384 protein-coding genes, 38 pseudogenes and 4 riboswitches (2 of these 426 only partly in view) are annotated in these 456,610 nt (G+C 71.3%); of the genes and pseudogenes, 203 read left to right on the forward strand and 219 right to left on the reverse strand.

The window, feature by feature from the left end; all coding sequences use genetic code 11:
* A protein-coding gene (locus tag ACXKR8_RS08080) for a hypothetical protein (RefSeq protein ID WP_458272208.1) crosses the window boundary here: on the reverse strand, positions 1–93 show its 5' portion. The gene continues 132 nt to the left of window position 1, outside the view; only the first 93 of its 225 coding nucleotides appear in the window; its start codon is at positions 91–93; its stop codon lies off the left edge, out of view.
* Between the two features lie 241 nt (positions 94–334).
* Here ACXKR8_RS08080 and ACXKR8_RS08085 point away from each other — a divergent pair, with 241 nt between their 5' ends.
* From ACXKR8_RS08085 to ACXKR8_RS08110, 6 genes are all read left to right on the forward strand, one after another.
* Positions 335–823, forward strand: a complete 489-nt coding sequence (locus ACXKR8_RS08085) for a hypothetical protein (RefSeq protein ID WP_462100402.1) — start codon at positions 335–337, stop codon at positions 821–823.
* Positions 817–1,113 carry a ferritin-like domain-containing protein gene (locus tag ACXKR8_RS08090; RefSeq protein WP_462100403.1) on the forward strand — a complete coding sequence of 99 codons (297 nt, stop codon included), beginning with the start codon at positions 817–819 and terminating at the stop codon, positions 1,111–1,113. The genes ACXKR8_RS08085 and ACXKR8_RS08090 overlap by 7 nt, the downstream gene beginning before the upstream one ends.
* Positions 1,110–1,949, forward strand: a complete 840-nt coding sequence (locus ACXKR8_RS08095) for a ferritin-like domain-containing protein (RefSeq protein ID WP_458272210.1) — start codon at positions 1,110–1,112, stop codon at positions 1,947–1,949. The genes ACXKR8_RS08090 and ACXKR8_RS08095 overlap by 4 nt, the downstream gene beginning before the upstream one ends.
* A 115-nt stretch (positions 1,950–2,064) precedes the next feature.
* On the forward strand, positions 2,065–2,478 hold the full coding sequence (locus ACXKR8_RS08100) for a cupredoxin domain-containing protein (RefSeq protein WP_458272211.1): 414 nt from the start codon (positions 2,065–2,067) through the stop codon (positions 2,476–2,478).
* Between the two features lie 10 nt (positions 2,479–2,488).
* Positions 2,489–2,908 carry a hypothetical protein gene (locus tag ACXKR8_RS08105; RefSeq protein WP_458272212.1) on the forward strand — a complete coding sequence of 140 codons (420 nt, stop codon included), beginning with the start codon at positions 2,489–2,491 and terminating at the stop codon, positions 2,906–2,908.
* A 3-nt stretch (positions 2,909–2,911) separates the two neighbouring features.
* Positions 2,912–3,358, forward strand: coding sequence for a sec-independent translocase (locus ACXKR8_RS08110; protein WP_458272213.1), 447 nt, complete (start codon positions 2,912–2,914; stop codon positions 3,356–3,358).
* A gap of 25 nt (positions 3,359–3,383) precedes the next feature.
* On the opposite strand, the pseudogene ACXKR8_RS08115 reads toward ACXKR8_RS08110, so the two are convergent.
* Positions 3,384–5,584, reverse strand: a pseudogene (locus tag ACXKR8_RS08115) (MMPL family transporter).
* 96 nt (positions 5,585–5,680) lie between these two features.
* Between ACXKR8_RS08115 and ACXKR8_RS08120 the strand changes: the two are divergent.
* From ACXKR8_RS08120 to ACXKR8_RS08130, 3 genes are all read left to right on the forward strand, one after another.
* A complete protein-coding gene (locus ACXKR8_RS08120; protein ID WP_458272215.1) occupies positions 5,681–6,319 on the forward strand; it encodes a TetR family transcriptional regulator in 639 nt (212 codons plus the stop codon).
* A 204-nt stretch (positions 6,320–6,523) separates the two neighbouring features.
* Positions 6,524–7,024 (forward strand): hypothetical protein, encoded by a 501-nt coding sequence (locus ACXKR8_RS08125; RefSeq protein WP_458272216.1) that lies wholly within the window; start codon positions 6,524–6,526, stop codon positions 7,022–7,024.
* A gap of 813 nt (positions 7,025–7,837) precedes the next feature.
* Entirely contained in the window at positions 7,838–8,566 is a 729-nt protein-coding gene (locus ACXKR8_RS08130; protein WP_458272217.1) for a DUF2625 domain-containing protein, read from the forward strand.
* Positions 8,567–8,713: 147 nt separating this feature from the next.
* On the opposite strand, the gene ACXKR8_RS08135 is transcribed toward ACXKR8_RS08130, so the two are convergent.
* Positions 8,714–8,977 (reverse strand): hypothetical protein, encoded by a 264-nt coding sequence (locus ACXKR8_RS08135; protein WP_462100404.1) that lies wholly within the window; start codon positions 8,975–8,977, stop codon positions 8,714–8,716.
* A 230-nt stretch (positions 8,978–9,207) separates the two neighbouring features.
* Between ACXKR8_RS08135 and ACXKR8_RS08140 the strand changes: the two are divergent.
* Positions 9,208–9,432: pseudogene (locus ACXKR8_RS08140) on the forward strand (transposase domain-containing protein); the annotation flags it as partial.
* Positions 9,433–9,463: 31 nt separating this feature from the next.
* On the opposite strand, the gene ACXKR8_RS08145 reads toward ACXKR8_RS08140, so the two are convergent.
* Complete coding sequence (locus ACXKR8_RS08145; protein WP_458274906.1) at positions 9,464–10,498, reverse strand: IS3 family transposase; 1,035 nt, start codon at positions 10,496–10,498, stop codon at positions 9,464–9,466.
* Positions 10,495–10,893 (reverse strand): transposase, encoded by a 399-nt coding sequence (locus ACXKR8_RS08150; RefSeq protein WP_458266979.1) that lies wholly within the window; start codon positions 10,891–10,893, stop codon positions 10,495–10,497. Before ACXKR8_RS08150 ends, ACXKR8_RS08145 begins: the two co-directional genes overlap by 4 nt.
* Before the next feature lie 86 nt (positions 10,894–10,979).
* On the opposite strand from ACXKR8_RS08150, the gene ACXKR8_RS08155 reads away from it, so the two are divergent.
* The 3 genes from ACXKR8_RS08155 to ACXKR8_RS08165 all read left to right on the forward strand — a co-directional run bounded on the left by ACXKR8_RS08155 (position 10,980) and on the right by ACXKR8_RS08165 (position 13,081).
* A complete protein-coding gene (locus ACXKR8_RS08155; protein WP_458272219.1) occupies positions 10,980–12,140 on the forward strand; it encodes an IS4 family transposase in 1,161 nt (386 codons plus the stop codon).
* Positions 12,141–12,299: 159 nt separating this feature from the next.
* The gene (locus tag ACXKR8_RS08160; RefSeq protein ID WP_458272220.1) at positions 12,300–12,737 is read left to right on the forward strand and encodes a hypothetical protein; all 438 of its coding nucleotides are present in this window, start codon (positions 12,300–12,302) and stop codon (positions 12,735–12,737) included.
* A gap of 68 nt (positions 12,738–12,805) precedes the next feature.
* A complete protein-coding gene (locus ACXKR8_RS08165; protein ID WP_458272221.1) occupies positions 12,806–13,081 on the forward strand; it encodes a hypothetical protein in 276 nt (91 codons plus the stop codon).
* On the opposite strand, the gene ACXKR8_RS08170 is transcribed toward ACXKR8_RS08165, so the two are convergent.
* The 3 genes from ACXKR8_RS08170 to ACXKR8_RS08180 all read right to left on the reverse strand — a co-directional run bounded on the left by ACXKR8_RS08170 (position 13,053) and on the right by ACXKR8_RS08180 (position 15,792).
* Positions 13,053–14,114: a PDDEXK-like family protein gene (locus ACXKR8_RS08170; RefSeq protein ID WP_458272222.1), complete on the reverse strand. Its 1,062-nt coding sequence runs from the start codon at positions 14,112–14,114 to the stop codon at positions 13,053–13,055. The two genes, ACXKR8_RS08165 and ACXKR8_RS08170, sit on opposite strands and share 29 nt — an antisense overlap.
* Before the next feature lie 184 nt (positions 14,115–14,298).
* Positions 14,299–15,018, reverse strand: coding sequence for an SMI1/KNR4 family protein (locus ACXKR8_RS08175; protein WP_458272223.1), 720 nt, complete (start codon positions 15,016–15,018; stop codon positions 14,299–14,301).
* A gap of 162 nt (positions 15,019–15,180) precedes the next feature.
* On the reverse strand, positions 15,181–15,792 hold the full coding sequence (locus tag ACXKR8_RS08180) for a TetR/AcrR family transcriptional regulator (RefSeq protein ID WP_458272224.1): 612 nt from the start codon (positions 15,790–15,792) through the stop codon (positions 15,181–15,183).
* A gap of 127 nt (positions 15,793–15,919) precedes the next feature.
* Here ACXKR8_RS08180 and paaA point away from each other — a divergent pair, with 127 nt between their 5' ends.
* The 12 genes and pseudogenes from paaA to ACXKR8_RS08240 all read left to right on the forward strand — a co-directional run bounded on the left by paaA (position 15,920) and on the right by ACXKR8_RS08240 (position 26,807).
* Positions 15,920–16,945, forward strand: a complete 1,026-nt coding sequence (gene paaA, locus ACXKR8_RS08185) for a 1,2-phenylacetyl-CoA epoxidase subunit PaaA (RefSeq protein WP_458272225.1) — start codon at positions 15,920–15,922, stop codon at positions 16,943–16,945.
* Positions 16,942–17,226 (forward strand): 1,2-phenylacetyl-CoA epoxidase subunit PaaB, encoded by a 285-nt coding sequence (gene paaB / locus ACXKR8_RS08190; RefSeq protein WP_458272226.1) that lies wholly within the window; start codon positions 16,942–16,944, stop codon positions 17,224–17,226. Before paaA ends, paaB begins: the two co-directional genes overlap by 4 nt.
* 10 nt (positions 17,227–17,236) lie before the next feature.
* Positions 17,237–18,079 carry a 1,2-phenylacetyl-CoA epoxidase subunit PaaC gene (gene paaC / locus ACXKR8_RS08195; protein ID WP_458272227.1) on the forward strand — a complete coding sequence of 281 codons (843 nt, stop codon included), beginning with the start codon at positions 17,237–17,239 and terminating at the stop codon, positions 18,077–18,079.
* 11 nt (positions 18,080–18,090) lie between these two features.
* The gene (gene paaD / locus ACXKR8_RS08200) at positions 18,091–18,621 is read left to right on the forward strand and encodes a 1,2-phenylacetyl-CoA epoxidase subunit PaaD (protein WP_458272228.1); all 531 of its coding nucleotides are present in this window, start codon (positions 18,091–18,093) and stop codon (positions 18,619–18,621) included.
* Positions 18,621–19,726: pseudogene (gene paaE / locus ACXKR8_RS08205) on the forward strand (1,2-phenylacetyl-CoA epoxidase subunit PaaE). Before paaD ends, paaE begins: the two are co-directional and overlap by 1 nt.
* A gap of 242 nt (positions 19,727–19,968) precedes the next feature.
* Positions 19,969–20,730: a DeoR/GlpR family DNA-binding transcription regulator gene (locus ACXKR8_RS08210; protein WP_458272230.1), complete on the forward strand. Its 762-nt coding sequence runs from the start codon at positions 19,969–19,971 to the stop codon at positions 20,728–20,730.
* Positions 20,731–20,852: 122 nt separating this feature from the next.
* Positions 20,853–22,223, forward strand: coding sequence for an ABC transporter substrate-binding protein (locus ACXKR8_RS08215; RefSeq protein WP_458272231.1), 1,371 nt, complete (start codon positions 20,853–20,855; stop codon positions 22,221–22,223).
* A 49-nt stretch (positions 22,224–22,272) separates the two neighbouring features.
* Positions 22,273–23,295, forward strand: coding sequence for a carbohydrate ABC transporter permease (locus tag ACXKR8_RS08220; protein ID WP_458272232.1), 1,023 nt, complete (start codon positions 22,273–22,275; stop codon positions 23,293–23,295).
* On the forward strand, positions 23,292–24,146 hold the full coding sequence (locus ACXKR8_RS08225; protein ID WP_458272233.1) for a carbohydrate ABC transporter permease: 855 nt from the start codon (positions 23,292–23,294) through the stop codon (positions 24,144–24,146). The genes ACXKR8_RS08220 and ACXKR8_RS08225 overlap by 4 nt, the downstream gene beginning before the upstream one ends.
* On the forward strand, positions 24,143–25,132 hold the full coding sequence (locus ACXKR8_RS08230; protein WP_458272234.1) for a zinc-dependent alcohol dehydrogenase family protein: 990 nt from the start codon (positions 24,143–24,145) through the stop codon (positions 25,130–25,132). The genes ACXKR8_RS08225 and ACXKR8_RS08230 overlap by 4 nt, the downstream gene beginning before the upstream one ends.
* 35 nt (positions 25,133–25,167) lie before the next feature.
* Entirely contained in the window at positions 25,168–26,220 is a 1,053-nt protein-coding gene (locus ACXKR8_RS08235) for a carbohydrate kinase family protein (RefSeq protein WP_458272235.1), read from the forward strand.
* Between the two features lie 74 nt (positions 26,221–26,294).
* Positions 26,295–26,807, forward strand: a complete 513-nt coding sequence (locus ACXKR8_RS08240; RefSeq protein WP_458272236.1) for a universal stress protein — start codon at positions 26,295–26,297, stop codon at positions 26,805–26,807.
* On the opposite strand, the gene ACXKR8_RS08245 is transcribed toward ACXKR8_RS08240, so the two are convergent.
* The 5 genes from ACXKR8_RS08245 to ACXKR8_RS08265 form a co-directional block, all read right to left on the reverse strand.
* Complete coding sequence (locus tag ACXKR8_RS08245) at positions 26,792–27,043, reverse strand: DUF6479 family protein (RefSeq protein ID WP_458272237.1); 252 nt, start codon at positions 27,041–27,043, stop codon at positions 26,792–26,794. The genes ACXKR8_RS08240 and ACXKR8_RS08245 overlap by 16 nt on opposite strands.
* A 126-nt stretch (positions 27,044–27,169) precedes the next feature.
* Positions 27,170–27,790 (reverse strand): Rv1733c family protein, encoded by a 621-nt coding sequence (locus ACXKR8_RS08250; protein ID WP_458272238.1) that lies wholly within the window; start codon positions 27,788–27,790, stop codon positions 27,170–27,172.
* 28 nt (positions 27,791–27,818) lie between these two features.
* The gene (locus ACXKR8_RS08255; RefSeq protein WP_458272239.1) at positions 27,819–28,601 is read right to left on the reverse strand and encodes a CBS domain-containing protein; all 783 of its coding nucleotides are present in this window, start codon (positions 28,599–28,601) and stop codon (positions 27,819–27,821) included.
* Positions 28,602–28,722: 121 nt separating this feature from the next.
* A complete protein-coding gene (locus ACXKR8_RS08260) occupies positions 28,723–30,288 on the reverse strand; it encodes an MFS transporter (protein WP_458272240.1) in 1,566 nt (521 codons plus the stop codon).
* 99 nt (positions 30,289–30,387) lie between these two features.
* Entirely contained in the window at positions 30,388–31,794 is a 1,407-nt protein-coding gene (locus ACXKR8_RS08265) for a choice-of-anchor Q domain-containing protein (RefSeq protein ID WP_458272241.1), read from the reverse strand.
* A 176-nt stretch (positions 31,795–31,970) separates the two neighbouring features.
* Here ACXKR8_RS08265 and ACXKR8_RS08270 point away from each other — a divergent pair, with 176 nt between their 5' ends.
* Positions 31,971–33,068, forward strand: coding sequence for a LacI family DNA-binding transcriptional regulator (locus ACXKR8_RS08270; RefSeq protein ID WP_458272242.1), 1,098 nt, complete (start codon positions 31,971–31,973; stop codon positions 33,066–33,068).
* A 22-nt stretch (positions 33,069–33,090) separates the two neighbouring features.
* Here ACXKR8_RS08270 and ACXKR8_RS08275 read toward each other — a convergent pair.
* Positions 33,091–34,181, reverse strand: a pseudogene (locus ACXKR8_RS08275) (LacI family DNA-binding transcriptional regulator).
* Between the two features lie 100 nt (positions 34,182–34,281).
* Entirely contained in the window at positions 34,282–35,328 is a 1,047-nt protein-coding gene (locus ACXKR8_RS08280) for a hydroxyacid dehydrogenase (protein ID WP_458272244.1), read from the reverse strand.
* Positions 35,329–35,609: 281 nt separating this feature from the next.
* Here ACXKR8_RS08280 and ACXKR8_RS08285 point away from each other — a divergent pair, with 281 nt between their 5' ends.
* The 3 genes from ACXKR8_RS08285 to ACXKR8_RS08295 all read left to right on the forward strand — a co-directional run bounded on the left by ACXKR8_RS08285 (position 35,610) and on the right by ACXKR8_RS08295 (position 39,153).
* Positions 35,610–36,461, forward strand: coding sequence for an ABC transporter permease (locus tag ACXKR8_RS08285; protein ID WP_458274920.1), 852 nt, complete (start codon positions 35,610–35,612; stop codon positions 36,459–36,461).
* 116 nt (positions 36,462–36,577) lie between these two features.
* Complete coding sequence (locus ACXKR8_RS08290; RefSeq protein ID WP_458274921.1) at positions 36,578–37,429, forward strand: carbohydrate ABC transporter permease; 852 nt, start codon at positions 36,578–36,580, stop codon at positions 37,427–37,429.
* Between the two features lie 56 nt (positions 37,430–37,485).
* Entirely contained in the window at positions 37,486–39,153 is a 1,668-nt protein-coding gene (locus tag ACXKR8_RS08295; RefSeq protein WP_458272245.1) for a type 2 periplasmic-binding domain-containing protein, read from the forward strand.
* Positions 39,154–39,187: 34 nt separating this feature from the next.
* Here the strand turns inward: ACXKR8_RS08295 and pflA are convergent, their stop codons facing one another.
* The 3 genes and pseudogenes from pflA to adhE form a co-directional block, all read right to left on the reverse strand.
* Positions 39,188–39,958, reverse strand: a complete 771-nt coding sequence (gene pflA / locus ACXKR8_RS08300) for a pyruvate formate-lyase-activating protein (protein ID WP_458272246.1) — start codon at positions 39,956–39,958, stop codon at positions 39,188–39,190.
* Between the two features lie 46 nt (positions 39,959–40,004).
* A pseudogene (gene pflB / locus ACXKR8_RS08305) lies at positions 40,005–42,279 on the reverse strand (formate C-acetyltransferase).
* 130 nt (positions 42,280–42,409) lie between these two features.
* Positions 42,410–45,037 (reverse strand): bifunctional acetaldehyde-CoA/alcohol dehydrogenase, encoded by a 2,628-nt coding sequence (gene adhE, locus ACXKR8_RS08310; RefSeq protein WP_458272248.1) that lies wholly within the window; start codon positions 45,035–45,037, stop codon positions 42,410–42,412.
* A gap of 207 nt (positions 45,038–45,244) precedes the next feature.
* Between adhE and ACXKR8_RS08315 the strand changes: the two genes are divergently transcribed.
* The 4 genes from ACXKR8_RS08315 to ACXKR8_RS08330 all read left to right on the forward strand — a co-directional run bounded on the left by ACXKR8_RS08315 (position 45,245) and on the right by ACXKR8_RS08330 (position 51,405).
* Positions 45,245–47,170, forward strand: coding sequence for an APC family permease (locus ACXKR8_RS08315; protein ID WP_458274922.1), 1,926 nt, complete (start codon positions 45,245–45,247; stop codon positions 47,168–47,170).
* Between the two features lie 135 nt (positions 47,171–47,305).
* Positions 47,306–48,607 carry a PTS transporter subunit EIIC gene (locus tag ACXKR8_RS08320; protein WP_458272249.1) on the forward strand — a complete coding sequence of 434 codons (1,302 nt, stop codon included), beginning with the start codon at positions 47,306–47,308 and terminating at the stop codon, positions 48,605–48,607.
* A gap of 40 nt (positions 48,608–48,647) precedes the next feature.
* Positions 48,648–49,697 (forward strand): SIS domain-containing protein, encoded by a 1,050-nt coding sequence (locus ACXKR8_RS08325; RefSeq protein ID WP_458272250.1) that lies wholly within the window; start codon positions 48,648–48,650, stop codon positions 49,695–49,697.
* Positions 49,698–49,806: 109 nt separating this feature from the next.
* Positions 49,807–51,405, forward strand: coding sequence for a purple acid phosphatase family protein (locus ACXKR8_RS08330; RefSeq protein WP_458272251.1), 1,599 nt, complete (start codon positions 49,807–49,809; stop codon positions 51,403–51,405).
* Positions 51,406–51,473: 68 nt separating this feature from the next.
* On the opposite strand, the gene ACXKR8_RS08335 is transcribed toward ACXKR8_RS08330, so the two are convergent.
* Entirely contained in the window at positions 51,474–52,328 is an 855-nt protein-coding gene (locus tag ACXKR8_RS08335; RefSeq protein ID WP_458272252.1) for an LLM class F420-dependent oxidoreductase, read from the reverse strand.
* A gap of 214 nt (positions 52,329–52,542) precedes the next feature.
* On the opposite strand from ACXKR8_RS08335, the gene ACXKR8_RS08340 reads away from it, so the two are divergent.
* A complete protein-coding gene (locus ACXKR8_RS08340) occupies positions 52,543–54,162 on the forward strand; it encodes a glycoside hydrolase family 18 protein (RefSeq protein ID WP_458272253.1) in 1,620 nt (539 codons plus the stop codon).
* Between the two features lie 80 nt (positions 54,163–54,242).
* Here ACXKR8_RS08340 and ACXKR8_RS08345 read toward each other — a convergent pair whose 3' ends face one another.
* On the reverse strand, positions 54,243–54,464 hold the full coding sequence (locus ACXKR8_RS08345; RefSeq protein WP_458272254.1) for a hypothetical protein: 222 nt from the start codon (positions 54,462–54,464) through the stop codon (positions 54,243–54,245).
* 134 nt (positions 54,465–54,598) lie between these two features.
* Between ACXKR8_RS08345 and ACXKR8_RS08350 the strand changes: the two are divergent.
* Positions 54,599–55,402 (forward strand): annotated as a pseudogene (locus tag ACXKR8_RS08350) (DUF6777 domain-containing protein); the annotation flags it as partial.
* On the opposite strand, the gene ACXKR8_RS08355 reads toward ACXKR8_RS08350, so the two are convergent.
* The 7 genes and pseudogenes from ACXKR8_RS08355 to ACXKR8_RS08385 form a co-directional block, all read right to left on the reverse strand.
* Positions 55,333–55,731 carry a hypothetical protein gene (locus ACXKR8_RS08355; protein WP_462100778.1) on the reverse strand — a complete coding sequence of 133 codons (399 nt, stop codon included), beginning with the start codon at positions 55,729–55,731 and terminating at the stop codon, positions 55,333–55,335. The pseudogene ACXKR8_RS08350 and the gene ACXKR8_RS08355 overlap by 70 nt on opposite strands.
* A 222-nt stretch (positions 55,732–55,953) precedes the next feature.
* The gene (locus ACXKR8_RS08360; protein WP_458272256.1) at positions 55,954–56,499 is read right to left on the reverse strand and encodes a hypothetical protein; all 546 of its coding nucleotides are present in this window, start codon (positions 56,497–56,499) and stop codon (positions 55,954–55,956) included.
* A 258-nt stretch (positions 56,500–56,757) separates the two neighbouring features.
* Positions 56,758–57,513, reverse strand: a complete 756-nt coding sequence (locus ACXKR8_RS08365; protein WP_458272257.1) for a decaprenylphospho-beta-D-erythro-pentofuranosid-2-ulose 2-reductase — start codon at positions 57,511–57,513, stop codon at positions 56,758–56,760.
* Positions 57,514–57,598: 85 nt separating this feature from the next.
* Positions 57,599–58,959, reverse strand: a pseudogene (locus ACXKR8_RS08370) (FAD-binding protein).
* Between the two features lie 95 nt (positions 58,960–59,054).
* Entirely contained in the window at positions 59,055–60,014 is a 960-nt protein-coding gene (locus tag ACXKR8_RS08375; protein ID WP_458272259.1) for a decaprenyl-phosphate phosphoribosyltransferase, read from the reverse strand.
* Complete coding sequence (locus ACXKR8_RS08380) at positions 60,011–61,258, reverse strand: phosphodiester glycosidase family protein (protein ID WP_458272260.1); 1,248 nt, start codon at positions 61,256–61,258, stop codon at positions 60,011–60,013. The genes ACXKR8_RS08375 and ACXKR8_RS08380 overlap by 4 nt, the downstream gene beginning before the upstream one ends.
* Positions 61,259–61,394: 136 nt before the next feature.
* Positions 61,395–61,688, reverse strand: a complete 294-nt coding sequence (locus ACXKR8_RS08385; protein ID WP_462100405.1) for a hypothetical protein — start codon at positions 61,686–61,688, stop codon at positions 61,395–61,397.
* Positions 61,689–62,456: 768 nt separating this feature from the next.
* On the opposite strand from ACXKR8_RS08385, the gene ACXKR8_RS08390 reads away from it, so the two are divergent.
* Together ACXKR8_RS08390 and ACXKR8_RS08395 are read left to right on the forward strand one after the other, a co-directional pair.
* Complete coding sequence (locus ACXKR8_RS08390; RefSeq protein ID WP_462100406.1) at positions 62,457–62,981, forward strand: aggregation-promoting factor C-terminal-like domain-containing protein; 525 nt, start codon at positions 62,457–62,459, stop codon at positions 62,979–62,981.
* A 117-nt stretch (positions 62,982–63,098) separates the two neighbouring features.
* On the forward strand, positions 63,099–64,274 hold the full coding sequence (locus ACXKR8_RS08395; RefSeq protein ID WP_458272263.1) for a class F sortase: 1,176 nt from the start codon (positions 63,099–63,101) through the stop codon (positions 64,272–64,274).
* Here the strand turns inward: ACXKR8_RS08395 and ACXKR8_RS08400 are convergent.
* On the reverse strand, positions 64,241–64,735 hold the full coding sequence (locus tag ACXKR8_RS08400) for an ATP-binding protein (protein WP_458272264.1): 495 nt from the start codon (positions 64,733–64,735) through the stop codon (positions 64,241–64,243). The two genes, ACXKR8_RS08395 and ACXKR8_RS08400, sit on opposite strands and share 34 nt — an antisense overlap.
* 186 nt (positions 64,736–64,921) lie before the next feature.
* Here ACXKR8_RS08400 and ACXKR8_RS08405 point away from each other — a divergent pair, with 186 nt between their 5' ends.
* Positions 64,922–65,917, forward strand: a complete 996-nt coding sequence (locus ACXKR8_RS08405; RefSeq protein ID WP_458272265.1) for an HNH endonuclease — start codon at positions 64,922–64,924, stop codon at positions 65,915–65,917.
* Positions 65,918–65,943: 26 nt separating this feature from the next.
* On the opposite strand, the gene glgX is transcribed toward ACXKR8_RS08405, so the two are convergent.
* The gene (glgX, locus tag ACXKR8_RS08410; protein WP_458272266.1) at positions 65,944–68,085 is read right to left on the reverse strand and encodes a glycogen debranching protein GlgX; all 2,142 of its coding nucleotides are present in this window, start codon (positions 68,083–68,085) and stop codon (positions 65,944–65,946) included.
* Positions 68,086–68,149: 64 nt separating this feature from the next.
* Here glgX and ACXKR8_RS08415 point away from each other — a divergent pair, with 64 nt between their 5' ends.
* The 5 genes from ACXKR8_RS08415 to ACXKR8_RS08435 all read left to right on the forward strand — a co-directional run bounded on the left by ACXKR8_RS08415 (position 68,150) and on the right by ACXKR8_RS08435 (position 71,742).
* The gene (locus tag ACXKR8_RS08415) at positions 68,150–69,004 is read left to right on the forward strand and encodes an SAM-dependent methyltransferase (RefSeq protein ID WP_458272267.1); all 855 of its coding nucleotides are present in this window, start codon (positions 68,150–68,152) and stop codon (positions 69,002–69,004) included.
* 140 nt (positions 69,005–69,144) lie between these two features.
* On the forward strand, positions 69,145–69,594 hold the full coding sequence (locus tag ACXKR8_RS08420) for a MaoC family dehydratase (RefSeq protein ID WP_458272268.1): 450 nt from the start codon (positions 69,145–69,147) through the stop codon (positions 69,592–69,594).
* Positions 69,594–70,226, forward strand: coding sequence for an HAD family hydrolase (locus tag ACXKR8_RS08425; RefSeq protein ID WP_458272269.1), 633 nt, complete (start codon positions 69,594–69,596; stop codon positions 70,224–70,226). Before ACXKR8_RS08420 ends, ACXKR8_RS08425 begins: the two co-directional genes overlap by 1 nt.
* Positions 70,223–71,323, forward strand: coding sequence for an AMP-binding protein (locus tag ACXKR8_RS08430; RefSeq protein ID WP_462100407.1), 1,101 nt, complete (start codon positions 70,223–70,225; stop codon positions 71,321–71,323). Before ACXKR8_RS08425 ends, ACXKR8_RS08430 begins: the two co-directional genes overlap by 4 nt.
* Entirely contained in the window at positions 71,299–71,742 is a 444-nt protein-coding gene (locus tag ACXKR8_RS08435) for an AMP-binding enzyme (RefSeq protein WP_462100408.1), read from the forward strand. Before ACXKR8_RS08430 ends, ACXKR8_RS08435 begins: the two co-directional genes overlap by 25 nt.
* 15 nt (positions 71,743–71,757) lie before the next feature.
* Here the strand turns inward: ACXKR8_RS08435 and ACXKR8_RS08440 are convergent, their stop codons facing one another.
* Positions 71,758–72,423 (reverse strand): TetR/AcrR family transcriptional regulator, encoded by a 666-nt coding sequence (locus ACXKR8_RS08440; RefSeq protein WP_458272271.1) that lies wholly within the window; start codon positions 72,421–72,423, stop codon positions 71,758–71,760.
* Positions 72,424–72,537: 114 nt separating this feature from the next.
* On the opposite strand from ACXKR8_RS08440, the gene ACXKR8_RS08445 reads away from it, so the two are divergent.
* Together ACXKR8_RS08445 and ACXKR8_RS08450 are read left to right on the forward strand one after the other, a co-directional pair.
* Positions 72,538–73,527, forward strand: a complete 990-nt coding sequence (locus ACXKR8_RS08445) for an NADPH:quinone oxidoreductase family protein (RefSeq protein ID WP_458272272.1) — start codon at positions 72,538–72,540, stop codon at positions 73,525–73,527.
* 76 nt (positions 73,528–73,603) lie between these two features.
* Complete coding sequence (locus ACXKR8_RS08450; protein ID WP_458272273.1) at positions 73,604–73,777, forward strand: CsbD family protein; 174 nt, start codon at positions 73,604–73,606, stop codon at positions 73,775–73,777.
* Positions 73,778–73,870: 93 nt separating this feature from the next.
* On the opposite strand, the gene ACXKR8_RS08455 is transcribed toward ACXKR8_RS08450, so the two are convergent.
* Positions 73,871–75,172, reverse strand: a complete 1,302-nt coding sequence (locus ACXKR8_RS08455) for a transglycosylase family protein (RefSeq protein ID WP_458272274.1) — start codon at positions 75,170–75,172, stop codon at positions 73,871–73,873.
* Between the two features lie 5 nt (positions 75,173–75,177).
* Positions 75,178–75,350: riboswitch (cyclic di-AMP (ydaO/yuaA leader) on the reverse strand.
* A 189-nt stretch (positions 75,351–75,539) separates the two neighbouring features.
* Positions 75,540–76,226: a transglycosylase family protein gene (locus ACXKR8_RS08460; protein WP_458272275.1), complete on the reverse strand. Its 687-nt coding sequence runs from the start codon at positions 76,224–76,226 to the stop codon at positions 75,540–75,542.
* A gap of 564 nt (positions 76,227–76,790) precedes the next feature.
* Between ACXKR8_RS08460 and ACXKR8_RS08465 the strand changes: the two genes are divergently transcribed.
* On the forward strand, positions 76,791–77,474 hold the full coding sequence (locus ACXKR8_RS08465; RefSeq protein WP_458272276.1) for a hypothetical protein: 684 nt from the start codon (positions 76,791–76,793) through the stop codon (positions 77,472–77,474).
* 60 nt (positions 77,475–77,534) lie between these two features.
* Here ACXKR8_RS08465 and ACXKR8_RS08470 read toward each other — a convergent pair whose 3' ends face one another.
* Positions 77,535–81,401 carry a CARDB domain-containing protein gene (locus ACXKR8_RS08470; RefSeq protein WP_458272277.1) on the reverse strand — a complete coding sequence of 1,289 codons (3,867 nt, stop codon included), beginning with the start codon at positions 81,399–81,401 and terminating at the stop codon, positions 77,535–77,537.
* Positions 81,402–81,838: 437 nt separating this feature from the next.
* Between ACXKR8_RS08470 and ACXKR8_RS08475 the strand changes: the two genes are divergently transcribed.
* From ACXKR8_RS08475 to ACXKR8_RS08485, 3 genes are all read left to right on the forward strand, one after another.
* Positions 81,839–84,844 carry a discoidin domain-containing protein gene (locus ACXKR8_RS08475; protein WP_458272278.1) on the forward strand — a complete coding sequence of 1,002 codons (3,006 nt, stop codon included), beginning with the start codon at positions 81,839–81,841 and terminating at the stop codon, positions 84,842–84,844.
* Positions 84,845–85,027: 183 nt separating this feature from the next.
* On the forward strand, positions 85,028–86,218 hold the full coding sequence (locus ACXKR8_RS08480) for an ATP-binding SpoIIE family protein phosphatase (RefSeq protein ID WP_458272279.1): 1,191 nt from the start codon (positions 85,028–85,030) through the stop codon (positions 86,216–86,218).
* Positions 86,215–87,033, forward strand: coding sequence for an SAM-dependent methyltransferase (locus ACXKR8_RS08485; RefSeq protein WP_458272280.1), 819 nt, complete (start codon positions 86,215–86,217; stop codon positions 87,031–87,033). The genes ACXKR8_RS08480 and ACXKR8_RS08485 overlap by 4 nt, the downstream gene beginning before the upstream one ends.
* A gap of 2 nt (positions 87,034–87,035) precedes the next feature.
* Here ACXKR8_RS08485 and ACXKR8_RS08490 read toward each other — a convergent pair whose 3' ends face one another.
* The 6 genes from ACXKR8_RS08490 to ACXKR8_RS08515 all read right to left on the reverse strand — a co-directional run bounded on the left by ACXKR8_RS08490 (position 87,036) and on the right by ACXKR8_RS08515 (position 96,359).
* A complete protein-coding gene (locus ACXKR8_RS08490) occupies positions 87,036–90,053 on the reverse strand; it encodes a tetratricopeptide repeat protein (RefSeq protein WP_462100409.1) in 3,018 nt (1,005 codons plus the stop codon).
* Positions 90,026–90,301 (reverse strand): AfsR/SARP family transcriptional regulator, encoded by a 276-nt coding sequence (locus ACXKR8_RS08495; RefSeq protein WP_462100410.1) that lies wholly within the window; start codon positions 90,299–90,301, stop codon positions 90,026–90,028. Before ACXKR8_RS08495 ends, ACXKR8_RS08490 begins: the two co-directional genes overlap by 28 nt.
* A gap of 230 nt (positions 90,302–90,531) precedes the next feature.
* The gene (locus tag ACXKR8_RS08500) at positions 90,532–91,986 is read right to left on the reverse strand and encodes an FAD-dependent oxidoreductase (protein ID WP_458272282.1); all 1,455 of its coding nucleotides are present in this window, start codon (positions 91,984–91,986) and stop codon (positions 90,532–90,534) included.
* Between the two features lie 12 nt (positions 91,987–91,998).
* Positions 91,999–93,285 carry an MFS transporter gene (locus tag ACXKR8_RS08505; protein ID WP_458272283.1) on the reverse strand — a complete coding sequence of 429 codons (1,287 nt, stop codon included), beginning with the start codon at positions 93,283–93,285 and terminating at the stop codon, positions 91,999–92,001.
* A gap of 297 nt (positions 93,286–93,582) precedes the next feature.
* A complete protein-coding gene (lanKC, locus tag ACXKR8_RS08510) occupies positions 93,583–96,117 on the reverse strand; it encodes a class III lanthionine synthetase LanKC (protein WP_458272284.1) in 2,535 nt (844 codons plus the stop codon).
* Positions 96,118–96,155: 38 nt separating this feature from the next.
* Positions 96,156–96,359, reverse strand: coding sequence for a hypothetical protein (locus ACXKR8_RS08515; RefSeq protein ID WP_458272285.1), 204 nt, complete (start codon positions 96,357–96,359; stop codon positions 96,156–96,158).
* A gap of 217 nt (positions 96,360–96,576) precedes the next feature.
* Between ACXKR8_RS08515 and ACXKR8_RS08520 the strand changes: the two genes are divergently transcribed.
* Positions 96,577–97,548 carry a helix-turn-helix transcriptional regulator gene (locus ACXKR8_RS08520; RefSeq protein WP_458274923.1) on the forward strand — a complete coding sequence of 324 codons (972 nt, stop codon included), beginning with the start codon at positions 96,577–96,579 and terminating at the stop codon, positions 97,546–97,548.
* Between the two features lie 19 nt (positions 97,549–97,567).
* On the opposite strand, the gene ACXKR8_RS08525 is transcribed toward ACXKR8_RS08520, so the two are convergent.
* Entirely contained in the window at positions 97,568–101,656 is a 4,089-nt protein-coding gene (locus tag ACXKR8_RS08525; protein WP_458272286.1) for a molybdopterin-dependent oxidoreductase, read from the reverse strand.
* A 138-nt stretch (positions 101,657–101,794) separates the two neighbouring features.
* Positions 101,795–102,997 (reverse strand): uroporphyrinogen-III synthase, encoded by a 1,203-nt coding sequence (locus tag ACXKR8_RS08530; protein ID WP_458272287.1) that lies wholly within the window; start codon positions 102,995–102,997, stop codon positions 101,795–101,797.
* Between the two features lie 238 nt (positions 102,998–103,235).
* On the opposite strand from ACXKR8_RS08530, the gene nirB reads away from it, so the two are divergent.
* The 3 genes and pseudogenes from nirB (at position 103,236) to ACXKR8_RS08545 (ending at position 107,704) form a co-directional block, all read left to right on the forward strand.
* Complete coding sequence (gene nirB / locus ACXKR8_RS08535) at positions 103,236–105,812, forward strand: nitrite reductase large subunit NirB (protein WP_458272288.1); 2,577 nt, start codon at positions 103,236–103,238, stop codon at positions 105,810–105,812.
* On the forward strand, positions 105,809–106,213 hold the full coding sequence (gene nirD / locus ACXKR8_RS08540) for a nitrite reductase small subunit NirD (RefSeq protein WP_458272289.1): 405 nt from the start codon (positions 105,809–105,811) through the stop codon (positions 106,211–106,213). Before nirB ends, nirD begins: the two co-directional genes overlap by 4 nt.
* Before the next feature lie 94 nt (positions 106,214–106,307).
* Positions 106,308–107,704 (forward strand): annotated as a pseudogene (locus ACXKR8_RS08545) (nitrate/nitrite transporter).
* Between the two features lie 27 nt (positions 107,705–107,731).
* Here ACXKR8_RS08545 and ACXKR8_RS08550 read toward each other — a convergent pair.
* Positions 107,732–108,727, reverse strand: a complete 996-nt coding sequence (locus tag ACXKR8_RS08550) for a ketopantoate reductase family protein (RefSeq protein WP_458272291.1) — start codon at positions 108,725–108,727, stop codon at positions 107,732–107,734.
* Between the two features lie 186 nt (positions 108,728–108,913).
* Here ACXKR8_RS08550 and ACXKR8_RS08555 point away from each other — a divergent pair, with 186 nt between their 5' ends.
* Positions 108,914–110,737, forward strand: a complete 1,824-nt coding sequence (locus ACXKR8_RS08555; RefSeq protein ID WP_462100411.1) for a galactose-binding domain-containing protein — start codon at positions 108,914–108,916, stop codon at positions 110,735–110,737.
* A gap of 58 nt (positions 110,738–110,795) precedes the next feature.
* Here ACXKR8_RS08555 and ACXKR8_RS08560 read toward each other — a convergent pair whose 3' ends face one another.
* The 3 genes from ACXKR8_RS08560 to ACXKR8_RS08570 form a co-directional block, all read right to left on the reverse strand.
* Positions 110,796–111,758 carry an ABC transporter substrate-binding protein gene (locus ACXKR8_RS08560; protein WP_458272292.1) on the reverse strand — a complete coding sequence of 321 codons (963 nt, stop codon included), beginning with the start codon at positions 111,756–111,758 and terminating at the stop codon, positions 110,796–110,798.
* 66 nt (positions 111,759–111,824) lie between these two features.
* On the reverse strand, positions 111,825–112,865 hold the full coding sequence (locus ACXKR8_RS08565; RefSeq protein WP_458272293.1) for an ABC transporter permease: 1,041 nt from the start codon (positions 112,863–112,865) through the stop codon (positions 111,825–111,827).
* On the reverse strand, positions 112,865–113,650 hold the full coding sequence (locus tag ACXKR8_RS08570) for an ATP-binding cassette domain-containing protein (RefSeq protein ID WP_458272294.1): 786 nt from the start codon (positions 113,648–113,650) through the stop codon (positions 112,865–112,867). Before ACXKR8_RS08570 ends, ACXKR8_RS08565 begins: the two co-directional genes overlap by 1 nt.
* Before the next feature lie 150 nt (positions 113,651–113,800).
* Here ACXKR8_RS08570 and ACXKR8_RS08575 point away from each other — a divergent pair, with 150 nt between their 5' ends.
* The 8 genes from ACXKR8_RS08575 (at position 113,801) to ACXKR8_RS08610 (ending at position 123,725) form a co-directional block, all read left to right on the forward strand.
* The gene (locus ACXKR8_RS08575; RefSeq protein ID WP_458272295.1) at positions 113,801–114,808 is read left to right on the forward strand and encodes a LacI family DNA-binding transcriptional regulator; all 1,008 of its coding nucleotides are present in this window, start codon (positions 113,801–113,803) and stop codon (positions 114,806–114,808) included.
* A gap of 78 nt (positions 114,809–114,886) precedes the next feature.
* Positions 114,887–118,210 (forward strand): lectin, encoded by a 3,324-nt coding sequence (locus ACXKR8_RS08580; RefSeq protein WP_462100412.1) that lies wholly within the window; start codon positions 114,887–114,889, stop codon positions 118,208–118,210.
* A 223-nt stretch (positions 118,211–118,433) separates the two neighbouring features.
* Positions 118,434–120,080: an S-methyl-5-thioribose-1-phosphate isomerase gene (mtnA, locus tag ACXKR8_RS08585; protein ID WP_458274925.1), complete on the forward strand. Its 1,647-nt coding sequence runs from the start codon at positions 118,434–118,436 to the stop codon at positions 120,078–120,080.
* 28 nt (positions 120,081–120,108) lie between these two features.
* Complete coding sequence (locus tag ACXKR8_RS08590) at positions 120,109–120,705, forward strand: 1,2-dihydroxy-3-keto-5-methylthiopentene dioxygenase (protein ID WP_458272297.1); 597 nt, start codon at positions 120,109–120,111, stop codon at positions 120,703–120,705.
* Complete coding sequence (gene mtnC / locus ACXKR8_RS08595; RefSeq protein ID WP_458272298.1) at positions 120,702–121,421, forward strand: acireductone synthase; 720 nt, start codon at positions 120,702–120,704, stop codon at positions 121,419–121,421. The genes ACXKR8_RS08590 and mtnC overlap by 4 nt, the downstream gene beginning before the upstream one ends.
* 9 nt (positions 121,422–121,430) lie before the next feature.
* Positions 121,431–122,159: a polyamine aminopropyltransferase gene (locus ACXKR8_RS08600; protein WP_458272299.1), complete on the forward strand. Its 729-nt coding sequence runs from the start codon at positions 121,431–121,433 to the stop codon at positions 122,157–122,159.
* Between the two features lie 46 nt (positions 122,160–122,205).
* Positions 122,206–123,072, forward strand: coding sequence for a hypothetical protein (locus ACXKR8_RS08605; protein WP_458272300.1), 867 nt, complete (start codon positions 122,206–122,208; stop codon positions 123,070–123,072).
* A gap of 149 nt (positions 123,073–123,221) precedes the next feature.
* Positions 123,222–123,725 carry a beta-class carbonic anhydrase gene (locus tag ACXKR8_RS08610; protein WP_458272301.1) on the forward strand — a complete coding sequence of 168 codons (504 nt, stop codon included), beginning with the start codon at positions 123,222–123,224 and terminating at the stop codon, positions 123,723–123,725.
* A 56-nt stretch (positions 123,726–123,781) separates the two neighbouring features.
* Here ACXKR8_RS08610 and ACXKR8_RS08615 read toward each other — a convergent pair whose 3' ends face one another.
* The 3 genes from ACXKR8_RS08615 to ACXKR8_RS08625 form a co-directional block, all read right to left on the reverse strand.
* Positions 123,782–125,254 carry an LLM class oxidoreductase gene (locus ACXKR8_RS08615; RefSeq protein ID WP_458272302.1) on the reverse strand — a complete coding sequence of 491 codons (1,473 nt, stop codon included), beginning with the start codon at positions 125,252–125,254 and terminating at the stop codon, positions 123,782–123,784.
* 62 nt (positions 125,255–125,316) lie between these two features.
* Positions 125,317–125,643 (reverse strand): hypothetical protein, encoded by a 327-nt coding sequence (locus ACXKR8_RS08620; RefSeq protein ID WP_458272303.1) that lies wholly within the window; start codon positions 125,641–125,643, stop codon positions 125,317–125,319.
* Positions 125,644–125,796: 153 nt separating this feature from the next.
* A complete protein-coding gene (locus ACXKR8_RS08625) occupies positions 125,797–126,594 on the reverse strand; it encodes a hypothetical protein (RefSeq protein WP_462100413.1) in 798 nt (265 codons plus the stop codon).
* Here ACXKR8_RS08625 and ACXKR8_RS08630 point away from each other — a divergent pair.
* The gene (locus ACXKR8_RS08630; protein ID WP_462100414.1) at positions 126,566–127,039 is read left to right on the forward strand and encodes a hypothetical protein; all 474 of its coding nucleotides are present in this window, start codon (positions 126,566–126,568) and stop codon (positions 127,037–127,039) included. The two genes, ACXKR8_RS08625 and ACXKR8_RS08630, sit on opposite strands and share 29 nt — an antisense overlap.
* Positions 127,040–127,045: 6 nt before the next feature.
* On the opposite strand, the gene ACXKR8_RS08635 is transcribed toward ACXKR8_RS08630, so the two are convergent.
* Positions 127,046–127,870 (reverse strand): putative protein N(5)-glutamine methyltransferase, encoded by an 825-nt coding sequence (locus ACXKR8_RS08635; protein ID WP_458272305.1) that lies wholly within the window; start codon positions 127,868–127,870, stop codon positions 127,046–127,048.
* Between the two features lie 202 nt (positions 127,871–128,072).
* Positions 128,073–129,242, reverse strand: a complete 1,170-nt coding sequence (locus ACXKR8_RS08640; RefSeq protein ID WP_458272306.1) for an acyl-CoA dehydrogenase family protein — start codon at positions 129,240–129,242, stop codon at positions 128,073–128,075.
* A gap of 130 nt (positions 129,243–129,372) precedes the next feature.
* On the opposite strand from ACXKR8_RS08640, the gene ACXKR8_RS08645 reads away from it, so the two are divergent.
* The 4 genes from ACXKR8_RS08645 to ACXKR8_RS08660 all read left to right on the forward strand — a co-directional run bounded on the left by ACXKR8_RS08645 (position 129,373) and on the right by ACXKR8_RS08660 (position 132,750).
* Positions 129,373–129,897, forward strand: a complete 525-nt coding sequence (locus ACXKR8_RS08645) for a mycothiol transferase (protein WP_458272307.1) — start codon at positions 129,373–129,375, stop codon at positions 129,895–129,897.
* 219 nt (positions 129,898–130,116) lie between these two features.
* On the forward strand, positions 130,117–131,292 hold the full coding sequence (locus ACXKR8_RS08650; RefSeq protein ID WP_458272308.1) for a lactonase family protein: 1,176 nt from the start codon (positions 130,117–130,119) through the stop codon (positions 131,290–131,292).
* Positions 131,293–131,401: 109 nt separating this feature from the next.
* Complete coding sequence (locus tag ACXKR8_RS08655) at positions 131,402–132,100, forward strand: type 1 glutamine amidotransferase domain-containing protein (protein ID WP_458272309.1); 699 nt, start codon at positions 131,402–131,404, stop codon at positions 132,098–132,100.
* A 20-nt stretch (positions 132,101–132,120) separates the two neighbouring features.
* Positions 132,121–132,750, forward strand: a complete 630-nt coding sequence (locus ACXKR8_RS08660) for an NADPH-dependent F420 reductase (RefSeq protein WP_458272310.1) — start codon at positions 132,121–132,123, stop codon at positions 132,748–132,750.
* A gap of 46 nt (positions 132,751–132,796) precedes the next feature.
* Here the strand turns inward: ACXKR8_RS08660 and ACXKR8_RS08665 are convergent, their stop codons facing one another.
* The 10 genes and pseudogenes from ACXKR8_RS08665 to ACXKR8_RS08710 form a co-directional block, all read right to left on the reverse strand.
* Positions 132,797–133,048: a hypothetical protein gene (locus ACXKR8_RS08665; protein WP_458272311.1), complete on the reverse strand. Its 252-nt coding sequence runs from the start codon at positions 133,046–133,048 to the stop codon at positions 132,797–132,799.
* Positions 133,049–133,106: 58 nt separating this feature from the next.
* Positions 133,107–134,645, reverse strand: a complete 1,539-nt coding sequence (locus tag ACXKR8_RS08670; protein ID WP_458272312.1) for an ATP-dependent DNA ligase — start codon at positions 134,643–134,645, stop codon at positions 133,107–133,109.
* Positions 134,646–134,652: 7 nt separating this feature from the next.
* A complete protein-coding gene (locus tag ACXKR8_RS08675) occupies positions 134,653–135,534 on the reverse strand; it encodes an aldo/keto reductase (RefSeq protein WP_458272313.1) in 882 nt (293 codons plus the stop codon).
* A gap of 52 nt (positions 135,535–135,586) precedes the next feature.
* Positions 135,587–136,409, reverse strand: a pseudogene (locus tag ACXKR8_RS08680) (SigB/SigF/SigG family RNA polymerase sigma factor).
* Between the two features lie 83 nt (positions 136,410–136,492).
* Positions 136,493–136,948, reverse strand: a complete 456-nt coding sequence (locus ACXKR8_RS08685) for an SRPBCC family protein (RefSeq protein ID WP_458272315.1) — start codon at positions 136,946–136,948, stop codon at positions 136,493–136,495.
* Between the two features lie 123 nt (positions 136,949–137,071).
* Entirely contained in the window at positions 137,072–138,124 is a 1,053-nt protein-coding gene (locus ACXKR8_RS08690) for a rod shape-determining protein (protein ID WP_458272316.1), read from the reverse strand.
* Between the two features lie 54 nt (positions 138,125–138,178).
* Complete coding sequence (locus ACXKR8_RS08695; protein ID WP_458272317.1) at positions 138,179–138,868, reverse strand: DUF6629 family protein; 690 nt, start codon at positions 138,866–138,868, stop codon at positions 138,179–138,181.
* Positions 138,869–138,972: 104 nt separating this feature from the next.
* Positions 138,973–139,377 carry a hypothetical protein gene (locus tag ACXKR8_RS08700; protein WP_462100415.1) on the reverse strand — a complete coding sequence of 135 codons (405 nt, stop codon included), beginning with the start codon at positions 139,375–139,377 and terminating at the stop codon, positions 138,973–138,975.
* Positions 139,326–139,997 carry a hypothetical protein gene (locus ACXKR8_RS08705; protein ID WP_462100416.1) on the reverse strand — a complete coding sequence of 224 codons (672 nt, stop codon included), beginning with the start codon at positions 139,995–139,997 and terminating at the stop codon, positions 139,326–139,328. The genes ACXKR8_RS08700 and ACXKR8_RS08705 overlap by 52 nt, the downstream gene beginning before the upstream one ends.
* 28 nt (positions 139,998–140,025) lie before the next feature.
* Positions 140,026–140,679 carry a class I SAM-dependent methyltransferase gene (locus tag ACXKR8_RS08710; protein WP_462100417.1) on the reverse strand — a complete coding sequence of 218 codons (654 nt, stop codon included), beginning with the start codon at positions 140,677–140,679 and terminating at the stop codon, positions 140,026–140,028.
* Positions 140,680–140,986: 307 nt separating this feature from the next.
* Between ACXKR8_RS08710 and ACXKR8_RS08715 the strand changes: the two are divergent.
* Both ACXKR8_RS08715 and ACXKR8_RS08720 read left to right on the forward strand, forming a co-directional pair.
* A pseudogene (locus tag ACXKR8_RS08715) lies at positions 140,987–141,454 on the forward strand (ATP-binding cassette domain-containing protein); the annotation flags it as partial.
* Positions 141,455–141,715: 261 nt separating this feature from the next.
* A pseudogene (locus tag ACXKR8_RS08720) lies at positions 141,716–142,848 on the forward strand (SpoIIE family protein phosphatase); the annotation flags it as partial.
* Positions 142,849–142,899: 51 nt separating this feature from the next.
* Here ACXKR8_RS08720 and ACXKR8_RS08725 read toward each other — a convergent pair.
* Positions 142,900–144,525 carry an LCP family protein gene (locus ACXKR8_RS08725; protein ID WP_458272320.1) on the reverse strand — a complete coding sequence of 542 codons (1,626 nt, stop codon included), beginning with the start codon at positions 144,523–144,525 and terminating at the stop codon, positions 142,900–142,902.
* Positions 144,526–144,762: 237 nt separating this feature from the next.
* Between ACXKR8_RS08725 and ACXKR8_RS08730 the strand changes: the two genes are divergently transcribed.
* Both ACXKR8_RS08730 and ACXKR8_RS08735 read left to right on the forward strand, forming a co-directional pair.
* Positions 144,763–148,116 (forward strand): discoidin domain-containing protein, encoded by a 3,354-nt coding sequence (locus ACXKR8_RS08730; protein ID WP_458272321.1) that lies wholly within the window; start codon positions 144,763–144,765, stop codon positions 148,114–148,116.
* A gap of 120 nt (positions 148,117–148,236) precedes the next feature.
* Positions 148,237–148,497, forward strand: a pseudogene (locus tag ACXKR8_RS08735) (type B 50S ribosomal protein L31); the annotation flags it as partial.
* A 306-nt stretch (positions 148,498–148,803) separates the two neighbouring features.
* Here ACXKR8_RS08735 and ACXKR8_RS08740 read toward each other — a convergent pair.
* On the reverse strand, positions 148,804–149,166 hold the full coding sequence (locus tag ACXKR8_RS08740) for a DUF3040 domain-containing protein (protein ID WP_458272322.1): 363 nt from the start codon (positions 149,164–149,166) through the stop codon (positions 148,804–148,806).
* A 209-nt stretch (positions 149,167–149,375) separates the two neighbouring features.
* Positions 149,376–150,895 (reverse strand): annotated as a pseudogene (locus ACXKR8_RS08745) (MFS transporter).
* A 135-nt stretch (positions 150,896–151,030) separates the two neighbouring features.
* Between ACXKR8_RS08745 and ACXKR8_RS08750 the strand changes: the two are divergent.
* Positions 151,031–151,729 carry a hypothetical protein gene (locus tag ACXKR8_RS08750; protein WP_462100418.1) on the forward strand — a complete coding sequence of 233 codons (699 nt, stop codon included), beginning with the start codon at positions 151,031–151,033 and terminating at the stop codon, positions 151,727–151,729.
* Positions 151,730–151,785: 56 nt separating this feature from the next.
* On the opposite strand, the gene ACXKR8_RS08755 is transcribed toward ACXKR8_RS08750, so the two are convergent.
* Positions 151,786–152,286 carry a hypothetical protein gene (locus ACXKR8_RS08755; RefSeq protein ID WP_458272325.1) on the reverse strand — a complete coding sequence of 167 codons (501 nt, stop codon included), beginning with the start codon at positions 152,284–152,286 and terminating at the stop codon, positions 151,786–151,788.
* A 120-nt stretch (positions 152,287–152,406) separates the two neighbouring features.
* Here ACXKR8_RS08755 and ACXKR8_RS08760 point away from each other — a divergent pair, with 120 nt between their 5' ends.
* The 5 genes from ACXKR8_RS08760 to ACXKR8_RS08780 all read left to right on the forward strand — a co-directional run bounded on the left by ACXKR8_RS08760 (position 152,407) and on the right by ACXKR8_RS08780 (position 157,069).
* Positions 152,407–152,538, forward strand: coding sequence for a hypothetical protein (locus ACXKR8_RS08760; protein WP_458272326.1), 132 nt, complete (start codon positions 152,407–152,409; stop codon positions 152,536–152,538).
* A gap of 174 nt (positions 152,539–152,712) precedes the next feature.
* On the forward strand, positions 152,713–154,191 hold the full coding sequence (locus ACXKR8_RS08765) for an MFS transporter (RefSeq protein WP_458272327.1): 1,479 nt from the start codon (positions 152,713–152,715) through the stop codon (positions 154,189–154,191).
* A gap of 85 nt (positions 154,192–154,276) precedes the next feature.
* Complete coding sequence (locus ACXKR8_RS08770) at positions 154,277–154,933, forward strand: TetR/AcrR family transcriptional regulator (RefSeq protein WP_458272328.1); 657 nt, start codon at positions 154,277–154,279, stop codon at positions 154,931–154,933.
* A 150-nt stretch (positions 154,934–155,083) separates the two neighbouring features.
* On the forward strand, positions 155,084–156,763 hold the full coding sequence (locus ACXKR8_RS08775; RefSeq protein ID WP_458272329.1) for a beta-propeller fold lactonase family protein: 1,680 nt from the start codon (positions 155,084–155,086) through the stop codon (positions 156,761–156,763).
* Between the two features lie 69 nt (positions 156,764–156,832).
* Positions 156,833–157,069 (forward strand): DUF2277 domain-containing protein, encoded by a 237-nt coding sequence (locus tag ACXKR8_RS08780; protein WP_458272330.1) that lies wholly within the window; start codon positions 156,833–156,835, stop codon positions 157,067–157,069.
* Here ACXKR8_RS08780 and meaB read toward each other — a convergent pair.
* The 6 genes and pseudogenes from meaB to ACXKR8_RS08810 form a co-directional block, all read right to left on the reverse strand.
* Positions 157,057–158,082, reverse strand: coding sequence for a methylmalonyl Co-A mutase-associated GTPase MeaB (gene meaB, locus ACXKR8_RS08785; protein ID WP_458272331.1), 1,026 nt, complete (start codon positions 158,080–158,082; stop codon positions 157,057–157,059). The two genes, ACXKR8_RS08780 and meaB, sit on opposite strands and share 13 nt — an antisense overlap.
* A gap of 7 nt (positions 158,083–158,089) precedes the next feature.
* Positions 158,090–160,297, reverse strand: a complete 2,208-nt coding sequence (gene scpA, locus ACXKR8_RS08790) for a methylmalonyl-CoA mutase (protein WP_458272332.1) — start codon at positions 160,295–160,297, stop codon at positions 158,090–158,092.
* A pseudogene (locus tag ACXKR8_RS08795) lies at positions 160,297–162,205 on the reverse strand (methylmalonyl-CoA mutase family protein). Before ACXKR8_RS08795 ends, scpA begins: the two are co-directional and overlap by 1 nt.
* A gap of 260 nt (positions 162,206–162,465) precedes the next feature.
* Positions 162,466–163,533, reverse strand: coding sequence for a phosphatidylinositol-specific phospholipase C domain-containing protein (locus ACXKR8_RS08800; protein ID WP_458272334.1), 1,068 nt, complete (start codon positions 163,531–163,533; stop codon positions 162,466–162,468).
* Positions 163,534–163,713: 180 nt separating this feature from the next.
* Positions 163,714–163,914, reverse strand: coding sequence for a hypothetical protein (locus ACXKR8_RS08805; RefSeq protein WP_458272335.1), 201 nt, complete (start codon positions 163,912–163,914; stop codon positions 163,714–163,716).
* 197 nt (positions 163,915–164,111) lie between these two features.
* Positions 164,112–166,082 (reverse strand): discoidin domain-containing protein, encoded by a 1,971-nt coding sequence (locus ACXKR8_RS08810; RefSeq protein WP_458272336.1) that lies wholly within the window; start codon positions 166,080–166,082, stop codon positions 164,112–164,114.
* Positions 166,083–166,219: 137 nt separating this feature from the next.
* On the opposite strand from ACXKR8_RS08810, the gene ACXKR8_RS08815 reads away from it, so the two are divergent.
* The 4 genes from ACXKR8_RS08815 to ACXKR8_RS08830 all read left to right on the forward strand — a co-directional run bounded on the left by ACXKR8_RS08815 (position 166,220) and on the right by ACXKR8_RS08830 (position 169,267).
* Positions 166,220–166,582, forward strand: coding sequence for a DUF1304 domain-containing protein (locus tag ACXKR8_RS08815; protein ID WP_458272337.1), 363 nt, complete (start codon positions 166,220–166,222; stop codon positions 166,580–166,582).
* 102 nt (positions 166,583–166,684) lie between these two features.
* Positions 166,685–167,638 (forward strand): ABC transporter ATP-binding protein, encoded by a 954-nt coding sequence (locus ACXKR8_RS08820; RefSeq protein ID WP_458272338.1) that lies wholly within the window; start codon positions 166,685–166,687, stop codon positions 167,636–167,638.
* A gap of 38 nt (positions 167,639–167,676) precedes the next feature.
* On the forward strand, positions 167,677–168,483 hold the full coding sequence (locus ACXKR8_RS08825) for an ABC transporter permease (RefSeq protein ID WP_458272339.1): 807 nt from the start codon (positions 167,677–167,679) through the stop codon (positions 168,481–168,483).
* A gap of 19 nt (positions 168,484–168,502) precedes the next feature.
* Entirely contained in the window at positions 168,503–169,267 is a 765-nt protein-coding gene (locus tag ACXKR8_RS08830; protein WP_458272340.1) for an ABC transporter permease, read from the forward strand.
* 29 nt (positions 169,268–169,296) lie between these two features.
* On the opposite strand, the gene ACXKR8_RS08835 is transcribed toward ACXKR8_RS08830, so the two are convergent.
* From ACXKR8_RS08835 to ACXKR8_RS08845, 3 genes are all read right to left on the reverse strand, one after another.
* The gene (locus ACXKR8_RS08835; RefSeq protein ID WP_458272341.1) at positions 169,297–169,599 is read right to left on the reverse strand and encodes a DUF3349 domain-containing protein; all 303 of its coding nucleotides are present in this window, start codon (positions 169,597–169,599) and stop codon (positions 169,297–169,299) included.
* Between the two features lie 61 nt (positions 169,600–169,660).
* Positions 169,661–169,915: a hypothetical protein gene (locus tag ACXKR8_RS08840; RefSeq protein WP_458272342.1), complete on the reverse strand. Its 255-nt coding sequence runs from the start codon at positions 169,913–169,915 to the stop codon at positions 169,661–169,663.
* Complete coding sequence (locus ACXKR8_RS08845; RefSeq protein WP_458272343.1) at positions 169,912–171,066, reverse strand: inorganic phosphate transporter; 1,155 nt, start codon at positions 171,064–171,066, stop codon at positions 169,912–169,914. The genes ACXKR8_RS08840 and ACXKR8_RS08845 overlap by 4 nt, the downstream gene beginning before the upstream one ends.
* Positions 171,067–171,349: 283 nt before the next feature.
* On the opposite strand from ACXKR8_RS08845, the gene efeU reads away from it, so the two are divergent.
* The 3 genes from efeU to efeB all read left to right on the forward strand — a co-directional run bounded on the left by efeU (position 171,350) and on the right by efeB (position 174,798).
* Positions 171,350–172,183, forward strand: coding sequence for an iron uptake transporter permease EfeU (gene efeU / locus ACXKR8_RS08850; RefSeq protein WP_458272344.1), 834 nt, complete (start codon positions 171,350–171,352; stop codon positions 172,181–172,183).
* Between the two features lie 91 nt (positions 172,184–172,274).
* Entirely contained in the window at positions 172,275–173,474 is a 1,200-nt protein-coding gene (gene efeO / locus ACXKR8_RS08855; RefSeq protein ID WP_458272345.1) for an iron uptake system protein EfeO, read from the forward strand.
* 1 nt (position 173,475) lies between these two features.
* Positions 173,476–174,798 carry an iron uptake transporter deferrochelatase/peroxidase subunit gene (gene efeB / locus ACXKR8_RS08860; protein WP_458272346.1) on the forward strand — a complete coding sequence of 441 codons (1,323 nt, stop codon included), beginning with the start codon at positions 173,476–173,478 and terminating at the stop codon, positions 174,796–174,798.
* On the opposite strand, the gene ACXKR8_RS08865 is transcribed toward efeB, so the two are convergent.
* The 3 genes from ACXKR8_RS08865 to ACXKR8_RS08875 form a co-directional block, all read right to left on the reverse strand.
* A complete protein-coding gene (locus ACXKR8_RS08865; RefSeq protein WP_458274926.1) occupies positions 174,783–175,745 on the reverse strand; it encodes an FAD-dependent monooxygenase in 963 nt (320 codons plus the stop codon). The genes efeB and ACXKR8_RS08865 overlap by 16 nt on opposite strands.
* A 78-nt stretch (positions 175,746–175,823) precedes the next feature.
* On the reverse strand, positions 175,824–177,320 hold the full coding sequence (gene ltrA / locus ACXKR8_RS08870) for a group II intron reverse transcriptase/maturase (RefSeq protein WP_458271087.1): 1,497 nt from the start codon (positions 177,318–177,320) through the stop codon (positions 175,824–175,826).
* Positions 177,321–177,831: 511 nt separating this feature from the next.
* A complete protein-coding gene (locus tag ACXKR8_RS08875) occupies positions 177,832–178,536 on the reverse strand; it encodes an FAD-dependent monooxygenase (RefSeq protein WP_458272347.1) in 705 nt (234 codons plus the stop codon).
* Between the two features lie 105 nt (positions 178,537–178,641).
* Between ACXKR8_RS08875 and ACXKR8_RS08880 the strand changes: the two genes are divergently transcribed.
* Entirely contained in the window at positions 178,642–179,298 is a 657-nt protein-coding gene (locus tag ACXKR8_RS08880) for a TetR/AcrR family transcriptional regulator (RefSeq protein ID WP_458272348.1), read from the forward strand.
* Positions 179,299–179,461: 163 nt separating this feature from the next.
* Positions 179,462–180,565, forward strand: coding sequence for an RNA polymerase sigma factor (locus tag ACXKR8_RS08885; protein WP_458272349.1), 1,104 nt, complete (start codon positions 179,462–179,464; stop codon positions 180,563–180,565).
* A 61-nt stretch (positions 180,566–180,626) separates the two neighbouring features.
* Here ACXKR8_RS08885 and ACXKR8_RS08890 read toward each other — a convergent pair whose 3' ends face one another.
* The 4 genes and pseudogenes from ACXKR8_RS08890 to ACXKR8_RS08905 form a co-directional block, all read right to left on the reverse strand.
* The gene (locus tag ACXKR8_RS08890; protein WP_458272350.1) at positions 180,627–181,304 is read right to left on the reverse strand and encodes a response regulator; all 678 of its coding nucleotides are present in this window, start codon (positions 181,302–181,304) and stop codon (positions 180,627–180,629) included.
* Positions 181,301–182,608: a sensor histidine kinase gene (locus ACXKR8_RS08895; RefSeq protein WP_458272351.1), complete on the reverse strand. Its 1,308-nt coding sequence runs from the start codon at positions 182,606–182,608 to the stop codon at positions 181,301–181,303. Before ACXKR8_RS08895 ends, ACXKR8_RS08890 begins: the two co-directional genes overlap by 4 nt.
* Before the next feature lie 37 nt (positions 182,609–182,645).
* Positions 182,646–183,493: pseudogene (locus ACXKR8_RS08900) on the reverse strand (ABC transporter permease).
* Complete coding sequence (locus tag ACXKR8_RS08905; protein WP_458272353.1) at positions 183,490–184,428, reverse strand: ABC transporter ATP-binding protein; 939 nt, start codon at positions 184,426–184,428, stop codon at positions 183,490–183,492. Before ACXKR8_RS08905 ends, ACXKR8_RS08900 begins: the two are co-directional and overlap by 4 nt.
* A 194-nt stretch (positions 184,429–184,622) precedes the next feature.
* On the opposite strand from ACXKR8_RS08905, the gene ACXKR8_RS08910 reads away from it, so the two are divergent.
* The gene (locus ACXKR8_RS08910; protein ID WP_458272354.1) at positions 184,623–185,003 is read left to right on the forward strand and encodes an RNA-binding S4 domain-containing protein; all 381 of its coding nucleotides are present in this window, start codon (positions 184,623–184,625) and stop codon (positions 185,001–185,003) included.
* A gap of 6 nt (positions 185,004–185,009) precedes the next feature.
* Here ACXKR8_RS08910 and ACXKR8_RS08915 read toward each other — a convergent pair whose 3' ends face one another.
* Complete coding sequence (locus ACXKR8_RS08915; protein ID WP_458272355.1) at positions 185,010–186,077, reverse strand: terpene synthase family protein; 1,068 nt, start codon at positions 186,075–186,077, stop codon at positions 185,010–185,012.
* 37 nt (positions 186,078–186,114) lie between these two features.
* Positions 186,115–187,617: a bifunctional phosphatase PAP2/diacylglycerol kinase family protein gene (locus ACXKR8_RS08920; protein ID WP_458272356.1), complete on the reverse strand. Its 1,503-nt coding sequence runs from the start codon at positions 187,615–187,617 to the stop codon at positions 186,115–186,117.
* Between the two features lie 121 nt (positions 187,618–187,738).
* On the opposite strand from ACXKR8_RS08920, the gene ACXKR8_RS08925 reads away from it, so the two are divergent.
* A complete protein-coding gene (locus tag ACXKR8_RS08925) occupies positions 187,739–188,572 on the forward strand; it encodes a DUF1206 domain-containing protein (protein WP_458272357.1) in 834 nt (277 codons plus the stop codon).
* A 169-nt stretch (positions 188,573–188,741) separates the two neighbouring features.
* Here the strand turns inward: ACXKR8_RS08925 and purB are convergent, their stop codons facing one another.
* The 3 genes from purB to ACXKR8_RS08940 form a co-directional block, all read right to left on the reverse strand.
* The gene (purB, locus tag ACXKR8_RS08930) at positions 188,742–190,172 is read right to left on the reverse strand and encodes an adenylosuccinate lyase (RefSeq protein WP_458272358.1); all 1,431 of its coding nucleotides are present in this window, start codon (positions 190,170–190,172) and stop codon (positions 188,742–188,744) included.
* 80 nt (positions 190,173–190,252) lie between these two features.
* Complete coding sequence (locus ACXKR8_RS08935; protein WP_458274927.1) at positions 190,253–190,636, reverse strand: DUF3037 domain-containing protein; 384 nt, start codon at positions 190,634–190,636, stop codon at positions 190,253–190,255.
* A 26-nt stretch (positions 190,637–190,662) separates the two neighbouring features.
* Positions 190,663–191,472, reverse strand: coding sequence for a HipA family kinase (locus ACXKR8_RS08940; protein ID WP_458272359.1), 810 nt, complete (start codon positions 191,470–191,472; stop codon positions 190,663–190,665).
* A gap of 165 nt (positions 191,473–191,637) precedes the next feature.
* Between ACXKR8_RS08940 and ACXKR8_RS08945 the strand changes: the two genes are divergently transcribed.
* On the forward strand, positions 191,638–192,996 hold the full coding sequence (locus ACXKR8_RS08945) for an NAD(P)/FAD-dependent oxidoreductase (RefSeq protein WP_458272360.1): 1,359 nt from the start codon (positions 191,638–191,640) through the stop codon (positions 192,994–192,996).
* Between the two features lie 50 nt (positions 192,997–193,046).
* On the opposite strand, the gene ACXKR8_RS08950 is transcribed toward ACXKR8_RS08945, so the two are convergent.
* Positions 193,047–193,826, reverse strand: a complete 780-nt coding sequence (locus tag ACXKR8_RS08950) for an FAD:protein FMN transferase (RefSeq protein ID WP_458272361.1) — start codon at positions 193,824–193,826, stop codon at positions 193,047–193,049.
* Positions 193,827–193,943: 117 nt separating this feature from the next.
* On the opposite strand from ACXKR8_RS08950, the gene ACXKR8_RS08955 reads away from it, so the two are divergent.
* The 3 genes from ACXKR8_RS08955 (at position 193,944) to ACXKR8_RS08965 (ending at position 195,759) form a co-directional block, all read left to right on the forward strand.
* Complete coding sequence (locus ACXKR8_RS08955; protein WP_458272362.1) at positions 193,944–194,888, forward strand: cation diffusion facilitator family transporter; 945 nt, start codon at positions 193,944–193,946, stop codon at positions 194,886–194,888.
* Between the two features lie 77 nt (positions 194,889–194,965).
* Positions 194,966–195,430: an HAD family hydrolase gene (locus ACXKR8_RS08960; protein ID WP_458272363.1), complete on the forward strand. Its 465-nt coding sequence runs from the start codon at positions 194,966–194,968 to the stop codon at positions 195,428–195,430.
* A gap of 44 nt (positions 195,431–195,474) precedes the next feature.
* The gene (locus ACXKR8_RS08965; RefSeq protein WP_458274928.1) at positions 195,475–195,759 is read left to right on the forward strand and encodes an HAD family hydrolase; all 285 of its coding nucleotides are present in this window, start codon (positions 195,475–195,477) and stop codon (positions 195,757–195,759) included.
* Positions 195,760–195,819: 60 nt separating this feature from the next.
* Here the strand turns inward: ACXKR8_RS08965 and ACXKR8_RS08970 are convergent, their stop codons facing one another.
* Together ACXKR8_RS08970 and ACXKR8_RS08975 are read right to left on the reverse strand one after the other, a co-directional pair.
* Complete coding sequence (locus ACXKR8_RS08970) at positions 195,820–196,257, reverse strand: universal stress protein (protein ID WP_458272364.1); 438 nt, start codon at positions 196,255–196,257, stop codon at positions 195,820–195,822.
* A 14-nt stretch (positions 196,258–196,271) separates the two neighbouring features.
* Positions 196,272–197,192 (reverse strand): DMT family transporter, encoded by a 921-nt coding sequence (locus ACXKR8_RS08975; RefSeq protein WP_458274929.1) that lies wholly within the window; start codon positions 197,190–197,192, stop codon positions 196,272–196,274.
* 163 nt (positions 197,193–197,355) lie between these two features.
* Here ACXKR8_RS08975 and ACXKR8_RS08980 point away from each other — a divergent pair, with 163 nt between their 5' ends.
* The 3 genes from ACXKR8_RS08980 (at position 197,356) to ACXKR8_RS08990 (ending at position 199,788) form a co-directional block, all read left to right on the forward strand.
* On the forward strand, positions 197,356–197,724 hold the full coding sequence (locus ACXKR8_RS08980) for an ArsR/SmtB family transcription factor (protein WP_458272365.1): 369 nt from the start codon (positions 197,356–197,358) through the stop codon (positions 197,722–197,724).
* A 7-nt stretch (positions 197,725–197,731) separates the two neighbouring features.
* A complete protein-coding gene (locus ACXKR8_RS08985; RefSeq protein ID WP_458272366.1) occupies positions 197,732–198,397 on the forward strand; it encodes a DedA family protein in 666 nt (221 codons plus the stop codon).
* Between the two features lie 122 nt (positions 198,398–198,519).
* The gene (locus tag ACXKR8_RS08990) at positions 198,520–199,788 is read left to right on the forward strand and encodes an alginate lyase family protein (protein WP_458272367.1); all 1,269 of its coding nucleotides are present in this window, start codon (positions 198,520–198,522) and stop codon (positions 199,786–199,788) included.
* An 88-nt stretch (positions 199,789–199,876) separates the two neighbouring features.
* On the opposite strand, the gene lgt is transcribed toward ACXKR8_RS08990, so the two are convergent.
* The 3 genes from lgt to ACXKR8_RS09005 form a co-directional block, all read right to left on the reverse strand.
* Entirely contained in the window at positions 199,877–200,824 is a 948-nt protein-coding gene (gene lgt, locus ACXKR8_RS08995; protein WP_458272368.1) for a prolipoprotein diacylglyceryl transferase, read from the reverse strand.
* A 100-nt stretch (positions 200,825–200,924) separates the two neighbouring features.
* Positions 200,925–201,191 (reverse strand): Rossmann-fold NAD(P)-binding domain-containing protein, encoded by a 267-nt coding sequence (locus ACXKR8_RS09000; RefSeq protein ID WP_458272369.1) that lies wholly within the window; start codon positions 201,189–201,191, stop codon positions 200,925–200,927.
* Positions 201,192–201,254: 63 nt separating this feature from the next.
* Positions 201,255–203,558, reverse strand: coding sequence for a glycoside hydrolase family 6 protein (locus ACXKR8_RS09005; RefSeq protein WP_458272370.1), 2,304 nt, complete (start codon positions 203,556–203,558; stop codon positions 201,255–201,257).
* A 342-nt stretch (positions 203,559–203,900) separates the two neighbouring features.
* On the opposite strand from ACXKR8_RS09005, the gene ACXKR8_RS09010 reads away from it, so the two are divergent.
* Positions 203,901–205,478: a cellulase family glycosylhydrolase gene (locus ACXKR8_RS09010; protein ID WP_458272371.1), complete on the forward strand. Its 1,578-nt coding sequence runs from the start codon at positions 203,901–203,903 to the stop codon at positions 205,476–205,478.
* On the opposite strand, the gene ACXKR8_RS09015 is transcribed toward ACXKR8_RS09010, so the two are convergent.
* Positions 205,450–206,853 carry a sensor histidine kinase gene (locus tag ACXKR8_RS09015; protein WP_462100419.1) on the reverse strand — a complete coding sequence of 468 codons (1,404 nt, stop codon included), beginning with the start codon at positions 206,851–206,853 and terminating at the stop codon, positions 205,450–205,452. The genes ACXKR8_RS09010 and ACXKR8_RS09015 overlap by 29 nt on opposite strands.
* A gap of 262 nt (positions 206,854–207,115) precedes the next feature.
* On the opposite strand from ACXKR8_RS09015, the gene ACXKR8_RS09020 reads away from it, so the two are divergent.
* Positions 207,116–207,883, forward strand: a complete 768-nt coding sequence (locus ACXKR8_RS09020) for an AAA family ATPase (protein ID WP_458272373.1) — start codon at positions 207,116–207,118, stop codon at positions 207,881–207,883.
* A gap of 10 nt (positions 207,884–207,893) precedes the next feature.
* Here the strand turns inward: ACXKR8_RS09020 and ACXKR8_RS09025 are convergent, their stop codons facing one another.
* A complete protein-coding gene (locus tag ACXKR8_RS09025; RefSeq protein ID WP_458272374.1) occupies positions 207,894–208,700 on the reverse strand; it encodes an enoyl-CoA hydratase/isomerase family protein in 807 nt (268 codons plus the stop codon).
* 79 nt (positions 208,701–208,779) lie between these two features.
* Here ACXKR8_RS09025 and ACXKR8_RS09030 point away from each other — a divergent pair, with 79 nt between their 5' ends.
* From ACXKR8_RS09030 to ACXKR8_RS09045, 4 genes are all read left to right on the forward strand, one after another.
* Positions 208,780–209,262, forward strand: coding sequence for a pyridoxamine 5'-phosphate oxidase family protein (locus tag ACXKR8_RS09030; protein ID WP_458272375.1), 483 nt, complete (start codon positions 208,780–208,782; stop codon positions 209,260–209,262).
* Between the two features lie 47 nt (positions 209,263–209,309).
* Positions 209,310–210,227, forward strand: coding sequence for an acyl-CoA thioesterase (locus ACXKR8_RS09035; RefSeq protein ID WP_458272376.1), 918 nt, complete (start codon positions 209,310–209,312; stop codon positions 210,225–210,227).
* 108 nt (positions 210,228–210,335) lie between these two features.
* On the forward strand, positions 210,336–210,857 hold the full coding sequence (locus tag ACXKR8_RS09040; protein ID WP_458272377.1) for a Rieske (2Fe-2S) protein: 522 nt from the start codon (positions 210,336–210,338) through the stop codon (positions 210,855–210,857).
* A gap of 160 nt (positions 210,858–211,017) precedes the next feature.
* Positions 211,018–211,677, forward strand: coding sequence for a TetR/AcrR family transcriptional regulator (locus ACXKR8_RS09045; RefSeq protein WP_458272378.1), 660 nt, complete (start codon positions 211,018–211,020; stop codon positions 211,675–211,677).
* A gap of 8 nt (positions 211,678–211,685) precedes the next feature.
* On the opposite strand, the gene ACXKR8_RS09050 is transcribed toward ACXKR8_RS09045, so the two are convergent.
* Positions 211,686–213,395, reverse strand: coding sequence for an AMP-binding protein (locus tag ACXKR8_RS09050; protein WP_458272379.1), 1,710 nt, complete (start codon positions 213,393–213,395; stop codon positions 211,686–211,688).
* A gap of 150 nt (positions 213,396–213,545) precedes the next feature.
* On the opposite strand from ACXKR8_RS09050, the gene ACXKR8_RS09055 reads away from it, so the two are divergent.
* The 6 genes and pseudogenes from ACXKR8_RS09055 (at position 213,546) to ACXKR8_RS09080 (ending at position 219,797) form a co-directional block, all read left to right on the forward strand.
* Positions 213,546–214,403 carry an STAS domain-containing protein gene (locus ACXKR8_RS09055; RefSeq protein WP_458272380.1) on the forward strand — a complete coding sequence of 286 codons (858 nt, stop codon included), beginning with the start codon at positions 213,546–213,548 and terminating at the stop codon, positions 214,401–214,403.
* Positions 214,400–214,771 carry an STAS domain-containing protein gene (locus ACXKR8_RS09060; protein WP_458272381.1) on the forward strand — a complete coding sequence of 124 codons (372 nt, stop codon included), beginning with the start codon at positions 214,400–214,402 and terminating at the stop codon, positions 214,769–214,771. The genes ACXKR8_RS09055 and ACXKR8_RS09060 overlap by 4 nt, the downstream gene beginning before the upstream one ends.
* Complete coding sequence (locus ACXKR8_RS09065) at positions 214,768–215,184, forward strand: anti-sigma regulatory factor (RefSeq protein ID WP_458272382.1); 417 nt, start codon at positions 214,768–214,770, stop codon at positions 215,182–215,184. The genes ACXKR8_RS09060 and ACXKR8_RS09065 overlap by 4 nt, the downstream gene beginning before the upstream one ends.
* Positions 215,172–216,235: pseudogene (locus ACXKR8_RS09070) on the forward strand (ATP-binding protein). Before ACXKR8_RS09065 ends, ACXKR8_RS09070 begins: the two are co-directional and overlap by 13 nt.
* Before the next feature lie 2 nt (positions 216,236–216,237).
* The gene (locus ACXKR8_RS09075; protein WP_462100668.1) at positions 216,238–218,064 is read left to right on the forward strand and encodes an ATP-binding response regulator; all 1,827 of its coding nucleotides are present in this window, start codon (positions 216,238–216,240) and stop codon (positions 218,062–218,064) included.
* Entirely contained in the window at positions 218,061–219,797 is a 1,737-nt protein-coding gene (locus ACXKR8_RS09080) for a SpoIIE family protein phosphatase (protein ID WP_462100420.1), read from the forward strand. Before ACXKR8_RS09075 ends, ACXKR8_RS09080 begins: the two co-directional genes overlap by 4 nt.
* Here the strand turns inward: ACXKR8_RS09080 and ACXKR8_RS09085 are convergent.
* A complete protein-coding gene (locus tag ACXKR8_RS09085; RefSeq protein WP_458274930.1) occupies positions 219,727–220,932 on the reverse strand; it encodes a PP2C family protein-serine/threonine phosphatase in 1,206 nt (401 codons plus the stop codon). The two genes, ACXKR8_RS09080 and ACXKR8_RS09085, sit on opposite strands and share 71 nt — an antisense overlap.
* On the reverse strand, positions 220,932–222,542 hold the full coding sequence (locus ACXKR8_RS09090) for a sensor histidine kinase (RefSeq protein WP_458274931.1): 1,611 nt from the start codon (positions 222,540–222,542) through the stop codon (positions 220,932–220,934). The genes ACXKR8_RS09085 and ACXKR8_RS09090 overlap by 1 nt, the downstream gene beginning before the upstream one ends.
* A 228-nt stretch (positions 222,543–222,770) precedes the next feature.
* Here ACXKR8_RS09090 and ACXKR8_RS09095 point away from each other — a divergent pair, with 228 nt between their 5' ends.
* From ACXKR8_RS09095 to ACXKR8_RS09105, 3 genes are all read left to right on the forward strand, one after another.
* Positions 222,771–223,250: a hypothetical protein gene (locus tag ACXKR8_RS09095; RefSeq protein ID WP_458272386.1), complete on the forward strand. Its 480-nt coding sequence runs from the start codon at positions 222,771–222,773 to the stop codon at positions 223,248–223,250.
* A complete protein-coding gene (locus tag ACXKR8_RS09100; RefSeq protein ID WP_458272387.1) occupies positions 223,250–223,693 on the forward strand; it encodes a response regulator in 444 nt (147 codons plus the stop codon). Before ACXKR8_RS09095 ends, ACXKR8_RS09100 begins: the two co-directional genes overlap by 1 nt.
* A gap of 105 nt (positions 223,694–223,798) precedes the next feature.
* Entirely contained in the window at positions 223,799–224,080 is a 282-nt protein-coding gene (locus ACXKR8_RS09105; protein ID WP_458272388.1) for a DUF6296 family protein, read from the forward strand.
* Between the two features lie 66 nt (positions 224,081–224,146).
* Here the strand turns inward: ACXKR8_RS09105 and ACXKR8_RS09110 are convergent, their stop codons facing one another.
* Complete coding sequence (locus ACXKR8_RS09110; protein ID WP_458272389.1) at positions 224,147–224,746, reverse strand: TetR/AcrR family transcriptional regulator; 600 nt, start codon at positions 224,744–224,746, stop codon at positions 224,147–224,149.
* 115 nt (positions 224,747–224,861) lie between these two features.
* On the opposite strand from ACXKR8_RS09110, the gene ACXKR8_RS09115 reads away from it, so the two are divergent.
* Positions 224,862–226,361 carry an APC family permease gene (locus tag ACXKR8_RS09115; protein WP_458272390.1) on the forward strand — a complete coding sequence of 500 codons (1,500 nt, stop codon included), beginning with the start codon at positions 224,862–224,864 and terminating at the stop codon, positions 226,359–226,361.
* A 5-nt stretch (positions 226,362–226,366) separates the two neighbouring features.
* Positions 226,367–227,275, forward strand: coding sequence for a carbon-nitrogen hydrolase family protein (locus tag ACXKR8_RS09120; RefSeq protein WP_458272391.1), 909 nt, complete (start codon positions 226,367–226,369; stop codon positions 227,273–227,275).
* Here the strand turns inward: ACXKR8_RS09120 and ACXKR8_RS09125 are convergent.
* On the reverse strand, positions 227,256–227,903 hold the full coding sequence (locus ACXKR8_RS09125) for an alpha-amylase family glycosyl hydrolase (protein WP_462100421.1): 648 nt from the start codon (positions 227,901–227,903) through the stop codon (positions 227,256–227,258). The two genes, ACXKR8_RS09120 and ACXKR8_RS09125, sit on opposite strands and share 20 nt — an antisense overlap.
* Positions 227,816–228,913, reverse strand: coding sequence for an alpha-amylase family glycosyl hydrolase (locus tag ACXKR8_RS09130; RefSeq protein ID WP_462100422.1), 1,098 nt, complete (start codon positions 228,911–228,913; stop codon positions 227,816–227,818). The genes ACXKR8_RS09125 and ACXKR8_RS09130 overlap by 88 nt, the downstream gene beginning before the upstream one ends.
* Before the next feature lie 154 nt (positions 228,914–229,067).
* Here ACXKR8_RS09130 and ACXKR8_RS09135 point away from each other — a divergent pair, with 154 nt between their 5' ends.
* On the forward strand, positions 229,068–229,811 hold the full coding sequence (locus ACXKR8_RS09135) for a class I SAM-dependent methyltransferase (protein WP_458272393.1): 744 nt from the start codon (positions 229,068–229,070) through the stop codon (positions 229,809–229,811).
* A gap of 133 nt (positions 229,812–229,944) precedes the next feature.
* Positions 229,945–230,853 (forward strand): SCO4651 family lipoprotein, encoded by a 909-nt coding sequence (locus ACXKR8_RS09140; protein ID WP_458272394.1) that lies wholly within the window; start codon positions 229,945–229,947, stop codon positions 230,851–230,853.
* Positions 230,854–230,892: 39 nt separating this feature from the next.
* Here ACXKR8_RS09140 and ACXKR8_RS09145 read toward each other — a convergent pair whose 3' ends face one another.
* A complete protein-coding gene (locus tag ACXKR8_RS09145; RefSeq protein ID WP_458272395.1) occupies positions 230,893–231,858 on the reverse strand; it encodes a D-2-hydroxyacid dehydrogenase family protein in 966 nt (321 codons plus the stop codon).
* 42 nt (positions 231,859–231,900) lie between these two features.
* Here ACXKR8_RS09145 and ACXKR8_RS09150 point away from each other — a divergent pair, with 42 nt between their 5' ends.
* On the forward strand, positions 231,901–232,443 hold the full coding sequence (locus ACXKR8_RS09150; RefSeq protein ID WP_458272396.1) for a TetR/AcrR family transcriptional regulator: 543 nt from the start codon (positions 231,901–231,903) through the stop codon (positions 232,441–232,443).
* A gap of 95 nt (positions 232,444–232,538) precedes the next feature.
* On the opposite strand, the gene ACXKR8_RS09155 is transcribed toward ACXKR8_RS09150, so the two are convergent.
* Both ACXKR8_RS09155 and ACXKR8_RS09160 read right to left on the reverse strand, forming a co-directional pair.
* Entirely contained in the window at positions 232,539–232,847 is a 309-nt protein-coding gene (locus tag ACXKR8_RS09155) for a WhiB family transcriptional regulator (RefSeq protein WP_458272397.1), read from the reverse strand.
* 64 nt (positions 232,848–232,911) lie between these two features.
* Complete coding sequence (locus ACXKR8_RS09160) at positions 232,912–233,154, reverse strand: plasmid stabilization protein (RefSeq protein ID WP_458272398.1); 243 nt, start codon at positions 233,152–233,154, stop codon at positions 232,912–232,914.
* 141 nt (positions 233,155–233,295) lie between these two features.
* Between ACXKR8_RS09160 and ACXKR8_RS09165 the strand changes: the two genes are divergently transcribed.
* From ACXKR8_RS09165 to ACXKR8_RS09185, 5 genes are all read left to right on the forward strand, one after another.
* The gene (locus ACXKR8_RS09165; RefSeq protein WP_458272399.1) at positions 233,296–234,018 is read left to right on the forward strand and encodes an alanyl-tRNA editing protein; all 723 of its coding nucleotides are present in this window, start codon (positions 233,296–233,298) and stop codon (positions 234,016–234,018) included.
* Entirely contained in the window at positions 234,018–234,593 is a 576-nt protein-coding gene (locus ACXKR8_RS09170) for a helix-turn-helix domain-containing protein (protein ID WP_458272400.1), read from the forward strand. The genes ACXKR8_RS09165 and ACXKR8_RS09170 overlap by 1 nt, the downstream gene beginning before the upstream one ends.
* A gap of 83 nt (positions 234,594–234,676) precedes the next feature.
* On the forward strand, positions 234,677–235,051 hold the full coding sequence (locus tag ACXKR8_RS09175; protein ID WP_458272401.1) for a hypothetical protein: 375 nt from the start codon (positions 234,677–234,679) through the stop codon (positions 235,049–235,051).
* A gap of 88 nt (positions 235,052–235,139) precedes the next feature.
* Positions 235,140–236,033 carry an MEDS domain-containing protein gene (locus ACXKR8_RS09180; RefSeq protein WP_458272402.1) on the forward strand — a complete coding sequence of 298 codons (894 nt, stop codon included), beginning with the start codon at positions 235,140–235,142 and terminating at the stop codon, positions 236,031–236,033.
* Positions 236,030–236,995: an anti-sigma factor RsbA family regulatory protein gene (locus ACXKR8_RS09185; protein ID WP_458272403.1), complete on the forward strand. Its 966-nt coding sequence runs from the start codon at positions 236,030–236,032 to the stop codon at positions 236,993–236,995. Before ACXKR8_RS09180 ends, ACXKR8_RS09185 begins: the two co-directional genes overlap by 4 nt.
* A gap of 27 nt (positions 236,996–237,022) precedes the next feature.
* Here ACXKR8_RS09185 and ACXKR8_RS09190 read toward each other — a convergent pair whose 3' ends face one another.
* The 4 genes and pseudogenes from ACXKR8_RS09190 to ACXKR8_RS09205 all read right to left on the reverse strand — a co-directional run bounded on the left by ACXKR8_RS09190 (position 237,023) and on the right by ACXKR8_RS09205 (position 243,971).
* Positions 237,023–238,930: a S9 family peptidase gene (locus ACXKR8_RS09190; RefSeq protein WP_458272404.1), complete on the reverse strand. Its 1,908-nt coding sequence runs from the start codon at positions 238,928–238,930 to the stop codon at positions 237,023–237,025.
* Complete coding sequence (locus tag ACXKR8_RS09195; protein ID WP_458274932.1) at positions 238,927–240,759, reverse strand: N-acetylglutaminylglutamine amidotransferase; 1,833 nt, start codon at positions 240,757–240,759, stop codon at positions 238,927–238,929. Before ACXKR8_RS09195 ends, ACXKR8_RS09190 begins: the two co-directional genes overlap by 4 nt.
* Positions 240,760–240,772: 13 nt before the next feature.
* Positions 240,773–243,549, reverse strand: a pseudogene (locus tag ACXKR8_RS09200) (glutamate--cysteine ligase).
* A complete protein-coding gene (locus ACXKR8_RS09205) occupies positions 243,432–243,971 on the reverse strand; it encodes a ferritin-like domain-containing protein (protein WP_458272406.1) in 540 nt (179 codons plus the stop codon). The pseudogene ACXKR8_RS09200 and the gene ACXKR8_RS09205 overlap by 118 nt, the downstream one beginning before the upstream one ends.
* Positions 243,972–244,295: 324 nt before the next feature.
* Between ACXKR8_RS09205 and ACXKR8_RS09210 the strand changes: the two genes are divergently transcribed.
* Positions 244,296–244,502 carry a hypothetical protein gene (locus ACXKR8_RS09210; RefSeq protein WP_458272407.1) on the forward strand — a complete coding sequence of 69 codons (207 nt, stop codon included), beginning with the start codon at positions 244,296–244,298 and terminating at the stop codon, positions 244,500–244,502.
* Positions 244,503–244,551: 49 nt separating this feature from the next.
* Positions 244,552–245,720: pseudogene (locus tag ACXKR8_RS09215) on the forward strand (damage-control phosphatase ARMT1 family protein).
* A gap of 14 nt (positions 245,721–245,734) precedes the next feature.
* On the opposite strand, the gene ACXKR8_RS09220 reads toward ACXKR8_RS09215, so the two are convergent.
* The 10 genes and pseudogenes from ACXKR8_RS09220 to ACXKR8_RS09265 form a co-directional block, all read right to left on the reverse strand.
* Positions 245,735–246,112 (reverse strand): hypothetical protein, encoded by a 378-nt coding sequence (locus ACXKR8_RS09220; protein ID WP_458272409.1) that lies wholly within the window; start codon positions 246,110–246,112, stop codon positions 245,735–245,737.
* A gap of 98 nt (positions 246,113–246,210) precedes the next feature.
* Positions 246,211–249,291 (reverse strand): FxSxx-COOH system tetratricopeptide repeat protein, encoded by a 3,081-nt coding sequence (gene fxsT / locus ACXKR8_RS09225; RefSeq protein WP_458272410.1) that lies wholly within the window; start codon positions 249,289–249,291, stop codon positions 246,211–246,213.
* 366 nt (positions 249,292–249,657) lie between these two features.
* Positions 249,658–250,896 (reverse strand): styrene monooxygenase/indole monooxygenase family protein, encoded by a 1,239-nt coding sequence (locus tag ACXKR8_RS09230; protein ID WP_458272411.1) that lies wholly within the window; start codon positions 250,894–250,896, stop codon positions 249,658–249,660.
* 52 nt (positions 250,897–250,948) lie between these two features.
* Positions 250,949–251,523, reverse strand: a pseudogene (locus tag ACXKR8_RS09235) (GTP-binding protein).
* A 64-nt stretch (positions 251,524–251,587) separates the two neighbouring features.
* A complete protein-coding gene (locus tag ACXKR8_RS09240) occupies positions 251,588–251,974 on the reverse strand; it encodes a DUF742 domain-containing protein (RefSeq protein ID WP_458272413.1) in 387 nt (128 codons plus the stop codon).
* The gene (locus ACXKR8_RS09245; RefSeq protein WP_458272414.1) at positions 251,971–252,423 is read right to left on the reverse strand and encodes a roadblock/LC7 domain-containing protein; all 453 of its coding nucleotides are present in this window, start codon (positions 252,421–252,423) and stop codon (positions 251,971–251,973) included. The genes ACXKR8_RS09240 and ACXKR8_RS09245 overlap by 4 nt, the downstream gene beginning before the upstream one ends.
* Entirely contained in the window at positions 252,420–253,727 is a 1,308-nt protein-coding gene (locus tag ACXKR8_RS09250) for an ATP-binding protein (RefSeq protein WP_458272415.1), read from the reverse strand. The genes ACXKR8_RS09245 and ACXKR8_RS09250 overlap by 4 nt, the downstream gene beginning before the upstream one ends.
* Positions 253,728–253,781: 54 nt before the next feature.
* Positions 253,782–255,002, reverse strand: coding sequence for an alpha-hydroxy-acid oxidizing protein (locus ACXKR8_RS09255; RefSeq protein ID WP_458272416.1), 1,221 nt, complete (start codon positions 255,000–255,002; stop codon positions 253,782–253,784).
* A gap of 82 nt (positions 255,003–255,084) precedes the next feature.
* Positions 255,085–256,538, reverse strand: a pseudogene (locus ACXKR8_RS09260) (MFS transporter).
* A gap of 77 nt (positions 256,539–256,615) precedes the next feature.
* Positions 256,616–256,771, reverse strand: a complete 156-nt coding sequence (locus ACXKR8_RS09265) for a hypothetical protein (RefSeq protein WP_462100423.1) — start codon at positions 256,769–256,771, stop codon at positions 256,616–256,618.
* 105 nt (positions 256,772–256,876) lie between these two features.
* On the opposite strand from ACXKR8_RS09265, the gene ACXKR8_RS09270 reads away from it, so the two are divergent.
* Positions 256,877–257,125, forward strand: a complete 249-nt coding sequence (locus ACXKR8_RS09270; RefSeq protein ID WP_462100424.1) for a winged helix-turn-helix transcriptional regulator — start codon at positions 256,877–256,879, stop codon at positions 257,123–257,125.
* Positions 257,126–257,140: 15 nt separating this feature from the next.
* On the opposite strand, the gene ACXKR8_RS09275 is transcribed toward ACXKR8_RS09270, so the two are convergent.
* The 3 genes from ACXKR8_RS09275 to ACXKR8_RS09285 all read right to left on the reverse strand — a co-directional run bounded on the left by ACXKR8_RS09275 (position 257,141) and on the right by ACXKR8_RS09285 (position 260,086).
* Positions 257,141–258,892 (reverse strand): hypothetical protein, encoded by a 1,752-nt coding sequence (locus ACXKR8_RS09275; RefSeq protein WP_458272419.1) that lies wholly within the window; start codon positions 258,890–258,892, stop codon positions 257,141–257,143.
* Positions 258,893–259,069: 177 nt separating this feature from the next.
* On the reverse strand, positions 259,070–259,621 hold the full coding sequence (locus tag ACXKR8_RS09280; RefSeq protein WP_458272420.1) for a hypothetical protein: 552 nt from the start codon (positions 259,619–259,621) through the stop codon (positions 259,070–259,072).
* Between the two features lie 108 nt (positions 259,622–259,729).
* Entirely contained in the window at positions 259,730–260,086 is a 357-nt protein-coding gene (locus tag ACXKR8_RS09285; RefSeq protein WP_458272421.1) for a hypothetical protein, read from the reverse strand.
* 560 nt (positions 260,087–260,646) lie between these two features.
* Between ACXKR8_RS09285 and ACXKR8_RS09290 the strand changes: the two genes are divergently transcribed.
* Positions 260,647–261,516 (forward strand): aggregation-promoting factor C-terminal-like domain-containing protein, encoded by an 870-nt coding sequence (locus ACXKR8_RS09290; protein WP_458272422.1) that lies wholly within the window; start codon positions 260,647–260,649, stop codon positions 261,514–261,516.
* Between the two features lie 276 nt (positions 261,517–261,792).
* On the opposite strand, the gene metX is transcribed toward ACXKR8_RS09290, so the two are convergent.
* The 9 genes from metX to ACXKR8_RS09335 form a co-directional block, all read right to left on the reverse strand.
* On the reverse strand, positions 261,793–262,956 hold the full coding sequence (metX, locus tag ACXKR8_RS09295) for a homoserine O-acetyltransferase MetX (RefSeq protein ID WP_458272423.1): 1,164 nt from the start codon (positions 262,954–262,956) through the stop codon (positions 261,793–261,795).
* Positions 262,953–264,275 (reverse strand): bifunctional o-acetylhomoserine/o-acetylserine sulfhydrylase, encoded by a 1,323-nt coding sequence (locus ACXKR8_RS09300; protein WP_458272424.1) that lies wholly within the window; start codon positions 264,273–264,275, stop codon positions 262,953–262,955. The genes metX and ACXKR8_RS09300 overlap by 4 nt, the downstream gene beginning before the upstream one ends.
* 70 nt (positions 264,276–264,345) lie before the next feature.
* Complete coding sequence (locus tag ACXKR8_RS09305) at positions 264,346–265,446, reverse strand: LLM class flavin-dependent oxidoreductase (protein WP_458272425.1); 1,101 nt, start codon at positions 265,444–265,446, stop codon at positions 264,346–264,348.
* A 55-nt stretch (positions 265,447–265,501) separates the two neighbouring features.
* Positions 265,502–266,641, reverse strand: a complete 1,140-nt coding sequence (locus ACXKR8_RS09310; protein ID WP_458272426.1) for an LLM class flavin-dependent oxidoreductase — start codon at positions 266,639–266,641, stop codon at positions 265,502–265,504.
* Complete coding sequence (locus ACXKR8_RS09315) at positions 266,638–267,765, reverse strand: FAD-dependent oxidoreductase (protein ID WP_458272427.1); 1,128 nt, start codon at positions 267,763–267,765, stop codon at positions 266,638–266,640. The genes ACXKR8_RS09310 and ACXKR8_RS09315 overlap by 4 nt, the downstream gene beginning before the upstream one ends.
* A gap of 40 nt (positions 267,766–267,805) precedes the next feature.
* On the reverse strand, positions 267,806–268,840 hold the full coding sequence (locus ACXKR8_RS09320) for a transporter substrate-binding domain-containing protein (RefSeq protein ID WP_458272428.1): 1,035 nt from the start codon (positions 268,838–268,840) through the stop codon (positions 267,806–267,808).
* Between the two features lie 48 nt (positions 268,841–268,888).
* Entirely contained in the window at positions 268,889–269,689 is an 801-nt protein-coding gene (locus ACXKR8_RS09325; RefSeq protein ID WP_458272429.1) for an amino acid ABC transporter ATP-binding protein, read from the reverse strand.
* Positions 269,686–270,684: an amino acid ABC transporter permease gene (locus ACXKR8_RS09330; RefSeq protein WP_458272430.1), complete on the reverse strand. Its 999-nt coding sequence runs from the start codon at positions 270,682–270,684 to the stop codon at positions 269,686–269,688. Before ACXKR8_RS09330 ends, ACXKR8_RS09325 begins: the two co-directional genes overlap by 4 nt.
* Before the next feature lie 19 nt (positions 270,685–270,703).
* On the reverse strand, positions 270,704–271,267 hold the full coding sequence (locus ACXKR8_RS09335) for a transporter substrate-binding domain-containing protein (protein WP_462100425.1): 564 nt from the start codon (positions 271,265–271,267) through the stop codon (positions 270,704–270,706).
* A gap of 138 nt (positions 271,268–271,405) precedes the next feature.
* Here ACXKR8_RS09335 and ACXKR8_RS09340 point away from each other — a divergent pair, with 138 nt between their 5' ends.
* A complete protein-coding gene (locus ACXKR8_RS09340; RefSeq protein ID WP_462100426.1) occupies positions 271,406–271,735 on the forward strand; it encodes a hypothetical protein in 330 nt (109 codons plus the stop codon).
* 21 nt (positions 271,736–271,756) lie between these two features.
* Here the strand turns inward: ACXKR8_RS09340 and ACXKR8_RS09345 are convergent, their stop codons facing one another.
* The 3 genes from ACXKR8_RS09345 to ACXKR8_RS09355 form a co-directional block, all read right to left on the reverse strand.
* A complete protein-coding gene (locus tag ACXKR8_RS09345; RefSeq protein ID WP_458274933.1) occupies positions 271,757–272,509 on the reverse strand; it encodes an amino acid ABC transporter ATP-binding protein in 753 nt (250 codons plus the stop codon).
* Positions 272,510–272,571: 62 nt separating this feature from the next.
* Positions 272,572–273,555 carry an amino acid ABC transporter permease gene (locus ACXKR8_RS09350; RefSeq protein ID WP_458272432.1) on the reverse strand — a complete coding sequence of 328 codons (984 nt, stop codon included), beginning with the start codon at positions 273,553–273,555 and terminating at the stop codon, positions 272,572–272,574.
* A gap of 156 nt (positions 273,556–273,711) precedes the next feature.
* Positions 273,712–273,798, reverse strand: coding sequence for a putative leader peptide (locus ACXKR8_RS09355; protein ID WP_458274934.1), 87 nt, complete (start codon positions 273,796–273,798; stop codon positions 273,712–273,714).
* A 35-nt stretch (positions 273,799–273,833) separates the two neighbouring features.
* Positions 273,834–273,942: riboswitch (SAM riboswitch) on the reverse strand.
* A gap of 164 nt (positions 273,943–274,106) precedes the next feature.
* A riboswitch (SAM riboswitch) is annotated at positions 274,107–274,220 on the forward strand.
* A 20-nt stretch (positions 274,221–274,240) separates the two neighbouring features.
* Between ACXKR8_RS09355 and ACXKR8_RS09360 the strand changes: the two genes are divergently transcribed.
* The 12 genes and pseudogenes from ACXKR8_RS09360 to ACXKR8_RS09415 all read left to right on the forward strand — a co-directional run bounded on the left by ACXKR8_RS09360 (position 274,241) and on the right by ACXKR8_RS09415 (position 288,799).
* On the forward strand, positions 274,241–274,327 hold the full coding sequence (locus ACXKR8_RS09360) for a putative leader peptide (protein WP_458274935.1): 87 nt from the start codon (positions 274,241–274,243) through the stop codon (positions 274,325–274,327).
* Positions 274,328–274,490: 163 nt separating this feature from the next.
* Positions 274,491–275,714, forward strand: coding sequence for an LLM class flavin-dependent oxidoreductase (locus tag ACXKR8_RS09365; RefSeq protein WP_458272433.1), 1,224 nt, complete (start codon positions 274,491–274,493; stop codon positions 275,712–275,714).
* A 15-nt stretch (positions 275,715–275,729) separates the two neighbouring features.
* Complete coding sequence (locus ACXKR8_RS09370) at positions 275,730–277,118, forward strand: NtaA/DmoA family FMN-dependent monooxygenase (protein WP_458272434.1); 1,389 nt, start codon at positions 275,730–275,732, stop codon at positions 277,116–277,118.
* The gene (locus ACXKR8_RS09375; protein ID WP_458272435.1) at positions 277,115–278,194 is read left to right on the forward strand and encodes an LLM class flavin-dependent oxidoreductase; all 1,080 of its coding nucleotides are present in this window, start codon (positions 277,115–277,117) and stop codon (positions 278,192–278,194) included. The genes ACXKR8_RS09370 and ACXKR8_RS09375 overlap by 4 nt, the downstream gene beginning before the upstream one ends.
* Positions 278,195–278,196: 2 nt before the next feature.
* Positions 278,197–279,331, forward strand: a pseudogene (locus ACXKR8_RS09380) (LLM class flavin-dependent oxidoreductase).
* A 33-nt stretch (positions 279,332–279,364) separates the two neighbouring features.
* Positions 279,365–279,877: an NADPH-dependent FMN reductase gene (locus ACXKR8_RS09385; RefSeq protein WP_458272437.1), complete on the forward strand. Its 513-nt coding sequence runs from the start codon at positions 279,365–279,367 to the stop codon at positions 279,875–279,877.
* Positions 279,874–280,365 (forward strand): flavin reductase family protein, encoded by a 492-nt coding sequence (locus ACXKR8_RS09390; protein WP_458272438.1) that lies wholly within the window; start codon positions 279,874–279,876, stop codon positions 280,363–280,365. The genes ACXKR8_RS09385 and ACXKR8_RS09390 overlap by 4 nt, the downstream gene beginning before the upstream one ends.
* Before the next feature lie 11 nt (positions 280,366–280,376).
* A complete protein-coding gene (locus ACXKR8_RS09395; RefSeq protein ID WP_458272439.1) occupies positions 280,377–281,129 on the forward strand; it encodes a GNAT family N-acetyltransferase in 753 nt (250 codons plus the stop codon).
* Positions 281,126–282,430: a M20/M25/M40 family metallo-hydrolase gene (locus ACXKR8_RS09400; protein WP_458272440.1), complete on the forward strand. Its 1,305-nt coding sequence runs from the start codon at positions 281,126–281,128 to the stop codon at positions 282,428–282,430. The genes ACXKR8_RS09395 and ACXKR8_RS09400 overlap by 4 nt, the downstream gene beginning before the upstream one ends.
* 35 nt (positions 282,431–282,465) lie before the next feature.
* Positions 282,466–284,163, forward strand: a complete 1,698-nt coding sequence (locus tag ACXKR8_RS09405) for a serine/threonine-protein kinase (protein WP_458272441.1) — start codon at positions 282,466–282,468, stop codon at positions 284,161–284,163.
* 89 nt (positions 284,164–284,252) lie between these two features.
* On the forward strand, positions 284,253–287,117 hold the full coding sequence (locus tag ACXKR8_RS09410) for an AAA family ATPase (RefSeq protein ID WP_458272442.1): 2,865 nt from the start codon (positions 284,253–284,255) through the stop codon (positions 287,115–287,117).
* A 41-nt stretch (positions 287,118–287,158) separates the two neighbouring features.
* Positions 287,159–288,799, forward strand: coding sequence for a S53 family peptidase (locus tag ACXKR8_RS09415; protein ID WP_458272443.1), 1,641 nt, complete (start codon positions 287,159–287,161; stop codon positions 288,797–288,799).
* 87 nt (positions 288,800–288,886) lie between these two features.
* On the opposite strand, the gene ACXKR8_RS09420 is transcribed toward ACXKR8_RS09415, so the two are convergent.
* From ACXKR8_RS09420 to ACXKR8_RS09470, 11 genes are all read right to left on the reverse strand, one after another.
* Positions 288,887–290,350, reverse strand: a complete 1,464-nt coding sequence (locus ACXKR8_RS09420) for a peptide ABC transporter substrate-binding protein (protein ID WP_458272444.1) — start codon at positions 290,348–290,350, stop codon at positions 288,887–288,889.
* A gap of 13 nt (positions 290,351–290,363) precedes the next feature.
* Complete coding sequence (locus tag ACXKR8_RS09425) at positions 290,364–291,059, reverse strand: MOSC domain-containing protein (RefSeq protein ID WP_458272445.1); 696 nt, start codon at positions 291,057–291,059, stop codon at positions 290,364–290,366.
* A gap of 2 nt (positions 291,060–291,061) precedes the next feature.
* Complete coding sequence (locus ACXKR8_RS09430) at positions 291,062–292,357, reverse strand: MFS transporter (protein ID WP_458272446.1); 1,296 nt, start codon at positions 292,355–292,357, stop codon at positions 291,062–291,064.
* Positions 292,354–293,169 (reverse strand): thioesterase domain-containing protein, encoded by an 816-nt coding sequence (locus ACXKR8_RS09435; protein WP_458272447.1) that lies wholly within the window; start codon positions 293,167–293,169, stop codon positions 292,354–292,356. Before ACXKR8_RS09435 ends, ACXKR8_RS09430 begins: the two co-directional genes overlap by 4 nt.
* The gene (locus ACXKR8_RS09440; RefSeq protein ID WP_458272448.1) at positions 293,162–296,317 is read right to left on the reverse strand and encodes a non-ribosomal peptide synthetase; all 3,156 of its coding nucleotides are present in this window, start codon (positions 296,315–296,317) and stop codon (positions 293,162–293,164) included. Before ACXKR8_RS09440 ends, ACXKR8_RS09435 begins: the two co-directional genes overlap by 8 nt.
* Entirely contained in the window at positions 296,314–297,423 is a 1,110-nt protein-coding gene (locus ACXKR8_RS09445; protein ID WP_458272449.1) for an aminotransferase class I/II-fold pyridoxal phosphate-dependent enzyme, read from the reverse strand. The genes ACXKR8_RS09440 and ACXKR8_RS09445 overlap by 4 nt, the downstream gene beginning before the upstream one ends.
* A complete protein-coding gene (dapF, locus tag ACXKR8_RS09450; protein ID WP_458272450.1) occupies positions 297,420–298,313 on the reverse strand; it encodes a diaminopimelate epimerase in 894 nt (297 codons plus the stop codon). Before dapF ends, ACXKR8_RS09445 begins: the two co-directional genes overlap by 4 nt.
* A gap of 61 nt (positions 298,314–298,374) precedes the next feature.
* Positions 298,375–299,079, reverse strand: a complete 705-nt coding sequence (locus ACXKR8_RS09455) for a 2OG-Fe dioxygenase family protein (RefSeq protein WP_458272451.1) — start codon at positions 299,077–299,079, stop codon at positions 298,375–298,377.
* 2 nt (positions 299,080–299,081) lie between these two features.
* Positions 299,082–300,134, reverse strand: a complete 1,053-nt coding sequence (locus ACXKR8_RS09460; protein ID WP_458272452.1) for an iron-containing redox enzyme family protein — start codon at positions 300,132–300,134, stop codon at positions 299,082–299,084.
* A 491-nt stretch (positions 300,135–300,625) separates the two neighbouring features.
* Complete coding sequence (locus ACXKR8_RS09465; protein WP_458272453.1) at positions 300,626–300,790, reverse strand: hypothetical protein; 165 nt, start codon at positions 300,788–300,790, stop codon at positions 300,626–300,628.
* 175 nt (positions 300,791–300,965) lie between these two features.
* Positions 300,966–301,277, reverse strand: a complete 312-nt coding sequence (locus ACXKR8_RS09470) for a hypothetical protein (RefSeq protein WP_458272454.1) — start codon at positions 301,275–301,277, stop codon at positions 300,966–300,968.
* A 118-nt stretch (positions 301,278–301,395) separates the two neighbouring features.
* On the opposite strand from ACXKR8_RS09470, the gene ACXKR8_RS09475 reads away from it, so the two are divergent.
* Positions 301,396–302,388, forward strand: a complete 993-nt coding sequence (locus tag ACXKR8_RS09475) for a LuxR C-terminal-related transcriptional regulator (RefSeq protein ID WP_458272455.1) — start codon at positions 301,396–301,398, stop codon at positions 302,386–302,388.
* A gap of 28 nt (positions 302,389–302,416) precedes the next feature.
* Here ACXKR8_RS09475 and ACXKR8_RS09480 read toward each other — a convergent pair.
* Positions 302,417–304,620: pseudogene (locus ACXKR8_RS09480) on the reverse strand (MMPL family transporter).
* 268 nt (positions 304,621–304,888) lie between these two features.
* Between ACXKR8_RS09480 and ACXKR8_RS09485 the strand changes: the two are divergent.
* The gene (locus tag ACXKR8_RS09485) at positions 304,889–305,389 is read left to right on the forward strand and encodes a GNAT family N-acetyltransferase (RefSeq protein ID WP_458272457.1); all 501 of its coding nucleotides are present in this window, start codon (positions 304,889–304,891) and stop codon (positions 305,387–305,389) included.
* A 152-nt stretch (positions 305,390–305,541) separates the two neighbouring features.
* Here ACXKR8_RS09485 and ACXKR8_RS09490 read toward each other — a convergent pair whose 3' ends face one another.
* The 3 genes from ACXKR8_RS09490 to ACXKR8_RS09500 all read right to left on the reverse strand — a co-directional run bounded on the left by ACXKR8_RS09490 (position 305,542) and on the right by ACXKR8_RS09500 (position 310,577).
* Positions 305,542–305,847, reverse strand: coding sequence for a hypothetical protein (locus ACXKR8_RS09490; RefSeq protein ID WP_458272458.1), 306 nt, complete (start codon positions 305,845–305,847; stop codon positions 305,542–305,544).
* Positions 305,848–305,966: 119 nt separating this feature from the next.
* Entirely contained in the window at positions 305,967–309,557 is a 3,591-nt protein-coding gene (locus tag ACXKR8_RS09495) for a choice-of-anchor D domain-containing protein (RefSeq protein WP_458272459.1), read from the reverse strand.
* Between the two features lie 360 nt (positions 309,558–309,917).
* Positions 309,918–310,577: a hypothetical protein gene (locus ACXKR8_RS09500; protein WP_458272460.1), complete on the reverse strand. Its 660-nt coding sequence runs from the start codon at positions 310,575–310,577 to the stop codon at positions 309,918–309,920.
* A gap of 212 nt (positions 310,578–310,789) precedes the next feature.
* Here ACXKR8_RS09500 and ACXKR8_RS09505 point away from each other — a divergent pair, with 212 nt between their 5' ends.
* Positions 310,790–312,001 carry a lactonase family protein gene (locus tag ACXKR8_RS09505; protein WP_458272461.1) on the forward strand — a complete coding sequence of 404 codons (1,212 nt, stop codon included), beginning with the start codon at positions 310,790–310,792 and terminating at the stop codon, positions 311,999–312,001.
* Positions 312,002–312,083: 82 nt separating this feature from the next.
* Here ACXKR8_RS09505 and ACXKR8_RS09510 read toward each other — a convergent pair whose 3' ends face one another.
* Entirely contained in the window at positions 312,084–312,968 is an 885-nt protein-coding gene (locus ACXKR8_RS09510; RefSeq protein WP_462100427.1) for a ricin-type beta-trefoil lectin domain protein, read from the reverse strand.
* Between the two features lie 56 nt (positions 312,969–313,024).
* Here ACXKR8_RS09510 and ACXKR8_RS09515 point away from each other — a divergent pair, with 56 nt between their 5' ends.
* The gene (locus ACXKR8_RS09515; RefSeq protein ID WP_462100428.1) at positions 313,025–313,156 is read left to right on the forward strand and encodes a hypothetical protein; all 132 of its coding nucleotides are present in this window, start codon (positions 313,025–313,027) and stop codon (positions 313,154–313,156) included.
* 283 nt (positions 313,157–313,439) lie between these two features.
* Here ACXKR8_RS09515 and ACXKR8_RS09520 read toward each other — a convergent pair whose 3' ends face one another.
* The gene (locus ACXKR8_RS09520) at positions 313,440–314,612 is read right to left on the reverse strand and encodes a PP2C family protein-serine/threonine phosphatase (protein ID WP_458272463.1); all 1,173 of its coding nucleotides are present in this window, start codon (positions 314,610–314,612) and stop codon (positions 313,440–313,442) included.
* Between the two features lie 105 nt (positions 314,613–314,717).
* Between ACXKR8_RS09520 and ACXKR8_RS09525 the strand changes: the two genes are divergently transcribed.
* The 5 genes and pseudogenes from ACXKR8_RS09525 to ACXKR8_RS09545 all read left to right on the forward strand — a co-directional run bounded on the left by ACXKR8_RS09525 (position 314,718) and on the right by ACXKR8_RS09545 (position 319,365).
* Positions 314,718–315,230 (forward strand): MarR family winged helix-turn-helix transcriptional regulator, encoded by a 513-nt coding sequence (locus tag ACXKR8_RS09525; protein ID WP_458272464.1) that lies wholly within the window; start codon positions 314,718–314,720, stop codon positions 315,228–315,230.
* A 121-nt stretch (positions 315,231–315,351) separates the two neighbouring features.
* Positions 315,352–316,669: pseudogene (locus ACXKR8_RS09530) on the forward strand (PP2C family protein-serine/threonine phosphatase).
* A 79-nt stretch (positions 316,670–316,748) separates the two neighbouring features.
* Positions 316,749–318,377: a sensor histidine kinase gene (locus ACXKR8_RS09535; protein ID WP_462100669.1), complete on the forward strand. Its 1,629-nt coding sequence runs from the start codon at positions 316,749–316,751 to the stop codon at positions 318,375–318,377.
* On the forward strand, positions 318,374–318,817 hold the full coding sequence (locus ACXKR8_RS09540; RefSeq protein WP_458272467.1) for a response regulator: 444 nt from the start codon (positions 318,374–318,376) through the stop codon (positions 318,815–318,817). The genes ACXKR8_RS09535 and ACXKR8_RS09540 overlap by 4 nt, the downstream gene beginning before the upstream one ends.
* 122 nt (positions 318,818–318,939) lie before the next feature.
* A complete protein-coding gene (locus ACXKR8_RS09545; protein WP_458272468.1) occupies positions 318,940–319,365 on the forward strand; it encodes an ATP-binding protein in 426 nt (141 codons plus the stop codon).
* A 228-nt stretch (positions 319,366–319,593) separates the two neighbouring features.
* Here ACXKR8_RS09545 and ACXKR8_RS09550 read toward each other — a convergent pair whose 3' ends face one another.
* The 4 genes from ACXKR8_RS09550 to ACXKR8_RS09565 form a co-directional block, all read right to left on the reverse strand.
* Positions 319,594–320,604 carry a TIGR03842 family LLM class F420-dependent oxidoreductase gene (locus ACXKR8_RS09550; protein ID WP_458272469.1) on the reverse strand — a complete coding sequence of 337 codons (1,011 nt, stop codon included), beginning with the start codon at positions 320,602–320,604 and terminating at the stop codon, positions 319,594–319,596.
* Between the two features lie 74 nt (positions 320,605–320,678).
* A complete protein-coding gene (gene hydA, locus ACXKR8_RS09555; protein WP_458272470.1) occupies positions 320,679–322,097 on the reverse strand; it encodes a dihydropyrimidinase in 1,419 nt (472 codons plus the stop codon).
* Positions 322,094–323,494, reverse strand: coding sequence for an aspartate aminotransferase family protein (locus tag ACXKR8_RS09560; protein ID WP_458272471.1), 1,401 nt, complete (start codon positions 323,492–323,494; stop codon positions 322,094–322,096). The genes hydA and ACXKR8_RS09560 overlap by 4 nt, the downstream gene beginning before the upstream one ends.
* Positions 323,495–323,531: 37 nt before the next feature.
* Positions 323,532–324,419: a nitrilase-related carbon-nitrogen hydrolase gene (locus tag ACXKR8_RS09565; protein ID WP_458272472.1), complete on the reverse strand. Its 888-nt coding sequence runs from the start codon at positions 324,417–324,419 to the stop codon at positions 323,532–323,534.
* A 427-nt stretch (positions 324,420–324,846) separates the two neighbouring features.
* Between ACXKR8_RS09565 and ACXKR8_RS09570 the strand changes: the two genes are divergently transcribed.
* Positions 324,847–325,128, forward strand: a complete 282-nt coding sequence (locus ACXKR8_RS09570; RefSeq protein WP_458272473.1) for a hypothetical protein — start codon at positions 324,847–324,849, stop codon at positions 325,126–325,128.
* Between the two features lie 31 nt (positions 325,129–325,159).
* Here the strand turns inward: ACXKR8_RS09570 and ACXKR8_RS09575 are convergent, their stop codons facing one another.
* On the reverse strand, positions 325,160–325,819 hold the full coding sequence (locus ACXKR8_RS09575) for a TetR/AcrR family transcriptional regulator (RefSeq protein WP_458272474.1): 660 nt from the start codon (positions 325,817–325,819) through the stop codon (positions 325,160–325,162).
* Between the two features lie 70 nt (positions 325,820–325,889).
* Here ACXKR8_RS09575 and ACXKR8_RS09580 point away from each other — a divergent pair, with 70 nt between their 5' ends.
* From ACXKR8_RS09580 to ACXKR8_RS09595, 4 genes and pseudogenes are all read left to right on the forward strand, one after another.
* Positions 325,890–326,705, forward strand: coding sequence for an acetoacetate decarboxylase family protein (locus tag ACXKR8_RS09580; protein ID WP_458272475.1), 816 nt, complete (start codon positions 325,890–325,892; stop codon positions 326,703–326,705).
* Entirely contained in the window at positions 326,705–327,595 is an 891-nt protein-coding gene (locus ACXKR8_RS09585; protein WP_458272476.1) for an SDR family NAD(P)-dependent oxidoreductase, read from the forward strand. Before ACXKR8_RS09580 ends, ACXKR8_RS09585 begins: the two co-directional genes overlap by 1 nt.
* Positions 327,595–328,920: an amidohydrolase family protein gene (locus ACXKR8_RS09590; RefSeq protein WP_458272477.1), complete on the forward strand. Its 1,326-nt coding sequence runs from the start codon at positions 327,595–327,597 to the stop codon at positions 328,918–328,920. The genes ACXKR8_RS09585 and ACXKR8_RS09590 overlap by 1 nt, the downstream gene beginning before the upstream one ends.
* 11 nt (positions 328,921–328,931) lie before the next feature.
* Positions 328,932–330,178, forward strand: a pseudogene (locus ACXKR8_RS09595) (amidohydrolase family protein).
* Between the two features lie 39 nt (positions 330,179–330,217).
* On the opposite strand, the gene ACXKR8_RS09600 reads toward ACXKR8_RS09595, so the two are convergent.
* Positions 330,218–330,616 carry a type II toxin-antitoxin system VapC family toxin gene (locus tag ACXKR8_RS09600; RefSeq protein WP_458272479.1) on the reverse strand — a complete coding sequence of 133 codons (399 nt, stop codon included), beginning with the start codon at positions 330,614–330,616 and terminating at the stop codon, positions 330,218–330,220.
* Positions 330,613–330,867, reverse strand: a complete 255-nt coding sequence (locus ACXKR8_RS09605) for a hypothetical protein (protein WP_458272480.1) — start codon at positions 330,865–330,867, stop codon at positions 330,613–330,615. The genes ACXKR8_RS09600 and ACXKR8_RS09605 overlap by 4 nt, the downstream gene beginning before the upstream one ends.
* A gap of 178 nt (positions 330,868–331,045) precedes the next feature.
* On the opposite strand from ACXKR8_RS09605, the gene ACXKR8_RS09610 reads away from it, so the two are divergent.
* Positions 331,046–331,924, forward strand: coding sequence for a sterol desaturase family protein (locus ACXKR8_RS09610; RefSeq protein WP_458272481.1), 879 nt, complete (start codon positions 331,046–331,048; stop codon positions 331,922–331,924).
* Positions 331,921–332,700 carry a lysoplasmalogenase gene (locus ACXKR8_RS09615; protein ID WP_458272482.1) on the forward strand — a complete coding sequence of 260 codons (780 nt, stop codon included), beginning with the start codon at positions 331,921–331,923 and terminating at the stop codon, positions 332,698–332,700. Before ACXKR8_RS09610 ends, ACXKR8_RS09615 begins: the two co-directional genes overlap by 4 nt.
* Here ACXKR8_RS09615 and ACXKR8_RS09620 read toward each other — a convergent pair.
* Positions 332,625–333,452 (reverse strand): exodeoxyribonuclease III, encoded by an 828-nt coding sequence (locus tag ACXKR8_RS09620; RefSeq protein ID WP_458272483.1) that lies wholly within the window; start codon positions 333,450–333,452, stop codon positions 332,625–332,627. The two genes, ACXKR8_RS09615 and ACXKR8_RS09620, sit on opposite strands and share 76 nt — an antisense overlap.
* 181 nt (positions 333,453–333,633) lie before the next feature.
* Between ACXKR8_RS09620 and ACXKR8_RS09625 the strand changes: the two are divergent.
* Positions 333,634–334,643: pseudogene (locus tag ACXKR8_RS09625) on the forward strand (cytochrome c oxidase assembly protein).
* 18 nt (positions 334,644–334,661) lie between these two features.
* Here the strand turns inward: ACXKR8_RS09625 and ACXKR8_RS09630 are convergent.
* The 6 genes and pseudogenes from ACXKR8_RS09630 to ACXKR8_RS09655 form a co-directional block, all read right to left on the reverse strand.
* The gene (locus tag ACXKR8_RS09630) at positions 334,662–335,465 is read right to left on the reverse strand and encodes an ABC transporter ATP-binding protein (protein ID WP_458272485.1); all 804 of its coding nucleotides are present in this window, start codon (positions 335,463–335,465) and stop codon (positions 334,662–334,664) included.
* Positions 335,458–336,375, reverse strand: a complete 918-nt coding sequence (locus ACXKR8_RS09635; RefSeq protein ID WP_458272486.1) for an ABC transporter permease — start codon at positions 336,373–336,375, stop codon at positions 335,458–335,460. Before ACXKR8_RS09635 ends, ACXKR8_RS09630 begins: the two co-directional genes overlap by 8 nt.
* Before the next feature lie 93 nt (positions 336,376–336,468).
* Positions 336,469–337,367: pseudogene (locus ACXKR8_RS09640) on the reverse strand (glycosyltransferase family 2 protein).
* The gene (locus ACXKR8_RS09645; protein WP_458274936.1) at positions 337,364–338,098 is read right to left on the reverse strand and encodes a CDP-alcohol phosphatidyltransferase family protein; all 735 of its coding nucleotides are present in this window, start codon (positions 338,096–338,098) and stop codon (positions 337,364–337,366) included. The pseudogene ACXKR8_RS09640 and the gene ACXKR8_RS09645 overlap by 4 nt, the downstream one beginning before the upstream one ends.
* 67 nt (positions 338,099–338,165) lie before the next feature.
* Positions 338,166–339,227: an iron-containing alcohol dehydrogenase family protein gene (locus ACXKR8_RS09650; RefSeq protein ID WP_458272488.1), complete on the reverse strand. Its 1,062-nt coding sequence runs from the start codon at positions 339,225–339,227 to the stop codon at positions 338,166–338,168.
* Entirely contained in the window at positions 339,215–339,970 is a 756-nt protein-coding gene (locus ACXKR8_RS09655; RefSeq protein ID WP_458272489.1) for a phosphocholine cytidylyltransferase family protein, read from the reverse strand. The genes ACXKR8_RS09650 and ACXKR8_RS09655 overlap by 13 nt, the downstream gene beginning before the upstream one ends.
* 489 nt (positions 339,971–340,459) lie before the next feature.
* Between ACXKR8_RS09655 and idi the strand changes: the two genes are divergently transcribed.
* Positions 340,460–341,029: an isopentenyl-diphosphate Delta-isomerase gene (gene idi, locus ACXKR8_RS09660; RefSeq protein ID WP_458272490.1), complete on the forward strand. Its 570-nt coding sequence runs from the start codon at positions 340,460–340,462 to the stop codon at positions 341,027–341,029.
* Between the two features lie 30 nt (positions 341,030–341,059).
* On the opposite strand, the gene ACXKR8_RS09665 is transcribed toward idi, so the two are convergent.
* The 3 genes and pseudogenes from ACXKR8_RS09665 to ACXKR8_RS09675 all read right to left on the reverse strand — a co-directional run bounded on the left by ACXKR8_RS09665 (position 341,060) and on the right by ACXKR8_RS09675 (position 345,944).
* The gene (locus ACXKR8_RS09665; RefSeq protein ID WP_462100429.1) at positions 341,060–341,905 is read right to left on the reverse strand and encodes an alpha/beta fold hydrolase; all 846 of its coding nucleotides are present in this window, start codon (positions 341,903–341,905) and stop codon (positions 341,060–341,062) included.
* Positions 341,906–342,286: 381 nt separating this feature from the next.
* Positions 342,287–344,383: a beta-galactosidase gene (locus ACXKR8_RS09670; RefSeq protein ID WP_458272492.1), complete on the reverse strand. Its 2,097-nt coding sequence runs from the start codon at positions 344,381–344,383 to the stop codon at positions 342,287–342,289.
* A 143-nt stretch (positions 344,384–344,526) separates the two neighbouring features.
* Positions 344,527–345,944 (reverse strand): annotated as a pseudogene (locus ACXKR8_RS09675) (GH1 family beta-glucosidase).
* Positions 345,945–346,404: 460 nt separating this feature from the next.
* Between ACXKR8_RS09675 and ACXKR8_RS09680 the strand changes: the two are divergent.
* The 6 genes from ACXKR8_RS09680 (at position 346,405) to ACXKR8_RS09705 (ending at position 353,701) form a co-directional block, all read left to right on the forward strand.
* On the forward strand, positions 346,405–347,430 hold the full coding sequence (locus ACXKR8_RS09680) for a LacI family DNA-binding transcriptional regulator (RefSeq protein ID WP_458272494.1): 1,026 nt from the start codon (positions 346,405–346,407) through the stop codon (positions 347,428–347,430).
* A 189-nt stretch (positions 347,431–347,619) separates the two neighbouring features.
* Positions 347,620–349,302, forward strand: coding sequence for an ABC transporter substrate-binding protein (locus ACXKR8_RS09685; protein ID WP_458272495.1), 1,683 nt, complete (start codon positions 347,620–347,622; stop codon positions 349,300–349,302).
* Between the two features lie 138 nt (positions 349,303–349,440).
* The gene (locus ACXKR8_RS09690; protein WP_458274937.1) at positions 349,441–350,607 is read left to right on the forward strand and encodes an ABC transporter ATP-binding protein; all 1,167 of its coding nucleotides are present in this window, start codon (positions 349,441–349,443) and stop codon (positions 350,605–350,607) included.
* On the forward strand, positions 350,604–351,584 hold the full coding sequence (locus ACXKR8_RS09695) for an ABC transporter permease (RefSeq protein ID WP_458272496.1): 981 nt from the start codon (positions 350,604–350,606) through the stop codon (positions 351,582–351,584). The genes ACXKR8_RS09690 and ACXKR8_RS09695 overlap by 4 nt, the downstream gene beginning before the upstream one ends.
* A 3-nt stretch (positions 351,585–351,587) precedes the next feature.
* Positions 351,588–352,706, forward strand: a complete 1,119-nt coding sequence (locus ACXKR8_RS09700; protein WP_458272497.1) for an ABC transporter permease — start codon at positions 351,588–351,590, stop codon at positions 352,704–352,706.
* A complete protein-coding gene (locus tag ACXKR8_RS09705; RefSeq protein WP_458272498.1) occupies positions 352,703–353,701 on the forward strand; it encodes an ABC transporter ATP-binding protein in 999 nt (332 codons plus the stop codon). The genes ACXKR8_RS09700 and ACXKR8_RS09705 overlap by 4 nt, the downstream gene beginning before the upstream one ends.
* Before the next feature lie 116 nt (positions 353,702–353,817).
* Here the strand turns inward: ACXKR8_RS09705 and ACXKR8_RS09710 are convergent, their stop codons facing one another.
* Entirely contained in the window at positions 353,818–354,501 is a 684-nt protein-coding gene (locus ACXKR8_RS09710) for a DedA family protein (RefSeq protein WP_458272499.1), read from the reverse strand.
* A gap of 316 nt (positions 354,502–354,817) precedes the next feature.
* Here ACXKR8_RS09710 and ACXKR8_RS09715 point away from each other — a divergent pair, with 316 nt between their 5' ends.
* From ACXKR8_RS09715 to ACXKR8_RS09735, 5 genes are all read left to right on the forward strand, one after another.
* The gene (locus tag ACXKR8_RS09715; protein WP_462100430.1) at positions 354,818–355,912 is read left to right on the forward strand and encodes an NAD(P)-binding domain-containing protein; all 1,095 of its coding nucleotides are present in this window, start codon (positions 354,818–354,820) and stop codon (positions 355,910–355,912) included.
* A gap of 97 nt (positions 355,913–356,009) precedes the next feature.
* Positions 356,010–357,176, forward strand: coding sequence for a DUF5925 domain-containing protein (locus ACXKR8_RS09720; protein ID WP_458272501.1), 1,167 nt, complete (start codon positions 356,010–356,012; stop codon positions 357,174–357,176).
* Between the two features lie 95 nt (positions 357,177–357,271).
* A complete protein-coding gene (locus tag ACXKR8_RS09725; protein ID WP_458272502.1) occupies positions 357,272–357,670 on the forward strand; it encodes a type II toxin-antitoxin system RelE/ParE family toxin in 399 nt (132 codons plus the stop codon).
* Positions 357,667–357,972 carry a helix-turn-helix domain-containing protein gene (locus ACXKR8_RS09730; RefSeq protein ID WP_458272503.1) on the forward strand — a complete coding sequence of 102 codons (306 nt, stop codon included), beginning with the start codon at positions 357,667–357,669 and terminating at the stop codon, positions 357,970–357,972. The genes ACXKR8_RS09725 and ACXKR8_RS09730 overlap by 4 nt, the downstream gene beginning before the upstream one ends.
* A 155-nt stretch (positions 357,973–358,127) precedes the next feature.
* On the forward strand, positions 358,128–360,281 hold the full coding sequence (locus tag ACXKR8_RS09735) for a phosphocholine-specific phospholipase C (protein WP_458272504.1): 2,154 nt from the start codon (positions 358,128–358,130) through the stop codon (positions 360,279–360,281).
* Here ACXKR8_RS09735 and ACXKR8_RS09740 read toward each other — a convergent pair.
* The 3 genes and pseudogenes from ACXKR8_RS09740 to ACXKR8_RS09750 all read right to left on the reverse strand — a co-directional run bounded on the left by ACXKR8_RS09740 (position 360,271) and on the right by ACXKR8_RS09750 (position 361,801).
* Positions 360,271–360,792, reverse strand: coding sequence for a cysteine hydrolase family protein (locus tag ACXKR8_RS09740; protein WP_462100431.1), 522 nt, complete (start codon positions 360,790–360,792; stop codon positions 360,271–360,273). The genes ACXKR8_RS09735 and ACXKR8_RS09740 overlap by 11 nt on opposite strands.
* Positions 360,779–361,039, reverse strand: a pseudogene (locus tag ACXKR8_RS09745) (isochorismatase family protein); the annotation flags it as partial. The gene ACXKR8_RS09740 and the pseudogene ACXKR8_RS09745, both read right to left, overlap by 14 nt.
* Before the next feature lie 54 nt (positions 361,040–361,093).
* Positions 361,094–361,801 (reverse strand): GntR family transcriptional regulator, encoded by a 708-nt coding sequence (locus ACXKR8_RS09750; RefSeq protein WP_458272506.1) that lies wholly within the window; start codon positions 361,799–361,801, stop codon positions 361,094–361,096.
* Between the two features lie 101 nt (positions 361,802–361,902).
* Here ACXKR8_RS09750 and ACXKR8_RS09755 point away from each other — a divergent pair, with 101 nt between their 5' ends.
* Positions 361,903–362,577, forward strand: a complete 675-nt coding sequence (locus tag ACXKR8_RS09755; RefSeq protein ID WP_458272507.1) for an alpha/beta fold hydrolase — start codon at positions 361,903–361,905, stop codon at positions 362,575–362,577.
* Positions 362,578–362,588: 11 nt separating this feature from the next.
* Here ACXKR8_RS09755 and ACXKR8_RS09760 read toward each other — a convergent pair whose 3' ends face one another.
* From ACXKR8_RS09760 to ACXKR8_RS09770, 3 genes are all read right to left on the reverse strand, one after another.
* Positions 362,589–363,605 (reverse strand): hypothetical protein, encoded by a 1,017-nt coding sequence (locus ACXKR8_RS09760; protein WP_462100432.1) that lies wholly within the window; start codon positions 363,603–363,605, stop codon positions 362,589–362,591.
* Between the two features lie 753 nt (positions 363,606–364,358).
* Complete coding sequence (locus tag ACXKR8_RS09765; RefSeq protein ID WP_458272509.1) at positions 364,359–365,045, reverse strand: cysteine hydrolase family protein; 687 nt, start codon at positions 365,043–365,045, stop codon at positions 364,359–364,361.
* Positions 365,046–365,290: 245 nt separating this feature from the next.
* Positions 365,291–367,279, reverse strand: coding sequence for a sigma-70 family RNA polymerase sigma factor (locus ACXKR8_RS09770; RefSeq protein WP_458272510.1), 1,989 nt, complete (start codon positions 367,277–367,279; stop codon positions 365,291–365,293).
* Positions 367,280–367,474: 195 nt separating this feature from the next.
* Here ACXKR8_RS09770 and ACXKR8_RS09775 point away from each other — a divergent pair, with 195 nt between their 5' ends.
* From ACXKR8_RS09775 to ACXKR8_RS09790, 4 genes and pseudogenes are all read left to right on the forward strand, one after another.
* A complete protein-coding gene (locus ACXKR8_RS09775; protein ID WP_458272511.1) occupies positions 367,475–368,521 on the forward strand; it encodes a thaumatin family protein in 1,047 nt (348 codons plus the stop codon).
* A 54-nt stretch (positions 368,522–368,575) separates the two neighbouring features.
* Positions 368,576–369,055, forward strand: coding sequence for a peroxiredoxin (locus ACXKR8_RS09780; RefSeq protein ID WP_458272512.1), 480 nt, complete (start codon positions 368,576–368,578; stop codon positions 369,053–369,055).
* A gap of 85 nt (positions 369,056–369,140) precedes the next feature.
* Positions 369,141–370,218, forward strand: a pseudogene (locus ACXKR8_RS09785) (aminotransferase class V-fold PLP-dependent enzyme).
* A 74-nt stretch (positions 370,219–370,292) separates the two neighbouring features.
* A pseudogene (locus ACXKR8_RS09790) lies at positions 370,293–370,969 on the forward strand (MBL fold metallo-hydrolase).
* Between the two features lie 8 nt (positions 370,970–370,977).
* Here ACXKR8_RS09790 and ACXKR8_RS09795 read toward each other — a convergent pair.
* Positions 370,978–373,227 carry a family 2 encapsulin nanocompartment cargo protein terpene cyclase gene (locus ACXKR8_RS09795; protein ID WP_458272515.1) on the reverse strand — a complete coding sequence of 750 codons (2,250 nt, stop codon included), beginning with the start codon at positions 373,225–373,227 and terminating at the stop codon, positions 370,978–370,980.
* Positions 373,228–373,375: 148 nt separating this feature from the next.
* On the opposite strand from ACXKR8_RS09795, the pseudogene ACXKR8_RS09800 reads away from it, so the two are divergent.
* From ACXKR8_RS09800 to ACXKR8_RS09810, 3 genes and pseudogenes are all read left to right on the forward strand, one after another.
* Positions 373,376–374,415 (forward strand): annotated as a pseudogene (locus ACXKR8_RS09800) (ADP-ribosylglycohydrolase family protein).
* A gap of 202 nt (positions 374,416–374,617) precedes the next feature.
* Positions 374,618–375,655: a L,D-transpeptidase gene (locus tag ACXKR8_RS09805; RefSeq protein WP_458272517.1), complete on the forward strand. Its 1,038-nt coding sequence runs from the start codon at positions 374,618–374,620 to the stop codon at positions 375,653–375,655.
* A 107-nt stretch (positions 375,656–375,762) separates the two neighbouring features.
* Positions 375,763–376,194 (forward strand): annotated as a pseudogene (locus ACXKR8_RS09810) (RpiB/LacA/LacB family sugar-phosphate isomerase); the annotation flags it as partial.
* Positions 376,195–376,396: 202 nt separating this feature from the next.
* On the opposite strand, the gene ppk2 reads toward ACXKR8_RS09810, so the two are convergent.
* The 4 genes from ppk2 to ACXKR8_RS09830 all read right to left on the reverse strand — a co-directional run bounded on the left by ppk2 (position 376,397) and on the right by ACXKR8_RS09830 (position 379,578).
* The gene (gene ppk2, locus ACXKR8_RS09815) at positions 376,397–377,194 is read right to left on the reverse strand and encodes a polyphosphate kinase 2 (RefSeq protein ID WP_458274938.1); all 798 of its coding nucleotides are present in this window, start codon (positions 377,192–377,194) and stop codon (positions 376,397–376,399) included.
* A 176-nt stretch (positions 377,195–377,370) separates the two neighbouring features.
* Positions 377,371–378,261, reverse strand: a complete 891-nt coding sequence (locus ACXKR8_RS09820; protein WP_458272518.1) for an ABC transporter permease — start codon at positions 378,259–378,261, stop codon at positions 377,371–377,373.
* Positions 378,221–379,117: an ABC transporter ATP-binding protein gene (locus tag ACXKR8_RS09825; RefSeq protein ID WP_458272519.1), complete on the reverse strand. Its 897-nt coding sequence runs from the start codon at positions 379,115–379,117 to the stop codon at positions 378,221–378,223. The genes ACXKR8_RS09820 and ACXKR8_RS09825 overlap by 41 nt, the downstream gene beginning before the upstream one ends.
* Complete coding sequence (locus ACXKR8_RS09830) at positions 379,114–379,578, reverse strand: MarR family winged helix-turn-helix transcriptional regulator (protein WP_458272520.1); 465 nt, start codon at positions 379,576–379,578, stop codon at positions 379,114–379,116. The genes ACXKR8_RS09825 and ACXKR8_RS09830 overlap by 4 nt, the downstream gene beginning before the upstream one ends.
* 190 nt (positions 379,579–379,768) lie before the next feature.
* Here ACXKR8_RS09830 and ACXKR8_RS09835 point away from each other — a divergent pair, with 190 nt between their 5' ends.
* Positions 379,769–380,791 carry a trypsin-like serine peptidase gene (locus ACXKR8_RS09835; protein WP_458272521.1) on the forward strand — a complete coding sequence of 341 codons (1,023 nt, stop codon included), beginning with the start codon at positions 379,769–379,771 and terminating at the stop codon, positions 380,789–380,791.
* Positions 380,792–380,837: 46 nt separating this feature from the next.
* Here ACXKR8_RS09835 and ACXKR8_RS09840 read toward each other — a convergent pair whose 3' ends face one another.
* The 9 genes from ACXKR8_RS09840 to ACXKR8_RS09880 all read right to left on the reverse strand — a co-directional run bounded on the left by ACXKR8_RS09840 (position 380,838) and on the right by ACXKR8_RS09880 (position 395,049).
* A complete protein-coding gene (locus ACXKR8_RS09840; protein WP_458272522.1) occupies positions 380,838–382,028 on the reverse strand; it encodes a CaiB/BaiF CoA transferase family protein in 1,191 nt (396 codons plus the stop codon).
* A gap of 151 nt (positions 382,029–382,179) precedes the next feature.
* The gene (locus tag ACXKR8_RS09845; RefSeq protein WP_458272523.1) at positions 382,180–384,264 is read right to left on the reverse strand and encodes a glycosyl hydrolase family 28-related protein; all 2,085 of its coding nucleotides are present in this window, start codon (positions 384,262–384,264) and stop codon (positions 382,180–382,182) included.
* 213 nt (positions 384,265–384,477) lie between these two features.
* A complete protein-coding gene (locus ACXKR8_RS09850; RefSeq protein ID WP_458272524.1) occupies positions 384,478–385,218 on the reverse strand; it encodes an SDR family oxidoreductase in 741 nt (246 codons plus the stop codon).
* A 34-nt stretch (positions 385,219–385,252) separates the two neighbouring features.
* Complete coding sequence (locus ACXKR8_RS09855) at positions 385,253–385,783, reverse strand: PadR family transcriptional regulator (protein ID WP_458272525.1); 531 nt, start codon at positions 385,781–385,783, stop codon at positions 385,253–385,255.
* 63 nt (positions 385,784–385,846) lie between these two features.
* Positions 385,847–387,874 carry an NADPH-dependent 2,4-dienoyl-CoA reductase gene (locus ACXKR8_RS09860; RefSeq protein ID WP_458272526.1) on the reverse strand — a complete coding sequence of 676 codons (2,028 nt, stop codon included), beginning with the start codon at positions 387,872–387,874 and terminating at the stop codon, positions 385,847–385,849.
* An 81-nt stretch (positions 387,875–387,955) separates the two neighbouring features.
* On the reverse strand, positions 387,956–388,807 hold the full coding sequence (locus ACXKR8_RS09865; RefSeq protein WP_458272527.1) for a hypothetical protein: 852 nt from the start codon (positions 388,805–388,807) through the stop codon (positions 387,956–387,958).
* A gap of 10 nt (positions 388,808–388,817) precedes the next feature.
* Positions 388,818–390,218 (reverse strand): FAD-binding oxidoreductase, encoded by a 1,401-nt coding sequence (locus tag ACXKR8_RS09870; protein WP_458272528.1) that lies wholly within the window; start codon positions 390,216–390,218, stop codon positions 388,818–388,820.
* An 83-nt stretch (positions 390,219–390,301) separates the two neighbouring features.
* Positions 390,302–393,610, reverse strand: a complete 3,309-nt coding sequence (locus ACXKR8_RS09875; protein ID WP_458272529.1) for an AfsR/SARP family transcriptional regulator — start codon at positions 393,608–393,610, stop codon at positions 390,302–390,304.
* 149 nt (positions 393,611–393,759) lie between these two features.
* A complete protein-coding gene (locus ACXKR8_RS09880; protein WP_458272530.1) occupies positions 393,760–395,049 on the reverse strand; it encodes an MFS transporter in 1,290 nt (429 codons plus the stop codon).
* 140 nt (positions 395,050–395,189) lie between these two features.
* Between ACXKR8_RS09880 and ACXKR8_RS09885 the strand changes: the two genes are divergently transcribed.
* The gene (locus ACXKR8_RS09885) at positions 395,190–396,383 is read left to right on the forward strand and encodes an ROK family transcriptional regulator (RefSeq protein ID WP_458272531.1); all 1,194 of its coding nucleotides are present in this window, start codon (positions 395,190–395,192) and stop codon (positions 396,381–396,383) included.
* Between the two features lie 115 nt (positions 396,384–396,498).
* The gene (locus ACXKR8_RS09890) at positions 396,499–396,822 is read left to right on the forward strand and encodes a hypothetical protein (RefSeq protein WP_458272532.1); all 324 of its coding nucleotides are present in this window, start codon (positions 396,499–396,501) and stop codon (positions 396,820–396,822) included.
* A gap of 32 nt (positions 396,823–396,854) precedes the next feature.
* Here ACXKR8_RS09890 and ACXKR8_RS09895 read toward each other — a convergent pair whose 3' ends face one another.
* On the reverse strand, positions 396,855–397,352 hold the full coding sequence (locus ACXKR8_RS09895; RefSeq protein ID WP_458272533.1) for an NUDIX domain-containing protein: 498 nt from the start codon (positions 397,350–397,352) through the stop codon (positions 396,855–396,857).
* Between the two features lie 850 nt (positions 397,353–398,202).
* Here ACXKR8_RS09895 and ACXKR8_RS09900 point away from each other — a divergent pair.
* Both ACXKR8_RS09900 and ACXKR8_RS09905 read left to right on the forward strand, forming a co-directional pair.
* Complete coding sequence (locus ACXKR8_RS09900) at positions 398,203–398,472, forward strand: type II toxin-antitoxin system Phd/YefM family antitoxin (RefSeq protein WP_458274939.1); 270 nt, start codon at positions 398,203–398,205, stop codon at positions 398,470–398,472.
* Between the two features lie 6 nt (positions 398,473–398,478).
* The gene (locus ACXKR8_RS09905; RefSeq protein ID WP_458272534.1) at positions 398,479–398,760 is read left to right on the forward strand and encodes a type II toxin-antitoxin system RelE family toxin; all 282 of its coding nucleotides are present in this window, start codon (positions 398,479–398,481) and stop codon (positions 398,758–398,760) included.
* A gap of 351 nt (positions 398,761–399,111) precedes the next feature.
* Here the strand turns inward: ACXKR8_RS09905 and ACXKR8_RS09910 are convergent, their stop codons facing one another.
* Positions 399,112–399,993: a hypothetical protein gene (locus tag ACXKR8_RS09910; RefSeq protein ID WP_462100433.1), complete on the reverse strand. Its 882-nt coding sequence runs from the start codon at positions 399,991–399,993 to the stop codon at positions 399,112–399,114.
* Here ACXKR8_RS09910 and ACXKR8_RS09915 point away from each other — a divergent pair.
* Both ACXKR8_RS09915 and ACXKR8_RS09920 read left to right on the forward strand, forming a co-directional pair.
* Positions 399,992–400,747, forward strand: coding sequence for a DUF6928 family protein (locus ACXKR8_RS09915; RefSeq protein WP_458272536.1), 756 nt, complete (start codon positions 399,992–399,994; stop codon positions 400,745–400,747). The genes ACXKR8_RS09910 and ACXKR8_RS09915 overlap by 2 nt on opposite strands.
* A gap of 573 nt (positions 400,748–401,320) precedes the next feature.
* The gene (locus ACXKR8_RS09920) at positions 401,321–402,871 is read left to right on the forward strand and encodes a PQQ-binding-like beta-propeller repeat protein (protein WP_458272537.1); all 1,551 of its coding nucleotides are present in this window, start codon (positions 401,321–401,323) and stop codon (positions 402,869–402,871) included.
* A 472-nt stretch (positions 402,872–403,343) separates the two neighbouring features.
* Here the strand turns inward: ACXKR8_RS09920 and ACXKR8_RS09925 are convergent, their stop codons facing one another.
* On the reverse strand, positions 403,344–404,762 hold the full coding sequence (locus ACXKR8_RS09925) for an IS4 family transposase (RefSeq protein WP_458267007.1): 1,419 nt from the start codon (positions 404,760–404,762) through the stop codon (positions 403,344–403,346).
* A gap of 123 nt (positions 404,763–404,885) precedes the next feature.
* Here ACXKR8_RS09925 and ACXKR8_RS09930 point away from each other — a divergent pair.
* From ACXKR8_RS09930 to ACXKR8_RS09940, 3 genes and pseudogenes are all read left to right on the forward strand, one after another.
* A pseudogene (locus tag ACXKR8_RS09930) lies at positions 404,886–405,859 on the forward strand (IS630 family transposase).
* A 177-nt stretch (positions 405,860–406,036) separates the two neighbouring features.
* Positions 406,037–407,317 (forward strand): hypothetical protein, encoded by a 1,281-nt coding sequence (locus tag ACXKR8_RS09935; protein WP_458272538.1) that lies wholly within the window; start codon positions 406,037–406,039, stop codon positions 407,315–407,317.
* Between the two features lie 116 nt (positions 407,318–407,433).
* Positions 407,434–408,693 (forward strand): DUF4041 domain-containing protein, encoded by a 1,260-nt coding sequence (locus ACXKR8_RS09940; protein ID WP_458272539.1) that lies wholly within the window; start codon positions 407,434–407,436, stop codon positions 408,691–408,693.
* 257 nt (positions 408,694–408,950) lie between these two features.
* Here the strand turns inward: ACXKR8_RS09940 and ACXKR8_RS09945 are convergent, their stop codons facing one another.
* The gene (locus ACXKR8_RS09945) at positions 408,951–409,499 is read right to left on the reverse strand and encodes a GNAT family N-acetyltransferase (RefSeq protein WP_458272540.1); all 549 of its coding nucleotides are present in this window, start codon (positions 409,497–409,499) and stop codon (positions 408,951–408,953) included.
* On the reverse strand, positions 409,496–410,758 hold the full coding sequence (locus tag ACXKR8_RS09950) for an XRE family transcriptional regulator (protein ID WP_458272541.1): 1,263 nt from the start codon (positions 410,756–410,758) through the stop codon (positions 409,496–409,498). The genes ACXKR8_RS09945 and ACXKR8_RS09950 overlap by 4 nt, the downstream gene beginning before the upstream one ends.
* Positions 410,759–411,925: 1,167 nt before the next feature.
* Between ACXKR8_RS09950 and ACXKR8_RS09955 the strand changes: the two genes are divergently transcribed.
* From ACXKR8_RS09955 to ACXKR8_RS09970, 4 genes and pseudogenes are all read left to right on the forward strand, one after another.
* Positions 411,926–413,032 carry a radical SAM protein gene (locus tag ACXKR8_RS09955; RefSeq protein ID WP_458272542.1) on the forward strand — a complete coding sequence of 369 codons (1,107 nt, stop codon included), beginning with the start codon at positions 411,926–411,928 and terminating at the stop codon, positions 413,030–413,032.
* A 4-nt stretch (positions 413,033–413,036) separates the two neighbouring features.
* On the forward strand, positions 413,037–413,171 hold the full coding sequence (locus ACXKR8_RS09960) for a hypothetical protein (protein ID WP_380536999.1): 135 nt from the start codon (positions 413,037–413,039) through the stop codon (positions 413,169–413,171).
* A 73-nt stretch (positions 413,172–413,244) separates the two neighbouring features.
* A complete protein-coding gene (locus ACXKR8_RS09965; protein WP_458272543.1) occupies positions 413,245–414,054 on the forward strand; it encodes an aminoglycoside phosphotransferase in 810 nt (269 codons plus the stop codon).
* Between the two features lie 24 nt (positions 414,055–414,078).
* Positions 414,079–415,000 (forward strand): annotated as a pseudogene (locus ACXKR8_RS09970) (aminoglycoside phosphotransferase family protein).
* Here ACXKR8_RS09970 and ACXKR8_RS09975 read toward each other — a convergent pair.
* The 6 genes and pseudogenes from ACXKR8_RS09975 to ACXKR8_RS10000 form a co-directional block, all read right to left on the reverse strand.
* Entirely contained in the window at positions 414,969–415,772 is an 804-nt protein-coding gene (locus ACXKR8_RS09975; RefSeq protein ID WP_458272544.1) for an urease accessory protein UreD, read from the reverse strand. The pseudogene ACXKR8_RS09970 and the gene ACXKR8_RS09975 overlap by 32 nt on opposite strands.
* Positions 415,769–416,443 carry an urease accessory protein UreG gene (ureG, locus tag ACXKR8_RS09980; protein ID WP_458272545.1) on the reverse strand — a complete coding sequence of 225 codons (675 nt, stop codon included), beginning with the start codon at positions 416,441–416,443 and terminating at the stop codon, positions 415,769–415,771. Before ureG ends, ACXKR8_RS09975 begins: the two co-directional genes overlap by 4 nt.
* 21 nt (positions 416,444–416,464) lie before the next feature.
* Positions 416,465–417,136, reverse strand: a complete 672-nt coding sequence (locus ACXKR8_RS09985; protein WP_458272546.1) for an urease accessory protein UreF — start codon at positions 417,134–417,136, stop codon at positions 416,465–416,467.
* A 31-nt stretch (positions 417,137–417,167) separates the two neighbouring features.
* A pseudogene (locus ACXKR8_RS09990) lies at positions 417,168–418,933 on the reverse strand (urease subunit alpha).
* Positions 418,926–419,309, reverse strand: coding sequence for an urease subunit beta (locus tag ACXKR8_RS09995; RefSeq protein WP_458272548.1), 384 nt, complete (start codon positions 419,307–419,309; stop codon positions 418,926–418,928). The pseudogene ACXKR8_RS09990 and the gene ACXKR8_RS09995 overlap by 8 nt, the downstream one beginning before the upstream one ends.
* Complete coding sequence (locus ACXKR8_RS10000) at positions 419,306–419,608, reverse strand: urease subunit gamma (protein ID WP_380510090.1); 303 nt, start codon at positions 419,606–419,608, stop codon at positions 419,306–419,308. Before ACXKR8_RS10000 ends, ACXKR8_RS09995 begins: the two co-directional genes overlap by 4 nt.
* Before the next feature lie 676 nt (positions 419,609–420,284).
* On the opposite strand from ACXKR8_RS10000, the gene ACXKR8_RS10005 reads away from it, so the two are divergent.
* Positions 420,285–420,788, forward strand: a complete 504-nt coding sequence (locus ACXKR8_RS10005) for a C40 family peptidase (RefSeq protein WP_458272549.1) — start codon at positions 420,285–420,287, stop codon at positions 420,786–420,788.
* Positions 420,789–420,809: 21 nt separating this feature from the next.
* On the opposite strand, the gene ACXKR8_RS10010 is transcribed toward ACXKR8_RS10005, so the two are convergent.
* Positions 420,810–421,802 (reverse strand): Gfo/Idh/MocA family protein, encoded by a 993-nt coding sequence (locus ACXKR8_RS10010; RefSeq protein WP_458272550.1) that lies wholly within the window; start codon positions 421,800–421,802, stop codon positions 420,810–420,812.
* A 308-nt stretch (positions 421,803–422,110) separates the two neighbouring features.
* On the opposite strand from ACXKR8_RS10010, the gene ACXKR8_RS10015 reads away from it, so the two are divergent.
* The gene (locus ACXKR8_RS10015; RefSeq protein ID WP_458272551.1) at positions 422,111–423,058 is read left to right on the forward strand and encodes a hypothetical protein; all 948 of its coding nucleotides are present in this window, start codon (positions 422,111–422,113) and stop codon (positions 423,056–423,058) included.
* Positions 423,059–423,415: 357 nt separating this feature from the next.
* Here ACXKR8_RS10015 and ACXKR8_RS10020 read toward each other — a convergent pair.
* The 3 genes and pseudogenes from ACXKR8_RS10020 to ACXKR8_RS10030 all read right to left on the reverse strand — a co-directional run bounded on the left by ACXKR8_RS10020 (position 423,416) and on the right by ACXKR8_RS10030 (position 425,835).
* A pseudogene (locus tag ACXKR8_RS10020) lies at positions 423,416–424,635 on the reverse strand (8-amino-7-oxononanoate synthase).
* Positions 424,632–424,823 (reverse strand): hypothetical protein, encoded by a 192-nt coding sequence (locus ACXKR8_RS10025; protein ID WP_458272553.1) that lies wholly within the window; start codon positions 424,821–424,823, stop codon positions 424,632–424,634. Before ACXKR8_RS10025 ends, ACXKR8_RS10020 begins: the two are co-directional and overlap by 4 nt.
* 10 nt (positions 424,824–424,833) lie before the next feature.
* Complete coding sequence (locus tag ACXKR8_RS10030; protein ID WP_458272554.1) at positions 424,834–425,835, reverse strand: hypothetical protein; 1,002 nt, start codon at positions 425,833–425,835, stop codon at positions 424,834–424,836.
* Between the two features lie 209 nt (positions 425,836–426,044).
* On the opposite strand from ACXKR8_RS10030, the gene bioB reads away from it, so the two are divergent.
* The 3 genes from bioB to bioD are packed head-to-tail and all read left to right on the forward strand — an operon-like array spanning position 426,045 to position 429,247.
* Positions 426,045–427,187 (forward strand): biotin synthase BioB, encoded by a 1,143-nt coding sequence (gene bioB, locus ACXKR8_RS10035; protein WP_458272555.1) that lies wholly within the window; start codon positions 426,045–426,047, stop codon positions 427,185–427,187.
* Positions 427,184–428,476 (forward strand): adenosylmethionine--8-amino-7-oxononanoate transaminase, encoded by a 1,293-nt coding sequence (locus ACXKR8_RS10040; protein WP_458272556.1) that lies wholly within the window; start codon positions 427,184–427,186, stop codon positions 428,474–428,476. The genes bioB and ACXKR8_RS10040 overlap by 4 nt, the downstream gene beginning before the upstream one ends.
* A 6-nt stretch (positions 428,477–428,482) precedes the next feature.
* Positions 428,483–429,247 carry a dethiobiotin synthase gene (bioD, locus tag ACXKR8_RS10045; protein WP_458272557.1) on the forward strand — a complete coding sequence of 255 codons (765 nt, stop codon included), beginning with the start codon at positions 428,483–428,485 and terminating at the stop codon, positions 429,245–429,247.
* On the opposite strand, the gene ACXKR8_RS10050 is transcribed toward bioD, so the two are convergent.
* The gene (locus ACXKR8_RS10050) at positions 429,237–430,175 is read right to left on the reverse strand and encodes a glycosyl hydrolase family 18 protein (protein ID WP_458272558.1); all 939 of its coding nucleotides are present in this window, start codon (positions 430,173–430,175) and stop codon (positions 429,237–429,239) included. The genes bioD and ACXKR8_RS10050 overlap by 11 nt on opposite strands.
* 304 nt (positions 430,176–430,479) lie before the next feature.
* On the opposite strand from ACXKR8_RS10050, the gene ACXKR8_RS10055 reads away from it, so the two are divergent.
* Positions 430,480–431,244, forward strand: coding sequence for an ABC transporter ATP-binding protein (locus ACXKR8_RS10055; RefSeq protein ID WP_458272559.1), 765 nt, complete (start codon positions 430,480–430,482; stop codon positions 431,242–431,244).
* 14 nt (positions 431,245–431,258) lie between these two features.
* Entirely contained in the window at positions 431,259–433,832 is a 2,574-nt protein-coding gene (locus ACXKR8_RS10060) for an ABC transporter permease (protein WP_458272560.1), read from the forward strand.
* 41 nt (positions 433,833–433,873) lie between these two features.
* Here ACXKR8_RS10060 and ACXKR8_RS10065 read toward each other — a convergent pair.
* Positions 433,874–435,066 (reverse strand): annotated as a pseudogene (locus tag ACXKR8_RS10065) (PQQ-dependent sugar dehydrogenase).
* Positions 435,067–435,160: 94 nt separating this feature from the next.
* A pseudogene (locus ACXKR8_RS10070) lies at positions 435,161–435,591 on the reverse strand (GNAT family N-acetyltransferase).
* Positions 435,592–435,673: 82 nt separating this feature from the next.
* Here ACXKR8_RS10070 and ACXKR8_RS10075 point away from each other — a divergent pair.
* Positions 435,674–436,345: a type ISP restriction/modification enzyme gene (locus ACXKR8_RS10075; protein ID WP_462100434.1), complete on the forward strand. Its 672-nt coding sequence runs from the start codon at positions 435,674–435,676 to the stop codon at positions 436,343–436,345.
* Positions 436,266–436,751, forward strand: a complete 486-nt coding sequence (locus tag ACXKR8_RS10080; RefSeq protein ID WP_462100435.1) for a hypothetical protein — start codon at positions 436,266–436,268, stop codon at positions 436,749–436,751. The genes ACXKR8_RS10075 and ACXKR8_RS10080 overlap by 80 nt, the downstream gene beginning before the upstream one ends.
* A 120-nt stretch (positions 436,752–436,871) precedes the next feature.
* Here ACXKR8_RS10080 and ACXKR8_RS10085 read toward each other — a convergent pair whose 3' ends face one another.
* A complete protein-coding gene (locus ACXKR8_RS10085) occupies positions 436,872–437,933 on the reverse strand; it encodes a DMT family transporter (protein ID WP_458272564.1) in 1,062 nt (353 codons plus the stop codon).
* Between the two features lie 47 nt (positions 437,934–437,980).
* Between ACXKR8_RS10085 and pdxR the strand changes: the two genes are divergently transcribed.
* Positions 437,981–439,429, forward strand: a complete 1,449-nt coding sequence (pdxR, locus tag ACXKR8_RS10090; protein WP_458272565.1) for a MocR-like pyridoxine biosynthesis transcription factor PdxR — start codon at positions 437,981–437,983, stop codon at positions 439,427–439,429.
* Positions 439,430–439,549: 120 nt separating this feature from the next.
* On the forward strand, positions 439,550–440,788 hold the full coding sequence (locus ACXKR8_RS10095; protein ID WP_458272566.1) for an ROK family protein: 1,239 nt from the start codon (positions 439,550–439,552) through the stop codon (positions 440,786–440,788).
* Here ACXKR8_RS10095 and ACXKR8_RS10100 read toward each other — a convergent pair.
* Together ACXKR8_RS10100 and ACXKR8_RS10105 are read right to left on the reverse strand one after the other, a co-directional pair.
* Positions 440,695–441,492: a GntR family transcriptional regulator gene (locus tag ACXKR8_RS10100; protein WP_458272567.1), complete on the reverse strand. Its 798-nt coding sequence runs from the start codon at positions 441,490–441,492 to the stop codon at positions 440,695–440,697. The genes ACXKR8_RS10095 and ACXKR8_RS10100 overlap by 94 nt on opposite strands.
* A 95-nt stretch (positions 441,493–441,587) precedes the next feature.
* Positions 441,588–442,097 (reverse strand): SRPBCC family protein, encoded by a 510-nt coding sequence (locus tag ACXKR8_RS10105; RefSeq protein ID WP_458272568.1) that lies wholly within the window; start codon positions 442,095–442,097, stop codon positions 441,588–441,590.
* Positions 442,098–442,153: 56 nt separating this feature from the next.
* Here ACXKR8_RS10105 and ACXKR8_RS10110 point away from each other — a divergent pair, with 56 nt between their 5' ends.
* On the forward strand, positions 442,154–442,690 hold the full coding sequence (locus ACXKR8_RS10110) for a gamma carbonic anhydrase family protein (protein WP_458272569.1): 537 nt from the start codon (positions 442,154–442,156) through the stop codon (positions 442,688–442,690).
* On the opposite strand, the gene ACXKR8_RS10115 is transcribed toward ACXKR8_RS10110, so the two are convergent.
* Positions 442,647–442,904, reverse strand: a complete 258-nt coding sequence (locus tag ACXKR8_RS10115; RefSeq protein WP_458272570.1) for a CBU_0592 family membrane protein — start codon at positions 442,902–442,904, stop codon at positions 442,647–442,649. The genes ACXKR8_RS10110 and ACXKR8_RS10115 overlap by 44 nt on opposite strands.
* A 17-nt stretch (positions 442,905–442,921) precedes the next feature.
* A riboswitch (guanidine-III (ykkC-III) riboswitch) is annotated at positions 442,922–442,989 on the reverse strand.
* A gap of 72 nt (positions 442,990–443,061) precedes the next feature.
* On the reverse strand, positions 443,062–443,547 hold the full coding sequence (locus ACXKR8_RS10120) for a hypothetical protein (RefSeq protein WP_458272571.1): 486 nt from the start codon (positions 443,545–443,547) through the stop codon (positions 443,062–443,064).
* 181 nt (positions 443,548–443,728) lie between these two features.
* Here ACXKR8_RS10120 and ACXKR8_RS10125 point away from each other — a divergent pair, with 181 nt between their 5' ends.
* On the forward strand, positions 443,729–444,307 hold the full coding sequence (locus ACXKR8_RS10125) for a COG4315 family predicted lipoprotein (protein WP_458272572.1): 579 nt from the start codon (positions 443,729–443,731) through the stop codon (positions 444,305–444,307).
* Positions 444,308–444,327: 20 nt separating this feature from the next.
* Here ACXKR8_RS10125 and ACXKR8_RS10130 read toward each other — a convergent pair whose 3' ends face one another.
* Genes ACXKR8_RS10130 through ACXKR8_RS10140 form a run of 3 tightly spaced genes read right to left on the reverse strand, consistent with a single transcriptional unit; the run spans position 444,328 to position 446,018 of the window.
* On the reverse strand, positions 444,328–444,816 hold the full coding sequence (locus ACXKR8_RS10130; RefSeq protein ID WP_462100670.1) for an SDR family oxidoreductase: 489 nt from the start codon (positions 444,814–444,816) through the stop codon (positions 444,328–444,330).
* Positions 444,738–445,232, reverse strand: a complete 495-nt coding sequence (locus tag ACXKR8_RS10135; protein ID WP_462100436.1) for an SDR family NAD(P)-dependent oxidoreductase — start codon at positions 445,230–445,232, stop codon at positions 444,738–444,740. The genes ACXKR8_RS10130 and ACXKR8_RS10135 overlap by 79 nt, the downstream gene beginning before the upstream one ends.
* 3 nt (positions 445,233–445,235) lie before the next feature.
* Positions 445,236–446,018: an enoyl-CoA hydratase/isomerase family protein gene (locus ACXKR8_RS10140; protein WP_458272574.1), complete on the reverse strand. Its 783-nt coding sequence runs from the start codon at positions 446,016–446,018 to the stop codon at positions 445,236–445,238.
* A 216-nt stretch (positions 446,019–446,234) separates the two neighbouring features.
* On the opposite strand from ACXKR8_RS10140, the gene ACXKR8_RS10145 reads away from it, so the two are divergent.
* Positions 446,235–448,076, forward strand: a complete 1,842-nt coding sequence (locus ACXKR8_RS10145) for a glycoside hydrolase family 15 protein (protein ID WP_458274940.1) — start codon at positions 446,235–446,237, stop codon at positions 448,074–448,076.
* Between the two features lie 35 nt (positions 448,077–448,111).
* Here the strand turns inward: ACXKR8_RS10145 and ACXKR8_RS10150 are convergent, their stop codons facing one another.
* On the reverse strand, positions 448,112–448,981 hold the full coding sequence (locus ACXKR8_RS10150; RefSeq protein ID WP_458272575.1) for a nucleotidyl transferase AbiEii/AbiGii toxin family protein: 870 nt from the start codon (positions 448,979–448,981) through the stop codon (positions 448,112–448,114).
* 270 nt (positions 448,982–449,251) lie between these two features.
* Here ACXKR8_RS10150 and ACXKR8_RS10155 point away from each other — a divergent pair, with 270 nt between their 5' ends.
* Positions 449,252–450,049 carry an SGNH/GDSL hydrolase family protein gene (locus tag ACXKR8_RS10155; RefSeq protein WP_458272576.1) on the forward strand — a complete coding sequence of 266 codons (798 nt, stop codon included), beginning with the start codon at positions 449,252–449,254 and terminating at the stop codon, positions 450,047–450,049.
* Here the strand turns inward: ACXKR8_RS10155 and ACXKR8_RS10160 are convergent.
* The 6 genes in view from ACXKR8_RS10160 to ACXKR8_RS10185 are tightly spaced (at most 7 nt apart) and all read right to left on the reverse strand, a layout consistent with a single transcriptional unit that may run on beyond the window.
* A complete protein-coding gene (locus ACXKR8_RS10160) occupies positions 450,037–450,681 on the reverse strand; it encodes a 4'-phosphopantetheinyl transferase family protein (RefSeq protein WP_458272577.1) in 645 nt (214 codons plus the stop codon). The genes ACXKR8_RS10155 and ACXKR8_RS10160 overlap by 13 nt on opposite strands.
* Positions 450,678–451,592 (reverse strand): metallophosphoesterase family protein, encoded by a 915-nt coding sequence (locus ACXKR8_RS10165; protein ID WP_458272578.1) that lies wholly within the window; start codon positions 451,590–451,592, stop codon positions 450,678–450,680. Before ACXKR8_RS10165 ends, ACXKR8_RS10160 begins: the two co-directional genes overlap by 4 nt.
* A complete protein-coding gene (locus ACXKR8_RS10170) occupies positions 451,589–453,349 on the reverse strand; it encodes an ABC transporter ATP-binding protein (protein WP_458272579.1) in 1,761 nt (586 codons plus the stop codon). Before ACXKR8_RS10170 ends, ACXKR8_RS10165 begins: the two co-directional genes overlap by 4 nt.
* Entirely contained in the window at positions 453,346–454,275 is a 930-nt protein-coding gene (locus tag ACXKR8_RS10175) for an ABC transporter permease (RefSeq protein ID WP_458272580.1), read from the reverse strand. Before ACXKR8_RS10175 ends, ACXKR8_RS10170 begins: the two co-directional genes overlap by 4 nt.
* Before the next feature lie 7 nt (positions 454,276–454,282).
* Positions 454,283–455,239, reverse strand: coding sequence for an ABC transporter permease (locus ACXKR8_RS10180; protein WP_458272581.1), 957 nt, complete (start codon positions 455,237–455,239; stop codon positions 454,283–454,285).
* 1 nt (position 455,240) lies between these two features.
* On the reverse strand, positions 455,241–456,610 hold the 3' portion of the coding sequence (locus tag ACXKR8_RS10185) for an ABC transporter substrate-binding protein (protein WP_458272582.1). Its footprint extends 313 nt past the window's final position; the window shows 1,370 of its 1,683 coding nt (coding positions 314–1,683); the start codon falls outside the window, past its right edge — the gene reads right to left on this strand; its stop codon occupies positions 455,241–455,243.

A 456,610-nucleotide genomic window follows, 5' to 3' on the forward strand; every position in this document is an offset into this window, starting at 1 on the left:
GTTGCCCACCGCGAAGAGTTTCGAGGGCGGCACAACAGGGGCTTTGAAGGGACTGGAGGGAAGGTGGCGCTTGGCGGCTCTCGGCTTTGTCATTGGGTCTAGTATGCCCCGCGCGCGAGCCCTTGCCGCCACGCGGTAAACATCGAGTGACACATTCGTTGCCGAACACCCCGTGGATTGGTCCTCGTACGGGTCGTCAACTGATTGCCGGAATTTAGGTTTTGATCGGGATATTGACCCATCCGCCACGCCGTCCGCTGCGAAGCATGAGTCAGGAGGTAGCGGCAGAAGGCCGCCGCTTCCAGCACTACTTGTTGATCAGAGATGGGGCGTGATGGGCGAGGAGCACCTCGATACCCGGTTGCTGATGGAGTTGACCGAGCAGTCGCAGGATTTGAACAGCGACGCGCTGCGGATCACCCGTGAGGCACTCACCGAGTACTCGGAGCAGGAGCCGGTCCGGCGCTGGTGGCAGCGCAGCGGCACGGTCGCCGCCATGGTCGGCGGCGCCGCTCTGCTGGGCACGGCCCGTGCGGCCGCTGCGTCGAGCGACGACATCAAGGCGCTGCAGACCGCGGCGTCGCTGGAGAACCTGGCGGTCAGCGTCTACACGACCGCGGCCGGCCTGCCGTTCATCAAGAACGGCAACAAGACGGTGGCGGCCTTCATCGCCAAGACCACCACCCAGCACACCGCGCACGGACAGGCGTTCAACGCCGCGGCCACCCAGGCCGGCGGCAAGGCGCAGACGGCGGCGGACCCGAAGTACCTGGCCGTGGTCAAGGGCATGCTGCCCTCGATCAAGACCCCGCCGACGTGGTGAAGCTCGCGATCACCCTGGAGGACGTGGCGGCCCAGACCTACACCAGCTACGTCTCCAAGGTCACCGACCCGCAGCTGCGCAAGCTGTTCGCCTCGGTCGCACCGGTCGAGGCCCAGCACCGCTCCACCCTGCTGGCCGTCCAGGCCCTGCTGGCCGGCGGCGCCCCGCAGCTGATCGCGATCCCCACGGACGCGGCCAAGCTTCCCGCCGCCGCGGGCAGCATCGGGTTCCCCGACGCTTTCTACCCGACCAAGAGTGCTTCTCCGATCAGTGAAGGGGCCGTGAAGTGAGTGCTGGCAACGACAGCTGGCAGCTGCCGATCTCCGAGGGCGAGCTCACCCGCCTGACCCGCGACCTCGACGAGGCGCACCGCGAGTACCTGCCCGCGATGCACGCCGCCGCCGCCGACCTGACCGAGGAGCTGCGTACCACGCAGCCTTCGATCGCCCGGCTCGAGCAGCGCCGTGCGGCCACGCGCCGCGGGTTCCTGATGGGCGCCGGCGGTGTGGCCGCGGCCGTGGCGCTGGCCGCCTGCTCCAGCGGCAGCTCCACCAAGTCCGCCGTGGGCGCGCCCAGCAGCAGTGCCGGGACTCCGTCCGCCTCTGCCTCGGCGGCCAGCATGTACACCGGCGACCTGCAGGTGGTGGCCCTGGCCACCGCTCTGGAGAACCAGGCCGTGGGCGCCTACGGCGCCGCGCTGGCGGCCGCCAAGGCCGGAAAGCTGGGGACGGTTCCGCCGGCCGTGGCCAGCTTCGCGACCACCGCGATGGCGCAGCACGCGGACCACGCCAAGGCGTGGAACGCGGTGCTGACCGGCGCGGGCAAGCCGGCCATCACCACCGTGCCGCTGTCCAACCAGCCTGCGACCCTGCAGGCCCTGGGCGCGGTCACCGATGTCGGCGGGGTCGCCAAGCTCGCTCTCGAGCTGGAGAACCAGGCCGCCCAGACGTACCTGTTCGCGACCTACAACGTGACCAGTGCGGGTGGGATCGCCACGGCGGCGAGCATCGCGCCGGTCGAGGCGATGCACGCGGCGATCCTGAACTTCGTCCTGGGCCAGTACCCGGTCCCGGACGACTTCCTGCCGGTCGACAAGGCCGCCAGCCCGAGCCTGCTGACGGTCTGAGACCGGACCGCAGCGGGCCGGACGGTCCAACAAAGCTGGTGCGCCGCCACACCCCCACGGTGGTGGCGCACCACCCCCGGTAGTACTACGCGCATTCGAGGTTGAGGACATCACCGTGTTCAGGAATTGGCACCGTGCGGCACTGACGGCAGGCGGGCTGCTGCTCGCTCTGACAGCCTGCTCAAGCACCGGTACGTCCACCACCACCGCCAAGACCAGTACTCCGCCGATGGCGAGCATGTCCAGCATGCCGGCGGCGTCCGGGACGTCGGCGACGTCGGGGACGAAGATCGTCATCGACCACTTCGCCTACGCCCCCATGGATCTGACGGTCAGTCCGGGCCAGAAGGTGACGGTCGTCAACAACGACTCCACCGCCCACACGCTGACCGCCGACAACAAGAAGTTCGACACCGGCAGCATCGGCCCCGGCAAGTCCGGCAGCTTCACCGCGCCCACCACGCCCGGCAGTTACACCTACATCTGCAGCATCCACCAGTTCATGCACGGCACCGTGACCGTTCACTAGGGAGCCCACCATGGCCGCAGTCCGTATCATCCTGCGCATCCTGGCGGCCCTGGGTCTGGCCGTCGACGCGGGCATCCACGCCAAGCTGGCCGGCCAGTACGACGCGGTCACCGCCAGCATCAGCGAGGGCACCCTGTTCCGGGTCGAGGCCGGCGCGGCCGCCCTGGCCGTGGTGCTGGTGCTGGCCTGGCGCAAACGCCCGGGCGACCTGTTCGCGGTGCTGACCGCCCTCGCCGGACTGGCCGCGATCCTGGTCTACCGCTATGTCGACCTCGGGGCCTTCGGCCCGCTGCCGGACATGTACGAGCCGATCTGGTCCAGTGACAAGACCTGGGCCCTGATCGGACAGGCCGTGGCGGTGCTGACCCTGGTCCCGCTGCTGGTCCCCGGCCGGCTCACCCGGCGCAACGATTCCCGTACGGAGAGCTGACCCGTGTTCGACATCAGCCCGCTGAAACTGGTCGCCCTGGTGGTGCTGGCCGTGGTCATCTTCGGCCCGGACAAGCTGCCCAAGCTGATCGCGGACGGAATGCGGATGCTGCGCGCGGTGCGTGAGTTCTCCGAGAAGGCCAAGGACGACATCCGGCAGGAGCTCGGCCCCGAGTTCCAGGAGTTCGAGTTCGAGGATCTCAACCCCAAGGCCTTCGTCCGCAAGCAGCTGGCGCGGCACGGCGAGGACCTCGGCCTGAATGAGTTCCAGGAGCTCAGGGCCGGTTTCAGCAAGGACGCCGCAGAGGCCACGGCCGCGGTCAGGGCCGTCCGCGCCGACCCGCTGGCCAAGATCACCGCGGACGGTCCGGAAGGCCCGGAAGGCCGGTCCGGAGCCACCGCCTCAGCGGCGGCGGCTCCGACTCCGGCCTTCGACCTCGACGCGACCTGATCAGACGCCGCGCCGCCGGGGGGGTTTACCCCCTGACCGGCTCCGGCTGCGGGGCCGGCGCCGGGGCGTCCTCCTCCGGCGGGTCCACCGAGAGGTGCGGCAGGATCCGGTCGAGCCAGCCCGGCAGCCACCAGTTGGCCCGGCCGAGCAGTTGCATCGCGGCCGGGACCAGCACCGTGCGGATCACAAAGGCGTCGATGGCCACCGCGGCCGTCAGGCCGATGCCGAACTCGGCGATGACCCGCTGGCCGCCGAAGACGAAGGCCATGAACACGCAGATCATGATGGTGGCGGCGGCGGTGATCACCCGGCCGGTCTCGGCTTGGCCGATCCGCACCGCACGCGCGCTGTCACCGGTGTGGACCCACTCCTCGTGCATCCGGCTGACCAGGAACACCTGGTAGTCCATGGACAGGCCGAACAGGATCGACAGCATCATCACCGGCAGGAAGGCCTCGATCGGCCCGAGGTGCCGAGGCCCAGCGGGTTCAGCCCCCAGCCCCACTGGAAGATCGCGACCAGCACCCCGAACGAGGCGCCGGCGCCGAGCAGGTTCATCACCGCCGCCACGGCCGGCACCCCGATGCTGCGGAACGCGACCAGCAGCAGCAGGAAGCCCAGTCCGATGATCACGCTGATGAACAGCGGGATCTTGCTGTCCAGGACGTGCGCGAAGTCGTAGAAGATCGCGGTGGCCCCGGTGACGTAGACCGTCATCGTGGATCCGGCGCGGGCGGACGGGATGACGTCCGAGCGCAGGTGGGCGATCAGGTCGGTGGTCGCCACCGCGTCCGGCTTGGACGCGGGGTAGACGTCGATGATGCCGACGTCGGAGCCGGGCCGCAGCGGGATGGCCTGGACCTCGGCCACGTCCGGGGTCGCCCGCAGCGCGGAGGTGAGCTTGTCGAATGCGGCGCTGTCGGCGGCCCCGCTGAACTGGGTGACCACCTCCAGTGGACCGTTGAAGCCCGGTCCGAAGCCGTCTGCGAGCAGGTCGTAGGCCTGGCGGCTGGTGGAGGAGGTGGGCGAGTTGCCGTCGTCGGCGTGGCCGAGCCGGATCGAGCCGACCGGGATCACCAGGGCGGCCAGGACCAGCACCGCGGCCAGCGACAGCACCTTGGGGTGGCGCTCGACGAAGCCGGCCCAGCGGGCCCAGAAGCCGCCGGCCTCAGCCGGCTCAGGACCCTTCTCGGCCAGTCGGCGGCGCTGGCGGCGGGAGAGCACCCGCACCCCGAGGATGCCGAGCAGCGCGGGCAGCAGCGTGATCGCCGACAGGACGGTGAACAGCACGGTCAGCGAGGCGGCGATGGCGACGCCGTTGAGGAAGGACACGCCCAGCACCAGCATGCCCAGCAGGGCGATGCAGACGGTTCCGCCGGCGAACAGCACCGCGCGGCCCGAGGTGTTCAGCGCGACGGCGGCGGCCTCCTCGGGCGCCAGTCCGCGCAGCAGGCCGCGCCGGTAGCGGGTGACGATGAACAGCGCGTAGTCGATGCCCACGCCCAGCCCGATCAGCGCGGCCAGGGTCGGCGCCAGCGAGGCGATGCCGAAGGTGTGGGTGAGCAGGTTGACCGAGAGGATGCCGGCGCCCAGGCCGAAGACCGCGGTCAGGATCGGCAGCGCCATCGCGAACAGCGAGCCGAAGGTGATGAACAGCACGACCGCGGCGGCCAGGATGCCGAGGCCCTCGCTGGAGGAGGGCTTGGCCTGGGTGACCTGGTCGATGGCGTTGCCGGTCAGCTCCACCTGCAGGGTCGAGGTGCCGGCCGCCTGGGCGGTGTCGACGACCTTGTTGACGTCCTTCACGTTCAGGGCGCTGGCCTGGCCGGTGAAGTTGACCTGCGCGTAGGCGGTCTTTCCGTCCTTGCTGATCTGCGCCGCGCCCGCCGCGTCGTAGGGGCTGCGGACCGCGGCCACCTCGGGGAGCTTGGCGATGGTGGCGAGGGTGGAGGCCATCGACTGCTTGACCGGGGTCGCGCGCACGCTGCCCGAGGTGGTGTGCCAGACAATGGTGTCCTGGTCGCCGGACTGCGACGGGAACTGCGACTGCAGCAGGGTGAGTGCCTTGGTCGACTCGGTGCCCGGAAGCGAGAAGCTGTTGGAGTAGTTCGAACCGAGTGCGCTGCCGAGGGTGCCCAGGCCGACCAGGCCCACCACCCAGATCAGCAGCACCACAAAACGGTGCCGGAAGCACCAGCGGGCCAGGGTCGCCACAGCGCCCTCCATGAATTAATCGACCGGTAGGTTAGTTATGGGGGTGAAGGTAGCATGCGCTCATTACCGGTTCGTCACCGGTTCGTCAGGGAGTAGGGCATAGGGCATATGGCGAGAACAGTGGGAAGCAGTGCACCGCAGACCAGGCAGCGGATCCTGGACGCGGCGGCGGAGGTCTTCGCCGAGCACGGGTACTCGGGCGCCTCGATGCGGGACATCGCCGAGCGGCTGGGGATCACCAAAGCTGCCCTCTACTACCACTTCGCCTCCAAGGAGGACCTGCTCGACGGCCTGGTGCAGCCCGCCGTGCAGGCCCTGACCGACTACGCGCAGGCCGCGGAGTCGGGGCTGCACTCGCCCGCGGAGATGCTGCACCGGTTCCTGGACCTGACCATCGAGGGCATCCCCGGCCTGCACCCGCTGATGGTCGACCCCGGCGCTCGGGCCGCGGTCAAGACCCGGCACCACCCGATGGAGCTCATCCAGCGGATCGAGACACACCTCTCCGGCGGCACCGACCCGGACCAACTGCTGCGCTGGCAGTTCGCCCTCGGCGGCATCCGCACCCTGGTGATGACCCGCCTGTTCACCGCGATGCGTGCGGCGAACAGTGCGGGGCCCGACTCGGCCTTGGCGGACGGGTGCCTGACGGCCCGTCATCTGCCGGACGACACCACGCTGTTCAGCGACGCGGAACGCGAGGTCGTGATCGACGCGGCGCTGGCCGGGCTCGGCAGCGGGTCCTGACCTGCTGGACAAGGGTCCTCGCCGGTGAGGACCCTGCGGCATGACCGACCCTCGCACTGAAGGTCGGCCGACGGCAGGGGTACCCACCGTCTGGGTACCGTTCGCGACTCAGGCCGACAGCGGGGCGAGGCTCTGCGTGATCCTCTTGCTGGGGATGTCGGATGCATCGCGTAGCCTCTGCTCATCGTTCAACTGGGAGGGCGCATGGGTTTCTCTGGCGATTATGTCGTGGCTCGCACTGACCAGCCGTTGCTTGAGGTCGCGTTGTTCGCGTCCGGTTGCGCCGAAGGCCACATCGGATGCCTGTCCGCATGTGCGCCTCGTCCCGGCGGCTGGCAGACCATCCAGGTCCTCCACGGGCTACCGAACGACGGTACACGCGTTCTCCAGGCACTCGTAGAGGCGACAGCAGCTCCCGCCCTGATCGCGAACGTGATGGACAGCGACTTGTGCGACGTACGCGGGCTGGGCACCTCCGGGGTGCGGTGGTCGACTCTCCTTGACCCGGCCATGGCCGCCGACTACGGCATCCGCGTATCGTCTCCCGGCCCCGTCGAGCTGATCGCCCAGTGGGCCGCGGAAGCGGGGTTCGAGGCGGACCACGACGCACTCCGGGAAACCCTGGCCAAGAAGGCGGACCCCTTCGTTGAGGATCTACTGTTCGAGCTGATCGACTCGTGTGGCTTCCCTCTGACGACCCCCTGAGGAGTCGCCGGACCAGAACGGACCCTTCGCTCGTCCGTGTCATCACCTGTCAGGCCTGGCTGGATCCGTGTGACAACGACGTCGTGCTGCTGGGCTCGACGGTGCCTGGGGACCGGGAACGGGTCAACGCGGTCGTGCGGAAGGTCTGGCGGTAGCTGCCCTGCTCGGACTGGAGTCACACCCCTGCGACGCTTTGATCTCCGCGTCAACCTCCGGCCGACCCGCATCGCCATCGCAGCCCTGGGCAGGCGTCGGGCATGCTCGCTGTCACCGGTCCCATCTTCGGCCCGCACACCAACCTCATCCTCGCCATTGCAGCCGCCGTGTGCCTCATCACCGGTGCGGCCCTGGCCTGGCGCGACCGACACCGCCACTGACCCGCATCCCCTCCCCCGCCGACCGTACCGGCTTGGCTACGCCGACCCGTCGCGATCACCGTCCTGATCGCACTCGCCTGCGGCGCAACGGTCGTCGACCACGCCCTGATACCGCCGCACCGGTGGTCATCTGCGTGGCGGGCGGGCCGCCGGCCCTGGTTGTCGAGGTGGCAGCGGGCGGTCAGGCGTCAGGGTCGACTTCGGGGTGCGTGAACCGTACGGGCTTGCCCAGCGACCGGGCGTAGGCGATTTCGGCCCGGGTGCTGTCTCCGATGTAGTCGCCGACCTAAGCGCGCGAGTTCAGCATTTCTGAAGAGGCTTCGCAGGGAACAGCGGCCTTCCAGGGGCACAGTGTCATGGTTTCCAATCGGGTTGCGGAGAAACGAAGCGGAGGCCCCCGTGCCGACCACGGGGAAAGCGCTGCGATCATCCTTGGATGCATGAACTCGACGAGCTGATCAATGTGAACGACCCGGCTTGGCCAGAACTCCAGGAGTTGTTCGCGGCCAGCGCGGCACCGTTGGAGGTGCTACCGGTCGACGACGTCGAAGGCCGTCGCTGCCTGCTGCAGATGCAGGTCACCGCGCGATCCGCGCTCGGCAGCCTGGTGCTGAACAGCGGCGGCCTGGTCGTGGACGGCGGATGGGTCCGGGTGTTCGGCGGGGGTTCAGGCTCCGATGACCGCGACTTGCCGAGCTTGGCCCAGGTCAACCGGTTCCCCGCTGACTTCGACCCCGCCTGGAGCCCCGTGACTGGCCTTATCGTCGGCCACGACGTCCTCGGCGGAGTGTTCGCCCTCAACGGCCATGACCCCGCCGCTGCGGGACGCCCCGGCGTTCCAGGACAGATGGCCTACTTCGCTCCGGACACCCTCGCGTGGGAAGCGATGGAGATGGGCCACTCTGCCTGGATCTCCTGGCTGCTGTCCGGCCGCCTGGAGACGTTCTATGACGGGTTGCGGTGGCCCAGTTGGCGCCAGGACGCCGCCGCTTTGGACTTCACACAGGGGATCACCGTGTATCCGTTTCTGTGGTCGAAGGAGGCCCATGCTGACCTCGCTGCCACCAGTCGGCGGCCGGTGCCCATGTGCGAGGTCCTCGGCGTGACCGCCGACTGCGCACGGCAGATGGGCCCGGCTGATCCAGGGTTCCTCGGCGACGTGTAGGCCCGCGATGTGCAGCTGTCAGAACCGCTACCGGAGAGCGATTGTCGACAGCTTTTGGCAACGGATGTCGATCATGGGGCCCTGGGAGATCGCTCAGATATAGCAGCGGTGGGTTCGTCTGGGAGGGGGAGAGCTTGAGGGCTGAACTCAGGTGAGGTCGAAGGTGATGCTCACGGAGCCGTTCCAGTCCGGCGCCTGCGTGAACGTGAGGGTTCCGTCCTCTGCCTCGACGACTTTCACCATGATCCCGCCGCGATCCTCGCCAGGAAACGCAACGGAGAAGTGGGGATCCATCTCCATGAGGAAGTCCCAGCCCTCTCGCTGGGTCGTGTCGAGGGCGTCGGCATGCCGACCGGTCGCCCGCCATATGCCAACCGCGTCGACGGTGACAGTGATGTCGATGTCGTACATCTCAAGGCACGTCGATTGATTGGCCCACCATTCGAGTCGGGCCTGACCCGCGAGTCGATCCATGAGCACACTATGCACGTAAGTACTCCAACACCAGTGCGTTAAGCCTGTGACCTGCGGCGCAACCCCGGCGTGAACGTCGAACGGGACTCCTGATAGATCATCTTGCTGCCAAGCTCGGATGATCATCGGGAGTCCCGTTGCGCGATCAGTCTGCCACCACGCCCGCCATGCAGGTGATCCCGGGGGTCTACGCGCCGGGCCACTTGGGCGAGTTGACCCAGATCGTGGATTTTGCCCTGGTGGACGCCGTGCTGGAGGAGACCGGGGCGCGGGAGAAGCGGCTGCGGCTGCTGCCCGCCCGCGTGATGGTGTACTTCGTCCTGGCTCTCGCGCTGTTCGAGCACGCCTCGTACCGGGCGGTGTGGGGAAAGCTGACCGCGCACCTGCCCGGAACGTGTCAAGTCAAATGAGACGTTCGTACGGTTATGCGCTCTGTTGTGCTGATTCGGGTTCTCTGCGTTTGGCGGGGTCGTTGATCCACGCCTGATCGGGGATCTTGGGCGGGCGGGGGCGGCGGGCGAAGCGTTCGGGGTGGCGGGCGTATGCCTCGTTGAGCGTGACGGCGCGCTGGTCCTGGACTTGGCCGGCGGTGCCGAAGTGCACGGACGCAGGCGTGTGCAGCCCGATGCCCGAATGGCGATGCTCATGGTTGTAATAGGCAATGAATGAGTCGAACCACTCGCGTGCGTGGTTCAGGGAGTCGAACCGCGCCGGGTAGTCGGCCATGTACTTCGTGGTTTTGAACTGGCTTTCGCTGTACGGGTTGTCATTCGAGACCTTGGGGCGCGAGTGCGAGCGCGTCACGCCCAGATCGATGAGCAACTGCGAGACTTTCTTGCTGGTCATCGAGGTGCCGCGGTCCGCGTGCAGGTGCTCGGGGGCGATGCCGTTGCGTTCGACGGTCTCGCTGATCAACTCCTCGGCGCGCTCGGCCGATTCGGCCATCTCCACGGTGTAGCCGACGACGTAGCGGCTGAAGATGTCGATGATGACGTAGGCGTGGTACCAGATGCCCTTGTCTGGTCCGGCCAGTTTGGTGATGTCCCAACTGAAGACCTGCGAGGGGGCGGTGGCCACGAGTTCGGGGATGGACTTGGCGGCGTGGGTGGCCTGGCGGCGGCGCTCGCCGGTCTGGCCCTGGGCCTCCAGGATCCGGTACATCGTGCGCACTGAGCAGTAGTAGCGGCCCTCGTCCAGTTCGCGCGCCCAGATCTGGGCAGGTGCCAGTTCGGCATAGGCCGGGCTGTTCATCAGTGCCAGGATCCGCGCGCGCTCCGCCGGAGCCAGAGCTGAGGGCGGCGAGGGGCGCGGAGCGCGCTCGCGCGGCGGGGGCGGGTTGAGCCGACGGTAGTGCGTGGCCCGTGAGCGACCGGTCAGCCGGCAGGCCGCAGTGGTGTTCAACTCCCGCTCCAGCGACTGGAAGAGCTCGTCGGCGACCTGCTCGGCCTCGGCTTTCAGCCCGCACTCTTGGAGAGCAGTTCCAAGAGTGCGGAAGCTTTTCCCAGCAGCTCCAGGGCGGCGTCCTTCTGCGCCAGCTCCCGTTCCACGACGGCCAGCCTCTTGCGCAGCCGCTCGGCCTCGGCTGCTTCGGCGGGCCTCTTGGGGCGTGCGGGCGAGGTCCGCCGGTCGGCGAGCGTGGCCATCGCTCCGGCGTCTCGCGCGGCCCGCCACTCGATGATGTGCGAGTGGTACAACCGCTCGCGGCGCAGGACCGCGCCCTTCTCCCCGCTGGGGGCGGCATCGTACTCAGCGACGATCCGCAGCTTGTATTCCGCCGTGAACGTGCGCCGCTTCGGCCGCGGGGCCGGGTCGGGCTCGGGGGCTGTGCGTGAGGTGGTGGTATTGGAAGCCATGCCGGGAATCTCCTGTCTCGCCCATCCAGACTAACCCGGACGAACCGGACGTCTCAGTCGAGACTGTCAGAGAGGGCCCCGCGGCCGTGATCGTCCGGCCAGCCGTCTCCTCGCTCGCCCGGGCGAGGCGCCGCCTGGGTGCCCGCCCCCTCAAGGTGCTGTTCGAGACGCTGGCGGGTCCTGTCGGCGAGCGCCACCGCCCCGGCTCCTTCTACCGGGGGCTGCGCACAGTGGCCGTCGACGGCACCAGTCTGCACGTGCCCGAAGACGCGCAGGTCACCTGGCTCTATCCCAAACGGGTCGGCGAGAAGAGGGAGTTCGGCTACCCGCTGCTACGCCTGCTGGTGATCGTCGAGTGCGGCACCCGGGCTCTGCTGGGCGCGGCCTTCGGCCCCGAGGCAACCGGTGAACTACCCTACGCCACACGCCTGTTGCACGTGCTAGACGCGTCGATGCTGCTGCTGGCCGACGCGGGCTTCGACGCCGTGCACTTCCTGGCCGACACCGCCGCGACCGGCGCCCACTTCCTGGTGCGCTCGGGCGCCAGCCGCTGCCCCACCGCCCTTCAACACCTCGCAGACGGCTCCTACCTGGCCCGCCTGCGCGCCCCCTACCGGGCCGGCCTGGGCTACTCGCCCCTGCCGGTGCGCGTGATCGAGGCCGAGGTCACCGTGACTCTGTCCGACGGCACCGTACGCACCGAGCAGTGGCGCCTGCTCACCAGCCTCCTCGACCACACCACCCACCCCGCAAGCGAACTCCTGCACCTCTACCACGAGCGATGGCAGGCGGAGACCGCCTATTTTTCGATCAAGGCCAGCATCCTGGACGGCCGCGTCCTACGCTCGCGCAGCATCGACGGCCTCGACCAGGAGGTCTGGGCACTGCTGACCGCCTACCAGGTGCTGATTCGCGCCGCTGCCGACGCGATCACCGACCAGCCCGCCCTGGATATGGACCGCCTCAGCTTCACCGTGCTGCTGCAGGCCGCCGCAGACACCGTCCTGACCGCCGCCGGCACCACGATCCAGGACAAGGCCGACCTGGTGGGAAGGATCGGCGCAGCGATCCTCGCCGACCTGTGGCCCGCGCACCGCCGACAGCGCGTCAAGGCCCGCAGCAAGAAGAACACCACCAGCAAATACGCCCCGAACGCGGGCAAGCACCCCCAGAGCGCACCCACCTACACCTTCAGCGCCAAGATCGGAATGCTGGAGAACGGACTCACTGCCCGCCCACGACGCTGACAGCCACGCAGGCCACGGTTGCACCGCAGGTCAACGCCCTAACGCACTGGTGTTGGTAAGTACTCCAGCTGCAGATCTTGATCTTGGCACTGGGCGGAGGGGCCTGTCGGCTGTATCCAGCAGGTGCGCTGGGACCTGTCGAGCAGGCACTATGCACCGATGAGCACCATCATCAAGTTCTTCGTGGCGCCGGACCACGCCGCTGCCGCTGCCGTCGTAGATGTCGGACCCGACGACTTCTTTGAGTCGCTGACGTTCGGGAACTTCGACGTCGAAGAGGCGCTGATCGAGTGGGAGGGTATCTTCACCGGTCAGACCTTCGAAGACCTCGTCTCCGCTGATGTTCCCGAAGTCGTCGCCGATCCTGGTGATGGCCAAGGCCCGGTGGTCCTTGCGGCCTCTCGGGTTCTGCAGGACGCTCTGGCCGCTGCTGTTGAGCAACGGCTTGTCGAGGTCAGCCGACTGTGGGTTGCGGAGCGGGCGGCAGACGGCGAGGTCTTCGACGAGGGGATTGCCGTGCAGATCTTGAACGGTCTGGCTGGCCTGGTCCGCGCCATCGGCCGGAAGCCGGAGAGCCTGTACTGCTGGACAGCGTAGAAGGACGCGGCCACCGGCCGCCGGAAAATGGTCTTGCTGGGGCGTCTGCCTGCCGCGGTGCTGGTCCCGTGCCGGGGCAGAGGAAGCGGGAGGTCGGCCGTCAGAAGGCTGCTGCCCGATTTGCCGAGGCCGGGCACTGGGATGTGCTCATCGAGACTCAGGATGAGTCGGACTGGCATGCTCAGGTTCGCCGCCTGCGGGCCGAGAACCAGCAGATCGACTGGACGGCGGTCCGCCCTGTCGCAGCGAAACAGCCGTCGATCACCTGCGGCCTGTACTGGAGCATCTACAGCTTGCGCTTGACCGCACGGGTGATCAATCCAAAGTCGGCGGCTGGCGGGTGAGTAATTGGGTGTAGTACAGGCCGAGCTGGACTGCTTGGCCCACTGTGATGCCCGGGACGGCGATGTACTGGTAAACGAAGTTCGGGTTGTAGCGGAGAAACTTTGTGGGCTTCGCCGATGCGGCAAGGCCAAGGTCCACCAGGGCGTCGAAGTTGAAGAAGGAAGCGCGTCGGGCGGCCTCGGCCTCCCGGGCGGCTTGGTGCTCATCACGGCGTCCGTGGCCGGCGTGGCCTTCGGGGACGATGATCGCCAGTCGGAACTGGTGGCCTTGAAGTTGCCAGCCCCAGGTCAATCCGTCGGGGCCCTTCGTGAACCAGTCGATGAGTCCGGTGTTGTTGGTCAGTGTGACCCCTGCTGTCACGCCGTGGGCGGCGAGTTCGGTGGCTACCTGCTGGAACCTCATCTTTTGGACGGGCGCGTCAAGGCGGACCCGGTCGAGCAGGGTCCGGGGCTCCTTGTCCAGCGTAAGCAGCTCATTGAGTGGGGGTCGCCCTACGGTCTCGACCAGCGTGCAGAGCTTCGCGGTGAGGTCCAGCCATCGGCCGAGGGTGGCGCCGGCGTAGCTGTCGTCTGCTGCTACCGCCGGGATGGTAGGGCGCAGGCGTTCGGCTAGTTCCTGGTAGCCGAGCCATGTCCACTGTTGCCCATCGGGAGTCGACCAACTTCCAGCCGGCCAGTCGGGGTCGGTGAGACTCAACAGGACGAGCCGGGGAGCGCTGTCCTTCAGCTTTGCCGCGATGCGCGTCAGTTGGTCAGTGTCCGGTAGCGCGAAGACCTTGTTCTCGATGACCAGCGTTGGGTGACCGACCGCCCGGACCATCAGGTCGGTGTGGTGCTTCTCGCGGAAAACTCTGACCGGGGAGGCCGTCCCCATGAGTGCCTCAGCTACGGGCGGGAACCGGCTGAGGTACCAGCCCAGCAAGTTGGAGTGGAACAGCTCCTTGCTTCCCTGGGACATGGCGAAGATGGGATCGCGCTCCAGGTCCTCAACCAGCGCTCTCAGTGGACTGTTGTGGATCATTCCATCGGACATGAACTGCATCGTGCCACTTCGCCATCCAAGACCACCCGGTGATTCCCATTCTCATCCCGCTGCCTGCCTACAAGAAGCCGCACCGACGTCGTCCAGGCCCTCCCCAACGGGGGTGGCGTTCGTGTGGGTGTTGGAGGAGGTAGCCACGTCAGTAGGCCTTTCCGACAACGCGCGGGCAGATGGCCTATCCGTTGAGCCAGTCCCCCGGAAGCAGGGCTCTGACTGCTTCCAACGCTTCCTCGGTCCGTGCCCTCACAGGCACGCAGCCCTCTTCATCCCGCAGCAGCACGTCTGCGCCGAGGAACCAGCGGGTGCCCTCGAAACCCCTGGCCGGATAGGCCGGAAACGGCAGCTGTTCGCAGTTCTCTTCGAGGATCCGCGTGTATTCGGGGTCGGGCTCGTACAGGAAGTCGCTCAGGTGCTGCGGTGCGTGCAGGGACTCCGCCAGCACCATTTCGACGGCCATCCACGACAGGTGTTCCATCCACGGCTCCCACTGCTGGGCCTGCCGGTCGGCCAGGTCCGTCAGCACATGAACCCCAGGATCAGCCTGGTCCAGATCCTTGAGCAGTACACCCCAGGAGCAGGCACCCTGGTTCTCCTCACGGAACACCAGCGCCCGGCCACGGGAGTCGATGGAGAGCTGATCCGCGCGCAGCAGCCGATCGTGGTTGCTCGTCAGATCCTGGCGCCGTCCGAGTAGCCGGTACAACTCGCCGAGGGCTGTAGGCAGGCCTAGGCCGAGACGCTCCTCCGCTGCTGCGAGGTCCTCCTCGGTGAAGCCGTCGCCGCCGGTGAGCGGCTCTACCCAGGCGCGCGTGAAGTCGCGGACGAACCGCCATGCGGCCTCGCGGTCCGCGCGTGCGCGCTCCAGGCCCTTGCGAACATCGAACGTCTGCGTCATGGCGCAGACCTTAGCCCCTGCCTACCGAGCCGCTCGACGGCGACGGCGACCGCGCCTGAGATTCCCGCCCGGCCGCTACGAACCCCGCTACGAAACCCCGCGGCGTTCGCCGTCAGGGCCTGGCCCGTGCAAGAGATGACCCGCCGACGCCGGACAGCACCGTCAGTCGGACCGCCCGCGCAGGCCGTCGAAGAGGATGGTGGCCAGGGCGTCGGCGAGGGCCTGCACCGGCAGGCCGCCGTCCGGGCGGTACCACTCGATCAGCGAGTTGACCGTGCCGAACAGCAGCCGGCTGGTGAGCCCGGGGGCGATGTCGTCCCGTACGCCGCCCTCCTCCGCGGCCAGGGCGACCAGGGCCGCGACCCGGCGATCGAACTCCCGGCGCCGGGCCAGTGCCTTCCGCTCGACCGGGCTGTTGCCGCGCACCCGCAGCAGCAGGGTGACGCAGGGCAGCTCAGCGGCGAGCACCGCGACGCTGGACCGGACCGTGTGCTCGAGCCTGGCGGTGGCGCCCAGCTGCGGCAGCTCCTCGTCCAGCACCGCGAACAGGGCGTCCAGCGCCCGGTTCACCGCGAGCTCGAGCAGCTGCTCCTTGCCGGAGACATGGTGGTAGATCGCGGATTTGCTGATCCCCAGCCGCTTGGACAGCTCCTCCATGCCGGTGCCGTCGTAGCCTCGCTCGTTGAAGGCCGCGACCGCGACCTCCAGCAGGGAGTCACGGTCGTAGCCGGGGCGGCCGCGGCGGCCGGTCTCAGGTGCGGGCAGTGCGCTCATCGGGCCATTGTTGCGCGCAGCACCCGCCGGGCCACTCGGAAGCGCCCGATCGGCAGCTTGGCGGCGCCCGATCAAACCTGGTGCTTGCCGGAACCGGCGAACTGCGCCACAATCAATTACCGAACGAATGGTCGGTTGGGAAGTTGGGAAGTTGGTAGCGATGGACGCCCCGCAGCTGCAGCAGCAGTTCGACGAGACTCTGGCCCGGGACCAGCGGGTGGAGCCCCGTGACTGGATGCCGGACGGCTACCGGAAGACACTGATCCGGCAGATCGCCCAGCACGCCCACTCCGAGATCATCGGCATGCAGCCGGAGGGCGACTGGATCACCCGAGCCCCCTCGCTGCGCCGCAAGGCGATCCTGTTCGCCAAGGTCCAGGACGAGGCCGGGCACGGACTCTACCTCTACTCCGCCGCCGAGACCCTGGGCGCGGACCGGGCGGATCTGACCGAGTGGCTGATCAGCGGCCGGCAGAAGTACTCCTCGATCTTCAACTACCCCACCCCGACCTACGCCGATGTCGGCGTGATCGGCTGGTTCGTGGACGGGGCCGCGATCTGCAACCAGGTCCCGCTGTGCCGCAGCTCCTTCGGCCCCTACGCCCGGGCCATGGTCCGGGTCTGCAAGGAGGAGTCCTTCCACCAGCGCCAGGGCTACGAACTGCTGCTCACCATGATGCGCGGCACCGAGAGCCAGCGGGACATGGTGCAGGACGCGGTCAACCGCTGGTGGTGGCCCTCGCTGATGATGTTCGGCCCCCCCGACGACGACTCCCCCAACTCGGCGCAGTCCATGGCCTGGAAGATCAAGCGCCACACCAATGACGAACTGCGGCAGCGCTTCGTCGACATGACGGTCCCTCAGGCCGCCAAGCTGGGCGTCAGCCTGCCCGATCCGGAGCTGCGCTGGAACCAGGAGCGGGGCCGCCACGACTTCGGCACCCCGGACTGGTCCGAACTGCAACGGGTGATCAGCGGCGACGGACCGTGCAACACCGAACGCGTCGCCCGCCGCCGCGCCGCCCACGAGGACGGCGCCTGGGTGCGCGAGGCCGCGTCCGCGTACGCCGCCAAGCAGGCCGCAGCACTCAACCACACGAAGAACGACACGAAGAACGACACGAAGAACGAGACGAAGGAGGTCGCGGCATGAGCGCCGACTGGCCGTTGTACGAGGTGTTCGTCCGCGGCAAGCGCGGTCTGAACCACGTCCATGTCGGCTCGCTGCACGCGGCCGACGACCGGATGGCGCTGACCCACGCCCGGGACCTCTACACCCGGCGCAACGAGGGCGTCAGCATATGGGTGGTCCGCAGTTCGGCGATCACCGCCTCCACCGTGGACGAGAAGGACCCCTTCTTCGCCCCCAACGGCGACAAGGTCTACCGCCACCCCACCTTCTACGACATCCCCGACGACGTCCCCCACATCTAGGAGCCAGGACATGAGCGAGGACCACGTGTACCTGACCCTGGCCGAGGAGCACCCCGGCGACGACTCCGCCCACTGGGCCTTCGGCACCGGCTTCGAGGCCCCGCTGCTGGGCATGGACACCACTGTCCCGGACGGGCTGGACGCCGCGGCGCTGGCGGCCCAGTGCCTGGCCCTGGGCGACGATGCGCTGGTGCTGGCCCAGCGACTGGCCCAGTGGTGCACCAGGGCGCCGGAGCTGGAGGAGGAGGTCGCGCTGGCCAACATCGGCCTGGACCTGCTCGGCCAGGCCCGGCTGCTCTACGCCCGCGCCGGACAGGCCGACGGCAGCGGACGCGGTGAGGACGCCTACGCCTACTTCCGCGACCCGGCCGAGTTCCGCAACGTCCGCCTCACCGAGCTGCCCAACGGCGACTTCGCCTGCTCCACCGCCCGGCTGCTGGTCCTCTCCGCCTGGCGGCTGGCGCACTTCGAGCAGCTGACGAACTCCCCCGACCCGGTCCTCGCCGCCATCGCCGCCAAGGGCGTCAAGGAGCTGACCTACCACCGGCTCTACGCCGCCGAATGGACGATACGCCTGGGCGACGGCACCGAGGAGTCCGCCCGCCGGATGCAGGCCGGTCTTGACCAGGTCTCCCCCTGGCTGGACGAGCTGACCGCCGCCGAACCCGCCGCCGCCGAGCAGCTCACGGCCGTCCTGCGGCAGGTGACCGACGCCGCCGGACTGGCGGCGGTGCAACCGTCCGCAGCACCGCAGCCGGGCGCGGGCCGGGACGGGCAGCACACCGAGCACCTCGCCCCGCTGCTGGCCGAGCTGCAGAGCGTGGCCAGGGCCGACCCGCAGGCGACCTGGTGAGCGTGGTGAGGATGGTGAACACCGTGAACCCGGTGGACGACACCGACACCGCCCGCGCGCTGCGGATCGCCGGACAGGCCCCCGACCCGGAACTGCCCATGCTGACCCTGGCCGACCTGGGCGTCCTGCGCGCCGTCGAGGTGGACCCGGACGGGGTGGTCACCGCCACGCTGACCCCCACCTACAGCGGCTGCCCGGCCCTGGCCGAGATGCGCGCCGACGTGGACCGGCGGCTGCGCGCGGCCGGCTTCGCCGAGGTGCGGATCCGCACCAGCATCGACCCGCCGTGGACCACCGACTGGATCACCCCGGCCGGCCGCCGGGCGCTGGCCGAGCACGGCATCGCCCCGCCCGGGCCCGCGCCCCGGCCGACGTCGGGACCGGTGCCGCTGGTCCTCTCCGCCCGCCGCCCCGCGGTGTCCTGCCCGCGCTGCGGGTCGGCCGACACCGAGGAGACCTCCCGCTTCTCCGGCACCGCCTGCAAGGCCCTGCGCCGCTGCCGCGCCTGCCGTGAACCCTTCGAACACCTCAAGGACATCTGATGACGGCCCCCAGCACCGCACCCGCCCCCGGCGCCCGGGGCCGTCGCCGCCCGGTCTTCCACCAGCTGCGGATCGCCGCCGTCGAGCCGCTGTGCGAGGACGCCGCCGCGGTGAGCTTCGACATCCCGGACGAGCTGGCCGCCGCCTTCGCCTTCGCCCCCGGCCAGTCGCTCACCCTGCGCCGCACCGTCGACGGGGTCGACGAGCGCCGCTCCTACTCCATCTGCTCGGCCACCGGCTCCCGGCCCAGGATCGGGGTCCGCACCGTGCCCGGCGGGCTGTTCTCCTCCTGGCTGGTGAACGACGTCCGCCCCGGCGACCTGGTCGACGTGCTGGAGCCGACCGGGAGCTTCACCCCGGACCTCGGCACGCCCGCCCGGCACGTCCTGGTCGCGGCCGGCTCCGGCATCACCCCGATGGTCTCGATCGCCGGCTCCGTCCTCGCCGCCGACCGCAGCTCGCAGGTCACCCTGCTCTACGGCAACCGGCGCAGCGACACGGTGATGTTCACCGACGAGCTGGCCGACCTCAAGGACCAGTACCCGGACCGGTTCCAGCTGGCCCATGTGCTCTCCCGCGAGCCGCGCGAGGCCGAGCTGCTGTCCGGCCGACTGGACGCCGACCGGCTCGCCGCCCTGCTGCCCGCGCTGCTTGACGTGCCGTCGGTCGACCACTGGTGGCTCTGCGGCCCGCAGGAGATGGTGCAGGGGGCCCGGACCCTGCTCACCGGCCTCGGCGTCGCGGCAGCCAACGTCCACCAGGAGCTGTTCTTCGCCGACGAGGCGCCGATCGAGCCGCTGCGGCACCAGGACGCCGCCCCGAGGGCCCGGTAAGCACGGTCACGCTGACCCTGGACGGACGCACCACCACCGCCGCGCTCCCCCGCGACCTGAGCATCCTGGACGGGGCCCAACGCAGCCGCACCGACCTGCCGTTCGCCTGCAAGGGCGGCGTCTGCGGCACCTGCCGGGCCCAGATCACCGACGGCAAGGCGGACATGCGCCGCAACTTCGCCCTGGAGCCGGCCGAGGTCGAGGCCGGCTATGTGCTCACCTGCCAGACCTTCCCGGTCTCGGACAATCTCGCGGTCGACTACGACAGCTGAGGCCGTCGCCACGACAGCTGAGCCCCATTCGGGCATCCTCCGGAGATCCCTGGGCGGCCGGCCCTCGCCGCCGGCCGCCCTCGGCGTCGCTGAGCTGGTGTTTTACTCCCAGCACTCGGGTATTACCGGGCACATCTTCTCCGTTGTGGGCAGGTGCAACCCGGATCCGCGTTGATATAAATCTCATGCGGGCAAAACCGGGCTCCACCAGCCCGGACCGGAGTTGAGGGCGGGTGAGGGCGTTGAACGCTGCGGAGCGACAGCACCGGATCCTCGCCCTGGTCCGGCACCAGGGCCTGGTCGAGGTCGCCACCGCGGCCGTCGACTTCGCCGTCGCGCCGGAGACCATCCGGCGCGACCTCAGTGAACTCGAACGCCGGGGCCTGGTCCGGCGCACCTACGGCGGCGCCTACCCGGTCGAGGGTTCAGGCTTCGAGACCGACCTGGCCCAACGGGTCAACCTCCATGTCGACGACAAGCGCCGGATCGCCGCCGAGGCCGTCAAACTCCTCGGCGAGGCCGACACCCTGTTCGTGGACGAGGGGTACACCCCGCAGATCCTGGCGGCGCTGCTGCCCACCGACCGGCCGCTGACGGTCGTCACCGCCTCCCTCTCCACCGCGGCCGCGACCGCGGACTCCGCCAACATCACCGTGCTGCTGCTGGGCGGCCGGGTCCGCGCCCGCACCCTGGCCACGGTGGGCTCCTGGGCCTCCGACATGCTCTCCGGGTTCGTCATCGACCTGGCGTTCCTGGGGGCGAACGGGATCTCCCGGGAGTTCGGCCTGACCACCCCCGACCCGGTGGTGGCCGACGTCAAGGCCAAGGCCCTGGCGGTCTCCCGCAGACGGATCTTCATGGGCCACCACGGCAAGTTCGGGGCCAGCAGCTTCTGCCGCTTCGCAGAGGTGGGCGACTTCGAGGCCATCGTCACCAACACCGGGCTGAGCGCCGCCGAGGCGCACCGCTACGCACTGCTCGGGCCCCGCGTCATCAGGGTCTGAACCCGACCCCTCCCGCAACACCCCTCCTGCAACACCCTTCCCGCAACACCCTTCCCACCGCACCTGGCCCGGCCGACGGCCGCAGGTGTGGCGATCCCACCCGTCCCGAAGGGAACACCACCATGACGAACAGACGAGGCATCCTCCGGAGCACCGCCCCCCTCGGGGCCATGGTCCTGTGTGCGGCCATGCTCGCGGCCTGCAGCGGCGCCGGGGGCGGCAGCACCAGCAGCGGCGGCGGCGCGCACTCCATCAATGTGCTGATGGTCAACAACCCGCAGATGCTGGACCTGCAGAAGCTCACCGCGGCCAACTTCACCAAGACCACCGGCATCAAGGTCAACTTCACCGTGCTGCCCGAGGACAACGTCCGCGACAAGATCACCCAGGACTTCTCCAGCCAGGCCGGCCAGTACGACGTGGCCACCATCAGCAACTACGAGACCCCGTTCTACGCGAAGAACGGCTGGCTGGCCCCGCTCACCACGCTCGCCAACGGCGACACCGGCTTCGACCAGAGCGACATCCTGCCCAGCATCGCGCAGTCGCTCACCGTCAACGGCCAGATCTACGCCGAGCCCTTCTACGGCGAGTCCTCGTTCCTGATGTACCGCAAGGACGTCTTCGCGGCCAAGAAGCTGACCATGCCGGCCAACCCGACCTGGGCCCAGGTCGCCGCCCTGGCCGCCGAGACCGACGGGGCGCAGCCGGGCATGAAGGGCATCTGCCTGCGCGGGCAGCCGGGTTGGGGCGAGGTCATCGCCCCGCTGACCACCGTGGTCAACACCATGGGCGGCACCTGGTTCAACTCCGACTGGTCGGCCCAGCTGACCAGCCCGGCGTTCACCAACGCCACCAACTTCTACGTCAACCTGGTCCGGGCCCACGGCGAGGCCGGGGCCCCGCAGGCCGGCTTCACTGAGTGCCTCAACGACATCGAGCAGAGCAAGACCGCGATGTGGTACGACGCGACCTCCGCGGCAGGCTCGCTGGAGGCCACCGGCTCGCCGGTGGCCGGGAAGATGGGCTACGTGCCGGCCCCGGTCGACCAGACCAAGAGCTCGGGCTGGCTCTACACCTGGGCCTGGGGCCTGCAGAAGGCCAGCAAGCACCAGAGCGACGCCTGGAAGTTCATCTCCTGGGCCTCCAGCAAGCAGTACGAGGACCTGGTGGGAACCCAGTTGAGCTGGTCCCAGGTGCCGGCCGGCAAGCGCAGCTCGACCTACAGCAACCCCGACTACCTCAAGTCGGCCGGCGCCTTCGCCGCGGCCACCAAGACCGCGCTGGACACCGCCGACCCGCAGAACCCGGGCGTGCAGCCCCGGCCCGCCCCCGGGATCCAGTTCGTCGGCATCCCCGAGTTCGAGGACCTGGGCACCCAGGTCTCGCAGCAGATCAGCTCCGCCATCGCCGGCCAGACCAGCGTCGCCAACGCGCTGAAGACCAGTCAGGCCCTCGCGGCCAAGGTCGGCGCCAAATACGCCACCAAGTGACGAAGCGCCCACCCCGTACGCGCCCGCCCACGCGAAGCGGAGAAACCCGATGAGCACCCTCTCCACCCCGAGCCCCCAACCGAGTTCCCAGCCCGGCTCCCCACCGAGTTCCGCCCCGAGCCGGCTCCGGCTCACCCGGCTCACCCGTCCCGGGCGTCAGGAGGCAGCCCGGCTCGCCGGGAAGCCCCGCGGCGCCTGGGCCCGCCGGGCCCCACTGCTGCCGGCCCTGGTCTTCATGATCGTGGTCACCCAACTGCCCTTCGTGGGCACGGTGGTCATCTCCTTCGTGCGCTGGAACGCGCTGGACCCGGGCGACCGCGGCTTCGGCGGCTTCTCCAACTACACCAACGCCTTCTCCAACCCGGCGCTGCGCTCGGCCATCGTCACCACCGTGGTGCTGACCGCCTCGGTGGTGCTGGTCAGCCTGCTGCTGGGGCTCGGCCTGGCCCTGCTGCTGGACCGGAAGTTCCTCGGTCGGGGCATCGTCAGGACCATGCTGATCACCCCCTTCCTGGTGGTGCCGGTGGCCTCGGCGCTGCTGTGGAAGCAAGCCATCTACAACGCCTCCTACGGGCTCCTCGACGGCGTGCTGACCTGGGTCTGGAGCCTGTTCGGCAGCAGCAGCGCCCCGCAGCCGGACTGGCTCTCGGTGGTCCCGCTGATCTCGGTGGAGGCCTCGCTGGTCTGGCAGTGGACCCCGTTCATGATGCTGATCCTGCTCGCCGGGCTGCAGAGCCGGGCCCTGGACGTGGTCGAGGCGGCGCGGGTGGACGGGGCGAGCACCTGGCAGGTGTTCCGCTACCTCACCTACCCGCACCTGCGCCGTTACCTGGAGCTGGCCGCCCTGCTCGGCAGCATCTACGTGGTCCAGAACTTCGACGCGGTGTTCACCATCACCTCCGGGGGCCTGGGCACCGCCAACCTCCCCTACACCGTCTACGAGACCTTCTACCAGGGCCACGACTACGGCGAGGCGTCCGCCGAGGGCGTCATCGTGGTCGCCTGCTCCATCCTCATCGCCACCTTCGCGCTGAGAACCGTCTCATCGCTGTTCCGAGAGGAGACGCTGTGACAACCGCTCTGGTCAACAAGCGAGTTGGCCAACATCGCCAGCGCAGCCTGCTGGGCCTGCTGGCCTGGCTGTGCGGACTGTTCTTCTTCCTCCCGTTCGCCTGGATGGTGCTCACCTCGCTGCACAGTGAGTCCAGCGCGGCGACCAACCCGCCGAGCGTCGGCGCCAGTCTGACGCTGCAGGGCTACCGCGAGTTCTTCGGCGCCACCACCGGGGTCAGCCCGTGGCCGCCGCTGATCAACTCGCTGACGGCCAGCATCGGTTCGACCGTGCTGGTGCTGCTGCTGGCCATCCCGGCCGCCTACGCGCTGTCGATCAAGCCGGTGCGCAAGTGGACCGATGTGATGTTCTTCTTCCTCTCCACCAAGATGATGCCGGCCGTGGCCGGGCTGCTGCCGATCTACCTGATCGCCAAGAACGCCGGCCTGCTGGACAACATCTGGCTGCTGGTCGTCCTCTACACCTCGATGAACCTGCCGATCGCGGTCTGGATGATGCGCTCCTTCCTGGCCGAAGTGCCGAGGGAGATCCTGGAGGCCGCCGCGATCGACGGAGCCGGGCTGCTGACCATCCTGCGCCGGATCATCGCCCCGGTGGCCGCCCCCGGCATCGCCGCCACCGCGCTGATCGCCTTCATCTTCAGCTGGAACGAACTCCTCTACGCCGAGGTGCTGACCGGCGTGGTGGCCAACACCGCACCGGTGTTCCTCACCAGCTTCGTCACCAGCCAGGGCCTGTTCCTGGCCAAGGTGTGCGCCGCTGCCGTCTGCATCTCCCTGCCGGTGCTCATCGCCGGGTTCGCCGCCCAGGACAAGCTCGTCCAGGGCCTCTCCCTTGGAGCCGTCAAGTGAAGGCAGCCGTCATCAGCTCACCCGGGGTGGTGGGCATCGAGACCGTGGAAGATCCGACGCCCGGGCCCCGGGACGTCGTGATCGAGGTCGCCGCCTGCGGCCTGTGCGGCACGGACCTGCACATCCTGCAGGGCGAGTTCGCCCCCACCCTGCCGATCGTCCCGGGCCATGAGTTCGCCGGTGAGATCGTCGCGCTGGGCGCGGACGTCCGCGGCCTGGCGGTCGGCGACCAGGTGGCGGTGGACCCCTCGCTGTACTGCCACGAGTGCCACTACTGCCGGATCGGCCGGGGCAACCTCTGCGAGCGCTGGGCCGCGATCGGGGTCACCGTGGCGGGAGGGGCGGCCCAGTTCGCGGTCGCCCCGGCCGCCAACTGCGTCAAACTGCCCGAGCACATCCGCACCAGGGACGCGGCGCTGATCGAACCGCTGTCCTGCGCGGTGCGCGGCTACGACATCCTGCGCAGCCAGTTGGCCACCCATGTGCTGATCTACGGGTCGGGCACGATGGGCCTGATGATGCTGGAGCTCGCCAAGCGCACCGGGGCCGCCACCGTCGACATGGTCGACATCAACGACGACCGGCTGACCACGGCCAGGTCGCTGGGCTGCAGCCGGGCGGCCACCTCGGCCGACGAGATCGAGCGGCCGCGCGGCTGGGACGTGGTCATCGACGCCACCGGCAACCAGCAGGCGATCCAGGACGCGCTCGGCCGGGTCGGCAAGGGCGGCACGTACCTGCAGTTCGGCGTCTCCGACTACGCGGCGCGGGCCACCATCGAGCCCTACCGGATCTACAACCAGGAGATCACCATCACCGGCTCGATGGCGGTGCTGCACAGCTTCGAACGCGCGGCGGACCTCTTCGCCGCCGGGGTGCTGGACCCGCAGGTCTTCATCAGCGACCGGCTCCCGCTGGACGACTACGCCGCCGCTCTGCAGCAGTTCCAGGCCGGCAAGGGCCGAAAGATCCAGATCCTCCCCTGACCCGCTCCTTTGACCCGCTCCCAGGAGCAGCACTCATGGCAACACCAGTACCTACCCCGTCCGTACTCGTCCTCGGCGAGGCCCTCGCCGACATCGTGGTCGACCCGGACGGACAGCGGCACAGCTGTCCGGGCGGGAGCCCGGCCAATGTCGCCCTGGGCCTGGTCCGGCTGGGCCACCCGGTCCAGCTCGCCACCCGGATCGGCCGGGATCCGCTCGGGCAGCTGCTGCGGAGCCACCTCACCGGCAACGGGGTGGCACTCAGCCCCGGCTCCGTCGTGGACGCCGCGACCTCCAGCGCCACCGTCTCGGTCGACGCCGACGGCAGCGCGGGCTATGCGTTCGACATCCACTGGGAGCTGCCGCCCTCGGTGGTCGAACCCACCGCTCCTGCCGCCCACCTGCACACCGGTTCGATCGCCGCGCTACTCGCCCCCGGCGCCGAGCAGGTGCGCGCGGCGGTCGGCGCCGCGCGGGCCCGGGCCACCGTCTCCTACGATCCCAATCTGCGGCCCGACCTGCTCGGACCACCGGGCCAGGAGCGGCCACGGGTCGAGCACCTCGTCGCCGCCAGTGATGTGGTGAAGGCCAGCGCGGACGACCTGGACTGGCTCTACCCGGGCCAGGACATCCGCGAGGTGGCCGCCCGCTGGGCCCGGAGCGGCCCCCGGCTGGTGGTGCTCACCCGCGGCGGCGCCGGGGCCCAGGCCTGGTGGCCCGGCGGCCGGTGCGAGCTGCCGCCGACGCCGGTCACGGTGGTCGACACCATCGGAGCCGGTGACGCCTTTATGGCGGGGCTGCTCAGCGGCCTGCTCCGGGCCGGGCTGCTGGGCGCGGGCCCGCGCGAGCGCCCGGGCCCGGGCCCGGGCGAGCACCTTGGCCCGGGCGAGCCGGACGGCCCGTCCCCGCTGGCCCGGCTGCGGGCGGCAACCGCAGGCCCGCGCCTGGATCCGGACGTCGCCCGGGCGCTGTCCCTGGCCGGCCGCGTCGCCGCACTCACCTGCACCCGCCGCGGCGCCGACCCGCCGAGCCGCGCCGAAGCCGCCGGAGCCGCCGGAGCCGCCGGAGCCGCCGGAGCCGCCGAGTAGAACGTCCTGCGGACGGCGGGGACAAGCTCGCGCTGAGCGGGCTCTTCCCCGCACCGCTGTGGCAGTGTGGGCCTGTGACCGTAATCGTCTGGATCACCGAAGGCACCTGGCAGGCCGCCGTGGACGCGGCCCGCGTCCATGCCCCGGCCGGGGCCGACATCACCCTGCTCCATGTCACCGGCGACGACGTCGCCGCAGCCGCGCACGGCTCCTTCGCGGGCCTGCTCGGCCGCGGCCACCGCGAGCGCGACCCCGGCGACCAGCTTGAGACGCTCTCGGTGAGCGCGTCAGCGGCCCTGCTGGACGCCGCCGCCGAGCGCCTCGGCCGCCCGGCGGCCCGGGTCCAGGCCCACGGCCGGGTCGAACGCGAGGTGGTCCACGCCGCCGAGGGGGCCGACCTGCTGATCTGCGCCCGCGACGGCGACCGGCACCGGCTCGGCCCGCGCAGCCTGGGCCCGGCCACCCGCTTCGCCGTCGACCACGCCCCCTGCCCGGTGCTGCTGGTCTGGCCCGAGGCCGCCCCCGCCGTCGGCTCCATCCCCCCGCCGCCCCCGCCTCCTGGGGCCGAGGGTCAGGGCCGGGTGTAGATGATGTGCTCCGGGGTGCTGGCGTCCCCGTGCGGGGCGTGCCCCGGAGTGGAGAGCGGGGTCGACCATGCGTCGCGCTCCGGGGAGTGCGGCATCCGGTCCGGCTCGGGCTCCCGCTCCTTGCGCCGCGCACCCAGCACGGCCGCGAGAATGAGCGCCGCGACGACGATCACCCCCATCACCAGGCCCAGACTGAGCCCCTCGCCGTCCGTGAACATCGCTGCCTGGAGAACCATGACCGCTCCTCTCCACCGGGACGGTGCCCGTACAGCGCCGCCCGTCCTCCTCCCAGCGTGTGACCCCCGCACCCCGGCGGCCACTGGGGGAAGAACACCGTAAGATCTGCCGGCCTGCGGGGCGGGTCAGCTGCGGCGGGACCAGGTGGGTTCGATGTGTTGCCAGTCGCGGTCCCAGTTGCGGAGGTCGGTGCGGTTCAGTTGGGCGCGGGCGAGGGTTCCCGCGGTCAGCACCAGGCTGCCGGAGCCGGCCAGCAGCAGGCCGCCGAGCAGGATCGCCCGGCCGGTGGAGTCGGCCGCGGTGGTCGGCGGGGCGCTCACCCGCTGGGCGTGGTCCAGCCACACGGTGACCCGGTCGCCGGCCGCGGTCGTGCCCGGGTCGACGGAGGCCTGGGCCTGGTGCGTCCGGCCCGAGGCATCGGTCCAGCGGACCAGCGCGGTGAAGCCGGCCCCGACGCCCACGGAGCGTTGGTTGGCCGCGGTGAGCGCCACCGCCGGGACCTGGTGCAGCCGGGCGGCGTAGCGCTGGGCGTGCCCGCGGTCGTGCTGGTAGAGCCCGAGCGCGCCCAGCGCGGACAGGCCGGCGGCGACGGCGAGGCCCAGCAGCACCAGCGCCCGCAGTCGGCCGCGGAGGGTGTCGGTCCTTCGCCACAACGGGTTGTGACGGTGCGCCAGAAACGCGCTCAGGCCCGAACGGCGCTGGGCGGGGTGGTGGGACGGTCCGGGCACGGCGGCGGGGATGGCCATCGCTCTCGACTCCTCGTCAACTGTCGTTTCAGAGCTGGTGCGACGGGTGCTGCCGCATCGCCACGGGCTGGTCGTCGGTGTCCCAGCGCAGGGTCTCGGCCACCTGGACCACCCCCTCCACTGCGCGTACCCGGCCCAGCAGGGTGTAGGCCTGGCTGCGCCGGGCGGTACGGGCGTCGAGCAGCACCCGACCGTGCTCGCAGTCCACCCGCAGGGTGGCCCGGTCGGCGCCGGTCTCGGCGGCGACGGCGAGGTAAAGCACCTCGGAGCGGATCGCGGCGTCGTCCCGGCACACCGCCCGGAGCAGGTCGCAGCGGCAGACCAGGCCGACCGGGCGCTGCTGGGCGTCGGTCACCAGCAGCTGGTGGACCTGCCACCGGGCCGCCAGCCGGGCCGCCTCGGGAGCGGAGGTGTCGGGGCCCACCGTGCGGACGGGGGCGCTCATCAGTTCCGAGGCCATCACCCCGGCCGCCCGCCGGCGCAGCGCCCAGGCCTGGCCGGCGCCGAAGCGCGTCGGCTGCGGCAGCGCCGCCACCGCCAGCCGGGCGAGCAGATCGCCGGCCCCGACCACGCCCAGCACCCGGCGCTGGGCGTCCACCACCGCGAGCAGCTGGTGCGGGTGGCCGTGCAGCGCGGTGACCAGGGTGGCGTAGTCGGTCCAGGGGTCGACCGTGACGACCTGCCGGTTCATCAGTTCGCTGACCGGGGTGTGCCGGGGCAGTCCGTCCCAGGCGGCCGGGGGTGCGCCCTGCGCTGCCGCTGTGGCTGTCGCTGTCACTGCCGCTGTCACTGCCGCTGTCACTGTCGTCATGGCCGGCTCCTGGTGTCCCTCGTTGTTGGCTGCACTCTCTGCCGACAACGGGTCGCGCCGCACCGGGCCGATCGGCCCTGCCGACCCGCCGGACGGCACCGGCGGGTCGGACAGCGCGACCTCAGCTCACCGAGGGGCTGCTGCTCTCCTCGACGGCGGGTTCGGACGTCTCCGCCTCCGGCTGGATCCCCCAGCGCAGGCCGATGAAGGCCACGATCGCCGCCGCCGCCATGATGCCGGCCATGGCGTAGAAGATGGTCCGGGTGGCGTAGGCGAAGTCCAGCCGGATGAAGGCCGGAATCTTCGAGGTGTCGCCGCCACCGCCCTGGGACTGCGAGAACTGCCCGGCCAGCGCCGCCGCCTTGTCGTGCGGCATGCCCTGGGCGACCAGCGAGCCGGTGATCCTGGAGTGGAACTGGGAGACCAGCGTGGTGCCGAGGATGGCCAGCCCCAGGCTGGCAGTGTAGTTGCGCACGGTCTGGGTGATGCCGGTGGCCTCGCCGTAGGACAGCCGGGAGGCGCGGTTGACCGCGTCGGTGCTGGCCGGGCCGAGCATAAGGCCCATCCCCGCGCCCGACATGACGACATACCAGACCTGCGAGCCGAACTTCAGGTCGACCACCTGGCCGGCCCAGAGGTAGAAGCCCACCGCGGCCAGCGCGCAGCCCAGCACCACCGGGCGCTTGGCGCCGCCGCGGTCGAGCATCCGGCCGCCGATCTGCGAGGCGACCGCGAAGCCGAGGAAGAAGTAGAGCAGGTACAGGCCCGCCTGCTGCGCCTTCTGCCCCAGCGAGATCTGGGCGTACTCGCTGGCGAAGAAGAACACCGGGACGAACACCAGCATGGCGATGCCCAGCACCAGGTTCTCCACCAGGAACGCCCGGATCCGGAAGATCCGCACCTGGATCAGCGGCGACTCGGTGTTCCGTTCCACCAGCACGAAGACCACCAGCAGGGCGATCCCGCCGATGATGCAGAGCCAGATGCCGGGGCTGCTCCAGCCCCAGATCGGCACCTGCTGGAAGCCGAACACGCTGAGCGCCACCCCGCCGGCGATCAGCAGCAGTCCGCGGTAGTCCATCCGGGCCGGGCGGTGCTCGGTCTCCGGGTGGGACAGCAGGATCAGCACCAGGGCGATCAGCGCGACCGGGATGTTCACCCAGAAGATGGCCCGCCAGGTCCACTCGGTCAGATAGCCGCCGAGGATCGGCCCGATCGCGGTCAGCCCGCCGGCGATGCCGAAGAACAGCGCGAGGGCGCGGCCCCGCTCACGCAGCGGGAAGGTCTGCACCACGATCGCCAGCGCGGCCGGGAACATGATCGCCCCGCCCGCCCCCTGCAGGGCACGGAAGGTGACGATCCAGGCCTCGGCCGCCCCGCCCTTGGGCGTCAGCCCGCACATGGCCGAGGCGGCCGCGAACACGATGACGCCGAGCAGCACCATCTTCCGGTGGCCCAGCGTGTCGGCCAGCCGCCCGCCGAAGGCGAAGAGGGCCGCCAGCGCCAGGAGATAGGCGTTGACGGCCCACTGCACGCCGGTGCTGCTCAGTCCCAGTTCCCGCTGGATCTGCGGCACCGCGATGGAGACGATGGTCTGGTCGATGAACGTCATCGCCACCGCGAAGATCATCGCAGTGAGGACCAGACCCTTTCCGCGTCTACCCGAACCGCCGGACGGCATTTCCATGACCACTCCCTGATTGATTCAGACATCCGTCCCCCGTAGCAGGACGTCGTCAAACAACCCTTGGAGTATGCCGGGCAGCAGGTACCGGGGGGACGGAATTCAGAACTCGTAGGCGCCGACGTCGAAGGGGGCGGTGCGGGCCTTCTTGTCGGCGTCGATGGTGGGGGCGTTGGTGCTGGTGCCGGCGTTGATGGCGGGGCTGCCGGACTTCAGGTGCAGGTTCTCGGAGCCGTAGTTCACGAAGTAGGTGGAGTAGGCCGTGCCGACGGTGATGTTGTTGGTGTGGGTCAGGTTGGTGGCCTGGGCGGTGTTGAAGGCGTGGGCGAGGTTGTTGCGCAGGATGTCGTTGTTGGACGGGGTTCCGTCCTTCTGGTTGTAGATCCTGATCTCGCTGTCGGTGCCCTGGGGGTCGGGGACGACGGTGTTGTTGACGATGGTGCTGTTGCTCATGCCGTACAGGCCCATGGCCAGGCCGACCTCGACCTCGACCACGTTGTTCTCGATGGTCCAGCCGCTGTAGGGGCCGTCGAAGGCGCTGATGCCCTGGATGGTGTAGTGGCCGTTGTACTGGAACGGGACGTTGGTGTAGCGGGTGCCCTGGCGGGCGATGAAGACGTTGCCGCGGACCACGACGCCGGTGACCGGGGTGAAGCTGCCGTCGCCGCGGTAGCTCTGGAACATGTCGCGGTGCGGGGGGTCGCTCTCGGTGCCGGGCGGCACCACGGCGTAGCTGTTGATGGCGGAGTTGTACTGGACCACGCAGCCGCTGACGAGGCAGCGGTAGGCGTCCTCCCAGAAGTTGTTGACGCTGTTTCCGCTGACCAGGGCGTTGGTGGCGCCGGCTCCCGCGGTGGAGGTGCGGTTGAGCATGACGCCGTTGTGGACGTTGCGGATCTGGTTGTTGAGGATCTGGTTGCTGTCGCCGGAGACCATGACGCCGGTGCCGCTGCGGTTGACCCAGTCGGTGTTGCCCCAGGTGCCGGCGACGGCGTCGGTCGCGGAGCGGACCTGGGAGTTCTCGAAGACGTTGTTGGTGGCGCCGCTGTCGATCTGGACCAGGTTGCCGGTGGTGTAGGTGCCGTCCGCCTCCTGCGGGGAGACCAGCACCCCGCTCACCGTCCAGTGGGTGGCGCCGCTCTGGAAGCGCAGGGTGTGCAGCACCGGGGTCTGGCCCGGCTGCGGCTCGATGGTGACCGTGCCGGAGGAGACCCCGCCCTTGATGACCGGGTTGCCGTGGTCGCCGTTGCGCAGGTAGATGACGTCGCCGGCGGCGAAGGTCTTCCCGGAGCTGAAGACCTGCTCCAGGGTGCGCCAGGGGCTGGCCGAGGTGCCCGGGTTGTTGGCGTTGCCGTTGACGGGGTCGACGTAGTACGCCTTGCCTGCCTGCGGGGTGGCCCCGTGCGCGGTGGCGGACGGCATGATCACGCCCAGCGCCAGCAGCAGCGCGGTCCCGAGGATCCTGGCGCGGCGCCAGGGCCTCCGGTCCGGTCGTGAGTTCGCGGTCATCTTCGATCTCCTTCGGTGATACCGGGGGGAGTGCGATCTCTTTCGTGGGGAGTCTGGGGCAAGTCATTGGACGCGTCAACAGATTCATGCGAATGAATCCTTGGCGGGATCGCGCCGCCTCCGTGTCTGCCGCCAGTAGGGTCGTATCCGTCGTGTCGTACCGAGGGCAGGAACGTATGAGCGCTTCGCACTTCCCCGCAGCCGGGGCCGCCAGGGGGCACAAGGCCCGCAGCCTGGCGGAGGAACTCCGCCGCGGCATCGCCGACCTGCGCTGGCCCGCGGGCAAACTGCCGACCGAGCAGGAGCTGGCCCGTGAGCAGGGCGTCAGCCTGAGCACGGTCCGCCGGGCGGTGGACCTGCTGGTGCAGGACGGCCTGGTCTACCGCCGGCAGGGCTCCGGCATGTACATCGCCTCCGCCGACAAGGCCGGCAGCGGACCCCTCATCGGCGTCGCCGTGCCCTCGATGACCTACTACTACCCCCGCATCATCGTCGGCATCGAACGCGAACTGGCCCGCCACGGCGCCCAGATGCTGCTGCGCAGCACCGACTGGGATCCGGACCGGGAACGCCAGGCCATCGAGGGCCTGACCAAGGCCGGCGCGGCCGGGCTGATCCTGGTGCCCTCCCTGGACCAGGCCGATCCGCGGTCCCGCCTGGACGAGCTGGAGGACCTGGGCACGGCCCTGGTCCTGGTCGAACGCGGCCTGGAACTCCCGGCCACCCTGAATGAGTTCGTCGGCTCCAACCACGCCGCCGGCGCCCGCGCGGCGGTCAAGCACCTGCTCGCCCTCGGCCACACCAGGATCGGCTACCTGGAGCGCACCAGCCCGCACACCGCCCCGCAGATCAGATCAGGGCTGCGGATCGGCCTGGAGAACGCCGGGCTGGGCACCGAGCCCGTCGTGGTGGAGTCGCTCCCCCGCTGGACCGGCGACGACGCCGCGCGCTTCCTGGACCGGCTGCTGGAGCGGCGGGCCACCGCGGCGCTCTGCTTCGCCGACCGGGAGGCGACCCTGCTGGTGGGCGCGGCCCGGCAGCGCGGGCTCGACGTCCCCGGGGACCTGTCCGTAGTCGGCTACGACGACGAGGTGGCCGACCTCTCGGACGTGCGGCTCACCGCGGTCTCCCCGGCCAAGGCCGAGATCGGCCGGCTCGCGGTGGAGATCCTCCGGGCCCGGCTGGCCGACCCCGGCGCCCCGCACCGGCAGGAGTCGCTGGTCCCCCGGCTGGTCCTCCGCGACTCCACCGGTCCGGCCCCGGAATCCCGCTGAGGGCAACAGGATTGACGCAGGGTCAACTCCGGGCCAGCGGAGCCACCGAGTTCCGGACCACGATGTGGGTGCCGAGGACCACCGACTGGCACGGCGGCTCCGGGTCGTCCCGGTGCAGGGCGAGCCGGACCGCGGTGCGGCCGAGTTCGTCGTGCGGGATGTGCACCGTGGTGAGGGCCGGATACACGTCCTCCGCCGGGCTGAGGTCGTCGTAGCCGATGACCGAGATGTCGCGCGGACCTCGCGTCCGCCCTCCCTGAGCGCCGCGACCGCGCCTGCGGCGACCAGGTCGTCGCAGGCGAAGATCGCGGTGAACTCCCGTCCTCCGGACAGCAGTTCCTTGGTCGCCCGGTAGCCGAAACCGCGGTTCAGCGGGCCCGGGACCACCATGTCGGCCGGCAGTTCCGCGCCGAATCCGCGCATCGCGGCCCGCAGCCCGGCGACCCGGGCGTCGGTGGTGCTGTTGCCCTCGTCCCCGCCGAGGAACAGGATCCGCCGGTGGCCGGCCGACAGCAGATGGCTGGCCGCGGCGAACGCGCCGCCCTCGTTGTCGTACTCGACCACCGTCACCGGCAGGTCGCTGCCCGGTGAGGGCCGCCCGCACAGCACCAGCCGGGAGCCGGCCTCGTCCAGGGCGTAGGCCAGCTGCGCCATCCGGGCCCGGTACTCGGGGGTGTCGACCACGCCGCCGATCAGGAAGACGGCCTCGGTGCTCTGCTCGCGCAGGGTGGAGACGATGGACAGCTCGCGGTCCGGGTCGCCGTCGCTCGCGCAGATCAGGCACAGCCGTCCCTCCAGGGTGGCCTGCCGTTCGATGCCGCGGGCGATGGTGTTGAAGAACGGCGCGGTGATGTCGCGCAGGATGATCGCGACCGTCTTGGCGTAGTTGCCGGACAGGGCACGGGCGTGGGCGTTGACGACGTAGTCGAGCTCGCGGATCGCCCGCATCACCTTGGTCCTGGTGGTGCTGGCGACCGGGTGGTTTCCGCTCAGCACCCGGGAGACGGTCGCGGGCGACACACCGGCCTGCCTGGCCACGTCGCTCACGGTCGCCTTGGGGCCCCGGTCGTATCCGCCGGCTGCTGCACTGCTGCGGGGCATCTGCCGTCCCATTCTGATCGAACACCCACCCTTGTCCGGGCCGACGCTACCCGACGCGCGGCCGGCCGCGGACCTCTCCCCGAGCAGGTCGCGGAACCCGCGCGGAACCCGGTCAGGCGATCCGGGCGAGGTCCTCGGCCTGGACGGCGCCCTGCAGCTCCACCCCGGTCAGCCAGCGGTCGACCTCGTCCACCGCGAACGCGCCCAGACCGCAGATCTCGCTGCCCAGGGCCCCGGCGACATGCGGGGTGACGGAGACATTGGGCAGCGTCAGCAGCGGGTGGCCGACCGGCAGCGGCTCGGGGTCGGATACGTCGAGCACCGCGTCGATCCGGCCGCGGCGGCCGCCGCCGGAGCAGTGCCGGATCAGCGCGTCGGTGTCGACCAGCGCCCCGCGCCCGGTGTTGACCAGCACCGCGCCGTCCCGCATCAGGCCGAGCCGGCGGTCGTCGATCAGCTGCCGGGTCTGCTCCAGCAGCGGCGCGTGCAGGGTGACCACATCGCTGCGCAGCAGCAGTTCGTCCAGCTCCACCAGCTCGGCGCCGAGCCGCCCCGCCTCCGGTCCGGTCAGATAGGGATCGCTGACCAGGACGTCGAAGCCGTGCCGGCCCAGGTGCTCCAGGACCAGCCGGCCGATCCTGGACGCCCCCACCACGCCGACGGTGCGCCCCGCGTTGCCGGTGCCCAGGCCGGGGACCTGGTGCCGGAACTGCCCGCGGGCGTAGTCCGCCGACAGTTGGAAGGCCCGCTTCCCGGCCAGCAGTATCACCGCGACCGTGTACTGGGCCACCGGCACCGCATTGGCCGAGGCGGCCGAGGAGACCTGGACCCGCCGCTCCCACACCTGCGGGCAGATCCGGGCCTCCTTGACGCTGCCGGCCGCGTGCACCAGCAGCCGCAGCCGGGGCGCGGCGTCCAGTGCCGCGACGTCCAGCGCGGGCGCGCCCCACCCGGTGACCAGGACCTCGGCGTCGGCGAGCGCCGCCAGCACCTCCGGCCGGGCGTAGTCGGTCACCACCAGCGCGGGGTCGAACCGGACCAGGGCGCCGAGCCGGTCCAGCAGGTGCGGCGGAAGGACCAGGTCGCGGACGTCCGGACCGATCGCGACCACGGCCCGGGGCCGCGATTCCGCGTGAGAAGCGATGGAAACCGATTTCATGGGTGGACCCTAGGATGCGGGATGTTCCACGTCAAGCGGCCAGCCTTCAGCACGAAGTCGCAGCTGGAGAGGCCACATTGAAGATTGCTGGCCGTGAAGGTGTTGACGGTTGGATGGAAATCGATTTAGGCTCCGGCCCAATCGCAGCGTCGTCTCCGCCCACCCCTAGGTCCCTGGCGAATAGAGCACCCGTGTCCGTACCCCAGCTGCCGTCCCACTCCGCACTCCGCAGGACCAGCCTGCTCACCCGGATCCGCCGCGACCGGGTGCTGCTGGCGATGATGGTCCCCGGCGTCCTGTACTTCCTGGTCTTCCAGTACGGCGCCCTGCTCGGCAATGTGATCGCCTTCAAGGACTACATACCGTTCGTGGGCATCAACAACAGCGCCTGGGTGGGGTTCGCCAACTTCACCCAGCTGTTCGCCGACCCGGCGTTCTGGCACGCGCTGGTCAACACCCTGTCCCTGTCCGCACTGCAGCTGGTCTTCTTCTTCCCGGTGCCCCTGGCGATGGCGCTGCTGCTGCACTCGCTGACCAGGGCGCGGGCGCGGAAGTTCGTCCAGTCGATGATCTATCTGCCGCACTTCGTGTCCTGGGTGATCGCGGTGGCTCTGTTCCAGCAACTGCTGGGCGCCACCGGGGTCGTGCACGGGGTGATGGGCAACAGCACCCACCTGACCAACGTGATGAGCGACCCGGCCCTGTTCAAGCCGATGATGGTGCTGGAGCTGATCTGGAAGGACTGCGGCTGGGGGACGATCATCTTCCTCGCCGCCCTGAACATGGTCGACGAGCAGCTCCTGGAGGCCGCCGCGCTCGACGGCGCCGGCTGGAAGCGCCGGATGTGGCATGTGACGCTGCCGTCACTGCGGCCGGTGATCGTGCTGCTGCTGATCATGCGGGTCGGCGACATCTTCAACGTCGGCTTCGACCAGGTCCTCAACCAGCGCAACTCCTTCGGCCCGCAGGTGTCCGAGGTCCTGGACACCTTCGTCTACTACCACGGCGTGAGCGACGGCAACTGGTCGATCGGCGCCGCCGCCGGGATCTTCAAGGGCCTGATCGGCCTGCTCCTGGTGATCACAGCCAACAAGGTCGCCCACATCCTCGGCGAGCAAGGGGTCTACCAGTGACAACGATCGAGCAGGCCAGGACGGTCGAGCAGGCGCAGCGGGCGCGCCGCGCGCGGGGGGCGCGGCGGACCCGGCAGGCGGCGAACCGACCGGCCTGGCAGGAGGAACCGCGCCGGATCACCTCGGCCGGCAAGGCCGTCGCGCTGACCCTGGCCGTGCTGGCGGTCGTGGTGCCGTTCTGGGCGGTGCTGGCCACCAGCCTCTCGCCGGACACCCAGGTGATCCGCGACGGCGGCTGGTCGCTGTGGCCGGAGCGGATCAGCTTCCACGCCTACCAGCAGATCCTGTCCGGCGGGCAGGTCGGCCGGGCGATGGCCGTCTCCGCGGGAGTGACGCTGATCGGCACCGCGCTGTCGCTGCTGGCGACCACGACCCTGGCCTATGCGCTGGCCAGGCCCGGCGTCGTCGGCGGCAAGCAGGTGCTGCTGGGCTGCATGGTCGCGTTCCTGTTCCCGCCCGGGATCATCCCCAGCTGGCTGCTGGTCCACAACCTCCACCTCACCGACACCGACTGGTCGCTGGTCCTCCCGGTGCTGATCTCGGTGTTCAACCTGGTGGTGATGCGGGGCTTCTTCCAGGGGATCCCCACCGAGCTGTACGAGGCCGCCCGCCTGGACGGGGCGAGCGAACTGCAGATCCTGTTCCGGATCGTGCTGCCGCTGGCGAAGTCGATCGTGGCCGTGGTCGGCTTCTTCTATGCCGTGACCTACTGGAACAACTTCTTCAACGGCATGCTCTACATCTCCCCGTCCACCGGCAAGTGGCCGCTGCAGACGCTGCTCCAGCTGTACGTCTCGGCCGGCGCCAGCAGTGACGCCTCGGCCACCAGCGACGCCGCGCTGAACATGGCGCCGCAGACGCAGGAGATGGCGATGGTGGTCATCGCCGTGGTGCCGATCCTGATCGTCTTCCCGTTCCTGCAGCGCTTCTTCACCAAGGGCGTGCTGCTCGGCGCCGTCAAGAGCTGACCAACCGTCACATCGCTTTATCCCCAATCGAATCAACGCACCCAAGGAGCTTCGCCATGCCCGAAACCCCGTCCCGCAGATCCGTCCTGAAGATGGCAGGCATCGGCCTGGCCGCCACCGTGACCGCCGGCCCGCTGCTGGCCGCCTGCAGCAGCGGCGGCGGCAGTGGCAGCGGCGGAAAGATCTCCAACGCCGGCGCCAAGAGCGCGGCCTGGCCGACGTACACGCCGATCGCCGGCGCCAAGCCCGACCTGGCCGGCACCGCCGCGGGAGTCCAGGACACCTACCTGAAGTACCCGTCGGACCTGTTCCAGTCGACCCACGGCACCCCGGGCGACGGGTCCAAGGTGACCATGATGTGCATCTCCTACGGCACCGTCACCAGCTTCGACGACTCCAACAAGCTGTTCAAGGCGGTGAAGACCGGGCTCGGCGTGGACGTCGACCTCAAGGTCGTCCCCGACGTCGGCACCGGCTACCTGACCACGTACTCGACGATGACCGCGAGCGGCAATATCCCTGACCTGACCGCCTTCGAGGGCGGCTACACCATCCCGAACCAGTCGCAGTTCATCGCCAGCCAGTGCGCCGACCTGACCGAGTACCTGTCCGGCGACGCGATCAAGGACTACCCGAACCTGGCCAACATCCCCACCTATGTCTGGGAGGGCATGGGCCGGATCGGCGGCAGGATCTACGGGGTGCCGATCCACCGCCCCCGGATCCAGTACGCGATGTTCGGCAACGGCACCAAGCTGACCCCGGCCGGCCTGGACGCCAAGGGCCTCTCGGTCCAGCAGTTCACCGCCGGACTCAGCCAGATCAACGGCTCCGGGCACTACGCCCTCGGCGACTGCGGCACCCTGCCGTTCGGCTTCCCGGTGCACGCGGCGAGCGCCGGGGCCCCCAACGCCTGGAGCCTCTCCGGCGGCCAGTTCACCTCCACCTACGCCACCGAGGAGTTCCGGCAGTCGCTGGTGACGATGCAGTCGCTGTGGAGCAAGGGGCTGTGGGACCCGGACGCGACCTCGATGACGGCGACCCAGATGAAGACGCTGTTCGCCAACGGCACCACCACCACCGTCGCCGACGGCTGGGGCGGCTTCGCCAGCTATGTCAGCGTGGTCGGCAGCGCCTGGCCGGTGAAGATCATGCGGCCCTACGGCGCCAAGCCCACCCCGTGGTTCGGAACCGGTTCCTTCGGCTTCACCACGCTCAAGAAGTCCTCGCCGGAGCGGATCAAGATGCTGCTGCGGGTGATGGACTACCTGGCCGCCCCGTTCGGCTCCAAGGAGTGGGAGCTGATCAACTACGGCGTCGAGGGCGTGCACTTCACCCGGGGCGCCGACGGCGGCCCCTCCCTCCCCACCGCGCTCGGCAAGACCGAGAGCTATGTCAATGTGCCCTTCCGCTATGTGGCCGCCGCGCCGCAGGTGATCTACAACCCCGGGTTCCCGGACGCGAGCCGTGAGGCCTACCAGGCCGAACAGGACATCATCCCGCTCGGCGTGGCAAACCCGGCGGTGCCCTTCCTGGCGGGCTCGGTCACCGCCAGCACCAAGGCGGCGACGCTGAGCTCCGGCATCAACGACGCCATCCTCGGCATCGTCTCCGGCAAGCAGCCGCTGTCCTCCTGGGACGGCGTGGTCAAGCGGTACCGCACCCAGGGCGGCGACCAGATCGCCAAGGAACTGGCCGCCCAGTACGCCGCCGCCAACGCCTGACAGCGCCTGACAGCGCGTCGGGCCGGCGGAGGAGTCACACTGCGTAGAGGCCCTGCTCGCGGAAGGCCGCGGTCGCGGCAGCCAGTTGCGCGGCATCCGGGCTGGGGGTGTCGGCCAGTTCGAAGCGCTCGCCCAGCGCCTCGTACTTGGCCGCCCCCAGCTTGTGGAACGGCAGCACGTCCACCCGGGACACATTGCCCAGCGAGGCCGCGAACCGGGCCACCCCGGCCACGTTCTCCGGGTCGTCGGTCAGCCCGGGGACCAGCACGAAGCGCACCCAGACCTCCTTGCCGAGGTCGGCCAGCCGGCGGGCGAAGTCCAGCGTCGGCCGGAGCGGACGGCCGGTCACCCTGCGGTAGAGCTCGGGCTGCCAGGACTTGATGTCCAGCAGCACCAGGTCGGTGTCGGCCAGCAGCGAGTCGGTGGCCCGCACCCCGAGGAAGCCGGAGGTGTCCAGGGCGGTGTGCAGGCCCAGGTCGTGCTTGTAGCGGTGCAGCAGCTCCCCGGTCAGCAGCGGCTGCAGCAGCGGCTCACCGCCGCTGACGGTGGCCCCGCCGCCGGCCGCGCGGATGAACCGGGTGTACTTGGCCGCCTCGGCGACGATCTCGTCGGCCGAGGTGCGCCGGCCGTTGCGCATCCGCTTGGTGTCCGGGTTGTGGCAGTACAGGCAGTTCAGCGGGCACCCGGAGAGAAAGGTGACAAAGCGGGTGCCGGGCCCGTCGACCCCGGTGGAGAGGTCCCAGGAGTGGACCGAACCGCTGACGGTGCGGTCGGCGACCGTGGCGAGGAGCGTGGAGCTGGCCATCGCGAATACCTCCGGAATCGACGGGCGGACGGGGCGGTGCTGGTGACTACAGCGCGCCGTGGAAGGTGCGGTTCAGCACGTCCAGCTGCTGCTCCCGGCTCAGCCGGACGAAGTTCACCGCGTAGCCGCTGACCCGGATGGTCAGCTGCGGGTAGTCGTCCGGGTGCTCCATGGCGTCCAGCAGGGTGTCCCGGTTGAGGACGTTGACGTTCATGTGGAAGCCGTTGCTCGCGGTGTAGCCGTCCAGCACCCCGGCCAGGTTGCGGACCCGCTCCTCGGGGGTGCGGCCCAGGCCGTCCGGGGTGACCGTGTTGGTCAGCGAGATGCCGTCCTCGGCCTCCAGGTACGGCAGTTTAGCGACCGACAGCGCCGAGGCCACATAGCCGTGGGTGTCCCGGCCGTTCATCGGGTTGGCCCCGGGCGAGAAGGGCTCGCCGGCCCGGCGGCCGTCCGGGGTGTTGCCGGTCTTCTTGCCGTAGACCACGTTGGAGGTGATGGTCAGCACCGACTGGGTGTGCACCGCGTCGCGGTAGGTCGGGTGCTTGCGCACCTTCCGCATGAACTCCTCGACCAGCCACACCGCGATCTCGTCGGCCCGGTCGTCGTTGTTGCCGAAGGCCGGGTACTCGCCCTCGATCAGGTAGTCGGTCACCAGGCCGGTCTCGTCGCGCACCGGGGTGACCTCGGCGTAGCGGATCGCGGCCAGCGAGTCCACCGCGACCGAGAGTCCGGCGATGCCGCAGGCCATGGTACGGCGCACGTCGCGGTCGTGCAGCGCCATCTCCAGCCGCTCATAGGCGTACTTGTCGTGCATGTAGTGGATGACGTTCAGCGCGTGCACGTAGACGTCCGCCAGCCACTCCATCTGGGTGTCGAACTTGGCGAACACCTCGTCGTAGTCCAGCGGGCCCTCGGTGGTGACCGGGCCGCTGGCCGGGCCGACCTGGGCGCCGGACTTCTCGTCCCGGCCGCCGTTGATCGCGTAGAGCAGGGTCTTGGCCAGGTTGACCCGGGCGCCGAAGAACTGCATCTGCTTGCCGACCGGCATCGCCGAGACGCAGCAGGCGATCGCGGTGTCGTCGCCGAAGCGCGGGCGCATCAGCTCGTCCGACTCGTACTGCACGCTGGAGGTGTCGATGGACACCTGGGCGCAGAAGTCCTTGAAGCCCTGCGGCAGGTCCGGGGACCACAGCACCGTCATGTTGGGCTCGGGGGCCGGGCCCAGGTTGTAGAGGGTCTGCAGGTAGCGGAAGGAGGTCCGGGTCACCAGCGGGCGGCCGTCCTCGCCCATCCCGGCGAGGGACTCGGTCACCCAGGTCGGGTCGCCGGAGAACAGCGTGTCGTACTCGGGGGTGCGCAGGAAGCGGACGATCCGCAGCTTGATGATGAAGTCGTCGACCAGCTCCTGGGCGGCGCTCTCGGTCAGCGCGCCGGACTCGAGGTCCCGCTGCAGGTAGACGTCGAGGAAGGTGGAGGTGCGGCCGAGCGACATGGCCGCGCCGTTCTGCTCCTTCACCGCGGCCAGGTAGCCGAAGTACAGCCACTGGATCGCCTCGCGGCCGGTGGTGGCCGGACCGGAGATGTCGTAGCCGTAGCCGGCGGCCATCTGCTTGAGCTCGCCCAGCGCCCGGATCTGCTCGGCCAGTTCCTCGCGCAGCCGGATCGTCTCCTCCAGCGAGGCGCTGTCGCCGGGGAGGCGTTGAGCCCCTCCTTCTCCGCCTTCTTGGCCTCGACCAGCAGGTCCACCCGTAGAGCGCGACCCGGCGGTAGTCGCCGATGATCCGGCCGCGCCCGTAGGCGTCCGGCAGCCCGGTGACCACGCCGGCCTTGCGGGCGGCCCGGATCTCCGGGGTGTAGGCGTCGAACACACCGGCGTTGTGGGTCTTCCGGTACTCGGAGAACACCTTCTCCAGCTCCGGGTCGACCGGGTAGCCGTAGGTCTCCAGCGCACCGGCCACCATCCGCCAGCCGCCGTTGGGCATGATCGAACGCTTCAGCGGGGCGTCCGTCTGCAGCCCGACCACCAGGTCGAGGTCACGGTCGATCCAGCCCGGCGCGTGCGCGGTGATGGTGGACGGGGTGGCCGCGTCGATGTCCAGGACGCCCTTGCGGCGCTCCTCCGGGAACAGGTCGGTGATCTTCTTCCAGACTGCGGCGGTGCGCTCGGTCGGCCCGGCCAGGAAGGCGGCGTCGCCCTGGTAGGGGGTGTAGTTCCGCTGGATGAAGTCGCGGACGTCGATCGCGTCCCGCCACAGGCCCCCGCGGAAGCCCTCCCAGGCTCCGCCCGACGTGGCCGTGTGCTCGGTGCTCAGGGTGCTCATGGCTGCTGCTCCCGTCTCTTCCTGCTGGTACTTACATCGTGAAACAATTCACAAGCCTGGGGACGGTGCGAAGGTCCCCTCTTGCCGGGACTTTCGTCACTTGCTCCCGTTCGTCACTTGCTCCCGTTCGTCACTTGCTCCCGTAGTAGGCCTGCCGCATCAGCTGCTGCATGTCGGCGAGCATCGGCATCCGCGGGTTGGCCGGGGCGCACTGGTCCTCGTAGGCGTTCATGGACTGCTGCGGCAGCGCGGCGATGAAGGCCTCCTCGTCCACGCCCGCCTCGGCGAAGGAGCTGGGGATGCCGACCCGGTCGCGCAGCGCCTCGACCGCGGTGGCCAGCGACTCCACGCCCTGCTCGGGGGTGGCCGCGTCCAGTCCGAGCACGGTGGCGATCTGGGCGAAGCGCTCCGGCGCGGCGTAGGAGTGGTACTTGGGCCAGCTGGTGACCTTCGCCGGGGCGCCGCCGTTGTAGCGGATCACGTGCGGCAGCAGCAGCGCGTTGGTGCGTCCGTGCGGGACGTGGAAGGTCGCGCCGAGAGTGTGCGCCATGGCGTGGACCAGGCCCAGGAAGGCGGAGCCGAAGGCCATGCCGGCGATGGTGCCGGCGTTGTGCATCTTCTCCCGGGCGGTCTGGTCGGTCTCGCCGTGGGTGACCGCGCGCTCCAGGTTCTCGAAGATCAGCCGGATCGACTGCAGCGCCAGGCCGTCGGTGAAGTCATTGGCGTAGACCGAGACATAGGTCTCGATGGCGTGGGTCAGCGCGTCGAAGCCGGAGTCGGCGGTGACGGACTTGGGCAGACGGGTGGTCAGCGCCGGGTCGCAGATGGCCACGCTGGGGGTGAGCGCGTAGTCGGCCAGCGGGTACTTCTGCCCGGTGGCGGTGTCGGTGATCACCGCGAACGGGGTGACCTCGCTGCCGGTGCCGGAGGTGGTCGGGATGCACACCAGCTTGGCCTTCTCGCCCAGGTCCGGGAAGGTGAAGGCACGCTTGCGGATGTCGAAGAACTTCTCCTTGAGGTCCGCGAACACCGTCTCCGGGTGCTCGTACATCAGCCACATCACCTTGGCCGCGTCCATCGGCGAGCCGCCGCCCAGCGCGATGATGGTGTCCGGCTGGAACGCCCGCATCAGGGACGCGCCGCGCTCCACCGTGTCGATGCTGGGGTTGGGCTCGACGAAGTCGACCACCTGGACCTCGACCGGCTCGGGGCGCCGGGCCAGCATGTCCTGGATCCGGGCCAGGTTGCCGACCTCGCGCATGGTGCGGTCGGTGACCACCACCACCCGGCGCACCCCGCGCATGTCGGTGAGGTACTTGATGGAGTTGCGCTCGAAGAAGACCTTCGGCGGGATCTTGAACCACTGCATATTGGTGTTGCGGCGGCCGATCCGCTTGATGTTCACCAGGTTCAGCGCGGTCACGTTGCCGGACACCGAGTTGTGCCCGTAGCTGCCGCAGCCCAGCGTCAGCGAGGGCATGAAGGCGTTGTAGATGTCGCCGATGCCGCCCTGGGAGCTGGGCGCGTTCCAGATCACCCGGCAGGCCTTGACCGCGTGGCCGAACTCCTCGGCGAACGCCGCGTCCTCGGTGTGCACGGCGGCGCTGTGGCCCAGCCCGTGGAACTCCACCATCTGCGCCGCCAGACGCACCCCCTGCTCGCGCCCCTCGGCGCGCAGCACCGCCAGCACCGGGCAGAGCTTCTCCCTGGTCAGCGGCTCGCCCTCGCCCACGAAGTCGACCTCGGCCAGGATGATCGAGGTGTCCTCGGGGACGCTGAACCCGGCCGCCTCGGCGATCCGGGCCGGCGGCAGGCCGACCACGGCGGCGTTCAGCTTGGCCCCGGAGCAGGCGGTGCCCGCGCCGACGCCGAAGATGTAGGCCTCCAGCAGCTGCTTCTCCGCCGGGGTGGCGAGGTGGGCCTTGAGCTTGCCGAACTCGGCGATGGCCTGGTCGTAGAGGGTGGTGTCGAGGATGACGGCCTGCTCGGAGGCGCAGATCATGCCGTTGTCGAAGGACTTCGACATCACGATGTCATTGACCGCGCGCCGCACGTCCGCGGTCGCCTCGACCAGGGCGGGCACATTGCCGGCGCCCACGCCCAGCGCGGGCTTGCCGCAGGAGTAGGCGGCCTTGACCATGGCGTTGCCGCCGGTGGCCAGGATGGTGGCGACACCGGAGTGGTTCATCAGCGCGGCGGTGGCCTCCATCGACGGCTGCTCGACCCAGGAGATGCACCCCTCGGGAGCCCCGGCCGCGATCGCGGCCTCGCGCACCACCTTGGCGGCCTCGGCCGAGCACTGCTGCGCGGAGGGGTGGAACGCGAACACGATCGGGTTGCGGGTCTTCAGCGCCACCAGCGCCTTGAAGATCGTGGTCGAGGTCGGATTGGTCACCGGGGTCACTCCGGCCACCACGCCCACCGGCTCGGCGATCTCCACGATCCCGTCCACCTCGTCCCGGCGGACCACGCCCACCGTCTTCATGTTCGCCATCGAGTGGGTGACGTGCTCGCAGGCGAAGATGTTCTTCACGGCCTTGTCCTCGAACACCCCGCGGCCGGTCTCCTGCACGGCCAGCATCGCCAGCCGGGTGTGCTGCGCCAGCGCCGCCAGCGAGGCCTTCTTCACGATGTGGTCGACCGTCTCCTGGGTGAAGTCGGCGTACTCGAGCAGCGCCTTCTGGGCGTCCGCCACCAGCGCGTCCACCGCCAGTACCGCATCGGAGGGAGAGAGCTGAACCGTGTCTGCCGCTGCCATGAGAACCACCTCGGGGAGTCCGTTGAATTGGCCTGCTCCTCCACAGTGCGCTCGCGGCGTACCGGCCCACCACGGGCCAACGTCGGCATCGCCAGGGACCATCGACCCGGGTCCGGACGGGCGACCCCCGCTGCGTGTTGACCACATGGCCATTAGCTTTTGTCATAGTTTGACCGGGTGCCGATCTGGAGTTCCCCCAAGCGTCTGATGGTCGGCCGTCCCCTGGACAGCTCGCGGCTGGGCGAGACCCTGCTGCCCAAACGGCTGGCGCTGCCGATCTTCTGCAGCGACCCGCTCTCCTCCGTGGCCTACGCCACCGAGGAGATCCTGCTGATCCTCGCCCTGGGCGGGGCGGCCCTGCTGCACCTGGCCTGGTACGCGGCGGCGGCCATCGTGCTGCTGCTGGTGGTGGTGATCGCCTCCTACCGGCAGACCTGCCACGCCTACCCGGGCGGCGGCGGCGCCTATGTGGTCAGCGCCGAGAACCTGGGGCCGACCGCGGCGCTGACCGCGGCCAGCGCCCTGCTGGTCGACTACGTGCTCACCGTGGCGGTGTCCGTGGTCTCCGGGGTCGCTGCCATCACCTCGGCGGTGCCGTCGCTGGAGGACCACCAGGTGCTGCTCTCGGTGGGCTTCATCATCCTGCTGACCGCGCTCAACCTGCGCGGTGTGCGCGAGTCGGGACGGCTGTTCGCGATCCCCACCTACGGCTTCATCGCGGCCATCTATCTGATGTTCGGCTGGGCCGCGGTCCGGCTGGCCACCGGCACCACCATCCGGGCCGAGTCGGCGCACCTGCCGATCCACGCGGTCAGCCACTACACCGGTTTCGCGGTGGTGCTGCTGGCGATGCGCGCCTTCGCCTCCGGCTGCACCGCGCTGACCGGGGTGGAGGCCATCAGCAACGGGGTGCCGGCCTTCCGCGAGCCCAAGAGCCGCAACGCGGCGAACACCCTGGCCGTGATGGGCCTGCTCTCGGTGACCATGTTCGTCGGCATCACCGCGCTGGCGATGAGCTACCACATCCATGTCGCCGCCGACCCGACCGAGCTGGGCCTGCCGCCGGGCACCGCCATGCCGACCGCGCTGGCGCAGATCGCCCGGGCCACCTTCGGCAGCGCCGACCTGCTGTTCTACCTGCTGCAGACCTTCACCGCCGGGATCCTGGTGCTGGCCGCCAACACCGCCTTCAACGGCTTCCCGCTGCTGGCCTCGATCCTGGCCCGGGACCGCTACGCCCCGCGCCAGTTGGACAACCGCGGCGACCGGCTGGTGTTCTCCAACGGCGTGGTGCTGCTGGCGCTGGCCGCTGTCGCCCTGATCGTGGCCTTCAACGCGGAGCTGACCCGGCTGATCCAGCTGTACATCATCGGCGTCTTCATCTCCTTCTCGCTCTCCCAGGCGGGGATGGTCAAGCACTGGCGCACCGCGCTGGCCGCCGGTCCGTCCCCGGCGCAGCGCCGGCCCATGCGGCGCGCACTGGCCATCAACGCCTTCGGGGCGACGCTGACCTCGCTGGTCCTGGTGATCGTGCTGATCACCAAGTTCACCCACGGGGCGTGGCTGGTGCTGATCGCGATGCCGCTGCTGTTCGTCGGGATGAAGGGGGTGCGCAAGCACTACGACCAGGTCACCGCGTTCGTGGCGGTCCCGGACGACGCCCGGCCGTACGTCCCGCCGCGCAACCACGTGCTGGTGCTGGTGTCCCGGGTGCACGCGCCCACGCTCAAGGCCCTCGGCGTGGCCCAGGCCCTGCGCCCCACCACGATCACCGCGGTGACCGTGGCGGCGGACGCCGCCGAGGCCACCGAGCTGCGACAGCATTGGGAGGAGCACGGTCTGACGGTTCCGCTGGAGATCCTGCACTCGCCCTACCGCGAGGTGGTCGCCCCGGTGCTGCGCCGGATCCGGAAGACCGCCGCCGCCGATCCCAAGGCCCTGGTGTGCGTGGTGATCCCGGAGTACGTCGTCAGCCACTGGTGGGAGCAGCCGCTGCACAACCAGAACGCGCTCCGGCTCAAGGCCCGACTGCTGTTCGCCCCCGAGGTCACCGTGGTCGACGTGCCGTTCCGGCTCGCCGCTGAGCCGAACGAGCCGGCCGAGCCGGCCGAACCCGCCGCCATGAACCGCTGACCTGCTGCTCAGGACCATCGTCCCGGGCAGTAGTGACCTTTCGCGGGCATTGCGCTCGAATCAGGGAGAGAGAGTGGACAGAGGCCGCCATCCGGGCCATCTGACGCCACGACACCCCCTGGGAGCAGTGCACGCATGTCCAGAACCGCGAAAGCCAAGGCCGGCGGCAAAAGCGGCTCCGGCGTGATGGCGGTGATGCAGCGCATCGGACGAAGCCTGATGCTGCCCGTCGCCACCCTTCCCGCCGCGGCGCTGATGACCCGGCTCGGCCAGGCCGACCTGCTGGGACGGCCGAACTTCCCGGTCGTCGTCCAGAAGCTCGGCATGGTCCTCGCCGCCGGCGGCGACGCCGTGATCAGCAACCTGCCGATGCTGTTCGCGGTCGGTGTGGCGATCGGCTTCGCCAAGAAGGCGGACGGATCGACCGGTCTGGCCGCCGTGGTGGGCTACCTGGTCTTCAAGACCGTCCTGGCCAGCGAGGCCTTCCCGAAGGGAGCGGACGGAAAGCCGCTGGACGCCAAGGTCATGGGCGGCATCGTGATGGGTCTGGTGGTGGCGCTGCTCTACCAGCGCTTCAGCCGCACCAAACTGCCGGAGTGGCTGGGCTTCTTCGGCGGCCGCCGGCTGGTGCCGATCCTGAGCGCCTTCGCGGGCGTGGGCATGGCCGTGGTCTTCGGCCTGGTCTGGCCCACGGTCGGCGGCTGGTTCATGGACTTCGGCGAGTGGCTGGTCGGCACCGGCTCGATGGGCGCCGGCATCTTCGGGCTGGTGGTGCGGGCCCTGATACCCATCGGCATGCACCACTTCTTCTCCTTCTTCCCCTGGTTCGAGGCCGGCTCCTTCACCAACCCGGCCACCGGCACCGTGGTGCACGGCGACATCGCCCGCTTCCTGGCCGGTGACCCCAGCGCCGGGCAGTTCATGACCGGCGGCTTCCCGATCTACATGTTCGCGCTGCCCGCGGCCGCGCTGGCGATCGCGCACACCGCCCGCCCGGAGAACCGCACCATGGTCAAGGGCATGATGCTCTCCGTCGCGCTGACCGCCTTCGTCACCGGCGTGACCGAGCCGATCGAGTTCAGCTTCATGTTCGTGGCCCCGTTCCTCTACGCCATCCACGCGGTCCTGTTCGGGGTCTCCATGGCGCTGACCTACGCCCTCGGCATCCGCGACGGCTTCGGCTTCTCCTCCGGCGCGATCGACTACGTCATCAACTGGGGCATCGCCACCAAACCCTGGCTGCTGATCCCGATCGGCCTGGGCTTCGCCGGGATCTACTACACCCTCTTCCGCTGGGCGATCGTCAGATTCAACCTCCCCACCCCGGGCCGCGAGCCGGTGGACGAGGCGCCGGGCGACGACGGCCCCGGGCCCGAGCGGGTCGATCTCTCCAAGAAGGGCGCCGGCAACCCCCGCCCGCGACCCGCCACCGCCTGACCAGTCGTCACATCAGCTTCACTGAAAGGACTCCCCCGCCATGTCCGCCACCCGTATCCCCTTCCTCCAGGGCCAGCACGACCAGCCGGCCGCGCTGCTCCGGGTCGCCGCCCATGTCCGGCACCAGCTGGCCGAGGGCGAGCTCGACCTCGCCCGGCTGCGCCAGGTCGAGCGCCCCCTGTTCACCGGCATCGGCGCCTCCTACGCGGCCCTGGCCGTGCCGGTCCAGCTGCTGCGCTCGCACGGCGTGGTCGCCCAGCGGGTGCTCGCCAGCGAGATCGAGACCGGCACGGCCGGCTTCGACACCGACGCCCTGATCGGCGTCTCCCAGGGCGGCCGCAGCTCGGAGACCATCGCGGCGTTCAAGCACGCGGGCGACACCCCGTGCGTCGCGCTGCTCAACGTCGTCCCTTCCCCGCTGGCCGAACTGGCCACGTACACCGTGGACCTTGGCAATGAGCCCGACTCCTACGCCTCCACCGTCGGCTTCACCGGAACCCTGGTGGCGCTGGACCTGATCGCCGGGGCGATCGCCGGACGCAGCCCCTCCGACGACCCGTGGACCGACATCGCGGCCCAGGTGACGGCGGTCCGCACCGCCGCCAGGGAGGCGATCGACCCGCTGCGCCGACGGGCCGCCCTGTGCGTGGCCGCCGACATCGTGGCCTCCGGGGCGTCCGTCGCCGCGGCCGAGGAGGGCGCCCTGCTGCTCCGCGAGGTCCCCCGGCTGCCCGCCACCGCCGCCGTCACCAGGAACTACCTGCACGGTGAGATGGAGTCCGCCGGAAACACCCTGCATGTGGTGCTCGGCGACGACCGCGAGGTGGGCCTGGCCCACTCGCTGGCCGGCGCGGGACACCTCACCCTGCTGGTCACCACCACCCCGCAGGAGCCCACCGCCGACCTGGGCGTGGTGCTGCTCCCGGCCACCGCGCCGAGCACCCGCGCGGTCCTGGAGACCGTGGTGCTGCAGGAGCTGGCAGCGGCGCTGAGCGTCGAACGCCGGGTCCCGATCGAGTCGTTCGTCTTCGCCAACCACGACACCAAGGAGGGCGGCGTCGACACCAAGGACTTCAGTGTCGTCAGCTGACAGCTGATGAGTCGCCAGCCGCACGGTCGGCCGCAAGGCTGTATTCACCGTGCGGCCATCAGCAACCGCCAGGGTTCGGTAGTCCGCTGCGCCAACCTGGAGGAACACTATGGACTCAGCGCTCGACACCCCCGAGCAGTCCGGGAGCCTCTCCCGCCGCCACGCCCTCGGGCTGCTGGGCACCGCAGGCGCGGGGGCCGTGGCGGTTCCGCTGCTCGGCGCCGGGACCGCCGCCGCGGCCGCCCCGCACGCCGCCCCCGCGTTCAACCCGACCCCCGACACGGCCGGCGCCCCGCCGGTGCAGGGCCTCCACCTCACCTTCGGCGCGGACCCGCGCAGCCAGATGGTCGTCTCCTGGCTGACCGACGGACCGGTCAAGAAGCCCCGGGTGCTCTACGGCACGCTCCAGCACGGCTTCGGCTCCAGCGCCGACGCACGGACCCGCACCTATGTCGACGGCAAGTCCGGCCGCACCGTCTACGTCCACCACGCCGCGCTGAACCGGCTCAGCCCCGGCACCGACTACCTCTACCTGGTCTCGCACTCGGGCGCCACGCCCGACAGCGGCAACTTCCGCACCGCCCCCAGCGGCCGGGCGCCGCTGACCTTCACCAGCTTCGGCGACCAGTCGGCCCCCCAGGTCACCTGGGCCCCCGACGGCACGGTCGGCCTGGACGCCAACTCCACCCCCGCGACCAAGGACATCGTCAGCGGGATCGAGCAGGTCGCACCGCTGTTCCACCTGCTCAACGGCGACCTCTGCTACGCCAACCTGGACGTCGACCGGGTGCGCACCTGGAACAACTTCTTCACCAACAACACCCGCTCGGCCCGCTTCCGCCCGTGGATGCCCGCGGCCGGCAACCATGAGATCGAGAGCGCCAACGGGCCGATCGGCCTCGGCGCCTACCAGACCTACTTCGCGCTGCCCTCGACCGAGACCGACCCGGAGCTGGCCGGGCTCTGGTACGCCTTCACCGCGGGCTCGGTCCGGGTGATCGTGCTGCAGAACGACGACAACTGCCTCCAGGACGGCGGCGACGTCTACATCAGCGGCTACTCCGGCGGCCGTCAACTGGCCTTCCTGGAAAAGGAGCTGCGCGCGGCCCGGGCCTCCCGCGAGACCGACTGGATCGTGGTCGCGATGCACCAGGTGATGATCAGCTCCTCCGACGCCAACGGCGCCGACCTGGGGCTCCGTCAGAAGTACGGCCCGCTGTTCGACAAGTACGGCGTGGACCTGGTGCTCTGCGGCCATGAGCACAACTACGAGCGGTCGCTGGCCGTCCGCGGCGTGGTCAGCAGCAGCGAGACGCTGACCCCCAACCCGGTGTCCTCCGCCACCGACAACATCGACACCTCGCTCGGCACCGTCCATATGATCCTCGGCGGCGGTGGGGTCTCCGGCACCACCAACCAGAAGTTCTTCAAGGACGGCACCGCCAAGGTGATCACCGCCGTCTCGGCCAGCGCGCCGGCCGGCAGCAAGCGGACCTCCACCTATGTCACCGAGCAGGCCGTCTGGACCGGGGTCCGCGACCTCGACCACCCCTACGGCTTCGCCTCGTTCACCGTCGACCCCGGCCGCCACGCGGGCGACACCACCCGGCTGCACGTCACCTACTACAACGTCAACAAGCCCAACGGCGACCTGTCGGTCTTCGAGAAGTTCGCCCTGCACCGCAAGCGCAGCGACGGCAAGCACTGACCCGACGTCAGGGCCCGTACTCCACTGTGGAGAACGGGCCCTGACGCATGCTCATAAGAATTCGAGGATCAGAGTTCCAGCAGCTCGGCCAGCCGGCGCCAGCCCTCGCGGGGCAACCCGGGGCGGTCGCTGACCACCTGCAGCGCCAGATGGTCGGCGCCGGCCGCGAGGAACTCCTCGGTCCTGGCCCGGACCGCGTCGGCGTCGCCCCAGGCGAAGAGGGCGTCGATCAGCCGGTCGCTGCCGCCGTCGCCGAAGTCGCTGTCGGCGAAGCCCAGTCGGAGCAGGTTGTCGGTGTAGTTGGGCAGTTCCAGATACCGCGCCAGATAGCCGCGGGCCACCGTGCGGGCCTGGGTCGGATCGGCTTCGAGCACTACCTTCAGCTCGGGCGCCAGCAGCGCGTCGACGCCGAGCGCGGCCCGGGCCTGCGCCGTGTGCTCGGCGGTGACCAGGTAGGGATGGGCCCCCGCGGTCCGCTCACCGGCCAGCCGGAGCATCTTGGGCCCGAGCGCGGCCAGCACCCGCCCGGCGGGCGGCACCGGCGCCGGGGCGGCGTCCAGCGCGTCCAGGTAGGCGACCATCGCCGAGTACGGCCGGTGGTACCGGTCGCCGGCCAGCGGCGCATGGCTGGCGCCGAGGCCGAGCAGGAAGCGGCCGGGGTGGGCCGCGGCCAGCTCGGCGCTCTGCGCGGCGACGTCCGCGGCCTCGTGCTGCCAGATGCTGAGGATGCCGGTGGCGACGGTCAGTGAGCCGGTCGCCCCGATCAGCGCCGCCGCGTGCGCGACCGAGCTGCTGCCGCCGATCCACACCGCGCCGAAGCCGAGCTTCTCCAGCTCCTGGGCTGCCCCGACCACCTCGCCGTCGCCCGCCGAGCCGTCCACCTGCAATGCCGAACTCCAGATTCCGAACCTGCCGAGGGACATGGACCACTCCTGTCAGAAGGTACGAGCGAACAGTTCGCGTACCTGCCGCAACCCCTGCCCCGACGAACGGTATTCCCACCCGCAGCACCTGATCAGGCGTCATATCTTGACAGCGACCAGCCAAGACGCCACTCTTCCCCTACTCCTGCCGTTAGGAAAGTTTCCTAACACATCCTGACGCGTAGGCGCCCCCACACGTCGAGGAGCATCGCCCGTGAGACATGCACCCCTGCGCGCCGCCGCCATCGCCGCCCTGCTGGTCGGCGGCACCTCCGCGCTGACGGCCCCCACCGCCCGCGCGGCCGACAACACCGGCCTGATCGCCGCCTTCACCGTCGCCTCCAGCTGGAACAGCGGCTTCGAGGGCGACTACACCGTCACCAACAAGTCCAACAAGACCGTCACCACCTGGAGCATCACCTTCGACCTGCCCGCGGGCGAGGCCGTCACCAGCTCCTGGAACGGCACGGTCACCCACAGCGGCAGCCACTACACGGTCACCGCCCCGACCTGGGAGGGCCCGCTGGCCTCCGGCGCCGCCGCCCCGGTGGCGGGCATGGACTTCAGCAGCGGCGGAACCGCGATCCCGCCGAACAACTGCCTGATCAACACCAAGTCCTGCGCCGGCTCCCCGGCCGACCTGACCGCCCCGTCCACTCCCACCGGGCTCGCGGTCAAGGCCACCGGGCCGGGCAGCATCTCGCTGGGCTGGAACGCCGCCACCGACAACGTCGGCGTGGTCGGCTACCGGGTCTACGAGGGCAGCAGCGTCATCGCCACCACCACGACGGCCACCACGGCCAAGGTGATCGGCCTGCTGGCCGGCAGCAGCCACAGCTTCACGGTGACCGCGCTCGACGACGCGGGCAATGAGTCGGCGCACTCCGCGGTGCTGACCGGTACGGCCGGCAGCGGGACGGTGCCCGGGATCGCGGCGCCGTTCATCGACCTCGGCGCCTATCCGACCCCGAACCTCACCCAGATCGCCACCACCACCGGTCTGCGCCAGTTCTCGCTGGGCTTCATCACCGCAGGATCCACCGGCTGCGCGGCGAGCTGGTTCAACTCCTTCGACCCCACCGCCGGCTGGGACAAGGCCGACTTCGACTCGCTGCGGGCCCTGGGCGGTGACGTCCGCCCCTCCTTCGGCGGCCAGAACGGCACCGAGCTGGCCCTCGCCTGCACCAGCGTGACGGCCCTCACCGCCCAGTACCAGAAGGTGGTGGACGCCTACGCGCTGGACCGGATCGACTTCGACATCGAGGGCGCCGCGGCGGTGGACCACGCCTCCATCGACCGCCGCTCGGCGGCCGTCGCCGCGGTCCAGGCCGCGCAGGGCGCCAAGGGCCGCGACCTGAAGGTCACGCTCACCCTCCCGGTGCTGCCGACCGGACTGATCGCGGACGGGATCTACGCCCTGACCTCGGCCAAGGCGCACGGCCTCACCGTGGACACCGTCAATGTGATGGCGATGGACTACGGCGACGGCAGCGCGCCCAACCCGTCCGGGAAGATGGGCGCCTACGCGATCCAGGCGGCCCAGGCCACCCGCGCCCAGATCGCCCAGGTCTGGCCGAACCTCACCACCGCGCAGACCTGGGCCATGGTCGGCGTCACCCCGATGCTGGGCGTGAACGACACCTCCAGCGAGGTCTTCAAGGTCGCCGACGCCCAGCAACTGCTCACCTTCGCCCAGCAGAACCACCTCGGTGAGCTGGGCTTCTGGGACGTCACCCGGGACGGCAACGCCTGCAACGGCAGCCTGAACGACTGCACCAACATCACCCAGACGCCGTACCAGTTCTCCAAGCTGTTCGCTGGCTTCGCGGGCTAGTACTCCAGCCGGGCTTCGCTGCTTGACCAGGGGCGATGCAGGCGAACTGGCAGGCGTTCCCCTGGCAGTGGCCCCGCTTCCTACCGGGGCCACTGCCAGGGGCGGTCGTGCCAGCTGACCTGGGTCGGGTCCTGCAGGTCGATGCTCGGGAAAGCGGCCAGCACGGAGTCCTGGAACTCATGCGCGCTCATCGGGCTCCAGCCGACCCCGTCCATCCGCACCAGCCGGTAGCGGCTGTCGGTGTGGAAGGGGCTGACCTCGACCGGGGCTGCTCCGCGCAGGGCGGTGCTTCGCTCGTTCATGTCTGCCACCGTGCCGCACCCACCCCCCGCCCGCGAGCGGGGTTAGCCCACCTGAATCCATGGCTGCGGTTGCGGGGCCCCCGGGGCAGGGGAGGACAATCGGCCAATAGGGGGACATGTCCCTGGAGGCACGGATGAGCATCCAACCGCCTGCCGACCCACCGCCCGGTACCCGACTCGGCTCCTCGCCGAGCCGGAGTCCGTCCCGTTCGGGGCGGCACCGGGCCCCCTCCTCCAGCGGGCCGCATCGGCCCTGGTGGCGCCGTGGCGGCGTACTCGCCTTCGCCGCGGGCGCGGTCACCGCGGCGCTGGTGCTGGCCCTGGTGCTGGCCACCAACCGGCCGGCCAAGCCGCAGCCCGCCGCCGAGCAGCCGGTCGCCCTGCAACCGGTCGAGACCGCGGGGCCCGACCCCTTCCTCCCGGCCCCCGCGCATCCGCGGCCCACCGCCACCACCCGTGGTCCGACCCCCGCCGCGGCCCGGGCGGACACCCGGGCGGAGACCAGAACGGACACCAGAGTGGCCGGCTCCGCCAGCGGGCTGTACGCCGGTACCCAGCAGCTCTCCAGCTGCGGCACGGCGCAGTTGTCGGCCCAGCTCGGCGCCCATCCCGATCAGGCCAGGGCCTGGGCCGGCGCCCAGGGCATCCCGGCCGACTCCATCAACTCCTATCTACGGACGCTGACGCCGGTGGTGCTGCGGCTGGACACCAGGGTGACCAACCACGGCTACCGCGACGGCACGGCCACCACGTACCAGTCCGTGCTGCAGGCCGGCACCGCGGTGCTCATCGACGCCCACGGGGTCCCCCGCACCCGCTGCGCCTGCGGCAACCCCCTGCTGGCGCCCTCCACGGCGAAGGCCGCCGGCTACACGGGCCCGGCCTGGGCCGCCTTCCAGCCGACGGACATCGTGGTGGTGGTCCCGTCGGTGACCCGGGTGACCGCCGTGGTGCTCTTCGACTCCCGGCACAGCTCCTGGTTCGAACGGCCGGTCGGCGGCAGCGGACGGACGGACCGGGCCGTGGCGGCACCGGCCACCCTGGCCCCCTCGATCCCGCCCAGCCCCTCGCACCACCGCTCCCCGTACTCCCCGTACTCCCCCGACTCGACCTGGTCCCCCGGGCCCTCCCCGTCCACGGCCTCCGCGACGCCGACCCACCCGCACTCCCACGCGGTCACGCACCCGCCGACGGCAACACCGACCCCCTCGGCCAGCGCCACCACCACTCCCCCGCCCCGGTTCGCCCCCCACGCGACCACACCCACGCCGACCCCACGCCCTCCACGCCCGCACCGACCTCCACCCCGACCGTCACCGCCACCACACCCCCGTCGACGACGACAACCACAACGCCGCCGCCGCCAACCCCCGAGAGCACCACAACGGCAGCAACACCACCGCCACCCACGAACACGTCCACCCCCTGACCACGCCAACGGGTGGCCGGTCCCCGAGGGACCGGCCACCCGTTGCGCTGTCGTGCGGACTCAGCCGTGGTTGCCGGCGCGACGGCGTGCCGCCAGGCCCAGGCCGCCCAGCGCCAGCACGGCCAGTGCGCCACCCGCGGCCAGCTCCGCGGAGTTGTCGCTGTTGCTGCCGCCGCCGAGACCGGTCTTGACCGCGCCGGTCGGCGTGACGGTCGTGGGCGTGGTGGTCGGGCTGGTGGCAGCCGCCACGGTCAGCGTGGTGGTGCCCGAGGACGAGCCACAGGTGAACTTGACGTCGTACTGGGCGCCAGGCTTGGCGTCGGCGTCGATCGTCGCCGCACCCACGTACTCGCCCTTGGTGCCGGTGGACGGCAGCGTGACGGTGTCGAAGACGCCGGCCGAGGCGGTGGCCGAGGTGGCGTCGCAACCGGACACACCGAGGCCGATGTTGCCGCCGGCCTTCACCGTGGTGGGGTAGATCTTGAACGCGAACGGAGTGACATTGCTCGTGGTCCCGCCACCGTCGGCGGCCTGAGCGATCGGAGCGGCCATCGAGAGGGCCGCGAGGGCAACAGCAGAACCGGCTATCAGGCGTGCAGCGCGCATGAGGAACTACCTCCGAGTTACGGGGGCACCGATCCGCCCCAGTGGGGATCAGGCTCTGCCCTCATCCGACAGGCCGGTTCGGGTACCCGCAGCTCGAAGACAGCGCACGCCGGGAGCGGATTACGCCCCGCCCCGGCCGCGACAGCCCAGTGTTCACCGGACTGCAGCCCCCACGGACGCGGCGTCAGTTCCCTGATCGGACTGCTGCGCCACCTGAGTGACGCCGCGACCGAACAGCAGGCCCGGAGGGCGCCCTGATCAGCGCGCGATGCGGCGGAACAGCGGACGCGGAAGGTGCTGAAGCACCGTCATGACCACCCGCAGGCCTCCCGGCACCCACACCGTCTCGCTGCCCTGGCGCAGCCCGGTGACGATGGCGTCGGCGACAGCGCCGGGGGTGGTGGCCATCGGGGCGGCCGGCATGCCCTCGGTCATCCGGCCCCGGACGAAGCCCGGCCGCACCACCATGACGTGCACCCCTGACCCCTGCAGCGAGTCGCCCAGCCCCTGGGCGAAGGCGTCCAGGCCCGCCTTGGTCGAGCCGTAGACGAAGTTGGCCCGGCGGGCCCGCTGCCCGGCCACCGAGGAGAGCACCACCAGCGAGCCGTGGCCCTGCCGGCGCAGCGCGGCGGCCGAGACCAGGGCGCTGGTCATCGCGCCGACATAGTTGACCTGGGCGACCGCGGCCGCCGCCAGCGGGTGCCGCTCGTCGTGCTGCTGGTCGCCGAGGACGCCGAACGCCAGCAGCACCACGTCGATGTCGCCCTCGGCGAAGACCTTGCCGAGCACGTCCTCATGGGTCTCCACCGCGGCGGCGTCGAAGTCGTGCACGCTGACCAGGGCGCCCAGCGCGGTCAGCTCCTCGGCGGCGGCGCTGAGCGCGGGCGAGGGACGGCCGGCCAGGTGCACCCGGGTGGTGCGTTCGCCGACCAGGCGGCGCGCGGTGGCCAGGGCGATCTCGGAGGAGCCGCCGAGCAGGAGCAGGGACTGGGGCTGGCCCAGGGCGTTCTTCACAGGGGGTCCTCAGGGGGCTCGGGGGGCGGGCGGGGGTCGGCTCGGAAGTCTCGCTCGGAGGTCAGGAGTCTCGGAGTCGGGGGTCTCAGAGGTCGAGTCGGCGGGCGAGGTCGGAGGCGAAGCGCCGGTCCGGGTCGATCCGGGCCCGCAGCTGCCGGAAGTCGTCGAGACGCGGGTACATCCGGGCCAGCGTGTCCGGACGCAGCCGCGCGTCCTTGGCCAGGTAGATCCGGCCGCCCGCCTGCAGCACGTGCTCGTCCAGGGTGTCCAGCAGCTGCCCCAGGCCGGGCAGGGTGGCCGGGATGTCCAGGGCCAGCGTCCAGCCGGGCATCGGGAAGGAGAGCCAGCCCGGGTCGCCGGGGCCGAAGCGCTTGAGCACGGCCAGGAAGGTCGGGCAGCGGTGGCTGCTGATGATCTCGATGATGCGGCGCATCGCCAGGTGCTCGTCCGGCGGCACCACGAACTGGTACTGGACGAAGCCGCCGGGGCCGTAGATGCGGTTCCACTCGGGCAGCCCGTCCAGCGGGTGGAAGAAGGTGGAGATCTTCTGCAGCTGCCCGCGCCGCTCCCGGGGGGCCTTGCGGTACCAGAGGGCGTTGAACGCGGCGACGGTGTGGGTGTTGAGCAGCTGCGAGGGATGCCGCGCGGGACCGCCGGCAGCCGGGGGGTGCGCAGCGCCAGCGGGGCGCGGAGCTGGTGCCGGTCGAGTTCCTCCGGGACGGCGTGGTCGCCGCGGGTGAGCACCGCGCGGCCGGTGGCGGCGCCCCGGGCCAGCAGGTCGATCCAGGCCACCGAGTAGCGGTAGTGGTGGTCGGTGCCCTCCAGACGGGCCATCAGATCGTCCAGGTCGACCGCGCGTTCGGTGTCCACGCTCATCAGCGCGCTCTGCACCGGCAGGAGTTGGATCCGCGCGGAGAGGATGACGCCGGTCAGGCCCATCCCGGACACGGTGGCCCAGAACAGCTCGGGCTCGTCCTCGGCCGTCAGGGTCCGTACCTCGCCGTCCGCCCCGAGCAGCTCCAGGGAGCGGACATGGCGGCCGAAGCTGCCGCTGACGTGGTGGTTCTTGCCGTGGATGTCGGCCGCGACGGCGCCCCCGACGGTGACATAGCGGGTGCCGGGGGTGACCGGGACGAACCAGCCCAGCGGGATCAGGGCCCGCATCAGCGCGTCCAGGCTGACCCCGGCCTCGCAGTCGACCAGGCCGTTCCGGACGTCGATGGAGCGGATCGCGGCCAGCGCGGTCATGTCGAGCACGGTGCCGCCGGCGTTCTGGGCGGCGTCCCCGTAGGAGCGGCCCAGTCCGCGGGCGACCGCCCCGCGGGCGTCCGCCGCGGCCACCGCCTGCGCGGTCTGCGCGGCCGTGGCCGGGGTGCGCAGCCGGGCCCGGGTCGGCGCGGTGCGCCCCCAGCCGGACAGCTCGGTCAAATGGTCGATTCCTGGCATGGGACGCACCGTACCCGCCGACCCGGCGGCCCGCGGCGCCGACACACGCCGGTGTCACCGCAACGGACGCGGGGCCAGGTCACCAGAGGCCAGGCTCAGGGGTGCAGCGCCAGCCCGGTGACGAACAGCAGCAGCCAGACCAGCTCAAGGCAGAGCATCGGCACGTCGCGGATCAGCAGGTCCTCGATGTGCCGGGTGCCGCCGGTCGCGGTCAGCCGGTCGAACCGGACCAGCGCGATCACCATCGGCACGGCCGTGGCCAGGTGCCAGTGGGCGGTCCAGGGGTCGCTCTCGGTGGCGGCCCAGGTGCAGTAGGCCGCGACCATGGCCAGCGCGGTCAGCCGCTGGGCCGTGCGCAGGCCGCCCGGGGTGTAGTGGCGCAGGCTGGGCCGGTGCGCGGCGGCCGGGGCGCCCAGCGAGGTGATCTCGGTGAAACGTTTCGCCAGGACCACCAGCAGCGCCCCCAGGCTGCAGACCACCAGGAACCACCCGGACGGCGGGACCCGGGCCGCACCCGCGCCGCCCACCGCCCGCAGCACGAAGCCCGAGGCCACCAGGAACAGCTCCAGCACCGGCAGGTGCTTGAGCTTGGCGCAGTAGAGAAAGGAGATGGCCAGATAGGCGGCGGCGGCCAGCGACAGCTCGATGCCGGGCGTGAACAGCCCGACCACGGCCGCCAGGGCCACGCACAGGCCGGCCAGCGACACCGCGTGGGTCTCGCTGAGATCCCCGCAGGCCACCGGGCGCAGGCATTTGCGCGGGTGCTGCCGGTCCCGCTCCGCGTCCAGTGCGTCGTTGACGAAGTACACCGCGCTGGACGCCAGGGTGAAGACCACCCCGGCCGCCACCGCCCCGCCCAGCGCCGCACTGCTGCGGCCCAGGGCGGATCCGGTCAGCGGGGCGGCGAACACCAGCAGGTTCTTGGGCCACTGCCGGGGACGGGCGGTGCGCAGCGCGGCCACCGGCAGGCGCCGCCACGCGGGTCGGCGGGCTGCCGCGATGAGCGGGACGGCCAGCGCGGCTTGGCCGGGCTGGGCCGGCGGCTGCAGGCTCACCTCGCGTACACCGCGGTGAAGTCCCGGCTGGTGGGCTCGTAGTAGCGGGCGGCCGGGCGCTCCTGGCCCGGCAGCAGCTTCACCGGGGTGGGGTTCGCCGGGTTCGAGCCCGGCTGGTAGTACATGAACGACATCCAGGCCGGGTTGATGTCCAGCTGCATGGCCTGGGTGCAGCCCGCCCGCTTGAGCAGGTCGGCCAGGGTGTGCACGGACAGGCTCGGCCCGTAGACGTAGACCAGTCGGCCGTCCTTGGTGATGCCCGCGCCGGAGCGCCAGACGAAGTACTTGCCGGCGATGGTCAGGCCCCAGCCGCTCTCGACGTTGTCGTCGACGCTGGCCGGCACCTGCCCGTTGGCGACGATCAGCTTGAGGTTCTGCCGGACGCCGACCACCTGGGGGCTCATCGCCACCCCGTGGTTCCAGGAACCGACCGTGACATGGCCGTCGCGGTAGAAGACCAGGGAAGCGGCCGAGTCGGTCAGGGTGCCGCGGGTGATGCCGTTGAGGAAGAAGCCGCCCTGCGCCTCGTCGACCTTGAAGCCGCCGTTGAAGGTGGCCATCAGGCCGGTGCGGGAGCCGGCCGGGACCGACGGCGGCACGCCCCACTTGTCCGGGCCCGGGTCCAGCTCGCCGGGGTGCAGCTGGAAGCGCAGCAGCCGCTGGTCCATGGACACCGCGCCCGCGACATAGGAGGTGTGCTCGTCGTCCGGGCGGACATAGGCGCCCATCAGCGCGGCGGTGCCGTTCACCCGGCCGAGGACCTGCCAGTTGCCCTCTCCCGCCAGCGGGGTGCCGGCCGGGGTGATCAGCCGGGGCAGCACGATCGGCTGCAGCGCGGGCTTGCCCGCGTTCGGGGCGGCCGCCGCGGCGGCGGAGGGCTGCAGCGCCATCTTGGGCGCGCCGCCGACCTTGGGCGGGTTCGCCTTGTACTGCTCGCTCTCCAGGAAGGTGACCACCGGGCCGAGTTCATGGTCCCGGCCCCACTCGGCCACCCTGGCCGCCACGCTGTCGTCCCCCGGCGCGGTCAGGGCGCCGCCGACGGACCAGGCGAGCCAGCCCAGGAACACCGCGAACACGGCCAGCACCGCCTTGACGCTGCGTCGCGACAGCAGTCGGCGCAGTCGCGACCGCAGTCGGCGCAGACGGCCCGGCCGGGCCTGCGGCGGCTCGACCTCGGGCCCGGACTCGACGGTGACGAGGGTCGGACTACTTGCGCCCGATTCAGGACCCGATGGCGTTCGCACACAAACCTTCTTCCTCGTATTCAACCCGGAATCGGCACGGATATACCGCGGCCGCAACGGGGGGAATGCCCGGCCCGCTCGGAATTGCGGCCGCGAGATTCACGCTAGGTACGAGTCGGCCACCGCGCCTGTTCAGCTAGGCAGTACGGGGTACGGGCCCGGCGTGTCGCCGATCAAGGGCAAGTGCCACGGTTCCGGCGGGCAGTACCAGCGGGTGCGGGACGTCGACCGTCAGCGAGGCCGTGCTGGCGTCGCCGTTGCAGCTCAACGTGATCTCATAGCGTCCCGGCCGGACCTGGGGGTCGATCAGCAGCGTCCTGCCGCGGCCCCCGGTGTCGAGCACGACCGTGTCGAAGGCGTCGGAGAAGGCCTCGGCCGGGACCGGGCAGCCCTGCGCGCGGAGGGTGATGTGGTCACTGGGCTGCACCACCGCGGGTGTCACCTGAAGCACCGGACCGGTGTGCTGAGCTGCCATAACCATCGGGACACCGGCGGCGACAGCGGCGAGCAGAGCCGCGGCCGCCCCCGCCCCGGCCGCACCGCGGGAGAGACGCATCCCCCCAGACAACCGCCGGACCGGCGGCCCGGCGAGCGCACCTGAGCCAAATGGGAGGGCTGGCTTACCCTCCTCAGAGGGGGCGAAACGGACATTTTTGCGGTAGCGAAGGTGACGGTCGCCACAGCCCCACCCCGCCCTACGAGCGGATGTAGTAGGCCGTTTCCGGGCGAATCGGACGCTCCGCACCGAGTCGGCGGGGTCCCGCGGCGGTCTCCGGCCGAGGTCCCGGGATCCGTGCCCGCACTGGTCCGACCCGCCGTCAGCGGACCTCCGCCGGGGCCGGCAACGGGCCTGAATTCCCGGATCCGGCCGATTGCCGGAATTCCGGCCGACTACGTGGGCGGCTAGTAATAAGACCCCTTGGCCGGACTGGATCCGGCGGCTACAAATGACCGAGTCAACCGGTGCCGCAGCACCTGTCCCGCTGCGACCACCGCCATCGGCACTTGGGGGTCACCCCCTTACCGCAAGCGGAGTGCCCGCTGCATCCGACGTAGACCGCGCCCCCTGTCCCGGCGCTGTCCATTCCCCGTCGGAGTGCATACGCCAACCGATTGAGGTCTTTTCTCCCATGCGTACTTTCTCCCCCGTCTGCGTGCTTCCGCTGCCCTGCTCGTCGCCACGGCCGGCCTGGTCTCGATGGGTGCGGTCACCACCGCCGCCCACGCCGCCACCCCGAGCTCCGTGACGATGCAGGCGAACGACTCGCGCGCCGAATCGCTGGCCGAGCAGGCGTTCAACGCCGCCAACTCGGGCGGAACCGTCCAGAGCAACGACTCGCCCAGCACGAGCAGCGACTCGTCCAGCGCCGCCACCAGCACGGACTCCAGCTCCAGCTCGGTGTCCGACGACTCGGCGAGCAGCAGCGCCTCCTACTCGGGTGACGCCCAGTCCATCGCCGCGCAGATCGTGCCCGCCGACCAGCTGGCCTCGTTCGACGAGATCATCTCCCACGAGTCCGGCTGGGACGTGACCGCGACCAACCCCTCCTCCGGCGCCTACGGCCTGCCGCAGTCCCTGCCCGGCGACAAGATGGCCTCGGCCGGCGCCGACTGGCAGACCAACCCCGCCACCCAGATCCGCTGGGCCCTGGACTACATGAACACCACCTACGGCAGCCCCAACCAGGCCTGGGCCTTCTGGCAGGCCAACAGCTGGTACTAAAAACCAGTTGGCACTGAACACCAGTCACACCCGCAGGGGCCCGGCACACCATGTGCCGGGCCCCTGTCGGCGCACACCGGCTCGCGCCGGGCCGGGACGCCGCAAACAATGGGCGTTATGTCTGACACCACCGGCCTGGGCCGCGTCCGCTGCCTACTGCCGGAGGTACTCGGCTTCGCCGTGGCCGGCGCTCTCGCCTACGGCACCGACCTGCTGGTCTTCGCGTCACTGCGGATCTCCTACGGCTGGAACCCGGTCGGGGCCAAGATCGTGTCCGCGACCGCCGCCTGCCTGGTGGCCTACCTGGGCAACCGGCTGGGGCCCTACCGGCACCGCACCCACCGCGGCGGCGCCCGTACCGCGGTCCTGTTCTGCGCACTGCAGCTGGTCGCGGCGCTGGTCCAAGTGGCCTGCCTGCTGACCTCGCACTATGTGCTGGGGTTCACCAGCGCCCGCGCGGACATCTGGGCCGGCAGCGTGATCGGCATGGTCCTCGCCACCGCCCTGCGCTTCTGGGGCACCCGCAGCCTGGTCTTCCGATCAGGACCGCCGAGCACGGAAAGGCCTGCGCCGATGCCGCACCCGACCACCGCCGACCGCCGCCGGTCCCGCCGCGCCCGCCCCGCCCGGGCTCGCCGGGTTCCGCGCAACCGGGCGCTGGCGCTGGTGCTGACCGCGGCTCTCGGCGCGGGGGCCTGGATGCTCTACGACGGCGCGCAGACCGTGCATCCGCCGCAGCCGTCGGCCGCCGATGCCTTCGCCGACCCCGCGGCCGGCGGCCTTCCCGCCGTCCCCGGCGCCACCGCCGGCACGCCCGCCGTCAAGCCGCTGCCGGCCTCGGTGCCGGTGCGGATCAAGATCCCCTCGATCCAGGTCGACGCGCCGGTCACCCTGCTGAACCTGGACAAGACCAATCAGCTGCAGGTCCCCCCGGACACCAACCGCAACCTGGCCGGCTGGTACCAGGGCGGTGCAGCACCTGGCGCGGCCGGGAACGCCATCATGGACGGCCATGTCGACACCAAGCAGGGCCCGGCCGTCTTCTACAACCTGGGCTCGCTGCACAAGGGCAATACCGTCGAGATCGACCGCAAGGACGGCACCGCCGCCCTCTTCAGCGTGGACGCCATCGAGGTCTACGAGAAGAGCGCCTTCCCCTCCAGCCGGGTCTACGGCGCCACCAAGGACCCCCAGCTGCGGCTGATCACCTGCGGCGGCGGCTACCACAAGAACACCGGCTACCTGGGCAATGTCGTCCTCTACGCGCACCTGACCGGCAGCAAGCAGCTCTGATCCACGCAGCTCTGATCCAGCAGGCCCGGCTCCGGGTCGTAGGCCACGGTGAACCACACCCACTTGCCGGCCTCCCCCACCTGGCTGACCCCCCAGCTGCCGGCCAGGTCGTCGACCAGGTCCAGACCGCGGCCGCTCTCGGCGGAAGCGGACTCCTCCTGCGGGCAACGCGACCGCTGCGGACCCGGGGCCCGCGCCGCGGCCGACTCCTTGAGCCGCGGGGTCTGGTCGTAGACCGCGACCGCCACACCGTCCCGGCCGCTCGACGCCGCCACCAGCACGGACTCGCCCCGGCTGTGCCGGACCGCGTTGGCGACGACCTCGGTCACCAGCAGCGCCGTGGTGTCCCGGGCGTCCTCGGCGCCGGGGACCATCGCGGAAACCGCGTGCCGGGCCACCGCGGCCGAGCGGGCCCGGCGCGGCAGGGACAGCAGCAGTGTCTGGTCGATTCGAGCAGTCATCCTGGTCTCCCAGCGGTTGAGTGCGGACGCGGCCCCTCCCGCCCGGTACTTCAACGATTCCCCCACGCCACCGCCCGCAGAGCAGGCCATGGTCCTGTCCCGCCCTGGCCAAGGTCCCGCCGCAGCGGGGCCGAACCGTCATCGGTCTGGGGATGGGAGGGGAGGGGATGGCATAGCGTGCGGGTCATGACCGTCGACTTCTACCGGACCGAACCGACCCCGGCCACCTCCTGGCGGCTGCTCGTGCTGACCGGTTCCCAGTCCCACACCTGCCTGTTCGCCCTCGGTGACGCCCTCCTGGAGTTCGCCGCGGAAGGCCGGACCGAGGTCGGCCCGGCGGAGCTCGCCGACCGCTACGCCATGGGCCTGCTGGGCCGTCCGGGTCCAGCTCCTCAGTCGGCGGCGGACACCCCCGCCGCCGTGGCGGACTTCCTGGCGGTCGCCGCCCGGGAGTCCGCGCCGTCCCTGGCCCAGGGCCACCCCACCGAGGAACTGCGACAGGCCGCCGTCCGCTCGCTGACGGCCCTGGTCCTGCCGAAGTTCCACCAGCTGCGCGGCGGTGCCCCGCTCGAACACCGGTTCTACCAGCTCACCGGCGATCCGGGGGAACCCGGCCTCCGGCTGACGCCCGAGCTGCTGGCGATCGCTGGCGGCGAGCAGGCCGCCGGTCTCCGGGCCGAGCTGGACGCCCGCTGGAGCATCGTCGAGAACTCCTTCGATCCGACGGTCGGCCGCAGCCTCAATGAGCAGGGCCTCGCCGCCGACCTGGCAGCGCTCACCCTCACCGACCGGTCCGGCCGCCGCACGGTGACCGGGATCCACGCGGCGCTGACCGGGTTCCAGTACGGACGCTGCCAGCACTGCGGCGATGTCCTCACCCCCGAGGACGCCACCGCCGTCGACCATGTCCTCCCGCCCGTCCCCGGCCGGCACGGCGCCGACCTGGACGGCGTCTGGAACCTCGCCCCGGTCCACGCGGCCTGCGCCGACGCCCGCGCGGCCCGTATGCCCACCGCCGCCGAGCTGCAGCGGCTGGCCCGACGCAACGAGGCCGTGATGGAGTCCCGGCAGCCGCTGCGCAGCACCCTCCGGCGCGAGCTCAAGCGGGCCCGGCTGGACGGCGAGCACGAGGACCGCTGGCGCACCTTCCTGCTCCAGGTCCTGACCGCGACCCCCCGCTGAGGCCCGCCGCTGCCGTCCGGCGTCCCCTACCGGTGCGCCGCCGACCCCGCGGCCCCGGGCGTGCGGGCGGATCGGATCAGTACCAGGGTGCTCCGGGCCTGGAGTTGCACGCTGCCGTCGGCCTTGATCTCGGTCTCGTCGACCTGGTCCGGTTCCGTGGCCGTGTCCACCGCGACCTGCCAGACCTCGCCGAACCGCGCGGGCGGCAGCCGGAACTCCAAGGACTCGTAGTGGCCGTTCAGCAGGATCAGCAGGGAGTCGTCCAGGACCCGTTCCCCGTGCGGTCCCGGCTCGCTGATGGCGTCGCCGTTGAGGAGGACCGCCACCGCCCTGGCCTCGTCCCAGTGCCAGTTGCTGTCCTGCATCTGCTCGCCGTCCGGGCGGAACCAGACCAGGTCGCCGAGGCCGTCCGGGCCGACCGCGCCGCGGAAGAACCGGCGCCGGCGCAGCACCGGGTGGGCGTGCCGCAGCTGGACCAACCTGCGTGTGAAGTCCAGCAGTTCGCGCCGGGGGCGGTCGAGGTCCCAGTCCACCCAGGACAGTGCGCGGTCCTGGCAGTAGGCGTTGTTGTTGCCCTGCTGGGTGCGGCCGAGTTCGTCGCCGTGGGCGATCATCGGGATGCCCTGGGACAGCAGCAACGTAGTGAGCATATTGCGCTGCTGACGCGCCCTCAGCACCAGCACGTCCTGGTCCTCGGTGTCGCCCTCGGCGCCGCAGTTCCAGGAGCGGTTGCTGCTCTCGCCGTCCCGGCCGTCCTCGCCGTTGGCCTCGTTGTGCTTGTCGTTGTAGGAGACCAGGTCGCGCAGGGTGAATCCGTCGTGCGCGGTGACGAAGTTGATGCTGGCCAGCGGACGCCGCCGGTCGTGCTGGTAGAGGTCGGCGGAGCCGGTCAGCCGGGAGGCGAACTCGGGCAGCGTCGCCTCCTCGCCGCGCCAGAAGTCGCGGACGGTGTCCCGGTACTTGCCGTTCCACTCGGTCCACAGCGGGGGGAAGTTGCCGACCTGGTAGCCGCCGTCGCCGATGTCCCAGGGTTCAGCGATCAGCTTGACCCGGCTGATCACCGGGTCCTGCTGGACCAGGTCGAAGAACGCGGAGAGCTTGTCGACCTCGTGGAACTGCCGGGCCAGCGTGGCGGCGAGGTCGAACCGGAAGCCGTCCACGTGCATCTCGGTGACCCAGTAGCGCAGCGAGTCCATGATCAGCTGCAGCACGCCGGGGTGCCGCATCAGCAGGCTGTTGCCGGTGCCGGTGGTGTCGTAGTAGTGCGCGGCGTCGCCGTCCACCAGCCGGTAGTAGGCGGAGTTGTCGATGCCGCGGAAGGAGAGGGTGGGGCCCTTCTCATTGCCCTCGGCGGTGTGGTTGTAGACCACGTCGAGGATGACCTCGATGCCGGCCGCGTGCAGCGCCTTGACCATCTGCTTGAACTCGGTCACCTGCTGGCCGCGGGTGCCGGTGCTCGCATAGGCGTTGTGCGGGGCGAAGAAGCCGATGGTGTTGTAGCCCCAGTAGTTGGACAGCCCCTGCTCCAACAGGTAGCCGTCCTGGGTGAACTGATGGACCGGCATCAGTTCGATGGCGGTGATCCCCAGCGCGGTCAGGTGCTCGATGATCGCCGGGTGGGCGATCCCGGCGTAGGTCCCCCGGATCTCCTCGGGCAGCGCCGGGTGGGTGCGGGTCAGGCCGCGGACGTGCGCCTCGTAGATCACCGTGTCGTGGTAGGCCCGGTTCGGCGGCCGGTCGTCGCCCCAGTCGAAGGAACTGTCGGTCACCACCGACAGCATGGTGTGGCCGAGACTGTCCAGGGTGTTGAGCCCGCCCTGCTGGTCGAAGCGGTAGCCGTACAGCGACTCGTCGCCGTCCACCTGCCCGTCGATCGCCCTGGCGTAGGGGTCGAGCAGCAGCTTCGCCGGGTTGAACCGGTGCCCGGCGGAGGGATCGTCAGGCCCGTTCACCCGGTAGCCGTAGCGCTGTCCCGGGCCCACCCCGGGCAGGTAGCCGTGCCAGACGAAGCCGTCCACCTCGGTCAGCGCCACCGGCTGCTCGGCGCCGTCGTCGGCGATCAGCGCCAGCTCGACCTGCTCCGCCGCCTCGGAGAACAGTGCGAAGTTGGTACCGGAGCCGTCGTAGTGGGCTCCGAGCGGGTGGGAACGGCCAGGCCATGTCTGCATGCCGCGACGTTACGATGAAGTGATCAAGAAATTGTCCAGCCACGCCCGGGGTAGGGTGCAGGACGTGCCACAGGAATCGCGGGAACCCGGTCGGGAAGACGTACAGCTCGGATCCGCGCTGCCGCCAGGAGTGGACATCTCCTCCGCGCAGGCCGCCCGGATGTACGACTACTACTTGCACGGCAAGGACAACTTCCCGGTCGACCGGGTCGCCGCCGACGAGGCGCTGCGTGCTTTCCCCAGCCTGCGGATCACCGCGCTGGAGAACCGCGCCTTCCTCGGCCGGGCGGTGGAGTACCTGGTCGAGGACGCCGGGATCGACCAGTTCCTGGACATCGGCGCGGGGCTCCCGACCGCCCGCAGCACCCATGAGATCGCCCAGGACCTGCAGCCGCACTCCCGTGTCGTCTACGTCGACCACGACCCGGCCGTGGTGGCCCACGCCCGCTCGCTCGGCGCCGGACGCGCCGAGGGCGCAGCCGTGTACCTGCTCGGGGACCTGCGTGATCCGGGCGCGATCCTGGAGCAGCCGCAGCTCCGGCAGACCCTGGATCTGGACCGCCCGGTGGGGCTGATCCTCAACGCCGTGCTGCACTTCCTGACCGACCAGGACAAGCCCTACCAGGTGGTCCAGCAGCTGCTGGCCGCGCTGGCCCCGGGCAGCTACCTGGAGGTCTCGCACATCACCGCGGACCACGCGCCGGCCGAGGCGGCGGCCCTGGTGGCCACCTACAACCGGGCCGGGATGGGCCTGCAGCAGCGGAGCAGCCAGGAGATCGCGCGCTTCTTCGAGGGCCTGGAGCTGGTCCCGCCCGGCGTGGTCGACGTCTCCCGCTGGCAGGCGGACTTCCTCCCGCAGCCGCGTCCCAGCATCGAGGCCGTCTCCTGCTACGGCGCGGTCGGCCGACTCGGCCGCTGACCGGCGACCGCTGACCGGCGACCGCTGACGGGGGCGGCGCCCGAGCCGACCATTGACAGCTCCTGACCTCGCGGCAATGCTAAGTGAGCGCTTAGTCAGCTCGGTCAAAGTCGACCGACCGCGGTCAATGGAGGAAACACATGGGCTTCGCCACGCTGGACGACCTGCGGGCGGCGGTCGGCTCCGAACTCGGTGTCAGCGACTGGATCCGGATCGACCAGCACCAGGTGGACCAGTTCGCCTCGGCGACCGGTGACCACCAGTGGATCCACACCGACCCCGAGCGCGCCGCCAAGGGCCCCTTCGGCACCACCATCGCCCACGGCTTCCTGACCCTCTCCCTGCTGCCGGTCATCGGTGAGGGGCTGTGCGAGGTCGCCGGGGTGCGGATGGGGGTCAACTACGGCACCAACAAGGTGCGCTTCCCCGCCCCGGTGCCGGTCGGCTCCCGGGTGCGCGGCCGGGTCGTCCTGCTGGAGGTCGGCGACGTCCCCGGCGGAGTGCAGATCGTCACCAAGGTGACGATCGAGCGCGAGGGCGGGGACAAGCCGGTCTGTGTGGCCGAGTCGGTGTCCCGGATGTACTTCTGATGATCACTGGACTGCTGGTCGACTGGGGCGGGGTACTGACCACCGATGTCTTCGCGGCCTTCGCCGCCTTCGGCGAGCGCGAGGGGATCGCCCCTGACACCGTCGCCCAACTGTTCCGCAGCGACCCGACCGCCCGCGAGCTGCTGATCGGCCTGGAAACGGGCGTGCTGCCCGAGGCCGAGTTCGAGCAGGGCTTCGGACAGCTGCTGGGCGTGGAGCCGACCGGTCTGATCGAGCGGCTGCTCGGCTCGGTCCAGCCCGACCCGCGGATGTGCGCGGCGGTCGCGGCGGCGCGCAGCCAGGGCCTGGCCACCGGCCTGGTCTCCAACTCCTGGGGCCTGTCCGGCTATCCGGCGGATCTGCTGGCCGAGCTGTTCCACGGGGTGGTGATCTCCGGCGCGGTCGGCGTGCGCAAACCGGCCCCGGAGATCTACGAGCTGGGCGCCCGCTCGCTGGGGCTGCGCCCGGAGCAGTGCGTCTTCGTCGACGACCTGCGCGGCAACCTCGCTCCCGCACGTGACCTCGGGATGGCCACCGTGCACCATGTCAGCACGGACCGCACGCTCGCCGAGCTCGCGGACCTGCTCACCATCGACCTCCAGGGCCCAGCGACGCAGGGACGGCAGTCATGAGCTTCAATCTGGCGACCATGCTGCGGGAGTCCGCCACCGCGCACCCCGACAAGGCCTGCCTCCGGGCCGGCGACCAGAGCACCAGCTACGCCGAGCTGGACCGGGGCTCCGGCCTGGTCGCCGCCAACCTGCGGGCGGCCGGGCTGGTCCGCGGCGACAAAGTGGCAGTCCAGCTGCCCAACATCCCGGAGTTCCTGCTGGCGTACTTCGGCATCCTCAAGGCGGGGCTGGTGATGGTCCCGCTCAACCCGCTGCTCAAGGCCGCCGAGATCACGCACCAGCTGCTGGACTCCCAGGCCCGGCTGCTGATCACCTTCGACGCCTGCGCACCCGAGGCGAGGAAGGCCGCGGCCGGGATCGAGGACCTGTCGCTGTGCCTGGTCGGCCGGTCGGACCCGGTCGAGGGCGAGTCGGCGTTCGCGAGCCTCTGCGCCGACCTCCCCGGCGCGGACACCCGCGACATCCTCGCCACCAACGCGGACGACACCGCCGTGATCATCTACACCAGCGGCACCACCGGCCGGCCCAAGGGGGCCGAGCTGACCCACTTCCAGCTCTTCATGAACTGCACCACCGCAGGCGCGGCGTTCGGCGTGCAGCCGGACGACGTCAGCCTGGCGGTGCTCCCGTTCTTCCATGTCTACGGGCTGTCCAGCGTGGTCAACCTCGGGGTCCGCTACGGCGGGACGCTGTCGGTCGTGCCGCGCTTCGACATCGGCCTGGTGCTCGACGCGATGCACGACCACGGCGTGAGCGTCTTCGTCGGTGTGCCGACCATGTTCCACGCCCTGCTCCAGGCGGACAGCTCCGGGCGGGACCTGTCCCGGCTCCGGGTCGCCTGCTCGGGCGGCGCGGCCATGCCGGAGGCCCTGATGACGGCCTTCGAAGCACGCTTCGGGGTGGCCGTGCTGGAGGGCTACGGCCTGTCCGAGACCGCCAGCACCGCCACCATGAACCCCAGCCCCGAAGAACGCCGGGTGCTGTCCATCGGCAAGCCGATCTGGGGCGTCGAGGCCAGGATCGTGGACCCGAGGGACGTGAACTCCCGCCCGGCGCCGAGCACATCGGCGAGGTGCTGCTGCGCGGACACAATGTGATGAAGGGCTACTACCGCAATCCGGAGGCCACCGCCGAGGCGCTCCGCGACGGCTGGCTGCACACCGGCGACCTGGCCTACCAGGACCAGGACGGCTTCCTGTTCATCGTCGACCGAGTGAAGGACCTGGTCATCCGCGGCGGCTACAACGTCTACCCGCGGGAGGTGGAGGAGGTCCTCTACACCCACCCCGCGATCGCCGAGGCGGCGGTGATCGGACGGCCGGACGAGCGGCTCGGCGAGGAGGTGGTGGCCGTGGTGTCGCTGCGGCCCGGGGCCGCGGCCGACGCCGAGGAGATCATCGGCTACTGCCGGGAGCGGCTGGCCGGCTACAAGTGCCCGCGCGAGGTGCGGATCCTCCCCGAACTGCCCAAGAACGCCACCGGGAAGCTGCTCAAGCGGGAGCTGCGGCTGGGCTGACAAGTGCTCTGGTCATCACGGTGCCGACAGCGGTTCGCTGCCGACCATGCGCAGCGCCAGATCCGCGTAGAGCCGGCCGAGCCGGTCCTCCGGGAGCCGGGCCGGGGTGTGGTACCAGCGCGCCACGTCGACCGAGAGGGAGAGCAGCGCCAGGGTGGTCGTGGTCACATCGGGCACGTCGAACACGCCCTGGCGCACCCCGTCCTCCAGGATCCGGCGGACCAGGCCGTCGATCTCCCGGCGCAGCAGCAGCACCGCGGCGTGGTGCTCGGCGGACAGCGAGTGCAGCTCGTACTCGATCACCCGGGTGGTGGTGTGGTGCCGGGCGTGCCAGGTGGTCAGGTCGCGCATCACCGCGTGCAGCCGGCCGACCGGCTCCTGGGCGGTGGCGGACACCGCCCGGATCAGCCGGAGCGTGTGCTGATGCCCGATCAGGGTGATCTGGTGCAGCAGCTCCTCCTTGGAGCGGTAGTGCACATACACGCCCGCCGGGCTCATCCCCGCGCCCGAGGCGATGTCCCTGGTCGTGGTCGCGTGGAAGCCGCGCGCCGCGAAGGCGTCGACCGCGGCGATCAGCAGCCGGCGCGCGGTGTCCGGCTGGACCTCCCGCCAGGCCTCCTGGAGGTCCGCGGAGAAGACCTCGGCGAGCAGGACGGTGGCCTCGGCGGGTTCGGGGGTCACGTGCACGGCCTTCCGGTCGGTCGATAGCGAGCGTTGACAGCACACTCCCACATCAGCATTCTAAGCGGGTGCTTAGTCCGTTGTAGAGGCAGAGTCGCAGGAGAAGGAGTCCACGTGAAGGCATGGCAGGTGCGGACGCACGGCGAGCCCGGTTCGGCGCTGGAGCTGGTGGACATCGCCACGCCACAGCCCGGGCCCGGGCAGGTCCGGCTCAGAGTGCGGGCGGCGGCGTTGAACTTCCCTGACGTGCTGCTGTGCCGGGGCACCTACCAGATCCGGCCCGAGCTGCCGTTCACCCCCGGGGTCGAGCTGTGCGGCGAGGTGGACGAACTGGGCGAGGGCGTGACCGGCCTCACCGTCGGCGACCGGGTGATCGGCAACCCGGCCCTGCCGCACGGTTCGCTCGCGGAGTTCGCGCTGGCCGAGGCGACGGATCTGTTCCCGGCCCCCGAGTCGCTGGACGACGCCCAGGCCTCCGCCCTGCACATCGCCTACCAGACCGGATGGTTCGGCCTGCACCGCAGGGCCCGGCTGCAGCCGGGCGAGACGCTGCTGGTGCACGCCGCGGCCGGCGGGGTCGGCAGTGCGGCCATCCAGCTGGGCCGGGCCGCCGGGGCCCGGGTGCTCGCGGTGGTCGGCGGCGCCGCCAAGGCCGAGGTCGCGCGGCAGCTCGGGGCCGAGGTGGTCATCGACCGAACCGACGCCGACACCGACATCGTCCGCGCGGTCAAGGAGGCGACCGGCGGACGCGGCGCGGACGTGGTCTTCGACCCGGTCGGCGGCGACGCCTACACGGCCTCGGCCAAGTGCGTGGCCTTCGAGGGGCGGATCCTGGTGGTCGGCTTCGCCGGCGGCACGGTGCCGACCCCGGCCCTGAACCACGCCCTGGTGAAGAACTACTCGATCGTCGGGCTGCACTGGGGCCTCTACAAGCAGTACGCACCCGCCGAGATCACGGCCGCACACGCGGAGCTGGGCAAACTCGCCGCGACCGGCGCGATCGCCCCGCTGATCGGCGGCCGCCTCTCCCTCGACCAGGCCCCCGAAGGCCTCACCCGGCTGGGCGCCGGCGACAGCGTGGGCCGGCTGGTGGTCCTGCCGTAAAGAGGGGGGCGTGCCCTGCGGAACCTCGGGTAGGCGCGGGTTGAGCAGCAAAGACCCGAGAGCGAAGGAGCCCCGCATGAGCACCGAGGACAAGGCCAAGAACACTGCCGACAAGCTCAAGGGCAAGGTCAAGGAGGCGGCAGGCAAGGCCGTGGGCAACGAGCGGCTGCAGGCCGAGGGCAAGGCCGACCAGGTCAAGGGCGACGCCAAGCAGGCCGCCGAAAAGGCCAAGGACGCCTTCAAGGACTGATTCCCCGCATGGGAAGCACAACGGCCGATGGCCCCTCAGTTTCCTGAGGGGCCATCGGCGGTTTTATCGCGTGACGTTCACAGCCTGACTGGGTCAGCCGATGCGGCCGGCGAAGTCCGGGGCCCAGTCGCTGATGGTGTCGGTCTTGACGCCGGCGCTGGGGTTGGCGGCCTCGACGTAGCCGCCGTTACCGGTGTAGATGGCGACGTGGTAGGCGCCGGCGGCAGTGCCGTCGCTGGACCAGAACAGCAGGTCGCCGGGCTGGAGCGAGTCCAGCGAGACCCGGGTGCTGGCCGCGGCCTGGTCCTCGCTGGTGCGCGGGATCGAGATCCCGGCCTTGGCCAGCGCGGCCTGGGTCAGACCGGAGCAGTCCCAGACCGAGGGGCCGGTGCCGCCGTAGACGTAGGGCTTGCCGACCTGGGCCTCGGCGAAGGCGATGGCCGCGCTCATGCTGCCCGAAGCGGTGCTGTCGGAAGCCGAGGAGGCGCTGCTGTCGGAGCTGGTCGCCGAGGTGCTGGCCGAGCTGCTGTCCGAGGAGCTGGACTGGCCGCCGGCAGCGGCCTCCACCTTGGCGTCGAACGAGGAGTCGTCCGTGGAGGTCGAGGCGCTGGAGTCGGTGGCGCTGGACGACGAGTCGTTGGACGGGGTGGAGCTGGGCGTCGTGGCCGCCCCGCCCAGCTTGATCTGCTCACCGGGGTAGATGACGTCCGGGCCCTCGGTGAGGGTGCCCCGGTTGAGGGCGTAGAGACGCTGCCATCCGCCGGAGACGTTCTCCTTCTGGGCGATGGTGGAGAGCCAGTCGCCGGCGACCACGGTGTAGGTGCCCGCGGTCGAGGAGGAGGACGAGGTGGAGGTCGACGCCGCGTTCGCGGCAGCCTTCACCTTGTTGGCGAACGCGGAGTCGTCCGAGCTCGAGCTGGAGGTCGAGCTGGGGGTGGAGGCCGAGCTGGAGTCCGAGGAGCTGCTGGAGGAGCCCGAGGAGGAGGTGTCGACGTTGGCGGGAGCGCCGCCGGCGGTCAGACCGGCCTGGGGGCCGCAGACCGGCCAGGCGCCGGGGCCCTGGGAGGCGAGCACCTTCTCGGCGACGGCGATCTGCTGGCTCTTGGTGGCCTGGTCGGCGCTGGACGCGTACTGGGTGCCGCCGTAGGCCGCCCAGGTGTCGGCGGAGAACTGCAGGCCGCCGTAGTAGCCGTTGCCGGTGTTGATGGCCCAGTTGCCGGTGCTCTCGCAGTTGGCGACGGCGTCCCAGGTGCTGACGGTCGCGGCCGAGGCGCTGGTGGCGCTCACGAGCGGGATGGCGAGCCCGACACCGGTCAGTCCGGCCGAGGCGATCAGACGCTGGGTACGGCTACGGCGGGACTTGACGGCGCGGTGGCGCCCGTTGGTGGACAGCATGGAACAGCGTTCCTCTCCCACGCCTGCGAGGTGAGCTGTCGGATTCGGGCTGGAGTTGCCCGGCCGTGCGCTGCACGGCTTCACCCCTAGCTGTGATGACAGACGCTCAGAGAAGAGCGCCGATCACAGCGGCAAACCTGGTTCCCCCGCTCCTGCCGTGGTGCGGTGTGTGGGTCTTCGACGTCTCCGGCGGCAGGACTCGGCGTTCCGGATTTGTCTGTTCCGCTTAAGTGCGGCGAGCAGAAACATACGCACACCGGGCAGCAAACTACAACTGAGTATGACGTCCGTCACGTTTAACACTGCGGCGCGGCACCCGGGGGTATGGGTGCCGCGCCGCAGCGGGTGTTGCTCGACTGCTCTGGGACTAGCCGATGGTGAGGGTCTGGCCGGGGTAGATGGTGTCGGCGTCGGCGCCGATCACGCTCTGGTTGGCGCTGTACAGGGACTGCCAGTCGGTGCCGTGGGCGGCGGCGATGGAGCCCAGGGTGTCGCCGGACTGGACGGTGTAGCTGCCGGCGCCGGTGGCCGCGGGGGCGCTCTCGGTGCTGGTGCTGGTGTCGGTGCTGGGGGTGCTCGTCGCGGCCGGGGCGGTGTCGTCGCTGGTGGCGGCCGGGGTGCTGGTGGCCGGGGTCGTGGTGTCGACGGTGGCGGGGGTGCCGCCGGCGGTGAGGCCGGCCTCGGGGCCGCAGACGGGCCAGGCGCCGGGGCCCTGGGCGGCCAGGACGTTCTCGGCGACGGCGATCTGCTGGCCCTGGCTGGCCTGGTCCGCGGAGGCGGCGTAGGCGGTGCCGCCGAAGGCGGCCCAGGTGGAGGGGGTGAACTGCAGGCCGCCGTAGAAGCCGTTGCCGGTGTTGGCGGACCAGTTGTTGGTGCTCTCGCAGCTGGCGACCTTGTCCCAGGTGGAGGAGTCCGCGGCCGAGGCGCCGGTCGCGCTGACCAGGCCGACCACCGGGACGGCGGCGACCACGCCGACGGCCAGGGCCGCCCGCAGGCGGTTCTTCCTGGTGGTGGCGGTGGCAGCGGTGGTGGCGGTGGCGTGACGGAAGTTCATGGAGTCCTTTCGACAGGTCCCGGGGTCAGCACGGCGTCGGCGTCGGCGCGCAGGAGGCGCGCTACAGGTACGCCGCGACGTGACAGGAGGACGGCCGGTGGCCGTCCCCGGGGCCCGCTGCTGACCGCCTACCGGACAGGTGGAGGCGGAGACATCAAGCGAAAGCGGGCGAACCCGGGAGGTGCTCAGTGCACGTCTTCGACCGTAGGCAACAAACCCCCGGACATCAACGATCCCAGCAAAGTCCCAGATCAGAGCACTGTTACCGGCGGTATTAAGCCTGTATTCAGGCCCCTGCTGGCACCGAACCACCCCGCCAGAGGTGATCTTTGTGGTCTAGACCACGCTCCAGTCGAGTGAGCTGCCACACACAGTCCACGCACAGTCAGTACTCATCAGCCGCCGGTCACTGATGATCTTCGTTTTCATTCAATCGAAGGACGGCGATGTGACCTGGGCCGCAATGAAGGGGCCGATCACCGTATGGGTGCGTCCGGTTGCCGAGTGTAGTGAGCAAGGTGACCGTGGGACTGTCCCACTCAGTTCCGAAGTAAGGGTTTTTCCATGCGTATCGTTCGCATTCGCACCACGCTCGCCTGTGCTGTCCTGGCCTCGACGGTGATCACGGGTGCTGTTGTGCCCAGCGCGTCCGCCACTCCGGTGGACCACGGCACGTCCGTGCAGCCGCAGGCAGCACTGCCCGCGGCCCCCGATCCGGCCGCGACCCTGGGCGCGCTCGGTGCGCTGGGCGGCGTGACCGAGGCCGTGTCGAGCCTCGTGTCGAGCGCCACCGCCACCGCGCCGGCTCCGTCGCCGGCCGACCTGCAGGCCAAGCTCGCCACCCTGACCAGCGCGGGCAAGGTCCTCACCACCGCGCTGCCGGCCGCGCCGGCCGTTCCGGCGGCGCCGTCCAAGGTCCTGGCGAAGGCTCCGGTCAAGGCTCCAGTGAAGGCCCCGGTGAAGTCGGCTCCGATCCACGGCCTGCCGATTCCCGCGCCGCCGCTGCCCGTTCCGGTGCCGGTGCCGCCGGTGTCCGCCCCGGTGCCGCCGCTGCCCGTACCCGTGCCCGTCCCGGCGAGTGTTCCGGACGCGCTGGCCACGCTGCAGAAGGACGCCGCCGCGCTGGTCGCCGCGGTACAGGCGACGGATGTCGCCGCGGTCACCGCCGCACTGACCGCTCTGGTCACCGACACCCTGGCCGTGGTCACGGCCACGGTCGCGGCGGTCGGTGTCGGCCTCCCGGCCTGACAGCAGTAACAGCAGTGCCCCGGAAGCGTTCTGCCTCCGGGGCACTGCTGTTGCTCCGTGCTACGGGTTCACAGTGATCGTGAACGTCGAGGTGGTGTTCTGGATGTTGACGAAGTTGTTGCTCTCGGTGAGGTGGTTGAACACGGCGGTACCGACCGCCGGGCCCTGTCCGGACTCGGGCTGCTGGTTGGCCCAGATGCCGTAGCCGGACTTGGCGTTGTAGGCGTCACCGCTCTGCTGCGCGCCGGTGATGGACACATTGGTGAAGATGGTGTCGGTCACCGGGTTGAGCGGAGTGCTGCCCGAGTAGTCCGTCTGGAACATGATGCCGGAGTACGTCGGGTCGGTGATGTCCACGTTGTTGACCCTGATCCCCTGGAACGGCTGGGTCGCGGAGAAGACCCAGATCGCCGGGAAGACCTGCCCGCCCCAGAAGTGCCCGCCGTCGCGTACCAGCGAGGCGTTCTGGATGGTCGTCGGCTGGGTGCCGAAGCCCTGGAAGGGGTAGCCGAAGTTCAGCGAGCTGATGGTGATGCCCGCATAGGTGAGCGTGTCGGCCACGTACAGGTTCTGCAGGGTGTTGTTCTCGCCGCCGTAGACGGCGATGCCTGCCGCCCGCCACGGGGTGACCGCGGTCAGGTTCTGGAAGGTGTTCCCGGACAGGTCCGCACTGTTGTGGTCGGTGGCGGCGAACAGCGCGAAGCTGTCGTCACCGGTCGACCGCGCCTCGTCATTGCTGACCAGGTTGTTCTGGCTGCCGTTGGTGAGGTTGATGCCGTCGGCGAAGGTGTCGCGGATGCGCATGTTGGTGGCGGTCAGGCCACTGACGTGGGTGCCCCAGATCCCGACCACCGTGTGCTCGATCCACACGTTGTCGACCGTCAGGTTGGTGACGTCGGTGAGGTCGAAGACCTTGCCGGGGCCGTCGATGCGGGAGGTGTAGTTCCCGAAGAAGGCGAACCCGGAGAGCGTGGATCCGCTCGCACTGGTCTGGACCGAGAAGCCGGCGTCGGAGTTGGCCTGGGTCTGGTCGGTGCTGAACTGGGTGTACCAGGGTCCGGCGCCGATGACCTTGATGGCCTTCTGGCCGATCTGGAACTTGCCGGTGGTCTGGTACTGCCCGGCGGGCAGGTAGACGCCGGTGTAGGTGCTGGAGTTGGCGACAGTGGTCAGGGCGTTCTGCACGTCCTGCTGCGCGAAGCCGGCCGGCACCAGGTACTTGGTCGGGTCCGGGTTGGCGATCGGCGCGACCTGCTCGGTGTTGATGTAGTCGATCGCGTACTGCGAGGTGTTGGCCGCGTCCTTCTGCAGCCGGATCACACTGTTCGCCGGCACCGGGGTGTTCAGGACGATGTGGGCCTCGTCGTAGATGTGACGCGGCCCGGCGGCGGACGGGTCGTTGCCGGGGCCGGTCTCGGCGCCGTAGAGCCAGGCGTACTTGGAGTTCAGGGTGATGGTCTGGGCGAAGGTGCCGTTGACGTAGACGTCCAGGGTGGCCGTGGTGCCGCCACCGCCCGGAGCGTCCGGGATGGAGAAGCGGGTGACCAGGGTGTTGGTCGGGTCAGTGGTGTTCCACTGGACATACGCGCCGGTGGAGTTCAGCGTGACCGCCTTGCGGCCGGAGGCCTCACCGGCCAGGTCGCCGATGGTGCGGTTCGGCCCGACGACCGCTGCGCCGCCGCCGATCATGCCGTCCTCGGCCTCGTAGGCGTCGTAGGGCATGTTCGCCCCGCGACCGACGAAGAAGGAGGTGTCGGAGGTGTTGTTGCCCTGCTTGACGGGCAGTTCGTTGGCGTCCACGGCGATCTGCGTGTGCAGGGTGTACTTGCCGTTGACGGCGGTCCAGGAACCGAGAGCGACCGGGCTGCTGGAGGCACCAGCAGCCAGGCTGCCGGAGTAGCTGCCGGTCAGGGTCTTGACCACGCTGTTGTTGCTGTCGAGCAGGGTCAGCGTGATGGCGTGCGCACCGGAAGCGGTGGCGACTGTGCCCTGGTTCTTCAGCGTGACAGCGAAGTTCACGGCGTTGCCGGCCGCAGGGGTGCTGGGGCTGGAGGTGACCGCGCCGGCGACCAGGTCGGAACTCTGGACCGGGGCGACCACCAGGTTGGTGGGGTTGGTGTAGGTGTTGTTGGCGTCGTTGGTTTCGACGACGGTGTTGGCCTCGTCGACCTTGGCGGTCAGCGCGTAGCTGCCCGCCGTCTGGGTGCCGATGCTGGCGCTGACGGTGCTGGTGGCGCCGGCGGCGAGGGAGGCCACGGCGGCCGTGCCGACCTTGGTGGTGCCCAGGTAGAAGTTGACGTTGGTGGCGCCGGCCGCGGCGGTGCCGGTGTTCTTGACGGTGGCCGAGGTGGTGATCGCGTCGGTCTCGACCGGGGCGGTCGGGGTCCAGGAGGAGGCGGTGACGGTCAGGTCGGGGTTGGGGGCGGGGATGCCGATGACCTGGAACTCGGCGGCCTGGCCGCCGGGGGCCCCGGTGTTGCTGGTGATCGACAGCTCCACGTCGGACACCCGCGCGGTCACCGGGATGGTGACGGTGTTGCCGGTGGCCGGGTTGAAGGTGTAGGCCTGCGCGGCCGAGATGCTGGTGAAGCCGGTCGCGCTCTGCTCACGGCCCAGCACCTGGATGGTCTGGGTACGGGTGCCCCAGGAGGCGTCCGGGTTCAGCTTGACCACCACCGAGGAGACATCCGCGTTGGCGCCCAGCTGCACGGTGAGCTGCGAGGGGTAGGAAGCCCCCTCGAAGTAGGTCGAGGTGCTGTCGTCGTTGGCGTTGGTGGCGACGAAGGTGAAGGTGGCCGGAGTGCCGGTGATCGTCTTGCCGATCGCCAGGTTCGTCCCCGTGCCCCCGCCGGAGCCGGTGCGGGTGACGGTGTTGCTCGCGGCGGACTGGTTCCCGGCCGCGTCATGCGCCTTGACGTAGTACGAGACGGTGGCCGTGTCCGGCTGCGAGTCGGTGTACGTCAGCGCGGTCACCGTGGTGGCCAGGGCGCCGTTGCGGTAGACGTCGTAGCCGGTCACGCCGGTGTCGTCGGTCGAGGCGGTCCAGGTCAGCTTGATCTGGCCGGACGCCGGCGAGGTGTAGGCCAGGTTGCCCGGAGCCGTCGGCGGCGTGGTGTCCACCGGGGCGCTGCCGGTACGGGTGACCGTGTTGCTGTTTCCCGACTGGTTCCCGACCAGGTCGTGGGCGCGCACGTAGTAGGAGACCGTGGCGGTGTCCGGCTGGGCGTCGGTGTAGGTCAGCCCGGTGACGGTGGTGGCGAGCACCCCGTTGCGGTAGACGTCGTACCCGGTCACCCCGACATTGTCCGTGGACGCGTTCCAGGTCAGCTTGATCTGACCGGAGGCGGGCGAGGTGTACGCAAGACCAGTGGGAGCAGTCGGCGGAGTGGTGTCACCGGCTGTGGGCCCGTAGACCTCGAACTCGGAGATCTGGCCGGCCGGCCAGCCGGTGTTCGCGGTGATCAGCAGTCGCACATAACGCGTCGTCACCGTCGGCACGGCGATGGTCACCGTGTTGCCGGTGGACGGGTTGAAGGTGTAGGCCGCCGAAGCAACCAGGGAGGAGAAGTTGCTGTTGTCCGAGCTGCCCTGAACCGTCAGGGTCTCGCTCCTGGTGGCCCAGGCGGTCGGCGCGGGGAGCTTCAGCACCACCTGGTTGACGCTGACCGAGGCGCCGAGGTCGACCTGCACCCACTGCGGGAAGGCGTTGTTGGCACTCTCCCAGTAGCTCGACTGGTCGCCGTCGTTGACGTTGCTCGCGCTGTACGACTGAGTACTGCTGCTGGAGCTGGCGGTCTTACCGAGGGCCAGGTTGGTGCCCGCCGCCGAGGCCGATGCCATGTTCAGCACCGGCACCATGGCGACCAGCATCCCGACCAGCACCAGGACGACTGTCCTGAGCCTCGATGACCTTTCACTACTTCGCATGCTCATCCTCTGCTTGCGTGGCATTTCTGCGGTACGACGGGTGGGTAGTACGAACGCAGGCGCGCGCACAGGGGGTGGGCGAGCGACCGTGCGAGGGCGGAGTGCACTAAGCATCGCTAATTGCAGGTAACAGCTTGCGTGTTAGCACATGGCTGCGAGAAATTTGCAACTAGCGATCAGGAAGTTACAGAGCCTCTAAGGTGACGTCAATGGATCTCACAGCGCGGGTTCGCAGCGGATCGCCACCGCGCTCTGCAAGTAACTTGCGTAAGTCGCAAACTTGCTGACGTTACGTCTCATTTTTGCACTGCACCATAGACTTAATGAAACGTAGCCCCTACTCTCACTTCACCTGGCGGAAACCTCACTGTCACGCGACGGAAGCCTCCGCAGGCAGCACCATCCCCACCCGCTGCCCCAAAGGATGTGGATCAGCCATGCAGACGCCCCTGAGACGTCCGCACCTCTCCCGCGGCATCGCGCTGCTCACCACGGCCGCGCTCGCCGGCGCAGGCCTGGTGACCGGCGTGATCGCCACTGCCGCCCCCGCCCATGCGGCAGGTGTCGCCGCACTGTCCCCGCTGGCCGTCAACGGCCGTGGTGCGACAGTGCCGTTCATCGAACAGGAGGCCGAGTACGCGGCCACCAACGGCACCGTGATCGGCCCCGACCGGCTCTACGGGCACCTCGCCTCGGAGGCCTCGGGCCGACAGGCGGTCACCCTCAGCGCGACCGGGCAGTACGTCGAGTTCACCCTGACCGCACCGGCCAACTCGATCGACTTCCGGTACAGCATCCCGGACTCGGCGGACGGCAAGGGGCGCGACGCCTCGATCGACCTGCTGGCCAACGGCAGCAAGCTGAAGAGCGTGCCGGTGACCTCCAAGTACGGCTGGTACTACGGGGGTTACCCGTTCAACAACAACCCCGGCGACACCAACCCGCACCACTTCTTCGACGAGACCCGAACCATGTTCGGCTCGACGCTCCCGATCGGGACGAAGATCCGACTGCAGGTCTCCTCGACCGCGCAGTCCCCCACCTTCACCATCGACCTGGCGGACTTCGAGAACGTCGCACCGCCGATCGCCAAGCCCGCCGGGGCCATTGACGCGGTGGCCGACTACGGCGCGGACCCCACCGGAGCCACCGACTCCACCGCCGACATCCAGGCCGCCGTCAACGCGGGCCAGGCGCAGGGCCGTACCGTCTACCTCCCGCAGGGCAACTACACCCTCTACGACCATGTGGTCGTGGACGGGGTGACCCTGGCCGGCGCCGGACCCTGGTACACCGTGCTGGGCGGCCGTGACCCGGTCAACCGCAGCCACGCGGCCGGCATCTACGGCAAGTACGTGACCGGCGGCGGCTACGGCGGCGCGATCCGGCCGCAGGAGGCCGGCGGCCCCAGCAAGAACGTGGTGCTGAAGGACTTCGCCATCATCGGCGACGTCCAGGAGCGGGTGGACGACGACCAGGTCAACGCCATCGGCGGGGCCATGTCCAACTCCGTGCTGGACGACCTGTGGATCCAGCACACCAAGGTCGGCGCCTGGATGGACGGCCCGATGGACAACTTCAAGATCGAGAACAGCCGGATCCTGGACCAGACCGCCGACGGCGTCAACTTCCACACCGGCGTCACCAACTCGACCGTCACCAACACCTTTCTGCGCAACACCGGTGACGACGGCCTGGCCTCCTGGCCGGAGCGGCTGCCCAATGTGGGCGACAGCTTCACCCACGACACCATGGTGCTGCCGATCCTGGCGAACAACATCGTCACGTACGGCGGCAAGGACTTCACCATCTCCGACAATGTGATGGCGGACACCATCACCAACGGCGGCGGCCTGCACATCGCCAACCGCTATCCCGGGGTCACCGCGGGCAACGGCACCTCCGTCTCCGGAACCATCACCGCGGCCAGAAACACCCTGATCCGCACCGGCAACAATGACTTCAACTGGCAGTTCGGCGTCGGCGCGATCTGGTTCGACGGCTTGAACGGGCCGATCACCGGCGCCACCATCAATGTCACCGACACCGACATCCTGGACAGCTCCTACGAGGCGGTCCAGGCCATCGACGGCCCGGTCAGCGGCATCAACTTCACCAATGTGAACATCGACGGGGCCGGCACCTACGCCATCCAGGCCCAGGTCGCGGCGAACATGACCTTCACCAACGTCAAGGCCAAGAACATCGCCCAGGCGGCCACCCCGATCCACAACTGCGTCGGCTCCAGCTTTGTGATCGCCGACGGCGGCGGGAACTCCGGCTGGAACGTCGGAACCACCTGCACCGGCGTCTGGCCGGACCCGGTCTGGACCTACGGCGGCGTGCCGACCAACGGCGGTGGCGGCACCCCCACACCGACCCCGACGCCCACCCCGACCCCGACCCCGACCCCGACCCCCACTCCCACGCCCACCCCGACTCCGACGCCGACGCCGACCCCCACGCCGACCCCGACCCCCACGCCGACGCCGTCCTGCCCCTCGGGCACCGGCAACCTCGCCTCGGGCCGGACCGCCAACGCCTCCAGCAGCACCCAGAACTACGGCGCGGGCAATGCCGTCGACGGTGACGCCAGCAGCTACTGGGAGAGCGCCAACAACGCCTTCCCGCAGTGGATCCAGACCGACCTGGCTTGCGCCACCAGCGTCAACAAGGTGGTCCTGAAGCTGCCGCCGGCCACCGCGTGGAACGCCCGTACCGAGACCGTCTCGGTCCAGGGCTCCACCGACGGCAGCAACTACAGCGCGATCAGCGCGCCGGCCGGCTACGGCTTCGACCCGGCCACCGGCAACACCGCCACCATCACCTTCCCGGCGACCACCGCCCGCTTCCTGCGGCTCACCTTCACTGGCAACACGGCGTGGCCCGCCGCGCAGCTGTCCGACTTCCAGATCTTCGGCAGCGGCGCGACCAGCACCCCGACGCCGACCCCGACCCCGACCCCCACTCCCACACCGACGCCGACGCCCACGCCGACCCCCACGCCGACCTGCAACGCCGGCAGTGGGAACCTCGCTCAGGGCAAGTCGGCCACGGCGTCCAGCAGCACCCAGAACTACGGTCCCGGCAACGCCGTCGACGGCGACGCCAACAGCTACTGGGAGAGCAACAACAACGCCTTCCCGCAGTGGATCCAGACCGACCTGGGTTGCGCCACCAGCGTCGCCCGGATCGTGCTGAAGCTGCCCCCGCCCACCGCCTGGGCAGCCCGTAGTCAGACCCTCTCGGTCCAGGGCTCGACCGACGGCTCAAGCTGGACCACACTCAAGGCATCCGCCGCCTACACCTTCGACCCCGCCACCGGGAACACCGTCACCCTCACCTTCCCGGCCGCGAGCACCCGCTACCTGCGGCTGAACTTCACCGCCAACACCGGCTGGCCGGCCGGCCAGCTCTCCGAGTTCCAGGCCTTCGCGGCCTGATCCGGCCCCACCCGGGAACCGCGCCCCGACCGTCATCGACGGTCGGGGCGCGTTGGTTTTCTGTGAGAATCTGATGGGATCTGATCGAATCAGGTTCCCCGTTCGACGGTACTGGAACGTAAAGTGCTATTTACAGGGCGCGGACAGGGCGCGGTCAGGACGCGATCGGGAGGAGTTCCGGCGATGCTCGAACTGTTCCCTAAGCCCCCGGGGGCGGCTGCGGACGGCCTCCAGCAGCATTCCCGGCCGGACGAGACCGTCGGCGCCCCGCCCGGGGAGTCGGTCCTGGAGCTCGCCGTGGCCCTGCAGCGCAGCCTGCTCCCCCGGCTCCCCCCGCAACTGCCCGGCGTGGAGCTGGCCTACCGCTACCTGCCGAGCAACGACGTGATCCAGGTCGGCGGGGACTGGTTCGACGCCCTGGTGCTGCCGGGCAAGCGGATCGGTCTGGTGGTCGGCGACGTGATGGGCCACGGCGTCACCTCGGCGGTGATGATGGGCCAGCTCCGCACCGCCGTGCAGACCCTCGCCATGCTCGGCCTGCCGCCGCACGAGCTGCTGCGGCACCTGGACGAGGCGGCCCGGCGGCTCTCCGACACCCACCTCGCGACCTGCCTCTATGCCGTCTACGACCCGGTGACCGGGCGCTGCACCCTGGCCAACGCCGGCCATCTGCCGCCGGTGCTGGCCCGTCCCGGCGAGCCCGGGCGGCTGCTGCGGATCCCCACCGGGGTGCCGATCGGGGTCGGCGGCCATGCCTTCGACTCGGTGGAGTTCCAGATCGCGGACGGCGAGACCATGGCGCTCTACACCGACGGCCTGGTCGAGACCCCCGGGCGCGACATCGACGTGGGCCTCGACATCCTCCGCGCCGCCCTGCCGGTCCAGCAGGTGCCGCTGGACCAGGCCTGCAGCACCGTGGTCGACGCGCTGGGCAGCACCCGGCGCGAGGACGACGCCGCGCTGCTGATGGCCAGGTTCCACGGGATCCCGGCCGGCCATGTCGCCTCCTGGGCACTGGAGCCGGTGCCGCGCGCCGCGGGGCAGGCCCGGCGGCTGCTGCGGCGCACCCTGGGCGGCTGGGGCCTGGACCACCTCTCCCCCGTCGCCGAGCAGCTGGTGAGCGAGCTGATCAGCAACAGCGTCCGGTTCGCCTCCCGTCCAATCGGGCTGCGGCTGCTCTACACCGACACGCTGACCTGCGAGGTGCACGACGACTCGCACACCCTTCCGATACCGCGGACCGCACACCAGCTGAGCGAATCCGGACGCGGTCTCTCGATCATCAGTACGCTTGCGCAGCGCTGGGGAACCAACCGCACCGACTCCGGGAAGCTCGTCTGGTTCGAGCTCGATCCCGAGGAGAGGACGACATGACCGACCAGACGTGGATCCCCGAGGGCGTGGACCCGGAGCGGCCCAGCATCGCCCGGATCTACGACTTCTACCTCGGCGGGAACCACAACCTGCCCGCCGACCGGGCGGCCGCGGCCGAGGTCGTCGAGGTCATGCCGGAGCTCCCCGAGATCATGCGGATCAACCGGGCCTTCCTCCAGCGCTGTGTGCGGCACCTGGTCGGCCTGGGCATCGGCAACTTCCTGGACCTGGGCTCGGGCATACCGACGGTCGGCAATGTGCACGAGATCGCCCAGGCCGTCGATCCCACCTCCCGGGTGGTCTATGTCGACAGCGACCCGGTGGCCGTCGCGCACAGCCGGGAGATCCTGGCCGGGAACGACCGCGCGATGGTCGTCTCCGGCGACCTCCGCGACGCCAAGGCGGTGCTCGGCGACCCCGAGGTCAACCGGCTGCTGCTGCTCGGCCTGGGCGAGCCGCTCGCCGTGCTGATGAGCGCCGTGCTGCACTTCGTCCCCGACGACGACGAGGCCGCCGCGCTGGTCGCCGACTACCGCGAGGCGATGCCCTCGGGGAGCTACCTGGCGCTGTCCCACGCGAGCCACCGCCAGGAGGCCGAGTCGGCCGCGCGGGTCGGCAAGGCCGCCGAGCAGTACTCCCGCACGGTGGCGCCGATGAAGCTGCGCTCCCTGGACGACGTGGCCCGGCTGCTCCAGGGCTTCGAGCTGGTCGAACCCGGCATCGTCTACTGCACCGAGTGGCGTCCCGACCCCGAGGACGGGCCGGCCGCCCCGGTGCACCTGCCGCAGATCTGCGCCCTGGCCCGCAAGCCGTAGGGCTAGGGGGCGTCGGAACCGACCGCGCCGATCTTCTGGTAGAGCGTGGTGGCCTGCTCCAGATCGGCCCGGGCCGCCCCGTGGTCGCCCAGCTCGGCCGCGCAGCGGGCGGCTCCCTCCAGCGCCCTGGCCTCGTCCAGCGGGCTGCGGACCTCGCGGGCGAGCCGCAGGGCCTGCCGGTAGAGGGGCAGCGCCTCGCGCGGTCCGGTGGTCTCGGCGGTGAGCGCGGCCGTGCTGATCAGGACCTCGGCCTCGGCCTGCGGGTCGCCGAGGTCCTGGAGCAGCGCCAGGGACCGCGCCAGCAGCTCGGCCGCTGCCGCGGGGTCGCCGCTGCTGTGCCGCACCCGGCCCAGCTCGTGCCGGGTGTTGGCCTCGCCGTGGCGGTGGCCCAGGTCCTGGAAGATGGCCAGCGCCCGCTCGTGCAGCTCGGCCGCCGCGGCGAGGTCCCCGGTGGCGTGCCGCACCCGGCCCAGCTCCTGGCGGGCGTAGGCCTCGTTGAGGCGGTGCCCCAGGTCCTGGTAGATCGCCAGGGCCTGTTCGTGCAGTCCGGCCGCCGCCGCGAGGTCCCCCGTCGCGTAGCGGACCCGGCCGAGGTCCCACAGGGTGTTGGCGTGGCCGTGCCGGTTGCCGAGGTCCTGGAAGATCACCCGGGCCTGCTCCAGCAGCGCGGCCGCGCCCGGGAAGTCCCCGGCCAGGCGCCGCAGCCGGCCCAGCTCGCACAGGGCGTTGCCGGCGCCCAGGGGTTCGCCGAGGTCCTGGAAGATCACCAGCGCCCGTTCGAACAGCTGGGTCACCGCCGGGTAGTCGCCGGTCAGATAGCGGACCCGGCCCAGCTCGGACAGGGCGTTGGCCTCGCCCAGCCGCTCCCCCAGCTGCTGATGGACCGTCAGGGCCTGCTGGTACAGCTCGGCGGCGGCGGGGATGTCCCCGGTCATGAAGCGGACCCGCCCCAGCTCGTTCAGGGCATTGGCCTCGCCCAGCCGCTCGCCGAGGCCCTGAAAGGCCGTCAGCGCCTGCTGGAACAGCTCGCCCGCGCCGGGGTAGTCCCCGGTCAGGTAGCTCACCCGGCCCAGCTCGTGCAGGGCGTTGGCCTCGCCCACCGGGTCCGCGTGGTCGCGGGCCGCGTCGGCCGCGGCCCGGTGCAGGGCGGCGGCCTGCGGCCAGGGGCCCTCCTGCTGCAGGAAGGAGGCCAGCGCGGCGGCGAGGGCGGTCAGCCGCGATGGACCGGTGCGGGCGGCGGCGAGCAGGGTCTCGCGTTCGGCCCGCATCCAGGCCATGGCGCCGGCCCGGTCCCGCAGCTCGGGGTCGACCGTGGGTGCGACGCCGTCCGCGGGACGGTCAGCGGGTGGCCGGGTGTGCCGGGCGAGTCTGCGGTCGGCGGCGTCGGCGGTGTGCTGGTAGTGGTCAAGCAGCCGCTCCAGCGCGGCCCTGCTGTCCCCGCTGTCCCCGCTGTCCGCGCCCAGGGACCCGGCGTAGAGGCGGACCAGGTCGTGGAAGCGGTAGCGGCCGGGGGTGTGCTGGGAGAGCAGGTTGTGGTCGAGCAGTGATTCCAGCAGGAACTCGGCGCTGCGGTGGTCGGTGCCGAGCAGGTTGGCGGCGGCGTACGCCTCGAAGTCGGCGCCCGGGACCTGCCCGAGCAGCCGGAACAGCAGCTGCTCGGCGGTGGGCAGCGCGTGGTAGGAGGTCTCGAAGACGGCGGTGAGGTTGCGGTCCTCGTCCTGGAACCGGTCCAGCCGGCCGTGCTCGTCCCGCAGCTGCTGGACCAGGTCCTCGATCCGCAGCGTCCGCCGGTGGCGCAGCCGGGCGCCGATGATCCGGATCGCCAGCGGCATGTGTCCGCACAGGGCGATCAGTTCGCCGGTCGCGGGATGGTCCATCGGGATCCGGCCGGGGCCCGCGGCCATGTGCAGCAGCGCGACCGCCTCGCAGTCGGGCAGCAGGTCGAGCGCCAGGCTGTGGGCGTCGTCCAGGCCGGTGAGGCGTTTGCGGCTGGTGACCACGACCAGGCAGCCGGGGGTGGCCGGCAGCAGCGGGCGGACCTGGGCGGTGTTGGCCGCGTTGTCCAGGACGATCAGGGTGCGGGTGGCGGCGAGCCGGTCCCGGTAGAAGGCGGCGCGCTGGCCCAGGTCGGCGGGGATCAGCTTGGGCGGCACGCCGAGCGAGCGCAGCAGCCGGTCCAGGGCCTCGCCCGCGGTGAGCGGCTCCAGGCCGGGGGTGTGCCCCTGCAGGTCGATGAACAGCTGCCCGTCGGGGAAGTTCGCGCGCAGCAGATGGGCGGCGTGCACCGCGAGCGCGGACTTCCCGACGCCGGCCATCCCGTCGATCGCGGAGATCACCACCATGCCGGCGCCGCTGCCGGCCGGGGCCCGCTCGGCGAGCGCGAGCAGGGTGCCGAGCTCCCGGCTGCGGCCGGTGAACGCCCGGGTGTCGGACGGCAGCTGGTAGCGGAGGCCGGCGGCGGTCACGGAGTCGGTCACGGGTGCGGCGGTCATGGACAGCGGGGCGGAGCCGGCCAGCAGGGCGGGGTCCGCTCCCAGGATCCGGCGGTGCAGCTCCTGCAGCGACGCGGTGGGTTCCACCCCGAGGCCGTCGACCAGGGTGCGGCGCAGCGCCCGGAACACGTCCAGGGCCTCGGCCTGTCGCTCGGCCCGGTACAGGGCGAGCATCAGCTGGCCGTGCAGCGCCTCGCGCAGCGGGTGCGCGTCGGCCAGGGCCCGGATCTCGGCGACCAGTTCGCGGTGCCGTCCCAGGCCGAGGTCCGCCTCGATCCGTCCCTCCAGCGCCAGCAGCCTGGTCTCCCGCAGCCGCTGGGTCTCGACCAGGACGTCCGGGGCCGGCGGCAGGTCGGCGTAGGGCTCGCCGCGCCACAGGGCCAGCGCCCCGGCCAGCACCCGCGCGGCGGTGGCGTGGTCGCCGGCGTCCAGCGCCAGCCGGCCCTGCCCGCAGCGCCCGGTGAAGACCTCGGTGTCCAGCTCGCCCTCGTTGACCTCGATCAGATAGCCCGGGGCGACCGTCCGCACCCGCGCGCGCCCGGGCCGGAGCCCAGCTGCCGGCGCAGCCGCAGCACATGGTTGCGCAGCGACTGGGCCGCGGCCGCCGGCGGGTGCTGCTCCCACACGGCGTCGGTCAGCAGCTCGGTCGGGACCACCTGGTTGGCGTTCAGGAGCAGCGCCGCCAGGATCGTCCGCGGCATCCCGGCCCGCAGGGCCACCGGCTCCGCCTCGCCGTCACCGACGGTCAACGGTCCGATCAGGGCAAACCGCACCACGCCGCTCCCCTCCGTCGCATCTGCCGCATCTGCCGCAGAAGGCATGTGACGCCGATGTTATCCGGGTGCGAACACCGTGCGCGAAGATGATCCACGTCCCGCCCACCGGCCCCGGGAAGATGGAGCACGGGGGCTTCGAGCTCCCCGGGCGCCGGGGTGGCGGGCATCGAGCACGGTGTCGGCCCTGCCTGCGGCGGCGCGCAGGGCCGGCACCGGAATCCAGCGGCCCCCTATGCCGTGACGGCGCGGCGGCGCGGGTGGACGAAGTGCAGCCACAGTGCCCGGGCCAGCAGGCCGGGGCTGCCCAGGGAGCTGGGGTGGGCCAGCATGGTGGTGACCCGGGCCAGCCGCTCGCTGATCACGGTGTCGGTCACCGAGAGTTCGAACAGCAGCCCGGCCACCCGCTTGGTGAGCCGGTAGCCGCGCGGGTACGGGCCGTCCACGTGCGGCAGCTCCAGGTCGGCGAAGGTGGAGACCTGCCAGGCGGCGTCCACCACGACCTTGACCAGGGCGAAGTAGGCCATGGCCGGCTCGCTCAGTGAGGTCCCCTCCGCGTGCAGGTAGGCCGACAGGCAGGAGGCGTGCAGGGTGGCCGAGGTCATCCCCTGCCCGTAGACCGGGTTGAAGGAGGCGACCGCGTCGCCCGCGGCGACCAGCCCGGCCGGGAAGCGCCCCAGCTCGTGGAAGTCGCGCCGCCTGCTGTCGGCCTGGTGGTACGTCACCACCTCGCCGATCATCTCGGCCCGGTCCACGATGTCCCCGAAGACCTGCGGGAAGTCCTCGCGGCAGCGCCGGGCGTAGTCCTCGACCTCGCGGCTGGGCCGGTCGTCGGCGTAGCCGGAGACCAGCATCAGCCAGCGCTCGCCCTCGACCAGGATGAAGCCGCCGATCCTGGCCGGGCTGCCGGCGGCCGGGTTCGCGGCGGCGAGCGAGACCGCGTTCCAGGCGTCGCTGATGCTGCTGTCGTGCTTGAACATGGCGGTGGCGTAGTTGAGCTTGATCGGCATCCGGCGGACCGGGGGACGCTCCCAGCCGCTCTCCTCCAGCCACTCGGTCAGCCGGCTGGAGCGGCCCATGGCATCGACCACCAGGTCGGCCTGCTCGGTCACCGACTGTGCGGTGCCCTCCGCAGCAGCCCCGTCCGCGCCCGAGGGCAGATAGCGGGCGCCGACCACCCGGTCGCCGTCCAGCTCGATCCCCTCGGCCCGGCCGGTGACCAGGCGGATGTTGCCGACCGCCAGCGTCTTGCGGCGGACCAGCGCCTCCAGGAACGGGCGGGTGCTGACCAGCACCGGCCAGTCCTGCTCGATCGGCGCGGTGACCCGGCGGCGTCCGTCCATGAAGAACCACTCGCGGGAGCCGTCCGGCGGCGGGGTGACCGCTCCCCCGGCCACCGCCTCGGCGACGAAGCCGGGGAACCACCGCTCCAGCTGCACCGCCCCGGCCGGCAGCAGGGCGTGCACCTGGGTTCCCTGCGGCACGCCCGCGCGCGGGCCCTCGTCGGCGGCCGAGCCGTCGCGTTCCAACACGACCACCTCGTCGGCGTGCTCGCTGAGCACCCGCGCCGCCATCAGGCCGGCCATGCTGCCGCCCAGGACGACCGCCCGCCGCATCCGCACACCGCCCTTCGCGGGCGGCAGTGCCGTGCTGATCTGCTCGAACTGGCGTGACGGTGAGTTGCGCATTCAGTGAACTCCTCATCCAGCAGCGGAAGATGAGGATTCTGCCATCGATTGCCGGGGAACGGGAGCGGCCGAGGGACGTAGATCGGGAATGGTCCGCAGACCGCCGCTGAGGGTGCTGTAGAGGGCCAGGGCCAGCAGCAGCCCGGCGTTGAGCAGCAGCACGGTGCCGGCCGACACATGGTCCAGCAGGATGCCGGTGGCCAGCGGCCCGAACGGGATCACCAGCAGCGGGATGAACCCGCAGGCCGCCTGCACCCGGCCCTGGAGGTGGTCCGGGACGGTGTGCAGCCGGGCCGCCGAGATCACCGCGTTGGCCGCCGGGGTGGCCAGGCAGCACAGCGCGATCACCACGGCGGTGGGGGCGAGCGCGGAGTCGAGGGCGAGCAGCGGGGTCAGCAGCGCGGTGCTCCAGCACACCGCCAGCACCAGGGTCCGCGGCGAGAAGGTGCGGCCGGCCCGGGCGCAGAAGATCGAGCCGAGCAGATTGCCCGCGCCGGACACCGCGATCAGCAGACCGTTGTGGAATCCGCCGGAGGAGGTGGACGCGCCCTGCGTCATCAGCGTCAGCACGATGCCCGCGAAGGCCAGGTTGACCAGCGCGGTGTTGACCAGGGTGTAGCGCAGGAACGGGCTGCGGCGGACCTCGGCCAGCCCGGCGGTGAGCTCCTGCCGCAGCGGCGGCTTCTGCGGCGCCGCGGCCGCCGCCGGGGGCCCGGGCGGAAGCCGCACCAGGCTCAGGCAGGCGGCGGAGGCGAGGTAGGAGCCGGCGTCGACCAGGAACGGCAGCGCGGGGGCGAAGGTGTAGAGCGCGGCGCCGAGCAGCGGTCCGGCCAGGGTGGCGGCCGCGGCACGGGCCTGGCTCAGCGAGACGGCGGTGGTCAGCTGCTCCTTGGGCACCACGTGCCGTAGCGCGGCCGAGGCGGCCGGGCTGAAGGGGGCGCTGAAGGTGCTGTTGAGCACGGCGGCGCCGAGCGCCAGCGGCAGGGTGACCTGGTGCGACACCACGGCCAGGGTGAACAGGGTGAAGGTCAGCGCCCGGGCCAGGTCGCAGCAGACCAGTACTGCCTTGCGGGGCAGCCGGTCCACCAGCAGGCCGGCCGGCAGGCCGGCGAACACCGAGGCGAAGACCTCGGCGAAGGTCACCAGACCGAAGTCGGTGGCCGAGTGGGTGGCTGCCAGCAGCACCAGCGGCAGGGCGATGTAGGAGGCCTGGGAGCCGAAACCGGACAACGCGTGGGCGATCCACAGCCGCTGGTAGTCGCGATTGCGGTGGAGCGGGACGAGCGGCTGTTCTTCCACGGCGTTCCCTTCCCGGCGCGTCGGTGTTCGGTGGAGCAGTTCACTACGGCCGAGGCGGCCGGCCCCGGAGGTTCGGGAGCCGGCCGCCTCGCGCATCGCAGTCGGCGTGCTGCTACTCGGCGTTGATGGTGTGGCAGACGCCGCTGAGGGTGCTCCACTCGGCGATCTCGCCGCCCTCGGGCTCGGTGACGGACAGGTCCTGCAGGTTCAGGATTTCGGACATGGGAAACCTCCTGGTGTGGGTGGTGCGGGGTGGCTCCCGGACGGTCGCCCGGGAGAGTCTGTGGGGGCCGGGGGTCAGTGGACCGCGCTCAGCCGTTGTCGTTCCTGCGTAGGGGCGGCCAGGCCTGGGAGGCCCGACTCGGCACCGTCGGCCGCTCCGAGGGCGAGCAGGACGCCCGCGGTTCCGGTGGCGAGGTCCATGGAGAGCCGCAGCAGTTGCTCGCCGGGGAAAGCCAGGCCGCCCTGGTGCGGAATGGCGTGCCAGGACAGCAGCCGCAGATGCCGTTCCAGCGCCGCTGCCGCGTCGGGGTCCTCGCGGTGCCGGGCCAGCAGGGCGATCAGGCCGGCCCGGCCGTTGAAGAGGCTGCTGTGGATGACGAAGGGAGCCCTCGCGGCCAGCAGGATCCCTTGCAGCGCCTGGGCGAACTGTTCGTCCTCGCGATGCCGCAGATACTGCCCCAGGACCAGGCCCAGGCCGCCGCTGCCGGCGGCGAGGTAGGGCAGCAGCCTGGTGCCGTCCTTGAGGTTGACCGCACCCTCCTCACTGGTCCGGCAGTGCACCAGATCAGCGCGCAGGGCGGTCGCCGCCAGATCCAACTGGGACGGGTCGCCGTCCTGCTGATGGCTGCTCAGAAAGAAGGCGGCGATTCCGCCGGCTCCGTGCATCAGGCCGGGTCTGGTTGTGGTCTCTGACGATTGGTCAAGGTGCTTGACCAATCGCTCGGTGGTGTCGGCGAGCAGGTCGCGCAGCCCGGCATCGTCGGTCCGGAGCAGGAGTTGACGCAGGGTCAGTCCGATTCCGGCCAGGCCGTCGTAGAGCGAGGCGTTGTGGGTGTCGGCGGCGCGCTGCACCGCCTCCAGCGCCTGCTCAGGGCGGCCGAGAGCGTCCAGGACGAGCGCCGCCCCGTGCAGTCCGCCGTAGAGTCCGGGCCGCGGGTCGGCGGCGCGAAGCACGGCCTGCCAGAGCCACTCGGTGTGCTCCTCGTCGACCGGACGGCTGCCGGCCGCCAGGGCGTGCAGCACGCCGGACGCGCCATGGGCCAGGGTGTAGCCGCCGTCGTGCAGGGCGACCGGATCGCCGGGGAAGAGCCGGTCGGTCCGCTCCGGGGTGGCACTGGCGACGATGGCGTCGGCGAGCGCTGCCCGCAGCTGCGGCCGGGCCTCGGGGGTGAACAGCGGCGAGGCCTCGGTCCGCACCGCCCCCGGCCGGCGCAGCCCACGCCGCACGCCCTCGGTGTAGGACGCCGGAACCGGGAACAGCCGGGCCGTCGCGTCCACCAGCTCGTCCAGTTTCCCGGGGTCGAGGTCGAGCAGGACGGTCAGCGGCAGGAACAGCGCCAGCCGCAGGCTGTCCAGGGCGTACTGGTCCCGGGCCGTTCCGGTGGCCGCGTGGGCGGCGACGAAGCCGGGGCAGCCCATGCTGGGGGCCCGGTCCTGGTCCGGACGGTGGGTGACCTCGAAGTCGACCAGGCAGATCCGGCCGTCCGGGCGCAGCATCACATTGGCCGGGTGCAGATCGCCGAAGACCAGCCCACGGGCGTGGATGGCGTCAATGGCGTGCTGGAGCCGGCCGACGATGTCCAGCACCTTGGCGGTGTACTCGTCGATCCGGGCCCGGTCGGCCCCGGGGCGGGTGAGCGGGTTGTTGCGGACCATGAACTGCCAGAGGGTCTCGCCCTCGATGTACTCCACGGCCAGGTAGTGGTGCTCCCAGACCCGGAACTCGTCCAGCAGCTTCGGCACGAAGGGCAGTCCGGCCAGGTGCTTCAGTGCGGTGGCCTCCTGGTGCAGCCGGGCCACCGCGTCCACGCCGGCCCCGTCCAGACCGGCCAGCGGGCGGGCCTCGCGCAGCACCACCTGGTCTCCGGTCTTCGGGTCGCGGGCCAGGTAGATGCCCCCGCCGTTGGAGAAGTGCAGGGCCCGCTCGACCGGGTAAGGCAGGCCGACCGTACCGGCCGGCACCTGGTCCGCCCGCAGTTGCTCGGCGACGAACTCCGGCGGGGTGAGCCAGGCCGGCACCCGGAAGCAGGGGTCGCGGCGGTCCGGCACCAGGGTTCCGTCCGGACGGGCCAGCGCCAGCACCCGCCCGCCGTCCTCGGCGGTGCACCAGCGGCTGGTGAATCCGCCGTAGCGCAGGTACAGCGGGCCCTGCCGCCAGCGCAGATCGCCCAGAATGTACGGGCCTTGACGGTCCATCAGCAGTGGTGACAGCTCGTCCAGGACGCGTCGCACCTGCCTGTCGTCGGCCGGGTAGAGGGTGAGCAGCTTGCCGCTGCTGCCGCGCCTGGCGTACTTGCTGTTGTTGAGCAGGTGGATCCGGCGGTTCGGCAGGAACTTGTGGGCCACGCCGGTCCGCAGACAGTAGGCGCTGACCAGCTCGATGGTCTCCGCGGCCCCCTCGGTGGTGGCCGAGACATGCAGTTTCCAGCCCTGGTCCGGGAGCTTGGAGCCGATCGGGGTCAGATACACCCAGGTCCCGCTCTCGCTGCGGCGCCAGCCGGCCGGGGCCGGCCGCTCGGCGGCGGCGAACCTCTGGTCCTCGGCGCGGCCCACGGGGTGGTCGTAGAAGTTCGGATCCGCACCGGCGTAGATGTGGTGATTGCCCAGCACTGCGTCACCCCTTTCTCAGGGCCGTTTCGGATGTGGTGTCAGCCGCCCCAGGTGACGTCGCCGGGCGTGGGCGACGGCGTGGGAACCGGTGCCGCGTCAGCGGGTGCGGCGGCCGCGACGGTGCCGGCGCCGAGCGGTGGGGAGGAGTGCGGGGAGCCCGTCTGCACAGCGACGCCGATCAGGAGTGCGGCGCTGAGAGCGAGGGTGGCGGTGGCGGTCCTGGCTGCTCGAACGGCAGACACAGCTGGTTCTCCTTCTTCCGGGTGTCCTTCCCTCCCCACGACCTCACCCTGACGCCGGATCAACCCCGATGGAAGGGAACACTGCTGGACGGATCATGCAATGGCATATTTTGTCCAGGGCCGCCACCGGACTGGCCTGCGCACCTCTAACATTCGGTCACAGATGCCAGACGCGAACGATTGGGCGGTCTTCGTGCTTGAGGTGTTGGGTTTGGACATGGAAGCCGAGCGGGTCTACCGGGCGATGCTCGCCCATCCCAAGGAGAATGTGGCAACGCTGGGACTGCGCCTCGGCATGCCGGAGACCCAGCTGCTCCAGCGGCTGGAGCGGCTCAACGCGCTGGCTCTGATAAGACCCTCGGCACACGAGGACATCGGCTTTCGGGCGATCGACCCCGAGACCGCGATGGAGGTGCTGCTGACCCGTCAGCAGGTCGACCTCGCCGCCCAGCAGATGCGGGTGGAGGCCTCCAGGGCCGCCGCCGCCCGGCTCATCGCCGAATGCTCCGACCTGCAACCACGAGCCTCGGAGGCCGATTCGCAAAGGCTGACCGGGCCCGAGGCGATCCGGGGGCGACTGGAGCAGCTCGCCGCGGAGACCCGGCAGCAGATGATGACCTTCGCCCCCGGCGGCGCCCACAGCGCCGCCGACCTCGAGGCCAGCCGCGAACCCAACCGGGCGCTGCTGGAGCGGGGGGTGGAGATGCGCACGGTCTACCTCGACAGCGCCCGTAACCACCAGACCACGCTGGACCACGTGGAGTGGCTGAGCCGGCACGGAGGCCAGGTGCGCACCGCGCCCACCCTGCCGATCCGTATGATCATCTCGGACCGGCGCCGCGCGGTCCTGCCGATCGACACCTCGGACGCCCGCGCCGGCGCGGTGGTCCTGGAGGGCGTCGGCACGGTCACCGCGCTGTGCGCCCTGTTCGAGGGGGTCTGGGAGAGCGCGACCCCGCTGGGCGCGGCCCCCGCCCGGGACATGAACGGGATGCCCCCGCAGGAGGCCGAGACCATGCGGCTGCTCGCCCAGGGCCTCACCGACGAGGCGATCGCCAAGCGGCTCGGGGTCTCCCCGCGCACCGCCCGCCGGATCGCCGCCGAGCTGCTGAACGACCTGGAGGCGCACAGCCGCTTCCAGGCGGGCGTCCACGCGGTGCAGAACGGCTGGCTCCCGCCTTCGCGCTGACCCGCTTGCCCGGGCCCTGTCAGTAGACGTCGCGGAGGTAGCGGCGGTCGGCGCTGAGCTGCTTGAGGTACGCGGCGGCCTGGGCCTGGTCCAGGCCGCCATGGGCGACGGCGATGTCGCGCAGGGCCCGGTCCACGTCCACGGCCATCCGGGCGGCGTCGCCGCAGACGTAGAAGTGGGCGCCCTGCTGCAGCCACTCCCAGAGCCGGGGGCCGTGCTCGCGCATCCGGTCCTGGACGTAGACCTTGGCCCGCTGGTCGCGGGAGAAGGCCAGGTCCAGGCGGTCCAGATGGCCGGACTTCTGGAAGGCGGCGAGCTCCTCGCGGTAGTAGAAGTCGGTCGCCTGGCGCTGCTCGCCGAAGAAGAGCCAGTTGCGGCCGGTGTCGCCGCGGGCCCGGCGCTCCTCCAGGAAGCCGATGAAGGGGGCCACTCCGGTGCCCGGGCCGACCATCACCATCGGCGCCCGGGGGTCGGCCGGCGGCCGGAACCGGGGGGAGCTGCGGACGAAGACCGGGACCGGCCCGTCGTCGGCCGCGTCGGCGAGATACGCCGAGCACACTCCCGTCCGCGGCAGCCCTTCATTGCTGCTGTAGCGGACCACGGAGACGGTGACTGAGACCTGGTCGGGGTGGGCCAGCGGGCTGGAGGATATCGAGTACAGCCGCGGCTGCAGGCCGCCCAGCACGCCGGCCCATTCGCGCGCGGTGGCCCGGACCGGGTGGGCCGCGATCACGTCCACGGCCTGGCGGCCCCAGCTCCACTTGGCGAGTTCGCCCTGGTTGTCCTGGCGCAGCAGCTGCTTCAGCTCGCGGTCGGTGCCCCGGTCGGCGAGGAAGCGGAGCAGGGCGGGGGTGATCCTGGCGATCTCGAACCGGGTGCGCAGGGCCTCGCCCAGCGGGATGTCCCCCGACTCGAAAACCGGTACTGACTCCTCCGGGTCCAGCCCGGTGACGGACAACCACTCCCCCACCAGGCGGGCGGAGTTGGCAGGGCAGACACCCAGTGCGTCGCCGGGCTGGTAGCGCAGGTCGCCCAGGTCGCCGCCCCGGGTGTCGAAGGTGAACCGGCGGACCTCCTTGGCGGATCCGGGGAGGCTGAGCAGCCGGTTGCCGACCAGCAGGGTGGGGAAGGGAGCGGTCTTGGAGTAGCCGGTCCCGGTGGTGGTCGGCCCGACGGGCACCGCGAAAGGTGGGGCCGCCTCCGCCGGGGCCGCCAGCGCGGCCAGGACCTGGTCCAGCCACTGCTCGGCGGCCTTCTCATAGGCCGGTTCGCAGTCGGTGCGCGGGGTCAGCCGGGCGGCGCCCAACTCGCCGAGGCGCTGGTCGATCCGGCGGCCGTGGCCGCAGAAGTCACCGTAGCTGGAGTCGCCGAGGGCCAGCACCGAGTAGCGCAGACCACTGACCGCGGCGTGGTCGCGGGCGGTGAGCGACTCCCAGAACGCGGTGCCGTTGTCGGGGGCCTCGCCGTCGCCGAAGGTGCTGGTGATGAAGAGGACGACGGTGCCCGGCGGCAGCGCCTCCGGGAGGCAGTCGGCCATGTCGAGCAGCCGCGGCTGCCAGCCCGCCTCCGACAGCCGGCGGGCGCTGGCGGACGCGACCTCTTCGGCATTGCCGGTCTGCGAGGCCCAGAGCACCAGGATCTCCCGCGCGTCCGTCACTGCGGGAGCCGCAGTCGGAGCCGCAGCCGATGCGGGTTCGATGCGGGAGTAGAGCCCGGCCAGCAGCCCGTTCACCCAACTGGCCCGCTCCGGCGCCAGCGGTGCCGCCGCCGGCAGCACCGGCACGGTCGCGCCCAGTGCACTACTGCTACCGAGCCCGGCCAGGAACCCGGACAGATAGTGGCGCTCGTCATCGGAGAACACCGGCGGCACCACATCGGCCACCCCCAGCAACCCCCCGAGCTCAGCCACCACCCCTACCGCAGCCGCCACCGGCACCGCCGCCGCGACCCGGGTCAACCTCACCGCGCAGAACTTGAACCCCGGCTGGAACGAGATCGGGTCGACCGCGTCGCTCGTCACCGCGTTGACGCTCAGATACTCCCCGAAGAGGTCGTTCCAGTGGAACGGCGCAAAGCAGGTGCCCGGCCGTACCCGATCAGTGATCACAACCGGGAGCACTGCTCTCCCCCGCCGGGAGGCGATCTCGACCTGGTCCTGCTCCGCCAGCCCCAGCGCCGCCGCGTCCGCCGGGTGGATCTCCACGAAGGAGCTGGGATTCAGCCGGTTGAGCTTGGCCACCTTGCCGGTCTTGGTCAGCGTGTGCCACTGGTGCGGCAGCCGCCCGGTGTTGAGCACAAACGGGAAGTCGTCGTCCGGCAGCTCCTCCGCCGGAAGGTGCGGCCGGGGGAAGAACACCCCGCGTCCGCTCGCCGTGGGAAAGACCAGCCGGGGCCGACTGCCGTCCGGGTGTTCGAGCAGCGGCTGGTGCACCCCGTCGTTGAGGTAGCGGATCGGGCTCCGCCCATTTCCCTCGGCCGTGGCGCTAGGCCACTGCACCGGTGTCTCACGCAGCCGGTCGTAGCTGACGCCCCGTAGGTCGTAGCCGGTCCTCGGGTTCCAGGCCCGCTTGATCTCCTCGAACACCTCCTCCGCGCAGCTGTAGTCGAAGGCCTCGGCGAAGCCCATCTCGCTCGCCACCCGGGCGATCAACTGCCAGTCCGGCAGCGCCTCCCCCGGCGGGTCCGCGGCCGGGCGGAGCAGGGTGAGGCTGCGCTCGGAGTTGACCATCACCCCCTCCGCCTCGGCCCACATGGTCGCGGGCAGGACCACGTCGGCGTAGGCATTGGTCTCGGTCTCGGCGAAGACGTCCTGGGTGACCACGAACTCGGCCGCCTCAAGTCCGGCGATGACGGTCCGTCGGTTGGCCACCGAGGCCACCGGGTTGGTGCAGATGATCCAGCAGGCCTTGATCCCGCCCCCGGCCATCCGTTCGAACAGCTCGACCGTGCCCTGTCCGGCCTCGGCCCGCAGGGTCCCGGCCGGTACCCCCCACAACTGCTCGGTGAACGCCCGGTCCTCGGCGACCAGGGCCGACCGCTGCCCCGGCAGGCCCGGTCCCATATAGCCCATCTCCCGGCCGCCCATGGCGTTGGGCTGGCCGGTGAGCGAGAACGGGCCGCTGCCGGGACGGCAGATCGCCCCGGTCGCCAGGTGCAGATTGCACAGCGCGTTGGTGTTCCAGGTGCCGTGGGTGCTCTGGTTCAGCCCCATGGTCCAGCAGCTCATCCACTCCCCCGCCGCGCCGATCCACTCCGCCGCGCGCCGGATGTCGGCCTCGGGGATCCCGGTGATCGCAGCGACTGCCTCCGGCGGGTAGTCCTCCAGAAAGGCCGGCATCGCCTCCCAGCCCTCGGTGCACTCGGCGATGAAAGCGGCATCGGTGTGGCCCGCCCGTACCAGCAGGTGCAGCAGCCCGTTCAGCAGGGCCAGATCCGTCCCCGGCCTGATCTGCAGAAAGAGGTCGGCCTTGGCGGCGGTGGCGCTGCGCCTGGGGTCGACCACGATCAGCTTGGCGCCCGCCCTGACCCGCTCCATCATCCGCAGAAACAGGATGGGATGGCAGTCGGCCATATTGGCGCCGATGACAAAGAAGACATCCGCGTGCTCGAAGTCCTGGTACGAGCCGGGCGGGCCGTCCGCACCGAGCGAGAGCTTGTAGCCGCTGCCCGCGCTGGCCATGCACAGCCGGGAGTTGGACTCGATCTGATTGGTCCCGACAAAGCCCTTGGCCAGTTTGTTCGCCAGGTACTGCGCCTCCAGCGTCATCTGCCCCGAGACGTAGAAGGACAGTGCGTCGGGCCCATGGGCGTCCAGGATCTCCCGCAGTCGCCGGGCGGTCCTGGTGATCGCCGCATCAGTGCTGGTCGGCTCGGGCTCCGCGCCGCGCTCCGCCCGCACCAGGGCCGTGCCCAGCCGACCGGGAGCAGCGAACAGATCGGCACTGGTCGCGCCCTTGGTGCAGAGCCGTCCGGCGTTGGCGGGGTGCGCCTTGTCCCCGGCGGCGCCGGTCACGCTGCGCCGCCCGGTGCCGGCGTCCGTGCTGACCTCCAGGACCAGACCGCAGCCGACTCCGCAGTACGAGCAGACGGTCCTCACCTGGGTGGTCACGGGCGGCCCCTCTCCGGAACGGGTGGGACGATCCCACTCACCCGCACCCTAGGAAGGCCCCGTTGCGTCCGGATCACACGGACGACCGCCGCCGGTTACATCCGGCTCACCCCGCCCGGCTCAGCCCGTGAGGCCCGCTCACGGCGCCAGCGCCAGCCGGTAGCCGCGCTTGGGAACCGTGTGCACCAGCCCCGAGTAGGAGCCCAGCACCCCGCGCAGCCGGGCCACCGCGACCTCGACCGCGTGCTCGTCGGCGCTGCTGCCGACCCACACCCGGCGCAGCAGTTCGATCCGGCTGAGCACCCGTCCCGGCTGGTCGGAGAGCGCGCGCAGCAGCGCGGTCTGGATCGGGGAGAGCCAGAGGCACTCCTGGTCGACCAGGATCGCGCTGCCCTGGAGCACCAGCCGGGACGGGCCGAGCCGCAGTTCGCGGTTCCCGGTCGGCAGGGTCTCGACGATGGTGCGGACCATCGAGCCGAGCCGCCCCCGGTCCGGCTGCACCGGGTGGACCCCGTGCTCCTCCAACGGCCGGGCGCAGACCGGGCCGACGCACACCGGCAGCACCCCGCCGCCCGCCGCGCCCACCCGCATCGCGTCCAGCACCTCCCGGTGCAGTCCCTGGCCGTGGGCGGAGTCGAGGAAGCCGGTGATGGCGGGGGCGCTGGTGAAGGCGATCGCCTGGATCTCCCGGCGGACGGTCTGCTCGACCAGCCGCCGCACCGCCTCCGGGTCCTCCGGCGGCCCCCAGCGGTAGACCGGGACGGCGGTGACGTCGGCGCCGCGCTCGCGCAGCGCGGCCACGAAGGCGTCCAGCGGTGCGCCGTGCTCCTGCACCGCGATCCGGCGTCCGCGCAGGTCGCGGGCGAGCAGCCAGGTGAGCAGCTCGTCATTGGCCTCGCTCTCCGGCGAGAAGCTCTCGCCCAGGCCGCTGGCCCGGACCGCCCCGGTGGCCTTGGGGCCGCGGCTGATCACCACCGCGTCCCGGCACACCTCGGCCAGCCGCCGGCCGTAGCCCCAGCCGTCGGCGGCGCTCATCCAGCCGCGCCAGCCGACCCCGGTGGTGGCCACCACATAGTCCAGCGGGCCGGCCAGGCAGCGCTCGGTGGCGCGGCGCAGCGCGCTGTCGTCCTCCAGCGGGAGGATCCGTACGGTCGGCGCCTCGACCACCCGGGCGCCGCGCCGTCTGAGCATCGCGGTGAGTTCGTCGCGACGGCGGGCGGCGGTCACCCCGATGGTGAATCCGGTGAGCGGGCCCAGCAGAGTGTCGCCGCCGGTGACCTCCGAGAGGTCTGCCGCGGGCGGCCTCGGCGGGCCGGCGTCGGATGTGTGACCAGTTGCCATGGTTCGAAGACTCCAGCAGTGGTATTACGTGCTTGTTCCGTACCGATCACGCCGACGTTAGCTGAGCACGTCACGGGTTACGCCAGATGTCCGGTCCGTCACCTCAGAACGTCGCCGATGTGAGCCACCTGTACCGCTGCGGCAACACGGACGACCCGGACGCGTAACCCGGCCCGTTGACGCTGAGTGACATGGCCAGCACCGGTACGTCGTTCACCCCTCCCCGAGGAGTCCGCCCATGACACCGCAGCACCTTGTCCTCGTCGGGCACGGCATGGTCGGCCAGCGCTTCCTGGAGGCGGTCGCCGAGCACAGCCCGGCGACCCCCTGGCGGATCACCGTGCTCGCCGAGGAGCCGCGTCCGGCCTACGACCGGGTGCAGCTGACCTCCTGGTTCTCCGGTACCGGTGCCGACGAGCTGTCGCTCTGCCCGACCGGGTTCCTGGACGGGCTGCGCGCCGCCGGACACAGCCTGGAACTGCACCTGGACGACCCCGCCGTCGCCGTCGACCGCGCCGCCCGCACGGTCACCACCCGGGCCGGACGCACCGTCGGCTATGACGCCCTGGTGCTGGCCACCGGCTCCTATCCGTTCGTGCCGCCGATCCCCGGGCACGACGCCGAGGGCTGCCACGTCTACCGCACCATCGAGGATCTGGAGGCGATCCGGGACCGTGCGGCGCACGCCTCGGTCGGCGCCGTGGTCGGTGGTGGACTGCTGGGACTTGAAGCCGCCGGCGCACTGAGGGCGCTCGGTCTGGAGACGCATGTGGTGGAGTTCGCGCCCCGGCTGATGGCGCTTCAGGTGGACCAGGGCGGCGGCGACATCCTGCGCCGAAAGATCGAGGAGCTGGACGTGGTGGTCCACACCGGCGCCGCCACCCAGCGGATCGACACCGGCGCGGACGGCACGGCCCGCAGCATGGCCCTCTCCGACGGCACCGTCCTGGACGTCGACCTGGTGGTCTTCTCGGCCGGGATCCGCCCCCGGGACCAGCTGGCCCGGGACTGCGGCCTGCCGGTCGGCGAGCGCGGCGGAATCGTGGTGGACCACCGCTGCCGCACCGCCGACCCGCGGGTCTGGGCGATCGGCGAGTGCGCCCTGGCCGCCGACGGCCGGGTGTACGGGCTGGTGGCGCCCGGTTATGCGATGGCCGAGGCGGCGGCCCTCGATCTGACCGGCGGCCTGGGCAGCTTCACCGGCGCCGACACCTCCACCAAGCTGAAACTGCTCGGCGTGGACGTGGCCAGCTTCGGCGACGCCCACGGCGGCAGCGAGGGCGCGCTCGACGTCGTCTACAGCAGCGGCCGCTCCGGGATCTACCGCAAACTGGTGGTCGGCGCGGACGGCCGGCTGCTCGGCGGCGTCCTGGTCGGCGACACCGAGTCCTATGACGCGCTGCGCCCGCTGGCGCTGAGCGGGGCGGTGCTGCCGGCCAGCCCGGAGCAGCTGGTGCTGCCGGCCGGCCTCGGCGCGCCGATCGGCCCGCTGGCGCTGCCGGACGAGGCCGTGGTCTGCTCCTGCCACCACGTCACCAAGGCGGTCATCGCCGGGGCGGTGCGGGACGGCAGTTGCGGCACCGTGCCGGAGGTGAAGAAGTGCACCAAAGCCGGTACCGGCTGCGGCAGTTGCGTGAAGATGGTCGACACCATCGTCCGGGAGGAACTGACCGCCGCCGGGGTCGAGCTCGCCCACGGCCTCTGCGAGCACTTCGCCCACACCAGGTCCGAGCTGTACGAGATCGTCCGGGTGAAGGGCATCAGCAGCTTCTTCCGGCTGCTGCGGGAGCACGGCCGCGGTGAGGGCTGCGAGATCTGCAAGCCGGTGGCCGCGTCCATCCTGGCCAGCCTGGACCGGGGGCACATCCTGGACGGCGAGCAGGGCGCGCTGCAGGACACCAACGACCACCACCTCGGCAATCTGCAGCGCAACGGCTCCTACTCGGTGGTGCCGCGGATCCCCGGCGGCGAGATCACACCGGACGGCCTGATCACCATCGGCGAGATCGCCCGCGACTTCGGGCTCTACACCAAGATCACCGGCGGCCAGCGGATCGACCTCCTCGGCGCCCGGGTGGACCAGCTGCCGCTGATCTGGACCCGGCTCGTGGACGCCGGATTCGAATCAGGACACGCTTATGGAAAAGCTTTGCGAACCGTCAAGTCCTGTGTGGGGCAGACCTGGTGTCGCTACGGGGTGCAGGATTCAGTGGCTCTCGCCATTGAACTTGAGCTGCGCTACCGTGGCTTGAGAGCCCCTCACAAGCTGAAGTCCGCGGTGTCCGGATGCGCCCGGGAGTGCGCCGAGGCACAGAGCAAGGACTTCGGGATCATCGCCACCGCCGAGGGCTGGAACCTCTACCTCGGCGGCAACGGCGGGATGACGCCACGTCATGCCGACCTGCTGGCACAGGATCTGGACCACGACACGCTCATCCGCACCATCGACCGCTTTCTGATGTTCTACATCCGCACCGCCGACCGACTGGAGCGCACCGCGCCCTGGCTGGCCAGGCTCGAGGGCGGCCTGGACCACCTGCGCGCGGTGCTGCTGGACGACTCGCTGGGCATCTGCGCCGACCTGGACGAGTTGATGGCCCGTCATGTCGAGACCTACCAGGACGAGTGGGCCGCCACCCTGGCCGACCCGGAGCGGCTGAGCCGCTTCGTCTCCTTCGTCAACGCCCCCGACACCCCCGACCCGACCGTGCGCTTCGTCCCCGAACGTGACCAGATCCGTCCGGCCAGGCCGGACGAGGACGGCCGTGCCCTGCCGTTGATCGCCGGCTCCGCCCTGGAGGTACGTACCCGATGACCCTAGTGACGCACGCAACGGTAGTGCTGATCGAGACGGTTGAGATCCACGACGGTGAACGCTGGGTGGGCGTCAGCACCCTCGACCGGCTGACCCCGGGCCGGGGGGTGGCCCTGCTCCTGGGCGACCACCAGATCGCGGCCTTCCGCGACCGCGCGGGCGCCCTCTACGCCCTGGACAACCGCGACCCGTTCAGCGGCGCGTACGTGCTCTCCCGCGGTCTGATCGGCAGTCGGGGCGAGGTGCCGGTGCTGATCTCGCCGATGTACAAGCAGGCCTTCGACCTGCGCACCGGGGTCTGCCTGGACGAGGACCAGGCGCCGGACGGCAGCAGCTCCACGCTGCGCACCTGGCCGATCAGAACCTCACAGCGGCCTGAACCCGACGTGCGCAAGCCGTAGCGCGCCGGTGCCTGAATCGAACAGATGACGAAATCTCAGCTCCCTAGCGTGACCCACTGTCAGCACCCCCTTCCCCCTACGTGAGGCAGGCACCATGAGCGCGACAGTCCACGAACCGGGTTCGACGGCCACGGATCAGCCACGCCCCCGCTCCCGCAGCCTCACCGAGTGGCAGCCCGAGGATCCGGCCTTCTGGGAACGCACGGGGGCCGCCGTGGCCCGGCGCAACCTGCTGTTCTCGGTCATCTCGGAGCACATCGGCTTCTCGGTGTGGAGCCTGTGGTCGGTGCTGGTGCTCTTCCTAGGACCGCAGTACCACATCGACGCCGCCGGGAAGTTCCTGCTCACCGCCGTCCCCACCGCGGTCGGCTCGGTGCTGCGGCTGCCCTACACCACCGCCGTGGCCCGCTTCGGCGGACGCAACTGGACCATCGTCAGCGCCCTGCTGCTGCTGATCCCGACCGTGCTCGCCGGGATCCTGCTGAAGCCCGGCGTCTCGTACAGCACCCTGGTGCTGCTCGCGGCCGTGGCCGGGGTCGGCGGGGGCAACTTCGCCTCCTCGATGGCGAACATCAACGCCTACTACCCGCAGCGGCTCAAGGGCTGGGCGCTGGGCGTCAACGCCGGCGGCGGCAACCTCGGCGTGGCGGCGGTGCAACTCGTCGGCCTGCTGATCCTGGCCACCGCCGGCGCCGCCCACCCCCGGCTGCTGCCGCTGGTGTACGTGCCGCTGATCGTGCTGGCGGCGCTGGGCGCGGCCCTGGCGATGAACAACTTCGGAGCCCCGGCGAACCGCAGGCACGCGCTGCGGGACAGCTGCCGCGAACCGCACACCTGGGTGATGTCGGTGCTGTACGTGGGCACCTTCGGCTCCTTCATCGGCTTCGGCTTCGCCTTCGGCCAGGTACTGCAGGTGCAGTTCCACGACCAGTTCGACACCCCGATCAAGGCCGCCTATCTGACCTTCCTCGGCCCGCTGCTGGGCTCGCTGGTCCGCCCGATCGGGGCAGGATGGCCGACCGCTGGGGCGGGGCCAGGGTGACCTGCTGGAACTTCGCCGCGATGGCGGTCGGCGCGGGGGTGGTGCTGATCGCCTCGGAGCAGCATTCGCTGCCGCTGTTCCTGGCCGGGTTCATCGCCCTGTTCGTCTTCAGCGGCATCGGCAACGGCTCCACCTACACCATGATCCCGGCCATCTTCCGGGCCAGGGCCAAGGCCGCCGTCCTGGACGGCGCCGACCCGGTCGAGGCCGAACGCAACTCCCAGCGCAGCGCCACCGCGCTGATCGGGGTCGCCGGGGCGATCGGCGCCTTCGGCGGGGTGCTGGTGAACCTCGCCATCCGGCAGTCCTTCCTCAGCGCCCACAACGGCAACGCGGCCTATCTTGCCTTCCTGCTCGCCTACGCCTTCTGCCTGGTGCTGACCTGGGCGGTCTACCGGCGCGGACAGACCGCCCCGGCCACCGCCCCGGCCGTCACCAGCACGGCCTGAGCCGACGGCCCGGCCCGGCCGTTCGGCTCAGAGCGCCAGCAGCGCCGCCAGGTCCGCCGCCGGGAGGCTCCCCGGCGCGCGGCCCTGGCGCGCGTACTCCGCGGCCAACCGCTGCAGCGCGGCGTTCACCGGGGCCGGCAGCCCGTGCTCCCGGGCGAGCAGCACGATCTCGCCGTTGAGGTAGTCCGCCTCGGTCGATCCGGCGCCCTTGGCCAGGCTCTGCCGGGTGGAGCTGCCGCCCAGTTCCACCCCGTCCAGCGGCACGCTGCGGATCAGGTCGCCGCGGCGCTCCAACTGCTCGGCGATGGTGGCGTGGGCGATCCCGGCGGCGGCCAGCACCGCCTCGCCCTCGGCCCGGGCCCGGGCCGCCAGTTCCCGGGCCTGGCCTTCCCCGGTCGAACCGGCCAGCGCGTCCACGGCGTTGCCCAGGTTGCCGATCAGCTTGCCGTACTTCCAGCGCATCACCTCCGCGTCGACCGGCGCCTGGAACCGGGACTTCTCCAGGTCCGCGGCGATCTCCCGGGCCGTCGGGTCGGCGCCGGCCGGGTAGCGGCCGAGGGTCAGGATGCCGGAGAGCGGAGCGCTGGGGACGGCGACCGCGCCCGGCTGCAGATGGGTGGCCGGCATCCACACCGACATCGCGTAGACCCGCCGGAACCGGCGCAGGGCGATCCGCTCGTTCTCCACCCCGTTCTGCGCGCAGACCAGCGGCAGCAGTTCGTCGGAGCTGCCGCCGCCGGCCACCGGCCGGGCCGCCCAGTCGTCCAGCACCCCCGCGGTGTGCTGGGACTTGACCGCCAGCACCAGCACGTCCGCCGGGTCCAGCTCCAGTTCCTCCGGGCCGCCCACGGCCGGGACGGCGAGCGTCCTGGTCCCCTCGGGCGTGCTGAACCGCAGTCCGCCGTCCCGCAGCGCCGCCAGATGCGGGCCGCGGGCGACCAGCACCACGTCATGGCCGCTCTCGTGGAGCCTCCCGCCGATACCGCCGCCGATGGCCCCTGCCCCGATGATGATGTAGCGCATGAGCTGAGCCTCGCACACGCGTCCGGCGGACGCCGCTCCGCCCCGGCTGGTTCCGGGACCTCTGATTCTTGGTCAGATCCGTTGACACAGATGGGTCAAGAGCGTAGACATCACTCGCTGAGAGCGCTCTCACGGCTGTATGCCGCCCTCCGCGCGGCCCTCCACCCACGGTCAGGAGTCCCCACTGTGTCCAGCAGTCATGCCCCCTTACTGACTCTCCGACAGCCCGACCACCACAAGCGGCGCCGTTCGCTGCTGATCGTGGTCCTGGTCGCCGCGCTGCTCGCGGCCCTGGCCCTGGTCGTGACCCAGTCCCCGGCGGGCGCGGCCAGCACCCTGCTCTCCCAGGGCAAGCCCGCCACCGCCTCGTCCACCGAGAACGCCACCTTCCCGGCCTCCGCCGCGGTCGACGGCAACACCGGAACCCGCTGGTCCAGCGCCTTCAGCGACCCGCAGTGGGTCCAGGTCGACCTGGGCGCCAGCGCCTCGATCACCCAGGTCGTGCTGCAGTGGGAGGCGGCCTACGCCACCGGCTTCCAGATCCAGGTCTCCGACACCGGGACCGGCGGCTGGACCAACATCTACAGCACCACCACCGGCACCGGCGGTGTGCAGACCCTCAACATCACCGGCACCGGCCGCTACGTCCGGATGAACGGCACCGCTCGGGCCACCGCCTACGGCTACTCGCTCTTCGAGTTCCAGGTCTACGGCACCATCGGCGGCACCACCCCGGGCGGCTGCGGCACCGCCAACGCGGCGCTGAACCACCCGGCCACCGCCTCGTCCACCGAGAACGCCACCTTCCCGGCCTCCGCCGCGGTCGACGGCAACACCGGAACCCGCTGGTCCAGCGCCTTCAGCGACCCGCAGTGGCTCCAGGTCGACCTCGGCTCCAGCCAGAGCATCTGCCAGGTGGTGCTGCAGTGGGAGGCCGCCTATGCGACGGCCTTCCAGATCCAGGTCTCCGACACCGGCACCGGCGGCTGGACCACCATCTACTCCACCACCACCGGTACCGGCGGCACCCAGACCCTCAATGTGGCCGGCACCGGCCGCTACATCCGGATGAACGGGACGGCCAGGGCCACCGCCTACGGCTACTCGCTCCTCGAGTTCCAGGTCCACGCGGGTACCTCAAGCAGCCCGTCCACCAGCGCCAGCGCGACCGCGTCGACCACCCCCGACCCCAACGGCTTCTGGGGCGACACCAGCACCATCCCGGCCGCGCAAAACGTGGTCGAGGTCAAGATCCTCAACCGCACCAACGGCAAGTACCCGGACAGTCAGGTCTACTGGAGCTTCAACGGGCAGACCCACTCCATCGCCGACCAGCCCTACCTGGACATGCCCGCCAACTCGGCCGGCCGGATGTACTTCTACCTCGGCTCGCCCACCAGTCTCTACTACGACTTCATCGAGTTCACCGTCGGCGCAGCCGTCTTCAACGGCAACACCACCCGGGTCGACGCCTTCGGGCTGAAGCTCGCGATGCGGCTGCACGCCAAGGACGGCTACGACGTCCAGGTCGGCGAGAACCAGTCGACCTTCGCCGAGGACCGCGCGGTCACCTTCCAGCGGTTCATCAACGCCGTACCGCAGCCGTTCCAGGTGCTGGCACAGACCCAGGCGCCGTACCGGATCATCGCCCCCGGCAGCGACCCGAGCTTCCGGGCCGGCGGCGTCAACGCCAACTACTTCACCTCCTACGCAAGTGCCAACGGGATCAACGCCCCGACCTCGGACATCTTCGGATGCGCCGGAGTCCTGGCCGCCGACCCCAACAACTGCGCGGCGCTGAACCGCCATGTGGCCGGGCTGACGGCAGCTCAGCAGGCCGACCCGACCCAGTACTACAAGGCGGCCCCGGCCAACTACTACGCGAAGTTCTGGCACGACAACGACATCAACAACCTCGCGTACGGCTTCCCGTACGACGACGTGGCCGGCCAGTCCTCGTTCATCTCCCACAGCAACCCGCAGTGGCTGGAGGTGGCCGTCGGCTGGTAGCCGAATGACGCTCGCCCCGGTCCCGGTCGGTTCAACCCCGACCGGGACCGGGCTGCGTTCAGCAGGCGCCCTTGTAGAGGTACTTGGCGACTGCGGGGTCATTGATGTTCTGTGCGGTGATGGCGACCATGGTGGTGCCGATGGACGCGGTGACCGGCTTGCCGTTGAACGCGTCGACCAGCTGGTCCACGGCCTGGGTGCCGATGGCCGCCGGATCCTGGGCGACCAGGACCTGGATGGTGTTCGCCTTCAGGGCGGTCACCTCGTCCGGTTCGGCGTCGAAGGCGACCACCTTGACCGTCCCGTTCTTGTTGGCCTGCTTGAGCCCGGTGGCGATGCCCTGGGCGGTGTTGGTGTTCCCGGCGAAGACCCCGCCGAGGTCGGGGTGCGCGGCCAGGGTCGACTGGATCTGCGAGGCCGCGGTGGCCGGCAGGTCGTTGTCGTAGAGGGTGGGGATCACCTTGATGCCCGGGTAGGTGGCCATCTGCTGGGTGAAGCCCTTGATCCGGTCGTCGGTGGTGGAGACGCCCGGCTTGACGCTGATCACGATCACCGAGCCCTTCTCGCCCATCTCCTTGGCGAGCGCGTCCGCCGCGACCTGACCCCCCTTCACATTGTCGGAGGAGATCCGGGTGACCCCGATCGACGGATCGGTGACCGAGGTGTCGACCAGGGCGACCTTGGTCCCCGCGGACTGGATCTGCTTCAGCGAGGGTGTCAGCGCCGCGGTGTCGACCGGCGACACCATCAGCCCGGACGGCTTGGCGGCGCCCACCGAGTCGATCAGCGGCTTCTGCACCGAGACGTCCCACTGGGCCGAGCCGTCCGCCTTGAAGCTGACGCCCTTGGCCTTGGCCTCGGCCTGCGCCGCGCAGGTCATGGTGATGTAGAACGGGTCGCTCTTGACCCCGGTGATCAGTGTGATGCTCTTGCCCGCGGTCCCGCCGGAGCCGGTGCCGGAGCCCTTGGAGCCCGAGCTGCTGCTGCAGCCGGCCACCGCGAACGGGATGACAACTCCCAATACCAGAAACGTTCTTGCCGTGGTTCTCATCTTCGTTCCCCTTCTTGTTCTGCGTCGACGTGCAGGTCAGATCCGCTCGCGCCCCTGCTTCCTGATCTGGTCGAGATAGACCGCGCCGACCAGCACCGCGCCCACCGCCACGTCCTGCCAGTACTGCTGGACCCCGACGACGATCAGCCCGGTGGTGAGCACCGCCGGGATGAACACGCCGATCACCGTGCCGAGCACCGAGCCGCGGCCGCCGAAGAGGCTGGTGCCGCCCAGCACCACGGCGGTGATCACCTTGAGGTTGTCGGTCGAGTGCCCGGCGATGGAGGTGGTGCCGTACGAGGCCAGCCACATCACCGCGCCGAGCCCGGCCAGCAGCCCCATCAGCGCGTACACCTTCACCAAGTGCCGGCCGACCGGGATGCCGGCCCGGCGGGCGGCGGCCGGATTGGAGCCGATCGCGAAGGTGTGCACCCCGAACCTGGTGCCGCCGAGCAGCAGCCCGAACACCACGGTCACCCCGGCGGCCAGGATCACCAGCCAGGGAATGCCCAGCAGCTTCCCGTAGCCCAGACTGTTCTGCAGATGCGCCGCGACGGCCCCGGACGGGTCCTGGCCGCCGGTGGCGATCTCAGCCAGGCCCAGCGCCGCGCCGAGCCCGCCCAGGGTGACGATCAGCGCCGGGATCTTGCCGGTGGCCACCAGCGCGCCCTGCAGCGCGCCCCAGGCCGTGCCCACCGCCAGGGCGATCACCAGGCAGACCGCCACCGTGCCCCAGCCGGCCGTGGCCCCGCCGTGGTGGATGTTGTACTCACCGGCCGCCACCGCCGCCAGCACCAGCACCGAGCCGATCGACAGGTCGATCCCGGCGGTGATGATGACGTAGGTCATCCCGACGCCGAGCACCAGGTAGATGGCGGCGTTCACGGCGATCTGGGTGATGTCGTAGACGGTGAAGAACTTGCCCGGCGCGGAGATCGAGAAGTAGGCGACCAGGGCCACCAGGATCGCGAACGTCCACGCCTCGTTGCGGCGCAGCACCCGTCGCGCCCACTCCGGCACCCGGCGCTCAGGGGTCTTCGCGGCGGGCGCGGCGGTCTGCTCCTCCACGGAGGTCATCAGGCGCTCCTCTGCTCGTCCAGGGAGCCGGTCATCGCGCCGACCAGCTCCTCGATCGAGGTGTCCGCCGCGGTGAACGAGGCCACCCTGCGGCCCAGCCGCAGCACCTCGACCCGGTCCGCCACCGACAGCACCTCGGGCATGTTGTGGCTGATCAGCACCACGCTGACGCCCCGGTCCCGGACCCGCCGCACGGTGTCCAGCACCCGGCCGCGCTGCACCACGCCCAGCGCGGCGGTGGGCTCGTCCATGAAGATGACCTTGTCGGCGAAGGCCACCGCGCGGGCCACCGCCACCGACTGCCGCTGGCCCCCGGAGAGCGAGCCGACCGGGGCGTCCACGTCCAGCAGGGTCACCCCCAGCTCGGCGAACGCCTGCACCGCCGCCCGCCGCATGGCCGGACGGTCCAGCGCGTGGAACGGACGGAGCAGCCCGCCCCGGAACAACTCCCGTCCCAGGTAGAGATTCGCCGCCGCGTCCAGGTGCGGGGCCAGCGACAGATCCTGGTAGACCGTCTCCACCCCGTGCCGCTGCGCGTCCATCGGCCCGTCGAAACTCACCGGCACCCCGTCGATGGTGATCTCCCCGCCGTCCGGCGGGACCACCCCGGAGAGGACGTTCACCAGGGTCGACTTTCCGGCGCCGTTGTCGCCGATCAGTGCCACCACCTCCCCCGGATAGGCGGTGAAGTCCGCTCCCTGCAACGCCTGGACCTGTCCGAACCGCTTCACCACCCCGCGGGCGGCGAGCAGCGGCTCACGCTCCGGCATTGACATCGTTGCCATCCCATCGCCCTCGGACCCGCTTGGTATCGTTAACAACGCTCCGATCGTCAACCCAGTGCTGATGTGGCGTCAAGTGCCTTGCAGGCGTTGTTATCGGTTGTATCGTTACCAGTCGACGGACGCCGAAGGCGGCGGAGGGGGGTCCGGAACATGATCGCCCGGCCTACGATGAAGGACGTCGCCCAGCGGGCCGGCGTCAGCACCATGACCGTCTCCCGCGTGGTCAACGGCGAGCCCGGGGTGATGCCCGAGACCGCCGCCAAGGTGCAGCGGGCGATCCGGATCCTGGGCTACCAACGGGACGACGTGGCGCGGCAGTTGCGCCGCAAGGGCCAGCTCAGCCAGACCATCGGCATCCTGGTCGACAATGTCGCCGACCCGTTCATGGCGGGCCTGGCCTCCGCCGCCGAGGACGTCGCCAGGCAGCACGGCAGCGTGGTCCTGATCGGCTCCTCCCGCGACGACCTGCACCGCGAGCGCGAGGTGGTCTCCGCGTTCACCTCGCGCCGGATCGACGGGCTGATCCTGATCCCGGTGGCCGGCAGCCACCGCTTCCTGCGCAACGCGATGACCACCGGCACCCGGGTGGTGTGCGCGGACCGTCCGGCGGCGGGGCTGCGGACCGACGCCGTGGTGGTCGACAACCTGGGCTCGGCGCACGCGGCGATCCGGCATCTGATCGCGCACGGGCACCGCCGGATCGCCTACCTGGGCGACCGGTTGGACATCTCCACGATCGAGGACCGCTACGCCGGCTATCTGGCAGCGCTGGCCGACGCCGGGATCCCGGCCGACCCGGCGATCGTCCGGCACGGGCTGCGGCTCGGCCCGGACGCCGCCGAGGCGGTGACCGGGATGCTGGCGCACCCGGCCCCGCCGACGGCCGTGCTGGCCAGCAACGGCATCGTCGGCCTCGGCGTACGGGCCGCGCTGCCGCCCGGGGTCGCCCTGGTCGGTTTCGACGACTTCCAGCTGGCGCCGCAGCTGGATCCGCCGGTGACGGTGATCGCCCAGGACCCGGTCGCCATGGGCAGCACCGCAGCTCATCTGCTGTTCGCCCGGATCCACGGCGACACCTCGCCGCCGCGCACGGTGGTACTGCCGACCGAACTGGTGCAGCGGGGGTCCGGAGAGATCCCGGGACCGCACCTTCTGTGAGTTGTCTTGACAGCTGGCCGAGTTGCGGTCAGCTTATTGGCATGTTCCGAACGTAGACAACGTTGTCAGGAAGGGACCATGCTGATGCCACGACCCCGTGGAAAGCACCGTTCGGCGTTACCCCTGCTGGCGGTGGCCGCGCTGCTGGCCTCCGGTGCCACCGCGGCCCCCGCCTTCGCCACCGCGAAGCCGGCCGCCCTCGTCACTTCACCGGCCTCGCTGGTGAACCCGTTCATCGGCACCTCCAACGCGGCGGACGACTTCCCCGGCGCGGACGCACCGTTCGGCATGGTGCAGTGGAGCCCGGACACCCCGTCCCGCCCCGACGGCGGCGGCTACGAGTACAAGGACTCGTCGATCACCGGCTTCAGCCTCACCCACATCGCCGGGCCCGGCTGCGGCGCCGGCGGCGACATACCCGTGCTGCCGACCGTCGGCGCGGTCAGCACCAGCGCCACGGACGCCTTCTCGCACGCCAATGAGTCGGCCACCCCCGGCTCCTACGCGGTGTCCCTCAACAACGGGGTGAAGACCGAGCTCACCGCCACCACCCGGAGCGGGATGGCCCGATTCACCTTCCCGTCCTCCACCCAGTCCAACCTGGTGTTCAAACTGGCGAACAGTCAGAACGGCGACTCCAACACCCAGTTCAACGTGGTCAGCAGCACCGAGGTGAGCGGCCAGGTCACCAGCGGGAAGTTCTGCGGCGCGGGCAACGCCTACACCGTCTACTTCGACATGGTCTTCGACCAGCCCTTCGCCGGCAACGGCACCGCGGCGGTCAAGGCCACCCCGTCCGCCACGCCGAGCACCGGGGCCAAGCCCAGTGCGCCGGAGGCGAAGAACAAGCCCACCCTGCACGGCGCCAAACCCCCGGCCAAGAAGGGCGTCACGGCCAAGGCGGTCACCCCGCAGGCCGCCGCCAACGACGGCTATGTCACCTTCAACACCACCAGCAACCCGGTGGTGCAGGCCAAGGTCGGCATCTCCTACGTCTCCACCGCCAACGCGGTCGCCAACCGCACGACCGAGAACCCCAACTGGAACTTCGCCGGCACCCAGAGCGCCGGGCTGAGCGCCTGGAACGCCCTGCTCGGCCGGGTGAAGACCGACGGCGGCACCACCGCCCAGCAGGCGGTCTTCTACACCGCGCTCTACCACTCGCTGCTGCACCCCAATGTGATCAGCGACAGCAACGGCCAGTACGCCGGCTTCGACGCCAAGACCCACACCGTCGACTCCGGCCACAGCGCCGCCTACGCCAACTACTCGGGCTGGGACATCTACCGCTCCCAGGCCCAACTCGAGGCGCTGGTCGACCCGCAGGCCGCCTCCGACACCGCGCAGTCGATGGTGGACGACTACACCCAGACCGGCCAGTTCCCCAAGTGGTCCGAGGACAACGGGGAGAGCTACGTCATGGTCGGCGACCCTGCCGACGAGATCCTCGCCGACTACCACGCCTTCGGCGGCACCAACTTCGACACCGCCACCGCGCTGACCGACATGGTCGCCGAGGGCACCACCGCCAACAACAACCGGCCCGGCCTCAACTACCTGGAGCAGCTGGGCTATCTGCCCAGCGACGGCAGCTACGGCTGCTGCAACTTCTACGGTCCGGCCTCCACCACACTGGAGTACAACTCCGCCGACTTCGCGATATCCGCGCTGGCCGGGGCGCTGGGCAACACCACCCAGCAGACCGCCTTCGCCAACCGGGCCCAGGACTGGAAGAACCTCTTCGACTACAGCAGCGGCTTCATCCAGCCGCGCGACCTGCGCGGGCCGTGGACCGCGAGCTTCTCGGCGACCTCCGGCAACAACTTCGTCGAGGGCGACTCCTGGCAGTACACCCCGATGGTGCCGTTCAATGTGCACGGCCTGGCCACCGCCATGGGCGGCGACAGCAAGCTGGCCGCCTTCCTCGACACCGACCTGTCCTCGCTGACCGGCGGCAGCGGGCACACCGACCTCGGCAATGAGCCCAGCCTCAACATCCCCTGGGAGTACGACTACATCGGCCAGCCCTACAAGACCCAGAAGGTGGTCCGGCAGGTCCAGGACCAGATCTGGACCGACGCCCCCGGCGGGCTGGCCGGCAATGACGACCTCGGCGAAATGAGCTCCTGGTACGTCTGGTCCGCGCTGGGCCTCTACCCGGAGACCCCCGGCACCGCCGACCTGGCGCTCGGCTCGCCGATGTTCACCCAGGCCGTGATCACCCTCCCGTCCGGCAGCACGCTGACCATCAACGGCAGCGGCGCCGCCGACAACGCCCCCTACGTCCAGTCGGCCAGCTGGAACGGCGCGGCCTGGAACAACGCCTACGCCCCGGCCGGGGCGATCAGCGGCGGCGGAACCCTGGGCTTCACCCTGGGCACCACCGCCAACACCTCCTGGGCCTCGGCCGCCTCCGCGGCGCCGCCCTCCTACGCCGGAAACCCGACCTACACCGACATCGGCGTCTCCGCCGACGCCGCCTCCTCCAGTGCCAACTTCGACGGCGGCGGCTGGAGCTACTCCGCCACCGCGCTGGCCAATGCCGGGATCAACCCCGGCGGCACGGTCAGCGCCGGCGGCACCTCCTTCACCTGGCCGAACGTGGCCGCCGGGCAGCCCGACAACTACCTGTCCAACGGCCAGACCGTGGCCGCCACCGGCTCCGGGGCGATCTCCTTCCTCGGCACGGCCAGCAACGGCCCCTCCTCGGGCACGGCCACCGTCAACTACACCGACGGCACCACCCAGTCGGTGCCGCTGGCCTTCTCCGACTGGACCCTGAACGGCGGTTCGGCGACCGCCCTGGCCGGCAGCACGGTGGCGGCCACCGTGGCGTACCGCAACCAGGCCGGCACCACCTCCGACACCGTCAAGACCTATCTCTTCGCCAGCGCCCCGGTCACCCTGACCGCGGGCAAGACCGTGGCGAGCGTCCGACTCCCCTCGGACGTGGGCACCGGCGCGCTGCATGTCTTCGCCATCGGCTTCAGCACCGGCGGCGGCGGAACCACTCCGCATGTCGGCCCGATCACCTCAGGGGTCTCCACCGGCCTGTGCGTGGACGACCTGCACAGCGCCACCACCAACAGCAACCCGATCGACATCTACACCTGCAACGCCAGCGGCGCCCAGCAGTGGACGGTGGGGACCGACGGCACGCTGAAGGTCCTCGGCGGCTGCCTGGACGTCAGCAACAGCGGCACCGCCGACGGCACCAAGGTCCAGTGGTACGGCTGCAACGGCACCGGCGCCCAGCAGTGGGCGGTCGGCTCCTCCGGCTCCCTGGTCAACCCCGGCTCCGGCAAGTGCCTGGACGACCCCAACTCCACCACCGTGACCGGCACCCAGCTCCAGATCTACACCTGCAACAGCAGCAACGCCCAGAAGTGGAACCTGCCCTGACCGACAGCTGGGCTCTCGCGGCCGCCCCGGGTCAGTGACCCGGGGCGGCCGTCGTTGTATCCGTACACACGTTCGCTGCTTCACCCTCGGCACGCCCCGGCGCTACCGGGCACGCCCCGCACCGGCCGCTACGGTGAGGACATCGCCGCAGGTGGGGGGCTTTTGACGACCCCTCGCCCGGTGGCTGACCGTCAGCACACAAGTCCAGGAGCATCCCGTGGCGATGGCCCCGACACCGACCTCGCTGGCCTGGGAGGGCGACTGCGTCGTCACCCTCGACCAGCGCGGCCTGCCGACCGAGCAGCGCCCGCTGCGGCTCAGCACGGTGGACGAGGTGATCGCCGCGATCACCTCGCTCGCGGTGCGCGGCGCCCCGGCGATCGGCCTGGCCGGCGCGTTCGGCGTGGCGCTGTCCGCGCTGTCGGCAGGGCGCAACGGCCTGGACGAGTCGGCCGTACGCGCCGACGCCCGCCGGCTGACCGCCGCCAGGCCCACCGCCGTCAACCTCTCCTGGGCCGTCGAACGGACCCTGGGGCGGCTGGCCGAGGGCCCTGCGGCTGTGCTGGCCGAGGCCCAGGCCATGCTGGCCGAGGACATCGGCGTCAACCTGGCCGCCGTGGACCGCGCCGCGGCGCTGGTGCGCGAGCTCTGCCCGGACCGGCCGCTGCGCATCCTCACCCACTGCAACACCGGACGGCTCGCCACCGCCGCCGTCGGCACCGCGCTCGGGACGATCCTGCGGCTGCACGCCGAGGGCGCGGTGGAGGAGGTGCTGGCCGGCGAGACCAGGCCGCTGCTGCAGGGCGCCCGGCTCACCGCCTGGGAGCTGGGTCAGGCGGGTGTGCCGCACCGGGTGTGCACGGACTCCGCCGGTCCGGCCGCGATGGCCCGGGGCCTGGTCGACTGCGTGCTGGTCGGGGCCGACCGGATCGCCGCCAACGGCGACGTCGCCAACAAGATCGGCACCTACGCCCTGGCCGTCGCCGCGGCCCGGCACCGGATCCCGTTCCTGGTGGTGGCGCCCGAGTCCAGCTGGGACCGCTCGCTGGCCGACGGCTCCGGCATCGTCATCGAGGAGCGCGACCCGGCCGAGGTCACCGCCTTCGCCGGCATCACCACCGTTCCGCCGGGCACCGGCGCGTACAACCCGGCCTTCGACGTCACCCCGGCCGAGCTGGTCACCGCGATCGTGACCGAATGCCGGACGGTGCGTCCGGGTGGCTCTCCGGGCGGGGAGCTCGCCGCGATGTGCCGGACGCTCTACCAGCGCGGCTGGATGCCGGGGACGGCGGGCAATCTCTCGGTCCGGCTGCCCGGGGTCGCCCACACCGCGCTGATCACCCCCAGCGGGCGCGACAAGGACTCGCTCGCCGCCGCCGACATGATCGGCATCACCGCCGAGAGCGGTGCTCCGCTGGGCGGCGGTCCCGGGCGGCCCTCCGCCGAGACCGCCATTCACGCCGCGGTCTACCGGCACACGACTGCCCGTGCGGTGATCCACGTCCACTCCCCCTATGCCACCGCCGTGGCCACCCGCAGCGCCCGGGACTACGGGCCCGGGCTGTTCGGGTCGGTGCCGCTGCGCGGCCAGGAGCTGCTGAAGGGGCTCGGCCTGGCCGACCACGGGCGGACCGACGTCCCGGTGTTCCCCAACTGGCCCGACGTCGGCCTGATCGCCACCGAGGTCGCCGAGTACCTCGCAACGGCGGCGGCGACAGCGTCGGACCCGGCCCCCGGCCTGCTGATCGCCGACCACGGCATCACCGTCTGGGGAGCGGACCTCGCCCAGGCCAGAAACCGGCTGGAGTGCTTCGAGGCGATCTTCCAACTGGCACTGCTGACCGGCGCGGACCTGCTCCCAGCTCTCTAAACTACCACTTCGTGGAAGGAAACTGACGATGACTCTGCTGCAGACCATGCCGGACACCGACCCGGCCGAGATCCGGCTCCGTACCCGCGACTCCACCGCGATCGCCGAGGCGCTGGCCGCCCACGGCATCGGCTTCGAACGCTGGCCGCTGCGCGGCCCGGTCGACGCCTCGGTGCCCAACGGCACCCTGCTCACCCGCTACGGAACCGAGGTCGACGAGCTGTGCGCCCGGCGCGGCCTGCGCCTGGTCGACGTCGCCCGGTTGCACACCGCGGACGGCGCCGACAGCGCCGAATCCCCGGGGAGGCAGGAGAAGGCAGCGGCGGCCCGCTCCACCTTCCTGGAGGAGCACCGGCACGGCGAGGACGAGGTCCGCTTCTTCGCCCATGGCACCGGCTGCTTCTACCTGCACCTGGACGGGGAGGTGCACGCGGTGGTCTGCGAGGCCGGGGATCTGCTGTCGGTGCCGGCCGGCACCCGGCACTGGTTCGACATGGGCCCGCGGCCCGAGTTCGCCGCCATCCGCTTCTTCGAGCAGGAGGACGGCTGGGTCGGCGACTTCACCGGCGACCCGCTGGCCCAGCGCTTCCCCCGGCTGGACGACCTGCTGGCGGTCGCCGGATGAACCACCCGCCGCGCCGCCCGGTCCACGCCGTCGTCCTCGACATCGAGGGCACCACCGGCTCGGTCTCGCACGTCCAGGAGGTGCTCTTCCCGCACGCCAGGGCCAGGATCGCCCGCTGGCTGACGAAGCATCAACACACGCCCAAGGGACGTGACTTGCTCGCCGCCGTGCGCGACCGCACCGACTCGGCCGAACTCAGCTGCGCCCAGGCGGTCGGCGTCCTGGAGGACTGGTCCGACCAGGACGTCAAGGCCGCCCCGCTGAAGTCGCTGCAGGCGCTGATCTGGGCCGAGGGCTACCGCGCCGGGGAGCTGAGCGGACATGTCTACCCGGAAGTTCCGGCCGCGCTGGCACGCTGGCGGGTCGCGGGGGTGAGTCGATACATCTACTCCTCCGGAGCCGTCCCGGCCCAACGGGACTGGTTCGCCCACACCGCCTTCGGCGACCTCACCCCGCTGCTCGACGGCTACTTCGACCTGACCACGGCCGGCGGCAAGCGAGAACCCGGCTCCTACCGCAGCATCGCCACCACGATCGGCACCCCGGCCGCGCACATCCTGTTCGCCAGCGACGTCGCCGAGGAGTTGGACGCCGCCGCCGAGGCCGGCTGGCAGACCCTGGGCGTCCGCCGCGCCGACGACCCCCGCGGCCCCGACCTCCCCGGCCACCCCTGCGTCGCCTCGTTCAGTGCGTCGGCGCTGGCAGCGGTCGCATAGGGTGAGCGGATGAGCGCACGGTTCGAGGAGATCGACTGGAAGCCGACACCGATGGGCGACATCAGCCTGCGGCGGCGGCGTGATCCGTCCTCCGGCGAGGACGTCTACGAGGTGAAGCTAGGCGACGAGTTCCTGATGTCCAGCCTCTTCACCGCGGGCGAGATCGCCCTCACCGAGCTCGGCCTGGCCAAGCTGCCCGGCGCCAAGCTGCCTGGTGACGGCCTGGACGTGGTGGTCGGCGGCCTCGGTCTCGGCTACACCGCCAGAGCGGCCCTGGACGACCCCCGGGTGAACTCGCTGATCGTGGTCGACACCCTCGGCGAGGTGATCGACTGGCACCGGCGCGGCCTGGTCCCGCTGGGCGCCGGACTGGCCTCGGACCCGCGCTGCCGACTGGTCCACGGGGACTTCTTCGCCATGGTCGGCGACACCTGCGGCTTCGACCCGGAAGCGCCGGACCGCCGCTTCCACGCCATCCTGCTGGACGTCGACCACTCGCCGCGCCAGGTGCTGCACCCGCGCCACGCCGCGCTCTACCTGCCGGGCGGGCTGCGCGCGCTGGCCGCCCGGCTCCAGCCCGAGGGCGTCTTCGCGCTCTGGTCGAACGACCCGCCGGATCCGGAGTTCGGCGCGGTCCTCGCCGAGGTGTTCGCCGAGTCGGCGGCCCATGTCGTCTCCTTCGACAACCCGCTGCAGGGGGGCTTGGCGACCAACACCGTCTATGTCGCCAGAATCTGAGGCGCGGACCATGGCCGGCCCCGCGCCCCGCCAGTAGAGTCCGGCCATGCCTCGACGCCGCTTCGCGCTCGGACGTCCCACCTGGACCCTGCTGCCCTCGGCCCTGACCGTGCTGCTGACCGCGGCCGGACTGCTGTGGGCCCTCCGCCTCGGCTATGCGCCGATGCGGTACGGCACGGCCGCCGTGATCCTGGTCGCGGTGGCGGCCTCGCTGCTGCTCGGCCGGGTGGCCGACAACTGGCCCGCCCGGCTGGTGCGCACCGCCGGGTACGCGCTGATCCTGGCCGAGGGCCTGTTCCTGGCCCACAGCCTCGGCTCCGCCACCGAGGCCGACCAGTCGCACGAGAAGACCGTGCACGGCGTGCCGATCTTCGGCACCGTCCTGGTCTGCTGCCTGATCGCCCTGGCCGCCACGACCTCGCGCCGGGCCGCTGTCGGCGCCCGCACCCTGGCCATCGGCGGCGGAGCGGGCGCGGTGACCGGTGCGGCCGTGCTCACGGCCGTCCTGCTTGCCCCGCCGCTGCCCGCGCGCCCCGGCTGGGCCGTGCTCACCATGGCGGCCGCGGGGTTCGCGGCGTTCCTGGTCGCGCAGAAGTGGCTGGATCAGCCGCGGCACGTAGCCGTCGCCACGCTGTGCGCGGTGGTGCTGACCGCCTTGCTGCTGGCGACGACGGCCGAGGGCCTGTTCCAGTTCACCGCGCACTGGGTGCCGGACACCAGCCCCGCCAACGTCCCGGCGGCCGACCGGCTGGCGAACAACCGCGACGGGGTCGAGGACCCCTACCTCTGGATTCTCGCCCTCGGCTTCCTCAGCTCCCTGGTCCTGGCCGGGCTGAGCGGCGGGGCGAAAGTGTCCAGGATTTCGCCATTTGTCGGCATGGCCCGCACAAGCGGCGTTAGGGTGGACCCATGAACGTGCTCGTGCGCCGTCGCCATGTCGACTTCGGACGTCTCTCCAGCTCCGCGTGTTGCTGCCGCCGCCACCGCTGATCTTCTGATCTGGCAGGACCCCGCAGTGTCACGGCCCATTTCGGCGCACCCCGAGCACTCCCGGAGCGAACCATGTCCGAAGCACGTACCGAAACCGAGCAGTACCTCGCCCACAACTCCGGCTACGCCGCCTCCTTCCAAGGCCCGCTGCCGCTGCCGCCCGCGCGCCACACGGCGGTTCTGGCCTGCATGGACGCCCGACTGAACGTCTACGGCGTGCTGGGTCTGAACGAGGGCGACTCGCATGTGATCCGCAACGCCGGCGGGGTCGCCACCGACGACGCGATCCGCTCGCTGGCCATCAGCCAGCGACTGCTCGGCACCCGCGAGATCATCCTGATCCACCACACCGACTGCGGCATGCTGACCTTCTCCGACGACGCGTTCCGCGAGTCCATCCGCGCGGAGACCGGCATCAAGCCGCCGTGGGCGGCCGAGGCGTTCGGCGACCTGGAGACGGACGTCCGCCAGTCCGCCGCCCGGATCAAGGCGAGCCCGTTCATCCCGCACACCGACCAGGTCCGCGGTTTCGTCTTCGACGTCGCCACCGGAAAACTGGACGAGGTCGTCCTGTAGGACAGCATGACGTCAGCGGGGCCCCTGAGCAGGGGCTCCGCCGGCGTCATGTCACGTCACGGCAGGGTGCGGACCGGCGGCAGCAGGGACGGCGGCGAGCAGCGCGGCGAGGTGGCGCAGACCGCCAGCGTCCGCCGCGAGGCGCCTTCGGCGACCTGCACCCACCAGAGCGTGGGGTAGGCGTTCCCGCAGATCGCACAGACCTTCCGCGGTTGCCTGGCCGGCGGCGGTTGCCTGGCCGGCAGCGGCGCGGGCGGCAGCAACTGCGGCGCAGCCGCATACGGAACCGGCGGGAGCAGTTGCGGCGGAGCCGCCTGCGGGACCGGCGGCAGCGCCACCGGCGGAACCCCCGGCGGCAGCAGCTTCGGCGGAGCCGGAGCCGCCTTCTCCCAGATCGGGGCGCCCTTCACCAGCACCCGGAAGTCATGGCTGCACTTCCCGCAGGTGACCAGCACCGGCTCCTTCCGCAGATCCCCGCAGCCGGGGCAGAAGGTGACCGGCTGTTCGTCCGCCTCGGTGCTCTCGCAGCGGCCGCAGATGAAGTCCGGGTCCAGTTTGGCCTGCCGGAAGACCGTGCCGAAGACCATGAAGGGGTTGGGTTCGCCCCGCCCCGCGGACATGCTGACCACCGAGGCCAGCATCTTCAGATTGCGGTTCTTCTCGCGCAACCGCTGCAGGTCGAGGTTGACCACCTTGGGGTGCCGGCAGTCGCGGCAGACGCAGAGCGTCCGCACCGGCAGCTGCGAGCGGATGCCCAGCTGCTGGTGCAGGAATTCAAAGGTCTTCCGCTGGTCCTCGGGCAGTTCGACCGCGAGGGTGCCCCGGCCGCCGGAGTTGAGCCGCTGCTCGATCAGCGCCGCGAGCTGCTCCACCTTGGCCGCCAGCGGCGGCGGCAGCGCGCCGGGCCGGGAGCTGATCATCACCGGGATGGCCAGCAGCGTCCGCGCGGTGCTCATCTCCATGGTGACGGCGCCGGCCGAGCAGCTGACCACCAGCCGGTCGTAGCCGCTCCAGCCGGTGGGGCCGGTGGAGCGGGGGCCGCCGGACAGCCGCTCCGAGATCCGCGCGGACATGCCGCCGACCAGGCGCTGGCCCACCGCGTGCCCGCGTTCCAGCGCCTCGACGTTGGGGCCGCGGACCCACCAGCGCGGCTCGGCGAACCCGACCTTCGCCGCTGCCGGGTCGAGCTGCGCCAGCGCCTGGTCCAGCGCTTGCAGCAGCGCCTGGAAGGCCGCCTGGTAGGGGCCCTGCACCCCGAGCACCACGGCCGACACCGAACGGTCCGTCAGATGCAGGGCGCAGGAGCTGCCCCCGGGCTCGGGGGTGAACTGTAGCCGTGCCCCGACCGGGACCTGATCCGGCATCAGCATCGCCGAGCGGACCGCGGAACCCCGTTGGGCCTCCACCACGGTGGCCATCTCGGAGGTGACCCGGAAGCCGAGCCGGCGCAGGACGTCGACGGCCGCGGTGCGGACCCGTCCCGCGTCGGCGGCGACCCGGCGCTCGGCGTCGAGGGTGATCGAGGGCACGGCCCCTCCGGGCATTCAGCAGGAACCGGACGGCCTGGGACCGTCCGAAGGACCCGGACGGGTCAGGAGGACAGGTCGTCGGCGGCGTCGGCGACATAGCCGTCGGCCGCGGCGGACTCGTCCAGCGAGGAGTCCGCGTAGTCGAGCGAGGTGCCGGCGTCCTCGATCGCGGTCGAGTAGTCGGGCTCGTCCCCGGTGATGTAGGAGTCGAAGTTGGCCTCCTGGACGTCCTCCGACGCCCAGTTGGCGTAGAAGTCGGACGTCCCGGCGTCCTCCTCGGCGAAGTTCTCCTGCAGTGCCGCGTCGCCGAGGTCGCTCTGCGCCTCGGTCACCTGCTCCGCCGTCACATCCGTGTCGCCCGGCGCGAGGTAGTCGTCCCAGTCGGTCATGGTCCCCCCATGCGTTCGCTTGCCGTGCCGCCCATCTCCAGGCGGCAGCTGACATCCCCTCGGACAGAATAGCGAACCTGCACGGTTCCGGATGGGTTCGGATTGATTTGTTCCGATCCTGTCCCGACGCCGGAAAAAACGCCGGAATCGGCGTCAGCCGAGGGTGGAGTGCTGCACGCTCGGCCTGCCCGCGCCGAGGAAGAAGATGCCCGGATAGCCGGCCGTCTCAAAGCCCGCGCTGGGGTTGGACTTCAGCGTGGAGTTCTGCAGCGTGAGGGTCCCGGTGCGGTCGTTGCTGACGTAGAACAGCGCCCCGCCGCCCTCCTTGGCCGTGTTGTGCTCGATCACCGAGCCCGCGACGGTGACGGTGTAGCGGTTGCCGTCGGTGTAGATCGCCCCGCCGCTGCCGCCGCCGGGCGTCCCGCTGCGGGCCGGGTTCGCGCCGCTGCCGACCGCGGAGTTGTAGGTCAGCACGCTGTTCAGCACCGTCCAGGACACCCCGATGCTGCTGAGCGCGCCGCCGTTGGAGCAGCTGCCGCCCTGGCCCGGGGCACCGCCGAAGGTGCTGTCCACGATGTAGACCGGCAGCCCGCCGGACTGGTCCAGCGCGCGGATCGCCGCGCCGCCGAGATCCGGCCCGGTGCGGTCGCAACGGTTGCGCACAAAGCGGGAGTTGACGACCTTCAGCCGCCCGCCCCGGTCCAGGATGGCGCCTCCGCCGCCGCCCTCGGCGGTGTCCCCGGTGGAGTTCCCGTCAGCGAAGGTGAGGTTCTGCACCGTGAGTTGGGGCGAGCTCTGGTCGTTGCAGTGCGAGGTGGTCCAGCCCTGGGCCTGGTCGCAGGTGTCCATGTAGAGGATCCGCCGCCGGCCGGCCCCGCTGAGCGTCACCTTGCCGCCGCCGTCGAGCACCACCCGGGAGGACGTGTTCCTGACCTTGGCGGTGGCGTCCATCGTGATCACCACCGGGTCGGGGCCGCAGGAGAAGGTGATCACTCCCCCGGCCGCGACCGCGGCGACCACCGCGGCGGAGGTGCAACTGCCGGGCGTGCCATGGCCGACCGTACGGGTCGGGTGCGTGCTGTCGACCGCCTGCGCAGCGGTCGGGACGGCCGCCCCACCGCCGGGGTTCCCGGCCTTCGGCAGCGGTGGCACCCGCTTCTTCGCGGACGGGACGGCGGTCGGCTTCGCGGAGGCGCTCGGCCGGGCCGTGCTGGTACTCGGGCCCGGCGTCGACGCGACCGCCGATCCCACCACCCCGCCCAGCCCGGCCGGACCGGAACCGGCCACCGCGACCGACGGCGTACCGCCGGATCCGCAGCCGGCCAGGAGCAGGCTCGACACCACTCCGGCGGCAACCACAACAGCCCCACGTATGGACGACATCGCCCGATGCTAGCGGCACTCAGCCGTTCGCGGACCCGGTCCCGACAGTCCCGACAGTCCCGATGACCACAGTGGCGTACAGCTCCTCGCAACCGACCACCCGGGGGATCAGCCCGGCCCGGGCGAACAGCTCGACCGTGCCGGAGGACTGACGCCGGCTAGTCTCCACCAGCAGATGCCCGCCCGGGGCCAGCCACTCGGCCGCCCCGGCGATCACCCGGCGCTGGACGTCGAGCCCGTCCGCCCCGCCGTCGAGCGCGACCAGCGGCTCGTACACCCGGGCCTCCTGCGGCAGCAGGCCGATCTCCTCGGTGGGCACGTAGGGGGCGTTGGCGACCAGCACGTCGACCCGGCCGCGCAGCGCGTCCGGCAACGCCTGGTAGAGGTCGCCCTGGTGCACCAGCCCGCCGACCGGCAGGACATTGCGCCGGGCGCAGCGCACCGCCGCCGGCTCGACGTCGGCGGCATGCAACTCGATCCCCGCGTCCGAAGCCGAAGCCGCGGCAACGGCCACGCCCAGTGCTCCGGTTCCGCAGCAGAGGTCGACCACCACGGCGCCGGGCGCGGCCAGCGCGACCGCCTCGGCGACCAGGAACTCGGTGCGGCGGCGGGGGACGAAGACACCGGGGTCCACCGCGATCCGCAGTCCGCAGAACTCGGCCCAGCCGAGGACCTGTTCCAGCGGGAGGCCGTCCGCGCGCCGCTCGACCATCGCGGCGAGTTCCTCGGGCGTGGGGGCGATGGCGATCAGGAGTTCCGCCTCGTCCTCGGCGAAGACGCAGCCGGCGGCACGCAGCCTGGTGACGATGGCGGGGAAGGTGAGGGGCGAAGGGGATGCCGACAAAGTGAGTGTGCCTTTCGGGGACGCCTGGGGGCGCCCTCCCGGTCACCTGTGTCGGTGTGACCGCGCGGTCGTGGGGCACGAACCGCAGGGTGAGGGCACCCGGTCTGCTACAGCGGTCACTGGGTCCCACCTCCTTCGATCGGTCCTTGCCTGCACGGGGTCGGGCACCGTTCCGGCGCCGACGCCCGCCACAGTACACGAGTCATACGAAGGCGCCGATGCCTGTCGCCGCACGGCCCGCGATCAGGGTGTTGATCTTCCTGGTGCCCTCGTAGGAGTAGAGCGCCTCGGCGTCGGCGACGAAGCGGCCGATGCTGTAGTCCAGCACGATCCCGTTGCCCGCGAGCAGTTCCCGGCCCCAGCCGACGGTCTCCCGCATCCGGGTGGTGCAGTAGGCCTTGGCCAGCGCGGACTGCTCGTCGCGGAAGGCGCCGGAGTCCTCCAGCTGCGCCAGCCTGGTGACCATGCCGAGGCAGGCGGTGGCATTGCCCTGCATCCGCACCAGCAGATCCTGGACCAGCTGGAACCGGGCGATCGGGCCGCCGAACTGCTCCCGCTCGACCGCGTAGTCCAGGGCGATCCGGTACGCCGCGAGCATCACCCCGACCGCCTCCCAGGCCACCCCGCTGCGGGTGTGCCGCAGCACGTCCGCCGTGTCCCGGAAGCCGTGCGCCTCCTGCAGCCGGTCGGTCTCCGGGACCCGGCAGTCGGTGAGCACGATGTCCGCGTTCTCGACGGTGCGCAGCGCCATCTTGTTCTCGATCTTGGTGGCGCTGAAGCCGGGGTTGCCGCCGTGCACGACGAAGCCGAGGACCTGGCCGCTCTCCTCGTCCCTGGCCCAGACCACGGTCAGGTCGGCGAAGGTGGCGTTGCCGATCCAGCGCTTGGCGCCGTTGAGCACCCAGCTGTCGCCGTCCCGCCTGGCGGTGGTGCGCAGCCCGGCCGCGACGTCGGAGCCGCCCAGCGGTTCGGTGAGCGCGAAGGCGCCGATCTGCTCCATCCGGCCCATCGCCGGCAGCCAGCGGTCACGCTGCTCCGGGGAGCCGCAGCGGGCGATGCTGCCCATGGCGAGGCCGGAGTGGACGCCGTAGAAGGTGGCCATGGAGGCGTCGACCCGGGCCATCTCCAGCGCGATGAAGCCGCTGAGCATGCTGCTGGCCGGCTTCTCCGCGTAGGGCAGTCCGGCGATGCCGAGCTCGGCGTAGCGCGGGACCAGGTCGTGCGGGAACTCCGCCCGGCCCCACCAGTCGTTGGCGTGCGGGGCGACCTCCCGCTGCAGGAAGTCGCGGACCCGGAGCAGCACCTCCGACTCCTCGGGGGACAGCAGCTCCTGGAACCGGTACAGGTCCTCGACCAGCACATTCTCAGCCATCGGCCTCTCCTCGCCTCGGCGGGCGGCGACAGCACCGCCACGTCGGCGCGCCTACCCGGTGAGATCAACTCCGATCATTGTGTGACTCAGGTCACATATGTCGGCGGTCGCGCCGGGGAAGGCTGGAGGAATGACCGCAACCAGCATCACCCCGCTCGCCGACGCCTTCGACCGGATCAAGGAGACGGTCGAGGACGTCCTCGACGGCCTGGGCCCGGACGACCTCTCCGCCCGCCTCGACCCCGACGCCAACTCCATCGGCTGGCTGGTCTGGCACCTCACCCGGGTCCAGGACGACCATGTCGCCAAGGCCGCCGACGTCCCGCAGATCTGGCACTCGGGCGACTGGCAGAAGCGCTTCGACCTGCCCTACCCCGCCGACGCCCACGGCTACGGCCAGTCCAGCAGCGACGTCGATGCCTTCCGGGACGTCCCGGCGGCCCTGCTGGCGCAGTACCACGGCGCGGTCCACGCGCAGACGCTCAGCTTCCTGGACACCCTGGCCGACGCGGACCTGCAGCGGGTGGTCGACGAGTCCTGGCAGCCCCCGGTCACCCTCAGCGTCCGACTGGTCAGTGTGATCGCCGACGACCTCCAGCACGTCGGCCAGGCCGCCTTCGTCCGCGGCGTGCTGCGGCGGCGCCGGTCGTCCTGACCCGGCCGGGTGTCGGCGCTCCGTGCAGCCATTCCTTACGGAGTGCGGACGCCTCGGCGCTTTGCGGCTTTTGCCCGATTGGGACCTCTCGGCAGCCTCTAATCTGAAGATCGGTCAAGCAGCCATGCAGTCCATCAACTCCCTTGCCTTGCAGCGGAGTTGATGGAACATGCGGCGGACCGGCCATCAGACGCCACCCAGGTCCCAGGGAGTTCGATCATGTCCTCGATCCGCGCCGCCCGCTCTCGCGCCCGCACCCTCGCCGTCGCCACCGCCGTGGCCGCCGCCACCGCCCTGTTCGCCGCCCCCGCCTTCGCCGCCGGCGCCAACGAGGGCGGCAGTCACGGCGAGGGCGGCGGCCACGGCGCGCCCGTGTTCGTGCAGAGCGACAACACCGCGGGCAACACCGTCGTCGCCTACCACCGCAACGCCGACGGAACGCTCACCCAGACGGGCGTCTACGCCACCGGCGGCCTCGGCGGGGTCCTGGCCGGGTCGGCCGTGGACCACCTGGCCTCGGAGGGCTCGCTGGTCCTGGACCAGCGGCACCAGCTGCTCTACGCGGTGAACGCGGGCAGCGACAGCGTCACCGTCTTCGCCGTGCACGGCGACCGGCTGCAGCGGCTCCAGACGGTCTCCTCCGGCGGGCAGTTCCCGGTCAGCGTCGCGGTCCACGGCGACCTGGTCTATGTCGCCAACGCCCTCGGCGGCGGCTCGGTCCAGGGCTTCACCCGGGTCGGCGACCGCCTGGTCCGGATCCCCTCCTGGCACCGCGGCCTGGGCCTGGACCCGGCCGCGACGCCCCAGTTCACGCACACCCCCGGGCAGATCGGGTTCACCCCGGACGGCCGGGAGCTGATCGTCACCACCAAGGCCGCCGCCAACAGCATCGATGTCTTCCCGCTGTCCGGCTTCGGCGCGCCGGCCGCCGCCCCGGTGGTCACCTCCACCCCCGGCGCGGTGCCGTTCGGCTTCGCCTTCGACCCGGCCGGCCGGCTCCAGGTCACCGAGGCCGGACCCAACGCCGTGGCCACCTACACCGTCGGCTGGCACGGCGCGCTGACCGCGGTCGGCACGCCGGTGGCCACCGGCCAGGCCGCGACCTGCTGGATCGCCGCCACCGGCCACCACCTCTACGCCTCCAACGCCGGCAGCGGCAGCCTCTCCGGCTTCCAGGTCGGCAGCCACGGCACGCCCGCCGCCCTGGGCAACACCGCCACCGACGGCGGCACCGTCGACGCCACCGCCAGCGCCGACGGCCGCTTCCTCTACGCCCAGACCGGGGCCAAGGGCATCGTCGACGAGTTCCGGGTCGGCCACGACGGCACGCTCACCGCGATCGGCTCGGTCACCGTCCCCGGCGCGGTCGGCGGCGAGGGCATCGCGGCCGGCTGAGGCCCGGCCGACGGCGCGCGCCGGGGGCTCCCGGGAGCCCTCGGCGCGCGCCGGGCCCCGGCGACGGGACATGATGGGGGAAACGTCCGAGAGAAGTGAGAACAGCCCCATGACCTCCGTCCTCTTCGTTGTCACCGGCGCCACCGGCTGGACCCTCGCTGACGGCACGACACATCCCACCGGCTACTGGGCCGAGGAGCTGGCCGAGCCGCACCGGATCTTCCGCGAGGCCGACTTCGACATCACCGTCGCCACCCCGGGCGGCGTCGTCCCCACCGTCGACCAGGGCAGCCTGTCCGCCCAGGCCAACGGCGGGCAGGAGCGCGCCGACGCCATCGCCGGCTACCTGGAGTCGATCCGCTTCGAGCTCGAGGAGCCGCACGCGCTGGAGAAGGTCGAGCTGGACCACTACGACATCGTCTTCTACCCGGGCGGCCACGGCCCGATGGAGGACCTCGCCGTCAACGAGGTGTCCGGCAAGCTGCTGACCAAGGCCCTGGACGCGGGCACCCCCATCGGCATCCTCTGCCACGCCCCGGCCGCGCTGCTGGCCGCCCGCCGCGAGGACGGCAGCTGGCCCTTCGCCGGCTACCGGATGACCGCCTTCACCAACGCCGAGGAGCGTGCGGCCGGGCTGGCCGACAAGGCGAAGTGGCTGCTCCAGGACCGACTGGAGGAGCTCGGCGCCGACTTCGACGAGGGCCCGGCGTTCGCCGGACACACCGTCACCGACCGCACCCTGTACACGGGCCAGAATCCGGCGTCCTCGGGCGAACTCGCCCGTACGCTGATCGAAGCGGCACTCTGACACCCGGAGGCGGACGAACCATGGCAACCATCGGACTCATCGGCAGCGGAAACATCGGCCAGGCGATCGCCCGGCAGGCGATCGCGCACGGCTACGACGTGGTCCTGAGCAACTCGCGCGGCCCGGAGACGCTGGCCGAGCTGGTGGCCGAGCTGGGCCCGCAGGCCTCGGCGGCGACCCCGGCCGAGGCCGGGGCGGCCGGGGACATCGTGGTGGTGACCGTCCCGTTCAAGGCCTACCAGCGGGTCCCGGCCGAGCCGCTCGCTGGGAAGGTCGTGATCGACACCAACAACTACTACGTCGAGCGCGACGGCCATGTCGACGCCATCGACAGCGGCGCGGCCACGGTCAGCGGCCTGCTCGCCAAACACCTGCCGGACTCCAGGATCGTCAAGGCCTTCAACAACATCCAGGCCGCCCACATTATCGACGACGCCACCCCGGCCGGCACCCCCGACCGCCGCGCGCTGCCGATCTCCGGCGACGACGCGGAGGCCAAGAAGGTCGTCACCGACCTGATCGAGGCGTTCGGCTTCGACGTGGTGGACGCGGGCCCGCTGGCCGAGGGGCGCCGCTTCGACCGCGACAAGCCCGCCTACGGCCCCCGGTTCACCGCCGCCGAGCTGCGCGAGGCGCTGGCGCAGGGCTGAGCCGTCCGCGCACAGTCACGGGGAGTGCGGCCGGTCCCGCCGTGCCTCACTCCCCGGTGTCGGCCCCCCAGAAGCCGGGGCCGCCGCCCTCCCACCGCACGGACCCGGTGTTGGCCAGGTCGACGTCCTCAAGACCGGCCCGGCGGGCGAACTCGGTCACATCCTCGATGCCGTAGGCCTTGCCGACCACGGTGCCGAGGATCTCCACCCGGCGGTAGGGCGGCCTCTCCTCCATCACCGGCGGGCGGACGACGATATGGGCGGCATGGTGCTGGTGCTCGTTCGAAGAGTCGTTCATGCGACATACGTTCCCCTTGGTGCGGCTGATACGCACCCCGGCCCACCGGCGAGAGCCCTCAGAGCCCCTCCTGGGCCGCCAGCTCCCTGACCGTGGCGATGGTGTCGGCCTCGGCCGGCCCCTTGTCGTCCCGGTAGCGCAGCACCCGGGCGAAGCGCAGGGTCAGCCCGGACGGGTAGCGGGGGCTGCGCTGCAGCCCGTCGAAGGCGACCTCCACCACCAGCTCGGGACGGACCCGGACGGTCCAGCTGTCCCGGTCGACCTCCCGGGCCAGCAGCTCCCTGGTCTGGAAGGCGAGCATCTCGTCGGTGAGGCCCTTGAAGGTCTTGCCGAGCATCACCCACTCCCCCAGGCCCTCCGCTCCGTCCGCGCGGGCGCCCAGGTGCAGATTGCTGAGCAGCCCCTGCCGGCGTCCGCTGCCCCACTCGACCGCGAGCACCACCAGATCGAGCGTGTGCCGGGGCTTCACCTTGATCCATCCGGCCCCGCGCCGGCCGGCCGCGTAGGGCGCCTGCGGATCCTTGACCACCAGGCCCTCGTGGCCGTGGGCCAGCGCGTCCCGGAAGAAGGCCAGCGCGGCCTCGTCGTCCCCGGTGACCAGCCGCGGCACCCGCAGCTCCGGCGGCAGCAGCCCGGCCAGGGCCTCGAAGCGCTGCTCGCCCGGCCGGTCCAGCAGGTCCGCGCCGTCCAGGTGCAGCAGGTCGAAGAAGAAGACGCTCAGCGGCACCCGCTCCCGCAGCGCCCGCACGTCCTGGCGGGAGGCGGTGCGGGCGGCGGTCTCCTGGAACGGCCTCGGCCGGCCGTCCTGGCCCAGCGCGATGACCTCTCCGTCCAGCACGGCGGAGCGCAGCGGCAGGGCCAGGGCGGCCTCGACCACCTCCGGCACCCTGGCGGTGATGTCGTCCAGGCTGCGGGTGAAGACGCCGACCTGGTCGCCGTCCCGGTGCACCTGGACCCTGATCCCGTCCAGCTTCCACTCGAGACCGGCCGGGCGGACCCGGTCCAGGGCGGTGGCGACGTCGGGCGCGGAGGCGGCCAGCATCGGCCGTACCGGTCGGCCCAGCTCCAGGCCGAAGGCGCGGAGCGCGGCGGACCCGCCCTCCAGCGCCGCCGCTGCCACCGCGGCGGCGGACCCGCGGAACATCAGCGCCCGGCGCACGTCCGCCACCGGCACCCCGGCGGCCTTGGCCACGGCGTCCCCCATCACCGCGTCCAGCGCGCCCTGCCGCAGTTCTCCGCCCAGCACCGCCCGGAGGAACCCCTGCTCCTCGGCCGTGGCCCGGGCGAACAGCGCGGTGAGCAGGCGCTGCCGCTCGGCCTGGGAGCCCGTCCCCTGGACCGCCGCCAGGGTCCGCAGCGCCTGCTCGGTCTCGGCGATGCCCAGCGTCGGCGCGGCCGCGGGCGGCGGCAGCTCGCGCAGCGCGGCCGGACCCACCCCGATCCGCATCCGCCGCGACTCGCCGGACAGCAGCGACACCGCGGCCGGCAGGTCCACCGGCCCCAGACCGCGCAGCAGCTCGGCCAGCAGCGCCACCTTGGCGTTGCGGGCGGGCTCGGCGGCGGTGGCGCGCGAGGCGGCGGCGACCTGCTGCAGCACGGTCCTGCTACGACCCTTCGCTCGGACCGCTGAGCGCGGTCAGTTCGGCCAGGTCCTGGTCCGACAGCTTCAGCGCGGCCGCGGCGAGGTTGTCCTCCAGGTGCGCCACGCTGGACGTGCCGGGGATCGGCAGCATCACCGGCGAGCGGTGCAGCAGCCAGGCCAGCGCCACCTGGGACGGGGACGCGTCCAACCGGGCGGCGATCTCCCGGAGCGGCCCGTCCTCGCCCGCGAGCGCGCCGGTGGCCAGCGGGAACCAGGGGATGAAGCCGATGCCGTGCTGCTCGGCGTGGTCCAGCAGCGCCTCGGAGGCGCGGTCGGTCAGGTTGTAGCGGTTCTGCACGGTGGCGATCTCCGCGGTCTGCTGGGCGGCCTTCAGCTCCTCCACGCTCACCTCGGACAGGCCGATGTGGGCGATCTTGCCCTCCTGCTGGAGCAGCTTCAGCTCACCGATCTGGTCCGCCAGCGGCACCGCGGGGTCGATCCGGTGCAGCTGGAACAGTTCGATCCGCTCCACGCCGAGGTGGCGCAGGCTCATCTCGGCCTGCTGCCGCAGGTACTCGGGCCGGCCGACCGGAGCCCACCGGCCCGGACCCGAACGGGTGAACCCGGCCTTGGTGGCGATCACCAGGTCGTCCGAGTAGGGGTGCAGGGCCCGCCGGATCAGCGGCTCGGCCACGACCGGGCCGTAGGAGTCGGCGGTGTCCAGCAGGTTCACGCCCAGCTCGACGGCGCGCCGCAGCACCCGTACCGCCTCGTCCGGGTCCTTGGGATCGCCCCAGACACCGGGCCCGGTGAGCTGCATGGTCCCGTAGCCCAGCCGGGTGACCGTACGGTCTCCACCGAGCTGGAACGTCCCTGACTGCGCAATGACTGCGGTACTCACCATGTGCTCCTCCTGGTAGGTGACTCCCGGTCAACAACCGGCTCCCCTGCCGCGTTCATTCCTCCACCAGGAGCTGTTCCCGCAGTCGGGCCAGGGCTCGGGCCAGGAGCCGGGAGACGTGCATCTGGGAGATGCCCAGCCGGGCGCCGATCTCGGCCTGGGTCAGGTCCGCGCCGAAGCGCAGCCCGATGATTGTCGCGCTCCCGCTCGGTGAGGGTGTCCATCAGCGGCTTGAGCGAGGCCAGGTCGTCCACCGCGGCCAGCGCCGGATCGACCTCGCCGGAGCGTTCCAGCACGGCCTGGCCCTCGTCGGCGTCGTCCTGGGAGGAGTACAGGTCCAGCGAGCCGACGGTGTAGGCGTTGGACGCCAGCACCCCCTCGCGCACCTGCTCCTCGGTCAGGCCGAGGTGGACCGCCAGCTCGGCCTCGGTCGCCGCGCGCCCGAGCGTCTGCGACAGCTCGTCCCCGGCCTTCGCCAGCCGCAGCCGCAGCTCCTGCAGCCGCCGCGGCACATGGACGGTCCAGCTGGTGTCCCGGAAGAAGCGGCGGATTTCACCCAGCACCGTGGGCATCGCGAAGGTGGGGAACTCGAACTCGCGCTCCGGATCGAACCGGTCGATGGCCTTGATCAGCCCGATCGTGCCGACCTGGACGATGTCCTCCATCGGCTCGCTGCGCCCGCGGAACCGCGCCGCGGAGAACTTCACCAGCGCCAGGTTCAGCTCCACCAGGGTGCCGCGCACGTACTGGTGCTCGTGCGTCCCCGGTTCCAACGAGGCCAGGCGCCGGAACAGCGGCTTGGACAACGTCCGGGCGTCGGCGGGGGCGATCCCCCGCAGATCGGCCGGCCGCTCCGGCAGGGCGGACATCGTGGTCATGGTGTCCCTCTCGCTCATGCACCGTCGCAGCTACGCGGTTCATCGTCACCCGCGCCCCGGTGCTCCGCATCAGCGGAAAGCGATCAGGCCGACTGGGCCGAATCGGGGAACGCCGCCGCCCGGTCCGCCTGCTCCTCGATGAACTTCTTGAACTCCCCGAGGTCGTGCTGCACCTGGTGCGAGACAAAACCGAGCAGGTCCCCCACCGTGTCGACCACGCCGTGCGGCTCGTGGTCCAGCTGCAGCATGACCTTGGTCCGGTTGTCGTCGATGCGGTGGAAGGTGACCACGCCCCGCTGCTCGGGACCGTTGACGGAGGTCCAGGCGATCCGGTCGTCCGGCACCTGCTCGGTGATCCTCGCGTCGAACTCCCGGTGCACGCCGTCCACACTGGTCACCCAGTGCGTGAGCGTGGGGCTGAGCTGGTCGATCCGCTGCACGCCGCCCATGAACCGGGGGAACTCGGCGAACCGGGTCCACTGGTCGTAGACGGTGCTCAGCGGGACGTCGACCTCCACCGATTCCTCGATCTTTGACATCTCCAGCTACTCCTCAACGCCGGGCCGGACAGGCAGACTGCTCACCCGTCCGCCTGCCCGCTCCGGCCCGAACCACGCAGCCTGACCCGCACCGGACGGCGCCGGTGCCAGCACCGGGGACGGTCAGCCGGCGGCCGCGGGCTCCGGCTCCAGGTCCGCGCCGGACAGGGTGGTCGCCCGGAACGCGGAGCGGTCCAGGCCGGCCCAGTTGTCCGCCATCAGCCGCTGCGCCCCCAGCACCGCCACCCGCTCGCAGTCGTCGGCGACATGCACCGGCAGGTCGGCCTCCACCCGGACCGCCTCCTCAAGACCGTGCAACCGGGCCGCGCCGCCGGTCAGCACCAGGCCGCGCTCGAAGATGTCGGCGGACATCTCCACCGGGCAGCCCAGCAGCACCGCCGTGACCTGGTCGCAGACCGCCGCTACCGCCCGCGGCAGCAGCAGCTCGCGCAGCTCTTGCACCGGCAGCGAGAAGCCGCGCGGACGTCCGGTCGCCGCGTTCTGGCCGCGCACCGGCACCGTGTCGTCGGCCCCGGGCAGGCTCAGCGCGGTCTTCACCTGCTGCGCCGCCCCCGCGCTGACCACCAGCTGGTACTCCTCGCGCAGATAGCGGGCGACCACCGCGTCCAGCGCGTCACCGCCGAAGCGGGTCGAGCGCGAGGCGATGACCCGGCCGCAGACCAGCAGCGCCGCGCTGGTGTGCTCGGCGCCCAGGTCGACGATCACCGAGGCATAGGGGGTGTCCACCGGGATCCCGGCCCCGACCGCCGCCGCCAGCGCCTGCGGCACCAGCCGTACGTCGGTGAAGCCGGCGTCCCGGCACAATTGCTTGAGCGCGGCGGTGCCCAGGTCGGTGACCGCCGCCGAGATGCAGACGCCGACCCTGCCCCCGTAGCTGTACCGGCCCCGGCCCGCGTCGCGCAGCATCGAGCGCAGCATCAGCAGGGTGACGTCGTGGTCGGCGACGGTACCGCCGGCGGTGGGACGGCAGAGCCGCATCGCGCCCCAGGTCCGGCCCTCCATCACCAGCGCGTCGTCGCCCATGGCGAACACCGTGCCGTCCTCGTCGAGCACGGCGCGGGCCACCGTCTCGGCCACCGGCACATCCGCACCGCGCCGCAGCCGCAGCGTCGCCGCACCCAGGTCAATAGCAGCGCAGGATCGAAACTGGGCCACGTGTTCCTCCCTCAACCAACACACCAACGCGTTACGGACAAGTCCCTAGTCCGATCAGAACGCCGATGGGGCCTCTCCGCCAGGCAGAGCGGACCGTCCGGGGGAATCTGACCCCCGATCAGACCCGTGCCGGAGCCAGCGCAGCACGAACAGGCTGCTCAGCGCCGCCAGCGCGCACCAGGTGGAGACGAACGCGGTCTGCCACAGCGTCAGGCACACCGCCGCGCCGACCCCGCAGACGAGGCCCAGCCGGCGGATGTCCGGCTGCCCGGAGGCGACCAGCGCGCCCACCGTGGCCAGCAGGTAGCCGGCGCCGACCAGGGTCGAGTGCGGGACGCCCACGCCGTAGCGCACCGTGTGCCCGTCGATGGTCGCGGTGACCGGCCCGTCCGCCACCGCGACGGCCAGCACCACCGAGGAAACCAGGCCCACCGCGAGGAACGGCAGGATCCGGCCCCGCCGCGCCGGGGCGGCCACCAGCAGCACCGCGAGCGGGACCAGGGTCGGCAACAGCGGATAGGCGATCACCGCCCACACCGTCCGGGCCGCCGCCGCGGCACCGCCGCCGAGCCGCCCCTCCGCCCCCCACCAGACCAGGGCCTCGACCAGCTGGTGCGTCCCGAGCACCAGCGGCAGCGCCGCCAGCGGCAGCTCCCGGACCCGGCGCACCCGGGTCAGCGCGACCAGGCCGAGCCCGGCCACCACGCCGCCCGCCACCAGATCGGCCGTGGAACTCCAGCACACCGCTGCCTCCCGACGGCGCGCCGGGACCGGCACGTCCGTCCGGCCAACGTAACCGCGGCGGCGGCGCCTCGCGCGGCGAGTCTGCGTCGAGCGGACAGCGCTGCTCAGGGGGCCTTCGGCGGCGTCACCGGGCGGCCGTCCGACATCCTGTTGTTGCTCCACACATTGCCCGCCCCGCCCGCGTTCCAGGCGGTGACGGCGCCGTAGAAACCACTGTTCGGGTGGTACTGGGTGGAGAAGACATTGTTGGTGACCTTGATCCCGTTCGCCCCCTTGCCGCCCCCGTACAGCGCGTAGGCGCCGCCGGCCAGCCAGTTGTCGTCGACGGTGGCGTTGGCGACCGAGCCGGTGTCCGCGAACAGGCCGATGCTGGCCGAGGCGCCCTGGTCCACCGCCACCGGGTTGAGCAGGGTGTTGTGACGGATGATCAGCTGCCCGGTGTTGCCGCCGTCGCTGATCACGGCGTTGGTGTGCTGCCACTCGCCGCCGAGGTTCCGGAACGCGGACACGTCGTGCAGGTAGTTGTCGTGCAGGTTGCCCTGCCCATGGACAGCATGTCGCCGTAGCCGGAGATGTCGTTCCAGCCGACCTCGACCGAACTGCCGCCCATGTTGGACACCGCGTAGTCCTCACCGCCGTTGTCCAGCCCCTTGCCCGGGACCCCGACGATGGTGGTGTGCAGCACCCGCAGGCCGCTGAACCCCTTGCGTAGGTTGATCCCCCACCAGTTGGTCGAGGTGATCCGGCTGTCGATGACGGTGACGTTGTTGGCGTAGATGTCCAGCGAGCCGGTGATGTCCCAGCCGCTGATCACGGCTCCGTCGGTGGCGATGCTCAGCGCCCCGGTGCGGTGCGGCTTGAGCCCGATCCGCGGTCCGGTGCTGTGCGCGTCCGGCCAGCCGCAGGCGCCGGGCGAGGCACAGCCGCCGTGGGCGGGCAGGTGCCCGGTGACCACGGGCTCCGGCGAGTCGTTCACCCTGGCCGCGGCGGACGGCCCGACGGTGCACAGACCCGCGGCGCACCCGGGGTCCTTGTGCCCGGCCCGGTCGGCTAACGCCACCGCGGCGATCGCCAGGACAGCCGCCAGTACCAGTCCCAGTCGTAGGACCAGGCCCTTCGTCCGAGACATGGGTCCCTTTCAGGAGGACGTGGCTGCTTCAGGAGGATTTGGCTGCGATGAGCGACTTGACCAGACCGGCCATGTGCTCGTTGATCACCCGCGAGTGCGGGAAGTAGTGCTGCATCTCGGAGCGGCTGATCAGCTCGGTGCACATGGCCGAACGCAGCCCCTCCTCGGTGCTGCCGGCCCGGCTGTGCGCCAGCGGCCAGTAGCGGGCGAGCTCCGCCCTGGCCGCCAGCGGCAGGAACTGGAAGCCGGGGAACAGCCAGTGCGGCTCGATCGGGAAGTACCGGTACGGGGTCTGCACCCAGTGCCGGGGCGCCAGCCGGTGCACCGCCTCGGCGAAGCGGAGCCGCTGGGTGTGGCCGCCGACGTGCTCCAGCACCGAGTTGGAGTACACCAGGTCGTACTCGGTGGCGAGGATCCGCTCGGAAAGGGCGGTGGCGTCGCTGAACTCGGCCCGGATCCAGTCCGGGACCTCGGCGGGCGGATCCTCCAGCAGGTTGACCACATGCACCCGGGCCGGCCGCACCGGGGCCCGTAACCAGGTCTCGACGGTTCCGCCGAGGTCGATCACGCTCATCTCGCCGATGCCGGGGAAGGTGTCGGCGAACACCTCCCACCGCTGGGCCCGTTTGCGCGCGCCCAGTGAATCCGGCGCGTCCACGAATCGGTCGCGTAAGTGCTGCATGTCCAGAACTCGTTGCTTCGCCATGCCTACCCCCCCGGGTCGGTCTGTCCTCGGCTGCACCGTTCATCACTGTACGCGCACAGGTGCCTGCGGACGGTGCGTTTCGCCGACTACGGCCGGACCGCCTCCGACGAGGAACGACGGGTGACGACGGGTGACGACGCCGCCGAAGGGCCGTACCCGACCCTGCCAGGGACTACTCGAGCGCTGCTCGGGCACATATCCGAGATACTGGTGCAATCCATGGTGCGAACCGCCCGGCCATGCGGGAGTATCGACTGCGCCGTCACACCCACTAGGCACGGAGATGGTTCTCGTGGCACACGTTCCCCTGCTGTCGGTGCGGGGGATCTCGCGGAGGTTCGGCGCGGTCCAGGCGCTGGACGACGTCGATCTGGAGATCAACGAGGGCGAAGTGGTCGCCCTGGTGGGTGACAACGGCGCGGGCAAGTCCACCCTGGTCAAGACCATCGCCGGGGTGTCCCCTCCGGACGCCGGGGTGATCGACTGGGGCGGCCTCCCGCTGGACCTGACCAGTCCGCTGCGCACCCAGAACCTGGGCATCGCCACGGTCCACCAGGACCTCTCGCTCTGCGACAACCTCGACACCGTCGCCAATCTCTTCATCGGCCGCGAGCTGCGCAAGTTCGGCGTCTTCCTCAACGAGGTCGAGATGGAGAAGCGCTCCCGCCGGCTGCTGAGCGACCTGGCCAGCCGGATCCCCAGCGTGCGGGTCCCGGTCGGCACCCTCTCCGGCGGCCAGCGCCAGGCCGTCGCCATCGCCCGGGCGCTGATCGGCGCCCCCAAACTGGTGCTCCTGGACGAGCCCACCGCCGCCCTCGGCGTCGAGCAGACCGCCCTGGTGCTGCGGCTGATCACCCGGCTGCGGGACCAGGGCGTGGGCGTGCTGCTGGTCAGCCACGACCTGGACAGCGTGCGCGCGGTCGCCGACCGGGTGGAGGTGCTGCGGCTGGGCCGCAACAGCGGCTCCTTCGACACCAAGTACGCCACCCAGGAACAGATCATCTCGGCCATCACCGACAACCACGCGCTGGCGGTGACCCTGCAAGCAGAGCCTGCTCCCGCGCGGGCTGCCGGCCCAGGACGCCCTGGACGTGGCCTACCGCTACCTGCCGGCGCAGGGGGCCGTCGGCGGCGACTGGTTCGACGTCATCCCGCTGTCCGGCACCCGGGTCGCCCTGGTGGTGGGGGACATCGTCGGGCACGGGATGCACGCCGCCGCGACCATGGGACGGCTGCGCACCGCGGTGCACAACTTCTCCATGCTGGACCTGCCCCCCGACGACCTGCTGGCGCACCTGGACGAGCTGGTCGCCAGGATCGACAAGGACGAGACCGGCCCGAACGGCGAGAGCTCAATCACCGGGGCCACCTGCCTCTATGCGATCTACGACCCGGTCTCCCGCTCCTGCGAACTGGCCCGGGCCGGCCACGTCCCGCCCGCCCTGGTGCACCCCGACGGCACGGTGGAGTTCCTGGAGCTCCCGGCCGGACCGCCGCTGGGCCTGGGCGGACTGCCCTTCGAGACGGTGCGGCTGGAACTGCCCGAGGGCAGCCAACTGGTGCTGTACACCGACGGGCTGATCGAGGACCGCACCCGCGACATCGACGTCGGCCTCTCGCTGCTGAACGACGCCCTCTCCGGCTCGGGGCACACCCCGCAGGAGACCTGCGACGCGGTGCTGGACGCGCTGCTGCCCGCCCTGCCCAAGGACGACATCGCGCTGCTGGTGGCCCGCACCCGGGCGCTGCCGGACGACCAGATCGCCCAGTGGGAGGTTCCGTTCGACCCCCAGGCGGTGGCCGGCGCCCGGGCCGCGGCCAGCCTCAAGCTGACCCAGTGGGGGCTGGAGGACATGGTGTTCGTCACCGAGCTGATCCTCAGTGAGCTGATCACCAACGCCATCCGCTACGCCAGCGGACCGATCCACGTCCGGCTGCTGCGGGCCCGCACCCTGATCTGCGAGGTGTCGGACACCAGCAGCAGCACCGCCCCGCACCTGCGCTACGCGGCCACCACCGACGAGGGCGGACGCGGACTGTTTCCTGGTCGCCCGGCTCGCCGAGCAGTGGGGCACCCGGTACACCCCGACCCGCAAGATCATCTGGGCCGAGCAACTGCTCCCGGACCAGCCCGCGCCCGGCTGACGAGCGCCGGGCGCGGCGGGCCGAGGTGTGGCGCGGCGGGCAACCCGATTGCTACGGAGCCGAGTTGGGCACGTTCGGGTAGGCGGCGAACTCGCCCGCCGGCGTGTGCCCCGGCTCGGTGTACTCGGTGCCGACCTGGGCGCACCTGTTGCTCTGGTTCGCGGTCTGCACATTGGCGTTGCTGAGCGCGGCCTTGGTGTCCACCGCGGGCTTCACCGGCTTCGAGCCGGGGAAGGTGCTGCCGCTGGTCCAGTCCGCGCCGATGACCAGCTTCAGCCCGGCGGCGCTGCCCTGCTTGAGCGCCTTCGCCGGCAGCCCGAGTGCCTTGGCCGTCGCCTCGGCCTTGGCCGCGTCGCCCGGGCCGTAGGTCAGCGTGGTCGTGGCCGGGGACACCGAGTCGGAGTAGCCGGCCGTGCCCCGGTTGAACCCCTCCTTGACCAGGTCGGCGGCGAGGGCGTCGGAGCGGCCGTTGACGCTGGTGCCGTTGTAGACCCCGACCGTGATCGTGGACAGCGCCGGACCGGCCGGCGTGGTCGGCGCGCTGGGCTGGCCGGTCGCGGTGCTGCCGCCGCCGGCCGAGGTCAGCGACTGGTCGTTGATGATGGCGTTGAAGAGGACCGGGGCGCCCGCGGTGTCCTCCTGGACGTCCTCCTTGTACAGCGGGTTGGTGCCGCTGTAGGCGACGTTCTGCATGGTGGTGAAGGTGATCCGGTCGGTGGCCACCTTGTTGAGGTCGTCCGCCAGACCGATCAGCTTGGGGATGGTGTTGAGGTTGTCGCTGACGGTCAGCGCCTTGGTCGCGGCGTCCGCGATCCGGTACATGGCCAGCGAGTCGGTGACGGTCTTCTCGGTCTTCAACTTGTTGATCATGTCGGTGAAGAAGATGTGCGTCGCGGTGGTGCGTCCGGTGCTGTCGCTGCCGGAACCGAAGGCGTGCCGGGTGCGCAGGAACTCCAGCGCGGCCTTCCCCTTCAGATTGTGGGTGCCCTTGGTCAGCTTCAGACCCGAGTAGATGTCGTACATGTTGCTGCTGACGCAGACGTTCACCCCGCCCAGGGCGTTGGACATGTCGACCACACCGCTGAAGTCGACCATCGCATAGGCGTCCACGGTGATGCCGGTGAGCTTGTGCACGGCCGCGGCCGTACAGCTGGGACCGGTCTGCAGGCTGCTGTTGATCAGCCCGGTGGCGTCGTGGGCGCAGTCGGGGAGCTGGGTGACGGTGTCGCGGGGAATGCTCACCACGGTGATGTTGCTGCGGTCCGCCGACAGGTGCACCAGCATCTGCACGTCCGCGTTGGCGCCGACACCGGCGTCGCCGCCCAGCTTGGCGTCCCCGGCGGAGGCACGGGTGTCCGAGCCGATCAGCAGCAGGTTGTACGGGGTCCGGCCGAAGGGGTCCGGCTTCTCCACGCCGACGGCCTTGGCCTTGTCGCCGCCCGAGTAGAGCGGCGCCGACTTGATGTTCCCCGACAGGTGCATGTACACGTAGCCGACACCGCCACCCGCGGCGACCAGGACCACGGCGAGCGTCCAGCCCACGGACTTCAGGACCTTCCGGCGCGTTCCGCGCTGGGCCTTGCGTCGTGCGGCACGCCCCGGCGCGGGCGTGCCGCCGGGTATCTCGCCGGTCGCACCGTCCCGCGCTCCGTCCACCGCAGGTGTGGCCCCACTCATTCGTCCTCCGGTGCTCAACATTGCCATGGCCTATCTGATCCTTGACGCTCTGGAGACACATTAGGTTGCACACATGTTCAATTTTTTACGGTTGTGCAGCTGACAATGGACAGCCAAAGGCTGACGAGTTCCGGAACCCGTCCATCTGCTTGACATGGTGTTTACAAGGTCGGAACCTTCGAGTCACACCCGTGAGAGCGCTCTCACGCCACTGGCACCTTCCGACAGGGGACTTGCATGCCAGTCCAACCCTCCACCCCCACAAGCCCGCTGACCAGGCGTCAGCACGGCCGGGCCGCGCTTGCGATGGCCCTCGCGGCCACCCTGGTCGCGGCCCTGCTGCTGGCCCTCACCGGCTCACCCGCGCACGCAGCAGGCACGCTGCTGTCGCAGGGCAAGCCGGCCACCGCGTCCTCCACCCAGGCCGTCGGCACCCCCGCCTCCGCCGCCGTGGACGGCGACACCACCACCCGCTGGTCCTCGGCCTTCAGCGACCCGCAGTGGCTCCAGGTCGACCTCGGCGCCTCCGCCTCGATCAGCCAGGTGGTGCTGACCTGGGAGGCCGCGTACGGCACCGCGTTCCAGATCCAGACCTCCCCGGACGGGACCGCCTGGACCTCGATCTACTCCACCACCACCGGCGCCGGCGGCACGCAGACCCTCAATGTCACCGGCACCGGCCGCTACGTCCGGATGTACGGGACGGCCCGGGCCACCCCCTACGGCTACTCGCTCTACGAGTTCCAGGTCTACGGCACCGGCGGCACCGGCGGCCCGACCACGCCGCCGCCGACCACCCAGCCGCCCGGCAGCTGCGGCACCGCCAACGCCGCGCTGAACCGCCCGGCCACCGCCTCCTCCACCGAGAACGCGACCTTCCCGGCCTCCGCCGCGGTCGACGGCAACACCGGCACCCGCTGGTCCAGCGCCGCCGCCGACCCGCAGTGGCTGCAGATCGACCTCGGCAGCTCGCTGCCGGTCTGCCAGGTGGTGCTGAACTGGGAGACCGCCTACGCGTCCGGCTTCCAGATCCAGCTCTCCACCGACGGCACCACCTGGAGCAACTTCTACACGACCGCCACCGGCACCGGCGGCACGCAGACCGTCACCGTCTCCGGCACCGGGCGCTACCTGCGCCTCTACGCCACCGCCCGCGGCACCCAGTGGGGCGACTCGCTGTGGGAGCTGACCGTGCACACCCTCGGCGGCGCCACCACCCCGCCGACCTCGGCGCCGCCGAGCACCAACCCGCCCGGCGGCGGCAACGGCAACTGCCCCTGGGTGGGCTCCACCGCGCCGGTCGCCACCCGGGTCGCCCAGGTCATGGCGCAGATGACGCTGGACCAGAAGATCTCGATCCTGCACGGCAACGGCAACGCCACCCCGTACATCGGGAACATCACCGGCATCCCCTCGCTCTGCATCCCCGACATCGGGCTGCAGGACGGCCCGGCCGGCGTGGGCGACGGCCTGGGCGGGGTCACCCAGATGCCCTCCGGCAACCTCTCCGCGGCCACCTTCGACACCGCCCTGGAGCAGCAGTACGGCGCGGCCATCGGCGCCGAGTTCGCCGGCAAGGGCGCGGCCGTGGCCCTCGGCCCGACCCTGAACATCGTCCGCGACCCGCGCTGGGGCCGGGCCTTCGAGAGCTTCAGCGAGGACCCCTATCTGTCCGGGCAGATGGCCGCCGCCGACATCAAGGGCATCCAGAGCCAGGGCGTGATGGCCGAGGCCAAGCACGCCGCGGTCTACAACATCGAGAACCCGGCCGGGACCGTGGTGGTGGACAGCCGCACCATGCAGGAGCTCTACCTGCCGGCCTTCCAGACCGCTGTCACCCAGGGCGCGACAGCCGCGGTGATGTGCGCGTACAGCAACGTCAACAGCGTCCCCGCCTGCCAGAACCCGGCCCTGCTGAACACCCCGCTCTACCAGCAGGCCGGCTTCGGCGGCTTCGTCACCAGCGACTGGGGCGGCACCCACTCCACCGTGGAGTCGGCCAACGCCGGGCTCACCGTGGAGATGCCCAACGGCTACTTCTTCGCCGACTTCCTCAAGCAGGCGGTCCAGGCCGGGACGGTCAGCCAGGCCACCCTGGACACCATGGTCACCCGGCTGCTGACCCAGTTCTTCGCCTTCGGCCTGTTCGACAAGGCCCCCAGCGGCTCGCCCACCGCGACCGTCACCACCGCCGCCCACAACGCGGTCGCCCTGCAGGGCGCCGAGGAGGGCACCGTCCTGCTCAAGAACAACGGCATCCTGCCGCTGTCCACCGCCACCACCCACTCCATCGCGGTGCTCGGCTGGGACGGCGGGGCCGGGGTGCAGTCCATCGGCGGCGGCAGCGCCACCGTCACCAGCTCGGGGACGGTCTGGCCGCTGACCGGGCTGCAGAACCGGGTGGCCGGCACCAGCACCACCGTCACCTACAACGACGGCACCGACCTCACCGCGGCCACCAACCTGGCCCGCAGCTCGGACGTGGCCATCGTCTTCGCCAGCGACAACTACGGCAACGAGGAGCACGACACGACCACCCTGGACCTGCCGGGCACCCAGAACCAGCTGATCGAGGACGCGGTCGCGGCCAACCCCCACACCATCGTGGTCCTCAACAACAACTCGGCCGTCTCGATGCCCTGGCTGAACCAGGTCGCGGGCGTGTTCGAGGGCTTCTACTCCGGCCAGCAGATCGGCACCGCGATGGCCGCGCTGATCTTCGGCGACGTCAACCCGTCCGGCAAGCTGCCGGTCACCTTCCCCAACAGCCTGGCCGACGTGCCGGCCAACACCCCGGCGCAGTGGCCCGGCGTCAACAACCAGATCACCTACTCCGAGGGCCTGGACGTCGGCTACCGCTGGTACGACGCCAAGAACATCACCCCGATGTTCCCGTTCGGCTTCGGCCTGTCCTACACCAGCTATGCCTTCAGCAACCTCCAGGTCGGCGCGCTGAACGGCGGCAACGCCACGGTCACCGCGACCGTCACCGACACCGGCGCCAAGGCCGGCACGGACGTGGTGCAGCTCTATGTGGGCGACCCCGCCTCCACCGGGGAACCCGTGCACCAGCTGCGCAACTTCCAGCGGGTCAGCCTCACCCCGGGCCAGGCCAAGACCGTGACCTTCACGGTGTCGGCGCACGACCTGGCGTACTGGAACACCGCGAGCAGCAACTGGACCACCGCGGCGGGCAGCTACCAGATCCTGGTCGGCGACTCCTCCCGCAACCTCCCGCTCACCGGCAACCTCACCGTGGCCACCGCGATGACCGCCAAGGCCACGGCCGACACCGACGCCGCGACCAGCGGCGCCGCCCAGCTCACCGTGGCCAACCCGCACGGGATGAGCAGCCCGGTCGGCGCCCCGGTCAGCTGGGCCTTCGCCCAGCCCGCCGCAGGCACCTCGGCAGCGGGCATCACCTACGGCGCCACCGGCCTGCCCGCCGGTCTGGCCATCAGCTCCACCGGCCTGATCTCGGGCTCGGCCACGACCACCGGCAGCTACACCGTCACGGTCACCGCCAGGAACACCGCCGGCGCCTCGGGCAGCGCCACCTTCGTCTGGACCACCACGCCCAGCAAGAAATAGCACCTCGTGCCGGGTCGCTCGGGATCTTCCCGAGTGGCCCGGCGTGCGCAGGGCAGGCGTGAAGCGCGGCCTTGGGATATACGTGGAAGACGCCCAGGCGCCAGGACAGAAGGAGCACGCATGCGACAGGACAAGCACCCCGAGTACACTCCCGTGGTCTTCCGCGACAAGTCCGCGGGCTACGCCTTCCTCACCCGGTCCACTGCCACCAGCGAGCAGACCATCGAGTGGGACGACGGCAACACCTACCCGGTCGTGGACGTGGAGATCTCTGCGGAAAGCCATCCCTTCCACACCGGGCGGGCCCGGGCGGTGGACCCGCAGGGTGCGATCGCCAAGTTCGAACAGCGCTACGGCGGCGGGAGCGGACAGGGAGAAGGCAGTGGCCAGGGCAGCGACGCCGTGCGCACCCCCACCCCGGACGAGGTCACTCCCGACCGGCTGCTGCACACCGGCGCGGAGGGGGAGGTCTCGGCCGAGGACCTGGTCATGGCCAGCGGACGGGACGTGACCCCGAAGACTCTGGAGTGGGCCCGCCGCCAACTGGCCGAGCAGGGCCGGATCGCGGTCGAGAAGCAGCTCCCCTGAGCTGACTCCTCGGCATCGGCATCGCAGTGCATCGGCATAGCAGTGCATCGGCATCGCAGTAGCACCGCAGCGGCCCGGCGACAGTGAGTCGCCGGGCCGTCAGGCCAGCTCGCCCAGGGACCGGGTCGTCGTCCGGTCGGCCCGGCCGCGGCGGCTCAGGGACAGGAAGAGCGGGCGGAACAGGCCGGCCGCACCGGCCAGGACCAGCAGGATCAGTCCGGCGATCAGCAGCACCGGAGTGAACCGCACCGCCGGTATCCCGACCACGAGCAGCACGCTGACGGCGCCGAGCAGCGCCAGGACCAGGACCTCCTGCTCGGCGCGCAGCACGTTCCAGACGTGCCAGAGCCGGTTCAGCCTCATCGTCCGCATCCGCCGGTCGAGTTCCGCGTCGGCCCGCAGCCGCTCCTCGATACCGGCCAGGATCTGCTGCTCACGCCAGGACAACGCGGATCCGTCCACCGTTGCCACCTCCTCGTCCGTACTTCCCAGTAAGGCTTCCCTGAGGAGCAACTGCCCGGGCAACTTCTTTCCATACACCGAGGCGGCGCCCCGCACCGGGCGTCGGCGGGGCGCCGCTCACGCCCGACTTGGATCGAACGCCTTTCGAGCGTGACATGTACGCAGCATCCAAGGCAAGGGCCCAGCGCCACTCGGCCCGGCCCGTCGTGTCAGAGCTTCGGTGCGACCGCGTGGGCCGTCCGGTCGGGAACCGCCACACCCCGCTTGCGGATCTCGAACCAGGTGAGCAGCGCGGCGGCGACCATCAGTCCGGCGCAGATCCAGACCGCTCCCCGGAACGCCGCGTCGACCGCGTCGGCGGAGCGGTACTGGTCCCCGGTGAGCCCGACCAGGGCCGGCAGCGCCGCCACCGCCAGCAGGCTGCCGATCCGGGCCGCCGCGTTGTTGACGCCGCTGGCGATCCCGGCCCTGCGGTCCTCCACCGCGTTCAGGGCGGTCGCCGTCAGCGGCGCGACCAGCAGGGTCATTCCGCAGCCCAGCACGGTCGCGGCCGGCAGCACGTCCGCCAGGTAGGAGGCGGTCGGGCCGATCCGCAGCATCAGCAGGATCCCGGTGGCCGCCAGCAGCGGGCCGACCGTGAGCGGCACCCGCGGGCCGATCCGGTCGCCCAGCCGCGCGGCGGACGGGGACAGAGTGAGCATGATCAGCGTCAGCGGCAGGGTGCCGAGACCGGCCAGCAGCGGCGGGAAGCCGGCCGCGATCTGCAGTTCCAGCACCAGGAAGAACAGCACCCCGCCCATCGCCGCGTAGATCAGCACGGTGACCAGGTTGACCACGGTGAACAGCCGCGAGGAGAACAGCCCCAGCGGCAGCATCGGCACCGGCGCCCGCCGTTCCACCAGCACGAACGCACCCGCCGCCAGCACCGCGACCGCCGCCGCCCCGACCGACCAGCCCAACCCGCTCGCGGTGCTGGTCAGCGCGGCCGTGATCGCCCCCAGCGCCAGCGCGGCCAGCGCCGCCCCGGTCATGTCGAAGCGTCCGGTGGCGGTCTCGTCCCGGTTCTCCGGGACGTGCCGCAGGCCGACCAGCACCACCGCGACGGCCAGCGGCAGATTGATCAGGAACACCCAGCGCCAGCCGGGCCCGCCCACCAGCCAGCCGCCCAGCAGCGGCCCGAGCGCCCCGGCCACCCCGCCGAGCCCGGACCACAGCCCCACCGCCGCGGCCCGGTCCTCGTGCCGGAACACCGACTGGATCAGCGCCAGCGAGCCGGGGGTGAGCAGCGCCCCGCCGACCCCTGCAGCGCCCGCGCCGCGACCAGTACCCAGGCGTCCGGCGCCAGCCCGCAGGCCGCCGACGCCAGCGCGAACCAGACCACCCCGATCAGGAACACCCGGCGCCGCCCGTAGCGGTCGCCGAGGGCGCCGCCGAGCAGGATCAGCCCGGCCAGGGTCAGCAGATAGGCGTTCACCGACCACTGCAGCGCGGCCAGCGAGGCATGCAGATCCGCCCCGATGTGCGGCAGCGCGACATTCACCGCGGTCCCGTCGATCATCGCCATCGCCGACCCCAGCACGGTGGTGAACAACACCCACCGCCCAGCCGCCGACGCCAGCACCACCCCGCCGCCTGCGGTTGTGTCGCCCGCCGCCGCGTCGTCCGCCGCTGTGCCGCTCATCGCTCCGCGCTCCCCTGCTGCCGCCCGCCGGGCCATGCTCCCGACCATTGATCAGCATGCCCGTCCGCGCGGCAGCGGTACTCGCCACAGCCGCTCCGGTCTCGTCGTCTCCCTAGCCTTGATCGAACTGGGCCACGACGCGCCCACCACCATTGCCCTGACGCGGCATGGGTGCTCAACGCCATGTACGAGCACGGACCGTGGCCGGACAACCTGTCGTACCACGAGTATCACCAGGCGCATCTGGCGGACGGGAGCATCCAGCCCCACATCACTGCGGGCATCGACCTCGACGCTGTGACCATCGCCACGGGAGGCGGCCTGGGCCGCGCCGAGCACCCCGGCCGCGGTTGGCAGCGGCTGCCCTGGGCCGAACTCGCCCGACGGACCGGCGACCCCGTCGTACCCGACGGGCTGCTGCCCTCCCACCGTTGTTTCTCCTCGGCCAAGAAGAAGGGCAGTTGGCCGCTCGGCATCAATCCGCCCACCGAGGGGAGCCTGGACCGTGATACCTGGAACCGGCTGATCGGCATCCTCACCGCGTACGGTTCCGCAGGTCCGGACACGCCATGCCTGGCCTACTACAGCCCGCTATTGCTCGGGGCCACGAACTTCGACAAGCTCCACGTGCGTGCGGGGCGCCTCGGTGATGCCGAGACCTTGTACGACAATCCCGAGGTCGACTTCAGCCCGTCCAACCTCTGGGCCAAGGACCGCTCATGGGTACTGTGCACCGACTACGACCTGTGGGCCACCAAGGTCGCCGGACCCCCAGCCCTCATCGAAAGCGCTGCTGAACGACGCCGAGATCGAGGCACTACGACTGCCCTGGTCGGCCTGACGATGAGCAGGCGCACGCCCGCCTCAAAACCCGAAGCCTGAGCGCTTCCACGTGTACCCGGCTGAGCATGTTCGCCTGTTCGCCGGCACCACGCCGCTCATTCCCAGAGGTCCGCACCGTCACCACTCGGATCCATCATCAGCAGGTCCTCATGGAGACCCGAGAGGAGTCGGCCGGTGGGGGCCCCGTTCTCACCGGACTCCATGACCACCCAACCAGCCTCGGTGCCGGACGCCTCTCCATCGGCACCGCAATCAAGCTGATCGACCGTAGCGAAGACGGCTTCGTAGGCAACAGTCCTTGCCAGACGTACCAGGTCATCCCTGTCCGCCCCCGCATCCAGCAGTCGCCGAGCCGCCGCGACTTGCTCCAAGGCTTCCCGACCGCCCCAGCTGTCGATCGAATCACGCCACAGGGAACGGAGCAGTACGTAGCGCGCCAGTTGCGGATGGTTCTCTTCGATGTCCGATCTCGTCCACTCCAACGCATCGGTTGCACCGAGGACGTCGAACTGGGTTCGGAGCGCCTCTGCTGCGGCCTGTTCAGTGGGAGAGAGCCCGGACAACCACAGCTGCCACTTCGCCTCGGCATCATCCATCGCACCAGGATGCCCCAGCGGCCACCCAAAGTGATCAAGATCAGTAGCTTTCACGGAAGCGTGGTCGAAGCCGTGCCGCTAAGCGACCGGAAGGGTACGGGCGACGGTGGTATCGACGGCATGTGCACGCCCGTGAGGATCATCGCCAGCTGCTCGAGCCGCCCTGACATCGTCCGGCTCAAGTCGCTGCTGGAGACCGGCGAGATCCTGCCGCAGGCGCCATGGGAGAAGACCCCCGACGCACCCGCCTGAAACGCACGATCGACACTCGAGCAGGCCAGCTGATTGTGATGTGCGTCGCATATGGGGTTCATAAGTGCCAGATGAAACGGAATGGTCATTCCGATGACGTAGTCTCCGATCATGGCATCGGAATGACCATTCCGTTTGGCTCGCGCCCGCACTGATCGAGATCGAGGGAGTTCCATGGCGTCCGATACCCGACGCACGCATCACCAGGTGACCTTCGCCGTCCTCGCGGCGGGCGTCGCCGCGTACGCGCTGCTGCAGTCCCTGGTCACGCCTGTGCTGCCGACCATCCAGGCCAGTCTGCACACCACCCAGAACACGGTCACCTGGGTCCTCACCGCCTATCTGCTCTCGGCCTCGATCTTCACTCCGATCATGGGCCGGATCGGCGACATGATCGGCAAGGAGCGGGTCTTCGTCGCGACGCTGATAGCCCTGGCGGTCGGCTCGCTGCTGGCCGCCCTCGCCACCAATGTCACCGTGATGATCGTCGCCCGGGTGATCCAGGGCGTCGGCGGCGGTGTGCTGCCGCTCGCCTTCGGCATCATCAGGGACGAGTTCCCGCGCGAGAAGCTGAACGGCGCGATCGGCACCATCGCCTCGCTGACCGCGGTCGGCGGCGGGCTCGGCGTCGTCCTCGCCGGACCGATCGTCAACGCCCTGGACTACCACTGGCTGTTCTGGCTGCCGATGATCCTGACCATCGCCGCCGCGATCGCCGCCGCCCTCTTCATCCCCGAATCCCCGGTGCGCACCCCCGGAAGGATCAGCTGGCAGCCCGCCGTGCTGCTCTCCGCCTGGCTGGTCGCGCTGCTGCTGGCACTGAGCCAGGCCCCGGTCTGGGGCTGGGGCTCCGGCAAGGTGATCGGCCTGCTGGTGCTGGCCGTCGTGCTCGCGGTCGGCTGGGTCGAGGTCGAGCGGCGCTCGGCCACCCCGCTGATCGACATGACGATGATGCGGCTCCGTGCCGTGTGGACCAACAATGTGGTCGCGCTGCTGGTCGGTGTCGGCATGTACTCGGTGTTCGCCTTCCTGCCCGAGTTCGTGCAGACCCCGTCCTCCGCGGGATACGGCTTCGGCGCCAGCATCACCCAGTCCGGGCTGATCCTGCTGCCGTCCACCGTCACCATGTTCTTCATCGGCATGGCCGCGGGCGGCTTCGCCCGCCGGATCGGCGCCAAGAGCGTGGTCCTGATCGGCTGCCTGATCAGCGCCGCCGCGATGGCGATGCTCGCCTTCGCGCACGGCCAGCAGTGGGAGCTGTACGTCGCCACAGCGATCTTCGGCATCGGCCTCGGCCTGGCCTTCGCGGCCATGTCCAGCCTGATCGTCGGGGCGGTGCCGCCGGCCCAGACCGGCGTCGCCAGCGGGATGAACGCCAACATCCGCACCATCGGCGGTTCCATCGGCGCGGCCCTGATGACCAGCATCGTCACCGCCAAGGCCGCCCCCAGCGGGCTGCCGGTCGAGGCCGGCTACACCAACGGCTTCGCGATGCTCGCCGTGGCGCTCGGCGTCGCCGCCGTCGCCGCCCTGCTCATCCCCGCCTCCGGACGCTCGCGCGCGGTCGGCGGCTCACTGCCGGCGGACGAGCCGGAGCACGCGGAGCTGGGCCTGGTCGCCGGCGGCACCCTGATCGGCGACAAGCCCGAGTAGGCTTTCCAGCCAAGTCCACACCCCTTCCCCACCCCGTCCCCATCCCCGTCCCTCACCCCCCGGTGACCTCTGACCTGGAGCGACGATGGCCGTACAGCACGCGGACGCAGGCAGCGACGCACGGCCGCTGCGCCGCGACGCGGTACGCAACCACCAGCTGGTCGTCGACGCCGCCCGCGACGTGCTGTCCGAGTTCGGCACCGACGCCAGCATGGAGCTCATCGCGGCCAGGGCGGGGGTCGGGGTGGGCACGGTCTACCGGCGCTTCCCCAACAAGGAGGCGCTGATCGACGAGCTGGTCCGGCTGATCCTGACCGAGCTCATCACGGCCGCCGAACTGGAGCTGGCCAAGGACGAGGGCGGAGGCGCGGGCGCGGGCGCAGGCCTGGAGAACTTCCTGCGGGTCCTCGGCCGCTCCTTCGACGAGCACCGGGGCTACGCCGACAAGCTCATCGCCCACACCAAGGCGGCCTGCGCCGCGCACCTCCGCTCCCTGATCGGCGCGCTGCTCACCCAGGCCCAGCAGCACGGCCAGGTCCGAGCGGACATCACCCTCGGCGATGTCATGTCGACCGTCTACAGCCTGCGCGGCCTGGTGGCGTCCACCGGCGCGGTCGCCCCGGCGGCCTGGGAACGCTACCTGGACATCCACCTGGCCGGCTTCCGCTCCCCCACCGCCCCCAGCAGCCGCCCCTCGCTCACCGCCGACGAACTGGCCCGGATCGGCGGCGCCTCCGCCTGAACCGTAGCCCGGCGTACCGATTCCACCGTTTTCCGGCGGCATGTCCGTGCGAACGGGCATCCTGGGCCCGGACCTGGCCGCGTCGGTGCGGGTACGAGGACCCGCCGGGTTCCGACCGCAGCGCCACGGCACCTCGGGAGGGGACCCCGCATGCCTTCAGCCGCTCCGTACCGCTCGCCGCACCCACGTACCCGCAAGCGACACCGGTTCGCCGCCCTGGCCTCGGCCACGGCGCTGGCACTGACCGGGCTGGCGGCCTTAACCGCCCCCGCCGCACAGGCCGCCGACGGCCCCTCACCCTCGGTCTACACCGCCGACTCGGGGTCGAACACGGTCACCGCGATCGATCCCGCGACCAACACCGTGACCGCCACGATCCCGGTCGGCAGGAACCCCTCCGGGGTCGCCGAGAACGCCGCGCACTCCCGGGTCTACGTCGCCGACACCGGCGACGGCACCGTCTCGGTGATCGACACCGCGACCAACACGGTGATCGACACCGTCGCCGGGTTCACCCACTCCTTCGGTCTCGCGGTCACCCCGGACGGGTCCAGGGTCTATGTCACCAATGAGTCGGGCAACACGGTCTCGGTGATCGACACCGCCACCGACACCGTCACCGGCAGCCCGATCACCGTGGGCGGCAACCCCTTCCGGGTGTCGGTGAGCCCGGACGGGGCCAGCGTCTATGTGAGCAACTCCGGCTCCAACTCGGTCTCGGTGATCAGCACCGTGACCAACACGGTCAGTGCCACCATCGGGGTCGGTTCCTCACCCGTGGTACTCAAGACCAACCCGGCCGGGACCAGGCTGTACGTCGCCAACCAGGGCTCCAACTCGGTCTCGGTGATCGACACCTCGGCGGCCGCGGTGATCGGCACCATCGGGGTCGGCTCCATCCCGCAGGGCCTGGCCGTCAGCCCGGACGGATCCCAGCTCTATGTCACCGACCAGGGCGACAACGCCATCTCAGTGGTCAGCACCGCCACCAGTGCGGTCACCGCGACCATCGGCGTCGGCGCCAACCCGGTCGCGGTGGTCTTCGACTCCACCGGGGCGCATGCCTATGTCGCCGACTACAACGACTCCGCCGTCTCCGTGGTCGACACCGCCGCCCAGGCCGTGACCAGCACGGTCAGCACCGGCAGCCACCCCTACGACCTCACGCCTGACGGCGTCCTGCCGCCCCCGGTCCCGGTGGTGACCGCGGTCAGCCCCAGCTCGGGTCCGCCCGCCGGCGGCACCGTGGTGACGATCACCGGCAGCCACCTCAGCGGCGCCACCATCAGCTTCGGCAGCCACAGCGCCACCGCCGTGTCGTGCAGCGCGACCTCCTGCACCGCCACCTCCCCGGCCGGCACCGCCCCGGACACCGTGGACGTCCGGGCCACCACCGCCGACGGCACCAGCGCCATCAGCGGCGCCGACCACTTCAGCTACACCGCCGCCGACGTGGGCATCACCCTGACCGCCACCCCCGTGCCCGGGCTGCTCAGCGGGAAGATCAACTACACCCTGACCATCACCAACCACGGACCCTCGGCGCTGACCTCGGCCGCCTTCAGCTCCTCCGGCAGCCTGCTCGGGGCGGCCCTGAGCTCCTCCGACTGCACCGTCTCCGGCGGCGGCTTCCACTGCACCGCGGCCGGTCTGGCGGTCGGCGCGAGCACCACCCGGCATCTCACGACGACCTTCGGCACCATCACCGTCGGCCTGCCCTGGACCGTCACCCTCACCCGCACCAGCAGCAGCCCGGTGGACCTGGTCCCCGCGAACGACAGCGCCGCGCACACCTGCACCATCGTCACCACGGCGATCATCACCTGCTGATCCTGCTGATCAGCTGACGGCCTCGTCCCGACCCCGTCCCGACCCCGGGCGGCGTGCACACTGGTAGGTATGTGCAGAAGCATCAAGACCCTGCGGCCGCCGGTGACCCCCGAGGTCGAGGACGAGGACATCAGGGCCGCCGCCCTGCAGTACGTGCGCAAGGTGTCCGGGTTCCGGGCGCCCGCGGCACACAACAAGGACGCCTTCGACGAGGCCGTCGAGGCCGTGGCCGCGGCGACCAAGCAGCTGCTGGACAGCCTGGTCGTCCGCGGCGCGCCGACCCACAGCGGGGCTCAGGGCTCCTGAGCCCCGCTGTGCCTGCCTGAACCGTCGGCCTCGCCGAACGCCGCCAGGATGCGTTCGGCGGCCAGGGTGGCGGTCAGCCGGCCGTCCCTGACCTGGTGTTCCAGGTCAGGGGTGATCCGGCGGACCACCGGGTGCTCGTGCAGCCGGGTGAGCAGCTGGTCGCGGACCATGGCCCAGGTCCAGTCGACCTGCTGCTCGCTGCGCCGGGCGGCGAGCAGCCCCAGGCCGTCCAGGATCTCCCGGTGCTGCTCGATCCGTTCCCACAGCAGGTCCAGGTCGGTGCCGTCGCGTCCGCTGCAGGTCAGCACCGGGGGCGTCCAGGCGGCGTCGGCGGTCTGCATCAGCCTTAGCGCGCCCGCGAGTTCGCGGGCCGCCGAGCGGGCGGCCAGGGCGTGTTCGCCGTCCGCCTTGTTGACCGCGACCAGGTCGGCCAGCTCCAGCACGCCCTTCTTGATGCCCTGCAGCTGGTCGCCGGTCCTGGCCAGGGTGAGCAGCAGGAAGGTGTCGACCATCTGCGCGACCGCGGTCTCCGACTGCCCCACGCCGACGGTCTCGACCAGCACCACGTCGTAGCCGGCCGCCTCCATCACCACCATGCTCTCCCTGGTGGCCCTGGCCACGCCGCCGAGTGTGCCCGAGGTGGGCGAGGGCCGGACGAAGGCGTGCGGATCCACCGCCAGCCGCTCCATCCGGGTCTTGTCACCCAGGATGGAGCCGCCGGTGCGGGTGGAGGAGGGGTCGACGGCGAGCACCGCGACCCGGTGGCCGCGGGCGGTGAGCAGAGTGCCGAGCGCGTCGATGAAGGTCGACTTGCCGACACCGGGCACCCCGCTGATGCCGACCCTTACCGCGTTGCCGGAGTGCGGCAGCAGGGCGACCAGCAGCCGCTGGGCCAGCTCGCGGTGGTCGGCCCTGGTCGACTCGACCAGGGTGACGGCCCGCGCGATGTAGGCGCGCGAGCCGTCGAGCACTCCCTTGACGTAGGCGTCCAGGTCGATGGGGCGGGCGGGCATCCGTTCCTCAGAGCTCGTCGTGGCCGAGGGACGCGGCCAGCGTCCTCAGCAGGTCGATCGCGGCGTCGGGGATGACCGTGCCGGGCGGGAACACGGCCGTCGCACCGGCGTCGTAGAGGGCCTGGAAGTCCTGCTCCGGGATCACCCCGCCGACCACGATGGTGATGTCCTCGCGCCCGGCCTCGGCCAGCTCGTGCCGCAGCGCGGGGACGAGCGTCAGGTGTCCCGCCGCCAGCGAGGAGACGCCGACGATGTGCACGTCCGCCTCCACCGCCTGCCGGGCCACCTCGGCCGGGGTCTGGAACAGCGGGCCCACGTCCACGTCGAAGCCGAGGTCGGCGAAGGCGGTGGCGATCACCTTCTGGCCGCGGTCATGGCCGTCCTGGCCCATCTTGGCGACCAGGATCCGCGGACGGCGCCCCTCCGCCTCCTCGAACGCCCGCACCAGCGCCCGGCTCTGCTCCACTGCGCTGGAAGGTCCTGCCTCGTCGCGGTACACACCGGAGATGGTACGGATCTGGCCGGAGTGCCGCCCGTAGACCGACTCCAGCGCGTCGGAGATCTCGCCGACCGTGGCCATCGCCCGGGCCGCGTCCACGGCCAGCGCCAGCAGATTGCCCTCCAGCTCGCCGCCGGCGACCGCGCCCGCCTCGGCGGAGGCGGTGAGCGCCCGCAGCGCGGCCTGGCAGGCGTCCTCGTCGCGCTCCTCGCGCAGCCGGCGCAGCTTCTCGATCTGCTGGGTGCGCACCGAGGAGTTGTCGACCTTGAGCACGTCGATCTTCTCGTCGGTGGCGACCCGGTACTTGTTGACCCCGATCACCGGCTGCCGCCCGGAGTCGATCCGGGCCTGGGTACGGGCCGCCGCCTCCTCGATCCGCAGTTTGGGGATGCCCGCGTCGATGGCCTTGGCCATGCCGCCGGCCGCCTCCACCTCCTGGATGTGCTGCCAGGCGCGCTCGGCCAGGTCGTAGGTCAGCTTCTCGACATAGGCGCTGCCGCCCCAGGGGTCGATCACCCGGCAGGTGCCGGACTCCTGCTGCAGCAGCAGCTGGGTGTTGCGGGCAATCCGGGCCGAGAAGTCGGTCGGCAGCGCCAGCGCCTCGTCCAGCGCGTTGGTGTGCAGCGACTGGGTGTGGCCCTGGGTGGCCGCCATCGCCTCGATGCAGGTGCGGGTGACGTTGTTGAACACGTCCTGCGCCGTCAGCGACCAGCCGGAGGTCTGCGAATGGGTGCGCAGCGACAGCGACTTGGGGTTCTTCGGGGCGAACTCCTGGACCAGCTTGGCCCAGAGCAGCCGGGCCGCGCGCAGCTTGGCGATCTCCATGAAGAAGTTCATGCCGATCGCCCAGAAGAACGACAGCCGGGGCGCGAAGGAGTCCACGTCCATCCCCGCCGCCAGACCGGCCCGCAGGTACTCCACGCCGTCAGCGAGGGTGTAGGCCAGCTCCAGGTCGGCCGTGGCCCCGGCCTCCTGGATGTGGTAGCCGGAGATGGAGATGGAGTTGTAGCGCGGCATCTTCTGCGAGGTGTACGCGAAGATGTCGGAGATGATCCGCATCGAGGGCTGCGGCGGATAGATGTAGGTGTTGCGGACCATGAACTCCTTGAGGATGTCGTTCTGGATGGTCCCGGTCAGCTTCTCGGCCGGCACCCCCTGCTCCTCGGCCGCGACGATGTAGAGGGCCAGGACCGGCAGCACCGCGCCGTTCATGGTCATCGACACCGACATCTTGTCCAGCGGGATGCCGTCGAACAGCTGGCGCATGTCGTAGATGGAGTCGATGGCCACCCCCGCCATGCCGACGTCCCCGGTGACCCGCGGGTGGTCGCTGTCGTAGCCGCGGTGGGTGGGCAGGTCGAAGGCGACCGAGAGGCCCTTCTGACCCGCCGCCAGATTGCGGCGGTAGAAGGCGTTGGACTCCTCGGCGGTGGAGAAGCCCGCGTACTGACGGACCGTCCACGGCTGGTTCACGTACATGGTGGGGTACGGGCCGCGCAGGAACGGGGCGATGCCGGGGTAGGTGCCCAGGAAGTCCACCTCGGCCAGGTCCTCGGCGCCGTAGAGCGGCTGGACGGTGATGCCCTCGGGGGTCTCCCAGCCCAGGTCCTCGACCGGCTTGCCGACCGCCTGCTGCCAGGCCTCGCGCCACTCCCCGGCACCGGCCGGAACGGCGCCGGCGTCGTCGAGCTCGATCTCCGTGAAGTCAGGGATCATCACACCGCTCCGATCAGGTCGAGGGTCGAGGTGAGGACGGCGACGGCGTCGCAGCCCGTGAAGACGGCACCGTCCGTGCCCGGTACCGCGTCGGGTTTCCCGGCGACCAGCACCCGCTGCGCGCCGGCCGCCCGCAGCGCCGCCAGTAGCTCCTCGCCCTGCTCGGCGTAGAGCCGGTCGCTGGAGCAGAGGCAGGCCACGGAGGCGCCGGAGCCGGCGAAGCCCTCGGCACCCTGGCCCAGCACGGTCTCGATCCCGCCGGCCTGGAACAGGTTGGCGGCGAAGGAGGAGCGTCCGGTGTGCACCGCCGCCGGGCCGATCGCGGCCAGGTACAGCCGGGGACGCTGCCCGGTCCCGGCCAGCTCGGCGTCCGAGCGCGAGCGCAGCGCCTCGAAGGCCTGCGACCTGCGCACCTTCGGCAGGCCGCGGTGCTCCGCGGCCGCGGGCGACACCGGCAGCGGCTCGCGCAGCACCGGCTTCTCGGCCAGGTCGGGGAACTCGCTCACCCCGGTGATCGGCTCCCGGCGGTGCGCCAGGTCGGCCTCGCGCTCGGCCCAGGTGGCGGCGATCCGCTCCGGCACCAGGCCCGAGCGCAGCGCGGCGGCCTGGCCGCCGGCCCGTTCGATCTCCTGGAACCAGGCCCAGCCGGCCCTGGCCAGCTCGTCGGTCAGCTGCTCCACGTACCAGGAGCCGCCGGCCGGGTCGATCACCCGGGCCAGGTGCGACTCCTCCACCAGGATCGACTGGGTGTTGCGGGCGACCCTGCGGGCGAAGGCGTCGGACTGGCCCAGCGCGCTGTCGAAGGGCTGCACGGTGACCGCGTCCGCGCCGCCGACCCCGGCGGCCATGCAGGCCAGGGTGCCGCGCAGGATGTTCACCCAGGGGTCGCGCTCGGTGGTCATCACCGCGGAGGTCACCGCGTGCTGGCGCTGGGCGCCGGCTGCCGCGCCCGCTGCCCCGCTGGCCTGCACCACCCGGCCCCAGATCCGGCGCGCCGCGCGCAGCTTCGCGATCGTCAGGAACTGGTCGGCGGTGGCCGCGTAGCGGAACTCCAGTTGCGCGGCGGCCTGCTCGACGCCGAGCCCGGCGTCGGTGAGCGCCCGCAGATAGGCGACCCCGGTCGCCAGCGAGCAGCCCAGTTCCTGCGCGGGCGAGGCCCCGGCGTCGTGGTAGGGCAGCGCGTCCACGGTCAGCGCGCGCAGCCCGGGGTACTCGGCGACGCAGCGGACGGCCAGCGCGGCGGCCTCGGCGAGGGGCCCGGCTTCGGGCTCGGTGTCGGGCTCGGCGACCGCCTCGGCACCGGGCTGCTCGAGCCCGCCGCGGGCGAGCAGGGCGAGCGGGTCCGCGCCCAGGTTCCCGATCGCGGCGTGCGCCGGAATTCCACGCTCCTGGTACACCCGAAAGAGCTGTTCGGCGGCGGCGGTGACCTCCGCCCCGGCGTCCAGGACGATCCCGGCGAGATCCAGGTAGACCCCGCGCAGCAGCTGCGGCAGCGCCGCGATCGGCACCCCGGCGGCGCCGACCGTCAGCCATAGCGAGCCGACCCCGTTCTCCAGATCGGCCAGCACCGCCTCATTGGCCCGGGCCGGGTCGGGGTCGGTGTGCCGCTGCCGTACGTCCCAGCCGGACGCGACCGAGCCCTCGGCCCGGCCGCCGCGCACATACGGGGCAAGGCCGGGAAAGCCCTGGCCGGCCGCGCGGGCCGACCCCGCGTCCGCGGCGGTGTAGAGCGGGTGGACGCGGATGCCGTCCTGCAACTGGGTGGCGAGGGCGTCCTCCGCCTGCGCACCCGCGGCGGTCGGATGCCCCCGACTTGCGGAGGACGCCTTCGACGAGGCGCTGCCAATTCTCCCGGGTCGCCTCCGGGAAATCGGCGGCCAGGGAGAGCCCTTCGGGCGAGACCGTCATGCTGGCAGGTTAGAGCCCGTTAACCACTGATTGCAGGTCAGTCAGTCGAATGTGACCTTGCCCTCGCTGCACTGTTTGTATGGGGCAGTGCCAGAGGTTTGACTGTCACCCGAGCAGCCCCGCAAACAAGAAGCGGCGCCCCGAATCCACGCGACCGGGGCGCCGTTGCACGTCCGGGGGGACGGCGTGCACCTTTATTGTGACATGTACGTGCCCATTTGTGCCAGTCCCCCCGGCGGGCCCGGTGGCCTCCCGCCGCGCTATCCGCGCGGCAGCACCTCGGGCTGGACCGTGGTCAGCGTGGTCCAGTCGCTGGACGCCACGGTGGCGTGCGCGGCGGCCAACTGGGCCACCCTGGCCTGCGCCTCGGCGACGGTCGGGGCGGTGTCGCTGATGGCCGGGGCCACGTTCTGAGCGTCGGTCATCACCAGCAGGTAGTGGTTGACGTCGTACCAGGCGGTGTTGATGGTCCCGTTCAGATAGGTCGAGGCGTCACCGTCGAAGACCACGAACCAGGGACGCAGCGTGGTGTCGGTGTAGCGGGTGCGCGGGTCGCCGACCGCGGCGTTGTGGACCGCGGGGAAGATCTGCGCCTGGCTCAGCGTCCCGGCCGCCGACAGCGCCTTGAGGTGCTGGGCGTACTCCTTGTCGGTCCACAGCGTGTCGGTCGGGTTGGCCTCCTCCACCGTGCCGGGGATGATCTCCAGGATCACCTTTCCGGCGAGGGCGTCGCGGCTGGGCCAGTTCCCCGCCTTGGCCGCGTCGTCCAGCGTGGCGTAGCTGCCGCCGCCGGGCTTGGCGAGCAGGTCGGCGGGGCGGAAGACATCGCTGCCGAGGTGGGCGGCGATGGTCTGGTCGAGCTGGGTCGGGCCGAGCCCGTAGGTGGCCTGGAAGCCGGCCTTCAGCTCGATCTTGATCATCAGCGGGGCGTGGCCCGGGTGCGCCGCCAGCCAGACCCGGACGTCGTCCAGGCAGCTGCCCAGGTCCTTGTTGGCGCCGCCCGAGTAGAGCTGGGCGGCGGTGCTCGCGTCCACGCAGTTGTTGCTGTTCCCCAGCGGGTTGGAGTGGCTGACCTTCCACTCCTTGGTGATGAAGTCGTCCCAGACGTCCAGCTCGATCATCGACGTGCCGGTGTCCAGCGCCTTGGCGAGGTACGGGAAGGCGCTGGGGTCATAGGTGTTGTGCAGGCCGACGGTGGTGGCGCCGGCCTCCGACAGGCTGCCGCCGTCGACCGCCCCGGCCCCGCTCGGGGCCAGCAGGGCCCCGGCGAGGAGTGCGGCCGAGGCGGTACCGAGGGCGAACATGCGTCGGAACAGCGGACGGGACATGAATCCTCCTGGACGGAAGCGGTACCGCGTCACTGGCGTGCACAACGCGGCCCGCCCATGCTGACGGCGCCAGGCTAACCGCCAGTGACATGACAATGTACGACATCTGGCATCCTGCCTCCGTACAGCCCAACCCTCCGCCCCGACCCTCCGTCAGCGCCGGGCCGCCGCCGCGGAGTTCTAGGAGAGGTGTCGTCGGAGCCGCAGCCTGGTGACGTTCTCCCGCTGCTTGGGGGTCATGGTGATCCCGCAGGGGCGGCAGGGGGCTCCGCTTCGGCTCAGCCCGGTCCCGTGGCAGGTCGCGCAGTCGTCGTCCACCACCGCGACCTCGCGGTTGCCGTAGGCCGCCGGGAAACCCGCATTCAACATCCGCCTGGTCATCGCTGTCCTTGGGGCTCGATGCAGCACAAAAGTCGCTGGGGGCAGGAGAACCCCTTATCAGCGCTTTCGTAGCCATCGGCCCGGCGGATTGGTCCCGACGGAGATGAATTTCGGAACGGCCGTATCAGCGCCCGGAACGGCCGCAGGCGCCGCTCACCCCGGTCGGAGTCAGCGGCGCCCGGCGGCCTGAGGAGGAGTCAGGACGCGTACACCTGGAACTCCGACACCTGCCCGGCCGGCCAACCGGTGTTGGCGGTGAAGGTCAGCCGCAGATAGCGCGCGTTGGCGCTCGCCGGGAGGGTCACCGTGGCGGTGTTCCCGGTCGCCGGGTTGAAGGTGTAGCCGGCCGAGCCGACCAGGGTCGAGAAGGAGGAGCCGTCCGTGCTCCCCGAGACTGACAGGGTCTGCGTCCTGGTCGACCACGCCGAGGGCGGCGGCAGCGTCAGCACCACCCGGCCGACGTGCTGCGCCGCGCCGAGGTCCACCTGCAACCACTGCGGGAAGGCGTTGTTGTTGCTCTCCCAGTAGCTGTTGGCGTCGCCGTCCACCGCGTTGCCGCTGCCGTAGACCTGGGTGTGGCTGCTCTCCGAGGTGGGCTGGTGCAGGGCCAGGTTGACGTTGCCGGCCTGCGCGTCGGTGGTGGCGCTGACCGTGCCGGAGGCCGCGGAGTTGTTGCCCGCCGCGTCCCGCGCGGTGACGAAGAAGCTGTAGCCGGTGGACGGGGCGAGCCCGGACACCGTGAACGTCGTCCCGGTCGGCGTGCCGACCACCGTGCTGCCGCTGCCCGCGACCTGGTGCACGCTGTATCCGGTCACCCCGGTGTTGTCCGTCGAGGCGGCCCAGCTCAGCGCGACCGAGGTCGCCGTGTGTCCGCTGACCTGCAGGTTTCCCGGAGCGGTCGGCGGCTGGGTGTCACCTCCGCCGCCTCCGGCCACCGGCTGGGTGGGACGGGTGGCGGTGAGGGCGAGTTGGCCCTTGAGCATCTTGCCGCCGTCGGCGGTCAGCCGCAGGTAGTAGTCCGAGGAGCAGGCGGTGCCGTCCTCGTCCAGGGCCAGCAGTCCGGAGCCGGTCGGGGTCCAGGCCTGGGACTCGGCGGTCTTGGCGATCTGGTTGCCCTCCCCGTACTCGTCGAACATCGAGATGTAGATGCCCTGCGCCCCGACCCGGACCATGTTGTAGAACTGGCGCCACATGAAGTCCCCGTGCGCGCGCTGACGCCCCGACACATCACCCGGCAGCACGCACGGCTGGTAGTCCACCCCGTTGGCGTTGCAGTCCGCCTGATCCGGCACATTGATGTTCTGGTACACCGAGTCCGAATCGGCCGCGTTGCCGATCGCGCCCACCATCCACGGCGAGAGCATATTGAACGCGTGGTACACCCCGAGGTAGCCGGCCCGGGAGCCGCCCACCCCGGTGCGCCACTCCCGGGGCACTCCCCCGATCACATAACATCCCTGGCCCTTGAACCAGTTGACGACGTCCAGGCAGGTCGCCGCGTCCCAGGGGTGGTTGGGGTCATTGAAGCCGAAGCCCCAGATGCACACCACCGGCTTGCCGTTCTGCCGTGCGTAGGCGGAGGACGCGGTGTGCGCGGACATCTTCGACGTCCAGTCGGCCTTGATCTCCGACTGCATGTTCGTCCAGCCGGTGACGTCGTACATCACATAGAACTTCCGCGCATGGGTCTCGGCCGAACTCCTGACCTTGACCGCCATCGCGTCGCGGGTCGGGCCCTCGCTGCTGTTGGGGTTGAACCGCTGCAGCGCCGCGGTGTCGCAGCCGTTCTGCTGCATCCACAGGAAGTGCGTGTCCACGGTCTGCTGGTCGTAGGAGGAGAACAGCGTCGCCGGCTGGCCGTTGCCGAAGTTGCTGTACGCGGTCTGGTAGCCGTGCGTGTACTCGCGCATGTCCGGCCAGGCCCTGATCACGTTGTTGCTGGTCGAGGGCGTCTGGGACCAGTTCTGGCTCCAGTGCCACCAGCCGTTGATCGGCGCGCCGTCACCGGCGCAGGCGAACCAGCCCTGGTAGCCGACGGTAATCTTGCCGACCACGTCACCGGCCGGGCTGGCCGCCTGCGCGGTCTGTGCTGTCTGTGCGCTCGCGAGCACGCCGACGGCGGAGCCCGCCAGCACGGTGGTGAGGAACGTCCTTCGGGAGACTGCCATGGAAACCTCTCAACAGGGGGTGGGGATGAGTAGGTTCCGCAAAAATTGCACTGCTTTATGCAATTGTCCACCCGCCTGACAAAACTATCTCTATGAACCTGTCAATTACCTCACTGACCCTCAGGGGAGCCCTACTCATGCAGACCCTCGCCACCATCCTGGTCGGACTGGTCGCCCTGCTGCACCTCTACATCATGGCGTTGGAGATGTTCCTCTGGGAGCGCAAGCCTGGCCGTGAACTCTCGGGATTTGACCCCGAGATGGCCCGTGCCACCGCTCCGCTCGCGGCGAACCAGGGCCTCTACAACGGCTTCCTCGCGGCCGGTCTGATCTGGGGCCTGATCGCAGCCGACCCGACCGGATACCGGGTCCAGATCTTCTTCCTGGCCTGCGTGCTTGTCGCCGGAATCTACGGTGGCGTGACCGCCAACCGCCGAATCCTGGTCGCCCAGGCCCTGCCGGGGGCGATCGCCCTGGTCAGCGTCCTGGTGGCCCAGTAGCGCCATCACTGATTTCCATCAGACTGTAAAGAGATTGCGAGGATCTATCGATCACACTACGTTCTCACCTTGTCGGAGCAGATCCCGCGCAAGGAGAGTCCGTTGACGGCAGCACCCGCGGAAACGCAGCAGCCACTCGTCCAGGCCACCGGCCTGCGCAAGGTGTACCAGCCCTCCGGGTTCACCGCCGTGGACGGCATCGACTTCACTCTGGTCACCGGGGAGGCCTTCGGCTTCCTCGGCCCCAACGGCGCGGGCAAGTCCTCCACCATGCGCATGATCGGCTGCGTCTCCCCGCCCACCGGCGGGACACTGCGGATCCTCGGCCTGGACGCCGCCACCGAGGGGGCCGCCATCCGCGGCCGGATCGGCGTGGTCCCGCAGGAGGACACCCTCGACAATGAGTTGACGGTGCGGGAGAACCTGCTCATCTACGGCCGCTACTTCGGCCTGCCCCGGGCCCTGATCCGTGAGCGCGCGGACCACCTGCTGGAGTTCGCCCGGCTGACCGACAAGGCGAACGAGCAGGTCGAGGCACTTTCCGGCGGGATGAAGCGCCGGCTGACCATCGCCCGCGCCCTGGTCAACGAGCCCGAACTGCTGCTGCTCGACGAGCCCACCACCGGACTCGACCCGCAGGCCCGCCATCTGCTGTGGGAACGCCTCTACCAGCTCAAGTCGGACGGCGTCAGCCTGATCCTGACCACCCATTACATGGACGAGGCCGAGCAGCTCTGCGACCGGCTGGTGGTGATGGACGGCGGACGCATCGTCGCCCAGGGCTCGCCGCAGCAGCTGATCAGCGCCCACACCGGACGCGAGGTGCTGGAGTTGCGCTTCCCGCCCGGCGGCCAGCAGTTGATGGCGGAGAAGCTGGAGGGCCTGGCCGACCGGCTGGAGACGCTGCCGGACCGGCTGCTGCTCTACACCGAGGACGGCGAGGGCACCCTGGCCGCCGTGCACGGCCGCGGCATCGTCCCCACCACCGCGCTGGTACGCCGGTCCAGCCTGGAGGACGTCTTCCTCAAGCTCACCGGCCGCACCCTGGTCGACTGAGCCGACCGAGCCGACCCGCCCGACCCGGAGGACCAGCCTTGTCTCTCGCCCTGCCCCGCCGCAGACCCCGCCACCCCGTCCCCGCCGTGCACGAGTTCGGCTACTGGCTGCACCGCTACCGGCGCACCTGGCGCGGCACCGTGGTGATCAGCGTCGCCAACCCGCTGCTGTTCCTGGCCGCCCTCGGCGCCGGGCTCGGCAAGCTGGTGGACCGGGGCGGCAGCAGCTATCTGCACGGCCACTCCTATCTGATGTTCATCGCCCCCGGCCTGCTCGCCGCGATGGCGATGCAGACCGGCTACATCGAGTCGGCCGGACCGGTCTTCGAGTCGGCCCAGCGGCGCGGCAACTACCGCGCCGCCGCCGCGACCCCGATGCGTCCCCGCGACATCCTGGACGGCCACCTGCTCTTCATCGCCTTCCGGCTGCTGATCAGCGCCGCCGCGTTCAGCGCGGTGATCGCCGCGTTCGGGGTGGTCGGCCCGGTCAAGGCCCTGCTGCTGGTGCTCGCCGCCACGCTGACCGGCCTGGCCTTCGCCACCCCGATCGCCGCCTGGTCGATCACGGTGACCAGGATCGCCCGGCTGCAGGCGGTTTACCGCTTTGTGCTGATGCCGCTCTACATGTTCTCCGGCACCTTCTTCTCGGTCGACCAACTGCCCGGCTGGCTGCACGTCCTGGTCGGCTGCACCCCGCTCTACCAGGGCATCGCCCTCTGCCGCTCGATCACCGACGGCAGCGCCACGGGCGGCGGCACCTCCGTCCACCTCGGCTACCTGGCCGTGATGGCCGCCGCCGGCTACCTCGCCGCCCGCCGCGGCTTCGCCGCCCGGCTCCACAGCTAAGAGAAGGAAGACACAGGCCGTGGCCATACTGCTGGTCGAGCGCAATCTGATGATCTATCGGCACACCTGGATCCTGCTGGTGGCGGAGGTCTTCGAGCCGATCCTCTACCTGGTGTCGATCGGCATCGGCATCGGCCAACTGGTCGGCCATGTCCCGGGCCTGGGCGGGACCGCCGGGGCCGACGTGCCGTACTCCGCGTTCGTCGCGCCCGCGCTGCTGGCCACCGCCGCGATGAACGGGGCGATGAACGAGACCACCTTCAATATGTTCTCGAAGCTGAGGATGAACCACACCTACGACTCGATCCTGGCCACCCCGATGACGATCCGGGACGTGGCCTTCGGCGAGGTGTTCTGGGCCCTGCTCCGCGGCACGCTGATCACCACCGGGTTCCTCGCCGTGGTCACCGCCTTCGGGCTGGCCCACTCGCCCTGGATCCTGCTGGTGGTGCCCGGGGCCGCACTGGTCGGCTTCGCCTTCGCCGCGGTGGGCCTGGCCGTGGTCACCTATCTGCGCAGCTGGCAGGACTTCCAGTTCATCCAGCTGGCGATGCTGCCGATGTTCCTCTTCGCCACCACCTTCTACCCGCTCGGTGTCTACCCGCGGTGGATCCAGATCGTGGTGGAGTGCCTGCCGCTCTACCAGAGCATCGAGCTGATCCGGCAGCCCGCCCTCGGCGAGATCGGCCCGGGCCTGCTGCTGCCGGTGGTCTACCTGGTGCTGATGGGCCTGCTCGGGCTGCGGATCGCGCTGCCCCGACTGCAGCGGGTCCTGCTGCACTGAAGCCCCTGCAGCAGGACCCGTCACAGCCTTCAGTCGGCCGCGTCGGGGCGGGCCAGCGGCCAGCCGCCGCCGGCCAGCCTGGCGCTGACCCTGGCCACGTCGGAGTCCAGCAGCTGGCCGTTGACGACGGCCACGGCCGCCCGGTGGATCGCCTCGGCCGAGACCGGGTCGCTGCCGCCGGCCAGTTCGTCGGCGATCTCGTTCACCTCTGCCTCGCTCAGCTGACGCGAGAGCAGCGCGAACAGCGGGATGTAGTCGTTTTCAGGCACGCCCTCCGGATAGCCGGCCCGGAGCCAGCCGACGATGGACGAGAGTACGGGCGGCAGTGGCACCGCGGACCTCCTGGATCAGAACCTGGGTCAGGACTCGGGACGTTGGTCGGGGGGACGGCGGTCAGCCGCCGTTGACGATGATGTAGATGCCGTAGCCGACGGCCGCGAGCACCACCGCGAAGCACAGCCCCGCGGCCGCGATCCCGACCGGGTTGCCGCCCACCACGTGCTCGTCCTCGGCCTGGACGGCGGCGCCGCCGGGGCGCAGGCTCAGTGCCCGCAGCCCGACCGCGAACAGGGCCGGCAGCCCCGCGCCGGCCAGCAGGCCGACCACCACGATCTGCCACAGCGCGTGCAGATTCACCCAGTTGTTCATACCGCTGCCACCTCCCGCTCGGCCGGAGCCTGGGCGACCGAGCCGGTCCACTCGGCATTGACATTGTCGTGGCTGACCGCGGTCCTGCGGGAGCGGTAGAAGATGCCGCCGGAGACCGCCAGCAGCAGGAGCAGCACCACCACGACGCCGCCGGTGCCGCCGATGACATGGGCGAGGCCGTAGGCCCCGGCGCCGACCAGGCCGGCCGCGGGGAGGGTGAACAGCCAGGCGGTGGCCATCCGTCCGGCGACGCTCCAGCGGACCACGGCCCCCTTCTTGCCGACCCCGGTGCCCAGGATCGAGCCGGTGGCGACATGGGTGGTGGACAGCGAGTAGCCGAAGTGGCTGGAGAGCAGGATGATCGCGGCGGACGAGGACTCCGCGGCCATGCCCTGCGGGGACTCGATCTCCACCAGGCCCTTGCCCAGGGTGCGGATCACCCGCCAGCCGCCCATGTAGGTGCCCAGGCTGATGGCCAGGGCGCAGCTGAGGATGACCCAGAACGGGGCCTTGCCATTGGCGCCCAGGGTGCCGTTGGCGATCAGCGCCAGGGTGATGATGCCCATGGTCTTCTGTGCGTCATTGGTGCCGTGTGCGAGCGAGACCATCGAGGCGGAGCCGATCTGGCCGATCCGGAATCCATGGCCGCGCGCTCCGGCGGAGACCTTGCGGCTGATCCGGTAGACCAGCCAGGTACCGACGGCGGCGACCAGACCGGCGATGACCGGGGACAGCCCGGCCGGGATGATCACCTTCTGGATCAGGCCGTGCCACTTGACCGCGTGACCGCCCGCCGCGGCGATGGTCGAGCCGACCACACCGCCGATCAGCGCGTGCGAGGAACTGGAGGGGATGCCCAGGAACCAGGTGAGGAGGTTCCAGGTGATGCCGCCGGCCAGTCCGGCGAACACCACGGTCAGAGTGACGAGGTGGGTGTCCACCAGGCCGCTGGCGATGGTCGCCGCGACGCTGAGTGACAGGAACGCGCCCACCAGATTGAGTGCCCCGGACAGCGCGACGGCTGTCCTGGGACCGAGGGCACCGGTGGCGATCGAGGTCGCCATCGCATTGCCCGTGTCATGGAAACCGTTGGTGAAGTCGAAGGCCAGAGCCGTGACGACCACCAGTACAAGCAGAGTGTCGTTGCCCACATCCGCAGTGTCCCGAGGGCTACGCCGCGCGTCGAGGTGTCGGCGAGAGGCTTCAGCCGTTCGCCGACTGCGCGTCATCTTCCGTCCATCTGAGCCCTTCCGCCGGGGAAGTCACAGCCGCATAACAACTCCCTCGCCGGAAACCCTCCATTGCCGCCCTATTCGGACATATGGCATGAAGGCCCGCTGGTGCGCCGGAGCCGGCCGCACTATGAATAAGGCATACCTAACTAAGGCACGCCTTGCCTAAATAGCAGGCGGGAGAGTCGGAGAGGCCCCACACATGCTCCCCACGTTCGTCATCGGGCTCCGTGAGGGTCTGGAGGCCGCGCTCATCGTGGGCATCATCGCCTCCTTCCTGGCCCAGCAGGGCCGCCGGGACGCGCTCCGCAAGGTCTGGATCGGCGTCGGCATCGCCGTGGCGATCTGCGTGGTCGTGGCCATCGCGCTGCAGGTGCTCTCCAGTGACCTGCCGCAGCAGCAGCAGGAGCAGTTGGAGACGGTGATCGGCGTCGTCGCGGTGCTGATGGTCAGTTACATGGTGCTGTGGATGCGCCGTCACTCCCGCGACCTCCGCGGCGACCTCGAGGGCGCGGCCGGACGGGCGCTGGCCGAGGGGTCCGCCAGGGCCCTGGTGATGATGGCCTTCCTGGCCGTGCTCCGGGAGGGCTTCGAGACCTCGGTCTTCCTGCTCGCCACCTTCAACGAGAGCAGCAACCCCTGGTACGGGGGCACCGGCGCGGCGCTCGGCATCCTGCTGGCGGTCGGCATCGGCTACGGGATCTACCGCGGCGGCGTCCGGCTGAACCTCTCCCGCTTCTTCCGGATCACCGGTGTGGTGCTGGTCCTGGTCGCGGCCGGGCTGGTCGCCACCGCCGTGATGACCGCCTTCGAGGGCGGCTGGATCAACCAGGGCGCCCAGGCCTTCGACCTCTCCTGGCTGGTCCGGCCGGGAACCCCGATCGCCTCGGTGCTGACCGGTGTGCTCGGCATCCAGCCCTACCCCACCTGGCCGATGGTCACCGGCTGGCTCGTCTACGCCGTCCCGATGACGGCCGTGGTGCTGTGGCCCGCGAAGAAGCGCGCCAGGCCCGCCCCGGCCACCGTCACCGCCTGACGTCCGGTCAGGCCCTCTGTCGCTGCCACCCGTCTCCGCCCTTCCCCACCGTGCCCCGCACCCGCGTGGCGTCCCCCAAGGAGCAACACCCGTGACTTCCCTGCCGAACCGCCGCCTGACCGCCGTGGCCCTGGCCGTGACCGTGTCCGCGACCGGACTGCTGCTGACCGCCTGCGGCAGCAGCGGCACCGCGAAGACCAGCACGCCGTCCGCGGGGACCTCCGCCGGTGCCTCCAAGGCCGCCGCGGCCGGACCCGCCGCCGTGGCCATCACCATCACCGACCAGGGCTGCACCCCCTCCCCCGCCAAGGTCCCGGCCGGTCCGGTGAAGTTCACCGTCACCAACAAGAACTCCGGCAAGGTCACCGAGGCCGAGCTGCAGGACCACGGCAAGATGCTGGGCGAGAAGGAGAACCTCACCCCCGGCCTGTCCGGTGACTTCTCGCTCACCCTGACCGCCGGCACCTACCAGGTGTACTGCCCGGGCGCCGCCACCAACAGCACCGACCTGGCGGTCTCCGGCAGCACCGCGCACAGCTGGAAGGACGACCCCGAGCTGGTCGCCGCCACCACCCAGTACGCGACCTGGATCGACAGCGAGGTGGCCCAACTGGTGCCCACCACCAAGGCGTTCACCGACGCGGTCCGCAGCGGCGACATCGCCAGGGCGAAGCTGCTCTACGGCTCGGCCCGGGTCCACTACGAGGCCGTCGAGCCGACCGCGGAGATCTGGGGCGACCTGGACGGCCGCATCGACGGCCGAGTGGACGACGCCGCCACCCCCGCCGACTTCACCGGCTTCCACCGCCTGGAGAAGGCGCTCTGGACCGACAAGTCCGTCAAGGGGATGACCCCGATCGCCAACCAGCTGGACGCCGACGTCAACAGCCTCAACACCCAGGTGAAGACGGTCGCCTACCAGCCGGCCGAGATCGCCAACGGCGCCACCGACCTGGTCAATGAGATCCAGACCTCCAAGGTCACCGGTGAGGAGGAGCGCTACTCCCACATCGACCTGCTGGACTTCAAGGGCAACCTCGAGGGCGCCAACGAGGCCGTGAAGGTGCTGCTGCCGGTGCTGCAGAAGAAGGACCCGCAGCTCGCGACGACCATCGCCACCCGCTACACCGCGACCGCGACCCTGCTCGCCCAGTACGCCGCCACCCCCGGCTACGAGAACAGCGGCTACGTCGACTACAGCAAGGTCACCACCGACCAGCGCCGGGCCCTCTCCGCCGCGGTCGACGCCTACGCCGAGGCGGTCTCCAAGGTCGCCGGACAGGTTGCCTGACATGTCCGACACCCCCACCCCCTCAGAGGCATCCCCGACCGACACGTCCTCGACCGAGAAGCCCCCGGCCGGCCTCAACCGGCGCCGGATCCTGGGCGGCATCGGTGTGGGCCTGGGCGTCGGCGCGGCTGCCGCGGCCGGCTCGCTGCTGACCCATGACAACGACGGCGGCGGGCACACCGCCGCGGCCGGGGCCGCCCCCGCCGCCGACCCGCAGATCGTGGCCTTCCGCGGGGCCCACCAGGCGGGTATCGCCACCCCCGCGCAGGACCGGCTCTGCTTCGCGGCCTTCGACGTCACCACCACCGACCGCACCCAGCTCCAGGCGATGCTCGGCACCTGGACCATCGCCGCCGAGGCGATGACCAAGGGCCTGACCGTCCCCGGCGACGTCGGGGACCTGGAGTCGCCGCCCAATGACACCGGCGAGGCCGAGGGCCTGAAGCCCGGCAACCTGACCATCACCATCGGCTACGGCCCCTCCCTGTTCGACAGCCGCTTCGGCCTGGGCGGACGGCGCCCGTCCCTGCTCAAGCCGCTGCCGCAGCTGCCCAAGGAGGACCTGGACCCGGGCAGCTCGGACGGCGACATCTGCGTCCAGGCCTGTGCCGACGACCCGCAGGTGGCCTTCCACGCCATCCGCAACCTGCGCCGTCTGGGCACCGGTGTGGTCACCCCGCGCTGGATGGAGCTCGGCTTCGGCCGCACCTCCTCCACCTCCCCCGCGCAGGCCACCCCGCGCAATCTGATGGGCTTCAAGGACGGCACCCGCAATATCGACGCGGGCGACGCCACGGTGATGGGCCAGCATGTCTGGATCGGCGCCGAGGAACCCCAGCACTGGGTGCGCGGAGGCTCCTACCTGGTCAGTCGTAAGATCCGGATGCTGCTGGAGCAGTGGGACCGCGACAACCTGAACGACCAGCAGAACGTCTTCGGCCGCACCAAGGCGTCGGGCGCCCCGCTGACCGGGGCGAAGGAGTTCGACACCCCGAACTTCTCCGCCAAGGACGCCTCGGGCGAGGCCGTCATCCCGATGGACTCCCATGTCCGCCTCGCCGCCCCGGAGAACAACCAGGGCCTGCGCATCCTGCGCCGCGGCTACTCCTACACCGACGGGATCGACCCGGTCACCGCCCAGCTGGTCGGCGGCCTGTTCTTCCTCGCCTATATGAAGAGCCCGGACCAGTTCGTGACCCTGCAGCGGATCCTCGGGAAGCACGACGCGCTCAACGAGTACATCAAGCACGTCTCCGGCGGCCTGTTCGTCTCCCCGCCCGGGCTCACCGCGGGCAAGGACTGGGGCTCTCAGCTCTTCGGCTGAACCGCCAGCAGATAGTCGCGGACCCGGTCGGCGGCTGCCTCGACCCGCTCGGCGCCGACGTCCAGCGCCAGGCCGAGGTAGCCGTCCGGCCGGACCAGCAGCAGGACGTCGGCGTCGGGCGCGACGCCGTAGCCGCGCCGGACCGCGGCCCCGCCGCCGACCACCAGCAGCGCCCCTTCGGCCGCGTCCTGCGCCACCGCGACCGCCGCCCGCTCGGCCGCGGCGCCCAGGGCCAGCAGGGTGATGTGCGTCCCCTGGAACAGCTCGAACAGCCGGATCGACTCGCCCATCGGCACGTCCGGCGCCCGATCCCCGGCCCGGACCAGCCGCGACGCCGGCTCGGACGCCGCCGCCGCAGACGCCTCAGAACCCGGCCCCACCGCAGCCGCGCCCGCGGCCCGTTCCTCGAAGCTCAGCGGCCCCTCCGGGTAGCCGAGGTTGAGCTGCTGCAGCTCCGGGTCGTCCCGGCGATGGGCGTCCGAATCCCCCGCCACGCCCTTGTCGTGCAGCCGGGTGCTGATCCCGAGCACACGGGCGGCCACCGGCAGCCGCTCCCCCTCATAGCTGTCGAGCAGCTCGACCGGCGCCCCCGCCAGCACCGCCGCCAGCTTCCAGCCCAGGTTGTAGACGTCCTGGATGCTGGTGTTGAGGCCCTGGCCGCCGGCCGGGGAGTGCACATGCGCCGCGTCGCCGGCCAGGAAGACCCGCCCGACCCGGAACCTCTCCGCCATCCGCATGTTCGCCCGGAACGCCGAGGTCCAGACCAGGTCGGTCAGCCGGACCCGCCCCGGCCCGGCCGCCGCGTCCAGCACCCGCTGCAGCTGCGGGACGGTCACCTCGGGCAGCTCCGCCCCGGCCGGCACCGGCAGCATCAGCTGGAAGGTGTCCGTCCCGGCGAGCGGGCAGAGCGCCAGCGGGAAGGCGTTGCCCTGGGCGTCCTCGGTGATGGGTCGGGCCGGGGCGCCCTGCCGGGATTACTCCCGGTGGGTTTCCCCGACCCGCCCTCCGAACCCGGCGTGCGGCTCTCACCGCACCGGGCTCTCCACGAGATCATCCGTTGGAAACGGGCTGCCCAGAGCGTCCGGCCAAGGGCTGGGGATGCCGTTCGTGCCTCGGTAGCGATACCGAGTGATCGGTACTCTGCCGAGGTCGAACAGTTGGATCCCGTCCATTTCGATGGGCTTCCACCGCCCGTTGGGGCCGCGGAGCCATCGCCGGATGGCCGTCCACGTCATGCGGTGCCGGTGCATCACCCAGCGGACGATGCGCCACCAGACGAAGGTGTGCAGGGTCTGCAGGGTGTGCTTGGCGACCGCGTGCCTGAAGTAGTTGGCCCAGCCGCGCAGGATCTGGTTGATCCGGATCAGCGTGATCTTGTAATCGAGATGCGACAACTTCTGGGTCAGTGCCTTGATCTTCCGTTTCAGCGACGCGACCGGTTTGTCGGCGATGAACGTGTAGACGTGCCACTTGTCCGTTCCGCGTTTCCGCATCCAGACGATTCGGAAGCCGAGGAAGTCGAACCCGTCCGCAAGGTGCACCACCTGGGTCTTGGCCTCTGACAGCACCAGGCCCATCGGGGCCAGGACCTCGCTCACATGCTCGCGAAGCGCCTCGGCGTGCTCGCGGGTGCCGTGGACCATGACGACGAAGTCGTCCGCATAGCGGACCAGTCGCCAGGTCGGCAGGCCCCGCCGCCGTTGCCGCTCGCGATCGCGCCGACTGCCCATCATGCTGGTCCACTGCTCGGCGGCAAAGTCGTCGAGCACGGACAGTGCGATGTTGGCCAGCAGCGGCGAGAGGATCCCGCCTTGCGGGGTTCCCGAATCGGTCTCGTTCCGCTCGCCGAGCTCGGTCATGATCCCGGCTTTGAGGAACGCCTTCACCAGCGCGAGCACCCGCTTGTCCTTCACCCGCGCCCGGACACGGCCCATCAGGGCCGTGTGGTCGATGCGGTCGAAGCACGCCTCGATGTCCGCGTCCAGCACCCAGCGGTATCCCTGAGAGCCGAACAGGTGGATCTCGGCGATCGCGTCGTGTGCACGCCGGTTGGGCCGGAACCCGTAGGAGTACGGACGAAAATCCGCCTCGAACACGGGCTCCAGGACCAGCTTCAACGCAGCCTGCACCACCCGGTCCGCAACGGTCGGGATCCCCAGCCGGCGCAGTTTCCCGCCCGCCTTGGGGATCATCCGTTCGCGCACCGGCAGGGGCTGGAAGGCCCCGGCCCGGAGCTGGTCGCGGATGTGGTTCAGGTGCGCTGTCACTCCGGACGCCAGGACGTCGGCGGCGCGAACGCCGTCCACGCCTGCTGTCCGGGCTCCGGTGTTGCCCGCGACCCGCTCAAACGCCATCACCAGGACGGCCGGGTCACAGACGAAGTTGAACACATCGTCGAACCGGAAGCCGTGATCGGCTACCGCCCAACGGTGCAGCTTGGTCTGCATCTTCCGTACCCGCGCCTCGGCAACCAGCACCGAGGGCCACGCGACCAGGGCATCCACCCCGGTGTCTTCGGACATTGCAGTTCCTCCCTTGCAATCTCGCTGCCGCCCTTCCCCATGCGCCGGGCTCTCCCCGGCTCGGAGTACTACGGCGGCTCCGCCCCTCCCCGGCCCGGTCGGCCGACGGTGGACCCAGCCCGGTTCCCGCGCTGGCCGCGCGGAACCCGGGCAGAGCCGGGGAGGTTCCCGTGTTCACTGATTGATCGATCGTCGGAGTAGGCACCCGGCTATACCCCCGCGGCATCGCCACGGCTACCCCGCAGCACTTCACCGTGGCCTCCCCGGCGCTCTGGCAGAAACCGCCGGGAAGTTGCCCGCCTTGGCACCGGCGAGCACGCACCGCAACCAGCCCAGATCCGCCAGGTTCGAGCTGATGTCACCTTAGGAGGCTTCGAACACCGGTTCCTCTCGTATACCTCTCCGTCTCGCTCGCCGGACCCGCACCATCTGGCAGTGCTGACACGTCCCGGCTTCGTCAGGGCCGCTTGCCACCCTCCCCGGCACCTCCCGGGTCAGGCTGCCCCCAGCTTCACCGCCCTGCTGCGACAGGACAGCGGCGAAGGTCTCCCACCTCCACTCGATCAATCAGCGCCTCACGGCGCACCTGCCAGATGTGCCAGTACTCGCGGTCGATGCCCTCCGCCCGGACGTCCGCCAGCAGCATCCGCTCCTCCTCCCGGGTCTCCCCCGCGAAGCCGACCCCGAGCAGCCGCCGCACCGTGCTCCGCCCGCCGTCCGTGCCGACCACGTAGTCGGCCCGGACCCACCGTTCGGCGCCGTCCGGGCCGGGCCCGGCGAGCAGGGCGTTCACCCCGTCGGCGTCCTGCTCCAGACCGAGCAGCGCCGTCCCCAGCTCCACCGCGCCGCCCAGCTCGGCCAGCCGCTCCCGCAGGATCTCGCCGGTGCGCCACTGCGGCAGCATCCAGGGGTTGGGGTAGGGGACCTCGGGGGTCGGCTCGCGCAGCTCGGCGATCCGTTCCTCCCACACCACCTCGTCCCCCCGGTAGGCCCGCATCGGCGGGTAGGGGCCGCCGAACGCGCGGACCCGGTCGATCACCCCCAGATCCTCGAAGACCTCCTGGGTACGCGGCTGGATCCCCTTGCCGCGGGACCCCGCGAAGTGCCGCTCGTCCCGCTCCACCAGCCGGTGCGGAACCCCCCGGCGGGCCAGCTCGCACGCCAGCACCAGGCCGGCCGGACCGGCCCCCACGATCAGCACCGCGGTGTTCTCCATGACAGGCTCCCCTGCGATTGAATGGTGATTCACTGAATCTGGATTCACCGTAGCCCCTGCTAACGTCCACCGCAAGCCATCGAGGTCAGAGGAGTCAGCACGGCCATGACCGGCACACGGGCGGCGCGGGCCGCCGAGACCGAGTCCGCGCTCAAGGAGGCGGCCAAGCGGGTCTTCGCCAGGACCGGGTACCTGCGGGCGAAGATCACCGACATCACCACCGAGGCGGACCGCGCCGCGGGCTCCTTCTACAGCCACTTCGACGGCAAGGAGTCCCTGCTGGAGTCGCTGCTGGTGGACATGCTCGACCAGGGCGACGAACGGGCGGCGGGCCCCAGCCACAGCCCGGACTTCTCCGATCCCGCGGCCGTGCGCTGGCATGTCGACGTGTACTGGAACTTCGTCCGGGCCAACCGCCCGGTGATCACCGCCCTGCACCAGGCGGCGATGGTGGACGAGCACTTCGCCCGGCGGCTGCGGGAGATCCTCGCCCCCAATCTGCGCGACCTGGCCGAGCATCTGGAGTACGTTCGTAGCAACGGCGCCGAACTGCCCGGCGACCCGCTGGTGGTCGCCTCGGCGATGGTCTCGCTGATCTCGGCCTTCTCCTACAGCTGGCTGGTCGACGGCGGCGAGGACCTGGGCCGTGAGCTCAGCGACCGGGAGGCGGTGGACACCCTCACCGCCTTCATCGTCCGCGGCATCAGCGGACCGCCCCTGGAAGGACCGGATGGAGCACAGGTCAGTGCATCCGGCGGGTGACTGTGCCCCAGATCACTCATTTGCCGCGGGTGAAGCTGTAACGAATTCCAGATTTCGCCGATAATCCATTGGGCGATGCCGTAGCGCCAAGCAGGCGGCAGAACCCCGGATGCGTGTCCTGCGCAGCCTCAAGCAGGTCTTTCGAGAGGGAGGCACAGCACCGATGGTGGCTGCCGCCAAGACATCCGAGCGGGCCCGGAAAAGCGTCGTGATAGACGACGGGGACGTTCCCGCCGACATCACTAAAACTCCCGAAACCGTCGTGAAGGCCGGCACCGACGAGAATCCCCAGGGCTCGTACACCGTCTCGGACGAGGACGAGGACGACGCCCCGGCGCAACTTGTCATGGTCGCGGGAGCGACTTCCGACCCGGTCAAGGACTACCTCAAGCAGATCGGCAAGGTCCCGCTGCTCAACGCCGAGCAGGAGGTCGTGCTCGCCAAGCGGATCGAGGCCGGGCTGCTCGCGCTGGCCATGATCGAGGGCGACGACGAGCTCAAGCCGACCCTGCGCCGCGAGCTGCAGATCATCGCCGAGGACGGCCACCGGGCCAAGAACCACCTGCTGGAGGCCAACCTCCGGCTCGTGGTCTCCATCGCCAAGCGCTACACCGGGCGCGGCATGCTCTTCCTGGACCTGATCCAGGAGGGCAACGTCGGCCTGATCCGCGCGGTGGAGAAGTTCGACTACACCAAGGGCTTCAAGTTCTCGACCTACGCCACTTGGTGGATCCGGCAGGCGATCACCCGCGCCATGGCCGACCAGGCCCGCACCATCCGGATCCCGGTGCACATGGTCGAGGTCATCAACAAGCTGGCCCGGGTGCAGCGCCAGCTGCTGCAGAGCCTGGGTCGCGAGGCCACGCCCGAGGAGCTGGCCAAGGAGCTGGACATGACCCCGGAGAAGGTGGTCGAGGTCCAGAAGTACGGCCGCGAGCCCATCTCCCTGCACACCCCCCTGGGCGAGGAGGGCGACAGCGAGTTCGGCGACCTGATCGAGGACTCCGAGGCCGTGGTCCCCGCCGACGCGGTCAGCTTCACCATGCTCCAGGAGCAGCTGCACGGGGTGCTGGACACCCTGGCCGAGCGCGAGGCCGGCGTGGTCTCGATGCGCTTCGGCCTGACCGACGGCCAGCCCAAGACCCTGGACGAGATCGGCAAGGTCTACGGCGTGACCCGCGAGCGGATCCGCCAGATCGAGTCCAAGACCATGTCCAAGCTGCGCCACCCGTCCCGCTCGCAGGTCCTACGCGACTACCTCGACTAGGCAAACGCCGGACCACAGCCACGACCTGGGCCTCGCCCGACCGGTCGGCACCCGCAGGGTGTCAGCTCGGTCGGGCGAGGCCCAGGTCGTAGGCGAGGATCACGGCCTGCACCCGGTCCCGGGCGCCGATCTTCGACAGCACCCGTCCGACATGGGTCTTCACCGTGGACTCGGACAGCACCAGCCGCTCGGCGATCTCGCCGTTGGTCCAGCCGCGTCCGATCGCGACCAGGATCTCGTGCTCGCGCTCGGTCAGCGTGCGCACCCGGGGATCCACCGCCGCCCCGTCGGCCCCCTGCTCCGGCTGCCGCAGCGGCAGCCGGTGCGCATAGGTGTCGAGCAGCCGCCGGGTCAGCGCCGGGGCGATCACCGCGTCGCCGGACGCCACCGCCCGGATCCCGGCCAGCAGTTCCTCCGGCTGCGCGTCCTTGAGCAGGAATCCGCTGGCCCCGGCCCGCAGCGCGGAGTGGGCGTACTCGTCCAGGTCGAAGGTGGTCAGCACCAGGACCCGGGACCTGCCGCCGTTGGCGACGATCCGGCGGGTCGCCTCGATGCCGTCCATGCCGGGCATCCGGACGTCCATCAGCACCACGTCGGGACGCAGCTCGGCGACCTGGCGGACGGCCTCGGCGCCGTGGGCGGCCTCGTCCAGGACCTGGAAGCCGGGGGTGCTCTCCAGCAGCATCCGGAAGCCGAGGCGTTGCAGCGGCTGGTCGTCCACGATCAGCACAGTGGTCATGCGGAGGGACCTCCGAGCCCTTCCAGGACGGCCTCCACGGCCCAGCCGCCGCCGGGACGGGGCCCGGCGGTGAGGGTGCCGCCGTAGAGCGCGGCCCGCTCCCGCATGCCGACGATCCCGCGGCCCTCGCCGAATCCGGACGCGGAGCCGCCCCCGGAGCCGGGCGTCGAGGGTCCGGTGTCCTCCACTCGCACCCGGGTCTCCTTGCCCTCGGCGGCCACGGTGAGCCGGGCCGTGGTGTCGGGGCCGGCGTGCTTCAGCGCATTGGTCAGCGACTCCTGGGCGATCCGGTACACCGTCAGCTGCACCCCTCGGTCCAGCGCGTCCGGATGGCCGAGGGTCCGGTAGACCACCTCGGGCCCGGCCGAGCGCACCCGCTCGCACAGCGCGTCCAGGTCGGCGACGCCGGGCTGCGGACTCAGCTGCGGATCGCCGGGGCCGCCGGGTTCCCCGGGGTCGTCCTGGGTCGGGTCGTACCGACTTGTCGACAGCACTCCCAGCATCCGGCGCAGCTCGTCCAGGGCCTGCCGTCCGGTCGCCCCGATGTGGGTCAGTGCCTGCTTGCTGCGCTCCGGCGCGACGTCCGCCGCATAGGCCCCGCCGTCGGCCAGGCCGATGATCACCGACAGGTTGTGGCCGATGATGTCGTGCATCTCCCGGGCCACTCGGGCCCGCTCGGCCGCGGCGGCCAGGCGGCTCCGCTGGTCCCGCTCGACCTCCAGCCTGGTGGTCCGGTCCCGCAGCGCGTCCAGGTAGGCCTGGCCGACCCGTACCGCAAGGCCCAGCGCGGCGGCCGCGGTGGCCGCACTGTAGAGGAAGAACAGCGCGACCACCCAGGACACCACCGGCGACACCCGCAGGGCGGGGAGCAGCAGCACCGCCGCCACCGCCCCGCAGGCCCACGGCAGGCGGCTCAATCGGCCCTGCCTGGCGACGCTGTAGAGGGCGATGATCAGCGCGACGTCGCTGTGCAGCCACACATTCAGCGACCACTGCAGCACGAACACCACGCCGACGACCGCGAGCACCACCTCGGGAGCGCGCCGCCGCCACAGCAGCGGCAGGGTCAGCGCGAGCTGCAGCGCCACCACGGCCACCAGCGGCAGGCCGCCGATCCTGACTCCCTCCCGGCGGTGTTCGTGGTGCAGCAGGTCGGGAAGGGCGAACAGCAGCAGCGCGAGCAGCACCACCAGGGTGTCGAAGGCCCAGGGCCGCTCCTGGTCGAACCGCTGCAGCCGCCGCCACGCGCGCGACAACCGGGCGACCTGGGGATGCCCCCAGAGCGGATCCTCGGTTGTCGTCACCCGTCCCACCTCTGCTTTCTGCTCCGCGCCCAGTCTGTCAGGCGTCCGTGCGGACCAGCCGGTAGGCCGCCCCGGCGAGCAGCAGTACGGTCCAACCGACGAAGACCACCAGGCCGCCGGCCGGGCTGAAGGTGTTCGCCGCATGGTGCAGGGTGTAGATCGAACCGCCCGCGTTGCTGGGCAGGAACTTGCTGAAGTCGTCCTGCCAGGAGCTCGGCAGCAGCCGGGTCAGCAGCGGCAGCAGCAGCAGCGCGGCGACCAGGACCGAGATACCGCCGGCCACCGAGCGCAGCAGCGCGCCGAGTGCCACCCCATCACCCCGACCAGCGCAAGGTAGACCCCGGCGCCGAGCAGGCTGCGGACCACACCGGAATCGGAGAGGCTCGCCGCAGCGGGGGTGCCCGACACGATTCCGCTGCCGGTCAGGAACACCACGAAGGCACCGACGCTGCCGACCACGAAGGCGATCACGCCGTACACCCCGGCCTTGGCCCAGAGCACCGGCAGCCGCTTGGGCACAGCGGCCAGGGTGGAGCGGATCATGCCGGTCGAGTACTCGCCCGCGGTGACCAGCACCCCGAGGACGCCCAGCGCCAGCTGTCCGAAGCCGACCCCGACCAGGGCCAGGTCGACAGCGGTGGCGGTGGCGAAATCGGGGTCCATCCGGCCGCCGCCGTCCAGCGCCGACTTGTAGTGGGCCAGCCCGATGAAACCGAAACCGATCAGCAGCAGCAGCGCGACCCCCAGCGTGATCCAGGTGGAGCGCAGCGACCAGAGCTTGGCCCACTCCGAGCGCAGCACCCGCAGCATGGTGACCTTGTAGACCGGACGCTCGCGCTCGGGCGCGATCCCGGTCGGTGCTTCCTTCTCGGCAACCGTGCTCATGCCGCGCTCCCCTGCTGCTCGTCGGCCGACGTGGTGCCGTGGTACTCCACCGCGTCCTTGGTCAGTTCCATGAACGCCTGCTCCAGCGACACCGTCCTGGGCGTCAGCTCGTACAGCACGATCCCGTGCTCCGCCGCGGTGATCCCGATCTCCCGTGCCTCAAGGCCGGTGACCAGCAGTTCCTCGGAACCGGCGCGGCCGGTGACCTCCACCCCGGCTCCGGCCAGCAGCTCGCGCAGTCGGGCCGGGTCCGCGGTGGCCACCTTGACGGTGTCCCCGCCGGCCTGGCCGACCAGCTCCTCCACGGTGGTGTCGGCGAGCAGCCGACCCCGGCCGACCACGATCAGGTGGTCGGCGACCAGCGCCATCTCGCTCATCAGGTGCGAGGAGACGAAGACGGTACGGCCTTCCGCCGCCAGCCCGGTGAGCAGGTTGCGGATCCACAGCACGCCCTCGGGGTCGAGCCCGTTCACCGGCTCGTCCAGCATCACCGTGGCCGGGTCGCCCAGCAGCGCCGCGGCGATGCCGAGCCGCTGGCCCATGCCGAGCGAGAACGCCCCGGCCCGCTTCTTCGCCACGGTCTGCAGCCCGGTCATCTCGATGACCTCGTTGACCCGGCGGCGCGGGATGCCATGGGTGTACGCCTGCGCCATCAGGTGGTCGAAGGCGGAGCGGCCGGGGTGGATCGACTTGGCCTCCAGCAGCGCCCCGACCTCCTGCAGCGGCGCGCTGTGCTGGGCGTAGTTCCGGCCGTTGACGGTGACCGTGCCGGCCGTCGGCGCGTCCAGACCGACGATCATGCGCATCGTGGTGGACTTCCCCGCGCCGTTGGGTCCGAGGAAGCCGGTGACGGTGCCGGGCTTGACCGTGAAGTCCAGCCGGTCCACCGCCGTCTTCTCCCCGTACCGCTTGGTCAGCTGGTGCGCCTCGATCATCGCGTCTTCCCTTGCCCTACCGCCCGCCGGACGGACCCGGCCTGCTGTCGGGCCCCACGCTATGAGCGGCCCCGCCGAGACCGGTGGTACCCAGGGGGGATCATGCGGCGGCCCGTGGTACCCCGGTACTACGGGTCGCGCATGAGGGCGGCGCATGAGGGCGGCGTACGAGGGCGGCGTACTAGGGTCGGTGTATGACTAGCGACGAGGGGCCGGTTCGGGTCGACGCCTGGATCTGGTCGGTGCGGCTCACCAAGACCCGCTCGCTCGCGGCCGCGGCCTGCAAGGCCGGGCATGTGCGGGTGAACGGGGACAGGGTCAAGCCCGCCCAGGTGGTGCGGGTCGGGGACGAGGTACGGGTCCGCGAGAGCGGCGGGTACGAGCGGATCGTGGTGGTCTCCCGGCTGGTCCGCAAGCGGGTCGGGCCGCCGGCCGCCGCCGAGTGCCTGGTCGACAACAGCCCGCCGCGCCCGCCGCGCGAGGAGGTGCTGCTGGTGGCGCTGCGCGACCGGGGCACCGGCCGTCCCACCAAGCGCGACCGCCGCGACCTGGAACGGCTGCAGGGCGGCCGCTGACGATCCCTACCGGGCGGGGCCTCCGGCGAACTCGGTACGGTCGGGGAACAGCGCCATCCGCTCCGGCGCGCCCTGGGCCCAGTCCCAGCCGCCGCCGGTGCCGTGGTAGCGGGGGCAGGCCAGCGACCAGGCCAGATTGCCGCTGAGCATCAGCGCCCAGGCGTCCAGATAGCTGCGCAGCCCGGCCAGGTCGTCACCGTCGCCTTGGCCACCCGCGGCCTGCTCAGCCAGCAGCTTGGAGCCTTCCACGAAGAAGGCGTCCTCGGCCGCCGCCAGCTTCTCGCAGAGCAGGTCCACCGCCTGCTGCAGCTCAAGACCCCGGGTCCGGCGCAGCACGCTGATCGCGTTCATCGGCTCGTCCGCCGCGTACTCCTTGCGGTAGGAGAGCAGGTCGTTGACCAGGATGGTGTGCTCGAAGCAGGCGTCCAGGAAGGCGGCCGTCGCCGCCTCGTCGAGGCTCAGGTCCAGTGCGAGCCCGTGCTCGATGGCCACTCCCACCAGGTCGAACGCCGCGTCGGCCCGGCGCACCGCGAGATAGCCCGGGTAGTCGCGGACCGGTGCCGCGGACTTCTCCGCCGCCGTGGCGATCACCTCGGAGAAGCCCGCCACGAAGCGCGCCCACAGCCGCTCGGAGACCCCCTCGCGGACCCGGGTCAGGGTCTGCCCGAGCAGCCGCAGATGCGCCGAACCGCCGTCGGCGGAGGCGCCGGCCAGCACCGCCAGATAGCGGTCGGCGTGCGAGGTCTCGGCCGAGTCCCCGTCGGTCACGTCGTCCAGCAGGAACAGCACCGAGGCCGCCAGGCAGATCCCGAGCAGGCGCTCGCGGTCCGCGCCGGGCAGCACCCGGCACATCAGGCTGACCCCCTCGCACTCCTCGAACAGCCGCCGCTCCGCGTCCAGGCCGACCCCGGCCATCCGCTCCCGGAACCAGGCGTCGTGCTGCCGCCGCAGCTCCTCGCGGTGCGGATGGTCGCCGGGGGCGAGCAGTCGTCCGTGCGGCAGTGCGAGGTTCAGGACCAGGCCGTCCTGCGGCAGCGGGGGCCTTCCGGCCACGGTCGCTGTGGTCGACACCATGTCTGCACTCCCTCGCTCTGTTCGACTGCCATCGGGATCAACGAACCCGGTCGTCCGAGGATGCGGGCCGATAGACCGTCAGCGCCCGCAGCCGCTTGTCCAGCACCAGCGTCGGCGCCGCCGGGCTTATCTCGCCGTCCCTCGCGTAGTGCGCCTTCTCGCCCGCGGCCGTGTCCCCTATCTCCTGGATCCGCAGCCGCGGCACCGCCGCCGCCTGGTAGACCCGGGAGCGGGCCAGCGTCCCGGTCAGGAAGGCGGCGACCAGCCGGGTCCTGGCGAAGGGGTGCGAGCCGTCCACCGCGCGGACGTCCAGCAGCCCGTCGTCCAGGCTGCCGCGGAAGGTGGGGGCGAAGCCGGGCGGGTCGTAGCGGCCGTTGCCCGCGAACAGCAGCCAGAGCGAGCGCAGCTCGCCGTCCACCACCACCTCGCTGGGACGCCCCTCCGCGAGCACCCGCAGCAGGGCGACGCCGAGGGCGGGCCACTTGCCCAGGTACTTCTCCAGCGACTCGCGGACCCGCACCAGCTCCGGGTAGACGCCGATGCTGAAGGTGTTGAGGAAGTAGGTGCTGTCGCCGGACTCCTCGTCCCCGCCCTTGATCCGGCCCAGGTCCACGCTTCCGCCCGAGCCGGCCTCCACCGCGTCCGCGGTGCTGCGCAGCGACACCAGCCCCAGGTCGGCCGCGAAGTGGTTCAGCGTCCCGCCGGGGAACACCGCCAGCGGCAGCTTCCGGTCGGCGGCGACCACCGCCGCGGCGTTGACGGTGCCGTCCCCGCCGACCACGCCCAGCGCCCCGCCCCGCTCGGCGACATCCGCCGCGGCCTGCTCCAGCAGCGCCACCAGGTCGGCGCCGGCCTCGCAGATCCGCAGCTCCGCCTCGGGCAGCGCTCCGCGCAGTTCCGCCTCGGTCTGCCCCGCGCTCCCGGAGGAGGTGTTGACCACCACGATCAGGCCCTCGCCGCCCGGCAGCGCGGGCACCTCCACCCTCGGCCGGGCCGCCTCGGCCGGTTCGTCCACCCGCAGCGGCCACCAGCGCAGCGTCACCGCCGCGATCCCGGCGCCCAGCGCGAGCCCGGCCAGGACGTCGCCGGGGTAGTGCGCCCCGGTGTAGACCCGGGACACCGCCACCCCCGCGGCGACCGGCGCGACCGCCGCGCCCAGCCAGGGCGACTCCAGCGCGACCGCGGTCGCGAAGGCCGCCGCCGAGGCCGAATGCCCGGACGGGAACGAGGTGGTGACGGGCTGTCGGAGCAGCCGCCGGGCCAGCGGCACCGCGTCCGTGACCGGGCGACGACGGCCGGACAGCTGCTTGGCGACCACATTCGCCGCGGTCGAGGCCAGCGCCACCGAACCGACTCCGCGCAGCGCCGCGCGCCGGGCGCTGCGGTTCCGGGAGAGGCCGAGCACCGCGGCCGTGGTGAACCACAGCACGCCGTGGTTCGCCGCTCGGCCCAGCCTCGGCAGTACCGGGTGCGCCCCGCGCAGCCTGGCCTTGGCCACCCGTTCGAAGAGCAGCACGTCAACATCCTGGAGTCGTCCCATGCCAGCACGCTACCCAGGACTCCCCGGTGCACTCGGCCGACATGCCCACCCGCAACCTGGGCAGACGAAGCCTCGGCAATCACAGCACCGAGCAGCTGAACCACCAACAGGGAGGGACTCCGTGACGTCATCTCAGGCAGGCCACCGGACCGCGGCAGCCGCCACCCCCAGCGGCCGAGAGAAGCAGGTACTGACCACAGCCGGCCAGGCCGGCTTTGTGGCGCGCGGCGTCATCTACGTCCTGATCGGCATTCTGGCCGCCAAGATCGCCTTCGGACACAGCAGTGGCGCGCAGGCCGACCGGCAGGGGGCGCTGCAACAGATAGCCTCGCAGCCGTTCGGGGTGGTCATGCTGTGGATCCTGGCCGTCGGCTTCGGCTGTATGACGCTCTGGCGGGCGTCCACCGCGGTGTTCGGCGAGGCCGGGAAGAAGAAGACCGGGCACCGGATCCTCTGCGCGGGCCGCGCCGTGTTCTACGCCACGGTCTGCTGGGGCACCGCCGCCTTCGCGGCCGGCAGCGGCAGCCAGTCCAGCAGCAACGCCAAGTCCCAGGACTGGACCGCGTCCGCGCTGAAGCTCCCGGCCGGGCGGGTGCTGGTCGGCATCGCCGGGGTGGTGCTGCTCGGGGTCGGCGTGGGCATCGCGGTCCGAGCCGTTCAGCGGTCGTTCCTGAAGAAGTTGCGGACCGACGCGATGAACAAGCGGACCGAGCAGGTGGTCACCGGCCTCGGCCTCGGCGGCGGGGCCGCCCGCGGCACCGTGTTCGCGGCGGCGGGAGTGTTTGTCCTGATCGCGGCGATCACCTTCGACCCGGGCAAGGCCAAGGGCATGGACGCCACCCTGCGCAGCTTCGCGCAGACCCCGGTCGGCCCGTGGCTGCTGGTGCTGGTGGCCGTCGGCCTGATGCTCTTCGGCCTGTTCTCCTTCGCCTCCGCCAAGTGGCGCCGGCTCTGAAATGCCTTGCCCGGAGCGGTTTACGCCCAGCGGCAGGGGTTAGACGAAGAGTGCGGTCGGCCCGGGAGGCACCTCTCCCCCCTGGAACTCCCGAGTTGCCACCGCCACGGAAGGGCCCCGGTATCCCCCACCGAGGGCTCTTCCGCATACCTGACATCCTGACGCAGCGTCAGAGGATGGCGCCCGGGGCGTACTTGGCCGCCTCCGGATGGGCCGCGGCGACAGCCTCGACCCGGCGGACCACCTCGGCCACCTGGCTCGCCGCAGCACCCGTGAAGGACAGCTTGTCGGCGAGCAGCGCGTCCAGCTCGGCCCGGTCCATCGGGATCCGGTCGTCCTCGGCGAGCCGCTGGATCAGCTGGTTCTCCCGCACCCCGGCGCGCATGGCCAGGGCCGAGGCGACCGCGTGCTCCTTGATCGCCTCATGCGCGGTCTCCCGGCCCACGCCCGCCCGCACCGCGCCCATCAGCACCTTGGTGGTGCCGAGGAAGGGCAGGTAGCGGTCCAGCTCGGCGGCGATCACCGCGGGGAAGGCCCCGAACTCGTCCAGCACCGTCAGGAAGGTCTCGACCAGGCCGTCGAAGGCGAAGAAGGCGTCCGGCAGGGCGACCCGGCGGACCACGGAGCAGGAGACGTCGCCCTCGTTCCACTGGTCGCCGCCCAGCTCCGACACCATCGAGGCGTAGCCGCGCAGGATCACCGCGAGGCCGTTGACGCGCTCGCAGGAGCGGGTGTTCATCTTGTGCGGCATCGCCGAGGAGCCGACCTGGCCCTCCTTGAAGCCCTCGGTGACCAGCTCGATCCCGGCCATCAGCCGGATCGTCTTGGCCAGGCTGCCGGGCCCGGCAGCGAGCTGGACCAGCGCCGAGAGCACGTCGTAGTCCAGCGAGCGCGGGTAGACCTGGCCGACGCTGGTGAAGCCCTGCTGGAAGCCGAGGTGTCCGGCGACCCGGCGCTCCAGGTCGGCCAGCTTCTCCTGGTCGCCGCCGAGCAGGTCGAGCATGTCCTGCGAGGTGCCGACCGGGCCCTTGATCCCGCGCAGCGGGTAGCGGGCGATCAGCTCCTCCAGCCGCTGGAAGGCGACCAGGATCTCGTCCGCCGCCGAGGCGAAGCGCTTGCCGAGGGTGGTGGCCTGGGCCGCGACATTGTGCGAGCGGCCGGTCATGACCAGCTCGCTGTGCTCGGCGGCCAGCGCCGCGAGCCGTACCAGCAGCGCGACGGTGCGGTCGCGGACGTGCTCCAGCGACTGCCGGATCTGCAGCTGCTCGACGTTCTCGGTGAGATCCCGCGAGGTCATCCCCTTGTGGATCTGCTCATGCCCGGCCAGGGCGCTGAACTCCTCGATCCTGGCCTTGACGTCGTGCCGGGTGACCCGCTCGCGCTCGGCGATGGACGCCAGGTCCACCTGCTCCAGCACCCGCTCGTAGTCGGCGACGGCGCCCTCGGGCACATCGATCCCCAGGTCGGCCTGCGCCTTGAGGACGGCCAGCCAGAGCTGCCGCTCCAGGATCACCTTGTGCTCGGGGGACCACAGTCGGGTCAGCTCGCCGGAGGCGTAGCGGGCGGCAAGGACATTGGGGATGTTCGGCTTCGCGGTCACGCTTCGCAAGCCTAACAGTCCAGGTCGGAGCAGCTGCCCGCGGGCGGACGGCGATGGGACGCATGCGGCCGCGCAAGGCTTCAGCGCACCAGCAGCTCCAGCAGCCGCCCGGCCTCCCCCTCCGGGTCGTCGGTCAGCCCGCAGTGCACCGGTCCCGGCTGGACCACGGTGCTGCGCGGCGCGGTCAGCCAGCGGAAGCGCCGGCCCGGGTCGTCCTCGCCCGCCTGCCCGGCCGGCGCGCCGCCGGCGCAGACGTCGGCCACCGCCGCCAGCGCGCTGCGCACCCCGGCCAGGTCCGCGCCCGGGTCCAGCGCCAGCAGCCGCGCCTCGTCCAGGTGGATCTCGGCGCGGACCAGTCCGGCCTGGCGGCTGTAGACCAGCACCCCGGCGTTCATCTGCTCGCCGCGCTCCACCCGGGGCACCACCCGCACCAGCGCGTACTCGAACACCACCTCGGGGTTCATCCGCTCGGGGTTCATGCGCCCGGGGTTCATCCGACCTCCTCGTTGATCCTGGGCAGCCAGCTCCGGGTCCCGCCGACCCGGGCCGCGAGCTGGGCGACATACGCCTCGCGCACCGCCGCCGCCGAGTCGAAGCCCGGCTCGTCCGCCAGCCAGACCTCGGGCACCTCCGCCAGCACCTCGCGCAGCAGCTCCTCGGTGACCAGCCCGGCCAGGTCCGCGTCCGCCGCCGCCAGGTCCGGGGCGGAGCGCAGCAGCGCGTGGTCGGAGGCGTCGTAGGGCTTGTCCACCGAGGCCGCCGCGCGCGGCCAGTTGTGGTGGAAGATCAGGCTCGCGCCGTGGTCGATCAGCCACAGCTCGCCCTGACGCACCAGCAGGTTGGGGTTGCGCCAGGACCGGTCGACATTGCCGATCAGCGCGTCGAACCAGACCACCCGCCCGGCGAGCCGGGGGTCGACCGGGAACGCCAGCGGGTCGAAGCCGAGCGCGCGGGGCAGGAAGGCCATTCCCAGGTTGGTCCCGCCGGATGCCTTGACCAGCTCCTGGACCCGTTCGTCGGGCTCTCCCAGGGCGATCACCGGATCCACCTCGACGGTCACCAGCTCCGGCACCCGCAGCCCCTCGCCGACCAGCAGCCCGTCGCCGACCAGCAGCCGCCGGGCCAGTCCGCCCGCGACCACCTCGGCGACCAGGGCCTTCCGCCCCTGCGCGGCGCCGGTGAACTTGGTCACGTACAGGCCGCGCCGGCCGTCCCTGGCGCGGGCCTCGACCAGCCCCGGCAGCGACCCGCCCTCCCGAAGCGGTGTCACATACCGGACAGCCCGCAGCTCAGACAACATGGGCCCCACCCTACCGACCTCGACCCCGGCCCCGGCCCCGGTCCTGAGCGGCAACCGAATTGGCTGACTGCGGTGGCAGAGCACCGGAGTGCGTGCCAGGGTGGCGGGCAGGAGTAGCCCGGCCCGTGACAACGCACATCTGTGAATTTGTGAGGGATGGCACCCATGGAACGACCTCGGATCCTGGTGGTCGGCGGAGGCTTCGCCGGCGTCGAGTGCGCGCGCAGGCTCGAACGCAAGCTCGTCCCCGGCGAGGCGGACATCGCCATCGTCGCGCCCTTCAGTTACGAGCTCTACCTCCCGCTGCTGCCGCAGGTGGCCGCCGGAGTGCTGACCCCGCAGTCGGTCGCGGTGTCGCTGCGGCGGATGCTGCAGCGCACCCGGATCATCCCCGGCGGAGCCATCGGCGTGGACCCGGTGGCGAAGGTCTGCATCGTCCGGAAGATCACCGACGAGGTCGTCAACGAGCACTACGACTACATCGTGCTCGCGCCGGGCAGCATCACCCGCAGCTTTGACATCCCCGGTCTGACCGACCACGCCCGCGGCATGAAGACCCTGGCCGAGGCGGCCTTCGTCCGCGACCACGTGATCAGCCAGTTGGACCTGGCCGACGCCGCGACCGACCGCGACGAGCGGCTCTCCCGGCTGCAGTTCGTGGTCGTCGGCGGCGGCTACGCCGGCACCGAGACGGCGGCCTGCCTGCAGCGGGTGACCACCTCGGCGGTCAAGCGCTACCCCCGGCTGAACCCCAACCTGATCAAGTGGCACCTGATCGACATCGCCCCCAAGCTGATGCCCGAGCTGGGCGACAAGCTCGGCGCGACCGCGCTGGACGTGCTGCGCAAGCGCGGCATCGAGGTGTCGCTCGGGGTCTCGGTGGCCGAGGTCAGCGAGGAGTCGGTGAAGTTCACCGACGGCCGGGTGATCCCCAGCCGGACCCTGATCTGGACCGCGGGCGTCGCCGCCAGCCCGCTGATCGCCACCCTGGACGCGGAGACCGTGCGCGGACGGATCGTCACCACCGCCGAGATGAAGGTGCCCCAGTTCGACGGGGTGTTCGCGCTCGGCGACGCCGCCGCCGTGCCGGACCTGGCCAAGGGCGACGGCTCGGTCTGCCCGCCCACCGCGCAGCACGCGCAGCGCCAGGGCAAGGTGGTCGCCGACAATGTGATCGCGTCGCTGCGCAGCCAGCCGATGAAGAACTACCACCACAAGGACCTGGGCCTGGTGGTGGACCTCGGCGGCGCGGACGCGGTGTCCAAGCCGATGGGCGTGGAGCTGACCGGCATCGCCGCGCAGGGGGTGGCCCGCGGCTACCACCTGATGGCGCTGCGGACCAATGTCGCCAAGGTCAGGGTGATGACCAACTGGCTGCTGAACGCGACGGCCGGGGACGACTTCGTCCGCACCGGTTTCCAGCGCGGGCGCCCGGCGACGCTGCGGGACTTCGAGTACACCGACACATATCTGACCAAGGACGAGATCCGGGCCCACACCGCGGCGCTGACGGCCAAGCAGTAACGTTCCGCCGCCCGCGTTCCGCCCCCTGCAACCATGCTGCCCGACCCGGCTCAGCCCGGGCCGGGCAGCTCCGCGTAGGCGCCGAAGCCGGAGGTCCACCAGGCCCGCCCCTCCGCCGTCACCGCGAAGCCATCCAGCCCGGGCTGCTGCTCCAGCCAGCCCTTGGCCGCCGCGCCGCCCATGGCGTAGGCGGCGGTGGCGGCGATGTCCGCCGCCGTCAGCGAGCGGCCCACCACCGAGACCGAGGCCAGCCCGCCGCCGTCCACCGGGGCGCCGGTGCGCGGATCCAGGATGTGCGCGCCGCGCTCGGCGCTGCCCGAGGTGGCCAGGGCGATGCCGCTGCCGCTGACCAGCGTCGCGAACGCGCCAGGGTGCAGCGGGTGGGCCACCGCCAGGTGCCAGCCCCGGCCCGGTTCCGGCTCCCCGCAGGTCTGCACGTCCCCGCCGCCGTTGACGCTGTGTCGGACGCAGCCGGCCGCGCTCAGGATCGCCGAGGCCCGCTCCACCGCCCAGCCCTTGACCACCCCGGACGGGTCCAGCGCCCGGCCGGCCCGGACGCTGAACCAGCCCGCGCTGGCCCGCTCGGCCTGCTCCCCCAGCGCCAGCACCTCGGCGACCTCGGGGTCGCAGTCGGCGAGGGTGAGCTCGCCCCGTCCCAGCCTGCTGATCTGACTGTCGGTCCGGTAGGTGGAGAACACCGCGTCCACCCGGTGCAGCCAGGAGACCGCCTGCCGCAGGGCGTCCCGGGCGGCCGCGTCGGAGGCGCCGTCGCGAATGTCGAACGACACCACCGTGCCCATCACCGCTTCGGCGTGCCTGAGTGCTTTCATCCCTCTAGTCTCCTTGCGACCGCGCCGATCGCGTATGCGGGCCGATCGCGTAAGTTAAGGACCGGGTAAGACAATGATCTTCACATGGTGTGATCTCCGAGGGGACGACGGACGCGCATGAGTGCAAGCGGTGGTAGCAAGGCGATCGTGGCAGCGCTGGGGGCGAACCTCGCCATCGCGGTGGCGAAGTTCGTGGCGTTCGCCTTCAGCGGCTCGTCCTCGATGCTCGCGGAGGGGGTCCACTCGGTCGCCGACTCCGGCAACCAGGCGCTGCTGCTGCTCGGCGGCAAGCGGGCGAAACGGGCGGCGACCGACGAGCACCCGTTCGGCTACGGCCGCGAGCGCTATGTCTACGGCTTCCTGGTCTCCATCGTGCTGTTCAGCGTCGGCGGTCTCTTCGCCCTCTACGAGGGCTACAGCAAGATCCGGCACCCGCACGAACTCGACCACTGGTACTGGCCGGTGGGCGTGCTGCTGTTCGCGATCGCGGCCGAGGGCTACTCCTTCCGCACCGCCGTGCACGAGTCCAACGAGCTGCGCGGCGAGCAGAACTGGGTGCAGTTCATCCGCCGGGCGAAGGCGCCGGAGCTGCCGATCGTGCTGCTGGAGGACTTCGGCGCGCTGATCGGCCTGGTGCTGGCGCTGCTCGGGGTGGGCCTGACCCTGGCCACCGGCGACGGCGTCTGGGACGGCGTCGGCACGGTCTGCATCGGCACCCTGCTGGTCGTGATCGCGGTGGTGCTGGGCATCGAGACCAAGAGCCTGCTGCTCGGCGAGGGCGCGGGGGCGGCCGACGTGGCCGCGATCCGCGCGGCGATGGTGGACGGCGACGTGGTGACCGAGGTGATCCATATGCGCACCCTCTACCTCGGCCCGGAGGAGCTGCTGGTGGCCGCGAAGATCGCGGTCCAGCACGACGACAGCGCGACCGAGGTGGCCCGGGCCATCGACGCCGCCGAGGCCAGGATCCGGGTGGCGGTGCCGATCGCCCGGGTGATCTACCTGGAGCCGGACATCCGGCGGGCCGCCGAGGCCGAACTCCCGGTCACCCAGATCCAGTAAGATCCATTTACTAGATCAAAGGCCCGTGACAGCAGGCCCGTGACAGCAGGCCCGTGACAGCAAAGGACACCCGCGCCATGACCCGTCCCCGCCTTGTCGCCACCGACCTGGACGGGACCGTGGTCCGCAGCGACGGCACGGTCTCCGCGCGGACGGTGGCCGCCTTCGCCCGGGTGGAGGCGGCGGGCGCGCAGGTCGCCCTGGTGACCGGACGTCCGCCGCGGCTGATGTCCGGGATCGGCGAGACCTTCGGCCACCGCGGCGCCGCCATCTGCTCCAACGGCGCGCTGATCCTGGACCTGGCCACCGGCAAGGTGACCGAGGAGAACCCGATCGCGGTGCCGGACCTGATCGAGGCCGCGGCCCGGCTCCGCGCGGCGGTCCCAGGCATCGGCCTGGCAGTGGAGTACGCCTTCGAACTCGCCGCCGACCCGCTCTACCGGGCCGGGGACTGGGACGCCGACATCGCGGTCGACCGGGTCCCCGACGCCGAGCTGTTCGGACGCCCCGCGCCAAACTGCTCGGCAAGCACCAGGACCTGACCGCCGACCAGCTGCTGGCGCTGGCCCGGCAGGCCCTGGACGGCCTGGTCAACGTCTACCACTCCAACGGCCACCATCTGATCGAGGCGGTCGCCCCCGGCGTCAGCAAGGCGTCGGCGCTGGCGGACCTGGCCGCGCGGCTCGGCATCGACCGGGCCGAGGCGGTGGCCTTCGGCGACATGCCCAACGACCTGCCGATGATGGCCTGGGCCGGCACCTCCTACGCCGTCGCCAACGCCCACCCGGACGTGGTCGCGGCGGTCCATCACGTCATCGGCGGACATGACGAGGACGGCGTCGCCGCCGTCCTCGAACTGCTCTTCAGCTGAAGCCGACCGCCCGCGCCGGGCCGGCACCGGGGCCGCGGGCTACGGGCTACGGACCGCGGGCTACGGCACCACGGTGACCGGCCAGCGTCCGGCCTTCACCAGCCGGACGGCGACCGAGCCGAGGAAGCGGTGCCCGGCCTTCTCCGAGGCGCCGATCACCACCGCGTCGGCCCTCAGCCGGTCCGCGTGCTCGACGATGCCGCCGTAGGCGTCACCCTGGGCCGTGTGGAACTCCCACCGTATGTCCGGCGTGTACCGCTCGGCTGACGCCCTGAGCTGGCGTTCGAGCTCCGTCGCGGCCTCACGTCCGGCCTGTGAGACCGCGACGCCCACCTCGGCCCCGCCCAGCGCGCCCATCGGCTGGATGTAGACGACGGCCAGCAGCGAGCGCTGTCTGCGGGCCAGACCGCCCGCGTAGGCGGCGGCGCGCATGGAGGATTCCGAGCCGTCCACCCCGACCACGATCACGTTCGGCCCGTCGGTCCCCAACTCGAACATCCTGACTCCCTGTTCTACTGTTTCGCGGTTTCGTTGGCGGAGTCGGCGTCCATGCCCTCCGGCTGCTCCGCCGGGTTCTCCGACTGGTTCTGCGCCTCCAGCCGGGACAGCCCGACCGCGCCGAGCAGGACCAGACCCGTGCCGAATATCTCCGGAGCCAGCCACCACCCGGTCCTGACCGACTCCGCGTACAGGGTCACCCCCAGCGAGAGGCTGATCAGCGCGTCGCCGAGGGTCAGCGCCGGCTGGGAGGCGACCAGCGGGCCCGCCTGCATCGCGTTCTCCAGCAGGAACAGCGCGCAGACGCCGACCGCGGCGAAGGCGTAGGTCTGCCAGGAGAGGAAGAAGGCCTCGACCCCGCGGTGGTCCAGGGTGTCGGTGGCCGACTTCATCAGTGCGGCGGTCAGCGCGTAGCCGATGGCGGCCGCGGTGCCGAGGAAGGCCGCACGGGCCGGGCCGACCGGACGCTTCAGCGCCGCTCCCGCGAGCAGCACTATGGCGCCGCCGCAGCTGGCCAGCGCCAGCACCCAGAGCGCCATCGGCGGCTGCAGCTCCCCGCCGCTCGGCGCGGCGGCGGCCAGCGCGGTGCCCAGGCCGACCACGATGCCGCCGACCGAGAGCCAGCCCCGGCCGGGCATCCGCTTGCGGAACACCAGCCCGGAGATCAGCAGCGCGAACGGCAGCTCCAGCACGAAGATCGGCTGCACCACCGCCAGCGGCCCGGTCACCAGGGCCAGCCCCTGGAAGATCGCCGCCATGATCACGCCGAGGATGCCGAAGGCCCAGACCGGCGTCCGCAGCAGATCCCACATCAACCGCAGCCGGAACCCGTCCGACTGCGGGACGATCAGCGCGGCGCGGCGCTGCAGGACCGTGCCCAGTGCATTGCTCACCGCCGCGAGCACGGCGAAGACCACGGACAGCATCGCCATCATCGTCACGGCCCTCCCCCTTCCTGCTTCCCACTGTTCCGGCTGGTCCGGACCGTCCTCCGGGATGCCCCGCCGGTGGGGGTGCGGCCCGGGAAGATGCTACCGGGAGTGACGGCCCCGACGACGTCGGCACCGGACCCGGCGGGCCGCTGAGTACGATGACGGCATGGGTGACGCCGTGGTGGACAGCGAGCGACCGGGACGGCTGGACGCGGCCGGTGCGGCCCGCGTGGCCGGTACACTCCAGGCCCTGGCCACCCCGTCCCGGCTGATGATCCTGGCCAGGCTGCGCGAGGGCGCCTGTGCGGCGACCGAGCTGGCCGCCGAGGTGGGGATGGAGCAGTCGGCCTGCTCGCACCAGCTCAGAGTGCTGCGCGAACTGGGCCTGGTCACCGGCGAGCGGCGCGGCCGCAGCGTGGTCTACGCCCTCTACGACGCCCATGTGCTGGCCCTGCTGGACCAGGCGATCCACCATGTGGAGCACCTCCATCTGGAGCACTCCCGCCCGGCGCCGATCGGGCAGCGCTCCCTATGATGGGCGGATGGGAGCGATCACCGACTGGCTGCAGCACCTGTCCGGGCCGCTCGTCTACCTGGTAGTCGCGGCGCTGGTCTTCAGCGAGGACGCGTTCTTCTTCGGCTTCGTGCTGCCCGGCGAGACCGCCGTGGTGATCGGCGGGGTGATCGCCAGCGCGCACAACGGCGTCGACCTGCCGATCCTGATGCTGGTGGTGGTGCTCGCCGCGATCATCGGCGACTCGGTCGGCTATGAGATCGGCCGGCGCTTCGGGCCCCGGCTGCTGGCGACCGGCTTCGCCAAGAAGCACGAGGACCGGGTGGAGAAGTCCCGGACGTTCATGCGCGAGCGCGGCCCGGTCGCGGTGTTCCTGGGCCGCTTCGTGGCCCTGTTCCGGGCCATGGTGCCGGCCCTGGCCGGCCTCTCCCAGCTCCCCTACCGCCGGTTCCTGCTGTTCAACGCGGCCGGCGGACTGATCTGGGGCGTCGGCTACAGCCTGCTCGGCTATCTGGCCGGCAGCGCCTACAAGCGGGTCGCCAGCATCGCCGGCGAGGCCGCGGCGGGCGTGGTCGGCGGGGTGCTGGTGATCGCCCTGATCGTCTGGGCCGTCCGCCGCCACCGCAACGAGGCTGCGCCGGCCGGCGCGGGTGCGGCCTCCGGCGCGAGCGAGGACGCGGCCGAGGAGGACTGACAACTCGTCATGTCCACCCCATTGTGCCCGGACAAGGGCTGAACCTATTCTCACTGCGGACATACTTGTGATTTGTATTCACATATATAAATCACCTCACCCCGAGCCGCACTGGGAGAAGCATGAGATTACGTGTTCCCGCCAGCCTCGCCGCCGTCGCGGCCGTCGTGCTGGCCCTGCTCGCACCCGCCGCGCCCGCACAGGCTTCGGCGCCGAACTCCGTTCCCAAGACCGTGGTGCTGGACGGCAACCGGCTCGCGGTGACCCGGCTGCTCACCAAGGCCGGGGTGCCCGCGCTGCGCAGTGAGTTGAAGACCCTCACCACCGCGGCCGACGGCTACCTCACCCAGGGCCCCTGGTCGGTGACGGACAAGCCGCAGACCGCGCCCAGCGGCGACAAGCACGACTACATCAGCGAGGCGCCCTACTGGTGGCCCACCCAGCCGCTGACCGCGAGCAATCCCTGGGGCTGCCCGTACGTCCAGAAGGACGGGGTGCGGAACCCGGGCATCGACGCCATCACCGACCACGCCGAGCGCGGCCAGATGTTCAACGCCGTCTACGACCTCACCCTGGCCTGGTACTACACCGGGAAGCCCGCCTACGCCCAGCGCGCCGCGCTCGACCTGCGCACCTGGTTCGTGGACCCGGCGACCCGGATGAACCCGAGCCTGAACTACACCCAGTTCATCCCCTGCAAGGTGGACGGCCGGGGCATCGGCATCATCGACTTCTCCCAGCAGTTCACCGATGTGCTGGACGCCGCCGCCATCCTCGACACCGGCGCCCCCGGCTGGACCAGCGCCGACCGCACCGGTCTCACCACCTGGGACAGCCAGTTCCTGAGCTGGCTGCAGACCAGCCAGAACGGCTCCGACGAAGCCGCCTCCACCAACAACCACGGCAGCTTCTTCGACATGCAGGAGGCCGCGCTGGCCCTCGCCACCGGGCAGAAGTCGCTGGCCAAGACCATCGTGCAGACCGCCGAGACCAAGCGACTCGACGTCCAGCTCGCCGCCGACGGCGGCCAACCGCTGGAGCTCGCCAGGCCCACCAGCTACCACTACTCCAACTTCAACCTGCTGGCGCTGACCCGGCTGGCCCAGATCGGCCAGCACGTCGGCGTCGACCTCTGGCACTACACCACGCCCAGCGGCGGGAACCTGCTGAAGTCGATCGACTACGTGGTGCCCGCGGCCACCGGGGCCGCCGCCTGGACCTCCCCCGAGCTGAACTTCCAGGCGTTCGCCGCCAATGACGTGATCCGGGCCGCGGCCGACCAGGGCGACCTCACCGCGCTGCGGGCGGTGCCCAAGCTGTCCCCGCAGCCCGGCGGCGACATCTGGCTGCTGCGCCCGGCCGCGGAGCAGCTGGACCCGATCGGCAGCTGACCGTACGGCTCCGCGTCGGAGCATTGAGGCATCGGCGCAGACCAGAGGCGTGGCACCCGCGGGTGCCACGCCTCTGGTCTGCGTGCTTCTAGTTGCTGGCGCTCTGCGTCTTCGGGTCCTCGACGACGGTCCCGGGCTCAGGCTCGTCGTCCTCGGGCTCGACCTGGGACGCGGCCTCGTCCTCGGCCTGGGGCTCGGCCCCGGGATCGACCATCAACGAGTCGCCCAGCCGTTCCTGCAGCGAGGGCTCCGGGCGGTTGCGGCTGGCGATCAGGTAGCCGACCGAGGCCAGGAACAGGATCAGCGCGGTCCAGTCGTTCAGCCGGACCCCGAAGAACTCATTGGCATGGTCGGTGCGGAGCGACTCGATCCAGCCCCGGCCCACCGTGTAGGCCGCCACGTAGAGGGCGAACAGCCGGAAGGAGTGGAAGTTCCAGCGCCGGTCGGCGTAGAGCAGCAGGCCCACCACGGCCAGGTCCCAGAGCGACTCGTAGAGGAAGGTCGGCTGGAACACTCCGTGCACCAGGGTGCCGTCCACCACGTGGTCGATCTTCAGGCCCCAGGGCAGCGTGGTGGGGTCGCCGTACAGCTCCTGGTTGAAGTAGTTGCCCCAGCGGCCGATGGCCTGGGCCAGGATCAGCCCCGGCGCGAGCGCGTCCGCGAAGGAGGCCAGCGGGATGCCCTTGCGGCGGCAGCCGATCCAGGCGCCGACCGCGCCCAGCGCCACCGCGCCCCAGATGCCGAGGCCGCCGTCCCAGATGTAGAGGGCCCGGATCGGGTGCTCACCGGACTCGAAGTACAGCTCGGGGTCGGTGATCAGGTGGTACAGCCGACCGCCGACGATGCCGAAGGGGACTGCCCAGAGGCAGACGTCGATGATGTCGTCGGGGTTGCCGCCGAGCTTCACCCAGCGCCGCCGGGTCAGCCACATCGCGGCGGCGATCCCGGCGAGGATGCACAGCGCGTACGCGCGGATCGGCACCGGTCCGATGTGCCAGACGCCCTGGGACGGGCTGGGGATGTACGCGAGTTCCATCGGGGCAGATTCCCTTGAATTTCCCTGGGCGGCCGCGAGGGCCGGGAGGCTGTGTGCGGGGCCCACACTACATCCGCACCGCATTCCGGGCTGCCCGCCGTCAGCGCCCGACGGGCACGAGGTCCCGCAGCAGCTCGGCGGTCCGCTCCCACAGCTCGCGCTGGACGTCCTCGGCCCGGCCAGGCTCGGGGCACTGCAGCGGTTTGGCGTCCTTGACCGAGAAGTACCCGCCGGTGGTGGCCGCCAGCGCCGGATCGGTCGCGAGGCGGGTGATCATGCCGGTGCCGCGGCGCGGGTCGCCCACCCGCAGCGCCTTCAGGATCTTCTCCAGCGCCCCATGTCGGGGGTCCGCCGGAAGCGGAGGCATGCGGTGGGGCCGGTGCCGCGGTCATCCGCGGTACCGGCCCCGGTCCTGCTGTCTGCCGTCAGCTCACCCCGCGGTGCAGGTCAGCGTCGGTGCGGTGTTGGTGCCCGAGTAGTTGGCGCCGAAGCCGAAGCTGGTGTTGCCGCCGGGGGCGATCACATTGTTGTAGCCGGCGTTGTTCGCAGTCACTGCCTTGCCGGACTGGGTGTACGTGGCGTTCCACATGTTCGAGATCGCCTGGTTGCCGGCCCAGGTCCAGGTCACCTTCCAGGAGTGGGTGGCGGCCGTACCGGTGTTGGTGACGGTGACATTGGCGTTGAAGCCGGCGCCCCAGTCGCTGCTGATGCTGTAGACCGCGGTGCAGCCGCTGCTCCCGGTGCCGCCGGAGCCGGCGGTGGTCCCGGTCACCGCGGTGGAGGCCGCGGAGACGTTGCCGGCCGCGTCCTGCGCGGTCACCGTGTAGCTGTACGCCGTGGCCGCGGTCAGCCCGGTGTCGGTGTAGGTCGTGCCCGAGGTCACCGTGGCGACCTTGGTGGAACCCCGGTACACCGCATATCCGGTCACACCCACGTTGTCGGTCGAGGCCGACCAGGACAGCGAGACACTGCCGCTGGTCGTCCCGGTCACGGTCAGACCCGCCGGAACCGAGGGCGGGGTGGTGTCCGTACCGCCGCCGGAGCCCGCGGTGGTGCCGGTGACCGTGGCAGAGGCCGCGGAGACATTGCCCGCCGCGTCCCGCGCCGTCACGTGGTAGCTGTACGCGGTCGCCGCGGTCAGCCCGGTGTCGGTGTAGCTGGTCCCCGAGGTCACCGTGCCGACCTGGGTGCTCCCCCGGTAGACCGTGTAGCCGGTGACGCCGACGTTGTCGGTCGAGGCGGTCCAGGAGAGCGAGACGCTGCTGCTGGTCGTCCCGGTGACGGTCAGACCGGTGGGCGCGGTCGGCGCGGTGGTGTCGGTGCCGCCACCGCCGGTGCTGCCCAGCGCCGGGTAGGCGTTGGCGACCAACTGCTGGAACTGGGCGGCGAACCAGTTGCCGGCCGGGATGTCGTAGCCGGGGATGGCGTCGGTCGGGTAGGTGCCGCCGTTGCCGTCGGTCTGAGTGCCGGCCGGGTCGCAGTGCGGGTCGCCGTGGGTGTGGGTGCCGCTGGGGTAGTCGCCGTCGGACTCGCCCGGGGGCTTGATCCAGACGTAGGCGATCACCGGGTCGCTCGCTCCGTACGGCTGGGCGGTCGGCCGGTAGCCGATGCCGGCGCCGTTGACGTTGCACCAGTCGCCCCGGAACGGTCGCTGGTCGACCTTGTTCGCCGCGACATAGCTGGTCACATTGGTCGGGGTGGAGTTCAACGCGGTGGGACGGGCCGAGCCGCCCCAGCCGTTGCGGGAGGTGTCGATGAGCATCCCGACCGTGCTCGGGAAGCCGGCCGTGACCAGGGCGGCGTGCATGGCCTCGTCGTAGCTGTGCTCGTCGAAGTAGGGGTTGTACTGGTAGAAGTTCGCCGAGTCCAGTGCCTGGCCGCCGACCTGGAGCGTGGAGTTGGGCAGGAACGGCTCGTCGGTGGGCGTGGTGTTGGCGGTGTTGCTGATGAAGCCGTCCACGCTGGCGACGCCCGCCGTGGTGGCCCTGGCGACCTTGGCGAACTCCTGGGCCGCCGGGGTCATGTTGCTGGACCAGCCGAGCCAGCCGGAGTGGCCGATGTCCAGGTAGGTGTAGACGTTGGGGATGGCGTGCAGCTTGTTCAGCGTGTACTCGACGCCGGTCTCGTAGTAGGGGGTGGCGGCGGCGCAGGCCGGCTTGCTCTGGTTGGTGACCGCGTTGGGCAGCGAGTCGGGCTCGACGATGGTCGAGATCCGCAGGTTGCTGTAGCTGCTGCTGCCCAGCAGCGCGGCGATCGGGTCGACGTACTGCGACTCGTACTGGGTGAGGCCGGCCGCGGTGGCCGGGATCTCGCCGTTGGACGCCAGGGCGGCGCAGTCGCGGCCGGGGAGGTCGTAGATGACCACCTCGAACAGCACCGGGGTGGAGCTGCCGGCCGCCTGGGTCTCGGCCAGGTCGAGCTGGGCCTTGAGGCCCCGGTGGGTGCTGTCGCCGGCGATGGCGCCGATCCGGTCCATCCAGATCGCGGTCTGGCTGCCGGCCACCTTGGCCTCGGTCGTGCCGGTGGTCCCGCCGTCGGCGCCGGCCTGGGCGTTCACCTCGGCCACGTAGTCGGGGTTGAGGTAGGGCGTGGAGCCGACGTAGGGATTGGCCACATGGGTGACTGCGGCGCTGGCGGACTGCGTGGCGGCGACGGGTACGAGCATGGCCGCGCCGAGCGCGGTGACGGCGGCCGCGGTTCGGAGGCGGGCGGTGGTTCGGGACAGGTGCGGCACTTCACGGTCCTTTCGGGTGGGGGACCTTTTCGGGTGGGGACTGGTGGGTGGGTACAGGTGGGTGGGGCCATTCGGGTGGAGCCATTCGGGCGGGGATGACTGGGAGCGCTCCCAGTTCTGGCAGGGGACATCCCTGCTCCCTCTTGTCTGTTCGGCAGGCGAACGGTGGCAACCAGTGGGAGCGCTCCCGATAGTGGGGGCGGTTCCGACGGTGCGTCAATACCTTTGACGATGAGCAGAAAAGTCAAGCTGATGGACTGTCATACCGTCTGCTTCTCAGCTACCTTGGCGCCTGGCAACCAGTGAGTGCACCCCACCACCAGACAGAAACGGGTGCTCTCCATGCGATCCCGCACCACGCTCATCAGCGTCTCCGCCGCCGTCGCCGGCCTCGCCGCGGCGCTGGTCCCCCTGGCCGGATCCAGCTCCGCCGCCACGACCGCCGCCACGTCGGCCGCCGCCGGCCCCGGCTGCGGTGTCAGCTATGCCGTGAGCAACGACTGGCAGACCGGCTTCACCGCGGCCGTGACCATCAGCGACACCGGCACCGCCGCTCTCACCAACTGGACCCTGACCTACACCACCACCGGAAACCAGTCGCTGCAGAGCGGCTGGAACGGCAGTTGGTCGCAGGTCGGCCACAACGTCACTGTCACCGCGCCGAGTTGGAGCCCCAGCATCGCGGCTGGCGGCCAGTACACGACCGACGCCAACTTCGGCTACTCCGGCGCCGATTCGGCCCCCACCTCCTTCGCCGTCAACGGCGTGGCCTGCGGCCCGCAGTCGACCCCCACGCCGACGCCGACACCCACACCGACGCCCACGCCGACCCCGACCCCGACCCCGACCCCGACCCCGACGCCCACGCCCACGCCCACGCCCACGCCCACGGTGACCCCCACCCCCACCGGCGCCCCGCAGCTCCATGTCTCCGGCAACAAGCTGGTGGACGCCAGTGGCAGCACCGTCACCCTGCACGGGGTGAACCGCTCCGGCGCCGAGTTCGCCTGCGTCCAGGGCACCGGGATCTTCGACGGCCCGGTGGACCAGGCCTCGGTCGGCGCGATGGCGGCCTGGCACGTCAAGGCCGTCCGGGTACCGCTGAACGAGGACTGCTGGCTCGGCGAGTCAAATGTCCCGGCGGCCTACTCCGGCAGCGCCTACATCAACGCCATCAAGAACTACGTGGCCCTGCTGCACCAGAACGGCCTGGCCGTGATCCTGGACCTGCACTGGACCGACGGCGTCTACACCGGCAACTCCGCCGGTTGCGCCAGCGCCACCGCGACCTGCCAGAAGCCGATGCCGGACGCCGCCGGCGCGGTCCCGTTCTGGACCTCGGTGGCCACCACCTTCAAGGGCGACAACGCCACCGTGTTCGACCTCTTCAACGAGCCCTACCCGGACCGCGCCACCAGCACCGCCGCCCAGGCCTGGACCTGCTGGCGCGACGGCGGCAGCTGCCCCGGCATCGGCTACCAGGTGGCTGGGATGCAGTCGATGGTCAACGCGGTGCGCGGCACCGGGGCGAGCAATGTGCTGATGCTCGGCGGGCTCGCCTACTCCAACGACCTCACCCAGTGGCTGGCCTACGAGCCGACCGACCCGGACCACGACCTGGTCGCCTCCTGGCACTCCTACAACTTCAACAGCTGCGGCAACAGCGCCTGCTGGAACAGCCAGATCGCTCCGGTCATCGCCAAGGTCCCGCTGGTGACCGGGGAACTGGGTGAGAACGACTGCGCCCACGGCTACCTGGACTCACTGCTGCCCTGGCTGGACGGCCAGGGGGCCTCCTACCTGGCCTGGACCTGGAACACCTGGGACTGCGGCTCAGGACCCGCCCTGATCAGCAACTACGACGGCACCCCCACCGCCTACGGCGCGGGCTTCAAGGCCCACCTGGCCGCCCTGGGCTAGCCACGGCGACAGGGCTCCGCGGCGGCGTCCGGGCCAGCGTATGCGTGGGCAGGCGCACCACCAGCCGCGCACCGCGCCCGCTGACCGGCGGCTCCGCCGTCACGCCGCCGCCGAGCCCCTGGGCGATCGCCCGCACCAGCGCCAGGCCGAGCCCCGCACCCCCGTGGGCCCGGTCCCTGGCGTCGTCCAGCCGGACGAACCGGTCGAAGACCCGCTCCCGGTCGGCGGCGGGAATGCCGGGGCCGTCGTCGCAGACCGACAGCACCGCCTCACCGTCCACGACCAGGAGCGAGACGGTGACCTCGGCGACCGCGTGACGTGCGGCGTTGTCCAGGAGATTGCGCAGCAGCCGCCCGACCCGGAGCTCGTTCCCGCGGACGGTGGCGCGCTGGGCCTCGACCACCCGGATCAGCGGCCCTCCGACCGGGCCAGGGCGCCCGTGCATCCGCTCGGCGACCTGCTCGGCCACCAGGTCCTGCAGCTCGACGGTCCGCTCGCCGGACCGGGCTCTGTCGGCGTCGGCCAGCAGCAGCAGATCCTCGGCGAGTGCCTGCAGCCGCTCGGTGTCGGTGAGCGCCCCCGACACCACCTCGGGCCACTCCGGCTCGGTGCCGCCGTCGGCGAGTGCCACCTCCAGCGAGCTGCGCAGCACCGCGATGGGACTGCGCAGCTCATGCGCGGCGTCAGCCACCAGCCGGCGCTGCTCGGTGAGCGCGGAGTCCAGCTTGTCCAGCGTCGCATTGGTGGTGACGGCGAGTCTGGCGATCCCGTCGCCGGACGGCGGCACCGGCACCCGCTCATGGAACTCCCCGGCCCCGATCCGCGCCATGCGGACCCGGATGTCCTCCACCGGACGCAGGGCGAACCCGGTCACCAGCCAGGCGATCAGCGCGACGAAGAGGGCGGCGGCGGGGGTGACGTAGGCGGCCAGGATACGTGTGGCCTGGGCGGAGGCGGCGTGTCGGCCTGGGCGGAATTGAGCAGGACGTAGGTGGTGATGGTGTTTGTCGGGGGTCAGGCAGTCGGTAGGCAGGTGGTTCGAGTTGTCGGCGACCGCCCGGAACCTGCGGAGGAAGGTGACGGTCCGTTCGGTCGGAGGCTGGAAGTAGTTCGGGACCATTTCGTGGTAGCTCATGCCCGAGGTCAGGTGCACCCGCACGGTGTCGGCATGGCCGTCGGTGTAGCAGTGGCCGCCCGGCATCGGCTTGAGCACTTTCTCGAAGCCGCTCAGCCGGTCTGTGCTGATCACCGTGCCGTCGCCGCGCAACATCACGAACGCCGACTGTTGGTAACTGCCTGTTGCCTTCACAGGGTCGCCGTCGGCGTTGTCCAGTGCCGTCGCGTCCCAAAGCGCGGCAATCCGCGCCTGCGCCATCCACCCATCGTGCACGGACTGACCCACCCACACCGACGCCGCGCCGAACGCCAGGGCGGCGGCCAGCGCTGCCCCGATTGCCGCGCGAGTTCGCACGGATATCCGTCGCCAAAGTGCAGACATGGCGTCAGCGTAGGGGAATACAAGTTATCCATGGCGGAGTCGACGAATTGTCCACAAGGTCTTCGCTGAGGAATTCCTCAGGAATGGGGCGGGGCATTCTGCCTGGACGGATCGAAGGCCTCCACGGGATCATCGGGGGATGACGCGTCCGCCCGGCAGGTTCATCCGGCAGTTCCGCCTCGACGCCGTGGCGGCGGGTTCCGGCTACCCGTTCACCCTGCCCGCCGTCGCCGGGCTCGCCGGGACCGCCGGGGTGGTGCTCGCGCCCGGGGTGACCTTCCTGGTCGGCGAGAACGGCAGCGGCAAGTCCACCCTGGTCGAGGCGGTGGCCGTGGCCGCCGGATTCAACCCGGAGGGCGGCAGCCGGAACTTCCGGTTCGCCACCCGGGCCAGCGAGTCCCCGCTCGGCGAGCACCTGCGGCTCACCTGGGGCGTCCACAAGCCGCGGACCGAGTTCTTCCTGCGCGCCGAGTCCTTCTACAACGTGGCCAGCGAGATCGAGCGGCTGGACCGCGAGGGCAACGGCCCACGGCTGATCGACTCCTACGGCGGCACCTCGCTGCACGAGCGCTCCCACGGCGAGTCCTTCCTCGACCTGGTGGTCAACCGCTTCGGCCCCGAGGGCCTCTATCTCCTGGACGAGCCGGAGGCCGCGCTGTCGGTACGCGGCTGCCTGGCCCTGCTGTCCCGGATGCACGAGCTGGTCGCCCAGGGCAGCCAACTGCTGGTGGCCACCCACTCCCCGGTGCTGCTGGCGCTGCCCGGCGCCACCATCCTGGAGATCGCCGACGACGGCGCGATCGAGCGGGTGGACTTCGACCAGGCCCTCCCGGTCCGCCTCACCCGCCAGTTCCTCTCCGCCCCTGAGCGGTTCCTGCGCCCACTGCTGGCCCCTGACCCCGAGTAGTGCCAGCTCCTCAGCGCAGCCGCCAGGGGGTGCGGGTGCCGGAGGTGAAGGCTTTCTGGCCCTCGGCCAGGGAGGCCGGGTCGTTGCCGATCTGGACCAGGGTCTTCGCCACCTCCAACGCCTGCCGGTAGCCGAGCTCCTGGGCGTACCAGACGGCCCGCAGCGTGGCCTGGACCGCCAGCGGGGGCTGCGCGGCGATGTCGGCGGCGACCCGTAGCGCGGTGTCGAGCAGCTCAGCGGCCGGCACGACCTCCTGGACCAGGCCGATCTCGTACGCCCGGCGCGCGGACAGCCGCTCGTACGCCCCGGTGAGCTGCATCCGCATCACCTCGCCGAGGGGCATCCGCTGCAGCATCGCCATCGACTCGAACACCGAGGCCATGCCGTAGCTGGTGTGCGGGTCGAAGAAGGTGGCGTGGTCGGCGGCGATGATGAACTCGACCTGTCCGAGCAGGTAGAAGGCCCCGCCGCAGGCCATCCCGTTGACGGCGGCGACCACCGGTTTCCAGAGGTCGCCCGCGGTCTTGGGGCTGATCCAGTCGCCGGGGTCGTCGAAGTGCAGCGGGGTGCCGCCGCGGGTGCCGATGGTCTGCTCCGGGTCGTCCAGCGCGGCGCGGTCGACCCCGGTGCAGAAGGCGCGCTCCCCCGCGCCGGTGAGGACGACCACCCGCACCTCGTCGTCCCCGCGCAGGTCGCGCCACAGGGTGCGCAGCTCGCGCATCATCACCAGGTCGAAGGCGTTGTGGACCTCGGGGCGGTCGAGGGTGACCAGCGCGACGTGGTCACGCAGCTCATAGCCGAGGGTCTTGAACGACATGGGGCCTCCGGTCGCAGCTCTGGCGCATCAATTGAGAACACGTTCTACTTGGTTGCCGGAGCAGAGGGAAGGGGCATGGATGCGCGAGCAGCAGCACGGCAGGCGCGTGATGATGGACCAGGAGCAGCGGGACGGCTTCCTGCGCGAGCAGCGGACCTGCCGGATCGCGACGGTCTCGGCGGACGGGCGGCCGCATGTGACCCCGCTGTGGTTCGTCTGGGACGGCTCCGCGCTGTGGCTCTACTCGATCACCAGGAGCAGGCGCTGGGCCGAGCTGGAACGCGATCCCCGGGTCGCGGTGGTGGTCGACGCCGGCGAGGACTACGGGGAGCTGCGCGGGGTGGAGCTGACCGGCAGTGTGGAGCGGGTCGGCGAGGCCCCGCGGACCGGCCTCCCGTACCAGGGTCCGGCCGATCTGGACGGGGCGGAGAAGCTCTTCGCGGAGAAGTACGGCTTCGGCGAGGTGATGTTCCACGACGGCCGGCACGCCTGGCTGCGACTGGCTCCGGAGACCCTCACCAGCTGGGACTTCGCCAAACTCGGTGGGGACTTCACAAGGTAACGCAGGTCACAGCGGCTTTGCGGGCCGGGTCTGAAACGATGTCAGGAATGGAAGACCCAGCACAGTCCGAACACCCAGACGCGGCCGGGGTGATCTCCGGTTTCGTGGATCTGCTGCGGCTGGACGACATCGATCTCAACCTGTTCCGGGGCTGGTGCCACGCGGGCGCGCCGCTGCGCGCCTTCGGCGGGCAGGTCGCCGCGCAGGCCCTGGTGGCGGCCGGTCGGACGGTCGAGCCGGGACGGCCGGTGCACTCGCTGCACAGCTACTTCATGCGTCCGGGCGATCCGCGCCGCCCGCTGGTCTACGAGGTGGAGCGGCTGCGCGACGGCCTCTCGTACACCACCCGCAGGGTGACCGCGATCCAGCGCGGGGAGGCGGTGTTCACCCTCTCGGCCTCGTTCAAGACGCCGGAGTCGGGCCCTGACCGGCAGCGGGAGATGCCGCTGCTGCCCGACCCGGAAGGGCTGCCCGACCCCTACGCGGAGTGGGCCAAGGAGGGGAATCCCGACCCGGAGAACTACTGGGCGTCCACCGGGCGGCTGACCCTGGAGATGCGGGTCGTGCCGCCCGGCTCGGAGGGGCTGCCGGGCCGGACCGCGGGGGTGGAGGAGCAGTTCGTCTGGCTGAAGTCGGCGTCCAAGCTGCCGGCCGACGACCCGCTGCTGCACGTGTGCGCGCTGGCGTACCTGTCGGACCTGACGCTGGCCTCGACCGCCGCGCTGCACCTGCAGCAGCCCCGGGCCCAGCGCAGCGGGCCGCCGACGGTCAACCTGGCCTCGCTGGACCACGCGATGTGGTTCCACCGGCCGTTCCAGGCGGACGAGTGGCTGCTGTTCGCCCAGCGCAGCCCGACCTCCTCGGACGGACGGGGGCTCTCCCACGGCGAGTTCTACACCAGGGAGGGGCTGCTGGCGGCCTCGGTGGTGCAGGAGGCACTGATCCGGGAGCGGCGGCAGCCCTGACCCTGCCATCTCGACCCTGAACCATTCGGCGGGGCGCCGCGTACAGAGGTGCGACAGCGGACGGGCGGCACTCCTGCCCCTCCACCCTCAGCCCCGCCGGGAGTAGACATGACCGACGAAGCCCCCAGCATCACCGCCCACCCGCGCCGGACCGTCCTCGCCGGGGCGGGTGTGGTCGGGATAGCCGCGGCGCTCACCGCCTGCGGTTCGAGCGGCGGGTCCAGCACGGCCTCCGGCCCGGGCACGAGCGGCGCCGCCTCGGCCGCGCCGCCCGCCCAGCCCTCGGCGAGCCCGACCGGTTCCGCGCTGCCCACCGCCCCGGCGGCCGGCAACGGGGGCGGCACCGCACTCGGGGCCACCTCCGACGTGCCGGTCGGCGGCGGCAAGGTGTACGCGGCGCAGAAGGTCGTGGTGACCCAGCCGACGGCCGGTGCGTTCAAGTGCTTCACCGCCATCTGCACGCATATGGGCTGCACCGTCGGCAGCGTCTCCGGCGGCACCATCAACTGCCCCTGCCACGGCAGCCAGTACCACATCGCCGATGGTTCGGTGGCGCACGGTCCGGCCCCGTCCCCGCTGGCGCCGGAGAAGATCAGCGTGGCGAACGGCACGATCACGCTCTCCAGCTGACCCGCCGCGGCCCGAGGAGCGCACAGCGGACCGCACAGCCCGGGGACAGGGAACGAGAACAGCGTTCCACTGGGCCGGACCGCGGTGTCAGGTCCACACCGGTCAAGTGATCTGATCCGGTGTCATACACCTGCAACACCGTTCCCGGTACCATGGCGGGGTGTCCAAGGTAGACCTGTCCCCACGGCCGGTCGAGGCTATGTCTCCCCGCCAACTGGAACGCCGCAAACATCTGATCAGGGCCGCGATCGACCTGGTCGCCGAAATCGGCGTCGAGCGCGTCCAGATGAAGCAGGTGAGCGAACGATCAGGGGTCGCCCTCGGGACGACCTACCGCTACTTCTCCTCCAAGGACCATCTGCTCGCCGCCGCCGTGTCCGACTGGCGCGGCATGCTGATGAGCGACCTGGCCGCCGAGCTGCGCGGGGCCTCCGCGCCGCTCGGCGGCACGGAACGGGTGGTCAGGTTCGTCCACCGGGGAATGCGTGCCTTTCAGCGGCAGCCGCATCTGGCCCATCTGCTGGTGGCGGTGACGGTGTCCACCGACCCGTTCGCCAGCGAGGCGGTGGACGCGATGGCGAACGCCGGGCGGGCCTCGCTGCTGGCGGTGATGCCGGAGATCCCGCTCGCGGCGCGGGACGTGCTCCCGCACATCATCGACTCGGCCTGGCAGAGCGAACTGGTGGCCTGGGTGACCGGGCGCAGCACGCTCGGTGACGCCTATCTGCGGCTGGAGGAGGTGATCCGGCTGGTGCTGGCCCCCTACAGCGCGGCGGCCGTGGTCGCGGTCGGGCCGCCGGTGGTCACCGCCCCGGGCTGAGCAGGTCCTCACCGCCCCGGGCCGAGCAGCTCACTGCGTCCGTGCTCGGCGAAGCGGGCGTGCAGCTTCTCGACGTCCGCCGCCGTCAGCGGGACGTACGCGGCCGCGGCCTCGCGCGCCGCACCGTAGCGGCGCCAGAGCACCAGCTCACCGGCGGGCGCGGTCCAGCGCGCGGCGCGCAGCTCCGCCTTGGCGGTCTTGTGGGTCGCGGTGGCGGGCATGGTCCGGACGAAGCGGACGAAGCGCGGGGGCATCTTGGTGCCCAGGTCGGGCTGGGCGGCCAGGAAGTCCGCGAGCGCGGCCGCCAGCGGCCCGGCGTCCTGGTCCGTGCCGGGGCGCAGCTGCACCGCCGCCATCACCTGGTCCCCGGCGACCGGGTCGGGGACGGCGTAGACGGCGACCGCCTCGGCGGCGTCCCAGCGGCCGAGGATGTTCTCGATGTCGGCGACGGCCAGGTTCTCGCTGTCCACCCTGAGCCAGTCCGCGCTGCGCCCGGCGAAGCGCAGCCAGCCCTCGGCGTCGCGGTGGAACAGGTCCCCGGTCCAGTACCAGCCGTCCCTGGTCCTGGCCGCGCCCGCCTCGGGGTTGCGCCAGTAGCCCTCGAAGCCGGCCCGCGCGGTGCGGTTCACCAGCTCGCCGATCGCCTCGGCGCCGTTGAGCAGCCGGCCGGTGGCGTCGAAGCGGGAGCGCGGGCACTCGGCGCCGGTCTCCGGGTCGACCACGGCCAGGTCGTCGCCGGGGCCCGAGCCCGCGCGGCCGACGGCTCCGGGCGGGGCGGCCGGGTCCTGCTGGAGGTTGCAGCCGCCCTCGGAGGAGCCGTAGCCCTCGACCAGCCGGCAGCCGAAGCGCCGCTGGAAGCGATCGGCGTCCACCGCCCCGGCCTCGGTGCCGAAGCCGAGCCGCAGCGGGCTGGCCGCGTCGTCCGGGCGCGGTTCGGTGGCCAGCACGTAGGAGACGGCGCGGCCGACATAGGTGAAGTAGCCGGCGCCGTAGCGGCGGACGTCGTCGAGGAAGTGCGAGGCGGAGAAGGTGCGGCGGAGCGCGACCGTGCCGCCGGCCACCAGCATCGGGGACCACAGCGCCATGGTGGCGTTGCCGTGGAACAGCGGCATGCAGGCGTAGCCGGTGTCCTCGGCGGTGAGCGCGAACATCTCGCGGAGCCTGTCCCCGGCCCTGGCCAGCCGCCGCTGGCTGCAGACCACGGCCTTGGGCGCGCCGGTGCTGCCGGAGGTGAAGGTGAGCAGGATCCGGGTGTCGGGCCCCGGCAGCACGGCCGGCGGCTCGGCGTCCAGGTGCTCGGCGAGCAGCGCGGCGTACTCGGGGCTGTCGCTGTCCAGGACAGGTATCGGCAGCTCGAGGCCTGCCAGCAGCGGGCGCCGGGCGGCCTCGGTGACGACCACGGCGCAGTCGCTGTGCAGGATGTCGCGGCGCAGGTCGGGGCCGCGGCGGGTGGGGTTGATGCCGACCGCGGTGGCCCCGGCCAGGGTGCAGGCCTGGAGCCAGAGGACGTACTCGGGGGTGTTGTCGAGGAGCAGGCCGACATGCGGGTGCGGCCGTCCGGCCAGCAGCTCGGCGACGAGTTCGGCGCGGGCGCAGGCCCCGTGGAAGACTTGGTCGTGGGTCCGGGTGAAGCCCTCGCCGACCAGCCCTGGACGGTGCCGACCGCGCTGGGCCAGGACCGCCGTGACGAGGGCTGAGTGCTGCTCGGTTCCAGGCATGGCCGTCCATCCCGTCCCAGGTTTCTGACGCTCCGCCAGTTCACAGCGTTGATACCGCGCCGGGGATGAGGGCACAAGATGGCATACGCTTCTGCCCGACCTTCCCGGGGATCTCCCCGGTCGCCGGGCTCGCACGTCGAGGAGAACGCAGTGACTGATCAGACCAGCTCCCTCCGGTTGGCGGACCTGCTGTCGGCCGACGACGACGGTCTCGCCACCGCCTGGATCGCCACCGTCACCAGCAGCCTGCGCGGCCGGGTCAGCGGGGCCGAGGTCGACCGGGAACTGCGTGAGCTCTACACCGCGCTGCTGGCCGGGCTGCGGACCGACTCGCTGGACCCGCGCGGCGAAGCGTTCGCCGAGGTCAGGGCGCTGCTCGCGGAGCTGTCCCGGACCCGGGCCCGGCAGGGCTTCAGCCCCACCGAGACGGCCGTCAGCGTGTTCGCGCTGAAGGAGGTGCTGGAGTCCAAGCTGTCCGTCGAGGACGCCGACGGCAGCGCGCTGCGGGCCTACCTCCAGCTGTCCAAGCTGCTGGACGCGTTCGGCCTGTTCACCATCGAGAACTACGCCCGGGCCCGGGAGGAGCTGATCAGCGCCCAGGCCGAGCAGCTGCTGGAGCTGTCCACCCCCGTAGTGAAGCTCTGGGACGGGGTGATCGGGGTGCCGCTGGTGGGCACCCTGGACTCGGCCCGGACCATGGTGGTGATGGAGAAGATGCTGCAGGCGCTCATCGACACCGGTTCCGAGCAGGCCATCATCGACATCACCGGGGTGCCCGCGGTGGACACCCAGGTCGCCCAGCACCTGCTGAAGACCGTGGTCGCGGCCCGACTGATGGGTGCCGAGTGCACCATCTCCGGCATCCGTCCGCAGATCGCGCAGACCATCGTGGCGCTGGGCATCGACTTCGGCGACATCGTCACCAAGGCCACCCTCGCCGACGCCCTGCGCCACGCGCTCCGGCGCTCCGGCATCGACTTCGGAGTCCGCAAGGGGCAGCAGCTGTGAGCGAGCGGGTGCCGATCCTGCAGATCGGCGACGTGCTGCTGGTCTCGATCCAGACCGACCTGGACGACCAGGCCGTGCTCACCCTGCAGGACGACCTGGCCGCCCGGGTGGTGGAGTCGGAGGCGCACGGGGTGGTGATCGACATCACCGCGGTGGAGATCGTCGACTCCTTCGTCGGCCGGATGCTGGCCACCATCGCCTCGATCTCGCGGATGCTCGATGCGGAGACCGTGGTCGTGGGTATGCGCCCGGCCGTGGCCATCACCCTGGTGGAACTCGGACTGTCGCTCGGCGGTGTGCGCACCGCGCTGACGCTGGAGAAGGGCCTGCGGGCCCTGGAACAGGCCCGAACGCAGGCCGGCCGATGACCTCGGCCGCCTCGGCCGCCTCGGCCGTGCTGCCGGTGGTCGGCAACGCCGACGTGGTGCGGGCCCGGCAGTCGGTGCGGACGCTGGCCCAGGAGTGCCGGCTGTCCCTGGTCGAGCAGACCAAGCTGGTCACCGCCGTCAGCGAGCTGGCCAGGAACACCCTGGTCTACGGCGGCGGCGGCTCGATGGCGCTGGAACTGGTGGACAACGGGCTGCGCAGGGGCGTGCGGGTGGTGTTCGAGGACCAGGGCCCCGGCATCGCCGACCTCGACCTGGCCCTGACCGACGGCTGGACCTCGGGGACCGGCCTCGGCCTGGGTCTCAGCGGATCGCGGCGGCTGGTCGACGAGTTCGCCATCGACAGCGCGCCGGGCCGCGGCACCACCGTGACCATCACCAAGTGGGCCAGGTGAGCATCCGGCTGCTGGACTCCGAGGACGTGGCCTGGTTCCGGGACGAGCTGTCGGCGGCGCGCGGGGCCGCCGCCGCGCTGGCCCGGCGGATCGGCCTGGACGAGGCCCGCGCGGGCGAGGTGGCCCTGGCCGTCGCCGAGACCGCGACCAATCTGCAGCGGCACGCCGTGGACGGGGCGATCCTGCTCCGCGTGGTCCGCACCGAGCAGGAGGCCGGGGTGGAGCTGCTGGCCGTGGACTCGGGCCCGGGCATGGCCGACATCGGCGAGTCGCTCAGGGACGGCGTCTCCACCGGCGGGACGCTGGGCATCGGCCTGGGCGCCGTCGCCCGGCTGGCGGACGTGTTCGACATGCACTCGCTGCCGGGCCGGGGCACCGTGCTGGCGGCCCGGTTCTGGCGGCCGGACCGGGGTGCGGACGGCGCGGCGCGGCAGGGCGAGCCGGTGGTGGCCGGGGTGACCCGGGCGATCAGCGGCGAACAGGTCTGCGGCGACGCCTGGGCGGCCCGGGTGGACCCGGGCCTGTCCACCGCCACGGAGACGGACGGCGGCCCGGCGCTGCTGCTGATGATGTGCGACGGGCTCGGCCACGGGCCGATGGCCGAGGTGGCCGCCCGGGCCGCGGTCCAGGCGTTCCGTGAGGGCACGGCCGGGACCCGGAGCAGGCGGTGCAGGAGATCCACCGCGCGCTGCGCGGCACCAGGGGCGCGGCGGTCGCCGTCGCCAGGATCGAGCCCGACCGGGGACGGCTGCTGTTCTGCGGCGTGGGCAACATCGCCGGCGTGCTGCTCAACACCGAGGCCAGGACCTCGCTGCTCTCCTACCCCGGCATCGTCGGCCACCAGATGCGCGGACTGCGCACCTTCGAGCACCCGCTGCCCCCGCAGGGCGCCCTGGTGCTGCACTCGGACGGGCTCACCGAACGCTGGAGCGCGGAGAGCGTGCCGGGGCTGCTGCGGCACGTGCCGATCGTGATCGCGGGACTGCTGCTGCGGCAGGCCGGCATCCGCCGGGACGACGCCGGCGTCGTGGTCGCCAAAGGGCTGTGGTGACCGTGGGCACCCCGGCCGACCACGAGGAGGTCCTGCTGACCACCGCCGTCGCCTCGGCGCAGGACGTCTTCGCGCTGCGCCGCAACGCCAGGGCCGCCGCCGGGGCGGCCGGGATGGAGCCGCAGGACCAGGTGCGCCTGGCGACGGTGCTCAGCGAGCTGGGACGGGACCTGCTCCGGCCGCAGCCGCTGCGGGCCCGGTTCACCCTGCGCGGGCCCGAGCCGCTCACCCTCGCGGTCGTACTGAGCTGGCCGGACCGGCGCGCGCCGGGTCCTGAGTCGCTGGCGGCGGTGGCCCGGCTGCTGCCGCAGGTCCGGCACCGGCCGGAGGAGGAGGGCGGGACCGTGCTGATCGAGTGCGCACTGCCGCCGGAGCCCGACACGCTCCCGGCCAGGGCAGAGCGGATCCGCGCCGTGCTGCGGTCCGAGGGGGACGGCCGGGCGGACATCACCGAGGACCTGCGCGCGCAGACCCGCGACCTGATGGCCGCCCTGGAGGAGTCCCGGGCCCAGCGCGAGGAGCTGCAGCGGCTCAACCAGGAGCTCCAGGAGACCAACCAGGGCGTGGTCGCGCTCTACACCGAGCTCTCGGAAGAGCTGGAGGAGACCAACCGCGGTGTGGTCGCCCTCTACGCCGAACTGGACGAGAAGACCCGGCTGCTGCGCGAGTCCAGCGAGGCCAAGACCCGTTTCTGGTCCAATGTCAGCCATGAACTGCGCACCCCGCTCAACTCGGTGATCGGCCTGAACCGGTTGCTGCTGGACCCGGGCTCGGATCCGCTGACGGCCGATCAGTACCGGCAGATGTCGCTGGTCAGCGCGGCCGGGAGCATGCTGCTGGTGCTGGTGGACGAGCTGCTGGACGTCGCCAAGGCGGAGGCCGGGCGGCTGGAGCCGCAGCCCACGCCGGTGGACCTGCGGGCGCTGCTGGCGCAGCTGCGCGGGCTGATGCCGGCCGCGGCGCCGCAGACCGCGGCGGAGCTGGTGATCCCCGAGCTGACCAGGGAGGAGCTGGCCGGGCTGCCGGTGCCGGTGACCGACGAGGTGATGCTGACCCGGATCCTGCGCAATCTGCTCTCCAACGGACTGAAGTTCACCGGCAGCGGGGAGGTCCGGCTGACCGTCGCCGCCGAGGATGGCCAGTGGCTGCTGTTCACGGTCACCGACACCGGGGTCGGCATTCCGGCCGACCAGCAGACCAAGGTGTTCGAGGAGTTCCACCAGGTGCCGGGCCCGCACCAGCGCGACCGCCCCGGCACCGGGCTGGGGCTTCCGTACGCCCGGCGGCTGGCCGAGCTGCTGGGCGGCAGCCTCGCCCTGGACAGCGAGCCGGGCCGCGGGACCACGGTGCGGCTGCGGCTGCCGGTGCGGCTCGCGCCCGCCCGCATCGCCGCTCCCGCGCGGCGGCTTGGAAAAGTCATGTCGGTGGACGACGACGCCGGCTTCCGGGAGGTGTTCCGCCCGGTGCTGGAGCAGCTCGCCGAGCAGGTGGTGGAGGTCCACGAGGGCGGCCTGGTGCTGGAGGCGGTCCGCCGGGAGCGTCCGGACGCGCTGCTGCTCGACCTGCAGATGCCGGGCACGGACGGTTACGCGGTGCTCGCCGCGCTGGCCGCCGACCCGGGGCTGCGCGGCATGCCGGTGGTCGTGCTGACGGCGGCCAGGACCGACCAGGACGCCTCGGGACCGCTCGGGCACGCCCGCGCGGTCGTCCACAAGGACGGGATCACCGCCCAGCGGCTCGCGGACCTGCTGCTGCCGCCCCCGACCCTGCCGCCGCCCTCGCCCCTGCCACCGCCCCCGCATCCGTTCCAGGAAGGACCGCCCCGATGACCGCGCCCGACGCCGTCGCGTCCGACGACACCCCGGCCGTGCTGCTGGTGGTGGAGGACAACGCCGCCAACCGCTACATCCTCAGCAGCTGGCTCCAGCGCGCCGGTCACACCGTCGTCGAGGCGGCGGACGGCACCGAGGGTCTGGCCCTGCTGGAGCGGGCCCGGCGCAGCGGCACGGCGGTGCCGGAGCTGGCCATCGTGGACGTCCGGCTGCCCGACATCAGCGGCTTCGAGGTCTGCGAGCGGATCAAGGCCGATCCGGAGACGGCCGGGATGCCGGTGATCCATGTCTCGGCGACGGCCATCGCCACCGAGGACCGTACCCAGGGCCTCTACCGGGGCGCCGACGCCTATCTGACCGAGCCGATCGCCCCCAACGAGCTACTCGCCACGGTCGCCGCCGCACTGCGCTACGGCCGGGCCAGGACCAGGGCGGAGCGGCTGGCGGACCGGCTGACCACGCTGAACCGGGTCACCCTGGAGATCTACGGCGCCGCGGACGCGGACGCCCTGGCGGCGGCCGCCGCCTCCGGCGCCGGCGAGCTGGCCGGGTCACCGGCGGTGGCGCTGACCAGCGCGCCGCAGTCGGAGGCGGTGCGGCTGACCTACCGCGGCCCCGGCGAGCAGGCCGTCTCCCTGCCCGCCCGGCCCGAACTGCTGGCCCGGCTGGCCGGCAGCGCCCTGGGCGACCGGATCGGAGTGGGCATCGCCGACCTCGCCGAACAGGACTGGCAGCGCCTGTTCACGGCCGGTCAGGACGCCCGGCTGAGCGGGGACGTGGTGCTGGTGGTGGCCAGGACCAAGCGCGGACGGCCGCCGGTCTGCGTCGCGCTGGAGGCCGCGGCAGCGCGCAGCACCGAGGACCGCAAACTGCTCACCCAGTTCGTCCAGGCCTGCGCGCTGGCGCTGGAGGCGCTGCGCAGCTACGCCGAGGAGCACGCGCTGGCGGTGACCCTGCAGAAGGCGCTGCTGCCGTGGCGGCTGCCGTCCCCGGCCGGGGTCGAACTCGCCGTCAGATATCTGCCGGCGACCAGTCAGAACGAGATCGGCGGCGACTTCTACGAGGCGGTGGAGACCCCGGAGGGGCTGCTGCTGGCGGTCGGGGACGTGGTCGGACACTCGCTGGAGGCCGCGGTGGTGATGGGCGACCTGCGGCACGCCCTGCGCGCCTACGCCATCGACGGACACGCCCCGAAGGCGGTGCTGGAACGGCTGGACCGGCTGCTGTTCCGGCAGTGGCCCGGCTGGACCGCCACGGTCTGCCTGGTGCTGGTCGCCCCGGACGGGCGCAGCGTCGAGATCGCCAACGCCGGCCACCTGCCACCGCTGCTGCTGGACGCGGGAGCCGGCGCTCAGTCCGCTTTTGTGCACGAGCATGGGACGCTGCTGGGCCTGGAGATGGTCCAGCCCGTCTCGGTGCGCCGGGAGATCGCGCCGGGGGCGGTGCTGCTGCTGGTCACCGACGGCCTGGTCGAGATCCGCGGCACCAGCCTGGAACGGAGCCTGGACGAGCTGAGCGAGGTCGCCGCGGCCGCGTCCCGGGTCCCGGAGGAGATGGTGCGACGCCCTGCTCGAGGTGTTCGGCCGGAACCAGGAGGACGACATCGTGCTGTTCGCGGCCAGGATCGGCACGGCCTGAGCGGTCCTGCCGAGCCGCCGTTCACCGCTGCGGCTTGGCGCCCCAGGCCAGGTGGAGGATGGCGAGGTCGTCGGCGTGGCGTCCGGCGTTGAGCTGCTGGGTGGTGAGGACCAGGTGGTCCAGCAGCGGTTCGGCGTCGTGGCCGTGCGCCTCGTCCACCAGCTGGACCAGTCCGTGGGTGCCGAGGCGGCTGTCGCCGGGGCCGTCGTGGCCCTCGATCAGGCCGTCGGTGAAGAGCATCAGCGCCCCGGTCGCGGGCAGTTTCAGCACACTGGCGTTCCAGCTGCGGCCGCCGGGCAGCAGGCCCAGCGCGATCCCGTGCTGCACGGCCGGGGGCCGGGCCCCGGTGTCGTCGATCAGCAGCGGTTCATGGTGCCCGGCGTGGTAGAGCACGGCGGTCCGGCCGACCGGGTCGAGGGCGACGGTGGAGCAGGTGGCGAACATGTCGCCGCGCGGGCGCTCCGCTATCAGCACCTGTTCCAGCAGGTCCAGCAGGTCCACCCCGCGGTGTCCGGCCAGGATCAGGGCGCGCCAGGTGATCCGCAGGCAGACGCCGAGCGCGGCCTCGTCCGGGCCGTGCCCGCTGACGTCGCCGATCACGGCGTGCACCACCCCGTCCGCGGTCTGCACCACGTCGAGGAAGTCGCCGCCGAGCAGCGCCCGTTCCCGGCCGGGCAGATAGCGGCTGGTCGGCACGACGGCGTCGGTGCGCAGCAGCGGGGCGGGCAGCAGCCCGCGCTCCAGCCGGGCGTTCTCCTGGGCGTGGATGCGGTTCTCCCGCAGTTCGGCGCTGGCCCGCTCGGCGTTCTTGCGGTGCACGGCGTAGCGCAGCACCCGCTGCAGCAGTTCTGGGCTGACACTGCCCTTGACCAGGTAGTCCTGGGCGCCGTTGGCCACGGCCAGGGCGCCGGCCTGGGATTCGGCCAGGCCGGTGAGGACGATCACGGCCGCGCCGGGGCAGGCCGCCTCCACGGTGCGGACCGCCCTGATCCCGGAGGCGTCGGGCAGGTGCAGGTCGAGCAGGACGCAGTCGGGGGTGTGCCGGGCGAGGTCGGCCAGGGCCTCGGCCATGGTCTGCTTCCAGCGCAGGGTGTGGGTGATGTCGGTGTCGTGCAGCAGCTCCTCGACCAGCAGGGCGTCGCCCGGGTCGTCCTCGACCAGCATGATGCTGTAGCTGTCGGCGTCGCCGCCGGGGGTGCGGATCGGCGTGCTGAGGGCGTCGGTCATCATGACCCCGGCTCTGCGGGGCCGGCGGCGGCAGCGGACGCGACGGCAGCGACCGGGTCGGAGCCCGGGGCGCCGAGGGCCGGGGCGGGCTGGACCGGCTCCAGCGGCAGGGTGAAGCTGATCCGGGTGCCGACCTCGCGGCCCACGTCCACCGCGATGGTGCCGCCGTGGTACTCGACGATCTTCTTGCACATGGCCAGGCCGATCCCGTTGCCCGGGTAGGCGTCGCGGGTGTGCAGCCGCTGGAAGATCACAAAGACCCGGTCCGCGTACTCGGGACCGATGCCGATGCCGTTGTCGGTGACCGCGAACCGCCACTCGTCCTCGCCGCGCTCGGCCGAGAGGTGGATCCGCGGCGGCCGGTCCGGGGCGCGGAACTTGATCGCGTTGGTGAACAGGTTCTGCAGCAGCATGCCCATCTGGGTGGGGTCCACGGTCAGCGTGGGCAGCGGGTCGTGGGTGATCCCGGCGCCGGACTCCTCGACCGCGATGGCGATCGACTCCAGCGTCTCGTCCACGATCTGCCCCAGGTCGACCGCCGCGTAGGCGGCGTTCACCCGGCCCACCCGGGAGAACGCCAGCAGGTCGTTGATCAGGGTCTGCATCCGGTTGGCGCCGTCGACCGCGAAGGCGATGTACTGGTCGGCCCGCTCGTCCAGCTTGTCCGCGTAGCGGCGCTGCAGCAGCTGGCAGAAGCTGGCGACCTTGCGCAGCGGCTCCTGCAGGTCGTGCGAGGCCACATAGGCGAACTGCTCCAGCTCGGCGTTGGAGCGGCGCAGGTCGGCGGCCTGGTCGTCGAGCAGCCGGCGGGCCTCGTCGGCGAAGGCCAGCTCCTCGGCCAGCCGCTTGCGCATGCCCTCGACGTCGGCGGCGAGCAGCCGCAGGTCGGCGGGCCCGGTGGCGCTGTCGACCGGGTGGTCGAAGTCGCCGCCGCTGACCCGGCGGACGTCCTCGGACAGCACTTCGAGCGGGGTGGTGACGCCTCGCCGGAGCGCCTCGAAGACCAGGGCGGCCAGCGCCAGGATGACCACCGCGATGGCGGCGAAGATCCAGGTGCGCAGGGTGTCGATCCGGTTGAGCGAGGCATGCGCGGCATTGCGCTCGTCCAGCAGGTTCGCCTGCTGGACGGCGGCGGCGGCGCGGAAGGCGTCGAACTCCTTCTTGCCCTGGTCCGCGGTCAGCGCGGCCAGCGGGACCGGCGCCCCGGACGGCGCGGCGGCGACCGGGCGGGCCACCGTGCTCTGCCAGGCCTCGGCCCGCGCGAGCACCGTGTCGAGGTCGGCGCTGGCGGTGCGGTCGTCAACCAGCAGCACGCGGAGCCGGTCGACGGCGGTCTTCTGGTCGGCCAGGCCCTGGGTGTAGGGCTGGAGGAAGTCCTTCTGGCCGCTCAGGCCGTAACCGCGGACCCCGGTCTCCTGGTTGATCAGCGCGGTCTCCAGCCGGACCGCCGAGATCAGCGCCGGGGAGCTGTGGTCGACCATGGTCGAGGTCTGCGTGGACGCCTCCGACAGCACCCAGCCGCCGAGGCTGCCGAGGACCAGGAGCACGACGAGGGCGACGAGCACCCCGGCCCGCAGCCACTGGCGGGTGGTCCAGCGCCGCCAGACCACAGGACGGGCCGCGGCTGCCGGGCCCGGGGCCGCCGGATCCGAGGGCGCGTCGGAGCCGACCCGGCCGGTACGGCCCTGCTGGTCAGTGGTGGCGCGGACTGCCACGTCCGTGACCTCTCTCCTGGTCTCACCCGTGATCCGCGTCCGGCGCGGCAGGCGGGGGACACCCTACCGCGCCTGCGACAACTACTGTTGTCCGCGGGCGGCATCACCCCATAGTCTTCGGTCATGTCCGGCATCCCGCAGACCCTTGTGCTGTCCGAAGAAGAGATGGCGGCGATCGCCGACGCGGCCGTCGCCGACCTCGCCCGGCGACTGGCGGACCGCGCCTTCCGCCCGCTGCACGACGGTGCCTCCGACGGCGGCGGCGCCGAGTCGGTCGTGGACGGCAGGTCGGTCGTGGACGGCGAGACGGTCGTGGACGGCGAGGCGCTGGCCCGGCTGCACGCCCTGGTGCACCTGCAGCGGGCCGTCGAACGACAGAAGGACCGTGCCGCCGAGCACGCGGTGCGGGCCGGCGCCGGCTACCCGCAGCTCGGCCACGCCTGTGCGATGAGCCGCCAGGGCGCCCGGCGGCGCTGGCCCGGACTGGTCACCCTCGGTAGTGTTCCGGCCGGCGCCGCAACCGGTGCCACCGCCGGCGCTCCGCTCAGTCCGACCACCGCAGCACCGACTGCACACCACTCCTCGATCGACCGGAGCCACTGATGGCCGCCCTCGCCCCCTCCCGTCCGCGCGACATCCTGCTCGTCGAGGACGACCCCGCCGACGCCATGCTGATCGAGGAGGCGCTGCTGCAGCGGGGCGCGGCCCGGACGATCACCCTGGTCCAGGACGGCATCGCCGCTCTCGAACACCTGCGCAACCCGGCACTGGCCCTCCCGGACGTGATCGTCCTCGACCTCAACATGCCGCGGATGAACGGCAGGGAACTGCTGGCCGTGCTCAAGGACGACCCCGAACTGAAGGTCATCCCGGTGGTGGTGCTGACCACCTCCAGCGCCCCCGGCGACGTCTCCGGAGCGTATCGGCAGCACGCCAACGCCTACATCACCAAGCCGGTCAACCTGGACGACTTCATTCTCGCGGTGCAGAGCATCGACACCTTCTTCCTGGACACGGCGGCCGGGTTTCCCCGCAACGGGGAGTGAACGAATGAATGGGGCAATGGGGGGATGAATGAAAGGCCGGACGCGGGGCAGACGCTTCCCCGAACCACTGGCCTCAGGATTCCCAAGCAGGAATGGTGAACGCAGTTGATAACCTCCCGCCCCAGGAACACCCACTCCACGCACTATGAGCTGACCTTCCCCGGATCGACCGTGGACCGGTCTCCGGCCGCCGCGGTGACCGTGCGCCGCACTGCCGCACAGGGCCCCGGCGGGCACCCGATCTACAGCGACGAGACCGGCATCGTCCGAGCCGAGATCAGCGATCGCGGCGAGTGCCGCATGATCGCCACCAGCGCCCACCAGCGGCTCCGCCGCCCGGTCGGCTGCCGCCCGCTGCCGTCCGACGAGGACGCCGTCGCCGCCTAGCCGCCAGTTTCCTGGAGACGACGCCTGGAGACGACGCCTGGAGACGAAGCACGGCCCTCCGGCCGCTCAGGGCCGGAGGGTGCAGCCGGTCACCGTGGCCGCAAAGCCGTGGAGCAGGTGCAGGACTTCGCTGCGGTGGCGCCGGCCGGCCAGCACGTCCATCTGATAGCCGTCCTCAAGTGCCACGAAGTTGCCGGCCAGTTCGCGGGCGGGCCCGGTGAGGACGAACTGCCCCTGGGCCTGTCCCAGCAGCAGGACCCCGTAGTAGACCGCCACCTGACGCTCGGTCAGAGTGGCGTCCAGGGCGGCGACCCGTGGGTCGCGCAGGCTGCGCGGGCAGTACTCGAAGAGCAGCCTCGGGACGGTGTCCTCGGGGCCCGTCGCCACGCCGGCGTCGATGCAGCCGAGTAGGCGTTCGCGCGCGTCCGGCAGCCGTTCCACCGCCTCCTCGCGCTGGCTGCAGAAGCGTTCGATGGCCTGCCGGTAGGTCTCGTTCATGAGCTCGTCGAGATCGCCGTAGTAGTAGAGGACGGCGGCTGGAGTGACCCCCGCCTCCTCCGCCACGTCCCGCAGCCGCAGCCCTTCGAGGCCACGGGCGAGCAGGGCACGCTGGGCGGCCTGGCCCAGCTGGGCCCGCCGCGCTTCTTGATCCTTCTGTCGAGCCATGACCCCTAGTCTTCCAGACCATTCACTGGGCGTGACCGTAGTGATATACGGCCAGCTCTTGACGCATGGAACTCTCTTACCTTAAACCTCTGTTTAACAAAAGGAGGAGGGCTCCATGACCACCAACCTGTCCAAGCGCACCGCCCCCGAGCCACCCGCGAGCACCGACAAGGGCTTGGCGGCCGGGTCGGTCGGCCTGCTGTCGATGGTGTCCCTCGGCCTCGCCTCGGTCGCCCCGGCCTACAGCATCACCGTCACCCTGGGGCTGGTGGTGCTCGTCGTCGGCCACCTGGCCCCCGCGGCGCTGCTGGTCGGCTTTGTGCCGATCCTCTGCACTGCCTACGCCTTCCGTGAGCTCAACCGGGTCATGCCGGACTGCGGCACCAACTTCGTCTGGATCACCCGCGCGTTCGGCCCGTGGAACGGCTGGGTCTTCGGCAACTGGATCCCGCAGATCGCCACCCTGATCGCCATGACCGCGCTGTCCCAGGTCGGTGCGACCAGCCTGCTCTCCCTGGTCGGCCTGGACTCCTACGCCGGACGGACCGTCCCGGTCACCCTGCTCGGGCTGCTGCTCCTGGCCGTGGTCACCGCCGTGGCCTACCGGGGCGTGCAGCTGTCCGCGGCGATCCAGAACGGCATGGTCGCCATCCAGTTCATCGCCCTGATCGGGTTCGGTGTGGCCGCGCTCTCGCACCACCACGCCGCCACCCCGTCCCTGGCCTGGTTGAACCCCTTCGGCTTCCACGGCACCGGGCCCTTCGCCGAATCGGTGCTGCTGTGCCTGTTCATCTACTGGGGCTGGGACTCGGCGCTGACCGTCAACGAGGAGGCCCGCGACCGCACCCGGGCGCCGGGCCGGGCGGCGGTCATCTCCACCGTGGCCCTGCTCGGCACCTACCTCTTCACCGCCGTGGCCGCGATCAGCCTCGCCGGGACCGGCAGCACAGGCCTGGGCCTGGGCAACCCGGACAACGCGGCCGACGTGCTGGCGACGCTCGCGCCGGCAGCCCTCGGCGGACCGCTCGCCACGGTGGTGCAGCTCGCCGTCTGCCTGTCCGCCATCGCCGGGCTGCTCACCTGTGTGGTCTCCACCGCCCGGCCCAATGTGTCGGTGGCCTCGCACGGGGCGATGCCCCGGATCTTCGCCCGGGTGCACCCGCGGTTCCACACCCCCACCGTCGCCACGGTCTTCAGCGGAGCCGCCGCCGCGGTCCTGCTCACCTTCCTCACCGCCGCCTCGCCCTCCTTCCTGAGCGACGCGATCCTCTCGATCGGCCTGATGGTGTGCTCCTACTACGGGGCCACCGCCTTCGCCTGCGTCTGGCACTTCCGGCACGAGCTGCGGGGCTCCGCCGGGGCCATGGTCTTCAAGGGGATCCTGCCGCTGGCGGGCGGGCTGATGATGCTCGCGGCGTTCGTGCGCAGCGCCCACGACATGCTCGCCCCCGACTACGGCAGCACCTCCTTCGACGGCGTCGGCGGGGTGTTCCTGCTCGGCGTGGGCTCGATGGCGTTCGGCGTCGCCGTCACCGCGCTGATGCGCGTGCTGCACCCCGACTTCTTCCGCAACGGCCGTGCCACCATCACCGATCTGATCGTCACCGAGGACTGAACCCCATGCGTACCCTGGCCATCGCCGCCCTCCAGACCCGCCCCGTCACGCACGACCTCGACGCCTCCTGGCAGCGCTTCCGCGAGCAGGTGCTGGCCGTGCGCGACACCTTCCCCCACGTCCAGCTCGTCACCGTGCCGGAACTGCTGCTGGCGGCCGAGGCGCCGCTGCTGGAATCCCACGACGGATGGATGGAGAAGGCAGCCGTCCCCGTCCCCGGCGAGCTCACCGACGAGCTCTGCCGCCTCGCCCGGGAGACCGGCCTGTGGCTGGTGCCCGGCAGCCTCTACGAACGCGCCGAGGACGGAAGGATCTACAACACCGCCCTGGCCGTCTCGCCCGAGGGACGGATCGCCGCCGCCTACCGCAAGGTCTTCCCCTGGCAGCCCTACGAGAGCTGCACCCCGGGCAGCGACTTCGTCGTCTTCGACATCCCGGACATCGGCCGGATCGGCCTCGCCATCTGCTATGACGGCTCCTTCCCGGAGACCGCGCGGCAGCTGGCCTGGCTCGGCGCCGAAGTGATCATCCAGCCGACGCTGACCACCACCCGCGACCGGGAGATGGAACTGGTCTGCGCCCGCGCCAACGCCTGGACCAACCAGGTCTACGTCGTCAACGTGAACGCCGCCGACCCGGCCGGTGTCGGCGCCAGCGCGATCGTCGATCCCGAGGGCATCGTCCGCCAGCAGGCCGGTTCCGGCGAGGAGGTCCTGGTCGACGTCCTCGACCTGGACACCGTCACCAGGGTCCGCGCCTACGGCACGGCTGGCCTCAACCGCCCCTGGGACCAGATCGCCCGACACGGCGCCGCCATCAACCTGCCCATGTACGGAGGCACCTTCCAGACCCCGCCGTGGCACCCGTCCGCCGCCGGCCAGCCGGCCCACCCGCTCAGTGGGCGCCGCGACTGAGCCGGATCCAGCGGTAGCCGTAGCCGCCGAGCTCGACGCCGCGCAGCTCCGGCTCGGGCTCGGCGGTGTAGGGCTGGTCGCCGAAGACCTCGCCGAAGTCGGCCCCGGTGCCGGTGAGCGGGCCGATGTCCACGGTCACCGGCTGGTCGGCGAGGTTGTGCAGGAACAGCATCGCGCCGGTCGGAGAGTCGGCGCGGTGCACCAGCACCGAGTCCGGCAGGTCGGCGTCCACCACCTGGCAGCTGCCGTGGCCGACCTCGGGGCACTCCCGCAGCATCCGGACCGCCCGCTCCAGGAACGACAGCAGCGAGTCCGGGTTGCGGCGCTGCTCGGTGACATTGACCTTGCGGTAGCCGTAGCGGCCGGTCTTGACCAGCTGCGGGGCGTGGCCGCGGCGCAGGGCGGCGCTGAACCCGCCGCCCGGGTGCTCGGACCACTGCATCGGGGTACGGATCGACTCGCGTCCGGGCAGCGACAGGTCGTCGCCCATGCCGATCTCCTCGCCGTAGCGGATCACCGGGGTGCCGCGCAGCGACAGCATCAGCGCGTAGGCGAGCCGCAGCCGGCGGGGGTCGCCGTCCAGCATCGGGGCCAGCCGGCGGCGGATGCCGCGTCCGTACAGCTGCATGTCCTGGTCCGGGGCGAAGGCGGCGAAGACCGCCTTGCGCTGAGGGGGTTCCAGCCGACTGAGGTCGGCCTCGTCGTGCAGCCGCGCAGGAACGTCGCCCACTGGGCCGGGCCCGGCAGCTCCGGGCTGTTCCGGATCAGCTCGGTGATCGGGGCGGCCTCCCCGGTGGCGAGGGCCAGCAGCAGCCGGCCGTTCAGCGGGAAGTCGAAGAGCAGGTGCATCCGGTCGTTGGAGCCGCCCGCGTCGGCGAAGAACTCGGGGATCCTGGCCGGTTCGACATTGGCCTCGGCCAGCAGCACCGCGTCGCCCTGGATCCAGGAGAGGTGCTCCCGAAGCTCCGTCAGGAAGTCCCAGTCCTCGGCCGGATCGGGCTGGTCCGGCTTGGTCAGCTCGATCACGAAGGGGGCAGCGTCCACCCGGAACCCGGAGACGCCGAGCCGGGCCCAGAAGCCGACGATCCGTTTGATCTCCTCGCGGACGGCCGGGTTGGCGATGTCGAGGTCGGGCTCCCAGTCGTAGAAGCGGTGGTAGTACCAGGCGCCCGCTTCCTCGTTCCAGGTCCAGGTCTCGTCCTGCTCGCCGGGGAAGACGATGCCCTGGCGGCGGTCGTCCGGCTCCTCCGCCGACCAGACGTACCAGTCGCGGTAGGGGGACTCCGGGTCGGCGACGGCCGAGCGGAACCAGGGGTGGCGGTCCGAGGTGTGGTTGACCACCAGGTCGATGATCACCCGGATCCCCCGGTCGGCGCATTCGCGCAGCAGGTCGGCGAAGTCGCCCAGGCTGCCCAGGCGCGGGTGCACGCCGTAGAAGTCGGTCACGTCGTAGCCGCCGTCGCGCATCGGCGAGGGGTGGATCGGATTGAGCCAGAGGCAGGTGGCGCCCAGCCGGGTGAGGTGGTCCAGACGGCTGATCAGCCCGCGCAGATCGCCGACCCCGTCGCCGTCGGAGTCCTGGAAGGAGTCGACGTCCACGCAGTAGACGACGGCCTGCTTGTACCAGTGTCCGATCATTCCGCTCCCCGAGTCGCTTCCGCTGCCGCTCGTCGCCTTACCGAAAGCAAGGGATGTATGTCCGGGACCGGCGTGGCCCGTGTGGCCTATGACCGGTTTATGGGCAATAAAGAAGGTAAGCAGTACGGAACAGACCACAGGAGGGACAGTTCCGATGGACGCGTACACGGTCTCGGCCGAGTTCTACGACGTGCTGCAGGGCCGGGACGAGCGGGAGCGTGCCGAGAGGCTGTTCGCCTCCCCCGCGCGGCGGGCGCGCAGCGGGATCGTCGAGGTCGGGTCCGGCTCCGGTCTGGTGACCCAGGTGCTGGCACGGGCGGCCACCGTGCCGGTGCATGCGATCGAGCCCAATCCGGCGATGCGGGCGCTGCTGATGTCCCGGCTCGCCGCCGCGCCGACCGAGCACCGGGCCAGGGTCACCGTCCACCCGGAGCGGGTGCAGGAGCTGTGGCCGAAGCAGGACGTGCCGCAGGCGGACCTCGCGGTGTGCAGCAATGTCATCGCCACGCTGACCCCCGATCAGCGGCACGGCACCTGGGCGGCGCTGGCCCGGCTGGTCTGCGCCCAGGGCCTGCTGCTGGTCGACCCGCCGCCGTGCTCGGTGCCCGATCGGCCCAGCACCAAGGTGCTGCCGCAGGTGGCGGTGGGCGACGACAGCTACTCGGGGTTCCTCAGCGAGACACCGGAGAGCGACCACATCCATCTGGAGTACACCTACCAGGTGCACCGCGACGGGGATCTGCTGCGCGAGGAGCGGGAGGAGTTCGACCTCTGGCCGGTCGCCGGCGAGGAGATGCGGCGGGAGCTCGCGGACGCGGGCTGGGTGGTCTGCCGGCCCTCCCCCTCCGCACCGGGGCGCGGCGAGCTGCTGACGGCGCGGGTGGCCGAGGGGCGTTAGCGCCTGGGGACACGACGGGACGGGCCGTCAGGGGACGAAGCATCAGGGGACGGGCCGTCAGGTATGGCTCCGAGCTGCCCGGGTAGCCGCCGACTGACCGAAGCACAGGGCAGTCGAGGCCGCAGGAGGCAGCATGACAGGCGTACCGATACGCAGGGCACTGGCCGGATCGACCCTCGCCGGGGCACTGGCACTGACCGGATGCGCGAGCACCGGCACCACCGCGACCGGCGCGGGCGGCAGCGCCTCCGCGAGCGGGAGTGCGAGCGGGAGCGCCACGACGACGGCCACCGCCACCGGTCCGGCCACGCCGGCCGGCGACAGCGCCGACACCGCGGCGCTGCAGGCCGCGGCGGACGCCACCCGGGCGGCCGGGTCGGCGAAGCTGACGCTGGACGAGACCGTACGGAGCAGCGGGAATTCGATCAGCGTCCACGGCACCGGGGTCACCCAGCTCGGCGCGGGCGGCAACGGCGAGTTCACCCTCAGCACCGGCGGCCAGACCGTCCAGATGCGGGTGCTGAACAAGGTCGTCTACGAGATGCTCCCGGCGGCCGCACGGTCCAAGGCCACCGGCGGCAAGCCCTGGCTGAAGATCGACGTCGCCAAGGCGGCCTCGGTCAGCGGCACGGTCGCCGCCCCCGACGCCTCGCAGAGCCTGGATTACCTCAAGGACGCCAAGAACGTCACCAAGGTCGGCACCGAGACCGTGGACGGCGCCAGCACCACCCACTACCGGTTCCAGGCCACCCTGCCGCAGAGCGCCGCGGGCATGGCCGGCGTCACCATCCCCAGCAGCATTCCGGTGGACGTCTGGGTCGACGCGCAGCAGCACATCCGGGAGGAGAAGATCGAGCTCGATCTCAGCGCCTCCGCGACCAACTCGGCCTCCACCAGCGCCGGCACCCGGACCGCGAGCACCACGACGGAGCTGCACCTGAGCGACTTCGGCGCCAAGGTGCAGGTCACCGCGCCGCCGGCGGCCCAGACCGCGGACCTGACCGGCGCCGCCGCCTCGGCCCTCGCCACCCCCAAGAGCTGACCGCCGGCTGACCGGGCGTCACTGCTGCCGGCCTCGGGACTACCGCAGGCGTCGGACCGGGTCGCCGGCCAGGAAGGCGGCGATGTCCTCGACCGCCTCCTCGAAGTAGCCGCGGTAGTTGCGCCGGGTCACATAGCCGAGGTGCGGGGTGGCCAGCAGGTTGGGCAGCGAGCGGAAGGGGTGGTCGGCGGGGAGCGGCTCGGTCTCGAACACGTCGACGCCCGCCCCGGCGATCCACCCCTCGCGCAGTGCCTCGGCCAGCGCGTCCTGGTCCACCAGGGCCGCTCGCGAGGTGTTGACCAGGTAGGCCGAGGGCCGCATCCGCTTCAACTCGTCGGCGCCGACCAGCCCCCGGGTCCGGTCGCTGAGCACCAGGTGGACCGACACGATGTCGCTGCTCTCCAGCAACTCCTCCTTGCCCGCCGCGAGCCGTACGCCGACCTCGTCGGCCCGTTCGGCGGTGAGGTTCTGGCTCCAGGCCGACACCTCCATGCCGAAGGCCTGGCCCACCCGGGCCACCTTGGCGCCGATCTTCCCCAGGCCCAGCAGGCCCAGCCGGCTTCCGTGCAGATCCGCCCCGAGGGTGCTCTGCCACCGGCCGCCGTCCCGCAGCGCGGTGCTCTCCGGCACCAGGTGCCGGGCCAGGCCCAGGATCAGCGCCCAGGTCAGCTCGACCGGCGGCTCCGAGTTGCTGGCCGTCCCGCACACGGTGACCCCGTGCCGAGCGGCGGCGGCGAGGTCGATGGACGCGTTGCGCATGCCCGAGGTGATCAGCAGCCGAAGCCGCGGCAGCCGGGCGAACAACTGCTCGGTGAACGGAGTGCGTTCGCGCATCGCGACGGCGATCTCGCAGTCGCCGATCGCCGCGACCACCTCGTCCTCGCTGCCGAGGTAGCGGTCGATCGCGGTGACCTGCACCGCGTCGCCCAGGGCGGACCAGTCGGCCAGGGACAGCGCGACGCCCTGGTAGTCGTCGAGCACGGCACAGCGGAAGGTCTTCGTCACCCCAGGGAGTGTAGATCCTCTTCTCTGTCCCAGACTGGGACGGTGAGAGCCGATGCCGTGCGCAACCTGGAAGCCGTCCTGGCCACGGGCGCCCGCCTGCTCGCCGAGGACCCCGCCACGAGCATCGCCGCCATCGCGGCCGCGGCCGGCGTGGACCGGCGCACCGTCTACCGGCGCTTCGCCTCCCGCGAGGAGCTGCTGGCCGCCATTGACCAGGCCCGGCTGGACGCGGTCGAGCAGGCCGTCGACACCGCGCGGCTGCGCGAGGCCCCGGTCGCGGTGGCACTGCACCGCTACGCCGAGGGCATCATCGCGGTCAACCGCAGATGGCCCGTCGAGCTGGTACGCATGCGCGCCGACGAGTCCAGCAGGGAACGTCGGGGCCGGCTGACCGAGCAGGTCGACGCCTTTCTGCGGCGCGCGGTCGACCAGGGGCTGCTCCGGGCCGGCCTGCCGGACGGCTGGGTGAGCGGACTGCTGCGGCAGCAGCTGCAGTTGGCCTCGCACAGCCTGCCCGAGCTGGACCCGGCCCAGGCCGCCGACGTCCTGGTCGACACCCTGCTGCGCGGCGTCGGCACGGTCTGACGGCGGCTCAGCAGGGCGGTTCAGCACGGCCGCTCAGCAGGGCGGTTCAGCACGGCCGCTCAGCAGGGCGGTTCAGCGGGGGTCGGTGGCGACGCTCAGCCGGCGAGGGTGCGACGGCGGCGGTGGTGGCGGGTGCCGCCGGTGCGGGCGAGGCGCTCGTCCTCGGACAGGCCGCCCCACACCCCGTACGGCTCCTCGGCCTCCAGGGCGTAGCGCCGGCAGGCCAGCAGGACCGGGCAGCGGGCGCAGACCTGCTTGGCGGCCTGGTCCCGCTGCAGAAGCGACTCGCCGCGTTCACCGGCCGGGTGGAAGAAGATCCCGCTGTCAGCCTCGCGGCAGGCTCCGTGCGACTGCCAGTCCCACTGGTGCTGGAAAGGGCCCGGCAAGCGGGATACGTCAGTCACGCCCTGCTCCCTCGATTCTGCGTCGGTGTGGCGGTGGGGGTGCGGTTCAAAGCTGCGGCTCAGCTCAGCTCAGGGCGCGGGCGAGGTCCGCCTTGCGCATCATCGAACGGCCCTTGAGGTTGCGGCGCTGCGCCTCGGCGTAGAGCTGGCGGTAGGACGGCCCGGTCTCGCCGGCCCTGGCCCGTTCCTTGTTGACCGTCCTGGCGGCGATCTCCTCGGCGCGCTTGGTGCCGACTCCGCGCTTCTGCTCGCCTTCCTTGATGTGCTCGTACTGCCGTTCCCGCTTCGGTGAGGACCCACGAGGCATGACGGGTCACCCCTTCCTTTCGGCTGTGACAACCGCTCGGAACTGTTCTCTCGCGGGTCGCGTACCCGCGCCCGCCCGGGTCAGTCCTGCGCAGTTCCGCACAGGCTGCCCATGGGCGCCATCGTTCGATATAGTGAACGCATGGTTCATTCATTCGAGACTCTCCACGCAGGCGCACAGGTCAGCACCTACCTCGATGACACCTACCTGGCGCAGGTGGACACCCGGGTGATCGCGGTCGGCGAGCAGGACGGGACGCCATGGGCGGCGGTCGAGCACTGCCTGTTCCACCCGCAGGGCGGCGGCCAACTCGCCGACCGGGGATGGCTGGAGGACGCGCAGATCGTCCCGGTCCGGGACCGCGAGTCGGGACTGGTGGTGGCCGTGGCGCCCGAGGGCGGCAGCCTTCCGCCGCTGGCCGAGGGGCAGCAGGTGCGGGCCAGGATCGACCTGCCGACCCGGACCGCGCACGCCGCGCTGCACACGGCGGGACACCTGGTCGAGGCGGTCGGGCGGGCCCAGGGCTGGGAGCTGGTCAGCAGCAACCACTTCCCCGGTCAGGCACGCCTCGACTTCCAGGTACCCCCGGCGGACCCGCGGCTGGCCGACCCGGAGGGCCGGGAGGAGGTGACGGCCGTGCTGCGCGCAGCGGTGCAGGCCGCGATCGCCGACGATCTGCCGGTCTCCGCGCAGTACCTCGCCGACGGGCGGCGCGTGGTGCACCTGGACGCGCTGCACGCCGCGCCCTGCGGGGGCACCCATGTGCGCAGCCTCGGCGACCTGGCCGAGGTGGTGCTGCCGACGCTGCGGGTCAAGAAGGGCCGCATCCGGGTGTCCTACTCCGCCGCCCACCGGACCCGCTGATGACGCCCCCGCCGTCCGGCCGCCAGCCGGTGAGCAGTACCGCGGCCGCGGTCGGCGCGAAGATCCGGCTGCGCCGCCAGCAGCGCGGCATGAGCGCGGCGGAGATGGCCCGGCGGGCCGGGCTGAGCAAGGCCACCCTGTCGCAGTTGGAGGCCGGCAACGGCAATCCGACCATCGACACCCTGGACGCGATCGCGATCGCCCTGCGCATCCCGATCGCCGACCTGCTGGCGCGTGACGCCGACACCGGGCCGGTCTTCCGGCCGGGCACCGACATCGAGCCCGGCGAGGTCTCCCGGGAGCTGCTGCGCCGCATCAGCAGCGGCAACAGCCTGGAGATCTGGCGGCTGCGCATTCCGCCGGAGACGGAGCTGGCCGGCGTCCCGCACGCCACCGGCACCATCGAGCACCTGCTCATCGCCACCGGGCAGGTCACCGCCGGGCCGGTCGACGCCCCGCAGGAGCTCGGCCCCGGCGACATGCTCGCCTTCGCCGGGGACGCCCCGCACTTCTACCGCACCGACGCCGAGGAGGTCGACATCACCGTCGTCTTCGCCTCCCCCATCAGCACCTGAGCACCTCCTGGACGCGGTCCGCCGGCACAGCCACGGTTTCCGGGCTTAGTTTCCGGGCTCTGTTTCCGGCAAGGCGTCCAGGTATGACTGACATTCCTGCATCCGAACGGGCACCCGCCCCAGCCGCCGCGGAGGACCTCGTCGGGGCCAGGCCCCGGGCCGAGGTCGAGCGGGCGGAGGCGGCGCTGGAGGCGGCTGCCGCCGCGCCGCAGCGGCAGACCGCGCTGAGCCGGGGCGCCCTGGCCGGCTACCTGTGGGCGCTGGGGCGCGGCACGGTGGCCCCGGTCACCGGCGACGTCCACGACGAGCCGCCGGACCTGCTGGACCTCACCGCCGAGATCGACGCCTCCGAGGTCAGCCTGGCGCAGCAGGCGCACCGGACCGTCCCCAGGGACTATGTGCGCGGCGTGCACGACGCCCTGTCCTGGGTGTGCGCGCACAGCGACGAACAGCCCTGACGAGCCTCGGCCCGCTTGAAGTGTCGGCGTCCGAACATCGGACGCCGTGGGTATAAAGTGCGCTCCAGGCGTACGGAGGAGGGGCTGCGTGAGAGTCGCACGCAACGTGGTGACCCTCGATCCGGTCGGTGTCGGGGACCATGTCTGCTGGCTGGTCGACCCCGGCGAGGACTTCATGGGCGCCGCTCGTGCCTTCGCGGCCGACGGCGCGCTGTTCGGTGACAAGGTCATGGTCGTCGGCGCGCCGGACCCGCGCTGGTCCCCCGACGGTGTGGCCCAGGGCCTGCTGGTCGATCCGGTGGCCGACCGCGGCCGAGGGGTCGACTGGGACGCCGGAGCCGTGCTCGGAGCGGTGCGCCGCGAGGTGGACACCGCCGACCGGGAGGGCTTCCGGGCGCTGCGGGTGCTGGCCCGGATGGACCGGCTGTGGCCGGACGGAGCAAGCCCGGAGCAGGTGGCCCGGCACGAGCTCGGACTGGACGCCCTGGTCGCCGGCAGCGGCGCGATCGTGGTCTGCGCCTACCACCAGCAGAACTTCTCCCCAACCGCGCTGGCACAGGTGACGGGTGTACATCCGCAGCGCACGGGCAGGGAGGGCCAGGAGGGACCGGCCCCGTCGGGGTTTCGGATGTTCAGCGTGGGACCGAACTGCTGGAGTGTGAGCGGCGTGGTGGATGCCGAGGGGGCCGCGGCCTTCCGCACCGCCGTGAGCACACTGCTGGCCGACCCGGTCGGCCTGGACTCGGTCGGACTTGAGCCGGTCGGACTTGAGCCGGTCGGCCTGGACCCGACCGCCGCGGTGCGGCTGCACTGCGAGCACCTGGAGCTGATGGACACGGCCGGCCTGCGCGCCCTGGCCGAGGCCGCGCGTACGGCGCCGGGCCGCCGGGTGCTGGTCGAGCAGGCCAATGACACCGTGCGCCGCTGCTGGGACCTGCTCGGCTACGGCGCCCCGCAGAGCGCCGTGGAGTTCGTCCGATGACCGGCGACCTCGACAGCGCGACCGCCGCGGAGCCGGACCGCCCCGGGTTCCGGCACGAGCTGTACGCCTACGAGGGCCGCACCGAGTTCCTGGACGGCGCGCTCTCCTTCATCGACGACGCGCTGACCGAGGGCGAGACCGTGCTGGTCGCCGTCGCCGAACCGAAACAGCGGCTGCTGCGGGACGAGTTGGACGGCACCGCCGCCGAGAGCAGCGTCTCCTTCATGGACCTGGACGCGCTGGGACGCAACCCGGCCCGGCTGATCCCGGCCTGGCAGGACTGGATCGGCAAGCACACCGGCGCCGGCCGGCCGGTGCGCGGCATCGGCGAGTCGGACTGGTCCGGGCGGTCCGCGGTCGAGGCCGCCGAACTGCGCTACCACGAGTGGCTGCTGAACCGGGCCTTCGTCCAGTCCCCCGCCTGGTGGCTGCTCTGCCCGTACGACGTGGCGGTCTGCGGCCCGGCGGTGCTGGAGGCCGTGGGCCACTGCCATCCGCTGCGGCTCAGCGCGGGCGCGCACGAGCCGAGCAGCGACTACCTGGACGGCCCCTACCCCTTCGCGGACCTGGTCCCGCCCGGCGAGCAGTATCCCGAGGTCTCCTACGGCCCAGGGCAGTTGGCGGCCGTGCGGGACCATGTGGCCGACTGCGCGGCGCAGCACGGGTTCGGCGGCGCCAGGCTGCGGGAGCTGCTGATCGCGGTGACCGAGGTCGCCACCAACAGCATCAACCACGGCGGCGGCCGCGGCACCCTCCGGGTCTGGGCCGACCGGACCCAGCTGAGCTGCGAGTTCCACGACGCCGGCTATATCGAGGACCCGCTGATCGGACGGGTCAGGCCGAGCGCGGAGCAGGTCGGCGGGCACGGGATGTGGCTGGTCCAGCAGCTGTGCGACCTGGTCCAGATCAGGTCGGCGCCGGAGACCGGGACCACGATCCGACTGCACATGTCCTTGACGTAGCGTCAGCTGAGGCTTCGTCAGGCTGCTTCAGGAGAGCTGCTGTTCGAGCCAGTCAGCTGCGGTTCGGTAGAACAGCTCGCGGTTGGCGCGGTGGGTGAACTCATGCCCCTCGTCCGGCGCCACCAGCAGTTCGGCCCGCACCCCGTGCTCCCTGGCCGCCCGGACGAACTGCTCGGACTCGCCGAGCGGGACGTTGGTGTCCTGGGCCCCGTGGACCGCCAGCAGCGGCACCCGCAGCGCACCCACCGCGCCCAGCGGCGACAGCTTCCGCAGCAGCTCCCGGTCGCGTTCCGGGTGGCCGTACTTGACCGCCGCCGACTCGGCGATCCAGGGCTCGGTCCCGGCGAAGAAGGTGGCGAAGTCGGACATGCCGCAGACGTCGATGCCGGTCCGGAACACGGCGGGGTTGCGGACCAGGCTGGCCAGCACCAGGTAACCGCCGTAGGAGCGGCCCATGACGGCCAGTCGGCCGGGGTCGGCCAGGCCGGCCCGGACCAGGTGCGCGGCGCAGTCGGCCACGTCGTCGATCGCGGCGAAGCGGCCGTCGCCGAGGTCGGCGTCGACGAAGGAGCGGCCGTAGCCGGAGGAGCCGCGGACATCGGGGGCGAAGACGTCGAAGCCCCGGCCCAGCAGGTGCTGGTAGAGCGGCTCCAGCACCGGCCGCTCCTGGCTCTCCGGGCCGCCGTGCAGATGGACCACGCAGGGCGGCAGACCGGGGGCGTTCCAGTTGTCGGGGGCGCGGTAGTGCCAGCCGGCCAGCGGCAGGCCGTCCCTGGCCCGCAGGTGCAGCCGCTGGGGCCGGACGGCCGGACGGCCGGGGCCTGCGGCATCGGCGCGGCGGGAGGACCAGCGGGTGCGCCGGGGGTCGGCGTCGGCCGGGCCCGGCGGGAGCGACCAGACGCCGGGGAGGCGGGTGGAGCCGGAGAGCGAGAGCAGGAAGCCGCCGACCGCGTCGGCGTCGGCGCGGGTGACGACCTCGTGCGGGAGCGGGACGTCGGTCCGCAGGGTGGCGAGCTGCAAGGTGGCGAGTTGGAGGGCGCTGCTGCCGTCGTGGTTCCAGACCAGGGCGGCGCGGGTGCCGTCGCGGTCCGGGGCCAGCAGCTCCAGGTCCGCGCCGTCCTGTTCGGCGGCGACGGCGCTGCCTTCCGGGGTTCCGTCCGCGGCGAGGCCGACCGCGAGCAGCGCGGCGAACTCGCGGTCGGCGTCGCTGCGGAGCCAGAGCGTGCGGCCGTCGGGAGCGAAGCAGCCGATCCAGGGGTCGCCGTCGGCGACCGGCAGCACGCAGGTCTCGACCCGGTCGGCGAGCCGCAGCACCACGGCCTCGCGTCGGCCCCGGGGACCGCGGCGGAGCAGGGCGAGCCGGCCGTCCGCGGTGAGGTCGCAGATCCGCAGGGTGGCCGCGCCGGTCTCGGTGGCGAGGCGCAGCGGCGGGCGCAGCCCCTCCGGGTCGACCAGGGAGGCGGCGAGCAGCCCGTGGTCGCCCGCGGCGTCGGCGACCGCCTCGGTCACCGCCAGGGCGCAGCCGTGCGCGCTTCCGGCGCGGGTCCAGCAGCCGAGGTAGGCGGCGGCGCGGGTGTCGGCCCCGGCCAGGACCCGGCGTCCGGTGCCGTCCGGGCGGACGACGAGCACGCGGGCGTGCTCGCCGCCGTCGAGGGCGGCGGTGTAGGCGATCCAGCGGCCGTCCGGCGACCAGGACACCGAGGTGACCGGGTCGGTGGCCGGGTCGAGCAGTCGCGGGTCGGCGCCCTCGGCCGAGCCGGTCAGGTCGGTGCCGGTCAGGTGGGTGCCGGTCAGGTGGGTGCCGTCCAGCGCCGCGGTCCAGAGCTGGGGGACGCCGCCGCGGTCGCAGATGAAGGCGGCCCGGGTGCCGGTCGGGTCGGCGCAGGCGTGCCAGCAGCGGTGGGCGGCGGGGGCGGCCGCGGGGTCGGTGCTCATGCGATCCCGTGGGTCTGCAGCCAGATCTCCAGCAGCGCGGCCTGCCACAGCGCGTTGGAGCCCAGGGTGGTGCGGTGCTGGTCGGGGGCGCTGAGCAGCTCCCGCAGATAGTCGTCGCGAAAGATGCCGCGGGCTCTGGCCTCGGGGGCGGCCAGGGCCTGGGTGACCTTGTCCAGCACTGGTCCGGCCATGTGCCGGATCGCCGGGACCGGGAAGTAGCCCTTGGGCCGGTCCACGATGCCGGTCGGCAGCAGCAGCCGTCCCGCGTCCTTGAGGACGCCCTTGCCGCCCTGGGCGAGCTTGAGCTCGGGCGGGCAGGCCGCGGCGAGTTCCACCAGTTCATGGTCGAGGAAGGGCACCCGGGCCTCCAGGCCCCAGGCCATGGTCATGTTGTCCACCCGCTTCACCGGGTCGTCCACCAGCATGATCCGGCTGTCCAGCCGCAGCGCGGCGTCCAGGGCGGTGTCCGCGCCGGGCCGGCCCATCTGGTCCCGGACGAAGTCGCCGGAGGCGTCGTGGTCCAGCAGGTAGCCGGGCTGGAGCATGGCGGCCAGGGCGCTGTGCGGGCGGTCGACGAAGACCTTGGCGTAGTCGGCGGCGGCCCGGTCGCGCGGGGTGGCGGCGAGCGGCGGGTACCAGTCGTAGCCGGCGAAGATCTCGTCCGCGCCCTGCCCGCTCTGGACCACCTTGACCTCCTTGGCTACCTCATCCGCGAGCAGGTCGAAGGCGACCGCGTCATGGCTGACCATGGGCTCGCTCATGGCGGCGACGGCGTGGTCCAGGGCGGCCGGGAGCCGGTCCGAGGGCACCATGATCCGGTGGTGGTCGGTGTCGTAGCGGCGGGCCACCTGGTCGGAGTACGCGAACTCGTCGCCCTGCTCGCCGCCCTCGGCCTCGAAGCCGACGCTGAAGGTGGCCAGGTCACGCGCGCCGGACTCGGCCAGCAGGGCGACCACCAGGCTGGAGTCCAGGCCGCCGGACAGCAGCACGCCGACCGGGACGTCCGCGACCGTACGGCGGCGGACCGCGGTGCGCAGCGAGTCGAGCACGGCGTCGCGCCAGTCGGCGGCGTCCATGCCCTGGTCCTGCGGGCGGCGGGTGTGGGACGGGTTCCAGTAGAGGTGGTCCCGCCGGCTGCCGTCCGGTTCGATCACCCGGACCGTGGCGGGCGGGAGTTTGCGGATCCCGGCCAGGATGGTGCGCGGGGCCGGGACCACCGAGTGGAAGCTGAGGTAGTGGTGCAGCGCCACCGGGTCCAGCGAGGTGTCCACGTCGCCCGCGGCGAGCAGCGCCGGGAGCGAGGAGGCGAAGCGCAGCCGCCCCCGGACCTCGGCCAGGTACAGCGGTTTGATGCCGAGCCGGTCCCGGCCCAGGATCACCCGCCCGGTGTCGTGCTCGACCAGGGCGAAGGCGAACATCCCGGCGAAGTGGTCGACGCAGTCGATCCCCCACTGGCGGTAGGACTTGAGCAGCACCTCGGTGTCGGAGCTGGAGAAGAACCGGTGTCCGGCCGCCTCCAGTTCGACCCGCAGCTCGCGGTGGTTGTAGAGGCAGCCGTTGAAGACCCCGGTGATGCCGACCGCGCCGCCGAGGGCGGTGTCGGTGAGAGCGGCCGGGTCGGTGGGGGCGGCGGTGTCCACCATCGGCTGGGCGCCGCGCTCGGACAGGTCGATGATCTTCAGCCTGCGGTGGCCCAGCGCCACCGCGCCCTGGGCCCAGACGCCCCGGCCGTCCGGACCCCGGGCGGCGAGCCGGTCGGTCATCCGCTCGACGGCGGCGAGGTCGGGACGGGATCCGTCGAAGCGGACCTCTCCGCTCAGGCCGCACATATCCAGCTCCTGGTCATGATGCTGATACCTCATCAGTTGTAGGGTGCTGACTGTCTTTCAGCTGTATCCAGGTGTCCTTGGCGCCGCCGCCGCGCGAGGAGTTGACGATCAGGCTGCCGCCGGCCGCGACCCGGGTCAGCGCGGCGGGCAGCACCGTGGTCCGCAGACCGACCGCGCCGGGCCCGTCGCCCTCCCGTTCCGCGCAGACGAAGACCCTGAGGTCCACCACCCGCGGTTCCAGCAGCTCGCCGTCGAAGGTCGGATGGCTGGTCAGCGCCACCACGTCCTGGGCCACCCAGCGGTCCGGGGCCTCCAGCAGCGCGGCCCGCAGCCGGGCCAGCGTCTCCGGCGAGGCATAGGGGCCGATCACCACGCCGGCGCCCCCTGCCCGTCCACCGGCTTGACCACCAGCTCGGACAGCCGGTCCAGCACCTCGTCCAGCCGTCCGGGTTCGCCCGGCAGCAGCGTCGGCACCTGCTCCAGCAGGGGCTCCTCGCCCAGGTAGTAGCGGATCAGCCGGGGGACGTGGGCATAGAGCGACTTGTCGTCGGCGACGCCGTTGCCGGGGGCGTTGGCCAGGGCCAGGGTGCCGTTCTCGACCGCCGCCAGCAGTCCGGGCCAGAGCGGCCTGCCGTCGGCGCCGACGGCCTTGGCCAGGTCGTCCTCGTCGATCCGGCGGTAGAGCACGTCGAAGGGATGTTCTGACAGCTCAGGAGACGGGCCGTCGTCGGGCCCGGTCCGGCTGGGGCGGCGGGCCCGGACCCGGCCGTCCGGATCGACCACCAGGTCCTCGGGGGTGTGCAGGGCCACGCCCATGCTCCGGGCCAGCAGCCGGTGCTCGTACCAGGCGGAGTTGTCCGGGCCGTCGCTGACCACGGCGATCAGCGGATCCGCCGCCGCCCCGGCCGGCGCGGCGGCGCGCAGGGTGCGCAGCAGCGCCGCCGGTACGCCGTCCAGCGGGGCCACGCCGGGCCCCGGATCGAGCACGCCGAAGCGGCGGGCGGCCAGGGCGTAGCCCACCCCGGACGGCACCCGGAGGTTGTCCTCCAGCACCAGCCAGCCGCGGGCGGCGTCCCGGACCAGGTCGAGACCGGCCACATTGATCCGCACCGCGCCCTGCGGCACCGAGCGTCCCGCGTCGCGCAGTCCGGCCGAGAGCTCGACCATCCCGGCCGGGAGCACACCGTCACGGACGGCGGTGCGCTCGCCGTAGGCGTCGTGGGTGAACGCCTCCAGGGCCCGGGTACGCTGCGCCACGCCCCGGCTGAGCAGCTCCCAGTCCTGGGCGTCGACCAGTCGCGGCACCACGTCGTAGGGGAACAGCTGCGGCGTGTCGTCGCCGTCCACCCGGAACGTCACGCCCTCCTGCCACTGCCGGGCGTCGCGCTCCCTGACCCGGGCCCGCAGCCCGCCGAGCTCCTGCCGCTGCAGCCCGTCCAGCACCGCGCGGTAGGACTCGCGGACCTCGCCCGCGCCGGTGACCGCCTCGTCCCGCTCGGCCCGGTAGCCGCGCATCAGGGTGCCGCTGCGGACCAGCCGCGGTCCGGGGCGTTCGCCCCTGGTCTCGGCGATCAGCAGGTCCACCACCGCGCTGTGGCCGTCCCGGGCGGCGAGGCGGCGCAGCTGGTGCGCCGCGCTGCCCCGGCCGAGCACCGCCTCGGACAGCTCGACCACGGTGTCCCAGTCCCCCGCCTGCTCCAGCGCCGGGCGCAGCCGGGTCAGCATCGCGCGGACCACCCGCTGGGCCGGCATCGGACGGCCGCTGGACGGGTCGATCAGATCGCCCTCGAGGCCGGAGCGAGCGGCCCGCCAGGTCGCGGCGCGGAGCCACTCGTGCCGACCCTGCGGGGCCCGGACGCCGGCCGCGACATGGGCGCAGGCGTCGGTGACCAGCGCCCGGAACAGTCCGGCGATCATCACCACGGTCTCCGCCCGCGGGCAGGCGTCGCAGATCCGCAGCTCCAGGGTCTGCAGATGGGCGGACGGGCGGACGTCGTAGTAGACCATCCCGGTGTCGCTGATCACCCCGGAGCGGACCAGCGCGGCGATGGTGGCGTCGTAGTGCTCGGCCGAGTCGAAGCAGCCGGCCGGCCCGGTGGTGGGCCAGCGCTGCCAGAGCAGGGTGCGCCAGCTGGCGTAGCCGGTGTCGGCCCCGAGCCAGAACGGGGAGCTGGCCGACATCGCCAGCAGCACCGGCAGCCAGGGGGCCAGCAGGCCCATGGCGATCACGCCGGTGTCCCGGTCGGGGATGTCCACATGGACCTGCGCGCCGCAGATCAGCTGCTCCTCGGCGACCACCCGGTAGTTCTCCGCCATCCGGTGGTAGCGCGGATCGTCGGTGGGCTCGATGCTGCCCAGGTTGGCCAGCGGGGCCGTGCCCGCCGCGACCACGGCCAGCCCGAGCGGCTCGGCCGCCGCGTTCAGCGCCTGCCGGGACGCGGTCAGATCCTCCAGCAGCGAGGCCAGCTCGCGGTGGGGGCGACTGTTCGCCTCCACGATGGACTGCTGCAGCTCCGTGGTGAACCCCCGCTCGGGGAGCCGGTCGAGCACCGCGCGGGCTCTCGGCACCAGCGACCTGCTCCGCAGATCGACGACATGGAACTCCTCCTCGACACCTACCGCGACAACCACGCCGACTCCCGCCCCTCGCCCGCCCCTCCCCTGTCCCGCCGTCAGCGATCGCCGGGAATGCGCTCCAGCAGGCCGCGGAGGTCGTCCGCGTGCTCCTCCTCCTGGGCCAGCAGCTGCTCGAACACCCGGCGGGTGGTCGGGTCCTTGTCGCCGAGCCACTGCACGATCTCGGTGTAGGAGGCGACCGCGACGCGCTCGGCGATCAGGTCCTCCTTGACCATGTCGATCAGGTCGGCGCTGGCGTCGTACGGGGTGTGCGACCGGCTGCTGAGGGTGTCCGGGTCGAAGTCCGGCTCGCCGCCCAGCTGGACGATCCGCTGCGCGAGCAGGTCGGCGTGGGTCTGCTCCTCCCCCGCGTGCTCCAGGAACTCCGCCGCGACCGGCTCCGAGTAGAGGCCGCTGGCGGTGTAGTAGTGGCGCTTGTAGCGCAGCACGCAGACGATCTCGGTGGCCAGCGCCTCATTGAGGACCTGCAGCACCCGCTTGAGATCGGCGCCGTAGGCGTCCGTCACCGGACCCTTGCCCATCTCGTTGCGGGCGCGGTCCCTGAGGGTCTTGATGTCGGTGAGAAACTCCGCCATGGGGTTGCACTGCCTTCCATCTCGCCGGACGGGCCCACCGGAGGCGGGCCCGCGAAACCGAGGGTGCGTCTACCCCTGCCGCCTGCCGCCATGCAGCCGGTGGTCACCAAGCTGTACGCAGACGAAACAAAGGATCTTGCCAGCATTCGATGGCACAGTGATTCGTGCCCTCGTGGGCGTAGTGCGAAGTGCGTCCCATTTCCTACGATGATCGCCGCAAGGCCCTGTTGTGCCCCCGCGCGGCAGGGCCTTCGCCCTTTGCTGATCCGGCCCGTCCCACTCGTACCCGATCCACTCGTACCTGATGCCAGGAGCACGTGTATTTTGAGCGCATTGCAGTGGCGTACCGCGACCGATCTGCATCTGATCGCCGAGATCATCCCGGCCCCTGACGACCCGGCCCGCCGCCTGGCCCGCCTCACCGACGTCCGCGTGGCCGTGCGCGGCTCGGTTTTCTACGTCGACACCGTGCAGGCCGTCTTCGCGATACCGGTGGCGTCCATACTGTTCGTGGCCTACCTCAGGACCTGACCCGCAGCGGAAGGCGGTCCACCCGCACGTGCACCTCGACGACGACGCTGTGCCTGCCGCTTCCGCCGCGCCGGTGATCGTGAGCAGCGATCCGGCGGGGTTCCCCTGGAGCGTGTTCCACGAACGGCATCCGCTGCTGTTCCAGCAGCTGCGGGAAGCGCTGCCGTACCCGCCGGAGCAGCTGCGGCGGCTGGCCGCGTTCGAGCGGGAGGCCGTGGGCGGGCTGATCGGGCCGCTGGAGCCGACCGCGCACGACCGGGACGTGTGGGACGAGTGGTGCCGGCCCTACCTGGGCCTGCCGTGGACCGAGCCGCCGTTCCTGTGGGCCGAGGTGTACTTCTACCGCCGGCTGCTGTCCGCGACCGGCTGGTTCGGCCCCGGACCGATGGCCGGGGTGGACCCGTTCGCGCCGCTCAAGGACGCCGAACTGCTCGGCCCGGCCGTGGACGCGGAACTGGCCGCGCTCGACCGGCTGGACGGCCTGGCGGAGGCCGAGCTGAGCAGCGCCCTGCTGCTGTCCTCGCTCTGGGGCAACCGCGCCGACCTCTGCTTCGAGATCTCCGCCGACCGGGTGGACGGCCTCTCGGCCCTGGGCGACCTGCTCGTGGACGACAGCGCCGCGGTGCTGGCCCGGCTGCGCGACCGTCCGCCGGGGCGGGTCTGCCTGATCGCCGACAACGCCGGGCGCGAGCTGCTGCCCGACCTGGTCCTGCTGGACCACCTGCTCGGCTCGGGCCTCGCCACCACCGCCACCCTCTACGTCAAGCCGCAGCCGTACTACGTCTCGGACGCGACGCCCGCCGACACCTACGCGGCCCTGCGGCGGCTGCGGGACGCCCCCGGCACGGCCGGGAAGACGGGCGCACGGCTCTGGCGGGCGATCGGCGGCGGGCGGCTCACCGTTGCCACCCACGACTTCTTCTGCGCGCCGTTCCCGTTCCGGGCGATGCCGGACGACCTCCGGGCCGACCTCGCCGCCGCGACCCTGACGATCACCAAGGGCGACCTCAACTACCGCCGCCTGGTCGAGGACCGGCACTGGCCGGCCGACACCCCTTCGCCGAGGTCACCGCGTACTTCCCGGGACAGGTCGCCGCCCTGCGCACGGTCAAGTCGGACGTGGTGGTCGGCCTCGACGCCGCCACCGCGGCGGCGCTGGACGCCGAGCCGGGCTGGCGCACCAGCGGCACCAGCGCGGTGCTTCAGTTCCGTCCGTAGGCCTGGTCTTCAGGTCAGTTCTCGTTGCGGAGGGTGCGCTGCTCCGCGGCCCAGTGCCGCAAGTCCCGCATCCGGGCCGGATCCTCGGCCACGTCCTGGGTCACCACGGTGGTGATCCCGCTGCCGATGTCCACGACCTGCTGGTCCATCCGGCCGGTGCTGAGCATGCCGACGATGACCAGGAACTCCTCCATCACATCCTCGGTGAGGAACTCCTCGTCCTCCGCCTCCACAAAGGCGTCCACGCTCTTCATGCCGGTCTCGTACAGCTGGCCGGCCCCCTCCAGCAGGGAGCCGAGCACCCGGAACTGCTCGGGCGCCATCTGCAGCTCCAGTGCTTCGAGGTAGAGACCGACCTTGTCCTCAGGGCTGGGAACGTCGAAGTCTTCCATCCCCTCCTCCTGCCCCGTCCCCCCGTCCGCTCACACCTGGATACGTCCGGGGTCGCGGTGTCGCACCGTTTGGCCGTGCCGTCGATCGGCTGACGGCATCAGGTCTCGGGGGGCTCCAGCAGGCAGTCGATCCGCTCCGCCCTCAGGATGAGTGTCGTGACCGGATGGGCTGGGCCCAGGGCCGCGCGACTGCGTTCCATCGCCTGGGCGTAGTAGGCCTGCCCTTCCTCCCGCCGCTCTGCGAGCCGTAGGTCGGCAGCGAGGTTCGCAAGACAGCCGATGGTGTCCGGGTGCCGTTCCCCCACCGCCGCTTCCAGGCCGGCGAGTGCTTCTCGACCGAGTGCGACTGCGTCGTGGGGAATTCCGGCTGCCGCTAGGCAGCTGGCCTGGTTCACCATCGCTGCCAGCGTGTAGGGGTGCCTGTCTCCCAGCACTTCCCGTAGCAGCGTGAGCGACTCGACGGAAAGAATGTCGGGGTCACCGGCCGACTCGACGGCCCGGCGGTACACGGCCAGATTGACGCCACTCACGAGGGTAAGCGGATGCCGTGGGCCCAACTGCTCGTCATACAGCGTGAAGGTTGCCTCCGCCAACAGGTGCGCATCCTTCGCCTCCCCGCTCGCCGAGCGGGCGCAGGCCAGGGTGACGGCACCGGACAGGGTATGGGGATGTCGTTCACCGAAAGTGCCGCAGGCGACGGAGTAGGCGTCCTCTGCTGCCTCCAGGGCCAACGTGTAGTCACCACAGCGACGCAGTACGCCGGCGAGGTTCCGCATCGCGCCAAGGGTGTAGGAATGCTGCTCGCCCAGCAGCCGACGCAGATCGGCCACAGCCTGTTCCGCGATCTCCTGGGCCGCAGCCTGGGAACCGGTCTCACGTAGGTCGTACGCATAGTTGGACGCTGTGGCGGCGGTGTCCGGGTGATCCGGACCGGATAAACGTCGGCGCTTCTCCCAGACGCTTTCGCGGGCCTCTCGGGCACCCCGGTAGTCGCCGGTCAGGCTGATGGATTGGGCCAGGTTGTTCGCCATCATGAGCGTGCGTGGATGGTGCTCCCCGAAAACCCGTAGCGATTTGGAATAGGTCACCGCATCCAAGCTCCGCGCACGGCCGTAGTTGCCGACAGCGCGCAAGTCCGCGGCGTAGCCGGCGGCGGCGACCAGGGTGATCGGATCTTCAGGGCCGAGCGTCGCTTCCGCTCTGCGGTAGACGTCGAGACCGAGCTCGTACGCTTCGGCCAGGCGACCGTGAAAGCGCAGTGCGTTGCCCCATTGGGCGCGCAGGTGGAGCACCAATGGATCGTCGTCTCCGAAGACGGGCTGCCAGACGGCGTAGGCCTGCTCGGCCACTGACTCCGCGACAGTCAGATCAGATCGCCGCCAGAGGTAGCGCACGCTGTTCACGATCCACTGGCGCACCCCGTCGTCGGTGCTCTCCTGCGCTCGGGAGGGCGTGAGGTGCGGCAGCAGGGTGGCGTAGCGGTCCCAGGTCGCTGGATTGTCGGGCTCGCCTGGGTCGGAGGCACCCAGGATGGCCTGTGCCTCTGCGCGCAAGCCCGCCCGGTCAGGCTCGGGAACCCTGTTCCGGAGCACTTGCTGGACCAGTCGGTGCACGGAGAGCGACGCGTTGTCAGGGTCGAGTCGGGCAATGCCGTGTCGGTTGATCTCGCGCACCAGCCGGGCCATCTCCAGTGGGCCGGTCGGCGCTCCCGCGATCTCCGCCGATTGCGGGGTGTAGAGAATCTCTGTGGGGATCGGTGCGGGACCGAGGAAGGCGCAGAGCGTCAGCAGCCGTGCTGCTGCGGGACTCAACGAGCGCAGCCGGTCGTAGGCGAGCAACCAGGTAGCCGTGGCCGAATGGGGATAACCGCCGAATACCGGTTCGCTGAGGACGTCGGGGAGCCTCTGGTCGAGCAGATCCAGGTAGACCGATGCCGGCATACCGGTCAGCCGCAGCAGTGCTGTGGCCTGGGCGACGGAGAGGGGCAGGTCACCGAGGATCTCGCCGATGCGCGCCGCGTCCTCTTGGCTGAGTGTGCCGTTGATGTGCCGCAGAAGCCGAATACTCTCCTCACGGGTGAAGACGGTGACGTCCAACTGACTGGCGAGAAGGTCCCATTCGGAATCGCGCGAGGTCAGCAGGACGTGGCCGGCGCCACTGGGGATCAGGCCGCGTAGCGCCTCCGGCTGCTCTGCGTTGTCCATCACCACCAGCCAACGCTGGCACGGTTCGCCCCGGCGAAGCGCCTCCAGCACGCTCGCTGCGGCAGTCGGGATGTCAGTGCTGACGTTGAGTCCGAGTGGCACCGCCATCTCGGCAAGTTCACGGCGGACCAGTTCGGGCTGGCTCGCATCGAGGTACCAGACAAGATCATAGTCCTCGGCTGAGCAGTACGCGTACTCCACGGCGGTCTGCGTTTTGCCCACCCCGCCGATGCCGGTGAGTACCTGTGGAAGTCGGCCGGCGGCCGTGTCGTCGCGAAAGCCCCTGGACAGCGCGGCGAGCAGTGCGTCGCGTCCGGTGAACTGGGCGTTTCTACTTGGAACACGCCAGACCTTCGGCGACGGCTTGGACCCGGCCACTGCGGCGCCACGAGGGGAGAAGGACAACGGTCCCGCGCCGAACGGCTGAACGTCCAGCACCGCTGGTCCGCCTGCTTGAGATGCCTGAGCCACCTGCCGGGCTATGAACTCCACCGCGTCGCGGTAGTCCGGACCGATGTGGCGCTCCAGCAGTAGTCTGCGCATGCCCACCTCTTGGTAGCGGTGGCCCAGAAGGTCCGTCGTGTACTGGAACGCGGTGAGTTCCTTCGGTATCGGCACCGGCTCCCACAGCACGGGGACCAGCCCTGGCACGGGGCCGTCCGGCACGACCGCCGTCACTCGCATGCGGCGGATCAGCACCCCGATCTCCCGCGAGCAGTGAGCACTGCGGAAGTACGCGTCCGAGTAGCACGCCACCATGCACCGGCAGGTGGCAAGCATCCTGCCGATCCACGTACTCCAGTCCGTGCCGACCGGGACGTGCAGACCGTCACGAAACCCGGTAGGACTGTTGTCGTCCTGCGGTCGGTGCCCGAGGAGTCGGTCCACCGCCGCGCACAGGTCGTTGTGGAATTTGCGGACATAGAAGTCCGTGTCATCGGCTCGCGCGTAGCTGAAGAAGAAATCGGGTGCCACGCTTCCTCAATCCATGTGGACGGGAACTGGGCGGCCGGCTGAGGGGTCAGTCAGATGGATGACTGGAACGCGGCGAGTCCCTCCCGGCGATCACGTAGCAGCGTGCGCCGGACCACAGGCCAGGGCAACGTCGGTGGCGGTGGCGGCGAGGGATCCGCGTCCGCGAGTGCGGACGACTGCTCCTGACCGGATTCCCGGGGGTTCGCGGGTTGGGTGGCAGACATGGGCACTCCCTTCGGCTCAGGTACTGATGCACCGTCACTACTGATGGTATGCACGCCTGTCCTACTTCGCCAGAAGAACTCGGCGATCGCCGCGCCGGTGCCGCCTGTTGGCGGCACCGGCTCTCGTGCGGTGGGCTTGGGGTCAGGCCTGGGCGAAGGTGGCGAGGTAGGCGGTGGCGGCTTCGGGGGTGAAGAACCAGTTCGGGAAGTCCGAGGGGTTGTCGAAGCCGTTGGCGAAGCGGTTGGCGACCGGCGGGAGCTGGCCGGCCGCGCCGATCAGGTTGAGCACGTGCTCGGGCGGCGGGGACAGCATCGCGTTGGTCCAGGCGGTGACGTCGTTCGCGGCGGTGGTCCAGAAGGTCTCGAAGGCGGCCTCCATGAAGGCCCGGTCGAACGGCTGGTCGCCGTGGGCGCGGATCGAGTCCAGGTAGCTGGTGGCGCACTTGGACGCGGTGTTGGAGCCCTGGCCGGTGATCGGGTCGTTGGCGACCACCACGTCGGCCACGCCCAGCACCAGTCCACCGCCGGGCAGTTCGCCGACCGGGCGGCGGACCACCGGGGTGTAGCGGCCGGCCAGGGTGGCCTTGGCGTCGGTCAGCTCCACCCCGCCGAGGGTGCGCTCGTACTCCCAGGGGGTGTAGGTGCGCATCAGGTCCAGGGTGCGGCGCAGCTGCTCCTCCGGTTCGAGCGCGGGCTCGAAGACGTCCAGCGGGCCGCCGGGGATGCCCTCCCAGAACAGGATGTCGCAGGGCCCGGACAGGGTCAGCGCGGGGATCACGAACAGCTCGCCCACGCCGGGGACCAGGTTGCAGCGCACCGCCTGGAAGTCGTACTCGGGGCGCGGCCCCAGGCCGTGCACATAGGAGACCGCCAGCGCCCGCTGCGGGGCGGTGTACGGGGAGCGCTCGGCGTCGCGGGCGAACATCGACACCAGCTCGCCCTTGCCGGCCGCGACCAGGGTCAGGTCGTAGCCGCGGACCAGCAGGTCCAGGTCGGAGACGGTGACGCCGTTGACGACCACCTTGCCGCCGCGCTCGGCGAAGAGCTCCAGCCAGCCGGGCATCTTCAGCCGCTGGTCCACCGACTGGGCGTAGCCGTCGAGCTTGCCGACCCAGTCGATCACCCGGGCCGACTCCGGCCCGGTGACCGAGACGCCGAGGCCCTCGTTCCTGGGGGCCTCCTTCTCCCAGAGGTTGAGGCCCAGGTCGCGCTCCTGGCCCAGCGCGGTGCGGAACATGCACTGGGTGGAGAGGACCCGGCCGCCGCGTATCTCGTCGGGGGTGCGGTCCGTCATCACGGTGACGTCATGGCCGTCGGACTGCAGGCCGAGGGCGAGCTGGAGGCCGGCCTGGCCGGCGCCGACAACGAGGATCTTCGCCAAGGGAGGCTCCTAGGTTGGGGGTGCGGTGTGCGGGGACGATGGTGCCAGAGCGTCAGTTCGGTTCCAGCGACAGGGTGTGCTGGACCAGCCCGGCCAGGGTGCGCGCGGCCGAGGCCCTGGACCGCGCGTCGCAGCGCAGCAGCGGCACCCCGGGGGCGAGGCTGAGTGCGTCCCTGATCTCGATGTCCTCGTAGTGCGGTGCGTCGTCGAACTGGTTGACCGCGACCACGAAGGGCAGGCCGCTGCTCTCGAAGTAGTCCACCGCGGGGAAGGCGTCGGCCAGCCGCCGGGTGTCGATCAGCACCACCGCGCCGACCGCGCCGCGGGCCAGGTCGTCCCACATGAACCAGAAGCGGCGCTGGCCGGGCGCGCCGAAGATGAACAGCACCAGGTCGGGGGCGAGGTGCAGCCGTCCGAAGTCCATCGCCACGGTGGTGGTGGTCTTGCTGCTGCCGTCGAGCAGCGGGTCGGTGTCGCTGCCGGCGTCGGTCATCACCGCCTCGGTGCGCAGCGGGGTGATCTCGGAGACGGAGGCGACCAGGGTGGTCTTGCCCACGCCGAAGCCCCCGCGATGACGATCTTGGCGGAGGTGACCGGGAGTTCGGTCAGCGGGATGCCCCCGGGCACCGAGCCCTGCGGTGCGGCCTGACCGTAGGGTGCGGCCCGTCCGTGCGGTGCGGCGGTGGACGGGTCAGGCGAGATCGCGGAGACCACCGAGGATCCTCTCAAGAACCAGGCGGTTCGGTCGTGCCGGTGCGGAGATGGACGAGCCGGAGTGGGTCGGGACGGAGGCGCCGTGCACCCGGATCCGGCCGGCGTCCACCAGGTCGCTGACCCACACCCGGACCACCCCGAGGGGCAGCCGGAGCAGGGCCGAGACCTCGGCGATGGAGCGCATCTGGCCCTGGCACAGCTCGCAGATCCGTTCCAGCTCGGGGAAGGTCTGCGCGGCCGCGCCGGGCGGCTGGTAGAGCGCCGAGATCAGCGTCTCGACCAGCAGCACCTGCCCGAAGCGGGTGCGGCCGCCGGTCAGGGCGTACGGACGGACCCGTGCGGAACGGCGTGTCGGGGTGATCACCGGTGAGCCTCCTGCCCGGGTGCGCCCCGGAGCTCGTCGCGGAGTTGCGTGGTCAGCACATGTCCGGCGCGCTCGACCAGACGGGCCAGCTGGTAGGCGGCCACGCTCAGATCGCAGTCGGCGCTGGTGTACGCGGTCAGACAGGCGGTCTCGTCGACGGACATCAGGATCAGCGTGCCCTCGTCCAGGGTGATCACCGTCCGCCGCAGCCCGCCGTACTCGAGCAGGGCCGAGAGGCCGTTCGAGAGACCGGTCAGCCCCGCTGCCAGGGTCGCCAGTTGCTCGGAGGGGCAGTCCTCGTCCGCGGTCACCAGGGGCAAGCCGTCGGTGGACACCAGGGCCAGCGAGCGCAGCCCGGGGGTGCTCATCAGCACGTCGCTGAGCAGCCAGCGCAGCCGCTGCAGCGGGGTGGCGCCGGGGGTGGCGCTGCCGTGGGTCATAGTGGTCATCCCTGCTCCCCCTCGCGGCGGATCGGCACCGCGGCCCGGACGCCGTGCTGGAAGCCGCCCAGCCGGCGGCGCAGGTCCTCGGCGGTGGCGCCGGGCCGGGCCGGGGCGTCGGCGGCGGAGCCACCGGGGCCGCTGCCGCCGGGACCGCCGGGCTCGTCGCGCTCGGCGGTGCTGCGGGCCAACTGCCCGCTCTCGCCGGGCACCCGCTTGGGCAGGCCGCCGCCAGCGCCTCTGGCAGTGGCGGCAACCGGCGCACCCGCGGGCGCGGGAACGGCGCTGAGCGGACGGTGCGTCAGCGCGGCGGCGCCGTGCGGCTGCCCGGCCCACCCGGCGGCCGGCTCCGGGTCCGGCGCGGCGACCGGCGGAGTGGCGAACACCCAGGTCGGCACGGCGACCAGCGCGGTGGTGCCGTCGGCGGTGGGGCTGGCCCGCAACTGCACCCGGAGCCCGTGCCGCTGGGCCAGGATGGCCACCACCTGGATCCCCATGCTGCGGCCGGTGCGCGCCGCGCTCTCGGCGGCCGGCGCCGTGCCGGTCGACAGCCGGGTGTTGACCTCCCGCAGCAGTTCGTCCGGCAGCCCGATGCCGCGGTCGGCCAGCGAGACCATCAGTTCGCCGCTGTCCAGCTGCCAGGCCGTCACCGTGACCGGCTCGGTGGGCGGGGAGAACGAGGTGCCGTTCTCCAGGAGTTCGGCGAACAGATGGCTGAGGTCCTCGGCGACGTCGGGGCGGATCCACAGTTGCGGCACCGCGGTGAGATGCACCCGCTCATAGCGCTCGATCTCGGAGAGCGCGGCCCGCAGCACGTCCAGGAACGCGGTCGGCGTCTGGGACTGGCCGGGCCGCTGGTGGCTCGCGCCGCCGAGCAGCAGCATGTTCTCGCTGTTGCGGCGCATCCGGGTGCCCAGGTGGTCCAGCCGGTAGAGCTGCTCCAGCCGGGCCGAGTCCGCCTCGCTGCCCTCCAGGCCCTCCAGCTGGCCCAGCTGCCGCTCCACCAGGGTGAGGCTGCGCAGGGCCAGGTTGACCAGCAACTCGCCGTTCTCCTGGTCCCGTTGCTTGGCGACAGTGAGCAACTCATCCCGTTCAACGATGAGTTGCTCATAGTGCTGCTGGAGTTGACGGTGCTCGTAGTCCAGTTGGGACTGCGTCGACTGGAGCAGCTGGTAGTGGGCCTGCTGCTCCCGCTGCTTCTCGCGGTCCCGCCGAGCGGACCTCCGGGAACCGGCGAGTAGGGTGCCGAGTACCAGTGCGACCACAAGGGCCGCAGCGGCGAGGCCGACGGACATATACACGAGTCCCCGCATCTGCACTGCTGCTATCGCATTGGAATCATCAGGCTCATTCCATCACATCACAGATTACATTCCGGTTTCCAGTCGGGACGGGCTCGATGTGCGCGAATCAGGGGATGATCCTGTGGCTGATTCATGCAGTGCCGCAGGGGTCAGGTCGGCCAGGGTGGGGTAGCCGTCGACGGCCATGATCAGATCCGCCTCGGCCAGCAGCGAGCGCAGCACGTGGACGATCCCGTCGGTCCCGCCGAGGGCCAGGCCGTAGGCGTAGGGGCGGCCGACCCCGACCGCGGTGGCGCCCAGGGCCAGTGCCTTCACCACATCGGCGCCGGTTCGGACGCCGGAGTCGAACAGCACCGGCAGGTCGCCGGCCGCGGCCACCACTCCGGGCAGCGCGTCCAGCGCGGCGAGCCCTCCGTTCGCCTGCCTGCCACCGTGGTTGGAGCAGTAGACGCCGTCCACGCCGGCGTCCCTGGCCCGGCGGACGTCCTCGGGGTGGCACAGACCCTTCAGCAGCAGCGGCAGTGTGGTCAGCGAGCGCAGCCAGGGCAGGTCGTCCCAGGTGAGCGGGTTGCCGAAGATCCCGGCCCAGTGCAGGGCGGTGGCCCGCGGGTCGTCCTCCGGGGCGTGCGGCAGCCGGGCCCGGAAGACCGGGTCGGAGGTGTAGTTGGCCAGCGCGTGGCCGCGCAGCTGGGGGAAGTTGCCGGTGGACAGGTCGCGCGGGCGCCAGCCGGTGATCCAGGTGTCCAGGGTGACCACGATGCCCCGGAACCCGGCGGCCTCGGCCCGGTGCACCAGGCTCTCGGCGAGCTTGCGGTCGGTGGGCGTGTAGAGCTGGAAGAAGCCGGGGGTGTCGCCGAACTCCCTGGCCACGTCCTCCATCGGGTCGTTGGACAGGGTGGAGGCGACCATCGGCACCCCGGTCCTGGCCGCCGCCCGCGCCGTGGCGAGGTCGCCGTGGCCGTCCTGGGCGCAGAGCCCGATCACCCCGATCGGGGCCATGAACAGCGGGCTGGGCAGGGTCATCCCGAACAGCTCGACCGACAGGTCCCGCTGGGTGGCGCCGACCATCATCCGGGGGAACAGGCCCCAGCGCTCGAACGCCCGGACGTTGGCCCGCTGGGTGAACTCGTCCCCGGCCCCGCCCGCGACATAGGAGGCCACCGAGGGCGGCAGCACCGCCTCGGCCTGCGCCGCCAGTTCGGCGTAGGTCATCGGGAGCGTCGGCTGGACCCCGAACAGCCCGTTGAAGTAGATCTCGGTCTGGTAGTCGCCGAACTGGGTCATCCGCGAGCGCCTTCCTGCTGCGGCCGGTGGGTCCGACCCGGGCGCGGACAATGATCGCGCCCCGGCGCCCGCGAAGCGAGCCCTAGCCCTGCGGAGCTTCTGACCGGCGCAGCCGCGGGAACAGCAGGACCAGGCCTGCGGCGAGTCCGAGCGCGGCGAAGACCCACCAGACCCGCTCGAAGTCACCGAGGGCGGTGGCCGGAGTGGGCGTGCCGAGGACCGCGACGAAGACGCTGATCCCGAGCACCGCGCCGAGCTGCCGGAAGCTGGAGTTGACGGCGGAGCCGATGGCGTAGCGGGTCGGCGGCAGCGACTGCGCCGCCGCGCCGGACTGGACCGGAAGGGTGAGTCCGATGCCGAGGCCGATCAGCAGCATCCAGGGCAGCCAGTGCGTGGCCCAGTGCGGGGAGCTGCCGACCGAGAGCGCGAATCCGGCCGCGCCGAGGGCCCAGGCCACCGCGCCGGCCAGCAGCACCGGACGGTGGCCGATCCCGGCCGCCAGCCGGCTCGCCGGGCGGGCGACCAGGGTGACCAGCAGCGGTCCCGGCGCGCTGGCGAGGGCGGAGCGCAGCACCGAGTAGTGCCACTCGGTCTGCAGGAAGATCACATTGCCCAGCAGCATCCCGTAGAAGGCGGTGGCGAACAGCAGGGTCGCGGCGTTCACCAGCCGGAACTGGCGGACCTTGAAGAGGGCCAGGTCGAGCACCGGCCGGGCGGCGGTGGCGGTCCGCCACAGGAACGCCGGGAGCAGCAGTGCGGAGAGCACGAAGGCCCCGATCACCCTCGGGTCCGACCAGCCCCAGTCCGGGCCCTCGATGATGCCGAGGCTGAGCGAGGCCGGGACGGCGGCGACCAGCAGCACCCCGAGCGGATCGGGCATACCGGTCGCGCCGGGGTCGCGGGACTCCCGCAGCAGCCGCAGCCCGAGCACCACGATCAGCGCGCAGATCGGCACATTGACCAGGAAGATCCAGCGCCAGGAGGCGTACTCGGTGAGCAGCGCCCCGATGGTCGGCCCGAGCGCCGCGGCGGCGGCGCCCATCGCACCCAGGTGCCGACCGCCACGTGCCGCCGCTCGGCCGGGAACTCGGGCAGGATCAGCGCCAGCGAGGTCGGCACCACCAGCGCGGCGAAGACCGCCTGGAGCGCCCGTCCGGCGATCAGCACCCCGGCGCCGGGGGCCAGCCCGCAGAGCGCGCTCATCAGCGCGAAGCCGACCAGCCCGATCAGGAACACCCGCTTGCGGCCGTAGCGGTCGGCCAGCCTCCCGGCCGGTATCAGCACGGCGGCGAAGACCAGGCTGTAGACGTTGAGGACCCAGGCCAGGTGCCCGGTGGTGGTGTGAAAACTGAGGCTGATGGTCCTGAAGGCGATATTGACGATCGTGGTGTCGAGGAAGACCACGAACACCCCGAGACTGCCCAGCGCCAGCACCCACAGGGCGCGTCTGCGGGAGGCGGCGTCGGCCTCGGCCTCCGCCGGGGTGCGCGGCGGCGCCTCGTCCACGCTGCCGACGGTCGGATTGGTAGCGCTCATCGGGACCCCACCGAGTCAGTTGTGATTTCCTACGGACCTGACGACCGTAGCAGCAGTGCATTGGAAAACACAACGGACTAGACTCGGGGCATGAGCGAGACGGAGACCACGCAGGAGACAGCCACCAGGACCGAGGGGCTCGGGTCCATGGCAGGCCGCCGACCGGTGCCCCGCGCCTGCCCGGCCGCCGCGTCGCTGCAGGTGCTGGGCGAGCGGTGGACGCTGCTGGCCATCCGGGAGATGGGCTACGGGGTGCACCGCTTCGAGCAGATCACCCGGTTCACCGGGCGTCCCGCGACATCCTGGCCGACCGGCTGCGCAAGCTGGAGGAGGCGGGGGTGGTGGAGCGGCGGCAGTACTCCGAGCATCCCCCGCGGTTCGAGTACCACCTCACCGAATCCGGCCAGGAGGCCCGGCCGATCCTGCTGGCGCTGGCGCAGTGGGGCGAGCGGTGGGCCCTGGACAACACCGTCCCCACCTTCACCCACGCGTGCGGCCACCCGCTCGACGCGCAGATCAGCTGCCGGCACTGCGGCGAGCCGGTGACCGGGGACAGCCTCCGGGTGCGGCCCGAACAAGGCCGCTGAGGGACAGGGCCGTGGTCAGGCGCGGGTCAGGGTCCGGGTCGCGGCCGCCGCGATGGCGATGCCGAGGGTCCAGCCGAGGATGGTGAGGACCACGGTGACCGCGGCCGGGACGCCGTGGTACTGCCAGACCTCGGGCTGGCCGAAGTGGATCACCGGGACCAGGTGGTCCGCGGAGTACAGCACCGGATTGAAGACCGAGCGGTCGTCGGTGGCGACATGGTCGGGCCGCACCTGGCCGAAGTACACACTGCTCGCGGTCAGCAGCGCGACGGCCCAGCCGATCGCGCGGAGCGGCCGGTAGCCGTAGCCGACCAGCAGGTCGAGCACATGGCCGGGGATCCGGCGCCACCAGACCAGCTTGGCCCGCAGCGCCCGCTGCTTGGCCAGCAGCACCGTCCTGGCCTCCCCGTCGTCGCCGAGCGTGCGGTAGTAGGAGGCCAGTTGCTCGTACGGCTGGGCCCGGTAGCCGCCGCCCCTGGTGTCGTCGGTCCGGCGCACCTGGCGCCGCATCAGCGGAATCCGGACGACCGCGTCCTGGTAGTCGGTGAACGGCCCGTAGGTGAAACCGTCCAGGTTCAACCGGGAGGGCCAGGAAGCGAACTCCTCGCGGATGCCGCCCTCGGCGGTCGCCGCGTAGAGCGACAGCAGTGCGTCCGGGCTGGCCATGCCGGTCAGGTCGAGCCGGCTGGTGATCCGGGCGGCGGTCAGCCGGATCTCGCCGGTGGTCCGCAGGCCGGTGCCGAGCCGCAGGCTGCCCTCGACCAGGATCCGTTCGGCCTCCAGCGCGGGCTGGTCCGGCGACGGGGTCAGCCGGGCCCCGCGCAGGTCGAGGTCGTTGCCGAACCGGGACCACGGTATGCGCACCGTGCCCACCGCCGTGAAGGCGCGGGTGCTCCGCCCGCTGACATGCGGGCGAAAGATCGCCTCGCTGGCCACGAGCAGGTCGTCGGCGTGCAGCGCGGCGGCGCCGAGGCCGTCCAGCCGGGCCCCGTTCAGCACCAGCGAGCTGCCGATGTGCGCGCCCGGCAGCCGCAGCTCGCCCTTCGCCCACAGCCCCTGCGCCAGCAGACTGCGGCCGATCCTGATCCCGCCCGCGTTCAGCGACTTTCCGCCGGGGGCGGTGTTGAACAGCCTGGCCCCGATCAGCGTCAACTGGCCGCTGACCTGCGCATTGATCAGCGAGAACACCCCGTTCACCCGGGCCCGACTGACGAAGAGGCCGCCCTCGATCCGCACCCCGTCCCCGTAGACGGCGCTCAGACCGACGCCCGGACCGGCGCCGGCCCGGAAGGGGAGGCCGGTGATCACCGTGTCGCTCAGGTCCAGCGGCCCGCGCAGCACCGCGCTGTACACGCTGATCGCGGTCAGCCTGGAGCCGCGCAGGTCGATCGCGCCGGTGGTGGCGCCGTCGAGGTCGATCCGGCCCTCGACCCGGCACTCCCGCAGCAGCAGCGGGGCGGTGATCTGCCCGTGGTCGATCCGCAGCTCGCCGGTGATCCGGGCCCCGGCCAGCCGCAGCGCGGCCACCGCCCCGACCGCCGGCGGGCAGGCCCCGAGCAGCAGCGCGGCGATCACCTCGGCCCGGACCGCACGGTCCGCGGACCACTGGGCGGCCTCGGCCGGATCGTCCAGCGCGGGGTCGCCGGTCCGCAGATCGACCAGTTCCCCGTGCGGGAAGGCGGCCCACACCCGCTGCTCGGTCCCGCTGAGGCTGCCGAGGCGGTCCGGAACGGTGGGGCCGGAGGAGGGAGGGATCATGCGAACCATGCCGATCATCCTGCCCTAACAAGGCCTCGGCGGAGCCGAATCGGGAGGGAACGGCGGACCCCCGTCCGCCCGCCGGTGAGGGGCGGGCGAACGGGGGCCGTGGTGCCGGGCCCGGCTTCCGGCCGAACGGCCGAGCGGCCGAGCGGGCTGGTCAGCGATGGTCGCTGGTCCGGCGGGTCAGCGGTGGTCGCCGGTCCGGCGGCGGCGCGCGGCGGTGAGGCCGAGGGCGCCCAGGGCCACCGCGGCCAGCGCACCGCCGGCGGCCAACTCCGCGGAGTTGTCGCTGTTGCTGCCGCCGCCGAGGCCGGTCTTGACCGCGCCGGTCGGCGTGACGGCCGTGGGCGTGGTGGTCGGAGTGGTGGCAGCGGCCACGGTCAGCGTGGTGGTGCCGGAGGACGAGCCGCAGGTGAACTTGACGTCGTACTGGGCGCCGGGCTTGGCGTCCGCGTCGATCGTGGCCGCCCCCACGTACTCACCAGCAGTGCCGGTGGAGGGGAGCTTGACGGTGTCGAACACACCGGCGGAGGCGGTGGCGGAACCCGCGTCACAGCCGGACACGCCGAGGCCGATATTGCCACCGGGTTTGACGGTCGTCGGGAAGATCTTGAACGCGAACGGCGTGACATTGCTCGCGGTCCCGCCGCCATCGGCGGCGAAGGCGATCGGTGCGGTCAGCGACAGGGCGCTCACCGTCAGGACGGTCCCGGCTATCAGACGTGCAGCACGCATCTGAACTACCTCCAGAAGGCTGTCGATCCACCCCAGTGGGGATCGGGCACTGCCCTCATCCGACAAGCCGGTCGAACCGGCCGCAGCCCGAGCGACCCCGGAACATGGTCACCCCGCGCTTCCGTTCGGCACCCGTGCGTCACGATTCCCTAGGGAATCCCCGGGCCGCACGGCCTCGGAGACCCCCGCGGCGGCACTCCTCCGCACGGGTGACGCCAGGCCCACCGCCGGGCCGCCCGCGGCCGACGCCTCCTGGTCCTGCCGGTAGGCGTCCATGCAGGGCATGCAGTACCGCTCATCACCGGGCTCCTGCGGTGCGGACACCGGGGCCGCGCAGGAGGTGTGCAGCAGCCGTCCGCACATGGTGGCGGCCTCCTTGGCGATGATGTGCCACACCAGCGACGGGCACCGTGCGTGGTCGGCCGAGGACACAGCGGGGTCGTATTCGGCGCGGAGTTCGTGCATGGGTTGCTCCTCAAGAACGGGGAATGGCCTACTCGCACTGTGCTGGGCCCAGCGGCGGCTCGCACCTGCACCGAAATGCCCCTCCGGGGATCGGCTTGCGGCGGGTTACCCCGCCCACACGGGGATGAAACGGACAATTGGCATGGGCTCCGGGTGACGGTCGCCACACCAAATCCACGCCTACGACCACGCCTAGTTGATCCAACCGGGGCAGCGGGGGTCCCTCCCGGAGGCTGTCCGACACCTGTGCGCAGACGCGAAAGTCGAGGTCGGAACGCTCACCACGGGCGACCCCGGGCTGTGCACGAACACCGTTCCACTACGTGGCTGCCTAGTAACTGACGTCCTTGGCCGTACCGAATCCGGCGGCTACAAATGACCGAGTCAACCGGTGCCGCAGCACCTGTCCCGCTGCGCCCCACCGCCATCGGCACTTGGGGATCACCCCCTTACCGCAAGCGGAGTGCCCGCCGCCCCAGGCGCTGACGCCGTCCCCTGTCCGGACGACGTCACTTCCGTGCCAGGGCGCACACGCCAACCGATTGAGGTCGTACTCTCCCATGTCCAGCTTCTCCACCCGTATGCGTGCTTCCGCTGCCCTCGTCGCCGCCGCCGCCGGTCTGACCACCCTCGGGGCGGTCGCCACCAGCGCCCAGGCAGCGACCCCGAGCAGCGTCGCCGTCGCCCACACCGCTTCCACGAGCGCCGTCACCAAGGCCGCCGCCACCGCGGTGAAGGCCGACAGCGCCACCACCGCCGCGCAGACCAAGGCCGCCGCAACCGCCGCCTCGGCCGCCAAGATGGCCTACCTGAACGCGCGGGCCGAGACCCTGGCCGAGCAGGCGTACAACGCCGCCAACGCCAAGTCCGCCGCTCCCTCCGCCCCGGTCACCAGCTCGGGCGCCGGCTCCACCGCCTCCGGTGCGGCCACCGACAGCTCCAGCCAGAGCAGCGACAACGCCGGCTCGCTGGCCGAGGGCGCCTACAACCAGGCCGGTGCCGACAACAGCGCCGCGAGCAGCGACGACAGCTCCAGCAGCAGCGCCGCGAGCAGCGACTCGTCCAGCGCGAGCACCAGCACCGACTCCAGCACGAGCTCCAGCTCGGTGTCCGACGACTCGGCGAGCAGCAGCGCCTCCTACTCGGGTGACGCCCAGTCCATCGCCGCGCAGATCGTTCCCGCCGACCAGCTGGCCTCCTTCGACGAGATCATCTCCCACGAGTCCGGCTGGGACGTGACCGCGACCAACCCCTCCTCCGGCGCCTACGGCCTGCCGCAGTCCCTGCCCGGCGACAAGATGGCCTCGGCCGGCGCCGACTGGCAGACCAACCCCGCCACCCAGATCCGCTGGGCCCTGGACTACATGAACACCACCTACGGCAGCCCCAACCAGGCCTGGGCCTTCTGGCAGGCCAACAGCTGGTACTAGGAACCCCCCACACCAACCCTGCGGCGCCCAGGCACCGGACAGGGGAAAGTCCTGGGCGGACCACCAAACCCCGCAGGGCTCGGCACTCCATGTGCCGGGCCCTGCGGGGCTTTTCGGCTGGACGCCCTGCCGTCGACACGCTGCCGCAGCACGGGTTTCACATTCACGGACCAGGATGGTGGGTGACGGGGGTGCAGGGCCGCCTGTGGGGGTCGGCCCTGCACCCCCGAGCGGGCCCGTTCATCCGAGCGTCTCTGTTCAGCCGAGCGGCCCCGTTCAGCCGAGCAACTCGGCTGCCAGCCTGGCGAGTTGCTCCACCTCGATCAGGAAGGCGTCGTGCCCGTAGGGCGACTCCAGCACCCGTAGCCGGTCGGCTCCCGGTATCCCGTCCGCGAGTTGGCGCTGCAGCCGGAGCGGATAGAGCCGGTCCGAGTCGACGCCGGCCACCAGCGTCGGCATGGTCGCCCGGCGCAGCGCGGCCTCCACTCCCCCGCGTCCCCGGCCCACGTCGTGGCTGTTCATCGCCTCGGTGAGCACCACATAGCTGCCCGCGTCGAAGCGGTGCAGGAGTTTGTCGGCGTGGTGGTCCAGATAGGAGCCGACGGCGTAGCGGCCGCCGTGCCAGGGGTCCTCGCCCGGTTGGGCGGCGGCCCCGAACCGGGTCTCCAGCTCCACCGGCGCGCGGTAGGTCAGTTGGGCGATCCGCCGGGCGGTCCGGAGACCGGTGTGCGGGCCGCGCCCGGGGCCCGCGTCGTGGTAGTCGCCGCCGTGCCAGCCGGGATCCGCTCGGATCGCCGCCAACTGGGCGTGGCCCCAGCCGATCTGCTCGCCGCCGGAGGCCGCCGGGCAGGCCGCCAGCAGCAGCGCGCCGACCCGGCCGGGACGGCCGACCGCCCACTCCAGGGCCCGCATCCCGCCCATCGAGCCGCCGAGCACCAGGGCCCAGCGGTCGATCCCCAGCACGTCGGCCAACTCCGCCTCGGCGTCCACCTGGTCACGGACCGTCAGATAGGGGAAGGCCCCGCCCCAGCGGCGGCCGTCGGGCCGGGGCGAGGAGGGTCCGGTGCTGCCCTGGCAGCCGCCGAGGACGTTGGGCGCCAGCACGAACCAGCGGTCGGTGTCCACCGCCCGGCCGGGGCCGATCAGTCCGTCCCACCAGCCCGGCGTGGGATGGCCGGGACCGGCCGGTCCCGCGGCATGGCTGTCGCCGGTCAGGGCGTGCAGCACCAGCACCGCGTTGGAGCGGTCCGGTGCGAGCCGTCCCCAGGTCTCGTAGGCGAGGCGCGGTTGCGGCAGTTCACCGCCCGCCTCCAGCGGGAACGGTCCCGGCAGGACAGCCCACTGCCGCCGCCCGACCGGGTCGCCGTCCTGCCAGGCCCCGGTGGCGGGCGGCAGCGGGCCGCCCGCCACCGGGTCCTTCGGACGGGTGGGCAGGGTCAATCGCTCGTCCCCTTGGCGGCGCGGAAGCCGGATTCCAGGTCGGCCTTGAGGTCGGCCAGGTTCTCGATCCCGACCGAGAGCCGGACCAGGCCGGGGGCGGCGCCGGTCGCGGCCAGCTCCTCCTCGCCCAGCTGGCTGTGGGTGGTGGAGGCGGGGTGGATGATCAGGCTGCGGACGTCGCCGATGTTGGCCAGGTGGCTGAACAGCCGCACCCCGTCCACGAACCGCTTGCCGGCCTCCACCCCGTCCCGCAGCTCGAACGCGAGCACCGCGCCCGCGCCGCGCGGCAGGTAGCGCTGCCCGGCCTCGTACCAGCGGCTGGACGGCAGGCCGGGGTAGTGCACCGCGGTGACCTCGTCGCGGCTCTCCAGCCACTCGGCGATGGCCTGGGCGTTGGCGGTGTGCCGCTCGATCCGCAGCGACAGCGTCTCCAGGCCCTGGATCACCAGGAAGGCGTTCAGCGGGGCGATCGCCGGGCCGAAGTCGCGCAGCAGCTGCACCCGCAGCTTGACCGCGAACGCCGGGGCGCCGAGGTCGGGCCAGTAGCGCAGGCCGTGGTACGAGGGGTCGGGCTCGTTGAAGTCTGGGAAGCGGTCGGCGTGCACCCCGTAGTCGAAGGTGCCGCCGTCCACCACCACGCCGGCGATGGTGGTGCCGTGGCCGCCGAGGAACTTGGTCGCCGAGTGCACCACGATGTCCGCGCCGTGCTCGATCGGACGCAGCAGGTAGGGCGTGGGGACGGTGTTGTCCACGATCAGCGGCACCCCGAAGGCGTGCGCCACGTCGGCGACCCCGCGCACGTCCAGGACGTTGCCGCGCGGGTTGCCGAGAGTCTCCGCGAACAGCGCCTTGGTGTTCGGCCGGATCGCGGCCCGCCAGGCGTCCAGGTCGTCCGGGTCCTCGACGAAGCTGACCTCGATGCCGAACTTGGGCAGGGTGTGCCGGAACAGGTTGTACGTCCCGCCGTAGAGCGAGGCGCTGGAGACGATGTGGTCGCCGGCGCTGGCCAGGGTCAGGATCGCCAGCGTCTCGGCGGCCTGGCCCGAGGACGTCGCCACCGCGGCGACCCCGCCCTCGAGCGCGGCGACCCGCTGCTCCAGCACGTCCTGGGTGGGGTTGTGGATCCTGGTGTAGATGTGGCCTTCCTCGGCCAGCGCGAACAGACCGGCCGCGTGGGCGGTGTCGCGGAAGACGAAGGAGCTGGTCTGGTAGATCGGGACCGCACGGGCGCCGGTGGTCGGGTCCGGCACGGCTCCGGCATGCACCTGCTTGGTCTCGAAGGACCAGCCGTCCGGGGTGGGGTCGGCGGTAGGGCTCATGGGATGACTCCAGTCGCGAGAGGAGGAACGCGGATGGGACGGGGCCGGTCCGGGACGGTCAGCTCCTGGCTCAGTCGGCGGCACGCTCGGCGTCGCGCTTGGCGACGCCCTCGCGGACCAGCGGGATGACGTGGCGGCCGAAGTCGATGGCGTCGCCGAGCAGGTCGTAGCCGCGGGCGGAGAGGATGTCCACGCCCAGGTCGTAGTAGTCGAGCAGGGCCTCGGCGACCGTCTCCGGGGTGCCGACCAGGGCGTTGGAGTTGCCCGCGCCGCCGGTCGCGGCGGCGGTCGGGGTCCACAGCGCGCGGTCGTAGCGCTCGCCCTGCTCGGCGATGGCGATCAGCCGCTGCGAGCCGGTGTTCTGCGGGGTGCCGCCGCCGCCCCGGCGGGCCCAGGCCCCGGCCTCGCGACGGGCGTTGATGGTGGCGACGGTGCGGTGGGCCTTCTCCCAGGCCAGTTCCTCGGTGGGGGCGATGATCGGGCGGAAGGCCACCTGGATCCGGGGCGGGTCGGTGCGTCCGGCCGCCCTGGCCGCCGCCTTCACCGCCTCGATCTGCTTGGCGGTCTCCGCCAGCGGCTCGCCCCACAGGGCGTAGATGTCGGCGACCGCGCCGCCCGCGGCGTAGGCGGCGGGCGAGGATCCGCCGAAGGAGATGTCGGGGCGCGGCTGCTGCACCGGGAAGACATCGGCGGCGAAGTCGTTGAACCGGTAGTACTCGCCCTGGTGGTCGAAGGGCTCGTGCTCGGTCCAGACCCGCTTGACGATCTCGATGTACTCGCGGGTCCTGGCGTAGCGCTGATCCTTCGTCAGGAAGTCGCCCCCGCGCTGCTGTTCGTGGTCGTTGCCGCCGGTGATGAAGTGGACCGTGAGCCGCCCGTCGCTGATCCGGTCGAGGGTGGCGAACTCCTTGGCCGCGAAGGTCGGGTAGGACACGTTCGGCCGGTGCGCGAGCAGGATCTGCAGCCGGCTGGTGTTCGCCGCGATGTACGCGGCGGCGGTGCCGGGCTCGGGCGAGCCCGAGCCGTAGGCGAACAGGACCCGGTCCCAGCCGTGGTCCTCATGGGCCCGGGCCAGCCTGAGCGTGTACTCCTTGTCGAAGGAGGCACCGCTGCGGGGGTTGGTCTCCGAGCCGTCGTTGGTGGCGGCGATTCCGAGGAACTCGACTGGCATGACAGGCCTTCCGTGGTGCTGAATTGTCTTGATGAAAAAGAAGATTGACGCAAAGTCAGAGAAGCGGCCGGACGCACTCGGCGAAGCTGTACGCCTCCTCCAGATGCGGGTAGCCGGAGAGCACGAACTCGTCCACGCCGGCCGTGCGGTACTCGTCGATCCGCTCGGCCACCTCGTCGTGGCTGCCGACCAGGGCGGTGCCGGCGCCGCCGCGGACCAGGCCGATCCCGGCCCAGAGGTTGGGCCCGATCAGCAGCTTCTCCCGGGAGCCGCCGTGGAGTTCCAGCATCCGGCGCTGGCCGACCGACTCCAGCGAGCGCAGCCGCTGCTGCCCCGCGGCGATCGCGGCGTCGTCCAGGCCCGCGATCAGGGCCTCGGCGGCCTGCCAGGCCTGGGCCGCGGTGTCCCGGCTGAGCACATGGATCCGCAGCCCGAAGCGCAGGGTGCGGCCCTGCGCCTCGGCCTTCTCGCGGACGCGGGCGATCTTCTCGGCGACCAGCGCGGGCGGTTCGCCCCAGGTCAGATAGGTGTCGGCGTGCCGGGCGGCGAGGTCGAGCGCGGGCTCGGAGGAACCGCCGAAGTAGACCCGGGGAGTCGGTTCCGGCGGGCGGCGCAGTTGCGCGCCCTCCAACTGGTAGTGCTTCCCGTGGTAGTCGAAGGCCTCGCCGGTCCAGGAGGACCTGACCACGTCGAGGAACTCCTCGGCCCGGGCGTAGCGCTCGTCGTGGCCCAAGTGGTCGCCGTAGCCGCGCTGTTCGGCGTCGCTGCCGCCGGCCACCACATTGAGCAGCAGCCGGCCCCCGGACAGCCGTTGGAAGGTGGCGGCGGTCTGCGCGGCCAGCGCGGGTTCGACCAGGCCGGGCCGGAAGGCGACCATGAACTTCAGCCGCCTGGTCCTGGCGATCAGCGCGGCGGTGACGATCCAGGCGTCCTCGCAGTGCGCCCCGGTCGGGGTGAGCACTCCCTCGTAGCCCAGGTCGTCGGCAGCTTCCGCGAGTTGGGAGAGGTAGGCCAGGCTGGCCGGCCGCTCGCCGGCCCCGGTGCGGGTGGCGTGGACGCCGTCCGCGCCGATGCCGGTGCCGTGCACCGAGCCGCCCAGGCGCCGTCCGTCGCCGCCGGTCGGCAGGAACCAGTGGAAGGCCGTCTCCGGCCGGGCCGACGTTGAGGTTGAGGCCGAGGTTGAGGTCGAGGTCATTGGTCCGCTCCTCGCTGAGTGCGTTCGCGGCCCAGGGCGAACCGCTGGGCGCCGGGCGCGCCGGTCACCAGCTCGGCGGCCAGCGCGCCGATGGCCGGGGCGAACTTGAAGCCGTGCCCGGAGAATCCGGCCAGGACGGTGACCGGGCCGTCCCGGTCCACCACGAAGTCGTGGTCCGGGGTGATCGTATAGAGGCAGGTGGTGGCGGTCGGCGCAGTGGTGTCGGCGCCGGGCAGCCACTGCTCGGCGTAGTCCACGACCCGCCGCAGGGCCGCCGGGTCGATGCTGCGGTCACGGTGGTCGGGATCGACCACCGGGCCGACCGCGTGGAAGCCGATCTTCACCCCGTCGGCGCTGCCCAGCCCGTACACCCCGGAGTCGGCGGCCAGCGCCGCTCCCCCGTGGTGGATGAAGCTGGGCCAGGTCAGCGCGTCCGGGGCGGTCGGCCGGGCCGGGAAGTGGACCGGCTGCTCCTGGGTGACCCGCAGCGCCGGCAGCCCGCCGACGGCCGCGGCCGCCAGGCCGGGCGCCCAGCCGCCGACCGCGACCACCACGGCGTCCGCGGACAGCACCTCGCCGTCCGCGGTGACCACCTCGGCCCTGGCCACCCCGTGCCGGAGCAGCTTCTCCACCCGCACCTGGTGCCGGATCACCGCGCCCTTGGCGGCGGCCGCCTGCTGGAAGGCGAGCGTGGCCCGGTCGGCGTGCACCCGCCCGGCGGCCGCGTGGTACAGCACGCTGCTGTCGAAGCGCAGGCCGGGCCAGCGCTCGCCGGCCTGCTCCGGGGTGAGCACCCGGGCTGCGTGCCCCCCGGCACGCAGTTCCGAGTACAGCGCCTCGGTCGCGGCCGGCGGGCCGTGGTCGACCGCGCCGGTGAGGTCGAGCACCTGCTGCCCGGCCTCCTCCTCGACCTGCCGCCAGAGCGGCAGCGCGCGGGCGGCGAGCGCCACATAGAAGGGGTCGGGGTAGGCCAGCCGGAAGATCCGGGAGCTGCCGTGCGAACTGCCCTCGGTGTGCCCGGGGGCGAACCGCTCCAGCAGGGTGACCGCGAATCCGCGGGACGCGAGCTGCCAGGCCGCGGCGGAGCCCATCACCCCGCCGCCTACCACGACCACATGTGCCATGGGTCTTGTCACACTCCTCTTCAGTACTGGTTCACAGGGGTCAGGAGTTGGTCAGCGGCAGGCCGGGCGGGTTGATCAGCGACGTGGGCACGGCCTCGTTGCTGAGGTTCCAGGCGGCCAGCCACTTGGCGTAGTCGCCGCTCTTGATCAGGTAGTTGATGGCGTCGGCGGTGGGCTTGGCGAGCCCGTCGCCCTTCTTGGTGGTGGCCGCGATCAGCCCCTGCAGGGTGGCCCCGGCACCGGAGAACTTGCCCGCGCTGCGGGTCGGGTTGGGGGTCTTCGCGGTCTGGGTGACGTGGTAGGCCACCCCCGGGTTGGGGCCGAAGTAGCCGTCGATCTTGCCTGAACTCAGGGCCAGATAGGTGGAGTTGTTGTCCTGGAAGTACTTGATGGTCAGCTTCTGGCCCTCGGCCTTGAGCTGGGTCTGCCACTGCAGCAGGATCTTCTCCTGGTTGGTGCCCGCGCCCACCGCGATGGTCTTGCCGGCCAGCACGTGGTAGTCGCCGGTGAAGTTCCAGGTGCTGCTCTTCGGGGCCTCGAAGCCGAGGTTGTCCTGACGGTAGCTGGCGAAGTCGTACTTGGTCTTGCGCTGCTCGGTGTCGGTGATGTTGGAGAAGCCCAGGTCGTTCTTGCCGCTGTCGATGCCCACGAACAGGTTGTCCCAGGTCGCGTTGTTCAGCACCGGCTTGAGGCCGAACACCGCGGCGACCAGGCGGCCCAGGTCGGGCTCGGAGCCGGTGAAGGTCTTCTGGTCGGAGCCGACGAAGCCCAGCGGCGGGGAGCCGGCCGGCAGCAGACCGAGGCCGATGGTGAGCTGTCCGCTGCTGACCACCGAGGCGGGAAGCTCCGCCCGGATCGAGGCGACCTCGGCGACGGTGATGTCGGTCTCGGTCGCCGAGCCGTTGGACAGCGCACCCACCGCGACGGTGGTGCTCCCGGACGGCGCGCTGGTCCCCGCGGCCGGGTTGGTGGTGCCGGAGGAGCTGCTCGCGCAAGCGGACAGGCCGCCGGCGAGGACGATCAGAGCGGCGCTCAGCGGGATGAGGCGGGCAGGTCTGACGATGGCGCTGGACATGGTTCTCCTAGGAAGTGCGGTAGCGAGAGAGGGGTTGAGAAGGGGGGTTCAGAGGACCTTGCTGAGGAACTCACGGGTGCGGGCGTGCCGGGGGTGGTCCAACACCTCGGCGGGGGTGCCCTGTTCGACGATCCCTCCGCCGTCGATGAAGACGATCAGGTCGGCCACCTCGCGGGCGAAGCCGATCTCATGGGTGACCACGATCAGCGTGGTGCCGCTGCTGGCCAGGTCCTTGATGGCGGAGAGCACCTCGCCCACCAGCTCCGGGTCCAGGGCGGACGTCGGCTCGTCGAAGAGGATCACGCCGGGTTTGAGCGCGAGCGCCCTGGCGATGGCGACCCGCTGCTGCTGTCCGCCGGAGAGCTGCCGCGGGTAGGCGTCGGCCTTGTCGCCGAGCCCGACCCGTTCCAGCAGCTCGCGGGCCTGGGCCCGGGCCTCGTCCTTGGTGGCGCGGCCGGTGGCCACCGGGGCGGCGGCCACATTGTCGATCGCGGTCAGGTGCGGGAAGAGGTTGAACCCCTGGAAGACGAAGCCGATCCCGCTGCGCTGGGCCAGGATCGCCCGCTCGCTCAGCTCCTTGAGCCGGTCGCCGTGCCGGCGCACCCCGATCAGTTCGCCGTTGATGCTGACATGGCCGACGTCGAGCTTCTCCAGGTGGTTGATCGCCCGCAGCAGCGTGGACTTCCCCGAGCCGGACGGGCCGAGGATCACCGCGACCTGTCCGGGCTGGACGGTCAGGTCCACCCCGTCGAGCACCCGGTGCGTGCCGTACCACTTGTGGGCGCCGTGCACCTCCACCGCGGCGGCGGTGGGGACGGCCTCGACGTCGGGGGCAGTGGTGGTGGTCATCCGGTCACCGTTCCCAGGTTGGTGCGCTCGCGCAGGCGACGCAGATTGGCTCGCAGGCGCTGCACCGGCGTGGGCGGGATGGTGCGCACCGCGCCGCGGGAGTAGTAGCGCTCCACGTAGAACTGGGCGATCGACACCACGCTGGTCAGGATCACGTACCAGGCGGTGGCCACCATCAGCAGCGGCACCACGTCGCCGGGGTAGGTGCTGCCCATGCTCTCCACCTCGCCGAAAAGGTCCAGCAGGGAGACGTAGAACACCAGCGAGGTGCCCTTGATCAGCCCGATCAGCTGGTTGACATAGGCCGGGACGATGGCCCGCAGCGCCTGCGGCAGCACGATCCGGCGGAACTGGTAGCCCTTCGGCAGCCCCAGCGCGGCGGCGGCCTCGTGCTGGCCCTGGTCCACCGACAGCACGCCGGCCCGGACCACCTCGGCGGCGTAGGCCGCCTCGTTCAGGCTCAGCCCGACCGTGGCCACCACCAGCTCGCTGGCCAGCTTGGACTCGTCGAAGTGGAAGAAGCCGGGGCCGAACGGGACGCCCAGGCTCAGCGTCCGGTACAGCGCGCTGAAGTTGAACAGGATCAGCAGCACCACGATCAGCGGGATCGAGCGGAACAGCCAGATGTAGATCCAGCTGACCCCGCGCAGCACCGGGTTCCTGGAGAGCCGGGCCAGCGCCAGCACGATCCCGCCGACCAGGCCGAGGACGGCGCTCAGCGCGGTGACCTCCAGCGTGACCACCAGGCCGCGCAGGATCACCGGCCGGACGAACCAGTACGCGAACCGGTCCCACTGGTAGAAGGGGTTGCTGACCAGCCCGTGGGCGAACTGGGCGGCGAGCACCAGCACGATCAGGGTGGCGATCCAGCGGCCCGGGTGCCGCAGCGGGATGACCCGCTGGGAGGAGAGCGGGCGCTGCGCTTCGGCGGCGGCGGGCTCGGCGTCGTCCGGCGGTCTGTCGGCGATGGAGACGCTGGGAACGGGTTCGGTCATCGGAGGGACTCCTGCCGGATCAGAAAGTGGTGGGCGGATTGACGACGGAGGTGGAGAGGCCGATGCCGGGAACGCCCCACTTCGCGAAGATCTTGGCGTAGTCCCCGCTGGCGATGAGCTTGTTCACCGCGTCGCTGAGCGCCTTGGAGATCGGCGAGTTCTTGGCGGTGACGAAGCCGACCGGGGTGGTGCTGATCTGGCCGAGGTACTTGGTGTCCGGGATGTGGGTCGACTCGTACTTCAGGCTCAGGGTCGGGCCGAAGTAGATGTCCACCTTGCCGTTGGCCAGGCCCAGGAAGATCGGCGCGGTGTCAGCGAAGTACTGCACCTTGTAGGGGCTCTTGCCGGCCGCGGCGCACTTGGACGCGCCGTCGGTGAGGATCTGCTGGAAGGTCGAGCCCGGGCTGGTGGCGACGTTGAAGCCGCACAGGTCGGTGAGGGTGGTGGCGCTGTCGATCTTGAGGTCCTTGGCGCCCAGGAAGGACTGGCCGTCGTTGAGGTAGGTGGCGAAGTCGACCACCTGCTCCCGGGCCTTGGTGGCGCCGAAGTTGTCCTGGCCCACGTCGTACTTGCCGTTCTGCACACCGGGATGACGGTGGGGAAGGTGCCGTACTGCACGTCCCAGGTCACCCCGAGCACCTTGGCGACGGCGTCGCGCAGGTCGATGTCGAGGCCGACGGCCTTGCCGTCCGGGCCCTGGCCGCCGTGCGGCAGGCCGGAGGTGCCGACCACCTGGCTGGTGCCCAGGATCAGCGAGCCGCGACTCTGCACCGCCGCCGGGAGTTCGGCCTTCAGCGCGGGGTCGGCCTGGATCGAGGACACCACGTCCTGGGTCGGCAGCGCGGTGGACGCGGCCTGGGCCGGCTGGGCCGCCTGCGACGCCTGGGACGAGGAGCCGGCCGCGGGCGTCACCGTCTTGCCGGAGCTGGAGGAACCGCAGGCGGTGAGCAGAGCCAGAACGGCGGTGGCGGCGAGCGCGGCGGATGCCTTATGGGGGACGTGCGACACGGAAGTTCCTTTCAGGGAACGGAAAATGGCATGGCGGTGGTAGGGAAGTGGCGCAGGGGCGGTGTTAGAGGACTGCGGCGAGGAAGGCGCGGGCCCGTTCATGGCTCGGATCGGCCAGCACCTCGGCCGGGGAGCCGGACTCGATGATCCGGCCGCCGTCGAGGAAGACCATGGTGTCGGCGACCTCCCGGGCGAAGCCGATCTCATGGGTGACCACGATCATGGTCATCCCGCTGAGGGCGAGGTCCTTCATCACCGCGAGCACCTCGCCGACCAGTTCGGGGTCGAGCGCGCTGGTGGGTTCGTCGAACAGCAGCAGCTGCGGGTCCATCGCCAGCGCACGGGCGATCGCCACCCGCTGCTGCTGGCCGCCGGACAGCTGCCGGGGGTAGGAGTCCTCCCGCCCGGCCAGGCCGACCCGCTCCAGCAGTTCGCGGGCCCTGGCTGCGGCCTGCTTCCGGGAGCTGCCGCGCACCGCCACCGGGGCCTCGACGATGTTCTCCAGCACGGTGAGGTGCGGAAACAGGTTGAACTGCTGGAAGACCATGCCGACCCGGGCCCGCTGCCGGGTGATCGTCCGGGGGCGCAGCTCATGCAGTTTGCCGCCGTGGTGGCGGTAGCCGATGATCTCGCCGCCCACCTCGACGAACCCGGCGTCGGGCCGTTCCAGGTGGTTGATGCTGCGCAGCAGGGTGGACTTGCCGGATCCGGAGGGGCCGAGCAGGACGGTCACCTCGCCCTGGCGTACGTCCAGGTCGATCCCGTCCAGCACCAGGTGGGTGCCGAAGCTCTTGCGCAGGCCCCGGATCCGGACCAGCGGCGGCTCCACCGCGTCCGGCACGGCCGCGTCCTGCACCGGCTCGCTCACGAGAGGCTCGCTCATGAGAGGCCCGCCAGTTCGCGTCCGGTCCGCCCGAGCAGCGGCACATTGCCCCGGAAGGTCTGCCAGAAGCCCTCCCCGGAACGGCGGTTGCTGCCTCGGGCGTAGTGCCGCTCGACGAAGTACTGGCCGATCGAGAGCAGCGTGGTGAGGATGATGTACCAGAGCGTGGCCACCAGCAGCAGCGGGATGATCAGGTAGTTCTGGTTGTAGATCAGCTGGGACGAGTAGAGCAGGTCCTGCACCGCGATCACGCTGACGATCGAGGTCGCCTTCAGCATCCCGATCAGCAGATTGCCCGACGCCGGGACGATGGCCGGCATCGCCTGCGGCAGCACGATCCGGCGGAAGATCCGCCCCTGTCCCAGACCCAGCGCCTCGGCCGCCTCGGTCTGGCCGTGCTCGACCGAGAGGATGCCGCCCCTGACGATCTCCGAGGAGAAGGCGGCGACGTCCAGGGTCAGCCCGACGAAGGCGGCCAGGATGCCGCTGAACAGATGCGCGGTCTTCACCGTCACGAACTCATGGCCGAACGGGATGCCCAAGGACAACTTCGGGTAGAGCGAGGCTAGTTCATACCAGAAGAGCAGTTGCACCAGCGGCGGCACCGACCGGATCAGCCAGACGAAGCCGAAGCTGAGCCCGCGCAGCACCGGGTTCCGCGACAGCCGCATCGCGGCCACCCCGATCCCCAGCAGATAGCCGGTGGCCATCACCGCCGCGGTGAGCCAGAGCGTCAGCTCAAGGCCCTTCAGGATCGACCCGTTCAGGAAGAAACTGCCGACCGTGCCCCACTGGAACCTGCTGTTGCTGAACACCGTGTGGACGAACATCGCGAACAGCACCAGCAGCGCCGCGGCCGAGACCCACTGGCCCGGACGGCGCAGCGGGACGAGTTTCGCGGCGAGCAGCTGCTCGTCCGAGGGCGGCGGCGGGGGTTCCGGTGCGGCGGGTATCCGGGCGAGGGTGTCCGAGCGGCTCATGGTGTGCTTTCCATCCCGTGGGGGCGCAGCACCACTCCGTGGCCCGGGGAGGGGCTCGGACGGGTGGCGGCGTGGTGGGGTGAGGGCGTGATCGAGTCGGAATCACGGCGTTGAGAAACGCCGGTTTGGTCACGGACCGTGGTCAGGAGACCGGGGTCAACAGACCGGGGATGTCCTCGGACACAAGGCGCTGCTCACCCGAAGCAGGTCGACATGGCGTCGGGCCACTCGCTGTGCCTGCATCTGGATCACCTCGCTCGTCTTCCGGCCCCACCGGGGCCTCGCGCTTACAGGAGAATCGTCCTGTCGGGTCGTCACCTGGAGCACCCCACCGCGTCGGAGGGTTGCCGGTCAGCGAGCCAGGGCTTGGTGCTGACGCTCATAACCAGGGCCGATGCTAACCGCTCAGCAGATTTTAGACAATGCCGTCCATCTGCTGGGAAGACTTTCCGACCACCCGGTGTTGGGGCAAAGGAAGTTGATGTTTTCTCGAACCCGAGTCGATCACTGGGGATTGTGTTCGACGCCCAACCGGAGCTACCGTGAGCTCAGGTTATGAGCGTCAGCGACAAGCCCTGGCTTGCTGACCAGCAACCCTCCGACGCGGCGGGGTGCTCCAGGTGACGACCAGGCGGTGCCGGTCCAGGCAACCGCAAGCGCGCGAGTGAAGGCGGAGGTGACAGCAGTGCGTCGATCCATCGGCACGTACTCCCGTCGGCACATCGATCTTCAGCGCATCGCCAGCGCCCTCTGTCCGACCTGCCGGGCCTGACCCTCAGCCTGAGCCGCAGCGCGTCCACCGCGCTCCGCACCCGCACGTACCTCTCCCTCTCCGCACCGCCGACGCCGCCCCGGGCCCAGCCCCGGCGCGGGTTCCGTTCGGCATGCCCTCCGCACCGGTGGCGCCCCCACCCGTAGCAGGAAGCGACATCCCCATGCCTCAGCCACACCCTGCCCTCCACCTCTCGGTGGCCCTGGACGGCGCCGGCTGGCACCCCGCCGCCTGGCGCGAACCAGATGCCCGCCCGAAGGAGCTGCTCACCGCGGCGTACTGGGCCGATCTGGTCGCCGAGGCCGAGCGCGGGCTGCTGGACTTCGTCACCATCGAGGACTCGCTCGGCCTGCAGTCCTCCGGGCTCTCCGCCCCGGACCAGCGCACCGACCGGGTCAGGGGCCGCCTGGACGCGGTGCTCATCGCCGCCCGGATCGCGCCGCTGACGCAGCACATCGGGGTGGTCCCCACCGCGGTGGTCACCCACACCGAGCCGTTCCACCTCTCCAAGGCGATCGCCACCCTGGACTATGTGAGCACCGGCCGGGCGGGGGTCAGGGTGCAGGTCGCCGGACGCCCCGACGAGGCCGAGCTCTTCGGCCGCCGCACCGTGCCGTCGTTCCGGCTGGAGGACTTCGCCAAGCCGGAGGTCCAGGCGCTGCTCACCGAGTTGTTCGACGAGGCCGCCGACTACGTCGAGGCGGTCCGCCGGCTCTGGGACAGCTGGGAGGACGACGCGGAGATCCGCGACACCGCCACCGGCCGTTTCGTCGACCGCGACAAGCTGCACTACATCGACTTCGAGGGCGGCAAGTTCAGCGTCAAGGGGCCGTCCATCACCCCGCGCCCGCCGCAGGGGCAGCCGATCGTGGCGGCGCTGGCGCATGCCACCGTCCCGTTCCGGCTGGTCGCCCGCTCGGCCGATGTCGGCTTCGTCACACCGCGTGACCGCGAGGACGCCGGGGCGATCCTCGCCGAGATCCGCGCCGAGCAGGAAGCGGCCGGCCGCAGCGAGGAGACCGTGCACGTCTTCGGCGACCTGGTGGTGTTCCTGGACGACAGCAGTGACGCGGCGCAGGCCCGCCGGGAACGGCTGGACACCGTGGCCGGCGAGCCGTACAGCAGCGACGCGCAGATCTTCGCCGGGACCCCCGCCGAGCTGGCCGACCTGCTGCAGGACTGGCAGCAGGCCGGTCTGACCGGCTTCCGGCTGCGCCCGGCCACCCTGCCGCACGACCTGGAGCAGATCACCCGCGGGCTGGTGCCGGAGCTGCAGCGCCGCGACGCCTTCCGTACCGCCTACCAGGCCGACACCCTGCGCGGGCTGCTGGGCCTGACCCGCCCCGCGAACCGCTACGCCGCCGCCGCCCGACCCGCCGCAGGCTGAGGAGAGACCGGAACCATGAGCAAGCCCCTGAAGCAGATCCACCTCGCGGCGCACTTCCCCGGGGTGAACAACACCACGGTGTGGAGCGACCCCGAGGCCGGCAGCCACATCGAGTTCAGCTCCTTCGCCCACTTCGCCCGCACCGCCGAGCGCGCCAAGTTCGACTTCCTCTTCCTGGCCGAGGGCCTGCGGCTGCGCGAGCAGGGCGGCAAGGTCTACGACCTGGACGTGGTCGGCCGCCCCGACACCTTCACCGTGCTGGCCGCGCTGGCCGCGGTCACCGAGCGGATCGGGCTGACCGGCACCATCAACTCCACCTTCAACGAGCCCTACGAGGTGGCCCGGCAGTTCGCCTCGCTGGACCACCTCTCGGACGGCCGGGCCGCCTGGAACGTGGTCACCTCCTGGGATGCCTTCACCGGCGAGAACTTCCGCCGCGGCGGCTTCCTCAAGCAGGAGGACCGCTACTCCCGCGCCCAGCAGTTCCTGGCCACCACGGCCGAGCTGTTCGACTCCTGGGACGGCAGCGAGATCGTCGCCGACCAGGAGTCCGGGGTGTTCCTCGGCGACGCCGACGCCGGCCGGTTCGAGCACCACGACCAGCACTTCGACATCGCCGGCCGGTTCAACGTGCCGCGCAGCCCGCAGGGGCGCCCGGTGATCTTCCAGGCCGGGGACTCGGAGGAGGGCCGGGAGTTCGCCGCCTCCACCGCCGACGCCATCTTCAGCCGGCACAGCGCCCTGGAGCCGGGCAAGGCCTTCTACACCGACGTCAAGGGCCGGTTGGCCCGCTACGGCCGAAGCCGGGACGAGCTGCTGATCCTGCCCGCCGCCACCTTTGTCCTCGGCGACACCGACGCCGACGCCGTCGAGCAGGCCCGCGAGGTGCGCCGGGCCCAGGTCAGCGGACAGACCGCGATCAAGTTCCTGGAGCAGCTCTGGAACCGCGACCTCAGCTCCTACGACCCGGACGGGCCGCTGCCGGAGATCGACCCCGATCCCGGCGAGCACACCATCGCCCGCGGCCGGGCCAGTGTGCGGATGTACCGGGACCCGCTGGCGACCGCCAAGGAGTGGCGCGAGAAGGCCGCCGCGCAGAAGCTCTCCATCCGCGACCTGGTGATCGAGACCACCAGCCGGCAGACCTTCGTCGGCTCCCCCGACACCGTCGCCACCACCATCAACGACTTCGTCCAGGCCGACGCCAGCGACGGCTTCATCCTGGTCCCGCACATCACCCCGCAGGGCCTGGACGGCTTCGCCGACACCGTGGTCCCGCTGCTGCAGGAGCGCGGGGTGTTCCGCAGCGAGTACGAGGGCAGCACCCTGCGGGACCACCTCGGCCTGGCCCAGCCGGGCGCGGGCGGCGGCAGTTCGGCGGCGGCGGAGCGGGTGGCCTCGTGAAGTTCATCCAGATCACCCTGATCGTGCACGCCCCGGACCCGGTCACCGGGGTCCAGGTGTCCACCCAGGAGCGGTTCCGGCAGGTGGTCGACAGCGCGCTGCAGGCCGAGGAGCTGGGCTTCGACGGCTTCGGCGTGGGCGAGCGGCACGAGCGGCCCTTCATCTCCTCCTCGCCGCCGGTGGTGCTCAGCCACATCGCCGCGCTGACCAAGCGGGTCCGGCTGTTCACCGCGGTCACCACGCTCAGCCTGCTGGACCCGGTCCGCGCCTACGAGGACTACGCCACCCTGGACCACCTCTCCGGCGGCCGGCTCGAACTGATCATCGGCAAGGGCAACGGCGCGGCACAGCGCGAGCTGTTCCAGGTCACCCCCGAGGACCAGTGGGACCGCAACGCCGAGTCCTACGAACTGTTCCGGGAGATCTGGCGCAACGACAAGGTCACCGCCTCGCCGAAGTTCCGCCCCGAACTGCATGACGCCGAGGTCTGGCCCCGGCCGTTCCAGCAGCCGATCCGGGTCTGGCACGGCAGCGCCACCAGCCGCGAGTCGGTGGACCTGGCCGCCCGCTACGGCGACCCGCTGTTCTCCGCCAATGTGACCAACGCCATCGAGCCCTACGCCGAGCTGGTCCGCTACTACCGCGAGCGCTGGGAGCACTACGGCCACGACCCGGCCCAGGCCGCGGTCGGCGCGGGCACGGCCGGCTACTACGCCGCGCCCACCTCGCAGCAGGCGCTGGCCGACTACCGCCCGGTGTTCGAGGGCTACCTCGGCTTCCAGAAGCGGCTCGGCGTGGAGCCGGTGTTCCCGACCCTGGAGGACTTCGTCGAGCGCAGTTCCGCGCTGATCGGCAGCCCGCAGCAGGTGATCGAGAAGGTGCACCGCTACCACGAGCAGTTCGGCCACAGCGTGCTGCATCTGCACGCCGAGCCGGGCGGGCTCACCGACGCCCAGCACCGCTCCTCGCTCGAACTCTTCCAGTCCGACATCGCCCCGACCCTGCGCCGCGACATCCCCGACCCGCCGTGGGCCTGGGCCCCGGTCTCGCCCGCGAACGACCGACAAGGAGCTTGACCATGTCCCACACCCCACTCGCGGTCCTGGACCTGGTGCCGATCAGCTCCGGTTCGAACGCCGCGCAGGCGCTGCGCAACAGCATCGACCTGGCCCAGCAGACCGAGCGCTTCGGCTACAGCCGCTACTGGTTCGCCGAGCACCACCTCAACCCAGGTGTCGCCGGCACCTCCCCCGCCGTGGTGCTGGCGCTGACCGCCGCCGCGACCTCGACCATCCGGCTTCGGCTCGGGCGCGGTCCAGCTCGGGCACCGCACCGCGCTGGCCACGGTCGAGGAGTTCGGCCTGCTGGACGCACTGCACCCGGGCCGGTTCGACCTGGGCCTGGGCCGCTCCGGCGGCCGGGCCGCCCCGCCCGCCCGGCAGCCCGCGCTGGTCGGCGGCACCGCCGTGGTGGACGGCCACACCCCGAACGGGCTGCGGATACCGGCCAAGTTCGACTTCAGCAAACTGCTGGGCCACCCGCGCTTCGTCCTGCACAAGAAGCTGCTCCAGCAGCCCAACGCCGAGGCCCAGGACTACGCCGAGCAGATCGACGACATCCTCAACCTGATCGCCGGCACCTACCGCACCGCCGACGGCGTCGAAGCCCACGTGGTGCCGGGCGAGGGCGCCGACCTGCAGCTCTGGATCCTCGGCAGCAGCGGCGGCACCAGCGCCGAGGTGGCCGGCGCCAACGGCCTGCGCTTCGCCGCGAACTACCACGTCAGCCCGGCCACCGTGGTCGAGGCCGCCGAGGGCTACCGGGCCGCGTTCACCCCCTCCGCGGTGCTGGACCAGCCGTACGTCAGCGTCTCCGCCGATGTGGTGGTCGCCGAGGACGAGGCCACCGCCCGGGAGCTGGCCACCGGCTACGGGCTGTGGGTGCGCAGCATCCGCAGCGGCGACGGCGCCATCCAGTTCCCCACCCCGGAGCAGGCCCGCGCCTACGCCTGGAGCGAGCAGGACCGGACCCTGGTCGAGGACCGGGTGGAGACCCAGTTCGTCGGCACCGCGCAGCAGGTCGCCGACCAGCTGGAGACCCTGCGCGACGCCACCGGCGCCGACGAGGTGGTGGTGACCACGATCACCCACGGCCACGAGGACCGGGTCGCCTCCTACCGCCTCCTCGCCGAGGAGTGGGCCCGCCGGGCCTGATCCCCCACCACACGACGTGAAAAGGAGTCCCCCGTGAGTGTCGTCGTCCTCGTCGGCAATCCGAGACCTCAGTCCCGTACCTACCAGGCGGCCCGGTTGCTCGCCGAGGAACTGACCGGCCGGCCGCCGGACCACAGCGTGGACCTCGCCGACCTCGGCCCCGCGCTGTTCGACCCGGAGGATCCGCGGGTGGCCGACGCGGTGGCCACCGTCCGCGGCGCCAGCCTGCTGGTCGTCGCCAGCCCCACCTACAAGGCCGCCTACACCGGCCTGCTCAAGCTGTTCCTGGACGGCCTCCCCTCCGGCGGGCTCACCGGGGTGACCGCCGTACCGTTGATGCTGGGCGGCCACTGGCGCCACTCGCTGGCGGCGGAGCTGCTGCTCAAGCCGCTGCTGGTGGAGCTGGGCGCCGGCGTCCCCACCCGGGGGCTGTTCCTGCTGGACTCGGAGTACACCGCCTCGGAGGAGCTGGAGAAGTGGCTGACGTCGGCACGACCGCAGCTGGCGGCGACGGTGCACAGCGAAGCGACAGGAGCTGCGGTATGAGCGTCGACCAGGCCATCTCCCCGACCGAGCTGCGCCGGGTCTTCGGCGCTTTCCCGACCGGGGTGACCGCGATCGCCGCGCTGGTCGACGGCGTCCCGGTCGGCCTCGCCGCCAGCTCGTTCACCTCGGTGTCGCTGGACCCGCCGCTGGTCTCGGTCTGCGTCGCGCACAGCTCGACCACCTGGCCGGCCCTGCGCGACCGGGCCCGGCTCGGCGTCAGCGTGCTCGGCGCGCACCAGGAACGCGCCTGCCGGCAGCTGGCCGCCAGGACCGGGGACCGCTTCGCCGAGCTGGACTGGCGGGCCACCCCGGACGGCGCGGTGCTGGTCGAGGACGCCAGCGCCTGGCTGGACTGCAGCGTCGAGCAGCTGATCCGGGCCGGCGACCATGACATCGTGCTGTTGAGGGTCCACGAGCTGGACGCCGACCACGCAGTCCCACCCCTGGTCTTCCACGCCAGCGGGTTCCGCCGGCTCGAAGCCGCCTGAAAGGAACGAACGTGTCCGCCACCCCCACCGACCTCCCGCACGGCGCCACCGGCAGCCATCCGCTGGACAATCCGGCGCGGGCGTCCCTGCTCGGGCCGCACGCGCACTTCGCCGAGGGGCTCGGGGACGTGCTCCGATACCCGGCCGACGTCTCGCCCTTCGTCGCCCTGCCGGACGAGCCGGACGAGCAGACCTGGCGCGACGTCGCCGCACTGCTCGGCCCCGGCGCCATCGTCCCGGTGGCCGGTCTGCGGCAGGCGCCGCCCCCGCACTGGGAGGCGGTGATGAACGGCGCCGGGGTCCAGCTGGTGGACGACGGCGTGGCCGCCGCCCCCGACCCCGAGGCGGTCCGGCTGGGCGCCGAGGACGTGCCGGAGATGCTCGACCTGGTCGCCCGGGCCCAGCCGGGACCGTTCCTGCCGCGCACCGTGGAGCTCGGCACCTACCTCGGCATCCGCCGCGGCGGCGAGCTGGTGGCGATGGCCGGGGAGCGGCTGCACCCGCCGGGCTGGACCGAGATCAGCGCGGTCTGCACCGCCGAGAACGCCCGCGGCCAGGGCCTGGCCACCCGGCTGGTGCTCGCGGTCGCGCACGGCATCAGGGAACGCGGGGAGACGCCGTTCATGCACGCCTCGGCGGGCAACACCAACGCCATCCGGCTGTACCGGTCGCTGGGGTTCCGGCTGCGCCGCGAGGTCACCTTCCTCGGCCTCCGGGTCCCGGAGACCGCGATCACCGCCGAGACCGCGGAAGCCGTCGCATGACCTCAGCCGTGGAAGAAGTCGTCACGCTGGCCTCCGAGTTGATCGCGATCGACACCAGCAGCACCGGTGATCCCAGTGTGCTGGGCACCGAGCGGGCGGCCGCCGAGTACGTGGCCGCCAAGCTGGCCGAGGTCGGCTACGAGACCACCTATGTCGAGTCGGGGGCGCGCGGCCGCGGCAATGTCATCGCGCGCCTCCCCGGCGCCGACCCCTCGCGCGGGGCGCTGCTGGTGCACGGCCACCTGGACGTGGTCCCGGCCGACGCCTCCGAGTGGTCGGTCCACCCGTTCTCCGGCGAGGTCAAGGACGGCTATGTGTGGGGCCGCGGCGCGGTCGACATGAAGGGCATGGTCGCCATGGCGCTGGCCGTGGCCCGGCAGTTCAAACGCGACCAGGTGGTGCCGCCACGGGATCTGATCTTCGCCTTCGTCGCCGACGAGGAGGCCGGCGGCTTCTACGGGGCGCGCTGGCTGGTGGACAACCGCCCGGAGCTGTTCGAGGGGGCCACCGAGGCGATCAGCGAGGTCGGCGGCTTCTCGGTCACCTTCGACGGCGGCACCCGGGCCTATCTGATCGAGACCGCCGAGAAGGGGGTGATGTGGCTGCGGCTGAAGACCACCGGAGCCGCCGGGCACGGCTCGATGCTGCACCGCGACAACGCCGTGGCCAAGCTCGCCGCCGCGGTCACCCGGCTGGACTCGCACCGCTTCCCGCTGATCCTCACCGACCCGGTCCGGCAGTTCCTGGAGGGCGTCGCCGACCTGACCGGCGTCCCCTTCGACGAGCGGGATCCGGAGGCGGCGGTGGCCCGGCTGGGCAACCTGTCCCGCATGATCGGCGCGACGCTGCGGGACACCGCCAATGTCACCATGTTCGACGCCGGCTACAAGGCCAATGTGGTTCCGTCGTCCGCCAGGGCGACCGTGGACGCGCGGATCCTGCCCGGCCGGGAGAAGGCCTTCGAGGCCGAACTGGCCGAGATCCTCGGTCCGGGGGTGGAGAGCGACTGGGACAGCCTGCCGCCGGTGCAGACCACCTTCGACGGCCACCTGGTCGACGCCATGGCCCTGGCCATCGGCGCCGAGGACCCGGGCGCGCGGATCCTGCCGTACATGCTCTCGGCCGGCACCGACGCCAAGTCCTTCGACCGGCTGGGCATCCGTCACTTCGGCTTCGCACCACTGCGGTTGCCGCCGGAGCTGGACTTCACCGCGCTGTTCCACGGCGTGGACGAGCGGGTGCCGGTGGCCGCCCTGGAGTTCGGAACCCGGGTGCTGGACCGCTTCCTTCGGAACTGCTGACCCGGCGGATCCGTCCATCTCCTACCATGACGGGCATGAACACAGGGGGGCCGAACACCCGGCTCATCGACGGCCGTTTCGAGCTGCTGCAACCGCTCGGCGGCGGCGGCATGGGGCTGGTCTGGCGGGCCCGCGACAACGCGCTGCACCGCGAGGTCGCACTCAAGGAGGTCCGCCCGCCGGACCCGGCCATGGCGGCGGCCGACCCGGCCGGCACCAGGGAGCTGCGCGAGCGGGTGCTGCGCGAGGCCCGCTCGCTGGCCCGGCTGCAGCACCCCAATGTGGTGATCATCCATCACATCGTGGACAGCCCCGAGCATCCGCACCCCTGGCTGGTGATGGAGCTGGTCAGCGGCGGCAGCCTGGCCGACCGGCTGGACCGGGGCCCGCTCTCGGTGCCCGAGGCGGCCAGGATCGGCCGCGGGGTGCTGGCCGCGCTCAACGCCGCGCACCGGGCCGGGATCCAGCACCGGGACGTCAAGCCGGGCAACGTGCTGCTGCGCCCGGACGGCACCCCGGTGCTCACCGACTTCGGCATCGCCGCGATGAGCGGTTCCACCGCGCTCACCTCGGCCGGTTCGCTGATCGGCTCGCCCGAGTACATCGCGCCCGAGCGGATCCGCGGGGTGGAGGGGGATCCGTCCTCGGACCTGTGGTCGCTCGGGATGATGCTCTATGTCGCCGTCGAGGGCCACCACCCGCTGCGCCGGGCCAGCACCCTGGCCACCCTCGCCGCGGTGCTGGACGAGCCGCTGCCGCCGCCGACGCGGTCCGGGCCGCTCGGCCCGTTGCTGTCGGCACTGCTGGCCCGGGACCCGGCGCTGCGCCCGGACGGCGAGCGGCTGGACCAGTGGCTCGCGGCAGTGGAGCAGGGTGGCGTTTCCCCGCAGGCCTACCCGCAGGCCACCGAGTACCCGCAGGCCCCGGTGGACCCCCGCACCTACGACGCCCCCTGGGGATACACCCCGGCGCCGACCCCCAACCCCTACTCCAGCTACCCGGCCCCCGCCGACGCCGTTCCCCCGGCCGGCCCCCGTGGCTACGGCCCCGCCCCTGCCGACCGCCGACCGCCGCCCACCTCTGCCCGCCGCAGGCGGGCCGCCGTGGGGAGCGCCTCCGCGGCGGCCGTGGTCCTCGCCTCGGTCCTCGCCTGGAACCTGTGGCCCACCAGCCCCACCGCCCACGCCGGAACACCCGCCGCCACCGGCACCCACGGCACCGGCCCCACCACCCCGGTGATCCCGGTCTCCGCCGCACCGACGACCGCCGCACCGACCACCACCACCCCCCAGACCGACCTGCTCACCCCGGCCGGCCTCCGCAAAACCGTCGCAGCCCTGCGGCCCCTGCTGCGCAACTCCAGGATCATCGAGCTCGACGTCTACCCCGGCTATGCCAACGCCGAGGCCCCCACCCTCGCCAACCCCGCGTTCTACGACGACCTCAGCTACCGGGACGGCCTCACCAGCCACTCCCCCGGCGGCACCGTGGACTCCGACACCACCACCTCGGACCTGCGGGTCTTCAACTGGGACTCGATCCCCGCGCTGCTGAAGAAGGCCCAGCAGACCCTGAAGGTTCCGCACCCCACCAGCCGGTACATCATCATCGGGCCCGACATCTTCGACGGCACCCCCAGCATCCGCATCTACCTCAGCGACGCCTACGGCAGCGGCTATCTGGAGGCCAACAACAAGGGCACCGTGACGCACACCTACCCCAGGGGCTCCTGAGGCCCCCCGCTCGGCGGGGTGACCTGATGACAGGCCCATGACACTATGCACGGGAGGTGCCGCTCAGCAGAAGGAGGGCGATCTCCCGTATGACCGCCACGCACACGCCGACCCCCCGTCCACTCGACCGGGACGGGTTCCTGGACAGCGCCCGCGCCGCCCTGCGCTGCCGAACCGGACTGCGGATCACCGGCCCCGCGGGCATCGGGCGGACCACGCTGGTCCAGGCCCTCGCCGACGAGGTCGAGGCCCAGGGCGCCACCGTGCTGCGCTGTGCGCCGGGCCCCGGCGACGCCCTGCTCCCCTTCGGCGCGCTGGTCGACCTGCTCGGCCCGGTCAGGGAGCCTTCGTTCGACTGCCTGCCGCCGGAGCCCAGGGCCGCCCTGCGCGAGGCGCTGCTGCGCGGCGGGGAACCGGCCACCGGGCGGGGCCGGCTGGCGCTCCGGGTCGCCGTCGCGGAGCTGCTGCGCGGCCTGACCGGGGACGGCCCCGCCCCGCTGCTGGTCCTGGACGGGGTGCAGTGGCTGGACCGGCCCAGCGCCGAGGTGCTGTCCTATGTCGCCCTGCGCGCCCGTGCGTTGGGGCTGCGGATGGTCAGCACCGAGCGGACCGGCGAGCCCGGGTCGCCCCTGCTGCTGCCTCCGCCGGGAGCCCTGGAACTGACGGTCCCTCCGCTCTCCCTCACCGCGGTGGAACACCTGCTGGCCCAGCACAGCGCCCCCGGCGGCGGCCCAGGCAGCAGCCCCGGCGCCGACCCGCTGCCGGCCCGGCTGCTGCGGCAGATCCACGAGGTCTCCGGCGGCAACCCCCTCTACGCCCTGGCCCTGAGTCACAGCACCACCACCACCGAGGGCCCCCAACTACCACCCACACTGCGCCGCTCACTGCTGGCATCCGCGGACCAACTACCCCCGTCCACCCGGGCCGCGCTGCTGCTCGCGGCCACCGCGGCCGGGCCCAGCCTCGGCCTGCTGCGGGCGGCCGGGGTCAGCGACCCGGCCGCGGTGCTGGCCCCGGCCGAGCTGCTCGGCCTGGTCGGCACCGGGGCGGACGGCGCCGTCCGCTTCGGCCACCCGATGCAGCGGGCCGCGCTGCTCGCCGACGCGGGCACCCCGGAGCGGCTGTCCGCGCACGCCAGGCTCGCGGAACTGGTCCCCGATCCGGTCGAGCGGGCCCGGCACCGGGCGCTCGCCCACCCCTACCCGAACCGGGCGCTCTCGCTGCTGCTGGCCGGGGCGGCCGACGCGGCCCGCGCCGCCGGAAGCCCGGACACCGCCTATGAGTTGGCCGTCCTCGCGGTGGAGCGGACCCCGGCCCGGCACCACGCCGACCGGGTCGACCGGCTGCTCGCCGCCGCCGGGTTCGCGGTCGACGCGGGGATGCACGAGGAGGCCCGGCGTGCCGCCGAGTCGGTGCTCGCCGACCCGGCCCGGGGCTCCGGGTCGGACCCGGACCAGCGGGTGCGGGCCCGGCTGGTGCTGCTGGAGACGGCAGGGCAGGCGCTGGGCGACACCCGCGGGCTGATCGAGGCCGGTCTCGCCGACGCCATCGGCAACGCCGGGCTGCAGGCCCGGCTGCGGCTCTGGGCCGCGGTCCGGGCCCTGCTCGGCGGCAGCACCGCGATGGCGGCCGAGCAGGCCGCCCAGGCCGGCGCGCTGGCCGCGCGGGCGGACGACCGGGCCACCAGGATCTCCGCGCTCGGGCTGCTCGCCACCGTCCAGGCCATGCGCGGCGAACCCGCCGATGCCGAGCACACCCTGGCCGAGGCGCTGCGCACGGCCGGCAGCCTGGCCGGTCCGGCCGACGACCGCAGCCTGATCCGCCGCAAGGCCCTGGCCGAGCTGGACGCCGACCAGGTGGTCGAGGCCGCCGCCAGGATCACCGCGCTGCTGGAGCGGTCCCCGGCCGGGGTGGAGGACTCGATGGCCACCCTGGTCGCCCTGGTCCGGGTCCAGGTGCGCCGGGGCGAGTGCGCCCAGGCGCTGGCCACCGCGGCCCGCTGCGCCCGGCTGCTGACCGAGGCCGACCTGCCCTCCCCGCTGGCCGCCTATGCCACCGCGCTCGCCGAGACCGTGGCCGGCACCCTGGACCGGGCCCGGGCGGCGGCCAGGTCCGCGGTCGACGGCTCCACCGCGGACGGCGACCGGCTGTTCCTGATCCGGGCCCTGGGCGCGCTCGGTGCCGCCCAACTGCTGGGCGGGAACCCGGAGGGCGCGGCGGCGGCGGCGGAGACGCTGCAGCGGGCCAGGGAACTGGGCGCGGCGATGGAGCTGGCCGACCCGGACACGGTCCGGCGGCTCGCTGACCTGGCCGAGGCGCTGGCCATGCTGGGCGAGACCGGGGAGGCGGCCGAGGTGCTGGCGCAGGCGCGGAACCTGACCGCCGGCTGGACCGCGCCCTGGGGCGGCGGCGCGCTGGCCGCGCTGGACCGGGCCGAGGGGCTGGTCCAGGCCGCCCTCGGCCGGATCGGGGCGGCGACCGCCGCCCTGGCCGCCTCGTCCGAGCGGCTCCGCGGGCTGCCGCTGCCGCTGGAGCTGGTGCGCACCCTGATCGCCTGGGGCGGGGTCGAACGCCGGGCCCGGCACCGGGTGGTGGCGCGGTCCGCGCTGACCGAGGCGGCCGGGATCTGCCGGCTGCTGGCCGCGGCGCCGCTGCTGCGCCGGGCGGAGGAGGAGCTGGACCGGCTCTCCCCCGGTGAACGCGTGGGCACCGCGACGGAACTGACGGCCAGTGAGCAACGGGTCGCGGTGCTGGTCTCCGGCGGCGCCACCAACCGCGAGGTGGCCGCCGCGCTCTTCGTCAGCGTCAAGACCGTGGAGGGGACGCTGTCCCGGGTGTACCGCAAGCTCGGGGTCAGGTCACGTACCGGACTCGTGCACGAAGTACGGGGACACGAACTGTTCACCGACGAGGCAAGGGATACCCCTCTTATGAGGGGGGCCGGAACTTCCTAGCGTGGATCACGACCACCCCCGGTCGTCCCAGGAGGACACTCGTGAAGCTTCCCATACGGCCCATCGTCGGGCTGCTGGCCGCCCCGCTGCCGATCCTCGCCCTCGTCGCCGCCCCGGCCATGGCCGCCTCCAAGCCCGCCACCCAGGCGCTGCGCGGCGACGTGGTGCAGGCGGTCGGCCACTCCACCCGGGTCGGCTCGGTGCCGGCCGGCCGGTCCCTCGCGGTCACGGTCAGCCTGACCCCGCGCGACTCCGCCGGGCTCGCCGACTTCCTGAAGCAGGTCGCCGACCCCGCCTCGGCCCAGTACAAGCACTACCTGACGGTGAAGCAGTTCGCCAACCGCTTCGGCGCCTCCGCCGACAGCATCGCCCAGGTCACCGCGTACCTGCGGAGCCAGGGGCTGACCGTCGCCGCGCCCACCGCCAACAAGCTGTCGCTGCAGGCCACCGGCACCGCGGCGCAGCTGCAGAAGGCCTTCGGCACCAGCCTGGCGACCTACCACGACGCCGTGGGCAAGCGTGACTTCTACGCCAACGCCGCCGCGCCGGTGCTCCCGGCGGCCATCGCCGCCGCCGTCAGCGACGTGTCCGGCCTGTCGAACTACGCCACCTTCAGCCACTACAGCACCGGTCGCACGGTGCCGCAGGCCACCTCCAAGGCGGTCACCGGGCTCACCCCGGCCAAGGCCCGCACCGGCTACAACGTCGCCTCCGCGATCAGCGCCGGCTACAACGGCAGCGGCTCCAACGTCGCCCTGCTGGAGTTCTCCGCCTTCAAGCAGTCCAACATCACCACCTACGACAACTACTTCTCGCTGAGCACGCCGACCCCGGCCGTGGTCAAGGCCGGCGGCGGCACCACCGACCTGTCCGGCGAGGACGAGGTGGAGCTGGACATCGAGGTGGTCCAGGCGCTGGCCCCGGGTGCGGCGGTCAAGGTCTACGAGGCGCCCAACAGCGACGCCGGCGAGATCGCCCTCTACTCGCTGGTGGTCAGCAACGACGTGCCGTCCGTGTCCACCAGCTGGGGCATCGACGAGGCCGGCGAGACCGCCTCCAACCGCACCGCCCTGAACACCGACTTCCAGGAGGCCGCCGCGCAGGGCCAGGCCGTCTTCGCCGCCTCCGGCGACAGCGGCTCCGACGACGCCGGCAACGGCGGCACCTCGGTCGACTTCCCGGCCAGCGACCCGTATGTGACCGGCACCGGCGGCACCTCGCTGACGCTGACCTCGGCGGGCGCCTGGAGCAAGGAGACCGCCTGGAACGGCAGCGGCGGCGGGGTCTCCTCGTACTTCGCCACCCCCTCGTTCCAGAGCGCGGTGAACACCGGCAGCAAGCGCGCCGTCCCGGACGTCGCCGCCGTCGCGAACCCCAGCACCGGCTGGGCCATCTACACCGGGGGCTCCTGGCAGGAGTTCGGCGGGACCAGCGCCGCCGCTCCCAACTGGGCCGCCTTCACCGCGATCTACGACAGCGAGGCGCGGGCCAAATCCAAGCCCGGGTTCGGCTACGCCAACAACACCATCTACACCCTGGCGTCCTCGTCCAAGTACAGCGCCGCCTTCCACGACGTCAAGACCGGCAGCAACGGCGCCTACAGCGCCGCCACCGGCTACGACAAGGTGACCGGCTGGGGCTCCTACAACGGCGCGGGCTTCCTCACCGCCGAGCTGGGCTGACCCCCAGCGGGTCGACCCCGAGCGGATGACAACTGACTGACTGCGGGGACCGGGCGAACTGCCCGGTCCCCGCAGTCGTGCGCCGGTCTACCCGACCCGCACGGCGGCGTAGTCGGAGCCGTTGATGATGTTGCGCACGTACCTGGTGACCCGGGTGCTGTAGAGCACCGAGGTCTTCTGGAACCACAGCGGGATGATCGGCATGTCCTCCAATGCCACGTCCTCGGCAGCCTGGTAGAACGCCACGCCCTCGGCCTGGGTGGCAGCGTTGTCCCCCTGGGACACCAGCTTGTCGAACTCCGGGCTGTCGTAGAACTGCTGGTTGGCCGAGCCGCCGTTGCCCAGGATCGGCCGCAGATAGCTCTCGGCCCAGGCGTAGTCCGGGGCCCAGGCCCGGCGGAACAGTCCGGTGTAGCCCTTCTCCTTGGCCTGCGCGAAGTAGCCCGCGAACGGATGCTCGACCCGCAGCTCGCTGCGGATGCCCAGGTTCTGCTCCAGCTGCTGCGCCACCAGCTCCAGCCAGGGCTCGTGGCCGCCGCCGATGTTGGAGTGCAGCGCCAGCGTGCCGCCCTGCCAGCCGCCGGCCTCGGCCAGCAGTGCCCTGGCCCGCTCCGGGTCGAAGGAGCAGTACCCGCCCGCGTCCTCGCGGTAGCCGAGGAAGTTGGGGCTGAGGATGCTGCCCGCGGGCAGGTACTGCCCGTCGTACACGGTGTCGATGATCGCCTGCCGGTCGATGGCCAGCGACAGCGCCTGCCGGACCAGCTTCTGCTGGAAGGCCGGTAGGTACAGCGGCACGCCCAGGTAGCTGTAGCTGTTGCTGGCCTGCTCGAAGACCTGGTCCGGGAACCGGGACCGGACCTCCGAGTACTTCTCGGCCGGGATGTTGTCCATCATGTCGTGCTCACCGGCCTCGAAGCCCGCGTAGCCGGCCTCCAGGGTCGGGTACATCCGGAAGGTGAGCCGGTCGGTCCCGGCGACCGGGCCGCCCCAGTCGTCGGCCCGGCTCAGCGCGATCCGGACCTCGGGCTCCCAGACGTCGAGCCGGTAGGGCCCGTTGCCGATCGGATGGGCGCGGTAGCCGGCCGGGTCGGTGAAGGCCGCCGGCGGCAGCGGGAAGAAGGCCGAGTAGCCGAGCATGGCTGGGAAGCCGGAGTAGGGCTCGGTCAGGGTGACCTCGAAGCGGTACTCCCCCAGCTTGCGCAGCCCGGTCAGGGTGTCGCCGCCGAAGCCGGCGATCCGGTCGAAGAAGCCGCGGTTGGTCTGCGCGTTGGGCTCGTACGCGGCGAAGTTCCAGGCGTCGATGAACGAGTCGGCCGTCACCGGCTGGCCGTCGTGGAACCGGAAGCCCTGCTTGAGGGTGATGGTCCACACCGTGTTGTCGGTGGACTCCAGCGACTCGGCGATCAGGTTCACCGGGGCGCCGGTCTCCGGGTCCGACTCGACCAGGCCCTTGAACAGCTGGCGGATCACGATGATCGCGTTCTGGTCGCCGCCCTCGGCGGGGGTGATGCCGGGGGGCTCGTAGTTGTAGACCCTGAGTTCCGTGGTCATGGTCGTTCTCCTCTCACGCCACCGTGTAGGGGGCGCCGACGATCCAACCGCCGGGTCGGGGTTTGGGCAGGTCCGCGTCGATGATCTCGGCCTGGTCGCCGACCCTGATGGTGCCCGGGGTGGCAACCCAGCAGTCCAGGGCGAACAGGCCGTCGTACTCGCGGGTGATGTGGCGCAGCACGTCGAGGTCCTGTTCGACGGTGTCCGGGTCCAGCGTGGTGACGATGCACCGGGCGCGCAGTTTCAGCACGCCGATCAGCACGCCGCCGATCTTCAGGGTCCGTCCCGGCCAGCTCCGTTCGGCCAGGCCCGGCACCCCGCCGAGGACGATGTTGGGCCGCAGCCGCCGTCCGTTGTAGTTGAGTTCGGCGATCGCGCCGTCGGTGGCGACCAGCAGGTTGAGCACGTCGAAGCGCTCGGGGCCGGCGTAGCGGACGGCCTCGGCCTGGGGCCCGGCCACCTCGCGGATCGCCTCGGCGGTCTTGGGGTCCTGCCAGGGCAGGCCGTCGATCAGCACCTCCCCGTCCGGCTCGGTGGTGGCGGCCAGGCCCAGCATGCCGTAGCGGGTACGTGCGGTCAGCACCCCCCGCGGTCCGCGGACGTGGATCTGCCGGTCGCCCGCCACCCCGTTGTCGGTGAGCTCGGCGGTCTCCAGCTGCTCCCCGCGCATCGACTTGACGGGAAAGCGCCACAGTTCCTTGACGTACATCCTCAGCCCTTCGCTTCCGCCACCGCGGGCGGCAGCTCCTTGAGCCGGCTGACCGGGGAGACGGCCAGCCCGATGAGCACCGCGGCCGAGCCGATGGCGGCCGCGGTCAGCGCGCTCTTGGCGCCGATCCCCCCGGCCAGGAACCCGGCGAACAGACCGCCCAGCGATCCGCCGCCGAACAGCATGGTCCGGAAGCAGGCACTCATGCGTCCCATCATCGCCTGCGGGGTGCAGGTCTGACGCAGGCTCACCATCACCACGCCGGCCACGCCCAGGCCCAGGTAGCTGACGAAGAAGGACAGGATGAACAGGGTGACCATCAGCGGACGCGGCCCGGTGGCGAAGGGCAGCAGCAGCGGACCGGCGAAGACGGCGCCCATGGAGACCGCGTAGACCGGTCCGAGCGCGAAGCGGTCGATCACCTTGCGGGAGATCGTCGCGCCGACCAGGCCGCCGACCGAGGCCGCGGCGAAGATCAGACCCAGCGTGGCCGCGTTCAGCTTCAGGTCCTTCGCCGCGTACAGCAGGAACATGGTCCACACCGTGACCAGCGAGAAGTTGCAGAACGGGGCGACCAGGGCCAGCGGGCGCAGGATCTTGTGGCCGAACACGAACCCGACGCCCTCGCGGAGCTCGGTCCACAGGTGCCGTTCGGTGCCGGCCGGCTGGGGGGCGGGCTCCTCGGTGCGGATCAGCAGCAGCGACACCAGCGACACCAGGTAGGAGAAGGCGTCGACGATCAGCGCCACCGGGGCGGTGAGCGCGCTGATCAGCAGCCCGGCCAGGCCGGGTCCGGCCACGTCGGCGGTCGAGGAGCTGATGCCCATCTTCGAGCTGGCCTCGACGTAGTGCTTGGGGTCCTTGACCAGGGTCGGCACGAAGGACATCCAGCTGACGTCGAACAGCACCGAGGCGACGCCGATCGCGCAGGCGATCACCAGCAGCGGGGCCATGCTCAGCGCGTGCATCCAGTGCAGCACCGGGATCAGGGTGAGCAGCACCAGTCGGACCGCGTTCGCGGCGATCATGATCGGGCGGCGGCGGACCCGGTCCACCCACACCCCGAACAGCAGGGCCAGGCCGAGGTAGGGCACCAGCTGCAGGAAGCGCAGGATGCCGACCTCCTGGTCGGAGGCGTGGAAGGCGAGGATCGCGGTCAGCGGCAGCGCCAGGTTGGTGACCTGGGTGCCGAGCAGCGACAGCGACTCACCGGTCCAGAACTTCAGGAAGTCGGTGTTGTGCCACAGTGACGGCAGGGGTGCGACCGTCTCCTCGACCGGTGTTTCGGTGCTGGTCACTGGTGTGCTCCTTGCTTGCTGAGGGTCCGGCCGACCAGCTCGCCGAGGGTGACGAGGCTTTCACCGGTCCAGATGGAGTGGTGGGTGCCGGGAATGGTGTGCTCCTCCAGGTCGGTGGCGACCCGGTCCCAGCGCATGTACTCGGGCAGGGACTCCGACGAGAGCAGGTGGGTGACCCGGCCGTGGTAGGGGGCGGTGACCTCGAAGGCGAACAGCGCCTCGATGTGCGCCCGGAAGACCGCGTAGCGGTCGGCGAGCAGGTCCGCGTCGAACTCCTCCGGCAGGATGCCGGCCTCCTCGACCGCGGCGAAGACCACGTCGGAGTCGACGTCGTCGGGCCGGCCCTCGAAGACCGGGACGAGGCCCTCGGCGGGGACGCCGGCGATGCCGGTCATGTCGAGCATGAAGCGGCGCTGGATCTCCCGCTCCACCGGCAGGTCCGCCACCCAGGGCAGCCCGACGTCCACCAGGATCAGGCTGCTGACCTCGTGTCCGGCGGCGGTGAGCCGCTGCGCCATGTCGAAGGCGATCACGCCGCCCATGGACCAGCCCAGCAGCCGGTAGGGGCCCTCGGGCTGGAACTCCAGCAGGGTGGCCACGTACTCGGCCGACAGCGCGGGCAGCGAGCGCAGCGGGGTGCGCTCGTCGTCGAACCCGGGCGCCTCGAAGCCGTAGACCGGCTGATCGGGACCGAGCAACTGGGCCAGCCCGGTGTAGGAGTACGCGGACCCGGACACCGCGTGCACGCAGAAGACCGGCAGGTTGTCGCCGGTCGCCCGCAGCGGGACGATCCGTTCGAGGTCGTTAGGCATTCGCCTTCGCCTGCACCTTCTCATCGACGGCGGCGGCGATGCCGGACACCGTGGCGGTGCTGTAGAGCACCCGGATACTGATCTTGATCTTGAAGGCCTTGTTGATCCGGCTGACCACCCGCATCGCCTGCATGGAGTTGCCGCCGATGGCGAAGAAGGCGTCCTCGGCGCCGACCCGCTCCCGGGAGAGCACCTCGGCGAAGATGTCGGCGACGCTCTGCTCGGTCGGGGTGCGCGGCTCGACGAAGTCGCCGCCGCCCTCGTCCTCGACCGGGTCGGGCAGCGCCTTGCGGTCGATCTTCCAGCCGGAGCTCATCGGGAACTCGTCCAGCACCACCCAGGCGGTGGGCACCATGTACTCGGGCAGCGACTGCCCCAGGTGCTCCCGCAGCGCCTCGCGGTCGGGGGCCTCCCCCTCGGCGGTGACATAGCCCACCAGCCGGTTCTCGCCCTGCCGGTCCGGGCGCATCAGCACCACGGCCCGGCGCACTCCTGCATGCCCCTGCAGTGCGGCCTCGATCTCGCCCAGCTCGATCCGCAGCCCGCGCAGCTTGACCTGGTTGTCGATCCGGCCCATGAACTCGATCTGGCCGTCGGCGTTCCAGCGCACCAGGTCCCCGCTGCGGTAGACCGTGCGGGCGGGGTCGAACGGGTCGGCGGTGAACTTCTCCGCGCTCATCTCCGGCTGGTTGAGGTAGCCGCGGGCCAGCCCGCCGTCCTCACCGCCGATCAACAGTTCGCCGGCGACGCCCTTGGGCACCAGATTGCCCCACTGGTCCACCACGTGGACCCGCCGGTTCACCTCGGGCCGGCCGATCGGCGGCGAGGTCTGCCACTCGATGTGGTCCACCGTGTACTCGGTGCAGGCGATCGCCGCCTCGGTCGGGCCGTAGAGGTTGACGAAGGTGCGCCCGGGCAGGTTCCACTTGTTGACCAGGGCCGGCGGCAGCACCTCGGCCCCGCCCATCACATAGCGCAGCTCCGGGTAGGGCTCGGCGTCGAGCACCGAGAGCATGGCCGGCGGCAGGCCCGCGTAGCTGACCCGCTGCTCCCGCATCAGCGCGGTGAGCGCCTCCGGGGACTGCGCGTCCTCCGGGGCCACCGCCACCACGGTGGCCCCGACCGCGAAGCCGGTCCACATCTCGCCCTGCGACATGTCGAAGTTCAGCGCCGGCAGTTGCAGCAGCCGGTCGGCGGGTCCGAGGTCGAAGGTGCGCCGGTAGGCCTCGCAGAAGAAGGAGACCGCGCGGTGCGCGATCATCACGCCCTTGGGAGTGCCCGTGGAGCCCGAGGTGTAGAGGATGTAGGCCAGCGAGTCCGCGGTGGACCACTCCGCCAGCGGCTGCTCGGCCGGCTGCGCCTCCACGGCCGCCCAGTCGGCGTCGAGCAGCACGGTCTCCCAGCCGGAGGACGGCGGCAGCTTCTCCACCAGTGCCGAGCGGGTGACCACCAGCGGCGCGGCGGTGTCCTTGATCATGAAGTCCAGCCGGGCGGCCGGGGCCTTGGGGTCCATCATCGCGAAGGTGCCGCCGGCCTTGAGGATGCCGAGCATCGCCACATAGGCGTCCAGGTCGCGGTCGATCACCACGGCCACCACCTGACCCGCCGTCAGGCCGCGGGCCCGGAGGTACCGGGCGAAGCGGTCGGCCCTGCGGTCGAACTCCGCGTACGTCAGCTCCACGCCCCGGCAGACCAGGGCCACCGCGTCCGGGGTGGCCGCGGCGATCCGGGCCAGCCCGACGTGCAGCGGCTCCTGCGGGTAGGGGACCACCTCGCCCCGGCTGATCGCGGCCAGTTCGGCGCTCTCGGCCTCGGTGAGGATCGGCAGCTCCGACAGCCGGCGGCCGGGGTCCTTGGCGGCGGCGGTGAGCACCGTCTCGATGTGCCCCAGCATCGCCTCGATCCGCCACCGGTCGAACAGGTCCGCGCTGTACTCCACCGAGGCCTTCAGCGAGTCGGCCGACTCGATGAAGTTCAGGGTCAGGTCGAACCGGGCGCTGACCGAGGGCAGCAGCACGTACTCGCTGGTCACCCCGGGGAAGAACAGGTTGTCGCCCGAGGTGGCCCCGCCCAGCACCTGCGTCGCGACCTGGAACAGCGGGTTGCGGCCAGGCTCCCGGGTCGGCTGGATCCGGTCCACCACCTGGTGGAACGGGACCTCCTGGTGCTCGTACAGGTCCATGTTCGCGTCGGCGCTGCGCTCCAGCAGCTCGGCGAAGGTCGGGTCGCCGGACAGGTCCGAGCGCAGCACCACCATGTTGATGAACAGGCCGACCACGTTCTCGAGCTCCGGGTCCACCCGGCCCAGCATCGGCACCCCGACCGGGATGTCGACCTGGCCCGAGTAGCGGCTGAGCACCACGTTGAACGCGGCCGTCAGCACCATGAACAGGGACGCGCCGTGCTCCTGGGCCAGGGCGTGCGCCTGCGACAGCAGCTCGGCGGGCAGGGTCCGGATCACCGAGTCGCCGCGGTGGTTGGAGGTCTGCGGCCGGGGCCGGTCGGTGGGCAGTTCCAGCACCGGCAGATTGGCCAGCTTCTCCTGCCAGAAGGTCAGCTCCTCCTCCAGCTCGGCGCCGTCGAGGCGTTCGCGCTGGGAGCCGGCGAAGGCGGTGTAGCCGGTGTCCTCGTGGGCGAAGACCGGCTCCTCGCCCCTGATCAGGGCCTGGTAGGCGGTGGTGATCTCGGCGTTCATCACCGCGGAGGACCAGCCGTCGGTCACCACGTGGTGGAAGCCCTGGACCAGGACGTGGTCCTGGTCGTCCAGGGTGAGCAGCCGGAACCGGTAGAGCGGGCCGGCCTCCAGGTCGAACGGCAGGTTGGTCTGCTCCAGGATCTCCGCGTCGATCGCGGCCTCCCTGGCCTCGACCGGCAGCGAGGTGCGGTCCACGACGGTCAGCTCGGCCTGCTCCGGGGGCGGGGCGATGACCTGGAAGGGGGTGCCGTCGGTGTGGTGCAGGGTCGCCCGCAGGCTCTCGTGCCGCTGCACCACCAGGGTCAGGCAGCGCCGCAGGACGTCCACGTCCAGCGGTCCGCGCAGCCGCCAGGCCAGCAGGATGTTGTAGGTGGTCTCGCCGGGTGCGAGCTGGTCGAGGAACCAGAGCTGCTCCTGTCCGAAGGACAGCGGTGTTCCGGTACGCGTCGTCATGACGTGGCGCTCCCTGGGGGTGTGTGCTCGATGACCTCGGAGATCCGGCGCAGGCCTTCGGTGAGGATGTGCGGTTCACGGGCGAAGGCCAGCCGCACGCCGCGCTCGGTGCCGAGGGTCTCGGCGGGCATGATCAGCACGCCGGCCTCGAGCACGCGGCGGGCGAAGGACAGTGAGGACTCGCCGGTGGTCAGATGGACCCAGGCGAACGGAGTGCCCTCGGGCGGCACCAGCCGCAGCTGACCGGGGTAGCGCGCGGCCCACTCGGTCAGCACGTACAGGCCCTCGTCGGTCAGCCGGTGGTACTGCCGGGCCCACTCCTGCCAGCGCTGCAGCACGTCCACGGCCAGCGACTCGCACAGCACCGAGTTGGAGATCGAGGTCAGGTGCTTGTACTCGGCGCAGGCCGAGACCACCTCGCGGGGTCCGTACATCCAGCCGACCCGCAGCCCGGGGAAGCCGTACATCTTCGACAGGCTGGACACCGAGACGAAGCGGTCGCTGCGCAGGGCCGGGGAGGCGGCCAGGTCGAGCACGTACTCCTCGTCCAGCAGGATGTAGGCGTCGCTGCGTTCGGCGATGGCGTGCAGCGCCTCCAGCTCGCGGTGCCGGATCCGCCGCCCGGTCGGGTTGCTCGGGGTGTTCACGGTGATCAGCCGCAGGTTCGGCCCGGCGGCCCGCTCCAGCGCCTCCAGGTCGATGCTGAAGTCCTCGGCGAGGGCCAGCACCTGGACGTCGCAGCCCAGCTTCACCGGGACGTCCCAGGCCTGCTGCCAGCCCGGACGGAAGGCGATCACCCGGTCACCGGGTCGGAGCAGGGTGCAGTACAGCAGGTAGAGGGCCTCCTGGGCGCCGTGGGTGACGATGACCCGGTCGGCGGACCCCAGATAGCGGTCGGCGACCAGTTCGATCAGGTCCGGGCTGCCCCGGTCCACCCCGTAGTTGAGCTCCAGATCGGCCGGGACGTGCAGCTGGGCGAGCGTGCCGCACTGCACATGGCTGTCGCCCAGGTCGATGTCGAAGCGGCCGAGGGAGTCCTCGAACACCCACTTCCGCATGGGATAGCCCTGCTCCACGGCGGGAGCGCGGTCAAGTATTTCGGTCATGCCGACACCTTGCTGGTCGCTCGGGACGCCCGGCGGATGCCGAGGCGCTGACGGAACACCGGGGAGAAGCCGCCGACGGAGACCTGCTCCACCACTCCGGTCATGGTCACTTCGCCGTCCTCGGCGATGGCGATCTCCAGGTCGCCGCCCGGCATCCGCACCGTCACCAGGCGGTCCACCAGACCCAGCGCGTGGGCCGCGCTGGCAACCGCGCAACTGCTGCTGCCGGACGCCAGGGTGTAGCCGGCGCCGCGCTCCCAGATCTCGATCCGGATCGTGGCCCGGTCGAGCACCTGGGCGAACTGGACGTTGGTGCGGGCCGGGAAGCGCGGGTGCCCGGCGATCGGCTCGCCCAGCTCCTGGGCGAGCTCCGCGGTCACCTGGTCCAGCAGGACCACGGTGTGCGGGTTGCCGTTGTGCAGCGAGGTCACGGTCAGGGTGCGGCCGGCCACCTCCAGCGGCCAGCCGACCGCCGGGCCCGCCAGTCCGGCCACCCCGACGTCGGCGGCCTCGAACGAGGGCCGGCCCATGCCGATCTGCACCAGGCCGGCCGCCAGGTCGCGGATCCGCACCGGGGAGTCCCCGGCCAGGGTGCGCACGCTGAACTCGGCCTCGGTCAGGTAGTTCTCGGCGATGTGCAGGGCGAAAAGGCGGATGCCGTTGGCGCTCTTCTCGCAGGCGCTGCCGTCGGAGTTGAAGATCCGCAGCTCGATCGGCCGGCCCGGCTCCACCGGGGCCATCGGTCCGAACAGGACGCCGTCCGCGCCGACCCCGAAGTGCCGGTCGCACAGCAGCCGTGCGCTCTCGCCGCTCGGGTCGATCTCGATGTCATTGGGGTCGATCAGGATGTAGTCGTTGCCCAGGGCGTGGTACTTGGCGAAATCCGGCATGCCGGGCCCAATCGTCTGGGCCCGCAGCCGCCCTGACGGTGGGCGGCTGCGGGCGGCGGGATCACATCGCGGAGGCGGGGGCTCCCGAGGCGAGGGCGGCGGCGTCGTGGTCGTCGCCGTACCACTTCTCCTTCCAGCGGGAGAAGGCGACGATGAGGATGTCCCGGTGGCCGGGCTTGCCGTCCTTGGGCAGCACGTCGGTCACGTCGTGGGCGATCGCCCGGTCGTCCAGCAGCACCGCCTGGCCCGGCTCCACGGTGCCGTTCCAGAACGGCTTCTCGGCCCCGTCCAGCCACAGCCGGGTCTCGCCGCCCTCGACGTTGTCGCGGACGAACACCGAGATCATCACGTACTCGTGGCCGTCGTGGTGCACGCCCTCCGGGGTGAGCTGGCCCGGCTTCTCCGGCGTGGCCTCGGTCCGGTTCTGGTGGACGTTGATCTGCCAGTCCTCGGAGGGGTCCAGGCCGAAGGCCTCGGCGCCGACCCGGATCAGCGGGGTGAAGTCGACCTCGAGCGCCTCGTAGGTGCGGCGGATGCCGCCGGCCACCGGGTTGAAGTCGGTGAAGGTGGTGTAGTCGCGGTGCGGGAGGAGCTCGAAGTTCCAGCCGTCGCCGTCCTTCCAGGACAGCCGGTACTGGTCGAACCGCTTGTACCGGGTCAGGTTCCCCATGTACGGGTCGGCCGGGCAGTTGTCGTAGCTGGCGATGATCTCGTCGGCGATGGGCGGCAGGTCGATGACTGCGTAGCCCTGGTCGTTCAGCGGCATGGTCAAACCTTCCCGTTGGTGTTCACGGACGCCTGCTCCAGGCGCTCGTCGAGGTGGCGGGCCGACGAGTTGAGCCGCCACAGGGTGCCGCGGGCGATGCCGTGGCGCATGTGGTCGTTCGTGGCCGCGGGCAGCACGATGTTGTGGAACCACCCGGCCGCGTGCACCGAGTCGATGGTCACGTGCAGGCGGTGGTAGGTGATGCCCACGTCAGGCAGGCCGAGCCGCTCCCAGGCGCTGATCACATTGGTGAACCTGTCGGGAACCAGCCACTCGGTCATGCCGAGGAAGCCGACCGCCTCCGGGTACAACTGGCGGTACCGGCACAGCAGCACCGCGAGGTTGCCGGCGAGCAGGTCACTGGCCGTCATCGCCGACTCGAGCTCGTCGTCGGTGATCTCGAAGACCTCGTAGATCTTGTTGAAGAGGTGGGTGTGCACCTCTTCGGGCTTGCCGTTGCCCATCTCGTCCCAGAAGTTGGACGCGATCTCCATCTTGGCCTGGCCTGCGGTGCCGACCTGCATCATCGCCAGCAGGTCGTCGAACCGCCCGTCCACCAGGGACTCCTGGATGACGTAGGTGCGGAGGTCCTTCACCTGGGCGTGGTGGTTGATGAAGTCCACGTAGTACGGGTGCTTGAACACCCGGTGCTTGCGTGCCGTCCCCTTGATCCAGGACAGGAAGGCCCGGCTCTCGGTGGGGGCGGCCTCCAGGGCGCCCGGCTCGATGTGGCGGTCCTCCGCCGCCAGCGTCGCGACCTCGATCAGCCGGGTGATCTCGTGCAGGATCACCGAGCCCTCCGCGGTCGGGGAGCTAGGAATGGTTGTGAACATTACATAAATTCTGGCCAGCAGCAGCTGCTGGTAGTAGAACGCGTCCCGGTCGCCGGCGAGCGCCCGGTCGTTGAGGGAGCGCACGGAGTCGGTCAGCCGACGGCGGTGGCCCGCCAGCTCCTGGTCGACCCTGGCGGCCGGCTCGGTCAGCCAGGACGAGACCTCCTGGACCAGTTCCGCATACTGCCCGCGATCGGTCAGCTGTATTTCGTCGTGCAGCAACACAAGTTCTCCCGATGAATTGGCCGATACCTCTGCGACGGACATTTTCACGGCGGCCGGGACCGGTCATCCCGCGAAGCCGATGGAAGCGGACCGGTCCGGGACCGGCGCCACATCGCCGGCGCACCGCAGCCGACGGAAAAGAAGGCCCTGGGTGAATGCCGGATGAATTTCTTCCCATTCCTGCCCGGAATACATTCCATGGCGGGAAAGGCCTAGTACGCATACTGGCGAATCAGTCGTCCGCGCGGCGGACCGCAGGCGCGGAATTCTTCCCGCCGACCGGCAGGACTACTCGGAATCCATTCCAAGAAAAAGGGGGGCGGATTTCTGCCACGGAATACCGCACTCGGCGACCGGAAAGCCGGGGCGCGCTCACCGCCGGTCCTGCGGAGGTACACCGCCACCCGGCGGCCCGTACCGCACGGGCCCTCCGCGAGGATGCCTGCGGCCGGCGGCCCACAAGTCATTCCTGGTCGAGGCGGTCCTGGTCAGTGCTGACCGGTGCCGTCCCAGGTCATGCTCTGGGGCGAGACGCCGTCGGCGCGGACGACCGCGGTGCCGTTCCCGGCCGTGTTCGCGGAAGCGGAGACAACCACGAACGGGGCGGCGAGAGCCAGACCGATCGCCACGGCAGCGATTCGTATCGAGCGCATTGCAGACTCCTTCACGTGAATGGGTGGAATGGTGTCCTGCAAGTCGGGACCGGATTCCGAGCGGCTATTTTTTCCTCCGCGACCCGCTTGCAGGGACAACATTCGCCGACCAGGAGGCGGTGCACCAGAGGTTCTTGCTGTCCAACCCCCGCCTGTCCGGATGCGGACAGCCCGGTCACGGGCCAGGATTCATTCGCGCCTCCGTTCCCGGAATGAACAAGTCAACAGCGCATTCGATGATCCGGAGGCCGCTCCCGGAACTGGCGAGCGCACGGTCCAGTACCGCGATGGCGAACCTTTCGGCCACCTCGACCGCGTCCGCGACCATGAAGAGGACGAGATCCATGCCCACATCGGAGGCCTGGGCGTACACATGGCCCAGTCCCTCGCACGGTCGAGCGGCGCGTCTGACCTCCTCGCAGAAATCCGTGGGTTCCGCGCCTGAAGCAGCACGCCTCCCGAGAAGCCTGGTGATGACGAAATACATGCATTGACCGTGACAATGCGGACGCCCGGACGCCACCGAACCGACCTGGCCGGATCTTGCCTGGCCGTCACCGGACCCGCATGATGTCCTCGCTGGGGTGGAGAAGCGGGGGAACGAGATGCTTGAGGCCTTTGGGGTGGATCCGGTCGCCGAATCGGTATATCTGGCGATGCTGCGTCGGCCGGACGCGGACACGCAGGACCTGGCGACGCACCTGGAACTCGACCAGGAGAAGGTCCGCGTGGCGCTGGACGAGCTGGCCAGACTGGCGCTGCTGCGACCGTCCTGGGAGAACCCGCAGGCACTGATACCGGTCACCCCCGAGCTGGGCCTGGAGGCCCTGCTGACGCGGCAACAGGCCGAACTGTTGACCCGTCAGCACCAGATCGAGCGGGGCCGGGCGGCGCTGGCGCTGGTGGTCGCCGAGACGGCGGGCCTGCACACCAGCAACGCCGCCGACATCGAGGAACTCACCGGTATCGACGCGATCCGGGCCCGGCTGGAGAAGCTGACCACGGAGACCCGGTTCCAGGTCCTGGCCTTCGTCCCGGGCGGCGCGCAGACCGAGGCCTCCCGTACCTCCAGCCGCCCGTTGGACCGCAAGCTGCTGGAGCGCGGCGTCGACATGCGCACGGTGTACCTGGACTCGGTCCGCAACGACACCGCGACCATCAACTACGCGCGCTGGCTCACCGAGCAGGGCGGACAGGTCCGCACCACCGCCACCCTGCCGCTGCGGATGATCGTGGTCGACCAGGAGACCGCCGTGGTCCCGCTCGACCCGCAGGCCCCGCGGGCGGGCGCCGCCGTCCTGCACGGCAGCGGCGCCGTCGCCGCGATGTGCGCGCTGTTCGACCAGATCTGGTCCGGCGCCACTCCGCTGGGCACCGTCAAACCACGGAACGAGCAGGGGCTGTCCGACCAGGAGCGCGCACTGCTGCAGATCCTCGCCCAGGGCGACACCGACGAGTCCGCCGCCCGCAAACTGGGCATCTCCGACCGGACCGTGCGCCGGCTGATCGCCCATCTGATGGAGATGCTCGGCGCGCGCAGCCGCTTCCAGGCCGGCTCCCGGGCCACCGAGTACGGGTGGCTCCCGGCGGTCGAATGACCTTTGACACGAGCCGGGTGACGGAGGGTCAGCCGACCGGGACCGCCTCGGCCGGCTCGTGCAGGGCCACGCCCTCGACGTCCACCGTGGGCAGCACCCGGTCCAGCCAGCGGGGCAGCCACCAGGCCCGGTCGCCGAGCAGCGCCATCGCGGCCGGGACCATGGTCATCCGCACGATCAGGGCATCCACGAACACCCCGAAGGCGAGGCTGAAGCCGACCGATTTGACGATCTGGTCGTCCGCGGCGATGAAGCCGGCGAACACCCCGATCATGATCAGGGCGGCGGCGAAGACCACCCGGGCGCCCTGCCCGAAACCGGTGTGGACGGCCTGCCGGGCGCCCTCGCCCTTGCCGAAGGCCTCCCGCATCCGGGAGACCAGGAACACCTCGTAGTCCATCGCCAGGCCGAACAGCACACCGATGGTCAGCACCGGCAACAGGCTGACCAGGGCGCCGTCTGGTCCACCCCGGTGAGGCCGGAGAACCAGCCCCACTGGAACACCGCGACGGCCGCGCCGAAGGTGGAGCCGATGGTCAGCAGGAACCCGGCCGCCGCCATCACCGGCACCAGCACCGAGCGGAAGACGATCGCCAGCAGCAGCAGGGCCAGCCCGACCACGACCACCAGGTACAGCGGCAGCGCGCCCATCAGCTTGGCGGTGACGTCGATGTTGACCGCGGTGGTGCCGCCGACCAGGACCCTGGCCCCGCCGGAGTCGCGGTCCTGCGCCCGGATGGTGCTGACCAGGTGCCGGGTCGCGTCGGAGGTGGGGCTGCTGGCCGGGACCACGGTGAGGATGGCGGTGTCACCGGCCGGGTTGACCTGCGGCGCGGTGACCGCGGCGACGTCCGGCAGGCCCTTGATCCGAGCGGCGGTCGCGTCGGCGACCTGCTGCACGTCGGGGGCGGCGGCTTTGTCCACGGCGATGATCAGCGGCCCGTTGAAGCCGGCGCCGAAGCCCTTGCTGATCAGGTCGTAGGCCTTGTTCTGGGTGGTGCTCGGGGAGGCGGTGCCGTCGCTGGGCAGGGCGGTGTCCAGCCGGATGATCGGGACCGCGGCCAGCAGCAGCAGCCCGGTGGTGGCGACCAGCACCAGGACCGGTCGGCGGGTCACCACCCCGACCCAGCGCTCGGCGAGCTTCGGCCTGCCCTGGGCGGGGGCGGGGGTATCGGCGTGGAGGTGCTTGGCATGGCGGGTGGCGCTCTCGCCGCGCAGGCGGCGGCCCAGCAGGCGGCGTCCGGCGAAGCCGGTCATGGCCGGGACCAGGGTCAGCGCGACCAGGACCGCGACGGCCACCGTGGCCGCGCCGCACAGTCCCATCGCGGTCAGGAACGGGATGCCGGTCAGCGACAGCGCGGACAGCGCGATGACCACGGTCAGCCCGGCGAAGACCACGGCGCTGCCGGCCGTGCCGGTGGCGCGGGCGGCGGCCTCCTGTTCGGACCTGCCGTCCAGGAGTTCCTGCCGGAAGCGGGAGATGATGAACAGCGCGTAGTCGATGCCCACGGCGAGGCCGAGCATCAGCGCCAGGGTGGGCGCGGTGGAGTTGAGGTCGACGAAGGCCGAGGCCACGGTGATCCCCACCGACCCGATGCCCACCCCGATGATCGCGGTCAGCAGGTTCATCCCGGCCGCGAGCAGGGAGCCGAAGGTCAGCGCCAGGATGAGCACCGCGATCACGATGCCGGCCGCGCCCTCGCTGCTGGCGCTCCCGGTGGTGCCGGCGTCGCCGCCGAACTGCACGGTGAGACCGGTCCCGGCGGCGGCCTTCGCACTGTCCCGCAGCGCGCTGCGGTCCGCGGGGGTCAGGTCCGCCGACTTCACGCTGAAGGTGACCTGGGACAGGGCGATGCTGCCGTCCTTGGAGACCAGCAGTTGCTTCGGCGCCAACGGGTCGGTGACGGTGGCCACATGGGGCGACGTGGCAGCCTTCGCCACGACAGCTTCCGCGGCCTGACGGTACGTCGGCTCGGACAGCGTGTGCCCGGCGGGTGCGACCAGGACCATCCTGGCCGCGCCGTTGTCCGCGCCGGCGGCGGGGAAGCGGGCCTTCAGCAGGCTCGCGGCCTGGGAGGACTCAATGCCGTTGATGGTGAAGTCATTGGTGGTCTTCCCGCCCAGGGAGACCGACAGGACGCTCAGCCCGACCAGCACGGCCAACCACAGCGCGAGCACCAGTCGGCGCCTGCGGAACGACGACTGCCCGAGTCGGTACAGAAAGGTTGCCAAGGGACTACTCCTTGTCGACAGGCTGGATGCAGCCAGCCGCTGCCGCGCCAGCCTACACCAAAACCTAGTAGCGCAAGGTTTTCAGATGGCAGCCACCAGCCGCGGCGACGACGAAGGACAGGCCGCAGGCGCGCAGCGCCCCGATCCGGGCCGTCCCGGCCCGGGCCAGTACTCCAGCTGTAGATCTCTATGTGCCCTGGTCATGGTGCTGTCTGCCGCTGATGGAAACCCAGGTGGCCTCGGCGTGCCGTCTGGGTAGAGTTGCGCAGTGCCCGAGTTGAAGCAGTTGCATGCCGGCCATGCCCCGGCGGTCCTGGCCTTCGAGCTGGCGAACCGCACCTACTTCGCTGCCTCGGTCTCCGACCGCGGCGACGAGTTCTTCGACCAGTTCGCCGACCGGCACAGCGCCTTGCTGTCCGAGCAAGAAGCCGGCCTCAGCGCCTTCTACGTACTGGTGGCCGAGGATGGCTCGGTTCTGGGCCGGTTCAACCTGTACGACTTCGAGGACGGCACTGCCGTACTCGGTTACCGGGTCGCGCAGCACGTCGCCGGCTGCGGTGTGGCGACTGCCACCGTCCGGGAACTGTGCCGGCTGGCGGCGGCGAGGCACGGGCTGCGCACACTGCGGGCAGCCACCTCCCGCGCGAACGCCGCGTCCCAGAAGGTGCTGACCAAGGCCGGGTTCGTCCCGGTCGGCCCGGCGGACCCGGCCGGCCTCGGCGGTAAGCCGGGCACCTGGTATCAGCGCGACCTGGTTCTCCACCCGTAGACGGCGACCTGTCCGGGCCGGTTGCTGAGGGCCGGTGCAGTCCCCCGCGTGGCCTGCCTACGTGTCGAAGGAGCCGTCCCAGGGAGGTCCGAACGCCAGGTCGTCAGGTCTCAGGCAGACCCGGGGGAACCCGTACTCGGGCGTCTCGTCGATCAAGCCCCAGGTTCTGCCGTCCCGGAGTCGCTGGTGCCGACCAGCACCCGGTAGCCCTCCGCGGTGACGGGAATGAGCGCCGGCACCGGGTAGACGTGCTCCCAGGACACCGCCTCCCGCCAGGAATCCTCCCCCGACTGCCAGGCCAGCAGGAGGCTCAGCACGGCTTCACGACGGTTGAGGTCAACGGCGACGTGATCGCTCGCCGACCGCTCGCGTATCTCCAGAACGTACGACTGCTCGCCGCTCCGGAGGACCTGGTCGAGGAACTCCTCCCCGGACTCGGTGGAAAGCCTGAAGCCCACGGTGTTCTCTCCCCCCGGATCACCCTCTGCCGCGCGTGACTGTAGCAGTGGGTCACCAAAAGTGCCGCCGAGCGCACGTATGTGTGCACTCGGCGGCACCTGGAGTACGGGGTGTCAGGTCAGCTGTTCCAGACCTGGAACTCCGAGATCTGGCCGGCCGGCCAACCGTTGTTCGCCGTGATGGTCACCCGGAAGTACCGCTGGGTGGTCGCGGGGAAGGTCAGGGTGACCGTGTTGCTGGTGGCCGGGTCGAAGGTGTAGGTGGCGGACGACTTGACGGTGCTGAAGGTGCTGCCGTCGGTGCTGCCGGTCAGGGACAGCGTCTGGGTGCGGGCGCCCCAGCCCGAGGGGAGCTGGAGCACGACCCGGCTTGCGCTCTGCGCGGAGCCGAGGTCGACCTGCACCCACTGCGGGAAGGCGCTGTTGGCGCTCTCCCAGTAGGTGTTCTGGTTGCCGTCCGTGACGTTCGAGGACGGGTAGACGTCGTTGTGGCTGGACTCGCTGGTGGCCTTGCCTGCCGCCAGGTTGGTGTTCACGGTGCCGGCCCCGGTGCCGGTCAGCGCGACCGTGGTCGGGTTGTTGGACGCGTTGCTGGCGATGCTGAGGCTGCCGGTGCGGGCGCCGGACGCAGTCGGGGTAAACTTCACCGCGACCGTGCAGGAGGCGTTGACCGCGATCGACGTCCCGCAGGTGTTGGTCTGCGAGAAGTCACCCGTGGTGGTGACGCCGGAGACCGCCGCGGCCGCGGTGCCGGTGTTGGTCACCGTCACCGACTGCGCGCTGCTGGCGGTGTTGAGGGCCTGGCTGGCGAAGGTCAACGAGGCCGGGTTGGTCGACAGGGTCGCCGAGTTGGGTGGGGGGACGGTGCCGCCGCCGCTGGGGAAGACCTCGAAGTCCGACAGCTGGCCGGCCGGCCAGCCGGTGTTGGCGGTGATGTTGACCCGCACATACCGCGCCGTGGCGGCGTTGAAGGTGATGGTCGACGTGTTGCCCGAGGCGGGGTCGAAGGTGTGTCCGGCCGAGCTCGAGAGAGTGGTGAAGTTGGTGCCGTCCGTGGAGCCCTGCACCGACAGGGTCTCGGTACGGGCGGACCAGGCCGTCGCCGGCGGGAGCTTGAGCACGACCTTGCCCACGCTGTAGCTCTGGCCGAGGTCGACCTGGGCCCACTGCGGGAAGGCGCCGTTGGTGCTCTCCCAGTAGGTCGAGGCGTCGGTGTCGGTGAGGTTCGCAGCGACATAGGGGCTGCTGCTGGAACTCGCCGAAGCCGGCTTGCCGGCCGCGATGTTGGTCGAGCTGTCGATGCCGCTGCCGCTCAGACCGACCGTGGTCGGGCTGTTGTTGGCGTTGCTGGTGACGGTCAGGGTGCCGGTACGGGCCCCGCCCACCGTCGGCGCGAAGCCGACGTTCACGGTGCAGGAGGCGCCGACCGCGAGGGAGGAGCAGTTGTTGGTCTGGCTGAAGTCACCGGTCACCGCGACGCCCGAGACGGTCGCCGTGGAGGTGCCCGAGTTGGTCACCGTCACCGCCTGGGCGGCGGCCGAGGAACCGACCACCGTGCTGGCGAAGGACAGGCCGGCCGGGGCGGCGTTCAGCACCGGGCCCGGCGCCGTGCCGGTACCGGAGAGGCTGACCGTGTTGGTGACCCCGCCCGCGTTGACGGTCAGGCTGCCGCTGCGGGCACCGGTCGCGGTCGGCGCGAACTTCACGCTGACCGTGCAGGAGCCGTTCGCCGGGATCGACGAGCCGCAGGTGTTGGTCTGCGAGAAGTCACCGGTGGCGGCGACGGAGGAGACGGACGCGGCCGAGCCGGTCGGGTTGGAGACCGTCACGGTCTGCGCCGCACTGGTCGCGCCGGTCGCCACCGAACCGAAGTTCAGCGCGCTCGGGTTGGCCTGCACGCCGGTGACCGGGTAGGGCGGGAAGACCGGGGCCGGCCAGGGACCGCAGACCGGTGTGCCGGTGATGCCGGAGTTGCCGCCGCCGTCGGTGACGACGAAGTTGCCGCCCTCGCAGTTGTAGATCGGGGAGGACGCCCCGACGCCGGTCGCCGTGACGTTGGTGAACGTCGCCGCGCCGCCGGTCTGCTCCTGGAGAGCGAACGTACCGGTGCCCGCGATGGTGACGTTGTTGAGGTTGACACCGCTGACGGTGCCCTCGACCCACTGCACCGCCTCGTACGGACTCTGCTCGATCAGTGCGTTGGTCACATTGACCGGTCCGGTGACCGCCCCCTGGCTGCCGTCGAACCACAGCGCGCCGACGCCGAACTGCCAGTTCGGGTCGAGCGAGCCGTCCCGGATCATGGTGTTGTTGGAGACGGTGGTCAGGCCGACCGGGGTCGACGTGAAGCGCTGGGCCACCGTGATGCCGCCGCCCTGGGCGAGGCCGGTGTCCTGCACCAGGTTGCCGGTGACGGTGTTGTCGTGGCCGCCGTAGATGGCGATGCCGTTGGCCAGGATCTGGTCCTGCACGGTGTTGTTGGAGATGGTGTCGTTGGCGTCCGCGCCCTTGCCGGAGTCGGCCCAGGTCGCGATGCCGTCGTCACCGGTGTTGCGGATGTCGCTGTTGGTGACGGTGGAGTTGGTGACCCCGCCGTGGAAGTTGATGCCGTCCGCGGTGGTGTCCCGGATCCGCAGCCCGCTGAGGGTCAGCTTGTCCATCGGGCCGTCCAGCCAGGCGCCCACCTTGAGGTGGTCGATCCAGATGTTCGTCGCCGACGAGTTGCTCAGCGCACCGCCGATGCCGTTGTCCTGGTCGCAGTCGTTCCGCTCGCCGACCTGTCCGAAGATGGCGAAGTTGGACAGGTGCACATTGCTGCTGACGCCGGAGTTGCCGCCGACCCCGCAACTGTCCGGTTCGCCCAGGCCGTAGAAGCCCGGCTCCGCGCCGTTGACGCTGGAATACCACATGCCGGCGCCCGCGACGGTGACGTTGTTGACGGTGATGTGGCCCGGGATGTTGAACGTGCCCGGCGGAATCCACACCGTGCCGCCGGGGCCGGCCGCGGCGATCGCCGCGTTGAACGCGCTGGTCGCGTTGGCCGCGCCGCTCGCGTCGGCGCCCTCGCTGGTCACCGAGACCGAACCGGCGGGCTGCGTCAGCGCCGCGCCCACCTGCTCGAAGTCGGCGAAGTCGATGGTGTACGAGGAGGCGTTGTCCCCCGCGTCGACCTGGAGCTTGAAGGTGGTGCCGGCCGGATAGGTGGTCGGGAAGAGGCGGTGGGCCTCGTCGTAGAAGTGGTGCGGGTTGCTGCCGGGCGAGTTGGTGAACGGGTAGCTGCCGTAGTACCAGCTGTAGGCGTTGGTCAGGGTGAAGTCGCTCTGCTTCGTCCCGTTGATGTACAGCGACAGCGGGTCGGTGTAGGCCGTCCCGCCCGAGGTGTCCGGGATGCTGTAGCGGAAGTCGATCGAGTTGGTCGCCACCGGGGTGGTGAAGGTGACTTCCTGACCGGTTCCCTGGAGGGTCACCGCCTTGCGGTATGACGCCTCGTCAGCAAGCTGGCCGGCAGCGTAACTCGGGCCGATGACCGTGCCGTTGGTGGCGGAGTTCTCCGCCTGCACCTCGACGTACGGCAGGCTCGCACCGTTGCCGCCGGTGGCGGCGGCCCAGGCGGGTTGGACCGCCAGGGCGGAGATGCCGACGGCGGCGAGCACCGCCGGGGCGACAGCCAGGACGAGCGTTCGCCTCAGCTCTCGGATGGATCGGAACACGTGTTGCTCCTTTCGACACGGAATGCCGGATCTACACCGTCGGCACCGCAGTCAGGTGGGGTGGAGGAGCTGGTGGCGCAGGGAGTTGACGCAGTACTGGGGCATGGCGAGAGGCCTCGCCGACTGCGTTCAGGGCAGGTGGCGAGGTGGTTCGCGGGCGGGTGGCGGCACTGAGGGGTGGGGGACGGCGCACGTGGGACCGTAATCTCTTCGACACTCCAGCGCAATATCTAGACGCATCTCTGTTGAATTCTCACTTTTGAGCGCAAGATCAAATGTGAGCACGGCAGACGCATGACAGCAGAAGGCCGCCCGCGCCGATGGGAGGCGGCGGGCGGCAGGTGGATGACGCTACGTCAACTACTGGTCGCGGGCGATCGAAGCGCCGACCAGCACACCCCCGGAGACGGTGTAGGTGCCGTCGAACACCCGGAGCGTGCCATCGGTCTGGGTGGCGTACAGAACGGCCGAGACCTGGTCCGAACCGAACTCGCTGACGGTGCCCAGACTGATCGCCGCGGTGGTGGCGAAACCCGCGACGTACTGGGAGTAGCTCTCACCCCCGGTGATGTTCGATCCACCGAGGGCCCAGGCCGCCGCGTAGTCGTGGTCGGTGATGTCCTGGTAGTACTGCGTGACCACCGCCTCGGCGTTGACCAGCGGCGCCGGCGCGGGTGCGACGGGCGCCGCCGGAGGAGCCGCCGGGACGGGCGGCTGCGCGGCCGGCGCGCGGGTCGCGGGGGCGGCGGGGGCGGCGGGCGCTGGCGCTGCCGCGGCCGGCGTCGGCGCGCGGGTGGGCGGGGGCGTGGTCGGCGCGGGCGCGGGCTTGGCCGAGGACGGCGGTGGAGCAGAGGTGCGGGCCGCACTACTGGGCGCCTGCGACGAGGGGGACGCGGAGGACGACGTGGACGGCGGCGAGCCTGCGGCGATCACGCTGTTGCCGGTGTTCGTACCGGAGCAGCCGGCTACGGAGATCGCGGCGGCGACGGCAAGGCCAACTGCGCCGGTGAGGGTGCGCATGGCTGCTCCTTCGGAGCGGAAAACGGTACTTCCATGGTCGACCCGCCCACACAATCAAGCCACTTGGCACCGCGGGGGCCCATGCTGCGCAGCAGCGCTTGCCGCGAACCGGTGCATGCGGCGAACCATCTCGGCAAGGTCCTTGCCCAGAAGCATTGGTCTAGGCCACAGTGGGCTTGATCCGAACGTGTCAATTGCGGAGGTGCGCTGCCATGGCCATGGACGACCTGAGCCAGTCCGACCGGTGTGACGGTGCGGGTGCGCGGGAGATGCGGCGGCGCTCCGTCCTGGCGGTGGGAGCGGGAGCGGTGCTCACCACGGTGAGCGGTGCTCTCGCCGCCAGCGCCGCCGCCGCAAGCCCTGCCGCCGCCGGCAGGGCCACTGCCCCGCACCCCCTCTACCTCGGCGCCTACACCTCGAGCTCCGCCCAGGGCGTGGGCCTCGCCACCTATGACCCGGCCAGTGGCAAGCCCGCCGTCGGCAGCACCCTGGCCGGGGTGGCCAACCCGTCGTTCCTGGCCCTGGCCGGTTCCCATCTGTACGCCGTGAACGAGCAGAGCAAGGGCCTGGTGACGGCGATCTCCATCGTCTCGCCGGGACACCTGAAGGTGCTGGGCACGCAGAGCACCGGCGGCTCGGGCCCGTGCCATGTGTCGGTGCACTCCGGCGGCGGCCACCTGCTGAGCGCGAACTACGACTCCGGCAGCATCGCGGTGCATCCGATCGCCGCCGACGGAAGCCTCAAGGCCCGCACCGACCTGGTCCAGCACACCGGCTCGGGCCCGGACCCCGACAGCCAGGACGGTCCGCACGCGCACATGGTCCTCAGCGACCCCCAGGGCGGCTTTGTGCTCTCGGTCGATCTGGGCACGGACTCGGTGTACACCTACCGCCTGAACACCACCTCCGGAAAGCTGACGCTGGTCTCGCAGGCCCATCTCACCCCGGGCACCGGGCCGCGGCATCTGGCCTTTCACCCCTCCGGCCTGTTCGCCTACCTGGCCAACGAGTTGGGCAACTCGGTGATCGTCTGCCGGTACGACCCGTCGACCGGGACGCTCACCCCCGGCCGCGCCCAGCCGACCGTGCCGTCCGGGGCGAGCACCACGCCGCGCAACTACCCGGGCGAGGTGGTGGTCTCGCCGGACGGAGCATTCGTCTACGTCTCCAACCGCGGCCATGACAGCGTGGCGCGCTTCGCCGTGGGCAGCGCGGGCGCGACGCTCACCCTGCTGGACGCGGTACCCGCCGGCGGCTCGTACCCGCGGCACATCAGCCTGGACCCGACCGCGACGCTGCTGTTCTCGGCCAACCAGAACTCCAACACGGTCACCGTCTTCCACCGCGACCGGGCGTCCGGCGCGCTGACCCCCACCGGCACCTCGCTGAAGTCCCCCAGCCCGGTCTGCGTCATTCCGGCCTGACAGAGCGTCAACTGAGGTGTGCCGAAAACTCCGGTACGGACCGCACGCGCGGCCCGTACCGGAGGGTCCAACCGACCCGGGTTCAGCTGGGGAGGGTCCACTGCTGGTTGGCAGCCGTCCCGCAGTCCCAGATCTGGAGCCGGGTGCCGTTGGCCGAGCTGCTGCCCGTGGCGTCCAGGCAGCGGCCCGAACTCGGGTTCTGCAGCGTGCTGTTGGCGCCCGCGCGCCACTGCTGGGCGCCGGTGCCGTTGCAGTCGTACAGCTGGGTCTGGGTGCCGTTGGCGGTGCCGGCCGCCTTGACGTCCAGGCACTTGCCCAGGGCGCGGACCGTGCCGTCGGTGCCCACGGTCCACTGCTGGGCGGCGGTGCCGTTGCAGTCGTAGAGCTGGACGGCCGTGCCGTTGGCGGGGTTCGCGCCGGCCACGTCGACGCACTTGCCGCCGAGGCCGGTGATCTGTCCGGTGCGGCCGGTGCCGGTGCCTCCGCCGGTGCCCTGGGTGGCGTTGAAGGAGAAGGAGTTGGTGCCCAGCCCCTGGCCGCCCTTCCAGATCTCGAAGCCGGCCTCCGCGTCGATCAGATAGGCGTTGGCGCCGGTGGTGCCGCGCTGGACCGAGTCATTGATCAGCGCCTTGACGTCCAGGTTGGTGAACGACGTGCCGCCGCCCTGGAGGACGTAGGAGACGATGTTCCAGGCGGCCTGACGGCCGGTGTAGACGTCCCAGTTGTAGCCGCCGATGGAGGCGGTGGCGGTCTTGGAGCCGAACGGCGCGACTCCGCCGCGGCTGTTCAGCCAGATCATGATCTCGCTGTCGTCCGGCTGGCCGCCGGTGGTGGGCGCCGAGTTGGTCCACAGGTCGTACGCGACGTCGTACGCGCCGGTGGCGGGCTGCGTGGTCGACCACGAGGAGGTCGCGCTCGCCAGCTTGCTCACCTGGATGGGCAGATTTGCTGCCGGTGGTGCAGGCACCCCAATGGCAGCCCTTGTAGATCGACGGGTAGGTGGCCGGGGCGCCGCCGGAGAGGTTGAAGTTCGCCGTGCTCACCGTCCACGCGGTGCCGGTGGTGGCGGTCACGCACTGCGGAGCGGAGGAGTTCCACTCGTTGTTCTGCAGCGTGTACTCGCCGCCGGCCAGGCTCAGCGAGCCCTGCGGCTGACAGTTGGTCACCGCGGCGGCAGCAGCCGGTGCGACGACGGGCGCGGCGACGGGCGCGGCGTGAGCGGCCGGCGCGGCAAAGGCCGGGACGGCCAGCGCCGCGCACACCGCCGAGACGGCGGATAAGACCCGCAGCCGGGTCATCAGTCCTTGGATCATGAACAGTTCCCTTCGGGGTGGGGGTTTTCGGCCATGGCGTTGGAGCGCTCCCAATTCAGGAAGGTCTGGACCAATTCCATGACAGCCCTTGGATTGAAGGCCCGATGGCAGGGATCCGTCAAGACTTAAGAGAAGGTTTCCTGCCGCCCGTTCCAGTCCAGGCACACCACCAGGGCGTCGTCGGTGGCGTCCGCGTCGCGGTAGTCGGTCAGCTCCCGCAGGATCGCGCCGGGAACGTCGGCCGCGGGCAGCAGGCTGGTCGCGTTGATCGCCCGGGCCAGGGCCTGTTCGCCGTAGTGCTCCCCGGCCGGGGAGGCGGTGGCGTAGACGCCGTCGCTGGCGAAAACCAGCCGGTCCCCCGGTTCGACCTGGAACTGCTGGGCCTGGTAGCGGGACTCCTCGAACATGCCCAGCGGCAGCTGGGCGTCCAGCTCGATCCGTTCCACCTCCTTGCCGCGCCGGCGCCACAGGTGCGGCGAGCCGGCGTCGACGACCTGAACGGTCCCAGTGGCATAGCTGAAGGTCAGCAGCAGGGTGGAGACATGCTGGTCGCCGCGGTGGCGGGCGTAGAGGGCCTGGTCCGCCAGGGCCGCCTGGTCGGCGATGCCGATGCCCGCCCGGCGGGCGTTGCGCAGTGCGTTGACCGCGAGGTTGGTCAGCAGCGAGGCCTCGATGCCCTCGCCCATGCCGTTGGTGATGGTCAGCGTCAGGGTGTCGGCGGTGGTGGCCCAGTCGAAGTTGTCGCCGTGGATCGCATAGGCGGGCTCCAACTGGGCCCCGATCGCGTACTCGTCACGGGCGCAGGAGCGTCCGGGCAGCAGCTGCCACTGCATCTCGGCGGCCAGGGTGAGCCGGTTCACCCGGCGGGCCTGCAGATACACATCGGTGTCGCGCTCGGCCACGATGATCTCGCGCCCCAGCAGGTCCGCGATGGCGACCAGCTCCGCGACCGCCTCGTCCCCCGCGTGCTCGGGCGCCAGCCGCACGCTGAGGATCCCGAGCCGGTCCCCGCGCACGGTCACCGGCAGGTGCAGCCTGACGCTGCCGTCCTCGGCGGCTTCGCGCTGCGGCTGCTGGCTGCCGAAGGCCCGGCCCTGGGTGCTGCTGTGGACCGACAGCGGCAGGCCGGTCTGCGGCAGCTCGGCGACCGGCTGCAGCACGCTCAGGCTGTAGTCGGCCATCAGCAGGTCCACCGCCAGCGCCGCGTAGTGCGCGCCGAGGGCGGTGCGCACCGCGCCCAGCAGCGCGTGCGGGGCTGCGGCGCGCAGCGTGCGCTCGACGGCGAGGTAGTTCGTCACGGTCGGTCGGGACCTTCTGGAGAGATCGGGAGGGGTGCGGAGCCACGACGCAGCGGCCGTGGGGTGTGCTGACAGGCGGAGCAGAAGGATGGCACAGTGGGGGCCATGCCGATGATTGTCCCAGCTCCGCTCCCCGCCGAGGTGGCCCAGGCCGCCTCGGTGGTGGTGGAGCTGCTGGACGCGCTGCAGGGACGCGGCCAGGAGTCGGCCCCCCAGGGCCGGGTCTCGCCCTCGCAGCTGCGGGCACTGCTGGCGATCGAACGCTGGGAGGGGCTGAATCTGCGCGCCCTGGGCGAGGCGCTCGCCTCCAAGCCGCCGGCCGTCAGCCGGCTCTGCGACCGCTTGCAGGCCGACGGCCTGCTGGAGCGCTCGCTGAGCAGCAGCAGCCGGCGCGAGGTGGAGCTGCGGCTCAGCCGCCGCGGGCACGCCGTGCTGGCGGAGTACCGCTCCTCGCGGGTGCAGGAGCTGCGCGAGGTGCTGGGGACCATGTCCGCCACCGGCCTGTCCGACCTGACCCGGGGCATGGCCGCGTTCCGGGACGCCGTCCTCGCCCGGCACGACACCGACGCCCACGGCTCCCAAAGCGCCCACAGCACCCCCGGCGCCCGGACCGCCTGACCCTGCGGCGGCGTGACCCGGCGTCGAATGTTGCCCCAGGGCAACGATCCGGCCTAAGGTCGGTGACCGGTACGCAGGGTGCGGACCAGCCCCATCGGGTGCCCAGGACACGGAGGACCGGATGGCGATACCGCCTGCGAACCGGCTGGGCCCGGACCGGCGCACCGCGCCCATACCCGGGCCCCGACGGTCCCAGCAGCCGAACACCCCGCTCGCGCCGGTCGCCAAGGCCGTGCCGGACGCCGCCCAAGCCGCCACCGACCCGGTCGGCCTCGCCGAGCCGCTGGTGGTCCTGCTGGTCGAGGACGACGCCGGGGACGCCCTGCTGGTCGAGGAACTGCTCGCGGACAGCGGGGTGCCCACCCGACTGCGCTGGGCCCGGTCACTGGCGCAGGCGCTCCAGGAGCTGGACGCCGCGGTGCCGCACTGCGTGCTGCTGGACCTGCACCTCCCCGACGCCTCCGGGCTGAGCGCGCTGGACCAGGTGGTCGGCCATGCCCGGGAGGCCGCGGTGGTGGTGCTGACCGGGCTGGCCGAGCACAGCACCGGGCTCGCCGCCGTCGCCGCGGGCGCGCAGGACTACCTGGTCAAGGCCACGGTGGACGGCGACCTGCTGGGCCGGGCGATCCGCTACGCGATCGGCCGCAAGCAGGTGGAGCAGTCGGCCGTGGCCTGGCAGGCCAGCCAGCTGCGCAGCGCCGAGAACGCCCGGCTGGAGCGCGGCCTGCTGCCCACCCCGCTGCTGCGCGACCGGACCGTCCGGGTCACCGCCCGCTACCAGCCGGGACGCGCGCACGCCCTGCTCGGCGGGGACTTCTACGACGTGGTGCAGACCGAGGACGGCACCGTGCACGCCGTGGTCGGCGACGTCTCGGGCCACGGTCCCGACGAGGCGGCCCTGGGCGTGTGCCTGCGGGTGGCCTGGCGCTCCTTCGTCCTGGCCGGAGTGCGCGGACCGGCCCTGGTGCGGCTGCTGGAGCAGATCCTGATCGCCGAGCGCTCAGGACCGGAGATCTACGCCACACTGACCTGTCTGACCCGCGCCCGCGGCGCGGAGCACAGCGAGGTGATCCGCGCGGGCCACCCCGGGCTGCTGATCCGCACCCCCGGCCTCGGCATCGAGCTGTTGGAGCCCGAGGTGGGCCCGGCGGTGGGGCTTGATGCCCGGCAGCGCCGACTGGTCCGCCGCCCCGGTGCCGGCGCCCGGCGGCGGGGCGCTGGTGCTGTTCACCGACGGCCTGATCGAGGGCCACACCGGCACCGGACGGGAACGGCTGGGCGAGAGCGGGCTGCTGGAGATCGCCGAGCGGCACCGGGACCTCGCCGCCGACGCCTTCCTCGATACCCTCATCGCCTCGGCCCAGGACCTCGCGGCCGCCCGCGGCGGCCTGGTCGACGACGTCGCCGTCCTGCACCTGGAATGGAGTCCCACCACGTGAGCCCACCGCAGCCGCCGCCCCACCGCAGCGCCTCAGCCGTCTGACGGTCCAGGGCTGGTTCACCATCGCGCTGACGGTGATGGGGGTGCTGGCGCTGGCGGCGGCGATCGTGGGCACCGCCGTGCTGGCGCGCACCACCGCGGCCTCCAACCGGCTGAACGACCACATATCCCCCGCCCGCACCGCCGCCGTCCAGCTCCAGGCCGCGCTGCTGGACCAGGAGACGGGGGTCCGCGGCTACCTGCTGACCGGGGACACCTCCCTGCTGGAGCCCTACACCCGGGGCCTCGCCGACGAGGCCGGGGCCAAGGCGCAGCTGACCGCGCTGATGGGGGACGACCGGCAGTCGGCCGCGGATCTGGCCGCGGTCGAGCGCTCGGCGAACGCCTGGCGCAGCGGCTTCGCCCAGCCGGCGATCGCCGCCCGGCAGAGCCAGGGCAGTGTCTCGGTCGAGCAGGGCAAGAGCGCCTTCGACCAGCTGCGGAAGCAGCTGGCGGCCACCAACGGCCACCTGGACCAGGAGCGCGCCCAGGCCCGGGCCCAGCTGGGCCGGATGCGCACCCAGCGCGACCTGGCCTTCCAGTCGATGCTCGCGGTGTTCCTGCTCACCGGCGCGGGACTTGCGCTGCTGCTGCACCTGACCGTGGTGCGGCCGCTGAACGCGATGCGCGCCGCGGCCCGGCGGGTGGCCGGGGGCGATCTGGACCACCGCATCCCGGAACAGGGGCCGGCCGACCTGCAGACCATGGCCCAGGCGGTGGAGGCGATGCGGCTGCGGGTGGTCACCGACCTGGGGGCCTCCCAGCGCCAGGAGATCCAACTCCGGGAACAGGCCCAGCAGATGGACGCCCAGGCCGCCGAACTGCGGCGGTCCAACACCGAGTTGGAGCAGTTCGCCTATGTGGCCTCGCACGACCTGCAGGAGCCGCTGCGGAAGATCGCCTCGTTCTGCCAGCTGCTGGAGAAGCGCTACAGCGTCCACCTGGACGAACGCGGCCTGCAGTACATCGCCTTCGCGGTGGACGGCGCCAAGCGGATGCAGATCCTGATCAACGACCTGCTGGGGTTCTCCCGGGTCGGCCGGGTCCATGACGCCCGCACCGAGGTCGCCCTCGACGAGGTGCTGGACCAGGCGGTGCACAACCTCGCGGTCGCCATCGAGGAGAGCGACGCGCGGATCCTGCGGCCCACCACCCTGCCACGGGTCACCGGCGACCCGACCCTGCTGACCATGCTGTGGCAGAACCTGATCGGCAACGCCATCAAGTTCCGCCGCCCCGACCTGGCACCGGTGATCCGGATCACCGCATCAGCGGACCAGGATGCGGGTACGGGAGACGGGGTGACAGGAGCCGAGGTGACGGGAGCCGAGGTGACAGGAGCCGAGGTGACAGGAGCCGAGGTGACGGGAGCTGCGGCAGGGGTGCTGTGGCGGTTCACGGTCACCGACAATGGCATCGGGATCCCCGCCGAGTTCGCCGACAAGGTCTTTGTCATCTTCCAGCGGCTGCACGGCCGCGACGCCTACGAGGGCACCGGGATCGGCCTGGCGCTGTGCAAGAAGATCATCGAGAACAGCGGCGGGAGGATCTGGATCGACACCGACCACACCGACGGCACCCGCCTGCACTTCACCCTGCCCCTCAGCGAAGCCCTGCCGCCTACGGAAGGCGAGCGACCCCACGTCCTGGAAGGAACCACCCCATGACCGTGCCCACTCCGCAGCCCGTCGAGGTGCTCCTGGTCGAGGACGACGCCGGCGACGAACTGATGACCCGTGAGGCGTTCGAGGACAACAAGATCCGCAACAATCTGCATGTGGTCAGGGACGGCCTGGAAGCCCTGGACTTCCTCTACCGGCGCGCACCGCACGCCGACGCCCCGCGTCCTGACCTGATCCTGCTGGATCTGAACCTGCCCAAGTACGACGGCCGCCAGGTCCTGGAGCAGATCAAGGCCGACCCGGAGCTGTGCCACATCCCGGTCGTGGTGCTGACCACCTCCTCCGCCGAGGAGGACATCCTGCGCAGCTACAAACTGCACGCCAACGCCTATGTCAGCAAGCCGGTGGACCTGGACCAGTTCGTCACCGCCATCCGCCAGATCGATGATTTCTTCCTCACCGTGGTCAAGCTCCCCCGCAGCTGACAACGCAGGTCCGGGGGCCGTACGGGTGACCGTCCGATACGAGTCGGCCCGTGGCTGATTTCAATTCCTCTGGTCGGGCAGGTGGGAAGCACGACCTCATCCATATGAGAGGAACCCGGCGCATGGACCTGTCCCAGGAATCATCCCCACCGCGCCATGCCAGCTATTCCCTGGAAGGCCTCACCGGTTCCATCGGCGCAGCTCGCGACTATGCCAGAGCCTTCTTCGGCGGCCCGCACCAACCCCTGGCCGAACCCGCCCTCGGGGACGCGCTGCTGGTGGTCAGCGAGCTGGTCTCCAACGCCGTGCGCCATGCGCCGGGACCCTGCACGCTCAGCCTGTCCCAGGACGAGAAGCAGGTGACGATCGCGGTCAGCGACGGCGTCGCCGCACTGCCGGTGCCCCGCACCGCCGACCTGGTCGGCGGCACCGGGGGCTTCGGCTGGCACCTTCTGCGCACCCTGACCAGACATCTGCGCATCACCGCCCGCGCCGACGGCAAGACCATCACCGCCATCGTGCCCCGGCTGCTGTTCGCGGGGATCTGACCGCTGCCCGGACCCCACCCGTCGAGACCGACCCGTCCGGCGAACCCCGCAGGGCCCGGAGCGGCGGCTCCGGGCCCTGCGGAAGGGTGGCGTCGGCCAGGAGGGGGATTGCCTGGCCGCACCGGTTTCGAGGTGCGCCGCCGACGGACTGCGCCGCACGACTTGTTCAACCATCAACCACTCTCGCACATTCCCCCGCGCCCCACGGGTGCTTCAGGCCGGTCGGCCTCAGCTGAAGCCGGGGATGATCTCGGTGCCGTAGGCGTCGATGGTGTCCTCGACCGCGTCGTGCATGGCGTAGACGGCGAACTGGTCGACGCCGAGGGCGCGCAGCTGCTCCAGCTTCTCGCGGTGTGCGGAGACCGGGCCGAGCAGGCAGAAGCGGTCCACGATCTCGTCCGGGACGAAGGCCGTGTCCGGGTTTCCGGCCCGGCCGTGGTGGCTGTAGTCGTAGCCCTGGCGGGCCTTGATGTACTCGGTCAGCGCCTCCGGCACCAGACCGGAGTGCTCGCCGTAGCGGCCGACCAGGTCGGCGACATGGTTGCCGACCATCCCGCCGAACCAGCGGCACTGCTCCCGGGCGTGGGCCAGGCCCTCCGCGCTGCCGTCGGTGACATAGGCCGGGGCGGCCACGCAGATGGTGATCGCGTCGGGGTCGCGTCCGGCCTGCTCGGCGGCGGTGCGGACGGCCTTGACCATCCACTCGGTGAGGAAGGGGTCGGCCAGCTGCAGGATGAAGCCGTCCGCCTGACGACCGGTCAGCTCCAGTGCCTTGGGCCCGTACGCGCCCATCCAGACCGGGAGCGCGCCGTCCCTGACCCAGGGCAGCCGCATCGCGGTGCCGTCGACCTCGACCTCCCGGCCTTCGGCGAGTTCCTTGATGGCGTGCATGGCCTCGCCGAGCCGGGCCAGGGTGGCCGGTTTCCGCCCGGCCACCCGCATCGCCGAGTCGCCGCGGCCGATCCCGCAGACGGTGCGGTTGCCGTGCATGTCGTTGAGGGTGGCGAAGAGCGAGGCGGTGACCTCCCAGGTCCGGGTGGACGGGTTGGTGACCATCGGGCCGACCGTCAGCCGCTCGGTCTCGGCGAGGATCTGGCTGTAGACCACGAAGGGCTCCTGCCAGAGCACCACGGAGTCGAAGGTCCAGCCGTGGCTGAAGCCGGCGCCCTCGGCGCGCTTCATCCGGTCGATGAGCAGCCGGGCCGGCGGGTCGGTCTGCAGGACGAGGCCGAAGTCCATCTGTGCTCCTTTCCTGGGACGGGACTTTCCTGGGACGGGACTTTCCTGGGACGGGACTTTCCTGGGACGAATAGTCAGATCAGGTACTGCGAGGTGCCGCGCGGCAGGTAGGCGCCGTGCCCGGCCCGGCCGAGGTACTCGCCCTCGTGGACCACCGCGCTGCCGCGCGACAGCACGGTCCTGGCCCGACCGGTGACCTGCCGCCCCTCGTACGCCGAGTAGTCGACGTTCATGTGGTGGGTCGCGGCGGAGATGGTGTACCGCTCGTGCGGGTCGAAGATGACCACGTCGGCGTCCGCGCCCGGGGCGATGGTGCCCTTGCGCGGGTAGAGGCCGAACATCCGGGCCGGGGTGGCGCAGGCCAGCTCGATCCAGCGGCGGCGGCCGATGTGGCCGTCCAGGACGGCCTGGTGCAGCAGGTCCATCCGGTTCTCGACGCCGGGCATCCCGTTGGGGATCTTGGAGAAGTCGCCCCGGCCCAGTTCCTTCTGCCCGCTGAAGCAGAACGGGCAGTGGTCGGTGGAGACCACGGACAGGTCGTTGGTCCGCAGCCCGCGCCACAGCGCGGCCTGGTGCTCGCGCGGGCGCAGCGGGGTGCTGCACACGTACTTGGCGCCCTCGAAGCCGTCGGCGCCGGTCTCGGCGAGGTTGTCGGTGGAGAGGAACAGGTACTGCGGACAGGTCTCGCCGAAAACGTTGAGCCCCAGGTCACGGGCCCCGGCGAGCTCGGCGAGGGCCTGCTCGGCGGAGACATGGACGATGTAGAGGGGGGCGCCGCCGGCCACCCGGGCGAGCTGGATCGCCCGGTGGGTGGCCTCCGCCTCCAGCAGCTCCCGGCGGACCTCGCCGTGGTAGCGGGGGTCGGTGTGGCCGGCCGCGAGGGCCTGTTCGACCAGCACGTCGATGGCGATGCCGTTCTCGGCGTGCATCATGATCAGACCGCCGTTGCCGCCGGCCCGCTGCATGGCGCGGAGGATGCGGCCGTCGTCGCTGTAGAAGACGCCGGGGTAGGCCATGAACAGCTTGAAGGAGGTCACCCCCTCCTCCACCAGCAGGTCCATCTCCTTGAGGCTGGACTCGGTGACGTCCGACATGATCATGTGCAGCCCGTAGTCGATGGCGCAGTTGCCCTCGGCCTTGGCGTGCCAGGCGTCCAGGCCGTCCCGCAGGCTGCCGCCCACCGACTGGATCGCGAAGTCGACGATGGTGGTGGTGCCGCCCCAGGCGGCGGCGCGGGTGCCGGTCTCGAAGGTGTCGGCGGCCTTGGTGCCGCCGAAGGGCATCTCCATATGGGTGTGCGCGTCCACGCCGCCGGGGACCACATAGCGTCCGGTGGCGTCATACTCGGTCTCGGCAGTCCAGGCCTGGGCGGCGGAGCTGCCGGTCGCGGCGAGGGCGACGATCCGCTCGCCCTCGATCAGGACGTCGGCGTGCACCTCCTCGGCGGCGGTGATCACGAGGCCGTTGCGGATGACAGTGCGGGGAAGACTCATACGGAATCGCGCTCCTGGCTCCGGTCGGTGGTTTCGGTCCGCGGGGACGACAGGCTCTGCGCCGGCGACGGGCTCTGCGGGGATGCTCCCTGCGCCCGGCGCAGGGCTTCGATCAGCAGCTCGGCACCCTCGGCCGCCTCCTCCGGGGTGAGCGAGAGCGGCGGCGCGATCCGCAGCACATTGCCGGCCAGCCCGCCCTTGCCGATCAGCAGGCCCAGCTCGCGGGCGTGCTCCAGGGTGGCCGCGGCGGCGGCCGGGGAGGGAGCGCCGCTGCTGTCGACCAGCTCGACGCCGATCATCAGCCCGCGCCCGCGCACCTCGCGGACCAGCGGCAGGCCGGCCGCGCGGAGCCGGTCGGTGAGCAGCGCGCCGACCCGGCGGGCGTTGCCCTGGAGGTCGTGGTCCAGCAGGTGCCGCAGATTGGCGAGGGCCCCGGCGGTGGTGATCGGGCTGCCGCCGAAGGTGGAGATGGAGTTGGCGCCGAGGCAGTCCATGATCTCGGCGCGGGCCACCACCCCGCCCATGGACAGGCCGTTGCCGATGCCCTTGGCGAAGGTCAGGATGTCGGGCGGCCCGGCCTCGGCGTGCGCCTGCCAGCCCCAGAAGTGGTCCCCGGTGCGGCCCCAGCCGGTCTGCACCTCGTCGGAGATCCAGAGGATCCCGTGCCGGTCCAGCACCCGCTTGAAGGCGGCGAACAGCCCGTCAGGACCGCTGGTGAAGCCGCCGACGCCCTGGATCGGCTCGGCGATCAGCGCGGCGACACTGCCGCCGACCTGGCCCAGCAGGTCCTCCAGGTCGGCGGTGCAGGCGGCGATGAACTCGGCGTCGGACAGGTGCGCGAACGGGCCGCGGGTGCGGATGCCGCCGTGCACGTAGAGGGTCTGCAGAGCGGACAGGCTGGTCGGCGACCAGGCGCTGTTGCCGGTGATGCCGATGGTGGTGAAGGAGCGCCCGTGGTAGCTGTTGCGCATCGCCAGCACCTGGTTGGAGCGGCGGTGGGTGGTGGCCAGCAGCAGCGCGGCGTCATTGGCCTCGGTGCCGGAGGTGGTGAAGAAGACCTTGGCGTCCGGGATGCCGGACAGCTCGGCGATCTGCTCGGCCAGCTCGACCATCGGGGTGGAGAGGTAGAGCGTCGAGGTGTGCAGGATCCGGGACGCCTGCTCGGCGACGGCCTTGGTGACCTCGGGCAGGGCGTGGGCGGTCATGGTGGTGAGGATGCCGCCGAAGAAGTCCAGGTAGCGGCGGCCCTGCGAGTCCCAGACGTGGCGCCCCTCGCCATGGGTCAGCTCGATCGGCTCGTCGTAGTAGACGGCCAGCCAGGACGGGGTGACCGCGCGGTGACGACGGATCAGGTCGGACGGGCCGGTCAGGTCGGCGGGGTTGGGCGGGTTGGACATGTGCGGCTCGTTTCCCCTCGTACGGACGGTTCCGGGCTCACGCCTCGGTCAGCGGGCCGTAGGCGTCCGGGCGCCGGTCGCGGTAGAACGCCCACTGGTGGCGCACCTCCTCGATCAGGCCGAAGTCCAGATCCCTGACCACCAGCTCCTCCTCCTTGTCGGAGGCGGGCTCGCCGACGAACCGGCCGCGCGGGTCCACGAAGTAGCTGGTGCCGTAGAAGTCGTTGTCCCCGTACTCCTCCACCCCGACCCGGTTGATCGCGGCGATGAAGTACTCGTTGGCGACGGCGGCGGCCGGCTGCTCCAGCTGCCAGAGGTACGCGGAGAGGCCGCGGCTGGTGGCGGAGGGGTTGTAGACGATCTGCGCCCCGGCCAAGCCGAGCGCGCGCCAGCCCTCGGGGAAGTGCCGGTCGTAGCAGATGTAGACGCCGACCCGGCCGACCGCGGTGTCGAAGACCGGCCAGCCGAGGTTGCCTGGCTTGAAGTAGAACTTCTCCCAGAAGCCCTTGACCTGCGGAATGTGGTGCTTGCGGTACTTCCCGAGGTAGCTGCCGTCGGCGTCGATCACGGCGGCGGTGTTGTAGTAGACCCCGGGCTGCTCGACCTCGTACACCGGGACCACGATGACCATGCCGAGCTCGGCGGCGAGGGCCTGCATCCTGGTGACGGTGGGTCCGTCCGGCACGGCCTCGGCCCAGCGGTAGTGCTCCTCCTCCTGCACCTGGCAGAAGTAGGGGGCGTTGAACACCTCCTGGAAGCCGATGATCTTCGCCCCCTGCGCGGCGGCCTCACGGGCGTAGGCCTCATGCAGGTCGATCATGGAGGCGCTGTCGCCGGTCCACTTGGTCTGGACGAGGGCGGCGCGGACCACCTGGGTCGGCTCGGCGAAGCTGGAGAGTTCAGCGGAGTTGGCGGGTTCAGACATGACACACCCTCACCTTCTACTGTCGGCAGAGCAGTGGCTCCCGCATCTGTCTACGTGCGTAGAACCTAGGACCACCAGCGGCGGGCTGACAATACGTCGGTCGTAACACGGCGAAGACGTTCATGTTTCCCGCCCATGCCCGTGCTGGTCGGACCGTGCGGGTCTCGCTGGGCATCCCTTTCGAGAATAGGCGCTTCACACGGTCCGATCACGTCAACGCGCGGTCTCGTCAATGCCCGACCCTGGTACGTTCCTCGGGCTGGTCGACCACCTGGACGACCAGCCGTACCCGTCGGTTGTGCGGGCCGGCAGGCACGGGGATCACGTCACCCGGATCGGTGGGCACAGCCGCCACAGGACATCATTTTTCAGTCGCCGAATCATCCGACGTAACGTCATCCGAATCGTCCGTCCAAGGAGAAGTACCATGCGGCCTACCGCCCCGTCCCGCAGGGTTGCCCTGACCGTCGCCGCGACCGTAGGGCTGGTCGCCGTGCTCGGCGGCCTCACTGCCTGCAAGTCCAGCAGCGGGGGCAGCGGCAGCAGCACGTCCCCCACCTCGGCCGTACCGACCGGGCTGCCGAGCGGGCTGCCCACCGGGCTTCCCACCGGCCTACCGAGCGGGCTCCCCAGCGACCTGCCGACGGCGCTGCCCAGCGACATCCCGAGCGACGTCCTGCCCTCGGGCCTGCTCCCCAGCGGCCTGTAGGACACGGCGGGCCGCAAGGGACACCCAGCGGTCAGCGCACCCGCTCCGCCCCGCCCCAGAGCGCGCTGACCAGGGCCCGGATCGTGGCGGCGAAGAGTTGTTCCGGGTCGGGCTGCCGGGCCAGGGCCGCGGCGAGGGCCGGGTCCTGCTCGGCGGTCTCGGCATCCCAGAGGTCCGGCTCCCCCGGCTGCTGCCGGGGTGAGCGTTCCCGGTTGCGCTCCACCAGGACGAAGCCGACCACCTGGAACTGCACCGCCCGGACCGCCTCCGCCGCCGCCTCCCCGCGCAGCCCCGCGGCGTGGGCCTCGTGCACCAGGGCGCGCTGCGCCGGCAGCATCATCAGCTCGGTGAGGCCGCGCTCGTGCACCAGCGCGATCAGATGCGGGTGCGCCCGGAGCTTGCGCCGCAGCGCCAGCGCGACCGACTCGGCCCGCGCCGCCGGGGTCGCCCCGCGCGCCCGGATCTGGCCCATCTCCCGGACGGTGCGCTGCACCAGCTCGTCCAGCAGCGCCTCCCGGTTGCCGACATGCCAGTAGATCGCGGTGACGGCGGCGCCCAACTCGGCCGCGAGCCTGCGCATGGTCAGCGCCTGCGGGCCCTGGGCCCGGACCAGCTCCTCGGCGGCGGCGAGCACCGCCTCCCGGCTCAGCGGCGCGCGATCCGCCTGACGATCTGTCTGACTATCTGTCACTTCTCTTTACCCTTCGAGCTGTTCGGAGTAACAGTGTTACAGACCGAAGCGACGAGAGGGTGGTTCAGCCATGGCACGAGTACGTTACGGCCCGCGCTCCGAGGCCGACATCGCGGCGGCGAAGGGCAGCCGCGCCGTCCTGCCCGACATCTGGTCGACCGGGGTGGTCGCGGTGTGGACCACCGACCCGGACGCGGTCGCCCAGGTGCTGCCGCCGCCGCTGAAGCCGGCCGAGCAGGCGCTGGTGCGGGTGAACATCAGCCAGGTCGACCTGTTCGGCTCACCGCTGGGCGCGGGCTCGTTCGCGGTCAGCGCGCAGCACGGCGCGCACACCGGCTGGTATCCGCTGGTGATGCCGATGAGCACCGAGCGGGCGCTGATCGGCGGCCGCGAGGTCTTCGGCGAGCCCAAGAAGCTGGGCGAGATCGCGGTCGAGCGCGTGGAGGACCAGGGGGGCGACCGGGTCCGGGCCACGCTCACCCGGCACGGCATCACCTTTGTCGAGGTCAGCGGCCGGGTCACCGGCGAACTGCCGGTGCCGGAGCCGACCCGGAAGCTGGACTTCTACCTGAAGTTCCTGCCCGCCGTGGACGGCGAGGGCTTCGACCTGGACCCGGTGCTGGTGCACTGCACCCGCAATGAGCGGATCCGGCGGCTGGAGGGCATCGACGGCGAGGTGATCCTCCGGGAGTCGCCGTTCGACCCGGTGGCGGACCTGCCGGTGCACCGGCTGCTGGAGATCACCATCGGCGAGAAGACCTCCGACCAGCGCGGCCGGGTGGTGGAGCGGGTCAGCCCGCAGGCCCTGCTGCCGTATGTGCACCAGCGCTACGACGACCCGATGCAGGTGCTGGACGCACCGATGGCACCGGCCGGGGGCGAGTGATGGAACTGCTGCCGGGACAGGTCGCCGTGGTCACCGGGGCGGCGAGCGGGATCGGCCTGGCGCTGGCGGAGCGCTTCGCCGCCGAGGGCCTCAAGGTGGTCCTCGCCGACGTCGAGGAGCCCGCGCTGGACAAGGCCGTCGCCGGGCTGCGCGAGCGCGGCGCCGAGGCGGTCGGCCGGGTCGTGGACGTCTCCGAGCGGGACAGTGTGGAGGCCCTGGCGGACGCGGCGTACGGGGCCTTCGGCGCGGTGCATGTGCTGTGCAACAACGCCGGGGTGGGGTCCGGCGCCGAGGGCCGGATGTGGGAGCACGAGCCCAACGACTGGAAGTGGGCCTTCGCGGTCAATGTCTGGGGTGTGTTCCACGGCATCCAGGCGTTCGTGCCGCGGATGCTGGCGGCCGGTGCGCCCGGCCACATCGTCAACACCTCGTCCGCGGACGGCGGCATCGCGCCGCTGCCGACCGCCTCCGTCTACGCCGTCACCAAGGCCGCCGTGGTCACCATGACCGAGTCGCTGTACGCGCATCTGCGCGCCGAGCAGGCCCAGATCGGCGCGTCCGTGCTGTTCCCCGGCCCGCACATGCTGCGGACCGGGCTGTGGGAGTCGCACCGCAACCGTCCGGACCGGTTCGCCAAGGAGCGGCCGCGGCGGACCCCCTACCGCAGCCTGGCGCAGTGGGAGGCGGCGATGGAGGCAGCGGGGCAGCAGATCGAGTTCACCCCGGTCGAGGCGGTGGCCGGGACGGTCGTGGACGGGATCAGGGCGGACCGGTTCTGGATGCTGCCCGCGAGCGAGCACAGCGACCGGCAGATCCGGGCCAGGTCCCAGTCGATGCTGGACCGCGCCAACCCCGGCTACCTGGAGCGCTTCATCCTGGAGGAGGAGTGATGACGAACAGTCAGGAAGGTTACGCGGAACCGTATCTGGTGGTCTCCTCGGACTGCCACGCGGGCCTGCCGACCGAGCAGTACCGCCCGTACCTGGAGTCCGCGCACCATGCCGCCTTCGACGGCTTCCTGGCCGAGGCGGAGCAGCGGCGCGAGCAGTCGACCCGGCTCGGGATCCGCAACGAGGCCTTCGCGCAGAAGTGGTTCGAGGACCACGAGGAGGGCCTGCGCGGCGGCTGGGACGCGGCGCAGCGGGCCAAGGAGCTGGACGGCGACGGCGTGGCCGGCGAGGTGGTGTTCCCGGACGCGGACGCCGTGGACAGCACCACCGCCGCGCCCTTCGGCGTCGGGCTCGGCCTGAGCGGGGACCAGGATCCGGTGCTGGGCCTGGCCGGGGCCAAGGCGCACAACCGCTGGCTGGCGGACATGGTCGCGGACGGCGCCAACCCGGAGCGGCACGCCGGGGTGGCGCTGCTGCCGATCACCGGGGAGGTGGGGGCGGTCGTGGCGGAGGTGCGCCGGGCGCACGCATCTGGGCTGCGCGCCGTGATGATCCCGGCCATGTGGGTCGACAAAGCGCCTTATCACGACCGCCGCTACGACCCGGTCTGGGCGGTCTGCGAGGAGCTGCGCATGCCGGTGCTCACCCACTCCGGCGCGGCCCCGCGCCATGAGTACGGCGACCACCTGGGGATCTATGTCACCGAGGTGACCTTCTGGCCCTCCCGTCCGCTCTGGTTCCTGCTCTGGTCCGGGGTGTTCGAGCGCTTCCCCGGGCTGCGGTTCGGGGTCGCCGAGTCGGGCTGCTGGTGGCTGCCCAATCTGCTGTGGTTCATGGACCGGCTCTACCTGGGCGCGCACGGCGGAAAGAAGCTGTCACCGTTCTCGGAGCTGACCATGGCCCCGAGCGCGTACGTGGACCGCAACTGCTTCATCGCCGCGACCAACACCAAGCGGCGCGAGCTGGCGCAGCGCTATGAGATCGGCGTCGGCAACATCTGCTGGGGCAGCGACTTCCCGCACCCGGAGGGGACCTGGCCGAACACCCGGCAGTGGATGCGGACCACCTTCCACGACATCCCGGTCGCCGAGACCCGGCAGATGCTGGGGCTGTCCTGCGCCGAGGTCTTCGGCTTCGACCTGGACAAGCTGCGGCCGATCGCCCAGCGGATCGGCCCGACCCCGGCCGAGTTGGGCCAGCCCGAGGACCAGTCGGCGGTCGAGGCCGCTTGGGCGCCGGCCCGCGAGGTCGGCCGGCACTGGCTGACGGGCCATGACTTCCCCCTCATCGGCACCGCCGCGCCCACCGAGGGGAGGACGCTGTGACCGACTCTGTTGTGACGGGTCGTCAGGAAGAAACCCCCGAGCGCTACACCGTCATCTCCGCCGACTGCCATGCCGGGGCCGACCTGCTCGACTACCGCCCCTACCTGGCCTCGCGGCACCACGAGGCCTTCGACGCCTGGGCGGCGGCGTACGTCAATCCCTTCGCCGACCTCCAGGCCCCCGAGGCCGACCGCAACTGGGACAGCGGCCGCCGGCTCGCCGAGCTGGAGCAGGACGGCATCGTCGCCGAGGTGGTGTTCCCCAACACCGTCCCGCCGTTCTACCCCAGCACCTCGCTGACCGCGGCCCAGCCGACCGCCGAGGAGTACGAGCTCCGCCTGGCCGGGCTGCAGGCGCACAACCGCTGGATGGCGGACTTCTGCGCGCTCGCCCCCGGCCGCCGGGCCGGGACCTTCCAGATCCTGCTGGGCGATCTGGACGCCGCCGTCGCCGAGGTCCGCCGCTGCCGGGCGGCCGGGCTGACTGGCGGCGTGGTCCTGCCGGGGGTGCCGCCGGGCTCGCCCGTCCCCGAGCTGTACTCGGCCTCGTACGACCCGCTCTGGGCGGTGTGCGCGGAGCTGGACGTGCCGGTGAACCACCACGGCGGCTCGGCCGGTCCGGTGCTGGGCGAGGAGCCGGCCGCGCGGGCGGTGTTCATGGTGGAGACCACCTGGTTCTCGCACCGCGCGCTGTGGCACCTGGTGTTCGGCGGGGCGTTCCGGCGCTTCCCCGGGCTGCGGCTGGTGCTGACCGAGCAGGGCTCGGGCTGGATCCCCGGCGTGCTGGACATGCTGGACTACTACCACCAGCGCCTGGTCGGCGCGGCCACCCGGGCCTCGACGGCGGAGTCCAAGTTCGGAGCCGGGCTGGCCGAGGCGATGGGCGCGGGTCCGCGCGCGGTCTGGGAGCGCAACTGCTTCGTCGGCGCGAGCTTCATGCGCGCCCATGAGGTGCCGCTGCGCGAGCGGATCGGGCTGGACAAGATCATGTGGGGCAGCGACTTCCCCCACGACGAGGGCACCTTCCCCTACACCACCGAGGCCCTGCGCACCGCCTACGCCGGGCTGCCGTACCAGGAGGTGTCGGCCATGGTCGGCGGCAACGCGGCCAGGGTCTACGGCTTCGACCTCCCCGCCCTGGACGCCCTCGCCACCAAGGTCGGCCCCCTGGTCGCCGAGGTCGCCCAACCCTCCCCACTCCCCCACCGAACGCCACCAGCCCGGCCTTCGCCACCGGAGGTTCGGTCCGGGTGTGGTGAGACCACCCGCCTCCCCGGGTTCAGCTCACAGGGTTCAGCTCACAGGGCGCGGAGCTGGATCCGGGGATGCTTGCCGAGGAGCTTGGTCATATCGTCGAGATCACTCGTCAGCAGGGCGACCTGACCAGGACGCGCGAGTGCGGTGGCCGCAAGCATCGCGTCGATGGCGTACTTGTGGCCATGCAGTCCGGCTTCCAGGAGCAGGTCCGACGCAGTCGCGGCGACAGCCTCGGTGACCGGCTCCACGGTGATCCTCGATCTGGTCCAGCGCAGCGCCGAGCGGTCGATCTTCGCGTGGACGACCTCGACCAGAACGGCAGCGCTGGTCACCACCGGAATGTCCTCGGCCCAGGCCGCCTGCAGCCAGTTCTGCACCGCGCGGGTGCGCCGTACCGCCTGGGACAGCCCTTCGCCGTCCAGGACAAGGCTCTGGATCACGCAGCCGAGCCGGTCTGCTCGCCAGTCGTCTCGCCGCATGTCTCGCCGCGCAGGAAGGCACGGGCGTCATCGACGGCCTGACGGTCCGCCGGACCGTTGATCCGCTCGAAGTCGTCGAGGAGTTCACCCAGCTTGTCCCGGGCGATACGGCGCACGACGGCCTCCTCGACATAGCGGGAGAACTCCCGCTTGCCGACCCTGGCCCGCACCGCGTCCACGGTGCCCTTGTGCAGGGAGGTGCTGACGGTCATCGTCGGCCCCTCCCCCGGAATCGCACTCGTTTCCGCGGGCTGCCTGGATGGTCCGTCTTTGGGGTCTGCCATGTCCTCACTCTAATGGAACTTCCACGGGAAGGACTGCGGGGAGATTTTCCTACGGGTGGGTAACAAGCCCTATGCAGGGAAGTCTCGCCGTTCTACGCTCCCCAGCATGCCGAACCTGCCCGATGCCGTGCTCTGGTCCGTCCCCGCGTTCGTTCTGTTGACGATCGTGGAGATCGTCTCCTTCTTCGTCCATCCGGACGAGGACGAGCAGGGGTATGCGAAGAGGGACACCGCGACCAGCCTGGCCATGGGGCTCGGCAGCCTGGTGACCAACCTCGGCTGGAAGCTTCCGGCGTTCGCGCTCTACAACCTGCTCTACGCGGCGACCCCGCTGCGGGTGCCGCTGCACTGGTGGACCACGGTGCCGCTGATGCTGCTGGGCCAGGACCTCTGCTACTACTGGGCGCACCGCTCCACCCACCGGATCCGGCTGCTGTGGGCGCAGCACGTGGTGCACCACTCCAGCCGGCACTACAACCTCTCCACCGCGCTGCGGCAGCCCTGGACCGACCTCAGCTTCGGGATCTTCTACCTGCCGCTGATCGTGCTCGGGGTCTCCCCCGCCGCCGTGGCCTTCTGCTCCTCCGTCAACCTGGTCTACCAGTTCTGGATCCACACCGAGCGGATCGGCACCCTGCCCCGGCCCATCGAGTGGCTGTTCAACACCCCCTCGCACCACCGGGTGCACCACGCCTCGCAGGGCGGCTACCTGGACCGCAACTTCGGCGGCATCCTGATCGTCTGGGACCGGCTGTTCCGTTCCTTCACCGCCGAGACCGACCGGCCGGTCTACGGGCTGACCAAGAACATCACCACCTACAACCCGCTCCGGGTCGCCACCCATGAGTACGCCGCGATCGGCCGCGACCTGGCCGCCGCCCGCAGCTGGCGCGAGCGGGCCGGCTACCTGTTCCGGGGACCGGGCTGGCAGCCGGCCGGCTCCGCCGAGGTCCCAGTCGCCGCGAAGCAGCAGGTCGCCGCGTGATCCAGTCCCTCCGGGCCGGTCGATCCCTCGGCGCCCGTCGATCCCTCCAGACCCGGCCGATGCTCGGCTATCTGCTGCTCGGCGGGGTCCATCTGGTGCTGATCCTGATCGGGGTCTCCCTGGGCGCGGATCTGACCAAGCCGCTGCTGATGCCCGCCCTCGCGCTGGCGGTCGGCCCGGCGGTCGGCCTGGCCGCGCCGCGGCTGCTGCTGGGCGCGCTGCTGGCGTCCTGCGCCGGGGACCTGTTCCTGATCTTCGGCGGCAGCTGGTTCCTGGTCGGCATGGGCGGATTCGCCATCGCCCACGCCTGCTATGTGACGCACTTCGTCCGCACCGGCGCGCTGCGCGACCGGGCCCGGCTGCTGCGGACGGCGGCCCCGTACGCGGTGGTCTGGGCCGTGCTGATCACCCTGCTCTGGCCGGATCTGGACGCCGGGCTGCGGATCCCGTTGGCGGTCTACAGCCTGCTGCTGACCGCCACCGCCGTCAGCTCCGCCTGCGCGGGGCTGCGGACCGGACTCGGCGGCGGACTGTTCCTGCTCTCGGACAGCCTGATCGCGACCGACCTGGCGAACTGGCCGCAGCTGCCGGCGGCAGGCTTCTGGGTGATGTCGACCTATCTGACGGCCCAGTACCTGCTCGCCACCGGCATCCTGCGGCGGGCTCAGAACCAGGAGCCAGGGCCGGATTCAGAAGCAGGTCAGAGCGCCAGGTCGACGACCACCGGGGCGTGGTCCGAGGCGCCCTTGCCCTTGCGGGCCTCGCGGTCGACGTAGGAGTCGCTGACGGCCTCGACGAAGGCCTTGTTGGCGTAGGTCAGGTCGATCCGCATGCCGTAGTTCTTCGGGAAGGCCAGCCCCCGGTAGTCCCAGAAGGTGAAGGGGTGGTCGTACTTCAGCGGGCGCGGGAAGACGTCGGCCAGCCCGACGTCCCGCAGGTCGGCGAGGGCCTGGCGCTCGGCCGGGGTGACATGGGTGGCGCCGACGAACTTGCTGACGTCCCAGACGTCGTCGTCGGTCGGGGCGACGTTGAAGTCGCCGAGGACGGCGAACGGGCGCGCCCCGGCGGTGTCCTCGCGGACGGCCTCGCGCAGCGCGGCCAGCCACTCCAGCTTGTAGGCGTAGTGGGCGTGGTCGACCTCTCGCCCGTTGGGCACGTACACCGACCAGATCCGGACCGGGCCGCAGGTCGCGGCGACGGCGCGGGCCTCCTGCTCCGGCTCGGGGGCGATCAGCGCGTCCTCGGTGGCGGCGTCGTCGGCGAGGTAGCCGGGCTGCCCCGGGAGGTCCCGAACCACGTCGTCCAGGCCGATCTTCGACAGGATCGCCACCCCGTTCCAGCGGCCGTTGCCGTGCGCGGCGGTCTCGTAGCCGAGCTCGCGGACCGCGTCGAAGGGGAAGGCGTCGGTGGTGCACTTCAGCTCCTGCAGGCACACCACGTCGGGCGCGGCCGAGCCCAGCCACTCGACCAGCTTGGGCAGCCGGGCGTTGACCGAGTTGATGTTCCAGGTGGCGACGCGAACGGTCATCGGTTGGCTGCTTCCGTGGGGCGACAGAGGTACGGCAATAACCTACCGCTCGGCACCGACAACGGCCCCGGCTGAAGATCGCCCCACGCCCAGGAGCACAATCGGACGGCGGACTGATCCGAGGCACAAGGCAGTCACGACGCGGTACGACACGGCAGGGAAGAGATACGGCGTGATGGACATGCAGCTGGCAGCGGCCTACTCCGGGCCCCCGGCCTGGACCTTCGGCCGGGTCTTCAGCTCCTGGCAGCTGGAGCCGGTGGTGCTGGCGATCGCCTTCCTCGGGACGGTCGGATACCTGTTCGGGGTGTCCCGGCTGCGCGCCGCCGGGACGTCCTGGCCGGTCGGCCGTACCGTCGCGTTCCTGCTCGGGATGGCGCTGTGGGTGTTCACCACCTGCGCCGGCCTCGGCGTCTACGAGAAGGTCCTGTTCACCGACCGGGCGGTGCAGTCGGTGCTGCTGCTGATGGTCGTGCCGCTGCTGCTCGCCATGGGCGCCCCGGTCACCGTGCTGGTCGAGGCCGCCCCTGCGGACCGCCGCGAGCGGCTGCGCGCGGCGGTGCGCGGACGGGCCGCGCAGGTGCTGATGTTCCCGCTGGTGTCGACGGTGGTGCTGATCGTGCCACCGTGGCTGCTGTACTTCACCCCCTGGTACCGGCTCTCGCTGACCAGCACCGGCTTCAACATCCTGTTCCAGGTGGGGTTCGTGCTGCTGGGCCTCGCCTACTTCTGGCCCCGGCTGCAGATCGACCCGGTGGCCCGGCACTACCACCCGCTGCTGGGGTCGCCATCACCGTGGCCGAGGTGATCTTCGACGCGGCCCTGGGCTTCGTGCTGGTGTTCGGCTCGACCCTGCTGATCCCGCACTACTGGGCGGCGCTGGGCCGCCCCTGGGGCATGTCCCCGCGCACCGACCAGTCCTGGGGCGGAGCAGTGCTCTGGGGCCTCGGCGACATCGCCGGGGTGCCTTTCCTGGTCGCGCTGATCGTCCGGGTGATCCGCGAGGAGCGGGCCAGGACGGTCGAGGTGGACCTGCAGCTGGACCAGGAGACGGCGGCCAAGGCGGCGGCACAAGGGGCGGCAGCTGTGTCAGCGGACGTGCCGGCCCCGGCGGATCCGGAGCAGGGCCTGCGCCCCTGGTGGCTGGACGACCCCAACCTGGCCCACCGCTACGGCGGCGGGGAGAGCTGACACACGAGCCGACCAGGGCTATTTCCGGTCCTTCATAAAGGTCTCGTAGGCGGACATGACCTCCTCGGTCGGGCCGTCGGCCCTGATCACGCCGTGCTCCAGCCAGATCGTCCGGTCGCAGGTGTCCCGGATCGCCGAATTCTTGTGCGAGACCAGAAAGACCGTGCCCGCCTCCTGGCGCAGCTCCTTGATCCGGGCCTCGCTGCGGCGCTGGAACGAGGCGTCGCCGGTCGACAGCGCCTCGTCGATCAGCAGCACGTCGTGGGTCTTGGCCGCCGCGATCGAGAAGCGCAGCCGGGCGCCCATGCCGGAGGAGTAGGTGCGCATCGGCAGCGAGATGAAGTCACCGCGTGCGTTGATCCCGGAGAAGTCCACGATCTCCTGGTACTTCTCGCGCACCTCGGCATAGGTCATGCCCATCGCCAGGCAGCCCAGCACCACATTGCGCTCGCCGGTCAGGTCGCTCATCATCGCCGCGTTCACCCCGAGCAGCGAGGGCTGCCCGTCGGTGTAGATCGCCCCCGAGGCGGTCGGCAGCAGCCCCGCCACCGCCGAGAGCGTGGTCGACTTGCCGGAGCCGTTGGAGCCGATCAGCCCGATCGCCTCGCCCCGGTACGCGGTGAAGCTGATGCCGCGCACCGCGTGCACCTCGGTCAGCGCCGGGGAGGTCCTGCGCTTGGCGATCCGGGACAGCGCGGAGGTCGCCGAGCCCTTGCCGGCCCCGCCGCCGTAGACCCGGTAGACGATGTGGACGTCGTCCACGATCACCGTCGGCGTGCGCTCCCCGTTCGACGACGCGTGACCCGGCCCGGGGTCAGCCACGGCCGTACTCCTCCTCGGCTCTCCAGAAGAACACGTAGCCGCCGGCCGAGACCAGCAGCGACCAGCCGAGGACTGCCGGCCAGGAGTGGTGCGGGATGGAGTCGGCCGACACCGAGTCCATCAGGGCGTAGCGCATCAGTTCGTTGAAGAGCAGCGCCGGGTTGAGGTTCAGCAGGGTGGCCACCCAGGACGCATGGCCCGACGTGATGTTGCTGACGCTCCAGAAGATGCCGGAGCCGTACATCCAGGTGCGGATGACGAAGGGCATCAGCTGCGACAGGTCGGTGGTCCTGGCTCCGATCCTGGCCAGGATCAGCGCGAGCCCGGCGTTGAACAGGGTCTGCAGCACCAGGATCGGGACGACCAGGAACCAGCGGAGGGTGACCGGCTCGCCGGTGCCCAGGATGATCGCCACGAGCACGATCATGGAGAACAGCAGCTGCTGCAGCTGGATCACCGTGGCGGCGATCGGCAGACAGGCCCGGGGAAAGTGCAGTGCCCGGACCAGGTTCAGGTTGTCGGCGATGGACCGGGTGCCGGCCATGACCGCGGACTGGGTGAACTGGAACACAAAGACACCCGTGCACAGGTACGCGATGAAGTTGGGGATGCCTTTGTTGGTGCCGAGCAGCACACCGAAGATCAGATAGTAGACGGCGGCGTTCAGCAGCGGTGTCACCACCTGCCAGGCCGAGCCCAGCCGCGCGGTGGTGTACAGCGCGGACACCCGTGCGGTCGCGTACGCCAGGATGAAATGGCGCCGCGACCACAGCTCCCGGGTGTACTCGGCGAGGCTCGGCCGCCGCCCGCTGACGGTGAGGCCGTACTTCGCCGCCAGCTCGGCGGGGCTGAGGGCGGGGCTCGGCCCCTCAGCCCTGGAAGCCGCGACAACGCCGGTGTGCTCGGTCACTCACCGACGTTCTCATGATCCAGCCCGCTCGGCAGTACATATACCGCCAAAGCGGGCATATGTCAGCAGAGCGGGCTTCCTTGTGCCGCCTCGTCAGATCACCGGCGGGCGGCCCAGCCTGGTCATCCGCCACACCGTGCGCCAGCGGATCGGACGGCGCGGGCCGCACGGCGTCCGCCAGCCGTCGGCGAAGCCGGCGAACCACGCCTTCAGCGCCGGGCCGGAAGGCCGCCGGGCCAGCGTGAGCAGCAGCCAGACCCCCAGGTAGACGGGGACGATGACGGCCGGCAGGTTGCGCCGGGCCAGCCACACCCGGTTCCTGGCGATGTTGTGGTTGTAGACCGCGTGCCTGCTCGGCGGGGTCTTCGGGTGGTACAGCAGGATGTCGGCGCGGTACTCGATGTCCCAGCCCGCGTCCAGCGCCCGCCAGGCCAGGTCGGTCTCCTCGTGGCCGTAGAAGAAGTCGGCGGGGAGCTGCCCGGCGGTGGCGAAGACCTGGCTGCGGACGGCGCTGGCGCCGCCCAGGAAGGTGGTCACCTTGGACGAGTGCAGCGGGTCGGCGGCCCTGATCCGGGGACGTGGCGGCGCTGCGTCTCCCCCGTCTCCGGGTCGGCGATCCGGAAGCTGACGATGCCGAGCCGGGGCTCTGCCGCGAACGCGGCGCGGATCCGCTCGGCGTCCCCGTCCTGCGGCAGCAGGCCGTCGTCGTCGAGGAAGAGCACCACGTCGACGTCGGAGCCGTCCTTGCCGAAGGCCTCGATGCCGACATTGCGCCCGCCGGGGATGCCGAGGTTATCCGGCGTCTCGATCCCGCGCACGCCCTCGGGCAGCGCGGGCAGCGGGACGCCGTTGGCGACCACGACCACCTCGACGGCGGGACCCTGCTGCACCGCGACGGAGTCCAGCAGCGCCTTCAGCTCGACCGGCCGGGTGCCCTGGGTGAGCACGACCGCGCCCAGTCGCAGCTCCCCTTCAGCTGTTTGAGCGCTCATCGCAGCCTGCTCGACATGACGATGCTGACCAGGTGCAGCACGGTCTGCAGCACCGCGATCCCGGCCAGCACGGCGACGGCGAGCCGGGTGAAGAACAGGTCCCCGTGCGCGAAGTCGGCGATTCCGGCCGCCAGCAGCACCAGCGAGGCCTCGACGCCGCCGATCAGCCGGTGGAACTTCAGCGAGGCGACCAGCTTGCGGGCCAGCGCCACGCCGGAGGCGCGCGGCACCGAGGCGGAGTCCTCGACCGCGGTCAGGCCGCGCCGGATCCGGGCGACGTCCACCAGGTCCGTCTCGGCCTTGATCAGGATCGCGCCGAGGGCGGCCAGGGTGCCCAGGAAGGCCCACATCCAGTTGATGCTGCTGCCGCTGTGCTTGAACAGGTCGGCGGCCCGCAGGCCGGCGCCGGTGAGCAGCGCCGCCTCGGAGACGTAGTGGCCGACCCGGTCCAGGTAGACGCCGGTGGTCGAGGTCTGCTTGCGCCAGCGGGCCAGCTCGCCGTCGACGCAGTCCAGGCCCAGGTAGGTCTGGATCAGCAGGGCCGCGAGCACCGCCCCGGTCAGGCCGGGGATCAGCAGCGCGGCGCCGCCGAGGACGCCGGTGATCATCATCAGCCAGGTCAGCTGGTTGGGGCTGACCGGTGCGTTGATCAGGTGCCGGGTGACCCGGGACGAGATCTTTCGCATGTAGAGCCGACCGGCCCAGTGCTCGCCGGACCGCCGTTCGAGCATGCCCTCGGGGTGGGCCACGGCGCGGAACTCCGCGATCGTGGGCTTGCTGCCCTTGGCAGGGGTACGTTCAGGAGCTGACGTGTTTGACATAGTCGGTGTACGCGTCCCGGATGGCTGTGGGGTCTAGGTCGAGGTGTTCCAGGATGGTGAACCGTCCTGGGCGGGTCTGCGGAGCGTAGTGCACCGCGGCGACGAACTCCTCGTCGCTGAAACCGATCTGAGCTGCCGTCACCGGCAGGTGGTGACGGCTGAGGACGTCGGCCATCTGCCCGGCGAGCGCGGTGTCGCCGCGCAGGTAGGTGGCGAAGGCCGCACCCAGCCCGCACTGCTCGCCGTGCTGGGCGGATCGGGTCGGGTAGAGGATGTCCAGCGCATGGCTGATCTCATGGCAGCCACCGCTGGAGGGGCGGGTGCTGCCGCTGATGTTCATGGCGATGCCGGACAGTACCAGGGACTCGGCGAGCGCGATCAGCAGGGTGTCGTCGGCGATGGTGCCCGGGTGCCGCAGCATCAGTTCCCCGGCGCTGCGGGCCATCGCTATGGCGAGACCGTCCACCTGCTCGCCGGTCTCGCGCTTGGAGAGCTCCCAGTCGGCGCAGGCGGAGATGTTGGAGACCACGTCGCCGATCCCGGCCGCGACGAAGCGCAGCGGCGCCTGCCGGATCACCTCCAGGTCGACGATGATGCCGATCGGGCTGGGCACCCCGTAGGAGCCCCGTCCGGCGTCGTTGTCCAGGGTGGAGACCGGGGAGCAGATCCCGTCGTGGGCCAGGTTGGTGGCCACCGCGACCATCGGCAGGCCGACCCGCGCCGCGGCGTACTTGGCGGCGTCGAGGATCTTGCCGCCGCCGAGGCCGACCACCGCGTCGTAGTGGCCCGCCCGCATCTGGTCGGCCAGGGTGACCGCCGCGTCCAGGGTGCCGCCGGCGACCGGGTACCAGTCGGCGCCGGGCAGCTGCGGGGCGAGCCGCTCCCGCAGGGCGGCTCCGGAACCGGCGCTGACCGCGACCGCGAGCCGTCCGGAGGCGGAGATCCGCTGGTCGGCCAGGATCGTGCCGAGGTCGTTCAGCGCGCCGGTGCGGATGTCGACGACCAGCGGCGAGGGAACCAGTCGGGTCAGTACCGGCACGCGATCTCCCGTCCCCTGGCGAGGTCCTCGTGGTTGTCGATCTCGACCCAGGACACGTCGCCGATGGGCTGCACGTCAACGCGCTGACCCCGGTTCACCATCTCCTGGTAGCCGTCCTCGTAGTACAGGTCGGGGTCGCGCTCGAAGGTGGCCTGCAGCGCGGAGGCGAGGTCCTCGGCGGCGGAGGGGTTGATCACGGTCAGCCCGATGTACTCGCCGGTGGCCTCGGCCGGGTCCATCAGCTTGGTGATCCGACGCATGCCCAGGGCCGGGTCGACGACGACCTTCATCTCCTCGTCGGCGAGCTGCTTCACCGTGTCCAGCGCCAGCAGGATGCCGGGGGCCCGGCCCTCGGCGGTCAGCCGGGCGTTGGCGTCCAGCATGGTGCGCTGCACCGAGGCGGGGTGGACGGTGTCGCCGTTGGCGAGCAGCAGGCCCTCGGCGAAGAGGGCGCGGGCGCACCAGAGGGAGTAGGCGTTGTTCCACTCCTCGGCCTTGTCGTTGTCGACCAGGGTGAGGGTCAGGCCGTACTTCTGCTCCAGGGCCGCCTTGCGCTCGTACACGGCCTCGGCCCGGTAGCCGACCACGATGGCGACGTCCTTGATACCGACCTCGGCGAAGTTGCCCAGGGTCAGGTCGAGGATGGTCCGCTCGCCGTCCACCGGCACCAGGGCCTTGGGAAGGGTGTCGGTGTACGGGCGCAGACGGCGTCCGGCGCCTGCGGCCAGAACGAGGCCGATCATGTGGTTCTCCGGATCCTTGAAGCGTGCGGGGCGTGCGGGGTTCTTCTTGCGTGCGGGGTTCTTCGGTCTGGCGTGCGGGCGCCCGCGAGGAAGCGGGGTTCCCTGGCGATCGTAGGCGACGGCGGGTGTCCGGTGATAAGCGGAGGCCCCTGTACCGGTCCCCGACGCTCGCCGGCAGCCGCAGTGCGGGGAAATCGCACTGGTGGTCGCCAGACGATCATCATTGCGGACAGTGACGCCGGGCCACAACCCGCGGCGGGGCCAGTGGACCGGGCGACGGCGCAGGTGACGGCCCGGATGACACGGCCGAGCGCGACCCGATAGGCCCCCGATGGGCCCCTTCGCACCGATCCGGGCAGTTCCCGGATGCCGGGTACGGCAGACTGTTCGCTGGCGGTCTCCGCCCGACCGATGCCGGGAACAGCGACCCCGACCGCGTTCGCCACACCACCGAAAGGTCCTGCATTGTCGACGTCGACCAGTGCTGCGATGAGCCAAGATGCGACCACCCTGTCCGCCGACGAGATCCTGCTGGAACTGGTCGACGAGCAGGGCCGGACCATCGGTACGGCGGAGAAGCTGTCCGCGCACCAGGCCCCGGGACAGCTGCACCGCGCCTTCTCCGTGTTCCTCTTCGACACCGAGGGCCGGATGCTGCTGCAGCAGCGGGCCCTCGGCAAGTACCACTCCCCCGGTGTCTGGTCGAACACCTGCTGCGGCCACCCCTACCCCGCCGAGACCCCCTTCGCCGCCGCCGCGCGCCGCACCGCGGAGGAGCTGGGCGCCGCCCCGGTCCGGCTCCAGGCCGCCGGGACGGTCACCTACAACCACCCCGACGAGGCCACCGGGCTGGTCGAGCGGGAGTACAACCACCTCTTCGTCGGCATCGCCGCCGCGGAGCAGTCCCCCGACCCGGCCGAGGTCGCCGCGGTTCGCCTGGTCACGGCGAGTGAGCTGGCGGAGCTCCGGGCGTCCAAGGCGTTCTCGGTCTGGTTCGGCACAGTCCTGGACGCGGCCCTGCCGGCCGTTCGGGACCTGGTCCCGAACGCCGGCTGGTAGCACGGTCGGGCCGGGGACGGCAGGCGGGGGTCAGGCTGCTGACAGGAACGTCTCCAGCAGGGTGGTGAAGCGGGCCGGCTGCTCGCCCCAGGGGCGGTGCCCGCAGTCCGCGAGGACCTCGAGCCGGGCGCCGGGACGGGCAGCGGCGACGAGACGGGCCGGGCCGGCCCCGATCATGCCGTCCCGGCCCCCGGCGACGACGAGAGTGGCCGGCCAGGGTTCCGCTGCTGCCTTGGCCGTCGCTGCTGCGGCTCCCGCCGCGGAGCCGTAGAACGCAGCGCGGATCCACGGCCGTGGCGGCACGAGGTCGGCGGCGTAGTGGGCGGCGCGAAGCTCCTCCGTCCACGCGCCCCAGAAGAAGGGGACGAGCTTGGCCTGAAATCGACCCTGCTGCTCAGGCGTGAGACCGTCCCGCTCCAGCGCGAGCTGCGCCGCGCGCGCCTCCTCGTACCAGGGTTCACCCGCACGTGTGGCCCGGATCGCCGCGACCTCCGCCTCGTCGGCCTCCCGCGCGGCCCGCCCGACTGGCGCGACCAGCACCAGCCGCCGCACCCGCCCGGCGTGCCCCGTGGCGTACGCCTGCGCGACGAGCGTCCCGGCGGAGTGGGCGAACAGGTCGACGCGCTCCAGCCCGAGGTGGGCCCGCAACTCCTCCACGTCGGCCGCCTGCGCGGCGAAACCCGCAGGTCGAGCGGTCCTCGGGTGCTGGCGACAGCCCGGTGGCCCGCGCGTGCAACCGCACCAGCCGCCGGTGCCGGGCCAACCCGCCGAGGTCCCCCAGGTAGCGAGCGTCCATCCCCGGACCGCCGGCGAGGACGAGCAGGGGAGGGAGGGCGGGGTCGCCCACGACGTCGTAGTGGAGCCTCGCACCGTCATAGGAGCGGAAGGTCGGCATGGCCCAGATCATTCCAGCGGGCAGCTGCGCCACGCGGTGGGGTCGGCCTTGTCGGCGGAGCGGTGACGGCGCCGTCTCGCGGCTCCGCCGCAAGGCGCCAACTACGCGGGCAGATTTACGCCCGTTTTTCCCTTTTAGCAACCAGCCCCCTCGCACGGGCCCCAAGAGCCCGGCCCCTACCGCCCCGCAGGCCAGCGACGGGCCCCCGGCCCGCCCCCGCTCCCCTGTTGCCCGCGAGCGGCAGCGAGCACCGGGGGCGGAGCCCCGGTCCACAAACACGCACCGGGAGCACGGCGCCGGGACGGGGGCTCAGCCGCAGACCTCACCGCCCCCGCCCACAGAGCCGCATCCGCAACCCCCTACTACGGCCGCAACTCCCGCAGCTCCCCCTTCACCCGGGCCAAGTCGCCCGCGCCACCTTCCGCCCGGACCGACTCGTCGCCGAGGGTGATCTCGGGGACGACCGCCGAGGACAGGTAGGAGTTCAGGCCGGTCAGCAGGAAGTCGTCCAGCTCGCCGCCGACGATGCGGACCAGGGCCGCCCCGCCCTTGGCGCTCACGACCGTGACCGTCGCGACCCGCTCGCCGCCGAGCGGGAGCGAGACCGTGACCGGGCCCTCGCTGTCGCTCTGGACCAGGACGGTGAGGTAGCCGGAGTCCGGGCTGACGGTGCGCCAGTACGCGTCCGCGTGGCCGGAAACCACCGTCGGAGCAGCCGGGACAGCCGAAGCCGAGCCCGAGCCCAAAACAGCAGCAGCAGGCGCAGCCCCCAGCGCGTCCGCCAGCACCGTGCACGGCCGCAGCAGCTCGTCCAGCTGCGGCACCTCCCCGCTCAGCTCGACCGTCCGCCCCGCCGCCAAGTGGTCGGCGAGCAGCTGCTGCACATGGGCGTGCATGAACGGGCCGCCGTGCAGGACCAGGTGCGGGTGGCCGGCCAGGATCTCGGCCGTCGCGCTCTCCAGGTCGACGATGCGGTAGTCCTGCCCCGCCTCGCGGGTCCGCTCGTGGAAGGCCCGCAGCTGGCGTCCGCAGCCGGGGCCGCTGTCGTCGTCGTCGGCCGCCCAGGCCGCCACCGCCGCGTACGGGGCGTAGACGCCCCAGCTGGAGGCCGCGGCCGGGGTCGCGGCGAGGAACTCGGCGCCGTGGGCCTCGAAGAAGTCGGCCAGCATCCGGACCGTGGCGGCCTTGTCGGTGGGGTTGCCCTGGGCGTCGATCGGGGGGCAGTCCGGGTACGGCGGGGTGTGCATGATGTCCATGTCGTCGCCCCAGCCGGAGGTGGCGACGCCGGTGTAGACGTTGATCCCGGTCGCGCCCGCGGCCAGTGCCAGCAGGCTCTGGTGGAAGCTGGTCGCGCCGGCCGCGTAGGCCCGGTCGTAGAGCTCAGAGAAGCCCCAGTTCTCCTCCAGGTTGGGGCCCGGCGCCCGCTTCGCGGCGACCACGTAGCGGGCGTGCGAGGTGCGGTCGGTGGAGACCACGCCCATCCAGTTGGTGAAGCCGTAGTGGATGCCGTTCCAGCGCTCGGGGCGGACCCGGGCGAGCCAGCTGTCCAGGGAGAACACGTGCTCGGCCGGCGGGTTGAGGTTGACCAGGACCGGGACCGCGGGCGCGAGGGCCTCGGTCCAGGTGTGGTAGGCCTCGGCGAGCAGGTCGGACTGGAACCGGCCCCAGTCGGCGCGGGCCAGCTGCTCCTGGACGCTGCCGGCCACCCGGCGCTCGCGCGGCGGTTCGATGGCCGCCCAGTCGGCGTGGCTGGTGCCGTGCACCTCGTTGTAGCTGTCCAGGCTGCCGTAGTACTCGCTCAGCCGGCTGCGGAAGAAGGCCAGACCCGGGGCGCTGTAGTCGTACGACCAGAGCGGCAGGGAGCCGTCGGTGAACAGGCCCTCGTTGGCGATCTGGACCAGCACCACCGGCCCGTCCGGTGTGGTCGTGGCCTGCAGCACCTCCTTGCCGACGGCGCGCATCCACTCGCCGACCCGGGCTGCGAAGTGCGCGCCGAGGGGGGCGGGCAGCGGCCAGCGCTCGACCTCGCCGTCCGCGCCGCGGACCGAGCCGCTCCACTGCGCCTGGCTGCCGTCGGCCCGGAGGGTGGCCTCGACCTCCGGGTTGGTGGCCGGGCAGATCCAGTCCGGCAGTCCGCCGTAGTTGGTCTCGGCGTGGATGAACGGGCCCGGCTTGGCGATCACGCTCAGGCCGAGCTCCGCGCAGATCCGCAGGTAGCCGAGCAGGTCGCGGTCCGGCCGGGTGGTGCCGGTGAAGTCCGGCGGGGAGTCGGCGTCGGGCTGGTGGTGCCGCCAGGGGAAGTAGCTGGTCACGACGCGGATGCCGGTCTCGTCCCGCAGGGCGCGCAGCCGCTCCCGCCACACCGTGGGGTCGTCCCGGTAGTACGGGTAGTCGGCGGTGGCGAGCAGGCCGGGGGCGCCGTCGGTGTGCAGTACGCCGTCTCGGAGCTCGATGCGCACGGGGTGGTCCTCTCGGGCAGGGGACTGATACACAGTCAGGTAACGGTGTGTGCGGTTCGGCGCGGGCTGCTCGGGCGCCGGGGGCGGGAAACAGGTCCGGGACGGGCGGCGGCCAAGCCCCCGCCCGTCCCGGACCCGGCGAATCAGTCGCTCTGCGCCTCGCGGTTGCGGCGGATCGCGTCGGTGAACCAGCGCCCGCTCTGCTTGACGGTCCGCACCTGCGTCTCGTAGTCGACGTGGACGATACCGAACCGCTTGTCGTAGCCGTAGCCCCACTCGAAGTTGTCCATCAGCGACCAGGCGAAATAGCCCCTGATGTCCGCTCCGGCCTCACGCGCGTCGGCGACCGCGGCCAGGTGCTCGGTGAAGTACGCGGTGCGGTCGGCGTCGTTGACCTCGCCGTCCGGGTCGACCTCGTCGTCGAAGGCGGCGCCGTTCTCGGTGATGTAGAGCGGCACCCCCGGGTAGTCGCGGCCGAGCCGGACCAGCAGGTCGGTGAAGCCGTAGGGGGTGATCTCCCAGTCCATCGCGGTGACCGGGAGACCCTGCAGCACCTGCCGGACCACCGGCACACCGTCCACCTCCTCGCGGCCGAGCTCGTCGGTGCCGGAGAAGTAGTGGCTGGTGTAGTAGTTGACGCCGAGGAAGTCCAGCGGCTGGGCGATCACCGAGAGGTCGCCGTCCTGCACCGGCAGCTGCACCCCGCGTGCGGCGAGGTCGTCCACCACGTCCAGCGGGTAGCTGCCGTGCACCAGCGGGTCGGTGTAGACGCGGGTGCCGAGGCCGTCGGCGCGGCGCGCGGCGGCCTGGTCGGCCGGGGCGTCGGTGGCCGGGATCGCGTGGGCGGTGTTCAGGGTGATGCCGACCTTGATCGGCCCGGGGGCGGTCTCCCGGAGCCGCTGGGAGGCGAGCCCGTGGCCGAGCAGCAGGTGGTGCACGGCGGCCATGGAGTCGCCGAAGTCCTGGCGTCCCGGCGCGTGCCGGCCGGTCTCGTAGCCGAGCACGGCCGAGCACCAGGGCTCGTTCAGGGTGGTCCACCAGGTGACCCGGTCGCCGAGGGCGTTCATCGCGATCTCGGCGTAGTCGGCGAAGCGGTGCGCGGTGTCGCGGGCCGGCCAGCCGCCGGCGTCCTCCAGCTCCTGCGGCAGGTCCCAGTGGTACAGGGTGACCCAGGGCAGCACCCCGCGGTCCAGCAGCCGGTCCACCAGGCGGTCGTAGAAGGCCAGCCCGCGCGCGTTGGCGGCGCCCTTCCCGCCCGGCTGGATCCGGGGCCAGGACAGCGAGAACCGGTACGAGTCGACGCCCAGGCCGGCGATCAGGTCGACGTCCTCGGGCATCCGGTGGTAGTGGTCGCAGGCGACGTCGCCGTTGTGGCCGCCGAAGGTGGCACCGGGACACGGCTGAAGGTGTCCCAGATGGAGGCGGTCCGACCGTCCTCGAACGCTGCTCCCTCGATCTGGTACGCGGAGGTCGCGACGCCCCACAGGAAGTCCGTGGGGAAGCGGGAGCCGACGTCGGCGCGCGGCTCGGGCGCGGACGAACGGTCGAGGCTGGTCGTCATGGTTCTCCAGTGGGGTACGGCGTCGAATGATCCAGAGAGAGCGCTCTCTCACTAGGAGGAGTGTCGCGTCAGTGCTCCGGGAGCGTCAAGGGCCTGGTGGAACCAGTCGTTTGCATGCGAGACATGAAGACAGGTCACACTCCTGCAACGTCGTTGACTTCGAGTCTTGACAGCAACCGGACCCCGAGGCAAGCTCCCGGCAGGCAGAGAGCGCTCTCCAGGCTCTCTACCCAAGTTAACTCTTTGTTGCCGGAACGTGATTGACGTGACGGAGATTACCTTGGTTGACTCTGCGGCGGAACCGGTTGCGGAACCGGTTCCCGAACTGTCATCCGGCTCGACGCAGGACCGACCAAGTCACCCTGAACCACCACAAGCTGAAACTTCCAGCTCAAGCACCACGCAAGCACCTGCAAGCACCCTCAGAGCGACCACCGATCAAAGACGAACGGAGGCGGACGTGCCGATCACCATCGCCGATGTGGCAGCACATGCCGGGGTGAGCAAGACCACGGTCTCGCGGGTCCTCAACGGCAAGGGCGAGCTGAACGCGGCCACGGCCGCCCGGGTTCGCCAGGTGATCGCCGAACTCGGCTACGTCCCCAGCGCCGGCGCGGTCGGCCTGGCCCGGGGACGCACCCAGATCGTCGGGATGCTGGTCCCCTCACTGACCTGGCCGTGGATAGGCCAGGTGCTCCAGGGCGTGATCGACGTCGTGGAGGCCGAGGGGTTCGGCCTCCTGCTCTTCACCTGCGACCGCGGCGAGGAGTCGCTGCGGCGCTTCGCCAAGCAGGTGTCCGCCAAGTCCTTCGACGGACTCCTGGTGATCGAACCCGAGGGCACCCTCGACTACATCACCGAACTCCACGAGGCCGGCCTCCCGGTCGTCCTGATCGACGACCGCGGCCACCGTCCGCTGTTCCCCTCCGTCGCCACCACCGACCGGAGCGGGGGCGCTTCAGCAGCCCACCACCTGCTGGAACTCGGCCGGCAGCGGCCGGTGGTGATCACCGGTCCGGAGAGCTTCGGCTGCACCCAGGAGCGACTGGCCGGATTCGCGGACGCGTACGCGGAGGGCGGGTACCCCCTGTTCCCCGAGCAGATCGTGGTCGGCGACTTCACCTTCGAGCAGGGACGGGCCGCCGTCACCGCCATGCTGAGCACGGGAATGACCTTCGACGCCGTGTTCGCCCAGAACGACCTCTCCGCGACCGGCGTGCTGCTGGCCCTGCGCGAGGCCGGGATCCGAGTGCCGGAGGAGGTGGCCGTGGTCGGTTTCGACGACGTGCCGCAGGCCTCCTACAGCGACCCGGCGCTGACCACCGTGCACCAACCCCTGCGCGAGATGGGCGACGCAGCCGCCCGGATGCTGCTCGCGCACTTCAAGGGCGTCCCGCTGCCGAACGCGGCGACCGTCCTTCCCACCCACCTGGTCGTCCGGGACTCGAGTCAGGCCCGGTCCCGGCTCCAGCCCGCCACGCGGTAGCCCGGCGCAGCTCCACCGACGCCCGCGAGCGGGTACCGGCGGGACCGCACCACCGGTCCGGCCGCGATGCACCGCACCCGAAGACGCACCACCCTGCACCACCTCCGCAAGAAGCCGCACCACCCGCTCCATCCGCACCACCCGCCCATTCAAGACGACCCTCGTCCGATACTTCTGAAGTGGGGATTCATGCGCCTCAACCGCACCATCACCGCAGTCTTCGCCGGCAGCCTGGCGATAACCTGCCTCGCCGCCTGCAGCAGCACCAACGCGGGTCACAAGAGCTCCGACGCGGGCGGTACCGGCGTCACCGCACTGAAGATCGGCATGCCCGACGGTGCGATCACCAAGAACAACAACCCGTACCTGAACTCCTCCGCCGCCGCCGCGCTCGGCTACCGCTTCATGATCTACGAGCCGCTGGCGATGGTGAACGAGGCCAAGCCGGCCGACCCGGCCAAGCCGTGGCTGGCCACCAAGTGGGTCTGGGCCAACAACTACAAGTCGGTCACCTTCACCGTCCGTGACGGCGTCAAGTTCTCCGACGGCTCCGCGATGACCGCGGCCGACGTGGCCTACTCCTTCCAGATCCTGAAGGACCAGCCGGCGCTGAACTACAACGCGCTCGCCGTCGACAACGTGACCACCAGCGGCAGCACGGTCACCGTCAACTTCACCACCTCGCAGTTCGTCACCCAGTCCAAGGTGCTGCGGACCTTCGTCATCCCGCAGGCGATCTGGTCGAAGATGGTCGACCCGACCAAGGACATCGTGGCGAACCCGGTCGGCACCGGTCCGTACACCCTGAAGTCGATCACCTCCCAGAACGTCACCCTGCAGGCGCGGACCAGCGACTACTGGCAGGCCCTGCCCAAGGTGAAGACGCTGCTGTACACCTCGTACACCGGCAACGACTCCATGACCACGGCGCTGACCAGCGGTGCGGCCGAGTGGAGCTACGTCTACATCCCGCAGGCCAAGCAGGTCTTCGTGGCCAAGGACCCGGCCCACTTCAAGCTCTGGTTCCCGCCGAGCCTGAGCGCGGACGGCCTGTGGATCAACACCACGGTGAAGCCGTTCGACGACCCGGCCCTGCGTGGCGCGATGGCCATGGTCATCAACCGCGACGACATCTTCAACCAGGGTGAGTCCGGCTACTTCAAGCCGCTGGTCGACAGCGTCACCGGGCTGCCCACGCCGGCCGGCACCCCCTTCATCGTCGACAAGTACAAGGGCCAGACCGCCAAGGTCGACGTGGACGGCGCCCTCGCCAAGCTCAAGGCGGCCGGCTACACCTTCGCCAACAACGTGCTCAAGGACAAGACCGGCAAGCCGGTCACCATCACCGTGACCGACCCGGCCGGCTGGTCCGACTACCAGACCGACCTGACCATCATCGCCGACAACTTCTCCAAGATCGGCATCAAGACCACGGTCGACAAGGCCGACGAGAACGCCTGGACCAAGAACTTCGGCGCCGGCAACTTCCAGGCCGCGATGCACTGGACCAACGGCGGGGCCACCCCGTACGACTTCTACGAGAACATCATGGACGGGGACAACCTCAAGCCGATCGGCACCGACGCCCCCAACGGCAACTACGGCCGGTTCAACAGCCCGCAGGCCACCCAGGCCCTGAAGGACTACGCGAACGCGGCCGACGACGCCAGCCGCACCGCCGCGCTGACCACCCTCGAGACCATCATGGTCGAGCAGACCCCGATGATCCCGACCTCGGCCGGCAACTACGGCGCCGAGTACTCCACCAAGAACTGGGTGGGATGGCCGGACGACAGCAACAACTACGGCGGCGCCCAGCCGACGATCCCCGAGGCGCTGAACGTGGTGCTGCACCTGACCCCGGCCAAGTAGGGCGGAAGCTCCACCCCGCCGGCCGCTCCCCCCGCCGGCACCGCACCACCGCACTCACCCCCCGCTTCCCGGTCCTCCGCCCCACCCGGGCGGAGGACCGGGAGGCACTGACATCACGATGGGATACCGGGCATGACGTTGAGCCAAACGTCCTCTCCACCGGCGCCACCGGACAGCGAGACGGTCCTCGAGGCCGACGGCCTCACCAAGCACTTCGCGGTGCGCAAGAGCGGACGGCAGGCGTTGACGCGCGCTCCACGCGTCGTGCACGCCGTCGACGACGTCACCCTGAAGCTTCGAAGAGGACGTGTCACGGCACTCGTCGGTGAGTCGGGCTCCGGGAAGTCCACCGTGGCACGGCTGCTCGCGCAGCTGTACCCGCGCACCGGCGGCGACATCCGGCTGCACGGGGAGTCGGTGACGGTCAAGGGCGGGCGGCGCTTCCGGGCGTACAACCGCAAGGTCCAGATGATCTTCCAGGACCCGTTCGCCTCGCTGAACCCGGTCCACACCATCCGCTACCACCTCACCAGGGCGCTGCGGATCCACGGCAACGGCGGCAGCGGCCACGGCAAGCGCGGGGCCGAGGAACTGCAGCAGGCCCTGGAGCAGCTGCTGGAGCGCGTACAGCTCACCCCGGCGGCCCGGTACCTGGAGAAGTTCCCGCACGAGCTCTCCGGCGGACAGCGCCAGCGCGTAGCGATCGCCCGTGCCCTCGCGGCCGATCCCGACGCCCTGCTCGCCGACGAGCCGGTGTCCATGCTGGACGTCTCGATCCGGCTCGGTGTGCTCAACCTGCTGCGCGACCTCAAGGAGCGGCTGAGCCTGGCCATCCTCTACATCACCCACGACATCGCCTCGGCCCGCTACTTCGCGGACGACACCATGGTGATGTACGCGGGACGGATGGTGGAGGGCGGTTCCAGCGAGGCCGTCACCCAGCACCCGGCCCACCCGTACACCCAGCTGCTGATCAACTCGGCGCCGGACCCGGACCGCATCCTCGGCCTGGGCACCCCGGACGACACCGAGGACACCAGCGGCGGCGAGCCGCCGAGCCTGATCAACCCGCCGACCGGCTGCCGCTTCAACCCGCGCTGCCCGTCCGCGATGGACATCTGCCGCACCGAGCTGCCGCCCCGCTTCGACGTCCCGGTCCCGATCGCGCTGAGCGCGACGGTCCTGGCCGGAACGGTTGACGGCGACTCCCCGCACTGGGCAGCCTGCTGGTTGTTCGACGAGAGCCGCAGCGGCGACGAGACCCGCGGCGCCACCGCGTCGGCCGGGACGGAGGCATCCCAGTGAAGTACTTCCTGCAGCGGCTCGGCTTCTACCTGCTCACTGCCTGGGCCGCGATCACCGTCAACTTCTTCATCCCCCGGCTGATACCGGGCGACCCGGTGATGGCGCTGATCAACAAGAACCGGGGCCAGATCGACACCAAGGCGATCGCCTCGCTCTACGTGCTGTTCGGCCTCAACAAGCACCAGAGCATGTGGTCGCAGTACACCAGCTACATCGACCAGTTGGCCCACGGCAACCTGGGCATCTCGTTCTCCAACTTCCCGACCCCGGTCTCCAGCATCCTGGTGCAGAGCCTGCCCTGGACGGTCGCGCTGGCCGGTGTGGCCACCATCATCAGCTTTGTCACCGGCACCTTCCTGGGCGTGCTGTCCGGCTGGCTGCGCGGCTCCCGGCTGGACTTCCTGCTGCCGGCCACCACCTTCATCTCCTCCATCCCCGCGTTCTGGCTCGGCCTGCTCGCCATCGCCGGACTGATCGCGGCCGGCAGCCAGTTCCCGGTCTCCGGCGGCTACGACCCGGGCCTGGTCCCCGGTACCGACACCGAGTTCATCAGCAGCGCGCTGCAGCACAGCTGGCTGCCGCTGGCCGTGCTGGTGGTCACCACCATGAGCGGCTGGATCCTCAGCATGCGCAACATGATGGTGACCGTCGGCGCCGAGGACTACATCACCGTCGCCCACGCCAAGGGCCTGAGCGACCGCCGGGTGATGTTCAGCTACGCGGCCCGCAACGCGCTGCTGCCGAACGTCTCCGGGCTCTCGCTGGCGCTGGGGCAGATCCTCGGTTCCACCCTGCTGGTCGAGATCGTCTTCAACTACCCCGGCATCGGCTTCGAGATGCTGCAGGCCGTGGGTTCGACCGACTACCCGCTGATGCAGGGAATCTTCCTGTTCATCACGCTGGCGGTGCTGCTGGCGAACCTGCTGGCCGACATCGCGTACCTGATCCTCGACCCGCGTACGCGCAAGGAGGGCTGAGCGATGGCCACCGCGGCATCCAACATCACCTCGATCGCTCCGTCGGACCCGCAGGCGACGGCGCCGGACTCGGGCAAGCCGAAGCGGCAGCACCTGCGCTTCCTGTCCAGCCCCAAGGCCGCCACCGGCAGCTTCATCCTGATCTTCTTCGGGCTGCTGGCGGTCTTCGGCACCTTCCTGGCCCCGCACGACCCGACCGCGCGCACCAGCGACCTGCTGCAGGGGCCCTCGGCCAAGCACCTGTTCGGCACCACCCACCTGGGCCAGGACATCTTCAGCCAGGTCATCGTCGGCACCCGCAGCGTGATGTACGTCGGGCTGATCGCCGGCCTGGTCGCCACCGCCCTGGCCGTGCTGATCGGGGTGACCTCCGGCTATCTGACCGGGGTCGCCTCGGACCTGCTCTCCGCGCTCACCAACATCTTCCTGGTGATCCCGGCGCTGCTGCTGATCATCATCATCACCTCCAGCCTGCCGAGCGGCGGCGAGACCCTGGTCGCCCTGGTCATCGGCTTCACCTCGTGGGCCTGGGGCGCGCGGGTGGTCCGGGCGCAGACGCTGTCGCTGCGACGGCGGGACTTCATCGAGGCGGCCCGGGCCACCGGCGAGTCGACCTGGCGCATCATCATCTTCGAGCTGCTCCCCAACCTCAGCGCGGTGATCATCTCCGGCTTCATCGGCACCGTGATCTACGCGGTGATGAGCGAGATCACGCTGGCCTTCATCGGCGTCCAGGGGCTCTCCGCCTGGAACTGGGGCACCATCCTCTACTGGGCCCAGAGCCAGCAGGCGCTGGCCCAGGGCGCCTGGTGGTGGTTCGTGCCGGCCGGTCTGGCGATCGCCATCCTCGGCACCTCGCTGGCCCTGGTGAACTTCGGCATCGACGAGTTCGTCAACCCCCGGCTGCGCAACAACGGCGAGCGCGGGGCGAAGTCCTCCGACGGCCGCCCGGTCAAGATGCGGGTCGGCTTCACCCCGGTCGTCATCCCCCGCTCCACCGAGCCGGAGCCGGCCGAGTTCACCCCGGTCCGGGTCTCGCCGGTGGAGTCCGACCTGGTGGAGTCCGCGCCGGTGCAGAACGCGCCCAAGGCGCACCGCAAGAGTAAGGAAGAGACGCAGTGAGCAAGGAGCCGGTACTCGAGATCAAGGGCCTCTGCGTCGACTACGGCCTCGGCGAGCAGTCCGTGCAGGCGGTCCGCGACGTCAATCTGACGCTGCACCGCGGCGAGGTGCTCGGCCTGGCCGGGGAGAGCGGCAGCGGCAAGTCCACCCTGGCCTACGGGCTGACCCGGCTGCTGCCGCCGCCCGGTGTGATCACCGGCGGCAGGGTCATCTACCACCCGCCGGGCGAGCCGCCGGTGGACGTGCTGCAGATGGACAACGCCGCGCTGCGCAGGTTCCGTTGGGCCGAGACCTCGATCGTGTTCCAGGGCGCGATGAACTCGCTCAACCCGGTGCACACCGTCGCCACCCAGCTGATGGACGTGCTGGCCGCGCACGAGCCGACGATGAGCCGGGAGGCCAGGAAGGACCGGGCCAAGGAGCTGCTGCGGCTGGTCGGGATCGCCCCCGACCGCCTCGACAGCTACCCGCACCAGCTCTCCGGCGGCATGCGCCAGCGGGTCATGATCGGCATGGCGCTGGCGCTGGAACCGCAGGTCGTCATCATGGACGAACCCACCACCGCGCTGGATGTGGTGATGCAGCGTCAGATCCTGCGCCAGCTGGTCGACCTGCGCGAGCGGCTGGGCTTCTCGGTGGTCTTCATCACCCACGACCTGTCGCTGCTGGTCGAGTTCTCCGACCGGATCGCCATCATGTACGGCGGCCGGATCGTGGAGGAGGCCCCCTCGGCCAAGCTCTACCGGGACTCGCTGCACCCCTACAGCGAGGGCCTGCTCAACGCCTTCCCGCCGCTGCGCGGGGAGCGCCGCGAGCTGAGCGGCATCCCCGGCTCCCCGCCGGACCTGCGCTCGATGCCCACCGGCTGCGCCTTCCATCCGCGCTGCCCCAAGGCCTTCGACCCGTGCCGGACGGACCTGCCGCCGCTGGTGGCCCCGGCCGACCACGCCCAGCAGGACCGGACCGTCGCCTGCTGGCTGCACCCGGGGGAATAGCACCCGACTGACGTTCCGTCAGGTGTGCGCGACCCGCCGAACTCGACTCGGCCGACGGCTCTTGAGGGGGAGCCGCCGGCCGGGTCGTCCCCTTTTCCGGACTGCTTTCCGGACCACTACTTGTACAGGCAGCTCTCGCGGTCGGCCAGCTCGGCCGGCTGCAGCGGCCGCTCCGCCTGGGCGGCCCGCTCCCGCAGCGTCCGGCGGCGGAACACCACTGCCGCCACCAGCACCAGCACGGCCGCCGCCCCGCCGAGCACCGGCCCCGCCTGGTCGGCGAACCGGGTGTAGGAGGCGCCCAGCGCATAGCCCGCTCCGGCCTCGGCCGAGGCCCAGACCAGCGCCGCCGCCAGGCTGTAAGGCGCGATCCTGCGGTAGCGCAGCCCGGCCGCCCCGGCCAGGTGCGGGGCGAGGGTCCGCACCACCGGGAGGAAGCGGCAGAGGAACACGGCCGCGCCACCGCGCCGGGACAGCAGCCGGTAGGTGCGCTGCAGCAGCGTCGGCGGGATCCGCCGGCCGATCGCCCCCTGCCCGAGCCTGGGGCCCAACCGGCGGCCGGTGCGCTGCGCCTGCAGGTCACCGAGCACCACCGCGCAGACCGCGACCGCGATCACCAGCGGCAGCTGCACGGTGGAAGGACCGGAACCGGTCCTGGCCAGGAAGCCGCCGACCAGCAGGGTGGTCAGCGAGGGCGCGAAGGCGCCCAGCAGCAGGACGGACTCGGCCAGGACGACGGCGGCCACCGTTCCGTACACGGCGAGCGGCGGCAACTGCAGCAGAAGGTGCTGGATCCAGTTCATCGTGGCACGCCTTCCGGGACCGGGGGTCGTCGGACGCTGCGCGCGGCGGACTGCCAGGCCGCACGCAGCAGCACCATCCCAGTCTGCGCCGCCTCCGCCAGAAACAGCCACCCGTCCGCGTCGCGCTGTGCCAGTACTCGTCGGTCGATGCTTGCTTGGTCCATGTATCCCAAGGTAGGAGGCGGCCGGGCGGAGGGGATCCGCCCTGGGGCTGTCGACGACCCCCAGGAATCTCAGGGTCGATCCCTGACCCGATCGCCCTCCGGGACGACGGCCTCGGGAAGGTCCTGGGTGGCAGTGATGTTCCACCCCTGTGATGGTTGAACGGGAAACTGAGTGGGCGGCCGCTATGGACGTGGACGTGCTGGTGGCGGGTGCGGGCCAGGCCGGCCTCTCCACCGCCTTCCACCTGCGCCGACTCGGTCTCGAACCCGGCAGTGGCTTTGTGGTGCTGGACGCCGACTCCTCCCCCGGCGGCGCCTGGGCGCACCGCCCGCCCACGTTGACCATGGCCGCCGTGCACGGCTTCTACGAGCTGCCGGGGATGCCGCTGCCCCCGTTCGCGGCGCAGCGTCCCGCCCGGGACGCGCTGCCGGAGTACTTCAGCGCCTATGAGCGGGCCAACGACCTGCGGGTGGTCCGTCCGGCCCGGGTCTCCGCGGTGCGCGAGGCCGGCGACGGACGGCTGCTGGTCGAGTCGGCGGCCGGACGCTGGACCGCGCGGGCGCTGGTGAACGCCACCGGTACCTGGACTCGCCCGTTCCTCCCCTACTACCCGGGCGCGGAGCTGTTCCGGGGCCGGCAGCTGCACAGCTCGCAGTACGCCGGGCCCGAGGAGTTCGCCGGCGGCCGGGTGCTGGTGGTCGGCGGCGGCGCCTCCGCCATCCAGATCCTGGCCGAGACCGCCGCGGTGGCGGACACGCTCTGGGTCACCCGCCGCCCGCCGGTCTTCCGCGAGGCGGCGTTCACGCCTGAGATCGGCCGGGCCGTCGTGGCCATGGTGGAGCAGCGGGTTCGGCAGGGGCTGCCGCCGGCCAGCGTGGTCTCGGTCACCGGCCTGCCGCCCACCCCGGCGCTGCTGCGGGCCCGCGAGCTGGGCGCGCTGGAACGGCTGCCCATGTTCGAACGGCTGACCGCGAACGGCGCGGTCTGGCCGGACGGCCGCAGCGAACGGGTCGACGCCGTGGTCTGGGCCACCGGCTTCCGCCCGGAGATCGCCCACCTGGCGCCGCTGGGACTGCGCTCGACCGGCGGCGGCATCCGGCTGGACGGCACCCGCGCCGCGGACGATCCGCGGATCCACCTGGTCGGCTACGGCCCGTCCGCCAGCACCGTCGGCGCCAACCGGGCCGGCCGGGCGGCGGCCGCCGCGGTGGTCCGGAGGCTGGCAGCGGAGCGGGTCGCCGTCTGAGGATCCCTCACCTCCGCGGCGGCTGATCGCACCCGCCGCGGCCGCCATCTCGAAAACTACTGTCCTGATCACGGCCGGGTAGCGGATCATCTCCGGTATGACTCTTCTGCATCAGGCCGGCCCGGGCGACGGGACGGCCCCCTCCGTCGAGCCCGCAGACCTGCTGCCGCTGCGTATCAGCCTGGACGACGGCGACGGTCCCGGCGATGTCGTCGACGCCCTCGCGCTGGCCTCGTTCACCACCGGCGCCCAGCCCTGGGCCCGTTCGGCCTCGGTCAGCCCGGCCCGTCCGGACGCTACTCTGCTGCCGCCCGGCGCCCGGGTGGTCCGGCGCAGCGAGGCCGACAGCCGCACCGTGCTGCTCGCGGACGGGCCCGGCTGGACCCTCAAGGCGTCCTGGTGGCGCAACGGCGGCACGGTCAACGCCGATGTCACCGTGACCGCCGCCGACGACGAGCTGGCCAAGACCGTGCTGGCGCAGGCCGTGGACGGCGCGGAGGAGGAGAAGCCCACCGAGGAGGACGTTGTGGCGATGGGCTTCTGGCACCTCGCCGCGGGCCGCGGGCCGGTCCGGGCCCGGCGCCGGATCGAGGCCCCCGGCTGGGACGCGGTGCGCGGCAACTACACCCGTACCGTGGTGGACGCCTTCGACGGGTTGATGAACCTCAAGCCGGACCAGGTGGCCGGACGGCTGCTGCTGATGCACGGTCCGCCCGGCACCGGCAAGACCACCGCGCTGCGCACACTGGCCCGGGCCTGGCGGGAGTGGTGCACGGTGGAGTGCGTGCTCGACCCCGAGCGGCTGTTCGCCGACCCCGGCTATCTGATCGAGGTGGCGCTCGGCCCGCAGCGGCAGCACCACGGGCCGCCGGAGGAGGCCGGGGAGGAGCAGTGGCGGCTGCTGCTGCTGGAAGACTGCGACGAGCTGATCCGCGGCGGCGCCAAGCGCGCGGCGGGGCAGGCGCTGTCGCGACTGCTCAACCTCACCGACGGCCTGCTCGGCCAGGGCCGCAAGGTGCTGGTCGCGGTCACCACCAACGAGGACCTGGAGCGGCTGCACCCGGCCGTGGTCCGTCCCGGCCGCTGCCTGTCCCGGGTCGAGGTCGGCCCGCTGACCGAGTCCGAGTCCGCCCACTGGCTCGCCGACACCCCCGCCACCGCCCCCTCCGGCGGCGCCACCCTCGCCGAGCTCTACGCCCTCCGCACGGGCCCCGGCATCCTCCTCCCCACCCCCACCGCCCCCAGCGACGGCCTCTACCTCTGATATCGGCCGGGGCCCCGACCCGGAGCCGGTTTCCGGGCCTGCATGGCGGGAAGGACAGAGACGTGCCGCATATTAGCTAGTGCTACTATTTTGTCGTGGGTGAGCCCTATGAACTGCGGTTCTTCGAAGATGTACTCGATTGGATCAAGACCCTTGCGAAGGAGGATCCCGAAAGCCACCTCCATGTGATCGCAGCCCTTGAGCGGCTGCAGGAGGTCGGCCCTGCACTGAGGCGGCCCACGGTCGGCGCGATCGAACGCAGCGACTACCGCAACATGCGCGAGTTACGCCCGCGCAGCGGCTCGACGGTGAGCATCCGGATACTGTTCATCTTCGACCCTGAGCGTCGAGCGATCTTCCTCGTCGCCGGCGACAAGGCCACCGGACGACAATGGACGGCCTGGTATCCGAAAGCGATCAAGGAAGCCGACGCGAAGTACGCGTCCTACCTCAAGGCCCTGGCGAACGAGCAGAAGGAGGAAGGGAAGCGATGAAACTGGGCGACATGGGTGACCTGACCGCAGACCTCACCCCTGAGAAGCGTGAGCGCATCGAAGCCATCAAGGCGCAGATGGTCGACGCCGAGCGCGGCCATGAACTCGCCGCACTGCGCAAGGCTCAGGGCATGACGCAGGTCCAGGTCGCAGGTGCCATGGGGGTGACCCAGGGGCGGATCAGCCAGATCGAGCGCGGGACGCAGCAGCTCGACACCACCACCATGGCGGCATACCTCGAGGCCATCGGCGGCGAGCTGACGATAACGGCGACGGTGGGCAATATTTCCGTTCGGCTGTAGCGGGGAGACCGGGCGGGGATTCGTTCGGTGACTGCTGGGGGGTTGCCTGGTGTTCATCGCGGGGTCATCCGATTCCGGCTTACTGAGCTTCGACTTGTTCAGACAAGTTCTGTGGAACTTGAACTGAGCCACCATCGGAGAAAGCAGTGGGCAGCATGGACGAGCAGTCGCAGCAACCGTCGGACCGGCGTTCCGGGGCCGACGGGGCCGGGTGGAGTCGGCGTACGTTCATGGCGGCGTCGGCGGGGGCCGCGGCCGTGGTCGGGGTGGCCGGGACCGGCGTCGCGGCTGCCACCGACGCGCAGGCGGCGCCCCTCACTGCGACCGGGGCCACGGCGACGACCGCCACCGCGGCGAGCGCGAAGAGCGGGCTCACCCACACCCTGCAGGACGCCAAGCACATCGTGGTGGTGATGCAGGAGAACCGCAGCTTCGACCACTACTACGGCACGCTCAACGGCGTCCGCGGCTTCGGCGACCGGGCCACCATCCAGCTCGCCGGGGGCCACAGCGTCTTCGAGCAGCCCAACGGCTCGGGCAGGCAGTACCCCTGGGCCTTCAGCGACACCGAGGCCACCAGCTCCGCGGACCCGGAGCGGCTGGCCCAGTGCAACGGCGACCTGGCCCACTCCTGGGCCGACCAGCACGCGGCCTGGAACAGCGGGAAGATGGACTCCTGGGTCTCCGCCAAGGGCAACGTCCGCACCCTGGGCCACCTGAAGCGGGTCGACATCCCGTTCCACTTCGCGCTGGCCGACAACTGGACCATCTGCGACGCCTACCACTGCTCGATCCTCAGCGCGACCGGCCCCAACCGCACCTATCTGTGGAGCGGGATGATCGACCCGGCCGGCAAGTCCGGCGGCCCCGCCTACAACGGCGGCTCCGAGTCGGGCCTGCGCTGGCAGACCTATGCCGAGGCGCTGCAGAACGCCGGGGTGACCTGGAAGGTCTACCAGAACGCCCAGGACAACTTCGGCGACAACGGCCTCGCCTACTTCAGCCAGTTCACCACCGCCCCGGCGAGCAGCCCGCTGGGCTCCCTCGGCATGGGCAGCGTCCCGCCGGCCACCGGCCGCACCCCGGACGACATCGCCGCCGCCATCCGCGCCGACGTGGTGGCCGGCACGCTGCCGCAGGTGTCCTGGGTGGTCTCGGACCAGGCCAGCTCCGAGCACCCGTACGCCACCCCGCAGGACGGCGCGCACTTCGTGCACCTGGTGATGGACGCGCTGAACGCCGACCCGGACGTGTTCAACTCGACCGTCCTGTTTCTGAACTACGACGAGAACGACGGCTTCTTCGACCATGTGCCGCCGCCGGCCGCCCCCGCCGGAACCGCCGACGAGTTCTACAGCGGCGCCAACATCGGGCTCGGCTTCCGGGTGCCGATGACGGTCATCTCACCCTGGAGCCGCGGTGGTTGGGTCAACTCGGAGGTGTTCGACCACACCTCGGTGCTGCGCTTCCTGGAGAAGTGGACCGCGGCCATCGGCAAGCCCGCGACCTGTCCCAACATCAGCGCCTGGCGCCGGGCCGTCTGCGGCGACCTCACCAGCACCCTGGACTTCACCAAGCCGGTGTTCGGCATGCCCGCCCTGCCGGACACCAGTGCCACCATCGGCCTGGCCGCCTGCGGCCCGCTGTCGAACCCGGCGCCCACCGACAACGTGCTGCCGCAGCAGGAGCCCGGCACCCGTCCGGCCCGCGCCCTGCCGTACCAGCCGAACGGCAGCGTCAGCGAGTACACCTTCGGCTCCGGCGGCGTGGCCAAGGTGTGGATCGCCATGGCCAACACCGGCGCCCCGGCCACCCAGGCCGCGCACTTCTCCATCTACGCCAACGCCCACCGCAGCGGCGGCCCCTGGCAGTACACCGTGCCGGCCGGCGGCACCGTCAGCGACTTCTTCAACTGCGGGACCGGCTACGGCGACGGCGCCTACGACCTGACCGTGGTCGGGCCCAACCGCTTCCTGCGCCGCTTCCAGGGCAACGCCACCACGGCCGGCGCCACCCTCTCGGCCACCCCCGCCTACCAGCGCGCGGGCACGGCCGGCAGCGGCCTGTACCTGGCCCTCGGCAACACCGGCACGGCCAGGGCGACCTTCACCATCACCGCGAACAACTACCGGACCGGCGCCCCGGACACCCACAAGGTGGAACCGGGCACCAGCTCCTCCTACAGCGTCGCGGTCAACGGCTCGGCGCACGGCTGGTACGACGTGACCGTCACCTGCGACCTGGACCCGTCCTGGTCGCAGCGCTTCACCGGCCATGTCGAGGACGGCGGCGACAGCATCACCGGCTGAGACCGGCCGGGGCCGCGGCCGTCACCGTTTCGGTCGCGGTCGCGGCGGCGGTCGGCACGGCCAGCGCGGCCAGCAGGGCCGAGGAGTGGGCCACCGCGCCGAAGACCCCGCCCTGCATGGTGACCATCCGGACGGCCGCCTCGTGGTTGGCCGGGTCGGTGGCGCCGGTGCAGTCGGTGAGCAGCAGGCACTCGTAGCCGCGGTCGTTGGCCTCGCGCATGGTGGTGTGCACGCAGACGTCGGTGGTGATGCCGGTGAGGATCAGATGGGTGATCCCCCGGGTCCGCAGCAGCAGATCCAGGTCGGTGGCGTAGAAGGCGCCCTTGCCGGGCTTGTCGACGATCAGCTCCCCGGGCAGCGGCGCCGCCTCGGGGACGATCTCCCAGCCGGGTTTCGCCGCGGACCAGGATCCGTCCGCAGGGCCCGGCGTCGCCGATGCCGGCGCCCATCCGGCGGGAGCGCCAGAGCTTGTTGGGCGGGCAGTCGGCCAGGTCGGCGCGGTGGCCCTCACGGGTGTGGATCACCGTCATGCCGACCGCGCGGGCGGCGGCGAGGACCCGGGCAGTGGGGGCGAGCGGGGCCCGGGTGAGCGAGAGGTCGTAGCCCATGGTGTCGACATAGCCGCCGGGACCGCAGAAGTCGGTCTGCCAGTCGATGCAGAGCAGTGCGGTGGTCGCCGGGGCGATCACCCCGTCGTAGGGCCAGGGGTAGGGCTCGGCGACGACGGTGCCGGGTGTGGTGACGACGGTGCTGGTCATCTCGGTTCTGCCTCTCGGATAGGGGCCCGGCTCCCTGGTGGGGTCCGGGCGAGGTCAGTCGAGGGTGGCCATCCGGGCGATGGCCCGCAGGGCGCGTTCCTCGGCGACCTCCTTGGAGGTGGCGAGGTGGGCCCGGAAGACCCGCTCGGCGGTCGACGGGTCGTCGAGCATGACCGCGCCGAGGATCTCCAGGTGCTCGCTGATGGTCCGTTCGATCCGGTCGTCACTGAGGAAGTCATGGATCCGGATCACCCGGATCCTGGCGTTGACCGACCGCAGCAGGTCGACCATCACCTCGTTGCCGGCCGACTGCGCCAGCCGCACATGGAAGTCCTCGTCCAGGGCGACGAAGCCCGCGTCGGCGGGCGGCTGCTCCCGGCGCAGCCCCTCCCAGTCCTCGCGCAGGGCGTCCAGGGTGGGGCGGTCGTGGGTGGCCCCGATCTCGGCGGGACGCCAGAGCGCGCCGATCTCCAGGGTGCGCCGGGTCTCGTAGAGGCAGCTGATGTCGTTGGGGTCGGGGACGGACGGACGGTAGCCGCCGTCGCGGTGCCGGCTGACCAGGCCCTCGCCGTGCAGCCGGATCAGCGCGTGCCGCACCGGGGTGCGGGAGACCCCGACCAGGTCGGCCAGCCGCCCCTCGGCGAGCCGCCGGGTGAGCGGGAACGATCCCGACAGCAGCCGGTCCCGCAGCTGCCGGTAGGCGTCCTCGCTGGGCGAGGACTTCGACGCGGGATCCGGTGCCGTATCCAGAGCGGAATCCATGGGGTCATCCTCCGAAGCCGTCGTGTCGCGCTCAAGTCACTCCTGTTCCACCGACGTTACGGGCCCGCGGCGGCGACCGGGCAGGTCCTAGGCTGCTCGCTATGGCTGCGACGCGCGTTCTCCTCATCCACGGTGCGGCGACGACCGCCGCGGTCTGGTCGGCTGTCCGCAGCCTGCTGCCGGGGCTTGAGGTACTGGCTCCGCAGCGCGGCTACAGCGGTGAGCTGCGGGTCGAGTTGGCCGCGCTGGCGGAGGCGGCCGAGGGGGCGGTGGTGGTCGGGGTGAGCGGTGGGGCGACGCTGGGTCTGGCGCTGCTGGCGGCGGGCGTCCCGGTGGCGGGGGCGGTGCTGCACGAACCGGCGGTGGGGAGCCTGGTCCCCGGGCTGCTGGCGCATGTCGCCGCCGGATACGCCGCGGACGGCGTGGCCGGCTTCGGGACGGCGCTGTACGGGCCGTCCTGGGATCCGTCCCTGGCCCCGGCCGAGGAGGACGCGGTACGCAGGGACTTCGCCATGTTCCGGGCCTTCGAACCGACCCCGCTGCCCGCCTCCGGGGTCCAACTCATGACCACGGTGGGGGCGTTGTCCCCACCCGCCCGGCACACGGCGGCTCGGGCGCTGCGCGGCCTCACCGGCCTGCCGTACCGGGTGCTGGAGGGCTGCGGCCACGCCGTGCACCTGGAGCAGCCGGAGGCGCTGGCCGCGGTGGTACGCGAGGTGGCCGCCGGTGCGGCGGGAGTTGACGCAGCGTCAACTGCCTCCCGCCGCACCGGCTGAGCCCTGATGCCTTAGCCCGACGGCACGGCAGCCGGCTCCAGCACCGGGGCGGCCGTGGCCACGGCCGGCTCGCCGCCCTCGGGCAGCAGCAGGTGCTCGTCCGGGTCGGGCTCCCGTGGCGGCACCTTCTTCAGCAGGAACAGCGCGCAGACCACCCCCGCCAGCAGATATCCCAGCGCGACCTGCCCGTTGACGTCCCAGCCGACTTTCGCTCCGTGGATCAGGCCGACGAAGGACAGCGCCGCCCCCGCCGCGCAGTAGATCGCGGCCTTCTTGAAGTCGCGGTCGATCAGGAACACCACGATCGCGCCCAGGATCAGCCCGGCCAGCACCGCGCCGTCCCCGAGGATCATCAGCCCCTTGTAGATGACCCCCGCGTTGACCAGCGCGCTCTCCGGGACGGTCCCCGGCGCGCCGCCGACCGGGGGGATGAGCTTGCCGGCGCTGGAGAAGTCGACGTTCTGGTAGCCGACCGCCGAGAGCACGTCCGCCATCTGCCCCTGAGCCCAGGAGGCGACATTGGGGATGATCGCGATCATCACCGCGGCGGCGTGCGCCCGTGGCACCGCCTGGAACGCCTGCGCCCCGATCAGCAGGCCGATGTAGAGCAGGATCGGCACGATCGCGGGTATCGGCAGCAGCGCGCCGAGCAGCCCGAACACCCCGGCGAAGCAGAGCACCGCGATCACCACGCCGGTGGCCATCGAGTAGCCGGTCCGGCCGCCGGCCTTCTTCCAGCCGGGGTGGCCGATGTAGACGGCGGGCGGGAAGGGTGAGCCCAGGGCGGCGCCGACGATCGCGCCGGTGCCGTCCGCGAGCAGGACCGAGCGCAGGCTGTAGTTGTCGCCGGCCACCGAGGCGCTCTCGACATTGGTCATGCCCTCGGTGAAGTTGTAGATGCCGAGCGGGATGGCCGTCGACAGCAGCGGCCCGATATGGCTGATGCCGGTGAACAGCAGGTGGAACTGCAGCGTGGGCAGCGCGACGGCGATGTCCCTGGCGGCGGCGGTGACGTCCGGCGCGGACATGTAGCCGCCGGCCAGCCGATGGCGGTGCCGACCAGCAGCGCGGCCAGGCCGATCGGGATGTTGAACGGCAGCTTGAGGTTGGTGAAGAAGCCGATCAGGATGATCGCCAGCACCGGCAGCGCGATCCAGGCGGCCTCGAACATCTGCCCGGCCGGACGCATCGAGATGAAGGCCACCGAGATGCCGGCCAGGGTGCCCAGCAGCGCGGCCCGCGGCGTCCAGCGGCGGATGTAGGGGCCGACGAAGGCCCCGACGATGACGATGCAGCCGATCACGAACGCCCAGGCCAGACCGGCCTCCCAGGCCCGGATCGGGTCCTTGGTGGCGAGGTAGGTCGGCAGCATGATGACGAAGGTGACGATGAACATGTGCGGGACGGACGGCCCGTAGGGCATCGCCGCGACATCGGTGCGGTTCTCCCGCCGGGCCAACCGCCGGGCCAGATAGGTGTAGTAGACGTTGCCGATGAGCAGCTCGACCCCGAGCGCGGGCAGGATGGTGTGGTAGACGTCGTGGCCGGGGATGTTGACGACCCCGATGACCAGGCCGGTCAGCACCAGCACATTGACCAGGACGTTGAAGCCCAGGCCGAAGAAGGCGTTGGTGTCGCCGGGCGACCACCAGGGAATGGTGACCGGTGGTTCGGTCTCGGCGGTGGCCGCCGAGGGCGGCGCGGTGAGGGACATGGCGGGCTCCGTGGGGGATGTGGTTCCGACGGTGCAGGACCGAGCGTCGATCATCGAGCGTCGATCGTCAGAGTGCTTGGATTGCTTGGAGCGCCTTGAGGTAGTCGGCCGAGGTCGCGGTCCAGCCGAAGATGCCGCCCTGGGCGGAGATCATGGCCAGGCCGGCGGCCTGGAACTCGGGGAAGTAGGAGCCGACGCAGTCCTCCAGGACCAGGCAGTCGTAGCCCCGGTCGTTGGCCTCGCGGACGGTGGTGTGCACGCACACCTCGGTGGTGACGCCGGTGACGACGAGTTGGCGCACACCCGCCGCGACCAGGACGTCGCCGAATTCGGTGCCGTAGAAGGCGCCCTTGCCGGGCTTGTCGACGACGGTCTCGCCCTCGACGGGCGCGAGTTCGTCGATGATGTCGTGGCCGTACTCGCCGCGGATCAGGATCCGGCCGTTGGGGCCCGGGTCGCCGATCCGCTTGGAGGGCAGACCGCGGGTGAGCTTGCTGGGCGGGCAGTCCGAGAGGTCGGGCAGATGGCCCTCCCTGGTGTGGACCACCGGCAGCCCGAGGGCGCGGGTCGCGTCCAGGACGGCGTGCAACGGCTCGATGGTGCGCCGCAGTTGGCCGACGTCATTGCCGAGGCTCTCGCCGAAGCCGCCGGGCTCCAGGAAGTCTCGCTGCATATCGATGATGACCAGGGCGAAGCCGCCCGGGTCGAGCGGGAAGGGTGCGGGGTTCGCGGGAATGCTGACCGGGTCCGACATGAGGCTCCTCGCGTGACGGACGGGAGGTGCATACGGTGCGGTTCTTGAGTGCATTGCTGCGGTGCTGTTTCGAAGACTGTCGGGGATGCTGTTTGCCGCCGTGAGTCCCCGGCGTGACGAACGGATTACCGGTATCCCGTCCGGTATCCAGCTCGGGATCCCCGCCGCACAAGCATCTGGCCCGGCCCTCCGCAGCGGAGGGCCGGGCCAGATCGTTCGTACGGTGAAGGGTTGTTGACGGACAATCAGCCTCCGGCTGCCTCGAAGGCCTTGCCCGCGTCGGTGGCCACCGGGCCGCTGCGGAACAGGCCGGTGCTGGCCGCGGTGTCCGAGGCGGGGAGAGCGAACCAGGCGTAGCGCTGAACGAACGACAGCCCGGACAGCATCGTGGTGGAGGCGGTGACGAACGCCGCCTGCTGCGCCCCGGTCGGGAAGCGGGTGCCGTGGGAGAAGTCGATCAGGGCGTACTCGGTCAGCCAGATCGGCAGGTGGTAGCGGTTGTAGACGGCCTGGACGTAGGAGCGCAGCTGGTTCACCGCGTCCGGGGTGGTGAAGTCGCCGCCGTACCAGTGCAGGGTGATGAAGTCGACCCGGTAGCCCTTCGCCTTGGCGCCGCTCATGAAGCGGTCCAGCCAACCGCCCGCGGTGTCACCGCCGTAGGCGACGGCGGGGCTGCCCAGCTTGCTGCCGGTGGCCATCAACTGAGGCCACAGCTGCAGCGCCTGATCCACCGTCATATTGGACTGCGCGGACATGTCCGGCTCGTTGAAGCCGAGCAGGTACGGGCTCGCCGCCTTGGCCTGGGCCAGCGCGGTCGGGGTGACCGAGGCCGCGCCCCAGATCATCGGGACGAAGCCGATCCGGGACGGGGCGCTGATGCCGGAGTGGGTGGTGGACCAGGTGTAGTACCAGCTCGCCCCGGACTCGGTGAGAGCGGTGTTCACCCCGGAGAAGCTCCAGACACTGACGCCCTTCTTGGACGAGGACACCGTCTTCACCGTCGCCGGCGGCGGCACCGCCGGGTGGGTGGCCGAGGGCTTGGCGCTGTGCGAGGGGGTGGCGGACGGGCTGTGCGACAGGGTCGGCGTCGCCGCCGGGACGGAGGCCGCGGGGCTCACCGTCCCGGACCGGGTGACCTCCGCCGCCGCGACCGGACGCGGCTTCGCCGGGCTCCCGCCGAGACCGGACACCAGCACCGCGGCGATCGCGACCCCGGCCACGGTCACGGCGGCGGCCGAGACCGGCAGCACCTTGCCGCCGTGCAGCGCGGCCCGCACCCCGCCCCTGACCGCCCGGTGGCCCGGCCCGACACTGCCGATGTGCGAGGCGTGCCCGGCGTGGCCGGCCTGACCGGCCGAGGGGCCGTGCCCGAGCGAGGAGCCCAGGCCGGTGGCGCCCCCCACGTGCTGCGCGACCAGGTGCGGCGGCGGGACGAGCAGCGGCAGGCCGCCGAGCAGCTGGCCCATCGGGTAGAGCACCCCGCCCTGCTCCCCGCACTGCCCGCACTCGCGGATGTGCCGGGCCAGGCGCTTGCGCCAGAGCGGGCTGGGCACCCCGTCCCAGCTGCGGGTGAGCTCCAGCAGCGGGGCGCACTGCTGCCCCGGCTGGAACTGCAGCTGGAGCGCCCGGACGATGGTGCGGGCGGTCTCCAGCTGCTCCTTCATCCGCTGGACCCGGACCGCCGCATGGCGTCCGGAGAGGCCGAGGGCCTCGGCGAGTTCCGCGCGGCTCAGCTCGCCGGTCTCCTCCAGCCACCACAGGGCCAGCAGCGCCCGGTCGTCCTCGTCCAGCCAGCGGGTGGCCTCGGCCAGCTCGCGGCGCTGGTCGGTGAGGCCGAGCCGGAGGATGGTGAGCCCGGCGAAGTCGGAGGCCGGGTCGGGTATCTGCTCGGCGGCGTCCAGATCGGCGCGGTGGGTGTGCGAACTGCGCTGCTCCCGCTCGCGGTCCTGGACCTGGCGTACCGCGATGGCCACCAGCCAGGACCGGAAGGACTCCGGCTGCCGCAGTTCACCGAGGCCCCTGACCACCCGCAGCAGGGTCTCCTGCACCACGTCGTCCACGTCCGGGTGCCCGTTGAGGGCGCGTCCGACGATGTTGTAGACCAGCGGCAGCGACGCGGCCACCAGTGCGTCCAGGGCCAGCGGGTCGCCCTCCTTGGCGGCGAGGACCGTTCCGGCGCTCGCTCCGCCCAGTGCGGTCCCTCTGGCCGCCGTGCTCCGACCGGTTACACGCATGTCGACCTGGATCCTCTCGCTTGCCGTACCGCTTCGCTCTGCACAGGAGACGGGGCGGTGCCCGCAGGATCACAGAAACTTCGGGATCCGTTCCGAGGATTTCCGTTGTCGGCGGTGGCTGCCGCCGTCTCCTGAGTGGCGGGGGCCGGCCGGGCGCACGTGCGCCAGTGAAACGCAGAGGCAGCAGAGGTACCTATGGGACAGCGCAGGCAGGGCTCCAGCCGGACCCGGACATGGCTGATGGTCGGCCTGGCCGCCGTCGTGGGAGCAGTGCTCTCCATTGCCCTGTACCTCCCCTTCGGCCGACCGGACAGCACCGTGGTGACCAGCGGTGCGGCGCCGGGAGCGGCCGTCGCCACGGCGAACGCGGGCGGTCTGCCCGGGGCCACCGCGACCGCCGCCCCGCAGCCGAGCACGGCCACGGCGACCAGCACCCCCACAGCGTCCGCACACGCTACCGCGACCGCCCCGACCCTCCGCCCGGCCACCCCCCGCCCGACCGGCAAGGCGCCGAACCCGGCGAAACCGCCGAAGGCCGCCGCCGGGCACCGTACGGTGACCTTCGTCAACCGGCTGAGCCAGACCGTCTGGGTCGGCTCGGGACAGCAGACCGCCAAACCCGCGCTGACCACCAGCGGCTGGGTGCTCAAGCCGGGCCAGAGTCTCAGCATCAGCATCCCGGACCACTGGAACGGCCGGTTCTGGGGCCGCACCGGCTGCAGCTTCAACGCGGCCGGCAACGGGCACTGCCAGACCGGGGACTGCGACGGGAAGTTCCAGTGCCCCGGCTACGGCGCGATCCCGGCCACCCTCGCCGAGTTCAACCTCAACGCCTGGAGCGGCCTGGACTTCTACGACGTCAGCATGGTGGACGGCAGCAATCTGCCGATGTGGATCAACCTGGTCGGCGGCGCCAGTGCGGACAAGATCAGCGCTGACGGCTGCTCAGCGGCGGGCTGCACCCGCCCGGTGAGCTGCCCGGCCGCGCTGCGGATCCACGCGGGCGGGGCGGTCGTCGGCTGCGAGTCGCCCTGCGGGGTGTTCGGCACCGACCAGTACTGCTGCCGCGGCGCCTGGTCCGCGCGCGCCGCCTGCGACCCGACCAAGTGGCCGGTGGACTACGCGGCGGACTTCAAGCGCGCCGAGCCGTTCGCGTACTCCTATGTCGACGACGACGCCACCAGCACCTTCACCTCCACCGGGGAGGCCGGGTACCGGATCACTTTCGGGCTGACGCCATAATGGTGCATACGTCACAGTTCCCAGACGCCGGCCACCGCCCAGGGAGACCCCCGCATGGCTAAATCCCCCGAGGTCGGGCACGTCGCCCCCGACTTCACCCTGCCCGCCGTCCAACTCGTCGACGGCGAGCTGGTCCGGTCCGATCTGACCCTGTCGAAGGAGCGCGGCCACCCCGTGGTCCTCGCCTTCTACCCGGGTGACGACACGTCGGTCTGCACCAAGCAGCTGTGCTCGTACTCCTCCGGCTTCGAGGCGTTCACCGACCTCGGCGCCACGGTCTGGGGCATCAGCACCCAGGACATCGCCAGCCATGAGAGCTTCGCCCGCAAGTTCCAGCTGCGGATGCCGCTGCTGGCCGACACCGAGCGGGAGGCCGTCGCCGCCTACGGGATCGGCCTGGGCAGCATGCTGCGCCGGGCGGTCTTCATCGTGGACGCCGAAGGGGTGCTGCGCTGGAAGCACGTCGCCGCGCTGGGGCTGACCTTCCGTGACGTCCCCACGCTCACCGCCCAGCTGGAAGCCCTCAAGCAGTAACGCACAGCCTTTCATAAGCATTGCTTTGGCAGGCGACGAAAAAATCGCCGTGGACTTATCGATCGGCGACAGGAATGCTGGTCATATGACCACAGACCCGATCCTCTCGCTGGCCCCCGCCGAATTCGCACCCGAGACGGTGTACCTCAACACCGCCTCGATGGGCCTCCCGCCCGCCCGTACCCAGGCCGCGCTCACCGCCGACCTGGGTGCGTGGGCGGCCGGACGCTGCGATCCGGTCGGCTACGACCAGCCGGTCGGCGCGGCCCGGGCCTCCTTCGCCAGGCTCACCGGCACCGTGCGGGAGCAGGTGGCGATCGGCGGAACGGTGTCCGCACTGGTCGGGCTGGTGGCCGAGGCGCTGCCGAGCGGCGCCGAGGTGCTGCTGGCCGAGGGCGAGTTCACCTCGCTGACCCAGCCGTTCCGCAGCCGGGACGACCTGGTACTGCGCACCGTCCCGCTGGAACGGCTGGCCGAATCGGTCGGCCCGGCGACCGCGCTGGTCGCGGTGAGCGTGGTGCAGTCGGCGGACGGGCGGGTCACCGACCTGGCCGCGCTGCGCGCCGTCACCGCCGCCCACGGCGCGCGACTGCTGGCCGACGTCACCCAGTCCGCGGGCTGGCTCCCGATCCGCGCCGACGACGCCGACTTCCTGGTCTGCGCCCCCTACAAGTGGCTGCTCTCCCCGCGCGGCACCGCCTTCCTGGCGGTCGGCCCCGAGGCGGCGGCGACCCTGCGCCCGCTTCGCCCCCGGCTGGTACGCCGGCGACGACCCCTGGGCGAACTGCTACGACTCGGTCGCGTTCGCGCCCACCGCCCGTCGCTTCGACACCGCTCCGGCCTGGTCCGCGTTCGTGGGCGCGGCGGCCTCGCTCTCGCTGCTGGAGGAGCTGACCCCGGAGCGGATCGGCGCGCACAACCTGGCCCTGGCCGACCGCTTCCGCGACGGCCTGGCCGCGCTGGGACACATCGCCGCACCGGGACGGTCCGCCATCGTCGCCGTCCCCGGGCTGGGACGGGCGGCGGCCGAGCTGGCCCGGGCCGGGGTGGTGGCCTCCAACCGCGCCGGCAACCTGCGGCTCTCGTTCCACCTCTACAACACCTCGGCCGACGCCGATCGCGTGCTGGACGTTCTCTCCACGCTGAATTCGCCCGCAGCGTAAGGATGCTGACGGCAGGTCACCAGGCGGCGTAGGTTTCCGGCATGGAGCCCCACGAGATCGTCCCTGATCTGTTTATGATCCCCTTCCCGGTCGGCCACGCCTACCTCTGGCGTGACGAGGACGCCCTCACCCTGATCGACGCCGGCGCCGCCGGTTCCGGCTCGACCGTCGCCGCCGCGATCAAGGGCCTGGGCCTGGACCCGGGACGGCTGCGCCGGGTCGTGCTGACCCACTTCCACCCGGACCACGCCGGGGGCGCGGCCGAGATCGGCAGCTGGACCGGGGTCTTCGGCCCGGTCACGGTGATGGCCGGCGCGGCGGACGCGCCGGTGATCCGCGGCGACCGGGCCGGGACGCCGCCGGTGCTGCTGGACTGGGAGCGGCCGATCTTCGAGAGCCTGCCGCCGCTGCCCCCGGCCCCACCCGCACGGGTGGACCGGGAGCTCACGGACGGCGACGCCATCGACTTCGGCGGCGGCGCCCGGGTGGTGGCCGTCCCGGCCACACCGACGGCAGCATCGCGATCCACCTCCCGCACCGCCGGGTGCTCTTCACCGGCGACGCGGTGGCGAACATGGACGGCAGGACCATGCTGGGCGTCTTCAACACCGACCGTGAACGGGCCATCGCCTCCCTCCGGCGGATGAGCGAACTGGACGGGGTGGAGACCGCCTGCTTCGGCCACGGAGACCCGATCAGCGCCGGGGCCTCCGCGGCCCTCCAAGCAGTGGTGTCAGCCTCAGCCGGTTGAGCCCCCTGTCAGGCTGACCCCCCGCCGCTGAACACCTCGGCCAGCCGGGCCGCCGAGGTGCCCAGGCCGGACGGGGCGGCCGGCCGCCAGATGTCGGCGACCGGGAGGAAGCCGTTGTGGCGCAGCAGGGTGGCCTCGTCGTAGCGGAAGCAGCCCCGGTGCCAGTTGAGGATGCCGGACATCCAGTCCTTCAGCTCGGCGGCATAGCCGTCGAGGGTGCGCCTGGCCTCCTCGGAGAGGTCGAAGTCGTCGTAGAGGGCCGGGAGTTCCAGGCCGACGATGTGCTGGAACTGCTGCATCCTGGCCGTCATCAGGTTGTTGACCACGACCAGGGCCTCTGCCGCCTCGCAGTCCAGGAAGTTCTGCACCACCAGCACCGCGTTGTGGATCTCCCCCTCGAACTGGATCTCCTTCTGGTAGGAGAAGACGTCGTTGAGCAGGCAGGCGTAGTCCGCGGCGGAGTTCTCCATGTTGCGGATCGGCCGGGAGCGGTAGACCTCCGGCGGCACGCTCAGGCCGTGCGAGAGCCGGGACAGGCTCATGGTGAGATCCGAGCCGAAGGTCTTCCGGCGCATCTCCACATAGTCGACCGGGTCGGGGATCCGGTTCTGCTTCTGGTTGGTCAGCTCCCAGAGCCAGCTGTCCGCCATGTCCTCGATCGAGGTCCTGAACTTGCGCCGGTCGGCCGGGGTCATCGGACCCGCCGTCCGGGTCCAGAGGTCGAACAGCGAGCGTTCCAGCGGGCTGGTGGCCAGCGGCACCGGTTCGGTCGCGTCCAGCGGCATGAACAGCGACATGCGTTCGGTGCAGAGCTTGGCCGCGCCCAGATCCGGGGTGCGGCCGAAGATCACCGGGTAGAGGTCGTCGCCGTAGGTGCCCCAGGCCAGCCAGCCGCTGGTGAGGTCCAACTCCTCGATGGTGGCGTCCGGGTGGATCCCGGCCGCGCACAGCGGGAGGTCGTAGTCGCGGATCTTCTCCTCGCTCCAGACCCCCGAGCCCGGGACGCCCGGAATCACGTCCAGGATGCCCATCCGCTGCGCCCACTCGACCAGGTGCTCGCGCGAGGCGTCCAGGTGCGGGCTCATCCGCAGCGGATAGGGCATGAAGAAGTCCGGCAGCGGGAGGTGGCCGACCGGGCGGTGCGGGGCATTGCCGTGCTGCCTGGTCCGCCGCGGCAGCGAGGCCGTCAGCGAACCGAGCAGCCGGGCGGCCGAGGTGCCGATCCCGACCGGCCCGTCCAGCACGGACGCGCCCGCGCCGCCATCCGCGCCACCGCCCGCGCCGTTCATGTAGCGGCTGGAGCGCATGTGCCACTCATGGCCGCCGGACTGCCAGTCCTGCAGGCCCTTCACATAGAGCCCGACGTCCAGGACGGACTTGGGGTCCATCCCGCTCTCCAGCAGCAGCGGCGGCACCTCCGTCAGCGCGGTGTGCTCGAACTGCTGCAGCCGGGAGGTCAGCAGCTCATTGGTCAGCTCGGCGGCCTGCTGGGTGCCGCAGCCGAGGAACTGCTCCAGTACCAGCACGCAGTTGGCCAGCTCGCCCTCGTCCTCGACCTCGCGCTGGTAGGAGAACAGGTCGTTGCGCAGGTGCACCCCGTCCGCGAAGGTGTCCTTGAGCACCTGCATCGGCCTGCTGGCGGCGATGTCGGCCGGGACCTCGGCCCCCACCGCGTGCTCCACCAGGTCGGCCGACCAGGGCGCGCCGCCGACCTTGCGGCGCATCTCGATGTACTCGACCGGGTTGGAGAGCCGGCCCTCGTTGATGTTGTTGAGCTCCCAGAGCGACTCCTCCAGTAGCGCGCGGGTGCTCTCCCGGAAGCGCTCGGCCCAGGCGCCCGACATCGACGGCACGGTACGGGCCCACAGGTCGGCGAGCCCCTCCTCGACCGCGTTGGTCGGCTCCGGGGTGCCGGACGCGGCCATGAACAACGGCAGCCGGTCCAGGTACGCCTTGGCCCCGGCCATGTCCTGGGTCCGTTTGAAGATGTCCAGGAAGTGGTCGTCGAAGAAGAAGACCCAGACGTACCAGTCGGTCACCAGGGCCAGTTCGGCGGCGTCCGCGTCGGGGTGGGTGTAGGCGCAGAGCAGCGCGTAGTCGTGGGCGTCGAAGGTGGCCTCGTCCCAGATGCCGGAGCCCTCGATCATGGTCATCCTGCGCGCCCAGGCCTTGGAGTGCTCGCGGGCCTCCTCGACATGAGGGTTGATACGTGCCGGGTACGGCATGTAGAAGTCGGGGAGCGTGAACGGCTGTGCCATCGGCGGTCTGGCCTTTCGTCGTCCTACATCAACTTCGACCCTAGGACGCCGCCGCGGGGCGGACAATGAACTTCGGACCGACTCGCCCGATCAGGTGAATCAGCGGCGAGTCATGATTGAAATTCCAGACCACTGAACGGGGGCCGAGATGACGGTGACGGGCAAGCAGGCGGCGACGGGATCGCTGCTGGGGCTGGCGATCGGGGACGCGATGGGGTTTCCCACCGAGTTCAACACCATCGCTCAGATCACCGCGAAGTCCGGGCCCTGGCGCGGGCTCACCCTCCCGGTCTCGTCCGGGACCGCCTATGTGACAGACGACACACAGATGACGCTCGCCCTCGGTGACGGACTGGTCACCGCACTGGCGTCCGGAACGCTGACCGCCGAGCGGATGGAGCCGCCGGTCCGGGCCGAGTTCATCGCCTGGTGGCGCTCCCCGAGAACAACCGCGCGCCGGGGATGACCTGCCTGACCGCCTGCGAGGGCCTGAGCCGGGGCGGGCGCTGGCAGGCCGCCAGCCAGGTCGGCTCCAAGGGCTGCGGCGCGAACATGCGGGTCGCGCCGATCGGGCTGGTCCCCGGGCTGACCGCCGAGCAGCGCTCGGGAGCGGCGCAGCTGCAGTCCGCGCTCACCCACGGCCACCCCACCGCGCTGGCCGCCAGCGACCTCACCGCGCACACGGTCTGGCTGCTGGCCGGGGGCGCCGCACCGTCCGAACTGCTCCCGCTGCTGCGCGACCACGCCCGGGAGAACCGCGGCGTCTACCGCGAGGACTGGCTCGGTGACCTGGCCGAACACGCTCAGGTCCAGGATCGGACCGGGTTCGTCGCCCGGGGCTGGGACGAGTGCCTGGCGGTGCTGGACCGGGTGGAGTCCGCGCTGGGCCTGCGGCCCGGTTCGCCCTCCCCCGACCTGGACGCCGACCCCTGCCTGGCGACCGGGGCGGGCTGGATCGCGGAGGAGGCGTTCGCGACCGCCCTCTACTGCTTCCTGCTGCTGCCGGACGCCCCCGAGGACGTGGTGCGGCGGGGCGCCTTCTCGTCCGGGGACTCCGACTCCATCGCCGCACTGGCGGGGGCCTTCGCCGGAGCGCACCTCGGCGCGGAGGCCTGGCCGGCCGCCTGGACCGAGGTCATCGAGTACCGGGAGCGGCTGCTGGCGCTCGGTGCCGCCTGGGACTCCTGAGGCCGACCGGTCCGGGACGGCCGGGACCCCTGGGAGCGACCGGTATTCCTGGGAACTCCCTGGGTTCTGCCGCCCCGGGGACCCTTCGAGTCCGAATCTTGACTTTTAAATCATATGCTCGGTGCAACCGCCGACATGGGGATCCGAGTCCTACTGACGTCGGACCTCGGATGGCATGACGTGACGTGAGTGGAGCAGGGGCGTGGGTCGGATCAAGAACAGCATCGGGATAGCACTGCTGGCGGGAGCCGTTCTGGCGAGTGCGAGTGCCTGTGGCGGCAGCGCCACGGCCTCGGGCCAGAAGACCTCCCCCGTCGCCGGCGCGAGCGGAGGCGCCAGCACCGGCGCCGGCTCGACCGCCGGAAGCAGCGCGAGTTCCAGCCCGAGTGCGACCGCGAGCCCGAAGCCGACGCACCCGTCGGGTCCGCCGCTGCTGCTGGACTCGATCACCCCGGCCACCGGAGGCACGGTGGGGGTGGCGATGCCGATCTCCATCGTCTTCTCCAAGGCCGTGGCGAACTCGGCGCGCAAGGCGATCGAGCAGCACCTGGAGGTGACCACCTCCACGCCGGTCACCGGCGCGTGGCACTGGTTCAGCAGCCAGCGGGTCGACTGGCGTCCGCAGAGCTACTGGAAGCCCGGCACCAAGGTCACCGTGAAGGCGGCCCTCACCGACGTGGGCGACGGCAACGGGCGCTACGGCACCCACGACTACACCCACGACTTCACGGTCGGCTCCGACACCGAGACCAAGATCTCGGTGCCCGGCCACTCGATGAAGGTCTACCGCAACGGCGCGCTGGTGAAGAGCATGCCGATCGACGCCGGCAGCCCGAGCTTCCCCTCGTGGGACGGCACCATGGCGGTCATCGGCAAGGCTCCCGAGGTCCGGATGCGGTCCTGCAGCGTGGGCATCGCCTGCAACAAGAGCGACCCCAACTACTACGACATCACCCTGCCGTGGGACGTGCAGCTCACCTACTCCGGCACCTACGTCCACTACTCCACGGGTGACCCCCAGCCGGGCCACAGCTACGGCTCGCACGGCTGCGTGCACCTGTCGCTGGCGGACTCCAAGTGGTACTACAACTACGTCAAGCAAGGTGACCCGATCACCATCACCGGCTCCCCCCGCGGCAAGGCCGCCGGCGACAACGGCTACGCGGCCTTCAACCTGACCTGGACCCAGTGGCTGGCCGGCAGCTCCCTCGGCTCCACCACCACCACCACCGCGACCTGACGTTCGCACCCCGCTCGCTCCCGGTGTGGGCCCCCTCCGCTCGTCGGAGGGGGCCCACACCTCGTTGGGGGCTCGTTAGGCTCGCTGGGGCTCGTTAGGCTGCGAACATGCGTATCTCGATCTCCTCCGACCTCGACGAGGGCGTGGCCCGGCAGCTCGCGGAGGAGCTGCTGCGGCGCGGCCACACCCTGCTCCGGTACGGCGCGCTGCGGGAGGGCGGCGAGAACGACTGGGCCTACTGCAGCGAGGCCGCCGCACGGGACGTCGCGGAGGGCAGGGCCGACCAGGCGGTCGTCTGCTGCTGGACCGGGACGGGCGCGTCCATCGCCGCCAACAAGGTCCCCGGCGTACGCGCCGCCCTGTGCGCCGACGCCTACACGGCCACCGGCGCCCGCCGCTGGAACGACGCCAACGTCCTGGCCCTCAGCCTGCGGCTGACCTCGGCCCCGCTGCTCACCGAGATCCTGGACGCCTGGTTCACCGGCGCCCCCAGCCAGGACCCCACCGACCAGCGCAACATCCACCACCTCACCGAGATCCCCGCCCCCGCGGACACCCCGGCCCCCGCGGACACCGTCGATCGGCGCTTCGTGCTGATGCGCCAGGACGACAACGGCAACCGCTACGTCGTCGCCCGCTACGCCGACCACGCCGAAGCCACAGCCGCCGCCGAAACCTTCGAGTCCCGCGGCCACAAACAGCTCTACTGGGTGGACACCCCGACGGACAGCTGACAGGAAGTCAGTCGCCGGTGAGGGTGCTGGCGTGGTCGGGGACGTAGTGCTGTTCCTCGCGCGGGGTGCGCTGGTAGCCCTGGGAGGGCGGGCGCTCGGGGAAGTCCAGCTCCTCGGTGGGGATCTCGTGGTACGGCACGGCGGACAGCAGGTGCGCCATCATATTGATCCGGGCCCGGCGCTTGTCCTCGCTCTCGACCACGTTCCAGCGCGCCTCGGGGATGTCGGTGTGGACGAACATCTCGTCCTTGGCCCGGGAGTAGTCCTCCCAGCGGGTCACCGACTCCAGGTCCATCGGCGAAAGCTTCCAGCGCCGCATCGGATCGTCCCGGCGGGCCCGGAACCGGCGTTCCTGCTCGTGGTCGCTGACCGAGAACCAGTACTTCAGCAGGTGGATGCCGTCCTCGACCAGCATCCGCTCGAAGATCGGGCACTGGTGCAGAAAGCGGTGGTACTCGTCCTGGGTGCAGAAGCCCATCACCCGCTCCACCCCGGCCCGGTTGTACCAGCTGCGGTCGAACAGGACCACCTCCCCCGCGGCCGGCAACTGCTCGACATAGCGCTGGAAGTACCACTGACTGCGCTGCCGCTCGGTCGGCGCCGGCAGGGCGGCGACCCGGGCCACGCGCGGGCTGAGGTGCTCGGTGACCCGCTTGATCGCCCCGCCCTTGCCTGCGGCGTCCCGCCCCTCGAAGACCACGACCACCCGGGCGCCGGTGCTGCGCACCCACTCCTGAAGGGTCACCAGCTCGGCCTGCAGCCGCACCAGTTCACGCTCATAGGGCTTCTTCGGCAGCCGTTCCAGCTTCGCCGGCTTCGACTGTTTATCCGACTTGGGTGACTTCTCCCGCTTGTCCGACACGCCTGGGGTACCCCGTCCTCGATCGCCCGTTCCGCCCGTTCCCCTGCTGCGAGCCACCGTACGTCGGGGCACCCCCGGCGCGCCCTCGGACCGCGCCGTTCGGGTTAGACCGAAGGGACTTACTTGGCGAGCCGCCCCAGCAGCGCGGAGGCTGCCGCGATGCCGCAGAGGGCGGCGACGACCAGGACGGTGAAGTCGGTGAGCAGATGCGAAGGAGTGCCCAGCAGCAGCCCGCGCAGAGCGTCGACCTGGTAGCTGAGCGGATTGGCCTTGCTGATCGCCTGGAGCCAGCCGGGCATGATGCTGACCGGGTAGAGCGCGCTGGAACTGAAGAACAGCGGCATGGTGATGGCCTGGCCGATGCCCATCAGCCGGTCCCTGGTGAGGACGATCCCGGCGATGGTCATGGAGAGGCAGGAGAAGAACGCCCCGCCGAGGATGACCACCACCGCCACCCCGATCAGCTTCAGCGGGTTCCAGGTCATGCCGACCCCGAGGATCGCCGCGAAGACCACCACTACCAGCGCCTGGATCACGGCCTTCACACCGGCCGCGAAGGCCTTCCCGGTGACCAGGGCGGCCCTGGGGGTGGGGGTGACCAGCAGTTTGGTGAGGACCCCGGAGTCCCGCTCCCAGATGATCATGATGCCGTAGAAGATGGCGATGAACATCGCGGACTGGGCGATGATCCCCGGCGCCAGGAAGTCCAGATAGGGGACGCTGCCGGTGGGGATGGCATGGATCCGGTTGAAGGTCTCCCCGAAGATCAGCAGCCACAGGGCCGGCTGCACCGCACGGGTGTAGAGCTCGGTCCGGTCGTGGCGCAGCTTCTGCAGCTCCACGATGCACATCGCGCCGACCCTGGCCGGGACGATCCGCCAGCCGGTACGGGCCCTCGGCGGGGTGAGCAGCAGCGACAGCGTCCCCGCGGCGGTGGCAGTAGCAGCCACCGCGGGCGCGGCCGCGGCCTCAGCCGACACGGGAAGCGGTGCGGCGGGTGCGGCGGACATCGCGGAAGTCCTCTCCGTCGGCGTTGTCGGACGAACTGCCTTGGAGGCCGCTGCCCGCGTGGTGGCGGAACACGTCCTCCAGGGTCGGCGACTCCAGCACATCGGCCAGGTCCGCCTTGAGGCGCTCCGGGGTGCCGAGGGCGCGGATCCGTCCCCGGTGCATCAGGGCGACCCGGTCGCAGTACTGCTCGGCCTCGTCCATGTAGTGGGTGGTGACCAGCACGGTCATCCCGGTGGCCTCGCGGATCTCGGTGATCCGCTCCCAGACGCTGGTCCTGGCGATCGGGTCGAGCCCGATCGTCGGCTCGTCCAGGATCAGCAGCCGCGGGGCGCTGACCAGCGCCTGCGCCAGTTCCAGCCGCCGGATCATGCCGCCGGAGTAGGTCCCGGCCAGGCGCTCGGCGACGTCGGCCAGACCGACCGCGTCCAGTGCCTCGGCGACCCGCGCGGCCCGCTCCCGGCGCGGGACGTCGAAGACCCGGGCGAACAGCGAGACGTTCTCACGGCCGGTCAGGCCGCTGTCGGCGGAGAGCTGCTGCGGGACGTAGCCGAGGAGCCGGCGGACCGCCATCTTCTCCTTGGCGCAGTCGTGGCCGAAGACCTGCACCATCCCGGCCGGGACCGGGAGCAGGGTGATGATGGCGCGGATCGCGGTGGTCTTCCCCGCGCCGTTCGGGCCGAGCAGCCCGAACACCTCCCCCGGCTCGACCTTCAGGTCGAGCCCGTCGACGGCCTTGGTGTCGCCGAAGGAGTACTCCAGACCGGTGCAGTGCACGGCCGCCGGCGGTTCGGCGGCTGCTTCGGGCGGCTCGCGCAACGCCTCGTCGGACGGTTTCTCGGACAGCGGTAGCGTCATATCCCCTCCGTGACTTCCCTGTGCAGTCCCCCGGCGAGCCCCCGCAGCGCGGGAAGCGCGGCGGCCAGCGCCGCCCGGTCCTGCTCCGACAGCGCGGCGACCTGGCGGCTGACCAGATCCCCCCGCTTGGTGTCCCAGCCGCCCATCCGTTCGGCGGCCTCGTCGGTGATCGTCAGCCGGACCGCCCTGCGGTCCTGCGGGTCGGCCACACGGGTCAGCAGCCCGGCCGCCACCAGCTGGTTGACCAGGGTGGACACCGAGTTCCCGGCGAGATGCAGCTCCTTCGCCGCAGCCGCCACCCCGATCCCCGGACGCAGTCGGACCAGCCGCAGCAGCTCCACCTGGGCCCCGCGCAGCCGGGGTCCGGTCAGGTCCTGGCGGAGCCTGCGCCGGATCAACCGCTGAATGCCGACGAGTAGTTCGGCGAGTTCGGTGATGTCTTCCTCGGGATTCGTGCCCACCTCTGTATTTTACCTCTTAATAGGAGCTATCTGTCCAGAGCGCCCGTCCGCCCCCGGACGGTAATCATCAACCTCTCAGGTTGCTCCTACGGCCCTCTCAGCACCGCCGTACACGATCAGGAAGGTAAACGGAACGGATCACACCTGCCCCCACGGGCATCGATCCCGACGTTGAGGCAAGGAGTCAGGCATGTCGGACAGGGAGTCAGCGGACAACGGCAAGCTCGGAGCGGTTGTGCCACGCCGGATCAGAGGCAGGGCGATGACCGGGCTGGTGCTGGGCATCATGCTGGGAGGCGGCGCTTTCGTCACCGCGAGCGGTGCGGCCAGGGCGAGCGACAGCAAGCCTGCGAGCAGCCAGGACCTGGCCAAGCCGGTCGCCTCCTCGCCCACGCCCGCCGCCACCAAGCCCGCAGCCAAGGCGACGGCAAAGGCGACGACAGCAGCCCCGCAGCCCACCGCCACCGCGAAGCCGGCCGAGAAGCCGGCGGCCAAGGCGGTCGAGAAGTCGGAGATCGTGGCCAAGCCGGTGACGGCCCCGCCGCTCACCAGTACCGGGCAGTCCATCACCCTCGCCGCGGCCCAGCAGCCCAGCCAGGTCGGCGCCCTCTTCGCCGGCAGCATCGCGGCCGGACACCACTGCACCGCCAGCGTGGTGGACAGCCCCGCCGGGGACGTCATCGTCACCGCCGCGCACTGCCTCAGCAACGGCGCCAGCAGCCATGTCTTCGTCCCCGCCTACCGGGACGGCACCGCCCCCTACGGCGTGTGGCAGATCTCCCAGGTGCTCGAGGACAGCGCCTGGACCAGCAGTCAGGACCCGGACCACGACGTGGCCTTCGGCGTGGTCGAGCCGCTGAACGGGCAGACGCTGCAGTCCGTGGTCGGCGGCTACGGGCTGGACACCGACGGGGTGACCGACACCACCGTGCAGATCACCGGCTACCCGACCGCCACCGACGAGCCGATCAGCTGCACCGGCAGCAGCCAGGCCTTCGCCAGCCGGCAGCTGACGGTGTACTGCACCGGCTACGCCAGCGGCACCAGCGGCAGCGGCTGGGTCGAGAACTACGACCCGACCGACGGCTCGGGCACCCTGGTCGGGGTCATCGGCGGCTACCAGACCGGCGGCGACACCGAGGACGTCTCCTACGCCGCCCTGTTCGGCGACGATGTGCAGAGCCTCTACCAGCAGGCCGAGGCGGTCGGCTGACCGGCAGCCGACCGACGGCTCGAAAGCGGCTCAGCCCGGCAGAGGTTCAGCCCACCACGCCCTTCTCCCGCAGCGCGGCGATCTCCCCCGCCGCCAGGCCCAGTCCCGCCAGCACCCGTTCGGTGTCCGCCCCCACCAGCACGGCCGGCGCGGGTTCGGCCGCCGGCGTGCCGCTGAACCGCGGCGCCGGGGCCGGCGCCGATGCGGCACCGTCCAGCAGCGGACGGTACGTCCCCCGCGCGGCGTTGTGCGGGTGCTCGGCCGCCTCGGTGAGCGAGAGCACCGGGGTCACACAGGCGCCTTGGCCGTCGAAGATCCCGGCCCACTCGTCCCTGGGTCGACCGGCGAAGATCCGTTCGAGGTCGGTCCGCATCGCGGGCCAGGCGGACCGGTCCTGCTGCCGCGCGAACACCGGGTCGGCATCCAGCCCGAGCACCCGCAGCAGCGCGGCGTAGAACGGTCCCTCGATCGCGCCGACCGCGACATGTCGCCCGTCCGCGCAGCGGTAGACGCCGTAGTAGGGGGCGCCGCCGTCCAGGATGTTGACGCCGCGCCGGTCCTCCCAGCGGCCCTGCGCCAGGAAGCCGTAGGTCATCGCGAGCTGCAGCGCCGTGCCGTCCGTCATCGCGGCGTCCACCACCTGGCCGCGTCCGGTGGCACGGGCGCTGAGCACCCCGCTGAGCACGCCCAGCGCCAGCAGCATTCCGCCGCCGCCGAAGTCGCCGACCAGGTTCAGCGGCGGCACCGGGTCGCCGTCGGCCGGGCCGATGGCGTGCAGGGCGCCGGCGAGGGCGATGTAGTTGATGTCATGGCCGGGCTCCTGGGCCATCGGCCCGTCCTGGCCCCAGCCGGTCATCCGCCCGTAGACCAGCCGCGGATTGCGGGCCAGGCAGGCGTCCGGGCCCAGGCCGAGCCGCTCGACCGCGCCGGGGCGGAAGCCCTCGATCGCCGCGTCGCAGTCCTCGACCAGCCGCAGCAGCGCGTCCACGCCCTGCGGCTGCTTCAGGTCCACCGCGATGGAGCGGCGATTGCGGTGCACCACCGGGAACGGGCTGGGACGCCCGGCCGCGCCCGGGTGGTCCACCCGGATCACCTCCGCCCCGAGGTCGCCGAGCAGCATCCCGCAGAACGGCACCGGACCGATGCCGCCCAGCTCGACCACCCTGACCCCCGCCAGCGGGCCTGCGGAAGCGGGCGGGGCGGGCGGGGCGGGCTGGTCCGGCTGAGTCGCAGGCAACGGGGCTCCCAAGGGGTGACGGGACGTCTTGACGCCCCGTCACCGTACGCAGCCGCCCGTGCGGAGTCCAGATCCGGACGCGCGAACGGGGTCTGCGGGGAGGCACCCCCGCAGACCCCGTTCGGTTGTGACGTCCCCTACTGGCGTGGTGTCACGGTGACCACGGGGACGGGACCGGCGGCACCACGACGTCCGGGCGGTCGTTGCAGGTGATGGTGTTCGGCAGCTCCCACGGGGCGAGCCAGGGGCCGGTGGTGCCGCCCCCGGTGTTGCCGCCGAGGTCGGTCAGCGCGAACTCCGACCCTGCGGCCGTGAAGTTGAACGAGCCGCAGTTGTTGACGCCGACAGCGCCGACATTGCGGGCGACCACGTTCTGGAAGGTCGCCCCACCGGCCGAACGGGCGCTGACCACGGAGGTCCCGGTGCCGTCGACCTTGATGTCCTTGAAGTGGACGTTGGTGATCGAGAACTGGTCCTTCACCGGGAAGTCGGTGACCAGCATGATCGCGTTGTAGGTGTTGTCGAGGAAGTTGTCCCCGGTCACCTCGATGTTGGCGTTGATGTTCTTCTCGAGCGCGTAGAACCAGATGGCGCCGAGGCCGATTTTCCAGTTCAGCTCGTACGTCCCGGCCCTGACCGTGGTGTTGTCAGTGATCCACAGGTTGCCGGTGAACGCCTCGGAGCCGAAGCGGGAGCCGACCTGGAGGGCGCTGCCCTCACGGATCGGGTCGGCGATCAGGTTGTTGGAGATGGTGTTGTCGGTGCCGCCGTAGACGGCGATGCCGTTGGCGAGCACCGGCGTCTGCACGGTGTTGTGGTCGATGGTGTCGTTGGCGTCCTCGGTCTTCTCGGACCACAGGGCGATCGAGTCGTCACCGGTGTTGCGGATGAAGTTGTTCGAGATGACCGAGTTGGTGACGCCGGTGTGGAAGTTGATGCCGTCGGCGATCTGGTCCGCGATCTGGTTGTTGGTGATCTTCAGATTGGTCATCGGGCCGTCGAGCCAGATGCCGACCTTGGTGTGCTGGATGTAGAGGCCGTCGATGGTCGAGTTGCTCAGCGACCCGCCGATGCCGTTCACCTGGTCGGTGTCGACCCGATCGCGGACGTCGCCCTCGATCGCGAAGCCGGACAGGTGGACATTGGTGCTGCCGCCGACCGAGGCGTCCTTGCCGTAGAAGCCGACGCCGGTGTGGATCGAGCCGTCCGGGGCCGGGGTGCTCAGGGTGACCTGGTGGCCCTTGATGATGGTGTACCAGCTGCCGGCGCCCTCGATCGTCACATTGTCGACGATGATGTGACGGTTCACCTGGTAGGTGCCCGGCGGGATGTAGACCTTGAGGTGGGTCTTCTTGGCGAAGGCGATCGCCTTGTCGATCGCGTCCGCGGAGTCGCGCCGGCCGGTCGGGTCCGCGCCGAACAGCAGGACGTTGGCGGCCAGCAGGTCGACGTGCGGGGCGGCCACGAGCTGCGAGTCCAGCAGGTCGATCACGGTGGCCGAGGCGTCGCTGCCGGCCGGGACCGCGAGCCGGATCTTGTCACCGGCCTTGTAGGTCCGGCCGAGCAGCAGCCGCTGCTCGTCGTAGAAGTGGTTCGGACGGAACGGCTTGCTGATGACCGGCGCCGGGGTGGTCTGGTCCGGCACGCAGGAGCACTCGGTGATCCACCAGTCCGGCTGCAGCAGACCGCCGTTGGGGTCGTTGGAGAACGGGTACTGGTTGTAGAGCCAGGCGTACTGCGAGGTCAGGGTCAGGGTGGAGTTGTGCTTGCCGTTCACCGAGACGTTCAGCGGCGCGGTGATGCCGCCGCCGGTGGGCGCGTCCGGGATGCTGTAGCGCACGGTTATCGCATTGGCCGCGCTCGGCAGCGTGAACTCGACGTACTGGCTCGGCGCCAGACTGACCGCCTTGCGGCCGGAGGCCTCGGCGGGCAGCGTGTAGGCGTCTGTTCCGGTGCCGATGACCGTGCCGGTCGTGGCGGCGTTCTCCGCCTCCTGCTCGGCGAAGCCGACGGTGGCGCCCCGGCCCGCGACCAGGGAGGGGTCAAGAGCGGCGCGCGTCACAACGGGGGCGGTCGAGCTGCTCTGCCCGTGCGCGGCGGTGCCGGCGAAGGCCGAGCCGCCGACGAAACCAGTGAGGCCGAGGGCGGTCGCGGTCACCGCCGCGGCCGTCACCGCGACTCTGCGCGGGGGCCTGCTCGGCAGGCTCGATGCAGCACCTGTGATGCTCCGTGACATCGAATGCTCGTTTCTCTTCGGGTGGGTGAGCGCCTGAGGGTGAGCCGACAGTAGGACGCCGTACCGGGCTCCACAAGGTCCCTACCAAATATTTTCGTAACTTTGCCATTCAACTGCGGTGGGTCATCAGATTCTTGCGCTGCTTGCATGGGTCGTTGCAAAAAAGGACGTCCCCGATGGATCGGGGACGTCCCTTGGACGGTGCTGCCGCGGTCAACTGCCGCCGGCCACCCGCATGATGGTGCCGGTCGCATAGGAGGCGTCGGCGGACAGCAGCCAGGAGACCGCGCCGGCGATCTCCTCCGGCTGCCCCGCGCGCCCCAGCGGAATGGTCGCGGCCCGCTTCGCCGGACGCTGCGGATCGGCGTGGAACTCGGTCCAGATGACGCCCGGGGCAACGCAGTTGACCCGGATCCCGTCCGCCGCGAGCTCCTTGGACAGGCCGATGGTCATCCCGTCCACGGCGGCCTTGGCGGCGGCGTAGTGCACATACTCGCCCGGGCCGCCGAGGGTCGCCGCGGCGGAGGAGATGTTCACGATGGCGCCGCCGGCACCGGTGCCGACCATGTCCTGGACCGCCCGGCGGGCGCAGAGCAGATAGCCGAGGAAGTTGACCTCCAGCGCGGCGCGCATCCCCTCCGGGTCGGCGTCGGCCAGCCGGCCCACCGGGCCGCGCACCCCGGCGTTGTTCACCAGGCCGGTGACCGGGCCGAGTTCGCTCGCGGCGGTGGCGAACAGCCGGTCCACGGACCCGGCGTCGGCGGTGTCCACGGCGATGGTCACACAGGCAGCCCCGGCGGCGCGGACGGCCTCGGCCACGGACTCGGCGGCGGCGCGGTCCGAGCGGTAGCCGATGGCGAGGTCATGGCCGTCGGCGGCCAGGCGGACGCAGATGGCGGCGCCGATGCCGCGGCTGCCACCGGTGACGACGGTACGGGGACGGGGGTGTTGCATGGGAGCCTTCCTGTTGTGGATCATTGACGACACGTCAGACGGATGGGAGTTCGGCGAGGGCCTCGGTGAGCCACTCGATCCAGAAGCTCTCCAGCGAGATCCCGGCGCGGAGCACCATATGGTGCAGCCGGTTCTCGGTACCGGTGCTGACCTGGGGAAAGTCGCGCTGCTCGATGGCGGTGTACTCGGCGAGCTGCTGCTGATGCACCGTGAGGTGGCGCCGCAGCTCGACGTCCAGACCCTCGGTGCCGACGACCGCGGCGGCGCGGAGCCGCAGCAGCAGCGCGTCCCGGATCGGCTTGGGGTCCTGGCCCTCGCCCACCCAGCGGACCAGTTCGGCCCGGCCCGCAGGGAGGACCTGGTACTCCTTGCGTTGACCCCGGGACGGGGGCTGCGGGGTGGCCTCGATCAGGCCGGCTTCCTCCAGCCGCCCCAGTTCACGGTAGATCTGCTGGTGGGTGGCCGACCAGAAGAAGCCGATCGACTTGTCGAACCGCCGGGTCAGCTCCAACCCCGAGGACGGCTTCTCCAGCAGGGCGGTGAGGATCGCGTGCGGCAGCGACATGTGCGGGGTCGACCTCTTCGGGGCTACGGGGGTGGTTCGTTTCTGTACGTGTGCCACATCCTGTCAGAGCGACGCGGCCAGCTCCGTCCCCTGCCGGATCGCCCGCTTGGCGTCCAGCTCGGCGGCCACGTCGGCGCCGCCGATCAGGTGGGTGCTGCCGCCCAGGCCGCGGGCGAGCAGTGCGGCATGCAGCTCGCGGCGCGGCTCCTGGCCGGTGCAGAGCACCACCGTGTCCACTGCCAGGGTCGTGCTCTCCCCGTCCACGGTGAGGTGCAGCCCGGCGTCGTCGATCCGGTGATAGGTCACCCCGGCCAGCATCCGCACGCCGCGGTGCTTCAGCTCCGCGCGGTGGATCCAGCCCGTGGTCTTGCCAAGCCCGGCGCCGACCTTGCTGGTCTTCCGCTGGAGCAGGTGCACGGTACGGGGCGCCGGGTCGCGGCGCGGCTCGCGCAGGCCGCCGGGGCGGGTGTGGTCGGTGTCGACCCCCCATTGGGCGAAGAAGGCGTCGGTCGTGGGTTCGGTCGTGGCGGTGAGGTACTCCGCCACATCGAAGCCGATGCCGCCTGCGCCGAGGATCGCCACCCGCCGTCCGACCGGCGCGTTGTCGCGCAGGACGTCGAGGTAGTCGAGCACGGTGGGGTGGTCCGTGCCGGGGATGTCCGGGGTGCGCGGGGTGACGCCGGTGGCGAGGACCACCTCGTCGTAGGCGATGAGGGATTCTGCGTCGGCCTTGGTGTTGAGCCGCAGGTCGACCCGCTCGGCCGTCAGCCGGCTGCGGAAATAGCGCAGCGTCTCGTCGAACTCCTGCTTGCCGGGGACCCGACGGGCCACGTTCAGCTGGCCGCCGATCTCGGGCGCGGCGTCGAACAGGGTGACGCGGTGGCCGCGTTCAGCCGCGGCCACCGCGCAGGCCAGACCGGCCGGCCCGGCGCCGACGACGGCGATGCGCTTGCGGCGGCGGGTCGGCACCGGGAGCAGGCTGAGGCTGGGGTCGGTCTCGTGGCAGGCCTGCGGATTGACCAGGCAGGAGGTGATCCGCCCGCTGAAGGTGTGGTCCAGGCAGGCCTGGTTGCAGCCGATGCAGGTGTTGATGGTGTCGGCTTGGTTCTTTGTCGCCTTGGCGACGAAGAGAGGATCGGCGAGGAACGGGCGGGCCATCGACACCATGTCGGCCGCGCCGGCGGCCAGCAGTTGCTCGGCCAGCTCGGGGGTGTTGATCCGGTTGCTGGTGACCAGCGGGATGCCGACGGATCCCATCAGCCGCTTGGTCACCCAGGTGTACGCGCCGCGCGGCACCGAGGTGGCGATGGTGGGGATCCTGGCCTCGTGCCAGCCGATACCCGTGTTGATGATGGTGGCGCCGGCTGCTTCGATCTCCTTGGCGAGGGCGACCACCTCGTCCAGGGTGGACCCGCCCGGGACCAGGTCCAGCATCGACAGCCGGTAGATCAGGATGAAGTTCGCGCCGACCCGCTCCCGCACCCGGCGCACGATCTCGACCGGGAAGCGGATCCGGTTCTCGTAGGATCCGCCCCAGTCGTCGGTCCTGTGGTTGGTCTCGGCCGCGATGAACTCATTGATCAGATAGCCCTCGGAGCCCATGACCTCCACGCCGTCGTAGCCGGCCTGCTGGGCCAGCGCCGCGGTGCGGACGAAGTCCTCGATGGTCTGCTCGATCTCGGCGCCGCTGAGCGCGCGCGGCGTGAAGCGGCTGATCGGCGCCTGGAGCGCGCTGGGCGCGACCAGGTCGGGGTGGCTCGCGTAGCGGCCGAAGTGCAGGATCTGCAGGGCGATCCGGCTGCCCGCGGCGTGCACGGCGGCGGTGACCACCCGGTGCTGCTCGGCCTCCTCGGCGGTGGTGAGCTTCGCCCCGTGCGGGGACGGTCGGCCCTCGGCGTTGGGGGCGATGCCGCCGGTGACCATCAGACCGACCCCGCCGCGGGCCCGGGCCGCGTAGAAGGCGGCCAGCCGCTCGAAGCCGTTCTCCGCCTCCTCAAGACCCAGATGCATCGATCCCATCAGGACGCGGTTGGGCAGAGTGGTGAACCCCAGGTCCAGCGGGGCCAGCAGATGCGGGTACGGGGTGCTCATACCCGCCACGGTAGGGGCGCCAGGCCCTTTATGCAACTAGTTGCATTCGACGCCCCCCGTGGTTCCGGCGAGTGGTTCCGGCTACCGGATGCACTGCGCCAGGGCGACCAGTTTCTCGACCCCGGCGGTGTCCGCGAAGGAAGTGCCGTCGGTGTACCAGCGGTTGCCGCTCGCGGGGATGGAGTAGTCGATGGCTCCGCTTTCGACTTCGTTGCCGTCCGCCTTGGAGAGGTACACGCCGCCGGACAGGGCGGTGTATCCCGGTAGGCAGGGCCCGTAGACGTTCACCCGTGAGTAGATCGGGGCCGGGGTACCGGTCTGGGACACGTAGGAGCCCGTCAACGGCGCGCACTGGGTGGTGACGACGAGCGACTCCTTGGCACCGAACGTGGAGGCTGCGAAGGTCCAGCCGGTGCCGTCCGCGGAGACCGCGTTGGACACCATCTCCTGGGCGTTCGTCGAGAGGATGCCGGAGGGCTTCAACACGTAGCCGCCCCCGCCGAAGGCACGCATCCCGGCTGGGCAATACACCACGCCCCGCAGGAATCCGCTCGCGTAGGGCAGTCCGATCGCCCGTGAGACGACCTCGGATATGGCAGCGAAGGGTTCGCAGCCGACGGTGACCTGCAGCGTGCCCTGGACCCAGGCCGTGGCCGTGGCCGCGTCGTGGAAATTGACGTCCGGGGAGAGCCCGGCGAGCTGTCCTCCGGGGGCGGACGCTCCGGAGGACACCACCCTGCTGCCGGTGGGGCAGTGCACGGTGCCGATCACGGGGACGTTGAGCGTACTGCTCGGGAAGGACTTGGTCACGTACTGGATGGGCTGGGAGGCGGGCACATCGGCCGCCGCGGGCGCGGCGGAGGAGGCGAGCCCGGCAACGGCGATGCCGATGGTCAGGACGGCGGCCGCCCAGGCGGAACGTAAGGCTCTCATGGTGGTCCTTTCAGGCTGAGGGGACGATGTTCTGGTTGAGACGGAACAGGTTGGTCGGGTCGTAGCGGTCCTTCAGCTCGACCAGTCGGCGATAGGTGCCGGCCGGGTAGGACGCCCGGACCAGGGACGGGTCCGACTCGCCGGTGAAGTTCACATAGGCGCCGGCGTCCGGTCCCAGCGCGGCCGTCAGTGCCCGGGCCCAGTCGACGACCTCGTCGAAGCCCTCGGCGCCCGCGGTGCGGGCGACGACGTTGACGATGAACTCCTGGTCCCGGAGCGCATAGGCCGTGTCCGCCGCAGGGACCCGGCCCACGGCGCCGCCGAGGTGCTGCAGGTGGATCTCGGTCAGCGGGTTGGGCAGCTTCGCGAAGAAGTCCCCCAGGACGCGCAGGGCGCCGTCGTCGACGGTGCGGAGGAACGCCGAGCGGAAGTAGTTGTGGATCCCCCGCGGGTAGAGCGGGTCGAGGGCCTGCTGCCATCCCGCGTACGGGTTGGCCGCGAACACGTCGGCGATGACGGTGCCGAGGGAGCGGAAGGGCGCGGTGGCCGCCTCGCCGGCCTCGGAGTCGCCGGACCAGCAGCCGCCGACGCCGATGATCGGTGTGCCGTGGACCGCTTCGGGCAGGAACGGCACCGGCGGGGCGGTGGTCAGGTTGACCAGGGTGGTCAGTTCGTCGGGGGCCGCCGCGCACGCCGCCCGGTACCCGGCCAGCACCTGCCGGGCCTCCTCGGCCGGGTAGAAGACCAGACCGGACAGCACCGTCGGGCCGATCTCATGGAGCTGGTACTCGAAGGAGGTCACCACCCCGAAGTTGCCGCCACCGCCGCGCAGGCCCCAGAGCAGCTCCGGGTTCTCCTCGGCGCTCGCGTGCACGAACTGGCCGTCGGCGGTGACGACGTCGGCCCCGACCAGGTTGTCACTGGCGAGTCCGTGCTTGCGCATCAGCCAGCCGATGCCGCCGCCGGTGGTGAAGCCGGCGATGCCGGTCGAGGACACCAGACCGCCGGTCACCGCGAGCCCGAACTGCTGGGTCTCCGCGTCCAGGTCCTTCCAGGTGCAGCCGGCCTGCGCGGTCACCGTGCGCTGGTCGGGACGGACCTGGATGCCCGTCATCCGGGAGAGGTCCAGCAGGATGCCGCCGTCGAGGGTGGAGAACCCGGGGATGGAATGGCCCCCACCGCGCACCGCGAGCAACTGCCCCTCGCTGCGGGCGAGGTCGACCGTGCGGATCACGTCCGCCACGCCCGCGCAGCGGACGATCACCGCCGGGCGCCGGTCGTGCGCCCCGTTCCAGATGCCGCGGGCCTGGTCGTAGTCCGGCTCACCCGGCAGCACCGCGGTGCCGCGCAGACCCGCGGTGAACTCGGCAAGGGTGGCGTCCCCGATGGGGTTCCCCGTGGTCCAATTCATGGTCATGGTTCCTCCGAAGGCAAGGGTGGTCGCGTTCGGAACCGACGCTAGGGACCCCGCCCCAACAAGAACTCAACGTGACATCAACGCGCGTCCGTCCACCCCTCGCCGCCTGCGCTCCGGTCACGCAGCGCGGCCAGCCGGCGGCCGGCGATCACGCACTCGGTACGGTCGAAGACCTCCGCGGCCGCGGCCAGCTCGCGGGCGGCGCGGCGGTGATCGGCCAGCTCGGTGGACAGTTCGGCCGTCATCAGCCGCAGCCACCCGGCGAACCGCGGCCAGGGGGCGATCCTTTCCGCAGCCCGTCGATACATCTCCCGGGCCGCCCGGGTCTCGCCGGACAGCAGCTCGACGGCTCCGAGGGCGGTCAGCGTCGCAGCGATCCCCACCATGTCACCGACGGCCTCGAATCCGGCCAGTGACCGCCGAACGCCGGCCAGGCCGTCGTCGATGTCACCCGCCATGGCCTGCAGCAGGCCGAGGTTGATCTCGGTCAGCAGCTCCCCCCGGCGGTCGCCGATACCGATCCGCACCTCCCGCGCCAACGACAGCGCCAGTCCGGCCTCCCGGTAGTCGCCCAAGTCGCGGTGGATGCAGCCGATCTGGTGCAGCGCCTGGGCCCTGGCCAGGTCGTCGCCGAGGTCGGCGAACTGGTCGACGGCCTCGGTGACCAGGGAGAGCGCCGCCTGCTGGTTCCCGGCCAGCCGGTGCGCGTAGCCGAGGGCGGACAGCACGTACCCGGTGGCCTGGGCGACGCCGACCCGCCGGCCCAGCAGCATGGTCTCCTCCATGCAGGGCACCAACCGCCCGGCGACCGGGACGAGTTGCAGGCAGGGTGTGATCACCGGCAGGAACGGGTGCGTGCCCGGGTCGGAGTGCGCCAGCTCGATCAGGCAGGCGTCGAGACGTCGGACGGCGAGGGGGCCGTCCTCATGGAACAGCGCGCAGTGGCCGAGCAGCCAGCTGCCGGCGGCGGCGTGTTCCGGTCGGCCCCGTGCCACGCCCCCGGCCCGTACGGCGGTGGCCAGCTGTTCGGCTTCGTCCAGATCGAAGCTGCTCCACACCAGCGTGGCCTCCACGATCTGGGCCATCACCACCTCGTCCGGCTCGCCGATCTGTCGCACGATCGCCGACGCCTCCGCTCCCAGCGCCCGATGCCGGTCGGCGCGCCCCTGGCGGGCGTCCAGCCCGGTGAGGCCGATCAGGGCGGCCGCACGGGGCCGGGTCGGTTCGGGCGCCGCCGCCAACGCGCGCTCGAGCCAGCGCGCGCCCTCGACGGCATGGCCGCGGACGAACCAGAACCGCCACAGATTGGCGGCCAGGCGCAGCGCGGTCCCGGCGTCGTGCTTGCAGGCCCAGCCCAGCGCCGCGCGCAGATTGTCGTGTTCGCGGTCCAGCAGCTTGGGCGCCTCGATCACCACCCCGGTGGCCCGTTCGGGGTTGTGGGCCACGGCGAAGGCGAGAAAGTACGCAGCGTGGGCGGCGGCCAACCGCTCTGCCTCCGCGGCCAGGCCGAGTTTCTCGCGCCCGAACTGACGGACCGTCTCCAGCAGCCGGTAGCGGGTGGTGGCGGCCGTTCTGGCCGGCACCACCAGTGACTGGTCCACCAGTCTGGCCACCAGCTCGAACAGCCCTGTCCGCTCCAACGGAGGATCACCGCACACCGCCTCCGCCGCGTCCAGGGTGAAACTGCCCGAGAACACCGAGAGCCTGCGCAACAGGACCTGCTCGGGGTCGGCGAGCAGGTTGTGGCTCCATTCCAAGGTGCCCCGCAGGGTCTGGTGCCGGGTGATCGAGGTGGATCCCCCGCCGAGCAGTGACAGGGCGTCACTCAACCGGTGCACGATCTCGGCCGGCTCGAGAGCGGCGGCCTTGGCCGCCGCCAGCTCCAAGGCCAGCGGCATCCCGTCCAGCCGCCGGCACAGCTCGACCACCCCCGGCGCGTTGTCGGCGTCGAGGGTGAAACCGGGCCGCACCTGGGCCGCACGCTCGACGAAGAGCAGGACGCTCGGCAGGCGGGACAACTGGTCCAGCCGGGCGAGCTGGTCCAGGCGTGCGAGCCGGCCCAGGTCGGCCGCGCGGTTCCAGTCGGGGGGCGGGAGGGCCAACGAGGGCACCCGAAAGGTGTACTCCCCGTGGGCATGCAGCGGCTCCCGGCTGGTGGCCAGCACCACCACGTCCGGACAGCCCGCGAGCAGCGCACCGACGAGCCGGGCACAGGCGGCGAGCAGGTGCTCGCAGTTGTCGAGCACGATCAGCAGCCGCCGCCGGCGCAGCTGCTCCACCAGCGCCTGCCCCCGGTCCGGCGCCACGTCGGAGTCCAGCCCGAGCGCCTTGGCCACCGCGTCGGCGACCATCACCGGCTCACCGACGGCGGTCAGGTCGACGAACCACGCCCCGTCGGGATAGCCCGCCCGCACCCGCCGCGCGGCCTGCACGGCGAGTCGCGTCTTGCCGCTGCCGCCGGCTCCGGTGAGGGTGAGCAGTCGGGTCTGCCCGGTCAGCCGCTCCACGTCGGCGAGTTCACGCTCACGCCCGACGAAGCTGGTCAGCGGGGCCGGCAGACAGCCGGTGGCTTCCTTGGCGGTCGGGTCGGCGGCGGTCGAGTCGGCGGCGGCCCGGGGGCGCTCCGCCGCCGGTGCGCCGGTCAGCAGTTCACGGAACAGCTCCACGGTCCGGGTGTCCGGGTCGGTGCCGAACGCGTCCACCAGGTCATCGACCAGGCGCTCGTAGCGGGCCAGCGCCTCGGACCGTCGACCCAGCCCCGCCAGCACCGCCATCTGCGCGCGGACAGCGCCTTCATGCACGGGGTCGGCTTCCAGCACCCGGGCCAGAGTGAGCAGTGCTTCCTCAGGAGAGCACTGCTCCAGCGCGGTCGCCAGCTTCACGGAGATCTCGTGGGAGGCCTTCCGCAGCTCGTCCCGCCGCGTCGTCAACCAATCCGCGTCGGGCTGATCGGGCAGCAGATCCCCGGTATAGAGATCGGCCGCGGCGCGCAGCTTAGCCACCTCGTCGCCCGCCAAGGCCTCCTGCGCGGACAGCTCGAACTGCAGCACATCGACCTCGACCGGTCCGGCGAGATCCAGCACGACCTGCTCGTCCCGGATCGACAGCCGTCCGGGTGGTGGTGGCGGCGGCCCGTCGCCGGAGACCGCGCGGCGAGCCACATACAGGGTCTGATGGAGGTTCCGGGCCGCGGCCACCGGCTCCAGGTCGGGCCACAGCCGGTCCAGCACATACTCGCGATGTCGACGCTGACCAGGCGCCAACGCCAGCATCGCCACCAGCAGCTTCGCCTTCCGCAGCCGCCACGCGCCGGCTTCGATGCCGACCCCGTCGACGGTCACGGCAAACGATCCGAGCAGCTGGACCCGCCAGCTTGTGCGAGCCACCCCGACGTCCTTCCGCGAGCGATCTGACTACGCGCGTCGATTTTCGCGCAGCACGATGCTGACAGGTGTTCCCCGCTCGCAGCACGGAGAGCGTGACGGGAGGGGACAGTGGGGAGCCAGGGCGCGGGTGGGACGGAAATCAGCACCCGTCATGCGGTCGCAGGTGGTGCCGGAGCCGGGGCTGGGGCTGGGGCTGGGGCCGGTGCCGGGGCTGGGCTGGGGCCCAGGGCCTTCCAGCTGATGGCAGCGGCGACAGCCAGGACCAGGCCGGCCAGGCCGACCCCGGCGCGGGCATCGGCTTGGGCCGCCAGGGCGGACATCAGGCCGGTGACGGGGATGGCACCGGGAAGGGCCATGGTCCAGACGCCCAGGACGCGGCCGCGCATACGGACCTCGGAGCGCAGCTGGACCAGGGTGTTGACGGTGGCGACCAGCCAGATCGACAGAAACCCGGTGACGGCGAGGCCGACGAAGGCGCCTGCGGCGAACGGGGTCAGCGCGGTGGCAACGATCGCGGCCGCGGTGAGCAGAGCCAGGACGCGGATACGGGGACCGGTGGGTTCGCCCCTGGCCCCGGCCGCGACCAGGGCGCCGGGGACGGCGCCGAGCCCGAAGCAGGCCATCAGGGCGCCGAAGCCGCCGCCGCCCAGGTGCAGCACCTGACGGGCGAACAGGGGGGTGCTGGTGGCGAGGTTGAAGACCATGCTGCAGGCGGCGGCCAGCAGCACGCAGGAGCGGATTTCCGGGCTTCGGCGCACGGCCGCCAGGCCCTCGCGTACCCGTGCCCGCGGGCGGGCGGCGAGCGCCGGGGCCGGGGCTGCGGCGGGGGACGGGGCTGCGGCGGGAAGGGGTTTGCGGCGGAGCAGGACCCACAGTGTGGGCGCGAAGGAGAAGGCATTGAGGCCGAAGCAGGCGGCGGTGCCGACGGTGGCCAGCAGCACCCCGCCGGCGGCCGGACCGAGCACCCGCGAGGCATTGACCATGACCTCGTAGAGGCCCACCGCACCGGCCAGGCGTCCGGGGCCGACGAGTTGGAAGACATAGACCTGACGGGCCGGGGCGTCGACGGCCATGACCATGCCGTTGCAGGCCCCGAAGACCACGATCATCCACAGCCGGATCGCACCGCCGGCCACCAGGACGGTCTGGGCCGCGCAGAGGGCGATGAACAGGCCCTGAGTGGTGATCAGCAGCCGCCGGTGGTCGAACCGGTCCACCAACGCGCCGCCCCAGGCCCCGCCGAGCAGGGTCGGCGCCCAGGACACCGCTCCGAGGAGCCCGATGTCGATGGCCCGGCCGGTGAGCTGCAGGATCAGCCATGACTGAGCCACGCCCTGGGCCATCGACCCGGAGGAGGAGAACACCTGGGAGACGAACCAGGTGCGATAGACCGGATCCCGCAGCGAGTGAAGGGCACGACCGAGATGACCTTCCGCCATTGGACTGGATTCGCTCAAACCAGGCGACTGCGATTGGATTTCTTCCACGCCTCGAAAGCTAATGCATCCCACGGGCGCTGGGAATGCCCTTTCGATATCCTCCATTTGATCGGATTCGCTCTTATGAGTAGTCTTCGCGCATGACAACAGCCGATCGCGGGGGTCCCTTGCGGCCCAACCGGCAGCGCGCCCTGGAGTTCCTGGGGCGGGTGGGTGAGGCCAGCCGGGCCCAGTTGGCGCGCGAGCTGGGCTTGCCGAAGGCGACGGTCGCGGATCTGGTGGCGGAACTGCTGGCACGCGGGATGGTCACCGAGGCGACCCCCGCCGACCGCAACCCGACCCCGGGTCGCCCGGCCCAGGTGCTGTCCCTGAGCGGCCCCGCGGCCGCCGTGGCCTGCCTGGAGTGGTCACTCGGCGACGTGCGGGCCACGGTGGCCACCTTGACCGGCCGGGTGCTGTCCCAGGCCACCGTGACCGTGGCGGCCGACCAGGCGCAGGGGGCCGTCCTCGACCAGTTCGTCGCCGCGCTCGGCCAGGTCGCGGAGGCGGCCGGCTACGCGGGCGAGGAACTGCGCGCGGTCGTGCTGAGCGTCCCCGCGCCGACCTACCGCGGGGACGTGAGCCCGCTGCCGGCCGGGGCGGCCAAGCGCTACGCGTGGACTCCGCCGTGGCTGGACCAGGGCCTGGCGGCCGCGCTGGAACAGCGCGCGGGCATCCCGGCGCTACTTGAGAACGATGCCAACCTGTGTGCCCTGGGCGAGCACGCCTTCGGCGCCGGACGCGGCAACCCCGACCAGGTCTATCTGAAAGTGAGCCGCCACGGGGTCGGCGCCGGCCTGATCCTGGGCGACCGCCTGCACCGTGGCAGCACTGGCCTGGCCGGCGAGTTGGCCCACGTCCAGGTCCACGACAACGGACCCCTGTGCGCCTGCGGCGGACGCGGCTGCCTGATCCGGGTCATCGGCACCGACATGATCGACCTGGCCCAACCCGCCTACGAGCAGCCGCTGGATTTCGCGACCATCCTCGCGCTGGCCGAGGACGGCGACCTCGGGCTCCAGCGCCTGCTGGTCGACCTCGGCCGCACCCTCGGCCGTCCCCTGGCCGACCTGTGCACCCTGCTCAACCCCGACCTGTTCATCCTCGACGGCTCCCTCGGGCCCGCCGGCGCCCACATCATCGCCGGCCTGACCGAGGCCATCACCCGCCACGCCCAGCCAGCCACCGCCGCCCAGGTGCTCCCCGGACAACTCGGCCCCCAGGCCGCCGCCCTGGGCGCGGTGGCCCTGCTGCGCGGCGCCGACGTTCTTGTTGACCCGGACCCGAAGCTCTGAACTCGATCAAATCGAGTGACGCCGGACGGGCGGGTGGGCACGCTGTCCCCACGGCGGCTCGCAGAGCCGTCGAACACAGGGGGGTATCGACGCTATGACCGATATCGGAACATTTATGGTCATCTATGCTCTGGTCGCGCTGTTCATCGCGGTCGGGATCATCACCAGGGTGGTCAGGGCGGTCCGCCGCGGCAGCCGCCCCGGCGCCCGGCTGTTCACGAGCGACGGGCAGCCGGGGCTGCACCAGCCCAGCGAGTACCAGCCCAGCAGGCACCAGGCCGGTGGGCACCACCACGGCGGACACCAGACCGGCGGGCACCACGACAGTGGACATCACGGCAGCGGACACCACCATGGCGGCGGCTTCGACTTCGGGAGCCACAGCGGTGGCGGGCACAGCGGCGGGCACGACATGGGCGGCGGCGGCCACCACGGCTGAGGTCAGCGCGGCTGAGACCACCTCGGCTGGGGTCAGCGCAGGGCGTTGGGGACGTAGCCGAGGTCGAGCGGCTCTGCGGGTGGGCCGTCGCGTCGCAGGTCGGCCATCAGCGTCACCAGGTCCGGCGGCCAGAGCACGTCCGGGCAGTCGGCCAGCTCGGCGGGGGTCCACCAGCGGCAGGTCATGATGCCGTCGTGACGGAAGGACTCGGCGAGGTCGCCGATGGGGTCGCGGCGCGGGGCGGAGCCGAGGAAGATCACCTCGTGCTGCCGGGTGGGCACGCCCTTCCTGGTGTAGTCGTGCTCCCAGATCCAGAGCGCCGGGCCGGGGACCACATCGGTCCAGCCGGTCTCCTCGACGGTCTCGCGGAGGGCCCCGGCGAGTTCGTCCTCGCCGGGGTTGAGGCCGCCGCCGGGGAGCACCCAGTGCAGGCCGACCTCGGGGTCGTCGTGGAGCTGCAGGAACACCGCACCGTCGGGGTCCAGGACCAGGATCCGGGCCGCCCGCCGGGTCACGCGCTCGATAGTCACAGGACCAGCCTAGTTGTCGAGGTCGCCCAGGAAGGCGCTCACCGATCGGTAGATCTTCGCCAGTGCGCTCAGCAGATGTTCGCGCGCAGCCGCGGTGAGGAATGCGGTGAACTTGGGTACATATCTAGATCACTCTCGCGTCCTGCGTCTCGGAGTGCGACAGCACGAGCACCCCGTCGATGCCCACGATCACCTGCCCGCCCACGTTGGGGCATCAGCCCCGGCAAACTTCCAGACCCGTTCGCGAACTTCAGCCCTGGCCCGACGGATCGTGGAACCCGGCCGAGGCCAGCGTTTCCACCAGACACGAGGCGGAGCCCGCGTAATCAGGCAAGACGAAGTCGGAGAGCGATGTATACACCGAGCCACATGCGGACCTAGTCGAATTCATCGAGGAAGCAGCGGCGCAGCAAAACAGGCCCCCGAGAGGACCTATTTTATGGCACCGTCGTTTTTGGGAAAGAGAGTTGGACTGCTCCTCTTCGGCTGCATGGACGGCGGTGATGTGTCGGTGCCATATGACTCGAGCATCTGTACGACGTGAGTAGTCGGCGGTCAACATGGCTGCCTGTTCCTGCTCGGCCAGTCTCAGGCACTCTGCGCAGTCCTCATCCCTCGGGGTCATCGGTGGAGGCGAGATTCGAACTCGCGATTCGGCCGTATTCGCCGCGATCCTGACCCGCAGTGTCAACCTGAGAATGGGTGCGTCTGGACCCATGTGAACGGGGTTGAGCGCAGCCCAGAGTGCAACCCTTCGCCGCCTCGCAGTCGGCGCGGATCCGCGGAGCGGCAATCGGACGACCATGCCGCTGAGATGTACATCTGTTACATTGAAGACATGAGCGAGCCCATGATTGAGTCCATGGCTGAGGTCCGCAGTCACCTTGCCGACGTCATCGACCGGGCACGTCGTGAGCAGACTCCGACGATCATCACCCGGCGAGGCAGGCAGGAAGCCGTGGTGATCGACATCAAGGAGTACCAACGCCTCCGTCGGATAGCGGACGATGCCGAGGAAGCCTGGTTGAACAGGCTGGCCGACGAGTCGGAGGCGGAGGGAGTCCAGAGGTCCGTCTCGTTGGAGGAGATGGCAGCCCTTCTCCGCAGCGAGGAGGGTTGATGCCGGATGGGCTACGTCACGCGCTTCACCCCCCACGCCCAGCGTGCACTGCTGAAGATCGACAGGCCTGACGCTCTGCGCATCCTGCGTCGGCTCGCCGAACTGCAGAAGGCCATGGATGCCGGCGATACGACGACGTTCGACGTCAAGGCGCTGCAAGGGCATGCCGCCCGATGGCGGCTCAGAATCGGTGACTACCGAGTTGTCTACACCGTTGAGGGCGGTCAACTGATCATCTGGGTTCTGGCCGTGGGCAACCGCGGAGACATCTACCGCCAGATCCCCTAGCAAACTGAGCGGGTTTCCGGCACCGGGTGCGGACCAGGTACGACGGAGGGCCCAGCTGTTGTCTAGACGAGTTGAGGGCGGGGGAACCCGCTTGAGACTACGGATGAGACGGAAACGCAGAGGGCCCGCACCGTCGAAACGATGGGGCCCTCTGACCTGCGGAGGATACGAGATTCGAACTCGTGAGGGGTTGCTCCCAACACGCTTTCCAACTGTTCGTCCGGGGGGCCGGCTGCGTTCGTGGCTGTCCTGACCTGCAGCGTGGTTGCCTGCCCGCTGTGTTTCGGACGGTGCTGGACGGCAGTGAATGCAGCTGGAACTGGAACTGCGTCAGTGTTGTGTCTTGCCTGGTCAGGCCGTGCTGCTGGCCCCGCCTTGAGCATCGGCGGCGTAGCCGATCTCGGCGAGATCTGCGGCGAGGATTTCCAGTGTCACGTCCGGGTTCAGCGTGGCAATGAGCGTGGCGGTGAGCGGCTGGAGGCTGAGCACCGCGGTCACTGCGGTGCGGTCCAGAGACGTCTCGTGGTAGTCCTCAGCGAAACGTATGTACGCGTCGGGTGAGCGGTCCGACAGGAGCACGAACAGGGCGTCGGCTCCGTCCGGGTCGGTGCGCTCTTCAGGGAACTCGATCTCGCCGGTCTGCCAGCAGTCGTCGTCGCCCCCGCGCCACAGACATGCGGTCACCAGGGGCATCCCGTCCTCGTCGCAGAACGCGGGCTCCTCGACGAACTCCCGGAACGCTTCGGGCACCATGTCCAGGACATCGGGCCAGGGTCCGTCGTTGTCGCTTCCGTACGGACTCATGGGTGACTCATGGTCGAAACCGCGCACATACGCGCCCACCGGGGAGAAGACGATGGACCATTCGTTCCCGCTGCCGTCGCGCATCGACGCCATCTGCTGACCTGGTGCCCAGGCGGAGTTGAAGGAGTAGTAGCGGGACTCCCAGTCCGGGCTGATGACAGCCTCCAAAGTCGCCAAGGCCCGGCAGTGCTCGCGCAGCTCGGCAATACCCGGCAGTTGCCGGGCCAGATCGATCACAGTCATGCCGACATCCAACCCCACACCACAGACAGCGCTGCGGAGCAGTTGAGGATTATCGGGACGACCGACCTTCGGATGGAAGGGATCAGCCGGCTGCTGGTGGCCTCGCTGAAGCCGACTGTCATACGCGGTTGCTACCTTCCGCTCGAACGAAGATCGAACGTCCGCTGCTTTCGAGAGGTTGACCATGGGTGCCAAGACGGCATTGCTTGTGTACATGGATGCCGGAGTATCCAGTGTGCCGCCTATGTTGGGTACGGCGGACAGCGAGCCGGCTCAGGCGCTCGTTCGTGGTCTGTATCCCGGATGGGACGTTGCAAGCGCCCCCGGCTGCGAGCTTGGCGATGCGACCTACCCACCAGAGGGGACTGCCTACGTCGGCAGCTTTCCAGGGGTGGACATCGTCTGCGATCAGCACTGGATGGGCGACTTCCCGACCAGACTGGCACAGCACCTGATCGACGCGAGTGCCGGGCGCAGACTGGTCGTGCACTGGATGCACAGCGTGGTGGACTTCTTCGCCTTCGCCGTGTGGGAGGACGGTCAGCTGGTCCGTTCACTCAGCCTTTCGCCGGATAGCGGGGTTATGGAGGACATCGGTGAGCGCTTCGTGTTCGAAGCTCCCTACTGGGCGGGCGAGCACCCGGTGGAACCCGTACCAGGCTGGCCGGTGCAGGGCCCGTACCCGCTGCCGTTCCACCCCCTTGAACTTGGCGAAGAAGCTCTGCGCGCGTTCTTCGGGTTTGTTCTGGAGGGCCGGCCTTCGCCGGAAGACATCGATCCCTACGAGGTGGAGCTCCGAGGGTTTCACCTCCAGGACCCGCAGGCACCGGATCCTGCGCTGCGGCAGGCTGCGATTGCCACAGCCGTTGCGCGGATGGGACCGCCGCGTATGTTCAGGCTCGGTCCGGACGGATCAATGGTTGAGATCGAAGCCCTCTGAGCACGTCAGGGCACTCAGCTGCATTCGCGGAGAATGAGGTCTCCGGACTGGTCCTGTTTGGTGACGTGAACCGTGGAGGGGCCACAGTCCCCTGAGCCAGCCAGCTGTCGGCTTCAGCGGTGATGGTGACACGGATGCCGAATATACCGAGGCATGTGGAGCGGTTAGCCCACCATTCCAGTGCTGCACTGCCCTCATAACCTTCCATATCGGAAGTTTCACCAAGGAGGCCGCCTCGTATATGGGTTTTCCCTGGGCGGCTGGGCCGAAGGCCCAGCCGCCCAGAGCGGGGAGAGCGAGAAGCGCTGTTGGCCGACCACCGACTCGGCCCGATCGCGTCCGCCTGCTGGTCGAGGCGTTCGCAATATCAGGCTGACATCGGTCCCTCGGTCGTGCAGGCTCCTCGGCATGACCGACGTTGAACGACCCCGGGCTCTCCCGTTGACTATTCACCGGGTCCTGGGTGACGCGCCCTTCGCGACCATTGGTAGGCCGACGGCCGTATGCCGCAGTGATGCCGCGGGTGTCGTTGTCGTGGGTGGAGACCTGGGGAGGCCCCACTGGCCGGGGCGGATGGTCGGTGAGCGGGTCGCGCAGTACCGCATCGGGATCTACTCGCTGGACGGTCTTCGCTGCAGAGGGGTCGTGTCCTCGCGCTGGCCGGTGAACACGGTTCAGATCCATCCCACGCTGCCCCTGGCTGCGGTCGGGACCGGCTGTTACGACGGCGGGTACGCCTTCGAGGGCGAGCTGCTGATGCTTGACCTCGGGGCGGGCCGCTGCAGCTCGGTACTGCAGTATGCGCGAGAGATCCGTGCCGTCGAGTGGGCCGGCCCGAGCACGCTCGACGTCGTCGCTGCCCCGTACGACGACCACGAGGACGACGAGGCGCACACTCACGGGTATGCCTTCAGCCTGGAGTGCGACGACTGGACCACGGTGCCGGACCGTGCTTTCACGCCGCTGCAGCAGTCGGGCCCCCGCGTACCCCTGGCTCGCCCCCGGGACGGTGCGGCTGCGGAGCAGGTGCTGACGGATCTCTGTGCCGAGCACGGGCTCCCGTCCTGGGAGCTACGTCGGCACGTGTGGGCGGTGGAGCCGCACGGAGACGGCAGCGTGCTGGCTGCCTCGGAGGGCGTCGAGGCCGAGTCGTGGCTCCCGGATGGAAGCTTCGCCTGGGTACTGCCAGACGCAGTCGGTGGGCGTCAGGTCCACCTCGCGCCCGACGGGCAGTCGGCGTGGGTCACGGTGCCGGGTGAACGCGTGTTCGCTGACCGGAGGTGGCAAGACCTTCCCGCCCGCGTGGACCGCATTCGCCTGGAGGACGGGCGGCTTTTGGAGACGCTCGGTTTCGAGGGGCCCGTCATGGTGGCCGCGAGCCGGGACGGCAGGCTCGCGATCCGGGACACGGATCGGCTGCGCGGCGCCAGTCGTTCCAGTGAGGTGACCCGCCTGATCGACACCGACGGCGATCTCAGGGAGGTCGGCAGGGTTGCACTCGGCGGTTATGACGTCTTCAACCACTACTTCGCCGTCCGTCGCAGCCCTTCACCGCTGTTCCTCCGTGGCAATACCCCCGAGCACCATCTCGACAAGGACCTGGTTGCGGTCGACATCCCGGAGGACGCCGACGGTCCGGTCGTGCGGGTGCTGTTCCCCTTGGAATGGGATGCCCAGCGGCACGGCCACCTCTTCGGCGGCCCTGGCACCTGGATCGAGGACAGCCTCGGCACAGCCGTGGTGCACGCGGGCACGGTGCATGACGGTGCCGGCCTGCTCCCCGGCAACGCGTTCGTCGTCCGCCGCGCGCTGCCCCACGGAGATCCAGCCTGGGTGTTCACTGCCGATTCCGCCCCGACCGCCCTCGACACCGACGGCATCACCGTCTACGTCACCTTCGCCGACAGCAGTCTGGTCGCCCTGGACGCCCGCACCGGGGAGCCGAGATGGCGTCAGCGGGTCATCGTCGACGATGTGGCACTCGTGGCCCTCTCGCTGGCCGTCGTCGGACCTGGCCGCATTTTCCTCGGCATGTGGGACGGTCGAATCCTGGATTGTGCCGTCCCTGTCGACACGCCGCGTTTCCTGACCGCAACAGCAACCCGGGCAGCCCTACACAGCTGAAGTAGACCACTTCCGAACGGCAACCCCAGAGAACGATGAAGGGCCCCGACCGCACTGCGATCGGGGCCCTCGTCTGCCCTGACGGGTCGGTGCGGTGTACACGAGATTCGAACTCGTGAGGGGTTGCCCCCAACACGCTTTCCAACTGTACGTCCGGTCGTTCGGCGGGGTGCAACGGTGTCCTGACCTGCCGCTGAGTGGGGACATTTGCCCCTTGCGGACCCCTCTGAACGAGGCCTCGCCGCAGCCCCGACGCGCGGAACTGTGTCGAGCATCAGCCTGGCCACGTCTCGCTGCGATCAGGACGGCGGATCTTCTCGGAAGCCGCCGTTCGACAAGGGCGGCAGTCGGTACTCCGGTTGAACTCGTGGGGGCGCGGACTGGTGACGGTTCTTGATCCCTGCGGTACGACGCTTTCAACACCAGTGCGTTAGGGCGTTGACCTGCGGTGCAACCGTGGCCTGCGTGGCTGTCAGCGTCGTGGGCGGGCAGTGAGTCCGTTCTCCAGCATTCCGATCTTGGCGCTGAAGGTGTAGGTGGGTGCGCTCTGGGGGTGCTTGCCCGCGTTCGGGGCGTATTTGCTGGTGGTGTTCTTCTTGCTGCGGGCCTTGACGCGCTGTCGGCGGTGCGCGGGCCACAGGTCGGCGAGGATCGCTGCGCCGATCCTTCCCACCAGGTCGGCCTTGTCCTGGATCGTGGTGCCGGCGGCGGTCAGGACGGTGTCTGCGGCGGCCTGCAGCAGCACGGTGAAGCTGAGGCGGTCCATATCCAGGGCGGGCTGGTCGGTGATCGCGTCGGCAGCGGCGCGAATCAGCACCTGGTAGGCGGTCAGCAGTGCCCAGACCTCCTGGTCGAGGCCGTCGATGCTGCGCGAGCGTAGGACGCGGCCGTCCAGGATGCTGGCCTTGATCGAAAAATAGGCGGTCTCCGCCTGCCATCGCTCGTGGTAGAGGTGCAGGAGTTCGCTTGCGGGGTGGGTGGTGTGGTCGAGGAGGCTGGTGAGCAGGCGCCACTGCTCGGTGCGTACGGTGCCGTCGGACAGAGTCACGGTGACCTCGGCCTCGATCACGCGCACCGGCAGGGGCGAGTAGCCCAGGCCGGCCCGGTAGGGGGCGCGCAGGCGGGCCAGGTAGGAGCCGTCTGCGAGGTGTTGAAGGGCGGTGGGGCAGCGGCTGGCGCCCGAGCGCACCAGGAAGTGGGCGCCGGTCGCGGCGGTGTCGGCCAGGAAGTGCACGGCGTCGAAGCCCGCGTCGGCCAGCAGCAGCATCGACGCGTCTAGCACGTGCAACAGGCGTGTGGCGTAGGGTAGTTCACCGGTTGCCTCGGGGCCGAAGGCCGCGCCCAGCAGAGCCCGGGTGCCGCACTCGACGATCACCAGCAGGCGTAGCAGCGGGTAGCCGAACTCCCTCTTCTCGCCGACCCGTTTGGGATAGAGCCAGGTGACCTGCGCGTCTTCGGGCACGTGCAGACTGGTGCCGTCGACGGCCACTGTGCGCAGCCCCCGGTAGAAGGAGCCGGGGCGGTGGCGCTCGCCGACAGGACCCGCCAGCGTCTCGAACAGCACCTTGAGGGGGCGGGCACCCAGGCGGCGCCTCGCCCGGGCGAGCGAGGAGACGGCTGGCCGGACGATCACGGCCGCGGGCAGGTGCGCGGTCAGCTTTCCCCACACCGCCCGGTACGAGGCGTGCTCGAACAGCGCGAGAGCCAGGACGAAGTACACCATCACGCGGGCGGGCAGCAGCCGCAGCCGCTTCTCCCGCGCCCCGGTCTCCTCCAGCACGGCGTCCACCAGGGCAAAATCCACGATCTGGGTCAACTCGCCCAAGTGGCCCGGCGCGTAGACCCCCGGGATCACCTGCATGGCGGGCGTGGTGGCAGACTGATCGCGCAACGGGACTCCCGATGATCATCCGAGCTTGGCAGCAAGATGATCTATCAGGAGTCCCGTTCGACGTTCACGCCGGGGTTGCGCCGCAGGTCACAGGCTTAACGCACTGGTGTTGACGACGCTTTCATGCGGTATGCGGATGGCGGGGGCTACACCCCGAAGGAGCAGGTGGCGCGGGAACGGGTGCGGTTGGAGGCAGCCGAGTGTTTCGAGCGCGGGGAGAAGACCGCTGATGTCGCGGCGGAGTTCCGGGTCTCGGTTCGTCGGGTGGAGAAGTGGCGCGGCGATGACCAGCGGTGGACGCTGGGCCGCGTCAGGCTGCTGATCGCCCGGATGTTCCACCTGGGGTACACGGTGCAGGGCGTGTGGAAGCTGCTGCGCCGGCACGGCTGGACCTCGCAGGTCCCGGTGCGCCGGGCGGTGGAGCGCGACGAGGCGGCCGTGGAGGTCTGGAAGGATCAGGTGTGGCCGCTGGTAAAACCACCGCGGCGGACCTGGGCGCCCATATCTGCTTCGAGGACGAGGCAGGACAGGGCCTGAGTCCGCCGAAAGGCCGAACCTGGGCGCCGCGCGGCCAGCGGCCGGTGGTGACGGTGCGCGGACGGGGACAGGGCAGGGCGAACGTGGCCGGCGTGGTCTGCTTCCGCCCAGGTCACCGCTCCCGCTTCTTCTACCGGCTGCTGATCTACCACGGCCGCCGGGGCGAGCCGAAGACCTTCACCTGGCAGGACTACCGCGACCTGATCGTCCTGACGCACGTTCAGCTGGGCACCCCGGTCGTATGGGTATGGGACAACCTGTCCTTGCACCTGGTGCAGGAGCTCTACGACTTCGCCGAGGAGAACAAGGAGTGGTTGCGGATCTTCCAGCTGCCAAGCTATGCACCTGAGTTGAACCCGCAGGAGTGGATCTGGTCGCTGATGCGTCGGGCGATGGTCAACTTCGTCGCCGTCGACCTCACCGGTCTCGTTCGCGTCATGAAGCGCAAGCTCAAGAAGATTCAGTACCGACCGGACCTCATCGACGGCTGCCTCGCCGGAGCCGGACTGACCATCAGACCCGGGCTGATCACACAACCCGCCCCCACGAGTTCAATCTGAGTAGTGTCCTGCTCCGGCCGACTATGGCACAGCACCGCCTCGCATAGGTGGCCAGCAGGGCGGAGCCCATGGCGACCGCCACCCTCAATCCTGCGTTAACTCTCCAGACAGCAGTGATCATCGATACGGTGAAACACCGAGGGATTGATCCTCGCTACCAGTCTTGTGAGGGACGTCATGGGCAAACGTCGCGGCTTCTTCGCGGAGCTCAACTATCAGGCACAGCAAACGGAGAAGCGCCAACGTCAGCAGCAGGCTGTCGCTCAGCGTGCTCACCTTGCGGCGCAGCGCCAGGCCGATCGAGCCGCGAAAGACTACCTGCGCGCGCGAGCGGCGGTGGATAGAGCCTCTGCCGCAGACAGGAAGGCTGCGGAGCGAGACGCGGCGCGACTACACCTGGAGTCCAGGCTTGCCGAGGTCGAGTCGATGAACACCGATCTGGCCGGCGATCTTGCACAGATCGACGGGCTGCTCGCGTGGACCTTGGAGACAGACGACTACGTCGATCTCGAATCATTGAAGATATCGGCGGTGAAGCATCCTTCGTTCAACCCCGGTGGCCTGGCCATTCCTGCGCGCAGGGTTCCGGAGCCGGGCTACCCGCCTGAGCCCGTGTACCAGGAGCCAGCTGCACCCAGCGGGCTGTCGGGCATGCTTGGCGGCAAGAAACGGCACCAGCAGGCTATCGACGGAGCCCGGGCCGACTTTTCGAACGCGCATGGCCACTGGAGTCGCGCCCGAGAGCATCTCTACAACCGGTACGTCAAGGAAGTGGCCAGGCGCGAGAAGGAAGAATCCGGGCGGATGACGGAACTTGCTGCCGCCGAGAAGAAGTACGGACGGGAGTGCGAAGAGCGCGAGGCCGATGCTTCAGCGCACAACGCCAGGCTCGCCAAGCTCATCAACGACCTTGCCTTCGATGTCGAGTCCGCGATCGAGGAGTACGTCGGCATCGTCCTGTCCAACTCGGTCTACCCCGAGGTCTTCCCAGTTGAGCACGACCATGCGTTCAATCTCGGATCCCGCGAGCTGACGCTTAAGGTCAGCGTTCCGGAGCCCTCAGCCGTAGCTTCAGTGAAGGGGTATCGATACGTGAAGGCAAAGGATGAAATTGCCCCAACTGCGCTGCCTGTTCGCGAAAAGAAGGAGCGGTACGCGAATGCGGTCTGGCAGGTCGGAGTTCGCAGTCTGCATGAAGTATTCGAGGCCGACCGCGCCGGCAAAGTCCACTCAATTGCGCTGACAGTCGGAATCAACACAATCGACCCAGCCACCGGCCTGCCGGCCACTGTTCCTCTTGTCGTGGTCGCTGCGGATCGCGAGACCTTCCAGACTTTCGATCTGGCCAATGTCGTCCCCCAGGCCACGTTGCAGCACCTAGGCGCCGCACTGTCGAAGTCACCATTCGACTTGGTTCCGGCAGACACCAGCCGCGGCATCCGCGTTCGAGGGCAGTGACGATGCGGTTCAACCCACCGCCGGGGTGGCCCATACCGCCCGAGGGCTGGACACCCCCGCCTGGATGGAAGCCCGACCCGGCCTGGCCGACCCCGCCATCTGGCTGGCACCTCCTCGTGCCCGACAACGAGTCCGAATCGGATACTGAACTCAATCCGTCGGGTACTTTGCCAAGCTCCGAGGATCCCGTGAACCCCGCGATGGGGGCGTTGGAAACAAGGCCGGGCCAGACATCAGCCAGCCCCCCGCCGTTGCCCCAGTTCCATGGAATCGACCCTGCGCCACTTTTGGCCCATATCGCCAACCTCGAAGCCGCGCTCGCCGCCGCGCAAAATGGCTCAGATGTGATCGATCTCAGCGACCAACGCGCTTTGCAGGACGTCGGCATCTATCGCTACCACCATCCTCTTGAGAGCGCAGCGGCCTACAAGGAGCAACTCCGCAGTATTGAAGGTCGGATCGACGACGTCATCAAGAGCAGCCGCGCGATCCTCGCTGCCGATATGTTCACCTTCGACGGATCTCTTGCCCGAGGGCGGAAGCTTGTCGTTGATCTTTCCAAGCTGATGCTGCGGGCCTACAACGCGGAGGCCGACAACTGCGTGCGCTCGCTGAGGTCAGGGAACATACGCACCGCGCAGCGGCGTCTGGAGTCAGCTGTCACTGCGATTGAGAAACTGGGGGCGATCATGGAGTTGCGGATCAATCCCGAGTATCACGATCTGCGAGTCGCCGAGCTCGAGCTGACTGCTGACTTTCAGATGAAGGTACAGGAGGAGCGAGAACACGCCCGCCAGGAACGCCAGCTTCTTCGCGAACAGCGAGAGGCTGAGCGAGAGATGGCCGCCGAGAAGGAGCGGCTCGAGAAGGAACGAGCGCACTACATCGGTGTCCTGGAATCCCTCCGCGCTAAAGGTGACCACATCGCTTTCGCTGAACTCTCTCTTCGTCTCGCCGAGATCGAAGAGGCCATCGCAGTCAATGACTATCGAATTGCGAACATTCGCGCCGGATACGTATATGTAGTCTCCAATATTGGAGCCTTTGGCCCAAATATTGTCAAGATCGGCATGACCCGCCGCCTTGAGCCGATGGATCGCGTCCGGGAGCTCGGCGACGCTTCAGTGCCGTTCCGATACGACGTCCATGCCCTCTTCTTCTCCGAGGACGCCGTGACGTTGGAGGCTGAACTCCATAAGGCGTTCACTGATCGACGCGTCAACTTCGTCAACGAGCGGCGCGAGTTTTTCTTCGCCACGCCATCCGAGGTTCGAGCGCTATTGGCAGACAGGGTAGGTGGGCTGCTTGAGTTCACAGAGGCGCCTGCGGCTCTCGAGTACTTCCAGAGCCGTGGCCGCTGGCCGCAGCAAAGCTGAGCTGCGACATGGCAGTACATGAGCCTCACGCGCCGGTCTCGGCAGCGGATCGCGCCATCGAACGATCATGGGCTCGTCTCCAGTATTCACTCCTCGGCTGAGCCTAGCCACTCCAGGCAAGCGTTGAGTGACGGTACAGCCTGGTGATCGCCTCGGTCTTCATGTCTGAAGCAGCGTGCCATAGGGGCTTGGATGAGGCCGGGTAGGTAGTGGAGAAGAATCCTGCCTTGTATTGCTGGAGGAGGCGTCGGCCTGGTTCAGTCGCTGTGCTTGATGGTGCGGATCATGGCGGTGAGGAGGGGTGAGTCCGGCGAAGGCTGTTGCTCGTTGAATGCCTCGTACCCCCAGGTCACGTAGAGGTCTTGGACCTTGCCATCGCCGGCCAGTGGGTTGACGGAGAGGGTGACGCGGTCCTCGGTTCGGTAGGCGAGGAGTTCGTCGTGGATGCGGCGGGCTGTGCCGGTGCCGCGCCAGGATGTGCGGACCATGATCTCTTTGAGGGCGACTGTCGCGGCTTCAGTGAAGGCCTCGGGCAACGGTCTGGTCATTCGAGACCACCAGCGGTCGTTGTCCACAAGGGTGTTGACGTAGGCGTAGCCCACCGGCTGTTCGCTGTCGTAGCCGATGACGGTTTCCCAGCCGGATTCGACAGCGTGCCGGTCGAGACGCTCGGCGAAGCGTTCGACGGCGTAGTGGGGCAAGTGCAGTAGCGGCGCGCGGGCGTCGGCGTATACGTCGATGATGTCCTGGCGGACCAGCCTGAGATCTGTGTAGTGCCGCAGTTCGACGTTGACCGGTTGGCTCATGCGGGGTTCCTCCGGGTGTCCTGGGCGTACTGGTCCCACAGTTGGGTGTGGGCGCTGTCGGGGGCGATGGTGTGCAGGCGGCGGCCGAAGGCGTGGAGCATGCCGGTGACGCGTGGGTGACGTGCTGGTCCTTGGTTGGGGATGGACATGGCGGTGGTGATCGCCGGTTCCAGGTCGGCCTGGCCGAGCTGGGCGTGGGCGAGGCGCGCGGTGGCGATGGCGCGGCTTCGCTGCAGGTGGGGGCGTAGGACGGACAGGGTGCGGTGGGCGCGGGCCTCGGCCTGTTCGTACTGGTGGAGGCTGAGGTAGGCGGCCAGGGCGAGGCTGTCGAGTTCGGCCTGGTCGTAGAAGGCGGTTATCCACACGGGCCGGTAGGCGTCGGGGTCGGCGCGGTTCAGGGCTTCCTGGGCGTGGGCGATGGCGCGTTCGACGGCGGCGGTGTCGCCGGTGAGGCCGAGGATGGCTGCGTGGCGGGCGTGGCCGAGGGAGGCGAAGAGGGGGTCGCGGCGGCTGATGGAGCTGTTGCGGGCGACGTTGTTGGCGGCGAGGCCGTCGGCGGGGCGGCCGAGGTGGCGGTAGAGGGTGCCGGCGTGGGACCAGATCCGGAAGGCGATGCTGGGGTCGCCGGACATGGCGGCGAGGCTGGAGGCGCGGTCCAGGTGCTGCTGGGCGGCGCCGAACCTCCGGCCGTCGATGGCCGCCCACATGGCGCTGGAGGTGAAGGAGGCGGCGCTGGCGTAGAGGCCGCTGCGGATGCGCTGGCTGGCGGTGCCCTGCTGCTGCAGGGCCAGGGCCTGGTCGGCGAGGGCTACGGCCTGGGTCTCGATGGAGGTCGTGCCGCCGTCGCGGTGGTCGCTGGCGATGATGCCGGCGAACTGGGCCTGCAGCCGCTGGATGTCTCCGGACCCGATTCTGCGCGGTGCCGAGACGAGGGGGACCGCCGCGACCGCGGTGCCGGTCGTGGCGGTCAGGAAGGTGCGCCGCAGCACATCGTTCTCCGTGGGGGCTGGCGGGTGGTGGCTACCCGGCGGGGTGAAGCCGAGTTCTTCGGCCGGACATCCGAATACTGCCCGTAACGCGGCCCGTTGCTTGGTGTGCGGCCAACGTGTGCGGGTCAGCAGGTCGTGGATCGTGCGCTCGGAGACCGTGCCGTACCGGCCCGTCAGGTCCTGGATGGCCAGGTTCATCTGGTGGGCGAGTTCGGTCCGGGTCAGGCTCAGGTGCACGATGCGGTCCCGCAGGACGGTGTTGTCCCCCATCCGGCCACGGTATTGCGGGGCCCGAAATCCCGCACCAGTACCGGTAATGCTCCGGTCAAAACTTCCTGTCGGGCACGATCGCGCCCCCGTCGCTTCTTCCTGCCGATCCCCGGCTCACGGCGGTTTCCTTGAGTGACAGGCCGTCACCTCGGCTCACTCAACGCGGTGATCCCCGCTTCTCCGCATCGATTCCGTTGGAGTCCTCCATGGCCACCTCCGAAGAGCAGCAAAGATCCAGTGGTGCCTGTCCTCTGCCCGTCCGGACCCGTGGCCGCACCTTGCATCGGATGCCCTCCAACGACGCCGAGGCGGGCACCGAGCGCTGGGACGCCTTCACCCGGCCCCAGCGCTCGCAGGACGAAGGCAGGCGAGCATGAGCACACGCCCGCGGCCTGGCTGGGTCCGGCCGGGAGCGGTGGCCCTGGATCAGGCCAGCGGACAGGTCGGGGAAGTGCAGCACGTTGGCCCCCTCTACGGCACCGGTCCCATCAAGCCCCAGGACCGCCACCGGGTCTGGCTGCGACCGCGCGCAGGCGGATGCGAATGGGAGTCGACCGTGGAAGATCTCCGACCCGCGAAGGAGGCCGTTCAATGACGACCGCCGACCCACCGGCCATCGGGGATCTGGTCCAGGATCTGGAGGGTCGCCAGCTGGTCGTCACCGACCTGCGCGGCGGGCAGCTGATTGTCCGCGCTCTGCGCAGCAGCCGTGAGCGGCTCGTCGAGGACCCGACCGTTCTGAGGGTCCTGGCGCGGCGCGGGACCTGGGGCGGATACCCGGACGGGCAAGCCCGGGGTGAGCGGCCGCCATGCCGGACCCGACCCGCTGACCGTCGTGTTAGGCGTCGCCTGGACGGCAGGGAGCGTGGCACTCCTGGCTCTCCTCGCCCTGGTGGCCCGTGAGCCGTGCCCATGCTCGCCTGCCGCCTCCAGCCCGGTGCCGGCGAGCGTTCCCGACAATCAGCCCGAAGCCCTGGCCGATGGCTGACCCGTTCCCCTTCTCCGGGCTGACTCCCGTGGACCGGTCCAGGAGAAGGCACACCCGCTGACGACCCCGTACCGGCCGTTCTCAGCGGAAGACACGGGGCGGCCCCGTGCCGGGCCACAGCCTGGCCAGGGGCCGCCCCGTGTACCGACCTCCATTCCCCGATGCCACCTGGAGCGCCCGTGCACGAGCTGATCGCCTCCCCGTTCCTCGACGGCCATCTGATCCTCCGCCCCGGTCGCGCCCAGGGGCTCCGGGTCGGCTCCGGCCGATACCAGCAACTCCTCACCGCCTCCTCGGAGTCGGCCGTACCGCCGTGGCTGGCGGACGCCGCCCGCATCGCCTGGGAAGTCGACCTGGACGGGCGGCAGCTGGCTGACGCAGTCCTGGTGCGCCCGCCGTTCGTGCTCGGTTATGGCCGCGCGTCGTGGGAGATCAACAAGGGCTGCGACTACGACTGCGAGCACTGCTACCTGGGGCTGAAGAACTTCGAGGGCCTCGCCTGGGCCGACAAGGTCAAGCTCCTGGACGTCGTCCGCGACTCCGGGGCGCTGTGGCTGCAGATCACCGGCGGCGAGCCGCTGATCGACCGCGACTTCCCCGCGGCCTACCAGTACGCCAATGAGATCGGCCTCATGCTCTCGATCGCCAGCAACGGCAGCCAGCTGAGCAAGCCCCGCATCCAGGAGCTGTTCACCCGGCACCGGCCCTACCTGATCGCGGTCAGCGTCTACGGCGCCAGCGCCGAGGCCTACGACGGCATGACCCGCAACCGGGGCGCGTTCGCCCGGTTCATCAAGGGCCTGGAGGCGTCACGGGAATCCGGGCTGTCCCTCAAGCTGAACATCGTCGTCTCCGAGCGCAACGCCCACCAGATCCGCGCCATGCAGCACCTGGCCGACAGCTACGGCTTCCCCCACCAGGTCTTCACCACCATGAGCCCGACCATCGAGGGCGGCGGCGAACGCATGGGCACCCAGGCCGCCGACTACGTCATGCCCCGCAAGCCCTTCCAGGGCTGCAACGCCGGGCACACCTTCTTCCACTGCGACCCCTGGGGCAAAGCCTCCATCTGCAAGGTCGGTCGCGACCCCCAGTTCGACCTCATCGCCAGCGGCGTCGACGGGCTGCGTCAGCTCGGCGACGTCGCCGACTCCCTCCAGCTTCGCACCGGTGGCTGCTCCGGCTGCACGCTGTCCGGCTCCTGCTTCACCTGCCGGCCGCTGGCCAAGCTCTACCAGGAGGCGAAGGCCCCGCTCAACACCTACTGCCAGCACGGAGGGAGGTGAACCCATGCCGGTACCCGTAGCCCTTACGCTCACCGAGCGACCCCTTGAGGACGAGGAGATCGTGTTCGTCGGCGACCTGGACGACGTCCTGGAGGTCGTCATGTGCTCCTGCTCGTCCAGCGATTCCCAGCCGTACTAGCAAGCAAGCCGCCCCGGTCCGCGCGGCGGGCCGGGGCGGACCTGGCACCCCTGTCTGGAGTACCACCGTGTCGATGTCCCGTCTCGCCTGGCATGATCTTCCGGCCGGTGCCCGCGCCGCAGTGCACGAGCACACTGGTCCCTTCCTCACCTCAGCCGACGTCGCCACCGGGGCCAACTCCGGCGTCGCGGTCAAGGCGCACACTGCCACCGGCTCGGTGTTCATCAAGGGCATCCCGACCGATCACCGCCAGGTCAAGACCCAGCGCCGTGAAGCCGCCGTCAACCCCCACCTGCCTCCGTCCGCCCCCAAGCTCCTGTGGCACACCCAGGGCGGGGGCTGGGACCTACTCGGCTTCGAGCTGATCAACGGATCCATCGCGGACTACGCACCCGGCAGCTCCGACCTTCCCCTGATCGTCGCCACGCTGAAGGAACTTGCGGACACCCCCTGCCCGGACATCCCGCTGCTCAGCCTGGCTGACCGGTACACCTCCTACACCAGCACACCGGAGCTGTTCGCCGGCGATGCCCTCCTGCATACGGATATGGCTCCCCATAACATCCTGATCGACTCCATCGGCCACCTCATCGACTGGGCATGGCCCACCAGGGGCCCGGCCTGGGCCGACCCCGCCGTATGGGTCGTACGCCTGATCGACGCCGGACACACCCCCACACAGGCCGAGCAGTGGGCCGCCCAGGTCCCCGGATTCAGGACGGCTCTCCCGCAGGTTCTGGCCGCCTTCGCCGAAGCCAACGCCCTCCAGTGGGAAGAAGTCCAAGCACAGGAGCCGCACTCCCTGTGGAAGCAGCGGATGACCGCCTCAGCAGCCGCATGGAGGGACTACCGGCGCTCGCCCGCACTACGGACCGACGTCTGACCCGACCCGTGCTGGAGCCCGACCATGAACCCGCTTCTGATCAGCAACCTGCTCGGCGAGATCACCCGCAGTATCGGACGCAAGGAACCAGAGCGCCGACCACTTCGGGTCTGGGCCATGTCGGGCGTCGAGCGCCTCACCTACCCCAATGGCGAGACCGCCATTTTCAAGTACACCACCGAGCCGCTCACCCATGAGGACCGGACCCTCCGCATGGCCGCACAGCACGGAGTCCCCGTGCCACGGGTCATCGGGTCCGTCGCCCGCCAAGGCCTGCTCACCATGGTCTTGGAAGACCTTGGCGACCCACTGCGCGAAGCACAGGACACGGAAGCTGTCACCGCCGCCATCCTCCTCCATCGGCTCCCCGTCACTCGTTCCCTCCCGCTCCTGGACGCTCCAGCGCTGTCGGAACTGCCGCTTCAGGCGCTTCACCACCTTCAGCTCCTTCGCGACAGTGGACGCTGGACCGAGGGCACGCAAAGACCTGAAGACCCTCTTGGAGGTGATCGCGCGAGGGGCTGCGGCACGGGCACAGGGCGCTACCATCGCGCCCTTCGGCTGGGTGCACTCCGAGTTCGAGCCCGCCAGCCTGCACATCGGCACGAGCGGATGGAGACTGCTCGATTTCGCCCGAACCTTTACCGGTCCCGGCCTGCTCGACCTCGCCTCCTGGAAAGGGCTCGCCAGAGACCAGCCCCCGAGACCCTCATCGCTACGCGAACTCATCGAGGCGTACATCGCCGCAGGCGGACATCACGACGCGCTCGTTCACCGCGGTGGCCTTCCTGCGGAGGACTGGGCATTGGGCTGGCATCGCATTTGGGCCGTCGCGTGGTTCCTTGAACAAGCCCTGACCTGGATCAACAGGCCGGAGCGGGATCCGGGCTCCATCAAGGTCGTCCGCCGTCACCTCACCGACGCAGCAACCCTCCTGCGGACGTAATCACTCGGCGAAGGCGCAGCCCGTCGGGGGCGGCGGCGGTGATCAGGAACGCGGTGTCGCTCAGCGGGAGCAGGGCTGCTTCAGTGGGCGGGTCGCCGAGGAGTTCGGCGGTGAGCGGGCTGTCGGCCAGGACCGGGTCGCAGCAGAGGAGTTGACCGAGGGCGCGGTGGCCGGCCAGGACGGCAGGGCCGTCCCAGCCGGGGGCGCCGGGGCCGAGGTCGGTCTGCTGGTCGAGGAGGACGGTGTCGCGGTGACGCACCGTCAGCCGACTGGTGAGCCGGCCCGGGGGCTCGGCGAGGCGGCCGAGGATCTGCTCCTCGCGCAGCAGCAGCCGGGCGGAGCCGGCGAGTTGCACCCGGACGGTCATCCGCAGCTCGCTGCCGGCGGCGGCGATGACCGGTTCCGGCAGCCACTCGAGGGCCGCGCCGTCGTCGACCTGGAAGTCCAGGTCGTAGTGCGCCGGGGCGGGGTTCCGGCCGGGCAGGCTGACGGTGGCGGCGGCGCTGGTGATCCGCAGCCGGGCGCCGGCCTTGACGTGGACCTCGATCCGCAGCCGGTCGCCGCCCAGCGGGGCGGCCATCGCACCGACCACGGTGACCTGGGCGGCGGCCGGGTCCGCGTGGGTGGTGCGGCGCAGCGCGAGCGGGCCGTCGCTGATGAGCAGGGGGAGCGCGGTGCCGCCGCGTCCGTCGGGCGCGGCGGTGATCCGGGCCAGCGCCTGGACGGTCGCGGCGGTCATCCCGTCCGTCCTGGCGGTCATCGCGGCGGTCATTGCGTCCATTCGACCAGGCGGGCCCTGACCCAGCTGGCGATCGGGGCGATGCCGCCCTCGGTGGCGAGGGAGCAGAAGACCACCGGGAGTTCGCCGCGCTGGGCCTTGGCGTCGCGATCCATCACCCCGAGGTCGGCGCCGACCAGCGGGGCGAGGTCGGTTTTGTTGATTACCAGCAGGTCGGAGGTGGACACGCCCGGGCCGCCCTTGCGGGGGATCTTGTCGCCGCCGGAGACGTCGATGACAAAGATCTGGAAGTCGACAAGTCCCTTGCTGAAGGTGGCGGTGAGGTTGTCGCCGCCGCTCTCGACCAGGACCAGGTCGAGCGGTCCGACCTCCTGCTCCAGATCCTCGACCGCCTCCAGGTTGGCGGAGATGTCGTCGCGGATCGCGGTGTGCGGGCAGCAGCCGGTCTCCACGGCGGTGATCCGCTCGGGCGGCAGCACGGCGTTGCGCAGCAGGAACTCGGCGTCCTCGGTGGTGTAGATGTCATTGGTGACGACGGCGAGGGAGAGCTCGTCGCGCAGCACCCGGCAGAGCGCGGCGACGGTGGCGGTCTTGCCGGAGCCGACCGGGCCGCCGAGGCCGATCCGCAGGGCGCGGCGGTTGCCGTCGGCGCCGATCGGCTCGGCGCCGGGCAGCGGGGCGGGGAGGTCGTGGTCTCGGTGCATGGGGCTCCTTGAGGGAGGGAGTCAGGAGGCGAAGAGGCGCATGGTCCAGGCCGCGTGCTGTTCGGCATAGAGGTCGAGCAGCGGCGCGGAGGCGGCGGGCAGGGCGTCGGTGCCGGCGGTGTGGGCCTCGGCGGCGGCCCGCACGGCGCGAGCGGTGACGTCGGCGAGGGGTTCGGCGAGTCGGGCCAGGACGGCGGTGGCCTGGAAGGGGTCGAGTCCCAACAACCGCACACAGGCGGTGACCGGTCCGGAGACGCTCTCATAGGCGGCGGCCGAGGCCGCGTCGGCGGGGACGAGTCCGGCGGCCGCCGCGGTGAGGCCGAGGACGACGGGCTGGTGGGCGCCGCGGGGGCGGGCTGCGGCGAGTCGCTCCAGGGCGGGGTCGGGCCAGATGGTGCGGGCGGCCCGGATCAGCTGGCGGCCGAGCCGTCGCGAGGTGGCCCGGAGCGCCGGGGAGGGGATCCGGGCGTCCGCGGCGGCGTCCGCGAGCAGCGGGTCGAGGCCGCCGGCCGCCGCCGCGGCGAGCGCGGCGGCGGTGAGTCCGGCGGTGTGCAGCCGGCCCAGGCAGAACGCCTGCAGGGTGGCGGTGTCATGGATCCGGCCCGCCTTCACCGCGGCTTCGGCGCCACCGGAGTGGGCGTGGCCACCGGCCGGGAAGCGGCCGTCGGCGAGGACCAGCAGAGCGGGGTTCATGGCTGCCTCGGGAGAATCGGGAGAAGAAGATTCAGAACAGGAAGTAGCGCTGGGCCATCGGGAGTTCGGTCGCGGGCTGGGGCTCGACGACCTCTCCGTCGATACGCACGGTGAAGGTGTCCGGTTCGACGGTGACCCGGGGGCGCGCGGTGTTCTCGTGCAGATGGTCCTTGGTCACCCCGCGGGTGTTGCCGATCGCGGTGAAGGCCTTGCCGATGCCCAACTCGCTTGCCAGGCGCTCGGGCAGGCCGTCGTCCAGCGCCGACTGCGTCACGAAGTTGAAGGAATTGGCGGAGGGGGCGCGGCCGATGGCGCCGAACATCGGCCGGGGCAGCACCGGTTGGGGGGTGGGGATGGACGCGTTGGCGTCGCCCATCTGGGCCCAGGCGATCTGGCCGCCCTTGATCACCAGATCCGGCTTGACGCCGAAGAACGCCGGGTTCCAGAGAACCAGGTCGGCCAGTTTGCCGGGCTCGACCGAGCCGATCTCGCGGTCCAGGCCCTGGGCCACGGCCGGGTTGATGGTGTATTTGGCGACATAGCGACGGGCTCGGTGGTTGTCGGCCCGGCCGTCGCCGGGGAGCGAGCCGCGGCGGCGCTTCATCACATGCGCGGTCTGCCAGGTGCGCATGATCACCTCGCCGACCCGGCCCATCGCCTGGGCGTCGGAGCTGATGATCGAGATGGCGCCCATGTCGTGCAGGAAGTCCTCGGCGGCGATGGTCGAGGGGCGGATCCTGGACTCGGCGAAGGCCAGGTCCTCCGGCACATTGGGGCTGAGGTGGTGGCAGACCATCAGCATGTCCAGGTGCTCGTCCACGGTGTTGCGGGTGTGCGGACGGGTCGGATTGGTGGAGCTGGGCAGGATGTTGAGCTCGGAGACCACGGTGATGATGTCGGGAGCGTGCCCGCCGCCGGCGCCCTCGGTGTGGTACGCGTGGACGCCGCGTCCGGCGATGGCGGCCAGGGTGTCGCCGACGAATCCCGCCTCGTTGAGGGTGTCGGTGTGGATCGCGAGCTGCGCGCCGGACTCCTCGCAGACATTGAGGCAGGCGTCGATGGCGGCCGGGGTGGAGCCCCAGTCCTCGTGGATCTTGAAGCCGAGGGCGCCGGCCCTGAGCTGGGCCCGCATCGAGTCGGTGTTGACGGTGTTGCCCTTGCCGAGCAGGCCGAAGTTGACCGGGTACTGCTCCGCCGCGGCGAACATCCGGGCCAGGTGCCAGCTGCCGGGGTGATGGTGGTGGCCTTGGTGCCCTCGGCCGGTCCGGTGCCGCCGCCGAGGACGGTGGTGACGCCGGAGGCGAGGGCCTCCTCGAAGAGCTGCGGGCAGATCAGGTGGACATGGGCGTCGACCGCCCCGGCGGTGAGGATCCGGCCGTTGCCCGCGATCACCTCGGTCTCCGGGCCGATCACCAGCTCGGGGTGGACCCCGTCCATGGTCTCCGGGTTGCCCGCCTTGCCGAGAGCGGTGATCCGGCCGTCACGGATGCCGATGTCGGCCTTGATGATCCCCCAGTGGTCCAGCACCACCGCGCCGGTGATCACCGTGTCCGGGGTGCCCTCGGCCCGGGAGGCGCGGGACTGGCCCATGGACTCGCGGATGACCTTGCCGCCGCCGAACACGGCCTCGTCGCCGCCGGCGCTGAGGTCCTGCTCGACCTCGATCAGCAGGTCGGTGTCGGCGAGCCGGATCCGGTCCCCCGCGGTGGGGCCGAACAGCTCCGCGTAGCGGCGCCGGGAGAGGGAGAGGGCGGGGCGCGGGGCTTGGGCGGCTTGGGGGTCGCGGGGCTCAGGCATCGAGGCTTCCCTTCGTCTCGCCGCGCAGGCCGAACACCTCGCGGCGGCCGCCCAGCGGGATCAGCTCGACCTCGGCCGGGATGCCGGGCTCGAAGCGGACGGCGGTGCCGGCCGGGATGTTGAGCCGCTGCCCGCGGGCGGCGGCCCGGTCGAACTCCAGACCCGGGTTGGCCTCGGCGAAGTGGTAGTGCGAGCCGACCTGGATCGGCCGGTCGGCGGCATTGACCACGGCCAGCACGGTGACCGGGCGGCCCAGGTTCAGCCCGATGTCGCCGGCTCCGACCAGGATCTCGCCGGGCACGAGCGGGGCGGGCACGACGGGACCGGCGGGGGCGCCGTCGGCGGCAGCGGCGCCGGGGACGAGCGGGCCGCTCATGCGATCGGCTCGTGGACGGTGACCAGCTTGGTGCCGTCCGGGAAGGTGGCTTCGACCTGGACGTCGGGGATCATCTCCGGGATCCCCTCCATCACGTCGGCACGGGTCAGCACCGTGCGCCCGGACGCCATCAGCTCGGCGACGGTACGTCCGTCCCGGGCGCCCTCCAGGATGTGGACGGTGAGCAGGGCCACCGCCTCGGGGTGGTTCAGCCGCAGGCCGCGTTCACGGCGGGCCCTGGCAACGTCCGCGGCCACATGGATGAGCAGGCGCTCCTGCTCGTGCGGGGTGAGTCTCATTGGCGAGCACCTCTGTGCGGGGGCCGTCCCACGCTCGCGACCGGGGTCGCGACAGCCTGGGGAGGGGTCGCGGGCACGCCGTCGTGCCGCGGGTGTGCCGACACGTTAGCGGACCGGACCGCCCGACACGCCGAACTGAGGAATACATTCCGGTTGCTGGAACGGTCCATGACACAGCGGAATATGAGACTCCGTCATTAGCTGATGATCACTCTTTCGAGTGATGGTCGATCATCATATTTGGCCGAGGATCGCCGCGCGCGCCCGACCGCGATGGAGGTAAAGCCGCAGGTCAGAACGTATTCCTGTAAAGGATGTGAAATTTCTCAAACTCCTTGAGAAATGGGCCAATTCACTTCTTTACCCGATCGTGATCTCAGGGTGACAAGAGTCACAAAAGGCCTTCGGGACGTGAAGATCCCATAAAAAACTGGCAATACTGTCGGCCGAACAGCAAAAGCCCTCGCCACCCTGGCGGGGCGGTCCGACCGGACGCCGAGTCTCGCCACCGGTCGGGCGCCAGGTGCACACACACCTGACAGGCGAGAGCGGGAGACCCAATCAAGCCGGGACGGCTGGACCGTCCCTTGGGGTGAAGCCACAGCGCTGGCCGGGCAGCTTTCGGAGCCCGAACCCGACAGGGAGACCTTTCGTAGGCGGTTCCGGAAGGAAACGCATGACTGCGTCCGTTAGCACCCATGCCCTGAAGCAGGAAACCACCAGCCCGGCACGGTTCAACACCCGCCGCTGGCGCGCCGGAGTCACCTCCGCGCTCACCCTGGCCGCAGTGGCCGGCAGCACCTTCCTGGCGAGCAGCCCGGCCAGCGCCGCGACGATCGAGGCCAAGGCCCTGAGCATCGCGGCGTCCAAGCACGGCGACCCCTACAGCTACGGGTCGGCGGGGCCCAACCGCTTCGACTGCTCGGGGCTGACGTACTACTCGTTCAAGAAGGCCGGCAAGACCCTGCCGCGTACCGCGCAGGCCCAGTACAACAAGGTCCACCACATCTCCAAGGCCAGCCTTCGCCCTGGTGACCTGGTGTTCTTCCACACCGGCAGCTCGGTCTACCACGTCGGCATCTACGCCGGCGGCGGCAAGATCTGGCACGCGCCGCACACCGGCACGTACGTCAAGCTGGAGAAGATCTGGACCAAGTCGGTCTACTACGGGCGGGTCTGATCCACTGCGCCCTGCCCGGCTTCACTCCCCCGGGTAGGTCACCCCGATCTGCGCCCTGGCGGTGTCCAGGATCTCCATCACCTCGACGGTGTCCTGCCAGCGCATCAGCGGGCTCTCGACCAGGCCCTCGCGCAGGCAGCGCATGGCCTCCTCGGCCTCGTGCACAAAGCCGACGCCGGTGTAGGGGATCCGGAAGACCTCCGGTTCCACGTCGTCGCCGGTGCCCCGGTAGAGGGTGAAGGAGTCGGGGCGCAGGAACAGCGGCGGCACCTCGATCCGTCCCTCGGAGCCGCCTACGAAGGCGCGGGCCGGGGTGGCCGAGGTGATCCCGCAGCTGAGGGTGGCCAGCGCGCCGGAGTCGTAGCCGAGCAGCAGCGCGGTGTTGGCGTCGACTCCCTCGGGGGTCAGCGAGGCCAGCGCGGAGACCCGGTCGGGCCGGCCCAGCAGCAGATGGGCGAAAGAGACCGGGTAGACCCCCAGATCCAGCAGCGCGCCCCCGCCGAGTGCGGGGTCGCGCAGCCGGTGGGTGGGGGCGAAGTCGCCGGGGAAGGCGAAGTCGGCGTGCACCGTGCCGACCTCGCCGATGGCGCCGTCGGCGACCAGGTCGAGCATCTTCCTGACGGCCGGGTTGCAGCGCATCCACATGCCCTCCATCAGGAAGGTGCCGCGCTCGCGGGCCAGCACGGTCAGCGCGCGCGAGTCGGCGGCGTTGAGGGTGAACGGCTTCTCGCAGAGGACCGCCCGGCCTGCCTCCAGGCACAGCGCGGTCGCCTCGTAGTGGGCGTGGTGCGGGGTGGCCACATAGACGATGTCGACGCCCTCGTCCGCGGCCAGCTCGGCCCAGCTGCCGTGCGCCCGGGGGATGCCGAAGCGGTCGGCGAAGGCCTGGGCGGACTCCTGGCTGCGGGAGCCGACGGCGACGACCTCCGCGTCGGGCAGCAGCTGCAGGTCCTGGGTGAAGTCGGCGGCGATGCCGCCGGTGGCGAGGATGCCCCATCGGATCTTCTGAGTCATGGGGCCATCCCATCATCCCGGGTCGGACCCGAGGCAGGCGCGGTGCTCGCCGCAGGGGCGGGAGCGGCGCTCGCAGCCGCGGGAGCGGTGCTCCGCGGCAGGAGCAGTGCTCTCGGGCAGGAGCTGCGCTCCGAAGCAGGCATGGTGCTCGGCGATAGGTGCAGTGCTCCCAGACAGGAGCAGTGCTCTGCGGCAGACGCGCCTGCACCCCGAGCAGGCCCGGTGCTCGCGGTCCGTGCCGTCGCGGGGGGTGCCGCGTTAGGCAGGGCATGTCTGCCTATCGATGGTCCCCCGTCGTCGCGCGCACCGTGACCGCAGCCGCTGGGCTGCTGCTGCTCGCCGCCTGCGCCGCCCAGCCCGGCGCCACCCGGTCCCAGGACGCGCCGCCCCCGCAAGCGTCCGCCACCAGCTCCAGCTCCGCCGCAGTGCTCCCCGACTCCGCGGCGGGCTCCGCGGCGGGCTCTGCGCTCGGCTCCGCGTCCGGCCCCGGCGTCAACCCCGCCACCGGCCTCGCCTCGTCCGCGGACGGCTACTGGCTGGTCTCCGCCACCGCCGAGCCGACGGCGGTCCGCTCCATCGACTACCGGTTCCAGGTCCTCGCCCCGGACGGCAGCGCGGTGAGCTCCTTCCTGGGCGGTGACGACACCGCGCGGGTCTACGCCGTCCGCTCCGACCTCACCGGGCTGCGGCGCACCGTCCCGGACAATCTGGGCGAGGGGGTGTGGAGCGCGTCGCTCGGCGAGCTGGACCCGGGGCTGTGGCGGATCTTTGTGGCGTTCACGCCCAACAGCAACCCTGGTCCGTCCGGCCGCCCGCCGAGGCTGCTGCTGAGCCGCACCCTGACCGTCCCCGGCACCGCGGAGACCAGCCCGCTCGACCCGGTCTCGGCGACCGCCTCGGTGGACGGGCTGACGCTGCACCTCGGCGGGCGTCCGGTCGCGGGCCGGGCCGCCGTGCTGCGGCTGACCGTGACCAGGCCGACCGTGCAGGGGATGGCGCCCAACCAGCGGACGGTGGAGGTCCCGGTCGGCTCGCTGGAGCCGCTGGACGGCGCCTTCGCCCAGCTGACCGCGGCCAGGGCCGGGGATCTCGCGCTGGCGCCCTTCACCGCGCTCACCCCGGCGATCGGAACGACCGGCGGCCCCTCGGTCACCTTCCGGGGCACCTTCCCCGAGCCGGGCGACTGGCGGGTGTTCGTCCAGTTCCGCACCGAGGGCCAGGAGCACACCGCGACCTTCACGGTCCGGGTCCGCTGAGCCTCCGGGGGCGGTACGGTCCCTACCGAGGCTTCGCCCAGGCCAGGAAGGAGCCACGTTGTGAGCACCGCTCACGGTTCGGAGCAGCGCTCCAACAGCGCCTGTTGGACCGCGCTCGACTCAGAGCTGGCGGCGTTGCAGGGGGACGGCCTCTGGCTGCCGGGGCCTGCGACGACCCTGGACGTGCTGGCGCGGTCCGAGTCGGAGACCTACGTGGTCCCTCCTCGACCTGGAGCCGCCGGTCGGCCGGGGCGAGCTGCTCCCCCACTACGCGGCCGAGGTGGTGCGACAGGTCCGCGCGACCACAACGGACCAGCCTGAGCAGGACCAGCCCGAACTGAGTCAGCCCGAACCGGGTCAGGGCGCGGTGGCGACGATCAGCTGAACCGCCCGGTCGATCTGAGCACCGGTCAGGTCGGCCCGGGCGGTCAGCCGCAGCCGGGACCAGCGGTCCGGCACGGACGGCGGGCGGAAGCAGCCGACCAGCAAGCCGCGCTCGCGGCAGGCGGCGGCCCAGGCCAGGGCCGCCTCCGGGCTCTGCACCCGGACCGACACCACGGCCGCGTCCGGCACCGAGACGTCGAGCCCGGCCGCGGCCAGCCGCGCCGACAGCTCCCGGGCGACCTGGCGGGCCCGCTCGGCGCGCTCCGGTTCCTCCCGCAGCAGCCGCAGCGCGCCCAGCGCCGCGCCGACCGCCGCCGGGGCCAGACCGGTGTCGAAGATGAAGGTGCGGGCGGCCTGCACCAGGTGCTCGATCACCCGGCGCGGTCCCAGCACCGCCCCGCCCTGCGAGCCCAGCGACTTGGACAGGGTGACCGTCGCCACCACGTCCGGTGCACCGGCCAGACCGGCCGCGGCGAGCGCGCCGCTGCCGCCGGGGCCGAGCACCCCGAGCCCGTGCGCGTCGTCGACCAGCAGCGCCGCGCCGTGGTCGCGGCAGGCGGCGGCGTGGGCGGCGAGCGGGCGGCGTCGCCGTCCACCGAGAAGACCGAGTCGGTGACCACCAGCGCGCGGCGCTCGGGACGGGCGGCCAGCTCGGCCCTGACCGCGTCCGGGGAGCGGTGCGCGACCCGGGCGATCCTGGCCCTGGCCAGCCGGCAGCCGTCGATCAGCGAGGCGTGGTTGAGCGCGTCGGAGACGATCACCGTGTCGGCCGCCGGGTCCGGGTCCACCAGGGCGGTCAGCGCGGCCAGGTTGGCGGTGTAGCCGGAGGAGAAGACCAGCGCGGCCTCCGCCCCGCAGAAGGCGGCGAGCTCGGCCTCCAGCGCGGCGTGCAGCTCGGTACTGCCGGTGACCAGGCGTGATCCGGTCGCGCCGCCGCCCCAGCGGAGCGCGGCGTCGGCGGCGGCCCGGGTCACCCGGGGGTGCCGGACCAGGCCGAGGTAGTCGTTCCCGGCCAGGTTCAGCAGGTCTTCCTCGGCCGGGCGCGGACGCAGCGTGCGGACCAGGCCCGCGCTGCGGCGGCGGTCGGCGGCGGCGTCCAGCCAGTCGAAGGGGGACGCGGCGGTGCCCGGGAGCTGCCCTTCCAGGCGTTCGCCCCGGAACTCGCCCCGGTACTCGTCCAGGTACTCGCTCATCCCGAGCACGCCCCGCGCTGCGCCTGCTGCCACTCGCACAGCGGGCAGAGCGTCGCCCCGCTCACCTCGGCCGGGTGCTCGGTGGGTTCGCCGCAGCGGACGCAGTCGGCGACCGGCGCCCCCGGCGCGGCCACGGGCGCGGCGGGGACGGACGGCTGGTCGGTGTCACAGTACGGTTCGGGCTCCACGCCGCTGATCCTACGGGGCCGGGACCGGGGCGGTGGTGGAGCCGGCCGGGGGCTGGTCCGGCTCCCAGGCGAGCGCGTTGGCCACCGTGTAGGAGAGGTACCAGCTGGGGGTGTCCAGTTCCGGGCTCGCCGGCCGACCGTCGGCGTAGGCGGACTGGACCACGGTGACGGCCCGGCCCACGGCGGCGACCTGGACCTTGGTGGCCGCGTTGTCCGGGTCGCGGACCACGGGGGCGGGGGGCGTCGTCGACGAGGGGGTCGCGGTCGCGCTGGAACCCCCGCTCGCGGTGCCGGACCCGCTCGGACCGCCGGACCCGGTCGGAGTGCTGGACCCGCTCGGAGTGCCCGACCCGAGCGCGGTGCCGGTGCCCAGGCCGCCGACGCCGCCGCCGCCGCTCTGGAGGTTCGGGACCGCACCCTGCGTCCCCGCAGGCTGCGCGGCGGTCACCGGCAGCCCTGCCCCCGGCTGGCGGAACAGCAGGTCCGCCACCGCGCTCTGCGGCAGGTTCAGCGCCTTCGCCACCCGCTGGGCCGTCGCCGGATCCGGGTAGTAGAGGACCGTGACCGAGGAGTAGATCGCGTGGTCGTCCGTCTCCACGTAGTCGGCGGTCAGATAGCCGGCGCAGCCGGTCGTCACCGTCGCCGGGGCGGTGGCCGCGAACACCTGGCCGCAGTCGGCCGCCTTCGCGTCCAGCGCGTAGCGGCGGCCCTGGAAGCCGGTCGGGCTGGTCACCGTGACCGGGAAGCTCACGGCGGCCGGGAGGATGTCGTCCACCTGGGTCTGCCCGGCACCGCCGACCAGCGCGTTCTGCACCCCGGCGCCGTCCTGGGACACGCCGTCTATCGAGCTCTGCCGGTCCAGGTGGATCCGTCCGGCGAAGTGCACCTCGGCCCAGGTGCCGCCGGCCGCGGCGGTGGCGAGCAGACCCAGCAGGGCGAGGGTTCTGGGCAGCCGTCGGCGCGGTCGGCCGGTCGGCTGAACGTCGCGCTGCTGCGCCCCCGTCGTGGTCATGGCGACGAGTGTATGGGGTGCCGCTGTGAGGGCAGTCGAGGAGGGTGTCATGAGATCTCCAGCACTCTCCCCGGGACGCCCGAACGCGGTCGGCAAAGCTCCAGGCAGGCCCTTTGGTACTTCTGTGACAACCGCGCAACCCCCGGCAGCGATCTTCTGGCGGGTTCGGCAGTGGCGGCGGAGTGCCGTCGGAAGGCAGGATCGTCACCATGGATCTGCTCGACACCCTCGTCGCCAAGGGCCTGCGCCGCGAACTACCGACCCGTGAGGAGGCTCTCGCCGTCCTGTCCGGTTCGGACGAGGACCTGCTGGACGTGGTCGCCGCCGCAGGCCGTGTCCGCCGCCAGTGGTTCGGGCGGCGGGTGAAGCTCAACTACCTGGTCAACCTGAAGAGCGGGCTCTGCCCCGAGGACTGCTCCTACTGCTCGCAGCGGCTGGGCTCCAAGGCGGAGATCCTCAAGTACACCTGGCTGAAGCCGGACCAGGCCGCCGCCGCCGCGAAGGCCGGCGTGGCCGGGGGCGCCAAGCGGGTCTGCCTGGTCGCCAGCGGCCGCGGGCCGACCGACCGCGACGTGGACCGGGTCGCCGACACCATCTCGGCGATCAAGGCCGACAACGAGGACGTGGAGATCTGCGCCTGCCTCGGCCTGCTCTCCGACGGCCAGGCCACCCGGCTGAAGGCGGCCGGGGTGCACGCCTACAACCACAACCTGAACACCTCCGAGGACACCTACGGCGACATCTGCTCCACCCATGACTACGCGGACCGGGTCGACACCGTGCAGCAGGCCCAGGCCGCGGGCCTGTCCGCCTGCTCCGGCCTGATCGCGGGCATGGGCGAGAGCGACGCCGACCTGGTGGACGTGGTGTTCGCGCTGCGCGCGCTGAACCCGGACTCGGTGCCGGTGAACTTCCTGATCCCGATCGAGGGCACCCCGCTGGCCAAGGAGTGGAGCCTCACCCCGCAGCGCTGCCTGCGGATCCTGGCGATGGTCCGCTTCGTCTGCCCGGACATCGAGGTCAGGCTCGCGGGCGGGCGCGAGGTGCACCTGCGCAGCATGCAGCCGCTGGCGCTGCACCTGGTGAACTCGATCTTCCTGGGCGACTACCTCACCACCGAGGGCCAGACCGGGCAGGCGGACCTGGACATGATCGCGGACGCCGGCTTCGTCGTGGAGGGCACCGAGGAGAAGACCATGCCCGCGGACCGCGCGGCGGCCTCCGTCGGGGCCACGGCCGGGACCAACGCCGGGACCACCACCGACACCGCGTTGCCGGAGCAGGCCTCCCGCCAGGACCTGGTCTCCGTCCGCCGCCGGGGCACGGGCACCGACCTCCCGCCGAACGCGTGACCCCGGACCAGCTGCTGCGGCTGGACCGGGCCCATGTCTGGCACCCGTACGGGTCGATGCCCGCCGGCCTCGCCCCCTACCCGGTGGAGTCCGCGTCCGGGGTGCGGCTGCGGCTGGCCCAGCCGGTCGAGGGACGGGACGAGCTGATCGACGGCATGTCCTCCTGGTGGTCCGCGATCCACGGCTACCAGCACCCGGTGCTGGACCAGGCGGTCCGGGACCAGCTGGGCCGGATGAGCCATGTGATGTTCGGCGGCCTCACCCATGAGCCGGCCGTCCGGCTGGCGGCCCGGCTGGTGGAGATCACCCCGGAGCCGCTGCAGCATGTGTTCCTGGCCGACTCGGGCTCGGTCGCGGTCGAGGTCGCCGCGAAGATGTGCCTGCAGTACTGGCGCTCGGTCGGCCGCCCGGCCAAGCAGCGGCTGCTGACCTGGCGCGGCGGCTACCACGGCGACACCTTCCACCCGATGTCGGTCTGCGATCCCGAGGGCGGGATGCACCAGCTCTGGACCGGGGTGCTGCCGCGGCAGATCTTCGCGGACGCCCCCCCGGACGGCTTCGACACCGAGCCGGATCCGGCCTATGTCGCCCAGCTGGACGGCCTGTTGGCCCGCCACGCGGCCGAGACCGCCGCGGTGATCGTGGAACCGGTGGTGCAGGGGGCCGGCGGGATGCGGTTCCACTCCCCCGCGCTGCTGCGGGTGCTGCGGCAGCTCTGCGACCAGCACGGCGTGCTGCTGGTGTTCGACGAGATCGCCACCGGCTTCGGCCGGACCGGGGCGCTGTTCGCAGCCGACCACGCCGGGGTCTCCCCCGATGTGATGTGCGTGGGCAAGGCGCTGACCGGCGGCTATCTCACCCTGGCCGCCACCCTGTGCAGCACCGAGGTGGCCACCGGGATCAGCAGCGGCGAGGTCCCGGTGCTGGCGCACGGGCCGACCTTCATGGGCAATCCGCTGGCCTGCGCGGTCGCCAACGCCTCGATCGACCTGCTGCTCGCCGGGGACTGGAAGGGCACCGTGGACCGGATCGGCTCCGGGCTGCGCCACGGCCTCGCCCCGGCCGCCCAACTGCCCGGGGTGCTGGAGGTGCGGGTCCAAGGGGCCATCGGGGTGGTCCAGTTGGACCATGAGGTGGACGTCGCCGCGGCGACCAGGGCCGCCGCCCGCGCGGGCGTCTGGCTGCGGCCGTTCCGCGACCTCGTCTACACCATGCCGCCGTATGTGACCGGCGACGACGACCTGGCCGCGCTCTGCGCCGGGGTCGTGGCCGCCGCCGAGAAGGGCTGACGGATCATGACCATCATGCTGGTGACCGGCACCGGAACCGGGATCGGCAAGACCGTGGTCACCGCCGCCGTGGCCGCCCTGGCCCTGGCCGAGGGCCGCCGGGTGGCGGTGCTCAAGCCCGCCCAGACCGGGGTGGCCGAGGGCGAGCCCGGCGACGCCGAGGAAGTGGCGCGTCTGGTCGGCCCGGTGACGCCGGGTCAGCTGACGCTCAGTGAACTCGCGCGCTACCCAGAGCCGTTGGCTCCGGCCACCGCAGCCGCCCGCAGCGGGCTGCCGCCGGTGGGTCCGGAGCAGATCGCCGAGGAGGCCGCCCGGCTGGCCGCCGACCACGACCTGGTACTGGTGGAGGGGGCGGGCGGACTGCTGGTCCGCTACGACCAGTTGGGCTCGACCCTGGCCGATGTCCCGTCCGCGCTGCGGGAGTTGGGGCTGGAGTCGGCCGTGCTGCTGGTCACCGAGCCGGGACTCGGCACGCTCAACAGCACCGAGCTGACCGCGGAGGCGCTGCGCGGTCGGGGGATCCCGCTGCTCGGCCTGGTGATCGGCGCCTGGCCGGCCGCGCCGGACCTGGCCGCCCGCTGCAACCTCGACGACCTGCCACTGGTGGCCGGCGCCCCGCTGCTGGGCCTGCTGCCGGCCGGGCTGGTCCCCGATGCACACGACGGAGCGGACCGCGTCTCCCTCCAGAGCACGGCCCGCTCCTGTCTCGCACCCGCACTGGGCGGCATCTGGGACGGATCAACGACGGCTGTCCACGCAATCAGCCGGTGATCTTGTTGAACACCTTGGAGTAGGCGTACTTGGTGGCCTTGTCGTAGCTGTCGACCTCCCAGAACGCCAGCTCCTGAACGCCCTTGGAGGCCGCGAAGGTCTCCAGGGTGGCGGCGTTGGCCTGGGTGAAGTTCTCGTTGTCGTCGTTGTGGCCGGCGATCGGGGTCAGCCCGATCTTGTTCCAGGTCGCCGAGGCGCTGGTGCCGTAGAGCGAGGCCAGCTGCTTCTCGGTGGCGGTGGCGCCCGACTCGGCGTCCTTCAGCGCGTTCTCGCCGTCGCCGAAGTCCATGGTCATGATGTTGACCAGGTTGACGTTGACGCCCTTGCTCTTGGCGTCCTTGAGCAGGTTCAGCGCGTTGGACTCCAGGCCGGTGGCGTCGACCGGCAGGGTGTAGTCGACCTGCACCGAGGGGTTGGACTTCTGCAGCGCCGCCAGCGCCGAGTCACGGCGGGCGATCGAGGCGGTGTTGTCCAGCGGGCTGCCCTCGATGTCGAAGTCCAGCCGGGTGATGCCGTAGGTCTTCACCACATTGGCGTACGCGGCGGTCAGGCTGGTCACCGAGGTGCAGGTCTGCGCCAGCTCGCCGCCCTCGGCGCCGCCGAAGGAGATGATGACATTGCCGCCGGACGACTTCAGCGAGTTCACCTGCGAGGTGAACGAGCCCAGCGAGGCGTTGCCGTCCTCCCACATCGGCGTACAGCCGGACTTGGGGATGAGGAACGCGAGTGTGTAGTACTTGTCGCCGCTGGCCTTCAGGTCGGCGGCCATGTCGCCGGCCGAGCTGCTGGAGAGCTCCAGGTAGGGGGCCGAGTAGTGGGTCGGGAAGGAACCCGAGGCATGGGCCGGGAGCGCACCGGCGAGCAGCACCAGTGCGGGGGTGAGTGCGGTGGCTGCGAGGGCGAGGGTGCGCGCGGAGGACTTGGCCATGACGACCTTTCAGAACCGGTGCGGTGGGGGTGTGGGGGAAGACTGTTAGGAAGCTTTCCTAACAGCTTGGGGAGGATCGTGGTCCCTTGCCGTGTCGGTGTCAAGAGTGGAGTTGCGGAACGTCGGGAAATCGCCAGGGCGCCGACCTGAACGAGGCACGCGTCCGACCCTGAACATGTAAGGGACACCCTCCTGCGGGGGAGGACGACGGACCGTCAGCCGCCCGTCCGAAGAAGGATGCCGACTGTCAGTGCCGCCCCCTAGGCTCGGCTGCACACATCGAGCCGACCTCCGGGGGAACCGCATGACCGCCGCAGCACCACCCGCCGCCCCACCCGCCGCCCGCGCGGCCCAGCTGACCAAGTCCTACGGGACCGGTGACACCCGGGTGGTGGCGCTGGACGCCGTGGACGTCGAGATCGGACGCGGCCGGTTCACGGCCATCATGGGCCCGTCCGGATCGGGCAAGTCCACGCTGATGCACTGCCTGGCCGGGCTGGACAACGCCACCTCCGGGCAGGTCTGGATCGGCGACACCGACCTCACCTCGCTCAACGACAAACAGCTCACCCGGCTGCGCCGGGACCAGATCGGCTTTGTGTTCCAGTCCTTCAACCTGCTGCCCACGCTCACCGCGGAGGAGAACATCACCCTGCCCGCGGACATCGCCGGGCGGAAGGTGGACGCCGACTGGCTGAAGCAGGTGGTGGTGACCCTGGGCCTGGGCGACCGGCTGCGGCACCGCCCCTCCGAGCTGTCCGGCGGACAGCAGCAACGGGTCGCGGTGGCGCGGGCGCTGGCCTCGCGTCCGCAGATCATCTTCGCGGACGAGCCCACCGGCAACCTGGACTCCCGGGCCGGCGCCGAGGTGCTCGGCTTCCTGCGCAACAGCGTGGACGACCTGGCGCAGACCGTGGTCATGGTCACCCACGACCCGGTCGCCGCCTCCTACGCCGACCTGGTGCTCTTCCTCGCCGACGGCCGGATCGTCGACCGGCTGGCCGAGCCCACCGCGGACGCCGTCCTGGAGCGCATGCGCCGCTTCGACGGCTCCCGGGCCACGGACTGAGGGGCAGCGGGACCATGCTGAAAGCAACCCTGCGCGGATTCCTGGCCCACAAGGGCCGACTGGTGCTGTCCCTGCTCGCGGTGGTGCTCTCGGTGGCCTTTGTCGCCGGGACGCTGATGTTCACCGACACCATCAGCGGCACCTTCGAACGGCTCTTCCGCAACACCTCCCCCGATGTCAGCGTCACCGTCCACACCGACCTGGACAACAGCCAGCCCAACTCCTCGGGCGCGGTGCCCACCCTGCCCGACTCACTGGTCGCCAAGGTCGCCGCGGTGCCCGGGGTGGCCGCGTCCCGGCCGGGGGTCGGCGTGTCCGGCATCACCCTGGTCGACGCCGGCAACCATGACATCGGCTCGGTCGGCGGGGCGCCGACCATCGGCGTCAACTGGGTGCCCACGTCCAAGTCCGTGGTCACCCTGACCTCGGGCGACGCCCCGGCCGGGAACGGCCAGGCGGTGATCGACGCCGACACCGCGAAGAAGCACCACCTGGTCATCGGACAGCAGCTCAGGGTGATCGCCGCCCCCGGCAGCTTCCCGGTCCGGATCACCGGCATCGCCACCTTCAACACCACCAACCCCGGCGCCACCCTTGTCTTCCTGGACACCGCCACGGCCGAACGACGGCTGCTCGGACAGCAGGGCCAGGTCACCTCGGTCGACGTGACCGCCGCGCCGGGCGTCTCCGACGAGGTGCTGCGGCAGCGGGTCACCGCGGTGGTGGGCAGCGGATACGACGTCAAGACAGCGGCCCAGGCCGCCAAGGACTCCGCGCAGCAGCTCGGCGGATTCCTCAGCGTGATCAAGGACGCGCTGCTCGGCTTCGCCGGGATCGCGGTACTGGTCGGCATCTCACTGATCCTCAACACCTTCTCCATGCTGGTCGCGCAACGGACCAGGGAGCTCGGACTGCTGCGGGCGCTCGGCGCGAGCCGGCGCCAGGTGAACCGCTCGGTGCTGGTGGAGGCCCTGCTGCTGGGCATCATCGGCTCCACCCTCGGCCTGCTGGTCGGCATCGGTCTGGCGCAGCTGCTGATCAAACTGATCGGCGGGGCCGGCATGCAGCTGAAGGGCAGCGAGATCGCCTTCCGCTGGCCCACTCCGGTGGCCTCCTACGCGGTCGGCATCATCGTGACCGCCGTCTCGGCCTACCTCCCGGCCCGGCGGGCCGCGTCGGTGTCGCCGATGGCGGCGCTGCGCGAGGCCGACACGCCCGGGCAGGGCGCACCGCTGCGGCGGCGGGCCTGGCTGGGCGGCTCGGTGCTGCTGCTCGGCGCGGCGGGCCTGGCGGCCGCGTCCGCGCTGCACGCGGCCGGGGCGGCGGCGGGATACCTGGGGCTGGGCATCCTGCTGTCGCTGATCGGGCTGATCATGACCGGGCCGCTGCTGGCCCGGCCGGTGATCCGGCTGCTGGGCGGCTGGTTCCCGGCGGTGTTCGGCTCGGTCGGGGCGATGAGCCAGCGCAACGCGCTGCGCAATCCCCGGCGGACCAGCGCCACCGCCTCCGCGCTGATGATCGGTCTGGCGCTGGTGGCCGCGCTGTCGGTGGTGGGCTCGTCCATGGCCGCGTCCTTCGACGCCCAGGTGGACAAGACCATCGGGGCCGACTTCATCGTGCAGACCGGCCAGGGCCTGCCGTTCCCGGCCGAGGTCGGGACGGCGGTGCAGGGCGTGCAGGGCGTGGGTCTTGTGGTTCACGCCCAGCAGACCCAGGCCCGGGTGGCGGCCTCGGCCGGAGCCGCCGAGACCCGGACCACGCTGCTCGGCACCACGGCAGGGCTCGAGCAGGTGGTGCACCTGGAGCTGCGCTCCGGCAGCATCGCGGCGGGGACCGCCCCGGGCGCGGTGATGATCGGCTCCACCTACGCGGACGACCACAAGCTGGGCCTGGGCGACAAGCTGAACGTCCGCTTCCCGGACGGCCAGCAGGTGGCGCTGACGGTCGGAGCCGTCGACGTGGTCGACCCGGGGAACCTGGGCGGCATCGGCAACAACCCGGTGGTGAGCAGCGACACCCTGCGCAAGTACGTTCCGGGGGCGCTCGACAGCACCCTGTTCGTGGATGTCGCCAAGGGCGCCGACAAGAGCGCGGTGAAGACCGCGCTGACGGCCGCCCTCGCCAACAACCCGCAGGTCAAGGTACGTGATCAGGCCGACTACAAGAAGCTGATCAGTCAGTCGATCGACGTCCTGCTGAACCTGGTCTACGGACTGCTGGCGCTGGCGATCATCATCGCGGTGCTCGGCGTCGTCAACACCCTGGCCCTGTCGGTGGTGGAGCGCACCCGGGAGATCGGCCTGATGCGGGCGATCGGGATGTCCCGCCGCCAACTGCGGCGCATGGTCCGGCTGGAGTCCGTGGTGATCGCCCTGTTCGGGGCGGTGCTCGGGCTGTCGCTGGGGCTGGTCTGGGGCCTTGCCGCGCAGCGGCTGCTCGCCCTGAAGGGCATGCAGGCGCTGTCGATCCCCTGGACCACGGTCCTGGCGGTGGTGATCGGCGCCGCCCTGGTCGGCCTCCTCGCCGCGCTGGCGCCTGCGGCGCGGGCGTCCAGGATGAACGTACTGGGGGCGATCGCGCACGAGTAGTCCGTCCGCCGCCGCGCTGGCAGGGTTCTCCAGCGCGGCGGCTAACGGACGGTCAGCCGCAGGATTCGGTCGTCGCCGCTGCGCGCGGTGCCGCGGCCGTCGGTGTTGCTGGTGGTCACCAGCAGGGTGCCGTCGGTGTCGGCCAGCACGCTGCGGAGCCGGCCGTAGCTGCCGTCCAGGAAACCGGCCGGGGCGGCAGCGGTCCTGGTCCCGTCCAGCGGGATGCGCCACAGCCGCTCGCCCTTGAGGCCGGCCATCCAGAGGCAGCCGGCGGCGTAGGCGATGCCGCTGGGCGAGTCGGTCTCGGTGCCGAACTGGGCCACCGGGCTGGTGTATTTGGGGTTCGTCGTTTTCCCTTGTGTCGCAGGCCAGCCGTAGTTGCGGCCGGGGAGGATCAGATTCAGCTCGTCCGCCTCCCGGTCGCCGAACTCGGAAGCCCAGAGCCGCCCCTGCGGGTCCCAGGCCAGGCCCTGGACATTGCGGTGGCCGTAGCTGTAGACCACCGAGCCGGCGAAAGGATTGCCAGCGGGCGGGGCTGGCCGGCCGGGGTCATCCGCAGGATCTTTCCGCCGAGCGAGCCCAGGTCCTGGGACAGCGCGGTGTTCCCGGACTCACCGGTGCCCGCGTAGAGCATCCCGTCCGGACCGAAGGCGATCCGGCCGCCGTTGTGGTGCACGCCCAGCGGAATGCCGGTGAGCAGGGGCTGCGGTGTGCCGAGCTGATGTCCGGCGGCCTTGGACGGGTCGTAGGTCATCCGGGCGATGCGGTTGTCGTGGGCGGTGGAGCAGTAGACGTAGACCAGCCGGTCCGAGGCGTACTGCGGGGACAGCGCGATGCCCAGCAGGCCCGCCTCACCCCCCGCGCTCTTGTTCGAGACAACGTCAGGCACGGTTCCGGCCAGGGTGGTCGCGCCGGTCGCCGGATCCACTCGGTGGATCCCGTAGGTGTCGCGGGAGGACACCAGCAGGCTCCGGTCCGGCAGCAGGGCGAGGCCCCAGGGCACGTTGATCCCGGTGGCGACGGTCTTGGTCACCACGACGCTGCCCTTCGCGGGGGCGGTGCCCGGCTTGGGCCCGGCGCTCGGCGGCACGGTTGTCGTCGGGGCCGCTGGCGTGGTGGGCGGCACGGTCGGGGTCGGTGACGAGGTCGGGGTCGGCGAGGGGCTGCTACCGCTCGACGAACAGCCGGACAGCAGCAGCGCCGCCGTCCCCGCAACGAATGCTCGTCGGCGCATGGCGCTCCTCACAGGCTCGGTCCGGCTGGGTCACGGCCTCTTGCATCCTCCCGCATACCCGGCCCGGCGGACCGTACTGACACCCGGTCAGCGCTCAGCCCAGCGGCTTGGTCCAGCGGCTCCACTGCGGCTCGGGGCGTAGCCGGCCGCCGCCCAGACCCGGTGGGCCAGCTCGTTGCGGTCCAGCACCATCGCGTCCGCGCGGCGTCCGCCGAGGGCGGTGAAGCGCTGGTGGGCGGCGTCGAGCAGGGCACGGGCCACCCCCTGGCGGCGGGCGTCCGGGGCCACCGCCAGGCGGTAGAGATGGCAGCGCCAGCCGTCCCAGCCGGCGATGACCGTGCCGACGATGCGGCCTTCCCGCTCGGCGATGATCACGGCGTCGGCGTCCCTGGCGATCAGGCGGCCGACACCGGCCACATCGTCGCTGATGCTGGTGCCCTCGGCGGCGGCGGTCCAGAAACCGAGCAGGGCGGACACGTCGGCGGGGGTGGCGGAGCGGAGAGTGAGATCGTTCATAGCCCCCATGGCTATCAGGGTGAGCTGGGCTTTCTCCAGTCGATATCGGCTGGTGGGACCGGCTCGGTACGATGGCGGGCGGGAGGTGCCAGTGGACCGAGCGCCGCTGCTCAGCGAGCTGATGCCGTGGTCCGTGGCCGGGCTGCGGACCGGGCGCGGCTGGGTGGTCTCGCCGTATCCCGAGGTCCTGGTCGCGCGTTGGCAGCGGCTGGCCGAGGCCGTGCCCGCGCGCCGCGCCGCCCTGTTCGGACCGAGCAGGTCACGGACGGTGGAGAGCTCCGTCCCGCAGCTGCCGGGGCAGTCCGCGAGCAGCAACCGGCTGTCCCGTGACCCAGGGCCCTGTCCGGAGCCGGTTCAAATCCGGCACGGGGCCTTCGACCGGCTCTGGCTGCTGCCGGACCAGCGGGTGCTGGACCAGGCCCGCCCCGAGCTGTGGCGGGTCGCCGACGACGCCCAGGTGTTCGCGACAGTGCAGCCGGCCGACGGGGACGGGCCCGCGCTGGTCTTCTCCGGCGAACTGCCGGACGGCCACCGCAGCCGGGGCGCCGGGAGGATCCACCCGCTCTACCGCCGTCCCGGTGGCCGTGAAGCCAACCTCGCGCCGGGACTGCTCCGGCAGCTGGGACGGGCGCTCGGGCGGGCTGCGGGTGACGGCGGAGGACCTGCTCGCCTGGATCGCCGCCGTGACCGCGGTTCCGGCCGACCGGAGCAGCAGCGAGGAGGTCCCGGTCCCGCTGCCCGCCGACGCCGGGCTCTGGAGTGACGGGGTGGCGCTGGGACGGCGGGTGCTGTGGCTGCACAGCTTCGGCACCCGGTACGGCGACCCGTCGGCCGACCGTCCCGCCGGACGGCCGCGGATGCCGGGCGGCCGGCGGCCGTTCGTCCGGGAGCGGGTCAGCGGCTCGCCGGACCTCCTCGCCTACGACCCGGAGACCGAGTCGGTGCTGCTCGGACACGCGCTCACGGAAGGCGAGGCGGACGACGACGGCGACGAGGGTACGGCGGGCGGGGCGCGCGGAGCGGGCAGGGACGCGGACGGTCGGCTGGCCCCGGTCGCGGCGGCGGCCTGGGAGTACCGGGCCGGGGCGAACCGGTGCTGGCCGAGTGGTTCGCCCGGCGCACGCCCGACTCCGACGCCCAGCCCGGATCGCTGGAGGCGCTGGGCCTGAGCGGCTGGCCGCAGCAGTCCACCGCGGACCTGGTCGACCTGGCCACCGTGCTGACCCTGCTCGCCGAGCTACGGCCGTCGCTGGAGGCCGTACGGCAAGCGGTGCCCCGCGGGCCGCGGCTCAGCGCGGCGGAGCTGGAAGCAGCGGGGGTGCTCCCGGTCCCGGCGCCGTGCCGCCGGCCGGCGTCGGTGCTGCTGCACCAGGAGGAGGGACCGGAGGGCCAGTTCGCCCTGCTCTGACCCCGGCCCCGACCCCGGCCGCACCGCCCCCTGCCGCACCGGGCTCCGCCGCGCGGGTCCGCGTCCCCCGCCCGTCCGAGGCCCGTAGCCCGGCCACCACCCCCGTCGCGACCAGCAGGCTCCCCAGCACCTGGCCGAGGCCCAGGCTTCCCGTCCCCACCAGCGGCGCGGTGGCGGCCGCGGCCACCGGGATCAGGCCGGGGAACAGTCCGGCCCGCTCGGGGCCGAGCCGCTGCACCCCCGAGTACCAGCACCAGAACGCCAGCACGGTCACCGGCAGCGCCATCCACAGCAGAGCCCCCGCCTCCTCCCCCGTGGGCAGCCGAATGGCAGCGCCGCCGCCGAGCAGCAGCCCCAGCAGCAGCGCCTGCGCCGTCGCGACCGCGCAGGCGCAGCCGGCCAGCAGCATCGGCCCCAGCGGCCGGATCAGCGGAACGCAGCCGAGCCCGAAGGCCACCTCTCCGACCAACGCCAGCAGCGAGTAGCCGAGGCCCGCCCCGTCGGTACGCCCGAGGCCCTGCACCACGGCTGCGCCGGCCACCACCAGCGCGGCCGAGCCGGCGATCCGCGGGGACGGCCGGCGCCGTTCCAGCAGCGGCGCCAGGATCGCGATCACCAGCGGCGCGCAGCCGACGGTCACCCCGGGCACCGCCGGCTCCGCGGTGCGTTCGGCGGCGATGACGGCGAGGTTGAAGCCCACCATCCCGACCGCCGCGACCAGCGACACCCGCAGCCACTGACGCGGACCCAGCAGCCGCAGGGGAGCCAACCCGGCCGGGCTCCGGGCGGCCAGCGTGAGCAGCACAGCGGCGGCGAGCCCGTAGCGCAGGGCCTGGCCGCCGAGCGCGGGGTAGTGGCCGAGCAGGCTCATCGCGACGAACGAGGTGCCGATCAGCGTGGTCGCGGTGGCGGCGAAGGCCGGCCCACTGGAAGGAGAAGGCATGGGTCGAGCCTCGCGCTCGCAGGTGGTCCCCGTTAAGGTCCACTTCTGTGCCACGTTCATGGACCACTTCACCCTCGAGCCCAAGCCCAACCCCGGCCTGGGAGCTGCTCCTGCCCGCCGCCTCCGGCCCGCCCCGCGGCCGGGGCCGGGAGCTGGGCGCCGCCCTCCGCGCCGCAGTCCGCAGCGGCAGGCTCGCGGCGGGCACCCGCTTGCCGTCCAGCCGGGATCTGGCGCGGGATCTGCGGGTCTCCCGCGGCCTGGTCAGCGAGCTGTACGCGCAGCTCACCGCCGAGGGCTATCTGACCAGCCGCCAGGGCGCCGGCTCCTGGGTCGCCGCCCTCACCCCGCGCCCCGCCGGCCCGGGCCCCAGCCCAGACCCCGGCCCCAGCACCACCCCGGTCGTCGACTTCCGCCCCGGCCTCCCCGACCTGGCCGCCTTCCCCAGGGCCGCCTGGTCCGCCGCCCAGCGCGCGGCCCTGGCCGAACTGCCGGACGCCGCCCTGGACTACCCCGACCCGCAGGGCCTGCCGGACCTGCGGGCCGCGCTGGCCGAGCTGCTGAGCCGCCGACGCGGGGTGGTGGTCGCCCCGGAGGGCCTGATCGTCTGCTCGGGCGTCGCCCAGGCGCTGACCCTGCTGAGCCAGGTCCTGGTCAGCCAGGGCCATCACGCCATCGCGGTCGAGGACCCGGGCAGCGTCTCGGTCTACCCGCTGTACCGAGCCGCAGGGCTACGCCCACTCCCGGTGCCGGTGGACGGCGAGGGCCTGGTCCTGGAAGCGCTGCGGGCCAGCGGGGCGCGCAGCGCGGTGCTCACTCCGGCGCACCAGTTCCCCACCGGCGTGGTCCACTCCCCCGCGCGCCGGGCCGCGCTGCTGGACTGGGCCCGGCGCGGCGACGGCCTGCTGGTCGAGGACGACTACGACGGCGACTTCCGCTACGACCGGGCCCCGGTCGGCGCGCTCCAGGGCCTGGCCCCGGATCTGGTCGCCTACACCGGCTCGGTCAGCAAGTCGCTCGCGCCCGGGCTGCGCCTGGGCTGGCTGGTGCCGCCGGCCCGGCTGCTGCCCGCGCTGGTCGAGGCCAAGCGGGTCAGCGACCTCGGCAACAGCGTCGCCGAGCAGGCCGCCTTCGCCGGGTTCCTGCGAGGCGGACGCTACGACCGCCAGCTGCGGCTGTGCCAGCGCCGCTACCGGGAGCGCCGGGACGCGCTGATCGGCGCGCTGGCCGCGGTCCTGCCGGAGGTGCGGATCAGCGGGATCGCGGCCGGGCTGCACCTGATCGCGGAGTTCCCGACCGCCCTGCCGCCCGAGGTATGCGCCCGCGCCGGGGTCCGGCTGCGCCCGCTGAGCGACTACACCGCGAGCGCCGCGCCGGCCCCGGAGCCCTCTGCGCCGACCCCGCAGCGCTTCGTGCTCGGCTATGCCCATCTGGGCACCACCGAGATCATCGACGCAGTCAAACGACTCGCCGTCACGTGGCGCAGTGTTGCCGTTTGATACCGAAGCCGTTCATGAGCAGCACAAATGCTCGCGACTTTGGACCACGCCCGGATACGATCCGGCTACCCCCGGCGACGACGACGGACGGGTCCGGACGCGGAAGTGAAGGGCGGAGAGTTGGCACAGCTCACCGGCGGCGACTCCTCGCTGCTGCGGCGGATCAACTCCGCCGTGACACTGCACGCGCTGCGCGGCGGCGACACGCTGACGCTCACCCAGCTGGTCGGGGACACCGGGCTGTCCCGTCCCACCGTCGAGGGCGTGATCGAGGGCCTGATGGAGTCGGGCCTGGTGGTCGAGGTCGAGCCCGACCCCGAGCGCCGCAGCGAGAGCACCCGCCAGCGCGGACGTCCGGCCCGCCACTTCCGCTTCCGCGCCGAGGCCGGGCACCTGCTCGGCATCGAGATCGGCACCCACGGCGCACGCGCCGCCCTGTCCGACCTGACCGGCCGGATCCTGGGCTCCTACGCCCGCCCCATCGACGAGTCCACCGGCGCGACCGAGCGGCTGGCCCTGGTCCGCGGCACGGTCGCCGAGCTGCTGCGCCGCTCCGGGGTGTCCAGGGACACCCTGTGGGCGGTCGGCGTCGGCACCCCCGGGGTGGTGGACGCCGAGGGCGTGGTCCGGCTCGGCACCGCGCTGCCCGGCTGGACCGGTCTTGAGCTGGGCGCCAGGCTGCGCCGCTCGTTCCGCTGTCCGGTGCTGGTGGAGAACGACGCCAACCTGGCCGCGATCGGCGAGCACTGGCAGGGCGCGGCGGTCGGCATGGGCGATGTGGTGTTCGTGCTGGCCGGGCTCAGCCCGGGCGCGGGCTCACTGATCAACGGCCGGCTGCACCGCGGCTTCGGCGGCGCGGCGGGGGAGATCGGCTCGCTGCACCTGCTCGGGCGCGAGTCCAACCCGGCCCAGCTGCTGTCCGCCCCGAGCAAGCCGATCGACCCGCTGGACGAGGCCGCGGTGGCCCGGGTGCTGCGGCTGGCCGAGCAGGGGGACCAGGTCGCGCTGGACGTGCGGGACCGCTTCCTGGCCCGGCTGGTGCGCGACGTCGCCGCGCTGATACTGGCGATCGACCCGGAGATCGTGATCATCGGCGGCTGGGCGGCCGGGCTCGACGGCGTCCTGGAGCCGCTGCGGGAGCAGCTCGGACGCTTCTGCCTGCGGCCGCCGGTGGTGCGCCTCTCGGCGCTCGGTGACGAGGTCATCGCCACCGGCGCCCTGCGCCTGGCGCTGGAACACGCCGAGGAGCAGCTGTTCTCGGTGGATCAGGAAGCGGTACGGACCTCGGTCGCGGCGGCGGGCGTGACGTCCACGATGCCGGAGGCGCCGAAGGTCAGCCGGCACATGTCGGCACGGTAGGTGGAGACCGCGACCGCGGCGATGCTGCCCTCGGCCTGGTAGCGGGTGGTCAGCACCAGTACCGGGGTGCCCGGCGGACGGTCGAGCAGGCGGGCCTGCTCCTCCTCGGCGACACCCAGCTCCACCGAACGCGACTCGCCGTCCAGCTCGAGACGCTGCAGCTGGCGCAGCACCGAGCGGGCCCGGCTGGAGTCGGCGATGCTCGACTTCGCGAAGATCGCCGGCACGTGCGGCACCACGGCCTCGGGGACGTAGAGCGTCTCCGCGCCGATCGCCTGGCCGTGCATCATCCGCAGCCGGCGCACGGCGTGGACCGGCTCGTCCGACAGCACGCCGAGCGCGGCGCAGACCGACGCGGGGGCGGGGGCGGACTGGGCGTCGACGATCCGCCAGCTGTCCCGTCCGGTGCCGGGCCAGCCTTCGGAGGCCTCGCTCACCGGGACGCCCATCCGCGGCGCGGCGACCAGCGTGCCGATGCCGCGGCGGCGGACCAGGCGGCCCTCCAGCTCCAGCTGGTCCAGCGCCTGCCGAAGCGTGGCCCTGGCGACGCCGAAGCGGGCGGACAGGTCGCGCTCGTTGGGCAGCACCTCGCCGGTGTTGAACTCCGAGTCGAGTGCGCGCACCAGGACGGTGCGCAGATGCCAGTACTTGGGCTCCGGCGCCGTCGCGGCAACCGTCCCGTTCGCGGCCTGTGTGGTCCCCACCCTGTCCTCCGCCTGTGCGTCCGTGACGCTCGTTATTTATGAGTCCTTATTTCTTAAAGGACCCTGCACTAAGGCGACAGTAGGGGCAGCCCGGATCATTGGTCAAGACCAATGCGGGTGTGAGCGCACACAGCGAGATAGTGCGTCAATCCCTTGCGCCCATTTTTCATCATCAGGGTGTGATTGAGGTGAAATGCGGGCCTGCCCGGCAGCGCGAGTCTGCGCATCAGCGGCCGGTGCACCTCCACGTCCTCGTCGAACACCGCGACCGCGCCACCGTCCCCGCGCGAGGTGACGGTCCAGCGGGTGGTCCCCTCCAGATCCCCGGTCAGCCGCGCCTCCAGCACCCCGGCCGCCGGGTCCTGCCGGACCTCGTGCGCCAGCACGGCCAGCTCGTACGGCAGCAGCGAGCGGAACCGCATCCGGCCGCTGCGCGGGTCCAGTTGCGCCACCTCGCGGATCTCGGGCCACCAGACCGGGTAGGTCCGCGGGTCGGCGAGCACCGCGTAGACCTGGGCGGGCGGCGCGGGGAGGTCCCAGACGGTGCTGAAGCGGTAGTGGTGCAGCCGGGAGCCAGGTCCTGAGGCGGTGTCGTCCAGAGTCACCCGGCGACGATAACGTGCGCTGGACCCTCTTCATCCGATTGCTTCGGGAGCACGACATGGCCGACCCCCTCATCTCCGCCGTCGCCGGACGGACGCCCGCCGTGGACCCGGGTGCGTTCGTCGCACCCAACGGGGTGGTGCTCGGATCGGTGACCCTCGCCGCCGGGGCGAGCGTCTGGTACGGGGCGGTGCTGCGCGGGGACTGCGAGACCATCTCCGTCGGCGCAGATAGTAATGTACAGGACAATTGCTCCGTGCACGCGGACTTCGGCTACCCGGCGGTGATCGGCGCCCGGGTCTCGGTGGGCCACAACGCGGTGCTGCACGGCTGCACCGTCGAGGACGACGTGCTGGTCGGGATGAGCGCGACCGTCCTCAACGGCGCCGTGATCGGCACCGGCTCGCTGGTGGCGGCCGGGGCGATGGTCCCGCAGGGGATGCGGGTGCCGCCGGGCTCGCTGGTGGCCGGGGTCCCGGCCAAGGTGAAGCGCGAGCTCACCGACGAGGAGCGGGCCCACATCAAGCTCAACGCCGAGTGGTACGTGGCGCTCAGTGCGCAGCACCGCGAGGCGCACGGCGGCCTCGGCGGCTGAGCAGTCCGCAGAGCGTGACGATCGCCCAGGTGCCCTCCAGCAGCAGGAAGCCCCACTGGCCGGTCAGCGCCGCGTCCACCGCGAGGATGCCGGACCCGGCCAGGTTGAACAGCAGATAACTCAGCGCCCGGGCGTCCACCCGACCCAGCTGGGCCAATGCGAAGGGAATCAGCACCAGGATCGAACCGGCGATCTGGACCAGTTGCTCGTTCATGACGACACGCCTCCTCGGCGGCGTCGTCTTGGCGGTCCTGGTACGGCGCGTCTCGTCAGGGCACGGGCGTTCGACCGCCCGGCTCCCTCCATGGTCGCACGCGATCGGCCGCCCCGGGCCCACCGGCCCGCGGTCGGCCGGATCGACGCGCCGCAGGTCAGACCCCGGTCTCGCGGTAGGCGACGGTGCCGACCGCGAGCATGCCGCGCTCGGCCGCCCGGGCCAGCACCTGCCCCAGCGGCAGCTGCCCGGTGGCGGCCGATCGCTCGCGCGCCAGCCCCAGGTCGTCGCCGACGAACACCACGATGTCGTCGTCGTAGCGGGCCGCGGTGCGCCAGCCGTGCGGCAGCTGCAGGCTGGCCGAGGGCATGAACGGGTCCGGGATCACCGGGCTGGTCAACGAGAGCCGCCCGCCGTGCAGATGCGCGCTCCACCCCTCGGCCGTGGGCACCTCCAGGCTGTCCCCGGTGTTGGCCAGGTAGAGCCCGGCCGCGAGCGCGGCGGCGACGAACACCGTGGTCGGCTCGCCGCCCTCCTCGACCACGACGCTGCGGCGCGGGTCCTCCAGCATCAGGTACGCGTACGGCTGGCCCGGGTGCGGGATCAGCCCGGCCCGCGCCAGTACTTCGGTGGTCTCGGCCATGCCCAGATCCTGCCCACCGATCCGCTCCGGCACCACCCGACACGTCACGGAACCGGCAGAACGGCGGTGAACCCGCCGCCGCCCGGTCGCGTAGTGGCAGGTGCGGACCCGTTTCCGGCGGGCCGGCGGATCGGCCGCAGCACATTCGGCGCGGCGGCGATCCCTACGGAAGAAGTCCGTCATGAAACGTGTCATCGCAGCAACAGCCGGCGTCGCCGCACTGGCGGCCCTGGCCGCGGGGTGCTCCAGCAACTCGGGATCCGGCTCCGCGTCCTCCTCCGCGCCGGCGCCCGCGGTTTCGGCGCCTGCTTCCGCCCCGGCTCCCGCGGCCGGGGGCTCCGCGGCCGCGCTGAAGGTCGCCTCCTCGGCGGACGGGCAGATCCTGGTCGACGGCTCCGGCCGGACCCTGTACCTGTTCGAGGCGGACACCGGCACCACCTCGACCTGCAACGGCTCCTGCGCGACCGCCTGGCCGCCGGACACCACCAGGGGCGCCCCCAGCGCCACCGGCCTGACCGCCTCCGACGTCGGCCAGAGCACCCGTACCGACAAGTCGACCCAGGTCACCTATGCCGGGCACCCGCTGTACTACTTCTCCCACGACGCCAAGCCCGGCGACGTCAACGGCCAGGGCGTCACCGCCTTCGGCGGCAGCTGGTACGTCGTCAGCCCCAGCGGCAGCGCGATCACCAGCAGCTCCGCCGCCACCGGCACGCCGAGCACCACCCCGAGCTCCTCCGGCTACGGCGGAGGCTACTGACTCGCACCGGCGGCAACGGTTCAGGGCCTGAAGGGACCGCTGCCCAGCTGCTCGCGGACGGTCACCACCGGCGGGTTCACCAGCGTGCGACGCTGCCAGTTGGCACCGTCCACGACCAGGGTGTGGCCGGAGATGAAGCGGGCGTAGGGCGAGGCCAGGAAGGTCGCCGCCCAGCCCAGCTCCTGGCGCCGACCCACCCGCAGCGCGGGCTGGCAGACGTCCTTGTCGTGGGTGCCGGCCAGCCCGCCCTGGATGTCCGCCGTCATGTCCTCGTGCGGAAAGAGCCCCGGCACCAGGGCGTTCACCTGGATCCCGTACGGGCCCCATTCCACGGCCAGGGATTCGGTGAGGCTCTTCACGCCTGCCTTGGCCGCCGCTGAGTGAGCGAAGCCGGGGCCGCCTGTCCAGGCGTAGGAGGCGCCGATGCTGATCACGGAGGCCGGGGTGCCGGCCGCCAGGTGTCTCCGCCCGAACTCACGGGTGCAGTAGAAGGTGCCGTTGAGGGTGATGTCGACGACGGTGCGCCAGGCGTTGGGGACATGTCCTCGGCCGGCACCGGAAAGTTCGCGGCGGCGTTGTTGACCAGGACGGCAGGCAGGCCGAAGGCGGCCTCCGCCTGGTCGAAGGCGGCGGCGACGGACTCCGGGTCGCGGATGTCGCAGACCACGGTGTGCACCGGCGCACCCAGCTGCTCGAGTTCCCGGCGTCCGGCCGCCAGGTGCTCCGGTTTGCGGCTGGCGATCACCACGGCGGCGCCGAGCCGGGCGAACTCCACCGCGACGGCCTTGCCGAGCCCGGTGCCGCCGCCGGTGACGAAGACCGCGGTGCCCTGGAACGTGCCGGGCGGCAGCGCGCTCGCCCCGGGCAGCGGCGGAGCGGGAAGCCCTCGCGGCGGCGTGGGCGTCGGCCTGGGCTTGGGCGGCATGGGTCAGCTCCCGCTGTAGTAGTCGCCGGTCCGTCCCTCGCCCCGGGCCGCCCGGAACTCGGCGAAGTCGTCGCTGCGGTTGAGGAAGGTCTGGAAGACCATCTCGTCCGCCATCGAGGCGCGCACCGCCGGAAGCGACAGGTGCCGGAGGTTCTCCCGGAACAGTTTCACGGCGACCTTGGGCGCCGCGGCGATCTGCTCGGCGGCCTCGCGGACCACCGCGTCCAGCTGCTCGGGCGGGACGATCCGGGAGACCACGCCGTGGCTCAGCGCCTCCTCGACGGTCATCACCCTGCCTGTCAGCACCAGGTCGCTGACCACGCCAGGACCGCACATCTGATGCAGCACGGCCACCCCGCCGGTGTCCGGGATCACCCCGTGGCCCAGCTCCGGGAGCCGGAAGCGGGTGCCCTCCGCCGCGATCCGGATGTCGCACAGCAGGGCCCGCTGGAACGAGCCGCCCAGCACCCAGCCCTTGCAGGCGACCAGCACCGGGGCGTCCAGCTCCCACAGCTGCTGGATGCCGCGGTGGCCCCGGCGCATCAGCTCGTGGTGCGACAGCTCGGTCTTCAGCGTCCCGATCGATCCGACGTCCCGCCCCGAGGAGAAGGACGCCCCCTCCCCGCGCCAGATCACCGCGCGGACCTCGGGACGGCCGCGCAGCTCGCCGAGGATCTCGAAGAGGCGCAGGTCCATGGCGTCGTCGAAGGCGTTGTGCCGGTCCGGGTTGTCATTGGTGACGGTCGCGACAGCGCCGTCGATCTCCAGCCGCACCCGCTCCGCCACGTCCGCCCCTCCCCCGGGTCGCGCCGCACGCTCCCGCAGAGATCTGATGGTACGTCAGATTCTTTGCGGTGCAGCCTCTCGGTGTCGAGGAGATCCCCGGTGCCTGCCGACCCCGACCCCCGGCGGCAACTGGTCAGCGCCACCCCCCTGGCCCGCCCCGCATGCCTTCCCGGGCCGGTCGACCTAGCCTGAAAGCCGGGCGACGAGAGGATCATGATGGACGGCTATCCGCCGATCGCGGACCACGGACTGGTCGGCGACCTGCAGACCGCGGCCCTGGTCTCCACCGACGGCGTCCTGGACTGGTGGTGCACCCCGCGCTTCGACTCCCCGAGCATCTTCGCGGCCCTGCTGGACCGCGAGCGGGGCGGCGAGTGCGGGCTGGCCGCCGACGAGCCGGACGCCACCGTCCGCCAGATCTACCTCCCCGACACGGCGGTCCTGGTCACCCGCTTCATGACCCCGCGCGGGGTCGGCGAGGTGATCGACTTCATGCCGGTGGACGACCCGCACACCGCGGGCGACCGCCACACGGTGATCCGCGCGGCCCGAGTCGTCCGCGGCAGCATGCGCTTCACGCTGAACTGCAAGCCCCGCTTCGACTACGCCAGGGCCACCCATGAGCTGGTCCTGCGGGACAACGCCGCGGTCTTCCACGGCCCCGGCGTGGACCTGCACCTGCAGGCCACCGGGTCGATCGAGCTCCGCCGCGACGGCTCCGACGACGGCCACCCCGACGTGCGGGCGGAGTTCACCCTGGAGGCGGGCCAGACCGCCGCCGTCGCCCTCACCTCCCGCGCGGCCGGCGGCGAGACCCCGGCGGCGTTCACCCCCGAGGCAGCGCGCGCACGGTTCGAGGAGACCCGGGCCTTCTGGCACGGCTGGATCCGGCGCTGCCGCTACTGGGGCCGCTGGCAGCAGATGGTGCACCGCTCGGCGATCACCCTCAAGCTGCTCACCTACGCCCCCACCGGCGCGCCCATCGCCGCCGCCACCCTCGGCCTGCCCGAACAGGTCGGCGGCGAGCGCAACTGGGACTACCGCTACACCTGGGTCAGGGACGCCTCGCTGTCGGTGCGGGCCCTGGTCGACCTCGGCTTCACCGAGGAGGCCGACGCGTACCGGGCCTGGCTCGGCGACCGGCTGCGGGCCGGCGGCGCCCCGTCCGGCGAACCGCTGCAGATCATGTACCGGGTCGACGGCGACCCGCAGCTGAGCGAGGTGATCCTGGACCACATGGAGGGCTACCAGGGCTCCGCCCCGGTCCGGGTCGGCAACGGCGCCGCCGACCAGCTGCAGCTCGACATCTACGGCGAGGCCGCCTACGCCCTGGCCCAGACCCGCAGCGTGGCCGATCTGGCCGGCTACCGCGGCTGGCACGCCCTGTCCGGCGTCCTGGACTGGCTCGCGGACAACTGGGACCGCGCCGACGAGGGCATCTGGGAGACCCGCGGCGGGCGGCAGAACTTCACCTACAGCCGGCTGATGTGCTGGGTCGCCTTCGACCGCGGCATCCGCATCGCCCAGCAGTCCGCCCGCCCCGCCGACCTCCCCCGCTGGACCGCGGCCCGTGACGCCATCCTGGTGCAGGTCATGGAACGCGGCTGGAACGAGAAGCGCCAGGCGTTCGTCCAGCACTACGCCACGGACGTGCTGGACGCCTCGCTGCTGCTGATGCCGCTGGTCGGCTTCGTCTCCCCGAAGGACCCGGACTGGCTGTCCACCCTGGACGCCATGGACCAGGAACTGGTCTCCGACAGCCTGGTCTACCGCTACGACCCGGCAGCATCCCCGGACGGCCTGCGCGGCTCCGAGGGCACCTTCAACCTCTGCAGCTTCCTCTACGTCGACGCCCTGGCCCGGGCCGGACGGCTGGACCCGGCCAGGTACGCCTTCGACAAGATGCTCACCTACGCCAACCACGTCGGCCTCTTCGCCGAGGAGATCGGCCCCTCCGGCGAACAACTCGGCAACTTCCCCCAGGCCTTCACCCACCTCGCCCTGATCAACGCCGCCATCGCCCTCGACGAGGCCCTGGACGCGGACGAGGCGGGCTGAACCTGCGGCGCCGGCTACGCACCCGGGCTCCGGGCTCACGTCAGCGCACGCGCCAGCCGGTCCAGCCATTCCTCGCCGGTGCCGTGCAGGTCCAGGTGCTCGGCGCTGAAACCCGGCCAGTCGACCTGCCAGCGGCGCACCGCTCCTTCATCGGGCACACCGTGGTCGGCGCCGTCCGCGCTGCGCTTGAACACACGCTGCAGGAGTGGCTCGGTCAGGCGGGTGGCGGGGTCCTCGGCGAGCAGGACCGCGTCATAGAGGTCCTTGCCCTGGGCCAGGCCGCCGCCGAGGGCGTCCGTCTGCAGCCACAGCAGCTTCCAGGCGAGGGAGAGTTCACGACTGGCCGTGCGGACGACCGTGGGTGCGGCCAGGTCGGCGCGCGGGACGGCGGTCCACTGCGGGGCCTGCGGCATGGTCTCGTCGCGGGCGAAGTCCAGCCGGACCTCGCCCGGCGGCAGGCCGTCGGCGTGCCAGGGGACGACCAGGCGCACCCCCGGCGTGTCGTCGTCGATGTAGGTCCAGTTCTCATCCTCACGGGCGTCGGCCGGGTCGATCGTGATGCCGGCCCCGGCCTCGGGGTTGCCGCGGATCCGATCGAGCAGGTCACCGTAGGGCGGGCCGGCCTCCCGGCTGCCCGGGGCCTGGATCCAGCCCAGGCCGTCCGGAGCCGGCCGCGGGTGCAGCCCCCCGGTGTCGAACTCCTCAAAGGCCCAGAACTCGTACTCGGCGGCACCGCCCAGTGCCTCTGGCCACTGCTGAGCACCAGAGATCCGGTCCAGATAGGGATAGGGGTCCAGCGGATCGATCGGGACCGCGAGTCGGTCGAGAACGACCCAGTCCAAGTCAGCGGGCTCACGCGCCTGCACACCGGCCCAGGCCAGCATCGCCATACTCCCGCGCAGCACAAGACCCTCCCCCCACGGCGCGTCAGCAACCAGGGCAAGGACGTGATCCAGCACCATTCGCCTGGCGGAGCGCAGGGGATGCGACCGACCGCGCACGCCGTCCCCGGAATCAGTCATGACCTCATGTCCTCCACGTCCGAGGTCAGCACAGTCCTCGCGGGATGCGTCCGTCATCCTACCGATGGACGGCAGGGGGCCCAAGGACGGCCGATGGCCGCCGGGCGGAACCCCCCGGGTGGTCCCACCAGGGGCATCGGTAGGGTCTGGGCCATGGAGAACTCCGCAGACGGCGCCCGGCCGTACCGCAGCATGGTCGCGCTCGGCGACTCGTTCACCGAGGGCATGTGCGACACCGTGCTGCCCAATGGGCACTACCGGGGGTGGGCGGACCGGGTGGCCGAACGGCTGGCCGCGGAGGCCGGGGGCGAGTTCCACTACGCCAACCTCGCCGTCCGCGGCAAGCTGATCGGGCAGATCGCCGACGAGCAGGGCGACACCGCGGTCGCGCTGGGCGGGGAGCTGGTGACGCTGGCCGGCGGCCTCAATGATGTGATGCGGCCCGGCTGCGACATCGAGCAGGTCGAACGCACGCTGGGCGCGCTCGCGGAGCGGCTCGCCGCCGACGCCCGGCAGCTGGTGCTGTTCTACAGCGTCGACCCCAGTCGTCGGATGCGCAGCAGCAGCCGCATCATGCCGCCGATCCTGCGGATGCAGCGCTTTGTCGGCGAGCTGGCCGAGAGCCGCGACAACATCGTCGTGGTCGACCTCTTCCACGTCAGCGCCTTCGACGATCCGCGGATGTGGGCCGAGGACCGGCTGCACTTCTCCGCCGAGGGCCATCGCCGCGTCGCCGAGGCCGTGCTGCAGGCCCTCGGCCACCCGGCGGCCTTCGACTGGCGCGAGCCGCTGCCCCCGGCCGCGCCGATCCCCCGTGCCACCAAGCTCCGCGCCGACCTGCGCTGGCTCCGCCTCTATGTCGGGCCGTGGGTGCTGCGCCGCATCACCGGCAAGTCCTCCGGGGACAATCGCAGCGCCAAGCAGCCCACCCTCGAGCGCTACCCCGCCTGAGCGACCACCACCGCGGTCATCACATGGGCGGCTCCGGCCAGCCAGCGGCCCCTGAAGGCCTCAGCCGACATGGCGCCGGGGAGCAGCACCCGGGCGGTGAAAGTGCCGTTCGGGTCGAGTCGGACGGTGGCGTCCTCGAAGCCGAGGCGTTGGCCGGTCAGCGGGTACCAGGCCTTGTAGAGGGACTCCTTCGCCGAGAACAGCAGCCGGTCCCAGGCGATCAGCGAGTACGCGGCGTGCAGTTCGTCGATCTCCCGGCGCTCGGCCGGGAGCGCGATCGCCTCCTCCACGCCCATCGGCAGCGGCAGATGCGGCTCCGCGTCGATGCCGACGGCGTCGACGTCCTCGGCCCGGGCCAGCGCCGCGGCGCGGTAGCCGGTGCAGTGGGTCATGCTGCCGACCAGCCCGGTCGGCCAGCCCGGCGCGCCGTCCGCGCCGGGGACCAGCGGCACCGGCGCGTGGCCGAGCCGGGCCAGCGAGCGGCGGGCGCAGACCCGGACCGAGGTGAACTCCCGGCGGCGGGTGTGGACGGCGTGGGCGATCGACGCCTCCTCCTCGGGGTAGAGGATGGCGACGGAGTCGCCGAACAGCTCCGAGGCCTTCACCGTGGCGGGCAGCAGTCGCTCGATCATGCCGGTTCCGTTCCGAACAGGACGTCCCGCAGCAGCGGTCGGCGGTTGGTCCGGGGCTGCCACTCGCGCGGGTAGCCGAGCGACACCTCCTCGAAGCGGACGCCGTCGTGCCAGGTGGTCCTGGGGATGTGCAGGTGCCCGTAGACCATCACCGCCACCGGGAAGCGCCGGTGCCAGTCGGCGGTGGCGTCGGTGCCGCACCACTGGGCGAACTCCGGGTGGTGCAGGATCCGGGTGGGTTCGCGGACCAGCGGATAGTGGTTGACCAGCACCAGCGGGGGCCCGTCCGGATCGGCGGCGACGGTCTCGACCAGCCGCTGCTCGGTCTGCCGCACCCGGATCGCGCTCCAGGCCGCCCGGCTCGGGTGCGGGTCGGGGTGCAGCAGGAACTCGTCGTTGCAGACGATGCCGGTGCGGTGGGCGTAGGCGAGCCCCTCGGCCGCGGTCCGGGTGCCGGGGGGCCGCCAGGTGTAGTCGTAGAGCAGGAACAGCGGCGCGATCCGGACCGGGCCGCCGTGCCCCTCGAACACCGGGTAGGGGTCCTCCGGGGTGAGCACGCCGAGCCCGCGGCAGAGTTCCACCAGGTGGTGGTAGCGAGGTTCGCCGCGCAGGCCCAGCGGATCGCTGTCGTGGGACCACAGCTCGTGGTTGCCCGGCGCCCACACCACCTGGGCGAAGCGCGAGGCCAGCAGGCCGAGGGCCCACTCCAGGTCGGCACTGCGCTCGCTGACGTCCCCGGCGACCAGCAGCCAGTCGTCGGGGCCGGTGGGCCGGATGCCCTCCACCACGGTGCGGTTCTCCTGGTGCCCCACGTGCAGGTCGCTCACGGCCCACAGCCGTGGTTGCGGTCGCAGGCCCGCTCCGGGTTGCGGTCGCGGGCCTGCGCCAGGTTGCGGTCGCGGCGTGCTCATACCAGCACCGCGGCGAGCAGGTCCCGGGTGTAGTCCTCGGCCGGGTGGGCGAAGACCTCCTCCACGTCGCCGGTCTCGACCACCCTGCCCGCCTGCATCACCGCGACCCGGTCGCTGAGATGCCGCACCACACCCAGGTCGTGGGAGATGAACAGCAGCGCGACGCCGAGGTCGCGCTGCAGGTCGGCGAGCAGGTCCAGGATCTGCGCCTGCACCGAGACGTCCAGCGCGGAGACCGGTTCGTCGCAGACGATCACGTCCGGCGCCGGGGCCAGGGCGCGGGCGATGGCGACCCGCTGGCGCTGTCCGCCGGAGAGTTCCAGCGGCCGGCGGCCGAGCAGCGTGGCCGAGAGGCCGACCTGGTCCAGCAGCGCGGTGACCCGCTCCCGGCGCTCACGGCCCCGGCCGACGCCGGTCCTGGCGACGGCCTCGCCGACCACCCGCTCCACGGTGAACCGGGGGTCGAAGGAGCCCAACGGGTCCTGCTGGACCGCCTGGATCCGGGACCGGGACGCCCGGCGCTGCCGCTCCGGCACCCCGCTCCACGGCTGCCCGCCGAAGCGGACGCTGCCGCTGTCCGGTTCGAGCAGCCCCAGCACGATCCGGGCGGCGGTGGTCTTTCCCGACCCGGACTCGCCGACCAGGCCCAGGGTCTCACCGGCGTTCAGCCGGAACGACACCTCGCTGACGGCGTCGTATGACGTTCCGTCAGGTGCCCGGTAGCGCTTGGAAATTCGCTCTGCTTCCAGTACTGGCTGAGTTGACATCCCATCAAGACTATTCGCCCGCAGCTGGATCGGCGCGGTGACCGCGGCGCGGACCGCCGGTTCCGGGTTCCAGCAGAGGGCGCCCAGGTCGTCCACGGCCGGCAGCGAGGTCATGCAGCGGGCGTCGGCGGAGGCGCAACGGGCGGCGTAGGGGCAGCCGTTTGCATCGGCGGCGGGAAAGCCTTCGGCGGGGGCGGAGAGCCTGGTCCCCTTGCTGTGGGTGGCCGGGACGGCGTCCAGAAGAGCGCGGGTGTAGGGGTGCCGCGGCCGGTCCAGGACCTGGCGGGTGGGGCCGGTCTCGACGATCCGGCCGCCGTACATCACCGCGACCCGGTCGGCGAGCCTGCCGACCACCGACAGGTCGTGGCTGATCAGCAGCAGGGCGGTGCCGCGCTGCCGCAGGGTGTCCAGCAGGTCCAGCACCTGGGCCTGGACGGTGACGTCCAGGGCGGTGGTGGGCTCGTCGGCGATCAGCAGTTGCGGGCCGCCGGCCAGCGCGGAGGCGATCAGCGCGCGCTGCCGCAGCCCGCCGGAGAGCTGGTGCGGGTACTGGTCGGCGCGGCGGGCCGGATCCGGGATGCCGACGTCGTCCAGCAGTTCCAGGACCCGGGGCCGGATTTGACGGCGGGTCAGCGTGCCATGGGTGCGCAGGGGTTCGGCGACCTCCGCGCCGACGGTGCGCAGCGGGTCGAGCGACACCAGGGCGTCCTGCAGCACCAGGCCGATCCGGCGTCCGCGCAGGGCGCGCCAACCGGGTTCGCGCTGGGCGGTGAGGTCCTGGCCGTCGAAGGCCAGGGTGCGGGCGGTGACCCGGGAGTTGCGGCCGACCAGGCCGACCAGGGTGCGGGCGGTCACGCTCTTGCCCGAGCCCGACTCCCCCACCACGGCCAGGCATTCGCCCGGCTCCAGGGTGAACGACACGTCGCGGACCACCTGTTGGGTGCCAAAGGACACATCGAGTCCGTCCACGCTGAGCAGGGGCGGCGTCATCGGGCGGTCCTCCGGGTGAAGCCGGTCTGCGCGCGGCGGCCGACGGTGTTGACGATCAGGGCGGTGAGGGTGATGGCCGCACCCGGGAAGATCCCGAGCCACCAGGCGGTCTGCAGGAAGTCGCGACCCTCGGACAGCATCGCGCCCCACTCGGGTGAGGGCGGCTGCGGTCCCAGGCCGAGGAAGCTGAGGCCGGAGGCGGCGATCAGCGAGGATCCGAAGCCGACCGTCGCCAGCACCAGCATCGGGCCGAGGGCGTTGGGCACCACATGACGGATGATCAACAGCGGCCGGGGCAGACCGAGCCCGACCGCCGCCTCGACATAGCCGGAGCGCCGGATGACCAGGGTCTCGGCGCGGACGATCCGGGCGTAGCCGGGGATGAAGGCGACCGCGATGGCGATCATGACGTTCACCGAGCCGCTGCCGAGGACGGTGACGGCCAGCAGCGCCAGCAGGATCGGCGGCAGCGACAGCAGCACGTCGGCCAGCCGCATCAGCACCTGGTCGGCGAGGCGTCCGCCGAGGGCGGCGGCCAGCCCGAGGACGGCTCCGCCGGCCACGGCCAGCACGGTGGCACCGGTGCCGAGCAGCAGGGACGGGCGGGCGCCGTAGAGGACCCGGGCGAAGATGTCCCGGCCGAGCTGGTCGGTGCCGAACCAGTGCGCCCCGTTGGGGGCGATCAGGGCGTGCACCGGGTCGGTGTCGGTCGGCGAGGTGCTGGTGAACAGCCCGGGGGCGACGGCGACCACCACGATCAGCAGCAGCACGGCCGAGGCCAGGACCAGAGTCGCCCGGCCGGGGGCGGTTCCGGCAGTCCTGGCGGACCGCCGGGGAAGGGACCACCAGGGGCGCGGCTCAGCGACCGCGGCTGCCCCAGCACCCGGGTCGGTTTCGGCGAGAGTGCCGGTGTCGGTGTCGGTCATGGCAGGGTCACCCTGTCCTCAGGCGTGGATCGATGACGAGGTAGAGCAGATCCACCAGGGTGGAAATCACGACGAAGACCAGGGCCGACAGCAGGACCAGGCCGATCACCAGGGGCATGTCCTTGTTGGTCGTCGCCTGCAGGGCCAGCGCGCCGATGCCGGGGCGGCCGAACACCGTCTCCACCAGCACCGCCCCGCCCAGCAGCGAGCCGGTGAGCCAACCGGTGAGGGTCACCAGCGGGACCGCCGCGTGCCGCAGCGCGTGCCGCAGCCGAACAGCCGTCACGCTGAGCCCGCGCGACCGCGCGGTCAGCACGAAGGGCTGGTCCAGCGCGGTCTCCAGCCCCTCCCGCAGTACCTGCGACAGCACCCCGGCCAGCGGCAGCGCCAGGGTGACCGCCGGCAGCACCAGCGCGGACAGGTCCTGGTCGCCGACCACGGGGAAGATCCGCAGCTGGAACGAGAACGCGGTCAGCAGCAGGATGCCGATCCAGTAGGACGGGCTGGAGACGGCGAGCAGCTCGCCCAGCGTCGCCGCCGCCCGCAGCGCGGGTCGGCGGCCGGCCGTCGCCACCGCGGTGGTCACCGCGAGGACGACGGCCAGCACCAGTGCGGCCAGGGCGAGTTGGACGGTCGGCCAGAGCTGGTCGCCGATGAGCGCGGTGACCGGCCGCTGCAACTGGTAGGACTCCCCGAAGTTCCCCCGGACCAGGTTCTCCAGATAGTGGAGATACTGCAGCACCACCGGCTGGTCGAGGCCGAACTGCGCCCGGATCCGGGCCTTGACCTCCGGGGTGGCCGGATTGCCGGGCCCCAGCATCACGGTCACCGGGTCACCGGGGATCAGTTGCAGCGCGACAAAGGCCACGGTGGCGGCGCCGAACAGCACGGCGACGGCTCCGGCCAGGGTCCTGGCCGCTCCGCGGAGCAGCTTCGCGGCGCCTGCGGCGGTCACGGCGCTCATGTCACTTACCGAGCCAGGCGTCGTGGAACTCGACCCAGGTGTTGGGGTCGAAGACCAGCCCGTGCACCTTGTTCGACACACCGAGCACCGAGGTCTCGACGTAGAGCGGCACGATCAGCGACAGGTTGATCGCCCGCTGCTGGGTGTCGCCGTAGACCTTGGTGCGGGTGGCCGGGTCCAGGGTGGCCTCGCCGGTCTCGGTCCAGCTGTCGAGCTGGGCGTCCTTGTAGAAGGTCGCGTTCTGGCCGCCCTTGGCGGGCGCGCTGGCGCTGTTGAAGTACAGCCGCAGCACGTCCGGCTCGAAGCGGGCCCAGCTGTAGTCGGCGATGTCCTCCTGGCCGCCGTAGACCTTGGTGATGTAGGTGCCGATGTCGAGGCGGGGACGGTCGACGGCGACGCCGATCTTCTTCAGGTCGGCCTGGACCGCCTGGCCGAGGATGTCGCGCTGCTCCCGGATGTACTGCTGCGGCATCAGCGGCCACTCGATGGTGAGCCGCTTGCCGTTCTTGGTGCGGTAGCCCTGGGCGTCGCGGGTGGTCCAACCGGCCTGGTCCAGGTCCTTGTTGGCGAGCGCCGGGTCGTACTCCCAGCTGTTCTCCAGCGAGGCGGCGTAGTCGGGCGTGCTGGGCGACACCGGGCTCCAGGCCCGCTGGTAGACGCCGAAGTAGACGCTCTTGACGTCCGTGCCGACGTCGATGCCGCGCTGGACCGCCTGGCGCACCAGCAGGTCGTTGAAGGGGGCCTTGGAGGCGTTCAGCACCAGGCTGTAGACCGCGCCCGGCGCGTTGTTGACGCTGACGTTCAGCGCGGAGTTCGCCTTGAGCGCCTTCACGTCGGACGGCGGGACCGCCGAGGCGGCCTGGACCTGGCCGCTCTGCAGCGCGCCGACCCGGGTCGAGTCCTGCGGCAGGAAGCGGAAGGTCAGCTTGTCCAGGTAGGCCGGGCCCTGGTGCGCGTCGTTGGCCGGGGCCCACTTGTAGTCGGGGTTCCTGGTCAGGACGACGCTCTGGCCCTTGGTGTAGCTGCTGAAGACAAATGGTCCGGTGCCGATGTCGACCGGGCCGCCGGCGCCGAGCTGGGCGCCGTTCTTGGCGATGGTGGCCGGCGAGTAGAAGCCCAACTGCGGTGCGCTGGCGGCCTGCAGGAACGGCGCGAACGGCTGCGAGAAGGTGATCTTCACGGTGTAGGGGTCGACCACGGTGGTGCCGGTGTAGGGGCCGAGCAGGCTGGACGCGTACTGCGACTTGGTGGCCGGGTCGGCGATCCGGTCGAAGTTGGTCTTCACCGCGGCGGCGTTGAAGGGGGTGCCGTCGGTGAACTTCACGTCACTGCGGAGGTGGAAGGTGTAGGTCTTCAGGTCCGTGGAGACCT

This window comes from Streptacidiphilus sp. PAMC 29251 (assembly GCF_054208735.2).

Coding starts and splice junctions, on each gene's coding strand:
- ACXKR8_RS09535 (WP_462100669.1), top strand. CDS start 316,749: ATGGGGGTGCTGGCGCTGGCGGCGGCGATCGTGGGCACCGCCGTGCTG.
- ACXKR8_RS08935 (WP_458274927.1), bottom strand. CDS start 190,636: ATGAACCCCGAGGTGGTGTTCGAGTACGCGCTGGTGCGGGTGGTGCCC.
- ACXKR8_RS09525 (WP_458272464.1), top strand. CDS start 314,718: ATGCCGATGATTGTCCCAGCTCCGCTCCCCGCCGAGGTGGCCCAGGCC.
- ACXKR8_RS09995 (WP_458272548.1), bottom strand. CDS start 419,309: ATGAGCGGCCCGCTCGTCCCCGGCGCCGCTGCCGCCGACGGCGCCCCC.
- ACXKR8_RS09665 (WP_462100429.1), bottom strand. CDS start 341,905: ATGACGGTGCGAGGCTCCACTACGACGTCGTGGGCGACCCCGCCCTCC.
- ACXKR8_RS09820 (WP_458272518.1), bottom strand. CDS start 378,261: ATGTCCGCCGCACCCGCCGCACCGCTTCCCGTGTCGGCTGAGGCCGCG.
- ACXKR8_RS08710 (WP_462100417.1), bottom strand. CDS start 140,679: ATGCAGCACTTACGCGACCGATTCGTGGACGCGCCGGATTCACTGGGC.
- ACXKR8_RS09160 (WP_458272398.1), bottom strand. CDS start 233,154: ATGCCTCGTGGGTCCTCACCGAAGCGGGAACGGCAGTACGAGCACATC.
- ACXKR8_RS08465 (WP_458272276.1), top strand. CDS start 76,791: ATGCGTATCGTTCGCATTCGCACCACGCTCGCCTGTGCTGTCCTGGCC.
- ACXKR8_RS08815 (WP_458272337.1), top strand. CDS start 166,220: ATGCAGACCCTCGCCACCATCCTGGTCGGACTGGTCGCCCTGCTGCAC.
- glgX (WP_458272266.1), bottom strand. CDS start 68,085: ATGCAGACATGGCCTGGCCGTTCCCACCCGCTCGGAGCCCACTACGAC.
- ACXKR8_RS10115 (WP_458272570.1), bottom strand. CDS start 442,904: ATGAACGAGCAACTGGTCCAGATCGCCGGTTCGATCCTGGTGCTGATT.
- ACXKR8_RS09255 (WP_458272416.1), bottom strand. CDS start 255,002: ATGACCCAGTTCGGCGACTACCAGACCGAGATCTACTTCAACGGGCTG.
- ACXKR8_RS09455 (WP_458272451.1), bottom strand. CDS start 299,079: ATGCCGCTGAACGACCAGGGCTACGCAGTCATCGACCTGCCGCCCATC.
- ACXKR8_RS09435 (WP_458272447.1), bottom strand. CDS start 293,169: ATGCCTAACGACCTCGAACGGATCGTCCCGCTGCGGGCGACCGGCGAC.
- ACXKR8_RS08980 (WP_458272365.1), top strand. CDS start 197,356: ATGGGTGACGCCGTGGTGGACAGCGAGCGACCGGGACGGCTGGACGCG.
- ACXKR8_RS08660 (WP_458272310.1), top strand. CDS start 132,121: ATGGCAACCATCGGACTCATCGGCAGCGGAAACATCGGCCAGGCGATC.
- ACXKR8_RS09700 (WP_458272497.1), top strand. CDS start 351,588: ATGGCCACCGCGGCATCCAACATCACCTCGATCGCTCCGTCGGACCCG.
- ACXKR8_RS09855 (WP_458272525.1), bottom strand. CDS start 385,783: ATGTCGCTGCCGCACGCGATCCTCACCGCCCTGCTGGAGAAGCCGTCC.
- ACXKR8_RS08260 (WP_458272240.1), bottom strand. CDS start 30,288: ATGGAAATGCCGTCCGGCGGTTCGGGTAGACGCGGAAAGGGTCTGGTC.
- ACXKR8_RS10175 (WP_458272580.1), bottom strand. CDS start 454,275: ATGACCGACACCGACACCGGCACTCTCGCCGAAACCGACCCGGGTGCT.
- ACXKR8_RS09290 (WP_458272422.1), top strand. CDS start 260,647: ATGTCCAGCTTCTCCACCCGTATGCGTGCTTCCGCTGCCCTCGTCGCC.
- ACXKR8_RS08770 (WP_458272328.1), top strand. CDS start 154,277: ATGGCCGTACAGCACGCGGACGCAGGCAGCGACGCACGGCCGCTGCGC.
- ACXKR8_RS08500 (WP_458272282.1), bottom strand. CDS start 91,986: ATGCGCAACTCACCGTCACGCCAGTTCGAGCAGATCAGCACGGCACTG.
- ACXKR8_RS08875 (WP_458272347.1), bottom strand. CDS start 178,536: ATGGAGAACACCGCGGTGCTGATCGTGGGGGCCGGTCCGGCCGGCCTG.
- dapF (WP_458272450.1), bottom strand. CDS start 298,313: ATGCCGGATTTCGCCAAGTACCACGCCCTGGGCAACGACTACATCCTG.
- ACXKR8_RS08905 (WP_458272353.1), bottom strand. CDS start 184,428: ATGATCGAGGCGCACCAGCTGACCAAGCGGTACGGGGAGAAGACGGCG.
- meaB (WP_458272331.1), bottom strand. CDS start 158,082: ATGCCCGCCCGCCCCATCGACCTGGACGCCTACGTCAAGGGAGTGCTC.
- ACXKR8_RS08575 (WP_458272295.1), top strand. CDS start 113,801: ATGATCGCCCGGCCTACGATGAAGGACGTCGCCCAGCGGGCCGGCGTC.
- ACXKR8_RS09120 (WP_458272391.1), top strand. CDS start 226,367: ATGCGTACCCTGGCCATCGCCGCCCTCCAGACCCGCCCCGTCACGCAC.
- ACXKR8_RS10165 (WP_458272578.1), bottom strand. CDS start 451,592: ATGAGCACGCCGCGACCGCAACCTGGCGCAGGCCCGCGACCGCAACCC.
- ACXKR8_RS08215 (WP_458272231.1), top strand. CDS start 20,853: ATGACGAACAGACGAGGCATCCTCCGGAGCACCGCCCCCCTCGGGGCC.
- ACXKR8_RS09920 (WP_458272537.1), top strand. CDS start 401,321: ATGGTCGGTGAGCGGGTCGCGCAGTACCGCATCGGGATCTACTCGCTG.
- ACXKR8_RS09550 (WP_458272469.1), bottom strand. CDS start 320,604: ATGGACTTCGGCCTCGTCCTGCAGACCGACCCGCCGGCCCGGCTGCTC.
- ACXKR8_RS09565 (WP_458272472.1), bottom strand. CDS start 324,419: ATGTCTGAACCCGCCAACTCCGCTGAACTCTCCAGCTTCGCCGAGCCG.
- ACXKR8_RS09465 (WP_458272453.1), bottom strand. CDS start 300,790: ATGCGCTCGATACGAATCGCTGCCGTGGCGATCGGTCTGGCTCTCGCC.
- ACXKR8_RS10050 (WP_458272558.1), bottom strand. CDS start 430,175: ATGGCCAAGTCCTCCGCGCGCACCCTCGCCCTCGCAGCCACCGCACTC.
- ACXKR8_RS09185 (WP_458272403.1), top strand. CDS start 236,030: ATGACCGGCGACCTCGACAGCGCGACCGCCGCGGAGCCGGACCGCCCC.
- ACXKR8_RS08250 (WP_458272238.1), bottom strand. CDS start 27,790: ATGGCCATCCCCGCCGCCGTGCCCGGACCGTCCCACCACCCCGCCCAG.
- ACXKR8_RS08470 (WP_458272277.1), bottom strand. CDS start 81,401: ATGCGAAGTAGTGAAAGGTCATCGAGGCTCAGGACAGTCGTCCTGGTG.
- ACXKR8_RS09825 (WP_458272519.1), bottom strand. CDS start 379,117: ATGACGCTACCGCTGTCCGAGAAACCGTCCGACGAGGCGTTGCGCGAG.
- ACXKR8_RS09305 (WP_458272425.1), bottom strand. CDS start 265,446: ATGCCAGTCGAGTTCCTCGGAATCGCCGCCACCAACGACGGCTCGGAG.
- ACXKR8_RS09140 (WP_458272394.1), top strand. CDS start 229,945: ATGACAGGCGTACCGATACGCAGGGCACTGGCCGGATCGACCCTCGCC.
- ACXKR8_RS09585 (WP_458272476.1), top strand. CDS start 326,705: ATGGAACTGCTGCCGGGACAGGTCGCCGTGGTCACCGGGGCGGCGAGC.
- ACXKR8_RS08180 (WP_458272224.1), bottom strand. CDS start 15,792: ATGAGCGCACTGCCCGCACCTGAGACCGGCCGCCGCGGCCGCCCCGGC.
- ACXKR8_RS09605 (WP_458272480.1), bottom strand. CDS start 330,867: ATGACCGTCAGCACCTCCCTGCACAAGGGCACCGTGGACGCGGTGCGG.
- ACXKR8_RS09000 (WP_458272369.1), bottom strand. CDS start 201,191: ATGCCTCCGCTTCCGGCGGACCCCCGACATGGGGCGCTGGAGAAGATC.
- ACXKR8_RS08330 (WP_458272251.1), top strand. CDS start 49,807: ATGGACTCAGCGCTCGACACCCCCGAGCAGTCCGGGAGCCTCTCCCGC.
- ACXKR8_RS10180 (WP_458272581.1), bottom strand. CDS start 455,239: ATGAGCGCCGTGACCGCCGCAGGCGCCGCGAAGCTGCTCCGCGGAGCG.
- ACXKR8_RS08990 (WP_458272367.1), top strand. CDS start 198,520: ATGAGATTACGTGTTCCCGCCAGCCTCGCCGCCGTCGCGGCCGTCGTG.
- ACXKR8_RS08880 (WP_458272348.1), top strand. CDS start 178,642: ATGACCGGCACACGGGCGGCGCGGGCCGCCGAGACCGAGTCCGCGCTC.
- ACXKR8_RS09205 (WP_458272406.1), bottom strand. CDS start 243,971: ATGGCGGAGTTTCTCACCGACATCAAGACCCTCAGGGACCGCGCCCGC.
- ACXKR8_RS08600 (WP_458272299.1), top strand. CDS start 121,431: ATGAGCGCACGGTTCGAGGAGATCGACTGGAAGCCGACACCGATGGGC.
- ACXKR8_RS08520 (WP_458274923.1), top strand. CDS start 96,577: ATGGAAGCCGAGCGGGTCTACCGGGCGATGCTCGCCCATCCCAAGGAG.
- ACXKR8_RS09540 (WP_458272467.1), top strand. CDS start 318,374: ATGACCGTGCCCACTCCGCAGCCCGTCGAGGTGCTCCTGGTCGAGGAC.
- ACXKR8_RS08255 (WP_458272239.1), bottom strand. CDS start 28,601: ATGACGACAGTGACAGCGGCAGTGACAGCGGCAGTGACAGCGACAGCC.
- ACXKR8_RS08610 (WP_458272301.1), top strand. CDS start 123,222: ATGTCCGAAGCACGTACCGAAACCGAGCAGTACCTCGCCCACAACTCC.
- ACXKR8_RS10060 (WP_458272560.1), top strand. CDS start 431,259: ATGCTGAAAGCAACCCTGCGCGGATTCCTGGCCCACAAGGGCCGACTG.
- ACXKR8_RS09770 (WP_458272510.1), bottom strand. CDS start 367,279: ATGCGTGTAACCGGTCGGAGCACGGCGGCCAGAGGGACCGCACTGGGC.
- ACXKR8_RS09645 (WP_458274936.1), bottom strand. CDS start 338,098: ATGCTCGAACGGCGGTCCGGCGAGCACTGGGCCGGTCGGCTCTACATG.
- ACXKR8_RS10000 (WP_380510090.1), bottom strand. CDS start 419,608: ATGAGACTCACCCCGCACGAGCAGGAGCGCCTGCTCATCCATGTGGCC.
- ACXKR8_RS09950 (WP_458272541.1), bottom strand. CDS start 410,758: ATGGGGGACAACACCGTCCTGCGGGACCGCATCGTGCACCTGAGCCTG.
- ACXKR8_RS09475 (WP_458272455.1), top strand. CDS start 301,396: ATGCTTGAGGCCTTTGGGGTGGATCCGGTCGCCGAATCGGTATATCTG.
- ACXKR8_RS08550 (WP_458272291.1), bottom strand. CDS start 108,727: ATGCGCTACATCATCATCGGGGCAGGGGCCATCGGCGGCGGTATCGGC.
- scpA (WP_458272332.1), bottom strand. CDS start 160,297: ATGATCCCTGACTTCACGGAGATCGAGCTCGACGACGCCGGCGCCGTT.
- ACXKR8_RS09730 (WP_458272503.1), top strand. CDS start 357,667: ATGAAACTGGGCGACATGGGTGACCTGACCGCAGACCTCACCCCTGAG.
- ACXKR8_RS08780 (WP_458272330.1), top strand. CDS start 156,833: ATGTGCAGAAGCATCAAGACCCTGCGGCCGCCGGTGACCCCCGAGGTC.
- ACXKR8_RS09720 (WP_458272501.1), top strand. CDS start 356,010: ATGACTCTTCTGCATCAGGCCGGCCCGGGCGACGGGACGGCCCCCTCC.
- ACXKR8_RS09445 (WP_458272449.1), bottom strand. CDS start 297,423: ATGACCGAAATACTTGACCGCGCTCCCGCCGTGGAGCAGGGCTATCCC.
- ACXKR8_RS09795 (WP_458272515.1), bottom strand. CDS start 373,227: ATGGCACAGCCGTTCACGCTCCCCGACTTCTACATGCCGTACCCGGCA.
- ACXKR8_RS09470 (WP_458272454.1), bottom strand. CDS start 301,277: ATGTATTTCGTCATCACCAGGCTTCTCGGGAGGCGTGCTGCTTCAGGC.
- ACXKR8_RS09835 (WP_458272521.1), top strand. CDS start 379,769: ATGTCGGACAGGGAGTCAGCGGACAACGGCAAGCTCGGAGCGGTTGTG.
- ACXKR8_RS08685 (WP_458272315.1), bottom strand. CDS start 136,948: ATGTCAAAGATCGAGGAATCGGTGGAGGTCGACGTCCCGCTGAGCACC.
- ACXKR8_RS08970 (WP_458272364.1), bottom strand. CDS start 196,257: ATGTTCGAGTTGGGGACCGACGGGCCGAACGTGATCGTGGTCGGGGTG.
- ACXKR8_RS09175 (WP_458272401.1), top strand. CDS start 234,677: ATGACTGACATTCCTGCATCCGAACGGGCACCCGCCCCAGCCGCCGCG.
- ACXKR8_RS09885 (WP_458272531.1), top strand. CDS start 395,190: ATGACAACAGCCGATCGCGGGGGTCCCTTGCGGCCCAACCGGCAGCGC.
- ACXKR8_RS09030 (WP_458272375.1), top strand. CDS start 208,780: ATGCGCGAGCAGCAGCACGGCAGGCGCGTGATGATGGACCAGGAGCAG.
- ACXKR8_RS09165 (WP_458272399.1), top strand. CDS start 233,296: ATGGTTCATTCATTCGAGACTCTCCACGCAGGCGCACAGGTCAGCACC.
- ACXKR8_RS10125 (WP_458272572.1), top strand. CDS start 443,729: ATGAAACGTGTCATCGCAGCAACAGCCGGCGTCGCCGCACTGGCGGCC.
- ACXKR8_RS08800 (WP_458272334.1), bottom strand. CDS start 163,533: ATGTCCCGTCCGCTGTTCCGACGCATGTTCGCCCTCGGTACCGCCTCG.
- ACXKR8_RS09365 (WP_458272433.1), top strand. CDS start 274,491: ATGCCTCAGCCACACCCTGCCCTCCACCTCTCGGTGGCCCTGGACGGC.
- paaC (WP_458272227.1), top strand. CDS start 17,237: ATGAGCGAGGACCACGTGTACCTGACCCTGGCCGAGGAGCACCCCGGC.
- ACXKR8_RS09900 (WP_458274939.1), top strand. CDS start 398,203: ATGATTGAGTCCATGGCTGAGGTCCGCAGTCACCTTGCCGACGTCATC.
- pflA (WP_458272246.1), bottom strand. CDS start 39,958: ATGGCCAGCTCCACGCTCCTCGCCACGGTCGCCGACCGCACCGTCAGC.
- ACXKR8_RS08295 (WP_458272245.1), top strand. CDS start 37,486: ATGCCCGAAACCCCGTCCCGCAGATCCGTCCTGAAGATGGCAGGCATC.
- ACXKR8_RS09190 (WP_458272404.1), bottom strand. CDS start 238,930: ATGAGCACCGACCCCGCGGCCGCCCCCGCCGCCCACCGCTGCTGGCAC.
- ACXKR8_RS10155 (WP_458272576.1), top strand. CDS start 449,252: ATGGAGAACTCCGCAGACGGCGCCCGGCCGTACCGCAGCATGGTCGCG.
- ACXKR8_RS10135 (WP_462100436.1), bottom strand. CDS start 445,232: ATGCCGCCCAAGCCCAGGCCGACGCCCACGCCGCCGCGAGGGCTTCCC.
- ACXKR8_RS08150 (WP_458266979.1), bottom strand. CDS start 10,893: ATGGCTTCCAATACCACCACCTCACGCACAGCCCCCGAGCCCGACCCG.
- ACXKR8_RS08360 (WP_458272256.1), bottom strand. CDS start 56,499: ATGCGCGCTGCACGCCTGATAGCCGGTTCTGCTGTTGCCCTCGCGGCC.
- ACXKR8_RS08885 (WP_458272349.1), top strand. CDS start 179,462: ATGGTGGCTGCCGCCAAGACATCCGAGCGGGCCCGGAAAAGCGTCGTG.
- ACXKR8_RS08475 (WP_458272278.1), top strand. CDS start 81,839: ATGCAGACGCCCCTGAGACGTCCGCACCTCTCCCGCGGCATCGCGCTG.
- ACXKR8_RS08765 (WP_458272327.1), top strand. CDS start 152,713: ATGGCGTCCGATACCCGACGCACGCATCACCAGGTGACCTTCGCCGTC.
- ACXKR8_RS09300 (WP_458272424.1), bottom strand. CDS start 264,275: ATGAGCCCTACCGCCGACCCCACCCCGGACGGCTGGTCCTTCGAGACC.
- ACXKR8_RS08890 (WP_458272350.1), bottom strand. CDS start 181,304: ATGACCACTGTGCTGATCGTGGACGACCAGCCGCTGCAACGCCTCGGC.
- ACXKR8_RS09275 (WP_458272419.1), bottom strand. CDS start 258,892: ATGGTTCGCATGATCCCTCCCTCCTCCGGCCCCACCGTTCCGGACCGC.
- ACXKR8_RS08160 (WP_458272220.1), top strand. CDS start 12,300: ATGAGCACCATCATCAAGTTCTTCGTGGCGCCGGACCACGCCGCTGCC.
- ACXKR8_RS09845 (WP_458272523.1), bottom strand. CDS start 384,264: ATGTCACGGAGCATCACAGGTGCTGCATCGAGCCTGCCGAGCAGGCCC.
- ACXKR8_RS09285 (WP_458272421.1), bottom strand. CDS start 260,086: ATGCACGAACTCCGCGCCGAATACGACCCCGCTGTGTCCTCGGCCGAC.
- ACXKR8_RS10085 (WP_458272564.1), bottom strand. CDS start 437,933: ATGCCTTCTCCTTCCAGTGGGCCGGCCTTCGCCGCCACCGCGACCACG.
- ACXKR8_RS08265 (WP_458272241.1), bottom strand. CDS start 31,794: ATGACCGCGAACTCACGACCGGACCGGAGGCCCTGGCGCCGCGCCAGG.
- ACXKR8_RS08085 (WP_462100402.1), top strand. CDS start 335: ATGGGCGAGGAGCACCTCGATACCCGGTTGCTGATGGAGTTGACCGAG.
- ACXKR8_RS08530 (WP_458272287.1), bottom strand. CDS start 102,997: ATGGCAACTGGTCACACATCCGACGCCGGCCCGCCGAGGCCGCCCGCG.
- ACXKR8_RS09315 (WP_458272427.1), bottom strand. CDS start 267,765: ATGGCACATGTGGTCGTGGTAGGCGGCGGGGTGATGGGCTCCGCCGCG.
- ACXKR8_RS09890 (WP_458272532.1), top strand. CDS start 396,499: ATGGTCATCTATGCTCTGGTCGCGCTGTTCATCGCGGTCGGGATCATC.
- ACXKR8_RS08725 (WP_458272320.1), bottom strand. CDS start 144,525: ATGAGTGGGGCCACACCTGCGGTGGACGGAGCGCGGGACGGTGCGACC.
- ACXKR8_RS10010 (WP_458272550.1), bottom strand. CDS start 421,802: ATGACTCAGAAGATCCGATGGGGCATCCTCGCCACCGGCGGCATCGCC.
- bioD (WP_458272557.1), top strand. CDS start 428,483: ATGACCATCATGCTGGTGACCGGCACCGGAACCGGGATCGGCAAGACC.
- ACXKR8_RS09765 (WP_458272509.1), bottom strand. CDS start 365,045: ATGTCGGACCCGGTCAGCATTCCCGCGAACCCCGCACCCTTCCCGCTC.
- ACXKR8_RS08590 (WP_458272297.1), top strand. CDS start 120,109: ATGACTCTGCTGCAGACCATGCCGGACACCGACCCGGCCGAGATCCGG.
- ACXKR8_RS09195 (WP_458274932.1), bottom strand. CDS start 240,759: ATGTGCGGCCTGAGCGGAGAGGTCCGCTTCGACGGATCCCGTCCCGAC.
- ACXKR8_RS08655 (WP_458272309.1), top strand. CDS start 131,402: ATGACCTCCGTCCTCTTCGTTGTCACCGGCGCCACCGGCTGGACCCTC.
- ACXKR8_RS09580 (WP_458272475.1), top strand. CDS start 325,890: ATGGCACGAGTACGTTACGGCCCGCGCTCCGAGGCCGACATCGCGGCG.
- ACXKR8_RS09025 (WP_458272374.1), bottom strand. CDS start 208,700: ATGTCGTTCAAGACCCTCGGCTATGAGCTGCGTGACCACGTCGCGCTG.
- ACXKR8_RS09960 (WP_380536999.1), top strand. CDS start 413,037: ATGCCGGTACCCGTAGCCCTTACGCTCACCGAGCGACCCCTTGAGGAC.
- ACXKR8_RS09310 (WP_458272426.1), bottom strand. CDS start 266,641: ATGACCTCGACCTCAACCTCGGCCTCAACCTCAACGTCGGCCCGGCCG.
- ACXKR8_RS09860 (WP_458272526.1), bottom strand. CDS start 387,874: ATGAGCACCCCGTACCCGCATCTGCTGGCCCCGCTGGACCTGGGGTTC.
- ACXKR8_RS09560 (WP_458272471.1), bottom strand. CDS start 323,494: ATGTCCAACCCGCCCAACCCCGCCGACCTGACCGGCCCGTCCGACCTG.
- ACXKR8_RS08390 (WP_462100406.1), top strand. CDS start 62,457: ATGGGTGCGGTCACCACCGCCGCCCACGCCGCCACCCCGAGCTCCGTG.
- lgt (WP_458272368.1), bottom strand. CDS start 200,824: ATGGAACTCGCGTACATCCCCAGCCCGTCCCAGGGCGTCTGGCACATC.
- ACXKR8_RS09780 (WP_458272512.1), top strand. CDS start 368,576: ATGGCTAAATCCCCCGAGGTCGGGCACGTCGCCCCCGACTTCACCCTG.
- ACXKR8_RS09170 (WP_458272400.1), top strand. CDS start 234,018: ATGACGCCCCCGCCGTCCGGCCGCCAGCCGGTGAGCAGTACCGCGGCC.
- ACXKR8_RS08645 (WP_458272307.1), top strand. CDS start 129,373: ATGACCGCAACCAGCATCACCCCGCTCGCCGACGCCTTCGACCGGATC.
- ACXKR8_RS09250 (WP_458272415.1), bottom strand. CDS start 253,727: ATGCGGGGACTCGTGTATATGTCCGTCGGCCTCGCCGCTGCGGCCCTT.
- ACXKR8_RS09710 (WP_458272499.1), bottom strand. CDS start 354,501: ATGAACTGGATCCAGCACCTTCTGCTGCAGTTGCCGCCGCTCGCCGTG.
- ACXKR8_RS08755 (WP_458272325.1), bottom strand. CDS start 152,286: ATGGATGATGCCGAGGCGAAGTGGCAGCTGTGGTTGTCCGGGCTCTCT.
- ACXKR8_RS08480 (WP_458272279.1), top strand. CDS start 85,028: ATGCTCGAACTGTTCCCTAAGCCCCCGGGGGCGGCTGCGGACGGCCTC.
- ACXKR8_RS08270 (WP_458272242.1), top strand. CDS start 31,971: ATGAGCGCTTCGCACTTCCCCGCAGCCGGGGCCGCCAGGGGGCACAAG.
- ACXKR8_RS08985 (WP_458272366.1), top strand. CDS start 197,732: ATGGGAGCGATCACCGACTGGCTGCAGCACCTGTCCGGGCCGCTCGTC.
- ACXKR8_RS08220 (WP_458272232.1), top strand. CDS start 22,273: ATGAGCACCCTCTCCACCCCGAGCCCCCAACCGAGTTCCCAGCCCGGC.
- ACXKR8_RS08750 (WP_462100418.1), top strand. CDS start 151,031: ATGTACGAGCACGGACCGTGGCCGGACAACCTGTCGTACCACGAGTAT.
- ACXKR8_RS09865 (WP_458272527.1), bottom strand. CDS start 388,807: ATGAGAGCCTTACGTTCCGCCTGGGCGGCCGCCGTCCTGACCATCGGC.
- ACXKR8_RS08395 (WP_458272263.1), top strand. CDS start 63,099: ATGTCTGACACCACCGGCCTGGGCCGCGTCCGCTGCCTACTGCCGGAG.
- ACXKR8_RS08175 (WP_458272223.1), bottom strand. CDS start 15,018: ATGACGCAGACGTTCGATGTTCGCAAGGGCCTGGAGCGCGCACGCGCG.
- ACXKR8_RS09330 (WP_458272430.1), bottom strand. CDS start 270,684: ATGACCGAACCCGTTCCCAGCGTCTCCATCGCCGACAGACCGCCGGAC.
- ACXKR8_RS10055 (WP_458272559.1), top strand. CDS start 430,480: ATGACCGCCGCAGCACCACCCGCCGCCCCACCCGCCGCCCGCGCGGCC.
- ACXKR8_RS08170 (WP_458272222.1), bottom strand. CDS start 14,114: ATGTCCGATGGAATGATCCACAACAGTCCACTGAGAGCGCTGGTTGAG.
- ACXKR8_RS09100 (WP_458272387.1), top strand. CDS start 223,250: ATGGCCGCCCTCGCCCCCTCCCGTCCGCGCGACATCCTGCTCGTCGAG.
- hydA (WP_458272470.1), bottom strand. CDS start 322,097: ATGAGTCTTCCCCGCACTGTCATCCGCAACGGCCTCGTGATCACCGCC.
- ACXKR8_RS09080 (WP_462100420.1), top strand. CDS start 218,061: ATGACCGCGCCCGACGCCGTCGCGTCCGACGACACCCCGGCCGTGCTG.
- paaB (WP_458272226.1), top strand. CDS start 16,942: ATGAGCGCCGACTGGCCGTTGTACGAGGTGTTCGTCCGCGGCAAGCGC.
- ACXKR8_RS09085 (WP_458274930.1), bottom strand. CDS start 220,932: ATGACCGACGCCCTCAGCACGCCGATCCGCACCCCCGGCGGCGACGCC.
- ACXKR8_RS09440 (WP_458272448.1), bottom strand. CDS start 296,317: ATGACGACGCGTACCGGAACACCGCTGTCCTTCGGACAGGAGCAGCTC.
- idi (WP_458272490.1), top strand. CDS start 340,460: ATGAGCCAAGATGCGACCACCCTGTCCGCCGACGAGATCCTGCTGGAA.
- ACXKR8_RS09735 (WP_458272504.1), top strand. CDS start 358,128: ATGGACGAGCAGTCGCAGCAACCGTCGGACCGGCGTTCCGGGGCCGAC.
- ACXKR8_RS09220 (WP_458272409.1), bottom strand. CDS start 246,112: ATGGAAGACTTCGACGTTCCCAGCCCTGAGGACAAGGTCGGTCTCTAC.
- ACXKR8_RS08485 (WP_458272280.1), top strand. CDS start 86,215: ATGACCGACCAGACGTGGATCCCCGAGGGCGTGGACCCGGAGCGGCCC.
- ACXKR8_RS10030 (WP_458272554.1), bottom strand. CDS start 425,835: ATGACCACGACGGGGGCGCAGCAGCGCGACGTTCAGCCGACCGGCCGA.
- ACXKR8_RS09870 (WP_458272528.1), bottom strand. CDS start 390,218: ATGAATTGGACCACGGGGAACCCCATCGGGGACGCCACCCTTGCCGAG.
- ACXKR8_RS10110 (WP_458272569.1), top strand. CDS start 442,154: ATGGCCGACCCCCTCATCTCCGCCGTCGCCGGACGGACGCCCGCCGTG.
- ACXKR8_RS09350 (WP_458272432.1), bottom strand. CDS start 273,555: ATGAGCCGCTCGGACACCCTCGCCCGGATACCCGCCGCACCGGAACCC.
- ACXKR8_RS08640 (WP_458272306.1), bottom strand. CDS start 129,242: ATGGCTGAGAATGTGCTGGTCGAGGACCTGTACCGGTTCCAGGAGCTG.
- paaD (WP_458272228.1), top strand. CDS start 18,091: ATGGTGAACACCGTGAACCCGGTGGACGACACCGACACCGCCCGCGCG.
- ACXKR8_RS08920 (WP_458272356.1), bottom strand. CDS start 187,617: ATGGGACGACTCCAGGATGTTGACGTGCTGCTCTTCGAACGGGTGGCC.
- mtnA (WP_458274925.1), top strand. CDS start 118,434: ATGGCCCCGACACCGACCTCGCTGGCCTGGGAGGGCGACTGCGTCGTC.
- ACXKR8_RS09015 (WP_462100419.1), bottom strand. CDS start 206,853: ATGGCGCAGGCGCGGATTGCCGCGCTTTGGGACGCGACGGCACTGGAC.
- ACXKR8_RS08665 (WP_458272311.1), bottom strand. CDS start 133,048: ATGAACGACTCTTCGAACGAGCACCAGCACCATGCCGCCCATATCGTC.
- ACXKR8_RS08450 (WP_458272273.1), top strand. CDS start 73,604: ATGAGCACCGAGGACAAGGCCAAGAACACTGCCGACAAGCTCAAGGGC.
- ACXKR8_RS09755 (WP_458272507.1), top strand. CDS start 361,903: ATGGCTGCGACGCGCGTTCTCCTCATCCACGGTGCGGCGACGACCGCC.
- ACXKR8_RS10160 (WP_458272577.1), bottom strand. CDS start 450,681: ATGATCGAGCGACTGCTGCCCGCCACGGTGAAGGCCTCGGAGCTGTTC.
- ACXKR8_RS08605 (WP_458272300.1), top strand. CDS start 122,206: ATGCCTCGACGCCGCTTCGCGCTCGGACGTCCCACCTGGACCCTGCTG.
- ACXKR8_RS10005 (WP_458272549.1), top strand. CDS start 420,285: ATGACTGCGTCCGTTAGCACCCATGCCCTGAAGCAGGAAACCACCAGC.
- ACXKR8_RS09610 (WP_458272481.1), top strand. CDS start 331,046: ATGCCGAACCTGCCCGATGCCGTGCTCTGGTCCGTCCCCGCGTTCGTT.
- ACXKR8_RS09420 (WP_458272444.1), bottom strand. CDS start 290,350: ATGACCACGGAACTCAGGGTCTACAACTACGAGCCCCCCGGCATCACC.
- ACXKR8_RS09010 (WP_458272371.1), top strand. CDS start 203,901: ATGCGATCCCGCACCACGCTCATCAGCGTCTCCGCCGCCGTCGCCGGC.
- ACXKR8_RS08775 (WP_458272329.1), top strand. CDS start 155,084: ATGCCTTCAGCCGCTCCGTACCGCTCGCCGCACCCACGTACCCGCAAG.
- ACXKR8_RS08120 (WP_458272215.1), top strand. CDS start 5,681: ATGGCGAGAACAGTGGGAAGCAGTGCACCGCAGACCAGGCAGCGGATC.
- ACXKR8_RS08810 (WP_458272336.1), bottom strand. CDS start 166,082: ATGGCAGTCTCCCGAAGGACGTTCCTCACCACCGTGCTGGCGGGCTCC.
- ACXKR8_RS09935 (WP_458272538.1), top strand. CDS start 406,037: ATGGGCAAACGTCGCGGCTTCTTCGCGGAGCTCAACTATCAGGCACAG.
- ACXKR8_RS08950 (WP_458272361.1), bottom strand. CDS start 193,826: ATGAAAGCACTCAGGCACGCCGAAGCGGTGATGGGCACGGTGGTGTCG.
- ltrA (WP_458271087.1), bottom strand. CDS start 177,320: ATGTCCGAAGACACCGGGGTGGATGCCCTGGTCGCGTGGCCCTCGGTG.
- ACXKR8_RS10145 (WP_458274940.1), top strand. CDS start 446,235: ATGGACGGCTATCCGCCGATCGCGGACCACGGACTGGTCGGCGACCTG.
- ACXKR8_RS08285 (WP_458274920.1), top strand. CDS start 35,610: ATGGTCCCCGGCGTCCTGTACTTCCTGGTCTTCCAGTACGGCGCCCTG.
- ACXKR8_RS08130 (WP_458272217.1), top strand. CDS start 7,838: ATGCATGAACTCGACGAGCTGATCAATGTGAACGACCCGGCTTGGCCA.
- bioB (WP_458272555.1), top strand. CDS start 426,045: ATGGATCTGCTCGACACCCTCGTCGCCAAGGGCCTGCGCCGCGAACTA.
- ACXKR8_RS09905 (WP_458272534.1), top strand. CDS start 398,479: ATGGGCTACGTCACGCGCTTCACCCCCCACGCCCAGCGTGCACTGCTG.
- ACXKR8_RS08940 (WP_458272359.1), bottom strand. CDS start 191,472: ATGTTGTCTGAGCTGCGGGCTGTCCGGTATGTGACACCGCTTCGGGAG.
- ACXKR8_RS10120 (WP_458272571.1), bottom strand. CDS start 443,547: ATGGCCGAGACCACCGAAGTACTGGCGCGGGCCGGGCTGATCCCGCAC.
- ACXKR8_RS08320 (WP_458272249.1), top strand. CDS start 47,306: ATGTCCAGAACCGCGAAAGCCAAGGCCGGCGGCAAAAGCGGCTCCGGC.
- ACXKR8_RS08570 (WP_458272294.1), bottom strand. CDS start 113,650: ATGGCAACGATGTCAATGCCGGAGCGTGAGCCGCTGCTCGCCGCCCGC.
- ACXKR8_RS08805 (WP_458272335.1), bottom strand. CDS start 163,914: ATGACCAGGCGGATGTTGAATGCGGGTTTCCCGGCGGCCTACGGCAAC.
- ACXKR8_RS09035 (WP_458272376.1), top strand. CDS start 209,310: ATGGAAGACCCAGCACAGTCCGAACACCCAGACGCGGCCGGGGTGATC.
- ACXKR8_RS09910 (WP_462100433.1), bottom strand. CDS start 399,993: ATGGTCAACCTCTCGAAAGCAGCGGACGTTCGATCTTCGTTCGAGCGG.
- ACXKR8_RS09945 (WP_458272540.1), bottom strand. CDS start 409,499: ATGAGCCAACCGGTCAACGTCGAACTGCGGCACTACACAGATCTCAGG.
- ACXKR8_RS09370 (WP_458272434.1), top strand. CDS start 275,730: ATGAGCAAGCCCCTGAAGCAGATCCACCTCGCGGCGCACTTCCCCGGG.
- ACXKR8_RS08335 (WP_458272252.1), bottom strand. CDS start 52,328: ATGTCCCTCGGCAGGTTCGGAATCTGGAGTTCGGCATTGCAGGTGGAC.
- ACXKR8_RS09655 (WP_458272489.1), bottom strand. CDS start 339,970: ATGATCGGCCTCGTTCTGGCCGCAGGCGCCGGACGCCGTCTGCGCCCG.
- ACXKR8_RS10170 (WP_458272579.1), bottom strand. CDS start 453,349: ATGACGCCGCCCCTGCTCAGCGTGGACGGACTCGATGTGTCCTTTGGC.
- ACXKR8_RS09020 (WP_458272373.1), top strand. CDS start 207,116: ATGACGCGTCCGCCCGGCAGGTTCATCCGGCAGTTCCGCCTCGACGCC.
- efeU (WP_458272344.1), top strand. CDS start 171,350: ATGCTCCCCACGTTCGTCATCGGGCTCCGTGAGGGTCTGGAGGCCGCG.
- ACXKR8_RS09115 (WP_458272390.1), top strand. CDS start 224,862: ATGACCACCAACCTGTCCAAGCGCACCGCCCCCGAGCCACCCGCGAGC.
- ACXKR8_RS09405 (WP_458272441.1), top strand. CDS start 282,466: ATGAACACAGGGGGGCCGAACACCCGGCTCATCGACGGCCGTTTCGAG.
- ACXKR8_RS08915 (WP_458272355.1), bottom strand. CDS start 186,077: ATGGTGTCGACCACAGCGACCGTGGCCGGAAGGCCCCCGCTGCCGCAG.
- ACXKR8_RS08620 (WP_458272303.1), bottom strand. CDS start 125,643: ATGACCGACTGGGACGACTACCTCGCGCCGGGCGACACGGATGTGACG.
- ACXKR8_RS09265 (WP_462100423.1), bottom strand. CDS start 256,771: ATGGCCAGCAGCGTCCACCGCTCGCCCAGCACCTGCAGCGACGCGGCG.
- nirB (WP_458272288.1), top strand. CDS start 103,236: ATGACACCGCAGCACCTTGTCCTCGTCGGGCACGGCATGGTCGGCCAG.
- ACXKR8_RS09325 (WP_458272429.1), bottom strand. CDS start 269,689: ATGACCACCACCACTGCCCCCGACGTCGAGGCCGTCCCCACCGCCGCC.
- ACXKR8_RS08345 (WP_458272254.1), bottom strand. CDS start 54,464: ATGAACGAGCGAAGCACCGCCCTGCGCGGAGCAGCCCCGGTCGAGGTC.
- ACXKR8_RS09760 (WP_462100432.1), bottom strand. CDS start 363,605: ATGTCCGCGCCGGACGTCACCGCCGCCGCCAGGGACATCGCCGTCGCG.
- ACXKR8_RS09280 (WP_458272420.1), bottom strand. CDS start 259,621: ATGCGTGCTGCACGTCTGATAGCCGGGACCGTCCTGACGGTGAGCGCC.
- efeB (WP_458272346.1), top strand. CDS start 173,476: ATGTCCGACACCCCCACCCCCTCAGAGGCATCCCCGACCGACACGTCC.
- ACXKR8_RS08430 (WP_462100407.1), top strand. CDS start 70,223: ATGAGCTTCAATCTGGCGACCATGCTGCGGGAGTCCGCCACCGCGCAC.
- ACXKR8_RS09975 (WP_458272544.1), bottom strand. CDS start 415,772: ATGACCGCCGCGATGACCGCCAGGACGGACGGGATGACCGCCGCGACC.
- nirD (WP_458272289.1), top strand. CDS start 105,809: ATGACCCTAGTGACGCACGCAACGGTAGTGCTGATCGAGACGGTTGAG.
- ACXKR8_RS09545 (WP_458272468.1), top strand. CDS start 318,940: ATGGACCTGTCCCAGGAATCATCCCCACCGCGCCATGCCAGCTATTCC.
- ACXKR8_RS09040 (WP_458272377.1), top strand. CDS start 210,336: ATGACCGACGAAGCCCCCAGCATCACCGCCCACCCGCGCCGGACCGTC.
- ACXKR8_RS08760 (WP_458272326.1), top strand. CDS start 152,407: ATGTGCACGCCCGTGAGGATCATCGCCAGCTGCTCGAGCCGCCCTGAC.
- ACXKR8_RS08730 (WP_458272321.1), top strand. CDS start 144,763: ATGCCAGTCCAACCCTCCACCCCCACAAGCCCGCTGACCAGGCGTCAG.
- ACXKR8_RS09410 (WP_458272442.1), top strand. CDS start 284,253: ATGACCGCCACGCACACGCCGACCCCCCGTCCACTCGACCGGGACGGG.
- ACXKR8_RS09985 (WP_458272546.1), bottom strand. CDS start 417,136: ATGAACCCCGCTCTGCTGGTCCTCGCCGACGGCCGCTTCCCGGCCGGT.
- ACXKR8_RS08650 (WP_458272308.1), top strand. CDS start 130,117: ATGTCCTCGATCCGCGCCGCCCGCTCTCGCGCCCGCACCCTCGCCGTC.
- ACXKR8_RS09245 (WP_458272414.1), bottom strand. CDS start 252,423: ATGACCACTATGACCCACGGCAGCGCCACCCCCGGCGCCACCCCGCTG.
- ACXKR8_RS09775 (WP_458272511.1), top strand. CDS start 367,475: ATGGGACAGCGCAGGCAGGGCTCCAGCCGGACCCGGACATGGCTGATG.
- ACXKR8_RS08235 (WP_458272235.1), top strand. CDS start 25,168: ATGGCAACACCAGTACCTACCCCGTCCGTACTCGTCCTCGGCGAGGCC.
- ACXKR8_RS09715 (WP_462100430.1), top strand. CDS start 354,818: ATGGTTGAACGGGAAACTGAGTGGGCGGCCGCTATGGACGTGGACGTG.
- ACXKR8_RS08455 (WP_458272274.1), bottom strand. CDS start 75,172: ATGCTGTCCACCAACGGGCGCCACCGCGCCGTCAAGTCCCGCCGTAGC.
- ACXKR8_RS08960 (WP_458272363.1), top strand. CDS start 194,966: ATGACCCGTCCCCGCCTTGTCGCCACCGACCTGGACGGGACCGTGGTC.
- ACXKR8_RS08975 (WP_458274929.1), bottom strand. CDS start 197,192: ATGATGGCGATGCTGTCCGTGGTCTTCGCCGTGCTCGCGGCGGTGAGC.
- ACXKR8_RS09620 (WP_458272483.1), bottom strand. CDS start 333,452: ATGACCGTTCGCGTCGCCACCTGGAACATCAACTCGGTCAACGCCCGG.
- ACXKR8_RS08705 (WP_462100416.1), bottom strand. CDS start 139,997: ATGTCTCGGACGAAGGGCCTGGTCCTACGACTGGGACTGGTACTGGCG.
- ACXKR8_RS09125 (WP_462100421.1), bottom strand. CDS start 227,903: ATGCAGCTGTACGGACGCGGCATCCGCCGCCGGCTGGCCCCGATGCTG.
- ACXKR8_RS09500 (WP_458272460.1), bottom strand. CDS start 310,577: ATGCGCACCCTCACCGGCGCAGTTGGCCTTGCCGTCGCCGCCGCGATC.
- ACXKR8_RS08625 (WP_462100413.1), bottom strand. CDS start 126,594: ATGGACGCCACCGCCAAGGTCAGGAACACGTCCTCCCGGGTGGTGCTC.
- ACXKR8_RS09750 (WP_458272506.1), bottom strand. CDS start 361,801: ATGGATTCCGCTCTGGATACGGCACCGGATCCCGCGTCGAAGTCCTCG.
- ACXKR8_RS09050 (WP_458272379.1), bottom strand. CDS start 213,395: ATGCCTGGAACCGAGCAGCACTCAGCCCTCGTCACGGCGGTCCTGGCC.
- ACXKR8_RS08460 (WP_458272275.1), bottom strand. CDS start 76,226: ATGAACTTCCGTCACGCCACCGCCACCACCGCTGCCACCGCCACCACC.
- paaA (WP_458272225.1), top strand. CDS start 15,920: ATGGTCGGTTGGGAAGTTGGGAAGTTGGTAGCGATGGACGCCCCGCAG.
- ACXKR8_RS08565 (WP_458272293.1), bottom strand. CDS start 112,865: ATGACCTCCGTGGAGGAGCAGACCGCCGCGCCCGCCGCGAAGACCCCT.
- ACXKR8_RS08675 (WP_458272313.1), bottom strand. CDS start 135,534: ATGGTGAGTACCGCAGTCATTGCGCAGTCAGGGACGTTCCAGCTCGGT.
- adhE (WP_458272248.1), bottom strand. CDS start 45,037: ATGGCAGCGGCAGACACGGTTCAGCTCTCTCCCTCCGATGCGGTACTG.
- ACXKR8_RS09850 (WP_458272524.1), bottom strand. CDS start 385,218: ATGCAACACCCCCGTCCCCGTACCGTCGTCACCGGTGGCAGCCGCGGC.
- ACXKR8_RS08910 (WP_458272354.1), top strand. CDS start 184,623: ATGACTAGCGACGAGGGGCCGGTTCGGGTCGACGCCTGGATCTGGTCG.
- ACXKR8_RS08315 (WP_458274922.1), top strand. CDS start 45,245: ATGGTCGGCCGTCCCCTGGACAGCTCGCGGCTGGGCGAGACCCTGCTG.
- ACXKR8_RS09965 (WP_458272543.1), top strand. CDS start 413,245: ATGTCCCGTCTCGCCTGGCATGATCTTCCGGCCGGTGCCCGCGCCGCA.
- ACXKR8_RS09915 (WP_458272536.1), top strand. CDS start 399,992: ATGGGTGCCAAGACGGCATTGCTTGTGTACATGGATGCCGGAGTATCC.
- ACXKR8_RS09425 (WP_458272445.1), bottom strand. CDS start 291,059: ATGTACGTCAAGGAACTGTGGCGCTTTCCCGTCAAGTCGATGCGCGGG.
- ACXKR8_RS09400 (WP_458272440.1), top strand. CDS start 281,126: ATGACCTCAGCCGTGGAAGAAGTCGTCACGCTGGCCTCCGAGTTGATC.
- ACXKR8_RS09320 (WP_458272428.1), bottom strand. CDS start 268,840: ATGTCCAGCGCCATCGTCAGACCTGCCCGCCTCATCCCGCTGAGCGCC.
- ACXKR8_RS09110 (WP_458272389.1), bottom strand. CDS start 224,746: ATGGCTCGACAGAAGGATCAAGAAGCGCGGCGGGCCCAGCTGGGCCAG.
- ACXKR8_RS08105 (WP_458272212.1), top strand. CDS start 2,489: ATGGCCGCAGTCCGTATCATCCTGCGCATCCTGGCGGCCCTGGGTCTG.
- ACXKR8_RS08400 (WP_458272264.1), bottom strand. CDS start 64,735: ATGACTGCTCGAATCGACCAGACACTGCTGCTGTCCCTGCCGCGCCGG.
- ACXKR8_RS09570 (WP_458272473.1), top strand. CDS start 324,847: ATGCGGCCTACCGCCCCGTCCCGCAGGGTTGCCCTGACCGTCGCCGCG.
- ACXKR8_RS08955 (WP_458272362.1), top strand. CDS start 193,944: ATGAGTGCAAGCGGTGGTAGCAAGGCGATCGTGGCAGCGCTGGGGGCG.
- ACXKR8_RS09880 (WP_458272530.1), bottom strand. CDS start 395,049: ATGGCGGAAGGTCATCTCGGTCGTGCCCTTCACTCGCTGCGGGATCCG.
- ACXKR8_RS08420 (WP_458272268.1), top strand. CDS start 69,145: ATGGGCTTCGCCACGCTGGACGACCTGCGGGCGGCGGTCGGCTCCGAA.
- ACXKR8_RS08945 (WP_458272360.1), top strand. CDS start 191,638: ATGGAACGACCTCGGATCCTGGTGGTCGGCGGAGGCTTCGCCGGCGTC.
- ACXKR8_RS08325 (WP_458272250.1), top strand. CDS start 48,648: ATGTCCGCCACCCGTATCCCCTTCCTCCAGGGCCAGCACGACCAGCCG.
- ACXKR8_RS08425 (WP_458272269.1), top strand. CDS start 69,594: ATGATCACTGGACTGCTGGTCGACTGGGGCGGGGTACTGACCACCGAT.
- ACXKR8_RS08405 (WP_458272265.1), top strand. CDS start 64,922: ATGACCGTCGACTTCTACCGGACCGAACCGACCCCGGCCACCTCCTGG.
- ACXKR8_RS08135 (WP_462100404.1), bottom strand. CDS start 8,977: ATGTACGACATCGACATCACTGTCACCGTCGACGCGGTTGGCATATGG.
- ACXKR8_RS09390 (WP_458272438.1), top strand. CDS start 279,874: ATGAGCGTCGACCAGGCCATCTCCCCGACCGAGCTGCGCCGGGTCTTC.
- ACXKR8_RS08840 (WP_458272342.1), bottom strand. CDS start 169,915: ATGAACAACTGGGTGAATCTGCACGCGCTGTGGCAGATCGTGGTGGTC.
- mtnC (WP_458272298.1), top strand. CDS start 120,702: ATGAACCACCCGCCGCGCCGCCCGGTCCACGCCGTCGTCCTCGACATC.
- ACXKR8_RS08280 (WP_458272244.1), bottom strand. CDS start 35,328: ATGAAATCGGTTTCCATCGCTTCTCACGCGGAATCGCGGCCCCGGGCC.
- ACXKR8_RS09135 (WP_458272393.1), top strand. CDS start 229,068: ATGGACGCGTACACGGTCTCGGCCGAGTTCTACGACGTGCTGCAGGGC.
- ureG (WP_458272545.1), bottom strand. CDS start 416,443: ATGCACCGAGACCACGACCTCCCCGCCCCGCTGCCCGGCGCCGAGCCG.
- ACXKR8_RS09095 (WP_458272386.1), top strand. CDS start 222,771: ATGTCCGGCATCCCGCAGACCCTTGTGCTGTCCGAAGAAGAGATGGCG.
- ACXKR8_RS09355 (WP_458274934.1), bottom strand. CDS start 273,798: ATGCAGGCACAGCGAGTGGCCCGACGCCATGTCGACCTGCTTCGGGTG.
- ACXKR8_RS08580 (WP_462100412.1), top strand. CDS start 114,887: ATGCTGATGCCACGACCCCGTGGAAAGCACCGTTCGGCGTTACCCCTG.
- ACXKR8_RS09685 (WP_458272495.1), top strand. CDS start 347,620: ATGCGCCTCAACCGCACCATCACCGCAGTCTTCGCCGGCAGCCTGGCG.
- ACXKR8_RS08245 (WP_458272237.1), bottom strand. CDS start 27,043: ATGGTTCTCCAGGCAGCGATGTTCACGGACGGCGAGGGGCTCAGTCTG.
- ACXKR8_RS09505 (WP_458272461.1), top strand. CDS start 310,790: ATGGCCATGGACGACCTGAGCCAGTCCGACCGGTGTGACGGTGCGGGT.
- ACXKR8_RS09130 (WP_462100422.1), bottom strand. CDS start 228,913: ATGATCGGACACTGGTACAAGCAGGCCGTCGTCTACTGCGTGGACGTC.
- ACXKR8_RS09065 (WP_458272382.1), top strand. CDS start 214,768: ATGACCTCGGCCGCCTCGGCCGCCTCGGCCGTGCTGCCGGTGGTCGGC.
- ACXKR8_RS08125 (WP_458272216.1), top strand. CDS start 6,524: ATGGGTTTCTCTGGCGATTATGTCGTGGCTCGCACTGACCAGCCGTTG.
- ACXKR8_RS09590 (WP_458272477.1), top strand. CDS start 327,595: ATGACGAACAGTCAGGAAGGTTACGCGGAACCGTATCTGGTGGTCTCC.